The sequence below is a fragment of the Paracoccus methylovorus genome, assembly GCF_016919705.1.
Lineage (GTDB): Bacteria > Pseudomonadota > Alphaproteobacteria > Rhodobacterales > Rhodobacteraceae > Paracoccus > Paracoccus methylovorus.
On record NZ_CP070371.1, the window covers coordinates 277501 to 726111 of the forward strand.

Consider the following 448611-nt stretch of genomic DNA (forward strand, 5'->3'; position numbering starts at 1 on the left):
GGCGCGAGCTTTACTGTGAAGCCGGGCCGTAAGGCATCCGGTGGAGTGATCGGAAGCGAGAATGTTGACATGAGTAGCGACAAACAGGGTGAGAGACCCTGTCGCCGAAAGTCCAAGGGTTCCTGCTTAAAGCTAATCTGAGCAGGGTAAGCCGGCCCCTAAGGCGAGGCCGAAAGGCGTAGTCGATGGGAACCAGGTTAATATTCCTGGGCCAGGAGATGGTGACGGATCGCAGAGGTAGTTCTTCCTTATCGGATTGGAAGGGCTGCTGAGTGGTTCCTGGAAATAGCCCTCCATGAGACCGTACCCTAAACCGACACAGGTGGACTGGTAGAGAATACCAAGGCGCTTGAGAGAACCACATTTAAGGAACTCGGCAAAATACCTCCGTAAGTTCGCGAGAAGGAGGCCCCGTTGGCAGGCAACTGTTGGCGGGGGGCACAAACCAGGGGGTGGCGACTGTTTACTAAAAACACAGGGCTCTGCGAAGCCGTAAGGCGACGTATAGGGTCTGACGCCTGCCCGGTGCCGGAAGGTTAAAAGGAGAGGTGCAAGCCTTGAATTGAAGCCCCGGTAAACGGCGGCCGTAACTATAACGGTCCTAAGGTAGCGAAATTCCTTGTCGGGTAAGTTCCGACCTGCACGAATGGCGTAACGACTTCCCCGCTGTCTCAAATGTGGACTCAGCGAAATTGAATTGTCTGTGAAGATGCAGACTTCCCGCGGTTAGACGGAAAGACCCCATGCACCTTTACTATAGCTTCGCACTGGCATCAGGATTGCGATGTGCAGGATAGGTGGTAGGCATTGAAGCGGAGACGCCAGTTTCCGTGGAGCCATCCTTGAGATACCACCCTTCGCACTCTTGATGTCTAACCGCGGCCCGTTATCCGGGTCCGGGACCCTGCGTGGTGGGTAGTTTGACTGGGGCGGTCGCCTCCCAAAGAGTAACGGAGGCGCGCGAAGGTTGGCTCAGAGCGGTCGGAAATCGCTCGTCGAGTGCAATGGCAGAAGCCAGCCTGACTGCAAGACTGACAAGTCGAGCAGAGACGAAAGTCGGCCATAGTGATCCGGTGGTCCCGAGTGGAAGGGCCATCGCTCAACGGATAAAAGGTACGCTGGGGATAACAGGCTGATGATGCCCAAGAGTCCATATCGACGGCATCGTTTGGCACCTCGATGTCGGCTCATCTCATCCTGGGGCTGGAGCAGGTCCCAAGGGTATGGCTGTTCGCCATTTAAAGAGGTACGTGAGCTGGGTTTAGAACGTCGTGAGACAGTTCGGTCCCTATCTGCCGTGGGTGTAGGATACTTGAGAGGAGTTGCCCCTAGTACGAGAGGACCGGGGTGAACGTTCCACTGGTGGACCTGTTGTGGCGCCAGCCGCAGTGCAGGGTAGCTATGAACGGACAGGATAAACGCTGAAGGCATCTAAGCGTGAAGCCCCCCTCAAAACAAGGTATCCCTTGAGAGCCGTGGAAGACCACCACGTCGATAGGCCAGAGGTGTAAGCGCAGCAATGCGTTCAGCTGACTGGTACTAATGGCTCGATAGGCTTGATTTGATCCGGAAGAAGACAGACCAGACGCTTGCAGATGCAAGCAAATGTCTCGCTTCCAAAAGCATCCTTGGACAACCATTCCCTCGGGAAACGCCGATTATCGCTTCTTTTCTGGTCTGGTGGCTTTAGCACGAGCAAAACACCCGATCCCATCCCGAACTCGGCAGTTAAGTGCCGTCGCGCCAATGGTACTGCGTCAAAAGACGTGGGAGAGTAGGTCACCGCCAGACCTGAAAAGACGCGATGATATCTCTCAAAACGATGAAAAACGGCGCGGGGTAGAGCAGCCCGGTAGCTCGTCAGGCTCATAACCTGAAGGTCGTAGGTTCAAATCCTACCCCCGCAACCAAATTCCTCAATAAAATCAGCACGTTACGCCTCGCACAATCGCGGGGCTTTTTGCCGTTCCCCGACGACTCAACACCAACTCAACAAAAACAGAGCCGGCCAGACGTTGGGCCGGACTCTAATCGCATCTGGAGGAAATATCCCGTGGCAGGTCACAATCTATCTCAGCCCGCCGGTGACGATGATCTGGGCCTGGGCACTGCTTGGCGAACCGATTACCGTGGTGATGTTCGTCGGCCTGGGCGTGACTCTGGTCGGGGTCTGGATGACGTCGAGGAGCGATACAGCCCTTGACGACGGTCGAACCCAAGATTGAAGCAACGCCCGTTGCGAGCCAAGTTGTTCTGACAGATCGTTAACTTCCAGTTAACCAATTCAGCCGATAGTGGTTGAGAAGAAACGGAAGGCGCGAAATGGAACGATGGGCATTCAAGACGGGTTGCATTCTGATGGGTTGGAGCCCGGTTGAAGCCGCAATCGAGCTGCGAACGAGCATTGAGACCATCACGAAGCTTGAAAATGGCCCGCTGGACGAGGTCTTGGCAGGCGATGTGGTTGGTCGGGCGAAGAGCATATTTCGAGGCCAGAAACTGGCAATCTATCCTCGTGAAACAGGTCGCAACAGTCCGTCGACGACCAAGATCCAGCACATCGAGACCCGGCCTAGACGTCCGTAAAGTCGCAGACCACCCTCGTGCTGGGACCGTCAGAAGACGGCGTGGCTTGCTGAAGATGTACCCCCAACCGGTAGCATGCCTCGTCGACGATCCTCAGCAGCCGGGAAATCTGCTCCTTCCCGTCAGCGCTGCCATCGAGCCTCGTCAAGACTGATCGGAAAACGATTCGTGCCTGACCGGGTTCCCGCGAGATCAGTCCGCCCGTCTGCTCCACAAAAGAAGCAAGAAGCATCGCAGCTTCTGCGTCGGTCACGGAGCCCCACAGGGTGTCAGTAAATTCATCAGGCCTGTCTTTGCTCCGCCGCAGGAAGAAGTGCGCGTCACCTTGGACTGCCCCCTGCCACGAGAATTCGTCCTGCCGCATGAGCAAGCCACCCGGCATTTCTATCCAACCAGAACTCATGCACGTGCACCCGGGTCGACAAGTTCCAGGACCTTTGCCACGAGTTCCCTTTGAGGCACAATATGCACACGGTCCCAAGGGGCGTCGGATCCTTGCCGTGCAAGTCCAAGGTTCCACTCGAGAGCTGCACGGAAATCGGAGATGAGCCGCCTGGTCGTCCTTTCCCTGACCTGGCTGTCGGTAAAACCCCCGCCATTCTTGAAGGCCGTAAGAATGCGCGGACTTCGCAACAGCGGAAATAAGGTCCGCGGTATGTCGAGAACGATCTCGGCATGGTTCTTGACGATCAGAACTCCCATCCCGAGTCGCTGGTTGCGGCCCGGCTCCTCCAGGACCGAGACGCTGTCCAGCTCCAGACCGGCGGCCAGCATGTCCTCCTCGCAGGTGCTGCGCGCATCATTATAGTCCGAATGACGGTTCAGGTCGGGGATTACCACGATCAGATGTCGTGGTCGGATTCGCGTAACCACCTCGATTTCGTTGTCCCCGTCGCGACCTTTTGCCCATGTCACCTGACGGGACAACAAGCCGTGATCTTGCGCGCCAAACCGATTGAGAAAGTTCGCCTGATAGCCTGTGGCGATACTGACGGGTCCGGAAATGTTTACGATGGGCAGGCCACCGAAATACTCTGAGAACCGACTTTCCATGGCTTCCAAACTATCCGCGCTGCGGTAGTTCCGCAGGAGTCGATTGCGCAGTTCGCGATGGCTCGGCTCGGAAGACTTGTATTCACTGGCGAAGGCGAAGTTCAGAATGCCGCGTGTTTGGGTGAGATAGAATGGCAGTGACACACGCGACGTCACGAGAATGTACGGCAAGCCTAGCGCGTTCACCGCGCCGAGCTCATAGATGACACTGGGACTTTCGTTGCTGACGTCCACTATGAGCAGATCGCTGTTCTCGATCGCGGACAGTACTGCTCCGACAATGTCGGCTCTGTTGCTGTCCTCCGGCGCACTCACCTCGATGCAGTCCGCGCCTTCAATCTCGCCGATCCGAGCTAGGTCCCTGGCCGCACCTTCTATGATGCGCGCGAGTTGTGATGTGTGCGTTTGTCGGACGTAGCGAGTGTCATCGCGGTCCGCGTCACCGGCTGGCTTCATGTCGCCGAGAGTAAACACTCGCAGATTCTGCATGGCTTTGGACATCTCGCGTGGATCAATAACTTGGCTACTGCAAGGTCATACCAAAAGTGTTGTGGTATTGCTACAGGTGCGGCATTGTCCGGGGAGGGTTCAAGTCGGGGCATTTAGTATGCACGAAACGAAGGCAAATTCCGATCTTGCCAGCAACGAAGGCGACCAAGCTTACTTGCGATTGCAGTACCCCAAGATCGCGGACGTCCTGGTGTGGCCCGAACTGGTTGAAGCGTTTCGTCAGCATGAGGACACGGCAAAGAGACTGAAGTTAGGCTCCCGCCGAAACTGTCTATTCTCCATCGGCTCCATCGTGCTTTCGCTTGCGACCACACTGGTCGGCACCTCACCGATGTTTGCGCCCCTGGTCTCTGGTCACCCGGCTGGCGCATACGTCGTAGCAGTTGCGTCCTTTCTTCTGCTTGTCTTGGCGCTTCTGTTCGGAAACGGCATTCTCTATGGCCGCAAGCGTGACGACTGGCTGAAGCACCGCCTTATCGCCGAGCGCCTGCGGCATTTCTATTTTCAGACAATTCTTGCGAACCTTTCCTCAATCTGCTGCGGCAGTTCACTTGAGCGGAGGCGCTTCATCGAGGATCGCGGCAGAACGCTTGAGCGCGTCCTGCGGCGCTTGAGAAGCCCTGGCTATCGGCAAGCTGTTCTCGGCGATGAAGCCCTGCAAGAGGCTCGTCTTGTCGACTTTGGTGAAGTGAACGCCGAAGCTATAGACGCAGAATACTTCCAGGAACTGGAGCAGTACTGGATCGAACTCAGATTTAACTGGCAGGGCGAGTATGCCACCCAACAGTTGGCGCGCAAGGCGTCAGCCCTACCCTTTTCCGGCTCCCTTGCAGACCAAGAGCACTCAGTAAGCAGAATCGAGTTTATTACCACTGCAGGAATTGTTGCCCTCCAAGCTCTAGCTGTGGCAGGCATGTTCATTTATGCTCCCGGTTCCCCTGTTATTGAAGGTTCCATGCTTGGAGCAAGTATTCTTGCCATCCTTGTTGTTGGATTGCAGGCGTTCAAGGACGGCTTGGGGCTGACGAATGATCTATCGCGCAACCGCGTCTATGCTTCCTATACGGCAAAACTGCTTCGCGACTTTGTATCGGCGCAAAGAATACCGGATCGTGCTGCTCAAGTCCGCATCATGCAAGAGATGGAAGACCTAGCTTACTTCGAAACGCGCGAGTTCCTCTATACCCACAGCACTGCGCGCTTTTCTCTCTGAATCTTCTGCGCCCGACGACGTTCCACTCGTCGCCGCACCTGCCATCATCCATTTGCAGCGAATCCTTCCTGCCGCTCCTTGACACCGTGAATCTGTGAAACGGGCCGGGCGTGACGCGGCGGTCGAGGCGTCTGGCGCTTCCCGCCTGGCACTTGCCCGGCCCGCCTTTCACCGGCAGGCGCGCGCCTGATCGCGCAGGACGGCGTAGTCGCCCAGCATCCCGACCACGACCGCACTTTCCGGCAGGGCCATGATCTCGTGTGCCGCCCGCGCCTGATCGGAGGCGGTGTAGTCGACAACGGGCGGGCAGGGCGGCGTGAAGTCAGAACCGGCCATCGCGCAGGCGGTCAGCCAGAGCATCGCGATCAGCGGGGCGGCGGCTGGCAGCGTCCAGCATCTGGCGTTGGATGTCATGGTTTCTCTCTCTGGCTTCAAAGCGTTCGGCGGCGCGCCCGGCCTGTTCCCCGGCGCGGCGCAGGTTCAGCAGGAACAGCAGGATCGTCGCCGCTGCGAGGATCAGACCCAGCGCCTTGCGCGCCGGGCCGCGGGTGAGGCGCCAGCCGATCATCTTTGGCTCCGGTTCCAGTCATCGAGACGGGCATGGATCGTCACCGCGATTCCGGTCAAAGCGAGGGCCACGAAGATCCAGCGCAGGCCGTCGAGATAGGGCAGCAGCGGCAGGATTGCGTTCTGCGTCTCGGCCAGCGCCTGCTGCACCACCTCGACGCCGGCCGCGCCGATGGTGCCGATACCGGCCGCGCCGCTGCCTTTCAGGGTGCGGCTGTCGGCCAGATGCTCGCGGGCCGAAGGCTGGTCAGGCGCGAAGGGTGTCGCCCGCGCCGGGAAGGGCTCGCCCCAAGCGCGCGCAGGGCCGGTGTCGATATGGATGAAGTTTGACCGGGGATAGGTGCCGATGCCCTTGAACCCGGCCTTGCGGGCGGCGGCGATGAAACTGGCCGGATCGTGGTTCGCCATCGAGATGTCGAAGGCGGAGCCTTCAAGATGCTTCGAGGCATTCGCGCCGCCGACCTTCCTGTTGTGCTCGGGGCTGCGATAGGCCGAATTCACGATCAGCGGCTTGCCCAGCGTCACGCGCAGCTCCTGCAGCCGGTTCAGCGCATCCTCGTTGACCAGCAATTTTCCGGTGCCACGACAGGCGATCTCGGCAGGCGAGAAGTTCGGCCAGTGCCAGGCGGTCGCCGGCAGGTTCCGCCAATGTTGATAAAACGTCATGCGGTCTCTCCAAATGAAAAACCCCGCGCGCTGGCGGGGTGGGTGGACGGTCGGATTGGGCGTCGGTCAGTCGCGGGCGGGCCCGCTGCGTTCCAGCAGACGTTTGATGTCGGCGCGCATCTCGCGCAGCATCTCGTTCTGTTCCTTGCGGGTCTCGGAAATCGCCTGGCGATCGGCGTCGAGCTGCTTTTCCAGCCGCTCGACCTCCCGCAGCGCGGTTTTGCTCGCCCCCTCAAGACGGACCAGCCACACGCCCAGCCCGGTTGCCGCCATGATCGCGCCCCACCATTCGCGGATCGTGTCCGTGAAATTTTCTCCCATGGGTTCAGCCCGGCGCGACGCAGGTCAGGTAATGGATGGCAATGCGCACCGCGCCGCCGGCAAAGCTGCCGCCATTGGCGGTGAGGCGCACGGGCGTGTCGGCATAGAACGCCGTCGGGCCGATGACGCCGATATTGCTGCTGCCAACGGCCACGCCGAGCGCGCCGCCGAACTTCGAGGGCTCGCCGTTGACGCCGCAGTCGAAGGAGCTGGCGCCCAGCACCGCGGTCACGGTCCGCACGGATACGCCGAGCACGATGGCGCGGTTGGGGATCACGATGGTCGAGTCCCGGCTGGCCCCGGAAAGGCCGGAGAGGGTTTCTTCCCGCACCGCGATGCCGGTGGTCGCGCCATTTGCCTCCCGCGCCACGGCGACCGAGGCTGCCTGCGCGATGAAGCCCATGGCATCCACAACCGGGATCCACGCCGATCCGGTCCAGACGATGGCCTGCGCCTCGTCCTCGATCCAGGCCATCCAGCCGGCGCTCGGCAGGATCCGCATCCAGGCGCCGTCGATCCAGTAGGCGATGCTGCGGTCCCAGCCAGCCCACGCGCCCGTCGCGCCACTGGCTGCGATATAGCGGTCGCCTTCGGCCGGACTTGCCGGCGGCGCGGTCAGATCGCGGTCGAGAACGGATAGCTGCACGATGCCGTCGAGCAGTCGTAGCGCCTCGTTCATGGTCACGTGCTTCTGGGCCTGCGCGGCCATGATGAAGGGCAGCGCGAGATGCGCTGTGGTGTCAGGCATGGGTTGTCTCCTGTTTAGAACCAGAGGGTGGTGACAGGGGCCGCCCCGGCACCGAACGCCTGCCCGATCTGGGCAATGCGGATATCGAGGGACGCACCGGGGGCGAGCGGCGCGCCCCAATCGGCGGTTTGCTGCGCCGCAGTGTAGACCACGCTGGCGGTCACAGTCGTCAAGGATCTCTTGACAACTGCGCCGTTGAGGATCTCGACCCGCCAGGACTCGCCCACCTCGGACATCGGGATCTCGACCGCGTTCCAGCTGTCGGCGGCGAGCGAGCGATCGCGACGGATCCAGCGGATGGTCAGGTCGCCGGGGCTGCGCGCGCGCCGCCAAGGCTGCTGGACATGCACGGGCGCGAACGGGCGCAGACCCGTGCCGCGTAGTGTGAAGGCCCGCGCGGTGAAGCTGTCGTCGCTGACCGCCCGCGAAGATGGCCCGACGCGCCAGTTCCACGGCATGCCCAGATCGGCCTGGCTCACCGGCAGCGGGGCCAGCGCTGCGTCCAGCACCACCACCCGCGCCCCGGCCGGCACCGCCGCTGCCATGTCGGCCTCCGTGCCGCGCTGACCGCGCAGCAGCCGCGAGAGCCGATAGCGGCCGGGGGCGATCAGTTCGGCGGCGCCGAATTGCAGGATCTCCCAGCCGCCGCCCGGCTGCGCGACGGCGAGCGCGTTCTCGCCAGCGAACAGGCGCAGGTCGGTGACGCTCTCGAGGGTGCCTGACAGCAGGTCGAGATAGACCGAGTTACCGTAGTCGAACCGAGAGGTTGGGCCGGCATGGAGATCGGCCACCAGTTCGCCCATGCGCGCCCGGGTGCTGACTGTGGTCAGCAGTTCGAAGCCGGAAGCCTCGGGGCTGCGGAACACCGCCATCTGGCCCGGCCAGGGGCGGGCATGGGTGGCGATCAGCGGGTGGTGTGGCGCGACATCCTCGCGCAGTTGCGGCAGGTTCAGAAGCTCGACCAGCGGCGCACCGAACACAACCGGCCGGGAAAGCGATGCCGGGCGAGGGCTTCCGGGCGGCAGGTCATAGGCATCCCGGTCCTGGCGGATGGTCTCGATGCTACGGGCCTCGGCATCGGAAACCGTGAGGATGCGCATCTCGGCAAGCCGTCCGTCGTGATCCAGCGCGATGACATCGCCGGGATCCAGCGCCAGCATCGAGGGCGGCAGGCTGAAGGCTCCGGTCTCGCGGCCGATCCATGCCTCCATCAGCGCCCGGCGGCAGCGCCGGTCGGCTTCCTCGGGCGGCACCGCGACGGCGAAGCTGTCCGAGCTGATGCGCGTGGCGTCCACGGTGACGCGCCGCGCCTCGACGGTGATCGCGTCATAATCCTCGTCTGCGCGCGCGACTTGCCATTTCAGCGCCTGCGGCAGTTCGGTCTCCTGGCCGCGCGTCAGTTCCATCACGTCGCCCTGGTGGGCTGAGATCATCGAATCGGGCGCGATCACCGCGACCGGCGCACGGCCGCGCATGACGAACCTGATCCGGCCCTCGCTCTCGACGGCATCGAAGCCGAAGTGACGCGCCAGCATGGTGATCGAGGTCCGCGGCGATTCCAGCGCCGAGATCACATAGCCGTCCGCCGCGCCGGTGAGGCCCGAGATATCGATCCACGCCGAGGGCATGCCGGCGCGCAGGCAGAGGTGGCGCACCAGCGCCGCCAGCGACACCGCGCCCAGCCGCCCGGTCAGCCAGTGCCCGAGGCGCCAGTTGCCGCCGTCCGACCACACATCGGAAAGCTCGGGGAAGAACGGATAGGGTCGGGCATCCCAGGTCCATGCGGCGCTGCCCGCGATATCGACCATGCGCCCGCCATATTCGGTGGAGACCGGGTTGTTTGCGGCGTCACCCCAGAACAGGTAGGTCGCTTCCAGATAGGCTCGCTGGACGGCATCGTCGCGCCAGCCGCGCGAGAACCAGGGCACGAAGGATTCCGAGGATTTCGGGTCATGAAACACGTTCGGCTGGTTGGGGCCGCGGTCCACGGCCGGGCAACCGAGTTCGGTAAACCGGATCGGCTTCGACTGCGGCAGCCATGCGGTCGGGGATGCCGCGGGGATCCCGCCCGGCCGGTTGCGATGCGGGTTCGACCACCAGCCGCGGATGTCCTTGTAGCGGAAGATCCACGGCTCGGGTGCCACCGCGGGCAAGGTCGCGAAACTCGGGATCGCGCCCGACCATATGCTGAGATTGCTGACCAGCGCTCCCGGCCAGGGGAGTGCTGTCGTGACGGTGCTGGACCCCGGCACCGGGCCGTTGGCAAGGCCATATCCTGCGCCGTTGTTGGCGGCCCATGTGCCGGATACGGACCCGCCGAAGCTTGCCGTGGCAGCGACATTCCCGTCGACTGCAAAGCCGATCTCGCCGCTTGCCATGTCGAACCATGCGACCAGATCGACGGTCCTGCCGGCAAGTGAGGCGGCAGGGATCGCGGCTGTCCTGGTCTGTCCGATGGCCGAGAAGATCTCGTGCAAGATCAACTGCCCGCCGGCCAGGCCAAAGAACATGCCGCTGCTCTGGTTGCCGATCTCGAAAACAATGCCGTCCGCGATCAGGGCCGGGAACTGAACCCGGCAGGATAGGGTGATGCTGGCACTCCGATATGGCACCGTGGTGGTGAAACTGGTGCCGGGACTTTGGCTGATGCCGGGTGCTGCAACAGGCATCGCGGCGATGACCTTGCCGCCGGCGCCCGGTGTGATGCTGTCCTCGATCGGTGTGCGGTTCTGCGCGATCCGGTCGCCCTCGCTGGCATAGTACCAGTCGAAGCCCTCGCCGCCGGCAATGTTCGATTGCAGATAGGCGCGGTCGTAGATCGACGGCCGTGCCAGCGCATCGAGATGCTCCCAGCCATCGCGCCAGTCGGAAAGCGGCATGTAATTGTCGATACCGATGAAATCGACATTGGCATCCGCCCAGAGCGGGTCGAGGTGGAAGAACACGTCGCCCGAGCCATCGCCCGGGTGGTGCCCGAAATACTCCGACCAATCGGCAGCATAGCTGATCTTAGTGCCCGGCCCGAGGATCGAGCGGACGGCAGCGGCCAGCGATTGCAACGCGGCAACCGCCGGATAGGTCGATGCCCCGGATCTGATCGAGGCCAGCCCGCGCATCTCGGATCCGATCAGGAAGGCATCGACCCCGCCCGCCGCCGCGCAGAGGTGGGCGTAATGCAGGATCATGCGCCGGAAGCCCCAATCCGTGCCGCCGGTCCAGGTGACGGTTTCCCCGCTGACGGTGAAGTCCGAGGGCTGGGCGTTGCCGAAGAAACCCGAGACCTGTGCGGCGGCGAGCGCGGTCTTGTCCACGCTCCCGGTGAAGTCGGCGGCAGGTGAGCAGGTGATCCGCCCGCGCCATGGCAGCACCGGCTGGCCGATGCTGGCGGCATTGTCGCTGTAGGGATCGGGCAGGGTGTTGCCGGCCGGGACATCCATCATCAGGAACGGATAAAAGGTCACCTTGAGCCCGCGCGTTTTCATCTCGCGGATGGCCTGCAGCACCGAGAAATCCGCTGGCGTGCCACCATAGATCGGCCGCCCCTGATCGTCCTGACTGACCACCAGCGCATCGCCGCGGCTCACGCCGTTGACGCTCCAGGCAGGCGTGGTGTTCTTCTGCGCCATTTCGACCTTTGGGCGGATTGTGCAGCTTCCGGCGCGCAGATCGTCGCCGAACCAGGACACCACCAGCGAGGCGCTCTTGACCGCAGGCACCATGGCTTCCAGCCGGTCGAGCGAAACCACCATGTCGGCGGTTCCGGCCATGGCGTTGACATTCTCGGCCGCGCTGTCGCCGTCCCCGGCCTTGCGCACGATCTGGGTTGCGTAGGACCATTCTCCCGACGCCGGGATAACGGTGACCGCGGGCACCAGGCCCTCGGCGGTGTCGGCATCGTCCAGAGGCCGGAAGACCTCGAAGGACAGTTGCGGCAGGCGGTTGCCGAAGCGCGCCAGCGGCAGTTCCTCGAACACCACATAGGCGGTGCCGCGATAGGCAGGCGTGTTCCCCACCCCCATCTTCGCCGCGATGAAGGGATCGGGGGCCTGAACCTCGCTGCCCGGATACCAGCGCCACGTCGCCTCGCTGAGATCGACCACCTCGCCATCCGCCCAGATGCGGCCAATGCCGGTGATCGGGCCTTCGCAGAGCGCGACCGCGAAACTGGCGTAGTAGAGGTATTCGGTCGTGGTGACCTTCTGCCCGCCGCCCTTGCCGCCCCCCTGGCGGTGAACATTGGTTTCCTCGCGGAAATCGGTCGCCCAGACGATATTGCCGCCGATCCGCATGCGCCCATAGAGGCGCGGGATCACAACGCCCTCGGTGGCGGAAGTCACCCGCAGGCTGTCCATGCGCTGCCCCTCGATGCGCTGGCCCGGCATCATGGACGAGACGATCCAGCTGTCGACCATGGAGCCGATGCCGGATCCGATCATGCCGCCGATGGCGGCACCGGAGAGGCCGAGGATCGCGCCGCCAAAGCCGCCGCCGATGGCGGTGCCGACCGCGCCGAGAAGGATGGTTGCCATGGGTCAGGTCTTCTTCTTGTGCAGAGCGCGAACCGGGCGCGGGAACAGGAAGGCGAAGGCGATGCGCCGCCGCCATGCGGTGGTGAGCGGTTCCTCGATCACGCCGAGCCGCTCATAGGAATGGACGAATGTGCCCTCGCCGGTCAGGATCCCGACATGCTTGACGATGGCGCCCGCGCGCATGCGGAACAGCACCACCGCGCCGGGGCCGGCCTCGGCCGGGTCGATGCGGATCATCACCCGGCCGGCATTCTCGGCCAGCACCTCGCGGCTGCCGATCTCGCCCCAGTCGCGGCTGTAGGGCGGCACCGGCAGCGTCTCGCTTCCGACCACTTCGCGCCAGATGCCGCGCGCCAGCCCGAGGCAGTCGCAGCCGACGCCCTTGACGCTGGCCTGATCGTGATAGGGCGTACCGAGCCAGCCGCGCGCGGCGGCGATCACGGATCGGGGATCGGCGGGCCGGGCATCGGATGCTGCATGCGGTGCAACAACTGCCGCGCCGCTCACAGCACCGCCCCCTCGTGCCCGCCATCCGCCGTGGCGTAGCGAACAACCGCGTCCTGGCCGGGGATATGCGGGAAGCCGCGGAAGTTGGCGATGTTGCTGAACTTGGCCGCGCAGGTCGCGCTGCGCTTGTCGCAGCCGGCGCGGATGGTGAACGCATTGCCGCCCGCGACCGCGCGCACAGGCGCTTCCAGCAGCGTGATGGTGACCACGCCGGAGGCGATCTCGTGCAGCATCACTTCGGCCAGCCGACCGCTGTTCGGGCCGCTCGTCCATTCCAGATGACCGAAGCTGAACCAGCCGCTGGCGAAGCCACCGAGGCCGGAGGCGGTGAAGGCGCGGTCGCGGATCGGATCGACCACCGCGCCGGTGCCGCGATAAGCGGCGGCGGCAATGTTCACCCCGCATCGGCTGTCGCCCAGTGCCGCATCGCAGGTGCCCTGATAGACCCGGCCGACCGTCTGACCCAGCACATGCGCCATGCTGCGCACCTCGGCGACGAAGGACATGCGCCCGCGCCGCAACTCGCCGATGGCGCCGCGCCGGATCAGCACCCGCTGGGCGAGGGCGTTCCAGTTCACCCGCCAGACCTCGACCAGTGCGTTGTCCCAGCGCCCGTCCAGAATATCGGTCTCGGTGATCCGGCCCGAGGTCAGCGCTCCCTGCGCATCTTGGGAATCCACCGACAGATCCGAGCCGGCCCGGATCTCGGATGCCGACAGGCCGCTTTCCGGCTCATAGTCCGTGCCGCCGAAGGCAAGCGGGCAATCATGATCGGTAAAACCGAAGCTCTGGCCATCGGCGCGGGTGATCTTCCAGCACCAGGCCAGCGTGGTGGTGCCATCGTCCAGATGCGCCTGCAGGGCAGGGGACAGCGATTTCATCGGCGGATTTCCACGAGCGGGATGGAGGTGATCGAGCCGAGCCGCTCGATATCGAGGGTGACGTCGAGCGTGTCGCTGTCGAAGCGGACGGGCACGTCGAATTCGAACCCCGCGCGGACGGTGACGCCAGCGGCGGGTGCGGTTCCGAATGTAACGACACCGGTCGTCGTATCGACCGACCAGCCAGAAAGCTGCTCGACGCCGCCCAGCGCCAGCCTGACGCTGCCTGCGACCGGCCTGGTGATCGAGCGGGTCCAGGACTGCGCCCCGGAGGCATACCGCTTCACAAGCTGGAACGCGGTTGCGGTTCCGTTGCCGGTCCCGAGCAACTGGTCCTGGTGCGTCACCATCGCCGATGGCTTGCAGGATTTATGATCGCCCCAATCCTTGAAGCGGAAGCCGTGCAGACGCCCGTTGCGGGCCTCGAAGAATTGCACCACGGCGTCGAGATCGTCGGCGCGGCGGATGCCATAGGAGACGTCATAGCGGCGGCGCGAGTTGGCCCAGCTGGCGTTGCGTTCCTCGTCGCCGGAGGCCAGTTCCACGATCTGCGTGCGCCGTTCCGGGCCGCCGCGCGCGCCGCGGCTGATATTGTCCGGGAACCGGACATCGTGAAAAGTCATTACATCCCTCTCCTTCCCATGGCGACGGCCCGCGCGATATCTGCCGAAATCTGTGCTCGCGACTGCCGGAAGCTCTCGGCATCGCGGGCGTTGATGTTGATGGTGACGCCGCCCCCGTAACCCGCCGCTTCGCGGCGCGAGAGTACCCGCTCGCCGCGCTGGAGGATCGCGGGCACCTCGTCCGAGCGCAGACCCGCCCAGCCGCCGCTGTGCATCCGCGGTGCGCTGGCGAAGGCCATGGCGGGCACCATGCGGCCGGCCCCGCTCGCCCCGACCATGCCGCCGGAATGCAGGACGCTGGCCTGCACAGCGCCGCCCATGCTGCCCAGCGCCCCGGAAAGGACGCTAGCCAGCGGCCCGAGCAGGAACCGCCGCGCGCCGAGCTTCGCCATGTCAGCCAGCATCGAGGTCACGAGGTCGCGGAAGTTCAGCTTGCCGCTCTTCACGAAATCGCCGACCGCATTCTCGGCGCTCTGGAACGCTCCGACCAGCGCGTTGCCGATATCACCGCTGATGTCGCGGGCCTTCTGGGCATAGTCGGAGAGCGGGGCGATAACCGTATCCCAGCCCTGTTTCGCCTGTTCAGCGCCGTTTGTAGTGTCTTCGCCGGCTTTCTTGCCAGCCGCACCGGCCCGGTCCGCAGCACCGCCTGCGCGGTCCAATGCGTCACTGACCGCGCCTGCGGACGCCGTGGCATCGTTCAGCGCGTTCGCGCCATCCTCGCCCGAGGCGGTGACGGCGTCCGTCAGCGCCTGCCAGCTTTCCAGCGGCGCGACCGCCGCCGCGCACAGCGCCTGCGCGGCGTCGAGATGCGCGGACGCCGCCGCAGCCGCCTGGTCTGCAAGATCGCCGAACAGGTCGGGCGCTTCGATATAGGTTCTGTCCCGGGCCTCGGCGAAGGCACCCGCTGCGGCGGCAGCGGCATCGCCAGCGGCCCCGGCATAGGGGTTGTCGATGCGCCCGATGCTGAACGGATCCAGCGTCCCGATTTGCGCGCCTCCTTCGCCGACCGCCCATTCCGGCAGCATTGCGAGGGCGGCGTTGATGCCGCCGATGAAGCTGTTGATCCGGGTGACGACGCCGTTCAGCATCGCCTCGACCCCGGCGATCAACCCGTTGGCGGCCTTGAACGCCAGATCGCCGATGGCATCCGGCAGCCTGCCCCAGATCGCCTTGATCGCCTCAAACCCGCCGTGCCAGACCGCGATAGTGCGGTCGACGACGGTAACCGCCCCGGTCACGATCAAGTCGAGCACCGTGAACACATAGGCCCGATAGCCATCCCAGGCCGCATTCAGCAGGGCAAAGGCTGCCTGGAAGGAGAGGACGATGCGCTGGCCGACCTCTCGGGCCACATCGCCCAGCAGCTTGAACGCCGTGCCGATACCCCCGACCGATTTCACCAGCGAGGAAAACTGATAGATCAGTTCCCCCGCCGCGACGATCAGCGCGCCGATGCCGGTGCGGATCAGCGCTCCGCGCAGCACTGTCAGCGCTGTCGAGAGTGAGAAGGTCGCCACCCGCGCCGCAACGAACGCCGCGACCCAGCGCCCGGCCATGAAGCCGGCGAAAGCGATGCCGATCGAGGCCAGCCGCTCGATGTTGTCGGCGAGGAAGATCAGCGCGGAGGCCACCGAAGACGATGCCCCCAGAAGCTGGTCCCAGCTTCCGACCAGCTGCAGCGCGGCGTTCCCCATCAGCGTGAAGGCATCGCCGATGGTCGCCGGCATGCTGTCGGCTTCCTCGCGGAGCAGCTCCAGATTGCCGACCAGCGCGGTGCGGATCACCTCGCCGGTGATCGCGCCCTGCGTTCCCATCTGCCGCAGCCCCGAAACCGTGGTGCCGAGCTCATTGGCCAGCAGTTCCGCCACGCGCCCGCCGGTCTGGATCACCGTGTTGAGGTTGTCGCCCGACAGGCTGCCCAGCGCCATCGCCTTCGAGAGCGCATTCTGGACCGAGGCCGCGCGTTCGGCCTTGGCGCCCGAGACCACCATGGCGTTGTTCAGCGCCTCGGTGAAATCCAGGCTCTCGGCGGTGGACAGGCCCAACTCGCGCAGCGCGGTCGCGTTCGCGAGCCAGGATTCCGTTGTCTGCTCGATACCGGAATAGGTGCGCCGCGCCATATCGGCGAGACGTTCCATGACCGCGGCGCCCTTCTCCTGTGATCCGGTCGCCAGATCGACGCGTGAGCGCAGATCGGTCCATGTGTCGGCGTATTGCGCAACCTGCCGAATGCTGAGCGCACCTGCGGCGATGCCGGCGAGGCGGCGCAGCATGATGCCTGCCGTGTCCACCTCGGCCGAGAGGCGCTTGAAGCTGGCGGCACCGGCATTGCCGACGCCCTCCAGTTCCGCCCGGACCTGCCGTCCGTTCTCAGCGACGAGACGAACGGAAACTTTCTTCTCGGCCATCGCCTCTGCCTTCCTCGATCTTCTGGTTGGTCTTGCGGATCATTTCCGCCTCGATCACCGGCAGCAGTTCCACGACTGCCAGCGCCGGAATGCCAAGGGCGCGGCCCATTTCCAGCGCCGCGCCCATGTCCCAGCCCAGCACCGCGCCGGGGATGGCCCGCAGCTGACCGCTCAGCCTCCCGGCCAGATCCCAGACCTGCCAGCCCTCATGCGTTTCGGGACGGTTCAGCCGCGCGGGGCAGTCGGGGCAGCGTCCGGGGCAGGCGTCGCAATATCGGTCGCCCCCGCCGAAATGCCATTCGGCGAGGGCGCGGAGGCGTTTTTTTCCGCATCCAGCACCAGGTGCGGCCCGAGCGCCTTCTCCTGGAACGCCTCAAACACCGGCCAGATGTTCAGCAGGGCATCGATGCCCTCGGGCGTGACCGGCAGGTCAATGCCCTCGGCATCGCCGACGCCCGACCATTCGGTAATCACCATTCTGGCGACGGCCTGCGCCATGGCCACGGCCAGCACTTCCTTCGGCGCGTCGAGGTCGAGGCTGTCGAGGGAGACATCGGAGCGCGCGGCGGCCATGATGGATGTGGTGATCGGGGCGACCCGGACCATCAGGCCGGGGAGGAGGTCGATCCAGCGCGGCTCGGTGGTGAGGTTCAGACGGATCATGATTCAATATTCCTCGGTGTTGTTGACAAGGGTGATGGTCGCCATGCGCGCCGGGCTGGACCCGCGCGCCGCCTGCCAGTCGAAGCTGGCCTGAATGCCCTGCGGCCCGCTGATCTCGACGCGCGGGCGGGGCAGATAGACGGCGTGGGCGGTGACGGTCAGGCTTTCGCCGGATGCCAGCGTGTAGGCGAATTCCAACTCGCACGGCCCGCCCGCGATGGTCTGGTTCATCAGCACCATATCGGCAAAGCGGACCTCGATCTGGCCGGTCAGCGCGGCGATGGAGGGGTCCGCGCCGTCGATCATGCCGTCGGCTCGAATGGTCTCGATCCGGTCGAGGTTGTTGGCATAGGTGATCTGGGCCGAGATCACATTGCCCAGCGCTGCGCCATTACGCGCGATGGCGCCATTGAAATGCCCGAAGCGGATCAGGTCGAGATCGGTGGGCGTGCCGGCCTGCGTCGTGCCGTTGACCGTCTCGCCCTGCGCCACAAGCTGGGCGCTGGCGGTCAGCAGCCCCGAACGCTGCATGGTCCAGCTGAGCTGATTGACCATGACGCCGGAATACATGGCAAAGCGCGGCACCTCCGGCATGCCGGTCTCGATCGCCATCGACGGCAGGGTCCAGTTGCCTGAGCGGAACTCATGCGTATAGGGTCCCGGCGCGGTTCCGGTCGTGACTGGCGCCCCGAACGCGGCCTTCAGCCAGAAGCCGAAACCCTCGGCATCGATGGGGATGGTCAGATCGCCATCCGCGGTGATCGCGTCCTTGACCGGCGCCAGCGGGTCGCGGCCATAGCCCAGCAGCTCGGACGAGAGCAGCGGCTGTTCGGCGCTCAGCGTCGAGGATGCGAAGGGCAGGCGGGTGAAGCCGCTGACGGGGGCGGTGCCATAAACAGTCTCGAACGCAGCCGCGAGTTGCGACCGCGCACCTTGGGCGCGTGCCATGGAAGGTTCCTTTCTATGGAAGCGATCCCGTGCCGGGACCGGGTCAGTGCAATGGCGGCTTGACCAGCGCGGCCAGCCTGGTGAGGCCCTTGGCGGTCACCCGCACCTGCTCGGTGACCTTTTCCGAAACATCGGCGCGCAAGACAGTGGTGATCCCGTGCTCGAGCAGGCTGGTCGCGGTCTTGCTGTGGTAGCCGAGAAAGCTCGCGCCGCCGGGGCGTTTGTAGATCCAGCCATTTTCCTGCAGCCAGAGAAACAGGTCTTTCGGGCGCATCTGCAAAAGCTTGGCGGCGTTGGTGATGCAGAATGACCCATCCGCCTGCGCGATCCGGTCCAGCTTCTCCTGTGCGGGCAGCAGCGCCTGCACTTTCTCTTGCAGGGCCACATGCTGTTCGCTGTAGCTGAGTAGCAGCGCCCGCAGCTGCGCCGGGTCGTTGAGGTCGGTGGCCGGGGCGCGGGCCACTTGCTCTTCCAGTTCCTGCCAGCGGTCGACCAGCCTTGCGGTGAACTCGGGCGAGAGCTGCGCCACGACAATGATGCTGTCGCGTTTCTCGAGCCGATAGACGGAAGTCGTGCGCAGACGGCCCAATGCATCCATATCCTGTTCATCCCCCATTGGGGGTTGGACGATGACACCGCGTGCGGCCAGCCGCTCAATGGATTGCTTTACCTTGTCATGGCGGCTTTCGAGAAGCTCGGTGATTTCGCGCGAAGACATGGTGAGCGGGCTGGCTTCCTGCGGGCCGGCTGGCAGATGCGAGATCATGGTGCTCATTTCTTTCTCCTGATATTCGATGCGGACAGGGGATTCGGGCCGAATCAGACAGGCACATCCGCCCGACCGGCGGCGCGGCGCGGACCGGCGCGGCAAGGCCGGATGCCGCGCCGGTCCTGCTTTGTTCGCATCTCAACCCAGCGGATCGTTGCTGGTGTAATGCAGGGTGAGGATCAGCACCGCCGCCTTGATGGACGGGGCGCCCTCGACCGCCAGATCGGCAGGTTCGGGCGCGTCGGTCTCGATCCAGTCGCAAAGCCCGCCCAGTGTCCGGTCGGCGGCGATCACTTGCCCGACCCGTTCAGCCAGCGCGTCAAACGCCAGCTCCAGACCGGAGGATCCGCGAATGAAGACATCGACCTCGGCCCGGTGCTGCCAGTGATAGCGCAGCGGCGACAGCGTCACCTCCGCCTCGCCCGGCGTGCCGTCGCGCAAGATCAGCAGCCCGGCAGCAGGGATGCGCTCGGGCAGGACCTCATTGCGCAGGACGATGGTGCCGCCGCCGATGCCCTGCAGGAGGGTGAACAGGGACGACAGAACCTGTTCGCGCCTGGTGGTCATGTGCGTTCCCAGCGAGAGACGATTGCGCCCGGCAGGGATGCCAGAGCGGCATTGGCCGGCTTCTCAAGATCCAGCCGCTTCTTCAGCCTGACCTGCGGCACCAGCAGAAAGATCGGCACCGAGGCGAGGCCGCGCCCGGTTCTGGACCGGGACACGGCCGCCCGACCGTGCTTGGTCAGCCGCGCCTCGGCGACCAGCAGGCTGGGGCCGGTTCGGCGATAGACGAAGATCAGCCGCAGCCCGGTGCGCGCCTCCCATTCGCCCGGCGTCGGGCGCTTGCCGCTGCGGCTTTTCCCGGCCGCCTCAAGCGGGATGGCCTGCCAGAACCCGTCGTTTGAGCGGATCAGCGGCCCGGTATCATGGGCGTTCACGATCACCGGGGCGCGGGTCCAGACCATGCTGGCCGCATTCATGCTGTGGCGCCCCTTTGGCCAGATCTCCGAGCGGATGGTGCGGGCCAGCCGCTGGCCGAGGCCGGCGCCGGTGATCTGCCCCCGCCATGCGGCCTTGACCACGCTGCCGAGGATCGCCGGGAAGTCTCCGGTGCTGTGGTAGCCCGCCGAACGCATGCCCATGGCGAAACCCGCGATCTCCATATCGGGCATGGCGGAGGTGTTGACGCCGGCGCGCTCGACGGCATGGCGGGCCAGGTCCATCAGGCTGCGGAACGCGAACTCCCGCGATTGCGGCGATACCGCATGCAGCGAAGGTGCCGCCCGGTGCATGATCGCATCGGCAACGGCATCGCGATAGGCGGCATCGCCGGTGCCGCGGGCCTGCGCCGGGGCCAGCTCAATCGTGCGGCCCAGCGGGTTTGCATCGCCCAGGGCGTCGAGGACCGCCTCGCGGGCCGCATTGATCGAGACGCCGCGCGCGATCAGGTCGTTGGCAAGGTCAGAGCCCAGATCATGCCGGGCGCAGAGCGTCATGATGGTGCTGACCCGGCTGCGTTCTTCCGCGCGGATGCTTTCCGCGTCGGGCGCGGGCACGGCCGGGGCCGCTTGCGGGATGGCAGGGGTTTGCGCGGGGGCAGGGGCGTTGCGGGTTTCATCAGCACCCGCCGCAATGGTGTCTTCAGGCATGTTTCGTCCTTTCGTGGTGATCGCGCAGGGGAATTGCCGGGCGTCACTCGGCCCGGTCCCGGCGCGCATGCCGGCGCCGGGATCGGCGCCGATGGCGACGGCAGAGATTTCAAGCGGCTCCCAATCGACCGCGCGATAGAGCGCGCGCTGGCCGCCATCGGTGCGGTCGGCTTTTGCCACCCGCTCGAAGCGATGGACCCGGTATCCGACCGAGACATTGCGGATGATCCCGGATTTGATGTCGCGCCAGATCGGCTCGACCTCATCGCGCTCTGACAGGCGGATGCGGGCGAAACCGCTGCCGCCCTCGATGCGGATCGAGCCATTCTCGACCACGCCGAGAATGTCGGTCAGGCGGTGGGACGCATGCGAGTTCAGGAACGGCGCACCGGCGTTCAGGCGATCCAGCCGCATCGCGTTGGGAGACACGACCAGTTCCTCGTCGAACTCCTCGTCGCGCGCCCAGGAATAGCGCCGCACCTGCGCGCCGGTGGTCCAGAGAACCTCGAATGTGCGCGAGGCGTCATCGACGGATTGCATTGTGCCGGCCCGCCCGATCACGGGCAGGTCGAGAATTTCCTCATTCTCCATGGTGGTCTCCGTCAGTTATCGCCGCTGGGGGGCGCGGTCGGGTCGGTGGTCTGGACAAGGCCAGCCTTGCTGACCTTGCGCGGGTCGCTGTCGAAGACGAGGCCAGCGGCATCGGCCTTCCTGGCGAAATCGGCCCATTCGCTGAGGATTTCCTCAGGGTCATATCCCCGCCGCGCGATCTGTTGCGGCAGGGTCGAGAAGCCTGCGCGGACCTCCAGCAGATCGGCCTGCACATCCTGCAGCGGGTTGACGCTTTCGAACTTCGGCGGCCCCCATTCGGCGAGGATCTCGATGCCATCCGGCAGCAGGCCCTGCGACTGTGCCTCCTTGATGAACCAGCGCCAGATCGGCTCGCAGAACATCGGGATCACGGTCTGCCACTGGATCTGCTCGACCATGCGGCGGAATTCGTTCAGGCCGGCGCGGGTGGAGGAAAAGTTGGCCTGCGACAGATCGCCGGTCATCATCGCATAGGGCACCCGGAACCCCGCAGCGATGATGTGAAGCTGGGTCCGGTGCCATTCATAGACGCCCGCCGTCGAGGCAGGCTGGTTGAACTTGATGTCCTTGCCGCCGCGGGCATAGGCGATCAGGCCCGGCTCGAACTGTTCGACCCGGTTGCCCATCCCGTCCTCGATCACCGGGGCGATGGATTGCTGATCCTCATCCGCGCCGAAGACGATGCCGACCAGACAGGCTTCGGTCTTCTTGCGCACCAGCTCGGCGGTCTGCCAGTCATCCACGTCGCGGATCGCCCGCATGGCCGGGGTGCCCCATGGCACGCCCCGGCTTTGGACCCGCTGGCGTTCGAACAGATGCGCCACGTCCTGCGCCCTGAGGCGCACCGATTCCAGGCGATGGTTGACAATGGGGTCGTTGTGGCCGGGATGGTCCGGAAACATCCAGTAGGCGATGCGCCGGCCGTCCCGGTCGGTCTCGATCCCCTGGCTGATCCGGGTTCCATCCGCGCGGTTGTCGAAGCGTGCGCCGTCGAGGTGATCGGCCTCGCGCAGTTCGATGCGTAGACGCAGATCACGCGCGTGCGCGCCACGACGATAGCGGGCCACGGCGAAGACCTCGCCGCCCTCGATCATCTCGCGCACGGCAAGGCAGAGAACCCCATGGAAATCCGTGTGCCCATGATCGTCGCAACGGGCGGCCCAGCGCCGCCACAGATCATCGACCTGTCTGTTCAGCGCCGGATCGGGGGTCGCGGCGCGGGGCCGGATGCCGGTGCCGACGATATTGTTGACCAGCACCTGCACCGCCTGCGCGGCGATGGGGTTGTTGCGCACCAGATCGCGCATGCGGTCGCGCAGCGTGGCCCCGGCCGCGGCGATTTCCGCATCCGCCGCCGTGCCACCGGCTTTCCAGCCCGCCGTTCCGCGCCCCCTTGAGGCGGCCTCATATCCGCGGCGCAGGTTTGAAATCGCCACCCGCGCGGCATAGCGCCGGGCGGCAGAGCGTGGCGAAACCACCGACAAGGCAGCATCCATCAGCCCCCAGCGCACGTCCGGGGTGATCTCCTTCGGTCCTGCCATGGTCAGCCCCTATGGAAACCGGCAAAGCCCGCCGCGGGCAAGGGACGGCCCGATCCGGCTGCCATTTCGCCCTCGATGGTGCGGATGCGGCTCAGCAGATCGGCGGCCGAGCCGTATTCAAGGGTCTTTCCATCATAGCTGACCCGCAGGGTGCCCGAGGCATAGGCCCGGCGCAGCGCGTCAAGTTCACTCTCGGTCCAGGCCATCAGAACCAGCTTCCTCTTTGTCTCTTGCCCAGCCAGCCCGACGGGCGGGGCGGCGGCGGTTTCAACGGTTGACGATGCGGTTGCCCGGCCGGGCGCGCATCACTCGTGCCGGGCATGAGCTGCGCGCGCAGATCGTCCCATTTGGCGCCGTCCCAGCGGTCCATGCCCATCAGCCAGGCGCAGGCGCGGGCATAGACCCGGCAGTCCAGCGCCTCGTTGCGGTCGCGGGTCTGCTGCCATTCCAGCTTCTGGAACCCCTGCCGGGTCGTGATGGTCATCAGCTGCTCGGCGGTCAGTTGCTTGGTCCATTCCGCGGTAGTGCCCTTCGGGATATGCACGAAACCGGCCGGCCAGCCGCTGCCGTTGGCCATGTCCTCGTCTGTCGGCGCGACAAGCCGCAGAAGACGATAGGTCTCGGATTTGAACACTGCGCCTGCGACCTTCCACAGCCGCACCCCGCGCCGGAACTTGCGCCCGCCCTCGGTCACATCGACATAGCTCGGGCCGTCCACCGGGGTGGAGCGGTCAAAGCCGCCGACGCCCTTGATCGCGATCACCTGGCCGTGGCCCATCTTCCGGCACCAGCCATAGACCGCATCCGTGGTCGCGCCGTCGCCGGTGTCGATGGCCATCCGGGCCAGCGCCATGCGCGCGCCGCCAGCATGGGGCCAGGTCTCGGCCAGAAACCCGGTCAGATCGTCCCAGACCTCCTCGCGGGCCGTGTCGCCTTCCAGCACCACATGATCGACCAGCCAGGATTCAAGGTTCTCGCCCCAGCCCCAGACGTCGATCTCGATCCGGTCGCGCTGCACATCCGCGCCGGCCGTCAGGATCAGCGCGCGCTGCGGCACCTCCCCCAGATGCCAATCCTCGCGCCGCTCATAAAGGCGCTGCCAGTCCGGGGCCTCGCCGCGTTCCTGCCAGGTCTCGCCCAGCACCGTGTTCTTCAGCGTCTTCAGCGCGGCCTCGTTGCCGACCGCCTGCTCCCAATCCTGCGCGATCTTGGACCAGCTGAGCCAGCCCAGCGGCGAATAGAGGCCGCTGATGTGATATCCAGCGATCCCCGCCGCCTGCGCCCGCTCCAGCATCTCCGGCTCGGCGGTCGGCATCCATGTCGCGCCATTCGCCTCGTCCATCATCTCGGTCTTGTGGCGCTCGGCGATGGGTTCATCACAGTGTTCGCAGACATAACGCGCCGTTTCCGGCCGGCCCGGCTGCCAGCGCAGGCGTTCGAACTTCAGCCATTGCAGGCTGCCGCAATGCGGGCAGGGGACATGGTATCGCTGCTGATCGGACAGCTCGTATTCCCGCTCGATCCGCGAGAGGCCTTTCACGGTGGGCGTGGAGGCCAGAAACAACTTGCTCCGATGCCCGAAGCTGATCGTGCGCGCCTCGGCCAGCGCGATGGGATCGCCCTCGCCATCGAGGTCGCCCGGATAGGCATCCACCTCATCGAGAAACACCCAGCGCGCCGGCATCGAGCGCAGGCCGACGGCGCTGTTCGCGCCGGTCAGGATCAACTGCCCACCCGGAAACCGCTTGCCGAGGATAGTGTTGCCGCTGTCCTTCGACCGCGACGGCATCACCAGCGCCCGCAGTTCCGGGCTTTCCTCGATCAGCGGGTCGATCCGCTGCTGCGACAGGCGTTTTGCCAGATCGACGGTCGGCTGGACCGCCAGAAACGGCCCCGGCGCGCGGTGGATGCAGAAGCCGACCCAGTTGTTACCGCCTTCGGTCGCGCCCACCTGCGCAGCTTTCTGGAACACCACCCGTCGCGCCGGACTGGCCGGAGACAGCGCATCCATGATCGCGCGCATGAAGGGCGTGCGGGCGGTGCGATAGGGACCGGCCTCGCTTGCCGCGCGCGACGACAGGATCCGGTGCCGATCCGCCCATTGGCTGACCGTCAGCGCCGGGTCCGGCGCCAGACCGGCCAGCCAGGCGTTGCGGATATCCTCGGCGCCCTCGAAGTCAGCCAGCGCCACGGATCATCTCCCATCGGGCCTGTCGGATCGCGCAGAGAACCGCCCCGGCGCCTTCCGCATCCGCATCCCGTTGCTCGCGGGCTTTCCTCGCTCTGATCCGCGCCATTGTCCTGTCGATCAGCAGGCCGAACGCCTGCCGACGCCGCGCCTCGGCGCGCCATTCATCGTAAGTCAATCTTCACCTCCGCAAGATCGGCCAGGTACTGGCGCAGGTAATTGTCCAGAACCTGCTCCATCCGATGGGCATCGACGCCCAGATCGGCGGCCATGTTGGCGGCCACACGGGCCGGCCAGTTCTGCCAGGCGTCGCGTTCGCGCCGGGCCAGGTCGAAGACCATGGAGGTGGTGCGCGCCCGGTCGACCAGCTCGCCCTTCATCCTGGCGAGCTTGACCTTGGCGGTCTGCGCCTTCAGCACCTCATTGGCCATCCGCGCGCGCAGGAACGACACCTCGCCGCCCGCGCTGGGATCGGGATCGGCGCCGGCCTCGCGCAGGGTCTCGCCCACCGACTCGATGGCGGCGCGCGGCACCGGCCTGGTCGCGGCGCTGGCGCGCGCGGTGCCGGCCGCCGTGGCGGTCCCCAGCGCCCGCGCATGAGCGCCGCGCTGCTTGGCCGGGTCGGTCTGCGCGTCCCATTGCCGGTCGGCCGTCACCGGATCGATGCTGCCATCCGGCTCGAGACTGATGCGCCCCGAGGAGATTGCCTTGCCCACCGCCGTGTGGCTGACGCCGCGATGCGCAGCATATTGACGGCGCGACATGCCCATTCCGCGTGACCCTTCCGGCTTGCGCCCAAGCATCTGGGCGGATTACATAAAACAATGATATTGCTGCGATTATGCTACACTTCCGGCCTGTGGTGAGCGATTCTGATGGCACGAAAACGATGCAGTTCAGACGCCGGAGAGCCCCCCATGACCATGGCCATCACCACCATCAGGATCGACTATGCCAGCCTGCCCGCCGGCTTCGACCACAGCCGCAAGGATGCGGTTGCCGAAGTGATCGAGGCCCGGCTGCGCGACAGCGGCATCAACGCCGATGCCTCGGATGTCATCTCGCATCTGAAGATCGAACTCCCGACCTGCGGACTCGCCGCAGCCGCCACCGTGCTGGCCGATCTAGGCCTGATCTGAGCGAGAAAAGGAGGCCCGCGCCATGACCATCACCCCCCGCAGCAACCGTGATGCCGCGCTCACCGCCTTTCTCGGCAAGAGGGCCGAGATCGACACCATGCTTGCCCGCCTCGCCGCTCTGAGCGACGATCATTTCAACGCCAGCCCCGACGCGGTGAACTGGGGCCATGTCGGCACGCTGGAGCATTATGCCAGCCTGCTGCGCCAGATCACCGACAGCGCCTTCGGCGAAGGGGAGCATGCAGAGTGACCCCGCTTTCCGAAACCCAGAGCCTGATCCTCAGCCGTGCCGCCGCGCGCCCCGGCAATCTGGCGCTGCCCTTGCCCGACAGCCTGCGCGGCGGTGCCGCCGCCAAGGTGGTGGAGGCGCTGCTTGCCAAGGGCCTCGTCGAGGAGGTCGAGGCCAATATTCGCCGCAGCGAGCCGCTCTGGCGCGAGACCGGCGATGGTCATGGCACCACGCTGCTTGCCACCGAGGCCGGGCTTGCCGCCGTCGGCATCGAGCCGCTGGTGGCAGGCGCCATCGCCGGGGCAAGGCGCGGGCGGATGGAGCGGGAAGCGGCCGCTGCGGCTGCGCCCGAGGCCCAAACGCCCGCGACCACCCGCGCCGGCACCAAACAGGCGGCGTTGATCGCGCGGCTGCAGCGACCCGAGGGCGCGAGTGTTGCAGAGGCGGCGGCCGCCCTTTCGTGGCAACCCCACACTGTGCGCGGCGCCATTTCCGGGGCCCTGAAAAAGCGGCTCGGGCTGACCATTCTTGCAGAGAAAATCGACGGGCGCGGGACCGTTTACCGCATTGCCACGGAGGGCTGAGCGATGATTTCCTTCAACTGTCTGCCGGAGCGCGAGACCTTGAGCGAATTCGCCCGACGCGAATGCGTTGAGAGCATCGACATCCGGTTCTGCCGCAACGATGCGGAAGCAGGCGCCGGTGAGACATTCATCGCCACCTGCGCAGTGCCAGAGGCCGAGTTCGCAACCATCTATGGCATCACCGATCTGGGCGAGGCCCGCGCCATCCATGATGTCGATCTCGACGCAGCAGGGGCCGATGAACTGGCAGCCGCCTGCCGGGCGCTGTTCGTGGCGATTCTTGCCGCGCGGCGCGATCCGCCTGACGCCGCCCAGCGCCATCAGGCGGAACAGGACGCCATCAGTGCCCTGAGCTCGCCCATGGACTGACACAGGCCATCGTCTGTCATATGGTCGCAAACCTGATGCGGGTCGGGGGAATGCGCCGATCCTCATCGCACTGCCTGTTGGCGGATCGCCTCGAACAGCCGCCGCAGGGCGAAGGAGCGGATCAGCGATACACCGGTGAAGATGGCGCCGATGGCGAGATGCTGTGCCGGTGCGGCGTGAAACCCGAACAGCGGAAACACCAGCGCCTGCACTGTGACCGCGACCCAGAAGCCGACGGCAACGTTGGCGATAGCCTCGACCATCGACATCGCGCGCGACTGTTTCATGCCGCCAGCGCCTTGCGCGTCGCAGTCTCTGCCTCGAAGCTCGCGCCGGTCTCTGCATGGGTGGCGGTCTCGCCCGTCATCAGCTGCCAGCGCCGCACCGCGACGTCGCAATAGGCCGGGTCCAGTTCCATCCCGAAACAGATGCGCCCGAGGTTCGTCGCCGCGATCAGTTGCGACCCGGAGCCGGTGAACGGCTCAAAGAGCAGATCGCCCGGATCGCTCCAGGCGGCGATCATCTCCTCGGCAAGCCTGACCGAGAACACCGCCGGATGCGCGCCGCCGGCAATAGCGCCCTTGTGGCGCATCACCCGGATCACGCTGTCGGGGATGCGGTGGCTTTGGATCGCGTTGCCGGCGCCGTGCTTGGCGCTCACCGTGCCATCGGCCGCGCGCAACCCGCCGCCGCCAAGCACCTCGCCGGCATGCTTGCTCTCCACCGTCTTGTTCGGCCGCCGTGGCACCCGATTGAAATGGAAGACGAACTCATGCGCCGGGGCATAGCGCCCGTTCCAGTCGCCGGGCAGGCCGGGCCCCTGATCCCAGACATACCAGCCGAAGCGGCGCCAGCCCTGCGTCCGCATCCACTGGATCCATGCGTCCCAATATGGAATCCATTCGCTGTCGCGATGCACCAGCCCGAGATTGACCAGCAGCTGCGCATCCTCGCTCACCGGCGCCGCCGCGAACACGCCCTGCATCAGCCGGTCCCAATCGCTGACCTTCTCCTTCGCCGCGCCGTAAACGCGCTGCTGGCCATAAGGCGGCGAGGTGAAGAGGAGCGTGGCGCGCTGCCCGTCCATCAGCCGCGCGACCGCCGCCGCATCCGTGCTGTCGCCGCAAAACAGCCGGTGATCGCCAAGGATCCAGATATCGCCGGGGCGAGTGACAGGATCCTCTGGCAGGTCAGGGATGCCGTCTTCTTCTTCTTCCGGAACGGCGCCGAAACCCGATGCCTCGGCGTCTCCGAGCAGATCGGCCAGCTCGTCATCCGAGAATCCGACCAGATCGAGGTCGAAATCCAGCCCCTGCAGCGCTGTCAGCTCGGATCGCAACAGTTCCTCATCCCAACCCGCGTTCTCGGCGATGCGGTTGTCGGCAATGACCAGCGCCCGGCGCTGAACCTCGCTCAGATGCGCCAGCCGGATCACCGGCACCTCGGCCAGCCCGAGGCGCTGCGCGGCCATCAGCCGCCCGTGACCGGCGATGATCACTCTGTCCTCGCCGATCAGGATCGGGTTGGTGAAGCCGAACTCTGCAATCGAGGCGGCGATCTGGGCGATCTGATCCGGCGAATGGGTGCGGGCATTGCGGGCGTAAGGGGTCAGGTTTTCGACCGCGATCAGCTCGATCTGCATCACAGCTCGAAATCCGGGTCGAGGGCGCCCATCGCCTTCAAACGGTCGATGATCGGCTTCATGTCCGCGTTAACCTTCTTCCAGTCCGTCGCAGCGAATTCTTGCGCCCATTGTGACGCATCCCATTCGGGAAAGGTCACACCGCCGATCTGCTCTGCCGGCATCATCATCTTGTTTTGCATCACGCGGGTTCATCCATCGGCCAGCAGCTGAGCTGCCAGAGTTCTGAGCGCATACGCTGCAACCAGGGGGACCACGCCGTTGCCACAGAGCCGAAGCCGGTCCACCCGGTGGGCCAGCCCATCAGCGCCTCGACGAATAGCGGGTTCAGCGTCCGGGGCGATGGCGAGGTATCGCCGCCAGCCATCGGTGTCACCAGGACCTGGCGGCCAAGCAGCCCGTTCACCGGCGTGTTCGCCAATGTGCTCGCCCCGTCCTTGTGGTCGCGTGCCGTCGGCGTCATCCACAGGGCGCCCGCGTGGGTCAGATCGGCCGCCCGGCGGTTGCCGGCACTCGGTTTGCACCCATCCGTTGCCATCGGCGTCGGCCAGAGGCGCAGCATTTCTGTCCGGTTGCCGCCGCTCGAGCGGATCCCCGAGCAGGCGCGCGGGGTCGGCCAGCTCGTCGCCTTCGCGGATGGCGAGGATGAACAGCCGCTCGCGCCGATGGGGCGCACCGACTTCCGCCGCAGTGAAGAGGCCTGCCGCAAGCCTGTAGCCCAGACCGACCAGTCCGCTGGCGACTTCGGGAAAGCCGAGGCGGAGATGATGGGCGACATTTTCGAGAAAGACGAAGGGCGGGTTGATTTCGCCGATGATGCGGGCGACATGGGGCCAGAGGTGGCGGGGATCGTCCGCGCCCCGGCGCTTGCCCGCCACGCTGAACGGCTGGCACGGATATCCGGCAGTGACGATATCCACCGCGCCGCGCCATGGGCGGCCGTCGAAGCTGGCAATATCGTCCCAGAGAGGCGCTGGATCCAGGGCCGCATCTTCCATCCGCGCCACGAGCACGGCCGCCGCGAAGGCGTCCCGCTCGACGTAACCCACAGTTCGATAGCCGGGGACGGCGAGGGTGATTCCCAGCTCGAGCCCGCCCGCGCCGGAGCACAGCGACACGCCGAAGAGACATGCGTCTGCGGCTCCGGCAGGCAGGCCGGGGGAAGATACAACCAGGTCATGCATGGCCTCACGCGGCGGTCTTGCGCTTGCGCGCGGGTTTTGGCTGGGGGTCGGGGTCGCTGGCCTGCGCGGCGGGGGTGCCGGGACTGGCGCTTGACCGATCACCGGAAATTTCGGTGAAGGAACGACCGTCGCTCTCCAGCATGGCCACACCGCCGGTGAGGTTCTGCCAGCGCTCGATGGCGACATCGACGTAAGCAGGGTTCAACTCGATGCCGAGGCAGCTGCGGCCGGTGGTCTCGGCCGCGATCAGCGTGGTGCCGGATCCCATGAAGGGCTCATAGATCGCCTGGCCGGGGCTAGAATTGTTCAGGATGGGGCGGCGCATGCATTCGACCGGCTTTTGCGTGCCGTGGACGGTCTCGGCATCCTGATCGCGGCTGGTGATGTGCCAGAGCGTGGTCTGCTTGCGGTCACCGGCCCAATGGCCCTTGCCCTTGGCGCGAACGGCATACCAGCAAGGTTCATGCTGCCAATGGTAGTCGCCGCGGCTGAGGATCAGCCGATCCTTGGCCCAGATGATCTGCGAGCGGATGTTGAAGCCGCAAGCGATCAGGCTGTCGGCGACCGTGGTCGCGTGCAGGGCTCCATGCCAGACATAGGCCACATCGCCCGGAAACAGCGCCCATGCCTCGCGCCAGTCGGCCTTGTCGTCGTTCAGAACTTTGCCGGTGCGGGTGGTGGCCTGTCCCAGCGCCTTGTTCCGCCAGGACGGATCATATTCCACCCCATAGGGCGGATCGGTGACCATCAGCAGCGGCGTGACCCCGGCCAGCACCCGCTCGACATCCGTCGCCACGGTGCTGTCGCCGCAAAGCAGGCGATGGTTGCCGAGGATCCACAGATCGCCGGGGCGCGTGACCGGCTCGGCCGGTGGCTCGGGGATGTCATCCTCGCCCTCGAGAGCGCGGGCCGTCTCCGGTGCCTCGATTTCGGCGAGCAATTCGCCGAGTTCGTCATCCGAGAAGCCGACCAGATCGATGTCGAACCCTTCCGCGCGGATCAGTTCGATCTGTTCGAGCAGGATCTCGGTGTCCCAGCCAGCGTTCAACGCGATCTTGTTGTCCGCGACAACCAGCGCCCGGCGCTGCGCTGCGTTCAGGTGCGCCAGCACGATCACCGGCACCTCGGAAAGCCCCAGCCGCTGTGCCGCCATCAGCCGCCCGTGGCCGGCGATGATCACGCCGTCCTCGCCGATCAGGATCGGGTTGGTGAAGCCGAACTCGGCCATCGAGGCGGCGATCTGGGCGACCTGGTCGTCCGAATGCGTGCGGGCATTGCGCGCATAGGGCACCAACTGCCCGACCGGCATCATCTCGATCTGCAAGGGGCGAACTCCAAAAGAAAAGACCCGCTGCGACAGGGCAGGCGGGTCCAAAGTGACGGACAGGCGAATGTCCGAGGGACGGCGGAGGGGGCAGCAACCGTGGCAACCCAAAGTGGCAACCCACGGGTGGAAACCCAGAAAAATCCTTTGACGCTAGAGGACTAGCGCGCTGCTGCCCCCCGCATGGGATCGATGCGGCGGAGGAACCATGGCCGGGGGGGAGGTGCCCGGCCGGGCGGCACTGGCCCGATGTTATGGATAATATGGGCCGATCTGGCGGTATTTGTCGCGCCCTATGTTCGCCCCTTTCGCGCCGTCACGGCGGCCCGTTCGCGCCCCCGCCGTCCGGTTTGCCGCGCTCGCCGTCACCCGTCGATTTTGCGGCTCGCGGGCGGGCGCCGGGTTTCCGGCGCTTGTTCAATCTGTTGGCAATCGTCACCAGCGCCGCCGTCCAGCGCCGCCAGGCGGTGGAGCGCGCGCAGCCCACGGCGCGGCAAATCTGCTTCCAGCGATGGCCTTCGGCCCGCATCCAGACGATGCGGCGGTTGTCGATGATCGTCTGCTCGCTGTCGCCGCCGACCAGCGCCAGCCATTCCAGCGCTTCCTCCATGCGCTGGATCTCGCGGGCGTTGGGGATCACCCGCATCTTGGCTTCCTCGTAGCCATAGGCATGCCGGGCCTCGTGAACATATTCCGGCCAGGAGCGGCCATAGCCGCGCGCGCCCGAACCGGGCGGGTTCGGCAGCCGCCGCAGGGTCAGCGCGGCCTCCTCGAAGCGGTCCTCGATCTCGCTTGGGGTGATCATGGCTGCTCCTTCATGGCCGGGACGGGGACGCCGTGTTGGGCGAGGCGTTCGGTTGTGGTCAGACCTGCTACCAACAGGGCCTGCACAATGGCGTTGGAGATGGCGTTCGCGGGCAGGTAGCGATCCGAGTTCACCCAGTCGGCGAAGAATCGCAGCTGCGGGTTGGCCGGGGCGCCGGCTTTCTCTGCGCCTCGCGGCCTTATCGGCTGACGCAGGCGTTGCCGATGGGCCGCCCGCACCGCGTCGCTGAAATAGGCCCATGTCCGGATCGGGCTGATGCGGATCGTCGGCGTGCGGGCGCGGATCACCGGCAGGATGTCGGCATCAAGGTCGATCCCCTCGCGCAGCCAGCCCTCGATCACCTCGGCGGTCGCGGTGATCGCCGTTCGCGATGCCGGGCAGAGGCCGGGGCCGGCAACCGCAAGGCAGCGGGCCTGCGGGTCGGAGTTACCCACAGGCGGGCCATCGGTCGTTGGCGTAGTAGTATCTATATAAGGATGGTTCGGGTGAATCTGGTTCACGGGGTGGGGTGAACCACGTTCACGGGTTACCCGTGCACCAGATTCACGGGGTGAACCCTGTTCACGGGTTGCGGCGAGGTTATCCACAGGCTGTCCCCGCGTTGAGGTCAGGTTATCCACAGCCTCGATCACGATGGAATATTCCACCGTGAAGCCGTGCTTGCAGTCGCGTTGGCCGGTCTCGGTGACCAGCCCGTCGCGGATCAGATCCTGGATCGCCAACTGCACGGCACGTCGCGACAGCTCCAGATCGCGGGCGATATTGGACTTCGAGGTCCAGATACCGCTGCCATCGTCGGCGGCCTTGTCGGCCATGTAGAGCAGCACCGATTTGCGCGTGGCCGAACCGACCACGCGGCGCTGGACCGAAGCCGAGATCAGGTTGCTCATCGCGGCCTCCGTGGCCCGGCCAGCCTGGTGCGGAAGCCGTGCGTCCCGAGCGCGCTCAACGCATCCTCGGGCGAGCGCACCAGCGCCCAGGCAAAACCCTGCGCCTGCACCCCATCACGAAAGCCGGTCTGTGCCGGACTGAGGCGGCCCCGGGCGCTCTTGACCTCCAGAAACAGCGCCCGGCCTTCCGAGAGCACCACCAGATCGCTGAAACCCGCATGCACGCCCATGCCGGCCAGGATCGCCTGCCGCGCCCGGGCATGACGGCCGCCGCCGACCTCATTGGCGGCGTGATGGACGATGGCGCCCTTTGGCAGCACCGCGCGCAGCAGCGCCACGATCTGGCGCTGGATATCGGCTTCGGGCCGGCCTCGGCGCAGCCGGGCAGGAGAGGGCGCGGTCATCGCCGGCCCCCCTCGAGGATGTCCTCGATCGGCCGGGTCTCGAAGGCGGTCGGTGCGATGAAGCGCAGCACCGCGTCCCAGTCGATCATCGATGCGGCGAGCCAGAGAGACGCCACAATGACCAGAACGAGCATCGCGAACATGAGCGCGAAGACGATGCCCCAGATCGGGGCCACGCCCGGCCGGTCGTCATCGCCGCTCATCGGCTCGCCCTCCCGCGGCCGGCGGTCTTGCGGCTCTCCTGGTCGAGCAGCCAGGCGCGCACCGCACCGCGCCGGTAGAGCACCTTGCGCCCGATCCGGATGCAGGGCGGGCCGATGCGCCGCGTCTCCCAGCGCTTCAGCGTGTCGGCGCTGACGCCGATGATGCCGGCCAGTTCCCGGCGCGGCATCCAGTCGTCGAGAAGCCCTTGTTGGGCGGTTTCGGGCGCGATCATCGCCTGATCGGTCATGGTGCGGTCCTTTCCCCGTGGTTGTGGGGAAAGCGAGAGCACGAGCCGGGGACCGGCGGCGCGGAATGGACCGGCGCGGAAATCGCCATGACCGCGCCGGTCCCATGTTTTGTGGGGTTTGAGGGCATTTTGGGGGGCGGCGCCGGAGGCGCGCGCGGCCGCTTCCGGGTCGGATCGGGGCGGGGTGCGCGCTTCGGTCGAATCAATCATGGCGTGTGCAAACGTCAGAGTTGCGCCGCTGAAGGGTCAGGCCTTTCAGAAACGCAACAAATCAGGAAATACCCGATGTCTTTACCGAAACGGGCGCTCTACAGCCTGCCCGAAGCTGCTGCGCGCTGGAGCTGTCAGACGGCCGATATTGCCGACTGGGCCTTTGCCGGCCATCTCGAGCTGATGATCGCCATCCCGCCCACGCTCATCGGCGGCGAAATCCTCTCCGATCTCGCGGTGATTGCGCCAGGCGATATTCTCGCGATGTTTCGCCGCAGCGGCACCGGCCCGTGCGAAGTGGCGATCCGCCGCGTCCGCCTGCCCGGCAGCGGTGAATGGAAGCACATCCATCCGCCAGATGCGGCGCTGGTAGTGACGCGCGACGACCTGATGATCACGGGGGATGCCGTGGCGCGATTTGAAGACCAGCACGGCATCTTCCGGCGGCCGAGAGCGGACTCGTCCAAGAGCTATGATTGGGAGGGCTTTTATGGTGCGATGGTGCTGCGCATCTTCCGTAGCGGCCTGCCCGAAAAGCAGGGCGATCTGATCGGTGAGATGCAGGACTGGTTCATCGCCACCAGCACGGATGGCGATGCGCCCGATGAAAGCACGATCCGCAAGCGGGTCAGCCCGATCTGGCGCCTGCTGCAAGCGGAGGCGTAACCTCCTCGGCCGGGGGGGCCGTATGGACCAGCCTCGGCCGTATGCGCATCATATCGGCCACCGCATCGACCCCGGCGCGCAGGGGCGAATCCATCAGATGGGCATAGCGCATCGTCGTGCTGGATTGCGAATGGCCCAGCAGTTTGCCGATCATCTCCAGCGAGGCGCCGCCGCTGACCAGAAGCGAGGCGAAGGTGTGGCGCAGATCGTGGATGCGCACGCCCGGCAACCCGGCCCGATCCTGAATGCCGATCCAGAAGCGGCGAATCTCCTGAACCGGCTGGTCCTTGCCCTCGACATCGCCCGGAAACAGCCAGTCGCAACCGACCGGCACGGCGGAAAGCCGGGTCCGCACCAACGCCGCCGTGTCTGCCGAGATCGGCACGCGGTGGATGCGACGCTGCTTGGTATTGGCAGCGGGCTTGACCCATGCCCCGCGTTCCAGATCGAAATGCTCGAAGCGCGCGGTCCTGACCTCGCCCAGCCGGGCCCCGGTCAGCATGCACATGCGGATGATGCTGGCGGCACGCTGGTCCTCGGCCCCGCCCAGCGCTTCGCTGAGCCGCGCGATCTCCTCCATGTCAAGGAAACGTTCGCGCTCGGTTTCGACCCGGCGGCGAAAGCCCACGGCCGGATTGTCGGGCCGCATCTTCCACGCGATGGCGAGGTTGAAGACCCGGCGCAGCATCTCGCCCGCGCGGTTGGCGCGCACCGGCGTGGGCTTGGGCGGCTTCAGCGGGGTGCGCCGCTTGGCTTTGGGCTTCTTCTTGGCTGGGCGCGATCGGCCCTCGGCGATCAGGTTCAGCACCCGTTCGACATCGGCGGCGTCGATATCGGCCACCAGCCGGTGCTTCCAATGCGGCACGATCAGCTTGTGCAGCATCGACGCCTGATCGGCGGCGTTGCGCGGCGCCAGATGGGCGGCGTGCTCGCGCAGATAGCGCGCCACCAGGTCGGGAAAGCGCGGCGCCTCGCGGACCTCCTCGCGCTCGGCCAGCGGATCCAGCCCGCCATCGACATCGCGGCGCAGCGCCTTGGCCCGCTCGCGCGCGGCGGTGACGTTCCATTCCGGCCAGCGCCCGATGGTCAGCCGCCGCTGCCGCCCGGCGGCGCGGTAGTCGAACATGAAGCTGCGCCCGCCCGAGGGGTAGATGCAGATCGACAGCCCCAGCACCTCGGTGTCGAAAATCTGCCACGCCTTCGGGCGCGTCTCACCCGCCCGGACCAGCTTCTCGGTCAATCTCTCTCTGTTTCGCAAGACCTGTCCCTCGTTTGACGATCCGACACATGCGTAGATGTGCCGCCTTATCAACGAGATGATTGCAGGACCGGAAAACAGGCGCGGACCGGCGCGGAAACGGCGCAAACCGCGCCGGTGGGGCGTTTGGTGGGGGCCGAGCATCACAAACGGTGTGTATTCCTGCCGGTTCTAGTTGATTGCAATGCAATCGGCCCATATTCTAAAGCCTATCCAGCAGGGAGACGCGTATGGCGAGCATCACGATCAGGAACCTCGACGACGGCATCAAGCGCCGCCTGCGGGTGCGCGCGGCCGAGCGTGGGCGTTCCATGGAGGAAGAGGCCCGCGAAATCCTGCGCGACGCGGTCGGCGACCAGCGCCCGCCGATGAACCTGGCGCAGCGCCTGCGCGCGCGCGTCGCCAGAACCGGCGGCGTCGATCTGGACATCCCTGCCCGCGACGCGATGCGCAGCCCGCCGACCTTCGATCAATGATCATCCTCGATACCAATGTCCTGTCGGAAATCCTGCGCCCGGCACCCGAGCCGCATGTCCTGGACTGGCTGGCGGCGCGGGACGGCACCACCATCTGGCTGACCGCCATCACCGAGGCCGAGTTGCGCCACGGCGTCGCCATCCTGCCCGAAGGCAAGCGTCGCGAGGGCCTGGCCGCCATGATCGACCAGATCATCCGCGAGGACTTCGCCGGCCGCATCCTGCCCTTCGATAGCCCGGCGGCCGAGGCTTTCGCCGCCATCGCCGCCGCGCGCCGTGCGATGGGGCGCCCGATCCTGCATGCCGATTGCCAGATCGCCGCCATCGCCCGCGCTCATGGCGCAATCGTCGCCACCCGCAACACCGCCGATTTCGCGGATTGCGGCATTGACCTGATCAACCCCTGGAACGCCTGAATGAACGCCGTCGAGATCGAAGAGGCCATTACCGCCCTTGCCGACCAGCCCTATGATGCGGCCGAATTCCCCTTTGCCTTCCTGCTGGCCTTCGGGAACAAGGACACCACCATCAAGCGCCTGCGCGCCGGCAGTTCCAACAAATCCGACCTTGGCGGCGTGCTGCAGGCCAACAACATCCACATCAAGACCTGCGCCGAGGGTCAGGCCAACGCCACCCTGGCCGCCTTGCGCGACAGCCCCGCCACCGCGCGGGCCAAGGCGAAGTTCATCCTCGCCACCGATGGCACTGAATTCCAGGCCGAAGACCTGACTTCGGGCGAGGCCATCATCTGCGCTTACGCCGATTTCCCGAACCATTTCGGTTTCTTCCTGCCGCTGGCGGGCATCACCACGGTGCGCGCGATCCGGGAAAGCGCCTTTGACATCCGCGCCACCAGCCGCCTCAACCGGCTTTATGTCGAGCTGCTGAAGGACAACCCCGACTGGGGCACCGCCGCGCGCCGCCACGACATGAACCAGTTCATGGCCCGGCTGATCTTCTGCTTCTTTGCCGAGGATACCGGGATTTTCAGCGGCGACGCGACTTTCACCCGCACCATTGACACCATGAGCGCGCGTGACAGCTCGAACACCCATGAGGTGATCGGCGCCCTGTTTCACGCCATGAACACCAGACCCGAGGATCGCACCGCCGAAGGCATCCCCCGCTGGGCCGATCCCTTCCCCTATGTGAATGGCGAACTGTTTTCCGGCACCACCGAAGCGCCCCGGTTCAGCAAGATCGCGCGCTCCTATCTGCTGACCATCGGGGGCTTGGACTGGACGCAGGTGAACCCGGATATTTTCGGCTCGATGATCCAGGCCGTCGCCGATGAGGATGAGCGTGGCGCCTTGGGCATGCACTACACCTCGGTGCCGAATATCCTCAAGGTGCTGAACCCGCTGTTTCTGGATGACCTGCGCGCGGCACTGGAAGAGGCACGTGACAACGGGCGCAAGCTGCTGAACCTGCGAAATCGCATGGCGCGGATCCGGGTGTTCGATCCGGCCTGCGGATCGGGCAACTTCCTTGTCATCGCCTACAAGGAATTGCGTGCGATCGAGGCGCAGATCAACGCGCGGCGGGGCGAGGCCGATCGGCGGTCCGAGATCACCCTGACCAATTTCCGCGGCATCGAGTTGAAGGATTTCCCCGCCACCATCGCGCGGCTGGCGCTGATCATCGCGGAATATCAATGCGATGTGCTGCACCGGGGCCAGCGCGAGGCGACGCGGGATTTCCTGCCGCTGGACAGCAAGAACTGGATCACCTGCGGCAATGCGCTGCGGCTGGACTGGCTGTCGATCTGCCCGCCGACCGGGACCGGGGTGAAACTGCGCGGCGATGACCTGTTTTCCACGCCGCTGGATCAGGCCGAGGTTGATTTCGAGAATGAGGGCGGCGAGACGTATATCTGCGGGAACCCGCCCTATCTGGGGTCAAAATGGCAATCGCTCGAACAAAAAGGCGATCTGAAGAATATATTTGACGGTCGCTGCAAGAATTGGAAGTCGCTGGACTATGTGGCAGGATGGTTCATGAAAGCAGCGGATTTCGGTAGCCATACCCCCGCCGCCGCAGCTTTCGTTTCAACAAATTCCATCTGCCAAGGGCAACAGGTGCCGATCCTCTGGCCGACAATATTCGGGACCGGGCATCATATCCTTTTTGCTCATACCAGCTTCAAATGGGCCAATCTTGCCAGTCACAATGCGGGCGTTACGGTTGTGATCGTCGGAATCACAAGTGGACCCAGCCCAATCCGCAGCTTGTTCTTGCTGAGTGACGATGGTGAGACGATCCGCCGAGAGACCGCGAACATCAACGCATATCTGGTTGCGGCCCCCAATGTCGAAGTGCAGGGAAAGTCTCGGCCCATGAGTGGACAGGCCGTCATGCAGTTCGGCAATCATCCCTACTACGGCGCGCCCCTCATCTTTTCTGTGGAGGAAGGCCGCAGGATCGTGGCGGGGTTTCCGCAAGCTGCGGACTTCATCCGGCCTCTTTATGGCTCACAGGAGTTCATCAATGCCGCGCCCCGTGCTTGCTTGTGGATCGCTGATGAGAACGCCGAGGCAGCAGCGGCCATTCCGCCGATTGCCGAGAGGCTGAAAGCAACCGCTGCAAGTCGGCGCGCGGCTATTCGGGACAAGGCAGCACAAAAGCTGGCGGAGACGCCCTATCGTTTCCGCGATCAGACGACCGCCGAGGGCCATGTTCTGGTTGTCCCGCGTGTAAGCTCTGAAAACAGGCCGTTCTTGCCGATCGGGTTACTGAACGCGGCCGCAATCATTCAAGATCAAGCCTTCGCCCTCTACGACGCCCCGCTCTGGAACATGGCCCTGATCGCCTCGCGCCTGCATCTGGTCTGGATCGCCACCGTCTGCGGCAAACTGGAAACCCGATACCGCTATTCAAACACCCTCGGCTGGAACACCTTCCCCGTCCCGCCGCTGACCGAAAAGCAGAAATCCGACCTCGTCGCCTGCGCCGTATCCATCCTTCTGGCGCGCGAGGCGCATTTCCCCGCCACCATCGCCGACCTCTACGACCCCGAAACCATGCCCGACAACCTCCGCGCCGCCCACGACCGCAACGACGAAACCCTTGAGCGCATCTACATCGGCCGCCGCTTCCGCAACGACACCGAACGGCTGGAAAAGCTGTTCGAGATGTACACGAAGATGACCAGCAAGAAGGTCGGAGATGCGCGTGCCTGAGTTCCACACATTCACCCTTGCAGCCGCAATAGAAGTTCTCGAGCGCGAATACGACACGCATGACCGCTTGGATACTTTGATTTTTGGTTGGGGGTGCTTGGACTACATCGGCGGGTCTACGATAAAGCGCAAGCTGCTGGAGCTAGCTCGTGTGGCTGAGAAACTTCATGTAACTGCGCGAACTGCTTCAGGTGACGTGCCCCTGCAGAGAGCGATTGTCGAAGAAGCAGTAAAAGTGCCAGAATATCATCGCTATGATCCGGCTTGGTTGAAATTGACGGCAGGATTGCGGTTCGACGGTTTTGAAATTGTCTCTGATCGAGTTCCAGACCCTAGCGGAAGGCAGTCGATCTTCGATAACGGCCCGCGAGAGATAAAAGTCGCGGTACTAAGGCGGATGCTGCCCGACGACCTGCCTGGCCTCGACTTTCGCGAAGCAGAAAGCGAGGTCGACAACCTGCTGCTGAAACACAAGCTGACGGTCGCCGCAGGGCATCTTAATCAGGCGACGTCGGCATTCCAACGCGGTGACTGGGCCGCCTCCAACGCGCAACTGCGGACATTCTACCAAGATCTGCTGGACCGCATTGCAGTCAAGCTGGGGTGTGATGAGTCAGAGCCTGACTTCAAGAAGCGTGACTATCTGGCGAGTGAAGGCTCTGGGCCGTTCCTTCTGGCGCATTACAACGAATGGGAAAATGATCGCGGCAAGCCAGCGTTTGTCCTGGGGCTTTGGGCGCGACTGCATCCCGAAGGAAGCCATCCGGGGCTGTCGGAAGAAGATGACTGCACGTTCCGCCTTCAAGTGACGCTGATCACGGCGCGTCTTTTCCTGCGGCGTCTTGACCAAAGGATTTCAGCGCAATGACGACGAGCGAAACAGATTTCTGGACGGACGAAACTTCGGTTCTGTTCACCTCGTTCTGGGGATGGACCCCGGAGACCTGGGGCACAGTCGGATGGTCTGGTGATCGGGGAAAGACGCGGCGCGCCAATCTGCTGAAAGGCCTGACTGATCCCTTCATCACAGTTTGCTACGTAACGAGCAACAAGACCTACATCGACCCGAAGCTGAAGGGGATGATCGCAGGTTTCATGCTGGTGACCCACGAGACGGGTGATCGGGATGAGTTCACGCACCCGATCCACCATGCACGAGATCCCGACCAGTGGCGACACTCGCTACGGGCCGTGCGCGCCTTCAGTTATCTGCCGGAATATCGGCTGCGGGCACAGGACGTGTTTCCTGAACTATCGCGGACTGCGCGGCACGTGTCGGCGATGGGCGAAGTCATTGCTGACAGCGCAGTGATCAACTTGCTGCGGCAGACCCCTTGGATAGAAGTTGCCGCATACTCCCCCGCAATCATGGATGTCTCGAACGCCAACGAAGAGGTCACGGCTGGTGGAGCGGTCCGCCCCGGACCCGACAACGAAGGTGGATATTCAGTTCCGCCAAGGTTTGGAAAGCTGGCTCGCGACCTCTATGTGCTGAAGCTGGAGGGCAATACGAATGCCTATCTCGGACGCTCTGCGGAAGGGCGCGCGATCTATAAAATTGGATTGTCAGCAAGCCCAGACATGCGCCGTCAGTTATTCCAGAAGTCGATGCCTCGAGGCGCGTTTCAATGGGTTACAGTGCGGACAAGCAGCGGATCCGGTTTTTCCGCCTTCAATTGCTTTGCCGATGCAGTTGCAGCTGAAAGCATAATCAAAAAGCAACTGGTCGAATGCGCTGAATGGCTGGGTGGAGAATTTTATCTGGCCAATGAAGATGATATTGAAACCGCGTGGCATGCTGCGCATGCGTCGGTGCATATTGGTGGCGGCAAGGTATAGATAATGCAGAAAAATAGCGTCCCGTCCGTCTCGGTCACCTATGCGCGGAACGGCAGTTCCAGCCGGCCCAATGAGTTGGGGATGCGCCCGATGCAGGAAAAGGCCTATGAGCGGCGCGGCGAGCAATATCTGCTGATCAAGTCGCCCCCGGCCTCGGGCAAAAGCCGGGCGCTGATGTTCATCGCGCTGGACAAGCTGCACAATCAGGGCCTGCGCAAGGCGATCATCGTCGTGCCGGAAAAGTCCATCGGTTCCAGCTTTGCCGATGAGCCGTTGACGCAGTTCGGCTTCTGGGCCGACTGGGTGGTGACGCCGAAGTGGAACCTGTGCAACGCACCGGGCGAGGACGGCGGCAAGGTCAGTTCGGTGCAGTCCTTCCTGGACAGCGATGACCGGGTGCTGGTCTGCACCCATGCGACCTTTCGCTTTGCCGTTGATCGCTTCGGGATCGAGGCGTTCGATGACTGCCTGATCGCGGTGGATGAATTCCACCACGTCTCGGCCAACCCCGACAACAAGCTGGGCGCGCATCTGGCCGCGTTCATCGCCCGCGACAAGGTGCATGTCGTCGCCATGACCGGTTCCTATTTCCGGGGCGATGCCGAGGCGGTTCTGATGCCCGAGGATGAGGCGAAGTTTGAGCCCGTCACCTATACTTACTACGAGCAGCTGAACGGCTATCGCTATCTGAAAAAGCTGGATATCGGCTATTATTTCTACAGCGGCTCTTATGCCGACGACATCGTGAAGGTGCTGGACCCGACTGAAAAGACGATTGTCCACATCCCCTCGGTCAATTCGCGCGAAAGCACCAAGGACAAGATCAAGGAGGTCGAGCACATCATCGAGGCGCTTGGCGAATGGCAGGGCACCGATCCCGCGACCGGGTTCCAGCTGGTGAAAACCCCCGAGGGACGCGTGCTGCGCATCGCCGATCTGGTTGATGATGAGGCTGTGAAGCGCGACAGGGTTTCGGCCGCGCTGAAAGACCCAGGCCAGAAGATGAACCGCGATCACGTCGATATCATCATTGCGCTGGGCATGGCGAAGGAAGGGTTCGACTGGATCTGGTGCGAGCACGCGCTGACAGTCGGCTATCGCTCCAGCCTGACCGAGATCGTGCAGATCATAGGCCGCGCCACCCGCGATGCCGAGGGCAAGACCCGCGCACGCTTCACCAACCTGATCGCGGAACCTGACGCATCAGAAGAGGCCGTGCGCGAGGCCGTCAACGACACGCTGAAGGCCATCGCGGCCAGCCTGCTGATGGAACAGGTGTTGACGCCCCGCTTCAACTTCACCCCGAAGGCCAGGGCGGGGGGGCCGGTCGAGGGCTTCGATTATGGCGCGGGTGGCTATGACCCGGACAAGTGCAATATCGGCTTCAACGAGGTGCAGGGGCAGTTCCAGATCGAGATCAAGGGGCTTGCGCCGCCGAAAAGCAAGGAGGCCGAGCGGATCGTCAGTCAGGACCTGAATGAAGTCATCACAGCCTTTGTCCAGGACAAGACCGCCATCGAGCGTGGCATGTTCGATGTGGAGCTGGTGCCAGAGGAGCTGACACAGGTTCGGCTGGGCAAGATCATCCGGGACAAATACCCCGAACTTGACACCGAGGATCAGGAGGCTGTGCGACAACACGCCATCGCGGCGCTGAACCTGACCCAGCAGGCCAAGGCGGCGATTACCGAAGCGGGGGTTGAGGGTGGCGGCAGCACGGCCTTTGTCGATGGGGTGCGTCGGTTCGCGATGAGTGTGACCGAACTGGACATCGACCTTATTGACCGGATCAATCCCTTTGCCGAGGCCTATGCGATCCTGTCGAAGACAATGGACGAGGCCAGCCTGAAACAGGTCGCTGCCGTCATCAATGCCCGCAAGGTGCAACTGACACCCGAGGACGCGCGCGATCTGGCGAAGCGGGCGCTTAAGTTCAAGCAGGATCGCGGGCGGTTGCCTGACCTCATATCTGCCGATCCATGGGAAAGGCTTATGGCGGAAGGGGTCGCTTTTCTGACCCGGATGAAGCAAGAGCAGAAGAATGGCTAAGACATTCACCGACGAAGACGATGCGCTGCTGGCCGAGCTGGGTGTCGAGGTCGAGACCAAGCCCGCCGCCGCTCGCACAGCGCGCGAAGAGCGCATCATTGCGGGGTTCGAGGAAATCCAGCGTTTCGTCGATAACCATGGTCGAGCACCGCGCCACGGTGAGGAAGGGGATATTTTTGAACGGCTGTATGCCGTTCGGCTCGATCGGCTTCGGGAACAGGCCGATTGTCGTCAGCTATGCCTTCCGCTTGATCATCAGGGCCTGTTCGACGCCGGTTCCGCGAACCTGGCAGGCATCGAAGAAGACCTGGACGATGACGCGCTTCTTGCCGAACTGGGCGTCGAGGCGAACATGCCGGCGATTACCGACCTCCGCCATGTCCGATCCAGCGCCGAACGCAAGGCAGCCGAAGACATTGCCAATCGCGAAGCCTGTGCCGATTTCGCGACGTTCGAACCGCTGTTTGAACAGGTGCAGCGCGACCTCGACAATGGCATGCGCGAAACCCGACCCTTTGAGTTGAAGGCCGAGATCGAACCGGGTCGCTTTTTCATCGTGGGCGGCCAAAAAGCCTATGTTGCCGAGAAGGGCGAACTGACGCTGACAGATCAGGGTCGCACCGACGCCCGCCTGCGCGTGATTTTCGACAATGGCACGGAAAGCAACATGCTGATGCGCTCGCTCCAGCGCGCACTGAACAAGGACGACGCCGGGCGCCGGATCACCGATCCGGTGGCAGGCCCGCTATTTTCGGGTGAGGCCGCGACAGACGATCAGGCCAGCGGCACGATCTATGTCCTGCGCAGCAAGTCGGACCATCCCATGGTCGCGGCAAACCGTGACCTGGTGCACAAGATCGGTGTGACCAGCAACGACGTTCAGCAGCGCATCAAGGGCGCCCGCCTGCAAACCACGTTTCTTATGGCGGATGTCGAGCTGGTCGCGACCTACAAGCTCTACAACATTTCCCGCTCGAAGCTTGAAACGCTGATCCACCGCATATTCGGTGCTGTGCGCCTGGACGTTCAGATTCAGGACCGCTTCGGGCGACCGGTTGTTCCCGAGGAATGGTTCATGGTCCCATTCTTCGTCATCGACGAGGCGGTCGAGAAGATCAAGGACGGGACGATAACGCGCTATGTCTACGACCCGCAAAAAGCGTCACTGGTCGAGCGCGGGGCTGGTTGAGGCCCTTGTTTTGACTCAACACTGACTCAACAGCCGAACGCCCTTTGAGCACCCTTTTCGCGCGGGGAATGCGTGTGAAAGTCGGCAAAAGCAGGAAAGAAATTTCGCGATAACAAAGGGATATACTGTAACCAGTTGTTTTTCAAGAAATGCCGCTTTTCCCGAGGTATAGCCTCATAACCTGAAGGCCGCAGGTTCAAATCCTGCCCCCGCAACCAAAAAATCTAACCTTTCCAAATGGTTAGAATCCGACAAAAACACTTGTGTATAGACACCGGCGTTTTACCTCAACGCCACCTCAACGTTTGACGAGTCCCCACTGAAAAGCGGGGGCTTTTCGCGTTTTCGGGGCGCGCGAACGCGCTTTGACGGAAAATCCCCACGCAAGTGATCCACATCAAGGTGCCGAGCACTGGCTTATGCGCAAATGCGCAAAAGCTGAGGTGTAACGATGATCCTACCCGTCTTGGCGGCGCTCGCTGAACCAACCAGACTTTCCGCTATGCGGATCCTTCACGACGGTTCGGAGCATTGCGTCTGCGAGCTGATGGGCAAGCTGGGCGCGACACAAAGCCGGATGTCACGGCACATGCAGGTGCTGAAGCAAGCCGGGCTGGTGGTAGACAGGCGCGATGCGCAATGGGTGCGCTACCGGATCAGGACAGACCTGCCGACGCATCTGAAGGCCCTGCTCACTGCTGCCTTGGTCGAAGAAAAGGTGATGGCGTGAACGTCTTCGCTTGGATGAACGATCAGCTTTTGCGGATGCAGTGGCTGTCCGACCTTGTGACGGCCGGGGTGCAGGCGGTGGGGCTGGACCCGGCCTCTCGCATTGGCGGCTCGGTGCAGTTCTTTGTCTACGATGTGATCAAGATCTTCATTCTGCTGTCAGTCCTGATCTTTGTCATCTCCTACGTGCAAAGCTATTTCCCGCCCGAACGCACGCGACGCATCCTCGGTGGGCGGTCGGGGATCGGCGCAAACATCCTTGGCGCACTTCTGGGCACCATCACGCCGTTCTGCTCGTGCTCGTCTATCCCGCTGTTCATCGGCTTTACCGCTGCCGGTTTGCCGCTGGGGGTGACGTTCTCATTCCTGATATCCTCGCCGCTGGTGGACATGGCCTCGGTCATCCTGCTGGCGTCAATCTTCAGCTGGCCCATCGCGCTGGCCTATGTCGGGGTCGGCCTCTTGGTGGCGATCATCGGCGGCACGATCATCGGCAAGCTGGGGATGGAGGATCAGGTCGCCGCCTTCGTGCGCAACGTGCCAGTCACGGATGCGGATGAGACGTTGAGCCGGGCCGAGCGCGTGGTATTCGCCCGCGACCAGGTTCTCGATATCATCCACAAGGTCTGGCCCTATGTGCTGATCGGGGTCGGCATTGGTGCGGCCATCCACAACTGGGTTCCAGCGGAAACCATCAGTGCGCTGCTGGGACAAGACAAATGGTGGGCGGTGCCGGTCGCCACGCTGATAGGCATCCCGATGTACGCCGACATCTTCGGCACCCTGCCGATAGCCGAAGCGCTGGTGGGCAAGGGCGTTGGCCTTGGCACCGTGCTGGCCTTCATGATGGCCGTGACGGCGCTTTCACTGCCCTCGCTGATCATGCTCAAACGCGTGGTCAAGCTGCCGTTGCTGGCCACGTTCACCGGCGTGGTGACCGTTGGCATCCTGACCATCGGCTTCACCTTCAACGCAATCACCCACTGGTTCATCTGAAAGGACAGATCATGATCATCAAGATCCTCGGCTCGGGCTGCAGGAAATGCGTGACGCTTGGCGAGAACGCCAAGGCGGCGGCCGAAGCAGCGGGCAAGGACGCCCAGATCGTCAAAGTCACCGACTTTGCCGAAATCGCGGCCTATGGCATCATGTCCACCCCCGGCCTGGTCGTGGATGAAAAGGTGCTGTCGGTGGGCAAGGTGCTTACCGCCGAAGAAATCGGGCGCCTGCTGTGACGGAGTATCGCGTCTCCGCCCGCCGCATCGACAGCCACGGCAGCCTTGCGGTGGCCAAGGAGGCCGAGGTGGTGCTGGATACCGACATGGCCGGGCGGCGTGATGCGATGAACCCGGTCGAACTGTTGCTGGCGGCCCTTGCCGCCTGCATGCTGAAAGGGATCGAGCGGGTGACACCGATGCTTGCCTTCCAGATCGAGGGCGCAGAGGTTGCGTTGGAGGCGATCCGCCAGGACGCGCCACCCAAGCTGACGCTGATCCGCTATCACATTACCGTGGACAGTGCCGAGACGGACCAAAGGCTGGACCTTTTGCACCGCAACATCTTGAAATACGGCACCATCTCGAACACGCTGTCATCAGCCGTGCCGCTCGAGGGAAGCCTGCGCCGCAAGGTGTAACAGGTTCATTTGGGGGCAAGCATGGTCGGATGGCCGCGGATCGTATTGGCTGGAGCGGCCGTCGGCCTTGTAGGCGGGCTGATCGGCCTTGGCGGGGCAGAGTTCCGCCTGCCACTCTTGATCGGTATTTTCGGTTTTGCCGCCCTTGATGCGGTGATCCTGAACAAGGCGACCAGTCTGATTGTGGTGGCCACTGCGCTGCCGTTCCGGGCGGGGACCGTGCCGCTTGACCAGGTTCTGGCCGAATGGCCGATCATCCTGAACCTTCTCGCGGGAAGCCTTCTTGGTGCATGGATCGGCGCCGGGCTTGCCGTTCGGATGAAATCCCGCACCCTCTATCGCGTTCTGGCCGGTCTTCTGGTGCTGATCGCGGCAGTCCTGGCGCTCAGCCACAGCATGACCCTTGCGCCCGCTGCCCTTGTCACCGGACCTGCGCAGATCGTCGCGGGCCTTGTCGCAGGGTTCGGCATCGGCATCGTGGCCTCGTTGATGGGCGTCGCGGGTGGGGAGTTGCTGATCCCGACGCTGGTCCTTCTGTTCGGGGTCGACCTGAAACTCGCAGGTAGCCTGTCGCTGGCCATCAGCTTGCCCACCATGCTGGTCGGGTTCGCCCGATACAGTCGGGACGACAGTTTCACGGTCCTCGCACGCAACCGGAGCTTCGTGCTGTTCATGGCCTTGGGGTCAGTGATTGGCGTCGCCATCGGCGGCCAACTTCTGGGGATCGTGCCCGAGGCTGTGCTGCTGCCGGTGCTGGTCGCCATCCTGCTGGTTTCCTCGGTCAAGGTCTGGCGTCACGGCTGAGTCAGGTCGCGGCCGACAGGTTCACCCGCTTCATCAGCGCCTCGGCGCTCTCCTTGCGTTCGGAATAGCGATCCACAAGGTAGTCGGCCCTGTCGCGCGTCAGCAGGGTGAACTTCATCAGTTCTTCCATCACATCCACGATCCGGTCGTAAAGCGGCGATGGGCGCATCCTACCTTCAGCGTCAAACTCCTGAAACGCCTTCGGGATCGAGGACTGGTTGGGAATGGTTATCAGCCGCATCCAACGCCCCAGAAGGCGCATCTGGTTGACCGCGTTGAAGCTTTGCGACCCGCCCGAGACCTGCATCACCGCCAGCGTCTTTCCTTGGGTTGGCCGAACCGCCCCTTCGGACAACGGAAGCCAGTCGATCTGCGTTTTCATCAGGCCCGTCATCGCGCCGTGGCGTTCGGGCGAGGACCAGACCATCCCCTCGCACCACGCCACCAGATCGCGCAATTCGCGCACCTTGGGGTGCGTCGCGTCCACCCCGTCATCGACCAGCGGCAGGCCCGAGGGGTTGAAGAACCGCACCTCCGCCCCAAGCCGTGTCAGAATGCGACCGGCCTCTTCGCCCGACAGGCGGCTGAAGCTGCGAGGGCGAAGCGAGCCGTAGAGGATCAGGATGCGCGGGGCGTGCGTCTTGTGCGGCGGGGTCAGCAGCGCCGCAGTGTCAATGCCCGGGAACAGGGTGTCGTCGATGTTGGGCGTGTCAGACAAGACGGTTTCCTTCCGCGTCGATGATCAATTGGCCATCTTCTTTCGCGAAGGGGCCGGGGGGTACTTGGTCCAGCAGGTCCAGAACCACCTCGGATGGGCGGCACAGGCGCACGCCTTTTGGGGTGCAGACGATGGGGCGGTTAACAAGGATCGGATGCGCGATCATCGCATCCAGCAGTTGGTCATCGCTGATGCCCGGTGCCGTCAGACCCATCGCCTCGGCCGGGGACCGCGCGATGCGCAATGCCTGTTGCGGGGTGATATTGGCAGCGGCAAACAGCGCCAGAAGCTGCGGCCGCGTCCAGCCGGTGGTCAGGTAGTCGATCACCGTCGGCTGATAGCCCGCCGCCCGGATGATCCCCAGCACATTGCGCGACGTGCCGCAGTCGGGGTTGTGATGGATGGCAACCGGAAAGCTCATTGCGGAAAACTTCCCCGCGTGCGGTTGGCAAAGGCCACCAGCGACAGCATCACCGGCACCTCAACCAGCACGCCAACCACCGTCACCAGTGCCGCGCCCGAGTTCAGCCCGAACAGGCCGATGGCCACGGCAACTGCCAGTTCAAAGAAGTTCGACGTGCCGATCAGCGCGCACGGGGCGGCAATCTTGTGCGGAAGCCGCCAAAGATAGGCCCAACCGTAGCCCAGCGCGAATATGCCATAGGACTGGATAATGATCGGCACCGCCAACAGAGCAATCAGCCCCGGTTGCGCCAGAATTACCGGCCCCTGAAAGCCGAACAACAGGACCACGGTCAACAAGAGGCCCATCATAGAGCCGGGCTTGATGCGGGCGGTAAAGGCTGCAACCGCCGCCTCGCCGCCCTGCCTGATCAGGGCAGATCGCGTCACCGCCCCGGCCACCAACGGGATGAAAACATAAAGGACGGTCGACAGGATCAGCGTCTCCCACGGCACAGCGATATCGGTGACGCCCAGCAGGAAAGCTACGATCGGCGCAAAGGCCACAACCATAATCAGGTCGTTCAGTGAAACCTGCACCAGCGTGTAATTTGCGTCGCCCTTGGTCATCTGCGACCAGACGAACACCATCGCTGTGCAGGGTGCAGCGCCCAGCAGGATCAGCCCCGCAATGTATTCGGATGCTTTGTCACCATCGATCAGCCCGGCAAAAAGGTACTGGAAGAACAGTACCCCAAGCGCTGCCATCGTGAACGGCTTGATCAGCCAGTTGATCACCACCGTGATGATCAGGCCCTTGGGCCGTTGCCCGACCGATTTCAGCGACGACAGGTCAACCGCCACCATCATCGGATAGACCATCGCCCAGATCAGAACCGCGACGATCAGATTGACGGACGCGTATTCCAGATTTGCGAGAGCGGTGAAAACACCGGGCAACAGGGCGCCAAGCGCCAGCCCGGCTACAATGCATAGCGCGACCCAAAGGGTCAGATAGCGTTCAAACAGGCTCATGGGGCGGCTTTCGGTAGGGGGACGCAGCAGGCGTCATTGGCGGGTAGATTGAGCGATGCGACAAAACCCGCCAGTAGAGACAGTGCCTCCGGGTTCAGCGCATAGCACACGCGGGGGCCAGAGATTTCGCCGGTGATCACCCGGGCAGATTTCAGGATGCGCAGATGCTCGGACACGGTCGATTGCGCGAGGCCGACGGCATCGACAATGTCGCCACCGATACAGCCGGGGGTGGCGAGCAGAAGGCGCAGAATGCGGATGCGTGCCGGATGCGCGAGCGACTTGGCCAGATCCGCCAGTCTCTGATCGTCCATATCTGCAAGGGGCGAAGAGTCGGCAAGCATCACCTGGCGTCCTTTCGTTTATCGTCGATTGCCGATAGATATGCCGTCACAGATGCATGGTCAATCGCGAAATCGACGCGTTTTCGCAGCAAGGTTCTGAGAGACAAATAGTACTTCAGCGAGCGTTGCAGACCCGCGCTTGATCACGCAGGACCGCGTAGTCACCAAGCATCCGGATGATAACAGCACTTTCTGGCAGCGCCTCGACCTCAACCGCCGCGCGTGTCTGATCGGCGACGCTGTAGTCCACGACCGGCGGACAGACCTGCCTCGGTCGATCAGAACTGGCCATTGCGCATGCGCTGAGCCAAAGCATCGCGATCAGCGGGACGGCGGCTGGCGGCGTCCAGCATCTGGCGTTGGATCTCATGAGTTCTCTCCGATGTTGAAAGGCGTTCTTCCAGCCGCCCCGCCCGTTCACCGGCGCGGCGGAGGTTCAGCAGGAACAGGGCGATGGAGAGAGCGGCCAGCAGCAGGCCCAGCGCTTTGCGCGCCGGGCCGGTGGTGAGGAGGGCGGTGATCCAAGCCATCAGCGCTGGCCCCGCTTCCAGTCATCGATCCGGGCATGGATGGCGACGGCGATGCCGATCAGCGCCACGGCGATGAAGACCCAGCGCAAGGTGTCGAGATAGGGCACCAGGGGAAGGATGGCGGATTGGGTTTCCGCCAGGACTTCCTGCGCCACTTCGACACCAGCAGCGCCGACAGTTGCGATGCCTGCCGCCCCGCCACCTTTCAGAGTGCGGCTATCGGCCAGAACTTCGTGGGCAGGCGGGGTTTCTCGCACAAAGGGTGTGGCGCGAACTGGAAAGGGTTCGCCCCAAGACCGGGCGGGCCCGAGGTCGATATGCATGAAGCCTGAGCGGGGATAGGTTCCGAAGCCGAGGAAGCCCACGGCGCGGGCGGCTTCAGCAAAGGCCACGGGATCGTGGTTCGACATGGCGATGTCAAAGGCGGTGCCCAGCATGTGCTTGGAGGCCGGAGCCCCACCGACAGCGCGGTTGTGTCTGGGGCTGCGATAGCCGGAGCGGACGATCAGCGGCTTTCCGAGGCGGTTGCGCAGGGACTGCAGCTTGTCCATCGCCTCGGTGTTGATCTTGATCGCGCCGGTGCCGCGGCAGGCAATCTCGGCCGGGGAAAAGCTGGGCCAGCGCCAGGCGCTTTCAGGCACGTCGCGGAAATGGGCATAGGTCGTAGTCTGCATGGCGGATCTCCAGAAATGCAAAACCCGCCTCGGGGGCGGGTGGGGTGGGTCGAAGTGGTGGTGTGGTGATCGTCAGTCGGTGCGGCCGCGCTGGAATGCTTCGAACATCACATCCCGCATTGCGCGGATATCGGTCTCGATGCGTTCCAGCCGGTCGGCATCGGCCTTGCGGTCATCTGCGCGCTGCTTGTCCGTTCGCTCGCGCTCGAGGTGCAATTCCCGGTCCAGCCGCTCCAGCATTGCTTCGTTGGTGAATGCCTTGCGGGTGACGGTGGCGGCGATGGCAAGGCTGCCACCGACCAGCGCGGTGATGGCAGCTGTCAGGCCGTTTTCGCGGAAGGCCTGGCCGACCTCCTGCAAGATGGTGGTGCGTTCGGTCATGATGGTCCTTTCAATAGTCCGTTTCGAGATAGAGGCCCGCGCAGTCGTAGGCGACAGCGGCGGCAGTCGCGCCGTTGTTGAGGTAGAGGCGCGGCGAGAGGAACTGCGTGTTGACGGGCAGGTCGGCGGTGATCTCCTGTTCAAAGACAGCACCCGTGACCTCGTTCACCGCCCTCACCCACACGGAACTGCCATTCGGCGGGGCCGCGATGAACAGGGTCAGCACGCCGCCGGTGGCGATGACAAATGCCGCGCCCATGTCCGTCAGGGTCGGCGCGCCGGTGCCGTCATTGGTGACCAGCTGCCAGTTGGCATGGGTGCCGCGCTGGAAACCGATGCCGACTGCGTTGATCACCGAAGCCAGCGTCAGCGTGGTGGCCAGCGCGGCGATGGAGCCGTAGAGGCCGAAGAACCCCATGCCGGTAGCTTGCAAGGTGGTCAGCGAAAGGCGTGTGACGAAGGTCCAGCCACCGAGGCCCGCCGCGTTGCCACGCCAGCATGCCCAACCTGCTGATCGCTGTTCCGCAACTGAATCCACCACGGCAGCCGAGGTCAGACGCCAGCGCCGCATGGAGGCCGCAAGGTTCGTCGCCGCCAGTGTCGGATGCGAGACAGTGCCGACGTTGGTGATCGGCAGACCCTCTGTGGTGATTGTGGTCGTGATCGAAGGCGACCAGTTGGCAATGCGGTTCACCCCGAAATGCGGCTGCAGCGGAAAATCCCGCCCCGAGGGCCGCATCACATCGATCCACGGCGCCCCAGCGCGGTTTCGTGCGTAGACCGAGGTCTTACCTGACGGCGGTGGGGTTGGGGCGGCGTTGAGCCCCGGCAGCACGGTGGGCTGGGGCAGCTCCACCTGACCATTGGTGCGATCCACCACGATGGCATCAAAGAACGTCGACCCGTTCGGGCTGACCTTGAAGCTAAAGTTGTCGTTGCCCAAGAGGCCGATCAGGGCGCGCACCGAGAACCCGGTCTTGAAGGCGAACGCCGCATCGTTCCCGGCCGCCGCCTTGTTGACGGTGGCTTCGATCCCTGCGCCTGCGTTGTTTAGCAGAACTGCGGGTGTATTCATCGACAGGCGGTTAAAGCTGTCGGCAGTCGCCCCACCCAGCCCGAGGAGTTGTGCCATCAGGTTCGCCTGCGGCATGCCGACCTGTGTCACGGCATTTGCAAAGGTCACTGTCGGCGTGTTCACCACCGTGGTGCCGCCAGCGCCTGCGGTCGCCGAGCCGATGTTGACGACCGTGGTCGATCCGGCAGCGCCGCCGGTGCCGAGGTTCACAGTCTTGGTGACGCCGGTGCTCGTGGCTCCGGTGCCCATGCCGTAGGTGGCGGTCGTCGTCGCTGTGCCGATGGTGGCCGCCGCCGCCGAAACTGTGACCGTACCCGAGGCGGTCAATGTGCCGGAGAAGGTCTTGTTCCCGCTGAAGGTCTGCGTGCCTGCGAGGATTGCCAATTCCGACGAGGTGTTCGGCAGCGTGAAGGTCCGTGTCGTGCCGGTGCTGATCCCTGACAGCGAAAACAGTGCCTTCTTTGTCGGATCGGCGTCGTTCACCAAGCTGAAAACGGCATCCGACACGTCGACCGGTTCGCCGACCGGATCCCAAGTGGCACCATTCCATACGGCGAAGACCGCCTCATCTGCGATCCATGCCAGCCAGCCGGGGCGTGGGACCAGGCGCATCCAGACGCCATCGACCCAGAAGGCCACGTTCAGATCCCAGCCAGCCCACAGGCCTGCCGCGCCCGATGCCACAATATGCCGGTCGCCATCGGTCGGGCTGACGGGTGGGGTGGAGCGGGTTCGGTCCAGGACTGATAGCTGGACCATGGCATCCAGCAGCCGCAGCGCCTCGTTGTGGGTGATATGCTTTTGCGCCTGCGATGCCAGGATGTAGGGCAGCAGGAGATGGGTGGTGATGTCGGACATGGGTGCGCTTTCAGAAGCTGAGCGTGACGGATCGCGCAGCGCCTCGGCCGATCAGGGCCGAGAGCTGGTAGATGCGGATGGCGAGGGATTGGCCGGGGCTGAGGGTCGCGCCCCAATCGGCAATCTGCTGGGCTGCGGTGTAGAGGACGCTGGTCGTCGTGGTGGTCAGTGTGCGTTTGACTGCCCCGCCATCACGGATTTCCACCTCAAAGGCTTCATTGTCCTCGGCCAAGGGCACATCGCCCGCGCCCCAATTGTCAGCGGCCAGCGACCGGGACCGCCGCATCCAGCGGATCGTCAGATCGCCGAGGCTGCGCGCGATGCGCCACGGCTGTTCGACATGGCCGACAGAGAATGGCCGCAACCCAGCGCCCTCGGGTGTGAAGGTGGTGGCAACAAAGGTCTCGTCGCTGACTGGTTTGGAAGCTGGGCCAATGCGCCAGTTCCATGGCAGGCCAAGGTCGGCCTCTGCGATGGGCAGACTGGCAACCGCCGGATCCAGCACCACGACCCGCGCGCCGGTCGGCACCATCGCAACCATGGCCCCTTCGGTTCCGCGCTGGCCGCGTAGCAATCGGGTGAGCCGATAGCGGCCGGGCGCGATCAGTTCGGCCGCGCCCGCCTGGACGATTTCCCACTGCCCAGCGACGGATTCGACCGCAAGCGCATTGGCCCCACCCAGCAAGGTGATGTCCGTGACGCTTTCCAGCGTTCCGGAATAGAGATCGACCACCAGCGCATTCCCCAGATCGAAGCGTGACACCGGCCCTGCATAGAAATCCGCCGCGAGGACGCCCATGCGGGTCCGGGTTCCAAAGGTGGACAGCAGGGCAAAACCATCCGTTGCGGCGCTGCGGTAGACCGCCATTTCGCCGGGCCATGGTTTGGCATGCGCCGCGATAAACGGGCGGTGCGCAGGCTGGTCCTCGCGCAACTGCGGCAGGTCCATCAGCACAATGTCGGGTGCGCCAAAGACGGTCGGCGTCGATAGGGACGCAGGTCGAGGCTCGCCGGGCGGCAGATCATAGACTGCCCGGTCTTGGCGGACAGCATCGATGCTGCGCATGTCGGAGTCCGCGATGGACACGAGGCGCATTTCTGTCAGGCGACCGTCATGGTCGAGCAGGATGACGTCACAGGGATCCAGCGCCAGACGTGAGGGCGGCAAGCGGAATACGGCACTTTCACGGCCCACCCACGCTTCCATCAGCGCGCGGCGGCAGCGGCGTTCTGCTTCCTCGGGCGGAATGGCCATCTGGAAGGACTCGGACGCAATGCGGGTGGTATCGACCGTGATGCGGCGTGCTTCCACTTGGGCTGCGTCATAGTCCTCGTCGGCGCGCGCGACCTGCCATTTCAGGGCCTGCGGCAGCTCGGTTTCCTGCGCGCGGGTCAGTTCTATTACGTCGCCCTGGGCCGAGGCGGGGGCCACCATGCTGTCGGGAATGATGGTGGCGCTGGCAATCCTACCGCGCATCAGGAACCTAATCCGGCCCTCGCTCTCCACAGCATCGAAGCCGAAATGCCGCGCCAGCGTGGAAATAGATGCACGCGGGGCTTCCAGCGCAGATATCACATACCCCTCGACCGCGCCCCAAAGGACGGAGACATCGATCAGGGCTTCCGGCATTCCGGCACGCAGGCAAAGGTGCCGCACCAGCGCCGCCAGCGACACCGCGCCCAGCCGCCCGGTCAGCCAGTGCCCGAGCCGCCAGTTCGGCCCGTCTGTCCAGACATTGGTCAGTTCGGGGAAGAACGGATAGGGCCGGGCATCCCATGTCCAGGCGGCGCATTCGGGGACATGGACCATCCGGTTGCCATAGACCGAGGAAGTTGGGTTGTTCGCACCCTCACCCCACCAGAGATATGTCGCCTCGAGATAAGCGCGCTGGATCGCATCGTCCCGCCAGCCCCGAGAGGAATAGGGCGTGAAGCTCTCCGAGGATTTCGGGTCGAAGAACACATTCGGCTGGTTGGTGCCGCGGTCAATCGCCGGGCAGCCCAGTTCGGTGAACCAGATCGGTTTCGACTGCGGCACCCATGCCGTCGGCGTGCCGCTTTCCACTCCGCCGGGCCGGTTGAAATGCGGGTTTTGCCACCACGCGCGCAGATCCTTGAAGCGGAAGACCCATGGTCTGGCCGCCGCACCATCGGTGATCGGGGTGCGGTTTTGCGCGGTTCGATCAAGGGCGCTGCCATAGAACCAGTCGAAGCCTTCGCCGCCGATGATGTTCGATTGCAGATAGCCCCGGTCATAGATCGCTGGGGCCAGCGCGGCATCGGCATGATCGAACCCGTCACGCCAGTCCGACAGCGGCATGTAGTTATCGATGCCGATGAAGTTGATGTTGGCGTCCGACCAGAGCGGGTCGAGGTGGAAGAACACGTCGCCCGACCCATCGGCCGGATGGTGGCCGAAGTACTCCGACCAGTCGGCCGCATAGCCGATCTTGGGTCCAACGCCCAGGATGGCGCGCACATCAGCCGCGAGAGCCTTGAAGGCGGTGACGGCAGGATAGGTGCTGGCACCGGAGCGGATTGTGGTCAGGCCGGGCATTTCCGAGCCGATCAGGAAGGCATCGACACCGCCTGCGGCTTTGCAGAGATGGGCATAGTGCAGGATCATCCGGCGCAGTGACCATTCGCCGACCGGGCCGGTCCAGCCGACAGTTGTGCCTGACACGCTGAAGCTGGCGGGCGTCGCGGTGCCGAACAGTGATGACACTTGAGTTGCGGCCGTTGGGGTTTTGTCCACCGATCCTGCAAAACCCGCAGCCGGGGAACAGGTGATACGGCCGCGCCATGGAAATGTCGGCTGGCCCGAGGTGGCGGCATTGGCGCTGTAGGGGTTCGGCTTGGTGTTGCCGGGCGGCACGTCCAACAGCAGGAAGGGATAGAAGGTCACGCGCAAACCGCGTGCCTTCATCTCCTGGATGGCCTGAACGACCGCGAAATCCGCAGGAGTGCCGCCGTAAACGGGACGGTCCTCCGCATCCCGGCTGACGAGGAAGGCATTGGCGCGTGAAACGCCATTCACAAGCCAAGCCGAGGGCGTGGTGGTCTTGGTGTCCACCTCGACGCCGGGCCGCACCTTGCAACTGCCAGCGCGCAAGTCATCGCCAAACCACGCGACAACCAAGCTGACGCTTTCCACCGCCGGAGCGAGGGACTGCAGCCGGTCCAGCGCCACGACGATGTCTGCCGTGTCGGTGATTGCGTTCAGGTTCTCGGCCACGGTTGCTCCACCGGAGCCGGTGGTCTTCTTGACCGGGGCGGTCGCATAGGTGAATTCGCCCGAGGCCGGGATCATCGTCACCGCTTTCACCAGTCCTTCGGCGGTGTCGGGATCCGCGAGCGGCCGGAAAACCTCGAAGCTGATTTGCGGCAGGCGATTGCCGAAGGCACTGAGGTTCAGTTCTTCGAACACGACATAGGCGGTGCCGCGATAGGCGGGGGTGCTGGCCGCGCCCATCTTGGCGGCGATGAACGGATCGGGGGATTGGACCTCGTCGCCGGGATACCAGCGCCAGGTAACGCCAGTCATATCCATGGCTTTGCCGTCGGCCCAGACGCGGCCAATCCCGGTGATCTCGCCCTCGCACAACGCGACTGCGAAGGACGCAAAGTAGAGATACTCGGTGGTGGTAACCTTGGGCCCGCTGCCCTTGCCGCCACCCTGGCTGGTCGTGTTGACCTCTTCGCGGAAATCCGTGGCCCAGATAATGTTGCCGCCAATGCGCATGCGACCGAACAGGCGCGGGATCACCGCCCCTTCAGTCGAGGAGGTGATGCGCAAGCTGTCGAGACGCGCGCCCTCGATCCGTTGCGCCGGGGCGAGGGACGACACGATCCAGTTGTCGACCACCGATCCGATGGTCGAGCCGATGAAGCCACCGATGGCCGCGCCGGAAAAGCCGAGGATGGCACCGCCAAATGCGCCGCCAATCGCGGAGCCGACGGCGCCGAGAACCAAAGTTGCCATGTGCGGGGGCTCAATCTCTGGGGAACAGGAATGCGAAGGCGATCTTGCGCGCCCACGTCGGGGTCAGGACTTCCTCGACAACGCCCAGCCGTTCATAGGCGTGGATGAAATGGTCGGGCGCAGTCAGGATCCCGACATGCTTGGCGATGGCGCGAGGGGCCATGCGAAACAGGATCAGTGTGCCGGGTCTGGCCTCGGCTGGCATGATTTCCGGCATCATCTGGCGCGCGCCTTCGGCCAGCACCTCGTGGAGTTCGGTCTCGCCCCAATCCCGGCTGTAGGGAGGGATCGGAAATGGTTCATCCCCGACCACCTCACGCCAGACGCCGCGCGCCAGGCCAAGGCAATCGCAGCCGACGCCGCGCAGACTGGCCTGATCATGGTAAGGCGTGCCGAGCCAAGACCGCGCGACGGCGATGACCAAGTCGGGATCGGCGGTGATCAAAGCACGTTTCCTTCATGGCCGCCGTCCTGACTGGCATAGCGCAGTACGGCGTCTTGGCCTGGGATGTTGGGGAAGCCCCGAAAGTTGTCGACATTCGCGAACTTGGCGTTGCAGGTTGCGATGCGCTTGTCGCAGCCCGCGCGGGCGATGAAGCTGTCGCCCTCGGCGATGGGCAGAACTGGCGCTTCTAGCAAGGTCATTGTGGCGATGGCATCGGCCAAGCCATGCGCCAGCACCTCGGTGACGCGCCCCGCATTTGCACCACTGGTCCAGGTCAAGGTGCCGGAGGTGAACCAGCCCGCATCAAAACCAGCCAGCCCTGACGCCATGAACGCCCGGTCGCGCAAGAGGTCGGTGACGGCGCCCGTACCCTTGTAGATGGCGTTTTCCAGATCGATCCCGCAGCGGGCATCGCCCAAGCGAGCGTCGCACCCCGCCTGAAACGTCCGCCCCACGGTCTGGCCTAACACATGCGCCAGCGAGCGAACCTCGGCGACGAACGCCATGCGGCCGCGCCGGATTTGCCCGACAGCACCCCGGCGCAACAGAACGCGCTGGCTGGTGTCGGCCCAATTGACGCGCCACAGCTCGACCGCCGCATTGTCCCAGTGGCCGTCGAGAATGTCGGTTTCGGTGATACGATCCGAGGTCAGCACGCCGGTGGCATCCTGCGCATCGACTGCCAAGTCTGAGCCAGCACGGATCTCCGAGGCGGCGAACCCGCTTTCCGGCTCAAAGTCGGTCCCATCAAAGGTCAGAGCGCGGTCGTGATCGGTGAAGCCCAGCGCCATTCCATCGCTGCGCGATATCCGCCAGCACCAGGACAGGGTTGTGGTGCCATCATCGAGATGAGCCTGCAGCGCGGGCGAGAGGTTTTTCATCTGCGGATCTCCAGCAGGGGGATGGACGTAATCGACCCCAGCCGTTCAAAGTCGAGGGTCACGTCGAGGGTGTCGCTGTCGAAGCGGACCGGCACATCGAATTCGAAGCCAGCGCGGACGATGACGCCACCCGCAGGGGCGGTGGTGAAGGTGATGACGCCGGTGGTGGCATCGAGCGTCCAGCCCGATATCTGTTCCACCATGCCGAGCGCCACGCGAACGGTTCCGGTCACGGGTTTTGCGATGGTCCTGACCCATGTTTGCGGGCCGGAGGTGTAGCGTTTTGCAAGCTGGAAGGCTTGCAGACTGCCGGTCCCGGTGCCGATCTGCTGGTCGGTTGCGGTGATTACCTGCGACGGCAGGCTGGATTTGTAATCGGCCCAGTCCTTGTAGCGGAAGCCGTGCAAGCGGCCGTTTCGGGCCTCGAAGAAGGCCACGACTGCCGCCAGATCATCGGCGCGGCGGATGCCATAGGCCACATCATAGCGGCGACGGCTGTTGGCCCAGCTGGCGTTGCGCTCTTCATCGCCGCTGGCCAGCTCTACGATCTGGGTGCGCCGTTCTGGTCCACCACGCGCCCCGCGGCTGATGTTGTCGGGGAAGCGCACCTCATGAAACGCCATCACATGCCCCTCCGGCCAAGGGACACGGCGCGGGCGATATCGGCTGCAACCTGCGTGCGCGATTGCCGGAAGCTTTCGGCGTCACGCGCCATGATGGTCACACTGAGAGCAGGCGCAGAGGACTGGCCCTGGCCATAGCCAGCGGCCTCGCGGCGCGACAGAACCCGTTCTCCCCGCTGCAGGATCGCCGGAACCTCGTCGGGTTTTATCCCGGCCCAACCACCGGAATGCATCCGTGGTGCGCCCGCAAAGGCCACGGCTGGAACCATGCGACCCGGGCCCGGCGATCCAACCATGCCACCGGCGTGCAGGATGTTGGCGAAGATGCCACCGGCACCGCCCAGCGCGCCCGACAGTGCATTGGCGACCCGACCGTTGCATCTGCCACGTCAGCTGATCCAGCACGCAGCCGGAATACATCGCGAACCGCGGCACCTCGGGCATCGCCGTTTCGATGGCCATGCTGGGCAGGGTCCAGTTGCCTGACTGGAAGGTGTGGGTCTTCGGCGTGGTGCCGCTGGTGACCGGCTGGCCGAAGGCGGCCTTCAGCCAGAACCCGAAGGCTTCCACATCGATGGGGATCACCACCTCGCCGTCGGCTGTGACCGCATCCTTGATCGGGGCCAGAGGATCGCGTCCATAGCCGAGCAGTTCGGATTCCAGCAGCGGCTGTTCCGATCCGAGCGTTGTCCGGGCAAAGGGCATCAAGCGGAACCCACTCACCGGCGGGGTGCCGTAAACCGTCTCATACGCAAGCGCCATCTGCGCCCGCGCGCCTTGCGCACGTGCCATGGGGGTCTCCTTTGTGTGGGGGTGTCAGGCCAGGGGGCCGGTTGTGGTGTAGTGCAACACGACGGTGATGACCGCCGCCTTCAGCGCCGCCGCGCCCTCGATGGGCAGGTCGACAGACGCCGGGGCTTCGGCTTCGACCCAATCGCAGAGGCCGCCTAGCGTGCGGTCGGTTTCCAGCGCGGTGCCGATGGCGGCAATCAGGGTGTCGAAGACGCTGGCCCGGCCAGTGCCCGCTTGGACGACAACCTCCAATTCGGCCCGGTGCTGATAGTGGTAACGCAGGGGCGACAGCGTCACATCCGGCTCTCCCGGCTGGCCGTCGCGCAGTATGATTAGCCCCTCCGCGGGGATCCGCTCAGGCAGAACTTCGTCTCGCAAGGTGAGGGCGGCAAGCGGCTGCAGCCGCGCGTGCAGCGCGGCGAGGATTGTTTCGCGGGTGGTTGGCATGCTTCGCTCTCAAGTTTGAGGCTTTGCCGAAGGCAGATTGGAGCCTATCGCGTACGGATATGCCAGAATAGAACCCTTGCCTATCGGATCAGCCCAGTAATGCGCAAGGGTCAGGAGGTGGCAGATGCCCAATCGTAATCGAGAATACACATAACGCTGTACCACGGCGTTCATGGTGGAACAGCCGAACGAAACTGCGAGCCACCCGAAGCAGGCCGCAATTGAAGATCTGGGGGCCGCGCAGCGACTGGACAAAGAATCGCGTCAGTGTGCTTTTAGCAGCCCCCCAAAAGCGCTGCAGCTGGTGGCCATGATAGTTCTGCTAAATCTGGATTAGCCTTCGTTTTGGCTGATCGGTTCTGGCGTATCAGGGATCGGCGCGTCATGGCAAATGTCCCTAGATGGCGGCACCTCAGTATCAACCTCAAGATCAGGCTCCAAGTCGGGATCAACCTCGTCTGGCTGAAAATCCAACTCTTTTGCCGTCTTCTTGCCGCCCAAAACATTTTCCATTAGGGAGAAAAGGTCTTCAGTGGTCCCGGACGCAAGGGCGAATTCGATCACCTGAAGGGCACGTGCGGCATCAAGTGTAGTATTGACTCGCATCAATCTAACATATGCGAGAGAGTCTATCCAAGCGCCGTATCGTCCACGTTTCGTCCTGATATTCCATCGAAAGTGAATGCTTGAATTTGTATGAGCTCGGAAACGGTAAAGTGCGCTGAACTCCTTGAGAAAATTTGAATAATTCGCCGATGCATCGCCTTCAAAAAGTTTGGCACCTTTCCAGGTTAACTTGCCTCCTAACATTCCTTCTTTGATCTTCTCGGACAGCTTGGCTGCAACGCCGTGCTCGAAAGAAATTGCTCCGGCCTGCACCGTCTTTACCCACCACGTTGCCGAATTATTTCCGGTATGGACGATGTCATGGTCATAGATGACGATGCCTGGTGGAGCCTCGTAGAACACAGGTTCATTAAGATCCTTATCCGCTGATCTGTATCGTCCCTTATGCATATCAATTTTTATGGTTATGATCTCGCCAGGATTGAGATTTTCGACTGTTTGCGGGTTTACTCTGTCTGGTGAGTTATGTGGTCTGAAGGTCATGTCGTCTCCTCTGTCTAGAGGACCTGTGGCTAAATGCACAAATCCGTATGCTTCTGTTTGGATGACAGGCAGATATCGGGATAGATCACGCTAATAGAATCTCACTTCTCCTAAGGCACCGGTGTCGCAAAGAATAGTGAAGCTCAAAGTTATAGTGCCTGCACCGATGAATCCGTAAGGTATTTCAAGCCACTTACCCCATACCAAGGGAGGGGCATGAAACTCGAACGGAGAAGCCTCCCCGGCCTCGAAACGGACGGCACAAAAGCCAGGCCCTAACGACTTGGCCCTAACCTCGATATTTTGAGCGAAGTCGCCTAGCGGGACAGCCATACCATCTATGACCGGTAGTACCCTTCTTTGCGGCGAAGCAGCCAAGAATCATCCCTCCACGGCCAAGAAGAAAACACGACTGAACTTAACACATGACGGGCGCCTTGTCGTCACCCCCATCGTGACGCAGGCTATCAGAACTGGCCTTCATCAGAAGCCAAGCATAGTCTTAGGACGTCATTGATTTCGATCGGCTGTGACTGCTTGGTCCGCATTTCAGATGTCAGTCCAACTTGCCCTGTCCCCATCTCGCCACAATCAACTCCGGCACGCCGTCCACCACCCGTTCAGCCTCCTGCTTCAGATCCAGTCGCTTGCGCAGTTTGACCTGTTGCACCAGCAGGAAGATCGGGACGGTCGCCACGCCGCGCCCGGTCTTCGATCTGGACGCCACTGCCCGTCCTTTGGAATTCAACCGCCCTTCGGCTACCAGCAGGCTTGGCCCCCGGCGGCGGTAGATGAACCGCAGGCGCAGGCCGGTGCGGCGTTCCCATTCGCCGGGGGTGATCCGGCCGCCTCTCGTGCTTTTACCTGCGGCTGGGGTGGGGATGGCCAGCCAGAACCCGTCCTTGGAGCGGATCAGTGGCCCGGTGTCATGCGCGCTGATGATCACCGGCGCGTTGGACCAGACCAGCGCGGCCGCGTTCAGGCTGTCGCCGGATTTGGGGAAGCTGGCGAGGCGGATGCTGTTGCCCAGCCGCGTGCCGAGGCCAGCACCAGTGATCTGGCCGCGCCAGGCGGATTTCAGGGAGGTGCTAGCTTCGCGCATGACGGCGGACACTGCCTTCTCCCCGGCGGCGATTTCGGCCTGCATCAGCGCGACGAGGTCGGGATCGAACGCAATCTTCAGCTTCATGATGGGCGCAGGTCCAGCGCCCAGATCAGGCGTTCACGGTCGCGCACCGGTTCGCCCTGAATGGTGAAGCTGTCGGCCCCGATCACGATCAGATCGCCGGGGCGGGGATCGGGCAGGTCGGAGACGCGGACGTCCACCATCATGGTGTCACTGACAAACCGCCCAGCGCCGAATTCGGTGATGCGATCCGGGGCACGGCGGATGACGCGGATGGGGCGTTCCTCTGATTTGGTGGCGGAAATCCAGACAGCGGCCGCCGCCATGGAGGGGTTGGCATAGATGCGGTCCATGGCAGCGACGAAGACGTTCATGGCCGGTCAGTTCGAGGTGTGAATGCGGATCGCGATGCGCGGCCGCTTGTTCACTGGCAGGATCGAGGCTTCCGTCATCAGGTCGATCCAGCGGCCCTTTTCGTCGAGATGCTGGCGGGCATAGAGCGGCAGGCCGAGGGTGTTCGCCGCCTCCAGCAGGTTGGCCGGGCCGCCGTAGGTGGTGAAGGTGTCCATCGTGCCCAAAGGGAACGCGATGCCTTCGCTCGCGGGAACCAGCCGTTCGGTGGCCTTGGTCGAGAGAGTGACGGTGCCCGCGTATTCCTCGAACACGATGCCTGCGAAGGGGAAGTTGCGGCGGACATCCTGGCGCAGGGGCTGCGCGCCGGTGGCGGCGTAGAACTTGTACGCCTCCTCGGTCTTGGGATGCGCGATCAGCTTGTCGAAGAATTCCCGGCTGACGAGGGCATGCACGTCGGACATGCTTTCGCCGAGGAGGTTGTCTTCGATTGCCCGCAAAACCTCGCGAACCTTGCTTTGGACGAGGGTTCCTGCCGTGCCCAGCAGGAAATCGACCGAGATTTGCGCCAGCCCGAATTCGGTGAAGTAGTTGTAGAGGGTCGTCCCGGCCCCGTCCTTCACGATGCCGCGCAGCGCGTTCATCTCCATGTATTCGCGGGTCTGGGCGTGCTTGCGGCGCATCAGTTGCAGCTTGCGGTTCATCACCTCGACCAAGGGATCGGCCGCATCGAAGGCGCCCAGCGCGGGTTGGCCCTGAATGTCGCTAGGCAGGATGACATCGTCATGCGGGATCCACGGCAGCGCGAAGCTGCGCATCGAGCGCCCCTCGCGCGTTCCGACGGTAGCGGGACCGCCCAGCGGAACCGAGGGTAGCAGGTTCAGCACGCCCTCGTATTGCTCGATGATCACCGACCGTTGGGTGACGCCCTCGAAGCGGAAGAGGCCGATCTGGCCGAGGCGGGTGTAGAGGTTGGGCAGGATGTTGATGGCCTGCGTCATCTCGGCCAGCGAGTAGCCGCCAGCGTCAAAAGGATTGCGAACGATGGTCATGGGGTGCTCCGGGGGATGAAGGGGGATCAGACGCCGTCGCGGGCGATGATGCCGACGGCGGCAAGCTGGCCGATCTTGGCGGTGATCTTGGCCGCGTCGTTGACGGTGCCCTCATAGGCCAGGCCAGCGCGCGACACGATCGAGGGGCCCCGGGCGACGACGATACCGGTGGCGTCGGCCAACGTGGCATTGACCGGATAAAGCAGGACCGCGACGGCGACCTGCGCGCCATCGGCCCCGGTTGCGGCGGACAGGGTGTATTTGCCACTGGCGGTGATGCGGCCGAGGACGGCACCGGAGGGGTAGGAGGTACCGATCAGCAACGTGACCACCTCGCGGGTGTAGTTCGGGTTGACCTCATATTTGAGGACATCGCCCATGCTGGGCGGTTCCGTCAGGACGGGCATTGGTCAGTCTCCATGGTTTGGGGATGGGGCAGGTGAGGGATGCAGGCGCTGGTTCAGCGCTTGGCGTCGGTCGCGGCCTTCTTGGCGGCAGCGATGATCGGGCTGTCTTTGGTGGCAGCTGCGGCCGGGGCGGAGGCGATGATGCCAGCGGCATCGCTGCGGGCGGCAAGGTCGGCCAGCACGCGGGCACGCAAGGCTTCAGGCTTCAGCCCCTTGGTAACCGCATCGGCGGCGTCGATGATCACGCCGAGCCGGGCAGCCTGCGCGCAAACCTGCGCCACCTCGGCGGCTTCGGCGCGAATGGAGTCTGCGGTCATCGTGGCCGGATTCTTCGCAGTGGTGGCAGCATCCACAGGCGGGACTGCAGGGGCTGATGCGACAGGTGCAGGCGTTTCGATGGGAGTTTCAGGCGTGGTGGTCATCTGTGGACCCTTTCTGCTGGGGGAAGTGGTGCCGCGGGTTGCGGCGGCGAAGGCGTGGAAGGCAGTGACGGGATCTGCCAGATCGTCGGCCAGACCGGCGGCGATGGCGTCGGCGCCGCGGAACACGGCCGCTTCGGTGGCCAGTGCTGCTGTCTGTGTCAGGCGATCCTCACGACCGGCAGCGACAGTTTCCGCGAAGAGGAAGCGCACGACCTCCAGTTCGCGCTGCATCTGGTCGTGCACCGCTTCGGGCAGCGGCTGATAGGGGTTCGCGTCGATCTTGCGGGCACCGGCGTGGATCAGCGTGACCGCGATCCCCTTTTGGTCGAGGGCACCGCTCATATCGGTGTGCAGCGCCACGACGCCGATGCTGCCGACAGCACCGGTGCGCGGAAGGATGATGCGCTCGGCTTGGGAGGCGAGGACATAGCCAGCCGACAGAGCATGTTCTGCCACGAACGCTTGCACCGGTTTTTGCAATCGTGCCGCCCGAATGCGATCTGCCAGGTCGAACGCCCCGGCTACCTCGCCACCGAAGCTGTCGATGTCCAGTGCGATGCCACGCACACCGGGATCGGCCAAGGCCACCTGCAGCTGTGCGGCGATGCCCTCATAGGAGGTCAGGCCCGAGGACTGCCCGATCCAGGCTCCGCGATGCACCAGCGTCCCGGCAATCTCGATCACTGCGATGCCATCCACCAAGGTATAAGGTTGGCTGCCGTTCCGCTGGTGGCGCTGGGCCAGATCGTTCCCGAACAGCGATGCCCGGGCGGGCAAACTGGCGGCAGTCTGGTCATCGGCTTCCACCGCCAGCCCTTGGAAGCTGATCTCCTGCCCGGCAATGCGCGGACCTAATCCAGACAAGAATGCCAGCGCCTTGGCGGGGTCCACCATCAACGGCGTGTTGAAAGCGCGCTGGGCGATCTGAGCGTGGTGCATCATGCGCCTTCCTTTGTGTCGGGTTTCGCGGATTCGTCGCCCGCATCCTGTTCGTCGTTGTTGGCGCGCTGATCTTCGCCGTCACTGTCATCATCATTGCCGGTAACCGCGCCGGGCCCCTGCGCCGGGGATCCCGGCCGCCGGAAGTCAAGGCCCAGCGCCGCTTCCCGTTTGCGTTCGGCGGCGATTTCGCGGTCGACCTGCTCGGCGTCGTATCCCCGCTCGGCCAAGGCTTGCGTCCGAGACTTCAGGCCCGCCTCGATCTGCAGGATCTCTGCCGAGGCGTCCTTCATCGGGTCGATCCAGTCCCACTTGGTCGGGAGCCAGGCGCAGGCCTGATATTGCCGTCGCTGGCTGTCATAGCCGGGCAGGTCCAGCACGCCCGACAGCACGGCGGTGTCCATCCAGCGCACCCAGACGGCGCGGCAGAGCTGATAGACCAGCACGCCATGTTGCCAGGCCGAGATGCGGCGCCGGAATTCGATCAAACTGATCCGCGTGTTGGAGAAGTTCCCCTTCGCCGTGTCGCCGGTCAGATAGCCATAGGGCACGCCCAGCGCGGCCGCGATTTGCAGCAGGGTGCGATACTGGAACGGCTCGTAAGTGCCGCCCGAGTCTGGCGTCGCCGGAGTCGATACGTCCTCGCCGGGATCCAGCCGCACCACCTGTCCCGGTTCGACCTCAAGATCCTCCTCGGTTGGTTCCAGCGGGGTTTCCGGGGCGGGCGAGGTGATGAACATCGCGAACATCGCCGCGATCTTCTTCCGCTCCAGTTCGGCGTCGTCGTATAGGTCCAGCGTGAACAGCTTGACGATGGCGGCCGCGAACCGCGACACGCCGCGCAGCTGGCCAGCCTCTACGGGGTCGAGGACATGGATCACATCGCCAGCCGGAACGCGGACGGTTTCGCCCGCGAGGCCAGGATCGGTCAGATCGCCCGGATGGCGGCGCAGGAAATGATAGGCAACACGTCGGCCGATACCGTCAAACTCGATGCCCTGACGGATCCGACCGGCACCGGGCAAGGTGCGGTTAGTATCCAAGGGCAGCATTTCTGCGGGCAGCATCTGCAGTTGCAGAGGCACGGTCAGACCATCTTCTGCCCGGCGCGGCCGGATGCGGATGAACACCTCGCCAGACAGAAATACCTCACGCGCCGCCCGCCGCTGCAAGCCGTAGAAATCCGTCAGGCCCTCGGCATCGGCATCGTCGGTCCAGGCCAGCCAAAGCGCCTGCAGCTCTTCCTTCTTGGCGGCATCCGCGATGGTCGACGAAGGCTTGATGCCATCGCCGACGACATTGCTCGCGAAGCTCTCCACCGCGTTTGCGGCATAGCCGTTGTTGCGGACCAGCCAGCGCGCCCGGGCGGTGATCGTGTCGCCCGAGGCGGCGATCAGGGTGTTCACATGCGCGCGGCTGGCGCGGAAACCCCGAAGCCGCCGGTGGGCCTGAGCCGCGTCAAACCCGCCGATGATGCTGCCGATGCGCTGGCGGAAAGCCTCGAACGCCATGGATCACAAGCCCTTCGAGGCCACAGTGCCCCAGCGGCGGCGCCGGGGCGTTCCGGTCGTGGCGGTGGCGATCCGGGTTTCCAGATCGCTGATGGCGTTCGCGAGTTCCGCGTCCGAGCCATAGTTGATCGATTTGCCGTCATAGCTGACTGACCGGACGCCCGCGTAACGCGCCTCCTGAAGTGCTGCCAACAGGGCGCGCAGGGCACGAAATACCGGCGCTGATCGCTGGCATCAAACTCCCGTTCAATGCGGGACAATCCCCGGATCGTCGGAGTCGAGACCATGAACACCTTGCGCCGGTGCGAGAAGGTGGTGGTCCGCGCTTCCGCCAGCGTGACCGGATCACCTTCCTCGTCAGCAGAAGCTGGATAGGCGTCGACTTCGTCGAGAAAGATGTAGCGCGCAGGCATGGACCGCAGGCCGGTGGCGCTGTTGGCACCGGTCAGCACCAGGATGCCGCCGGGGAATTCCTTCGACAGCATCGAGTTGCCCGCGTCGCGGGACCGGGCCGGGTTCACCCGTTCGCGCAGGGCCGCGCTGTCCGCGATCAGCGGATCAAGACGACCGCGCGACGTGCGCTTCGCCAGTTCCAGGGATGGCAATACTGCCAGCATCGGCCCCGGCGCATGGTGGATCACGAAGCCGATCCAGTTGTTGCCCGCCTCTGTGGCCCCGACCTGTGCCGCCTTCATGAAGGTCACACGCTGCGCCGGGTGACGCGGCGACAGCGTATCCATGATCTCGCGCAGATAGGGCGCACGGGCCGTGCGGTAGCGCCCCGGTTCGGCCGCACCGCGGGAGGACAGCCAGCGATGTTCATCCGCCCATTCCGACACTGTCAGGTCCGGATCGGGACGCATCCCCTTGCGCCAGGAGCGCAGGATGTCCTCGGCCCCGTCAAAGCCGAGGTCGAGCCCGTCTGTCAGCTGGTCTGCGGTCAGATCATCGCTATCCGAGGGAAACTCGGAGATCGGCGAGGTCGTCGAGGTGCTGTCTGACATGGGCTTCCAACACCCTCTGCAGGATCGCGGCCTCGATGATCACCGGCGTTCCGGTTTGTTTCTCCACTCCCAAGGCCACTTCGGCCGCCATCAACGCCGCGACTCTGTTGGGCCAAGTGACCCAAGTATCGCGTTCCTGTCGGGCCAACCGGAACACCAGTGCTTCCGCCCGGGCCCGGTCGACCAGCGTGCCCTTCTTCTTCTGGATGCCAAGCTGCTTGTCCTGCGCCTGGTAGACTGTCAGCGCGGTGCGGGCCTTCAGATAGGACGAGCTGTCTGCGGGACCGCTGAACCCACTATCGCCGCCAGTGCTGCGTCGTTGCTGGTCCGGGTCGGTCATGTCGGCGCGGCGTACATCAGAAGCAGCCGCGTTGATCGACCCGTCGCTGTAAACCACCAGCCGACTGGCTTTTCGGGCCTTCTGGATCGCCCCGCGAGAGAGGCCGGAATGGGCGGAATACTCCCGCTCGGACATACCTTCCATGCTGTTGCCCGCCACGCCTAAAGCAATGAAATTGCTTGTTATTCAGTTGATTACACTTCGGACAAGAGCGATTCTGATAGCACCAGAACGATGCAACTCACCGAAGGACGACCACGCCATGACCACCCGCCGCGCGACCGACAATAGTGAGACCGGTTCCGCCACCGGTTCGAGGAACCGTTCGAACGCCCTCGATGCCTTCATGACCGCCAAGTTCCAGATCGACGCCATGCTGGAGCGCCTGAAGGCCCTGAGCGACGATCACTTCGAGACCCACCCCGACGGGATCAACTGGGGCCACGTCGGCACCCTGAACCACTATGCCAGCCTGTTGCGCCAGATCACCGACGCCGCGTTCAAGGAGGGCGATCATGCCGCTTGATCCCGCCCAGCGCCACCAGATCGAACAGGATGCCATCACCGCCGAATGGGAGGCAAAGCGACTGGCCGCCTGCGACGAGGCCATCGCGCTGCTGCGTGAGATCGCCGATGTGGACCGCGACGACGACGGGGACGTGATCATCGGCACGGATGCTGATGGCCACAACGACCTGATGGCGCGCATCACCGCCTTCCTTGCCACTAACGACCAATAGGGGAACGCCATGACCAAACTGACAGAAACCCAGACCATCATCCTCAGCGCTGGGGCCCAGCGCCCCGAAAACATCGCCCTACCGCTGCCCAAGGGGCTGGCCGGGGCGGCGGCGAAGATGGCCGTGACCAAGATGATCGAACACGGCTGGCTGCAGGAGGTCGACGCCAACCTGCGGCGCAACGAACCGCTCTGGCGCGAGACTGGCGATGGCCATGGCACGACGCTGGTGGTCACTGACGCCGGTCTGCTGGCCATCGGGATCGAGCCGGTGGCGGTCAAGGCGGTGGTTACAATCGGCAAGCATGCCACTGAGGCGCCCGCGCCCAAGGTGCCGGTGATCCGGGAGGGCACCAAGCAAGCCACGCTGATCGCCATGCTCCGGCGATCCGATGGGGCGACCATCGAGGAGATCATGGCCGCCACCGGTTGGCTCGGTCACACCGTGCGCGGCGCGATGGCCGGGGCGCTGAAGAAGAAACTTGGCCTCGAGGTTAGCTCGGAGAAGGATGAGGTGCGGGGAAGGGTATACCGGATCCCTGAAGTTCTGCCTTGAGGACGGTTGGCATCATGCGGTCCTCTGGATTTGAGACAATGAATGGATATCGAGCATTTTAATCGGTTGACGACACAGGGCCTGCCCGCAGCAGTATCGATCCAAATCATTGAAGGGAAGCTGGATGAAAAGCGTGAATTGGAACGCCTAAAGGAGGGGAAACTCGCGGCCGAGTGGTGCAGGTCGAAGGCCAACCGCCTGCTCCGTCCCTGTCCAGTTTGGGACTTCGACCCAGGAAACTTCCACCTCGCCGGTGACGGCTTGAAGGTCAGCGAATTCAATCACGCCGAGCACACGGTCCTCTTTACCACCACTAGCGAAATATGTGAAAATCTGCTTGGACGTGAATGGATCGAAGCCGATCCTTGGTTGCAGACCTACAGATCCAAGACGGCGGTGATCGCGTTTCGTTGGTGCCACGGCCTTCCTGTTACGCCTCCATTGATTGCCGTTCATGACGGGAAGTTGGTCGTGGCTGGTGGAAATCATCGTCTTAGGTATGCAAATTTCTGCAGAGCTGATCGAATTCCATTCTTGGTGGCTCGCGATCAAACGTCTCGGGTCAAGGCGATGTTGCGTTCCGCCTCATCAACTGAATAAGAGCAAAGACGCTTCTTTACCGGTCACCATCTCCCATCGCCGCACAGCAACGTCGCAATAGGCCGGGTCCAGTTCCATCGCATAGCAGCTCCGCCCAGCGCGTTCGGCGGCGACGATCTGGGTGCCGGAGCCGCAGAACGGTTCGTAGATCAGGTCGCCCGGATCGCTGAACGCGGTCAGCACCGCCTCGACCAGCGCCACGGGGAATACGGCTGGGTGCGATCCGGCCGCGCCGAGCCCGCCCTTGTGCCGCATGATGCGGAACACGGAGTCCGTAATGCGGTGGCTCTGGATCGCGTTGCCGGTGCCGGTCTTGGCGTGGACGGTGCCGTCGGCCCCGCGCAGCCCACCGCCGCCCAAAGTTTCGCCCGCGTGCTTGGACGGGACGGTCTTGTGGGGCTTGCGAGGGCTGCGGTTGAAGTGGAAAATGAACTCGTGCGACGGGGCCAGGCGGCCGTTCCAATCGCCCGGCAAGCCCGGCCCCTGGTCCCAGACATACCAGCCAAACCGTCGCCACCCAGAGGCGCGCATCCATTCCACCCATCCTTCCCAATAGGGTTGCCATTCGCTGTCGCGATGCACGAGGCCGAGGTTGATCAAGAGCTGCGCGTCCGCTGTGACCGGCGCTGCGGTGAACACGCCTTTCATCAGCGCATCCCAATCGCCGACCTTTTCTTTGGCCGCGCCATAGTCGCGCTGCTGGGCGTAGGGCGGCGAGGTGAACATCAGCGTCGCCTGATCGCCCTGCATCAGCCTGGCGACAGCGGCCGGATCGGTGGCGTCGCCGCAGCAAAGCCGGTGCTTGCCCAGCGCCCAGATGTCGCCCGGCTTGGTGATGGGTTCGGCAGGTGGGGCGGGGATGACATCGGCCGCATCGTCGTCGATCAACGCCCTGTCGTCGTCGCCCGCGTGCAGCAGGGCGTCCAGTTCATCCTCCGGAATCCCAATCAGCCCGAGGTCGAAATCCTCGGCCAGCAGCGCCTGCAGTTCCTGCAGCAGAAGGGCCTCGTCCCAGCCGCCCAGCTCGGTCAGTTTATTGTCCGCGATGCGATAGGCCCGACGCTGCGCCTCGGTCAAATGGCCCAGCACGATCACCGGGGCTTCGGACAGCCCGAGGTGCGCGGCGGCGAGGATGCGACCATGGCCAGCGATCAATTCCCCGTCGGCCGCCACCAACACCGGCACCGTCCAGCCGAACTCGGCCATGCTGGCGGCGATCTTGGACACCTGATCGGCGTCGTGGGTCTTGGCGTTGCGGGCGTAAGGTTTCAGCCGCGCGAGCGGCCAATGCTCGATGCGGCCCGGCAGCAGGGGCGCGTTCATGCCGTCAGCCTCTTGGCCTTCAGCTCGGCGAAGGTTTCTCCGGTGTCGGCCAGAACGGCATTTGCACCGGTGAAGGACTGCCAGCGCTCGATGGCTACATCGACATAGGCCGGGTTCAACTCGATCCCGAAGCAGACACGGCCCGTGGCTTCTGCTGCGATCAGCGTGGTACCGGATCCCATGAAGGGTTCAAACACCGCCTGCCCGGGGTTGGAATTGTTCAGGATCGGGCGGCGCATGCATTCGACAGGTTTTTGCGTGCCGTGGACGGTGGCGGCGTCTTGGTCTTTGCCGGAAATTTGCCAGAGCGTGGTCTGCTTCCGGTCGCCAGCCCAATGACCCTTGCCGGTCTTCTTGACCGCATACCAACAGGGTTCATGCTGCCAGTGGTAATCGCCGCGGCTCAGCACCAACCGATCCTTGGCCCAGATGATCTGCGACCGCACAGCGAAACCCGCCGCAACCAGACTTTCGGCAACGGTCGAGGAGTGCAGCGCGCCGTGCCAGACATAAGCCACGTCGCCAGGGAATAGCGCCCAGACCTCGCGCCAGTCGGCCCGGTCATCATTCAGCACCTTGCCGGTGCGTTTGGTGTTGGCCGCGCCCGCCTGGTTGCGCCAGGAGGGATCGTATTCCACGCCATAGGGTGGATCAGTGATCATCAGCAGTGGGCGAACATCGCCTAGCAGGCGCGCGACCACATCAGCGGAGGTGCTGTCACCGCAGATCAGCCGGTGCGACCCCAGCTGCCAAAGGTCACCCGCCACCGACGTCGGCGTGACCGGCGGTTCGGGGATGTCGTCCTCACCCTCGATTGCACCGCCTTCTGCCTGATCCGGTTCGCGCAGCAGGGCGTCCAGATCTTCGTCGGTGATCCCGAGAAGCGACAGGTCAAAATCCTCGGCCAATAGCCCCGCGATCTCGTCGCGCAGCATCGCCTCGTCCCATTCGCCCAGCTCGGTCAGCTTGTTGTCCGCGATCCGGTAAGCCCGGCGCTCGGCTTCGTCGAGGTGGCCGAGCCGGATCACCGGTACGTCGGTCAGCCCCAACATGATCGCGGCCAACACCCGGCCATGCCCGGCGATCAGTTCACCATCGTCGGCCACAAGGCACGGCACGGTCCAGCCGAACTTGGCCATGCTGGCGGCGATCTTGGCGACCTGGTCCGTGCCGTGGATCTTGGCATTGCGCGCATAGGGGCGCAGCCTGTCGATCGGCCAGGTTTCAATCTGGCTCGGCGCAAAGACCAGGTCCATCGGGTGGCTTTCATGTGGGGTAGAGCGGACATGCCGATGCGCGCTGGGCGATGCCAGCGTCAGGATCAGGATCCGCGATGTGGGAAAATCAAAAACGCCCGCGAGGGGGTTCCTCCGGGCGCAATTCTTCGATGATCAATGGGTAGGTCAAGGGGGGCAGCTTTGTCAAATGAAAAATGCACGCAGATTCAATAGCTTCCCTGCAAGTAGCTTCCGCTGGCTGGCGTCCGGCAAGGTGGCTTCCGCAAACTGGCTTCCCTGGATTCCGCAAAGAATCCAGCGCGCCAAGATCGTGATTCCGCAAGCCCTTGATAATGAGTCGCTTTTCCCGAGGTCACCGGGCAGGTGGCTTCCGCCTGGATTCCCCGGTGAAACTGCCTGTCGCTAGCGAAATGCCGCGCTGCGCCCCCCCGTATATGATCAGCGCGGGGGAGGAACCATGGCAGGGGGTACTCTCGGCCCAGAGCGGGCCTCCAAGCACAGGATGACGAACGACTGGTCTCGACCGAAGCGTTCACTACGACTAATGTCGACCGGCGATAGACACACTGGAGCGTCATTCCGCCATTATATATTGTCAGGCGAAATCTCGATGAACCTTAGCGCCACATTGTACTGCATTGCACGCAAGTCACTGGCTTCGTCTCGCAATGAAATCTTGCTAAAGAAGGGAATGTTAAAGTCGCCATTCCTTCTAGGAGCGTCTGCGATCCAGAACTCGACTGTCCAACCCTCACCTGGATTACCCATCTGCTTCTCCAGTAGATTGGCCTCAAAGTCGTGTCCAGCTTCGCGCACTAGCTCAATGAGCCGATGCCAGGTCGCTGGAACCTTGCGAAATTGTTGCCCGGAGTTTGATCCTTGCTTGAAGAAGTGGCTGAGAATATTTGAGCGGCGGGAGTTTTTCTTAACGTGGATGAAGCGCCTATTCGCGACATCCAGTAGATCACAAGGCTCAAAGCCCGACCTAACCACATTGGGAATTACTATCTCGGACTTATCTAGAAGCACCAATCCTAGGTCTTGGGCAATGCGCGCATTGTAGTCAGCCTCTGTTTCAATGCGACCATTCCTATCTGCATCGTATATCTTTCTGATTGGATTCGGCTTTGGAATGTCCCATCTCCTGACGAGATCCGCAAAGCCATTCTCAATTGATATCCGAAATGTATCGTCTACTCTATACCATCGACCATCGTTGATCGCGTATCTTTCACCGTTTCTGGAAACGGATCCCAGCAAAGCTTTCTTCAGCGGCCAAATCATAGGGGGGCGGTCATCATCAAATTCTGTGATAATCTTATGGTCTACAAGAGTTCGAGCCGTGATATCATTAATACTATCACCCATCGCCTCTACATAATGCCTGAGAAGTAGGTCGGGGTAGGACCGTCGCAGGCCTGGCCCCGAAAACCTGAAACTTACTCCCTCGGCCTCAGAGTTCGCTGGGAGACCAAGCTCAAACCGGTCTTCGTCTGCCATTATGCTTGCAACTGCTATATCGAAAAGCTCATTCTTCAGAGGTCCGTCTGTTACAGGTCTAACAGAGTCAATAATACGAAATGCCGTGTTTTGATATGCTGTGGAGAAAAATAAGCTTACAATATCTCCGGACATCGCAACCACGTCATCAATAGTGAAGTCACCGGTAATCTTGAGAGAGCGGGCCCCTGTAACGGTATCCAGCCCACTATCATCTTGAGCTGCGCCGCTCAGTTTCTTTACCAGGTCCAGCGCATCATCCATTCCAAACGAATTGAAATCTCTTTGAAATGGAGATTGTGAAACTCCCTGAAGAGCATCGCCGAGATTGGAGCGCTCCAAGCGCTTCAATTTCTCTGGATCAAGAGAATTGATCGCGACTAGTAGCCCAAAATCCGACTCGAACATGCTTTCATTCAGCAGCATCCATCCGTGCGAGTAAGAAATGACGAGCACACATTGCCCTACGTGGACAAACAATAATGCTGCAACGGATCGTCGGGTTACGAGTTGGAGTTCGGGTATTCTTTGCGCCAAGCGCCTCATCCAAGGAGGCGGCACAGAACTACCACGGAAGACATGCAGAACCGCGAGCTCTCCGAGATCGTCGACAACAACCACTTGGTGGCCATCAGTTCCAATATGAAGCCTGGCATTCTCGGTCAGGTACGCCTCGAAATCTGTGCGTGCCTCCTTTGCCAGAAAGATCGTATATGAGTACCGTGGCATGTTTCGCCCAGTGGAAAACTATCAGTTATACCCTGCCCTCTTTCACGCAACCTGTCTACTGAACTAGCCCATGTAGCTATTTGGAAAGATAGCTTCCTCGCTCCCGGCAAAGCCATGCAAGCGCCGCATCCTATACAAAACGGACGTTTGCTTCGGCTGTAGCGGACAACTTCCCTGACTCAGGGGGGCCGCCCGGTGCCACCAATTTCTTCATGGTCATGATCAACCTGCGATCTCTGACAACATGGCCTCCGCTTGCGCCAACACCCCCCTGACTGCGGCTTCCTCTAGATCCGGCGGATACCCGTACTTCCGCAAGATTCGCTTCACGAGAACTCGCAGTCGCGCGCGGGCGCTGTCACGATGTGCCCAGTCGACGCTGACATTGGCCTTGAGCCCCTTGAGCAGCTCGTGTGCGATGATCTTCAGCCGGTCGTTGCCGAGAACATCGACGGCGCTCTGGTTATCGGCCAGTGCGTCGTAGAAGGCGATTTCCTCGGGCGTCAGCCCGGTCTCTTCGCCCCGGTTCCTGGCCTCGCGGACCTCCTTGGCCAGCGCGATCAGTTCCTGCAGCACCTCGACCGTGCTGATGGCGTTGGTGTGATAGCGCGAAATCGCCTCTTCCAGCCGTTCCGAGAATTTCCGGGTTTCAATGACGTTCGAGCGGCTGCGCGATCTGATCTCGTCATTTAGCAGCTTTTTCAGCGCCTCAAGGGCGAGGTTTTTCTTCTCCATCTGCCCGACCTCGGCCAGGAACTCGTCCGACAGGATCGAAATATCCGGCGACGATAGCCCGGCCGCCGACACGATATCGACGATTTCGGTTGAAGCAACAGCGCCATTCACGATCTGGCGGATTGCGAGGTCGCGGTCGGCAGCCGACCGGCCCGATGTGTCAGCCGCCTTGACCATCGCGGCGCGCACGGTCTGGAAGAACCCGACCTCATCCCGAACCTCGCGGGCAGCGTCGCTGGCCGAACAGAGCGCAAAGGCCTTGGACAAACCGAGCACGGCATCCTGATACCGCCGGTGTGCGGCCTTCTTGGCTTCCTTGTCTGTTTCCCGCTGCGCCGCCTCGTCTTGCTTTGCCAGTATCCAGTCGAGCGCCTCGGCCAGCGTGACAAGGCGCTGCTGCGGGGTGCCGGTCAGCCCTTTGGAATAATCGAACCCGTGATACATGGCACGCACGACATCGAGGCGTTCCAGAAGGGCCGCGACGGCCTCGGGCTCGTCGATCCCTGCTTGTTCCTGGTCCGACTTGGAATACTGACCCAGCGCGGATTTCAGGTTCTGGGCGATGCCGATGTAATCGACGATCAGACCGGCCGGCTTGTCGCGGAACACCCGGTTCACCCGCGCGATGGCCTGCATCAAGCCGTGGCCGCGCATCGGCTTGTCGATATACATCGTGTGCATCGAGGGCGCATCGAATCCGGTCAGCCACATGTCGCGCACGATCACCAGTTTCAGCGGATCGCCTGGATCCTTGGCCCGTTTGGCCAGCAGATCACGCCGGGCCTTGCCGCCGATATGGGGCTGCCACTCTGCCGGGTCCGCGGCCGAACCGGTCATCACGATCTTGACCGCCCCAGCGGCATCATCATCTGAATGCCAGTCCGGGCGCAGCGCCACGATCTGGTTATAGAGGTCGACGCAGATGCGCCGGCTCATGCAGACCACCATGGCCTTGCCATCCATCGCCTCAACGCGTGCCTCGAAATGCGCGACGAGATCCGCGGCCACCATCGCCAGTCGCTTTTCCGATCCGACCAAGGCCTCGACCGTGGACCATTTGCGCTTCAGCCGCTCCTGTTCGCTGACGACCTCATTTTCGGTCAGTTCCTCGATTTCGGCGTCGACCTTCGGCTTTTCGGTATCGGGCAGTTCAATCCGCGCCAGACGGGATTCGTAATAGATCGGCACCGTCGCCCCGTCTTCGACCGCGCGGCTGATGTCATAGACGTCGATGTAATGGCCAAAGACGGCGGGTGTGTTCACATCGTCCTGCTCGATCGGGGTGCCGGTGAAACCGATGAAGGAGGCATTGCGCAGCGCATCGCGCAGATGCTTGGCGAAGCCATAGGCGATTTCGCCGGTCTTCTCGATCCGCGCCTTGAATCCGTATTGGCTGCGATGCGCCTCATCAGCGATCACCACCACATTGCGGCGGTCCGTCAGCAGGGGATATGCCGCGCCCTTCTCGGGGGCAAATTTCTGGATGGTAGTGAACACTACGCCGCCCGAGGCGCGGGACAACGCCTTCTGCAGGTCTTCGCGGCTCTCCGCCTGCACCGGGGTCTGGCGGATCAGGTCGCGGCACATCGCGAACGTGCCGAAGAGCTGGTCGTCCAGGTCGTTGCGGTCGGTGATCACGACGATGGTCGGGTTTTCCATCGCCGGGTCGCGCACCAATTGCCCGGCATAAAACGCCATCAGCAGGCTCTTGCCCGATCCCTGGGTATGCCAGATCACCCCGGCCTTGCGGTCGCCACCCGAGCGGCTGGCGTCAATGGTGCTGGCCACCGCGCGGCGGACGGCGTGGAACTGGTGATAGCCGGCGATGATCTTGACGATGCCGCTGCCGGTATCGCCAAAGACAGTAAACTCGCGCATCAGCGACAGCAGCCGGGACCGCTCGAACACGCCTTCGATCAGCACCGACATCTCGGGCGCGCCCTTGGGGGCGACATCGGCGCCATCGGTGGTGCGCCAGGGCATGAAACGTTCCAGATCGGCGGTCAGCGAGCCGACGCGGGCCTGCAATCCGTCCGTGGTGATCAGCACTGCATTGGTGCGAAAGAGCGAGGGGATCTGCGCCTTGTAGGTCTGCAACTGGTTGAAGGCCGCGCCAAGGGTGGCGGCCTCGGCGCCGGGTTTCTTCACCTCGATCACCGCGACAGGCAACCCGTTCAGAAATGCCACCACATCGGGGCGGCGGTTATTCCCGTTCTCGATCACGGTGAACTGTGCAATGGCTAGCCAGTCGTTCAACGCGTCCGCGGCATCCACCAGCCGCACGGTATCGCCGCGGATCGAGCCATCCTCGGCCCGGTATTCCACCGGCACGCCCTCGACCATGAAGCGATGCAGCCGGCGGTTTTCCTCGATCAGCGAGGGGCGTTCGCTGGCCACGACCCGGCGCAGGGCATCCTCGCGGGCGTCCTCGGGGATCTGCGGGTTCAGGCGCTCAATGGCCGTGCGCAACCGGCCGGACAGGATCGTGTCGGAATAGGCGTCACGCTCTGGGTTGCTGCCGTCCGGGCCAGATATGGCGTCGTTGATGCAAGCATAGCCCAGCGCCCCAAGCTGATCGAGGAGGACGGCTTCAACTTCGGCTTCGGTCAGCATCGACTGGCAACCTCCGGCTTGGGCGGTCTGGTGGGCTTGTCGATCACTTTTGTACCGCAAGACAGTTTGTGGGTCAGTTTGTCCGTTATTTCGACCCGCAAACCAGTTTGACGCGAACAAGTGATCCTCAAAACGCGTCCCGCCCTTCGCAGATGTTCAGCAACTCCGGGAAGGCCAGCACGGCGGGCCGCCTGCCGCCGGACGCGCGGATTTCGCGCAACAGCCCATTGTCGCGCACCAGCCGCAGGATGCGCTTGGCGGTCGGACCGGGAATATCCGCCTGCGCCACGAAATCCGAGGCGACAAAAATCGGGCGACTGAAGAACCAGTCCAGCGCCCGCACCCCGTATTGCGAGCGGGTGGCCGCGACCATCCAGTCCTTGCGTGCGCTGTAGAGCGCGTGGATCGCCTGCGCCTTCCTCTGGTTGGTGCCTGCCTGTTCAATGATCGCGCGCAGGAAGAACCCGCACCAGCCGGTCCAGTCGCCATCGCGCGAGACCGCCAGCAGCCGGTCGTAATATTCGTCCCGGTGGCTTTCCAGATATTCCGACAGATAGAAATTCGGTGCCGACAGCAGGCCCTTGGACTTAAGGAACAGCGGGATGATCAGCCGCCCCAGCCGTCCGTTGCCGTCCAGAAACGGGTGGATCGCCTCGAACTCGGCATGGAGCACGGCAAGCTGGATCAGCGCATCGGGGGCCGGGTCGTGGATATAGCGTTCCCACGCATCCATCGCGGCGGGCAGGGCCTCGGCCGAACAGGGGACAAAACGCGCCTGTTCAATGGTGCAGCCTTCGGGGCCGATCCAGTTCGGAATGCGGCGATATTCGCCCGGATCTTTGTTGCGGCCGCGCACGCCCTGCATCAGGCGTTCATGGGTCAGCCGGATCAGGCGCTGCGACAGCGGCAGGGTTTCCAGCAGGCGCGATGCCTCGGCCAGCGCCGCGCGATAGTTCAGCACCTCGTGGATATCGGCCTTTTTCGGCGTGCTTTCATCCCCCGGCTCGCCCTCAGCCTCGAACTCCAGCACCTCGCCGATGGTGGCCTGCGTGCCCTCGATGCGGCTGGACAGCACGGCTTCCTGCGTGGTCAGCGGCGAGAGCAGCACATTGGGGTTGGGGATACCGTGCAGCACGCCCTCGTATCGGGCGACGGCGGCATTGGCGGGGCCGATCAGCGGCAGAAGCTGCGGCCAGTCGAGCGCACCGGGCGGGAACCGCCCCTGATGATAGAGAACCGCCATCACGCCACCTTGCTGGCGAGGGATTCTGCCTCGGCCACCCGCAACTCCCCCGACATCAGGCGCGGCAGCAGCAGGTCGCGGGTCTGGGCGAGGGTGCGGGATTCCATTTCGTTATGGATAATACGATCAATCAGCGGTGCCATCGTTTCGCCCATTCGTGCAACTATATCGTCAGGGGGGCAGATCGTCTTTGCCGCCTTCAAGTGGCCGCGCTGAATATGCCCCATCGTCGTGGCCTTCGATGCGGCGATGATCTGGAATTCTTCCAGATGGTGCTGAACCCATTCGCTGAAGAACCATGCTGGGTAGCGGTCAGAAGTGACCTTGAACAGATGCTGGTTCAGCGCACCTTCTCCTCCGGTCCAGAACTTGGCGAGCAGGCTGCCGGACCACGAAAATAGAAAGTCGCTATCCTGCACCACGTATTGGGGCGGGACCTTCCGGGAAGCGCGATTGGATTTGGCTGTGATGCCGTTTCGCAGTTCGGCAATCTTGATCACCGGCAGGCTGTCCGCCTCATTTTCGCCGGGAAATTTCTGCAAGGCGAGACCATTGAGAAAGTTGGCGATTTCATCCAGCGGTTTTTCCTCCCACCCCTCCGGCTTGCCGTCACTGTCGAGGCGGTCGGGGAAGAGGGCCCAGAGGTCGGGGGAGAGGTAGGGTTTGCTGCCCTCCATCTTGGCGCGGGTGGGGCCGAAATCCACGAACCAGTCGCGAAACAGCGCCCGCGCCATGGATTCCAGCGTGGCGTTCATCCTGCGGTTCAACTCGATCTTGTCATCCAGCACCCCGAGCGTGGCGGCTATGGCTTCGCGCTGTGACGGATTGATGGTTGGCAACTCGTATTCTGCTATCGACCGCCAAGCGACGCGTTGTCGGCCAGACGTCCCAGACATTTGCTTCTCGGCAAAGCGCCGAAACTCTGGGTCCCTCGTGATGTAATAAACAAATAAGCCGTCAGCCTGCGATCTTGCACGCATGACAATAAACTCAGTCGAGCCATGGGCTGCTTGACCAGCTTCTAAGGTTGAAACATAGCCGCCTTTGCCGTTCTCTAAGCAAGGCGTAATGCGCGCGAAAAGTGTGTCGCCGTTCTCGAATTTCGAGCCTGAGCCCGAAAACTCGCGCGCTCCTATTTCTGGAATATCACGTGCATTGGTTGGTAGCGCTGCCATCTCGATGAATGGCGCACTTTCGCCTTTCCTCAGCCGAACCGAAGGGTTGAACTCGATCAAGTCGTTCAGCTTAATCACGCCACATCCCCCGCCTAGCCTTCCGCGACAGCTTTTCTTGGGTCGTCGTTATTAGCATGAGCCCCTGATAAAAGCTTTTTCTCACACCCCGACCCCCGCCAACCTTGCCCGGATCGTCGTTGTCAGTTCCTCGGCCTCGGCGAACTGCGCCTCCAGCTGCTCCTGCAAGGCGGCGAAACGGTCGGTAAAGGGTGTCTCGTCCTCCTCTGCCGCCTCGGCCCCGACATAGCGGCCCGGGGTCAGAACGTGGCCGTGGGACCGGATTTCCTCGATGCCGGCGGATTTGCAGAAGCCCGGCACATCCTCGTAGCCCTCGCCCAGCCGCCAGGCGTGGTAGGTATCGGCAATGCGGGCGATATCCGCGTCGGAAAACTCGCGCCTTGTGCGGTCCACCATGAAACCAAGCTTGCGGGCGTCGATGAACAGCACCTCGCCGCGCCGGTCGCGCAGGGTCTTGTCGCGGGCGATGCCGTTGGATTTGTCGCGGGCCAGAAACCACAGGCAGGCCGGGATCTGGGTGGAATAGAACAGCTGCCCCGGCAGCGCGATCATGCAGTCGACCACCTCGCCCTCGATCATCGCCTTTCTGATCTCGCCCTCGCCCGACTGGGTCGAGGACATCGAGCCATTGGCCAGCACCACCCCCGCCGTGCCGGTGGGCGACAGGTGATGCAGGATATGTTGCAGCCAGGCGAAATTGGCGTTGCCGGCGGGCGGGATGCCATATTTCCACCGGGCATCGTCGCGCAACCGCTCGCCGCCCCAGTCCGAGATGTTGAAGGGCGGGTTGGCCAGGATCACATCGGCGCGCAGGTCGGGCAGTTCGTCCTTGTGAAAGCTGCCCTCGCTGTTCCACTTGATGTCGGCGTCGATGCCGCGCACGGCAAGGTTCATCTTGCACAGCCGCCAGGTGGTGTAGTTCGATTCCTGCCCATAGATGGCGATATCGCCCAGGCGGCCGCCATGCGCCTCGACGAACTTTTCCGACTGCACGAACATCCCGCCCGAGCCGCAGCAGGGGTCATAGACGCGGCCCTTGTAGGGCTCCAGCATCTCGACCATGGTGCGCACCACGGAGCGCGGGGTGTAGAATTCGCCGCCGCGCTTGCCCTCGGACCCGGCGAACTGGCCGAGGAAATATTCATAGACCCGGCCCAGCAGATCGCGGGCGCGGTCCTTGCTCTCGCCCAAGGCGATGCCGGAAATCAGGTCGATCAGTTCCCCAAGCATGACGGCGTTCAGCGCCGGGCGACCGTAATCCTTGGGCAGCACGCCCTTGAGGCTGGGGTTGACCTTTTCAATGGCGATCATCGCCTCGTCAATCAGCTTGCCGATATTAGGCTGCTTGGCATTGGCCTGAAGGTGCGACCAGCGGGCATCAAGCGGCACCCAGAAGATATTGTCGGCGAGGTATTCGTCAGGGTCCTCGGCCCCTTCGGGGTATTCGGACATGAGTTCGGCATGTTTGGCCTCGAACCCGTCCGAGATGTGCTTGAGGAAGATCAGGCCAAGGGCGACATGCTTGTAATCCGACGGCTCCATATTACCGCGCAGCTTGTCGGCGGCTTTGAACAGGCTGGTTTCAATGCCGAGATCCGAGCCGTTGTCGTTCGATGCCATTGGTCGATTTGCCCCTCGGAAAGTCTTTTCGGAACCGTATGGCAGCTGATCGGCGAAATCCAGCCGCTAACCGGGGCCTCGGTGCCCACGGCGCTGGGCATCGCCACCGTCCCCATTCGTTCCCTGGCATGCCCTGCTGTGATGGCCAGGCACCGGTCATTGGTCGTTCCATGGGTTGATCAGACGAATGCCGCAGCCGTCGAAATCCTTGACGTTGCGGGTGGCGACGGGGGCGCCCATGGCGCGGGCGATGGCAGCAATCTGACAGTCGGCCTCGGCGATGGGGCGGCCGGCGGCGCGGCGCTGGGCGGTGATGTCGGCATAGGCTTTGGCGGCAGGGCTGTCGAACGGCAGGACGCGCGCCTGGAAATCCTGGTCGATCATGGCGTCGAGGGCCAGTTGCAGCCGGTCGCGGCGCTGGCCTTCGGGCAGGATCGCGACGCCGGTGCGCAGTTCCGCTTCGGTGACGGCCGAGATGAAAAGATCAGCCGAGTTATGTTGGCCGAACCAGTCCAGCACGATCCGGGCCGGCTCAGTGCGCATCAGCTCCGAGATCACGTTGGTATCGAGGAGGATCATCGCTCAATCGAAGCTGGGTGTGGGGCGCATCGGGCCGCGCTGCACCGGGGCCAGGTCGATGCCGCCTACCGCCGCGAACCGGGCGTGAATGGCCTCGCCGAGGTTGCGCGGGGCGTTGGGCTGGCCGACAACCTGTCGCAGAATGTCGCGAGCCTCTTCCTCCATCGAGCGGCCGTGCTCAGCCGCGCGTACACGCAGGCGGCGCTTTACATCATCGTCAAGATTGCGAATCGTGATGCTGGCCATGGTGCCCTCCGGTTGCAAGTCAAGGATAAGCAATGATAGCATTGCAATCAAGATGCGGCTATGCCGATTGGACCGGGTGCGACCAATCGGCTGAATGATGATGCTGGAGGGACAGCTACTTGCACGGCGAGGCCAACCAAGGCCGCGCCTTCGGCATCGCCGCCGTCACCTCGAACTCGCGCAGCATCCCGCCCGCGATCAGCCCGTCGCGGATCCAGCCCAGCGCCTGCCACCAGTCGTCATAGGCGCGGCGGGCGGATTCGATCTGGCGCGGGTGGGGCGAGAAGGTGACCGGGCAGGCCAGTACCTCGATCGTCCGCCACCTGCCGCGGGTGAGCAAGCGCGCCGTGCCGACGACGATGGTGGTGGCCCGTTCGCCATGCTGGTTGCGTTTCACCTCGACCGGCACACAACGCGGCACGGCACCGGGCATCCAGTCGGGGGTGAGGCCGGCGCGGGCCAGTTCGGCGACCCGGATCGCCATGCGCTTGCCGCCCATCGCGTCGGGGATCCCGGCGACGCAGGCCGCGATCACCTCGGCATCCTCATGGGTGTAGCTGCCGATCTTGTGCTGGCCGCCGTCGATCTTGCAGCCGAGGATGGCGCGCTGGATCAGGACATATTCGAGGCCGAAACCGAAACCTTCCTCGGTCACGTCCTGTGGCAGCGGCAGTTCCAACTGCGCTTTCTCGACTCGGAACGCCCATTCCAGCGCCGTCTGCACGCCCAGCGCGCGTTTGATCCGCGTGCCACCGGCACGGCTGATCCGTCCCTGCATGCTCATGGCTGCAATCCTTCAAGGAAATCCATCTGCGCCGGGCGCTGGGCCGCATCCGCCGGCCGCCAGATCCACGGGCCCGAGGCCATGGGCAGCTGCGAGAGCGCGCCACGCATGTGCTGCAACCAGAGGATGAACTCCGTTGCCGAGCAGGCGCAGAGCGCGTGTCCGATGGGCCAGCCCATCAGCCATCCGACGAAGAGCGGGTTCAGCCGCCGCCGCGCCCGGCCCTTCAGGATCCGCCGCGAGACGGCGCGCCCATGCGAGGCAATCATGAAAGCCCAGGCCGCCGCCGAGATCATGCCAGTCGCCGCCCATGGCGAGGGCCGAGGCACGGATCGAGCCGCCGAAATCGAAGGCGAAGATCTGCGAGCGTGCATAGCGGCGGAACTGCAGCGCCGTCAGCGCGAGCAGCACGGATTTACCCGCGCCGGTCGGGCCGACCACCAGCGTATGGCCGACATCGCCGACATGGAGACTTAGCCGGAACGGGGTTGAGCCTTCGGTCTTTCCAAAGAGCAAAGGGGGTGCACCGAAATGCTCGTCCCGTTCCGGCCCCGCCCACACCGCTGAAAGCGGGATCATGTGGGCGAGATTCAAAGTGCTGATGGGTGGCTGCCGCACATTCGCATAGGCATGTCCGGGCAGGCTCCCGAGCCATGCATCGACCGCATTTACGGTCTCGATCATCGCGGTGAAGTCGCGGCCCTGGATCACCTTCTCGATCAGGCGCAGCTTCTCATCGGCGAGACGAGGGTCATGGTCCCAGACCGTGATTGTCGCGGTGACCCATGCCATGCCCGCGACATCGGCCCCGAGTTCCTGCAGCGCCATATCGGCGTCCAGCGCCTTGTTGGCGGCATCGGTATCGACCAGCGCGGATTGCTCATTGCTCATCACCTCCTTCAGGATGGCGGCGATGGACTTCCGCTTGGCGAACCACTGGCGGCGGATCTTGGTCACCATCCTGGTCGCATCGAGTTTGTCCATCAGGATGGCCCGTGTCGACCAGCGATAGGGAAAGGCGAGGCGATTCAGATCGTCGAGGATGCCGGGCGTGGTGGCGGTCGGGAAGCCGGTCACCGTCAGCACCCGCAGATGAGCGGGGCCAAGGCGCGGCTCCAGCCCGACCGCCAGAGGCTGATCGGCCAGCAGGGCATCGAGATGCATCGGCACTTCGGGCAGGCGCAACCGATGCCGGTTCGTGGAAATGGTGGAATGCAGATATGTGAGCGTGCCCGCATCGTCGAGCCAGCGGCATTCCGGCATGAAGCCGTCCATCAGCGCCAGCACCCGGTCGGTGCGGTCGATGAAGCCGCGCAGCATCTCATGCGGGTTCACGCCCGAGGTCTCGCGGCCCTCATAGAGCCAGCTCTCGGCGCGCGCGGCCTCTTCCGCCGGAGGCAGCCAGAGGAAGGTCAGGAAATAGCCTGATACGAAATGGCTCCCCTCTTCCTCGAAGTCTGCCCGCCGCTCGGCCTCGACCAGCGCGGAAGCCGGATCCGGGAAGCTACTCGCGGGATAGGTCGAGGCCTCGGACCTCTGCGCCTCGACGAATATGGCCCAGCCGGAGCCGAGGCGGCGGAAGGCATTGTTCAGCCGCCCGGCCACCGCGACGAGTTCAGCGGCAACGGCGGAGTCCAGATCTGGTCCCCGTAACTTCGCCGTGCGCTGGAAGCTGCCATCCTTGTTCAGCACCACGCCGGGCGCGATCAGCGCCGCCCAGGGCAGATAATCGGCAAGCTGCGCGGCATGGCGGCGATACTCGGCGAGGTTCATCATCGGCGAAAGCCTCCGGTCAGACCATGAAATTTCCGGGCAGGCGCAGATGCCTGCGCCCGACCTCGGCAAAGAGCGGATCGTGCTTTGCGGCCCAGACCGCGGCCATATGACCGATGGCCCAGATCATCAGGCCGCCCAGCCAGAGTTGCAGGCCGAGGCCGACGGCCCCGGCCAGCGTGCCGTTCAGGATGGCGATGGAGCGCGGTGCGCCGCCGAGCAGGATCTGCTCGGTCAACGCTCGGTGGACCGGAACGGAGAACCCCGGCACCGCGTCGAGGGCCTCGAAGCTCGTTGCCATCAGATCAGTGCCCCTCCGCCGAAGCTGAAGAAGCTCAGGAAGAAGCTCGATGCAGCGAAGGCGATGGAAATACCGAAGACGATCTGGATCAGCCGCCGGAAGCCGCCGCCGGTATCGCCGAAGGCCAGCGTCAACCCGGTGACGATGATGATGATCACCGCGACGATCTTGGCGACCGGGCCTTCGACCGATTGCAGGATCGACTGCAACGGCGCTTCCCAGGGCATGGAGGAGCCGGCCGCATGGGCGGCGGGTGCCAGCATAAGGCTGACATAGCCGAAGGTCGCAGCGCTGGCGATGTGGCGGCTGATGGTGAAGGCATGACGGATCATGCGGAGTCTCCCTGTTCTGAACTGGAGGTTGCGGGTGGAAAATCTGCGGAGGTGACCCGATAGTCGCCGTCCGGCCCCAGGCCCTCGACGAGGGCAAGCTCGACAAGGCGGCGGTTGCTGCCGCGCCCGGCGAGGACGGCAACCAGGTCGATGGTTTCGGCGATCAGGGCGCGCGGCACGGTGACCACGGCTTCCTGGATCAGTTGTTCGAGGCGCCGCAGCGCCCCGATGCCCGATCCGGCATGGATGGTGCCGATGCCGCCGGGATGGCCGGTGCCCCAGGCCTTCAGCAAATCCAGCGCCTCGGCACCGCGCACCTCGCCGATGGGGATACGGTCGGGGCGCAGGCGCAGCGAGGAACGGACAAGGTCCGAAAGCGTGGCGACACCGTCCTTCGTTCGCATCGCCACCAGATTCGGCGCCGCGCATTGCAGTTCTCTGGTGTCTTCGATGATGATCACCCGGTCGCCGGTCATCGCGACCTCGGCCAGCAGTGCATTGGTCAGCGTGGTCTTGCCGGTCGAGGTGCCGCCCGCGACGAGGATATTGGCGCGGGTGGCGACGCCCAGCCGCAGCGCCTCGGCCTGCATCCGGGTCATGATCCCGGCGCTGACGTAATCGTCGAGGGTGAAGACCGCGACGGCGGGCTTGCGGATGGCGAAGGAGGCCGCAGCCACCACCGGCGGCAGCAGGCCCTCGAACCGCTCGCCGCTCTCGGGCAGTTCGGCGGAGACGCGGGGACTCCGCGCATGGACCTCGGCGCCGACATGATGCGCGACCAGCCGGACGATGCGCTCGCCATCCTCGGGTGACAGGTGCTCGCCGGTATCGGCGAGCCCCTCCGCGAGCCGGTCCACCCAGATCCGCCCGTCCGGGTTCAGCATCACTTCGATGACGCCCGGATCCTGCAAATACGCGGAAATGGCAGGCCCGAGCGCGCTCCGGAGCATCCGCGCGCCCCGCTGCCTGCTTGCCTCAATGCTGCCTGAGCCTGCCATTCCGTCCCCGTTCCACCGGGGAGGAGCATGAAGGTCCCCGGATGGGGATGACTAAGGAAGCGTCATGTCAGCGGTCCGCAACAGGCTTCAGGGCGTAGTAGGGCCATGGCGTGCAGATACAGGAAAACGGCGGGATGACATTTCGTCATGCGATTACGCGGCCCTGACGAGGTCAAGGAATCCCCGAACTGACATCAGCCAGTTTTGCTGGTCTGTGTGATATGTGGCGTGAATGCTTTGTGGCAAGACGAGCTGCAGCGCCTGCGCCTGCATTTCGCCGGTCTGTGCCCGGGAGATGGACGGTTCGAGCGTTAACAGATGCTTGGCCGTGATGCGTTCTGCCTCTGCCAGCACCTGTCGCCACCGATCCTTGCAGGTGGTCTTGACTGCCAGCATACGAAGTTTGTCGGTCGGGAAGGTGGGATCTGCATACTCAGCTTCACCTGGAAACAGGAAATCGGCCGCATTTCTCTTTTCGGTGGTGGCCTCTCGCTTGTATCGGACATTCCATTTGGTCAGCAGCGCCTCGACATGATGCGCAAAAGCATAACCGGCGCGGGATTTGCGCCTGTTCTGCACGCTCAGTGAGAAGGACAGAAATCCGTCGACATCTGCCTGTTCCCCGTCCAGAAAGCCTTCCTTGAGCCGTTCCGCCACGATGATACGCTCCAGATGCCGGAACAGGGCTTCCTCATGCTCCATCCAGGCGACAAGGGCTGCGTCGGGATCGGCCAGCGGGTCGACGCCTTTAACAGACTTACGCGCAAAAGCCGAGAAGGCAGCAGTGCCGGGAAAAGCCGCACCAAATCGCCCGACGAGCTGGTCAAGCGCATCAGGTTCCGGTTCTTCAGCCTCAATGCCAAGCTCATCAAGGATAAACTTTGCGGCAAGGTCGATACCGCGACCGCCGTCCTCACCGATATCACGCTGGCTGAGGGCGTAGTCATCCGTCAGTTGCAACCCGAAGAGCCACAGCAGTTTCTGCTCGGCAGAGCTGCCGGAAGGACACAGGATTGCAAGCACTTTCCGCTCTGAGGTCATACAGAGAAACAGCGTATCGCCCGCTTGCGCCCGGTGGACGACACTTTCAGCAGCTGCCGGATAGTAAAGACGGTATTCCGGCGCGCGATGTAGTTGCGCCTTGCGGCTGTTGTACCATGTCCCGGTCAGTTCCAGCCGGAGGGGTGCCTCCTGCTCGTCATCCATCCAGATATAGGTGACCGGGATTCTCTCCCGTTCCGCCGGTGTTCCGACAAATGCCCGGAACACATCGACGCCCTGGAACTCATGTCCCCGGGATACGGCAGGATCCACCTCTGTGCCGCGCAAGACCTTTGCGCCGGCTCCAACGAAATATCCTGAAAGATAACCTTTGCCCGCCACGTCAACCCTGCCCTTCATTTCCGGCGGAATCCCGTCCGCGCAGCTCGAGAACCGGATCGTCAGAGGAGAGCCACAGGCTGACTCTGTCAATCACCTCTTCATCCGGCCACCGCAGCTTTCCCTTCAGCGCGCATTCCCAGATAAGGGACACCCGCCAGCCCGCTGCCCGCAAGGCGGTAATATTTGCTGTGTCACGGGCAACATTTCCGGCGATCTTCCGGCGCCAGAACTCTTCCCGGGTTGCTGGCCAGCGAAACAGATAGCAGTCATGTCCATGCCAGAAGCAGCCGTTGACCAGCAGGACGGCCCGGTATTTCGGCAATACCAGATCCGGACGACCGGGCAGCGTCTTCTCGTGCAGCCGAAACCGGAAGCCACGCGCATGCAGGCCCTTCCGCAGCAGCATTTCGGGCTTCGTGTTGGTCCCGCGGATCGCCGCCATATTACGGCTGCGGGTGGCACTGTTGTGGACGTCAGCCAACTTTTCGCGCGCGCAATCCGGCATCGGACATGACGGTCAGGACATGTGGCAGCATGATCTTTGCGACTTCCGCGAAAACCGGAACAGCGACCGAATTGCCAAACTGTTTGTATGCCTGCGTGTCGGAGACCGGGATGCGGAAGCTGTCATCGTAACCCATCAGGCGGGCGCATTCCCGTGGCGTCAGCCGACGTGGGTTTTCTCCCGTGCCCCTGCTGACGAGGATCTCCGAGCCGTCCTTATAATAGCGCGCCGAAAGCGTGCGGGCGATGTCATCCGGGCCGACCAGACCGAATCCAAAGCCATTTCCCCTGGCGCGGTGCTTGGCCGCGTAGTCCTGCAGGTATTGCCAGAGCTTGTCGGTGAGCGTGTATTTCGCGCTGACTTCTGCGTCGGGTCCGATGGTAAAATGCCCCTCCGGCGCCTCCGTTCCATCTTCCGGGTGGAGAATCGAGCGCAGGCGTCTGGCACCGTAGGCCGGCAGATGCAGATCATCGAAGCTGAAGGGGACCGGATCACGAAAGCCGACGATGACGATCCGTTCGCGATGCTGCGGAACAAAGTGGCCCGCATCGATGATCCGCGTGTGGATCGAGTAGCCCAGCTCTTCCTCCAGCTTCCTCCGGATCACGCTGAACGTCCGCCCCTTGTCGTGGCTCCGCAGGTTCTTCACGTTCTCCAGCAGGAAGGCTGCCGGGCGGTGATGCTTCAGGATACGCAGGACGTCGAAGAACAGCGTGCCCTGGGTTTCATCCTGAAACCCATGCAACCGTCCGAGCGCGTTCTTCTTTGAGACACCAGCGATCGAGAAGGGCTGGCAGGGAAAGCCCGCGACCAGAACATCGTGATCGGGCACATCTGCGGCCCCGACCTCGCGGATGTCGCCGGCGATGGGCCGGTTGTCCGGATAGTTCGCCAGATAGGTTTTCTGAGCATAACCGTCCCATTCGGAGGTGAACACGCAACGCCCTCCCGCACTTTCCATTGCGTGCCGCAGCCCGCCGATACCGGCAAAGAGGTCGATGAAGGTAAAAGCGGCGTCCTTTGCCGGACGGGCATGGCTTTCCGCCTCCGTCTGCAGAACCCGGATCACCGCCTCGCGCGGGGTTTCCTCGCCTCGTTTCCAGCGATAGATATGGCCTTCGGAGTAGCCCAGCTTTTTCGATGCTTCGGCAACCGACCACCCTGCCCGCTGCAGGAGGCTGTCGAAATCTGTCTGCATTCTGCTCTCCACTGTCCGCACGCCATCGGGGAATTTTTTTGACACTATGTCTGCATGTCGCCCCTCCTGCAAGAACATAGTGGAAACCTGATGAAGTATTCCGCTTGTGCCCTTGCGCCCCCCTCGCCGTTGCCGATGATATGGCACGAATTTCTGGGCAAGCGCAGGCTGCCGTCGGTGAGTCAGGGCTATGCAGACACCTCTTGGAGAACTTGCCGGGCTGGACCTCTCGGATCACGATCTCTGTCAGCGCATTCTTGCCCTCGACAAACACCGGCTCGCCGAAGGCCTCGTTGTCGAAAGCCTCTTCGATCAGTATCTGGCCGCGTTCCCCCGGAAGGACGAAGACGTACCGGTACTGATTGATGCCGATACGGCAATCGCCAGGAATCCGGGTCGTGATGCCTCTTATGCCTTCGTATGGGATCGCGGCAGCGCGAAGGGGCTGGGTCGATATCTTCGGGCGCTTGGATCCAGGTATTCTGCCTGGCTGGTCCGGTTCGACGAAATCATGCACGACTTCGTTGCCGCCAGAACAGAGGAAGGGCGGCGTGCATCGGACTGGTCGCCTCTGCACGAAGTTGCGCGATCCCTCTCAGGGCTGAAGACGGCGCGTGATGTCGGTGTCGACCGGTCGGTCCGGGACACAAGGCGTATCAACCAGAGCTTCTGGGGGTATCTCTCGGCGCACTATGGAAATGACCTGGGGCTCCGGGTCGTTCTGCCGCGGCTGTTCATGAATTTCGGTATTCAGCCATGGTTCAGGTATGTCTGGAATATTGACAGGATATACCTTCAGGGCGATCAGCTCTGGCATCTGGAGATCAAGCACAAATATCCGATGCAGGGGAACCCGCTTACCTTTGGCCTGAATGACGGAGAGCTTCGGCTGATCGGGGATCTTGCCCGTTGTGGCCTGCGCTCGCTGCACACGATCATCGTCAAACCGCGCTGGAATAAGGAAACCAGTTCAATGCTTCTGACGAATGATATGTCGGCGCGGGCAGCGGCGGCAGTTATCGGTCGGGAGATCAGCGCCGAAGATGCGCGCCAGGCGCTGTCACAACGTGCCGGACTGTCAGGTGCGGACACCTCGTTTAGCGGCCGCAGTTCACTGGTATACCGATCTTTGCCTGCCTCGGGCTTTTCGTCTTTCGGGACGCTGGGCATGCCTTATACCGAGGTCGCCGGGCGAATCGACGATTTCATGCGTGGCAGGCAGACAGAGCGGGTGACGGACGGGTGGTTGCGAGCCCTCCGACAGGACGTCTGACCTTCAGGCGCTCCGGGGCTTATGCCTGCATTGCAGCAACCGGGAAAATGTGGTTGCCGCTTAATCATCGGTCTCGTTGGTGGAAGTCGGCCCCACGTCCTCCGGGATCTCCCGCAGGAAGCTGCGTCCGGACTGCAACTGCCTTCCAAGGGTGGTGACGAACCCATCGAAGCGCTCCCGCCCCTTGGCTTGGGCCGCCGCGTATCCTTCCGTCGGGACCGGCGGTGTGACGGTCAGCCAGAAGCGGACAAAGAGGCCGAGGGTCTCCGCCGATATGCTGAGGTCGCGCTCGATCCGGGCGACCTGCCGCGACAGCCGGTCGAGCCGCCGGGTCAGGGCGGCTTCCTGCATCTGGGCCGTGTCGGGCGAAAGGAAGGATTCCAGCGCCGCCTCGACCACCGAGGATCGCGAGACGCGCTTGCGGTCGGCCAGTTCGGTGACGCGGGAGATCAGCCCTACCGGCAGCGAGGCATTGAGACGATCACGCATATCCGGTCCTTTCAGATATCCATGCCGTTGTCCGGGGTGAGGGACGCCCGCCGGGCGACACCTGCCACCTGCCGGCGCATCGCCTGGCGCTGGCGCGCGACATCCTCCTGATCGTCGCCGAGCAGGTTGCGGAATTCGTCCTCGGGCGCGGGTTCCTTTCTCTCATGGACGATCTCGACATGCTCGGGCAGCTCCGGTTCCCGGCGCAGGCTGGCATTGGCCTTGTCTTCCTCCTTTTTCGCTGAGGGCTCTGCAGACGCGGCATCCGGCTCCAGCGGGGCCAGCGACGACCAGTCGTCGGGCCGCGTCGAGGCGGCGATCTTCGCGGGATCCGGCGGCGGCAGGATGCGCTCGTTCAGCCGCGCATCCTCGAAATACCGCGCCTTCTTCGCCCGGATCGGCGCGGTGCCAGCCACCATCACGATCTCCTCGTCGGGCGGCAGCTGCATGATCTCGCCGGGGGTGAGAAGCTGGCGCGCGGTCTCGGAACGCGAGACCATGATATGGCCGAGCCAGGGCGCGAGGCGGCTGCCAGCATAGTTCTGCATCGCTTTCATTTCGGTGGCGGTGCCGAGGGCATCGGAGACGCGCTTGGCGGTGCGCTCGTCATTGGTGGCGAAGCTGACCCGGACATGGCAGTTGTCGAGAATGGCGTTGTTCTGGCCATAGGCCTTCTCGATCTGGTTCAGCGATTGCGCGATCAGGAAGCTCTTGATGCCGTAGCCCGCCATGAAGGCCAGCGCCGATTCGAAGAAGTCGAGGCGCCCGAGCGCCGGGAATTCGTCGAGCAGCATCAGCACGCGGTGCCGCCGCTTCTCGCTGTGCAGATCCTCGGTCAGGCGCCGGCCGATCTGGTTCAGCACCAGCCTGATCAGCGGCTTGGTGCGCGAGATATCCGAGGGCGGCACCACGAGATAGAGCGTCGAGGGCCGCGTATCCGTGATCAGATCCTCGATGCGCCAGTCGCAGCGCGAGGTGACGGTGGCGACAACGGGATCGCGGTAGAGTCCGAGAAAAGACATTGCGGTCGATAACACGCCCGAGCGTTCGTTGTCGGATTTGTTCAGCAGTTCCCGCGCCGTCGACGCGACCACCGGATGCGGTCCCGCTTCGCCGAGATGGCTGGTGCCCATCATCGCGTCCAGCGTCGCCTCGATGGTACGGCGCGGATCGGAGAGGAAGGCGGCGACGCCAGCCAGGGTTTTGTCCTTCTCGGCATAGAGCACATGCAGGATCGCGCCGACCAGCAGGGAATGGGAGGTCTTTTCCCAGTGGTTGCGCTTTTCCAGCGAGCCTTCCGGATCGACCAGCACGTCAGCGACGTTCTGGACGTCGCGTACTTCCCATTCGCCGCGTCGCACCTCCAGCAATGGGTTGTAGGCGGCGGAACCCGCATTCGTCGGATCGAAGAGCAACACGCGGCCGTGCTGCGCGCGGAAACCCGCGGTCAGCTGCCAGTTCTCGCCCTTGATGTCATGGACGATGGCCGAGCCCGGCCAGGTCAGGAGCGAGGGCACGACCAGACCGACGCCCTTGCCGGATCGGGTCGGCGCGAAGCAAAGCACATGTTCCGGCCCGTCATGCCGCAGATAGTCCCGATCGTATTTTCCGAGCACCACGCCGTCGGGGCCGAGGAGGCCTGCCTGTTCGATCTCATCCCGCCCTGCCCATCGGGCCGAGCCATAGGTGTCGATATCGGCGGCCTCTCTGGCGCGCATCACGGACATGGTGATGGCGATGCCGATGGCGAGGAAGCCGCCCGATGCGGCGATGATTCCGCCCTCGGCGAAGATCCGGGGCGCATAGGCGTCGTAGAAATACCACCACCAGAAGATCGCCGGCGGATAGTAGACCGGCCAGCCCATCAGGTCGAACCAGGGCGGGCCGAGCTGGGGCTGAAAGCCAAAGCGCCAGGCGACCCATTGGGTGCCGGACCAGACCGAGATCAGCACGATCAGGAAGACGATGCCGATCTGGCCCCAGAGGATTTTCGTGCCGGACATGGGAGGCTCCTTTCGTCAGAGGCCGAGGTCGCGCTTGCGCCCCAGCGACCAGTCGATACCGCCGCCGGGCTGTGCGACGCCGGTGATGTGCTGGCCGAGCTTGTGCTCGATCTCGCGCGACCAGGGCACGAGCTGGAAACAGCGCCCGCCATCGGGGCCGATGCCCTCGATCATCGCGAAGCGGCCGGAGGTGAGGGTCAGCTGGCGGCGCAGCGTGCCCGACACATACTCCCCGGCCTGCGCTTTCATCTGCGGCAGGCCGGTCTCAGTCGCGAGTTCCGCGCTTACGGCATCCAGTTCCCGGCGGCGCAGGGTGTTCAGGAGATTGCGCTGCAGGATGATGCGCTGCCCCTCGCGCCGGGCGAGGCTTTCCTTGGCCAGATGTTCAGCGCGGGCGTCCATCGCCTCGCGAACCTCTTTGCCGAAACCGGCAGATGCCAGCGGCATGGGCTCGCGCTCGACCAGCCGGTGATCGAGCCAGGTCGCGCCCGGTGCGGTGATCTGGGCCTGCAGATCGAGATCGGAGCGGTTGGCCAGCACAAGGGTCGGGCGCGCATCGTCCGGCCCGCCAAACCGCCGGAGCTCAACGATGCCGCCGGAAGGTGGCGCGTCCCGAAACGCCTCTATCCCCCGCAAACGGACATGATGGGCGCGGCCATCGGTGCCATCGATCACGACATAGGCTTCGCCTGTCAACTCGTCATGGAGGCCCTTGTCGACCAGCCGCCCGATGATCGGACGTGCCCCATTCTCTCCGCCGATCACGAAATCCGCGAATCCGCGATCCTCGCCCCGGCTGGCGAAAGCCCGATGCATGGTTTTGATGATATCGCCGCGCTGCCCGAGATCGCGCAGCACCTGTTCAGCGCCCTCGGACATCACCCATTCGCCCGGCGCCAGTTCCGTGGCGAGTTCCAGCTTCCGCAGATGCTGGAGGCGGCCGATCATGAGGCGGCGCAACTCGGGATCGGAGGGGCCTTTCACCTCGGGGCGCAGATCGGCCAGACCGGAATCATCGGCATGGAAACGGATCTCGCGGTCGAGGCGGGTCCAGCGCTCTGCTGTCACCTCGCGGGCGAGGGAGGAGCGGATCTCGTGCTCCTGTTTCGGGCCGAGTTCGATGCCGACCAGGTCCTCGGCACGTGAGCGCAGCCCGTGGCTGATATAGTCGCGGGCGATGACGAGATCGGCGCCGGTCTGATCGATGCCACGCACCAGCAGGTGGGCATGAGGATTGTCGGTGTTCCAGTGATCGACGGCGACCCAGTCGAGTTTCGTGCCGAGATCCGCTTCCATCTGCCGGACCAGATCGCGGGTGAAGCCCTTCAGATCCTCCATCTCGGCCGCGTCCTCGGGCGAGATGATGAAGCGGAAATGATGCCGGTCATCCTCGCAGCGCCGGGCGAAACCAATGTCATCAGCATGATCGGTATCGGCGCCGAACATGATGCCCTTCTCGCCGTCGCGGCTGACACCTTCGCGCCGGAGATAGGCAAGATGCGCAGCCATCGGCGCCGAGCGGAAGGACCGGCCTTTGTGGCGCACGACCCGCGCCTTTGCCACGACGCGGCGCGTGGGGGTGAAGAGGCGGGAGCGCGCGAACTTGCCGTTGCCCCTGCCGAAGGTCGAGCGGCCGATACCGCTGGATCTGTCGCCGGATCCGGAAGCTCGCTGCCCGGCGGGTTTGGCCCCCGGCGCTGCCGTGTGCCCGGCCTTCTGAGCGGCGCGCAGCACCTGGTTGACGAAGCTCTTTGCCCGTGGCGCGCGGGACTGGCGCGGCTTGCCCGGGCGGATGTGGAAATCGGGATCGCGGTCGCTCATAGCCACCACCCGCACCGGGCGAAGACAGTGCCTGCCACACCGGAGGCCTGATATCCCTCAGAAAAACCGTGCATCCTGCACACGACCGACCCGCCTGCCACGCAAAAGCCGAGCCGCATCAGCGGCTTGCGATGCATGTGGCAGGTGCTTTTACCTTGCCCTCCTTCTGTCGCGTGCCTCCCTCCAGCACGCTCTTCCGCTTTTCCTTTCCGGTACTCCGCCATTCTGCGCAATCCTGCGATTCCGGTCATGGTGCATCTCCCGGCGAGGATCGGGACGCGAACAACTCGTCTGCGGGAGCAAGCGCGTGCGGATGGGCTGGGATCGTGGGCGCGGACCGAGCATCACTCGGGATGCGCCCGATTTGCGGATCGGCTGCGAAATCCGTGGCCTCGGCGATGCGCTTGATTTGCGGATCCCGCTCGGAATTCCAGCCATCCGCCTGCGCGACAAAGAGCGATGCCTCGCGCCAGTCCGAGGCGCGCGGAGCGACAGTCGCAAGGCGCGTCAGGGAGCCATCGCCGTACAGCATCGGTGCTAATGCGGCGACATAGGCACGGGTCTCGTCGGGCAATTCCCGAGCGCCGGAGAGGTAGTGGTCGTAGCGCCCCGGCCCGGCGTTATAGGCCGCGAGCATCGCACCGATATTGCCGTAGCGGTCCAGCATTTCGCGCAGATAGGCGGTGCCCGCGAGGAGGTTGTCGCGCGGTGCGAAAGGATCATCGCCGAGACCATGGCGGCGGCGCAGCGCGGCCCATGTCTCCGGCATGATCTGCATCAGCCCCATCGCACCGGCGGAGGAAACCGCCGTGCTGTTGCCCGCGCTCTCGACCTGCATGACGGCGCGAATCCAGTGCTCCGGAATGTCGAAGCGCTGCGCGGCTTCGGTCACATGAACGGCAATCAGATCATCTGTTTGACGAAGTTCTACCGCTCCGCTCTGTGCATTGATCGGCAGTGCCAATGGCAGGGCCAGCAGCAGGCCGGAAAGAGAGAGAAGTGCATTGCGTCGGGCAGCGCGAAGCCACCCGGAGAGCACGATGGCTGCATGGAATGGGTGCCGGGACCGCATGGTATCAGTCCCGGGTGTCGCGCTTTGGTGGACGGTTCCAGTGCAGCGACCAGGAGGTCGCGTCGCTGCCGTTCTGGAACAGATTGGCGCGGATCGGATGCGGGAAGGCAGGATCGTCGATCAGCACCGACAGGTATTCACCGGCCCTTTCGCCGGTGCGCGTCCAGGCCGCGCCGATTTCCGGACCGTCGGCATCGGGGCCGAGATGGACGCGGTGGTCCGGGGCATTCTCGGCCTCGCTGTGTTCCGCGGGCACGATGACGAGCTCATGGTCGAGGAGGACCGTCCGGATGCGCCCGGCAAAGCCGGTATCCTCGCGGGTGAATTCGCCGATCTGGGGCATGGGTCTGATCCTTTCCATTGCGGTTCGAGGGGTGGTTCAGTGCGATGGTGGCGCGACCTCCGCACCGGCAGGTGCGCGGTCGGACAGCGCATCATCGGTCCAGAGCGGGATCGCGCGGCCGATGACGGAATGCGCGGGCAGGGGGCCGAAATAGCGCCCGTCGAGGCTGTCCGGGATCCCGGCGTTCAGGAGGAAAACCTCGCCCGGCATGAGGATCCGGCAACCCTGCCAGACCGGCAGATCGCGCCCCAGCCTGTCCTGTGGCAGCGCCTCGGAAACGGACGTTTCGTCGATGGTGATCGTGCTGCCGGAGCGGCAGACCCGCTGACCCGCCAGGGCGGCGACATGCTTCAGCAGCGGCACGCCGACTGCGGTATAGCCGCGTTCCGTGATGAAACCGGCCAGAGATTCCGGCGGATCGACGGCAACCAGGTCGCCGACGGTCAGGTCGCCAGCGGGCCGCAGGACGTAGAGGCCGAGCGGCACACTGGCCGAGGCGTTCCAGATCAGCCGGGGCGTGATATTGGTGGCGGAGATGCTGCCGATCTGCAGCACCGCAAGACCGGTGACGGCGAGATATCGGCGGCGGCACATCCGCGTCATGACGCATCTCCGCGATCATCGGCTGCGGCATTGTCCGCAGAGAAGCTGTTTGCATCCGGGGTGCCGGACCACTCTTCCGCAGTTGTGGTATTACCCGGTGATGCACAGCCCATCACCACATTCAGCGCGGCCTCGCTACGCAGGATGGCGCGGCCGATGGCCTCGGAAATCTGCGGCACCACCGCGTCGCCGAAGGCCTCGACGATCAGACTTGCCGCAGACGTCCCCTTGCGGCTGCCGAGCGCAATGCGCGTGCCAGCCAGCCAGGCGGAAATCCCTGCATCCAGCCGTAGGTGATGGGCAAGGCCGCCGTTCCAGTCAGGCCATGGCTCCGCAACATCGCCGCCAGCATCCGCGCCCCGGCCCATTTGTCGGGCGCCCGGCCCGTCATCGCCCCGTCCATCACCGCATCCATGGTCGGGGATTTCCGGCGGTCGTAGGCCGGACTCCAGCCGTCCATCCGGCTGTCCCGTTTCGTCGGGGTCGGCAGGATTTCCGGCGCCTGTGACATCCCCGCATGGCGGCTGTTGTGCCCCTGCAACTGGCTCAGCAGATCGCCCCGACCACCCCGATCCGCATCCGTCTTCCTCGGTGTGGCGAGGATCATCCGCAGCGGATATGTCGATCCCGCCCCGCCGCCGGCGCCGTCCTTCATCCCGTCCGAGGCCATCGGCGTCGGCAGCAGGCGGTTGCGGAACAGATCGTAGATACCCGATTCCTTCATCGCCCGGCGCGCACCCGATCCTCCTTCCAGCCGGATACCACCCTGCTGGGATTGCGAGACGGGTGTCGGCAAGTTGCCGCGGATCGCAGCCAATGAGCCATGATCGCTTGCGGACATGGTTGGCGCCGATATCCGCAGCACCCACCACGCATGGCCAGCAGGCGTAGCCGTGCGCTTCCAGCTCGCCGAGCAGCCGGTCCGCGCCGCGAGTTCTGAGATTAGCGCTGTTTTCAAAAGCGAACCAGCGAGGGCGGCACTCGCTGACCAGCCGGATGGCCTCCAGGTAGAGGCCGGAGCGTTCGCCCTCGATCCCTTTGCCTTTGGTATTGGCGCTTGAGATGTCCTGGCAGGGCGGCGATCCGACGATGATGTTGGGCAGGGTTCCAAGGTCGGAAACAAGTCGAGCTGCCGTGAGGTCGCGGATATCTTCGTAAAGTCTGACATGGGGATTGTTCTCCGCGTAGAGGATGCGGCGCCATTCGATGATCTCGCAGGCGGCGATGGTAATGAACCCGGCGCGGTGCAGGCCGAGCGACCAGCCTCCTGCAGCGGCACTGAAGAGGTCGAGCGCGCGCATCATGGCAGGATGTCCCGGCGCTTGAGCCAGGCCGCGTGCTGCGCCTTCGTATAGCTGCAGAAGGGCTGGTCGGCCGCGAGGCGGTTATGGATATGCCGCCAATGCTCGGGCGAGACAGTGCAGGGATCGATCTTCAGCGCCTCGATGGCGTCGATTGCCTGCAACACGCGCTCGACCTTCGGCCAGCCGACGGCGCTTAGCAGGATCTCAGCGCCGGGGCGGATGAAGGGCAGGGTCTGGAACGGCTCTGCGCGGGTGACGGCGCGCAGGATGTCGAGGTTTGAGGCCACGGTGCCGTAATCGTTCCCGGCCCAGCGGACCAGCGCGAAGATGCTGCCGGGCGCAAAGCCGACAATCCGGCGGCTGCGGTCGATCCGCGCATCATGGCAGAAGCGACCGAAGCGCAGCCAGCGCTCGTTCTTCTTTTGCTGCCAGATCAGCTCCACCAGCGTGAGGGCAGGAGGCTCCGCGCCTGTGGTATCGTGATGCGCGGTGCTCATTCCTCGCCTCCTTCCGCAGCCGGAAAGGGCGAAAAATGATGCGAGATCCCGGCGGCCGGGCGGTGGTTGTCGTTTTTCCAGGTTTCGTGAATCGAACCGTCAGAAGAATCTCGCTTTTCCAATGGATTGGCAGAGGGCGACTGGTTCCATGTTTGTGAATCGGGCTCGTGGTAATCCGGGTTTGCGTACTGGTTTCTGTGCAGATCTTGCGCCACCTGATCGTCGCTGATCGAGTGGTCCGGCTTGGAAACCAAGGGGTTCTGGGCAGTATTCGGTTCCGGGATCGCGAACCCAGTTCGCGTATCATGGAGCGAGTTCATGAAACCTCGCCCCGGTTCGCGAAACCTGGCACCCCGACAGCGGTTATCCACCGGTCCGCGCGCCCCTGCTATGTTAGATTTCTTTGGGTTATATAAGTTAAGGGGCGGATTCGCGCTGTCAGGCCAAAGGTTTAGCTGCGATCCGTGCGTGTGATGTACAGATGGTCCTGCGTGTGATGTACAAATAGTGGGTGCGTGCGAAGTACAGATGCCTTTCACAGCTTTTCCACAGGACGCGCCGGTCATCGCGACGGGCGTGATGTGAAGACATTCCCGGCCCTCGCATATCAACCGTGACAGCCGGTAGCCCGGCAGAGGCTGGCGCAGGATCAGGCGGCGCATTTGCAGCGCGAAGTCGGATGGCCGTGCGAGGCTGCCGGACTTTTGGTGCAGATGCGCGAAGTCGAAGCGCCACCCGTCCGGCTGGTGGCCGGCATGTTTGCGGGCGACGCGGTAGAGCCAGCGTTCCAGCCCGCCCTTCAGCCGGAAATAGGCCGGATCGATGGCCAGCACGAGCGTGCGGTCGATGACGCCGCGATAGAACCAGTCGGGCAGCACGAACTCCATGCCCTCGACACGGCCGTCCTGCCGGGTCAGCAACTCCCATTCGTTGATCCAGGAGAACCGGTGCTGCCGCCAGTGCTGGCCGTGGCGGATCGTGGTGCGGATCGAGGTCGATTGCAGCCGGTCGAGCGCGCCCTTCAGCAGGTCGTAGGCACGGATGCCCGTCCCGCGCCCGGTTGCGGTCAGCAGTTGGTAGGGCATGAAGCGCAGGAAGCGTGATGTGTTGAGGCCATAGTTCTCGGCCTCGACGATCTGGCTCGCTGCCCAGATCAGGACATCGGCGTCCCAGATCGTCGCCATGCCGTGCTCGGGCACGGCGAGAACCTCGACCTGAACATCCCCGGCGGCATAGCGGATCGGGATCGTGCGGCGGCTCTTGGCGAGCGAGAAGAACGGGCGTTCCATCAGGTCGCGCTGATCGCGCGGGCTGGCATCGCCGGTCGCGATCACGAAAGGATCGAGACGGGCGCGCTCGGAGCCGGGCAGGGGGCGGCGTGACATCGCGGCCTCAGCGCAGGGCGCGGCCGAGGGTCGGCGCGGGCTGGCGATTGTGGGGCCGTGCGGGCAGGATGCTGCCGCGCGGATCCGAGGTCGAGGCGACGGTGCCCCGCTCGGCCCAGGCCTCCAGCTCTTCGATGGCATAGACGACGCGGCCGCCGAGCTTGCGAAACAGCGGGCCGGTGCCATAGGTGCGATGCTTTTCCAGCGTGCGCGGCGACAGGCCGAGGAAATCGGCGGCGTCGCGGGTGCGCAGGAAGCGCGGCGGCAACAGGGCGGAATTGGCGTTCATGGAAACCTCCGTGGCGCAGGATGAGGCCGCTCCGGCGGGGCGGCGGATATGGGCCACGGTGGCGAAACAAACGGGCCGGGACGGAGGGGGAATGAAGGGGGGTGTAAAATCCCCCACCCCGGGCGGATCGCTGGTCGCTATCGGCGGCGAAAGCGCAGCAGCCTGCGATAGCCGCCGGCGATCATGGCGGCGCTGTCCTTCAGCAGGTCGCGGACGGTGTCGCGCAGCGGCGAGGTCCGCCAGTGCTCTTCGGCAACCCGCTCGATACCGAAGACGACCGCCGCGATCTCGCGCTGGCTGGCGCCATGCTCCCGGCCGTCGGCGGCGCGCAGCATGGCCTTCAGGCGGCGGCGCTGCTGCCCGGTGATGCGCCGGTCGGGCGGCACCTTGTAGCCGTTGAGATGGCGGAGCAGCCGGTCCAGCGCCGCGAGCCGATCGAGCCCGTCGCGGTCGAGCGGGATCATCACCGCAAGGGGATCGTCCGCCTTGCAGGCCACATCAGTGATCAGATGCAGGTCGGGTCCGATGCCGCGCAGCAGGATGTGCAACTCATTGGCTGCGATCCTGAGATCGCCGGACAGGAAGGCGCGCAGATTGGCGACGCCGGCCCGGGATGGCGGAGCGACGGCGACAAGACGCAGGACGGCCGTATCCGCGGCCTCGCTCCAGAGGACCGGCTGTTCAGTGGCGGCAAGGCGCGGCCGGGCCGGGAAATCGCAACCCCCACCGGCGTTCGAGCGGTTCGGGAAGCGGCTGGCCGAGATCGCCCGCCCGCCGCAGGGCGGCGTAATCCTTCTGATAATCGCCGTTGCGCCGCAGGCATTCCCAGGCAAGATGATCGACGCCCGCATGGTCGATGGCGTCATAGGTGGAGTCCGCGCGCCAGCGCGAGGTGTCGGGTCTCATGGCATTCCTCCCGCTGCACGGAGTGACACACGTCAGGAGCGAGAATGGTCCGGGCAATACAGCCGCGCGCGAAGCCCTTGTGCCGGAAACCGCCTTGCACCGCCGGCAATGCGCGGGATTGTCCGGAGATCAGTTCGGACGGCCCAGCCTCAGGATCCTGTAGCCGTGTTCCGTCATCCAGTGCGCCCGGGCAAGATGGCTGTCATAGACCCGGCGTGCGCGTTCAGGCTCAGTCGCGGGGTCGATGCCGAACAGTACCTCGACGGCTTCTTCCCAATCCGCGCCATCGGCCTCGGCATCGAGCAGTCGGAGGTAGAGCTTGACATGATCGCGGTCGTAATCGGTGAGCAGATCGCCGGTCGGCGCGTCGTCGCGGAAGGAGAGGGCGGTCATGCGGTCCTTTCCTGATGCTGAGGGTTCCCGCACCATAGCGTAAGGGCGGGACCGGTAAACCGGGATTTGCCTCCCGTTGCCTGCTTGCGCCAGCTATCGTCACCGGGAGGTATCCTATCCGGCTGAATTCGCCAGATAACATATTATAGTTGATAAACTTATAGTATGTAAATCGCGATCTTGCCGCGCATGGATATGCGCAAACTGGTCGGCCGGAACTTTGCCCGCCTGCGTCGGGAGAAGGGCCTGACGCAGGAGGAGGTGGAGGTACGTTCGGGCCTGAGCCAGCAATATCTCAGCGGCCTGGAAAATGGTCGCCGCAATCCGACGGTGATCACGCTCTATGAACTGGCGCAGGCCCTGGGCGTCAGCCATGTCGAGCTGGTCGCGCCCGACGACCAGAACTGACGGCGGGTTCGGAGAGATATGCAACGCAACGACTGCCGATCCGCGAGGACCGGCGGCACGTCGATGTCCGGGCCTCACGGCCTGAGCCAGCGCCAGGGCTGATTGGCTCCTGCGCGGCGGTAGGACAGGCGGCGGCAGCGGAAGGCATTCCAGAGGTAATGCAGCGGCTCGTAGCCATGCCACCAGTCGGCGTCGATATCGCCGCAGCGGCCCTCGAAGAGCAGCGCGCCGCTTGCGTCATAGAGGCGGAACTCCATCGGCAGGGCGTCGCCCTGATCCGGGGTGCCGCGGGCGGGAGCGCCGTCAGCGGCTTCGCCGAGGCCGAGGCAATTGCCCCAATGATCGGTGGTGATGATCCAGCGCATGGTCGTATTCCTTTCCGGTGAAGCTGGAGGGGGAGGCGCCCGCCCTGTCGGCGGGGCGCCGGTGTGAGGAAGGGGGGGCGGCTTATGCCGCCACCCCGCGGTGCCGACGGGAAGCGAGGCGCTTGCTGGCCGTGGCGTGATGCTCGGCGCTCAGCTCGATGCCCAGCCAGTCGCGTCCGAGGGACTGCGCCGCCGCCAGCGTCGAGCCCGAACCGCAGAACGGGTCGAGGACCAGATCGCCCGGCTGCGAGAAGGCCCGGATCAGCGGCATCAGCGCCTCGACCGGCTTCTGCGTCGGATGCAGGCGGTTGCCGGTATAGGGGAAGTCGATCACATCCGGGATCGGATCCTCGGGGCGGGCGACATTGCCCTTGGCCAGCAGGTAGGCCTGTTCGTGCTCGTAGCGCAGGAAGGTAGCCGAGGAGGCATAGCGCTTGCGGAAGACCAGATGGCCGACGATGCGGAACCCCGCCGCCTTCCAGGCCTCGAAGAACAGGTCCACCTTGTTCCAGCCGTAGAAGGAGACCGCGAAGCCGCCGGGCTTGAGGACGCGGTGCGCCTCGGCGAAGGCGGGCTTCAGCCAGCGGGCATTGTCGTCATTGGCGACGGTGCGGCCGTCGCGGCCGCGATAGCGGGTGATGTAGGGCGGATCGGTCAGGATGAAATCGACCGAGTTCGCCTCCATGCCGGTCATCAGGCGGGTGCAGTCGCCGTTCAGGACGGTGTTGCGGGGTGTGGTGAGCGGGGTGGCCGGGGCGTCGCCGCGTGGCTGGCGGGAGAAGGCAGAACCGGAGGAAGCGGTGCTGGTGGTATTGGTGAAGGTTGCCATCGTCGTGATCCTTTTTGCTCGACCGGGCCGCGCCCGTCGCGGCCCCGATGGCGGTCGCAGGACCGGAGGCGATCGGCCTCGCACCCGGAACGGGCGCAGCGCAGCGCCCGACGGCCCGGGGCCGGTTCTTTTTGCAGCGCAGAGGCCGCGAGGAGCCCGGCTGGCCCGGGCGGGGAAAAAGGACCGGCGGGACGTTGCGTTCGGCGGATCGAGCCGCAGGCGGTCTTCGGTCAGACCAGCCAGTTGTTCGGGGTTGCGACGGGTATGGTCCCGTGTCAGGCAATGAAGGAAGGATCGCGGCGGTGGTGACCGGCACCGGCCAGCCCGACATATGAAGGGTTCCAGCCCCCGTCGGTTGCACCAGAGGTATAACCGGTCCCTGCGATGAGCCCCAGTCAATCCCGACTGGCGATGCCCCGCCGGATATATGACCTGCATGGAAAGAACCTAGCGATCATCCTGACCAGCTTGGCATCACCCGCAGCGCGGCGCCAGGCAGAACCAGAGGCAGGACGCCATTCTGCGCCCGGCAGGCCGTCCCGCCTTTGCCGAGGTGCATTCCGTCCAGCCCGGCGCCGAGGTCACCTTCTGCCGGACTGGAATCTGGACCTGTTGAAGATGGCGGAAGGCGTGGGGTTCGCGTCCGGCCAGATGTCGGGATCCGCAATCGCTGCGCCGTTCCCGCGACTTTCCTCTGCTACGAGCACGAGCAGTTCACCAGAACCTGCCGCAATAGCCCTCCCGGATCATGATCGCGGCGAGATCCTCCCCGTCCGGCAACCGGCAGCTTCCGATCTTGCGGTCGTGGCTGCTCCTGCCGTTCAGGGCGCAGCTCAGGGTGAGATTCTGGTCAACAACCAGTTCGCGCATTCGGGCCGTGGCGGTCTGCCCCTCCTTCGTATCGCGCTCGGCGCAATCGAGCGAGCCGAAGCGGATCGGCCTGCCCGCGACCTCGATCGTGTCGCCGTCGCGGATATGCGTCACCGGCCCCTCGACGGATTCCAGCGCGGTGAGGTCGGGCAAGCGCCCGAGATATTCGGGGAAGCGTTCGATGGCGAAGAACCCTAGGGTCAACGCGGCCGCCATCGCGCCGAGAATCCTGCCCGGTGAAACCCGCATGGTCCGGTGGGAGCCACCTGTTCTGGCCCGGTTCCGCGATGCCCGGTATCGGCGAGGAGGTGATTTTCTGCTCATGGGGCGGTGTCTATCCGGCCCTGCCGGTCCGCACCACGTCTGATGCCTACAATTGCCCCGATAGCCGGTCTGCATTAAACCTGCGGCATAACAAACGGGGATACCGATGACCGATATCGATCTGACCGCCTTGTCGCTTGCCGAGCTGAAGCAGCTGGAAAAGAGCGTCGCCAAAGCAATCTCCAGCTTTGAGGATCGCCAGAAGGCCGAGGCTTTTGCAAAAGTGAACGCGCTCGCCAATGAACTCGGCTTCCCTCTGGCCGATCTGGTGGGCTTCGCTCCGGCGCGGAAGCGGTCCGAGTCTATCGCGAAATATCGCCATCCGGAGAACCCGGAGATTACCTGGTCGGGTCGTGGGCGCAAACCGGCATGGATCGCCGAAGCCCTCGCCGCCGGAAAATCTCTCGAGGATTTCGCGATCTGATAGGAGGGTGCGGCTTGTCTCAGCTTTACAACGCAGTTCGTCTGCATGTGTCCCTCGCGGAAATCGAGCCGCCGATCTGGCGGCGGTTCGTGGTCCCGGCTGAGTGGACGTTGGATAAACTGCACCTGGTTCTGCAGGCCGGATTCAGTTGGACCGACAGCCATCTGCATGAGTTCCGCATCGGCGGGTTGCGCTATGGTGATCTCGACTTGCTTGATGACGGATATGGCGGGCCGAGGATCTTCGACTATACCGAGGTCCGGCTGGCAGATTTTGTCGGGGGAGATTCCACCTTCACCTATCTCTACGACTTCGGCGACGACTGGCAGCATGTCATCAGAATCGAGGAGTGGCTGTCGCTCGATCCAGTTCCCCGCCATGCCGAATGCCTCGAAGGCGCTCGTGCCCGGCCACCCGAAGACGTCGGCGGTCCGTGGTCATATGGCGACTTCCTGGAAGCGATCCGCGATCAGGACCATGACGATCATGAAGCGAACCTCCGCTGGGCGGGTGGGCATTTCGACCCGGAATGGTTCGATCTCGACCTGATCAACAAGGACCTACGGAATACGTTCCGTGCGAATGTGCGCCGGCGGCTGCACCAGCCGAAGCCCAAGACATAGCACGATGTGATTAACGGCGCGGCGGTTGCATTGGGCGGAGAGCGGCCGTTCGCTGCGGGTGCGAAGAATTGATTAGTGGTTCGCAACAGCAGACCTTCAAAAGTTGATCGCTTAGGGACCACCAGCAGCAGTGACCCACCACTGAACAGCGCTTGCCGTTAAGCTGCCGACGATACCAAGTGCCAGCGCAACCAAGACATAAACGCCAATGATTATCAAACTGGTCTTTCTCGTCTGTAGTTTCACAAATGCTGAAAAGCCTTGTAGCGAATTCTGCGCTTTGCCTTCGAACTGTTTTCGCCAGTGATAGACTACCATTCCGTCTTCTAAGCCGTGGGGGACATAGTCCTTCCAGATCTGGGTCTCGAGCAAACGGCTTTTATGCCACTCGGCATGGGATGATGTGATAGACGATGTCACTGGGACCACGGCCAAGAATACGATACGTGAAACATCGGCGAGACCATATGGAGCAGCATCTGCTGCTGCTTCAATTGCTGTCGGAAGTGTGCGTGCCTCATTTAGGCGACAATCGATATACTCAATTTCCTCAAAGCCGCTGGCCCAAGCTCTGTCTTTTGGTCTGATCGCGGTCACAAATGGTCGCGTATCGTGCTTGGGCGGCAGTAGACGCAGGCGGAAATAGCCACATTCTGGACTGCCGTTGCATTGTCTCGCAAGTGATTCCAATGCCATCGACGTAATCGAGATTAAAGTTCCTCCCTCTTTCTCCTTGACGTCGAGTTCACTGGGGTCGATCGAGCCGTTTTCGGGCGAGAAGAGATGGACGTGGCAATAGGTGTTGGTGCCGATTCTCAGCTCTACCGATTTGCCGCTCGGCTTTTTTGTTGATGATAGGGTTTCGTTGAAAATACCTTGAGCGAGTTCAGTCGATGCAAACTCTGGTCCAAGGTCTACAATATTTTCACGTCGCAATGGGAAAGGAACAAAAATTCGGATCGCCGACAACGCCGACGGATCGCTCGGCATCACTCCGATCTCTACGAAGTCTCGGCGCTTCGTGCCTGAAAAGTGCCAGAGGTTGACATGAAACTCCGTCCGGACGTCAACGTCGGCGGCTGAACGTTCGCACCAGAATGCGATGGATTTGTTGTCAGACATCGGGTTCGGCCTCTTGCACAGTGCTTAGCACTCGGGCTAGCGCTTCTTCATCGCCGCCGTCTACAAAATGAATGGGTATGCTCAAGTTATCTGCAATTTCGCGCGCGACTGTAATTGCAATCTTTTGTTGCTTGGCTAGAGAATCGACACTCCGCTCGGGCCGTACGCGACTCGCATCGCGTTCACGGTTGCGATGGATGTTTTGCGGTTTATCCTCGATAAAGATCACGAAGTCAGGATTGATCTCGCGAAAAACATCTGAGCCGATATGAACCAACCCATCAGGGGTATCAATGACAACATGTGCATCCAGAATAATGAGGGTCTTACCAGGATCAATGTATCGGTTGAACGCTTCGAGCAGAGCCGCCTGGTTGTTGTCAATGTCAAGAGCGCGAAGGTGGTCCTGAGACGTTACTTGTCCGTCCGTTCGTGCGAGTGAGTCTCGGATCAGTGTGCTTGCAGAGAGAATTTGCATTGGGACGGCCGCGCCTACTCTCTCGAGCAACCACGTCTTCCCAACACCGGAAATGCCAGCAACAATGCCCACTCTACGCGTCAAAGCGGGAACCCAAAGTTGCAGCGATCCAAGGCTTTGCGAAGTCGTCCGCCCTTTAGCTCGATGATGGATTGTGGCGGGTGCCCGGCAAAAATCCCTGTATCCTGCAACTCGTCCAGCAAGATCGGCGGATCGATGTAATCGACGAGTAGGTAATTGATGACTTTGACTGGATCATCGACTGTAGCTTGATAGTCCTCCAGTTCTTTTTCGCTGTAAACAGAGCGTCCGCCAGTCAGCTTCATAAGGTCTTTGGTAGACGTTGCGAGTGAGACATCGTCAAGAATACCAACCGCCGTCAATGCTTGGGACGGGTTCTCGATCGATTTGCCTTTGTAAAAGAACAGGACTGACCCCGGCGGGCCAAGGTTTGATGGCGCGCGGCAGAGGTAGACCTTTCGAATGGTGTTGCCTGGCCGTTTTGGACCGGAGCCGTGACCGGTGTCTCGAAACATGTCCGGCTGACGCGCGTCGCGGAGATCTGGATAAAGAACGTCATGGTAGTCTTCTTTGATTGGGATGACAAAACCACGTACGCCCGCATCGGCAACGAAACGCGGATAGCTTCTTCGGTCTGTTTCGTAGACCGAGGTCCCATCAATGCGGGTCAGTTGTGTATTCGAGAACGAGCGCTCGAGAACAAGTTCACCATCCGAACCCTTGGTTCCAGTCTTCTCGAACCCATAGAACTCTAGCAGCGCGATCAGAGCATCTTGATCTGGGTAGGCCGTCAAATATGCCAAATCATAATCGTTCTTTTGCGCGAACCATAGTACCTTCTTGAGCAGCAGCTCGCCCAGTTTAATACCCCGTTTTTCTGGACTTACCTTGAAGGTGCAAATTTTCAAGATCTTTTGAGCTTTGTGCGTTGCGTCGGTATTAGCTCCAGTTTCGTCCTTACGAACAATCAGACCGGCAATCTCATCGTTGTCGTATACGACCCAGCAGGGGCGCCGTTCCGCTACACATTTGGTTTTCCACCACTCATTGAACTCAGGATATCCCTCACGAAGACTATCGAAAAAACTGTCGGTAATCGGTATCGTGTGGGCAGAAACATCCGCCACATGCCGAATAGGTACGGCGCGCGGTTCGTAAGTTGTTGTGAGGAGTTGAGCCGCGTCGGCGATGAACAACACGCGGTTTGCGAGGTCCGGTGCGTGTTTCTGCGCCCGTTCGTGTAGCCCCTGATCCTCTGTGACAAGAAAGTCTGAGGCGTTAATCGAGAGCGCGTGCAGCAGGGTGGCATCGACCTCATCATTGTGTTTTCGTATCCTGCCGAATGCCTGCTGAAGGTCGTCTTTGGTGACGCCCTTAACCTTTTCGAGGATCTGAAACTTGTCGACCTTGCTCAGCGAAATGGTGCGGCGCGCAACATCCTTATCGCGATTGATATCATCGCGCGCGGCTTCGTGAACTAGAACATCAACCTTGTGCTTTGCCGCCAGTTGAGAAAACTTAGCGTATGCAGGTTTGACGGTGTGATTGTCTTCGAGGCCGATGATGATGTTCGTATCAATGAGATACGACTGAGTGCTCATCTTTCAGGGCCTTTCTAAGATCGCGTTTCGCATACAAAAATGACTGGGGCGGCTCAAAGCCAAATCGTTCTCTTAGGTCGGTAAGCTCTACAGGTGTTTCGAACGGTCGGGCATTTGAGAATTCCAGAGCAAAGCCCTCGTCAAGACCTTCAAAGTAGCGGTCGAATTCCGGTCGCTCGATAAATGCGACATCCGCGTAACGTCGCCAAATTTCTTCAATGGCCAACTTCTTGACAGACGAAATCTCTGCTACGCCGACCATCGCGCGTTCCGGGGATGTCGAGTAAATGTAGGCGATCGTGCCCTTAGGTGCCGACGCTGGGAACCTGCGCCGAAGCTCAACAGTCTTCTCACCCGACATGATCCGGCTGCTAAATTGCGGCCGAATACTAAGCACAATATCCCTGTGAGGTCGAAATGGCTCTTCCGTAAAAATCGGGAGTACAAGTTGGTCTTCATGGTCGAGTTCAACGTCAAACGCTTCGCGCACTTGGAGACACAACGAGCTACTAGCATCAAAGGCCGCGCTAACTTGAAGTGTTCCGCCAAGCGCTTCCACGTACTTTTGGACTGTGGAGAGCTGCATGTCAGCGCGCCCCTTTTCGAACTTTGATACGGATGCCTGTCCAACATTGAGCAGTTCGGCCATTTCTGCTTGCGTCAGCCCAGAGAGTCTTCGAATCTCTTTGAGTGCTTCACCTATCTTCGGGGATTGCTCATCCAAGCTTGATGCCCGAACCTCTACGACCTTGCCATGTAACTTGCCCATACTGCTCACCCCTCTTTTCCTTCAGCTTGTAGTAGCAATGAGTATGCCTTACAAGGAATATCTGAGAAGCGGTGTCAAGATGTTGTGGAAACCTGCACTGGTGTCAGCACTCCTAGTCGGGGAGTGCACATCTTGGATCCATCATGCAACGGTCGGTCGCATTAAGCTAACCATTCATTTGACAGCCATCTGCATTGCCCTGGCTGCTCAATGTCTGCGATGACAGACCGCGCTGCGGCACTCGAGAGCCTCATTGGAAGGCAGCAAAGGGCCGTCTTTTCATCCCTCCGCCAACACGGCTTTTGCATACCGCCCCGGCGGTTGGCCAGTGTGGCGGCTGAAAGCTGTGCTGAAGGTGCTCGCCGAGCCATAGCCGAGGCCACCGGCTGCGAGATGATCGAGACGCTGACGGGCCGCCAGATCGTGACGGATGAGACGAAGGAAACCAGCCTTCCCGGCATCTTCGCCTGCGGCGATGTCGCGCGGGCGCCGCATTCGGTGTCACTGGCGGTGGGGGACGGGGCATGGGCCGGGGCGCAACTGCACCGCTCGCTGGTCTGGCCGGAATGAGCGGCGCGGCCCATCCGGGCGATGCCGCCAGCTATGCCGGCCGCGTCGCGCGCCATGTGCCGGGATTGCAGGACCTGCACCGCATGGCGGCGCTGCTGCTGGCCGAGCATGTGTTGGAAAATGGCCGGGTTCTGGTCCTTGGTGCGGGCGGCGGGCTGGAGTTGCGAGCCTTTGCACAGGCGTATCCGGGCTGGCGCTTCGACGGGGTCGATCCTTCGCCCGACATGATCGCCCAGGCGCGGGATATTCTGGGTGCAGCGGCCACGCGCGTTACCTTCCATCAGGGCTATATCGATGCAGCGCCCGAGGGCCCCTTCGACGGCGCGACCTGCCTTCTGACCCTGCATTTCCTGCCTCGCGAGGAACGCCTGCGCACCCTGCGCCAGCTGCATCGCCGCCTGCGCCCCGGCGCGCCCTTCGCCATGGCCCATCACAGCTTTCCGCAGGCGGACGGCCAGCAGGATCTGTGGCTGCGGCGCAATGCGGCCTGGCTGGTCTCGGGCGGCGTTCCCGAGGCGCAGGCCATGGCCGGCATGGCCACGATGAAGGAACGCCTGCCGGTGCTGACGCCCGAGGAGGATGCCGCGCTTCTGGCAGCGGCGGGCTTCCGCGAGGTCCAGCTGTTCTATGCCGCTCTCACCTTCAAGGGCTGGATCGCCCGGGCGTGACAGTGCCAGATCATGCTGCGGCAATTTCATCACCGTCCTCGGTGACCGGTTGCGCCAGTGCCTGCGCCACAGCGTCGGAGACGGCGTCCGCCGCCGAGCGGACCGGATCGGTCTTGAGATGCGCATAACGCGCCGTGGTCTGAACCTGCGTATGGCCGAGGAGCCGCCCGATCATCGTCAGGTCCTGCCCGAGCTGCAGCGCATCCGAGGCGAAGGAATGGCGTAGATCATGGATACGAAGATCGTCCAGCCCGGCGCGCTTGCGCAACCGCCGCCACGGCTTCTGCATGTCGGTCAGATGCTGACCCTCCATCCGGCCGGTGATGACATAGGGGTTTCCGTCGATCTTCGGGATGGTTTTCAGGACCTTGATGGCCGCCTTGCCGATCGGGACCAGCTTGGCGCCGGTCTTGGAATCCGGCAGGCGGAGAAGGCCGTTGCGGTAATCGACATAGCGCCATTTCAGGGTCTGAATCTCGCTGAGGCGGCATCCGGTCAGCAGCAGGAGGCGGATGCAGAAGGCGGCCTCGGGTTCGTCTTTCGCCTCATTCAGCACCTTGCCGAGGCGTGCCAACTCGTCCGGGGTGAGATAGCGCTCGCGCTTTTCCTCCCGGTATCGCTTCACCTTCCAGCAGGGGTTCACTCCGTCGGTGCGCACGCCCCAGGTATGGGCCACGGTGAACATCACCGAGAGGACGCCGAGGGTCCGGTTCGCCTGATAGGGGATATGCTTCATGGACTGGTGCAGTCCGACGACGTCGGCCCGGGTGATGTCGATGATGCGATGACTGCCGAACCTCGGATTGATGAACAGATCGATGGATCGCTCGTACTCGCCATAAGTCGAGGCTTTGCAATGCAGCGCGACGTGATCCGAAAGGAAGCGTTTGCTGAACTCTTTGATGGTCGGGGAGGCCTTTCGGCGGTCGCGCTCACCGGCGGGATCGGCGCCGAGCCGCACATCCGACAGATATTTCATTGCCTCGGTGCGGGCCATTTCCGGCGTCATCGCACCATGCAGCCCGATGTTGACACGGCGCGAACGGCCGCCGGCGCGGTACTGGGCCAGATACATCTTTCGCCCCGATGGATAGACGCGCAATCCGAAGCCTTTCAGCTCTTCGTCCCAGAGGAAGAACTCCTGCCCGGTTGGCACCGCCGCGTCGACGGAACGTTTCGTGATTTTTGTCATCTTCACCCCTCCAGTTCCGGAATCTCCGGAAGCAAATCGGAAGCAACAGGAAGCAAATCATTGCGCTGCTGTGGCGAAGAGAAGGGTAGGGGGGAATTCGATATAAATCAATATTAACAGTCAGTTGTGCGAGTATTGGCGCTTTCTTCGTGCCATGGCGAAAGGTGGCGAAAATGCCCAGACCAAAACTCATAACCTGAAGGTCGTAGGTTCAAATCCTACCCCCGCAACCATTGAAACCGACACTCCCGCGCGAACCCCGCCGGGAGTGTTTGTTTTTGTAGCCTTTCCAATGCTTTGACGCTCCGTCCATTCGAGGATCGTCCGCAGTTCGCCATGCAACGTGGCGAAAATCTCGCCCCGTTCCGGGCCGGGCGTCAGCACGATCTTCTCGATCAGCATCCGCAACGCTGCCGCTGCCTGGGGCCGTTCGTCGGGGTGAGCGAGGGCACCAGTCAACGCGGCGACCTTCTTCGCATAGATCGCTGAGGCGCTTGGCAGAATGTCTGGTGTGTCGTCCGGCGCGTCGGCGAGCAGTTCGGCCAGTTCGGTCTTGCGCGCCTCCAGCGTGTCCATCTCGTTCTTCATGCTCGGATGGAACATGCCTTCCTTGATCGCCTCGATGATGCCCCTGATCTGCTTCTCGACCTTCACCAGCTCCGCCTTCCAGGCGTCGCCGTTGGAGCGGCGCTCGCGGTTCAGCCGGTTCGTTTCCTCGGCATAGGCCCGCATCGCTGCCGCGGCGACTTCGGGCGCCATCATCCGCTCCTTCAGTCCGGCGAGTACACGCCGCTCCAGGTCTTCGCGCAGGATGGTGCGAGTGTTGGAGCAGGCGCCCTTGGTCACATGCGTCGAGCACGCGAAGCGGTCGGAACCCCGGATGGAGAAGGGGCCTCCGCAGCAGCCGCAGAACACCAGTCCCGAAAGCAGGGTCTTCGGCCGGTGGGTGCCATTCAGGCGGTTCTTCTTGTGGTGCTTGCGGACGCCTTCGGCGACATTGGCGTATTTGGCCGAGGTGGCGGCCTGCCGCGCCTTCACCGCCTGCCAGAGTTCGTCGTCGACGATGCGCAGGTCGGGAACGTCCTTGACGATCCATTCCGATTCCGGGTTGAGGCGTGAGACGCGCTTTCCCGTCGACGGGTCTTTCAGATAGCGCAGCCGGTTCCAGATCAGCTTGCCGATATAAAGCTCGTTGTTGAGGATGCCCGTGCCGCGCTTCGCGTGACCATGGATGGTGGTGTCGTTCCAGAGCCGTCCTTCGGGGCCGGACACGCCTTCCTCGTTCAGCGTCCTGGCGATAACGCGCGGGCTGATACCTTCGGCATAGTCGCGGAGGATGCGCCGCACGACATTGGCCTCGGCTGCGTCGATCTCGCGGTCGCCCCGGATCGGATCGCCGCGCGCATCGAGCTGCTTCACGACCTTGTAGCCATAGCAAAGCCCGCCGCCCGACTTGCCATCCTCGACGCGGCCACGGATGCCGCGATGCGTCTTGGCGGCGAGGTCTTTGAGGAACAGCGCGTTCATCGTCCCCTTGAGGCCGACATGAAGCTCGCTGATCTCGCCCTCCGCCAGCGTGACGATGGGAACGCCGGCGAACTTGAGATGCTTGAACAGCGTCGCCACATCGGCCTGGTCGCGGCTGATGCGGTCGAGCGCCTCGGCCAGCACGATATCGAACTGTCCCGCCTGCGCGTCCTGCAACAGCGACTGGATGCCGGGACGCAGGATCATGCTCGCGCCGGAGATGCCCGCGTCCTTGTAGGTGCCGACGATCTTCCACTGTTCGCGCTTGGCCTGCTCGCGGCAGATGCGGAACTGATCCTCGATCGAGGCGTCCCGCTGATTGTCGGAGGAATAGCGGGCATAAAGGGCAACGCGGGTCATCGGCAGTCTCTCCTATGCAACCTTGTCCATCCGGCTCGGCCGGATCAGCACTTCGGCCGAGATGCCGAGCCGGGCGTGCAACTGCCGGATCATGTCGATCGAGAGGCTGCGCTTGCGGTTCAACACATCCGCCACGCGGTTGCGCGGGCCGATCATCGGTTCCAGATCCTTGCGGGTCAGCCCTTGCTGTTCCATGCGGAAGCGAATCGCCTCCACCGGATCGGGCGGGTCCATCGGATAGTGCTTCGCCTCATAGACGTCGATCAGCGTGGCCAGCACGTCGAGCCGGTCGCCTTCCGGCGTCCCGCTCTTTGCGCCCCACAGCCGTTCGACCTCGGCCAGCGCGTCTTCGTAATCCGCTTCCGTGCGGATCGGCTTCAGGTCAGTCGCCATGCTCGATCTCCTTCACGTCGATCCTGTCATAAGCCTTGTGCGTGCCGAGCCACTTGATCCAGACGATGCCCTTCTCGAAGTCCGCCGACACGACGAGGCGGTAGTCATTGCCCTTGATGTTGAAGACGATCCGCTCGGCGCTGACGATGCTCGCCGTCGCATAGAGTCGCTTCACATCGGCGGTGCTCGCCCATTCCGCCTTGCTCACTTCGTCAAACCAGGCATCGAGCGCGGCTTTCACAGCCGGCTGCTCTTTCTGCCCGGCGAGGCTTTCGACAAATTCTCGCAAGGTGCGGCGAGCAATAATCCTCATGGATCACCTATATCACGGGACCAAAATGGTCACAAGAAGAATATGCGAATGCCCCGGCGCGGGTATAGCGTCGGGGCGATGACCGACCTGCCGGGTGCTCCGGTCGCTACCCGAGCAGGGCGTCCAGCGGCGTGAACCGGGCGTCCATTTCCGCACGCTCAACCGCGTCAATGACGATATCGACGGCTTCCGCCGTGCGGCGAATGGGATAAGGGCGACCGTTCCCGCATCAGGGCGGTCAACCTCCACCTGCTTGCCCACTGTCGTGGATCCAGGTATGACGCCGCGAACCGCAAGGACTCGGGTGCGATTCCCGGGTGGCTCTTCCGGCCGCCGATCCGCCGGACCATTCTGAACAAACCCGATCCCACAGGCCCGCCCTTTCCCAGGCGGTCTTCGTCCCGGGTATGGATCACGCATGAATTCTCTTACCTCATACCGGCACGAATGGCTGGGCAACATCCGCGCCGACCTGCTGTCGGGCTTGGTCGTCGCCCTGGCCCTCATCCCCGAGGCCATCGCCTTCTCGATCATCGCCGGTGTCGATCCGAAGGTGGGGCTTTACGCCTCCTTCTCCATCGCGGTCATCACCGCCATCGCCGGCGGGCGGCCCGGCATGATTTCGGCCGCGACCGCGGCAACGGCGGTGCTGATGGTGACATTGGTGCGCGACCACGGGTTGCAATACCTGCTGGCCGCCACGGTGCTGGCCGGGCTGGTCCAGATCGGCATGGGGCTGCTGCGGCTGGGCTTCGTCATGCGCTTCGTGTCGAAATCGGTGATGACCGGCTTCGTCAATGCGCTGGCGATCCTGATCTTCATGGCGCAGCTGCCGGAACTGGATCCCGCCCGCGTGCCGCCGCTGACCTACCTGCTGGTGGCGGCGGGGCTGGCGATCATCTACCTGTTCCCGCTGCTGACCCGCGCCATCCCTTCGCCCCTGGTCACCATCGTCGTGCTGACGGCGCTGAGCCTGGCCTTCGGCTGGGACGTGCGCACGGTGGGCGACATGGGCGCGCTGCCCGACACGCTGCCCGTCTTTCTGCTTCCCGACGTGCCGCTGAATCTGGAAACGCTGACGATCATTCTGCCCTATTCGCTGGCGGTCGCCGTGGTCGGGCTGCTGGAAAGCCTAATGACCCAGAACCTGGTGGATGAGTTGACCGACACCAGGACCGACCGTAACCAAGAATGCATCGGCCAGGGACTGGCCAATACGGCCACCGGCTTCATCGGCGGCATGGCCGGCTGCGCGATGATCGGGCAGTCGATGATCAACGTCAAATCCGGCGGGCGCGGGCGGCTGTCCTGCTTCGTCGCGGGGGTATTTCTGTTGATCCTCGTCGTGGGTCTGGGCGATCTGGTGGCGCGCATCCCGATGCCAGCGCTGGTGGCGGTGATGATCATGGTCTCGGTCGGCACGTTTTCCTGGTCCTCGATCGGGAACCTGCGGACGCATCCGCGATCATCCTCGGTGGTGATGCTGGCAACGGTGGCGACAGTGGTCTGGACCCACAACCTGGCCATCGGCGTGCTGATCGGTGTGCTGCTCTCGGGCATCTTCTTCGCCGCCAAGATCGCGCAGCTTTTCCGCGTCACCTCGGCCCTGTCGCTGGACGGGCGCAGCCGGACCTATCGCGTCGAGGGGCAGCTTTTCTACGGCTCGGTCGAGGACTTCATGGCCGCCTTCGACTTCCGCGAGGCGCTGGAGCGGGTGGTGATCGACGTTTCCGCCGCCCATATCTGGGATATTTCCAGCGTGCAGGCACTGGACATGGCGGTGCTGAAGTTCCGCCGCATCGGGGCCGAGGTCGAGGTCGTCGGCCTGAACGAGGCTTCCGAGACCATCCTCGACCGCCTGGGCAGCCATGACAAACCGGGCGCGCTGGACAGGCTAAACGCACATTGACGAGGATGGAGATGAGCGATCGTATCGTCGCCTTGGTGGACGGGTCCGACTATTCCAAAGCACCTGCCGTCATTCCGGCGAGCTGTCCAAGCCGCTGTGGCCCCTATTGAGATCCCGCAGGTGCTGGGCCGGCCTAGAAACAGGGGATCGATGCGTCGATGACCAGCCCGGCCAAGATCCGTTGCTTTTACGTTCTGTCGTGCCGACAAGGAAGTCGTTGTTGCCACGCCATTTTTCGTGGCGCACTGGCTCCGTTCCGGGTTGATCCCAAACGCCACATTCGTCCACTCTCGTCCTGAAGAATTCGTTGTTAAAGAAGAAGAACCAGACTCAACCCCAGGACCAACTTAAACAAAGGAAAACATTTACCGTAGGGGTTGGGCGGCAGGGCCGGCATTTTGCTTTTCTCGGTCGACCCCGGAAGCTGGTAAACGGCCTCAGTTCTGCCCAGCCGCAAGAGGACCAGGGACGTGAAATTTCCCATTCACGCAGCACCCTCGCGCCGTCGCAGCTTGAGGGCGTCCGCCAGCCACAGCCGGGCCAGCCCGTGATACAGCGGTTCGGGCGACAGCAGGCGCGACACGCCAAAGCCAAGCATCGCGGCGGCCATGATGGGCAGGGCATGTTCCTGCGTTGCGGTCATCTCCATGACGATAACGAAAGCGGTCATCGGCGATTGCACGACACCGGCGAAATAGGCCGCCATCCCGAGCACCGCCGCAAAGCTGAGCGAGGCCGAGAACAGGCCGCCGATCAGATTGCCCAGCCCCGCACCGACCGAAAGCGACGGCGCGAACAAGCCGCCCGGAATACCCGATACGGTCGAGGCCAGCGTCGCCAGCAGCTTGGCCAGGAAAAAGCTGGCGGGCAATTGCTCACCCTGCACCGCCAGCCGCGCCTCGCCGTAGCTGGTGCCAAAGGCCATGCCGCCGCTGAGCAGCCCCGTCACCGCGACCGCCAGACCCGCCGCGCCGGCGACGACGACCAGCTTGCGTCCGGGCGCCAGCTTCCAGCGCCGGATGCGCCGGGTCAGGGACAGCACCGACCGGCTGAACCCGGCACCAAGCGCACCGCCGGCAATTCCCACCACCCCGACCAGCAGCCAGTCGCGCGGGAAATTGCCATAGGCCACGGCCTCGCCGAAATAGGTGTAGCTGCCCGAGATCGCCAGCGCCGCGATCCCGGCGATCACCACTGTCGAAAGCACCAGCCCATTGGTGCGGCTTTGATAGGTGCGCGCCATTTCTTCGATTGCAAAGACTATACCAGCCAGCGGGGTGTTGAAGGCGGCTGCGATTCCGGCGGCCGAGCCCGCAAGGATCAACCCTTTGGCCTGGGCCAGATGCCCGACGCGCGCGCTGGCCAGCATGATGGCGGCGCCGATCTGGACGGTCGGGCCCTCGCGCCCGATCGAAGCGCCGCAGAGCAGGCCCCACAGCGTCAGCAGGAACTTTCCGGCGGCGATCCTCAGCGTCAGATACAGCCTCCGCTCCTCGCCCTCCAAGGCGCGGGCGGCGATGGCCTGCGGGATGCCGCTGCCCTGCGCGCCGGGAAAATATCGTTGCGCGACCCATCCCGAAGAGATGAAGCCCGCAGGAAGCGCCAGAAGCAGCCAGGGCGAGGTTCCCCCGGCCGAGAGATGGCGGAACGTCTCGGTTGCCAGGTCAGCGAGCTTGGCGAAGGCGGTGCTGACCAGCCCGACCAGCAATGCGCCGCACCAGAAGACCATCCGCCCACGCCATTGTTCCCGGCTCGTGATCAGCGCGCGCGAGCGTCGGAGGATGCGAAACCGGGGGCGAGGCATGGGCATGTCGGATCCTGTGTCGCCAAGCAGGCAGAGAGCAGAAGGCCGGAATGAGATCTTCCCTGCATTCCATAGACCTGGTGGAGAAGACAAATGCAAACCGGGCCGGACATGACCGCCCGGCCCGCCCAGCCTCAGGTCAGTTCCCGCTTTTCGGCCAGCAGGCCCTTGAGAATGGCCCAGCAGGCGCCCAGCAGCACCAGCGTGAAGGGCAGGCCGGTCGAAACCGCCATCGCCTGCAAGGCCGTCAGCCCGCCACCCAGAAGCAGGGCGATGGCGACCAGCCCTTCGAAACTGCACCAGAAGATGCGCTGCGGCACCGGCGCGTGGATCTTGCCGCCCGCCGCGATGGTGTCGATCACCAGCGAGCCGGAATCCGAGGAGGTGACGAAGAACACGATCACCAGAACAATGCCGATGAAGCTGGAAATCGCGGTCAGCGGCAGCTGCGACAGCATCTGGAACAGCTGCAGTTCCAGCGCCGCATCGGTCACACCCGAAAAGCCGGCCAATGTCTCGGAAATCGCGGTGCCGCCAAAGGCCGTCATCCACAGGACCGAGATCAGCGAGGGCACGATCAGCACCGCGGTCAGGAACTGCCGCACGGTCCGCCCGCGCGAGACCCTGGCGATGAACATGCCGACAAAGGGCGACCAGCTGATCCACCAAGCCCAATAGAAGGCGGTCCAGCCATGGCGGAAGTTGTCGTCGGTGCGCCCGAACGGGTTGGACAGCGGCAGGATCTTGGCGCCATAGGCGGCCAGATTGCCGAAAAAGCCGGTCAGGATCTGCCAGGTCGGCCCGGTCAGGATCACGAAAAGCAGCAGCAGGACCGCAAGGATCATGTTGATCTCGGACAGGCGCTTGACGCCCTTTTCGACGCCCAGCACGACCGAGGCCGTGGCCACCCCGGTGATGATGACGATCAGCACGATCTTGGCGGTCAGCGCGGTGCTCCAGCCGAACAGGAAATGGAAACCCGCCGATGCCTGCTCGGCGCCGATCCCCAGCGAGGTGGCCAGCCCGAACAGCGTCGCCATCACCGCCAGCACATCCACGACATGGCCCGGCCAGCCCCAGACCCGTTCGCCCAGAATCGGATAGAACACCGAGCGCAGCGTCAGCGGCAGCCCCTTGTTATAGGCAAACAGCGCCAGAGCCAGCGCCACGACCGCATAGATCGCCCAAGGATGCAGGCCCCAGTGAAAGATCGTCGCGGCCATCGCCAGCCGCCGCGCGCCCAGTTCGTCCCCCGGCGCGCCGTCCAGCGGCGCCCAATCGGTGCGCACGCCGTTTTCGACCACCGGCCCGCCCAATGCGGCGGTGAAATGGCCCAGCGGCTCACTGACGCCATAGAACATCAGGCCGATGCCCATGCCGGCGGCAAACAGCATCGAAAACCAGCCGGTCAGCGAGAAATCGGGCGTGGCCTCGGGGCCGCCCAGCCGGACCGAGCCCAGCGGCGACAGGATCAGGCCAACGCACAGCAGCACGAAGACATTGCCGGCGATCAGGAAGAACCAGTCGAAATTGCTGGTAACGACGTCGCGCAATCCGCCGAAGAACGGCCCCAGCACCGAGGGGAACAGCAGCGTGGCCGCGGTAAAGACCACCACCGCGACGCCGGAGATCATGAAGACGGGGTTGTGGATGTCGAAGGCGACCGGCTTGACGCCTTCGATATTGTCCTGTCCGATCTCGTAATCGGTCGCGATGATCTGGGTCGGGCCCTCGGGCGGCGGCAGGGCCTCGATGCCGGCGTCGGCGATCAACGGTTCGGATGGGCTTATCTGTGACATGCGTCCCTTTCTCATTTGGGTTCGATCGGGCGCCGAAAGCTTCGACTCGACGCGAAATGCGCCTGGGGACCCAGAGTTTCACAGTTTCTTTATGATTGCCATCCGCAGCCGCCTGACAGTTGAACTGGGACATGGCGATGCTTGCATCATTCGAAATTCTTCCGCTGGCAGATCAAGATCGTCGTTTCTTCGAGATCCGCGAGGTGGTTCGTCCCAGGAATCGGTATTTAGCCTTGGGGATATGGGACCGGCTGACAAAATAAGGCGTTCGATCGCCGAAAGCTCCGGAGGACCGCAGCGTAGCCCAGGCGATAGTGGATTGCGATTGGCGGTGGGCTTTGCTGTAGTCAGGCGAAGGCACTTCTGAGGGAAGCAATGACGTCTTACTGGAATGGCCGACAGGCACGGCCCGACAACCTCCGGCTGTTGACCCATGAGGGTGCCTGGAAGGCGTGGGCAGATGCTGAAGAACCGATGCCGGCGGATCCAGAGCATCGGCTTCGCGGGTGCCGCTCCATCGTGACGCAGGCACTTCAGGACGTCTTGCACTCGACTAATGTGATCATCCTGCTCGGCTCAGGCGCATCGTTTTGTGCGCGAAATACGACAGGTCCTAATGCTCCGGGCATGCGGGATTTATGGGTTGGGGTGCGGGCAGCTTGCGAAGCGCACCGCGCCGGTGAATTCGATGCGGTAGTGAGGGCGCTGGTTGGAACGGCACCCGGAGTAGATCCGGACGGCAACCCGAAGACTGGCAACATCGAACGACTGCTCAGCCTGTGCAAAATGCGCCTCGAGCTTCTGTCGGTGAAAGAGGAAACCTTGAAGAATGCGCGATCGCTGGTGGACGATCCCGGGCCAGAGGAAGCCGCCGCCGTTGCGGAAATGGAAAGTCTCTCAGCGTTCGTGTCGCTGGCAGAGGAAGCGGTCCTAACCAAGGTCGGCTTCGTGAATGCGACGACGGAGCTTTCGGCGCATACGGAACTTCTTACGAAATTCGGTCGCAGGAGTGCTGACAAGCCCCGGGTCAAGATTTTTACGACGAACTACGACTTGTGTATCGAGGAGGCGGCACTCCGGCTCAATGCGGTTCTCGTGGATGGATTTTCGCACAGCGCGCGGCAGCGATACAATCGAGACAACTTCGATCATGATATCGTCCGCCGGCGCAACGGCACCGCACGCGCAGACTTCGTCGACGGTGTCTTCCAACTCTACAAACTGCATGGCTCTGTCGACTGGAGACGTGTCGGCGACCACGTCTTCCGCAGTTTGGATATGGATTTTGAGCACGGCGCACCCGTCCTGATCTACCCCCGGTCTACGAAATATCAGGAGGCGTTCGATAGCCCCTATCTCGATATGTTCGCGGCATTGCAGGCCGGGTTAAGGGAGCCCGATACGACACTGATCATCGCGAAGACCCCGCCCCACCGGACGGCGCTGTTGCGCAAATCAGCCGATGACCGGACTTCCCCTTTCCCCGGGCACACCTATCCTGCAGCCACGGTCATCGGGATACCGAGTGCTGTGAAGCGGTTGAGGACCGCCGCGCGGATCTGGACCTCTGCCACCTGGCGGTCGAAGTCTCGCGACATCAGCCGCTGGCCGAGCAGCTTCACGCAGTTCATTTTTGTTTCGACCCTGCTGCGGCGGTGATACCCGCTCCAGTTCCGCCAGAGCGCCCGGCCCAAGCGCTTCGATGCTCGCAGGATCTCGTTGCGCGCCCGGGCTCCGGCTGTGTCCGGCTTCCATGGCCTCGCATTCTGTCTCGGCGGTATGATAGCTGCAGCATCGCGGGCGGCGATGGCGTCATGGCAGGCACGGGTGTCATAGGCACCGTCGGCGGTGACGGTGGCGATCTCCTCCTCCGCCGGGATCTGGGCAAGCAGGTCCGGCAGCATCGGCGCATCGCCAACACTGCTGGAGGTGACCTCGACGTAAGCGTTTGCAGGGGATCACGGGCGGCTTAGCTTGCCGGCCTGAAGTTCCAGGGCAGCAGGTCGTCGATGCGGCTTTGCGGATGACCGCTGGCGATGGCGGTGAGCGTGGCCTTGAGGTAGGCGAAGGGCTCGATGCCGTTGATCTTGCAGGTTTCGATCAGCGAGGCGATGCGGCCCCAGGCGATGCCGCCTTCGTCGTGACCGGCGAAGAGTGCATTCTTGCGATTGAGGGCCATCACCCGTTCATTCTGCCCATGTCGGGCAATTTGTTGAGGTGCATTACCGGTGGCACGCGCTTTTTGGCCGACAGTTTCGGGTTGAGCGTGTCGACCGACGCAAGTCCGGTCAGTTTGTCCATATCGAGGTTCTGCCTGGCATCTTCATGGTCGTGGCCGCGTGGATGCTCGACCCGGCGGCTTGCACCGGAATGGACCTCGGCACGCCGCGCGTATCGCTCGCGGCCCTGTCGGATCTCGATGACCTTCTGACTCGGCGCGGTCTTCGGCGAAGCTCTTCCGGTGATATCATCGCCGGAAAGGAACAGACCGATGCAAGACCTGCCCACCGGGCCGTCGCGCCCCAGGCAATTGCAGATGCAGTTCGACTCGGAGCGGTTGCGCGGAATGAGCCCACGGGAGCGCCAGCAGGTATTGACGCGCCTGGCCATTCTGCTGGCCGAAGCAGCGGGAGCGAGCGAGCTGGAGGGAGGCGATGATGGACGGTGATGTTCTTCCACCGGCCATCCTGCAGCGCAAGGCGGTGGTCTATGTGCGCCAATCGACCCCGGCCCAGGTGGAGCTCAACACCGAGAGCCGGCGACGGCAGTATGAACTGGTCGAGATCGCGCGTCGTCGTGGTTTCAGGACCGTGGATGTGATTGACGACGATCTTGGCCGCTCCGCCAGCGGCATGGTGGCCCGGCCCGGCTTCGAGAAGCTTGTCGCCGCCTTGTGCGCCGGGGAAGTCGGCGCCGTGCTCTGCTTTGACGCTTCGCGGCTGGCACGCAACGGCAGGGACTGGCACCACCTGCTCGAACTGTGCGGGCTTGTCGAGGCGCGTGTCATCGACCTCGATGGCATCTACGATCCCTGCCTGCCGAACGACCGCCTGCTGCTCGGCATGAAGGGCAGCATCAGCGAGTTCGAGCTTGGGGTGATCCGGGCGCGCATGCTTGACGCCGCCCGGGCGAAGGCGCGCCGTGGCGAACTTCGGATCAGCGTGCCGATCGGCTATATCTGGCATCGCGAGGCCGGCCTCGGCCTCGATCCCGACTTCCGGCTCCAGCAGTGTCATCCGGCTGGTCTTCGAGCGATTCCGCCAACTCGGCAGCGCACGGCAGACGCATCTGTCGCTGGCGGCGGAGGGGGTGTTCTTTCCGCGCCCCTCGGACGGCAAACGCCTGACCTCCTTCGATTGGACAGCGATCCGCTATCGCAACGTCATCGGGCTGCTGAAGAACCCCTTCTACGCAGGGGCCTATGTCTATGGAAAGAGTGAGAAGCGCATTGAACTGGTCGACGGTCGCGCGCGTAAGACCTACGGCCATGGCAAGCCGCCTGAGGCGTGGGACGTGTTGATCCGTGATCATCATGCCGCCTATATCGATTGGGCGGAATACGAGCGGAACCAGATGCTGCTCGCAGCCAACGCCTATGGACGTGCGGGAGGACAGAAGTCCGGGCGGGGCGGCCGTGCTCTTCTTGCCGGCATGCTGACCTGCGGGCGCTGTGGCCGCGGTCTGGCCGTCGCCTATGTCGGCGCCCCGCCCGGCCGTCCGACCTATCGCTGCGATCGGCCCAATCTCATGCTCGGCCTGCCGCGCTGTCTCAGCTTCGGTGGATCCCGTGTGGACGCCGCGATCGCATCGGAGATACTGCGCGTGGTCGAGCCGATGGCGATCGAGGCCGCACTGGAGGCGGAGCGGATGCACAGGGAAGGAGAGGCCGAGCGCCGGCGCGTAGCCGAACTCGACCTGCAGCAGTCAGAATACGATGCTTCGCTGGCGGAACGGCGCTATGCTGTCAATCGGCGTTGAATGGTGCCCCCTTATCGGCGTCCAAAAGTGACCCCTTTGGCGCGCGGGTGAGCAGGCCCGTGGCGGCGTAGCTTTCCAGCTGGCGCAGCCGACGCGGGCCTGCGTTTTGGAGGGCGGTCAAGCTCGTGTTTTGATGCGCCAGCTGTCGTTGCCGGTTTCGACGATGTCGCAATGGTGGGTGAGACGATCGAGCAGCGCGGTGGTCATCTTCGCGTCTCCGAAGACGGTCGGCCACTCCCCGAATGCCAGGTTGGTGGTGACGATGACGGAGGTCTGCTCGTAGAGCTTGCTGACCAGATGGAACAGCAACTGACCGCCGGACTGTGCGAATGGCAAGTATCCGAGCTCATCGAGGATGACGAAGTCGAGCCGCATGAGATGCTCGGCCAGGCGGCCCGCCCGCCCTGCACGGGCCTCGGCCTCGAGCCTGTTCACGAGGTCCACAACATTGAAGAAGCGGCCGCGAGCGCCGTTGCGGATGGCAGCGCGCGCGATCGCCACGGAGATATGGGTCTTGCCGGTCCCGGTGCCGCCGACCAGCACGACATTGCGCTGCTGGCTGAGGAATTCCCCGCTGGCCAGCCCGATTTCAGATGCCGCAGGAAGGGGCGGTAGTTCACGGCGATGTGGGCGCCCGCACCCAGCACGAACAACCACGAAAGCCATTCGTGGACGAAGGTGACGTAGCCGGGCACGATGTCGAAGAACATCATGACGCCGGTTCCGAACATCAGAACCGAGGCGCCGATGGTCAGCGGAGTCGCCCAGCGGCGCATGGTTATGGCTTCGGCCATGTCGGAACCTTTCGAGTTGGGCGGGTGCAGGCCGGGGAGCAGGCGTCAGGCCAGCCTTTCCCGTCCTGCGGATGGGCCATCCGCAGCGATCCTCGCTATTTATCACCGCCTATTGTGTATTATGCACATAATTGAGCATGCGGCCCACGTCAAGCTGAAACGTGCAAAATACGCATATGTGGCATCACGGGTCAGCTCTCTTTGATGAATCCGATCCCGCCGGAGATAGTGCCACGACGGCAATACCGGCCAAGGCCAGCCCGACAAGGGCCATGGCCCACCCGGTGAAATGCTGGCCCTCGATCAGCAGCCCCCCGGCAATCGGTGCGACGATGTTGATCAGCGCGGCCATGGACTGGGCCATCCCCATCGCAGCACCCTGCGAGGTGGCGGGCACGATGAGTGAAAGTGCGGCGACAAGCGTGGGCCGGGCCAAGGCGATGCCTGTTGCGGCCATCACTATTCCGGCCGCCAACGCCGGGACCGTGCCGACAAGGCCGATGATCATGAACCCGATGGCGAGGAGGCTGAAGGAGGCCATGGCCAGCGTCCTCTCGCGCAGGGCCTTGCCAAGGAGCGGCATCACGACGACCTGCACCAGAATATTGATCGCTCCGGCCGCAACGAACACGAACCCGATCTCTGTCGGACCGAAGGGCCGGCCTTGCCATTGGAAGCGGGCGTGCAGCACCAGGGCGAATTGCGATCCGAACAGGCTGAACGCCATGAACAGCAGGGCGAGCGCCGCAAGAAGGTGCTTCACCTGCGGCAAGGCGAGAAGACCGCCGATCTGCGCCAGGAAAGGTGCTGGCGCTGGCTTGTGGATCGGCTGCTGTCCTTCGGCGGGAAGCAGGAGGCAGGTTGCCAGGATGCTGGCCAGGGAAACGACTGCGGCGACTCCGAACGGCACGGCCAGTCCCATCGGTGCCAGAACACCTGCCAGCGCCGGTCCGACCATCGTGCCGACACCCATCGCGGCACTGACGAAGCCGATGGCCTGTCGCCGCTTGTGGGGCGCAGTCCGGTCCGACACATAGGCGGTCGCGATCGAGATGTTGCCTGCCGACAGGCCGCCGAGGATTCGAGCGGCGAACACGACGGCAAGATTGGGGGCCAGGGCGAGCAGGAGGAAGCTCGCACAGGTTCCGATCTGGCTGGCCACCAGCAGCCGCTTGCGGCCGAACAGGTCGGAGGCTTTCCCGAGGATCGGCGCGGCCAGCAACTCGCACAGCGAAAAGCTGGCCAGCAGCAGGCCGATGGTCAGGGGCGTGGCTCCGAACTCGCTTGCGTAGAACGGCAGCAGGGGCAGGATCATGCCCAGACCAGCACTTTCCACCGCGACAACCGCCAAGATCGGGGGCAGGGGACTCCGATCCGGCGCGGCGGGCTCCTCGGGCATCATCGGACTGTTTCCTTGCATGGGAGATCAGTCGGCCCGCGCCGCCGTTTCCGGGTCCACCGCCGGCAGATGTCGCCAGGCGATGGCTGCGGTCAGTGCGACGAGGGCGATGATCACGCCGGTCCAAAGGCCGTAGAGCGCCTGTCCTATCAACAGCCCGGCGAAGACCGGGGAGGCGACATCGGTGAGCGCGATCAGGGATTGGGTGGTGCCGATGACGATCCCTTGCCGTTCCTGCGGAGCATGGACCGACAGAGCCGAGAAGAACGTCGGGCGCGCCATCGCATCGCCGAAGCTGACGCAGAGGATAGCGAGAACGAGGACCGGAAGCGTTGTCGCAAGACCCACCGTCATGTAGCCGGTGGCGACGATGGCACAGATGAATATGATCAGGCGACGTACGGTGAAGAACCGTCCCAGCCAGCGCAGCAGGAACAGTTGCACGAGGATGTTGATCGCTCCGTCCGCCGCCAGCACATAGCCAAGCTCGCGCGGGCCGAAGGGATTTTCCGGTGTGACGAAACTCGCCTGGAGGTAGTTGGCAAGCTGCGAGCTATACATCCCGTAGGCGAAGAAATAGCAGAGCAGCACGACGACCAGCACGCGGATCAGCGGCGAGCCGACGATTGACCTGAACGAGACCTCGCGCGATGCGTCGGGGGTTTGCGATGCGGCCGGGCTGCGCTTCAGCCAGAGTGCCGTGACGGTGAAGCTGACAGCAGACAGCACCATCGCGGCGTAGATCGGTGCGGTCAGCGAGATGTCGGACAGATAGCCGGAAATGCCTGCCCCGACGATGCCGCCCAGCCCTACCCCAGCGTGGAGGGTGCCGATCGCCTGTCTTCGATTGGCGGGCGAACTGTGGTCGGCGGCATAGGCGGCTGCGGCGGCAAAGGTTCCGCCGGTGAAGCCGAACAGCATCCTTGCCAGCAGGACAGGGATAACGGCCTGAGCCAGGCCCAGCAGCAGCAGGCTGACGAAGGCTGTGGCTTGCGTGGCGAGCAAGATCCGCTTGCGCCCCAGCCGGTCGGAGAGTTGGCCGATCAGCGGTGCCGCGACCAGGTGGGTCAATGCCTCGGTGCCCATGACGATGCCGAGGATCAGCGGTGTGCCGCCCATCTCCTGGATATAGAATGGCAGGATCGGCAGGGTGGAGGCGGCGCTGGCAGCATAAAGGCTGACGACCAGGAAGACCGGCAGCATCAGCCGCCAATCGAGTCTTTCCGGGGCGGCATCGTCCGCAGTTGCTGCGTCGTTCATCTCGCGATTCCTTCTGTTGGCGCGCATCTGCGTCGCGAATGAGCGTCGGGAAGTCGGTTGCTGCCGCCCGCTCAATGTGTATCATGCACATAAATGTGGCATGCCTCCGGCGTCAACAGAAAACGTGTATCATGCACATTATATTGACGCAGCGCTTCCCGCCATGATATGTGCTTTATACACACATCAAGAAAGGAAGCCGCCATGAAGGCTCTGGTTGTGCAGGACTACGGCCGGTCGCCGGCCTATACCGATTTCCCCGATCCGGCCGTAGGGCCGGGCGAGGTTCGGGTTGCCGTCAACGCCGCCGCGATGAGCCAGGTGGTCAAGGGACGGGCCGCAGGCAGCCACTACAGCGCATCGGGCGGGCTGCCCTTCGTCGCTGGCATCGACGGTGTTGGTCGCCTTGATGACGGGCGCCGGGTCTGGTTCGTCCTGCCGCGCGATCCCTTTGGCAGCATGGCAGAGCAGACGGTGGTGCCAGTGGCGCAGTGCCTTGTCTTGCCGGACGATCTCGATGACCTGACGGCGGCGGCCATCGCCAACCCGGGCATGTCATCCTGGGTCACCTATACCGAGCGGGCGCGGCTTCAGCCTGGCGAGACCGTTCTCGTCAACGGCGCTACCGGAACCTCGGGCAGGCTTGCCGTCCAGATCGCCAGGCACCTGGGGGCGGGGAAGATCATCGCCACCGGCCGCGACGCCGAGGCTTTGCGCGAGGTCGCCGCTTTGGGCGCGGACGTGACGATCCCGCTTACGGAGGATGCGGCTGCCCTCGAGGAGAGGTTCAAAGAGCAGTTCGCGCAAGGCGTCGATGTGGTCGTCGACTACCTTTGGGGGATGAGCGCGGAATGCCTGCTGATCGCTGGGGCCAAGACCGGACGGCCCGGCACTCCGATCCGCGTGATCCAGATCGGCTCGGTCAGCGGCGCGACCATCACCCTTCCGAGCGCGGTTCTGCGGGCTTCCGCGATCGAACTCATGGGCGCCGGTCATGGCGCCGTCCCGCTCGACCGTCATCTTGCGGCGGTGGAGGCGCTGCTGAAGGCGGTGGCGCCCGCGAACCTGAAAATCGCGTTCCACGCAGTCCCGCTATCAGACGGCACTCGAGCCTGGGATCGGGACGACAGCCGCAACCGCACGGTGTTCGTGGTCTGACATCCGGCTCGCTCCGGGCCTATCCTACTCGCTTCGGGTAGGCTCGGCGCTCATGCTGTCGGCGAGCATCTTCATCAGCCGGATCAACTCGTCGAAATCGTCACGTTTCCAGTCCTTGAACAGCGAAAGCACCATCTTCTCCCGCGCGGCATCAACCGCGTCCGTCGCGGCCTTGCCTTTGGTCGTGATGACTGCCTCGCGCACCCGCTTGTCAGAGGGGGAGGCGCGGCGTTCGACCAGCCCGATCTCCTCCAGCCGGGCGATCTGGCGGCTTACGGTCGTGTAGTCGCGCCCGACACCATCGGCCAGTTCGACCACCCCGATCGGCCCCCGCCGCTCGACCGTGACGAGCAGCGGAAACAGCGCCCTCTCCAGCGTAAGCCCCGCGATTTCCAGCAGTTGCGCATCCCGCTCGGGGCGGTTCATCAGGCTGGCGATGTCCATCAGCGCCCGATGCAGCTCGGGCAACATCTTCCTGATATGTGTATGATGCACTTTTATCGTTGACACGCGCAGACCCTCCATAATATGTGCATCATACACATTGGAGAGAACGATGAAAGCGCAAAACCCTGTTGCGGTGCTGATCTGTGGCGCCGGTGCGTCGGGTCTTACCCTGGCGGTCGATCTGGCCCGTCGTGGCGTGGCCTTCCGCATCATCGAGAAGATGGACCAGCCCTTCGCCGGCTCGCGGGGCAAGGGCATCCAGCCGCGGACGCAGGAAGTGTTCGCGGATCTGGGCGTCCTCGACCGTGTGGTGGCGGCAGGCGGTATCTACCCGTCGATGCGGGAATATCGCGCGGATGGCACCTGGATCGAGAAAGACATGGCTGAGCGGCATGACCCGACGCCCGCCGAGCCCTATCAGATCGCGCTGATGGTTCCCCAGTTCCTGACGGAGCGGGTGCTACGCGAGCGTCTGGCCGAGCTTGGCCACCGCGTGGAGTTCGGCACCGAACTCGTCGGGTTCGAGCAGGACGAGAAGGGCGTCACCGCGCGGCTGGTGGGTCCGGATGGCGAGGAGACCTTAACCGCCCGCTATCTCGTCGGCGCCGATGGTGGCCGCAGCTTCGTGCGGCGCACGCTTGGGGTGGAGTTCCCCGGCAAGACGCTGGGCGTGCGCGCCATCGTCGCCGATGTCGCGTTGACCGGCCTTGGACGCGATGCCTGGCATCAGTTCAACGATGGCGACATGCAGCGGATGGTGGCGATCTGCCCGCTTGCCGGGACCGACCTGTTCCAACTTCAGGCGCCCATCCCGCCGGAGGGCGAAGCCGATCTCTCTGCCAAGGCGCTGGAGGGAATGATACTGGATCGGACAGGCCGCAGCGATATCCGGGTGCATTCCGTGGCCTGGGCTTCCGCCTATGCCATGAACGCGCGGCTCGCCGAATGCTACCGGGTCGGCCGGGCGTTCCTGGTGGGGGACGCCGCCCATATCCATCCGCCGACCGGCGGTCAGGGCCTGAACACCAGCGTGCAGGATGCCTGGAACCTCGGGTGGAAGCTGGCAGCCGTGCTGCATGGCGCGCCGGATGGGCTGCTCGACACCTACGAGGCGGAGCGGCGCCCGGTGGCCGAAGCGATGCTGGGGCTTGCGACCGGCCTTCTTGACGCGATGAAACGCGGAATGACGCGGCGCGGCCGCGAGACCCGCCAGCTCGACATCGGATACCCCGAGTCGCCGCTGGCCCTCGATCCCTCCGGACGGCCCGGTATCCTGCTCGCCGGGGATCGCGCGCCCGACGCTCCGCTACGCGGCGCTGCTGGACTGTCCCGCCGCCTGTTCGACCTGTTCAGCGGCCCTCACTGGACGCTGATCGGCTTCGAGGCTGAGCGCGACATCATTGCGCCGAGAGGCGGGCTGCACATCCACCGGGTCGGCCCCGGCCAGGAGTTTGAGGACGAGGACGGCCACCTGCACGCCGCCTATGGCCTGGCACCCGGCGAATGGGTGCTGGTGCGTCCCGACGGCTATGTCGCCGCGATCGTGTCCATGCAAGATGTGGCTCTTTTGGAGAGTTTCCTTGCCGAGGTAGGAGTGGCGGGAGCACGCTCTGGAGACCTGAAATCGTAGCCCCGTGATCTGTTGACATTGATCGCTTGAAATTCAGTTCATGCTGGTGGTTTCGAGCGCAAATATGGGCGTTTGCCTACGCGGCTGTTCGAAATATCTCTCGAAGTATTTCTGGCTCAACCTGGCGGAGCATGGGAAAGATGAGAGTGCTTGGTGGCAAGTGAAGATGGTTGTCCGCCCCCGCAACCAGAAAACACAAAGATATCAGCGTGTTAAGCCTCCCTCGGGAGGCTTTTTGCATTTGGGCTTCCTGAAGCCCGGAAGCATATCGGAAGCAATCGATCGGAAACCACAGCGGGAAATCGGCGGTGTCACATTGCCGTGATTAATGGCTTGCCGTCGCTTGATCCATATCCGCCACTAGGCTCTTGAGCTACTCCTTCTCGTCCACGAGCCGCGTTAGCGGCTTGCCGTCGGGCAAAACAATGCCGACAAACTTCGCCTTCGGCTTGTAGAGTGCGGCGAGGCTCAACTCGTGCTTTCGGCAGACCGGCCCCCCCATTCTTTGATCATCCCGATAATCTGCGTCTCGGTGAAACTGCTTTCATGTCATCCGCTCCCTCTCGGATGTCCCGCAAGCTCTACGTCGCAGCGAAGGAGCTTCTGGGGGTAGGTCAGCATGCAGAGAGAGCAAAGACATAGAATTATAAAATAGTGATAACAATATAAATATATTGACCATTTTGGGGTGGGCATCTAGCATCAAGTTAACTGAAAGCTCGGCGCAGGGAGAATAGAGTTGCCCGCACCTCTCACCGATACTGACATCGAATTTCTTGTGAGTTCTTACGAGCGGATGTACCGCATCCGTCAGTTCGAGCAGTCTGCGCTTGATCTTAGCACCAGCAAGGAAGCTCTTATCGCGGGGTCGGTGCATCTGTGCGCCGGTCAGGAAGCGGTGCCTGTCGGTGCAATGGCCGCACTCGGCCCGTGTGATCGCGTTATCGCAACTTATAGAGGTCATGGCTGGGCGTTAGAAACGGGCGTTCCCGCCCAAGAATTTTTTGCTGAGCTTTGCCACCGTAAGGCAGGTGTGAATGGTGGACGAAGTGGCTCTGCCCTGGTCACCGCGCCGAATCAGCGTTTTATCGGTGAAAACTCTATAGTCGGTGCGGGCGGGCCGATTGCCTGTGGCATCGCCCTGGCGGCAAAGATGGAGGGCGCGGACCGCGTCTGCCTTGTGACATTCGGTGACGGGGCCACCAGCCAGGGCGCTCTGCATGAGGCTTTCGTCTTCGCCGCCGCCTATAAGCTTCCCGTGATCTTCGTCTGTGAAAACAATGGTTGGTCAGAGATGACCCCGACGCTTTCAATCACGGGGCTCGACCGTCTGGCCCGGCGCGCGAATGGCTATGGCATGGCATCCGCCACGATTGACGGCACCGACCCGATGGCGGTCAAGGACAGCATTGCCCTTGCGCGGGCGGCTGTGCTTGGCGGCAAGGGGCCTGCGCTGATCGAATGCCGGGTGCCGCGGCTCTGGGGGCATTACAACCGCGATATCGAGCATTACCGGCCGAAATCCGACCGTGAAGACAGCCGCGCCCGCGATCCGCTGGCGCTGCTGGAGGCCCGGCTCTGCGCTCTCGGTGCCAGCAGCGCGGAAGAGCTGGCGATTCTGCGGGGGCGGCTCGACCGTGACTGGAGCGCGGTTCTGGACACTGTGAAAGCCATGCCGCTGCCCGATGCCGCCTCTGCCGCAGATCATGTTGTGGCACCGATCCCCGCCGCCCCGTCCGCGCCGGATCAGCAGGGGGAGAGCCGCGAGATCACCTATATCCAGGCTGTGAATGAGGCCCTGAAGCGCGAGCTGACCGAGCACTCCGAAGTGATGGTTTTTGGCGAAGATGTCGGCCATGCAGGGGGGATCTTCGGTGCAACCCGCTATCTGCAAAGGGATTTTGGCGCGGAGAGGGTCTTTGACACCCCGATTGCCGAAGCCGCGATTCTGGGGTCGGCGGTCGGGCTGGCGCTCGAAGGCAAGCGGCCTGTGGTGGAAATCATGTGGGCCGATTTCCTGCTGGTGGCGCTGGATCAGATCATAAATCAGGCCGCGAATATCCGCTATCTGACGCGCGGCACCCGGACTGCGCCGATTGTCGTGCGCGTTCAGCAGGGCGCGACGCCCGGCTCCACCGCGCAGCATTCACAATCGCTGGAGGCGATGCTGGCCCATGTGCCGGGCCTGCGGGTGGGGCTGCCGTCGACAGCCGATGACGCCTATCACATGCTGCGCGCCGCAATACATGGCGCGGATCCGACCGTCATCATCGAATCCCGTGCCCTTTATCAGCGTACAGGGACGGTCTGGCCGGATGCTGCGCGTCAGGCCACCGCAGGGGCGACCCTGCGCCGCGCGGGGACGAGCGTGACCCTGCTCGGCTGGGGCGCAGTCATGCCCGCGGTCGAGGCTGCCGCCGATGCCCTGGCCGAGAATTGCATCGACGTTTCTGTTCTGGATCTGCGCTGGCTGTCACCGGTGGACTGGGGTCAGCTCTGCGCCACCGTTTCCGCAACGGGCGGTCGCGTCGTGGTGGTGCATGAGGCCAATTTGACCGGCGGTTTCGGCGCGGAAATCGTCGCCGGGCTGGCGGAACGGCTGGGACCAGGGGCGCTCTCTTTCCGCCGGGTCGCGACGCCGGATGTGCGGATGCCGGCTTCGCCGGTCCTTCAGGCCGCGCTGCTGCCCGATGCGGCAAAGATCATGGCCGCCGCGAAGGATCTTCTGCAGTCGAATCTCCTGCCCCAGAACGAGGAATATGTCTGATGACCGGCAGCAAAGAGAAAAGCGGACGTCTCCAGATCAACTCCGTGGTGCGCGGGGTCAATATCCTGACCGCCATCGCGCGCAGCGATCAGGGGCTGAGCGTGCGCGAAATTGCCGAGGCCATTGGGGTTGAGCGGCAGACGGCCTATCATCTGGTACATACGCTTGAAGATACAGGATTTATTGCTCGCGATGATCAGCGTAATTACCGCCTTGGCCTGCGGGTCGGGGCGCTCGCCGAGGCTTTTGGCCGACAGTTTTCTGCCCCTGATTATATGCTACCGCTGGTGCGCGGTTTGGCCACGGAAACCGGCGAGACCTGCTATGTCGTCGGCTGGTGGCAGGGCGAGATCGTGATCATCGAGGTGGCCGCTGGTGCCAATGCGATCCGCGCAGCCGAGATGCCGCATGGCCAGTATCTGCATGCCCATGCGCGGGCAGCGGGCAAGGTGCTACTCGCTTATGCGGCCACGGCCCGCATGGCGGAATATCTGCTTAATCATCAGCCGCTGGCAAAGCTGACCGAGAATACCATGACCGATTTCAAATCCCTCCAGGCCGAATTCACCCGTATCCGGGCCGAGGGCATCGGTTATGACAATGAGGAATTCGCCCGCGGTACTTCCTGCATGGCGATGCCGCTGGAAGCTGGCACCGCCCCCTATGCTCTGGCCTTGTCCGCACCAACCGAGCGCTTTCATGCCTTCCGTGAAACCTACCAGCAGAAACTGGCCGCGCTGGTTCAGCGCAACTGAGAGACAGATCCCATGACCATCACGCTTTTTGATTGTAAGGATGTCGCCGCCGCTTTCGGGAATTACGCGCATGGCGTGGTCATTCCGCCAAGTGCCGTCACCATCCATCTGGCCGGTCAGGTCGGGGTGCGCCCGGATGGCACGATCCCCGGTGATGCGGGAGAACAGACCCGCATCATCTTCGAGAATTTCAGGATTATCCTAGAAAGCCGGGGCTTTGCTTTCAGCGACATCGTCAAAATGAACTACTTTGTTGTCGAGGCTGAAGATCTCCCTGCAATCCGTGCGGTGCGAGACAGTCTGATCCCCGCGCCCTTTCCAGCGGCCTCTCTGGTGTTGGTCAAGGCGCTCGGGCGGCCAGAATGGAAACTCGAGATCGAATGTATTGCGGCCCGGACCGGGGCGGAATGATGCGCAATTCTCTGGCCCATACCGATCTGAACTGCCTGCTGCATCCCCAGACCGACCCCGCCGCGCTGGTGGCGCAGGGGCCGCTGATCCTCGAAAGTGGCGATGGCGTTTTTGTCACTGACAGCAGCGGGCGCAGCTATCTGGAGGGGATGTCCAGCCTCTGGTGTGCTTCCCTTGGCTTCAATGAGCCGCGTCTGGCCCGCGCGGCGGCTGATCAGATCAGCCGCCTTGGTACTTACCACACTTTTAACCGGCGCTCGAATCCGGCGGTGATCGAACTGGCGGAGCGGCTTCTGGCGTTGTCTCCGATGCCGGATGGCAAGGCGTTGTTCGCCAATTCCGGCTCGGAAGCGGTCGATACGATGATCAAGCTGGCCTGGCTCTACCATAGCGGGCGCGGTGCGCCAGAAAGGCGCAAGATCATCAGCCGCCGCCGCGCCTATCATGGCAGCACCGTTCTCGGGGCGACGCTCAGCGGGCTGCCCTCGATGCGTGGTGCCTTTGCCTGGCCGGATCCGGGCGTGATTTTTGCCGAGGCGCCCCATTTCTACACCTGCGCAGAAGCGGGCGAGAGCGAGGAGGCCTTCGTCGACCGACTGGTGGCCGAAGTCGCGGCTCTCATCGCCGCCGAGGGGGCTGGCAGCATTGCGGCCATGATCGCAGAACCGGTCATGGGGGCGGGCGGCGTCATAATCCCCCCTTCCGGCTATTTCCCGAAACTGGCGGAGCTGCTGCGCGAGAAAGGTATCTTGCTGCTCAGCGATGAGGTGATCTGTGGCTTCGGACGCACCGGTGAATGGTTCGGCTGCCAGACCTTCGGCTTTCGGCCCGATATGATGAGCGTCGCCAAGGCGCTGTCTTCGGGATATCAGCCGATCGGGGCAACCTTGCTGACCGCGGAGATCCACGATGTGGTCAGCGCCGAAGCCAGCCGTCTGGGCGTGCTTGGCCACGGCTTCACCTATGCCGGGCATCCCGTCACCAGCGCGGTCGCGCTTGAGACGCTGAAGATCTACGAGGAAATGGATCTGCTGGCACAGGTTCGGGCGCGGGCACCGGCCTTTCTTGACCATATCAACGCGCTGGCTGGGCATCCGCTTGTGGGCGAGGCCCGCGCTGTCGGCCTGATCGGTGCAGTGGAACTGGTTGCGGATCGCGCCACGCGCCGACCCTTCGCGTCAGAAGCCGGTATCGGCGCGCGTCTGGTCACGCTGGCACTGGATCAAGGTCTGATTGTTCGCAATCTGGGCGACGCCATAGCCATTTGCCCGCCGCTGATCGTCACGACAGCCGAACTGGAGCTACTTTTCAACCGCCTGCGACAGGCGCTGGATGCTCTGGCCCTTGAAACCGCCGCGAGCCAGGTGGAGGACCGGCATGATCAGTGACATTCTTGATCTCGATGCGACAGCGCAGGCTGCGGCCGTCGCGAAGGGCGATGTCAGCGCGGCAGAGCTGGCCCGCGCCGCGATTGCGAGGATCGAGGCCGGGGAGCCCGTGCTCAATGCGGTGACGCAGCGCTTTTTCGATCAGGCGCTCGATATGGCATCAGCCGATCTGCCGCCGGGGCCGTTTCGCGGCGTGCCCTTTCTGGTGAAGGACTTTTACTGCCATATGGCGGGAACCCCGACCACCGGCAGCGCAAAGCTGCTGGAGCACAACTTGATCGACCATGACAGCGCACTGATGGCTCGCTATCGCCAGGCGGGGTTTGTGACGCTCGGCAAGACCAATGTGCCGGAAATGGTCACCATGGGCACGACCGAGCCGGTCTGGCGCGGCCCCACGCGTAACCCCTGGAATACCGGTCATACGCCGGGCGGGTCTTCGGGTGGCTCGGCGGCGGCGGTCGCGGCGGGATATGTCGCGGTGGCCCATGCCAATGATGGCGCCGGATCCATCCGCATCCCGGCCTCATGCTGCGGTCTCTTCGGGCTGAAGCCTTCGCGGGCCCGGGTCACGCTCGGGCCGGATGTTGGCGAGGCCATCGGTGGCATCACGGCGGAACATGTGGTTTCGCGATCCGTGCGGGACAGTGCGGCGGTGCTCGACGCCACCGCCGGAGCCCTGCCGGGAGACCCCTATATCGCCCCCGAGCCGCCGGAAGGCTTCCTTGCCGCCATCGCCAGACCGCGCAAGGGGCTGCGGATCGGCCTGACGCTCGATGCGCCGGACGGCACCAGCGCCGCGCCGGAATGTCAAGCTGCGGCTCTGCGGGCGGCGGTGCTCTTGCGTGATCTTGGTCATCAGGTCGAGGAGGTCACGTTGCCCTTCGACGGCGCCGCCTTCCGCGCGGCGCTCTCCACCTTCTGGCCGATGACCGTGACCCGGGGCCTCAGCGCGATTGCGGAGGCCCGGGACGCGGACCCCGAAGTTCTGTTGCGCGAGCTTGAGCCCTTTAACCAGCATCTCTTCGCTCTTGGGATCTCGCGCCGGGCGGTAGATTACATCCGGGATCTTGTGATCTTTCAGGGAATGGCGCGGGCCATGGGGCAGTTCTTTGCCACACAGGATATCTGGCTTTCGCCGGTCCTGCCCTTCACGCCGCCCCGGCTTGGCTATTTTGATGCGGGTGTCCTGGGCGGGGAAACGGCCTGGAACCGGGTGCTCGACTCCTTCATGTTCACTGCGCCCGCCAATGTCACCGGCCTGCCTTCTGCCAGCTTGCCGATGACCGTGTCGAATGAGGGGCTTCCCATAGGCATCCAGTTGACGGCGAAGCTGAATGACGAAGCGCTCATCTTCAACCTCGCAGCGCAGCTTGAAGCCGCAAACCCCTGGGCGATGCCTAGGCACAAGATCTAAACAAAAACCAAACACAACAGGGAGTTACAACATGGGTCATCGCATCCATCGGAGAGGCATGCTTAAAGGGTCGGCCTGGCTGGCCGGGGCTGCCGCAGTCTTGTCGGGCGCGAATGCCGCCCGGGCAGAGGCCTCGGGCGAGCCGGTCCCCATTGGTCAGGCTGCGCCGCTGACCGATTTCGCCGCCGCTGACGGCGTGGAATTCCGCAACGGGCTGATCATGGCCTGCGACGAGATCAACGCGCTTGGCGGCATTCTTGGCCGCCCGCTGGAGCCGCATTTCGAAGACACGAAACAGATGGGCGACGCAACCAATGTGCAGGCCGTGCAGCGCCTGATCGACCGCTACGGCGTTCATGCCGTGATCAACGGCTATAATACCGGATCGGGGTCTGCAGTGCAGGACGCTATTGCGGATGCCGGCATCATCTATATGCACAATGACACCTCCAGTGGGCATGGGGTGCTGATCGGCTCTGACCCGGAGCGCTATTTCGGTTCCTTCCAGACCGATCCGTCGGAAACATGGTATGGCTCGGGCCTGCTGAAGTTTCTATCCTCCCTGACCGATGGCGGAACATTCGCGCCCGCCAACCGCAAACTGGCGATCATTCTTTCAGCGGGGACCTATTCCTCGAACATTGCCAATGTGGTGCGAGAGGGCGCGGCGGAGCTTGGCTGGGAGGTCAGCCTCTATGAGACTGTAAATGTGCCGATTTCGGAATGGGGGCCAACGCTGTCCAAGCTGCGCCAGGACCCGCCCGGCGTGATCGTGGTCACGCACTATTTCCCGGCTGATTTGGCGCAGTTCATGGTTCAGTTCATGACCAATCCGACGCCGAGCCTGATCTATATGCAATATGGCCCCTCGGTGAAATCCTTCCGCGACATCGCCGGACCGGCCGCCGCAGGGGTAGTCTTCTCGACCGTGATCGGCGCGCTGCAGGACGAGATCGGCCTTGATTTCGAAGCCCGCTACAAGGCGCGTTTTGGCGATGACGCGGGGCATAATTCCGGGGTCCAGTCCTATAATGCGGCTTGGATCTGGGCGGCTGCGGCGGCACTCGCCGGTGGCTCCGGTGCCCCGGGGGAGGAGGAGCAGAACCGCAAAGTGGCCGAACGCATCCGGGCGATGATTCACCGTGGCCCGAACGGCACGACACGTTTCATGCCCGGCGAGCAGGCTGCGGCCTCTTATCCGGGCGGCACGGATGATCCTTCGCTTGGGATGCCACATCAGTTCCTGCAGATCCAGGACCATACTGCAGAGCCGGTCCTGATCGCCCCTTGGCCCTATGCAAAGGCCGGTTTCATCACGCCGCCCTGGATCAGGGGGTGAGAATGTTTCAGGTCAGGGAAACACCTCTCCTGTCCTGCCGGAATGTCACGAAGAAGTTTGGCTCGCTGGCTGCTGTCAGCGAGTTGAGCTTCGACCTTGCCGCCGGTGAGGTCCTTGGCATCGGGGGGCCGAATGGGGCAGGAAAAACCACGCTTTTCGAGATGATCTCCGGGCAGACCGCTGTCACATCCGGCACGATTGCGCTTGAGGGCCGCGATATCACCGGGCTGTCGCCTGTCGGGCGCTGCCATGCCGGACTGGCCCGGGTGTTTCAGCTAAATACCGGTTTCGACAGTCTGAGCGTGCGCGAGAACGTGCTGGTCGCGGCCTATTACGGCAGGGCCCCGCGCCGGATCCCCGGCTTTCGGGTGCCCTCAGAGGTCAGCGACCAGGTGCAGGATGCGCTGTGCCGCGTGGGCCTCGAGGCAAGCGCGGATCGCGCGGCGGCCAAGCTTCCGGTGATCGACCGCAAGCTGCTGATGATCGCCGGAGCGCTGGCGATGTCACCGAAACTCCTCTTGTTGGATGAACCCGTCGGCGGGCTGACACAGCGCGAGATCGACCAGGTGGCCGATGTCGTGGGCCAGGTGGCGGCGGATGGGGTGACGGTCGTTCTGATCGAACATGTCATGCGCTTTCTGGTGCAGCTGTCCACCCGTGTGATGATCCTGCACCATGGCAGGAAGCTTTACGAGGGCGATGCGGCGGGTATTTCCCGCGACCCGGATGTGGTCGAGGTCTATCTTGGCCAGAGCGCCGGCAAGGATGTCGCGCGCCTCGCCGCAGACCGGACGGAGGCGCGCCATGCCGGATGAACTTGTGATCTCGCATCTGACCGCCGGCTATGGCCATCAGTCTGTCCTCCAGGATCTGAGCTTGCGGGCAGAGGCGGGCCGGCTGACCGCCCTTATCGGGCCCAATGGCCATGGCAAGACCACGCTCTTAAGAGCGATTTCCGGGCTGATCCGGCCGAAGTCCGGTGAAATCCGCCTCGGGGCGGAACGGATTTCCGGGTTGGGCGCCGAAACCATCGTCGCGCGCGGGATTGTCCATGTGCCACAGGGCGATTTGCTCTTTCCCGATATGACGGTTCTGGAAAACCTGCGCATGGGCGCCTTTCTACCTGCGGCCGCCAGGCAGGAAAAATCCGTGCTGGAGGAGGTCTTCACCCTCCTTCCGAAATTGCGCGACCGTCAGAGCCAGATTGCGCGCACTTTGTCGGGCGGCGAGCGGCGGATGGTTGGCATCGGGCGCGGGCTGATGGCCTCGGGGCGGGTGCTGATGCTGGATGAGCCCTCGCTGGGGCTGGCCCCCATCGTCATTGAGCAGATTTACGAAGTCATCGCGGGTCTGCGCCGCGCCGGGCGCAGCATTCTCCTCGTCGAGGAAAACGCCATGCGGGCCGCTGTCATCGCCGATCAGGTGCATCTGCTGGACCATGGCACTCTCGCCTGGAGCGGCACCGGCGCTGAGCTTTCGGGCCGATCCGAGCTTCTTGAAACCTATCTGGGGGTATGAGCGATGGATGTTCTTTTACAGATTCTCGCCTCGGGCCTGACGCTGGGCGCGGTCTATGCGATTTCCACGGTTGGGCTGGCGCTGGTCTTCGGCGCGATGAATATGCTGAATATGAGCCATGGCGCGCTTATGGCTCTGGGCGGCTATATGGCCTGGTTCATGGTGACCGGTTTCGGCCTGCCGCCGGTTGCCGGAATGCTCGCGGCGGTGCTGGTCTGTGCGGCGGTGGGGGTGCTGATCTATCTGCTGATCGCAAAGCCCATGCTGCAGTCCGAGGGGTTCGAGACCCGCATCTTCATCGCGACCATCGGGTTTGGCGCCATGCTGGAGAGCGTAATCCTGATGGCCTTCGGGCCGCAGCCAAAGCCGCAACCGTTAGCGGTGCAGGGCGGGTTCTCCCTCGCAGGGGTGCATCTGCCGATCCAAAATCTGCTGATCCTTGTGCTGTCGATGCTGCTGATGGCCGCGCTGGCGCTGCTTTTGCAAAAGAGCCGGATCGGCAGGGCGATCCGCGCCACAGCGCAGAACCGTGATGCCGCGCGGCTGATGGGGGTGCGGATTGGTGTGGTCTATGCGCTGGTGCTGGGAATTTCCGGCGGGCTTGCCGCGATTTCCGGAATCACCGTGTCATCGCTGTCCAGCCTCCTGCCGAATATGGGGGGTGATCCGATGCTGAAAGCCTTCATCATCTGCGTGGTCGCCGGGCTTGGCAGGGTGCCTGGCAGTGTGATCGCTGCCCTGTTCATCGGTCTCTTCGAGGCAGTGGTGCAATATACAATCGGGGTTCGCTTCAGCTTTGCGCTTTTGCTTCTTCTCGTCATCGTGGTGCTGATCTGGAAGCCTCAGGGCGTGTTCGGGCGCCAACAGGGGGTTCGTCTATGACTGCCATGCGTCGTGATCTTCTTCTTTGCGGCCTCTTCGCCTGTGTTGCGCTTTTCTGGCCTATGATTTCTGGGATGCGTTACTCGATAACCCAGACCACCTTTTTCTTTATTTGGGCCACGGTGGTGGTGCAGTGGAATCTGGTCTTCGGGATCGGCGGGATCTTCTCGCTGGCCCAGGTCGCGATCTTTGCCATCGGCGCCTATGTGACCGCGATGCTTGGCTATTACCTCGGTACATCTATGCTGCTGGCAATGCCTGCAGGCGCGGTTGTGGCAGTGGTCGCGAGTATCATCCTCGGCATCGCCTGCCTGAGGCTCTACGGCCCCTATGTCGCGCTGCTGACGATCTGCGTTTCGCAGGTCCTCTATGTGCTGATCGTGAATGATACCGATTGTTTTACCAATCCGCCGGCGGGCTGTATGCCGCTGATGGGCGGGGTGCGCGGCTTTTCCCGCTTTGGCGATCTGGGGTTTCGCGACTGGCTGGGCGCGGGCTTCTATGTCGGCAACTACTATGTTGGGCTTTTGTTGCTGAGCGCCGCGATCCTCTTCTCGATCATGATCATCCACAGTCCTATGGGGCTCGCCTTCCGGGCCTTGCGCGACAACCCGGTCTATGCCGCTGCCCGGGGCGTTGACCGCTTGCGCTATCAACTCTGGATCTTCGGTCTCTCGGCCTTCTTTACCGGCCTTGCCGGTGCCTTCTATGCGGTCAATACGGGCGTGGTCGGCCCGGTGGTGTTTTCCTTCCAGCACCTGCTCTTTTTGCTATCGATGATCATCGTGGGCGGAATAGGCACGGTCTGGGGGCCGGTGATTGGCGCGGCCGTGCTGATGCTGGCGGATGAGGCTATGCGCGAACTTGGGGACTTCCGCGATATCGGCATGGGGCTGATCCTCGTTGCCTGTGTCGTGTTGATGCCCAGGGGCCTGACCGGCCTGTTCCACGACATCTCGACACGTCTTGCAAAGTCATCTGGGACCGAAGGAGAGAAATCATGTCAGCGCTGAAGCCCGTGACCATGACAGAGCAGCTCCGCCAGCTGCGCAGCGGTGAGACGACTGCAGAGGCCATGATGACCCGCGCGATCCGGCGGGCCGGAGATTTAGGTCATCTCAATGCCTTTTTGACCGTTGAGCCTGACCTGGCGCTGCAACAAGCCCGAGCCGTCGATAGGGCGAGAACAGAGGGGGCGCAGATGCCAATACTGGCGGGACTTCCGATCGGTGTGAAGGATAACATCGATGTCGAAGGATGGGTCACTAGCGGTGCCACACCCGCATTGGCCCAGCTGCGTGCAAAGGCGACGGCGCCGGTTTTGCAGAAGCTGCTTCAGTCTCAGGCAGTTCTGCTAGGTAAAACCAATCTGCACGAACTGGCTTTCGGAGTCACGAATACCAACTTTACCCCTATACCGGCGGTCCGAAATCCGCATGATCCGGCCCGGATTAGCGGGGGTTCCTCGGGTGGTACAGCTGCCGCTATTGCGGCGGGTATTGTCTCTGCCGGGCTTGGAACAGATACCTCTGGTTCTGTTCGCATACCTGCCGCGCTTTGCGGTATCGCGGGCCTTCGGCCATCGGTCGGCGCGGGAGGCACTGAACGCAGATATTCCTCGCAGGGGGTTCTGCCAATCAGTCACACCAACGATACGCCCGGCCCGATGGCGGTGTCTGTCGAAGATTTGGCGCTTCTGGACGCTGTAATAACTGGAACTGATCCGGTCACTGCCAAATCGCTCAAAGGCGTGCGCTTGGGCGTCCCCGATTGTTTCTGGATCGACCTTGATCCTGATGTTGAACGTGTCTGCCGTGAGCTATGTGGCAAGCTCGCGAAGGCGGGGGCTGAGCTGGTTTCTGTTAGCCTGCCTAGGCTCCGTGATGTATGGCGGCAGGTATCCGCGCCGGTTGTGCTGCATGAGCCGCGCGAAGATATTCCCGTTTGGCTCGCTGCAAATGGCCGATCAGACATCTCTATCATGGATATTTTTCGTCAGATTGTGAACCCTGATGTGCGAGCCGCTTTTGAGGTTGTAACCTCGGAAAGCTCTGACAAAAATTATCGTGATGCAATTCAAAATTATCGTCCTGAGCTGTGCCGGATTTATGATGGAGCGTTTCAAAAAAATGGCCTCGCGGCTTTGATTTTTCCAACGGTTCCAATTCCAGCAACATATATCGACATCGAAAGCGCGTTCGGAAAAGTAAAGATAAACGGTGAAGATCGGGAGATTTTTGATACGCTTGTTCGAAATACTGATCCGGGTGCTAACGCTGGATTGCCGGGATTGAGTATTCCTGTTGGATGGACGCAGAGTGGTTTGCCGGTTGGAATTGAAATTGACGGGCCGGTTGGTTCGGATCGGGATGTTCTCGGAATTGGAGTTTCAATCGAGCGTGAAATTTCAAATCAAGTGTAAGTCTGTCGGTTATTTTAATGTGAATTTTTGGTAAAAAACTCAAGGGTGTGGCGCTGAGTGTGCGGCATGACGCATGAATTGTTTGTCATGAATTTAATTTCAAGAGATGCGGCCAAAATAATTATATTACTATCAAGGGATACGTGATGATAGTGTGGGCCGAGTATGGTTTCGGAAATCGATGATGAGATATCCTCCGGGGCTGGTTCGCAGAAGTGGCCCGGTCCCGGACTACCTTTCGATCTTCGCGCCTTGCGTTATGCAATTGCTGCTGCGGAACATCTGAGTTTTAGGTCATGTTGACAAATGGCGGACCCAAAGGCGTATCGGCGTGATATCGATGAAGCCCAGGAAGCTCTCCGCAGTCTTGTCGTAACGGGTGGCAACGCGGCGGGCGTTCTTAAGCTTGTTGAAGCACCGTTCGACAAGGTTTCGAAGACGATACAAGGACCGGTCGACGGCAATGCGTTTTTTTCGTGATTTGCGCATGGGGATGACGGGCAAGACATCGCGTTTTCCCATGGATTTCCGAATGCTGTCAGCATCATAGCCTCGGTCGGCCAGCAGAACACTTGGTGTCGGCAGATTGTCGGCCATGACCAGATCGAAGCCGAGATAGTCGGAGGTTTGCCCCGCGGTGATCTCCGTCCTCATAGGCAGCCCTGCTGCGTTGACGAGGAGGTGGATCTTGGTCGTGAAGCCACCACGCGAACGGCCAAAACCCTGTCGCGGAGTCCCCCTTTAGCGCCCGCTGCCTGATGATGGGCGCGGACCACGGTGCTATCGATCATTTGCAGTGCATGCGGGACCGCGGCACGATTGAACTGGTCGGCATGGGCAGTATCGAAAACTCGTCGCGGGTGATCGTGGATGGCGCGCTTGATCTTGAAAACAAGGGCAACGAAATCGCGTTCTGGGGGGTGTCGGATGCCTATAATGATGCGAAGATCCGCAATCTGGCCGGGTCGGGTTCGGTCTTTATCTATGATAGCGATCTAGTGCTGACTGCGGCACAGGACACGTTCAGCGGGACTATCAGTTCTGTCGACAGCGAGGGGAGGCACCTTAAAGGCGGCCTGACGGTTCAGGGCGGTGTGCAGACGCTGTCGGGTGCGAATGTCTATTTCGGCGCGACCAAGGTCGACGCCGGTGCTGGGCTGGTCCTGACCTCGACAGGAAGCCTTGCAAGCGACGTGCTGGTTTCCGGTGGCTTCGTCAACGATGGCGATGTCGCGGGTGATACCATCGTGCAGGATGGCGGTATGACCGGCGGTTCCGGCAGCTATAGCGCGCTGACGGTCCTGGGCGGCGGCACGGTGGCCACCAATGGCAAGACGCCCCTGACGGTCGGAAGCGAATTTACCCAGAAGGCCGGCTCTACGCTTGTCTTCGCGCCGGTCGAGAACGGCATCCAGCCCGCTATCGCTGTCGGGGGGCGGGCCGTGATCGAAGACGGGGCAAGCATCACGCTGGACCGCGTTACGACCGGTCGGCTGGCGGTGGGGCGCGAATATGCGCTGGTTACCGCTGCGGGTGGCCTTGTCGGCAACTATGGCAGCCTGACCGGCGATCTGGTCACCGATGCGCCTTTCCTGTCCTTCGCGCTGGACAAGACTTCTTCCGGCGTCGCGCTGGGGGTTGAACGGTCCGATATCGTCTTTGCCGAGGTTGCGCACAGCGCCAACCAGATTGCCGTCGCCAACGAGCTGGAGGCGCTTGGCAGCGGCAATGAGTTGCATGACGAGGTTGCCTATATGACCGCTGCCGAGGCTTCGGATCTGCCTGCGGCCTTTGATTCGCTCTCGGGTGAAATCCATACCGCGATGCTGGGGGCAGTGGCCGAGGAAAGCCACTTCCTGCGCGATGCGGTGAACGGGCGCTTGCGGGCCGCCTTTGGCACGGTTGGCGCATACAAAGGGGGCGTGCAGGCCCTGACCGCATATGGGCCTGTCTCTGCCGAGGCGACCACCGACGGCCCGGTCTATTGGGGCCACGCCTTCGGCGGCCGGGGTGAGGCCGATGGCGACGGCAATGCGGCACGTCGTGACAGCCGGACCAACGGTGTGGTTTTGGGCTATGACGCGCCGGTTCAAAACTGGCGTCTGGGTGGCGTTCTGGCGATGAGCGACAGCTCCTATGGGTTGGACGGCCGTGCCTCGTCGGGTTCGGGCCGGGGTATCCACCTCGGGGTCTATGCCGGCACGCAATGGGGGCAGACCGCGCTGCGCAGCGGGCTTGTCTATTCGACGCTTCGGCTGAAGGCGAACCGCAGCACCAGCCTTGGCACGATCAACGAAAGGCTGTCGTCCAAATATAACGGGCATGTCTGGCAGGCCTTTGCCGAGGTCGGCCACCGGCTCGACCATGGCACGATGGCGCTGGAACCCTATGCCGGGCTTGCCCATGTCTGGATGCGCACCGACAGTTTCGCCGAAAACGGCGGTGAAACGGCGCTTGCCGGTGCGGAAGGCAAGATGGACACGACCTTCGCCACAATCGGGGTGCGCGCGGCCACGACCATCGAGGCGGCGACCCACAAACTGACCGTCAGTAGCGGCATCGGCTGGCGTCACGCCTTTGGCGACGCGCGCCCGGAGCTGGCGATGGCCTTTGCAGGGGGCACGGGCTTCAACGTGGCGGCGGCGCCGATTGCCCGCAATGCGGCGGTGCTGGATATGGGGGTCGATATGGAACTTGGCCGCAATACCAATCTGAGGCTGGACTATCAGGGCCAGCTTGCCACGGATGCGCGCGAGCATCGGCTGGGCGCCACTCTCGGCATGCAGTTCTGACGCCGTGTCTGAATACCAAGGAGAAAGCAATGGCATCTGGTTACATAACTATCAGAGGGGGGCTGTACCCCCTCCCTCTGGCCGCTTTGCTGGCCGGTCTGTCCGCCCTGCCGGTTTTTGCGACGGAAAAACACGCGCTGGGATTTGATGTCGCCATCAGCCTGTCGTCCAAAGCCGAAGCCGCGCTCAAGTCCACCCATGAGGGGATCTCGTTGTCGGCCACTTATTATGGCGAACCCCATCCCGGTGATGAGAAACACACCAACGCAATGGGGATGGTAGATCTGGGAGCCGAGGATATCAATCTTCCAGACGGTGCGCGGACGGTTCATGTGACCGGTAAAACGGTCAGCGCCGATCGACTGCGGCTGATCAGTGGCGGGCCGATGGTGAACGTCAATCTCTTTTCCTCGCGCAAAAGCCATGATGACAATATTTTGGCCTGCGATTTCATCGACGGTGCCGTTTCCAGCTTGAGGTCCGGGCCGGTGTATCTGCGTTGCGGCCTGATCACGGAAAACCCGGAAACCGAGGTCAAGCCATGACTCCGGCAGGCAGAGATGAAACGGGGCGGAACATGCACCGAGGCAACCGACAGTTCCTTCAATAGTAATAACAGGAGACAATAATATTATGCGCAACTGGCTTCTTGTTCTGCTGCTTGCAATTGGCCCTTTGGCGGCCTGCGACGATTCCGGGTCTGATGGATATACCGGCGGTCATGGTGTCGGCCTTCTGGTGGACGATCCCGATGATCCCAATAACTGGCCGCTCTGTTCGGATGGTGCGCGGCATCCGGATTGCAGCTACGCGCCGCTCGGCTATTGACGAAACCTGCGTATACGCCGTCGCCATGAGTGGCGGCGTATCGCGGCAGTCGTCGCGGTGCGGGGTGAATACATCAAGCGATTAAAGGAGACGGCATGCCCGGGGCATATTTCACGCAACAATGGAACGGTGTGGGAATGGCACTAGGGGCGCTTATACGGAGCACCCGGACTGAAGGCTGCGTAATTCTTCGGGGCCGGTCGGTTCTGGTCTGCGCCGTATCCGGTCTGGCTCTGATGACCTTTTCCTTTTCAGCCGGCGCTGATCCGGTTCAGCCCATCGGGATTCCGCTGAAGCATGTGCCGTCGGATGACGACGCAACGGATTTCAATTCACTTGGCATAATGGTCGGAGTTAATGACGCGCATCCGCGGCTTTATCAGTTTGATACCGGCTCTGATTTGTTTGTCGGGCAGTTTGACGAGGCCATGTCCGATGTGCAGCCGCTGGCGGGGCACAAGCCCGATCTGTATGCCTATGGTGACGGCTCTTATGGCTATTGGATGCAGGAAATCCAGTTCGGAAGCATTGCCTACTATGATCCGGACGCGCCGGATAAACCCGTGGCGGTCATACCCGGCAAACATGTTGCCGGGCGTATCATCGACTGGGTCTACAGTCAGGGTAGCGACGGTTACAAAAATCACAAGGTATCGGCCACGCCGATCGGGCACAGTGACGGGGTCGCGTATTACGCCGATATGGAGGTGCGTGACCGCATAATACATGATCAGCCAAGCGATCACCCACCATTTTACGGCACATTCGGCGCGGGAAATTTTACAGACGACAAAACCTATATTTCGGCCCCCGCCAGTCAGACAAAAACTGGCTATGTCATAGCCGCCAATGCGAATATGGGGGATAGTAAGACGCCGGGTTGTGCGCCCTGTCTTTCCCTGCATCTCACCCCGCAGATACGTGCGCAATTCACGGCGCTGATGCCGTGGGGAAAGCTGGACTATGAATTTTCCATGCGGCAGTTCCCCGGTTCCGGCGCAAACGCTTCGAATGTGCATGACGGGAACTACCGCTATACAATATCTGTTCCGGTTGGGAAAAAGAAGCGGGCCATTGACTTCCGTGGGCCCATTCTCTTTGATACAGGAACACCTGAATTCATTTATGTTGATTCCGATGGGATGCTGGCGAAATTCCGGTCTAAAGGTTATCGACTTGAAAAATATGGCGATGATACCGTTGATATCAAGTTCTATGGCTTTGACGATAAGCTGAACGATCTGGAATATGACGATGTTGATATCAGCCGGTTGTCCGATGAGGGCAGCGGGAATTCTCTGACCATCGGGTTGCCTTTTTTTCAGTCGAACTCGATGATGTTCGATCTGGAAAACCGCATAACCGCCTTTACGCCTTATTTCGTCACTGCCAGCGATTTTTCAACTGACGCCGGTGTGAATATTCCACATCTCGGTGTTGTCAACGGGGATGTCGGCAGCGTTGGATGGGTTGGCCTGGCCGGCAATCTGTCCGGGCAGGGTGATTTCACGATCGAAAAAGATTCGAATGTGCGCATGACCGCCATCAACACCTATACCGGAGCAACACGCATTGCCAAAGATGGTTATCTGCATCTGGCCGGGCTTGGCAGTATCGAGAAATCTGCGCATGTTTTCAACGAAGGAAATTTATTTATCGACCAGAAGGGCGCTTACATGACGCAATGGGGTGTGGATAAATCCTTCGGTGACGCCGTTATTCGCGATATTTCGGGTGGTGGTGACATTGTTCTTGGCTCCAGGCGCCTGGTCGTGACGGCAGCAACAGGGACGATAGGCGGTTCGATTACCGACTATGATGACAATGGCAAAAATCTCGGCGGCGGGCTGGTGCTTGCCGGAGGTAAACTGACCATTGCGGGCGACAATGATTATTCCGGCCTGACGGAAGTGGCCAGCGGCGCCGAAATGCACGTCACCGGCCAGCTTGCCGGCGATGTCTCGGTCCACGGGAAGTTGAGCGTGGACGGGCAGGTGTCCGGCACGGTGACGGTCCACGAAGGGGGCGAGCTTTCCGGGAATGGCGCGATCAGCGCTGTCCACCGGGTAAGCCGCTGAACTCGTCGTCGAGCGCCTCGGCCATGGCCGCCAGCCATTTCGGGCTGCATTCTGCATGCCGGTGATGGCGGCCGCCGACACGGTTCGGATTCGATCCTGTTAGCTGTTTGATCCAGTGGTTTGCAGGTGAACCTGAAGCGGCGCCGATGCCAAGCGAGAATACAGAAGAGTTCGAGCGGGTTCTCACCCAGCACTGAGCCGGCTCAGTGCTGGGTGAGAAACAACAGCCGGATTCACTACGACTAAATCACACAGCGCATCGAAGCTCAGGTAGGTTGCGGCGGTTGCGCGCCCCCGCAACAAAAAATACACGTAAGATCAAAGACTTCAAAGCCGAGCATAACGCTCGGCTTTAGTCGTTTGGATTTCTTGTCAACACCTGGTCAACGTTTTGCGAGCCCCCTTCGACGGGGCGGATAATCGTCGCCGGAGCCATCCGTCACTTCGGAACATCATCCCGAAACCTGTCCATCTGGTGCATTCGCTCGTGCAGGATCGTCACGATGCCGACGTCCCCGTTCGACAGACGCCGCCAGTACACGAAATGATGCGCGTGCCGGAAGTAGAAGCCTTCGACCCCAAACTCGGCCGGGATGGGGCGTGAAACAACGCCATGGCGTTCGATCTGGTCGAACGCCGCGAAGAGGTCGGTGATGTACCGATCCGCCTGCTCGGCGCCCCACCGGTCGCGCGTGTATCTGTAAATCTCGTCAAGCCGCAGCGATGCGGCCTCCTGGACGCGAATGGCCACGTGGTCAGCCCCGGTTCCGGGCGATGACCTCGGCCGCCGTCAACGGGCGATAGCTCTCCTCCGGAGCAGCGAAGGCGCGTGTCAGCTCAGCCTTCAGGCGATCAAACGCCTCCCGCTCTGCCCGCTCCTTGTCGCGTCGGATCAGGTCGCGGACGTATTCGCTGATGTTCTCGTAGGCCCCGTTCTCTCCGACGTTCGACGCCACGAACTCGCTCAGTGCGCCGCTGATGCGGACTGTCATGGTCGTGGTCTGGGACATGGTGGCCTCCATCTGCTTGTCTTCAAGATAAACAAGGATGAACACGTAGGCAAGGCACGCCATGTAGCCAATCTCCGCATCACCTGCGGAGATTGACATTTCTAATCTCCGCAAGTGAGCTCGGCTACGCTATCAAAATCGCCGCGCTGCGGCTATCAACCGATTGAAGCAGCCTGCTCCGGAAGGCCCCAGACAGCGCGAGCGAGCGTAACAAGTGAACGCTGACGCTGATGAACGGCCCCTTCATTCCAAGTGGAGTACGGCTCGACCGAGGCGACCGCCCGGTCAATGCGAGTGTTCGCACCGACCTTTGAGCGGGGCGAGCTATCGCGAGATCGCCGGCGCGATCTACGGCGCAGACCGGGTCCGCGCAGAGGCCTGGAAGACTTCCGCGCTGCGTGACGCGGTCATGGGCTTCGTCAGGGATGCCCGCGCCATGATCGGGGGCGGTTATCGCCGCCTGCTGCGGCGGCGACGGCGGAAGTAGCTGTCGGGACTGTCGGGACGGTGGCCTTCCAATCCTTCGCGCAACGTCGCAAGGTCTGCCCCGAACCAGATGCCCGCCTCAATTCCGCTTCCCGAGAACGATCATGACCAATACGCCGGATTTGCTACGACTGATCGCGACAGTCTTCATCGCGGTGACCTGCGTGGTCATCGGAGATACGGCGGGCAAACTGCTGACCGGCGGCGGGGTGGATCCCTTTATCGTGGCATGGTCGCGGTTCCTCCTGGCCGCGCTGATGCTGCTTCCGTTCAGCGGATTGACCCGGCAGGAACTGCCGGCCTTGCTGGACTGGCGCGTTCTGCTGAGGGCGGGATTCATCGTTTGCGGGATCTGCTGCATCCTGACGGCCCTGAAGACGGAACCGATCGCCAATGTCTTCGGAGCCTTCTTCGTCGGCCCGGTCGTGTCCTATGTCCTGGCGATCCTGTTTCTGGGCGAGCGGCCATCGGCGCAGAGAAGTCTCCTGCTGGGACTTGGCTTCGCCGGCGTGATGCTTGTGGTGAAACCCGGTTTCGGCAGCTCCGCCGGCATGGCTTTCGCCCTGGCGGCGGGAACATTCTACGGCGCCTATCTGGTCATGACCCGCACCCTGGCGGGAGCCTTCCGGCCGCGCTTCCTGCTGATCTCGCAACTGCTGATCGGAGCCGTGGTCCTGACGCCCTTCGGCCTGCAATCCGATTTTCCCGTGCCGGACATGCTCCTGCTTGCGCTTCTTCTGGTCAGCGCCGTCGGCTCGGCCCTGGGCAACTTCCTGCTGGTGATGGCCAGCAGGAAGGCCGAGGCCAGTCTGATCGCGCCCCTGGTCTACAGCCAGCTGATTTCGGCCACGGCACTCGGGATTGTCGTCTTCGGCGATTGGCCCGATCTCGTATCACTGGCGGGGCTGGTGCTGATCGCGATCTCGGGGCTGGGCTCGCTGCTGGTTCACCAGCGTGCGGGCAGGGGGCGCCTATCGACCCCGCCTTACCCGCGTACGCCGTGATGTCGCTGGACGTCTGGAACCGTCGGCATGGAACCTCGGTAATCCTGCGACGGCGAAAGTAGACGCGGTCCCGCTGTCTTCCGCAGGCGCCTTTGCGCGATCAATCCGAAGCAGTCCTTGCCTGAATGAACCCTCCGGCGGCGATGCCCTGCTCGTAGGGGCGGCTGGCCGTGATCCGTTTCGGGCTCTATGCTTCGGAGGACTATGTCCGGCGAAACGGCTACCCGGATGTGCCGGAGGATCTGCATCGGCACCAGGTCATAGGCTGGACCGAGGACCTGACCTATCTGGCCATGGCCAATTGGCTCGCGAGCCATTGTCCTGGGGTTCGCCCATCACTGCGCCTTACATCCTTTGCCGCCCAGGCCGAGGCAGTCCGACAAGGCGCCGGCTGGGCGGTGCTGCCCGACTTCATCGCCGTCCCTGCCGGCTTTGCGCCGGGAATGCCCGATTTGTTCCGCTCGGAGTCCGAACTCTGGCTGCTGACCCATGCACAGTCTCGGGCGCTCCAGCGCGTAAATCTGGTGCGAGATCGTGTCATCGTCGCGATAAGGGAGGAATTGAACCAGCTACAACCGCAACACTCGGCGTGAGCCCGATCCGTGGCGCGGATACGCTGTCCCTGCTTTCACGATACCGTATTTCGCGACATTGCGGATCTGGTCGATCGGGGGATGGTTGAGAAAGAGGATGTAAGTAGCCGCAGCACCAGCTGCAGAGTGGTTGAGCGGACAGCGACCCCATGACCGAGCATGGCCTCAGCGCATTTTTGAGAGGCTCCGCCACTGGGGGACGGTGCTGCATCGTGCTGATCAGGTCCGCAAACTGGCTGAGAAGCTGGCGGCCCGCGGGGAGCGGCTGCATTTCTGCTATGAGGCGGGTCCCTGCGGCTATGGCCTCTATCGTCAGCTCGTCGAGCTGGGGCACGATTGCATCGTGGTGGCGCCGTCCCTGATCTCGATGAAGGCGGGTGAACGGGTGAAGACCGATCGCCGCGATGCCGTGATGCTGGCCAAGCTCCACCGGGCCGATGAGTTGGCGGCGGTCTGGGTGCCGGATGCCGCGCATGAGGCGATGCGCGATCTGGTGCGGGCACGTTCGACGGCGATGCAGGTAGCGGGCAAGGCGCGCCAGCACCTTCAGGGCTTCCTGTTGCGACACGGCCGGATCTATCCCGGCAAGAAGGGCTGGACGGGTGCGTATCGGCGGTGGCTGGCGATGGTGCGCTTCTCCGCACCACCGGATCCCTTCGTTGGATCAGTTAGCCGCCTCGGCCCGAGCCGCGCGGTCGAGGATCAGCGGCATCAAACCGTCCTTGGCCAGCGTCTCGACCTCAATGCTGGTCTCGATGGCGGCGGTGGCGTCGAATTCCTCGACCGTGCCCGAGGCACGATGGATCGCCACCGCGACAGGCGCGCGCGGTTGCAGCCGCGACGGATCGAGCGTGATCCCGATCCGGTCCGAGACCGTCAGCGCCAGGGACTGCGGCGATATTCCCGCGGGTAGGCGCAGCGGCAGGATGCCCATGCCGATCAGGTTCGAGCGGTGGATGCGCTCGAAGCTTGTCGCCAGCACCGCCCGCGTGCCCAGAAGCGCCGCCCCCTTGGCCGCCCAGTCGCGCGACGAGCCCATGCCGTAACGCTTGCCCGCGACGATGACGACCGGGGTGGAGCTCTCGCGGTAATGCTCGGCCGCGCGCCAGAGCGGCAGGATCCGCCCGTCGGGCAGGATGGTGCTGCCGGGCGGGATGTCCTCGGCCAGCAGGTTGCGCACCGATTTGTTGGTGAAGAGCCCGCGCAGCATCGCCTGCCAATTGCCGCGCCGCGAGGAGAAGACGTTGAGGTCGTCGGGCCTTTCGCTGCGCTCGATCAGGTAGCGGCCGGCCTCGCTGTCGGCCGGGATGGCGCCGGCGGGCGAGATGTGGTCGGTGGTGATGTCGTCGCCCAGCACCAGGATCGGCGCTGCCACGATCTGTCGCGGCCGCGTGCCGGCGAAACCCGCGAAGGGCGGCCGGCGGATATAGGTCGAGGCCGGATCCCAGGGAAACAGCGGCGCGTCCGGGGCGTCGAGGTCGCGCCAGAGCCCGCTCGCCTCGGCCTGGTCATAGGCGGCGGCATAGTCGTCGGCATCCTGCGCACGGGCCAGAGCCGCGTCGATCTCGGCCCCCGAGGGCCAGAGATCGGCCAGCCCCACGCCCGGCGCGATCTCGTCGTGCAGGATGTCGCGTTCGATGTCTCCGGCCAGGGCGAAGGCGACGACCAGCGGCGGCGAGGCTAGAAAGCCTGCCTCCAGCTGCGGATGCACCCGGCCGGGAAAGTTGCGATTGCCCGACAGGACCGCGACCTGCAGCCGTCCCGCGGCCTGCGCCTCGACGGCCGTATCGGGTAGCGGACCGGAATTGCCGATGCAGGTGGTGCAGCCATAGCCGACGATGCCGAAACCGACGGCCTCCAGATCCTCCAGCAGGCCCGCGCGCTCCAGATAGCGTTGCGCGGTGGGCGATCCCGGCGCCAGCGAGGTCTTGACATGGGCGGGCGGGCGCAGCCCCAGGCCGCGGGCCTTGCGCGCGACCAGGCCCGCGGCGACCAGCAGGCGCGGGTCGCTGGTATTGGTGCAACTGGTGATGGCGGCGATGGCGACGGCGCCGTCCGGGGCCTGGCCCGGCGGGGCGGGGAGGGGCGCATGGCCGCGCATCGCCGCCGTGGCCTGGGCGGTGGCCGAGGCCGGGATGCGGTCCTGCGGCCGGCGCGGACCGGCGACGCTGACCTCGACCGCGCCCAGGTCCAACGCGACCACTTCGGTAAAGACCGGGCTCTGGCTTGGATCGAACCACAGGCTCTGGCGGCGGCAGTATTCCTCGACCAGCGCGCAATGTGCGGGCGTGCGGCCGGTCTGGTGCAGATAGGCGATGGTCGCCTGATCGACCGGGAAGAAGCCGGAATTGCCGCCGAATTCCGGCGTCATGTTGGCGACGACCGCGCGATCCCCGGCCGAGAGCGCCGAGACGCCGGGTCCGAAGAACTCGACGAAACGGTCGGCCAGGTCGATGCGGCGCAGGGTTTCGGTCACGGTCAGGGCCAGGTCGGTCGCGGTCACGCCCTCGCGCAGCCGCCCGGTCAGGCGCACGCCCACCACTTCGGGCACGCGCAGCATCACCGGCATGCCGAACATCACGCTTTCCGCCTCGATTCCGCCGACGCCCCAGGCCAGCACGCCGATGCCGTTGATCATCGGCGTATGGCTGTCGGTGCCGATCAGCGTGTCGGGCATGATCCAGCCGTCGCGTTCCGTCACCACCGTCGCCAGCCGTTCCAGGTTCAGCGTGTGCATGATGCCGGTTCCCGGCGGGTGGACGCGGAAATTCGACAGACTGTTCGTGGCCCATTTCATGAAGCGGTAACGCTCGGCATTGCGGCGGTATTCGTTCTGGATGTTGCGGGCCATGGCGCCGGGCGCGGCATAGGCGTCCACCGCCAGCGAATGATCGGTCGAGACATCGACCGGCAGCACCGGGTTCAGAAGCTGCGGGTCATGCCCGGCCTCGGCCAGGGCCGAGCGCATGGCGGCGATATCGACCAGCGCCGGGCCGCATGTGGTGTCGTGCATCAGCACGCGGCCGGGCAGGAAGGGGATCTCGGCCTCCGAGCGGCCGGTTTCCAGCCAGGCGAGGATCGCGGCACGGGCGGCCTGCGGGTCGGGCGCATTGCGCAGCACGTTTTCCAGCAGCAGGCGATGGATATGCGGCAGGCGGATCAGGTCGGCACCCGCGGCGGCGGGCAGGTCGATGATCTTCTGGCCCCGAATCGTGCTGGCGAACGGCATGCGCTTCCTCCCTGCTGATGAGAGAGGGATAGCATTATCTAATTATGAAATGCAATTACTCAAACAACGCCGCCTTGATGTTCCCGGCCTCGCGGATATGGCTGTAAAGGAAGGTCGCGGCGGCCTGCATGTCGCGCTGTTCGATCAGGTCGAGGATCTGCAGATGCTCGCGGCATTGCTGCGGCAGGCGCGAGCGGTCGTGGGTGATCGAATATTCCATCAGCCGGCGCACCCGGTTCACCCGCCGCACCGCGTCCAGGAAGAATTCGTTGCTGGCGCAGGTCATCAGCATCTCGTGGAACTCGATATTGGTGCCGAACACCTTTTGCCGGCTTTCGCTTTCATAGCTCGCCAGCAGTTCCTGCTGGTGGCGGCGGGCATCGGCAAAGGCCGCTTGGTCGATGCGGAAGCTCGGCAGCAGCAGCGCCTGCATCTCGATGGCGGCGCGGAACTGGTAGGCATCGGAATAGGCCTTGCGCGAGGTCAGGATCTCGCGGAATTCCCAGCCGTTGCCGGGCAGTCGCTCGATCCAGCCCTCGTCGGCGATCTGGTGCAACACGCGCAGCAGCCGCCCGCGCGCCACGCCGTAAAGCCGCATCAGCTCGTTCTCGCTGAGCCGGTCGGGCAGCCGGCGGGCCAGGCAATCGGCGGCGATGCGGTCGTAAAGCGCGTCATCGGCGGCCGCATCCGTGTCCATCTCGGGGATTTCATCGGCATTGCAGGCCAGGAAATAGCCGCGGTTCGGCTCGGACTGGACGATGCCCATCTGCTCCAGCTTCTTCAGCGCGCTGACGATGGGCTGGCGCGAGACCTTGAAGCTGTCGGCCAGAAGCTGGGCCGGCAGGTGCTGGCCGGCCTGCATGTTCTGCGCCCGCGCGTGATCGACGATCCGGGCGATGATCTGGGGGGACAGGCTGACGCGCGCCATGGGCTCTCCTTCGGATTGCCCGCAATATCAGGGGCGGGATACCGTCATGCAAGAGGCGCGGCCCTGCGGCCGCGCCTTGTCTGCGATCAATCCTCGTCCTGCCGGAACCGGGCCAGGCCCTTGAAGAGGAAGGGGGCGACCAGCGCCAGCGTGGCAATGGCGATCATCGTGGCCGAGCCGGGATGCTGCAGCAGGATCATTGGGTCGCCCAGGCTCATCTGCAGCGCGCGGCGTAGCTGGCTGTCGGCGAGCGGGCCCAGGATCAGGCCCACCACCACCGGCGCGACCGGATAGTCGTATCGCCGCATGACGAAGCCCAGCAGGCCGAAACCGACCAGCAGCATCAGCTCGACCACCGAAGGATTGGCGGCGATGGTGCCCATGCAGGCAAAGACCAGGATGCCGGCGTAAAGCCAGGGCAGCGGGATCTTCAGCAGCCGCACCCAAAGCCCGACCAGCGGCAGGTTCAGCACCAGCAGCATGATATTGGCTATGAAGAGTGAGGCGACGAGGCCCCAGACCAGCGCCGGATGCTGCACGAAAAGCAGCGGGCCGGGTTGCAGGTTGTATTGCTGGAACCCGGCCAGCATGACTGCCGCCGTGGCCGAGGTCGGAAGGCCCAGCGTCAAGAGCGGCACCAGCGTTCCCGCGGCCGAGGCGTTGTTGGCCGCCTCGGGGCCGGCCACGCCCTCGATGGCGCCCTGGCCGAATTCCTCGGGCTTTTCCGCCAGCTTCCGCTCCATCGTGTAGCTGAGGAAGGTCGGGATCTCGGCGCCGCCGGCTGGCAGGGCGCCGATGGGGAAGCCGACCGCCGTGCCGCGCAGCCAGGGCTTCCACGACCGCCGCCAATCCTCGCGCGACATCCAGATCGAGCCCTTGATCGCCATGGGCTTTTCGTCGTTGAACAGGTGGCGCGAGGCGACGAACAGGCATTCCCCCAGGGCGAACAGGCCCACGGCCAGCGTCGTGACCTCGATCCCGTCCAGCAGGTTCGGCACGCCGAAGGCCAGCCGCGTCTGCCCGGTCAACTGGTCGATACCGATCAGCCCCAGCCACAAGCCGATGCCCAGGCTGGTCAATCCGCGCAGGGGCGACGAGCCGAAGGTGGCCGAGACGGTGACGAAGGCGATCAGCATCAGCCCGAAATAGTCCCAAGGCCCGAACTTCACCGCCACCTTAACCAGGATCGGCGCAAAGAACGCGAGCCCCGCCGTGGCGATCAGCGCCGCGACGAAAGAGCCGATTGCGGCGGTCGCCAGCGCCGGGCCGCCGCGACCGCGCCGGGCCATCTGGTTGCCCTCGAGCGCCGTGACGACCGAGGCGCTTTCGCCGGGCGTGTTCAGCAGGATCGCGGTGGTCGAGCCGCCATACATGCCGCCGTAATAGATGCCCGCGAACATGATGAGCGAGCCGCCCGGGTCCAGCTTGAAGGTGATCGGCAGCAGCAGGGCGACCGTCAGGGCCGGGCCGATCCCCGGCAGCACGCCGACGGCAGTGCCCAGCAGGACGCCGATGGCCGCGAACATCAGGTTCATCGGGTCCAGCGCGGTGCCGAAACCATGCATCAGGTGGATGAGCGAATCCATGGCGCCCCTCTCAGAACAGCCGCTCGAACGGGCCCATGGGCAGGGCCAGCGTCAGCAGCTTGTTGAACAGCAGGAAGATGACCGTCGCCAGCACGAAACCCAGCGCCAGATCGGCCGGAAACGCCTTGCGGCCAAAGGCCCGGGCCGTGAAGGCGAAGAGCAGGGTGGAGCCCAGGATGAAGCCGGCCCCGAACCATAGCGCTGCGACCAGGCTGCCAAGGCCGAGCGCGACCCAGCCCACCGCTTTCCAGTCGCTGGGGCTGGCGTCGCCCTGCCAGCGAAAGGCGGCAAGGATGTGGCCGGCGCCCATGAGTGCAAGGAAGGCCGCGACGAAATAGGAGGCGGCATCGGCCCCCATGCCATAGCCAGCACGGATCTGCATGGTACTGGCGTCGCGCCAGGTGACGAAGGCCAGCGCAAGAAGCGCTGCGCCGATGACGAGCGTGGGCCTGTGCAGGCTGCTGGCGGTCGGTGTGGACAAGACGTTGCCTCCCATCGTCAGGGGCACGGGGGCGCAGGGCCCCCGCTGCGGTCAGTCGGCGAGGCCGATGGAATTGAGGATCGAATGGACGCGCCCGGTCTCGGACGTCAGGAAACCGGCGAATTCGGCCGAGGGGGCGTAATAGTCCGACCATCCGCGCGCCTTGATGAGTTCCTGCCACTCGGGCGACTGCACGGTCTTGCCGACAGCCTTTTCCAGCACGGCCTTGTCCTCGGCGCTGATGTCGGGGCCGGCGAAGATGCCGCGCCAGTTCACCAGCTCGATGTCGATGCCCTGCGCTTTCAGCGGCTGGGCGGCGATGCCCTCGATGGGCTCGGGATAAGAGATTGCCAGCGCCCGCAGGTCGCCGGATTCGATCTGCCCCTGCCATTCGCCATATCCCGAGACCCCGGCCGTCACCTGTCCGCCCAGCATGGCGGCCAGCGATTCGCCGCCGCCGGAATAGGCGATGTAGTTCACCTTGGCAGGGTCGATGCCGGCCGCCTGGGTCACAAGTGCTGCCAGGATGTGATCCGCGCCCCCGGCCGAGCCGCCGGCCCAGATCGTGCGCTCGACATCTTGCCTGATGCCCTCCATCAGGTCCGCCATGGTCTGATAGGGGGACGACGCCGGCACGACGATGACCAGCGGATCGCCGGTCAGCCGGGCGATGGGCGTGACCTTGGTAAGGTCATGGGGCGCCTTGTTGGTGATGATTGCGCCGACCATGGTGATGCCGCCGACCAGCATCTGATCCGGGCTGCCCTTGGCGCCCTGGACGAATTGCGCCAGCCCCACCGTGCCGCCCGCACCGGGGACGTTGACGACCTGCACGCTGCGCGCTTTGCCGGTTGCCATCATCACTTCTTGCAGCGACCGCGCGGCCGCGTCCCAGCCGCCGCCGGCACCGGCCGGGGCGGTGATCGTCAGTTCAAGATCCTGCGCTTGCACCGACGTTGCGGGCAGAACGGCAGCAGCGGCCATCATCCAGGCTGCCGCCAGCCCGGAGTGAAGATATGTCATGGTTTCCTCCCTTGAGTCGCCGTAACCGGCTCGACTCCATTAATGCATGATGAGATTATAAAATGCAATAATGCAAATCGGGAGCGGTAAGAAGGGCTCTACCGGTCCGGCATCACCAGCCGGGCAGCCACTGGGGTATCCCGCGCGAAGAGCGTTCCTCGCGCTGGACCATGGCCGATATCTGCTGTCTCGCCATGACCGGCAAGAAGCCTGACCCGACCGAGGCGCTTTATGTTCAGATCCTGATCGGCCTGCTGATCTCAAACGGGCCAGGGTCGATCACGGCGCAGGGTGCCAAGGGCGCGGTTTCGGCGGATGGGCCGCAGACGCCGGACCGGGTCCAGATCAACAAGGCCATGGTCGGTTTTCTGACCCATTCCGGCTACAGCCACGGCGGCAACGGATTCGAGGGCATGGCCTTCCTGCTGGATCAGTTCCGCGACAAGGGGCTGAAGGATCCGACCGATCCGAACCACGGGCTGGACCTGACCGCGATGGCACGCGACTTCGCCTTGGCCTACAAGCGCGACAAGGCGACGGCCAAGGAGCTGGGGACCGAGGTTCGCGCCTTGCCGGGGGTGTGAACCGCGACGATCAGGACCGCCCGGTCTATGGCGGTACACCCTCCGACTTCGCCGTGGTGCAGGCGATCCAGGAGATGAAGGCGCGCAGGCTGCGGGTAACCTTCTATCCCTTCATCCTGATGGACGTTCCGCCCGGCAACACCCTGCCGAACCCCTATTCCGACAACGCCGCCGAGACCGGCCAACCTGCCTTCCCGTGGCGGGGCCGGATCACCTGTTCTCCGGCTGCGGGGTTCGCGGGGAGCGTCGACAAGACCCCGACGGCGGCGACGCAGGTCGCGGCGCTATTCGGCGGGGCTACACCCGCGAACTTCTCCGTATCTGGCGAAACCGTCAACTGGACCGGCCCTGCCGGTGACTGGGGCCTGCGCCGGATGATCCTGCACTATGCCCATCTCTGTGCGGCCGCCGGGGGCGTCGATGCCTTCCTGATCGGCTCGGAGATGCGCGGGCTGACCACCATCCGCTCGGGCGCCAGCAGCTACCCCGCCGTGCAGGCCTTCCGTGATCTGGCGGCAGCCGTGCGCGCCATCCTCGGGCCGGGCACGAAGATCAGCTACGCGGCCGACTGGTCGGAGTATTTCGGGCACCAGCCAGGCGATGGCAGCGGCGACATGTTCTTCCATCTCGATCCGCTCTGGGCCGATCCCGAGATCGATTTCGTCGGCATCGACAACTACATGCCACTGTCCGACAGGCGCGACGGGTTCGAGCATGCCGACGCCGCCGATGGCTGGCCTGCCATCTACGACCGGGCCTACCTTCAGGCGCACATCGCCGGCGGCGAAGGGTTCGACTGGTTCTACTCCTCGGCCGCCGACCGCACCGCGCAGGTCCGCACCCCGATTACCGACGGCGCCCACGACAAGCCATGGGTCTTCCGATACAAGGATCTGCTCGCCTGGTGGTCTAACCCGCATTACAACCGCCCGGGTGGGGTCGAGAGCGGCACGCCGACGGCATGGGTGCCGCAGTCGAAGCCGATCTGGTTCACCGAGCTCGGCTGCCCGGCCATCGACCGCGGCACCAACCAGCCGAATGTCTTTTTTGATCCGAAGTCGTCAGAGAGCTTCACGCCGTACTTCTCGCGCGGCTGGCGCGACGACGCCATCCAGCGCGCCTATCTGGAGGCGACGTATCTCTGGTGGGGTCAGGGCGCGAACAACCCGCTGTCTACCGTCTACGGAGGCCGGATGGTGCATGTCCCCGAATGCGCCGCCTGGACCTGGGACGCGCGGCCCTATCCCTTCTTCCCGGCACTGACCGGCGTCTGGACCGATGGTCCGAACTGGCGGCTCGGCCATTGGCTCACCGGGCGGCTGGGCGCGGTCTCGCTCGCGGCCCTCGTCCGGCACCTGTGCCTGCGCGTCGGGTTGCCCGAAAGCCGCATCGACGTCACCGGCCTGTGGGGCGCGGTCGAGGGCTTTGTCATCGGGGCGCTGGAAAGCCCGCGTGCCTCGATCACCACGCTTGCACGGCATTTCGGCTTCGATGCCGTCGAGACCGAGGACGTGATCCGCTTTGTCATGCGCGGCCGGGCCTCCATCGCGACCGTCGCGCCCGACGATCTTGTCGCCACACGCGAGGGCGACGTGCTGGAACTGACGCGCGGCCAGGAGACCGAGCTGCCGCAGGCGCTGAAATGGCAGCTGGCCCGTGCCGACGAGGATTACGACGCCGCCCTCGTCGAGGCGCGGCGCATCACGGTGGACACGACCCGGATCGCCTCGGAATCCTTCCCGATGGCGGTGCCGCCCGAGGAGGCCGAGCGCCGCTGCCGCCGCGCACTGATGGAGGCGTGGGTGGGGCGCGAGACGGCGGCGTTCCGCCTGCCGCCCTCGCGGCTTGCGCTCGATCCCGCCGACGTCATCCGGCTCGCCCATGACGGGCGGGAGATCGAGTTCCGTCTCGTCTCCGTCGCGGATGCCGAAGCCCGCGGTATCGAGGCGGTCCGCCAGGACCGGGCGACCTACGACCTGCCGCCCGGCGATCCCCGCGCGGCGTCGCTGACGCGCGCTGTCGTGTTCGGGGCGCCGGATGCGGTGCTGATGGACCTGCCGCAGCTGACCGAGGACCAGCCCGCGCATCGGCCGCTGGTCGGCGCGCACGCCGTGCCCTGGCCGGGCGAGATGGCGGTGTTCCGCAGTCCTTCGACGGACGGGTTCGAACTGCTGACCAGCTTCGGCGCGCGAGCCCGCCTCGGCGCGCTGGTCTCGGACTTCTACGCGGGGCCGACGTCGCGCTTCGACCTTGGCAACGCTCTGGTCATCGATCTGCTGACCGGCACGCTGGAGAGCGTCACCGACCTGACCTTGTTCGGCGGTGCGAACGCGCTCGCCGTCGAGAGCGCACCCGGCGCTTGGGAGATCGTGCAGGCGGGCGTGGCCGAACTGCTGGCGCCCGGTCGCTACCGCCTGACCCGGCTCCTGCGCGGCCAGCGCGGCACCGAGGGTGCGATGGGCAACCCGACCCCGGCCGGTGCCCGCATGGCGGTGCTGGACGCCTCGTTGAAACCGCTGCCCATCGCCGAGGCCGATCTCGGCATCCCCTGGAACTGGCGCATCGGCCCGGCGAGCCGCCCGGTCAGCGACGAGACCTATGTGGCGCAGAGCTTCACGCCGGTGGGCATGGGGCTGCGGCCGTTCTCGGTCGCCCATGTCGAGCAGCCATGGCGCACGCCGCGCACACCGGCCGACCTCACAATCCGCTGGACGCGGCGGTCCCGCGTGCTCTCGGCCGACAACTGGGGCGCGGTCGAAGTGCCGCTCGCCGAGGAAGTTGGAGCTTACCAGGTCGAGATCCTCGACGGCGCCGCCGTGAAGCGGGTGCTCGGCACGGGCACCACCAACGCGCTCTACACCGCCGCCCAGCAGACCGCCGATTGGGGCGCACCGCTCGGCCCCGGCAACACCCTCACCATTCGCATCTTCCAGCTCTCCGCCCTCGTCGGGCGGGGCGCGGCGCAGATCGTCACCCTCACCTTCTGAAGGCCATCCCATGTCCGACGCCACCACCCATCTCCTGCTGCCCTACATTCTGGCGGCGCAGGCCCAGAAGCATGTCACCCACAACGAGGCGCTGCGGCTGCTCGACGGGCTCGTGCAGCTCTCGGTTCTAGACCGGGATCTGACCGCGCCTCCCGGCAGCCCCGCCGACGGTGACCGCTACATTGTGGCGTCGGGCGCCATCGGGGCGTGGACAGGCTGGGACCTGAACGTCGCGCTCTGGACCGACGGGGCCTGGCTTCGCCTTCCGCCACGGACCGGCTGGCGGGCGTGGGTCGAGGACGAGGGGCTGCTGCTGGTCTACGACGGCGCAGGCTGGGTCGGGACCACTCCCGCTGCGCTGCAGAACCTTGCGTTGCTGGGGCTGGGCACCACGGCCGACCCGGCCAATCCGTTCTCGGCCAAGCTCAACGCCGCGCTCTGGACCGCGAAGACTGTCGCGGAAGGCGGCACGGGCGATCTCTTCTACACCATGAACAAGGAAGCCGCCGGTCGCGACCTCGGGCTTACCTTCCAGACCGGCTATGTCACCAAGGCGCTGATGGGCCTGTTCGGTTCGGACAGGTTCCGGCTCGCGGTCTCCGCCGACGGCAGCACCTTCTTCGATGGGCTGATCGTCGACAACGCGACCGGCATCGTCGACCAGCCCCGGCTGCCGCGCTTCAAGGGCCATACCAACTACGACAACTATGTCGCCGTCGACACCTGGACGAAGATCGGCATCAACAACACCGACTATAACGACCAGAGCGCGTTCGACGCCGGCAACAACCATTTCGTTGCGCCCGCCGCAGGCACCTACCTCTTCGGCGCCACGCTGCTCTACAAGGTCAACGCCAGCACCAATGCGCGCATGCGCGGGCGGCTGGTGCTGAACGGCTCGACGGAGATCTGGGGATCGCGGGGCGAGGTTTCCGGGGCGCACGCCTCCGAGGCGACGGCGCTCTGGCTGCAGACCATGGTCCCGCTCGCGCAAGGCGACACGGTCGAACTGCAGGGCACCTTCCGCGCGGCGGACGGGTATTTCGCTGCCGATCACACGAGCTTTTGGGGCGCGAAGATCGGCTGAGCGGCGGGAGGGGGATAGGTGAAAGACGGGCCGAGGATCTTTCCGCAGGAGACATGAGGCGCCTCGACCGCAGCGTCACGCCCGGCCCGGTTCACGGATTCACGGTTTCAAAAAGCGGCAGGGATTCGCTGCAGGCGGATGATCGCACGGGATGCCGCGTCTGTCCCGCGTCGAAACGGGCACAATTGTGCCCGGCTGCCTATGCCGGGGATCTCGGACTCTGTGGCCAAGCAAAGTGAATTCACGAGGAGAGCAAGAAAGCCGATATCATTGATCGGCCCCTGTGCTCTCTGAGTTTATGGAACTGTTGAGTATCCACGTCTGGGTACAACCCTCCGACTTCCAGTCGGACCTGCTTCAGCGCGAAGAATCGGCTTATGATCCTATCCTCCCGAAATGAGCCGCAGCCGGGGCAAGGGCTCATTTCGGGAGGATAGGATCATGCACTATGACACCGGCAAGCACTGCGTTTTCTATCATCGCTATCACATCGTCTGGTCGACGAAGTATCGCTACAAGGTGCGGATCGGGCCGCTGCGGCTCAGGGTGCGCGACATCTGCCGCCAGGTGTGCCGCGAGAACGGGGTCGACATCTTGCGCGGGGTGCTGTCGAGCGACCACGTCCACATGTTCGTGTCGGTGCCGCCCAGGCTCGCCATCTCGGATCTGGTGCGCAAGATGAAGGGCCGTTCGTCTTATCGGGTGCAGCGGGAATTTCCGCAGATCCGCAAGCGCTACTGGGGCTGCCGGTTCTGGGGTAGGGGCTATTTTTCAACCACCAACGGCGCCATCACCGAAGACATCGTACTTCAGTACCTCGAAAATCACATCGCTGATCCTACCGGCGCCAGCCGGTAGTCGTTCAGTGCTTCTGGTACCTCGCCTTGGTCCGCCTCCCAATCAGCAAGGTCCTGCCATCTGGAAGCTTCCAAGAGTTTCGCCCGTTCACGCTGCTTCCACATATGGCAGCTGCCGCCGCTGACGCGGAAGAAAAGCTGTAATCGCTGGTAAAGTCGAGGAAATCCTCTTCCTGCTTCAACACGCCCGAGTCGAGCAGCGTCTTGCGCAGGGCACTGGTTCCGCGCGGAATCGTGGCGGCTGTATCGACCCGCGCTCGGGAACCCGCAAGAACAACGAAATCACCGGAGGCCCCGAGCTCCATCTCGGCGGCGAAGCCCGCACCGCGGAAAAAGAACAGCAGGCCGGGGGAAGGGCTGAGCGCAGGAACGGAGGGAGCGATAGTCGCCAGGTCGGCGATGCGCCCCCTCATCTCTCGAAACAGATCCCAGCCCAATGCGCCGACCAGCGTTTTGGTCTGATCCACGAATTCGTCCATTGCCGCCCGGTCGGGAAGTGGCAGTTTGCCAGCATCCCCGGCGGGAAGCTTGCTGTTCGGATGCGACCAGCGTGGATTGCTGCCTGTGCTGCGGATCAGGCAGGCCTCGACATAGCGCGCATGGCTTTTCGTCAGGTTCTCGTCCTTGCTGATCTACCATCGCCCTGAACGGCACACCGCTGCTATCGGGCTGAGTCCGATTGTGGCGTCGGTTCTGTGCAAGGATCCGCTTACCGACACGGAGCTTGCCGTCCGCTTCGTCGGGGAGGCAGGATGGCGCATTTGTCGTATTATTCGTCCGGATCGTCGACCAGGCAACCCATGCCATGACAGCCTTGATAGTTGCCGTCCTCATCAAAGTTTGGCTCTCCCTGCGCATCAAATTGCGGCCTGGGGTCGATTTCATCGTCCGCGTCCGGATTGTCGACATAACAACCGATCCCGTGACAGCCGCTGTAATCATTGACCTGGTAATAGTTGTTGGTGGTCGTGTGGGCGTGACCTCGGTGGTTGTGCTCATCGCTGGTCATGCTGCCGACAAGAGCGCCGATAACGGCGGCGCCGACGACAGCACCGACGTCATGGCCGTGATCGTCATAAGCACGAGCATTTGCATCGTGACCACCACCACGGCCATGATGATAGCCGGCGACATCGGCAAAGACGCCGGCGCAGCCTTGGGCAACCCAGATGTATTGGCTTTTTGGATTGTAACCCCAAGTCTTGTTCAGAATGCACGAAGCGTTCGATATTTGATGGATGAGTTGCGGCTTCTTCAGCGGTCCAGCCCAGCATTCATCATATTTATGATTCCTCGAATGACACTCTACCGTGGCCTCGGCCATCACTGGAGCGGCTGCGGCGATGTTTATCCCCGCCCCCAACAGCGCAAAAATGGCGTAGCGGGCAATCAGATCGCGCCGCACAAGAGAAGCTGATTTTTTCCGTAGCATTTCCATGTCCTTATCGTCAGGATCGAAGCTCTGGCACCATCATGCACCTGATCGTTTCCTGCTTTGCTGACCGCGCCCCCGCGTGGCACCTTCAGTGGAAACCTGAAATCACCCGCATGTCGTGCCTCCCCCAACCATCGGCGGAGGAGGCATTGGAAGCGACTGTTCAGTAACCGAGGGGCGCGTTTCGGCAGTCTTGGCGCTGCGCCCCGTCCGAGCAGATCGGCCAATTGTCTGGATCATCGGGGTTATCGACCAAGCAGCCGACGCCGTGACAGCCATCATAATCGTCATAGCCACTGGATTCGTCACAGGCCGCCAGAGGGGCGATTGCCAAAAGCACAATAAGAAGTCCGGTCCGCATTGATGTTCTCCTGAGGTGGTATTCGTGTGAAAGCAGGATGACGCTGGCTGGTCTTATCGCGTCATCTGGGTTAGCGTCTCATTCCGGTCCTTCGGATGTTCCCGTCTCTAGAAACGCATACTGAAGGTGGCGCCAAGGCGGTGCTCGCGCGCGTCCGAGGCAAGCTGGCCCTGATAGTCCAGTCGCATGATTGCCTTCTTTCCAAGGTTCATGTCGACGCCCAGGTCCAGCACAGCCGCGTTGCGGGCAATTGCCGCGCCGGCGATGTCGAAGTTTGCGCCCCCGGCAAAGGCCATTGCCAGTTCCGGGTCAACGTCACCGAAGGCATGGCGCCAGCCGATTCCGCCGCTGACCGCGAGGTCATGCTCAGCAGATCTGATCGTCGTAGCCGCGCGCAACCCGATCATGGTGAAGGTCGTGTTCATCACCCCTTCTGCACCCCCAAGCGCCATGCTGCCGCCACGTTCGGCGAAGCTGTCTGTGCGCAACCGGACATGGGCCAGCCCGGCATAGGGCTCCAGTGCCATGTTGCCGTGATCGACACGGTGGCCGACCTCCGCAAACGCTTGCCAGACATGCCCATTATATTTCGACGAGAGCGGCGCGGCCATTTCACCGATGGCGGCGTGGCGATCTGTCTTCAAGCGGTAATCCGAATAGGTCAACCCGGCACGCAGGGCAGTCTGCCCCCATTCCGTGCCGGCATAGGCCCCGAGATGGATCCCGTTTCCTGATCCTGAGGAAACTCGATCATCCACGTCATACGAGCTGTCGCTCATCGCCAGCACGCCGCCCAGCCGCCAATCCTCGACTGGCGCATCATAGCCAAGGACAAGGCCGTGGGTTCTGCGGTCAAGCTGCGCAGCATTGCCATCGCCATCTGTCCGACCCCGGGCGCCAAAGGCATGGCCCCAATAGACCGGCCCATCAATCGTGGCGACGGCATCGACCGCCCCGTCGGCGGTCAAGGCCATTACGCCACTCTTCGAGGCGCCGACCGTCCCGAATGCTGCGCGCAGACGTCCGTTTACCGCATCGCGCAGAAAGTGGCTTTCGTCGATCAACGCCCCCTGCATTGATGCATGGATCTCGCCCGAGACCGAGTCGAAGGCGCTCGCCGCCTCAGAGGCACCTAGATAAAGTGCCTCATCATAAAGCGGGTTGCCGCTGCCCAGTGACTCCAGCCCGAAAGCCGAAGAAGCCTGGTTCGCGCTTTGTGCCACATCGGCGAAGGCGATATCCGAACGCCTCACCTCCAGCACAACATTGGCAGGAGAATTGTTCAGCGCAAAGCTGAGGAACGGTGCATCCGTCACCAGATCCCCCGCCAGCATGTTATAACCACCAGAGACGCCGCCAGTTGCGTCCAGCAACAGATACTCGCGTCCCAGCGACAGTCGCCCAGCCGTGGCGCGGTCAAGTGTTACGCTTGCGCCATTTTCGATCAACGCCTGATCCGAGACAGCGATACCGGGTTGGGCACCCCCAGCCACCGGACCGAATACGAGGGTCGAGCCTGCCTGCTGGGTAAAGCTTCCTTCAACCTTCAACGGTACCGCGCCGCCTGTGGCTACCGCGCCGCCATCGGCTACCGTCAAGCCGTGGAAGGTGCCCGTGCCGCCTGCCGTGCCGCCATTCTGCACGGTCGTATGATCATTCACGGTGCCGTCATTGGCAAAACCGCCGGAAACAAGAACCTTACTGGCAAGCGACCCTTTCGAGGTCAGGACCAATCCTGCACCGGTATTGATCCTGGTCGCACCGGTATACTGATTGTTGCCGGCCAGCGTCTGCACGCCACCCTGAACGATCAGGCCGCCGCCGTGATGCGTGTTTTCCGCGTCAAGGTCGGTGATCGTCCCTCTGAAACTGTCCTGCGCCGCCGTCAGCACCAGATTGCGGTCGTAAAGCAGCACCGTGCCAGAGCCGGACAGGCTGCGAATCCGCGCATCATTATACGCATCTGACACCCCCCAGAATGCGATGCGATTACCCTTGTCGCCGATGTCCAGCGTGCCATCCGCCACCACCCGCGACGAGGTTTCGATGCTGCCGATGCCGGCCAGTTCGAGCTTGCCATCCGTCTCAATCACGGTCTGACCGGTATAGGTGTTGGCATTGGAAAGCCGCAATTGGGCGTGTTTTGCCACCGTCAGATCGCCAGCGCCCGAGATCACCCCGGCCGCGCCGAAATAGCCAACGGTGTATTCGGTCCCGTCATCATCCTTCATGGGAAACGGGCTGCCCATCTCTGCCGTTACCCGCGACAGCCCGATTTCGTCCACAGCAGGGGTATCCGTGGTGAAATTGTTGGCGCTGACAAAATATGGCGTATAGGCGGTGGACTGGTTTTCCAGGTCATACATGACCGACTGGCTCACAAAGAAGTCCATACCAGCTATGAACTGCACCGGCGTGTCTGCGTTCCCCTCGATCTCGACGACATCAATGTTGGAAAGACCGACCGGCATACCCTCCCCCGCCACAAGATTCAGCGAAGGGATCGTCTTGTTGCCATCCTTGTCGATGTCGACCCTGACCCCGGACGCGACAAGGGCATTCAGACGCGCCGTGCTGATGGTGATCTGCCCACCGCCTGGTGTTCCGGTGTCCAGCAACGTGGCAACCTTGGTGAGGCTGGGGGCGGCATCATCGTCACCGAATGCCAGGGTGTAATTCCCCTCGAACTCGGCAGAGGCAGGTGCGCCAGATCCGGGGAAGTTAGGCAAGGTACCCTTGGCGTCGTCGCCATTCTTGTCGCCCCAGGGCATGACCGAGGTGAACTGTGCACGAACCGCAGAATTCACATCCACGATCAGGCAGGGGGAACAACCCGGTGTAAGACCCTGCTTGCCCGACTCGGTATTGCCGTTGGCGGCAATGACATAGCCCGTCTTCGTCGCCCGCCCGATCAGCCCCGATGTGCTTGCCCATTCGCGGCCCAGGTAGTCGCCGGCACCGAAGGTTCCCCAAAGGGTTCCGCCATCGTCAATGGGCTTGTCCTGTGCCATCTGCTTGCGGGCATTGAGGTCGGCATAATAGGCTGTCTTCGACCCATCCTCGTTGGTAACGACATAGACAGGATCCGCGCTCAGCATCGGCTTTTCCGGCCCCGTGTAATCGGCCGTGTAAATGACATCGACGATCCGCGCCACCTGATAGGTGGATTGCCCCGCAACCGGCAGGGTAAAGCTCTCGGAGCCGTCTGCTGCATGATAGGCGATGTCATCTACATCGACCTGCTGCAACAGGTAGCCATAGGTGCCGTCACCATAGAAATAGCCTCGGGGCTCAGTGCCCGGTGTCGGTTTCACCCCGCTGACATCGGAACCGAGCTGCATATTGGCGCTATCCGAACCGGTGTCGAACAGCATCTGCCGTCGCTGACCATCATTTGTGGAAACCCAGATGGTGATGCGACTGAGCTCGTCATTCCCCTTGTCGTCCTTAACATACAGGTAATCAAGTGGGACTGACCTTGGATCGGATAAGGCCGGAGATGATGCCAGGCCCAGCCCGACAAGCAGAGCCAGCCCAGCCGTCGACCCGCCAAGCCGTCTGAGCAGGAACTTGCGATTCCCAATCGTATTGCACGTCACCATGTCGCGTCTTTCCTTATGCGAAATCACCCGGCGCGGATGCCGCGACGCGCCCCGAAGTCGCACCCCGGTTTTCCACCGGTGTTCAACATCGTCTTCGCCAGCAGCCGCACAGCCAGGATCCGGTCATACCAGCAAGACAATACATATTCCTGGCGGTCGTCATCCCGCTATGACTATCATGATTCGCACATTTTATAACGGAACGCACATATTCGGCGGCTGTGCAGGTGCTCGAGGTTGCGGCTCGATGCTGTGGGATAATATGCCCGGACAAAGGCAGAGTGGGGGGCTATCGGCCTGTTTCTGTATACTAACTATTTGGAGAATAAATGATGAAACGACTTGGTGTCATGTCGATTGCAGCGCTGGCCATTGGCGGCGCGGCAAATGCTGGTTCGTATACGGCTCCGGTCATTGAAGCGCCCGTGATCGCGCCCGCGGCGCCTGCGCTGAGCCACAGCAACACCTGGACCGGTTTCTATGCCGGTATGCAGATGAGCTATTCGGATTTCTCGGTAAATCGCGACGGCGTCGATGACGCGACCGGCGGCGTCTACGGGATCCATGCCGGCTATAACCACCAGCTTCACAACAACATGGTCATCGGTGGAGAGATTACCTTCGATCACTCCAGCGCCGACAATGATGTCTGGCAGGTCGAACGTCTGATGACGGTTCGCGCCAAGGTGGGGTATGCCCATAATAATTGGCTGGTCTATGGCTTGGCAGGCTATGCGCATGTCCGGACCGAGGGCGCCGACCGTGCCCATGGAAAAAGCGGCGGTGCAGTTTTCGGCATCGGCGCCGATTATGCCGTATCCGACAAGTGGCTGGTCGGCGGGTCCTGGGAAGGCTATCGTTTCAGTGACTTCAAGAACGATCCCGACAACATGGAAGTTGATGGCGGGTCCGTTCGGTTCCGCGTGTCCTACCGATTCTGAAACTTTGCTCCTTGCGGAGCATCTTGGAAAGGAAACACGATGAAGCTCAAAATGCTATCCGCTATTGGCGTCGCTTGCACCCTTGCGGCATGTGCCGAGAACCCTGACAATATTCGTGCGGGCTATACTTCGGCTGCAACCTATCAGAACATGTCCTGCCAGCAACTGGCATCCGAGGCTATCACTGTCTCGAATCGCGCGCATGATGCGGCGAATGTCCAGCGCCGCCATCAAACCCGCGACGAAGTTGCTATGGCGGCGGGGCTGGTGGTGTTCTGGCCGGCACTTCTGTTCGTTCACGGGAATGACCAGACCACATCGGAGGTTGCACAACTGCGTGGTCAGATGCAGGCGATCGAGCAGGTTTCGGCCGCCAAGAATTGCGGAATGGTCTTCCAGCGGACATAACGCCTGGCCGGTCAAGGCAGGCACGACAAGCCGCTTGGAGAAGGCCCCCAAAGAACCCGCAGGCTCGCTTGCGCAGAGGCGAGCCTCTAACGTTATCGCGATTAATCTGGTTTTATAGGTTATCACTTGGGTTAATATTTCTCTTGCCGGAGATGCGAGGAATGCTGTCACTAAGAATATGGAGACGTCTATGAAACATATCGTCCTGGCAGCGATATTCTGCACGTTATCCCTGTCTGCCGCGCAGGCGGATCAGTGCATGGATAAGGCGGTGGACCAGGCTTCAATGAACCGCTGCGCGGCGCAAGCCTATGAGAAATCCGACGCGGATTTGAACAAGTATTTCCATGAAATCAGACAGCGACTGGCTGATGACGTGGACGCGCGGCATCTTCTGCGCGATTCACAGCGCGCCTGGATCACGTTTCGCGATGCGGAATGCGCCTTCGCCGCTTCGGCAACAGCCGGTGGCAGCGCCTATCCCATGGCGCACGATCTGTGCCTGGCCGACCTGACGCAGAAGCGCGCATATGAACTGCGACAGTATCTGGAATGCGAAGAGGGCGATATGACCTGTCCCGTTCCGTTCGCCGATTAACAGCTTGGGAGTGTATACAGTGAGAATGACGGCCTGTTTCACAAGCATCGTGATAGTCCTTGCCGCAACCGCCGCACCTGCCCTGGCTGAGGGGGTTGATCCCTGCGCGGGTATCGACACCAATCTGACCGATAAGCGCGCCAGAGAATATGCCCACCTGATCGTCGACGCCTTTTCCAAGGATCTGAAGCCATCCGAGCGTTTCAAACCCTCAGATGTCGAGGTTGAATCGTTCCTGGGAAGCGGTCACTGGAGCGCTGTGAACGCATCCATTCCCACTGCTGATATGGGAATGTTCTTTTTCCAAGAGGTTGGTGGCAAGAAGCAGTTCAAGGATGTGTGGGGCGGCATTGCCGAAGCTTCCGAAGTCCCACAAGTCATAAAATGGGCCGAAGATCTGGGGGCGCCACATAATCTTGCGACCTGCTTCGCCGACCAGGTCAGCTTCGACGATAGTGCAGATTCTCCATTCGGTTTCACGGTCGATCTGATCTTCTCGACCAAGGCAGAGGAACGTCTGACCGCGCTGCATGAGGAGGTTGTCGTATCAGCCTCCTACTATGGCGATCCTTCTGAAAAAGGTAAGGAATTCTCTGATGATGTCGGGCGATTTGACCTTGGCACGGAGACCGTGCAGGTGCCGGCTTCGCCGGGAATCGCTAAGATCAGCGGCAATCAGGTTGGCGAAAGTGACCTCGAATGGATAGAGGGCCGACCTAATGTCAATGTCAATGTTTTCACTGCTCGCATCAGCGGCGACGACAATCTCATAAGTTGCGATTTCATTGACGGCCCACTTGACGATGTCATTCAGTCCATGCCCGTCGCGCTGCACTGCACGCTGATCGAAGAGGAGGTCGATGCCGAGCTGAAGCCATGACATGCGCGCTTTGGGAAATCCCCCGGTTTCTCTGGCCACGACTTCTCATCGCAACCAATCGCACGCGTATCAGAATGGAACTGCCACCAACAGATCACCACCAAATCTGAGTTATGGTTGTCGGCGGCTGCTTGCAGGTCCTTCGATACCCGGAACTGCTCACAGCGACCCCGGCGACCACGATGGATCTCATGACCTCGAGGAGGATAGCCGGTTGACGCGTATATCGATGCCTGTCGTGATGTCACTGCTTCTGGCATTACTTGCGGCGCGCAGCGACGCGCAGGATGCGCCGCCGGAAGAATTGGTGGTCGGAGTCTATGTCAGCCCACCTTTCGTCGAGGAACACGACGATGGCAACTATTCCGGCATGGCAATCGATCTCTGGGAAACTGTTGCCGACCGGATGGATCTGGCTTTTCGCTATGCCACTTATCCAACCTTCGGCTCACTGGTCCGTGCCACGGCCAGTGGCGAGGTGGATGCGGCCGTTACCAATCTGACCATTACCCGTGAACGTGCCGAGCTCATCGCATTCACCCAGCCGTGGTATGATGCCGGGTTAAGGATCATGGTGCCCAGTCAGGGGGGGGGCGGGTTTCGAGGCATGCTGAACGGGCTTCAGAATGCCGGCCACCTCCGCGCCTACATATTTCTACTGTCAATGATCCTGATCGCTACTGTTGGCCTGTCACTTTTTGATCGGCGATTTGATCCGGATCATCCCAGACGATGGCGTGAATCCATCGCGGAAAGTTTCTATCAGGTGATGTTGATTATCACCTCGGGACGAACTGCGCGCAAGAACCTGTTCGGCTGGGTCGGGCGCATCTGGCAGGCTCTCTGGCTTATCGTCGGCGTCGCGGTCATCGCCTATATTACTTCTTCGGTGACGAGCGTCATGACCACCGTGTCACTGACCCAAGGCATCTCCGCGCTGTCGGACCTGCCCGGCAACACGGTTGGTGTCCTTTCCGGCAGCGTTGCTGAGCAATATATGCGTGATATGGGTATCGCCACGCGTTCATACGTCAATATCGATGCTTCGGTTGTCGCACTGCGCGAGGGGCGACTGGACGCGGTGGTGGGAGACGCGCCCATCCTTGAACATTATGTCCTTACACATCAGAAGGATAACCTGGCGGTGGTCGGCAACTTGTTTCATCCGGACAAATACGGCTTTGCCTTCCCGCATGAAAGCAACCTGACGACACCGACTACACTGGAGCTTCTGGACCTTCAGGAAGACGGTACGTTAGGGAACCTGAGGTTGGAGTACTTCGGCAGCAGAAATTGACCTTCACCTGACGATCAGCCAATCGTCTCGAACAGGCTAACAATCCAAATTGCCTCGAATATGATGGCAAATACGGCGAAAATGGCATGATAGCGGTCTGATCTCCATGCCAGTGCAGCTAAGGTGCCGGCGATCAGGATTGCTTGCCTGATTGGATAATACCAACCGTATCGGTGGTAATAATAATCGCCGCCTTTGATCAAGGTGTCGACAACGTCAACTGTCAGTAACATCAGCAACAGGATATAAAAACTACGCCGACGCTTCTTGAAATAGTCCTCAAAGCCAAGATACTCATCCATCTTATCTGGAAGGATGACGGCCGACATCGCGACGAACAAGAAGGCATAAAATATCAGGAAGATATATATGTTGAATGACCAGTCCTGGCGATGAGCGAGCGCGAATTCGAACCACCAGAAGTGGATGATGAACAAGACAAGAAACAAGGCCCATGTGAAGTGTGGAAGGTATATCCTCTCTCGGCCAGGGTGTTGTATGAAACGTGTCATCCCCGTGATTAAACGACTAACACTGAGCCCTAACACCATACCAAGAATAATGCGGACATGAGTGAAGACCTCAGGACCATTGATCGTGCCATGAATGTCGTTCATGCTATTTCACAATTATGAAGTTATGATCTCATATGCAGGGCGTCGTTATCGCTTCCGCCTCAACTCTCCCGGTGTTGTGCCGAAAAATTTCTTCATGACAACCATCATGTGAGACTGGCTAGAGAAGCCATGCGCGTTCGCTATCTGCGAGATGTGCGAATCTGTATTGGCAATAGATGACATTGCACGCTCGGCCCTCAGTTTCATAACGTATTGATGCGGGGACACACCCATCTCCACGCCGAAACTACGCGAAAAATGCCCGCAAGACATACCGGATATGTCGGAAAGTTCACTGATCGTTATCCTGCGATGGATGTTTTCGTGTATATGCTCGACAACCCTGCGCCGAATATGTGATGCCAGTCCGCCTCGCTTCGGGTTGTGATCCACTCGGTTGTCGGCATTGGTCATTCGTCTGATGAGGTGGGAAAGCAATGCCATGCTGAGGGACTCCAGGTAAAGATGATTATCCCCGTCATTGATGATTCCATTCCTTAGCAACATGGCTATTTTGTGTGCAATTGGATCCACATCTCCAACCTTGAACAATGGGGGATCTGATAATTCAAGATCGTATTCCCTGATGCTCAGGTTGTTCAATTTCTCAGGCGTGACAGAAAGAAGTATGTTCTCTTTCGGCTCCGACCATTCTGCTGTGTAGTTTTCTCCGGCTGGCACCAATTCCACCGTGCCCGGAGATGCGGAATATTCCTGACGGCGAGATGAGCTCAGCATGGTTTTCCTCCGTGCCTGCGGCGTCAGGAGGACGAGGATGAAATTCGAGCTGGCGGCAAACTCTATCTTGCCTTCCCTTGTTTGTGTTAGCATTAGGTCAACGTATGGGCTATAATATTTCCGACCCCATTGCGGGGGAAAAATATCAATCGCTCGGGGAGGCAAGCAATCTGATGAGTTTTGCCGGCTCTCAATCTTCATTTTCCATCCAGACAGTTCGGATGCGTCCCGGGCATCCCGGTGGTGGTTCCATTTGGGTAGCTACATTCGCACTTGGCGATCCGTTCGTATGATGCGTGGCCGTCCGTGCAGTGCACGACGTTGCGAGCCATGATGGGCCGCAGGGCAGCGAAAATCGCCGCGTGGCCTTCGCCCGCTCTCGCGCCTCGCCCTTCCCGGCCTGTCGAAGCTCTTGCGGTGTCAGTCGGGCGAGCAGACGGCCCAGCTTGGTTGGATCGAACCCAGGTCATGCCAAATCTCCGAAAGCTTGAAATTCTCGCATCCTACCCCACGGCGCCGAGAATGGCAAAAAGCAAGCCAATTGCTGACACCTTTTCCTGGCAGGTGGCATGCTGCTTCCAGGATAGGTCCAGCATGAGCGTGGTGCGCCAGGCGAAGAGCGTCAGATCGCAGCCGTCCTCGATAGTGACCCGGTCGAACTGGGTTTCGCCTTTGGCGAAACGGTCCTCGTGCAGGCGGATCGCGAACTTGATAATGCCATTATTCAGGAACTTTACGCACTCGGTCCCGACGAACTCGCGATCCGTGACCAGAAGCTGGAGCGTCGAGACCGGGAAATGCGCGAGACAGCGCGATCCGGGTCGCGGTCGTGCTGTTGCCCGGACCGTCGAGCTCGGTCCTGAACAAGGGAGCCCGGAAACGCCGGGAGACGACCACGAGCACGAGACAGTGCACGTCGCGCGCGGATCTTTCAGTTCGTCCAGACGAGCGCGAGCGTCCATGCTCCCGCCGGCCCGGTCAGTCGCGCGACGATGGGAATCACCCCTCCGGATCAATCCCGCCGCCCTCGGTCAGGACTGTGTCGCATAGCGTGATCCTTCGAGCCCGAGCTCAACTATCCCAAGGATTGTCGCAAGTTCTGCGCCACCGCATCGGCGGCCATCTTCACCGGCTCGGCGGCGAGATGGGCGTAGCGGGCGGTGGTCTGGGCCTGCGTGTGGCCGAGCAGCTTGCCGATCATCGGCAGGCCCTGACCGGCGGCGACGGCCGTCGAGGCGAAGGTGTGGCGCAGGTCGTGGATGCGGACGTCCTTGACCCCGGCGCGGGCGCGGACGCGCTGCCAGAAGGGCTGCAGGTCGCTCAGCCGCTTGCCGGGCAGGGTGCCGGGGATCACCCATGGGTTGCCCTTGATGCGCGGGGCGTCCCGCAGCAGCTCCACCACCGGCTGGCCGAGATGAACGATCTTGGCGCCGGTCTTGCTGTCGGGCAGGCGCAGGGCGCGGCCCTCCAGATCGACATGGTCCCATTGCAGGGTCATGATCTCGTTCAACCGGCAGCCGGTCAGGATCAGCAGCCGCGCGGCGAGGATGGCCGAGGTCAGCTCGATGCCCTCCGTTTCCATCTCGCGCAGCACCTCGCCGATGCGACGCAGCTCCGCCGCGCTGAGGAAGCGCTCGCGTTTTTCCTCCGGATACTTGCGGATGTGCTTGCGCGGGTTGGTGCCGTCCGGACGCAGGCCCCACATCTCGGCGTAACCGAACATCTTCGAGACCACCTCGAGGCAGCGGTTCGCCTGATAGGGGATGTGGCGCAGGTCGTGGTGGAACTTCGCCACATCCGCCCGGGTGATCCCCGTGACCGTCAGCTGTCCAAGTGCAGGCAGGATGAAGCGGCGCAGGTTGCGGCGATATTCACCGGCGGTGCTGGCCTTCACGCGGATGGCGATGTGTTCGCGGTCGAACCGCTCGGCCAGTTCGCGCACGGTGATCGTTTTGCGCCCTGCATCGCGCTCGGCGGCGGGGTCCTCGCCATTGCGCGCTGCGGCGACTATGGAGATGGCGCGGTTACGCGCCTGCTCGCAGGTCAGCACCGTCGCCGGCCCGAGGCTGATCCGCCGCGACCGGCGGCCCGCGCGGTATTGCACGACGTAGCCTTTTCTCCCGCTTGGCAGCACCCGAAGTCCGAAGCCGGGGATGTCGTTGTCCCAGACGAAGTATTCGGCGGCTTGGGCTTCTGCGGCGTCGACGATGCGCTTTGTCAGTTTGGGCATGGGAGATCGGCTTCCGGGTTCTTTGGCTTCCACAGTGCGCAATGCGGAAGGCTAGTCAACGAACACATTGATATTGCGTGTAAAAAGGAAAATCCACGTAATGCCACGCAGGGGCTGAATTGCAGTCGTGGGCGGAAAGGATGGTCCGCACGAATCAGAACGCAGGTTCCGGTCTTTCGACAGCGCTGCTAAGGTCCGCGAAAAGAAACGGAATCCCGATGGCATCGAAATCCACCCTCAATGCAAAGAACCTGGAGACGCTCGGCGCTGAGCGTCTGGCGCAGCTGCTGATCGAGATCAGCACCGGCGATGCCGCAGCCAAGCGCCAGCTGCGGCTGGCTCTCGCCGGGGCGGAAGGGCCGAGGGAAGCGGCGCGGGAGATCACCAAGCGGCTGACCAGCATCGCGAAGGCCCGGACCTTCGTGAACTGGCAGAACCGCAAGCCGCTGGTGAAGGATCTTCAGACCCAGCGTAGCGCCATCATGGAACAGATCGCCCCGCATGATCCGGGTGAGGCGCTGGCGCTTCTGTGGCGGTTCATGGGACTGGCCACGCCGGTGTTCGAACGCTGCGACGACAGCAGCGGCACCGTCATCGACATCTTCCATCAGGCCTGCGCCGATCTGGGCGAGGTGGCGAAGGCGGCGGGTGCGGCGCCGGAGGCGCTGGCGCGGCAGGTTCTCGACGCGCTGCAGGACAACGGCTTTGGTCAGTATGATGGTTTGATTGCCATGATTGCCCCGGCGCTGGGCCCCGAGGGCGTCGCGCATCTGAAGACACTGGTCGAGGAACTCGGCCGCACGCCGGTGCCGGTGCCGCCAAAGAGCGAATGGCAGGCTGTCGGCTGGGGCAGCGGCGGCACGCGCTACGCCCACGAGATGGAGGAACGCGCGCGGCAGAGTACGGTCGAGATGGCGCTGAAGGACATCGCCGACGTGCAGGGCGACGTCGATGGCTTCATCGCCCAGTACGACCCGAAGACCCGCAAGGTGCCAAAGATCGCGGCCGAGATCGCGCAGCGCTTGCTGGCGGCGGGCAGGGCAGGGGACGCGCTTGGTTTCATCGAGCGGGCTGAGGTGGACAAGGCGCGCTGGATCCCGCCCGAGTGGCAGGACGCCCGACTTGCCGTGCTGGAGGCGCTCGACCGGAAAGACGAGGCGCAGGCATTCCGCTGGGCGTGTTTCGAGCGCGACCTGTCGGGCGAGCATCTGCGGGCCTATCTGAAGCGTCTGCCGGATTTCGACGACATCGAGGCCGAGGAACGCGCGATGGCGCATGCTGCTGGCCATCCCGACCTGCTGGCTGCACTGGCCTTCTTTCTGAATTGGCCATCGCTTGGCCACGCCGCGCGAATGCTGATCGACCGGCAGGACGAGGTCGACGGCGATCACTACGAATTCCTCGCCCCGGCGGCAGAGACATTGGCCGAGAAGCATCCGCTCGCCGCGACGGTGGCGCTTCGGGCGATGATCGATTTCACGCTGATCCAAGGGAGGCAGAAGCGTTATGGCTATGCCGCCCAGCATTTGGCAACCTGTGCCGACCTGGCCGGACGGATCGAGGACTTCGGACTGGTCGAGCCGCACCCTGCCTATGCCGCGCGCCTGAAGACCGAGCATGGCAAGAAGACCGGCTTCTGGTCGCGGATGGACGGATGATGGACGTGCTACCGGAAAATCATTCCGCCACCCAATGGAAGCATGGTGGAAGCACGAGGGGAAAAACCGCTGCGCAATCCTGACAATCCGCGCGCAGTTTGGGCTTGTGGCCCTATCTCGCAACTGGCAGGATATGCGAAAGAAAACGCGATTCGTCGCGCCTGATCGTGTTTGGTTTGACACGACTCATAACCTGAAGGTCACAGGTTCAAATCCTGTCCCCGCAACCAGAAATCCTGATAGATATCAGTGCATTAGGCCTCCTTCGGGAGGCCTTTCGCATTTGAGCCCAAAACGCTCCGGAAGCATATCGGAAGCAGTCGCGCGGAAACCACGTCGCAAGATCGGCGGGGTCACATTGACGTGATGGAAGTCGTCGACGGGTAATTGATGACCCCACTTCATTGAATTGATGGGTTCCTGACGCTTGATGCGTCCGCGAGAAGGCCAGCGAGCGCAGATAAGTCGTAGTCCGTCGCCCGGGTGCAGCATAGGCTTGGGATACTACCAGGCTTGACATGCAGGATGGAAAGATGCGCAAGGAGGGGAAGAGGATTGCAGATGCCACGGGCAATGGACGCAAAGGACGACAGGGCGGGTGCTGCGCTGACGGATGCGGCCTGGTCCGATGTGCTGATTGCGGTGGATCGCACCTATGCCGAGCTGATCGAACATCAGGAGCGGCTTGAGGCCCAGAACCGCGAGCTTGAGGCGCTGCGTCAGTTCCTGTCCTCGGTCATCACCTCGGTTTCCGATGTGCTGATCGTGCTGGATCGCGACGGGCGGGTGGATGAGGTCAATGCCTCGACCTGTGTCTGCACCGGGCTGCCTGTCGCGGCCCTGGTCGGCCGGAGCGTGGCGGATCTGGTGCGCGAAGAGGATCGCGCGGGTCTTTCGGCCCTGATTGCGGAGATTGCGCGCACGCGGGCGCCGGGGCGGATGGAGCTTTCGCTTGTGAGTTCGCGTGAGCCGGCCCCGGTCGAGGCGGTCCTGTCGCCGCGCCTCGATGATCGCGGCCGGATCGAGGGGCTGGTGCTGACGGGGCGTCCGGTGGGGGAATTGCGCCGCGCCTATGCCCAGCTTGAACGCAGCCATGCCGAGATGAAGGCCGCTCAGGCGCAGCTGGTCCATGGCGAGAAGCTGGCCTCATTGGGGCGTTTGCTGGCCGGGGTGGCGCATGAGCTGAACAATCCGATCAGCTTTGTCTATGCCAATGCCCATGCGCTGGAACGCTATGCCGCCAAGTTTGAGACCTATTTCGAGCGGGTTCAGGCCGGGGCAGACAGGGATGAACTGGTCCGCCTGCGGGAGGAATTGCGGCTGGACCGCGAGTTGCGCAACCTGCGCGAGGCGGTGCAGGGCGCCCGCGAGGGGGCCGAAAGAGTGCGCGATATCGTCGAGGATCTGCGCCGCCTGTCCTCGGACGGGGGCGGAGAGATGGCGGCCTTCGACCTGGTCGAGATCGCCCGCACCGCCGCCTTCTGGATCATGCGCGGGGCCGGCCACAGCACCGTGCCCGAGATCCATGCCGAAGGGCCGGTGATGGTTCTGGGGCATACGGGCCATATTCAGCAGGTGGTGATGAATCTGGTGCAGAACGCGCTGGATGCGGTTTCGGAAACCGCAGCCCCGCAGATCGCCTTGCGGATCATGCGCGAGGAAGGCCGTGGCGTGCTGGACATCCACGACAACGGTCCGGGCATCGACGAGGCGACGGCCGCGATGATCTTTGACCCGTTCTTCACCACGAAACCCGTGGGGAAAGGCACCGGGCTTGGCCTGTCGATCAGCCTCAAGATCGCCGAGGATCATGGCGGCAGGCTGAGTTACAGCCCCGCCTCCGGTGGTGGCGCGCTGTTTCGGCTGGAACTGCCGCTGGCAGGAGATGGCGCATGAACATTCTGTGGCTGCAAAGCGCCGGTTGCGGTGGCTGTACCATGTCGCTGCTATGTGCCGAGGGGCCGAATGTCTTTGACCTGCTTGCCGGGGCGGGGCTGACCTTCCTGTGGCATCCGGCGCTGAGCCTTGAAAGCGGCACCGAGGTGCGCGGGATTCTGGCCGGCCTTGTTTCGGGCGAGGTGCCGCTGGATATTCTCTGCGTCGAGGGCGCGATCGCGCGCGGGCCGCGTGGCACCGGACGCTATCAGATCCTGTCGGGCACCGGGCGTCCGTTGCTGGACTGGTTGCGGGATCTGGCGCCGCTGGCGGCCCATGTGGTGGCGGTGGGCACCTGTGCGACCTATGGCGGCGTGACCACGGCAGGGGGCAACCCCTCGGATGCGGTGGGGGTGCAATATGACGGCGCCCATCCGGGCGGCGCCCTGCCGGCGACGTTCCGCGCCCGTGCCGGCCTGCCGGTCATCAATATCGCCGGCTGCCCGACCCATCCCGATTGGGTGACCGAGACGCTTTTGATGCTGGTGGCGGGCAGGCTGGGGGCCTCGGATCTGGATGCGCTTGGCCGGCCCCGGTTCTATGCCGATCATCTGGTCCATCATGCCTGCCCGAAGAACGAGTTCTACGAATACAAGGCCAGTGCGCGCGCATTGTCGGAAATGGGCTGCATGATGGAGCATCTGGGCTGTATCGGCACACAGGCGGTGGGCGATTGCAATATCCGGCCCTGGAATGGTCAGGGCAGTTGCACGCGCGGCGGATATCCCTGCATCAACTGCACCGCGCCGGAATTCGAAGAGCCGCGCCACCTGTTCACCGCCACGCCCAAGATCGCCGGCATTCCGGTTGGCCTGCCGACCGATATGCCCAAGGCCTGGTTCATGGCGCTGGCCTCGCTGTCCAAGGCCGCCACGCCCGAGCGGATCGCGAAGAATGCCGTGGCCGATCGTATCGTCACCCCGCCGACGCTGAGAAAACCCCGATGAGCGGGGCAGGGGGCGAGATGGGGCAGGGGCAGTTGATCGTCGGTCCGTTCAACCGGGTCGAGGGCGATCTGGAGATCCGGCTGGACATCGCAGAGGGGCGGGTCAGCGCGGCGCGGATCAACTCGCCGCTTTATCGCGGGTTCGAGCGTATGCTGCCCGGCAAGGATCCGCGCGACGCGCTGACCATCGTGCCGCGGATTTGCGGTATCTGCTCGATCAGCCAGTCGGCGGCGGCGGCGCGGGCTCTGGCCATGGCAGTGGGCGAGGTCCCCGAACCGCAAGGAGAGCGGATGGCTGCGCTGATCCACGCGGTCGAGAATGTCTCGGACCATCTGACGCATTTCAACCTGTTCTTCATGCCTGATTTCACCAGACCCCAATATCAGGCGCGGGGCTGGTATGATCGGGCGGTGGCCCGGTTCACGGCGATGGAGGGATCGGCCCTGAAACGCGCGGTCGAGGCGCGGGCGGGGTTGATGCATGTCCTTGGGCTGATGGCCGGGAAATGGCCGCATACCCTGGCGATCCAGCCCGGTGGTGTCACGCGCGCCCCGTCCGAACGCGACCGGCTGCGTATTCTGGCCAGCCTGACGGCCTTTCGCCGCTATCTGGAAGATACGGTCTTCGGGGCAGCGGTCGAGGATTTCGCGGCCCTTTCCTCGGTCCCGGCGCTGATGGGATGGCAAGGGGGCGATGCCGGCCTGTTCCTGCGCATCGCCGCCGATCTGAATCTGGCGGATCTGGGGTGCGGCTCGGGGCGCTATCTGTCCTTTGGCGCCTATCCGCTGGAGGGTGGCCACGGCTTTGCCCCCGGCATCTGGGATGGCGGGGCGCAGCCTCTCGACATCGCGGCGATCAGCGAGGATTTGTCGCATAGCTGGATGCTGGGGCCTGCGGCTCATCCGGCCCAGGGCGTGACCGATCCCGACGAGGATATGCGCGACACCGCCTATAGCTGGTGCAAGGCCCCCAGACTGGCCGGGCGCACCATGGAAACCGGCGCGCTGGCCCGGCAGGTGATCGACGGCCATCCGCTGGCGCTGGATCTGGTCCGCGATGGCGGCGGCGGGGTGCTGGCGCGGGTGGCGGGGCGTTTGCTGGAACTGGCGCGCAGTCAGGTTCTGATGGAGGATCTGGCGCGCGGGATCGTGCCCGAGGCCCGCTTCATGGCCGGCCCCCTGAAAATCAGCGACGGGATCGGCGAAGGGCTGGTCGAGGCCGCGCGCGGCGCGCTTGGCCATTGGCTGAGGATCGAAGGCGGGCGGATCGCCTCGTATCAGATCGTCGCTCCGACCACCTGGAACTTCAGCCCGCGCGACGCCGGCGGCGTGCCCGGCCCGGTCGAGGCGGCGCTTGAGGGGCTTGTGGTGCAGCCGGGCGAGACGACCCCGCTCAGCGTGCAGCATGTGGTGCGCAGCTTTGATCCGTGCATGGTGTGCACCGTGCATTGAGGAAGGAGTGCCCGCCGGACATGACTTTGCCGACCATGGAACAGGGCTTCGCCATCCGGGTGCGCGGGCAGGTGCAGGGGGTCGGCTTCCGGCCCTTTGTCTGGCGGCTGGCGCGGGCGGCAGGGTTGCGCGGCGAAGTTCTGAACGATGCCGAAGGGGTCCTGATCCGTCTGGTCGCGCAGGATTGCGGCGACTTCATCGCGGCCTTGCGCGCGGATAGGCCGCCTCTGGCCAGAATCGACGCGATCGAGGCCGTGCCACAGGTTTTTGCCGCGATGCCCGAGGGGTTTTCCATCGTGGCCAGCACGGGCACAGGCGCCGAAACGCGGGTCACGCCCGATGCCGCGACCTGCCCGGAATGCCGGGCTGAGGTCTTTGCGCCCGGTAGGCGGCAGGGCTATGCCTTTACCAACTGCACCCATTGCGGGCCGCGCTATACGATCCTGCGCGAACTGCCCTATGACCGGGCGCGAACCACGATGGCGGGCTTTGATCTTTGCCCCGATTGTGCCGCCGAATATGCCGATCCCGCCGACCGTCGCTTTCACGCGCAACCCATCGCCTGCCCGGCCTGCGGCCCAAACCTGTGGTATGAGGCCGGGGGAAAAGAGGTCGCGGGCGATCCGGTCGCATTGGCGGTGGCGGCGCTGAAGGCGGGGCAGGTCGTCGCGGTCAAGGGGCTGGGCGGCTTTCACCTTGCCTGCGATGCGGCCGATGCCAGGGCCGTGGCGCTGTTGCGGGCGCGCAAAAGGCGGCCGTCGAAGCCCTTTGCCCTGATGGGGACCGAGGCGATGATCTGCGCCCATGCGACGCCGTCCGAGGCTTGCTGGCGATTGTTGCGCGACCCGGCGGCGCCGGTGGTGCTGGTGCCCGCCCGGGGCACATTGCCCGAGGATGTGGCGCCGGGGATGCGCGCGCTTGGCGTCATGCTGCCCTATACGCCTCTGCATCACCTGCTGATTGCCGCTTTCGGGGGGATGCTGGTGATGACCTCGGGCAATCTTTCGGGCGCCCCGCAGGTCACCGGCAATGACGAGGCGCGCAAGGCGCTGGCGCGCTTTGCCGATGGTTTCCTGATGCACAACCGCGAGATTGCGCGGCGGCTGGATGACGGGGTCGAGCGCGCCGATCCGCCAATGGTGATCCGCCGCGCCCGTGGGCGGGTGCCGGGCACGCTGCCCCTGCCGCCGGGGTTTGACGGAGCGCCTCGGGTGCTGGCCTTTGGTGGTCAGATGAAGGCGGCGATCTGCCTGACCAAGAACGGTCAGGCGATGGTGTCGCAGCATCTGGGCGATCTGGACGATGCCGAGACCGCGCTGGAATACGACCGCACCCTGCGCGATCTGGCGGCCCTGTTCGACCATGCCCCCGAACTGGCCGCCTGTGACCCGCATCCGGGCTATCGCGCCACGATAGCGGCCGAAGGCGCGGGCCTGCCGCTGATCCGGGTCTGGCACCATCATGCGCATCTGGCCTCGTGTCTTGGCGATAATCTCTGGCCACTGGACGGCGGCAGGGTGGCGGGGATCGTGATGGACGGGCTTGGCCTTGGACCGGAAGGCGCGATCTGGGGCGGCGAGGTGTTGCTGGGCGATTATACCGGGTTCGAGCGCGTCGCGCATCTGGCCCCCGCCCCCTTGCCGGGCGGCGACAGCGCCAGTCGAGAGCCCTGGCGCAATGCGCTGGCGCGTCTGGATCAGGCGGGGCTTTCAGCCGTGGCGGATCGGCTTTTCCCGGCCGCGCCCCGCGCTCTTCTGCGGCAGGCGGCCCGTGCGGGGGTGAATGCGCCACAATCATCCTCGGCCGGGCGGCTGTTCGATGCCTTTGCGGCGCTTGCGGGCTTTGCCGGGGCGCAGAGTTACGAGGGCGAGGCCGCGATGCGGCTGGAGGCCATGGCGTGCCCTGCTTCGCCCTATCCGTTTGACTGCCGGGATGGGGGGGTGATTGACCCCGCGCCGATGTTTCGCGCCGCCGCCACCGATCTGGCGGCAGGGCGCGATCCGGGCGAAATGGCGGGGGCCTTTCATGCCGGGCTGGCGCGTGCCTTCTGCGCGCCGGCCCGCGCGCTGGTCCAGAGCGGCAGAGCGCAGGCGGTGGCCCTGTCGGGCGGTGTGCTTCAGAATGCTTTCTTTTTGCGCGAATGTCTGGCGGCGCTGGATGGTCTGCCGGTCTTGCTGCATCGCCAGATACCGGCCAATGACGGAGGGCTTGCTTTCGGTCAGGCTCTGGTTGCTGCGGCGCAGCATATGGCTGCGGCGAAAAGCTTGTAACCGTCAGGCGCGTCCTCTGGCTGGATGCTGGCCATCCGGCCAATGTTGAAAATATCTCATGGCATTGAAAATGTTTAAGAAAATGTAATTCTCCATCTGCGACATTCTGTCATTGCCCTGGGCCCTCCTGCCTTGGCATGCCTTGAAAGACCACGCGAAGGTCCGCGCAGCCGGGCCGCCAGGCTGAGAGGAGGAGGACGTCTTGTCGCAAATCGAGACTTTCTACGATGTTATGCGCCGGCAGGGGATCACCCGCCGCAGTTTCATGAAATACTGCTCGCTGACAGCAGCGGCGCTTGGCCTTGGCCCGGCTTTCGTGCCCAAAATCGCCCATGCGATGGAAACCAAGCCCCGCACGCCGGTGATCTGGGTGCATGGTCTGGAATGCACCTGCTGCTCGGAAAGCTTCATCCGCTCGGCCCATCCGCTGGCCAAGGATGTCGTGCTGTCGATGATCAGCCTTGACTATGACGATACGCTGATGGCCGCTGCCGGCCATGCCGCCGAGGCGGCCTTCAAGGACACCATCCAGAAATACAAGGGCCAGTATATCCTTGCCGTCGAGGGAAACCCGCCGTTGAACGAAGACGGGATGTATTGCATCACCGGCGGCAAGCCATTTGTCGAAAAGCTGCGCCATGCGGCCAGGGACGCCAAGGCGATCATTTCATGGGGGGCTTGCGCGTCCTATGGCTGCGTCCAGGCGGCCGCGCCGAACCCGACGCGGGCGACGCCGGTCCACAAGGTCATCCTCGACAAGCCGATCATCAAGGTGCCGGGCTGCCCGCCCATCGCCGAGGTGATGACCGGCGTCATCACCTATATGCTGACCTTCGACCGCATGCCCGAGCTTGATCGTCAGGGCCGGCCGAAGATGTTCTACAGCCAGCGCATCCACGACAAATGCTATCGCCGCCCGCATTTCGACGCCGGCCAGTTTGTCGAGCATTGGGACGACGAAAACGCCAAGAAGGGCTATTGCCTTTACAAGATGGGCTGCAAGGGCCCGACCACCTATAACGCCTGCTCGACCGTGCGCTGGAACGAGGGCGTTTCGTTTCCGATCCAGTCGGGCCATGGCTGCATCGGCTGTTCCGAAGACGGGTTCTGGGATCAGGGTTCGTTCTATGACCGGCTGACCAATATCAAGGCCTTCGGGGTCGAGGCCAATGCCGACAAGCTGGGCGGCATCGCGGCGGGTGCAGTCGGTGGGGCCGTCGCGGTCCATGCCGCGATTTCGGCGCTGAAACGGGCGCAGAAGAAGACCCAGGACAAGGTGGAGGCCTAGGCCATGACGATCAACACGCCGAATGGCTATACCCTCGACAATTCCGGGCGCCGCATCGTGGTGGACCCGGTCACCCGGATCGAAGGGCATATGCGCTGCGAGGTCAACGTGGATGATCAGGGTGTCATCCGCAACGCGGTCTCGACCGGGACGATGTGGCGCGGGCTGGAGGTCATCCTGAAAGGGCGCGACCCGCGCGACGCCTGGGCCTTTGTCGAGCGGATCTGCGGCGTCTGCACTGGCACGCATGCGCTGACCTCGGTGCGCGCGGTCGAGGATGCGCTTGGGATCATGATCCCCGACAATGCCAACTCGATCCGCAACATGATGCAGCTGGCGCTGGAGATCCACGATCATATCGTGCATTTCTATCACCTGCATGCGCTGGACTGGGTGAATCCGGTCAATGCCCTGCGCGCCGACCCCAAGGCGACCAGCGAATTGCAGCAGATGGTCTCGCCCTCGCATCCGATGTCATCGCCGGGCTATTTCCGCGATGTGCAGAACCGGCTGAAGAAATTCGTCGAATCCGGGCAACTGGGGCTGTTCAAGAACGGCTATTGGGACAATCCGGCCTATCTTCTGCCGCCCGAAGCCGATCTGATGGCGACGACTCACTATCTGGAGGCGCTTGATCTGCAAAAGGAAATCGTCAAGGTCCATACGATCTTTGGCGGCAAGAACCCGCATCCGAACTGGCTGGTGGGCGGGGTGCCATGCCCGATCAATATCGACGGCACCGGATCTGTCGGCGCGATCAATATGGAGCGGCTGAACCTCGTCTCCTCGATCATTGATCTGTGCGACGAGTTCAACAAGAACGTCTATATTCCCGATGTGATCGCCATCGGCGGCTTTTACAAAAGCTGGCTTTACGGGGGCGGGCTGTCGTCGCAGGCGGTCATGGCCTATGGCGACATTCCCGAGAACCCGAATGACTTTTCGCCCGAGCAACTGCATTTGCCGCGCGGCGCGATCATCAACGGCAATCTCAACGAGGTGCATGACGTCGATCCGCGCGACCCCGAGCAGGTGCAGGAATTCGTCGACCACTCCTGGTATTCCTATGGCGAGCCGGGCCGCGGCCTGCATCCTTGGGATGGGGAAACCAATCCGAAATTCGAGCTGGGGCCGAATCACAAGGGCACAAAAACCCGCATCGAACAACTGGATGAATCCGCAAAATATTCCTGGATCAAGGCGCCGCGCTGGCGGGGGCACGCGATGGAGGTCGGCCCGCTTGCGCGCTATATCATCGGCTATGCCAAGGGACATGAGGATATCAAAAATCAGGTCGATGGCCTACTGAGAACCATGGATCTGCCCTTCGAGGCGCTGTTCTCGACTTTGGGGCGCACGGCGGCGCGGGCGCTGGAATCGGAATATTGCGGGCGCCTGCAGCGGCATTTCTTCGACAAGATGGTGCGGAACATCAAGAATGGCGATCAAAGCACCGCCAATGTCGAGAAATGGGACCCCTCGACATGGCCGAAAGAGGCCAAGGGTGTCGGCATGACCGAGGCGCCGCGGGGCGCGCTTGGCCACTGGATCCGCATCAAGGATGGCCGGATCGAGAATTATCAATGCGTGGTGCCGACCACCTGGAACGGCTCGCCCCGCGACAGTCAGGGCAATATCGGGGCCTTCGAGGCCAGCCTGATGAACACGCCGATGGAACGCCCGGACGAGCCGGTCGAAATCCTGCGCACGCTGCACAGTTTCGACCCCTGCCTTGCCTGCTCGACCCATGTCATGTCACCGGATGGCGACGAGCTTGCCACCGTCAAAATTCGCTGAGAAAGGGACGATCCAATGAAAAAACTGACGCTGGCCACGCTGGTCGCACTCATGGGCTCACCCGTTCTGGCCCATACCGGGGTCGGAGAGACCTCGGGCTTCATGGCCGGGCTCTCGCATCCGATCTTTGGGCCGGATCACCTGCTGGCGATGCTGGCGGTGGGGCTGTGGTCGGGCTTTGTCCTGCCGCATCGCTTCTGGCTGGGGGCGGCGACCTTCATGGGCGCGATGGCCGTGGGGGCGTTGATTTCATGGGCCGGGCTCCCGATTCCGATGGTGGAAACCTGGATCGTGCTGTCGGTCGTGGCGTTCGGTCTGTTGACCGCGCTTTCGCGCCGCGGGCAATCCGACCAGATCACCTTTGCCTCGCTGGCCGCGATCGCCCTGTTCGCCATGTGCCACGGCCATGCTCATGCGACCGAGGCGCATGGCAATGCGGCAGGCTATATGCTTGGCTTCCTGATCTCGACGGCGGCGCTGCATATCGTCGGCATTTTCATCGCCCGCACGATCTCGAACGCCACGGCGGCCAGAATGGTGCAGGCGGCAACCGGCACCGGGATCGCCATGGCGGGCCTTGCCCTGATGGCCGCCGGGTGATGCCATGAGCGACATCCATTCCGGCGATGATCCTGTCTTCGAGGGTCGCCCCCTGGGCGCCCCTGATCGGGCCAGCCGGCAAACCTCGGTCTATGTCTACGAGGCGCCGGTCCGCATCTGGCACTGGATCAACGCGGCCTGCATCATGGTCCTGTGCGTGACCGGCTGGCTGATCGGCAGCCCGCCGCCCTCGATGCAGATCGCCGAAGCCTATGACCAGTTTGTCTTCGGCTATATCCGCTTTGCCCATTTCGCGGCCGCGATGATCCTGACGGTCGGCTTTTTCGGCCGTCTCTACTGGGCGCTGATCGGCAATCACCATGCAAAGCAGCTTTTCTATGTGCCGATCTTCTCGCGCCGGTTCTGGGCAGAGCTGCTGTTCGAGCTGCGCTGGTATTTCTTTCTGGAAAAAGAGCCAAAGAAATATGTCGGCCACAACCCGTTGGCGCAGCTTGCGATGTTTCTGTTCATGACGGTCGGTCTGACTTTCATGATCGTCACCGGATTTGCGCTTTATGCCGAAGGGGCGGGCAAGGACAGCATGTTCCATGCCGTCTTCGGCTGGGTTCAGGACCTTGTTCAGAACACCCAGCGCCTGCACACGCTGCACCATATCGGCATGTGGTGGATCGTGATCTTCATGATCATCCATATCTATGTGGCGATCCGCGAAGACATCATGTCGCGCCAGTCGATGGTCTCGACGATGATCTCGGGGCACCGCACCTTCAAGGATGATCGCCCCGACTGAACGCGGCTGGCGGCAACTGGAAGGATCGTTTCCGGTTTCAGGACAAGTCGGCAGGTCACTTGCCGCACCATATCCAGAAATCCCGCCCGCATTGGCGGGATTTCATTTTTACATCATCATCTTGCAAGGAATTTCGAGGGTTGCGACTTTTTGTCTCTGCTTTCGGAACTGGTGGCTATACTTTCGGCTCATAGGGGTGGGGCACATGACCGCACCGCCTGCCAGCAATGCTTCGGGGAGGGGGCAGATGCCAGCGGAAGCGCCTGCAAATATCCTTGTTCTGGGGATCGGCAATGTGCTTTGGGCCGATGAGGGCTTCGGGGTGCGCTGCGTCGAAGAGATGGCCGCGCGCCATGCCTTGCCCGAACGGGTGAGGCTGCTTGATGGCGGCACGCAGGGGCTGTATCTGCTGCCCTTTCTGGAAGAAGCCGATGCGCTGATCGTCTTTGACGCGGTGGATTACGGACTGCCCCCCGGCACGCTGAAGCTGGTCGAAGGGGCAGAGGTTCCGGCCTTTCTGGGCGCCAAAAAAATGAGCCTGCACCAGACCGGCTTTCAAGAGGTGATCGCCACCGCCCAGCTGCTGGGGCGTTGCCCGGCGCAGCTGATGCTGATCGGCTGCCAGCCGGTCGAACTGGAGGATTACGGAGGAGGGCTCCGCCCCGAAGTGGCCGCGCAGATCGACCCTGCCATCGGGATTGCGCTGGCGAAGCTGGCCGAATGGGGCGTTCAGGCCGGCGAGGGTGCGACCTCGGGCCAGCTTGCGGATCCGGCGATCCGGCGCGAGGCCTATGAGACGGGCCGCCCCGCCGCCTCTGATGCCTGCCGCGAGGGCGATGCGCGCTTTTTCCCGGGGGCCGGCTGATGTGCATGGGCATCCCGATGCGGCTGGCGCAGGTCGACGGCATCGCCGGGCAAAGCGAGGGCGGCGATCTGATCGACCTCAGCCTGACCGCCGATGCGCAAGCCGGCGACTGGGTGCTGACCTTCCTCGGCACGGCGCATGAGGTGATCGACGCTGACCGCGCCGCACGGATCGCGGCGGCATTGCAGGGGTTGCGGGCGGTCATGGCGGGGGGCGACGCTTCGGGCGCCTTTGCCGATCTCGAGGGTCGCACCCCGGCGCTTCCGTCCCATCTTCAGGCGGCGCTGGCCGCAGGCCGCAAAACGGGTTGACCCATGCATGACCATTCCCACGACATTCTGCACAGCCCCGGCGGGGGCGCCCTGCACCCGCTGCTGGCGCGGCTGGAGGCCGAATTCGGCTGGCCACGCCTGCATTCGCTGCATGACGTCGCAGAGTTTACCGCCCGCCCCGGTCTGCATTGCCTGTTCGTTCCGGGCGACCCCGCCCGCAATCTGGAGACGGTGGACGCGGCGGTGATCCTGCCGGAACTGCGCATGGCCTTTCAGAACGCCTTTGATTGCGCCGTGGTGGATGACGCCATCGAAGCAACGGTCCGCGAAACCCACAGGGCGCTGAAAACGCCGGGTTTTCTGTTCTTCCGCGATGCCTCTTATCTTGGCTCGATCGAGAAGATCCGCGACTGGAACGATTACATCGCCCGCACCAGCCACATCCTCTCGCTGCCGGGTTGAAAGGCAAAGACAATGGCCCAGAATTTTCACCTGCCCCCTGTTGGTTTCGGCCCCGGATCGCAGCCCGACGATGGCGAGGGGCTGGAGTGGCTGCCGCTGCCCTCCGGGATGCGCACCTATGACATGCATCTGCCCGAGGTCGGGAATGTCGCGCCTCTGGCGCCCGCGCTGGCGATGCTGGCCGAAATCGCCGCGGCCTGCGATCGTGTGGCCCAGGGGGCGGCGCCGGTGTCGTTCGATCTGTCCGCGCTGGATGCGGCCAACCGGGCGCTGATGGCGGAAACGCTGGGTCAGGGCGAGGTGTCGCTGCGCGTGCGCGGCGTGCCGGCGGTGGCCGTGCAGGAAAGCGTCTTTGCCGGGGTCTGGGTGCTGAAGGCCGAGGGGATCGACCGGGTCGAGGTCGCGCCCGTGCCGCAGCTTGCCCTGACGCGGGCGTTCCATGCGCAGCGCCCGGCGATCAGGGCCCTGGCCCCGCGCGCGCCGGGGGTGGTGAACGCCCCTGCCTTGCTGGCTGAACTGATGGACAAATCCCTGTCCTGGCGTGGCCCCGGTGATCTGCATGTGGTGAACCTGACCCTGATTCCGCATACCGAAGAGGATCTGCTCTGGCTCGATCAGGCTCTGGGCGAGGGGTCGGTGACCATCCTGTCGCGCGGCTATGGCAATTGCCGCATCACCGCGACCGCGCAGGATCGTCTGTGGCGGGTGCAGTTCTTCAACTCGATGGATGTGCTGATCCTCGATACCTTCGAGGTGACCGCCATGCCCGAGGTGGTGCTGGCCGCGCCCGAGGATCTGGCGGACAGCGCGGGCCGCATTCGTGAAGTGCTGGGGGCGATCCGATGAGCGTCGAGACCGCACGGGGCGGGTTCGAGGGGTCTTATCTGGGCGCCAATGACCGGATCAGCCCGCAGGCGATCATGGAATGCAAGATCTGCTGGACCAGCTATGACCCGGCCGAGGGGGATGAATACCGGCAGGTTCTGCCCGGCACGCCGTTCGCGGCCTTGCCCGCCGACTGGAAATGTCCCGGCTGCGACGCGCCGAAGCAACAGTTCATCGTGCGCGAGGATCCCGGCTCTGACGAGATGCGGATCGCGGCCGAGATCGAGCGGCGCTGCGCCCGGCTGGTCGCCGACTTCCGCGAGGTCTTCAACGCAAAGATGCGCGACGTGCCGATCATCAATCAGGCGCTGCATGTCGAGGCGATGGCCTTTCGTCCCTGGCAGGGCGGCTTTCTGGGGGTGCTGATCGCGCCCTGGTTCATGAACCTGATCTGGCTGCCGGGCGAGGATCAGGACTGGTCGGCCCTGAAGGCGGGCGAGAAAGAGGTGGTCGCCTTTCCCTCGGGCGAATATGAATTCATCCATAACAGCCGCGAGATGACCGGCCCTTACAAGGCCTGTTCGCTGTTCTCGCCGATGGCGGATTTCACCAGCCAGTTGCAGGCCGTCGAGGTCGCGCGCGCGGTGATGGTCGAGCTGTTCAAACCCGAAAACCGCGACGGGACCGACCGCGCCGCCGAGATTCGCGCCGCCCGCGAGGCCGAGCTTGCACCGCCGTCCGAGGCCGGACCGGCATCGGATGCACCGATCCCCAATCCGCGCCCCACGCGCCGGGCGCTGCTGACCGGCGGGCTGGCCGCTGCTCCGGCAGAGGGCGACGATCCGGAGATATCCGGGGGCGTGGAATGATCTCTGCCTCCGTCAGCTTTCGCCTTTTGCCCCGCGACGGAGGGCTTGCCCTTGCGCCGGGGGCGCAGGCGGGGCTGGCGGTGGATGCGCTGATGACGGGGCGCAGGGTGGATGAGGTCAGGCAGATGCTGCCCGCCCTGTTCGGCCTGTGCCGGTCCGTGCAGGAATGGGCTATGGCGCTGGCGCTTGGGCTGCCGCTGCCGCCCCTGGACGATCTGCGCCGCGACATGATCCGCGACCATCTGGCCAGGCTGTGCCTGCATCTGCCGCCGCAGCTTGGGCTAGCGCCCCTGGCGTTGCCGCAGGGCTGGCAGGCGGGGGGGCGCGCGCTGCGGGTGGCGCTTTTCGGGCAGGATGGCCTGCCCGGACCCGGTGATCTGGCCGCATGGAGCGCGGGCCCCGCGCCGCTTGCGCGCCTTGTCGCGGCGGTTCAGGGGCATTTCGCGCCGGGCGAGGCGGTCAGCGATCTGCCGGCGATGACGGATCCGTTCGGCGACGGCCTTGTCGAGAACAGCCTTGCCACACGCCATGCCGGACATCCGCTGCTGATGGCGGTGCGGGGCGCATATGGTCACGGGCCTCTGGTGCATCTGCTGGCCCGGCTGGTCGATCTCGACGCCCTGTCGCGCGGGGCTTTCCCGCCGCCCCGCCGGATGGCACAAGGGGCGGCGCTGGTGCCCTGTTCGCGTGGCTTCTGCGCGCTTGAACTGCGCGCGGCCGGCGGCATCGTGACCCGCTTTTCGCGCCGTACGCCCACCGATCACCTGCTGATGTCGGGCGGGCTGCTGGCGGCCAGCCTTGCGACACTTCCGCCAGACAAGGCTGATCGGGCGCCTTTGCTTGCCATGATCCTTGATCCCTGTATCCCTCTGCATCTGGAGGCCGGACCCCATGCATGAGATGTCGCTTTGCGAAGGGATCCGCGGCATTGTAGAGGATCAGGCCCGCCGCCACGGTTTTTCCCGCGTGACCCGGATGCGGCTGGAAATCGGGCGCTTTGCCGGGGTGGAAAAGGCCGCGCTGAGCTTTGCCTTTGACGTGGTCATGCGCGGCAGCCCGGCCGAGGGCGCGGTCCTGGAAATGATCGACCTGCCGGGCCGGGCAATGTGTTTCGACTGTGCCGAACAGGTGGAATTGGACGACCGCCTGTCGCCCTGTCCCCTTTGTGGCGGTGGCAGGCTGATGCCCGAGACGGGGGACGAAATGCGGATCAGGGATATGGAGGTGATCTGATGTGTGGGATTTGCGGTTGCGGCAGCACGGTGACGGTGGACGGGCGCGAGATCAGCCATGACGAGGCGCACCGGCTGGGCCTGGCCCATGAGCACGCGCAGGATCACAGCCATGGCCATGGGCACAGCCATGCCGCGAATGGTCACGCGCATGACCATGGTTCCGGCGATCACCACCACCATCATCACGACCATGCGCCGGGCCATGGTCACCATCACGACTACGGCGCGGGCGCGGCGGGTCTGTCGGTGCCGGGCCTGACGCAGCAGCGGCTGATCGAGGTCGAGACCTCGCTTCTGGCCCGCAATGACGGGTTGGCTGCGGGCAACCGGCGGGTACTTTCGGCGCTGCGAGCCTTTGCGGTCAACCTTGTCTCATCGCCCGGTTCTGGCAAGACCACGTTGCTGTGCCGGACCATCTCGATGCTGGAAGGCCAACCGCTGGCGGTGATCGAGGGCGACCAGCAGACCGAGAACGATGCCGACCGGATCCGCGCCACCGGCGCGCGGGCGGTGCAGGTCAATACCGGCAAGGGCTGCCATCTGGATGCGCAGATGGTGGGCGGTGCGATGGATGCGCTGCGGCTGGAACCGGCCTCGCTGCTGTTCATCGAAAATGTCGGCAATCTGGTCTGCCCCGCGGCTTTTGATCTGGGCGAGGATGCCAAGGTCGCGATCCTGTCGGTGACCGAGGGTGAAGACAAGCCCTTGAAATACCCTGATATGTTTACGGCCGCAAGGCTTGCCATCCTGAACAAGATCGACCTTGCCCCCCATTGCGATGCCGATCCCGAGGTCTATGAGGCCAACCTGCGGCGGGTGAACCCCGGCATAGACATCCTGCGCCTTTCGGCCCGCACCGGCGAGGGGATGCAGGCCTGGATCGACTGGCTGCGTGCCGGTCTGGCGACAAAGTCCTGAGCCATGCCCACGCCGCGCCCCTTTGTCCTGCTGGTGGATGACGAGCCGCATTCGCTTTCGGCGATGCGCATGGCGCTTGAGGATGAGTTTGAAATCCTGACCGCCCCGGATGCCGCCGCCGCCGCCCGGCTGATGGAAGAGGAATGGGTGCAGGTAGTGGTCTGCGACCAGCGGATGCCCGGCCAGACCGGGGTGGAGTTCCTGACCGGGCTGCGCGAGCGCTGGCCGGAAACGGTGCGGCTTCTGATAACCGGCTATACCGATCCCTCGGCCATCGTCGATGCGATCAATCTTGCCGGCATCCATCAGTTCATCGCCAAGCCCTGGCATCCCGACCAGTTGCTGATGGCGGTGCGCAATGCGGCGCAGCTTTTCCATCTTGCGCGCGAGAATGAACGTCTGGCGCTGGAGATGCGCCGGCTTGCCTCGACCTCCGAAACCCGGCTGGAAAAGCGCCGGCGGGCGTTGCGTCAGGGGCAGGGCTTCGACAGCGTGCTGCGTGCGCCCAACTCGCCCATGAACGCCACGGTTGATGCGGCGCGGCATTATGCGGCCTTCGATGTGCCGGTGCTGCTGACGGGCGAGCAGGGCACCGGCAAGGAGCAGCTTGCGCAGGCGATGCATCTGGCCTCGCTGAGGGCGGACCGGCCCTTTTACGCGCTGGATCTGACCGGAATGCCCGATGAGCTGGTCATGGTCGAGCTGCTGGGCGCGCGGCGCGGGGCGGTGGCCGGGGGAACCAGCCGGATCGGCCTGATTCAAAAGGCGGATCGCGGGACGCTGTATCTGTCGGGGATCGAGACCATCACGCCCGAATTGCAGCTTGTGCTTTTGCGCATCCTGTCCGGGCGCGGCTTCACGCCGGTCGGCGGGCAAGAGACGCTGACCAGCAATCTGCGCCTGATCGCCGGCGCCGGCACGGATTTGGCGGCTCTGGTCACCGAAGGGCGTTTTCGCGCCGACCTCTATTACGCTCTGGCGGTGGCCGAAATTGCGGTGCCGCCCCTGCGCGCTCGGCGCGGCGATATCGCCATGCTGGCCCAGCACATGCTGGCCGAGCTGGCGGCCCGTCATGGCAAGCTGGTGCATGGTTTTGACGGGCCCGCGCTGGAATTTCTGGAAAGTTACGACTGGCCCGGCAATCTGCGCGAATTGTCGAACGAGATCACCCGGATGCTGATCCTTGCGCAAGACAGCGTTCTGGGCGCCGATCTGATCTCTCGCCCGATCCTGCAGGGTCCGCCGGGTGAGGATGGCGCCGGCCGTCTGACCCAGGCGGTGCTTGCCGGCGTCGGCAGCCTGAAAGAGCGGGTCGAACTGATCGAAATGCGTATCCTGCGCGAGACGCTGACCCGCCATCGCTGGAACAAAAGCCGCGCGGCGGCCGAGCTGGGTGTGTCGCGGGTGGGCCTGCGCGCCAAGCTGGACCGCTATGGCGTCAAGGACCCGGCCGAGCGTCAGGCCACCCCGGAAGAGGAGGAATAGCCATGTGTCTGGGAATTCCCGGTCGCATCATCGCCATGACCGATCCCGCGCGGATGATGGCCATGGCCGAGGTCTCGGGCGTGCGCCGCGAGGTCAATATCGCCTGCGTGGCCGAGGGGCCGCCCGAGGGGCTGATCGGCCGCTGGGTGCTGATCCATGTCGGTTTCGCCATGAGCCTGATCGACGAGGACGAGGCGGCGCGCACGCTGGCCGCGCTGCATGAACTGGGCGAGGCGCAAGAGGCGCTTGAACAGATGGCCGAAGCCGACCGGGAGATGGCACGATGAAATTCGCTTCGGAATTCCGCGATCCCAAGGCGGCGCGCGCGCTGCTGGCCGCGATTGCCCGCCGCGCCGAGCAGATCGGCGCCAGCCGCGAAAAGCCGGTGCATATCATGGAGATCTGCGGCGGCCACACCCATTCGATCTTTCGCTATGGTCTGGACAAACTGGTGCATGAGGGCGTGGAATTCATCCACGGCCCCGGCTGTCCGGTTTGCGTTCTGCCGCGTGCGCGGATCGATGAATCCATCCAGATTGCCAGGCGTCCGGGCGTCATCTTCACCACCTTTGGCGATGCGATGAGGGTGCCGGGCCGGTCGCAATCGCTGTTGCAGGCGCGGGCGGCGGGGGCGGATATCCGCATGGTCTATTCGCCGCTGGATGCCCTGGCTCTGGCCCGGAAATACCCCGAACGCGACGTGGTGTTCTTTGGTCTGGGCTTCGAGACGACGACCCCTTCGACCGCGCTGGCCATCCAGCAGGCCGCGCGGGAAGGGTTGGGCAATTTCAGCGTCTTCTGCAACCATATCACCGTGCCCGAACCCATCCACGCCCTGCTGAAGGATCCGCATATGGTGCTGGACGGGTTCATCGGGCCGGGTCATGTCTCGATGGTCATCGGCGTGCATCCCTATGATTTCATTGCCCGGGACTTCCAGAAACCGCTTGTCGTCGCAGGTTTCGAGCCGACCGATCTTCTGCAATCGGTGCTGATTGTGCTGGACCAGATCGCCGAGGGGCGCGCCGAGGTCGAAAACCAATATGCCCGCGTGGTCCCCGAGGAGGGCAATCCGGTTAGTCTGGCCGCCATTGCCGATGTCTATGAACGGCGCCCCAGCTTTGAATGGCGCGGTCTGGGCGAGATCGACGCCAGCGGATTGCGCATCCGCCCGAAATACGCAGCCTTCGACGCCGAGGAAAAATTCGGCATCGGCTATGCGGTGGCGCGCAATCCCGCACCCGAACCCGAGGGCTGTGCCTGTGGCGCCGTCATGACGGGGCGGGTCAAACCTACGGCCTGCCCGCATTTCGGCAAGGGCTGCACGCCAGAGATGCCGCTGGGGGCGCTGATGGTCAGTTCGGAAGGGGCCTGTGCGGCCTATTGGCAATATGGCGGTGCGCGGGTTGCAGCGGAATAGGGCGGGCAGAACATGAACGCAATGGCTTTTGGAACCCTGCGCGACAGCCATGTGACCCTGTCGCATGGCGGTGGCGGCAAGGCGATGGCCGATCTGATCGAGACCGTCTTTTTTCCCGCCTTCGGCCCCGGATCGGGCGAGGATCAGGCGCGGCTGACGGCGGATGCGCTGTGTGAACCCGGCGCGCGGCTGGCCTTGACCACCGACAGTTTCGTGGTCACGCCGCTGGAATTTCCCGGCGGCGATATCGGCAAGCTGGCGGTCTGCGGCACGGTGAACGATCTGGCCGTCGGCGGGGCACGACCGCTGTGGCTGTCGGCGGCGTTCATTATCGAGGAAGGCTGCGAGATTGCGCTGTTGCAGCGCGTGGTCGCCTCGATGGCGCGTGAGGCGGCGCTGGCCGGGGTGCGGATCGTGACCGGCGACACCAAGGTCGTCGGGCGCGGATCGGCGGACGGGGTGTTCGTCACCACCTCGGGCGTCGGCGTGATCCCGGCGGGGCGCGATCTGGTTGCGGCGCGGATCAGGCCGGGCGATGTCGTGCTGGTCAATGGCGTGCTGGGCGATCATGGCGCGGCCATTCTGGCGGCGCGCGGCGATCTGGCGCTGTCGACGGATCTGGTCTCGGACTGTCAGGGGCTTGGGCATCTGATGGAGGCGGTGCTGGCCGCCGCCCCCGGCACCCGAGCCGCCCGCGATGCGACCCGCGGAGGGCTTGCCGCGGCGCTGAATGAAATGGCGCTGGCGGCAGGATGCGGCATCGAAATCAGGGAAGATGCGCTGCCCCTGCGCCCCGAGGTGCGCGGGGTCTGCGAAATTCTTGGCCTTGATCCGCTCTATCTTGCCAATGAGGGAACCTTGGTCCTGTTCGTGCCCGAGGCCGAGGCTGAGGCTGCGCTGTGCGCGATGCGTTCCCGCCCCGAAGGGCAGGGCGCCGCAATCATCGGCCGCGCCGTCGCCGCATCCGAGGGGGGCGCCCATACGGCCCGTGTGCAGATGGTGACCTCCTTTGGCGGGCGCCGCATCGTCGACCGCCTCGTGGGCGAACAACTGCCGCGGATCTGCTGAAACGGACCCTTGCCGGCTTTGCGCGACCTCGGCAGCCCGGACGGGGTGCAGCGAGCCTGTTTCGTCATATTTGGCCGCTTTTGCACCGAGGAGAAAACCCTGCACCAACATAGGCGTAAAACCGTATGTCCTTTTTCGGCTGAACTGTGGCGGGTGGTCGCCCTGCATTGGCTGCTTTCAAAGAGAGCTACTCGATAGGCTCCGCCTCAAGCCAGGAGGATTAACCATGCAGGGGAATAGCGAACATTCCATCGGATTGAATGTTTCGAAGAATAACCACGTCATTGCAGTGGCCGAGGGTGGTCGGGGCGTGTATGGATGTATATGGACCTCGCCTGATTGCAACGGTCTGGTTGGCTCTGGTTCAGAACTCGCCATTGCGGACGTATATCCGGCTTCTGTGAACGGCCCGATCCTTCGTCGCCGCGAGCCCCGATGGATTTCCGCGCGCTTCCTCCTCAATGCCCCCGTGACATCGGCCTCCGCCGTGCCGGTTTGGGGAAGCTGCATTGCAGCGATCGATAACGTGACCAATGACCGTTTTGGGCCGGGTCGGTGCGTCGGATACAACGTTGCGGCACGATGCTGCCGAGAGCGCACTGGTTTGCCGCCCTCGGTCCATGGCGAGGCGCATCCGCCAACCGCAGATCATGCGGGGCTGCGCGTGGTCGCGGAGGGTGCCGGTGACGCGGGCAGGACGCGCCGGAGGATGTCGGCAAGGGTGACGACACCGGTGATCTGATCCCCGTTCATCACCACTGCCAGCTGCACGCTTGCGGAACGCATGCTCGCCAGTGCCTCGTAGATCGGTGTGCCGGCCTTCAGGGTAAAGGCGGGCCGTGCCACGCTTGCAGCCGGGGCCGTATCGGGTTTGAGCAGCAAATCGCGCACATGGATCACCCGCGGCGCGCCACCGCCATTGGTCAGAAGGCGCATGTGGGCCGTCCGGGAGGCGATGTCACGCACCTTCGCCACCGTCGCCTCCGGTTTGACCCTGGTGACGGTCTGCCCCGCCGAGATGATGCTTTCGACCGGCATCGTGCCCAGATCGATCAAGCCGGAAAGCTGGCGTCGCAAGCCCGGCTCCAGCGTGCCGACATCGGCTGAATGCTCGACAAGCTGCCGGATCGTGGCAGCGTCCTGACCGCCCACCGCTGCGCTCTCGACCGGCTCTACGCCGCTCGCCCGCACCAACCTGTTGGCGATGACATTGATCCAGTGCAGCACAGGACGCAGTGGCCAGATATAGGCGCGAGCAAGAACGCCGACCGCCATCGCCGACCTTTCGGGATTGGCGATAGCCCAGGACTTGGGTGCCATCTCGCCCACGACCAGATGGAGGAAGGTGACCAGCAAGAGCGACAGAAAGAACGAGGCGCTCTCGGCGATCCAGCCCGGCGCCCCCCATTCGAGGAGCAGCGGCCCGAGAGCGTAGTGGACTGCAGGCTTGGTGATCGCGCCAAGGACAAAGGTGGTGATCGTGATGCCAAGTTGAGCGCCCGCCAGCATCAGGGTCAGATCATTCATGCCGCGTAGCGCAGCACGGGCCGAAGGGCTGGTGGGGGCGCGTTCTTCCAGCCGGTGGCGGCGCGCACCAAGCAGGGCAAATTCAATGATCACGAAAAAGGCGCTGAGTATGATCAGGGCAATCGTGGCCAAGGTGACGAAAAGCGGATTGGTCATCATTGGTCTTGCTCCTGCTCATCCACGAGTTTGACGCGCACAAGGGTTGGCACATGGCGCGCGATGCGCAGAACATTCACCTCAAGGCGGCGACGCAGGGGGGCATCCGATACCACATCGGCACCGTCGGCCGGCAGATCAACGAGGATCGTGTCGGCCTTGGTGGGCAGGCGCCCCAACTGCGCGATGAGCAGGCCCGAGATCGTCTCGAAATCGCCGCGGGGCAGATCGTGGTTCACCGCGCGCTCCACCTCGTCGAGGTGAACATCGCCTTCCATCACCCAGACGCCCTCGTCCTCTTCGCGTAGCGGCTGGATGGCGTTTTTGTCGAATTCGTCGGTGATCTCGCCCACGACCTCCATGGCGATGTCCTCGATGGTGAGGACGCCGGAAAATCCACCGTATTCGTCGATGACGCAAACCATCTTGTTGCCGGATTTGACCAGTGTCTCAAGCGCCGCCGGCAGCGGCATCAGCGTCGGCACAATAGCGACCGGCCGCATCACCGTGGCCGCCGTGGCTTCCAGTTGCTCGGCATTCACCTTTGGAAGAATATCGGCCAGATGCACGACGCCAACCGGCACGTCATCATCGTCAATGACCGGATAGCGCGTGTGGCCATGCGCCATCATCTCGCGCAGTTCCGCGATGGTGGTATCGGGGTCGACCCAGTCCGCCTGCGCTCGCGGGACCATCGCATGTTCGGCATCCCGGTGGGGGAAGTCTAGGATCCGGTCCATCATGAGCGACAGCTCGACCGGAAGATCGCCGCTTTCGCGGGAGTCCGCGATGATATGGGGCAGGTCCTTGGCCGAGGCGCTGACGTCGAGGTCATGCACTGGCTCGATCCGTAAAAGCCGCAGGAACAGGTTTGCCGCCTTGTCGAAGAAGGTGATCAGCCAGCCGAAGAGCGACAGATAGGTCGTCGTCGAGGCCGCCAGTGCCTTGGCCATAGGTTCTGAATTCGCAATGGCCAGGTTCTTGGGGTAAAGTTCGCCAAAGATCATCTGGACGATGGTGGCGAAGAGCAACGCAAGGATCGTCCCAACGCTGATCCCTATCGATTCGGGAATGCCAACACCGCCCAGCAGCATGCCCAGGGATTTGCCGACCAAGGGCTCGGCGACATAGCCGACCATCAGCCCCGTCACCGTGATGCCGAGCTGAGCGCCCGAGAGCATGAAGCTGGTGCGCTTCGTGACGGCAAGGGCGCGCTTTGCAGCCAAATCGCCACTTGCGGCCTGCGCGGCGAGACGGGTGCGGTCAACCGCCATATAGGCAAATTCCTGGGCAACGAAGTAGGCGCCGGCTGCGATGATAACGAGGATTACGAGCAGGCCAGCAAGCAGAAGTAAGAGCGGTTCAAGCATGGGCGGAATGGGGTCTCATGGTCGGGGGCACTACGCAGGGACCTGTGGTTCCCGTGCAGTGCAAGTGAACGAGATGTCGGGGGAGCATGGTTGCGTGCGAGCGGGCATCCCGCCAAGAGCCCGGAAAGCCTCGGGGTGATCGGAGGATAGGCGGGAAACACCGTGGCAGCGAACCATGAGGAACGCAGGGCAGCGGTCGCCTGCACTGCCGACAATCCGGCAGAACGGGCCATCCGCGCAGGGGCGTAGATATCGATGGTATCTGTTCTGATGCGGAGGATCGAGGCGCTGGACTAGGAGGCTCTTCGTCCCCCGCGGGACTTCGGCTTGGCTCAGGCATTAGGCGCAGTGGTCTGATGCGTGGATCACCAGAACTCCCTCCGACAGGTTTCCATTATCCGCGTTCGGCAATGACGCGGCCTCGCCACGCACCTACACCTTATCGTCTGGATCCTGATTTTTCCAGTGGCGCATGCGATCACCCCATGGGTAGCGAAATTCGATCCACCAATTGCCGGGGCTGGCCACATCAGCGCTCCAAATGACCATAACACCTCGACCCAAGCTACACCGAGCGCCGGTGACGACTTTGCCTCGCGTCAAATCTTGCCCCGAGCTATGCAGATCATCATTGGTCAGGGGATGGTGTTACAGAGTTAGTCCGCCCCGCCTTCCACCAAGATTCGCGGCATCGTGACAGCCCGTGTCGAACGGCTGATTTGGCGTAGGCGACGGTGCACCACCATGGAGGTCGATCGGCCGCAAAAGGCCGTCTTTTCATCCCTCCGCCAGCACGGCTTTTGCATACCGCCCCGGCGGTTGGCCGGTGTGGCGGCTGAAAGCGGTGCTGAAGGTGCTGGCGGAACCATAGCCCACCCTCGCCGCGACCTCCTCCAGCGCAAGGCTGCCGCGCCGCAAGAGATCGCGCGCCACCGCCATGCGCCAGATGGTCAGGTATTCCATCGGCCGGCGGCCGACCAGGCGGGTGAACCGCTCGAAGAAGGCCGAGCGCGACATGCCGGCCGTTTCGGCCAGGTCGGGAACCGTCCACGTGCGGGTGATGTCGCCATGCAGGCTGCGCAGGGCGCTGGCGATGCGCGGATCGGAAAGGCCGCGCAGCAGGCCGGGTGCCGCGGCTCCTTCCGGCGCGGCGCGCAGCGCCTCGATCAGCAGGATCTCGACCAGACGCGCCAGAATCAGGTCGCGGCCCGCATCGTCGCGCGCAGCCTCCTCGCCCAGCATATGAACCAACTGCGTCAGGCGGGGCACGCCGCGCAGATGGATCATCCGGGGTAGCAGGGTCACCAGCAGCGCCGCGTCCGGCGCCGCAAAGGTGAACCAGCCGCCGAACTGCCGCATTTCGGGCGGGCCGTCCTGCCGGCCGTGGCGAACCTCGTGCTTCGCCGGGTCGGTCCGGGCGTCGATCCGGCGCAGCGGGCCGGGGTTCAGGCTGGACATGCCGAAACGCGGCGTGGCGGGCAGCAGCACAAAATCGCCGGCCTCGACGGTGACCGGCTCTTCGCCCTCGACGGACAACCGGCAACGGCCCATCGTCATCGCCGCAAAGGCCGGGCGGCCGAATTCGGTATATTCAACCGCCCAGTGGCCTGCGGCGGTGATCCCCTTCGAGAACACCGCCTGCGGGCGCAAAAGTTCGATGACCTGAGCAAGTGGATCCGACATTCAGGACTTCCGCAAATTCAATCAGGACTTCTGATTGGTGATACTCCTGACCATGCACGCTACATTCCTGCTGTCAACTCAGGAGATCATCATGAACACCGTCCTCATCACCGGCACCTCGTCGGGCTATGGGCTGGAAACCGCCCGCTATTTCCACGCGCAGGGCTGGCAGGCCATCGCCACCATGCGCACCCCACGCGACGGGCTGTTGCCCGAAGGCCTGCGCATCCTGCCGCTGGACGTCACCGACCCGGCCAGCATCGCCGCCACCATCGAAGCCGCCGGCCCCATCGACGTGCTGGTGAACAACGCCGGCATCGGCCTTGTCGGCGCCTTCGAGGCCGCGCCGATGGATTACGTCCGCAAGCTGTTCGACACCAACACCTTCGGCACCATGGCCATGGTGCAGGCGGTGATCCCGCAGATGCGGGCGCGGCGGTCGGGCGTGATCGTCAACGTGACCTCCAGCGTGACGCTGGCGCCGATGCCGCTGGCCGCCGCCTATACCGCCAGCAAGCAGGCGATAGAGGGCTTTACCGGATCGCTGGCGCATGAGCTTGCGGCCTTCGGTGTGCGGGCAAAGCTGGTCGAACCGGGCTATGCCCCGACCACGCGGTTTTCACAGAACATCGACTTTGCCATTGAGGACATGATCCCCGAAGCCTATGCCGATTTCGCTGCGCCGATCTTTGCCGCCTTCGCCAGCCCGGCCCTGACCACCAGGGAAACCGACGTGGCCGAGGCGGTGTTCCTGGCGGCGAATGACACTTCCGACCGGCTGCGCTATCCGGCCGGACCCGATGCGGTGGCGCTGGCGGCCTGACCCATTGTCGGCGGGGGGAAGGACCGCCAGGTTCAGCCCGGCAGCGTGACCACCATGGCACCGCGATCCGTCGCGACGACCGTATGCTCGTATTGCACCACCGGGGCGCGCGGTTCGTTGTAAAGCGTCCAGCCGTCGTCCGCCTCCGTCGCCCAGAGGCCGCCTCTGGACAAGAACGGTTCGACCGTCAGTACAAGCCCCCTGTGGATACGGCGTTTTTCGCCGCGCGCGGGCCAGGTCGGGATTTCCGCGGGCTCCTCGTGCAGCGCCCGGCCGATGCCATGGCTGGCAAGGTTGCGGATCAGCGTATAGCCGCGCCGCTCTGCAAACTTGCCGATGGCGCGACCGATGCCCGCAAGCGGGCGGCCGCTGCCGACCTGGGCAATACCGATCTGCATCGCCTGCCTGCCATCGCGGCACAGCCGATCCAGCGAGGGGCGCACGGGCGCGACGCGATATGTGGCGCCGGTATCGGCGAAATAGCCGTTCTTCGAGGCCGACACGTCGATATTCACCAGATCGTCCGCCGCGATCACCCTGTCGCCGGGGATGCCATGGGCGATTTCCTCGTTGACGCTGATGCAGGTCGCGCCGGGGAAATCATAGGTGGATTGCGGCGCCGAAAGGGCGCCCTCGCGCTCCAGCAGCGCGCGGCCGATTTCGTCCAGTTCGCGCGTGGTCATGCCGGGTTCCATCGCCTTCGCCATGGCCTGCATGGTGTTGGCGACGATCCGGCCGATCTCCTTCAACCCGTCGAGTTCGTCCTGATTGGTGATCGTCATCGCCTGTGCCCGCTTTGATCTGATGCTGTAACCGACATCATAGCGGTGATGCGTGGCGATGTCCCGCATCACTGTCTTGACCGCCGCTCCGAATCGTAACATATATAGTTACATGAAACGTGACAGTCGCCTTTCCTCGGTCCTTCATGCCCTGCTGCACATGGCGGAACAGGACGGACCTGTGACCTCCGAGGCGCTTGGCCGGTGCCTCGGCACCAATCCGGTCGTGGTGCGCCGCACCATGGGCCTCTTGCGCGAGGCCGGGCTTGTCACGGCCGAGCGAGGGCACGCCGGGGGCTGGCGCATCTCGGCCGACCTGGCGGCGGTCAGCCTGCGCCGGCTGCACGAGGCCTTGGGGGAACCGGCGATCTTCGCGATCGGCAACCGCAACGAGACGCCGGAATGCCTGGTCGAGCAATCGGTCAATGCCGCGCTGGAGGGTGCCTTTGCCGAGGCCGAGGCGCTGCTGCTGGAACGTTTCGCCGAGGTGACGCTGGCCGATCTGGCCGAGGATTTTGCCCGCCGCCATGCGCAGAGGCGGGCGGCGAAGGAGTAGGACATGCAGGACGTGATCGTGATCGGGGGCAGCTATGCCGGGATGGCCGCCGCCCTGCAGCTGGCGCGTGCGCGCCGCAAGGTGCTGGTGATTGATGCCGGGCAGCGGCGCAACCGTTTCGCCAGCTATTCACACGGCTTCCTTGGCCAGGACGGGGTGGACCCGGCCCGCATCTGGGCCGAGGCGTGCCGGCAGCTGCTGGCCTATCCGACGGTGACCTGGGTTGAGGGCTCGGCCAGCACCATCGCCGGCGGCAAGGACGAATTCCGTGTTTCCACGGCAGCCGGCGACACATTCGCGGGCCGCCGCATCCTGCTGGCCACAGGCGTCGCCGACCGGCTTCCCGACATTCCGGGTCTCGCCGACCGCTGGGGCCGGACGGTGTTCCACTGCCCCTATTGCCACGGTTACGAGCTGGACCAGGGCCGGATCGGGGTCATCGCCACCGGCGCGATGTCGCTTCATCAGGCGCAGCTGCTGCCGGAATGGGGCGAGGTCACCTTCCTGACCAACGGCGCCCTGACACTGGAGCCGGAGCAGCGCGACGACTTGCGCAGCCGCGGCGTTGCCATTGAGGAAACCCCCGTCGCCCGGATCGCGGGCGAGGCCGAGGTGGAACTGCGCGACGGCCGGGTGCTGCCCTTCGCCGGTCTGTTCACCGCGACCCGGACCGGGCCGGCCAGCCCGCTGGCCGAGGCCGCCGGCTGCGAGTTGATCGAGACGCCGATGGGCCGCCAGATCGTGACGGATGAGACGAAGGAAACCAGCCTTCCCGGCATCTTTGCCTGCGGCGACGTCGCGCGGGCACCGCATTCGGTGTCACTGGCGGTGGGGGACGGGGCATGGGCCGGGGCGCAACTGCACCGCTCGCTGGTCTGGCCGGAATGAGCGGCGCGGCCCATCCGGGCGACGGTGCCAGCTATGCCGGCCGCGTCGCGCGCCATGTGCCGGGCCTCAAGGACCTGCACCGCATGGCCGGGCTGCTGCTGGCCGAGCGCGTGCCCGAGACGGGCCGCGTCCTGGTCCTCGGCGCCGGCGGCGGGCTGGAGCTGCGCGGCTTCGCCGCGGCCCATCCCGGCTGGCGCTTCGACGGCGTCGATCCTTCGCCTCAGATGACCGCCCAGGCGCTGGACATCCTGGGCCCGGAGGGCGGCCGCGTCACCTTCCATCAGGGCTATATCGATGATGCCCCCGAAGGCCCCTTCGACGGCGCGACCTGCCTGCTGACCCTGCATTTCCTGCCGCGCGAGGAACGCCTGCGCACCCTGCGCCAGCTGCATCGCCGCCTGCGCCCCGGCGCGCCCTTCGCCATGGCCCATCACAGCTTTCCGCAGGCGGACGGCCAGCAGGATCTGTGGCTGCGGCGCAATGCGGCCTGGCTGGTCTCGGGCGGCGTTCCCGAGGCGCAGGCCATGGCCGGCATGGCCACGATGAAGGAACGCCTGCCGGTGCTGACGCCCGAGGAGGATGCCGCGCTTCTGGCAGCGGCGGGCTTCCGCGAGGTCCAGCTGTTCTATGCCGCTCTCACCTTCAAGGGCTGGATCGCCCGGGCGTGACAGTGCCAGATCATGCTGCGGCAATTTCATCACCGTCCTCGGTGACCGGTTGCGCCAGTGCCTGCGCCACAGCGTCGGAGACGGCGTCCGCCGCCGAGCGGACCGGATCGGTCTTGAGATGCGCATAACGCGCCGTGGTCTGAACCTGCGTATGGCCGAGGAGCCGTCCGATCATCGTCAGGTCCTGCCCGAGCTGCAGCGCATCCGAGGCGAAGGAATGGCGTAGATCATGGATACGAAGATCGTCCAGCCCGGCGCGCTTGCGCAACCGCCGCCACGGCTTCTGCATGTCGGTCAGATGCTGACCCTCCATCCGGCCGGTGATGACATAGGGGTTTCCGTCGATCTTCGGGATGGTTTTCAGGACCTTGATGGCCGCCTTGCCGATCGGGACCAGCTTGGCGCCGGTCTTGGAATCCGGCAGGCGGAGAAGACCGTTGCGGTAATCGACATAGCGCCATTTCAGGGTCTGAATCTCGCTGAGGCGGCATCCGGTCAGAAGAAGCAAGCGGATACAATTGGCCGCTTCGGGCTCCTCCGTTGCACAGTCCAGCACCTTGCCAAGCCGTGCCAACTCGTCCGGGGTGAGATAGCGCTCGCGCTTTTCCTCCCGGTATCGCTTCACCTTCCAGCAGGGGTTCACTCCGTCGGTGCGCACGCCCCAGGTATGGGCCACGGTGAACATCACCGAGAGGACGCCGAGGGTCCGGTTCGCCTGATAGGGGATATGTCGCATCGACTGGTGCAGTCCGACGACGTCGGCCCGGGTGATGTCGATGATGCGATGACTGCCGAACCTCGGATTGATGAACAGATCTATGGATCGCTCGTACTCGCCATAGGTCGAGGCTTTACAATGCAGCGCGACGTGATCCGAAAGGAAGCGTTTGCTGAACTCTTTGATGGTCGGGGATGCCTTCCGGCGGTCGCGCTCACCGGCGGGATCGGCCCCGAGCCGCACATCCGACAGATACTTCATCGCCTCGGTGCGGGCCATTTCCGGTGTCATCGCACCATGCAGCCCGATGTTGACACGGCGCGACCGGCCGCCGGCACGGTACTGGGCCAGATACATCTTTCGCCCCGATGGATAGACGCGCAATCCGAAGCCCTTCAACTCTTCGTCCCAGAGGAAGAACTCCTGCTCGGCCGGCGCCGCCGCGTCGACGGAACGTTTCGTGATCTTTGTCATCTTCACCCCTCCAGTTCCGGAATTTCCGGAAGCAAATCGGAAGCAACAGGAAGCAAATCACTGTGCTGCTGTGGCGAAGAGAAGGGTAGGGGTGTCTGCGCTGTAAATCAATATTAACAGATGGTTGTGCGAGTATTGGCGCTTTCTTCGCACCATGGCGAAAGGTGGCGAAGACGCCCAGATCAAAACTCATAACCTGAAGGTCGTAGGTTCAAATCCTACCCCCGCAACCAACGATAATTGCGAAACCTCCAAGGCAACAGCCGCGGAGGTTTTTTGCTGTCCGCGCCCCGGCTTCCGCGAACCGCCCGATTGCGCCAGCAGGCTGTCCAGCGCCTCGGCCTCCGACAGGAAATCGGGATCCTTCTTGCCCGCCGCGAAGCGCAGGATGGCGCCGAGATCGCCGCGCAGCACGATGGTCAGTTCGCCCTCCTCCGGCACCAGCGTCACCTGATCGACCAGCGAGCGCAGGATCTCCGCCGCCTGGGCGCGGCTGTCCTCGTGCCGCAGGCTCTCGGAAAGCTCGGCGATCCGTTGGGCATAGAGCGCCGCCATGTTCGGGTGCAGCAGGGGCGGCGGCTCGTCCGCATTGGCCAGCTCCTCCGTCAACTCGGCCTGGCGGGCCTCGAGCTTGGTCATCTTCTCCTTCATTGAGGGGTGATACATGCCGTCGGTGATCGCATCGATGATCTGGGAGATCTGCCTGCCGATCTTGTCCAGTTCCCGGCGCGCGACCTCCAGATCGGCGCCGCGCTCCATCCGCAGCCGGTTCACTTCCTTCGTGAACTCGGCGCAGAACTCCCGGAACAGGTCCGGCTCCATCAGGTGTTTTTTGAGTCCGTTCAGGACCGAGGCCTCGAGCGCGTCGCGGCGGATGTTGACGCGGTTGTCGCAGGTGCCCTTGTTGCGCGCCGTCGAGCAGCCCAGAAGGTCCTTCGAGATCATCGAATAGCCACCGCCGCAGCAGCCGCATTTGACCAGGCCGGCGAAAAGGTGCTTTGGGCGGCGGCGGTCGTTCAGCGGATTGCCCTCCGGCCGGCTGCGGGTCGAGAAGGCCAGTTCGCCCTGCCGGGCCTTCACCGCATCCCAGAGTGTCTGACCGACGATGCGCAGGTCCGGCACCGCCTGGATCACCCATTCGCTTTCCGGGTTCAGCCGCGACACCCGTCGTCCGGTATCGGGGTCCTTGACGTAGCGCAGCCGGTTCCAGACGAGGCGGCCGATATAGAGCTCGTTGTTCAGGATCCCGGTGCCGCGCTCGCGGTTGCCATGGATGGTCGACGGACCCCATTCCCGGCCCATGGGTCCGGGCACGCCCTCGCGGTTCAGCGTCATGGCGATAGTGCGCGACGAGAGCCCGCTGTCGTAATCGGCGAAGATGCGGCGGATCACGGCAGCCTGCGCCTTGTTGATGGTGCGGTCGCCGCGGATCGGCTCGCCCTTGGCATCGAACTTCTTCACCACGTCGTAGCCGTAGGAATTGCCGCCGCCCGACTTGCCGTCTTCGACCCGGCCGCGCAGGCCCCGGCGGGTCTTGTCGGCCAGGTCCTTGATGAACAGCGCGTTCATCGTGCCCTTCAGCCCGACATGCAGCTCGCTGATCTCGCCCTCGGACAGGGTGAACATCTTCACATCGGCGTAGCGCATGCGCTTGTAGATGCCGGCGATATCCTCCTGGTCGCGGCTGATCCGGTCCAACGCCTCGGCCAGAACCATGTCGAAGCGGCCGCGCGTCGAATCCATGATCAGCGCCTGCAGCCCGGATCGCTGGATCATGCTGGAGCCGGAGATGGCGTGGTCTGAATATTCCTCGACCACCGTCCAGCCTTCCTTCTCGGCGCGCAGCCGGCACATGTGGAACTGGTCGGCGATCGAGGCCTCGCGCTGCTGGTCCGAGGAATAGCGGGCGTAGATGGCGACTCTCATGTGCGGGTCTCCGTGTCAGTCGGGGTGGTGCCCGCCGTTCTCGCGCTCCTCGGCTTCGACGAGATCCCGCGCCGCGCGCCGGGCCAGTAGACGCACCAGTTCGACAAGGCGCCGGTCGGGCGCGGGTAGGGGAGCGGCGGACTCCCGGGCCGGTTCTGCGACCACCCGGAGCCGTTCCGCAACTGTCTGTCTCCGCCGTGCCATCGCCCCGTTCCGCTCGCCGCGCGGCTGGATCCGCGCCAGAAGAATCGTGGCGCAGGACCGGGCGGAATCACAGGCGGGTTCGGGCGCATCGCATCGGACCTCGGCGCAGCACAGCGTAAACCGGCGCTGCCGCGCCTGCTGCAGGGGCGCTGTGCGGCGACGCCATCGCAGCTTGGCGTAAAAATACTGGAAAGTCGCGGGGGATCTTGGGCAAGGAGAGCAGATCGGCGGGGTTCCGCAGCTCAAAGACGGAACCTTACGGGAGGGTGGGACCGTCGCAGAGGGCGGGAAGCGGTCTGAGCATAGCGGAAGTCGCCCAAGAGGAACCTCTGCCAAGTCGCTTTGCCGCCCGCCTGTGCTCAGTAAAGCCAAGGTCATCGCCCGACCCAATGGGCGCGGGCGGGGCGACGCCGGAATGTCAGCTCTTCTGCGAGGCGAACGGCGCGCGATATTGCGACTGGCGTTCCAGCATCCAGCCGGGGTATTCGGCGGGCAGCTTCGTCACCCTGTCGAGCGCCGCCAGGTCCTCGGCAGACAGCACCACCTCGGTCGAACGGATGTTGTCCTGCAGCTGGTCGATCCGCCTGGCCCCGACGATCACGCTGGTCACCACCGGCTGATGCAGCAGCCAGGCCAGCGCCACTTGCGCCACGGTGCATCCCTTGGCCGATGCGATCTCGCGCATCACGGCGATGGCGGCATCGCCGCGCTGCAGATCGACCGGCGGGAAGTCGAAGCTGGCCCGGCGGCCGTCATTCGCGGTGCTGCCATCGCTGTACTTGCCCGAGAGGAAACCGCCGGCCAGCGGGCTCCAGACCATCAGGCCAAGGCCCTCGGCCTGCAGCATCGGCACGATCTCGCGTTCCAGATCGCGGCCGACCAGCGTGTAATAGGCTTGAAGCGACAGGATCGGCGCCAGCTTGCGCGCCTCAGCGATGCCGACCGCCTTGACGATCTGCCAGGCCGCCCAGTTCGACAACCCGATATAGCGCAGATGGCCCTGCCGCACGAGCGTGTCGAGTGCCTCCAGCGTCTCGGCGATCGGGGTCAGCGGGTCGAAGCCGTGGATCTGGTAGAGGTCGATGTGATCCATCTGCAGCCGTTCCAGGCTGGCCTTGGCCTGCGCAAGAATGTGGGCACGCGAGGCGCCGCGGGCGTTCGGGCCCTCGCCCATCACCCCCATCACCTTGGTCGCGACCACCACCTCGTCGCGCGGAATGCCGAGGTTGCGGATCGCCTGGCCGAGGATCCGCTCGCTCTCGCCGCCCGCATAGACATTGGCGGTGTCGATGAAATTGATGCCGGCATCGAAGGCCGCCTTGACCAGCGTATCGGCCTCGTCCTGGCGCAGCTTGCCGATCTGGCCCCACAGGCCCTCCGAGCCGCCGAAGGTCATGGTGCCGAGGCAGAGTTCCGAGATCAGCAGGCCGCTGGGGCCGAGAGTGCGGTAGCGCATGGGATGTTCCTTCATGTCGGGTGGAACGCCGGGGCGGAATGCCGCCGGGTCAGGGCGAAGATAGGGCTGCCGCACTCGGGATCGCGACGCCGATCCTCGCAAATCCTTGCACGATCCTCTCATGCGCGCCGATTCCGGGCTGCGCACCGCGCGCAGGGATCCTAGATTGCGCGACATGGAAAACGATCATCTTGCCCCGCTCAAGGAGCTGGTGGCCCACCAGTGGCAGGCGCAGGGCCGGGAAACCCCGATCGAGGGGCTGCTGCTGACCTCGGTCACGGCGCCGACCGGGCCGATCCATGCCGTCTACCGCCCGTCGCTCTGCGTGGTGGTGCAGGGCGCCAAGACCAGCATGCTGGGCGAGCGCGCCTATCGCTATGACGCCGGCAAATGCCTGATCGCATCGATGGAGGTGCCGATCCGGGCCGAAATCACGCGCGCGACGCCGGACCGGCCTTACCTGGCCTTCAGCCTGGCCCTGGACCCCGCGACGATATCCGATCTGTTGCTGGAACTGGATGGAATCGACGACACCCCCGCCGGTGCGGCGCTGGCGGTGCATGGCTTCGGGCCGGAGCTTGCCGATCCGCTCTGCCGGTTGCTGGCCCTGTGCGACCGGCCACGCGATATCGCGATCCTGGCGCCGCTGATCCGGCGGGAGATCACCTGGCTGCTGCTGAACGGACCGATGGGGCCGGCGCTGCGCCAGATCGGCCTGGCGGGCAGCCATATGGCGCGGATCGGCCGGGCCATCGCCTGCATCCGCGAGAGCTTCGCGGATCAGCTGAACATACGCCAGCTTGCCGAGGTCGCCGGGATGAGCCCCGCGACCTTCCACCGCCACTTCAAGGGGGTCACGGCGATGACGCCGGTGCAGTACCAGAAGCAGCTTCGGCTGCAGGAAGCACGCCGCCTGCTGCTCTCCGACGACGCCGATGTCGCCCGGATCGGCTACGCCATCGGCTATGAGAGCCCGTCGCAGTTCAACAGGGAATATCGCCGCCTGTTCGGATCTCCCCCGGGCCGGGATGGGCAGGAGATCCGAAGGAGCCTCACTCCGCAGGTCGGGGGCTGAGGGGCGGCGGCGACATGTCGGGCGGAGAGCGGTCGTTCGCTGCGTCTTAGCTGAGCGGCAGCTGTGCGCGACACGTGAGCTTCGCCAAGTCAATATCTCAGGTACTTTTGCAATTCTTGACACTTCTCTGCGGAAGTCCGGGTGTTCGTTCAAATAGCTGACTACGATGGGATGAGCCGCCGACTATCAGAGAAAAATACGTTGGTAACATTATTTCCAGCCTAGCCATATGTGAAGCACGTGTGTAACTCTTCACGCACCCTCAATTGAGAGCGTCGCATGAAGTCTCTAGTCAAAAGAATCCTACCCAAGCCTTTGAGTGCCTATCGGTCAGTAATCGAACTTCGGGACCACTCGAAGGGCAAGAAGGCTTCAATGTCCCCAAAAGATATCAGGTCATCGGTCAAAATCGCTATTATTGATGACGAGAAGTTTAAGGCCCACGCCAATCTGACAACATATGGGTACAAAATTCAAGAATTGCCGGACATTAAATCATTGGATGACATCAGTGATTTTGATGTCATCATTTGTGACTTGATGGGTGTCGGGCAAAACTTTGACAAGTCCATAGGCGGCGCCAGTGTAATTAAAGAGATAAAAGATAACTATCCAACCAAATATGTAATCGCCTATACCGGCGCTAGGTCAAATACGCCAGAAGCTAATGTGGCCAAGCAATTTTCCGACGATTTTATCAAGAAGGATGACGATATTACTAAGCTGGTTAGTAAACTTGATGAGGCTATAGATATCGCTTCGGATCCCTATGAGAGATGGCTGATCACTCGCCAAGGCTTGATTGACCTTGAGATAGACTTGCGGAAAATCCTAGAACTGGAAAGCGCTTATGTTGAGGCAATCGACTCCAATGACAGGGAGTTCTCTGAGGTTAAGGCAATATTGAGGGGGGCTGACTTGGGAGGGCACGCAAAGGGTATAATTCAGAGTCTGATAGCTTCTGGAATTTGGGCAATTGTGTTTGCGTCATAATGCTGGCATTTACCTCTATCGTTGTTAGCCCACAGGGCGAGCCAAAGTTCCACGATGGAACGATTTTCAAGTTGCCGCCAGAGCTCTATGATAAATACAGGATTGAGCAGTATCTAAAGATTGAAAAAATAGGCTGGTCTAAGTCTGAGTTCGGCTACATGACGCTGGTTCAAGTTGACAGCCAAGGAGCTAAGTATATAATCCCAGGCCTTTACCTTGAAGATGGCGACCGGCCATCCAAGAAGTTCTATGGGTATAAGCCTGTAGTTTCGAAGCTCCAAGTGGAACAGTATTTAAAGCATCATCTCGACAGGCTTTCAAGTATTAGAGAGGCGTCAGAAGGCGAACTCACAGCATTGGTTCACGACTTGAGGCATCTATCCAGCTCAATTTATCATAGCGCGATAGAAGCAGAACGTGCTGTGAAGGAGAACTCACTGCATGAAACAAGAGAATTAATAAAGACGATAATTGCTTCTCAGACGATGCTCAAAGTGCGAATTGATTATCTGGATTTTTCGAATTCTGTAGACCGGTTTGATGAAGTTGAGAAAATACCAGTATACAGTCGAGTTGATAAAGTAATCAGGTGCTTCAGAGCGGATGCCCGTCATAAAAATGTTGAAATAAAGCTTTCCGGCAGCTCCTATAGATTGGCCGAAGGTCCAAATATTCTCGATATTGTTCCCTACACTTTGGTTGAAAACGCCATAAAATATTCACCAAAAAACTCAGTGATAGCCGTTAAAGTTCAGGATACGAATTCCGAGACTGAGGTTTCAGTGACATCGTTAGGACCGATTATTGCAGATGGTGAAGAAGCGAGGATATTCGAGCGAGGGTTTAGGGGTGCGAACGCAAAGAATATCCGGCAAAACGGGACTGGATTGGGATTGTCTGTGGCTGGTGAGGTTATTGCAACCTTCACCGGAAGCCTGAGTGTGGAGCAATCCAATGAGAAACTTGTGATTGATGATGTCCATTACGCTTCAACGACCTTCCATTTTAGCTTGCCAACTGCTGGGGAAGATATGGCGCGAAAGCAAAAGTATGAGATGCTGAATCGACGTCGCGCTCGTAAGCGTAGCGCCAATATTAGGTAGGCTATTTGATCAAGAGCTTGTGCTTGCAACAAGACTGCTTAGGGTCAGGACCCATTGATTTCAGCCGCGCGGCATGATTCAGGCTCCGCAAGGAGACTGGATCATGAGCAACCTTTTCTGGCTGACGGATGCGCAGATGGCCCGCCTTCAGCCGTTTTTCCCGAAGAGCCACGGCAAGCCGCGCGTCGATGACCGGCGTGTTCTCAGCGGCATTATCTTCATCAATCGCAATGGCTTGCGGTGGTGCGATGCGCCCAAGGAGTATGGTCCACCGAAGACCCTCTATAATCGTTGGAAGCGCTGGGGCGAGAAAGGCGTCTTCGCCCGGATGATGGAAGGCCTGGCCTCCGAGGCGGCCGTTCCGAAGACGGTGATGATAGACGCGACCTATCTGAAGGCGCATCGCACGGCCTCCAGCCTGCGGGCGAAAAAAGGGGGCCCGGCGACCAGAGGGGCCGCCTGATCGGCCGCACCAAAGGCGGCATGAACACCAAACTGCACGCCGTCACCGACGCTGATGGGCGGCCGATCCGGTTCTTCATGACTGCAGGTCAGGTGAGCGACTACAGCGGTGCTGCGGCCCTGTTGGGCAGCTTGCCGGCGGCAGAATGGCTGCTGGGCGACCGTGGCTATGATGCCGATTGGTTCAGAGATGCGTTGAAAGACAAGGGGATTAAGCCCTGCATACCGGGACGGAAGTCCCGTGGAAAACCCGTCAAGTATGACAAGCGCCGCTACAAACGCCGCAACCGGATCGAGATCATGTTCGGGCGGCTGAAGGACTGGCGACGGGTCGCAACCCGTTACGACAGATGCCCGAAGGTCTTCCTCTCAGCCATCGCCCTCGCCGCAACCGTCATGTTCTGGCTATGAATCGAGAACGAGTCCTGACCCTAGAGATGGGATCGGTCATTCGCAGCGCCGGGCCCGAAGGTCCGCTCAGGGCCGAGAAACGCTGCCGTCAGCGATGCGCCAGGTAGTCCGCTGAAACGTAACCCGAGATGGCAGGCCGGTCGGTGAGGAAGACTCTGCACCAGACCTTGCCGTTATTCGTGACGCAGTTCTGGCGGGTAAGGCGCGTTCCGTCGGGCAAGCCGATGATGATGTTATGCTCGAGACCTGGACCCTCGCGAAGCTTCAGCAGATCGCCTGGCCCGACGCCCTTGACCACTGCACCGGAACCGACCGCGCATCCGGCGGCGACCATGAGAGCGAGAAGAGCAGCAAGATGAGTTCGCATGATCCGACCTGAATCGTTTCACCATCACTACGACACCATCACGCCAAATGACAGCAGGCAGGTGCCGGACGGGGATAAAGGGTTGCCAGACCGGCCATCGAAGGCCCGTTTCGCCCGTAGACCCGTCAACTCTTGCCGCAGCATTGCTTGTATTTGCGTCCCGAGCCGCAGGGGCAGGGATCGTTCCGGCCCGGACGTTTGATGCGGGTTGGGGCGTGAGGGAGGTTGCCCGGTTCGAGGACGACCCCCGGACGCGAGACGAGCAGGATCGCCGCGACGCAATTGGGGATCAGATCGGCGGCATCCAGATCGATCTCGTCGATTTCCTCGTTGGTGAAGGTGCTGGTCCCTTCGTTGATGTCCTGCAGGGCCATGAGGAAGATCAGGGCCGAGCGCGTTTCCTCATCGGCCTGCTCGAGTACCGCCTGCCAGGCCTCTGGACGCAGGCGCAAACCGCGGGTGAAGCCATCCACCCAGGGTTCCCAGAGCGTTTCGTCGCTGTTCGGGTCCACCTCGTAGATCGGTTCGAGCCATGGGCTTCGCGCGATCTCCGAGGCAATGGCATTGTAATGCGCCATCACCGCCGAGATCGTCGCTTCTGCCGTTGCCAGGTCGGGGAACCGGGCATCGCCGGTTTCTCCCCAGACATGGAGGAGCCATTCGGAGGGCGGGATGAGATCGGGACATGACAGGATGCCGGTCACATAGCCGTCGAGCTCGCTTAGGCTCATCGGATGGTTTTCCTGGGGCAGGGCCCACAGGAGTTCGTGAAGGTGATCGAGGTCCCGATCCGATCTGCCCATGGTGGGCCTCCTTTGTCCTGACGCTTTGCCTATCCGTCCCAAGGTCGAATCGCAATGCGGCCAGGGGCCACGCATCGCCCGGTTCCGGCATGGATGCGCCCGCCCCAGGGGAGCGGGCGCGCTTCGTCATGCGGCCCGGATCTTTTTCAGCCAATACCTGTGCAGCCCTTCCACCTCGCCGCTGGTCAACAGCGGCATGGCCGCCTTCAACTGGTCGTCCGGCCAGTCCCACCAGCGCATGTCCAGCAGTAGGCCGATCAGCCGGTCATCGAAACGCTTGCGGATCACCTTCGCGGGGTTGCCGCCGACAATGGCGTAGGGTTCCACGTCGCGCGTCACCAGCGCGCGGGTGCCGATCACCGCGCCGTCGCCGATCCGGATGCCGGGCATGATGACCGCTTCGGAGCCGATCCAGACATCACTGCAGATCACCGTATCGCCTGCAGGCTGGTAGCCATTCGCGGCGCCCTCGAAGGCGGGCACCTCGGGCATCCAGTAGAAGGGAAAGCTGCTGATCCAGTCGTTCCGGTGGCCCTGATTGCCTGCCATGATGAAGGCTGCGCCCGAGCCGATCGAGCAGAAACTGCCGATGATCAGCCGGTCTGCGCCCTCGTCGGGCAGCAGGTATCGGGCGCAATCGTCGAAGCCGTGGCCGTGGTAATAGCCGGAATAATAGCTGTAGCGGCCGACCTCGATGTTGGGATTGGTGACCTGCTGGTCGAGGGTGATGCCCCGGAACGGACTTTCGAAATAATTGTCCATGTGACGCTCTCTGAATGGATCCTGTCATGCCCGCTTGCTCAGGCAGAAACCGCGCGAGGGCCTGCTGGCCTCGCGCCCATGCCCCGGCATCCTGCGCGGGGCGTCATTCAGATCATTCGTCGCGCAGCCTTCATCGTGTTCTCGTCCTCTGGCACGGACCTTGATGATGGATCGGAGGAGGGCGGTCAAGCGGCCGTGGCGATTGCGACCCTTCCCCGGCCTGTGCGAAGCTGACCCATCCTCCAGCCCTGCCCATGACCGAGATCGAACCGCACCCCGGATCAAGCTGTCGAAGCTGCGCGATATCGGCTGGTCGCTCTGGGACCCCATCGGGTTGCTGGATCCGGAAAGCCCGGTGGGCAGATGGGACGACGAGGCCAACCTCTCCTTTGCTGACGAATACGACGGCTATCTGATTGCGGCGGCGTCCCAGCTGCGCCGGGGAACACCCCGCGACGAGGTGGTCGCATTCCTAGTCGAGAACGAAACCCAACACATGGGAATGGACGACAACCCGAGCGCCCAACCGAGGGCGGAAGTGGTCGTGGATGCGATCCTCGCCGACGAGACCATCTGGACATGGCCCGATGCGAAGGGACGGTTCGGTTAGGGTATGATGCGCATCGCCAGAACCCGGGAGGCAGGATGACTAGGCACAGGATCTTCACCACCAGCTTCGCCAGTGTCCATCCGCATTACGTGGCCAAGGCGAAGAAGAAGGGCCGGACCAGAGCCGAGGTCGACGAGATCATCTGCTGGCTGACCGGCTACGGCTCCGAAGAACTGGCGGCCCGGCTGGCTGACCGGACGGATTTCGAGACCTTCTTCGCCGAGGCCCCGCACATGAACCCGGCGCGTTCCCTGATCAAAGGCAGGGTCTGCGGCGTCCGGGTCGAGGAGATCGAGGATCCGCTCATGCGGGAGATCCGCTATCTGGACAAGCTGATCGACGAACTGGCCAAGGGCAAGCCGATGGAGAAGATCCTGCGGAAAGGGTGAGCCAGCAGCCGGTGGGACGCGCTGCTGCGATGGTCCGGCAAGTTGGCGCCGGCCACTGCCCACTTTCGGCGCCTATCCGCATTATCTATCTGCTCTTTGCCTGTCGGCTTGACCCTTCGCCGGGTCTTGGGAATGCTGTTTTTCGCAGCAACGGCGTAATGAACCCTGGTCGCAGGCGGAGCGTACATCCTCTGGCAGCCTGTCGCGATCGATCCCTGAACCCTTCGGTCTGGAGGCTTCCATGACGCTGATCTTGCTTGCCATCATGCTCACCGCGATCGCCTGCGTGATTGGTTGGTATCTTGCCGTTTATGCCCTGCCGGTGATGGTCTTTGTCGAGACGTTCAGCTTCGTCCACGCGACCGAAGCCGGATTCCTGCTCTCGGCCTTGGTCGCAGCCACCGTAGCGTTGCTGTCGGTGGGGCTGGTGCTCGCGGTGCTGCTCAAGGCGAGGAACCCGATCCTCTGCCTGCTGGCACGGGCCGTCTTCGTGATCCCGGCGATGATCGCTGGATATGCCCTCATCCATGGCGTCACCCATGAGGCCATCGAATCCGCCATCGCCCTGAAGCTGCTCTGCGGCACCGCCGGATTGATCACCGGCATCGCCGCGCTGATCAATCTGAACGGCTTCGGAGAACTGGCGCCGCAGGTTTGATACTGACGTCCATTGCCGCCTGCCGCGTCCTGTCCCGTCGCTTTGACCCAATGTGATCCGCGCGCGGGGCGCGGATCGCGGCTGCGCGGAAGCCGTGCCGGGGGTTCGACCGGGCCTTGCCCGGCTCACCCCCGGCCCGATTGCTTTCCTGTCTCAAAGATTTGTCTGCCACGCATCCGCCTGTCTGGCCGTCAAAGGGCAGGCGCCGCCTTTAGGCGTCGTCGGGGCGCAGGGCCGTGTCCTCGCCTGCGGCTGCGGGCCGCCCCACCCCTGCGCCCCGACCCATGACCGCCAGCCATGCGGCCGCGGGTCGGGCTGCGCCCTCTCCGCTCTGCCTCCGGGGAAACATGCGTTTCCCGAAGTCAGATCGGCGAGGCGCTTCCCATCGGCGGAACAGGGCAAAGACCCTCCGCCCCGAACCCGAAAGGACAGAGACATGACCGGCAAGACCAGCACTCCCCGCAACCTCGTCATCAATGCCGATTGCATCGAGGCGATGCAGGCTTTCGGCACCGGCTCGGTGGATTTCATCCTGACCGATCCGCCCTATGTGACCCGGTTCCGCGACCGGCAGGGACGCACCGTCGCCAATGACGACAACGCCCGCTGGCTGCGTCCGGCCTTCGCCCAGATGCACCGGGTTCTGAAGGAGGGCGGCTTCTGCGTCAGCTTCTACGGCTGGAACAAGGTCGATCTGTTCGTGGAGGCTTGGAAGGCGGCGGGCTTCCGCATCGTCGGGCATCTGGTGTTCCGCAAGCGTTACGCCTCCTCGGCGCGGTTCCTGCGCTACGAGCACGAACAGGCCTATCTGCTGGCGAAGGGCGATCCGGTGCTGCCCGCGCGGCCCGTGCCCGATGTGCTGGATTTCCCCTATACCGGCAACAGGCTGCATCCGACGCAAAAGCCGGTGGCGGCGCTGCGCAAACTGATCGGGGCGTTCACCCAGCCCGGCGATCTAGTTCTGGACCCGTTCAGCGGCAGCGGCTCGACGCTGGCGGCGGCGCATCTGCTGGGCCGCGACTGGCTCGGGGTGGAACTGGACGTGGCGCATTACCAGACTGCCGGAAAGCGGATGGCGGCCCTGCAAGAACGGGACCGGAAGGCGGCCGCATAGGCCCCGCCAAGCGCGCCCGTCTCCAAGGCGGGCGCCAAACCCCACAGCTTCACGGAAAGGATTTCGATATGCGTTGGATTGTCACGAAGGACCATCACGGCGGTTGCATCGGACTGGGCGAGGACGAGGACGGCGTTCCCGCACGCGGTAAGCCGGAAGATGGCGACGCCCTGCCGGTGGAGTTCCGGCTTTATACTGCGCGCGGCAGGCTGCTGTTCGAGGGCCGTTGCGGCGACATTGCGGCCGACTGGTGGCACGGCATGGAGCCGCTGCTCTATACTTGGACCACGTTCCGCTGCCGCCGGCTGACCTGGCGCCAGGCCGGGACGGATGAACCGTGGTGCCCGCTGCGCCCATAGGCCCGACGCCAGCCCAAAGCATCACCGCCGCCGGTCCATCGGATCGGCGGCCTTCACGCTTCCGAGGCCGCAGGAAAGGCGCCGAAAAAATCGCGCTCGCCGGGCATGGCCCGGCTCGCGAAGGCTAGAGATATCAGGGAAAGCCAGCAGGTGAATGCGATCCTAGTGCAGTAAGCGTAGGTAGTAGCGTGGCATGAGTGGATCAACATAGTGTAGATTGGTAATCAATTTGATTCGTCGTGAGCTCCTATGTCCTACGTTTTCCTCAGCCACTCCCATCCCGACAAACCGTTCGCCAGAAAGCTGGCTGCGGATTTACGGGCAAATGGACACTCTGTTTGGATTGATGAAGCTGAGACAAATATAGGCGATTCCCTTATTGAAAAAATAAGAAATGGACTCGATCAAGTGGATTATGTTTGTGCCCTCTTGTCACAAGCATCTATCCAGAGTCCTTGGGTGCAGCGAGAGCTCGACATTGCGTCCAACAGAGAAATCGATGAGCGGAGGGTGGTTGTATTGCCACTGCTTCTCGAAGACGTAGATCTTCCTGGTTTTCTCCGGGGGAAATTATATGGGAATTTTCGTGATTCGGATAGTTATGATATTTCAGTGACTGCGCTGCTTCGGGCTCTTGGTCCAGTAGTTGTTCCACCCCAACCTTCTTCGGAAGAATTGCGAGCGCTGAAGGAAGAACTAGCGTCTGCCCAGGCTGCATCGCCGCTCATCAGGTTGCAGCGGCTCGAGCTGAGGTTGCGGCCCTACGTACAAAGTCTGATCAATTGCGAGAATCCATTCACACTGCAAATGCAAAATTTCCTGCTCATGCGCCAATCAACAATACTTATGCGTTTGAGGCCGCAGGTAGTCCTATAACTCTTGACTATCTGCTATGGGCTATAGGAAAGGCAACGCGGGAAGGCGTGCATGTATTGGAAGTTCTATTGACGATAGACAACAAGTGGCCGGAGGCGCAGTTAATGATCGACGCCTACGGAGATATGCTTGGTAGGCAGTGATTTCTTTGAGCTGAGATCTCAAATTTCTTTCAGCGCCCGCGATCTACCACGCCCATGGAGAACCCGGCGGCTGGAACCGCCGGGCCTCGGGATTCCCGAATAGGCGGAAATATCATCGTCCACGAACCATCCCTAGTCCTCGTCGTCGGTCCCAGCCCGCCGCACCCGGCTGCGGAAATCTCCCTCATCGCCGCCAACCGCGCAGCCATATCGGTCCTGGCCTTCCGCATCCTGCCATGTCGTTTAGTCGATGCCCGCCGCAATGCCACCAGCGTCCTGCTGGTCTGGCAGTATTGCTGAACGATCCGGCCCAGAGCCGAGGCAACGGCAGCCATGCCATCCCGCGCCCCTGGCCCGACAGCCCGATCCTTCCCGCCCCGAACGCCCCGGCCTTCCGGCGGCGGACGCAAGGCTGACCAGCAAGGGGACGCGAACCGGCTCCGCCGCGGGTGGTGCCGGTTCCGGGAGCTTTCCCGACAGGACGGCACCGGCGAGAACGCCGCCGTTCTGCGATCTGTCCCCGTCATGCCGTCTGCACGAACCAATCCCTCCGCCTGTTCGATCCCCTAACTCCGTGCGGTTTCCACCAACAACCCCCAAGGCTCTGGACCGTGTTGCCGCGCAAGGCGCGGCTGCCCGCCCCACTCCGAAGCCTAGCGGGCGAGCTGCCGCCCGAAGGGGGCGCCAGTTGCAGGTGCCTCCCGACGGACTTTGCCGGGTCTCGTCGGAGGGAATGGTCCCTCCTTCGAGCAACGGAGACCTACAATGCAGAACATCGTCATCCTCGCCGGCACCATCCGCCAGGCCCCCGAAACCCGCACCACCCGCAGCGGCACCGACATCACCCGCTTCAAGCTGGTCACCGCGCGCCCGCGCTATTCGGAAGGCCGGGTCGTCCGCGACGAGAAGGGCTATCGGGTCGAGGACGCGGAATGGCACCGCGTCGTCGCCTACAACGGCCTGGGCCGGACCATCCAGCAATATTGCGAATCCGGCACGAAGGTCCTGGTGCGCGGCCGCATCCACTACACGAAATGGCAGGATGCGGAAGGCCAGGACCGCTACGGCTGCGAGATCGTCGCCGAGACGGTGGATTTCCTGAGCCGGGCGCCGCAATCCGAGACCGACGACGAGGACGAGGGCCGGTTCATCGACGAAGACGACATCCCCTCCTGAGCGGGAGGTCCGAGGCCCGGCGGTTCCAGCCGCCGGGTTTTCCAATGTTCGCGGCGGATCGCGCCTTTGCCACGCCGGCAAGTGAAGGCTCCCCGTCCGGATCGACCGGCCGGGAAGCTTCTGGCGGCGCATGCTGCCTTACCCCGACCCCATCCTTCTCCGGTGAAGAAGAAACAGGGGCTTGGGAAAAAAGGGGCTGGGGAGCGAGGCTGCTCCACATCGCCACCGATAGGCCTTGCGTGACCGTCGGCGCGCGGTCGGGAACGGCGCATTTTGTTTCAGAGAACGAGGGTGAAACCGGTGCCCATCGGCGAACGGCGTGGACATCCTTGGGCGTTTCGACAGTTGCGACTAACATGCGGCGGGAAACTCCGATCCCGGCGCAAGCTGACAGGAAATGGCAAGATCTGCGGCTGCGAAAAAGAGCCCATAGCTCGCTAACAGGCTGAAAGTAATGGATAAAATTCCACAATCGACTTGCCTTAGGCCGTTGTTTTTGCTAGACTATTCTTAAGGTGCCAGGGTGGTCGCCACCCGCCGGCGCGATGCTCCCCGCAATGCGGGGCCGGGGTGGTGGAAGGGGCCGGACGGATCGGTCCCCGAGGCCGGAAAGACGCCGATGCATACCGCGACATTCGAGATCAACATCCCCGGCAACCCGCTGGCTGGTTGCATCAACCTCGAGGACATCGAGATGGGCATGGACGCCGATACCGGGGTCAAGGCCCGCGCCAGCCGCGACAGCATGACCCTGACGGTCATCGTCCGCGCAACCGATGCCGCCGACGCCACCAACTGGCTGCAGAAGGCGGGCCTGATCTGACCTCACTGGCGGAAGCGCACAGCCCTTCAGGCGGAAACGCCCGGAGGGTCGCGGCAGCAGAAGCGCCCGGATCAGACCGGGGCGCAGATCGGAGAGCAACCATGAACAACCCGACCACCGTGACCGAACTGATGGCCGAAGCCGCCAACGCCCTGATCCGCCGCGATCCGCACCGGCTCGAGGAATTGGAGCGGATCAGCAGAGGATGGATGCAGACCCACGACGAGGAACTGGCCCAGATCCTCCTCCTGCAGGCGATGGCCGAAGCCGCCGATCTCCTTCTCGACACCCCGAGCGAGATCGAAAGCGTCTGACGCTGCCAGCGAATATTGGTTCAGCGCCGCCGGTGCGAGTGTTCCCGCAGCAAGGTCAGGTATTCCCCACCGACCATGGCCCGCGCCTCGGCGAGGATGCGGGCCAGCTGCCGTCGCTCGGAGGCCGATTTCCACTCGGCGGCACTTAGTCCGCTGAAATCCGACCGGAACAGGACGCCGGCGATGTCGCGCCGCGAGGCGCCGGATGCCGCCCCGTCCCAGGCGCGCAGCATCAGGATGGCCCGGTGCCGTTCGGAGGACGACAGTGCCTGCAGGGAGGGGATCGGCCGGACCGGCCCGCCGGTCAGCAGCCGATGGAACCGCCGGATGCTGTTCAGGCGGATCATCAGATCCTCGTCGAGCGGGACGACGATCGCCAGCCGGATCCGGGTCCTGCCTTGCGGAAACCAGAGCCGATGATCGCCGCCCGCATCGGTGACAATGCCGTGCAGCCCGTCGCTTGTCCGCAGGACCGGCGCCAACGGCAGATCGGCTGGATCCAGCAGCGGCGGACGATCATAGCCTTCCGGTGCCGCAGTCAGGATCAGGGTGGCGGGAAGCGCATCAGGACGCCAGAGCGGCCGGGCGTCCGATGCCGGAAGGGCCGGATTGACCGGGAAACATCAGCCCCCAGCGGCGGGCCATCCGGGCGATCTCCTCTCTTGCACTGTCGCCGGCGGTTCCGTTCGGCCCGATATGCTGGCGTATCCTGGAATATTCCGCCCGATAGCGGCGGTTGCGGCGCAGGAACTGGAAGGTCATCCGGGCACGGTCGAGCGTCCGGAACCGGTCGTCATAGCCCGGAGACCTCCAATCGGTGGTAGACGGCATGGCTCTGCTCCCCATCGGAATGAAAGGCGGGTCGGAAGCCGGGAGTATGCGGACAGCCAGCGGTTGCGCGAAGATCGCGCCCGGGAATGTAAAGCAGGCCGCAACCGACCTAAAAGAACAGACAAATACCGCTGCCGTTCCCCGCGCTAACGCATGTGCGGTTTCAGAAGCTGACGGTAGCCGGCCTCGGTCATCCAGCGCGCGCGGGCCAGATGGCTGTCATGGATGCGTTTCGCCCTGCCGGGATCGGCGTCCACATCGAGGCCGAAGACGATCCGGGCCACCTCGCGCCAGTCCGCTCCCTCCTCCTCTGCGTCAAGCAGTCGCAGATAGGTGGTCAGATGGGCCTCGTCGTAGCCGGTCAGCCGTTCCGACTGCGGCGGGATCTCCTCGAAGGCGTCAGCCGCCATGGCGTTCTCCTCTAACCGATCCGTGTCCAGGATGGTGTATGCGACTTTCCCTTTCTATGGGAAAGAACGATACCGAGTATCAGGCATTTCCGAATATACACTTTCCGGAATGGGTATGACGGCGCGTTAGCGATCGGCGTAATCCTGCGAACTCTCTGGAAAACGGGCGAACAGCCGCCGATAGCTCACGTCCTGTCGCGGCGCAGCAGTTCCACCGGATCGACCTCCAGCACCGCGGCGAGCTTTTCCAGCATGTCGACGGTCGCGGCGTTCTCCTCGCGCTCCAGCATGCCGACATAGTTCCGGTTGATGTCCGCACGATCGGCAAGCTCCTCCTGCGACAGGGATTTCTCCTGTCTCAGCCGGCGCAGATTCCTGGCAACTCGCTCCCGTAAGCTCATGCCGGAGGAGTCGCCGGGCACCTAATCCGGCGCCACCCAGTATAATGGGTATTCGTGAACCGGCAAAGCTTTTCGTCGACCCGGCTCCGGCCTCCAACGAAAGGGGGTGACAAAAATCGGACCGTCATTCTGTCACTCCGGCCCGGTGCTGCTTTTGCGCCATCGTCGTCGCAATCCCGCCTCTCCGGCGGATCCTGCGACGGAGACCGACGATGCAGAACGAACCCGATTCCGACTGGCCGCGCTTCGTGCGCACCGAAGAAGCCGCCCGGCTTCTCGACCTGTCGCCGCGTACGCTGGAAAAGCACCGTTGCGGCGGCACCGGCCCGGTCTACCGCAAGCTCGGCGGTCGTGTCGTCTACACGATTGCCGACCTGCGCGCCTGGATCGAGGGCGCTGCGCGCCAGTCCACCTCGGAAATGGCGAAGATCGCCCGCAAGCCCGACCGGCCGCTGACCGAGGCGAGGAGGGCGGGGCGGTGAGTTCTCCCATTTCCGCACGCCGCATCTGCGAGGGCCGGCAGATGGAACTGTTCCGGCCGGTCGCCCGCGATATCGCCGCGCGCGATTCCCGCGACCTGATGTCCTGGCCGTTCTTCTCGCTGGCCAAGTCCCGCCGCGTGGTGCCGATCGATTTCCACATGGGTTCGATCTCCATCTGCGTCGAGGCGACGCCGGAGCACGGCATGGCGACGATCTGGGATGCGGACATCCTGATCTGGGCCGCCAGCCAGATCATCGAGGCCCGCAACCACGGTTTGCGGACCTCCCGCCTGATGGCCGCGACGCCCTACGAGATCCTGACCTTCATCCGGCGCGATGATTCCGCCCGCAGCTATCTGCGGCTGAAGGCGGCACTCGATCGGTTGCAGTCGACGACGGTCGCCACCTCGATCCGCCAACCGGCGGAACGGCGGCGGCATCGGTTTTCCTGGATCAACGAATGGAAGGAACTGCTCGACGAGCGGCGCCGGCCACTCGGGATCGAACTGATCCTGCCCGACTGGTTCTACGCCGGGGTGATGGACGATGCGCTGGTCCTGACCATCGACCGGGCCTATTTCGACCTGAAGGGCGGGCTTGAGCGCTGGCTCTACCGGCTGGTGCGCCGCCACGGTGGCCGGCAGCCCGGCGGCTGGAGTTTCGATCTCCGGCACCTGCACCTGAAATCCGGCAGCCTCTCGCCCTTCAAGCGCTTCGCCTTCGAGATCCGGGCCATCGTCCAAAGACAGCCGCTGCCCGGTTATCGCCTGTCTCTCGGTATCGGTTACGACGGGCTGCCGCGGCTGTGTTTCCAACCCGCCCCCGCCAATCCCTTCGCCGCCGCGCCTCGCGCTGCGCGTCGGTGAACGGCCAACCTGTGAACAAGCTGTGGACAGAGCCGTGCTATCAGGAACCATCCGACCCGTGCTATCCGGAACCCGACACCCGTGCTATCGGGAACCGTGGCGTGATGTAACCGCACTGAATCCAAACAGGAATTCAGCCCCTCCTAACTTACCTAACTTAAGGAATTCTAACCTTGTAGGCGCGCGGCAGGCGGTGGAAAACACCGATTTGTCTCTTAATTCGTGGACTGGCAGTGCCATGAATGGGGGTGACGAATGAGTGTTCGTCACCCTGAGCAGCCGAGGCCAGATCCTGGCTCGACCACCTTTGTCGACCTGATCTGGCAGGAGAAGCAGGTCGAGTACTGGCTGCGTTTCGGACGGTTCTGCCACGACCACCGGCTCAACCGCCAGCGCCGGACCGTGGGCTTTGCCCCCGGAAATGTCTTCGCCGTCGTGCGCTGGGCGGGCAACGATTACGGCACCGTGGTGTCGCGCCTCGACATCCTGCGCGCCGTCGCGCCGGGCGAGGCCTTCCAGACCCTGCCCTTCGTCAAGCCAGGGGCGGAGATCCTGCTGCGGGTCAGCGGCTGGCCGAAGGTCGAGCGCATGCTGCAGGCGGTGGATGCCGTCGAGGTGCTGGGCATCGACGCTCACGCGGTCTCGCCGGAGCATTGGCGGCACGTCCACAACCGCATCACGGCGGGAGAGCCGTTCCGGACCTACACCAGGGCCCAGCATGCCGCTTGGCTGAAGCGCCGGAGGGTGGGCGGATGACCGCGCATCGCACCCACCTTTCCCCGCCGTTGCGCGTCCTCGACCTGTTCAGCGGTGCCGCGGGCGGCTGGACCCTGGGCCTGCACCGGGCGGGCTTCGTCACCATCGCCGCCTGCGAGATCGTGGAATGGCGGCGCATCCTCTATTCGGAGAACTTCCCGCATGTTAGACTCTACGCCGATATCCGCACCCTCACGGCAGCTCGACTTGTTTCCGACCTCGGCTGCCTGCCGGACATCCTCGTCGGATCGCCGCCCTGCCAGGACATCAGCAGCGCCAACACGAAGGGCAAGGGGATCGAGGGCGAGAGATCGGGCCTCTATCTCGAGGCCGTCCGCCTGGTCGGAGACTGCCGCCCTCGCTGGTTCGCTTTTGAGAACAGCAGCAATCTCCGAACTCGCGGCGCCGACCGGCTGCTCGATGAACTGGAAGCGCTCGGCTACGCCTGCTGGCCGTGCGTGGTGGGTGCTGCGGATATCGGCGCCAACCATGTCCGCAAGCGGTCGTGGCTCATCGGCTGCGATCCGCAGCAGCTTGCCCACACCCGTGTCGCAATCCCAGCAAGGTGGCATGCGGATGAAGGGTGGATCGGGCGCACGCCGGGCGATGAAAGCGTCGGGGCTTTACGACCTGTTCCGCAACCGTCCCTTGCCGACGCCGATGGCCTCGGACGGGATGAGGGACGGGGCCGGCGGCGGCGCGGGATCGACATATCCGTTGCGGATGATCCTCGCCACGCCGCGCAAGACGGACGCCGACCGGGGCGGCCGGGGCGATCTGCTGAGCCAGTTGCAGGGCCACAACAGCCGCCATGCCGGGATGGTGCCGACGCCGGTAAGGCTGAGCAGCGGCCGCAGGTTGACTGCTCAGGAGATCGAGACGGGAAGGCTGGCGACCGGTGTGAAGGCGCAGATCGACACGCCGAATCTGTTGCGCCATGCGGCGGAGACCCTGCCCACCCCGACGAAACGCGACAGCCGCATGGACGGCTGGAGCCCGGCTTACGACCGGCGGAAATCCCCGACGATGGACGCGGTGATGGACGGGGCGATGACGGACCGGGCACCGGGCAAATGGGCCGGGGCGCGGGTGTTGGCGGCGATGCTCAGGAGCCATGGCCTGACTGGAACGGCGGCATTGCCCATCACTTACGCGTGGATGATGGGATTTCCGCCTGGCTGGCTCGCATGCGCATTGCGCTCGGCAGTCGTAAAGGGACGTCTGCAGCGAGTCTGATCGTCGAGGCCTTCGGCGATGCGGTGGTGCCGCAGATCCCCGAGGCCATCGGCCGCGCCATCCTGCGCAGCGAGGCCGCGCTGAACGCGGTCCTCGGGGACGCTTCGGTGGGCGCCGCTGTTGCAGACGACAATGCTACTGGTGGTGCACCCACCGAAGATCCTGCGGATCGCGGAGGCGCGTCATGACCCGCAGAACCCGCATCACCTATCTCGCCGCAACTGCCGCCGCCGTGCTGGTGATCGGTCCTGTTTCCGTCACCGAGATCGCGCCTCGGCTGATCTGGAACGCCAGCGCCAGCCTGCCCATCGGGTTCTACCGCCTTGAGCCGCCGACCACGCTCGCCGTAGGCGACTTGGTCGCGGTCACGCCGCCCGATCCGCTCGCCCAATTCGTCACCGCCCGCGGCTATGTCGGCTCCGGCGTGCCGCTGCTGAAGCGCGTCGCAGCACTTCCCGGCACGCGGGTCTGCCGCAGCGGCACCACGATCACCGTGGCCGGCCAGGCCATCGGCGAGGCGCGCGAGCGCGACAGCCTCGGCCGGCCGTTGCCGGTCTGGCAGGGCTGTCGGCTGATCGCCGAGGACGAGATCTTTCTCATGAACCGGGAGATCGAAGACAGTCTCGACGGCCGCTATTTCGGCCCGCTCCCGCTCGCCAGTGTCACTGCCCGCATCATTCCGCTCTGGACCGATGTGGTGGGCGACGGCCGCTTCCGCCGGCCCGCCGCCGGTACGGAATCGACCCCTGATTCCACCCCCAACCATCAACCGAAGGGACCAAACTGATGCCACAGATCGGCGAATTCACCCGCACGCAATCGGGCTACGAGGGCCGCATCCGCACCGTCACGCTCGATCTCAACCTGGTCTTCGTGCCGACCCACAATGCCGATGTCGAGAACGCCCCGGACTACCGGATCCATCTCGACAGCGAGGACGGTCCGGAGATCGGTGCCGGTTGGACCCATAGCGGCGAGAAGGCCGGAACCTATATCTCGGTCGCCCTCGACGATCCCGTCCTCGCACAACCGATCCGCGCCCGGCTGTTCCAGTCCGACGAGCAAGGCCGGAACTGGAGCCTGCACTGGTCGCGCCCCAGAAAGCGCGACGAGCGGGACTGAGCCATGCCAGCTTTCAACAATAAACGTGCCGATGGGCGGGCTGGCGCAGCCCGCCGCTTCGCCCCCCTTCTTCTTTCCGGCCTGATCCTCGCCGCCGTCCCGGCTGCCGGCCTGCTGGCGCAGCCCGTACCGTCGGTCGCGCACGAGAGCTCCGACCCCTTCGCGGCCTATGTCGCGGAAGCCTCGCTGCGCTTCGGCATTCCGGCGAACTGGATTCGCGCCGTGCGCCATGTCGAAAGCCGCAGCAATCCGCAGGCCGTCTCGCCGAAAGGTGCGATGGGGCTGATGCAGGTGATGCCGGAGACATGGGCGGCGCTGCGCGCCCGCCATGCTCTCGGCGACGATCCGTTCGATCCCCGAGACAACATTCTTGCGGGCGCCGCCTATCTGCGCGAGATGCACGACCGCTACGGCACCGTTGCCGGCATGCTGGCCGCCTACAACGCCGGGCCGGGGCGCTACGACGAGCATCTGGTCTCAGGCCGGGCCCTGCCGGCCGAGACCCGTGCCTATGTTGCCGCGCTGGCGCCGATGCTCGGCGCCGACCCGCTCCCCGGCGCCGGTTTCGCCGCCGCACTGCCGAGAGACTGGCGCGAGGCACCGCTGTTCATCGGCAGCATGACCAGTGGTTCGGATGCAGAACCAATGCAGCCCGGCGGTCTGTTCGTGCGCCGGTCCGATGCAGAACCTGCGCTGTCAGATGGCACATTGGCTGCCGATCCGGAACCGCCTGCCGAGCCGTCTGACACCGATTCAGACGACCGCGCTCCGCAATCCGGAGGCCTGTTCATTAGCCGGTCGGACGCAGGATCAGCGCAATGAAAAAATTTTCCATTTGCCCCGCAGCGCGCGCAGTCGGAGGCCACGCCATGAAGATCGCCTACGCGGATCCACCCTATATCGGCTGCGCGCATCTCTACCGCGACCGTCCCGATTACGCCGGCGAGGTCGATCACGCGGCGCTGATCGCGCGGCTCGAACACGACTACGACGGCTGGATCCTGCACGCCGCCGCGACGCCGCGCTCCTTCGCCGTGCTCGCCCCGCTGGTCGAGCCGACCCGCGCACGCTGGATGGCCTGGGTGAAGGGTTTCGCCGCCTTCAAGCGCAACGTGCCGGTCGCCTGGGCCTGGGAGCCGGTCATCGTCAAAGCCGCCCGCAAACCCGTGGTCAGCAAGCGGCTGGTGCTGCGCGACTGGATCCAGGAGAGCATTACTCTGCGCCGCGGCCTGACCGGGGCCAAGCCGGAAGCCGTCTGCCATTGGTGCTTCGAAATGGTCGCCGCGCGGCCCGAAGATACGCTCGACGACCTGTTTCCCGGCACCGGCGCCGTCACCGCGGCGTGGCGCACATGGCAGCGGAAATTCACCCTGCCGGACGATCCGCTGCCTGCTCTGCCGCCATCGGACAGCGCTCGTCGGGGACGATCCCGTCTGAGGAATCCGTCATGACCGCATCCGTCCTTTTCCTGCACGCCGACAGCCGCGATGTCGTCCTGTGTGGCGATGAATGGCGAGGCGCCGCAGAGTCGACGGCGATGGTGGGAAGCGAAGCCGAGCGATCCTGTTCAGTTTCCGCACATCGGTCCGCCGCGGGCACGGATGTCCCGCAGCATTGCCCGCAGCAGGGCGAAGTCGATCTGATCGGCATTGCGATAGCGCACGCAGCCTTTGCCGCAGTCGATGCCCGCAAGCCGTTCGCGGAACCGCTCGACTGTCGTGGGGCCGGCGTAAAAGGCGATGTGGCGCTTCTGGGCGTTGAAGCTGACGGTATTGTCCCGGCCGGACGGGCCATAGCCGGGCATGCCCCATTGCATTCGCTCCTCCCAATCGGCAGTTCCTGGCGACAGGTCGTCCGCAATTGCTCGAAGATCGGCCGTTCGGCAGCCGCGAGACCGTCGAGCCAATCGTCCACGCTCGTTGCCTGCGATTGCACCATGAACGGTCCTTTCCCGCCATCGTTTGCCGCCATTGCCGCCAGACGGTGCCCGGCAGCCGCACCGCCAAGGCTATCATCCACGACCGGCCGGGCGAAGGGCCGAGATGCGGACGCCGGCCGGCGTCCGCCTCACCGACCTCCCGGATCGGGAGTGAGGCGATGATCCTCGTGAGAAATCGCAGGATTTCGAGGGCTGGCGCAGGGCGTGCGGCTGTGGCGGGGAGGGCGAGAATGGAGGTAGGTTGCAGGCAAGATAAAAGCCCGCGATGTGCGGGCCGGGCGGTCGGGGGTGTTTGCCGGGTTTTCGGGGCATTTCCGCACATCGCGGTGCCAAACCGCACCTCGCGCCCCTCCGGATTTTTCAGTTTGTTCATCAAATCCCGCACCTCGCAGGAGATCGGCCCATGAGCAACGAGGAAGATTTCCGCATCCGTCCGGGCCGCATCCGCTCCAGCCGCAGCCAGCGTGCCCGGCCTTTCGTGGCCCAGGCGCTTGCCGCCGCCCAGAAGGCCGGCGGGCGCGTTTCGCGCAGCGGCAGGATCGTGTCGCCGGGCGCCTCGCGTTTTGGTCGGGGCCGAACCGCCGCCGTCCGCGCCAACCGGCTGATCACCCGCCGCACCCGGCTCTGCACCGTCAAGGCCCGGGTGGTCCGCAGGACCGCGCAGGCCGCCGCGCTGCCGCGGCATCTGGGCTATCTCGGCCGCGACGGTGTTACGCGGGGCGGGGAAAAGCCCCGGATGTTCGGCCCGGACACCGACGATGCCGACATCAAGAAATTCGCCGAGCGCAGCGAGGACGACCGCCATCATTTCCGCTTCATCGTATCGCCCGAGGATGCCGCCGACATGGCCGACCTGAAGCGGTTCACCCGGGAGCTGATGGCCCAGGCGGAAAAGGATCTCGACACGGAACTGGACTGGATCGCTGTCGATCACTGGAACACCGACAATCCCCATGTCCATGTCATCCTGCGGGGGCGGGCCGATGACGGCAAGGATCTGGTCATCTCCCGCGACTATATCAGGGAAGGGCTGCGCGACCGGGCGCAGGACCTGATCACCCAAGAGCTGGGGCCGCGCCATGACCACGAGATCCGCCGCAGCCTGATGCGGCAGGTCGAGGCGGAGCGCTGGACCGCGCTCGACCGCCAGCTGGTCCGCGACGCCGGCAAGTCCGGCATCATCGACATGGCGCCGGGCATCGACGCTCCGCGCGACGATTACCTGCCGCAGAAGGTCGGTCGGCTGCGGCATCTGGAACGCCTCGGCCTGGCCAATCAGGTCGGGCAGGCGCAATGGGTGATCCGGCCCGAGGCCGAGACGGTGCTGCGCGACCTCGGCGAGCGCGGCGACATTATCAAGCGCATCCACCGGGCGCTGTCGGGGCAGGGGATCGATCGCGGGGTTTCAGACTATGTCTTTGCCAGCGAAAAGGCCGATGGCCCGATCCTCGGCAGGCTGGTCGAGCGCGGCCATGACCACGAGTTGAAGGGCAGCGCCTATGCCGTGGTCGACGACGTGGACGGCCGTACCCATCATATCCGGCTGCCGCATTTCGATGCCGCCGGCGACAGTGCGCCCGGGTCCGTCGTTGAGTTGCGGTCCTACGAGGATGCGAAGGGCGTCCGCCGCACCGCGCTGGCGGTGCGCTCCGATCTGGATATCCGCGCCCAAGTGACCGCGAGCGGTGCGACATGGCTGGACCGGCAGGCGCTCGCCCGCAATCCTACGGCGCTTTCGGATGCCGGCTTCGGGATCGAGGTGCGCCAGGCGATGCAGCGGCGCGCAGAACACCTGATCGAGGAGGGCCTCGCCGAACGGCAGGGCAGCCGCGTGGTCTTCGCGCGCCGGCTGCTTGACCGGCTGCGTGATCATGAGGTCGGCGCTCTGGCCGAAAAGCTCGCCGCCGAGACCGGCAAGTCCTACGACCGCGCGGCCGGTGGCGACACTGTCGCCGGCACCTATCGCCGGCGCTTCACCCTGGCCTCGGGGCGTTTCGCCATGATCGATGATGGGTTGGGCTTCAAGCTGGTGCCCTGGACGCCCTCGCTCGAACGGCATCTCGACCGGCATGTTTCCGGCGTCGCCCGTGGCGACGGCGGTGTCGACTGGTCCTTCGGTCGGAAGCGTGGGCTGGGGTTGTGATGGCCGTCAGGGACGGCCAGTTTTCAGGATGCAGAGTAGCGGCCGGGATCTTGACGACCGGAGTGCGCGCACTATATGACTATATGTAGTCACAACCCGGAGGCGGCCATGAAGGAACTCCAGCTCAGGGATGCGAAGGCGACGCTGTCAGCCGTGGTCGATCAGGCCGTGGCCGGCGAGCCGACGGTCATCACCCGGCACGGCCGCAAGGAGGCGGTGCTGCTCTCCTTCGAGGAATGGCAGCGCATCTCCCGGGTGCCGGATTTCGCCGATCTGCTGCTCGCCTTCCCCGGCGAGCCCGAGGACATTCCCGAACGCGCCCGCAAGCCGGCGCGGGCGCTGCGGGATTCGGGTCTCTGAGACTTGTATCTGCTCGACACCAATATTCTCTCGGCTTCAGCGCCGACGCGGCGCGATGCCGGTGCAGAGACACTTGCCGCCTGGATGCGCGCCCATAGCGACCGGCTCTATCTCTCGGCCATCACCATTGCCGAGATCGAGGCCGGCATCGCCCGGGCGGTCAGGCTCGGCGCCAGCAGCAAGGCTCCGGCGCTGCGCCGCTGGCTCGCCGCCATCGAGCATTTCTATGCCAGCCGTATCTTGTCCTTCGGCATCGGGGAGGCTCGCCAAGCCGGGGCGATCCTCGACCGGGCGCGCGCCCATGATCCGGGCTTTGAGGACATCGCCATCGCGGCGACAGCCGCCGCGCATGGCCTGACGGTGCTGACCGCCAACGAGCGGCATTTCGCGCCGCTCGGCGTGCCTTACGCCAATCCGCTGAAGGAATTGCCCGCACCGTAGCTGGGTCTGCGCGGAAATCGGAACCCGTGCCGGCAATTAGGCCGCCGCATCCCGCAAGTATTTTTACGCTGTCCTGCGCCGTCCTACGATCAGCTCTAGGATGGCTGTTGCAACCTGTGTTGGCCGGGTTTTCTCTCCTTGCATCGGATACCAGCAGGGAGATCGAAACCGCCTTGTCCGGCACGAAGATCCTCTGGGGCCAGATCACCGTGGTCTTCCTGATCGTGCTGATCTCGGTCTGGTCCGGCACGCAATGGACGGCCTGGCGGCTCGGATTCCAGCCGCAACTCGGTCCGGCCTGGTTCGAGCTCTGGGGCATCCCGATCTACTACCCGCCGGCGCTGCTCTGGTGGTGGTACTTTTATGACGCCTACGCCCCGCGCATTTTTGTCGAGGGCGGCATCATCGCCGCCTCGGGCGGCTTCCTCGCTATCGGCACCGCCATCCTGATGTCGGTCTGGCGTGCCCGCGAGGCCGAGGACGTCGAGACCTATGGTTCGGCCCGTTGGGCGAGGCGGGCCGAGATCGAGCAGGCAGGGCTGCTCGGTCCCGACGGCGTGGTGCTCGGCAAGCTCGGGGAGGCCTATCTGCGCCACGACGGGCCGGAGCATGTGCTCTGCTTCGCCCCGACCCGCTCCGGCAAGGGCGTCGGGCTGGTGGTGCCGACGCTGCTGACCTGGCCCGGCTCGGCCATCGTCCATGATATCAAGGGCGAAAACTGGCAGCTCACCGCCGGCTTCAGGGCGAAACATGGCCGGGTGCTGCTCTTCGACCCGACCAATGCCCGGTCCGCCGCCTACAACCCGCTGCTGGAGGTGCGGCGCGGCGAATGGGAGGTGCGCGATGTCCAAAACATCGCCGACATCCTGGTCGATCCGGAAGGCTCGCTGGAAAAGCGCAACCATTGGGAAAAGACCAGCCATGCCCTGCTGGTCGGCGTCATCCTGCATGTGCTCTATGCTGAGAAGGACAAAACCCTCGCGCGCGTCGCGGCCTTCCTCTCCGATCCGCGCCGATCGATCGAGGCCACCCTGGCGGCGATGATGAAGACCCCGCATCTGGGCGAGGCCGGGCCGCATCCGGTCATCGCCAGCGCCGCGCGGGAACTGCTGAACAAGTCCGAGAACGAACGCTCCGGCGTGTTGAGCACGGCGATGTCGTTTCTGAGTCTCTATCGCGATCCCGTCGTCGCCCAGGTCACCAGCCGCTGCGACTGGCGCATCGCCGATCTGATCGCGGCGGAAAAACCCTCGACGCTCTATCTGGTGGTACCGCCCTCGGATATCTCGCGCACCAAGCCGCTGATCCGGCTGGTGCTGAACCAGATCGGCCGGCGGCTGACCGAGGATCTGCACGCGCCGGACCGCAGGCACCGGGTGCTGATGCTGCTCGACGAATTCCCGGCCCTGGGTCGGCTGGACTTCTTCGAGAGCGCCCTGGCCTTCATGGCCGGCTACGGCATCAAGTCCTTCCTGATCGCCCAGTCGCTCAACCAGATCGAGAAGGCCTATGGGCCGAACAACTCGATCCTCGACAACTGCCATGTCCGGGTCAGCTTCGCCACCAATGACGAACGCACAGCCAAGCGGGTCTCGGATGCGCTCGGCACCGCCACCGAGATGAAGGCGATGAAGAACTATGCCGGGCACAGGCTGGCGCCCTGGCTCGGCCATATCATGGTCTCGCGCTCCGAGACCGCCCGGCCGCTGCTCACGCCCGGCGAGGTGATGCAGCTGCCGCCGGAGGACGAGATCGTCATGGTGGCGGGCACCCCGCCGATCCGGGCGAGGAAGGCACGCTACTATGTCGATCCGCGATTTCGCGAGCGGGTGCTGGCGCCGCCGGATCAGCGCGAGGTCGTGCCGTCGAAGCGGCCGGAGGATTGCACCGGGTTGAAGCAGCCAAGGCCGGGTGATGTGGGGCAGGCGGCCGATACCGCCTCCGCGCCGAATGCCGCGCTTGCCCAAGTCGACACTAATTCATCTGAGGATTCGGACAATGCCGGGCTGCGCCGCGAGCCGGGGCTGGAACCCTATCAGGATATCGTGCCGCAGCCGGTAACGCTTCCAGAGAACGAGTTCGATCCCGATTTCGAGGCCCCCGAGCAGCAGGCGGTCCGTAACCGGGGGCTGGCCCGCGACATGCGCCGGGTCGCGCGCCAGATATCCATGAACCAGGACGACGGGTTGGAGCTTTGAGTCATGCCTGAACATGCCGACAAGAAGAGACGCCTCTCGGTCTATCTGGACCCCGAACTGATGCTGCTGCTGGCCGATTATGCCGACCGGCGCGGAAAATCCCGCTCGCTCGTCGCCGAGGCGGCCATCGCCTCCTTCCTTACCCCGGATGCCGACGAACGGCAGGAGGCTGCCGTGACCCGCCGGCTCGATCGCATCGACCGCAGCATCCAGCGGCTGGAACGCGACATCGGCATCGCCAACGAGGCTTTTGCGATCTTCATGCGGTCCTGGCTGACCTCGACCCCGTCATTGCCCGAGGTGGCGCAACCTGCCGCGCAGGCGCAGGGCGGGCAGCGTTACGACCGTTTCCTCGAAGCCCTCGGCCGCCGCCTCGCCAGCGGGCCGAAGCTGCGTCAGGAGGTGGCAGAGGATCGCGAGTAGGACGCCAAGGTAGTCGATATATGAACGTCCAGCCGTTGTGACGTCAATTTATCGGCGTGTACGGTGAGAAATCCCAGCCGAGTGCCGCAGGCTCTCGAGGGGAGGGGACAACGGCGATCGGGTTGTAAGTGCCCGGTCATACGGCTTTGTTTCTGGTGCCTTCTGAAAGTGGATCAAAAAAGGACGATGCCCACGCGGCGCGACGATTAGTCCGATTGTAACAGCTGGTGGCCCGCGGTTACCAAAGGCGGAACGATAACCAAGTTTGACCGACAACAGAGGGCAGCATCCTTATGGATCTTCGCCATCTTCGCTATGTCGTAGCAACAGCGCGGAATAGTAGTTTCAGCGCTGCAGCTCTGGAACTGGAAGTTCAGCAGCCGATCGTGAGCCGGCGGATCCGCGAACTCGAGGAAGAACTCGGCGTCGCACTCTTCGACCGCTCCACCGCCGGGGCCAAGCTGACCCCCGTCGGTGAGAACTTCGTGGTCATGGCCGGGCGCATCCTGGACGATCTCCAGCGCTTGACCGATCGCACCCGGGCTGCAGTGGAGGGTCGGCGGGGGAGTGTTGCACTCGGCTTTTATAAGTCTCTCTCCTCCGGAAGCCTGCGCTTCATCATGCGCTCTTTCCGTGAAAATCACCCCGATATCGGCCTTGACCTGCTAGAGGCACCCTTCGTCGAACTGATGGCCGCTATTCATTCTGGCAAGCTGGATGTGGCAATCATCCTTGGCGATCCAAATCGGTGCCCGGTACTGCACAGCATGTCGGTGAGTACCGAACAGCTGATGCTCGCCCTGCCGTTAGATCATCCGCTGGCCGAGAAACCCTTCGTCTACTGGTCCGACCTCAAAGAGGAACGCTTCCTGATCTCGCATCGAGATCCCGGCCCCGACATCCGCAATATCCTGATTGCCAAACTCGCAGCGCCATCGGACGACCCCGAGATAGTCAGTCTGCATGTCAGCCTCGAGAACATTTTAAGTCTCGTTGGTGCTGGCCAGGGGGTCAGCCTGCAATGCGAATGCGCGAGCGGTTTGACGGGTCTGGGTGCCGTGTTCCGGCCGGTACATGACGCCAATGGCGCAGCCCGGATCGGCTATATCGCCTGTTGGCATCCCCAGAACGACAATCCAGCGCTGAAAACCTTTCTGGAAGCATTGAAATCGGGAACGTGAGTCGTTTGGGGAGACGGCTTTCCATCATATGTCAGGCAGCCGTGCCGCAGGTTTCCTGTATTTTTTTGCCCCCCTACGCTCCTCTTCGATTTTGAGAAGACAACTGTTGCGCCGCTCTGTCTTGAGGCTCTTTTAGTCGACCCCATCTGGGGCCTCTTTCTCGCCGCCCCGGTGGAACGGGGGACGGGATGGCAGGTTCAGACCACATCGAGGCAAGGATGAAGCGCGGCGCCCGCATGCTCCGCACCGCGCTTGGGCCTGCCATCGCCCGGTTTCTGGAAGATTGCGCCGTTGTCGAGGTGATGCTGAACCCGGACGGCCGGATCTGGGTGGACCGGCTGCGCGACGGGCTGGCGGACACCGGCCAAGTTCTGTCCGCATCCGACGGCGAGCGGATCATCCGGCTGGTCGCGCATCATGTTGGCGTTGAGGTCCATGGCCGCAGCCCGCGCGTTTCGGCCGAACTGCCGGAGACCGGGGAACGTTTCGAGGGCCTTCTGCCGCCGGTAGTCGCAGCCCCGGCCTTCGCCATCCGCAAGCGCCCCGACCGCATCCCGATCGGCGAGGTGCGCGGCGCCGAGGCGCTCGATCTTCTGAAGGCCTGGGGCACCGGCCATCCCGGCGGGATCGGCACCATCCATGCCGGATCCAGCATCGGCGCCCTGCGCCGGCTCGAACAGCTGATCCAGGAGGCCGTGATCACCGTGCCGCGGGCGCTGATCGCGGAGACCGTGGATCTGGTCGCGGTGCTGTCCGGACGCGGCAGCAATCGCTGCCTCACCGAACTGGTCCGGGTCGACGGGCTCGGCCCGGACGGTGACTACCGCATCGCCTCCGTCATTCCCGACATCGACCCACACACCGCAGAAAATACTGGAGAAACGCCATGATTGGTTCTGCCCCAAAGATTCGCCGCCGTATCGCGGCAATCGCCAACTTCGCCTATATCAGCCTCGTGCTGGCGCCCGCCGCCCATGCCGCCGGCTCATCGATGCCCTGGGAGGCGCCGCTGCAATCAATCCTCGACTCGGTTGAGGGGCCGGTGGCGAAGATCGTGGCGGTGATCATCATCATCGTCACCGGCCTGACGCTGGCTTTCGGCGATACCGGCGGAGGCTTCCGGCGGCTGATCCAGATCGTCTTCGGCATCTCCATCGCCTTCGCGGCATCCAGCTTCTTCCTGAGCTTCTTCAGCTTCGGCGGCGGGGCCTTGGTCTGATGACGCAAGGCTTCGAGCAGCTTTCCGAGGTACCCGGCTTCAGCGTCCGGGTGCATCGCGCCCTGACCGAGCCGATCCTGCTCGGCGGCGCGCCGAGGAGCATCGCCATCCTGAACGGCACGCTGGCCGGCGCGGTCGGGCTCGGGCTGCAGCTCTGGCTCGCCGGCCTGCTGATCTGGGCCGTCGGCCATCTCGCGGCCGTCTGGGCCGCGAAGCGCGATTCGCTCTTCGTCGAGGTTGGTCGCCGCCATCTGCGCATCCCCGGCCATCTCGCCGTCTGACGGAGCCTCGCCATGATGAACCTCGCCGAGTACCGTCGCAGCGCCGCCCGCCTGGCCGACTATCTGCCCTGGGCGGCGCTGGTCGCGTCCGGCGTGGTGCTGAACAAGGACGGCTCGTTCCAGCGCACCGCCCGGTTCCGCGGCCCCGATCTGGATTCCGCGGTCGCCGCCGAACTGGTCGCGGTGGCCGGGCGGCTGAACAACGCCTTTCGCCGCCTCGGCTCCGGTTGGGCCATCTTCGTCGAGGCGCAACGCTCGGAAGCCGCGACCTATCCCGACAGCACCTTCCCCGATCCGGCCTCGGCGCTGGTCGATGCCGAGCGAAGGGCCGATTTCGAGCAGGCGGGCAGCCATTTCGTCTCCGACTATTTCCTGACTCTGCTCTGGCTGCCGCCGGCCGAGGAAGCCGCGCGGGCGGAAAGCTGGCTCTACGAGGGCCGCGAGACATCCGGGGTGAATCCCTGGGAACTGCTGCGCGGCTTCATCGACCGCAGCGACCGGGTGCTTACACTGCTCGACGGCTTCATGCCGGAATGCGCCTGGCTCGACGATGGCGAGACGCTGACCTACCTGCATTCCACCATCTCTATCAACCGGCAGCGCGTGCGCGTGCCCGAGGTGCCGATGCATCTCGACGCGCTGCTGGCCGATCAGCCGCTCACCGGCGGGCTGGAGCTGCGGCTGGGCGAGGCGCATCTGCGGGTGCTGACCATCACCGGCTTTCCCACCGCCACCACGCCCGGCATTCTCGACGAGTTGAACCGCATCGCCTTTCCCTATCGCTGGTCGACCCGCGCCATCCTCATCGACAAGACCGATGCGACGCGGCTGCTGACCAGGATCCGGCGACAATGGTTCGCCAAGCGCAAGTCCATCGCCGCGATCCTCAAGGAGGTGATGAGCAGAGAGCCCTCCGCGCTCGTGGACACCGATGCCGCCAACAAGGCGCTTGATGCCGACATGGCGCTGCAGGAACTCGGCGGCGATGTCGCCGGCATGGCCTATGTCACGGCGACGATTACGGTCTGGGACGAAGATGCCCGCATCGCCGACGAGAAGCTGCGGCTGGTGGAAAAGCTGGTACAGGGCCGGGACTTCACCGCGATGATCGAGACGGTCAATGCCGTGGACGCATGGTTGGGGAGCCTTCCCGGCCACGTCTATGCCAATGTCCGCCAGCCGCCGATCAGCACCCTGAACCTCGCCCATATGATCCCACTCTCGGCCGTCTGGGCCGGCGAGGAGCGGGATGCGCATTTCGACGCCCCGCCGCTGCTCTACGGCAAAACCGAGGGCGCGACGCCGTTCCGCTTCTCGCTGCATGTCGGTGACGTAGGCCACACCCTCGTCGTCGGCCCCACCGGCGCGGGCAAATCCGTGCTGCTGGCGCTGATGGCGCTGCAGTTCCGCCGCTATGCCGGATCGCAGGTCTTCGCCTTCGATTTCGGCGGCTCGATCCGCGCGGCAGCGCTGGCCATGGGCGGCGACTGGCACGATCTCGGCGGCGGGCTGAGCGAGGGCGACGATGCTTCGGTCTCGCTGCAGCCGCTGGCCCGCATCCACGAGTCCGCCGAGCGCGCCTGGGCGGCGGATTGGATCTCCGCCATTCTTTCGCGCGAGGGCATCGCCATCACGCCGGAGGTGAAGGAACATCTCTGGACGGCATTGACCTCGCTGGCCTCGGCCCCGGTCGGAGAACGCACCATCACCGGCCTCGCGGTGCTGCTGCAATCGAACGATCTGAAGCAGGCGCTGCGGCCCTATTGCGTCGGCGGTGCCTGGGGCCGGCTGCTCGATGCCGAGAGCGAGCATCTCGGCTCGGCCTCGGTGCAGGCCTTCGAGATCGAGGGGCTGGTCGGCACCGGCGCGGCACCGGCGGTGCTGTCCTATCTGTTCCACCGGATCGGCGACCGGCTCGACGGCAGCCCCACCCTGCTGATCATCGACGAGGGCTGGCTGGCCTTGGACGACGAGGGATTCTCGGGCCAGCTTCGCGAATGGCTGAAGACGCTCCGGAAGAAGAACGCCTCGGTGATTTTCGCCACCCAGTCTCTCAGCGATATCGACAATTCCGCCATCGCGCCCGCGATTATTGAGTCCTGCCCGACCCGGCTCTTGCTGCCGAACGAACGCGCCATCGAGCCGCAGATCACCGCCATCTATCGCCGCTTCGGCCTCAACGACCGCCAGATCGAGATCCTCGCGCGCGCCACGCCAAAGCGGGACTATTGCTGCCAGTCGCGGCGCGGCAACCGGCTGTTCGAACTGGGCCTGTCGGAAGTCGGCCTCGCCCTCTGCGCAGCCTCGTCCAAATCCCACCAAGCGCTGATCTCAAGCATCCTCGCCGAACAGGGCCGCGACGGTTTCCTCGCCGCATGGCTCAAGGCGCGCGGCGTCGAATGGGCGGCCGAGTTGATCCCCAACCTCACCAATCTCGCGACGGACACACCGGGCCTTCCGCCTGCCCACGCCAATGTCGGCGAACTCGAACCCACCCTGGAAGAAAAGGTGACCACGCCATGACGCGTAAGATGATCACCATGCAACGCCCCGTTTCCCACATTGCCAGCAGCACCGCTCTAGTTCTTGCGCTGGCGGCACCGCTGGCGCTCACTCCCATGCTGACCAACCCGGCCCATGCCTTCTTTGGTGGCTTCGGCCGTATCGTCTACGACCCCACCAACCATGCCGAGAACCTGCTGACCGCCGCGCGGACGTTGGAGCAGATCAACAACCAGATCGCCTCGCTGCAGAACGAGGCTCAGATGCTGATCAACCAGGCCCGCAATCTTGCCAGCCTGCCGCACAGCTCGCTGCAGCAGTTGCAGCAGAACGTCAGCCGCACCCAGCAGCTTCTGGACGAGGCCCAGAACATCGCCTTCGAAGTGCAACAGGTCGATCAGGCGTTCGAGCGGGAATACGGCACACCCGATCTCTCGATGTCCGAGCAGCAACTGCTGACCGACGCCCGCACCCGCTGGACCAACACCATGGGCGGCTTGCAGGACGCGATGCGCGTTCAAGCCGGCGTCACCGGCAATATCGAGGCGCAGCGTGCCGAGATGGCTACGCTGGTCGAGCAGAGCCAGGGCGCCACAGGGGCGCTTCAGGCCAGCCAGGCCGGCAACCAGCTGCTGGCCCTGCAATCCCAACAGCTCTCCGACCTCACCGCGCTTCTCGCCGCTACCGGCCGGGCCGATGCGCTGGTCGAGGCCGAGCGGGCAGCGGCGGCCGAGCAGGGCCGCATCCAGCGCGAGCGCTTCCTGACTCCGGGCACCGGCTACCAGCCCGGCAATGCCCGGATGTTCAACAACTGACGGCCCGGAGGGCGTAACCATGGAGGGCACGACGATGGCCCGGCTGATTGCCATCCTGTTGCTAGCGATCGTCATGACCGTCACGCTGTTCCGCATGGACCGGAGCGGCGACCTGCCGACCCCGCCCGGCCGGCAGGTTCAGCCACAGGCCGAGGATCCGCTGCGCGAGGGCCAGCGCCGTTGCCAGCGCATGGGCGAGGCGGCGGCCGAAGATATCGAATGCCTGCGCGTCTGGGCCGAGACCCGTGATCGTTTCCTCGGGCAGGCGCCTGAACCGGTGGCCCCGGACACGCCCACGACCGCTAAAGGGCGGTAGGACAGATGGGCGGCACCGAGGTCATCGACAATTTCCTGGCGGTCTTCACCAGCTATATCGACTCTGGCTTCGGGTTGCTGGGCGCTGAGGTCGCCTTCATCGCCACCACCCTGATCGTCATCGACGTGACCCTGGCCGCGCTGTTCTGGGCCTGGGGCGCCGAGGACGACATTCTGGCGCGCCTGGTGAAGAAGACCATCTTCGTCGGCGTCTTCGCCTGGCTGATCACCAACTGGAACAGTCTCGCCCGCATCGTCTTCGACAGTTTCGCCGGTCTCGGGCTGATGGCCTCCGGCACCGGGTTCTCGGCCGCCGATCTCATGCGCCCCGGCCGCGTCGCCCAGACCGGGCTCGACGCCGGCCGGCCGCTGCTGGAATCCATCTCCGATCTGATGGGCTGGGTCGCGGTGTTCGAGAACCTCATCCAGATCCTGTGTCTGTTCTTCGCCTGGGCGCTGGTGATCCTGGCCTTCTTCATCCTCGCCGTGCAGCTCTTCGTCACCCTGATCGAGTTCAAGCTGACGACACTCGCGGGTTTCGTGCTGATCCCCTTCGGCCTCTTCGGCAAGACCGCCTTCATGGCCGAGCGTGTGCTCGGCAATGTCGTGTCCAGCGGTATCAAGGTGCTGGTCCTGGCGGTGATCATCGGCATCGGTTCGACGCTCTTCTCGCAATTCACCGATGGTTTTGGCGGGGTCGCCCCCACGGTTGACGACGCCATGGCCATCGTGCTGGCGGCGCTGTCGCTGCTCGGTCTCGGCATCTTCGGGCCAGGCATCGCCAATGGGCTCGTCTCCGGTGGTCCGCAGCTTGGTGCCGGCGCCGCCGTCGGCACCGGCCTCGCCATCGGGGGTGCGGCAATGGCCGCGGGCGGCGGCACGATGCTCGCGGCCCGTGCCGGCGGCATGGCACTGTCTGGCGGTGCCGCCACCGTCCGGACCGGCGCGACGGCGGCGGGCGCAGCCTCGACCGCCTACCGGCTCGGTTCCATGGGCCATTCCGGCGCCGGTGGCATCGCCTCCGGCATGGGCGGCATCGCCAGTGCCACCGGATCGGCGGCAATCTCGCCCCTGCGCCGCATGGTCGGAAAGGCCGCTGGCGGCATCAAGTCCAGCTATGCCTCCGGCGCAAAGGGCAGTTTTGCGACCACCGGCGGCTCCTCCACCATGGGCACGGACGGTGGCAATCTCTCCATCGCAGGCACCGACGCTTCCATGCCTGATGGTGCGCCCCAATGGGCCCAGAAGATGCGTCGGGGACAGGCGCTTAGCCGTGGGCTCTCGATTGCCGGCCACGCCATCCGCTCCGGCGACAACCATGCCGGCGGCGCCTCGATCAATCTTTCCGAAAGAAACCGCTGATGAACATTTTTCGACGCCCTGCGACCCATTACGGCAAGACGCCCGAGCCGGAAACGCCCTATCAGAAGGCCGCACAGGCATGGGACGAGCGCATCGGCTCGGCCCGCGTGCAGGCCGGGAACTGGCGCCTCATGGCCTTTGCCTGCCTGTTCCTCGCCGCCGGTTTCGCCGCGGCGCTGGTCTGGCAATCGGCGCGCGGCACCGTGGTGCCATGGGTGGTGCAGGTCGACGATCTCGGTCAGGCCCAGGCCGTCGCACCGGCCGCGGCCGATTATCGCCCGACCGATCCGCAGATCGCCTGGCATCTCGGCCGCTTCATCGAGCAGGTCAGAAGCATCCCGGCCGATCCCATCGTCGTGCGCCAGAACTGGCTCAGGGCCTACGAGTTCACCACCGATCGCGGTGCGGCGGCGCTGAACGAATATGCCCGCACCAACGACCCCTTCACGAAGGTCGGGCGCCAGCAGATCGCCGTCGAGGTTTCCAGCGTCATCCGTGCCTCGCCCGACAGTTTCCGGGTCGCCTGGACCGAGCGGCATTACGAGAACGGCCAACTGTCTACAACGGAGCGCTGGACCGCGATCCTGACCGTGGTGATCCAGCCCCCGCGCAGCGCCGAGCGGCTGCGCGCCAATCCACTCGGCATCTATGTCAATGCCGTCAACTGGTCACGAGAGATGTCGCAATGATCCGCATGGTTTACCGTCCCGCCCTGCCCGCCCTGCTTCTCGCGGCCGCCGCTCTCGCCGGATGCGCCAGCAACCAGACGCCGCAGTTCAGCTATGACAACGATGTCCCGCCCCTGCCGTCGCCTCCCGCCACCGCTCCCGCTGACCCGGCCCCGAAACCGCTGCATTTGCCGCCGGGCTGGATACCGGCGCGGGGCGGAGGAACCGCGGAGACGCCCGAAGGCCGCGTCACCAATGCCAATGCCGCCGCGCGCGTGGAGCCGCGCCGCGAAGGCTATTACAATGCCATCCAGGTCTATCCATGGTCGGAAGGCGCGCTCTATCAGATCTATGCCGCGCCCGGACAGATCACCGATATCGTGCTGGAGCCGGGCGAGCGCCTGACCGGCGCCAGCCCCATCGCCGCCGGTGACACCGCCCGCTGGATCATCGGCGATACCGAGAGCGGCAGCGGCAACAGCCGCCGCGTGCATGTGCTGGTCAAGCCGACCCGGCCCGAGATCAGCACCAATCTGGTCATCGCCACCGACCGGCGCCGCTATCTGCTGGAACTGCGCGCCGACGAGGAGACCTGGATGCCGGCGGTGTCCTGGCACTATCCCGGATCGTCGGCAGCGGTCGCGCAGCGTCGCGCCGTGCCTGCCGCGCCTATGATCCCGGCCGCTGCCGCGCGCAACCATCGCTACGGCCTGCAGGTCCAGGGTACGAGCCCGCCCTGGCGGCCCATTTCTGTCTTCGACGACGGCCGCCGCGTCCATGTGGTCTTCCCGCCCGGCATTGCCCAGGGCGAGATGCCGCCGCTCTTCGTCCTCGGCCCGGATGGAGCGCCCGAGATCGCCAACAACCGCGTCCACGGCAATGTGCTGATCGTCGATAGGCTCTTCGGCGTGGCGGAACTGCGCCTCGGCGCCGGCAAGCGCCAGCAGGTGGTGCGGATCCATCGCCTGCAACCGGCTCAGGGGAGAGTGCCGTCATGAGCGACAGGGACACCGCCACCGCGTCGATGCGCCTGCGCGCCGAGCCGCCGCGCGTCACCCGACTGTCGCGCAAGGTGCTGGCGGGTATGGCCGCGATCTCCGCTCTCGGCATCAGCGCGGCGCTGATCTATGCCTTGCAAGGCAAGGACGTGGAACGAACCGGCGAGGAACTGTTCTCCACTGAAAACCGCGCCACCGCCGACGGGCTGGCGAAACTGCCGCGCGACTATAGCGGTCCCGCCCTGGGCCCGGCGCTGCCCGGCGATCTCGGCCGCCCGATCCTCAATGCACGCAATCGCGGCGAGCCGGTGCCGGCGCCTTCCAGGCCCGCCGTCACCGCACCCGGCATGGACACGGCGGAGCAGCAGCGGTTGGCGGAGGAAGAGGCGGCAAGGCTCAGTGGCGTCTTCTTTCAGGGGGGATCGCGTGCAACGACAACATCGGATATGGGTGCGGGAGGCGCAGGACTGTCGTCCGCCGGGACCGGTTCCGTCGGACAGCCGCAAACCGGAGGGCCACAGGACCGGCATGTGGCCTTCCTCGGCGCGGCCGCCGACCGGGTGACGGTGGCCCCGGATCGCGTCGAGCCGTCGGCCTCGCCCTATGTCCTGCAGGCCGGCTCGGTGATCCCGGCGGCGCTGATCACCGGCATTCGCTCCGACCTGCCCGGCCAGATCATCGCCCAGGTCACCCAGCCCGTCCATGACAGCCCCACCGGCTCGATCCTGCTGATCCCGCAGGGTACGCGGGTGATCGGCGAATACGATGCCGGCGTCACATTCGGCCAGCGCCGCGTGCTGCTGGTCTGGAACCGGCTGATCTTTCCCGACGGCCGCTCGCTGGTGCTGGAGGGCCTGCCGGGCGCCGATGCGCAGGGCTTTGCCGGGCTGGAGGACGGTGTCGACCACCACTGGTGGGATTTGATGAAGGCCGCCGGACTGTCGACGCTGCTGGCGGTCGGCACCGAGCTCGCCGCCGGCGACGAGGACGACCGGCTGGTACGCGCCATCCGCGACGGCGCCCAGGATACCGTCGACCAGGCCGGGCAGCAGATCGTCCAGCGCCAGCTGCAGGTCGCGCCCACGCTGACCATCCGGCCGGGGTTCCCAGTCAGGGTTCTCGTGGGTCGGGATCTTGTGTTCGAGCAGGCAGGAGGATGACGTCATGACCAAGCTGAAGCTGGGGCCGATTGCCGACGATACGCCCGTGAAGCTGACCGTCGAACTACCGGCCGGCCTGCACAGGGATCTGGTGCTGTACGGTGAGTTGCTCGGCCGCAGCGGCGGGCAGGGGCCGGTCGCGCCGCAAAAGCTCATTGTGCCGATGCTGGAACGATACCTCGCCTCGGATCGCGGCTTTGCCAAGGCGCGGAGGAGTGTCAATGCCGGGCGTCAACCGGGCGGCTGATCCGTTAAGCCTTGCTGTCTTGCGCCGACAGGATCCGCGCAAGGCTGAGCAAGCGGCACAGGGCAGGATTGTCTTTGCGCGGTGGGCAGACCGCGCAGAAGGGCAGGGGCTCTGTCGCGAGCGGTCGGAAGGCGGCGCCTGGGAAGCTCGCACCAGTTGTCGCTTCGCTGGTGAGCGTCAGCCCTTTGCCCAGGGCAACGAGTTGCATCCCTTCCTGGCCAGCCGGGACCTGGTGCGCAAGGTGAGTTCGGACTGTTCGGTGGAAGTCGACGGTAACGCCTATTCCGTCCCGTGGCGCCTGATCGGCGAGCGCGTTGCGGTGACAGTCACCGGCCCGGAGCTTCGCGTCGAGCATGCCGGCCGGGAGGTGGCCCGTCACATGCTGCGCACGGGTCAGTACGGGCGCGTCGCGGCCGGCGTGCTGTATCCGTTCTTCGGCATCCTGCTGTCACAGATCATCGCGGCAGCCGCCATGGCGCTGTCGTCGGTCAGCGTGATCGCGAATGCGTCCGGTTGCGGGGGGTGAAGCTATGATGAGGGGAAGGCGGCCTGAGTCGATCATCAGCGCCTTCGACGGGTGGCATCATGTCGCAACCTTCCCTGGCCGCTTTCAGGTGTCGTCGTCCCGCACTACATGGTGTGATGATGGCACTGCCGGAAAATGGCCCCTTCCCTGCTTCATGTGCGGGCAGGACGCCTGAGCCGGTCCAGAGAAAGAGAACGAACGGTCTGATGAACAGGGGTGCGACAACGGGCACGAGGCTCCGCGGCTGCTGGAGGCAGTGGCTCGCTACCGCATTGCTGTTCGTGGTTTTCGCCGCCCTGAGTCTGCAGGCTGGAACCCACTCACTCCCGGTAGAGCACATGATCCTTGCCAAGCCGGCCGTCGCCGTTACCCTGGAGCAGGGCTGTGATCACTCCCATGCGGCCGCAGGATGTGCCCAGCCGATCTCGGGAGATCTGGACGCTACCGGCGGCAACGCGCCAGGTTCCCATGACGATTGCTGCAATCAGTTCTGCACGATCACCGCCCTTCTGCCCGAAGGTGCGCGAGCGGAACCGCCGTCCAGTGGGGAAGCCTATCTCGGCCTCAGGGCGGACCGTTTAGGGCGGACACCCGAGGGTATTCTGCGGCCGCCCCGTTCATCCATCGCCGCGTGAAGGCGTTCCGGGCCTGATAGGTCCACCCCGTCCGGCCGCTTCGTCCGACGGACCGACAACGCCATCCAGCCATCGACGATTACCGGGGACCGCGCGTCCGCCGTGACGCTGCCTTCCCCTCAGCATGGATGAACCGCAATGAAACGAACCGCAATCGCCCTTTCCGTTGGCCTCGCAGCCGGGCTGCCCGCCGCTGCCTTGGCCCAGGCCGGGCATGACGCCCACCACCCTGCACGGCAGCTTCAGGAACAGGCCGCACCGCCCGCCTCTCCGACGATGCCGATGTCAGGCATGCCGGAACAATATCGGACCATGATGCAGGCCATGCCTGCCGAGTGCATGAACGCCATGCAGCAGATGATGCAGGGCGGCATGATGCATGGTGCGGCCGATGCTTCGAAGGCTGCTGAAACGGCGCCAGCCGACGGGAACGTTCCCGACTTCACCCGCGCCTATGTGGATGCCATGGACGCGATGCACGGGCCGATGATGGAGGGCGTCATGGCCGATGACTCAGACACGGCCTTCGTGCGGAGCATGATCCCGCATCATCGGGGCGCAATCGACATGGCCCGGATCGTGCAGCAACATGGCGATGATCCGCAGACCAGGGCATGGGCCGAGCAGATCATCGCCGCACAGGAGCGCGAGATTGCCGAGATGCAAGCCTGGCTGAAGGAGAAGGCCCACCCTGGGGCCATCGACTTCGGCCAGACCGGTGGGACCGTGTGGTCCGCCGATGAAGGCGGCAGTTCCGTCAGCGCCATCGATCTGGGCACCGGGACGGTGACCACGATGCCGATCCCGGTGGCGCCCCACAACGTCGATCTGACGCCGGACGCGCGCTTCCTGCTGGCGGTCGGAACCCCGGCCGGTGGCAACCATGGTGACGGGCACGACCATGCGGGCAGCGATACCGCGGGCCTTCTGGTAATGCTTGATCCGCAGGACCTGTCGACGCCCCCGGCCACGGTCGAGGTGGGCGCGCATCCCGCCCATGTGGTGGCCGACCGGCAGGGCCGCGCCTTCGTCTCGCTGTCGGGCAGCAATGAGGTCGTGGTGGTTGATCTGGCGCAGGGTGCTGCCGCCCGCGTCAAGACTGGCGCCTATCCGCATGGGCTGCGCCTCAGCCCTGATGGGGCTGAACTTTATGTTGCCAATGTCGAGGACGAGTCGGTCTCGGTCCTCGACACGGCCAGTCTCACCGAAGCGGCACGCATCCCGGTGGGCACGGCGCCGGTTCAGGTCGGCTTCACCCCTGACGGCAGCCAGGTCTATGTCTCGCTACGCGACGAGAACCGCGTGGCAGTGATCGGCACCGCGACGCGCGAGGTCACGGGCAGGATCGAAGTCGGTCCAAATCCGATCCAGATGATCGCAACCCCAGATGGCAAGCAGATCTACGTCGCCAACCAAGGGACCGAAGCCGCGCCGAACGATACCGTGTCGGTGATCGACACGGCGACCAGCGAGGTTGCCGGGACGCTGAAAACCGGTCCCGGCGCGCATGGTGTGTCGGCTTCGGCAGACGGCGCCTTCGTGTTCGTGACCAATATCGCGGACGATAGCGTCTCGGTCATCAATGTTGCGCGCCAGGAGGTGCTCGGATCGGTGCCGGTGGGCGACCGCCCGAACGGAATCGTCTATGGGTCGTCGAGCTGAGTGTATCGCCAACGATGGCGCCGGGTTCCCCGGCGCCATGGCGATCAAGGCACTTTATCAAGCCAGACCTCTCCAGCGATACTATGAGGATATCGGTCTTCTGACCCCGCAGCGCGGGTCGAACGGCTATCCATGACCAGTGACGCATCCCGATCCCCCTTCATGGACCAGCCCACGGCGCGCCGGGAAAACAGGTCCAGCACGACCGCGACGTAGAGCCAGCCTTCCGCGGTCCAGATGTAGGTGAAATCGGCCAGCCACTTCTGGTTCGGCCGGTCCGCCTGAAAGTTCCGGTCGAGGAGATTGTCGGCGATCACCGAGCGTTCCCCATCGTCCCTGGCTTTCCCCGACGCCTGGGCCGCGCTCGTAAGGCATTGATCCGCATCAACCGTTCGATCCGATGAAGCCCGCAGGCCAGTCCTTCTTCCAGGACATCCCGCCAGACGCGGCGTGCGCCATAGGTCCGGTCGCTGGCCTTGAAACTCGTCTCGATTGCCGTGACGAGCTTGGCGTCATGGATCTCGCGGATGCTGGTCGAACGGCTGAGCCAGGCGTGAAATCCAGAACGGGACACAGCCAGGACCTCGCACAGCCAGCTGACGGGCCAGACGTGGCGGTGCTTGGCGATGAAGGCGAACCTCATATCACCTCGCGCGCGAAAAAAGCCGCCGCTCTCTTCAGGATGTCACGCTCCGCGCGGAGCCGGGCGACCTCTTTCTTCAGAGCCGAAATCTCGGCCAGATCGGCCCGCATCTGCCCGTTCCCGGGAAACGCTACGGCCGGCGTGGCTGTCAGCTCTCGCATCCACCGCCGCAGCACGCTCTCCGCCACATCGAGGTCGCGCGCGGCCTGCGCCACAGCGACACCCCGATCCGTCACCAGCGTGACGGCCTCGATCTTGAACTCACGACTGAACTTCCGTCTCGTCATATCCACTCTCAAGTTCCTTGGTCACGATCTTATCTTCGTGTCCACGAAACCGGCAGCAGCTCAAGTGGCCTAAACGAGCACCTGGAACGGCACGAATCCGTGACAGGTCCAGTGCTATATGAATATGGCCATGTCTTTCCGAAAGGCATCGCTCACCTCAGGCGAATCGAAGCTGTCCTCACCGATCCTGCCAGCGACTTGCCTGCCCTGGTGCGCGATGAGTGCCATGATCTGCTTGCGCAGATATCCGAGCAGACAGCCCGGATCGAAGCCAAGACAGCAAAGGCCCGCAGTCTTGCCGGGACGAATGATACGGCGCGGCGGCTGCAGACGATGCCCGGCGTGGGGCCGCAGACCGCGTTGGCCATCAGCGGCTTCGCTCCGCCCATGGACAGCTTCAAGCGGGGGCGCGATTTTGCGGCCTAGCTCGGCCTGGTGCCTCGCCAATACAGCTCTGGTGGGAAAGAACGCCTGGGGCGCATCTCGAAAGCCGGCCAGACCGACATCCGATATCTGCTGATCATCGGGGCCATGTCGCGCCTGACAGTGCTGGCCCGAAAGTCGATCCAGGAGAGGTCATGGCTGGCGCGCATGTTGCACCGCAAACCCCTCATGCTGGTCGCCATCGCATTGGCCAACAAAATGGCACGGGCCATTTGGGCAATGATGACAAAGAAGGAAGACTATCGAGATCCGGCGCTGGCTGTTTCTATATGAGGGCTGAAAACCCCGTGTGAACTGGCGTCGGTGAAGGAGGTGTGAGAAGTCGATGACCTGAATGGACGCAATGATCGAAAAGATCTGGATCGGGAAAACCAGACGTCGTTCTCGAGCAGAAAAGCTCTTGCAGAAGATATGGACCCGATCCGCAGATCACCATCCCGGCCAGCGGCTTCTTGAACGGTCGCACTCAAAAAGGCCTGAGAGAAGAACGCATTCGATCACCAGCCAAATCAGGTTTAGAAGCTTCTTGCATCAAGGGCGGTAACCAGAGAAGGCCGTCCTCTGTGCGCCCGCGCACAGAACTGCCGTGCCCGTTGCGGCATATTCCGGAAAAATTTTGCAATCAGAGGGCGTGTTTCATGTCGATCAGACATTCCGCACCATCTTTTGCCAAGGAGCCGCTGCCGCGATCCGCGGCGTGCTGCACCAGTTGACCATGGCTGCGCTGCATGTGCAGCTTCGTGCCCGGTTCCAGGCCGATCGGCCGCAGGTACTGGCCCGCCGGGCCGGGATCATGGCTCATGCGGCTGTCGACGGGCAGGCCAGCCTGCGTGCTATGTCGCATTACTGCCTTGAACAACTCATGCCCCGCGTGCGGTTGTTGATGATGCAGGTCGATGCCGCGGCCAGGCTTGCCACCTCGCCGACAGAGGCTGCGCCGAGCGCAGGACTCGCGGCACAGTTGAGCGACATTGCCGCCAATCTGGAGCGCGCGCGAGAGACGTCGCGCGGCCGGGCCCGCACTCCGCATAAAAGCGCCGGCATGATCCGGCTGAGCGAGCAGCGGCTTTGGGCTGCGCCGGCAACCGAACTGCAACGGCTGGAAGAGACCGACGGCCCGATGAGCCGCGCCAGCGCCCGGATCGAAGCGGCCGCCTTCGAGCTTGCCGCGGCGATCGAAGCGTTCCTGGAGCATGACGAGGGCATGCCGCTGGCGCAACGCCACGATCTGGCCCAGATCCTGGTCCGGCTGGAAAACCAGGCGGCCACGACCCCGCTGTCCCCCGACGAGATCGCCGGGCGGCTTGGTCCCGCCGCCGCCCGCCTGCCGGAACTGGTGGACCTGTGCGTCGATCTGTCCCAAGCATACCAGCCGCTGCGCGAGGCCCGGCCGCAGATCGCCATGGTCCTGTCCATCGCGACCCAGACCGCCACCCAGTCCGGCGCGACCCGGCGGCTTGAACAGGCCATGCAGGACCTGGACCATCTGCTGGGCGGGCTGGTTTCCGACTATCGCGCCCTGGCGCGATCTGCCAAGCGCCCGCAAGGCAGGGCAGCCATGCGGCGGTTGATCGCCGCCGAGGCGTCGTTGTGGCATGAGGCGGCAAGGCTGCTGGCCGTTCCGCTGGCACTGGTCCCGGACGCCCCGGCGGCCTGTCCCGCGATACAGGCCGAAGCCCCTGCCGGCGACGAGCATCCGGCGATAGTGGCCTGCGCCTGAGGGGGCCATCGCCTCGGCCGCCGAGAATTTCAGAGCATTTGATCATTACCTTGTTTTAAGTCTCTCTCTGAAAGAAAGGGTCAGGATCGCGACGATCCTGACCCTTGTTTCCTTGGCTTGTCCAGCCTTGGGACAGGGGCGGCGGGCGGAATGCGCCTAGTCCTTGTTGTCGCTGTTTACGCTCATGCCCCGCACGCTCATTCCGTGGACGCTCATGCCGCGGGCCTCCGGCGCGCCGGAAGGGTCCAGCAGCAATTGTTCGAACATGCCCGAGCGCATGTCCAGTCGGATCGAGTAATCGGCCTTGTCGTAGGACCAGACCATCAAGTCGTCGGGCTGGGGCAGGACGTGCCCCGCACCCGCCGCCTGGGGCGGTGATCCGGCCGGCGCACCCTGCGGCAGGTCCAGCCGCGATATGACCTGCCCGGCCTCCAGCCCCGGTCCGTGCACCAGAAACAGCGCCGGGCGCGGCAGGACGCGATACAGCCCCTCGAAGGCAAAGCCGTAGATGCGGGCGAAATTCGCATCCTCGGCCTGCAATTGCCGTTCAAGCTGGCCGGGCGTGCCGCCGCGGGGCTGGGGGAAGGGGCCGTGCCGGGGATCGCCGCGCTTGTCCTGTGCCGAGGGTGCGCGGATCTGCAAATCCTCGACCACACGGCCGAAGAGCAGCAGGTTCGAGGGGCTCAGCAAGGTCTCCGACATCGCAATCTCCGCCATGGGTGATTTTTCGGGTCCGGGAATCCGCAACCTCAGGTTAAGCCGCTGGGGGGCGGCTGTCGATGGCTTTGTCCGCCTGCGGCCCCTTTCGGCGCCGGTTGCCCGTCTTGCAGCCAAAGCGCATGGTCGCGGGCCAGCGCGGCGTGGAAATGCGCCAGATCGCGAAACCCCAAGCCGCCGGCGTATTGCTCCAGATCCTCGGGCAGGTCTCGGCCAAGGCGGGTGTGGAAATGCCAGGCCAGCAGCAGGGGCAGCGGCAGCGGCGGATCGGCAGTCCCGGCCTTGGCGGTGCGGTCGCGGAGCGCCTTGTAGCCGCCCTCCAGCCGAAGCTGGTCCAGGATCGCAGGCGCCAGCGCCGCATCGCGGTCCCGTGCCAGCGCCTCGAGCCCCGCCAGCCCTGCCATCAGCCGGTCGAAACCGGGGCGGTCCAAGCCGTTTTCCGCCGCCCAGCGGTCGATGTCCTGCCCGCGCAGCAGGCCGCGCGGCAGGCGAAACGCCAATGCGGCCTCGGCGACATGGTCTGGCTGCACTCCGCGCCGCTCGCGCGTGGCGGTCTCGGCGGCCAGTTGCCGCAGCAGGGCGTCGCGCCGCAGGCGCAGATAGGGCTCGCCCTGCAGGCGCAGCGCGTCGAGCATCAGCGCATCCCCTGCCTCGATCCCGTCGCCATGCGCGGCAAGCCAGGGGGCCGAGGCCCAGGCTTCGGTCCATTCGAAGGTGAATTCCGCCCGCGGGGGCGGCTCGTCCCTCGCGACATACGCCTGAAGAGCATGCAGCATCTCCAGCGCATCCGCGCGCTTCTGGTCGATGCGGCCGTCGGGCAGCCAGGCGGCAAGACGGTCGCGCATCGCTGCGGGCACCTGTTCCGTTGCCGCCAGGATGGCGGGCCAGTCGCGCTGCTGGTAGAACAGCGCCTTGGCCGTTGCCAGCAGATGCGCGGCCGCCGGCGCGTCAAGGATGCCCGCGGCCAGCGCGGCGGCGGCGGTGGCGCGGATATTGACCATCGGCTCGCTCAGGGCGGCATGGCCGGTCTCGGCCGGGCCGTGAAGCAGCGCCACCTCGTCGTCGTCGGTCAGCCGGCCCTCGTGGAAATCCCGGAAGATGCGGCCGACGCCCCGCATCCCGAAGGGTGCAAGCTCGGCGGCGCGCAGCGCGCCCATGCTGGAGGCGCCAAAGACGGCGATGCCTTGCGAGATCGCCCAGAGCACTTCCTTGTGCCACACCGCCGGCACGCCGTCGAAGCACCCGTCGATGAGGCCGATGGCCCGCGGCCGCTGGCGCGCGGCGCGATAGAGGTCGCCCTGCTGCACCGGCGGCAGGAACCGGAACTGCGCGAAGGCGGCGCGGTCCGCCTGCCGCAGCGAGGGGCCGGCGAAGACGATCACGCTCATGGCGCCGCGGCCCGCGCGGCGGCAAACGCCCTTGGCCCCGGCCGCCAGGCGGGGTGATCGCAAGGGGCCTCCAGCCCCGGGATCACCACCCGCACCACCGGCAGGTCCAGCCCCGGCTTGCGCAGGTCCACCGCGACCGCCTCGTCGATGCCGACCGCGCGCAGCCGGGCCAGCAACCAGTCCAGGTCCTCGGCGAAATCGTCCGAGACGAATTCGTCCAGCGCTGCGAAATTCACCATCGGCCGGTGGCTGGCGCGCAGGCCGGCGGCGGCGCGGGCTTTCTGGTCCAGCGCGTGCCGGCCGTATTCCTCGGGTTGCAGGTCGTCGCGTGCGCCCGAGATATAGGTGCAGCGCACCTGTGCGGCTTCGGTCAGCGCCCGCAGCAGCGCGATGGCGCGGGTGGGATGGGCGCCGGCGCCGATGCCGTGATGCGCCCCCCGGTCGCGCCGGTCCGAGATCAGGCAGAAGAAGGCGGGCACGCCGAGGTCGCTGGCGACCTGCCAGGCATGCACGTCGAAACCGGCGCCTTGCAGCCGGTCCAGCACCGCACAGCAGGCCGGGTCGGCGACGCTTTCCAGGTCCAGCCCCGTCTCGGCCCGGCGCTCGTGCGGGGATTGGTGCCACAGGGTGGTGGCGTCGCGCTCGATCAGTTCGCAGATCGCGTGGCAGGTCGCCTCGGCCATGGTGTTGCCCGAGGCCAGCCCGTTGCTGCTGCAGAGAAAGCAGCCGCTGCCGGGTGGCGGCGGCAGGGTATAGTTCGCGCGCACGCATTCGAAGGGCACCCAGCGTTCTTCGCCCGAGACGAGGTCGCGGCCCTGGATCCACAGCATTGGCAAGTCCCGATGGAAGCGGTCCGAGACCCTGGCCAGCCGGCCCAGGTCGATCATCCGGTGGGAATGGGCCAGCTCGTTCAGGCTGCCCAGTTTCAGCGGCGCCTCGATATGCTCGGCGTGATAAAGCTCGGCCGCTTCCATCAGGCCCGAGGCGGTGGCGGCGTCCATGTCCAGCCCCTTGCCCTGCGATACCGCCAACGAGCGGGCGTTCGGCCGGCAGACCATGACCACCGGCAGGCCGATTCGGTCCAGCCCGGTGACATTGGCGACGCGGGTGATGCCCATCCGCGCCATCAGCGGCCGGACCCGCGCCACGGTTTCGGCCGGCGCCACGCTGCGGTGGCAGCCGGTGCGGTGGCCCTTATGGCCGGCCTCGCGGCTCAGCGGTCCAGCCCTTCCGGCACCCAGACCATGTCCAGGATCGGCGTGGCCTTGGGGTCGATCATGCGAAAGCCTAGGCGCAGGTAAAGGGCGATGGCCCGGTTGGTGCGCACCACCGACAGCGAGACGGTCCTGCCTTCCCGCACCGCCCTGTCCTGCAAGTCGCGGATGATGCGCGAGCCGATGCCCCGGCCGCAATAATCCCCGAGGATCTGGAGCTGGGCGAGGTTGTAGTCGGCGTCCCGTTCCGTCACCTGCATCCAGCCGATGTCCCGGCCCTCCAGGGTGATGATGCGCGAATCCGCCGCCTTGAACGACCGCCGGATCATCGCCCGGCGCATCGGCTCGTCCCAGGCGTCCAGTTGCAGCATCAGGGGCCGCATCGCGTCGATATGGATCGCCTCGGCAAAGGGAAATTCCTCGGGACGCGCCGGGCGCAGGCCGAATTGCGATATGGGGTGCCTGTCGGGTTTCATGCGGATAGTATAGTGCCGATCCGGGCGCTGTCACGGATCCCCTTGCGGCAGGCCGGGCCGCCCCGATCCGGGCTTGACAGGCCGGTTGCCGGTGGATTTCTGATGCCCGAAAGGAGCCTTGGACAAGCCATGATCGCACAGCCCGGTCTGACCGGCCCCCGCCTTCAGGCGGTGCTTTATGCCGACATTCACGGCTATACCCGCCTGATCGAGCAGGACGAGGCCGGCACGATCCTGCGGTTGACGCGCTCGATCGCGCTGATCCGCAACCTAGTCGGGGATTATGGCGGCACCGTGGTCAACACGGCCGGGGACGGGCTGGTCGCGGTATTCCAGGATGCGCCCCAGGCGCTGCATTTCGCGATCGAGATGCAGCGCGAACTGTCCCGCGAATCCGCCTGGGCCGAGGCGCGGGAGCCGATTGCCTGGCGCGTCGGCATCTCGCTGGGCGAGACGTTCGAGGGGCAGGAGGGGGTTTACGGCCACAGCGTCAACCTGGCCGCGCGGATCCAAGGCTTTGCCGATCCCGGCGGCATCTGCGTCACCGAGACCGTCTATCGCATCGTGCGCGACAACCCGGAACTGGTGCTGCGCTCGCTGGGGCGGCGGCGGCTGAAGAACATCTCGGCCCCGGTCGAGATCTATACCGCGGCGCCCGCCTCGCCCGCTGTGGCCGCTGCCGTCCCGCTGCGAGATGTGCCGCGCAGGGTCGATCCCGGCCTGCCCGACACGTCGCTGGCGATCCTGCCGATGGAGAATCTTTCGGCCGATCCCGGCGACCAGCACCTGTGCCATGGCATCGTCGCCGACCTGATCACCAACCTGTGCCGGTTCCGGCACCTGCTGGTGATCGCGCGGCATTCGTCGTTCCTGGCCGCCGCCCAGACCTCGTCGCTGCGCGAGATCGGGCGCCGGCTGGGCGTGCGCTACCTGATGACCAGCAGCTTTCGCCGGGCCGGAAACCGGCTGCGCATCACCGTCGATCTGGTCGAGGCGGAATCGGAAAATACCACCTGGTCCGAGCGCTACGACGGCGTGATGCTGGATATCTTCGACTTTCAGGACGACGTGACCGCGATGACCGCCGCCCGGGTGGCGATCCAGCTTGACGCGAACGAACGGCGCCGGCTGGCCGAGCAGAGCCATCCCGCGCTTTACGCCTATGGGCTGGTGCTGCGCGGCCAGGACATGGGCCTGCGCTTCCTGCCCGATGCCAACCTGCATGCCCGCCGCCTGTTCGAAGAGGCCCGCGATCTCGATCCCGACTATGGCCGCAGCTATGCGGCGATGTCGCGGACCTTCAACGTCGAATGGCGCTACAACTGGACCAGCGATCCCGATGCGGCGCTGAACCAAGCGCTGGTCCTGGCCAAGCGGGCGGTGCAATGCGACGCCCTGGACACGCGCGGCTTTTCCGAGATGGGCCTGGCGCATCTCTACAAGAAGCAGCACGACGAGGCGCTGACCGCCTATGAGCATGCGCTGGCGCTGAATCCCAACGACGCGGATCTGCTGGCCTATACCGGCGACTGCCTCGCCTATGTCCGGCAGGGCGAGCGGGCGGTGCAGCTGCTGGAACGGGCGATGCGGCTCAATCCCTATTTCCCGGACGCCTATCTGTGGTTCCTGGGCGATGCCTATTTCCACCACGGCGATTACGGCAAGACCATCGAAACCCTTTCGCGGATGCGCGACCAGTCCGAGGCGCATAGGCTGCTGGCCGCCAGCCATGCGCTGCTGGGCCAGATGGACGAGGCCCGCCGCCATGCCGGCGCGGTGATGCGGGTGCATCCGAACTTCACCATCGCGCATTGGCGCAAGGTGCCCCCGCTGAAACATGCCGAGGACCTGGAGCTTTACGTCGAGGGCTTGCGAAAGGCCGGCCTGACCTGACGGCGGGTGGCGGTAAGGTCACCCGCAGCGGCTATCGGGCCCGCCGCCTTGGTGGGCCGGGTCCGCGCCATCGTTTCCGGCCCGTCACTCTTTGGTCAAACTGGGTCGCTATGGAGGGGTCGGTCCCGTCTCTGGCCGGGGCCGCCCCATCAGCCAGGAGCGTCTCATGACCGAGCAACATCCTATCCGCCATGTCTTCCGCACCAGCCAGCTGGAGGAGGCGGACGGTCCGGGCCACAACCCGACCGACAACTGCGCCATGGGCGAGATCATCGCCGCCCGTTTTTCGCGTCGTGGCTTCCTGAAGGGCTCGCTGGCGGCGACCGCCATCTCGGCCACCATCAGCCCCTTCGCCCTTTTGGCCGCCGACGAGGCCCGCGCCCAAGATGCCGTCGAGGGCTCCGCCTTTAGCTTTCCCGAGGTCGAGGCGGGCGTCGATGCCGACCATCACGTCGCCCAGGGCTATGATGCCGACATCCTGCTGCGCTGGGGCGACAAGGTCTTTGCCGACGCGTCGGAATTCGATCCGCTGAACCAGTCCGAAGCCGCGCAGGAACGCCAGTTCGGCTATAACAACGATTTCGTCGGCTTCATCCCGCTGGAGGGCGTGGACGACCACGGCCTGCTGGTGGTGAACCACGAATATACCAACGAACACCTGATGTTCCCCGGAATCGTCACCGTCGAAGACGGCAAGATCGCCGTCGCCGATGCGACCGAGGACCGCGTGGACATCGAAATGGCCGCGCATGGCGGCACGATTATCGAGATCCGCAAGCAGGACGGCAAATGGCAGCCGGTGCCGGACAGCGCGCTGAACCGCCGCATCACCGCCAAGACGCCGATGCAGATCCGCGGCCCGGCCGCCGGGCACGCGCGGATGCAGACTGCGGCGGACCCGAGCGGCACCCGCGTCCTGGGCACAATCAACAATTGCGCTGCCGGCGTGACCCCTTGGGGTATCTACATCATGGCCGAAGAGAACATCCATGGCTATTTCATGGCGTCCTGCCCGAAGACCACCGCGAGGCCTGGAACTACAAGCGCATGGGCATCCGCGAGGACAGCTATGCCTGGGGCCGGTTCCACAACCGCTTCGACATCGGCAAGGAACCGAACGAGCCCAACCGCTTCGGCTGGATCGTCGAGGTCGATGTCATGGACTCTACCTCGACCCCCAGGAAGCGCACCGCGCTCGGCCGCTTCAAGCACGAGGGGGCGGCGAGCGCCTTGGCCAAGGACGGCCGCGTCGTCTTCTATCTGGGCGACGACGAGCGTTTCGATTATGTCTACAAGTTCGTGACCGCCGGCCGCTATGATCCCCAGGACCGCGCCGCGAACCTGGACCTGCTGGACGAAGGCACGCTTTACGTCGCGCGCTTCGACGAGGATGGCAGTTTCGTCTGGCTGCCGCTGGTGCACGGGCAGGGACCGCTGACTGCCGAGAACGGCTTCGAGAGCCAGGTCGACGTGCTGGTCGAGACCCGCCGCGCCGCCGACCTGCTGGGCGCGACGCCGATGGACCGGCCCGAGGATATCGAGCCCAATGCCGAGACCGGCCGGGCCTATGTCATGCTGACCAACAACACCAAGCGCGAAGAGGCGAACCCCGCCAACCCGCGCGTGGACAATGCTATCGGCCATATCATCGAGATCCTCGAGGAAGGCGGCGACCTGGCGGCGACCAAGGGCCGCTGGGAGATCCTGCTGCAATGCGGCGATCCTTCGGTGGCCGAGGTCGGCGCGACCTTCTCGACCGCGACGACCGCGAACGGCTGGTTCGGCATGCCGGACAATTGCGCCATCGACAGCGACGGGCGGCTCTGGGTCTCGACCGACGGCAACTCGCCTTCGGAAACCGGGCGAACCGACGGGCTGTGGGCGGTGGATGTCGAGGGCGCGGCGCGCGGCACCTCGCGGCTGTTCTATCGCGTGCCGGTGGGGGCCGAGATGTGCGGTCCCTGTCCGACGCCGGACCTGACCACACTTCTTCGTGGCGGTGCAGCATCCAGGCGACGGCGGCGAGGATTGGGAGGGCCACGGCCGGCCGTCCTATTACGAGGACCTGTCGACCCGCTGGCCGGATTTCCGCGACGACATGCCGGTGCGCCCGGCAGTGGTGGCGATCACGAAGCAGGGCGGCGGCCGGATCGGCTGATACGTCCTGCCCGAATTAAAGAAGGGGGCGGAAAACCGTCCCCTTTTGGCATCTGCCTTGCGTCCTGTTCAATGTGTCACGCCGCACGATCTTCGAGGGCGAAGGCGCGTTCTACGGGCCGAAGCTGGAATATGTCCTGCGCGACGCCATCGGGCGCGACTGGCAATGCGGCACCTTGCAGGTGGATTTCAACCTGCCGGAACGCTTCGGCGCCACCTATGTCGCCGCCAGCGGCGAGCGCGAGGTGCCGGTCCTCTTGCACCGCGCCATGTTCGGCTCGTTGGAACGCTTCACCGGCATCCTGATCGAGCATTTCGCGGGCCATCTGCCGCTCTGGCTGGCGCCGGTGCAGGTGGTGGTCGCCACGATCACCTCGGACGCCGACGCCTGGGCGCGGGAAGTGCTGTCCACCCTGCGGGCACCCGGTCTGCGGGTGGAGGCCGACCTGCGCAACGAGACCATCGCTTACAAGGTGCGCGAGCATTCGCTGGCGAAGGTGCCTATCATCCTTACAGTCGGTGCGCAGGAGGCCGCGAATGGCACTGTCTCCCTGCGCCGCTTTGGCGAAAAGGGTAGCCGCAGCCTGTCCCTAGGCGAGGCATTCCTGCTGCTCTCGGCCGAGGCGGAGACTCCGCTGGAAGACAATGGCGAGCCCGTGCCCACACCTGTCCCCGAAACCGAGCCTGCGTGAGGTGACGCCATGTTCAGCCATATCATCCTCGGCGCCCGCGATCTGGACCGCCAGACGGCCTTCTACGAATCCGTTCTGCCCCATCTCGGTCTGATCCGGCGCGAGGCGGAGGATGACGGCGGACCGGCGGGTTCACTCTGGACCCAGCCCGGCAAGGACTGGCCGCAATTCTGGGTGCAGCTTCCGCTCGACGGGCGGCCCGCGACCTGGGGGAACGGCGTGCAGGTGAGCTTCCGCGCGCCGACACAGGCGGTGGTCGATGCCGCATGGAAGGCGGCCATCGCCTCAGACGGCAGTGACGAGGGCGCGCCCGGCCTGCGCCCCGCCTATGACCCCGACTATTACGGCGCCTATGCCCGCGATCCCGAGGGCAACAAGCTCTGCTTCCTGCATATGGATGCCTTCACTGAAATCCCGGCCCAACCGCAGCTATCCTCTGCCCCGCTCCGGCCAGATCCCGAGACGGAGAGGAATGATGACCACAGTTGAAACGAACTCCGGCGGCGGCCCGGCAGAGGGATTTGCGATCGTCGCCTTGCTGGTCGGCGCGATCTCGCTTGGCGCGCTTGTGGGTTGGCTCAGCCCGGAGATGGGCGAACGCCTCTCGGGCGGGGTCGATCCCACCTTGCTGCTGCTCGTCGCGCTGTTGTTCTTCGAGGTCCGCTTGCGCGCCGTGGCGGCTGGCTTCGCCAATCTGCGCTTCATGGAGATCGCCTGGGGCGCGAACTTCCTGATCGTGCCGGTGATCGGCTTTGCCAGCGCCTCGCTGTTCCTCTCGGGCCAGCCGCTCCTGTTCACCGGGCTGCTGATCTACTTCATCTCGCCCTGCACCGACTGGTTCCTTGGCTTCACCCGCATGGCGAGGGGCGATACCGCGCTCGGGGCGGCGCTGATCCCGGTAAATATGGTGTCGCAACTGCTGCTCTATCCGGTCTGGCTCTGGCTCTTCACCCGCCACACCGGGGTTTCGGATTTCGGGACCATTCCCGAGGTGCTGCTGCACTGGTTCCTGGTCCCCTTCGCCGCGACGCAGGCCCTGCGTTTCGTCCTTGAAAAGCTGCTGCCCGAGGCCTCGTTCGTACGCCTTTCGGATGGGGTGGGCTTCGCAGTCCCGCTGGTGACGGCGGCTCTGATCGTCCAGATCTTCGCCGCCAACATCGGCACCATCGCCGGCCACCTCGCCGCCTTCGGCATCATCCTCGTGGCGATCTTCCTGTTCTTCGTCGCCACCTTCTTGATGGGCGAGGGCCTTGGCCCGAATCTTCCGGCTGCCCTATCCGCAGCAGGTCCTGCTGGCGATGACTACGGCCGCGCGCAACGCGCCGCTGATGCTGGCGGTGACGGCGGTGGCGATCCCGGACCAGCCGCTGATCCTTGCCGCCATCGTCATCGGGATGCTGGTCGAATTCCCCCATCTGACCGCGCTGAAGCAGGTCCTGCTCGCGCGGCGCCACCGGAAAGGAGTTTCCCCATGAAACCCGGAAAACCCGCGGACCAGATCCCCGTCTTCCTGCTGACCGGCTTTCTCGGCGCGGGGAAGACGACGATCCTCAACCGTATTCTGGAGAATCCAGCGTTCCACGACACGGCCCTTGTCATTAACGAGTTTGGATTGGTTCCGGTGGATCACGATCTGGTCCGTGAAGGGAAGGAGCAGCCGATGGTTACGACCACCGGCTGCATCTGCTGCACGGTGGGCAGCGATCTGCGCTCGTCCCTGGATGAGCTGCTCGTAGGCCGCCGCGATGGCAGCCTGCCGCCATTTTCGCGCGTCATCGTCGAGACGACGGGGCTGGCCGATCCCGCGCCGATCATCAACAGCCTGATCCCCGGCGGGGTGGTGGCCATGTCGCTACGCGATCACGCGGTGGCGCGGGCGTTTCGATTGTCGGGCGTGATCGCGGTCGTCGATGTCCAGGGCATCGGCGCGGTGCTGGACAGTCATCCCGAAAGCCTTCGCCAGATCGCCTTCGCCGATCATGTCGTTCTGACCAGGACCGATGCGGCATCGGCGGGTGATTGGCCGGAAAAGCTGAAGCGGCTCAACCCGGGCTTGCGGATTCATGATGGAGCCGATCCGTCGTTCCAACCGGCCGTGCTGCTCGAACCCGCCAGCTATTCCGCTTTCGGCAAGGGCGAGGGGGTCGAGGCCTGGCTGGCGGCGCCTGTGGCGAAGACTTCTGCGCGAGACCGCGGGCAATGCCGAAGCCGCCCGCCAGCGCCTCGACCTAATCGAGGCCCGGATGCTGATGCGGGATACGGCGCGGATCTGGGGCTTTGCGCCGCCTGCCGCGCGGACTTGCCCGCCCGTGGCCGAAAGCGCCCTCCCGCGCAGGTGAATTGCCTTGCGGCCCTTAGGACGGCCCTGAGGCAATGGTCCGGCATGCCCCTTTGTCCTGATCGCCTGTGCCCAAGGTGCTCCGGTCGCCGGCGAGAGCATCAGGCGCAGTGCCGCCGCCCGACCGCTCAGACCATCCTCGATATATCGCTGAATCCTAACCCGAAGCGCCGATGGCAATGGTGCAGACATGATCCGTCCTCCCAAATGGAAGGGAAACACGATCAGCACCGCGACGGAACCCCAAGTGATTAAGGGTTCAACAGAAAAGCTTTAGTATCTCCAAGGCCTTCCAAGCAAACTACAGGGAGCGGTAATATCAGGACAATGATCGACAAGGCGGAGTCCTCGATCAGGCTGGAGGATCGGCGTGGCCCATAGGCCGCATCCCAGCTAAGGCAGGATGAAGTCAGGGATCAACTAGTAATTCCGGACGCGGCGGATCATGGCTTTGCTCGAGAATCCTTCCGCGCCAGCCGGACCAACAGATAGCCGACCTCATCTATAGCCGCAGGGCTCAGTCGGGAACCAGGGCGACGAAGTGCATCGCTCTTGATCAATCCGCGCCGCATCAGGACGTTCTTGCGCACGGCCAGCCCGATGTCGGGCTGCTGTTCGTAGCGGATCAGCGGCAAGTGCGCATCGAACAGATCGTGAGCTGCGTCCCGCTCTCCGCAACCTGAAGGCGATGGAGATCTACAAGCATGTCGGGAAAGGCATATCCGGTCATCGAGCCATTCGCACCACGCCAATACTCGAAATCCAGAAAAGTGCCTCCATTCGCAGTCAAGATCGAGAAGGGCCGAAGCCTTGCCTCGGCCTGAAGCCGACGCAGCGCCGAAATCTTGTCAAGGCCCGGCCAATCCTCGGCCTTGAGCATCACGCAGGAGGGGTGAGCCTCCATGATCGCGGAGATGACCGGAACCGAAAGCTGGCAGGTGAGGGCGAGTGGATAGTCCTGCAGCACCCAGGGTGTGGTCGCGCCGATCGCCTTGACGGCCTGGGCGAACCATGCCAAGATCTGCTCGCCGGTGCGCAGATGATGGGCCGGCCCCACCATGACGCCCGCCGCCCCCGCATCCATCGCCTCGCGTGCCAGAAGGCGCATTCTTGCGAAGCCCGGCGCGGAGACGCCCACCACGACGGGAATATCCGTCCGCGCGACAACGCGGCGCATGACTGCGCGGCTTTCTTTGGGATCGAGCTTTGCCGCTTCGCCCAAGATGCCCAGGATAGTGACGCCCGATAGAAGTCGATCAGACGATCCAGGGAATCAAAATCGACCGAGCCGTCCTCCATGAAGGGGGTCGGCGCAATCGGATAGACCCCCATCGCCTCTGGTCCAAAAGCCATGGTCATTTGCCTTTCGAGGGGCTTTGTTGCGCAAATCGGGCGTTGGGCATAGTTTCCCTTTTGTTGGTCAGACTTATCCTGCTGGTATTGTCATGGGGGTTCCGAGAGCCGTGTAACGGTTCATGACGGCGCAGCGGATTTGGATCTCCGCGACCTGCCGATCGAAGTCCCGCGCCATGAGGCTCTGGCCCAGGCGTTTCACACAATGCATCTTTGCCTCGACGCGGCTTCGGCGGTGATACCCGCTCCATCTTCGCCAGATCGCAGGGCCGAGATATTTGACGGCCCGGAGGATTTTGTTACGGGCGCATGCGCCGGCAGTTGTCGGCTTCCACGGTCTGGCATTCTTGCGCGGCGGGATGATCGCCTCGGCCCCTCGATCCGCAATCGCATCATGGCATTTGCGGGTATCGAAAGCCCCATCACCGGTCACGGAGCCAATGTCCTCATCGGGCGGGATCTGGTTGAGCAAATCCGGTAACATCGGCGCATCACCGATATGGCTTCCGGTCGCTTCGACGGCCCGTATCTCCAGCGTTTCCTCATCGACCGCGATGTGAACCTTGCGCCAGACGCGCCGCTTGAGGCCGCCGTGCCTGCGCGCATTCCACTCCCCTTCACCCTCCGCCTTGATACCGGTGCTGTTGATCAGCAGGTGTAACGGGCCGTTGCTCCCCGATAAGGAATATCCACCGTCAGGGTCTTTTGACGGCGGCACAGTGTGCTGTAATCCGGAACCGCCCAGTCCAGCCCCGCCAGACCGAGCAGGCTTTCAACAAAGCCCGTCACCTGCCGCAACGGCATCCCAAACTGCACCTTCAGCGTCAGGCAAGCCTGAATGGCCGCATCGCTGTAAGCTTGCCGGCGACCTCGCTTACCGTTCGGAGGCGGCGACCAGATCATCTCGGGATCAAACCAGATTGTCAGCGAGCCACGGCGCTTCAGGGCACAATTATAGGACGACCAGTTCGTGGTCTTGTATTTCGTCGGGGTCCAACTGCTTATGCCCAAAGCTATCACGCTGGATCCGCAAGATAAATCCTGTCAGCCATTTGCGCAACAAAGCCGCGGAGGCGCGCAACGACAGCGTCGCGATGGAGGCCTGTCTGCAATATGCCGAGCATTACCGGCGGATCATGAACCGGATCAGGGAGAAGAGTGAGGAATGCTACCGGCAGGCCGATCAGGCGATCTGACCGCCCGTCGACCCGGTTCTTTCCGGACAAGCGAGTGCGGGTCGCGTCGACTATCACTGGGGTGATGTCTTCAAGGCCGCCGGACTCGCGACCCTGCTGGCGATCGGCACCGAGCTTGCCAGTGACGATGAGGGCCGGCTGGTCCGCGACGGCGCGCAGGACGCGATCAGCGAGGTCGGCCAGCAGATCGTCCAGCGTCAGATGCAGGTCGCGCCGACGCTGACCATCCGGCCGGGCTTCCCCGTCAGGGTGATCGTTACAAGGGATTTGGTCTTCCGGAGAGAAGGAGGCTGACCATGGTGAAGCTGAAGCTCGGGCCCGTCATAGACGACAAGCCGGTGAAGGTGACGGTGGAACTGCCCGCAGGACTGCACCGGAACATGACCCCGTATGGCGAGATTCTTGGCTGCACAGCAGGGCAAGGGGCTGTCGAACCCGTCCACCTGATCATGCCGATCTTGGAGCCATTCCTCGCCATGGATCGGGGCTTTGGAGGGCACGGCTGAGAAGGGCGTAAAGAGAGTCAATAACACGGCATTGCACACCAACATCACTAATGTTAGTGTGCGTGACAATGTTAAGAAAAGATATCAGCATCAGCGATACGCAGTTTCCGGAAGCGCTAGAGCGCTATCTTGGAAAACTGCTTCATGAGCGCATCGATGTTCGTCCGTTTGAGGGCACGCGCAGCTTGCCATCCTTCATCGGACGAATCTACACTCTCTATGAGGCTTATATTCTAGGTCGCTATTGCGTCATCGTCGCCAAGCGCGAAGACGCTGGCACCCCGGCCGATATCGCCAAGCATATCGACATCGTCCGGAATGCCACAGATGCTACGGTAGCTTTCGCCACCATGACCATCAGTGTGCACAACCGGTCGCGGCTCATCGGTCAAGGTGTTCCCTTTATCGTTCCTGGCAACCAGCTTTATATACCTGATCTGGCGATCGATCTGCGCGAACATTTCCGTGCTCCACGCTACCGACAGGCGGACAGCCTGTCCCCTGCCGCCCAAACCGTCCTTTTTCATCACATCCTGTACCCCTCCAGGAACGTAACAACGCCATCTCTCTTAGCTAAACGTCTGCGTTACTCGGCTATGTCGGTCGGCCGAGCGTTCGACGATCTGATTGCCGCCGGCCTCGCCGAAACCGTCAGGCATGGGAAAGAGAGACACATTCACTTCAATGCAGAGGGGCGACACCTCCTAGAGAAAGCCACGCCCCTTCTGCGCAGTCCGGTTCGATCCCTGAAATTCGTGCGAGGGGACGCCTTCGGTGCGCATCTAAAGCTAGCAGGTGAAACTGCACTATCCCACCTCACCGAACTGGCGAGCCCACGCATTGACACTTTCGCCGTCGCTGCCAGCGACTGGAAAGCGATCTCGCAAACTGCGGACTTGGCCGAAACCGACCGTGATGCAGCTAACTGCATCATCGAGACATGGTCTTACGATCCGGCCGCCTTGTCCGACACCAATACGGCGGACGTCCTATCCTTGTACGCACAATTCAGAGATCATCGCGATGAGCGTGTCGCCATGGCCGCTGATCACCTTTTGGAGAACCTGCCTTGGTAGCTGGCATCGATAAATTTCAGCAATACTTCGTTGGCCATGAGGACCACTATGCTATCATCGGCGGTGCGGCCTGTGACCTCCTGTTCGATGAAGCTGGTCTCGATTTCAGGGCTACAAAGGATATAGACATGGTGCTCTGCGTTGAGGTGGTCGACGCCGCTTTCGGCACCGCCTTCAAGGCGTTTCTGGATGCGGGTGGCTACCAGGCACGCGAACGCAGCAGCGGCGACAAGGAATTTTACCGCTTCCACAAGCCTTCAGACCAAGGCTTTCCTTTCATGATCGAGCTGTTTTCCCGCAAACCCGGCGCGCTCGACCTTCCCGAAAATGCAGAACTCACCCCAATCCCTGTGGAGGAAGACATCGTCAGCCTTTCAGCCATTCTGCTTGATGGTGGATATTATGAAGCGTTGCAGTCTGCGAAGCGAAAGATCGAGGGTGTAACCGTCATCGACGAAACACTTCTGATCCCTTTCAAGGCGCGGGCATTTCTCGATCTGTCCGCACGAGCCGAGGCCGGGGAAAGGATCGACAGCAAAAATATCAAGAAACATCGCAATGATGTGCTTCGCCTGACTCAACTTCTGCCCGGTGATGCGTCTATCATCCTGCCCGATCAGATTCGCGACGATATGCGCCGCTTTCTTGATCTGGCTGAGGCCGACCCAACTCTCGACCCGAAAGCGCACAACGTACCGTTCACCCGTGACGAGGCGATCGCCCTTCTCAGGTTGGCCTACAAGCTGGCAGAGGTATGAACCGGACTTTTAACTACATTTTTAATCCCCCATCGCTGGACCCGGCCCCCGGCGCGACCATAGAATTGGATGTCTCCGACATCGAATACGCCGGCATTTGCGAGGTACTTCAAACGCCAAGCACCCCCTATGGTGCATGGTCGATCCTCGATTCGCTGTTGTCAGCGACCGGCATAGGTACACCTTTCATCTTCAAACAGCCGCTTGGGCAAGCTCGTGAAGTAAAGGTTGCGTTGTCGGGTCTGTTCGGCAGGTTCGTCGCTCGCGCGTATCTCGAACGCCACTTCGACCTGTCAATCTTCGCGCATCTCGGCAATCGTGTAGTCGATCTTAATCGTAGTAAACGCGCCGAAATCGTACGCCTCGCACGAGGCGACCTCCCCGACTGGATAGCGTGCAAATCGGATCTGACTTCGCTCACGATCGCGGAGGCCAAGGGCTGCCACGACCCAAGCGGAACAGCGAAATCTCTTGCCCGCGCTTGGGTACAGGCCGGGCGCATCGATGTCAGGGTCAAAGGCCGGAAGATGACGGTGAAGCGGATCGCCGTAGCCACGCGCTGGGGCGTGGCTAGTCCCAGTCCTACAGACGCATATCTTTCCGTTCACGATCCGGTTGACATAGGCGAGGCCATCGATGCGCAAGACGGGACATGTTAACTTAGCCCCCGTGTTGCCGATGCCAGAACTTGCAAGATAGGAGCAGATGGTGTGATCGTTCGATCCGAGACGTGAGAGATTCCGGGAGACCTCATGGCCTTCTACAAGGTCGTATATTTGTTTGGAACTCACGTTGCGGAAACCATCTTGGCCAGCGTTCATGCGCGAGCGCAACAACAGGCCGGACGTATGAACGCAAGCGATACGGTCAAAATCATCTCGAATTATATTGCGAGCAGGGGGCCGTCCACGTATGAGGTCTTGATTTGTCGTGGAGCCCCAATATTCCTGCCGGCGTATTATTTATTGGCCGATGGGAAGGTTCTTATTGGTTCGGTCGTCCATGACTATCTTGTCTGCGTTTTGGTATCCCCAGCTCAAGACGATATTTTGCGACTGTACGGCGTGAAAGGTGAATCCCTCTCACCGCAAGCTCCTTGACAAGAAGTGCGTCCGTCATTCTGCGTGCTATAGACCAGTTGTCCATGATATTGCAAAGCGTCATCGCCACAGTTTCACGATCAAGGTCGGGATTGTGAGGACTCACAGGGGTTTTCAGAAGATTTCTCAAATGCACGATCCCGTCGGGCGTCCGCATCGTAACACCCGCGACCGCGCGGCTGATGGTGCTTTTGTTCAGCCCGAGTTGTGCGCTGAGCGCGGTCATAGTCAGAGGACGGCATGCGCCGTTGCCAAGCAGCCAGGGCAATTGGAACTCAACCAGTGCTGCGCCGATCCGTAGCAGCGTCGCCGTCCGGCCTTCCACCGCCGCGACCAGATTTCGCGCCGAGATGCGGGCGTCGGCATCCCCTTCTCCGTCGCGCAGCACAAGCCTCAGCGTCGTTCCGAGGCGTAGCACGCCCTCGGCCGTCAGTTCCAGTTCGGGCGGCGGCCCGTCCGGTTCCGCGCTGCCCAAGAAGGGCGCCAGGGAAAGGGCGCGTATATCCGCGATCATCTCCCGCGCGTCTTCGCGATCCGCTCCCAGAAAGGCGGCGATGGTCGAGAGATCATTCGCGGCGACCAGATCCAGCCGGTCCAGCAGCCGGTCCATCCACGGGTCCAGACGGTTCCTCGCCCGCAGTTGCAGGCGGAAGCATTCGGCGATATCGCGGGCGAACACCCCCGGTGGCTCCAATTGGTGGAGATGCGGCAGCAGATCCTGCAGCATGGCGGGTGTCGTGTCCAGCCAGGCGGCGATCTCGGCCAGCGGATCGGCCAGCAGCCCACGATCGTCGAGGCAATGGACCAGATCCTTGGCGATCCGTATCTGATCTGCCGAAAGGCGCAGCATCCCGATCTGGGCGATCAGAGCGGCGCGCGGATCTTCGGGCTGAGGCAGAATATCCGGATCCTTGCAGGCCAGAGCGGGATTGCGCGCCAGTTCCAGCCTGATCCGGCGTCTGAGACGTCCCGTATCCATATGCAGCACATCCAGAGCCAGCCGCATTTGCAGACTGAGGGATAAGCTTCTGATCTGGCGCTGCTCCTGCCTTTGCATCGACTGCCCTCTTCTTGTTGCGCAACAGTGTCGCATCCTGTGCTGCACGGGGCTTCAAAAACCCTGAAAAACCCGTCCGTTTAACTTGGCATGCTTGTTGCTTGTAAATATTTGCAGGGAGGACAGGAATGGTCAAGGTCGGCATCATCGCCAATCCGATTTCGGCCCGCGACATCCGGCGGGTGATTTCGCATGCGGGCAATCTGCCCATCAACGACCGCGCCAATATCGTGCTGCGCATGATGGCGGGGTTGGCGGCCAGCGGCGTCGAGGAGGTCGTGGTCATGCCGGAAAACGGCGGCATCCGCTTCCAGCTTGAACGCAGCCTGAAACGCGAGCAGCGGCTGGGGCACATGGGCTTTCCACGTCTGCGCTATCTGGACATGCCGGTGACCGCGACGCCGGCGGACAGCGCCCGCGCTGCGCGCTTGATGGTGGATGAGGGCGTCGCGGCCATCGTCGTGCTGGGCGGGGACGGCACCAATCGCGTCGTGGTGGGTGGCTGCGGCACCGTCCCGGTGGCTGGTGTCTCGACCGGGACCAACAACGCCTTCCCCGAATTGCGTGAGCCGACCATCACCGGGCTGGCCGTGGGCCTGGCCGCCACCGGCAAGGTGCCCGAGGCCATCGCGTTGCGCGCGAACAAATGGCTGGAGGTGATGCTCAACGACCGGCGCGAGATCGCACTGGTCGATGTCGCCGTGGTCGAGGACCGCTTTGTCGGCGCCCGCGCCATCTGGAAGGTGACCGGGTTTCGCGATCTCTTCGTGACCTTCGGCCTGCCACAGGCCATCGGCATGTCCTCGATTGCCGGGCTCTGCGACCCGGTGGACCGCGACACGCCCGAGGGGCGGCATATCCGCCTGTCGCCCGAGGCGCCGCGCCAGTTGCTGGCCCCCATCGCGCCGGGGCTGATCGACCGCGTCGGCATCGCGGGGACCGCGCGCATGCTGCCGGGCGAGGCGCATCACCCCTCGATCCCCGCCGGCTCGCTCGCCTTCGACGGCGAGCGCGAATTGACCTTCACCGAAAGGGACTGTGTTTCGGTGCGGCTGGTGCCTGACGCCTTCCGCACCATCGACGTGCCCGCCTGCATGGCCCATGCCGCGCAGACCGGGCTTTTCTTCCGCAACCCAAACTGAAGCTCAGGGAGGAGCAAGAATGTCAAACCCGTTTCCGCTGCCCAAGGAGCGGCTGCTCGACGCCTATCGCCAGATGCGCACCATCCGCGATTTCGAAGAGCGGCTGCATGTCGATTTCGCGAGGGGCGAGATCCCCGGATTCGTCCACCTTTACGCCGGCGAGGAGGCGACGGCGGTGGGTATCATGGCACATCTGCACGAGCGCGACCGTATCGCCTCGACCCACCGGGGCCACGGCCATTGCATCGCCAAGGGCGTCGATCCCAAGGCGATGATGGCCGAGATCTATGGCAAGGCCACCGGCTGCTGCGCGGGCAAGGGCGGGTCGATGCATATTGCTGACCTGTCGCTGGGCATGATGGGCGCGAACGGCATCCTCGGCGCCGGGGCGCCCCTGGTCTGCGGCGCGGCGCTGGCGGCGCAGAAGCTGGGCCATGACGGTGTCGGCATCACCTTCTTCGGCGACGGTGCCTCGAACCAGGGCACGATCCTCGAAAGCATGAACCTTGCCGCAATCTGGAGCCTGCCGGTGATCTTCGTCGTGGAAAACAACGGTTACGCAGAATCCACCTCGGTCGATTACGCCACCGGCGTGGACAGTTACGTGGACCGTGCCGCCGGTTTCGGGATGCCGGGCATCACCGTGGACGGGCTGGACTTCTTCGCAGTCTACGAGGCGGCGGGCGAGGTCATCAAGCGCGCGCGCGAAGGTGCCGGCCCCACCCTGCTGGAATGCAAGAATGTCCGTTTCTTTGGCCATTTCGAGGGCGACGCGCAGCTTTACAAGGCGCCCGGCGAGAACGACTACAACCGTGAACACAACGATTGCCTGAAGCTCTTCCGCCGCAAGGTGACGGAGACGGGGGTGATCACGGATGCGGAACTGGATACCATCGACGCCGAGGTTGCCGCGCTGATCGACGAGGCCGTGGCCGAGGCCATCGCCGCGCCGCAGCCCGCGCCGGAGCAACTGACCACCGACGTTTACGTGTCTTATTGAGGGAGGGAACAACATGGCACGCATCATCAGCATGAAAGACGCGGTGAATGAGGCACTGGATCAGGAGATGACCCGCGACCCCACCGTGATCATGATAGGCGAGGACATCGTCGGCGGCACCGGCGCGGGCGGTGAAGAGGACGCTTGGGGCGGGGTGCTGGGCGTCTCGAAGGGGCTCTACCACAAGCACCCGAAACAGATGATCGACACGCCGCTGTCTGAAAGCGCGTATGTCGGCGCGGCGGTGGGTGCGGCGACGGCAGGACTGCGGCCCGTGGCGGAGCTGATGTTCATCGACTTTATCGGGGTCTGCCTTGACCAATTGCTGAACCAGGCGGCGAAGTTTCGCTACATGTTCGGCGGCAAGGCGGAAACGCCCGTCGTGATCCGCGCCATGTGCGGCGCGGGCTTTCAGGCGGCGGCGCAGCACAGCCAGATGCTGACCCCCATGATGACGCAAATCCCCGGCCTTAAGGTCGTCTGCCCCTCGAACGCCTACGACTGCAAGGGGCTGTTGATCCAGTCGATCCGCGACAACGACCCGGTGATCTTCCTCGAGCACAAGAACCTTTACGCCAGCACCTGCAGCGTGCCCGAGGAGCCCTACCCTATTCCCTTCGGGGAGGCGAATATCGTCCGCGAGGGCGGTGACGCCACCATCGTCACCTACGGCCAGATGGTCGGGCGTTCGCTGGAAGCCGCCGAGATGCTGAAGAAGGACGGCATCGAGGTCGAGGTGATCGACCTGCGCACGCTTTCGCCCATCGACATGGACACGGTACTGGAAAGCGTCGAGGCCACGGGTCGCCTGGTCTGCGTCGACGAGGCCAGTCCTCGCTGCTCGATAGCCGCCGATATCGCTGCCAATGTCGCTCAGGACGCCTTCGATTCGCTGAAATCGGCCATCCAGATGGTGACGCCGCCGCATTGCCCAGTGCCATTCTCCTCGGCGCTGGAACAGCTCTACATCCCATCGGCCGAACGCATCGCCCAGGCTGTGCGCAAGACGATGGAGAATTGAGATGGCGGATATCACCCCGATCCTGATGCCGAAATGGGGCCTCTCGATGCGCGAGGGCAAGCTGGCAGTATGGCATGTCTCCGAGGGTGCGACCATCGCGCCGGGCGACGAGATCATGGATGTCGAGACAGACAAGATCGCCAACGCGGTCGAGGCCGCCGATGGCGGTCTGCTGCGCCGCCGCGTCGGCGTCGAGGGCGAGACCTATCCGGTACGCGCGCTTCTGGGCGTGATGGCCCCCGAAAGCGTGACGGAGGACGAGCTCGACGCCTATGTCGCCGCCTATGAAACCCCGGCCGGGGCCGAGGAGGACGAGGATACCGGCCCCAGCTACCAATACGCCGATCTGCCCGCCGGGCGCATCCGTTATGCGGAACGCCCCGGCGAGGGCGTCCCGCTGGTGCTGGTCCACGGTTTTGGCGGCGACCTGGACAACTGGCTTTTCAACATCGATGCGCTGGCCGAAAGCGGGCCGGCCTATGCGCTGGACCTACCCGGCCATGGCCAGTCGGTGAAATCCGCGCGTCCGGCGGGGCTGGACCTGCTGGTCGATACAGTCGCGGCTTTCCTCGACCATATCGGCGCCGAGAAGGCGCATCTGGCCGGCCACTCGATGGGCGGGCTGGTCGCGGGGGCGCTGGCGGTGAAGCATCCCGAGCGCGTGGCCTCGGTCACTCTGATCTGCACGGCGGGTCTCGGCGAGGAAATCAACTCGGCCTATATCGACGGCTTCGTCAAGGCGACGGGTCGCAAGGACCTGAAGCCGGTGCTGACGCATCTGTTCAAGGACCAGTCGCTGGTCAGCCGCGCCATGATCGAGGATCTGCTGAAATACAAGCGCCTCGACGGGGTGCAGGATTTCCTGGCTGAACTGGCCGGGAACCTGTTCGCCGAGGGCCGGCAGGCGCAGCAGGTCGCCAATGCACTGGCCGCCAGCGGCGTGCCCGCCCAGGTGATCTGGGGCGAGGCCGATGCGATCATACCCTCGGCCCATGCGGCCAACCTCGAAGGTGCAGTGACGCATCTGATCGCCGATGCCGGGCATATGGCGCAGATGGAGAAGTCGGCCGAGGTGAACCGTCTGATCCGCGACTTCATCGCCTGACATCCGGGCCGCCCCACGTCCGGGGCGGCCTTTCAAAAACGGGAGGGAAATCCATGGGCAATTCCGTCGAGAACCGCAGCATCATCGTCACCGGCTCGGGCCGCGGCATCGGACGCTCCATCGCCGAGGGGCTGGCCGGTGCCGGCGCCCGTGTAGTGATCGCCGACATCGACCCCGCCACCGCCGAAGCCACCGCCGCCGCGATCCGCGGCGCGGGCGGCAATGCCATCGGCATCGGCGCCGACGTGACCGACCGCGCCAGCGTCAAGGCGCTGATCGCAGCCACCGTCGCCGAATACGGCCGGCTGGACGCGATGTTCAACAATGCCGGCATCGCGCAGGTCAAGCAGTTCAACGATATCACCGAAGACGACTGGCATCGGGTCATGGACATCAACGCCATGGGTGTGCTGATCGGCATTCAGGAAGCGTCGAAGCAGTTCATCGCCCAAGGCGGCGGTGGTAAGATCGTCAATACCGCCTCGATCGCCGGCAAGCAGGGCTACGAGCCCTTGGCGCATTATTCGGCCAGCAAATTCGCCGTGGTCGCGCTGACCCAGGCCGCCGCCCGCGCCTTCGGCAAACATGGCATCTGCGTCAACGCCATCTGTCCCGGCGTCGTCGCCACCGATATGTGGAAGTTGATTGACAAGGGCTTCAAGGACGAGGGGCTGACCAGCCACGACAACGAGGCTTTCGAAGGCTTCTCGGCCGACATCCTGCTGGGCCGCCCGTCGCGCCCCGACGACTTGGCCGGCGTCTCGATCTTCCTCGCCTCCGAGGGTTCGGACTACATGACCGGGCAAAGCCTCGTCGTCGATGGCGGCATGGTGCTGATATGAGCGCCAAGGAAAAGCTGGCGGAGATGAACGCCCGCGCCGTCGCGCTCTACAAGGCGGACGGCAAGACCATGACCGCTTTTCGCGGACTGATGCAGGCCGTCAATCGCGAAGGCAAGATCAGCCATGCGATGAAGGAGATGGTCGCCGTGGCCGTCGCCATCGGGCGCGGTTGCGAGGATTGCATCACCTTCCACACTAGCGAGGCCAAGGCCCATGGCGCGACGCGCGAGGAACTGCTGGAGGTCCTCGCCGTCGCCATCGAGATGTCGGGCGGTCCCGGCACGGTTTACGCGGCCAAGGCACTGGCCGCCTTTGACGAATTGTAGGAGAAACCCTCATGAAGGCACTACGTTTCCATGCCGCAAAGGATCTGCGGGTCGAAGACATCCCTCCGCCAACGGCACCCGGCCCCGGTCAGGTCCTGATGAGAAACCGTTTCGTCGGCATTTGCGGTACCGATTTGCACGAATACGCCGGCGGTCCGATCTTCGTTCCCACCGAGCCGCATCCCTATTCCGGAGCGGTTCTTCCGCAGGTGCTGGGCCATGAATTCGGCGGCGAGGTCGTGGCGGTGGGCGAGGGCGTCACCAAGGTCGCCGTGGGCGACCGCGTCGCCGTCCAGCCGCTGATCATGCCGCGCGGCGGCGAGTATTTCGCCGATCGCGGTTGGCACAACCTTTCGGGCAGCCTCGCGCTGGTCGGGCTTAGCTGGCATTCTGGCGGCATGTCGGAAATGGCGCTGCTGAACGACTACAATGTCGAAAAGATCCCCGCCGAGATGTCGGATGAAGAGGCCGCGCTGGTCGAGCCGACCGCCGTCGTGGTCTATGCCTGTGACAGGGGCCGGGTGACGGCGGGCGATTCGGTTCTGGTTACCGGTGCCGGTCCCATCGGCATCCTTGCATTGCTGACGGCACGGGCCTTCGGCGCGACACGGCTTTTCGTCTCGGACATGAACGAGACGCGGCTGGCCCTGGCGCGCGAGGTGGTGCCCGGCCTCGTCACCATCAACCCCGCCAAGGAAGACGTGGGTGACGTGGTGCGCGCAGCCACGCAAGGCGGTATTGGCTGCGACGTGGCGCTGGAATGCGTGGGCAACGAGCGCGCGCTGCAATCCTGCCTCGACGCCGTTAGAAAGCAGGGCGTGATCGTGCAGACCGGCTTGATGGCGGGCAAGGGCAGCGTGGATTTCTTCCAGTTGACCTTCAAGGATGTCGAAATCCGGGGATCGTGGTGCTATCCCACGCATAGCTGGCCGCGCACCATCGAGTTGATCGCCTCGGGCGCGATCCCAGCCAGCCGGGTCGTGACGAAGCGGATCGCCCTGGATCAGGCCGTGGCCGAGGGGTTCGAAGCGTTGTTGGACCCGGCCGGGACGCAACTCAAGATTCTGATCGATCTTTCGCGCTGAAAGAGGCCGATCGTGTAATAGTAGCTCCACACCGGGGCGAAGGACGTGCTATCGTCGCCCCGGAGGCTTTGGGAGGTGCCGATGGGAGGAACGTCGAACGTCGGGGCGCATGTCCTCGAAGTTATCGGCGCAGCCGAAGGGCGGAATTCGCGTCGGGATGCGGATGTGCTTGCCTCTTGGCGACGCTGCGTCAATGAACACCAGTTGGATCCGGGCCGATATGCGGGGCCACGGATCGTCACCGAGCAGGAATTGAACAACCATCGGCAGGATTCTGAGGAATTGCTGGGCATGGCCCGGCACGGTATGGAAGATCTTTATCGCCGGGTGAACGCGATGGGCTATGTGCTGCTGCTGGCAAATGCGCGCGGCGTCACCGTCGATACCATTGGCGATACCGAATTGGACCGGGAGGTGCGCCATGCCGGGTTGATTTCGGGCTCGGAATGGGACGAGAGCAATGTCGGCACTAATGGCGTGGGTGCGTGTCTTGCCACCGGACGGCCCATTATCGTGCATCGCAGTGACCATTTCGACATGGCGCTGACTCCCCTTTCGTGCACCGCCGTACCGATCCACTGTACGCAGGGAAAGCTGGTCGGCGTGCTGGATCTGTCGCATCTGGAGCCGCCTCAGGACAAGATGAGCCAAGCCCTGACGCTGGAGGTGATGAAATCCTGCGCCCGGCGGATCGAGATGGCGAACCTGGTGCGCCGCCATCGCAGCGACTGGATCCTGCGGCTGAACCTTTCGTCCGAATTTCTTGATGTGGATCCGATGGCGGCACTGGCCATCGGCGCGGATGGATGCGTTACGGGCATGACCAATAATGCACTTGAACTTCTGAGCCAGAAGCCAGGCAAGACATTGATCGGTCAGCGGTTCGGCGAGATTTTTTCCTATGATCTGGACGACCTGCCCAAGCTGTCCCGCGCGATGGCTCCGGTCGATGGCGCGTTGGAGGTGCAGGCCGGAGGTCTCATCTTCGCGCGCTCGGTCCCGCCCACCGCGTCGCCTCGCCGGGCCATTGAGCCCACCGTGCCTAAGCCTCTGCGAACCATACATAACGGCGATCCCGCCATGCGTCATCTGGCGGAGCGTGCTGCCAAGGTCGTGGATCGGCAGATCAGTGTCATTCTACGGGGCGAGACCGGCACCGGTAAGGAGTTCATCGCGCGCGCCATACACGACTCCTCCCGCCGGCGCGGGCCTTTCGTCGCCATCAACTGCGCGGCGCTGCCCGAGTCACTGATCGAAAGCGAACTTTTCGGCTACGTCCCCAATGCCTTCACCGGCGCCCATGCGCGCGGCAAGAAAGGTCTCGTCCGCGAGGCGAATGGAGGCACGCTGTTTCTGGACGAGATCGGCGACATGCCGATGGGCTTGCAGGCGCGGCTGCTGCGAGTGTTGTCTGAGCGAGAGGTGTTGCCTGTTGGTGCCACAAAGGCTGAATCGGTGGACGTCCGTGTGATCTCCGCCTCGCATCGCGACCTGGCCGAACTGGTGGCGCAGGGGCAGTTCCGGCAGGATCTGTATTACCGGCTGAACGGGCTGGTGCTTGACATTCCGCCAGTCAGGGCGCGCGCCGACTTAGAATGGTTGATCAACCATATCTCCGCCGCGACTGAAGGCAAGCCATGCTTCTCGCCCCAGGCGATGGACCTGCTGCTGTCCCACGACTGGCCCGGAAATGTGCGCGAGATAGTCAATCTTTGCGAACTCGCCGCCGCAATGTGCGATGGTGCTTCTGTCTTGCCCATCCATCTTCCGGCAGTGATGACGGATCGAGCCTCCTCGGCCCGTTCGCCGGCAAATGGCACGTCCGAGGATGAATTGCTGCAACTTCTGAATGAACATGGCGGGAATGTTTCCGCTGCGGCCCGAGCGGCGAAAATCGACAGATCGACATTCTACAGGCGCCTGCACAAGTCGAAATAAAAAGCAGTGGTGTTTGACGGTGCATATCCCATCGGCGAAGGCGTCTGGCTGGGGTAGAACGGTCAATATTAGGCTCCAGACTTCGGTAACGGGGTCGTCCCAGTCAAGCGGTTTTGCGCATACGGGATGTGCCGCCGGAGCGCGCGTCCTTGTTCTTTGAGAAAGTGATCTGCTTCCCTGTTCGGCAGCCTTCGCCTGAGATCGACCCGGGTGCATGCTTCGGTCCGTGGTCAGCGCTATGGCTGCCAACATGGACCTGTCCCGGTTTTGTTCCGGCCTTCTGAGAGATGCCGTAATGGGCGAGTCGCTCTCGGGCCCGGCGTTGCGCTGTGTGTTCCGTTAAGATGCTGGCTATCGTCCTTTTACGGCCGACCGTCTCGGTCGGCGGCAACGATCCGAGCGGGAGAACGATATCATGGATCATTTTGTGGGCATCGACGTGTCTCTTGAAAGCTGCTCCGTCTGCGTTCTGAGCCAGTCAGGTAGTGTGGTGCTGGAAGCAAAGGTCGCCAGCGAACCTGATGCACTGATCGTTTTTCTGCGCGGGATGGATGTGACCATCACCTGCATCGGGCTTGAGGCTGGCCCCTTGTCGCAATGGTTGCACCGCCATCTTTGCGCGGCAGGCCTGGATACGGTGCTGATGGAAACCCGCCAGGTGAAGGGCGCGCTGAAGGCCATGCCGATCAAGACCGACCGCCGTGATGCGCTTGGTATTGCCCAGCTGATCCGTATGGGCTGGTTCCGCCCAGTGCATTGCAAGTCGGTCTCCGCGCAGGAACTCCGGGCGCTGCTCGGGGCACGCCGGACGCTGCAGAAATCGATGATCAGTATCGAACTCTCGATGCGGGGCATGCTGCGTGGGTTCGGCCTGAAGCTTGGCCAGATCACACGGCGGCGGTTGCCGGAGCGCACCCGCGAACTTGCAGACGGCAACGAGATGCTGACCGCCATGGTGACGGCGATGCTGCGCAGCCATGCCGCTCTGCGCAGCGAACTCGCGAAGCTTGAGAACCGGTTGCGCCGGATTGCGCGGACGGATCGGGTCTGTCGGCTGATGATGACCGTTCCCGGCGTCGGCGCCGTGGTGGCGTTGCAGGTCAAGGCCGGGATCGATGATCCTGCGCGGTTCCGGTCATCGAAGAATGTCGGACCACACTTCGGCCTGACACCTCGGCGCGAGCAGTCCGGCGAGCGCGACGTGGTGGGTGCGATCAGCGCCGCCGGTGACCGGAACGTCCGCACCGCCCTGTTCCAGGCAGCCACGGTGATGCGCTACCATTCGCAGGCGAAGAACTGGCTCAAGGCCTGGGGCATGCAGGTCGCCAAGCGGCGTGGGATGAAACGCGCTGTCGTTGCCGTTGCACGCTGACTCGCCGTGGTGCTGCACCGGATGTGGAGCGACGGCACGCAGTTCCAGATAGCACATCCGGCACGGCTCACCGCAGCAGCATGACACCCTGCGGCCGATCCGATCTACCGGTTCGACCGTTCCAAAGTTACCTGCCCCCGAATTGGATCGGGATGGTCCCGATCCTCCGATGTCCCTTCGCCGGGACGCGGTCTCGACGAAGCCGTAGCATCGCTGGTGCCGCCCGCAAGGTCGAGCACGCTACCAGAGATCGGCACGCGAGATCCCACTAACCAGGCACAATGTGGCGGCCCCGCGCCGATCACGGACGGAAGCATAATACCGGCGAAGTGGCCCCGAAAGCGAAGGCTGGGGATAGCGCGAACCACCGAAAAGTCGCCGGGATGTTGATCCGCGGCGGTGCATCGCTTGGTGCCCGATCATGTGCGGGTGGAGGTCAAGTCATTGAATTTGATTTGAAACCTAATTGTTGACTTCACCACGCCCATTACGGAAGCGATGCTCTCTTCAAAGGAGACAGGATATGGCATTGACACACAGCGGCGAGTTCAAGCGTGATGCGGTGCGCATTGCGCTCAGCAGCGGTCTGACACGGCGTCAGGTTGCGTCTGATCTTGGGACCGGGCTTTCGACGCTCGGCAAATGGATCCGGGCGATTTCCGATGAGGCGAAGGTGCCGGAACGGGATGCTGATCTTCTTTGCGAGAATGAGCGGTTGCGCAAAGAGAACCGCATTCTCAGGGAGGAGAGGGAGGTGCCCAAAAAGGCGGCTCAGTTCTTCGCGGCTCATGGAGGGCGAGAACGCCATCGGTCCGAGTGACTGTCCGACACCATGAAGTTTCAGTTCATTGCCAGCTATCGGGGCAGCCTTTCGCGCAGCCATCCCTGTCGCATGATGGGCGTGACGGACCGCGGATTGCGCGCGTGGCGGCGCAGGCCCCCGTCCATCCGCCAGCGGCGCGACATGGTGATCCTGGCGCATATCCGCGAACAGCATCGGCTGAGCCTGGGCAGCTATGGCAGGACGATTTCGCCGGCGGTGATCTCGGCCGAGACGATCTGCAGGCCGGTGGCTTCCATCTCGACCTTGTTCGGGGACGAGGCCAGAACCACGGCCATTGAGACCGTGGCCGGATCGGTGAAGGAGCGCACCAGCTCGACCATCCCGGCGTCGAGGTTTTCCAGCACCAGCGTGGCCTGTGCCGGCGCGTCCTCGGCTTCACCCGGCAGCACCACCGAGGCCACGACCCAGAGCCACGGATCCTCTGCATAGCGCGCGCCCTTCCAGGTCGAGAGCGTGCCGTAGATCTCGGGGTCCACGGAGATCCTGACGGCGTTATCGGTGGAAAGCCGGATCGGTGCCTCCAGCTCGGGATGCTCGATCAGGATCAGCGCCACCTCGATCTCGCCGGAATATTCTTCCTCATGCGCAAGGCGGGCATTCATCGACAAACGGCGGCTCATGGCAGCACCCAGATTTGAAAGGATTTCAGAAATTTGACCTGATCGACGACGGTCTCGGTCGGCAGCTGATCGCCCCAGGCGCAGAGCCAGCGCTCGCTGAGCAGCAGCGGCTCTTTGGTCTGGGCATTGACCAGCAGACCGACGCCGGCGGCATTGGTCAGCGGCCAGCCATCGGTGCTGGGGTCGGGCATCCAGAACCGGATCGTGCCTTCCTGGCAGGTCTCGTGGAAGAAGCGGTCGAAGACCGCACGCTGGTTATGGGTCAGCTTGACCGCCATGGAGACGGATTTCGCGGCGCTGGAAAACCGCCGCCGGTAGCCGGGCGGGCCGGCGTCGTTCTGGCGCTTGCGGCGCGCATCCTGCGGCTGCAACTGCCAGCTGTCGCGCTGGGGCGGTGGAAGGGTGGCGGGCCAGGTGGCGATCATCCGCGCCTCCTTGTCGGCGTCCCGACCCCCATGCCGCGCAAGGTTCTGGCGGCAGCACCGCCGCGCGCCCCGATCCCTTGCGAGGTCATCTCGGACAGCACGTATTTGGTCTGGCGCTGACCGCGCGCGTCCGTGGTTTCCTCGGTCTCCACCTCGAAGGGGCGGCTGGTGTTATTCACCAGCACCGGCTGGATCTGCACCACGGGCTGTGCGGGTGTGTTCGCTGCCATGGCCGGGTTGCGCGAGGAGAGCAATTGCCGGGTCAGTTCCGCATTCATGATCCGGCTCGGGCCGGTGAACTCAAGTTCCGGGCCCTTCTCGCCGACGATGCGAACACCGCCGCCAAAATCGCCCCCAAAGGCGAAGCCGGGGATGCCGATGGCGCTGGCGACGATCTGACCGATCCCGCCCAGCAAGCCATTCAGCGCACCTTGCGGCCCGCCCTGGGCAAAGCCCTGAAGCGCATTCCCGAAAGCGCCCATGCCGCCCCCCAGGGTGCCGAGGTCGGCTGTCGTGGTCTGCGCGGTGGCGCTGAATTGGGTCAGCGCCTGTTCTGCAGCGCCCAGCCGGGTGCCCCAGCTGTCGATCATGGCCTCGTTGGACGGTCTCTCGAAGCCGCGCATCCAGGCATCGGTTGCGCCTCCGACGTCCTTTGAGGCCAGCAGGCGTTGCATGGCTCCGCTCTCGGAGGTCATCAGCTCGCGCCAGACGAACTCGAGCTGCTTTTGTACATCGCCCAGGCCGGCTGATCCACCAACGGCATTCAGCAGCCCCTGGCCGCGTCCGGCATGATGCTGAAACAGGCCAAAGGAGGTGCCATTGTCGCCCACGGCAAACGGATTGAAGCCGCTCTCACCCTGAATATTGCCCATGATGCCGGCAATCTGATGCGGCTGCAGCCCCTTGCCGGCGAAGAACTTCCAGACCTGCGACTGGACGTCCGAGGACCCGGACAGCCCGCCACCAATACCGGGGGCAAAATTGGCATTGGCCGCGCCACTGCCAGCCAGCAGCGACATCGCGCCGGGACCGCCGATCACCACGTTTGCAGCCTCGACGCTCATCGTCCCGACATCGGTGACCGGGCCGGGAAGCTGGACATCCGAACCATCGCCACGCCCGGTCAGCCGTGCCCAGATGCCTTCCAGCCCGCCGACATCGGCCATGGTGGCATGATCGGTCCCGAGGATGGCGTTCTTCATCGGGTTGGAGATCGCCAGTTGCGCGAACATGCCGGTGATGTCGGAGGCCAGCGCCTCGAACGCGCCCTCGATGTCGCCCTTCATCAGGCTGTCGATGATCCCGTCGATGGCGGTCTCGGCGGCGGACTGGACCGAGGACCAAGCTTCCTTCTGGCGCTCGACGCTGCGGGTCAGCGCATCCTCCTCGAAAGCTGCGGCGCGGCTTTCCTGCGCTCTTTCGCTGGCGGCATCGATCCCCTGGCGGCGGATCTCCAGCTCGGCCTTCCAGAGCGCGAGGATGCGTGACCTGACCGCCTCGGACTGCCCGAGCAGCGCCTGTTCCAGCTTCAGCTGCTGGAGGCGCTCCGCCTGCGCACGCTGCATCTCGCGCGTGGCGGCAATCTGTCCGAAGGGATCGGCCGAGGCCATGCCCCTGGCCAGATCCCATTCCGCCATCATCTCGCGCTTGCGTGCTTCCGAAACCTTCAGGCTTTCCAGAGATGCGGCATAGGGCCGCCGTTCGGCGGCGATCAGCAGTTCCTTGACCTGCAGGCTGTCGCGGCCATGGAGCGCAATGGCGCGGTTGATCTCGGCCTGCTCGCGCAGATCCGCGACCATCTCGTCGGCCTTGCGGCCCGCCTCGCCATCCCTGATCTGCCGGGTCCGCTTCTGCTCGGCCGCGAACAGCTGCTGGGCAAGGGCGAGAAGGCCGGGCGCAAGGCCCATTTCCTTCAGCCGTTCATCATTCACCTCACGGGCATGACGGGCGCGCAGGGCCTCGACCTCGGCGCTGTCCTCGCCGAACCGCAGGATGGCGGCGGAAAGTTCGCCCTGCCGGGTCAGGTCCGCGATCAGCGCGTCCGATTCCTTCTGGCGTGCCTGGGCGCGCAGATCGGCCGAGGCGGCAAGATCGGCCTCGAGCGCGGCCAGCGCATCCTGTTCCTGAACGCTGCCCGCGATCACCCCCATTTCCTGCAGGCGCAGTTTCAGCGCCTCGCGGGCCTGGCGGGCGCGGACGGTCTCGACCTCGGCGCTGTCTTCACCGAACTTGAGGATCGCGGCGGAAACCTCGGCCTGCTGGCTGTAGCCGCGCACCGTTTCATCAACCTCGCGCTGACGTCTGGCGTCGCGGGCAGTCTCACCAGCCTTGATCCCCAGAAGGATATCGGCCTGTTCCTTGATCAGTTGGATCAGCTTTTCTTCTTGACCGGAGATGCCGCCCTTCAGCATGGAAAGCTGCTCGACCTGTTCCAGCAGCACCTGCATGGCGGCGATCTGCGCATCGGTCCCTTCCGCCTGCTCGAAGCCTTTCACCGCATCAGAGAAAGACCGGATTTCCCCGGAGTATTTCGAGGTATGCGCGAGGCCGGTCCCGAGGCCGAAAAACCCGGTGAAATTCCGGCCCTCCTTGCCGATGACCTGATCGGTTGCCGTCATGCCGATCATTTCACGCACCGCAGTGCTGGTTTTTTTAGCTTTTCATCAAGCGCCAGACGGCTCAGCCCCGCCAGCACCGCATAGAGCCCCTGTGCCGCTTCGGCGCCCTCGCCGAAATCGCGGGCCAGATCGACAGAACTGGCCGCAGAGATTGCGGAAATCTCCTTCCATCGCTCAAACTCGGTGCTGAGCGCATCCATCCACTCTTCCAGGGATTTTGCGCGCGGTATGATGCGCATCATGCCCTGGGCTATGGCGGCACCGCCGCCGATCACGCCTATCGCTAGCAGGCCCCAGGGAGTGAGCATCATCCTGAATGCCGACGCCAGGGCGGTACCCATGCTCATCCCTGAAGCCTGTATCTGGCTGAAGATCTGTGCGACCTGCGGACCCTGCTGGATCATCACCATCATCGGGGACTGACCCATGACAGTCATCATGGCCACGTCGTTCATCTGGAAGCTGAGGTTGCCCGCCATCGCAGCCGCAGCCCCAGACCCGGAACCCACGGAACCCGAGTTCTTCTCGCGCAGGGCCAGCAAGCGGTCAGCTTCCTGCTGGGTGGTAACACCCATTTTCACCGCACGGTTCAGACGTTCCTGACCCGCGCCTATGTCGCCACGCTCGTGCCAGTGCTGAGCGGCGAGCCGCTTCCCGGCGCCGGTTTCGCCGCCGCGCCACCGCCGGACTGGCGCGAGGCCCCGCTCTTCGCTGGCAGTACAGCCGCAGCCTCAGACGCAGAACGGGTGCAGACCGATGGCGCATCGGATGCGGAACGACCGCAATCCGACAGTCTGTTCGTCCGCCGATCCGACGCAGGAACAGTGCAATGAAAAAACATTCCATTCGTCTCACGGCGCGCGCAGTCAGAGAGCTCGACCGATGAAAATCGCCTATGCGGGCCCACCTTATATCGGCTGCGCGCATCTCTACCGCGACCGCCCGGACTATGCCGGTGAGGTCGATCATGCGGCGCTGATCGCGCGGCTGCAGCGCGACTATGACGGCTGGATCCTGCACGCCGCCGCAACACCGCGCTCTTTCGCCGTTCTCGCGCCACTGGTCGAACCGACGGGGGCGCGCTGGATGGCCTGGGTGAAGGGTTTCGCCGCCTTCAAGCGCAGTGTTCCGGTCGCCTATGCCTGGGAGCCGGTGATCGTCAAAGCCGCCCGAAAACCTGTCGTCAGCAAGCGGCTGGTGCTGCGCGACTGGATTCAGGAGAGCATCACCCTGCGCCGCGGGCTGACCGGCGCCAAGCCGGAAGCCGTCTGCCACTGGACCTTCGAGATGGTCGCCGCGCGGCCCGAGGATACGCTCGACGATCTGTTTCCCGGCACCGGCGCGGTTACTGGAGCATGGCATTCCTGGCAGCGGAAGTTCACCCTGCCGAACGATCCGCTGCCCGCCTTCCTAAGCCCGACAGCGCCCGCCGTGGGCGATCCCGTCCAGGAGGTCCGTCGTGAGCATCCATCGGAAAAATCGCAGCATAGGATACTGCGGAGTAGTGCCGGGCGGCGCGGCCCTTTGGGCCACGCCGCCCTTGGAAAACATGCAAGATAAAAGCCCGCGATGTGCGGGCCGGTCGGTCGGGGGTGTTTTCCGGGTTTTCGAGGTCGTTTCGCACCTCGCGGCGCCAAACCGCACCTCGCGGCCATCCGGATTTCTCAGGTTGCTCCTCATATCCCGCACCTCGCAGGAGATCCGGCCATGAGCAGCGAGGACGATTTCCGCATCCGCCCGGGGCGGATCCGCTCCAGCCGCAGCCAGCGCGTCCGGCCTTTCGTGGCCCAGGCGCTGGCCGCCGCCCAGAAGGCGGGCGGGCGCGTCTCGCGCAGCGGCAGGATCGTGTCGCCGGGCGCCTCGCGCTTCGGCCGGGGCCGCAGCGCCGCCGTCCGCGCCAACCGGCTGATCAACCGCCGCACCCGACTCTGCACCGTCAAGGTTCGGGTGGTCCGCAGAACCGGGCAGGCCGCGGCGCTGCCCCGGCATCTGGGTTATCTCGGCCGTGACGGCGTCACCCGGGGCGGAGAAAAAGCCCGGATGTTCGGCCCGGACACCGACGATGCCGACATCAAGGATTTCGTAGAGCGCAGCGAGGACGACCGCCATCATTTCCGCTTCATCGTCTCGCCCGAGGATGCCGCCGACATGGCTGACCTGAAGCGGTTCACCCGGGAGTTGATGGCGCAGGCGGAAAAGGATCTCGGCACGGAACTGGACTGGATCGCCGTCGATCACTGGAACACCGGCCATCCCCATGTCCATGTCATCCTGCGGGGGCGGGCCGATGACGGCAAGGACCTGGTCATCTCGCGCGACTACATTCGGGAAGGGTTGCGCGACCGGGCGCAGGACCTGATCACCCAAGAGCTGGGGCCGCGCCATGACCACGAGATCCGCCGCGGCCTGATGCGGCAGGTCGAGGCGGAACGCTGGCCCGCGCTCGACCGCCAGCTTCTTCGCGACGCCGGCAAGTCCGGCATCATTGACATGGCCCCGGCCATCGACGCTCCGCGCGACGATTACCTGCCGCAGAAGGTCGGGCGGCTGCGGCATCTGGAGCGCCTCGGCCTGGCCGATCAAGTCGGGCAGGCGCAATGGGTGATCCGGCCCGAGGCAGAGACGGTGCTGCGCGACCTCGGCGAGCGCGGCGACATCATCAAGCGCATCCATCGCGCGCTGTTGGGGCAGGGGATAGATCGCGGGTTGCCGACTACATCTTCGCCAGCGAGAAGGCCGATGGCCCGATCCTCGGCCGGCTGGTGGAACGCGGCCATGACGACGAGTTGAAGGGGAGCGCCTATGCAGTGATCGACGGCGTCGACGGTCGCACCCATCATATCCGGCTGCCGCATTTCGACGCTGCCGGCGACAGCGCGCCCGGCTCCATCGTCGAGTTGCGGTCCTACGAGGATACGAAGGGCGCGCGCCGGGTCGCGCTGGCGGTGCGCTCCGATCTGGATATCCGCGCCCAAGTCACCGCGAGCGGTGCCACCTAGCTCGACCGCCAGGCGGTGGCCCGCGATCCCGTGGCGCTGTCGGATGCCGGTTTCGGCGCCGAGGTGCGCCAGGCGATGAACCGGCGCGCGGAACAACTGATCGGGGAAGGTCTGGCCGAGTGGCAGGGCAGCCGCGTGGTCTTCGCGCGCCAGCTGCTCGACCGGCTGCGCGAGCGCGAGGTCGGTACGCTGGCCGAGAAGCTCACGGCAGAGGCAGGTCTGCCGTTCGAGCGTGCAGCCGGTGGCGACAGCATTGCGGGCACCTATCGCCGCCGCTTTGTCCTGGCCTCGGGCCGTTTCGCCATGATCGACGATGGACTGGGCTCCAAGCTTGTGCCCTGGACGCCCTCGCTGGAACGGCATCTCGACCGGCATGTCTCCGGCGTGGCCCTTGCGGATGGTAGTGTGGACTGGAGCTTCGGCCGCAAGCGCGGGCTGGAATTGTAATGGTGATCAGTAGGGGCAGTCCGCACTTGGCCTGGCTACGCCGTCCATGGCGACGAGGCCTTCGCAGATTTCCTGCCCCTGCCGGGTGATTTCGGCGACGTTCAGGTCCTGGACCTGCGATATCGCGATCAGCCCGCGCGCTGCGAGGTGATCGAGACTATCCCTCAACGTCACGCGGCTGGACGGCATTCCAAGCTGGCCCAGCCAGGACGCCAGGATTTCCTCGTTGCTTCTTCCACTAGGTGACCGCGCAAGGGCGCGGAGGATGGCGAGGGCGCGATGCTCGGCTGTGATGACCTCCAGTGTTCTGGTCTGGTTCGATCCCTGATCCGCCATCTGGTTTCCTTGGGAATTATTGTGGCAGGACATGCAGAATACCAACTCGTGCCGCCGCTGCGCTCAGGCGACGGTCGCGGGTCCAGAGCGTGGTGCCGGGGGCGAGCAGGGTCGCGGCGATCAGATGCGCATCCACATAGCCGATGCCGAGGCTGAACAGCTGCCGCGCCTCGATCAGCGCCATGACCTCGGCATGGCTGGCAACGCTCGTCCGTGGCAGTCCCTGCATCGCGGCGATGACCGCCTCCCGGTCCTTCAGACTGCCGAGCGCCAGTTCGCCGATGACGAAGGGATGCGCCAGCACCAGCCCGGCTTTCAGCAGACCGGCCAGTTCCGCATCGCCCGCGCGCAGGTGGTCGATCCAGATCGAGGTATCGACGAGGATCACTACGCCGGCTGCCGGCGCGGGGCGACCGCTGCCCGCTTGTCGGTGCCGCCGAGCAGGGCGAGCCGCCGGGCGCTCTCGCGCTCGATCAGAGCCTTCAGCCCCTCGCGCACCAAGACGGCCTTCTCGCCGATGCCGGTGAGGTCATGGGCTTGCCGGAGCAACTCGTCGTCGAGATTGAGGGTCGTGCGCATGGTCAGCCTCCAAGGATGATGCACCCAATATAGCATCATTCGGTGCCGATTGCGATGTATCGGAGGAAACTTCGGCACCGTATCCTGCAAGTATTTTTACGCTGCCCTGCGCCGGACTGCGATCAGTTCTAGGATGGCTGTTGCAACCTGTGTTGGCCGGGTTTTCTTTCATTGTATCGGATATCAGCAGGAGGTCGGAACCGCCTTGTCCGGCACGAAGATCTTCTGGGGCCAGATCACCGTGGTCTTCCTGATCGTGCTGATCTTCATCTGGTCCGGAACGCAATGGACGGCCTGGCGGCTCGGCTTCCAGCCCCAGCTTGGCCCTGCCTGGTTCGATCTGTATGGTATCCCGGTCTATTACCCGCCGGCCCTGTTCTGGTGGTGGTATTTCTGCGACGCCTATGCCCCGCGTATCTTCATGGAAGGCGGCATCATCGCCGCCTCCGGTGGTTTCCTTGCCATTGCCATCGCCATCCTGATGTCGGTCTGGCGCGCCCGGGCTGCTCAGTTCCGACGGCGTCGTGCTTGGCAAGCTCGGCGAGGACTACCTGCGTCACAATGGCCCGGAACATGTGCTCTGCTTCGCGCCAACCCACTCCGGCAAGGGCGTCATCCTCGTCTGGACCTGTCCCGGTTCCTTTCCGGTCAGGTTCTCCTGTTAGGCGGCCCGTTGTTCGAAGACCACGGGTGATTTCCAGCCCAGGGCTGAGTGTTTGCGCCGCGGGTTGTAGAAGCCGTTGATGTATTCGAAGAGGGCGATCTCGACATCACGCCGGGTGCGCCAGTCGCGACGCCAGACCAGTTCGGCCTTCAGCGATTTGAAGAAGCTCTCGACGGCGGAGTTGTCGTAACAATTGCCCTTGCCGCTCATCGACACCCTGAACCCATGCCTTCGCAGGATCTTCTGGTAGTCATGCGCACAGTATTGGGCGCCACGATCGGTGTGGTGAAGACAGCCCGGTGGCGGGCGGCGCAGGGCAACCGCCATGTTCAGCGCGCGGATTGCCAGATCCTGCTTCATGCGGTTGCTGATGGCCCAGCCGATGACGCGTCTGGAAAACAGGTCGAGGATGACGGCCAGATAGACCCAGCCTTCGCGGGACCAGACGTAGGTGATGTCACCTGCCCATTTCTGGTTCGGCCCGCTCGTCACGAAATCCTGTTGCAGGGGGTTCGGCGCGATGTTGAAGGCATGGTCGCTGTTGGTCGTGCGCTTGAACTTGCGGCTGCGGATGACCCGGATGCCGTTCTGGCGCATCAGACGATCCACGCGGCGCTGGCCGACCCGCAGGCCCAATTCGTTCAGTTCCTCGGTCATGCGCGGCCTGCCATAGCTGCCCAGACTCAGCCGATGCTGGTCGCGAATATGGGCCAGGATTACCATATCGCGCCGCTGGCGTTTCGACGGGGGTCTGCGCCGCCACGCGCGCAATCCGCGGTCGGTCACGCCCATCATGCGACATAGATGGGTGCAAGAAAGGCTGCCGCGATAGCTGGCAATGAACTGAAACTCCATGGCTTTTGAGCCGCGAAGAACTGAGCCGCCTTTTTGGGCACCTCCCTCTCCTCCCTGAGAATGCGGCTCTCTTTGCGTAACCGCTCATTCTCGCAAAGAAGATCAGCATCCCGTTCCGGCACCTTCGCCTCATCGGAAATCGCCCGGATCCATTTGCCGAGCGTCGAAAGCCCGGTCCCAAGATCAGACGCAACCTGACGCCGTGTCAGACCGCTGCTGAGCGCAATGCGAACCGCATCACGCTTGAACTCGCCGCTGTGTGTCAATGCCATATCCTGTCTCCTTTGAAGAGAGCATCGCTCTCAGAAGACCGGAACAAACCCGGGACAGGTCCAGACCGGGCAGGTTACAATAAATTTCCGCCTCGGGGCTGGAAAAATGCGATCCCGGCTTTCAGGATGGATTGGGACGGTGGAAGGATGAAGGAGCCTGGCGATGGATGCTTACGGCCATCTTCGCATTCTCGTCAGCATGATCCTGGGGCTGGGGATCACCCGCGTTCTGTCGGGGCTGTCGCGGCGCATCCAGTCGCCCGCCCGGACCGAGGGCATGCTGGCCCAGACGGTCTGGGCAGTCATTGTTCTGCTTGGCGCGGTGCATTTCTGGTGGTGGGAATTCGGATTGCGCCGTATCAGCGACTGGCATTTCGGGGCCTATGTCTTCGTTCTTTGCTATGCCTCGCTGCATTTCGTGATGGCGACGCTGATCTTTCCCGATGCGCTGCCCGACCATGCCGAAAGCGAGAGCTTCTTCATGCGCCGCCGCCACTGGTTCTTCGGCGTCTTTGCCCTGACATTCGGCTTCGACCTGTTCGACACGCTGATGAAGGGCAGCGATTATTTTCACGCGTTGGGGCCCGAGTATTTCCTGAGGCTGGCCTTGGGCCTGTCCATCGCCTTCGCGGCGCTTCGTGCCCGGACCCTGCAAGGCGTCGCGTTGATCGGCGCGGTCTGGCTGGTCTATGACATCAGCTGGATCGTCCGCAGATATGACAGCCTGGGATGAGCCGATGGATGAAATGCGCTATTTCTTCATATGCTTGGGGCCGGATACAGCACATGCAGCACGATATATCGGCAGGAAAATCCTCAGGCAGCTGTTGTGAACAGTGCGCCATTTCGACTTCGAGAACGGGCCAATTGGACTTGATTCATCAGTTTTGCCATAGGTAGAAAAATAGATGTGGCGCGAGGATCAGGACCTGCAACCATCTTTACTTGCTCCGGGCGCAAGTAAAGATCATAGCTTGCCCCCGCAACCAACGATAATTGCGCATTGCGCTCCCAAAGGAGGGCTTTTTGCGTTCCAGCGAGATCGCAAGGATTCCAGCGAGATCACCGCGACCTCGATCTGAAGCTCCCCGCTGTCCGGGTCCCGGGCCATATGGTGATGTGAGGGCGTGGCCATGATGAGGCGCAGCGCAGCGAGGCGGCGACCTATCCCGACAGCACCTTTCCCGAACCACCCCGCGTCACCCGCCTGTCCCGCAAGATGCTGGCAGGCGTCGGCGCGGCCGCGCTTCGCGGCATCGGCGGCGCGCTGATCTACGCGCTCCAGACCCGCGCCGAGGGACCGGGCGGCGGTGAACTCTATTCGACCGAGAATCGGCCCACGGCGGACGGCCTCGCCGGCCTGCCGCGCGACTATACCGGCCCCCGTCCTGGGGCCGGCGTTGCCGGGCGACCTCGGAAGGCCCATCCTTGACGCGCAGAACCGGGGCCAGCCTGTCGTGCCGCCGGTCATGGCGACGCCCGCCGTCGATCCCGAGGAAGAACGCCGCCGCGCCGAGGAAGAAGCTGCGCGCTTGAATAACGTGCTTTTCCAGTCCGGCCCGAACACGGGAACGCCGGCAGGGATGGCCATGCCCGGCCTTGCCGGTCTCGGCCTCGGCGGACAGCCGGCGACGCAGGATCGGCACCCGGCTTTCCTCAACGGCCCCGTGGACCGGCAGACCGTCGCCCCGGATCGTCGTCACCTCGCCTGCCTCGCCCTACAGGCCGGGGCCGTCATCCCGGCCGCGCTTATCACCGGCATCCGCTCCGATCTTCCCGGCCAGATCACCGTGCAGGTGACGGAGAATATCTATGACAGTCCGACCGGCAGCCTGCTCCTGATCACGCAGGGCACGCGTATCATCGGCCAATACGATGACGGCGTGACCTTCGGCCAGCGCCGCGTGTTGCTGGTCTGGCACCGCCTGATCCTGCCGGGCGGCAGAGTATAGCCGAGAGGTCAGGTCGCGCAATTCGGCAGGGGTAAAGAAGGGCTGCGGACTTTGCGGCAGGTCAGGTTCGAAAGACTTCGACAAGGTGACGCCCAGCCCATCAAGGATCTTGCGCAGCGAAGCGACCGAGGGGCTGCGACGCCCTGTTTCAATCATCGAGACCTGACCATGCGGCACACCCGATGCCTCGGCCAGTTGTCGCTGCGACAAGCCTGCGGCGGTGCGCAGTTCTTTCAGCCGCGCACCTACGTCGAATGTGCTGTCGAAATCGCTCATTCCCGCTCCGCTGTCTTTAGCGCAGGTTAACTGGGCTCGACTTGACGCACCAGCCATCATGCGCAAATTGAAGGAATTGGTCGCTCAGAATATTGAGCACTACGCATGCCGATGTGAACAAGCCACGGTTCCAGCCCGAGAGGGGGCCTATCCCACCCCGTCTTGCGTCATGCAGGCGGCAATCCAGTCGCGAAACGCCGCCAGCGGTTTCAGTCCGGCCTTGCGTGCGGGCCAAGCCAGCCAATAGGCGCCGCTGCCGGGCACCCCTTGCCGCAGGATTGGCGTCAGCCGCCCCTCGGCGATCTCTACCCGGGCCAGATAGTCCGGCAAAAGCGCGATCCCAAGACCCGAGATCGCCGCCTGGATCATCATCGAAAACTGGTCCATCATCATGCCGTTCAGCGGTTTTGGCGGCTCGACGCCTTGGCCGCGAAACCACGCCGCCCACGCATCGGGTCGGGTGGGCAGTTGCAGCAGCAACATCCCTGCCAGATCGGCCGGGCGGTCCACCGGCGCCCGGGCCAACAGGCTGGGCGCTGCGCAGGCGGTCAACCTTTCGTCAAACAATTTCAGATGCTCGGCTCCGGGCCAGTCGTCCTGACCGTAGAAGATCATCGCGTCAAAGGGTTCTTCGTCAAAGCTGAAGCGGCGAAAGCGGGTGGTCAGGTTGATCGAGACGCCGGGATGCGCCGACAGGAAATCCGGCAGACGCGGCGCCAGCCACCGCGTGGCAAAGGTGGGCAGGACGGCAAGGTCCAGACTGCCGCCGTCGGGGTTCGCGATCAGCGACATGCTGGCGCGCTGGATCAGCTCGATTGCAGCGGCGATGTCGCGGAAATACCGCTCGGCCGCCTCGGTCGGGGTCAGGCGCTTCTTGTGGCGCACGAACAGTTCCTGCCCCAGTTGCGCCTCGAGGCTTTGCAACAGCCGGCTGACCGTGCTTTGTGTCAGGCCCAGATCCTGCGCCGCGCCGGTGACCGACCCGGTGCGCATCACCGCGTCAAAAGCCAAAAGCAGGCTGAGGTTCGGAAGGAAGCGTCTTTGGCGCAAGAACATTCACTCTATGCATGAAGTGATGAGGATTATCCATTTTCCGGCTAGGTTTGGAAGCTGTAATGAATGAACCAAGCACCATTATCGCAAGAGGCATGACGTGACGACGAAATCGCACAAGGGCAACCCTTTCTCATGGGCCGACCCGTTTCTGCTGGAAGATCAACTGACCGAGGAAGAGCGGATGATCCGCGACACCGCCGCGTCCTTCGCCGCCGACCGGCTGGCCCCCCGCGTCGAGGCCGCCTATCTGAACGAGGAAACCGACCCCGAGATTTTCCGTGAAATGGGCGCCTCGGGCCTGTTGGGCGTGACCGTGGACGAGGCTTATGGCGGCGTCGGCGCATCCTATGTCGCATATGGGCTGGTGGCGCGCGAGATCGAGCGTATCGATTCGGGCTATCGCTCGATGGCCTCGGTGCAAAGCTCGCTGGTGATGTTCCCCATCGAAGCCTATGGCAGCGAGGAGCAGAAGCAGAAATATCTGCCGAAACTGGCAAGCGGCGAGTTCATCGGCTGCTTCGGCCTGACCGAGCCTGATGCGGGCTCCGACCCCGCCGGCATGCGGACCGTGGCGAAAAAGACCGACGGCGGCTATGTGCTGAACGGCGCGAAGATGTGGATTTCGAACGCACCGATCGCGGACGTCTTCGTGGTCTGGGCGAAATCCGAGGCGCATGGCGGCAAGGTGCGCGGCTTTGTGCTGGAAAAGGGCATGAAGGGCCTGTCGGCGCCCAAGATCGAGGGCAAGCTCAGCCTGCGCGCCTCGATCACCGGCGAGATCGTGATGGAGAATGTCGAGGTCGGCGAGGACGCGCTGCTGCCGAATATCGAGGGTATGGGCGGCCCCTTCGGCTGTCTGAACCGCGCGCGCTATGGCATTTCCTGGGGCGCAATGGGTGCGGCCGAGGATTGCTGGTTCCGCGCCCGCCAGTACGGGCTTGACCGTCATCAGTTCAACCGTCCGCTGGCCGCCACGCAGCTTTATCAGAAAAAGCTGGCCGACATGCAGACCGAGATCGCTCTGGGCCTTCAGGCCAGCCTGCGGGTCGGGCGGCTGTTCGACGAAGGCAAGTTCGCGCCCGAGATGATCTCGATCGTCAAGCGCAACAACTGTGGCAAGGCGCTGGAGATCGCCCGCGTGGCCCGCGACATGCATGGCGGCAACGGCATCCAGATCGGCTATCACGTCATGCGTCATGCGCAGAACCTTGAGACGGTGAATACCTATGAGGGCACACATGACGTTCATGCGCTGATCCTTGGCCGGGCCCAGACGGGCATTCAGGCGTTCTCGTAATGGCCGAACCGGCGCTGAAGGGGCTGCGCGTCGTCGAATTGGCGCGCATCCTTGCCGGACCGTGGATCGGCCAGACACTGGCCGATCTGGGCGCCGAGGTCATCAAGGTCGAGGCTCCCGAGGGTGACGATACCCGCCGCTGGGGTCCGCCCTTTATCGAGCGGCCGCGCGCCGATGGCTCGACCGAAAAGGTCGCGGCCTATTTCCACGCCGCCAACCGTGGCAAACGGTCGGTGACCTGCGATTTCAACGATCACAACGATCTGGAGCGGCTCAGTGCGCTGATCGGCCAAGCCGATGTGGTGATCGAGAACTTCAAGCTGGGTGGCTTGCGCAAGTTCGGGCTGGACTACGACACCCTGTCGGCGCGCAATCCGGGGCTGGTCTATGCCTCGATCACCGGCTTCGGGCAGGACGGGCCGCGCGCGGCGCAGCCGGGCTATGACTTTCTGATCCAGGGCATGTCGGGCATCATGGACCTGACCGGCGATCCGCAGGGCGAGCCGCAAAAGGTCGGCGTGGCATGGATCGACATCTTCACCGGGCTTTACGGGGTGATTGCGGTGCAGGCGGCACTGACCGAGCGGGCGCGCTCGGGCCGGGGCCAGCATCTGGACCTGTCGCTTCTGGATTGCGGTGTGGCGGTGCTGGCCAATCAGGCGACGAATTACCTGCTGGGGGGCACGGTACCGCATCGTCTGGGCAATGCGCATCCCAATATCGTCCCCTATCAGCTTTTCCCTGCCTTGGACGGGCATCTTATCATTGCTTGTGGCAATGACCGGCAATTCGCGGCGCTGTGCCGGGTGCTGGGCCTGCCGGATCTGGCTGGGGATGCGGATTACGCCACCAATCCCGCCCGCGTGGCGAACCGGGCGCAATTGGTGCCAAAACTGATCGAGGCCACGCATTGCTTTTCCCGTGCCACGCTGATCGCCGCGCTTGAGGGGGCCGGGGTTCCCGCCGGCCCGGTCAATGACGTCGCCGAGGCGCTGGCCGAGCCGCAGGTGCAGGCACGCGGCTTGCGCATCGCGCCCGACGGCATCGCCGGGCTGCGCAGTCCGCTGCGTTTCTCGCGCAGTCCTCTGGTCACCGACCGCGCGGCCCCGGCCTTGGGCGAAGGTGACTGGCGATTTGACGGCTGATCCCTGCTTGAACAGGATATAATCCCGATGCGGCGGGGCAGGCGCATGGACGTAAGGTCGTCTGTGCAAGGCCGGTTGCGCGCGGCCGGGCTTGCTGTCAGATTCCGCTCGGGGAAGAGGGGGACGGAACCATGCACCGGATACGCCCGGAACGGCCCGAGAGGGCCAGATGCGGATAGACCTGCTGCCGCGCAAGCCGTGGGCGGCGCGCTGGCCGCTGGCCTTGGGTCTTGCCGGTGTGGCGGCGATCCTGTGGCTGGGGGCGCAACTGGCCTATCAGCATTACTTCCGCGAGGGCCACGGCCGTGCGGCCACTGCGCTGCGGTTGACGGTGAATGCGCTTTACGCCGATCTGGCGCGCTATGAGGTGGTGCCGCATCTTGTCGCCGATCTGGACCTGATCCACCAGCTTGCGGCCGACCCAGACAACCCAGCACTGCGGCAGGAAACCAACGAATGGCTGGCCGAGCAGAACGAGGCTGTTGAGGCCGCGGATATCTACCTGATCCTGCCCAACGGCGAGACCGTTGCCCATTCCGGCTATCTGGGTCCCGCCAGTTTCATCGGCCAGAACTTCAGCTACCGACCCTATTTCATCGACGCCATGGCCGGGGGGCAGGGGCGGTTTTACGGCATCGGCACCACCTCGGGCGTCCGGGGCTATTTCTTTTCAGCGCCGGTTGAGGACGATGCCGGTCGGATCACGGCCGTTGTTGCCGTCAAGATCGGCGTGGACCGAATCGAGGCATCGTGGCGCGGCAACCAATATCGCGTGCTGGTAACCGACCCCGAAGGCACGGGCTTTCTGTCATCCGAGCCGAGCTGGCTTTATCACAGCATCCAGCCCCTGACGCGGGAACGGCTGGCGCGCACCGAATCCTCGCGTCGCTACGCCGGCACGCCGCTGGCCGAATTGCCGATCGAGCGGCTGGACCTGCATGGTGCGCCGGTGTTCCGCCTGCCGCCCTCGATGGGCGAGGGGGCGAGGGGCAGCCATGACTTTATCGCGGCGTCCGAGGCGATGCCGGGGGCTGGCTGGACGGTGCATGTGTTGCTGGACAGCGCCGAACTCAGGGCCGAGGCGCGGCTGGCGGTGATCAGCCTGTTGCTGCTTTTGTCGGTTGCGGGCTTTGGTCTGCTGATGTGGCGCCAGCGCCGGGCGCAGGCGGCCGAACGGTTGGCGATGCAGCAATTCGCCACTGCGGAACTGGAACGCCGCGTGACCCGCCGCACCGCCGATCTGGCCCGGGTGAACGCCCAGCTTGAGCAAGAGATCGCCGAACGTCGCGCGACCGAGGCCGAGTTGCGCGCCGCCCAGGCCAGTCTGGTGCAGGTTGGCAAGCTGGCGGCGCTGGGGCAGATGTCGGCCTCGCTCTCGCACGAGATCAACCAGCCATTGGCGGCGGCGCGCAACTATGCCGATAGCGCCACCATTCTGATCGAGCGCGGCGACTATGCCCGCGCGCGCGATAACATCGGCCAGATTCTGGCGCTGGTGGATCGCATGGCGGCCATCGGCAAACATCTGCGGCAGGCCGCAAGGAAACCCGACGACCGGCTGGGCGCAGTGGCGCTGTCTGCGCTGCTGGACGAAACCCGCACCATCGTTGCCGCGCGGTTGGCCAGCAGCGGGGCGGAACTGGAACTGGACGTGCCGCCCGATCTGCCGCCGCTGCGGGCCGGGCCGACGCGGTTGCAGCAGGTGCTGGTCAACCTGATCACCAATGCAGCCGATGCAGCTGAGGGTCGCCCGGATCGCCGCATTTCGCTGTCGGCCCGGGCCGAGGGCGGGCGTGTCGCCATCCGGGTCCGTGACCGTGGTGCGGGCGTGCCGGCCGGGATTGCCGCGCGCATCTTCGACCCGTTCTTTACCACCAAGGGCATGGGGGCGGGGCTTGGCCTGGGCCTGTCGATTACCGCCAATATCGTGCGGGATTTCGGTGGCGAGATCACCTGCCGCGACGCGAGGCCCGGGGCCGAGTTCTGCGTGACCCTACCCGCCGCAACAACTGCCGAGGCTGCGGCATGACCCCTCGGGTGCTTCTGGTCGAGGATGACGAGCAGATGCGCAGTTCCACCGCACAGGCGCTGGAGCTGGCGGGCTTTACCGTCGAGGCGTTGGCCTCGGGAGAAGAGGCGCTGGCCTTGGCTGGGCCGGGATTTGCCGGTGCGGTGGTCAGCGACATCCGCATGCCCGGCATGGACGGCATGACGTTGCTGGGCCGCCTGCACGAGGTTGACCCCGAGATCCCGGTGATCCTTGTCACCGGCCATGCCGAGGTCCCACTGGCAGTCGAGGCGATCCGGGGCGGCGCCTACGACTTTATCGAAAAGCCCTTCGTGGTGCAGGAACTGGCCACCGTCATCCGCCGCGCCATCGAGCATCGCGGGCTGGTGCTGGAAAACCGCCGCTTGCGCGCCGTCGCCGGAAAACGCGACGATGTCGAGGCCAGGCTGCCGGGCCGCACGCAAGTCATGGTCGATCTGCGCTATCGGCTGCGCGCCATCGGTGCCTCGGATGCCGATGCGCTGGTCATCGGCCCCACCGGCGCGGGCAAAGAGGTGGTGGCCCGGGCGCTGCACGATATTTCTGCGCGTGCAGGCCGGCCCTTTATCGCCATCAACTGCGCCGCGCTGCCCGAGGCGCTGATCGAAAGCGAGCTTTTCGGTCACGAGGCCGGCGCCTTTCCCGGCGCGTTGCGGCCCCGATATGGCAAGTTCGAACATGCGCGCGGCGGCACCGTGCTTTTGGACGAAATCGCCTCGATGCCGCTGGAGTTGCAGGCGAAGCTGCTGCGGGTGCTGCAAGAAAGGACCATCACCCGGCTGGGCTCGAACGACCCGGTGCCGCTTGATGTGCGCTTTATCGCGATCAGCAAGGTCGATCTGGAGGACTTGGTCGCGGGCGGCAGTTTCCGCGAGGATCTGTTCTGGCGGCTGAATGTCGGGGTGCTGCATGTCCCGCCGCTTTCGGCCCGGCGCGAGGATGTGCCGCTGTTGTTTCTGCAACTGGTGCGCGAGGCGGCTGCCCGCCACAATATCGCCGAGCGTGAAACCCCCGCGGCCTTTCTGTCGGGGCTGGCGGCAAGGGAATGGCCGGGCAATGTGCGAGAGTTGCGAAATCTGGCAGAGCGTTTCGTGCTGGGGCTGGAAAACGCCGAGCCCGATCCCGCGCAGGGCGCGCGTCTGGCGGACCGCGTGGCCGAATTCGAACGCAGCCTGATTGCCGGCGCCATTGCCGCCCATGGAGGCAAGCTGCGGCCCGTCTATGAAACGCTGGGGATCTCGCGCAAGACCCTTTACGAAAAGATGCAGAAATACGGGCTGGACCGGCGGCTGATCCTTGATGCTGCCGAAGAGGACCCGGCCTGAGATGCGAAGATGGGTGAAAATCCGCCCATCTTTTGCCTGTCATGTCACCATTTCCACCCATTTTTTGCCTATTGCGGCAATTTGCCCAGATCAGACCCCTTTTTTGATTTGTGCGAGGGGGCAACCCGCCGCACCCTTCGCCCGGTGGCCGCGCCGAGGAGGGTGCCGGCCAAACTAATCCTTGGGGGAGGGGAATATGGCTTACCCGAAGCTTCTGGGCGCGCTTTGCGCCACGACCTTGCTGGTCGCGCCGGCTTTTGCGCAGGACTGGCCGCAGCGCCAGATTACGATGGTGGTGCCTTTCGCGGCTGGCGGGCCGACCGACACCGTCGCGCGTATGGTAGCCGAGCGCATGTCGGCCGATCTGGGCCAGCAGATCATCGTCGAGAATATCGGCGGCGCAGGCGGCACGCTGGGTGCGGGCAATGTCGCCAAGGCTGATCCGGACGGATATACGGTGCTGCTGCACCATATCGGCATGGCGACCTCGGCCACGCTTTACCGCAATCTGGCCTTTGATACGCTGAATGCCTTTGAATACGTCGGCCTTGTCACCGAGGTGCCGATGGTTGTCGTCGCGCGCAAGGATTTCGAGCCGGGCGATTTCAATGAGTTCATCAGCTACGTCAAGGACAATGCCGACAACCTGACGCTGGCCAATGCCGGGATCGGTTCGGCGTCGCATCTGTGCGGCATGATGCTGATGTCTGCGCTTGAGGCTCCGCTGGTCACGGTTCCCTACAAGGGCACGGGTCCGGCGATGACCGACCTGTTGGGCGGGCAGACCGATATCATGTGCGACCAAACCACCAATACCACGCAGCAGATCAAGGGCGGCACGATCAAGGCTTATGCCGTGACCACGCCTGAGCGGCTGGAGTTGTTCCCGGATCTGCCCACGGCGATGGAAAGCGGGCTTGACGATTTCGACGTCTCGATCTGGCACGGCATCTACACGCCCAAGGGCACGCCTGCCGAGATAAATGAGCGGTTGTCGCAATCGTTGCAGGTCGCGCTGGCCAACGAAGGCGTCGTCAAGGCCATGGCCGATCTGGGCACCGCACCCTCGCCGGCCGAGGATGCCACGCCCGCCGCGCTGCAAGCCAAGCTTGAGGCGGAAATTGCCCGCTGGCAGCCGGTGATCGAGGCCGCAGGCGTTTACGCCGACTGATCTTGCGGCCCCGCCGCCCGCGATTGCGGCGGGGCTTGCCTTTTTCGGGGGGAAACACATGTCCACGAAACCCAAGGACAACACTGACATCGCGGCAGGGTTGCTGCTGATGGCGGCGGCGGGATTTTTCGGTTGGCAGACCGTCGGGTTGGAAATCGGCACCTCGCTGCGCATGGGACCCGGCTATTTCCCAATGGTGCTGTCGGGGATCCTGTTCCTGCTGGGGCTGATCATCTTTGTGCGTGCCTTTGGGCGCGAGGATGACGAGCCCTTTGGCAAGGTGGCCTGGCGTGGCATCATGTTCATCCTGCCCGCTCCGATTTTCTTTGGCCTGACGGTTCGGGGCCTGGGCTTTGTGCCGGCGCTGTTTCTGACCACGCTGATCGCGTCGCAGGCGTCTGTGCGGATGCGGCCTCTGGCTGCGCTGATCCTGGCCGTGGCGGTCACGGTTCTGTCCACGCTGATCTTCAGCTATGGGTTGGGCCTGCCGTTCCGCCGCTTTGGCCCTTGGGTCCAATTCTAATAAAAGGGGGGCGGCATGGAACTGCTCAGCAATCTCGCGCTTGGCTTCTCGGTCGCCTCGTCGCTGGCGAACCTGTTTTTTTGCCTGATAGGTGTGCTGCTTGGCACGCTGATCGGCGTCCTGCCGGGGATCGGCGCCACGGCGACCATCGCCATGCTTTTGCCGATCACCTTCCAGCTTGAGCCTGTCAGCTCGCTCATCATGCTGGCGGGGATTTATTACGGCGCGCAATACGGCGGCTCGACCACGGCGATCCTGATCAACATGCCGGGCGAAAGCTCGTCCGCGGTGACGGCTATCGACGGCTATCAGATGGCGCGCAAGGGTCGGGCGGGCACCGCGCTGGCTACGGCGGCGCTGGGATCGTTCTTTGCCGGCACGGTCGCGACATTTCTGGTGGCGATCTTTGCTCCGCCCTTGACCACGGTGGCGCTGAAATTCGGGGCGGCGGAATATTTCAGCCTGATGGTGATGGGTCTGGTCATGTCAGTGGCGCTTGCGCATGGCTCGGTGCTCAAGGCGCTGGCCATGGTTGTGCTGGGCCTGCTGCTGGGCATCGTCGGCACCGATATCTATACCGGCGCGCCACGCTTTACCCTGGGCATCACGCAATACGCCGACGGCCTGAACTTCGTGGCTGTCGCCGTGGGCGTCTTCGGCATTGCCGAGATCTTGCGCAACCTTGAAGATGAGCATGATCGCGAGGTGATGACGAAAAACATCAACCGTCTGTTCCCCACCCGCCAGGAGTTTCGCGAAATGATCGGGCCGGTGCTGCGCGGCACCGGGATCGGCTCGGTCCTGGGCATTCTGCCGGGCGGTGGTGCGATCCTAGCCTCGTTCGCGTCATATACCATCGAGAAGAAGGTCTCGAAACACCCCGAGGAGTTCGGCAAGGGTGCGTTGGCCGGTGTCGCCGGGCCGGAAAGCGCCAATAACGCAGGGGCGCAAACCAGCTTTATCCCGCTGTTGACGCTGGGGATTCCGGCAAACCCGGTCATGGCGCTGATGATCGGTGCCATGATCATTCAGGGCATCGTGCCGGGGCCCAACGTGGTCAACGAACAGCCGGCACTGTTCTGGGGCATCGTGGCCAGCATGTGGATCGGCAACCTGATGCTGGTGGTGCTGAACCTGCCCCTGATCGGGCTGTGGGTAAAGCTGCTGACCGTGCCCTATTACGTGCTGTTCCCGATCATCATGGCGATGTGCTCGATCGGGGTCTATTCGGTGGCGTCCAACACCTTCGACCTCTACGCCGTCGCCTTTTTCGGGTTGCTTGGCTATATCATGTCCAAGCTGCGGTGCGAGCCGGCCCCGCTTTTGCTGGGGTTCGTTCTTGGACCGTTGCTGGAAGAAAACCTGCGCCGGGCGATGATCTTGTCGCGGGGTGATCCCATGACCTTCCTGAACCGTCCGATCAGCGCGGCCCTGCTGGGGATGTCGCTGATTATCCTGGTCCTCGTCTTCATGCCGCAGATCCGCAAGCGTCGGGACGAGGTGTTCACCGAAAGCGATGCATAAGACATCCAACAGAGAGGAAATCATGACCGTATCCATCACCCGCCGCCTGTTGCTGGGCGCAGCCGTGGCGTTTGGCCTGGCCGGTGCCGCAGCAGCCGACTTTCCTGACCGGCCGATCACCCTGGTGATCCCCTTTGCCGCCGGCGGCTCGACCGACGTGGTCGGCCGCATTGTCGCCGACCGCATGAGCCAGGAACTGGGCCAGCAGGTCATCGTGCAGAACGTCGGTGGCGCCGGCGGCAGCCTTGGCGCGGCGCAGGTGGCCAAGGCCGATCCAGATGGCTACACCATCCTGATGGCGACGGTGGCCACCCATGCGCTGAACCCGCTGATCCTCAAGCAGAAACCCTATGACCCAGTCGAGGATTTCGCGCCCATCTCGCTTTTGGTGTTGGTGCCGAACGTGCTGGCCGTGAACCCGGAACTGCCGGTGAATACCGTGCAGGAACTGATTGATCTGGCCAAGACCGAGCCGCTGGCCTATGCCTCATCCGGCAACGGCACCCCCCTGCATCTGTCTGGCGAGTTGTTCAAGGCCATGGCAGGGATTGAGTTGACCCATATCCCCTACAAGGGTTCGGGCCCGGCGCTGACCGATGTGCTGGGCAATCAGGTGCCGATCATCTTTGACAACCTGCCCTCCGCTTCGGGCCATATCGCCAGCGGCAAGCTGCGCGCGCTTGGCGTGACCACGGCGGAACGCGCCGCCAGCTTCCCCGACATTCCCGCCATCGCCGAGACGCTGCCGGGCTATGAGACCTACACCTGGAACGCGCTATTTGCCCCGACCGGCACGCCCCCCGAGGTGATCGAGGCGCTGAACAAGGCCGCGCTGGTCGCCATGGCCGATCCGGGCGTTGCCGAGCGGATGAAGGAATTTTCGGCCACCATCGTCGCCTCTTCGCCCGAGGAATTGGCCGAGCACGTCAAGGCCGAGATGGCGAAATGGGAACCGGTGGTCCGCGACGCCAACGTAAGTCTGGACTGACCCCGGACCAGAACATCATCGAAAGGCCGGGCGCAGTCCCGGCCTTTTGGTTTGGGATGGTTCGGTGTGAATGCGGCTTGCTTATGCCTGCCGGCCGGTGACGCGCAGGCCGGCACCGCCACCGTTCAGCCGGCGCAGCGACAGGTCCAGCCGCGCCTCGGCATCGCGGATCTCGCGGCTGGCCTGACGCAGATAACGGATGTGTTCGTCTGCTGCCCGCCGCGCCGCTTCGGCGTCGCGCAGCAGGATCGCCTCGGCGATGGCGCGGTGTTGCCGGCGCAGCAGGTCGCGGATGGCGGGCACGACGAACAGCCGGCTGCGGTTCTGGATCACGTCCGAACGCAGCACCCCCGCCAGCGCCTGCATGATTTGTAGCAACGTCAGGTTGTGGCTGGATTCATAGATCAGCAGGTGAAGTTCGGCGTCCGCCTCGGCCTCTTCGTCCGTGTTCGCTTCGGCATGGGCGCGGTCCATGCGGTCAAGGCAATCCCGGATACGGGCCAGTTCGACCTCGGTGGCGCGTTGCGAGGCCAGCGCCGCGGCCGAACTTTCGACGATGCCGCGGAATTCCAGATAATCGTCGTCCGCCTCGGCATGGCGGGCCAGCATGGCGATCAGCGGATCGGTGATCGCGGCCTTGCCCAACTGTGCAACCCGGTTGCCGCGTCCACCGGCACTGGTCAGCAAGCCGCGCTCTTCCAGGATTTTCAGCCCATCGCGCAGGGTCGAACGGGATACGTTGAGGCGCTCGGCCAGTTCACGCTCGGGCAAGAGCCGCTCATCGGGACGCAGGGAGCCCTCCAGGATCAGCGATTCCAGATGCTGGGCCACGGCCTCGGCGGCGCGTTCGGATTTTACGGACGGGTTCGTCATGGCGCTCATGCGGTTGTCGGGCATATCTGGACCGATGTAAGCACAAAGCCGGTACGTTGGTCCAGAAAAATACCGATTGACGTTTATGGTCTAAAAATTATACCAAAATTGCACAGGGTGGATTCATGCTATCCTGCCAAAGATTCGAAGCTTGACTGAGGGAGGAGAGCTTGTCCGGTATCGCCATGCCAACGCCCGATGCGGGTATCCTGTCGCGTGCGCCGGCGATCATCGCCGCATTGCGCGCGGCTCTGCCCCAGGATGCCGTCATCTGGGACCCCGAGGAAACGCGCGCCTATGAATGCGACGCGCTGACCACCTATCGCTGCCCGCCGCTTGCCGTGGTGTTGCCACGAACCACCGAAGAGGTCGCGACCGCCATGCGCATCTGCCACGAGATGCGGGTGCCGGTGGTGCCGCGCGGGGCGGGAACCTCGCTTGCCGGCGGCGCGCTGCCTACGGCCGATTGCGTCATCATCGGCACCATGCGCCTGCGCGAGATGCTGGAGATCGACACCGCGAACCGCTTTGTCCGCGTGCAGACCGGCGTGACCAATCTGTCGGTCAGCGGCGAGCTGGAATCGCATGGCTTCTTCTATGCGCCCGACCCGTCGTCGCAACTGGCCTGCACCATTGCGGGCAATATCGCCATGAACTCGGGCGGCGCGCATTGCCTGAAATATGGCGTCACCACCAACAACCTGCTGGGCGCCACCGTGGTGCTGACCACGGGCGAGGTGGTCGAACTGGGCGGCGCAGAGATGGGCCCGATGGGTCTGGATCTGATGGGGTTGCTTTGCGGCTCTGAAGGGCAGCTTGGCATCGTGACCGAGGCTGTGCTGCGGATCCTGCCGCGTCCCGAGGGCGCGCGCCCGGTGCTGATCGGCTTTGACGGTGCCGAGGTGGCGGGGGAATGCGTGGCGCGCATCATCCGCTCAGGCGTGCTGCCGGTCGCCATCGAATATATGGACGATGTGTGCCTGCGCGCGGTCGAGGCATTCGCCCATGCCGGTTATCCCGATTGCGCCGCGGTGCTGATCGTCGAGGTCGAGGGTTCGCCCGAGGAAATCGACCTTCAGATCGCCCGCATCCGCGAGATCGCCGACGCGCTGAACCCGGTCGAATTCCGTGAAAGCCGCAATGCCGACGAGGCCATGGCGATCTGGAAGGGCCGCAAATCTGCCTTTGGCGCCATGGGCCGGCTGGGCGACTACATCTGTCTGGACGGAACGGTTCCTGTGGGCCAGCTTCCTTATACGCTGAAAATGATCGGAGAGCTTTCGCGCCAGCACGGGCTGGAGGTGGCGAACGTCTTTCATGCCGGCGACGGCAACATGCATCCGCTGATTCTGTTCAATGCCAACAAGCCCGGCGATCTGGAAAAGGCCGAGGCTTTCGGCAACGACATCCTGCGGCTTTGCGTCGATGTCGGCGGCTGCCTGACCGGCGAGCATGGTGTGGGTATCGAAAAGCGCGACCTGATGACCAAGCAATATGACGGCCCCGATCTGGATATCCAGATGGCGGTCAAGGACGTTTTCGACCCGCGCTGGCTGCTGAATCCGGCCAAGGTCTTTCCGCTGGAGGTCAGCCAGCCCTGGCGCGAGGAGGCCGCAACCCGATGATCGCCGATATTCCCAGCCGTGCGGGCCTTGCCCCCGCCAGCGAGGCCGAGCTTGGCGCCCTGATCGCCGACCGTCGCTCCTCTGGCCAGCCTCTGCGAATTGCCGGCGGCGGCACCCGGACCCAGACCGACCATGTGCCGGGCGAGGCGCTTTCCACCGCCGCGCTGTCGGGCGTCGTCACCTACGAGCCGGGCGAGATGACGCTGATCGCCCGCCCCGGCACCCCCCTTGACGAGATCGAGACGATGCTGGCGGCCGAGGGTCAGGCATTTGCTTTCGAGCCGGCGGACATGCGCGGCGTGTTGGGACGCAACGGTGCGCCGACCATCGGCGGCATGGTCGCGGCTAATGCCAGCGGCCCACGCCGGCTTCTGGCCGGGGCCTGCCGCGACCATCTGCTGGGCGTGCGCTTCGTGGACGGGCAGGGTCGGGTGCTGAAGAACGGCGGCCGGGTGATGAAGAACGTGACCGGTCTTGATCTTGGCAAGCTGATCTGCGGCGCACATGGCACGCTGGGCGTGCTGACCGAGGTGGCGCTGAAGACCCTGCCGTATCTGCCCGACCGCTGTACGCTGGGCTTTCACGGCGTGACGGCCCATGAGGCGGTCGCCATATTCTCTGCCGCCTTGGCCACACCTTTTGAGGTCTCGGGCGCGGTCTTCCGCGACGGCACGGCTTGGCTGCGGGTGGAAGGGCTGGGACCGCAGCTTGGCTATCGCCGCGACCGTCTGCTTGGGTTGATCCAGACCCGGGAAGCCGAAGTTCTGGATGCCACCGCGACCGTGACGCTGTGGCGGGAGTTGCGGGATCTGGCGCATTTCGCCGGTTCTGATGCACCGCTGTGGCGGATACTGGTCAAGCCCAGCGAAGCGCCGGCCGTGGCGGGCGCGCTTGCCGCGCTTGGTGGGGTATTCTCGCTTGATTGGGGCGGCGGGCTGATCTGGTATTGCGGCCCCGGCACCGCACAGGAAGTTCGCGGGATTACGCGCCATGCCACGCTGGTCCGGCGCGGTGGCCTGACCGGGCCGGCTTTCCCCCCCGAGGCGTCCGCCGTCGCCCGGCTCTCAGCCGGATTGCGGCAGGTCTTCGACCCTGCGGGTATCCTTAACTCCGGCCTGATGGATCAGTGACATGCAGACCAATTTCACTGCCGAACAACTGGCCAACCCCGGCACAGCCCGCGCCAACGAGATTCTGCGCAGCTGCGTGCATTGCGGTTTCTGCACCGCGACCTGCCCAACCTACAAGGTGCTGGGCGATGAGCTGGATAGCCCGCGCGGCCGCATCTATCTGATCAAGGACATGCTGGAAAACGGCAAGGTTCCCGATGCCAAGACCGTCGGGCATATCGACCGTTGCCTGTCCTGCCTCAGTTGCATGACGACCTGTCCTTCGGGGGTGCATTACATGCATCTGGTCGATCATGCGCGCGAATATATCGAAAAGAACTATCGCCGTCCGCTGGGTGAACGTGCGCTGCGCTGGCTGCTGGCGCGGATTTTGCCTTATCCGGGGCGTTTCCGGCTGGCGCTTCTTGGGGCAAAGATGGCGCGGCCATTCCGCCGGTTCGTGCCGGATGCCCGGTTGCGCGCCATGTTGGACATGGCCCCGCGCGACATCCCGCCGCCCAGCCTTAACGACAAGCCCCAGGTCTTTGCCGCGCAGGGTCCGCGCCGCAAACGAGTTGCGCTGCTGATCGGCTGCGCGCAAAGGGCGCTGAATACCGATATCAACGACGCAACAATTCGGCTGCTGCGCCGGCATGGCTGCGAAGTGGTGATCCCCAAGGGCCTTGGCTGCTGCGGGGCGCTGACCCATCACATGGGCAAGACCGGCGAAAGCCATGCACAGGCCGCCGCCAATATCCGCGCGCTTGCGGCCGAGATCGCGGGTGAGGGGCTGGACGGTGTGGTCATCAACACCTCGGGCTGCGGCACGACGGTCAAGGATTACGGCCATATGTTCGCCGGCGACCCGCTGGAGGCGGATGCGGCGCGGGTGGCGGCCCTGGCAAAGGACATTACCGAGGTCATGGTCGATCTGGGTCTGGACGACGCTGCCCATGCTCCGCCGCTGCGGGTCGGCTATCACGCCGCCTGTTCGCTGCAACATGGCCAGCAGATCCGCAGTGCGCCCAAGGACCTTCTGGCTCGTGCCGGCTTTACCGTGCTGGAGCCGAAGGACAGCCATATCTGCTGCGGTTCGGCCGGAACCTATAACCTGATGCAGCCCGAGATTTCGGGTGAACTCAAGCGTCGCAAGGTCGAGACGCTGGAGGCGCTGACGCCCCAGGTGATCAGCGCCGGCAATATCGGTTGCATGATGCAGATCGGATCGGGCACCGGGGTGCCGGTGGTCCACACCGCCGAACTGCTGGACTGGGCCACGGGTGGACCAAAGCCCAGGGCACTGGCGGATGTGGCCTAGGCTACGTCTGCAGGCCGGGCGGCCCTTGCCGTTTCTGTTCCGTCCAGGCCGATGATCGTGGGTTGACCGCGCCTGCGGTCTGCCGGCTCGACATGCTTGGCCAAGACCTGAAATAATAGGGCGGCGACCGCATCCTGGTCGCCGCCCTATTTGCATTCCTTGCCCGGTGGGCGATGGCCATCCCCGCGTTGCGGGAACGGCCGGTCCGTCAGCTCATCTCGCGCAGCACATATTGTACGATGCGTTCGGCGGCATCCTCGGGCGTCAGCTCTACCGTGTTCACCGTCAGTTCGGCATTCTGCGGCTGCTCATAGGGGCTGTCGATGCCGGTGAAGTTCTTGAGCTGGCCCGCGCGCGCCTTTTTATAAAGGCCCTTGACGTCGCGCTCTTCGGCCACTTGCAGCGGCGTATCGACAAAGACCTCGACGAACTCGCCCGGCGCCATCAGGTCGCGCACCATCTGTCGTTCCGAACGAAAGGGCGAGATGAACGCGGTCAGGACGATCATCCCCGCATCGGTCATCAGCCGGGCGACCTCGCCCACGCGGCGGATGTTTTCCACCCGGTCGGCATCGGTAAAGCCCAGATCGCGGTTCAGCCCGTGGCGGATGTTATCGCCGTCCAGCAAGAAGGTGTGCTTGCCAAGGGCATGCAGCTTTTTCTCGACGATATTGGCGATGGTCGACTTGCCCGAGCCGGACAGGCCGGTGAACCACACCACCGCCGGCTTCTGGTTCTTCAGTGCGGCATGGGCCTCGCGGTTCACGTCCAGCGCCTGCCAGTGGATGTTCTGCGACCGGCGCAGGGCGAAATGGATCATGCCTGCCGCCACCGTGGCGTTGGTCATGCGGTCGATCAGGATAAATCCGCCAAGGTCGGGGTTCTGGTCGTAAGCCTCGAACGGAATCGGCCGGTCGGTCGAGATGTTGACCACCCCGATGGCATTCAGCCCCAGCGTCTTGCTGGCCAGATGCTCCAGCGTGTTGACGTTGACCTCGTATTTCGGCTCGGTGACGGTCGCGGTGACTGTCTGGGTGCCGATTTTCAGCAGATAGGGGCGGCCCGGCAGCATCTCTTGCTCGGCCATCCAGACCAGCGTCGCCTCGAACTGGTCGGCGACCTCGCAGGGCTCGTCGGCCTTGACGATCATGTCGCCGCGCGAGCAGTCGATCTCGTCGGCAAAGGTCAGGGTGACGGACTGGCCGGCCATGGCCAGATCCAGATCGCCGTTATAGGTGACGATGGACTTGACCGTCGTGGTCTTGCCCGAGGGCAGCACCCGGATCGCATCGCCCGGCCGGACCGTGCCGGCGCCGATCTGGCCGGCAAAGCCGCGGAAATCCAGATTCGGCCGGTTCACCCACTGCACCGCCATGCGGAACGGTTGCTCCAGCATCTGCGTGTCGCTGACCGGCGCTTCCTCCAGATGGCCCAGCAGCGTCGGACCCTGATACCAGGGCATATTTGGGCTTTGCTCGACGATATTGTCGCCCTTGAGCCCCGAGATCGGGATCGGCAGGAAGCTGTCCATGCCGATTTGTTTGGCGAAATGCGAATAATCCGCGACGATGTCATAGAATCGCTCGGCCGAGTAATCGACCAGGTCCATCTTGTTTACCGCCAGCACCACGTTGCGGATGCCCAGCAGGTTCACCAGATAGCTGTGCCGGCGGGTCTGGGTCAGCACGCCCTGCCGCGCATCGATCAGGATCACCGCCAGGTCGGCGGTCGAGGCGCCGGTGACCATGTTGCGGGTGTATTGTTCATGGCCGGGCGTATCGGCGACGATGAACTTGCGCTTGTCGGTGGCGAAAAAGCGATAGGCGACGTCGATGGTGATGCCCTGTTCGCGCTCGGCGGCAAGGCCATCGACCAGCAGGGCAAAGTCGATCTCACCGCCTTGGGTGCCCACGATCTTCGAGTCGCTTTCAAGACTTGCAAGCTGATCCTCGAAGATCATCTTGCTGTCATACAGCAGCCGGCCGATCAGCGTCGATTTGCCGTCATCGACCGAGCCGCAGGTGATAAAGCGCAGCATGGTCTTGTGTTGATGCTTCAGCAGATAGGCGTCAATATCCTCGGCAATCAGCGCCTCGGTGACATAAACGGGGTCTTTGACCGCGGTCGTCATCTTAGAAATACCCCTCTTGTTTCTTCTTTTCCATCGAGGCGGACTGGTCGTGGTCGATGGCGCGCCCCTGCCGTTCCGAGGTGGTGGTCAGCAGCATTTCCTGAATGACTTCCGGCAGGGTCCGGGCATTCGATTCCACCGCGCCGGTCAGCGGATAACAGCCAAGCGTGCGGAAACGCACCGATTTCATCATTGGCTGCTCTCCGTCGCGCAGGCGGAAACGCTCGTCATCGACCATGATCAGCAGCCCGTCGCGATCGACCACCGGGCGCATGTCCGAAAAGTACAGCGGCACGATGTCGATGTTTTCCAGATGGATGTATTGCCAGATGTCGAGTTCGGTCCAGTTCGACAGCGGAAAGACGCGGATCGATTCGCCCTTGCCCTTGCGCGTGTTGTAAAGCTTCCATAGCTCGGGGCGCTGGTTCTTGGGGTCCCAGCGGTGGTTGGCCGAGCGGAACGAGAACACGCGTTCCTTGGCGCGCGACTTTTCCTCGTCTCGGCGCGCGCCGCCGAAGGCCACGTCGAAACCGAATTTGGTCAGCGCCTGTTTCAGGCCGTCGGTCTTCCACATATCCGTATGCAGGCTGCCGTGATCGAACGGGTTGATGCCCTTTTCCACGGCCTCGGGGTTATGATGAACGATCAGTTCCATCCCTGCGTCGCGGGCCGCCCGGTCGCGCAACTCATACATGGCGCGGAACTTCCATGTGGTATCCACATGCAGCAGGGGAAAGGGCGGCGGTGCGGGGTAGAACGCCTTTTTCGCCAGATGCAGCATGCAGGCCGAATCCTTGCCCACGGAATACAGCATCACCGGATTGTCGGCAGCCGCCACGACCTCGCGCATGATCTGGATGCTTTCGGCCTCGAGCCGCTGAAGGTGGGTCAGCGTGGCCACCTGACCCCCGGGTTCTATGACGGATTGGCTGTTCATCTGGATGGCCCTTGTTCTAGGATGCGCCGTCCTTTGCCAGATTTTCTTGGCAAGACCAAGTCCACGACGGGGAAAACGGCGATCTGGCGCTGGTGCTTTCACGTTTTGCTGCATTGCGGCAACGCTGGGCCGGTCGAAAAGACATATCCTTCCTGTCGAAGCGCCTTTCTACCTGCGGTTGCTGCATCCAAGGCTTTCTGAAATGTTCGTTTCAGTTCGCTTTTTGTGTTTTGCATGGATATTCCGCCTGATGCGCAACCGGGAACCGCACATATTATCCCGCGAAACACGCTGCACTTGCAGCATTTTGATGCGTATCTTGCTGCATTGCCGCGCATTCCTATTCGTTTTTTCATAAAACGATCATAAACGAAACTTTCGCTTGACCGGGATTGCGAAGCCGTTACACATTTTGGCTATCAAGAGTGGCGAACGATGGGGGAGGGATCGGCGGTGTCATCGTCAACGCAACCCCCGGCCGACCTTTTCATCATCGGCGGGGGAATCAACGGCTGCGGAATCGCGCGGGATGCCGCGGGACGCGGGCTGTCGGTCACTCTGGCCGAGATGGGCGATCTGGCTCAGGCGACCTCTTCGGCCTCGACCAAGCTGTTTCATGGCGGGCTGCGCTATCTGGAGTTCTTTGAGTTCCGGCTGGTGCGCGAGGCGTTGGAAGAGCGCGAGACGCTGCTTGCCGCCATGCCGCATATCTCTTGGCCGATGCGTTTCGTGCTGCCCTATTCCCCGCAGATGCGGTTTGAAAGCGACACTCCGACCTCGCGGCTTTTGTCCATTGCCATGCCCTGGCTGCGTGGCCGCCGCCCGGCGTGGCTGATCCGGCTGGGTCTGTTTCTATATGACAATCTGGGGGGACGCCGGATTCTGCCGGGGACGACGCGGCTGGATCTGTCGCGTGACCCGCTGGGCCAGCCGCTGAAGCCGGGCTTCCGGCTGGGCTGGGAATATTCCGATTGCTGGGTGCAGGATTCGCGCTTGGTGGTGCTGAACGCTCGCGATGCGCAGGCGCGCGGTGCAACCATCCTGACCCGTACCCGCGTCACCCATGCCGAGCGTGTGGGCGATTTGTGGCGCATCAGCACCGAGGGACTGGGGGGAACGCGGACCCATAGCGCCCGTGCGCTGGTCAATGCCGGCGGGCCATGGGTCGAGGATGTCATTCGCAACGTCGCGCATATCCCCTCGACCGAGGGGGTGCGACTGGTGCGCGGCAGCCATATCGTCGTGCCCCGGCTTTACGATCACGACCGTTGCTATTTCTTTCAGGGCACGGATGGCCGCATCATCTTTTCCATCCCGTTCGAGCAGGATTTCACCCTGATCGGCACCACCGACATGGACCATCACGGCGCGCCGGGCGAGGCGCGCTGCACGGACGAAGAGCGGGATTATCTTTGCGCCTTTGCCAGCCGCTATTTCGCCAAGCCGGTCACGCCCGATCAGGTGGTATGGACCTATTCCGGAGTCCGGCCGCTTTATGATGATGGCGCGAAATCCGCTACGGCGGCGACGCGGGACTATGTGCTTAGCCTGCACGAAGGCACGCAGGACAAGGCCGCGCCGCTGTTGAACGTCTTTGGCGGCAAGATCACCACCTATCGTCGGCTGGCCGAAGGGGCGCTGGCCAAGCTTGCGCCGTTCTTTCCGCAGGCGGGGGGGGACTGGACGGCCCGGGTGCCTTTGCCCGGCGGTGATTTTCCGGTGGACGGGGTCGAAGACCTGACCGCCCGGTTGCAGGCCAGCTATCCGTTCCTGTCCGCCCGCCTTGCCCGTCGTCTCGTGCGCACTTACGGGACCGAGGCATTGCTGCTGATGAATGGTGCGCGCAACATGGCCGCGCTTGGCCGCAACTTCGGCGCCGGGCTGACCGAGGCCGAGGTGAACTGGCTGGTCCGCAACGAATTTGCGCAGAGCGCGCAGGACATTCTGTGGCGCCGCACCAAGCTGGGGCTGCACATGGATAAGGCGCAATGCCGCGAGTTGGAGACATTCGTGCAGGCGCTTCAGGCCGCCCACTCGGCGGCGGAATAGGGGAGGAAGGCTGTGCTGGAATTGCAGGGTGTATCCAGATCGGTTGGGGGCAGGGTGCATATCCACCCCACCAACCTGACCTTGCAGAAAGGCACGATGAACGTGCTGCTGGGGCCGACGCTTTCCGGCAAGACCAGCCTGATGCGGCTGATGGCGGGGCTGGACCAGCCGACGGAGGGTCGCGTGTGCTGGAATGGACAGGACGTGACGGGCAAGCGGGTGCAAAGCCGCGATATCGCCATGGTTTATCAGCAGTTCATCAACTATCCCGGCCTTTCGGTTTATGAAAACATCGCCTCGCCGCTGCGCATCCTTGGCCGGTCCAAGCCCGAGATCGACCGCAAGGTGCGCGAGACCGCCGAGATGCTGCACTTGACACCCATGCTGGCCAGAAAGCCGCTGGAACTGTCCGGCGGTCAGCAGCAACGCTGTGCGCTGGCGCGGGCGCTGGTCAAGGGCGCGGGGCTGGTGCTGCTGGACGAGCCGCTGGCGAACCTCGATTACAAGCTGCGCGAGGAGTTGCGGGTTGAAATCCCGCGCATCTTCGAAGCCTCGGGCGCGATCTTTGTCTATGCGACCACCGAACCCGAGGAGGCGCTGCTTCTGGGCGGCAATACCGCCACGCTCTGGCAGGGCCGGATCACGCAGTTCGGCCTGACGCCGACGGTCTATCGCCAGCCGGTCGATGCAACCACAGCCCGGGTGTTCAGCGACCCGCCGATGAATTTCGTCGATGCCCGAAAACGGGCTGAGGCAGTCAGCTTTGGCGAAACCGCACTGGCCTTGGGCAGTTTTGCCGATCTGCCGGACGGCGCCTATCTGGCCGGCTTTCGCGCCAATCACCTGTCGCTGGACAGGCCAAGCCCGGCGGCTGTCGAATTCGCCTGCACCCTGATCGGGACCGAGATCACCGGCTCGGAAACCTTCGTCCATGTCGAGCACGGCGCCGACCGCTGGGTCGGGCTGGTCGAGGGCGTGCATCTGCTGACCCCCGGCCAGCCGCTTTCGGTTTGGCTGGACCCGGCGCATGTCTATCTGTTCGATCCGGCCGAGCGGCTTGCCGCGCCGGCCGCCTATGCGAGGGCGGCCTGATATGGCGCGCATCACGCTGCAAAACCTGGCCCACAGCTATCTGCGCCATCCGCGGTCCGAGGCGGATTTCGCGCTGAAACAGATGGATCACGTCTGGCAGGACGGCGGCGCTTATGCGCTGCTGGGTGCCTCGGGCTGCGGCAAGACCACGCTGCTCAACATCATCTCGGGGCTGCTGATCCCCAGCCAAGGCAAGGTGCTGTTCGGCGACCGCGACGTGACCGGTGCGCCGACGGCTGAACGCAATATCGCGCAGGTGTTCCAGTTCCCGGTCGTCTACGACACTATGACCGTGCGCGACAACCTGGCGTTTCCGCTGCGCAATCGCGGCAAGGATGCCAGCTATATCAAGTCCCGCGTCGAGCAGATCGCCCGGATGATCGGCATGGAATCCATACTGAACCGAAAGGCGCAGGGCCTGACGGCGGATGCCAAGCAAAAGATCAGCCTTGGTCGCGGCATGGTGCGCGAGGACGTGAACGCCATCCTGTTCGATGAGCCGCTGACCGTAATCGACCCGCATATGAAATGGGAATTGCGCACCCAACTCAGGCAATTGCACAGCCAGTTTGGCCATACGATGATCTACGTCACCCATGACCAGACCGAGGCGTTGACCTTTGCCCAGCAGGTCGTGGTCATGCACGAAGGTCGCGTCGTGCAGATGGGCACGCCCGAGGAACTGTTCGAAAAGCCCGCCCACAGCTTTGTGGGCTATTTCATTGGCTCGCCCGGCATGAACTTTCTTGATGCCGAGGTGCGGGGGGACCGCGCCCTGCTGGCAGGCGGCGAGACGGTGGAACTGGGCGGGCATTACGCCCCGGTGGCGGGCCGGGTCCAGATCGGCATCCGCCCCGAACATGCCACACTGGTCGCCAGCGGCGGGCTGCCCTTTGCCATTCGCCGCATCGAGGACGTGGGCCGTCACCGTCTGGTGCGTGGTGAGTTGATGGGCCGGGCGTTGAATGTCGTCATGCCCGAGGGGGTCCCGGTTGAGGGCCTGCCGCGCGTCGCCTTCGCGCCGCACAAGATCAACGTCTATGCCGACGACTGGCGCATCGCGCCCGAACAGGAAGGGGCGTCCTGATGGAAAAGACCCAGAACAACAAGGCGTGGTTCCTGGTCCTGCCGGTGCTGATCCTTGTCGGATTTTCGGCCGTAATCCCGCTGATGACGGTGGTGAATTATTCGGTGAACGACACTTTCGGCAACAACCAGTTCTTCTGGGTCGGGCTGGAATGGTTCGACGAAATGGTGCATTCCCCGCGCCTGCACGGGGCCTTGGGCCGGCAGGTGCTGTTTTCCGCCATCATCCTGCTGATCCAGGTGCCGTTGGGTATCTTTGTCGCGCTGAACATGCCCCAGAAGGGCTTCTGGTCCAGCCTCGTTCTGGTGCTGATGGCGCTGCCCTTGCTGATCCCGTTCAACGTCGTGGGCACGATCTGGCAGATATTCGCGCGCACCGATATCGGCCTCATGGGCTATACGCTCAAGTCGCTGGGGTTTGATTACAACTTTACCAACGATCCCATTGATGCATGGATCACGGTGATCCTCATGGATGTCTGGCACTGGACCAGTCTCGTGGCGCTGCTGTGCTATGCCGGGCTGCAATCGATCCCGCAGGCTTATTATCAGGCCGCCCGGATAGATCAGGCCAGCCGCTGGGCCGTGTTCCGCTATATCGAGCTGCCCAAGATGAAGGGCGTGCTGCTGATCGCCGTGCTGCTGCGCTTCATGGACAGCTTCATGATCTATACCGAGCCATTCGTGCTGACCGGCGGCGGCCCCGGCAACTCGACCACCTTCCTGTCCGTCGACCTTGTCAAGATGGCGGTCGGGCAGTTCGATCTTGGCCCTGCCGCCGCTTTTTCCATGATGTATTTCGTGGTGATCCTGCTGGTAAGCTGGGTGTTCTATACCGTCATGACCAACGTCGACCGCAGCCCCGGCAAAATCCCGGAGGGCATGTGATGCGTCTTGGCTCGTCGGCCCCGGTGATGGTGCTTTACCTGATATTCCTCATGCTGCCGATATATTGGCTGGTGAACATGAGCCTGAAGACCAATGCCGAGATCATCGGCACCTTCAGCCTTTATCCTCATAACCTGACGTTTCGGAACTATCAGGTCATCCTGACCGACCCGAGCTGGTATATGGGCTACGTGAACTCCATCATCTATGTAGTCATGAACACGGTGATTTCCATTACCGTGGCGTTGCCGGCCGCCTATGCTTTCAGCCGCTATACCTTCATGGGCGATAAGCATCTGTTCTTCTGGCTGCTGACCAATCGCATGGCGCCGCCGGCGGTCTTTGCACTGCCGTTTTTCCAGCTTTATTCCTCGGTCGGGCTGTTCGACACCCATATCGCGGTGGCGCTGGCGCATTGCCTTTTCAACGTGCCGCTGGCCGTCTGGATCCTTGAGGGCTTCATGCGCGGCGTCCCCAAGGAAATCGACGAGACCGCCTATATCGACGGCTATTCCTTTCCACGCTTCTTTATCCGGATCTTCATGCCGCTGATCGCGTCAGGCATCGGTGTCGCCGCCTTTTTCTGCTTCATGTTCAGCTGGGTCGAGTTGCTTTTATCGCGCACCTTGACCAGCGTGAACGCCAAGCCGATCGCGGCGACCATGACGCGCACGGTGTCGGCCTCGGGTATGGACTGGGGCGTGCTGGCGGCGGCGGGGGTGCTGACCATCATCCCCGGCGCGCTGGTGATCTGGTTTGTCCGCAACTACATCGCCAAGGGCTTTGCCCTGGGGAGGGTCTGATGTCCGACATTGCCGCCCCAAGCCGAAAACGCGCCCCTTGGCCCGCGATCTATGTATCGGCCGCCGTCCTGCTGGCGGCGATGCTGGGCTTTCTGCTCTGGGCCACGCCGGTCAAGGATGGCGCGCGGGACTGGCTCGCCCCGATGATCGCCGGCGGCTGGATGGCCTGGACCTTTCCTGTCGCGCTGTTTTTCTGGGTGATCGCCAGTCTTCTGGTGCTGTTCACCATCCTTGCCATCCGGTTCCCCGAGACCCCGCGCATCGGCCTGCTGCGTATCGAGACGACGCGCGGGGACCGGCTGTTCATCTCGCTTCTCGGTTCGGCCTTTATCTGCATGGGCTGGCTGTTTTTCGCGGGTCCCCCGCTGTGGTGGGGGCTTGCGCTTTGCCTTGTCTATGCCGCGGCGGTGTTTCGCTGGGTCTGACCGGGTTCCAACAAGCCTGAAGGGCAGCGGCGATTGCCCAAGGCGCACGGATCAACGTCACATTCCAAGGGAGGAAATCATGAGACCGATGCAAAGGACCACGGCCATGGCGCTTGCGCTGATGGTCATGGGCGCGCCCGTCTGGGCCGATATGGAGGCGGCAAAGGCGTTTCTGGACGCCGAGATTGGCGATCTGTCCTCGCTCTCGCGCGAGGATCAGGAAAAAGAGATGCAGTGGTTCGTCGACGCCGCGCAGCCGCTGGCCGGGATGGAGATCAAGGTGGTCTCGGAAACCATCACCACGCATGAATACGAATCCAAGGTGCTGGCCCCGGCCTTTACCGCCATCACCGGCATCAAGGTCACCCACGACCTGATCGGCGAAGGCGATGTCGTCGAGAAGCTGCAGACCCAGATGCAGACCGGCGAAAACATCTATGACGCCTATGTCAACGACAGCGACCTGATCGGCACGCATTGGCGTTATCAACAGGCCCGCAGCCTGACCAAGTGGATGGAGGAGGAGGGCAAGGACTTTACCAGCCCGACGCTGGATCTGGACGACTTCATCGGGCTGAAGTTCACCACCGCCCCGGATGGAGAGCTGTATCAGCTGCCCGACCAGCAGTTCGCCAACCTTTACTGGTTCCGCTATGACTGGTTCAACGATCAGAAAACCCAGGACGATTTCAAGGCCAAATACGGCTATGACCTTGGCGTGCCGGTCAACTGGTCGGCCTATGAGGACATCGCCGAATTCTTTACCGGCCGCGACATGTCCTATATCGAAGGCGGCCCGGCGAAGGCTTGGGGCAATATGGACTACGGCAAAAAGGACCCTAGCCTCGGCTGGCGCTATACCGATGCCTGGATGTCCATGGCCGGCATGGGCGACAAGGGCGAGCCGAACGGCCTGCCGGTCGATGAATGGGGTGTGCGCGTCGATGAAAACAGCCGGCCCGTCGGCTCTTGCGTGGCGCGGGGCGGGGCGACCAATGACGCGGCGGCGGTCTATGCCGTGACCAAGGCCATCGACTGGCTCAAGCAATACACCCCGCCCGAGGCGATGGGCATGACCTTTGGCGAGGCCGGCCCGGTTCCCGCACGTGGCGATATTGCCCAGCAGATGTTCTGGTATACCGCCTTTACCGCCGACATGGTCAAGCCCGGCACCCCGGTCATGAACGAGGACGGCACGCCGAAATGGCGCATGGCCCCCAGCCCGCACGGCGCCTATTGGTCAGAGGGCACCAAGATCGGCTATCAGGACGTGGGGTCGTGGACGCTGATGAAATCGACGCCGGTGGACCGGGCGCAGGCGGCCTGGCTTTACGCGCAATTCGTGACCTCAAAGACCGTGGACGCGAAGAAATCCCATGTCGGGCTGACCTTCACCCGCGAATCCACCATTCAGGACGAGTCCTTTACCGAACGCGCGCCCCAATTGGGCGGGCTGGTCGAGTTCTATCGCTCGCCCGCCCGCGTGCAGTGGTCGCCGACCGGCACCAATATCCCCGACTATCCGAAACTCGCCCAGCTTTGGTGGCAGAACATCGGCGATGCGCTTTCGGGTGCCAAAACCCCGCAAGAGGCGCTGGATGCGCTATGCGCCGAACAGGAGCGGGTGCTGGAACGGTTGGAGCGGTCCGGGGTGCAGGGTGATCTGGGACCCAAGCTGAACGAGGCAAAGGACCCGCAGGAATGGCTTGCCGCCGAGGGCGCGCCCGTCGGCCTGCTGGAGAACGAAAAGCCGCAGGGCGAGACGGTCTCTTATGACGAGTTGATCAAGTCCTGGCAGTAAGGCTGCGCGGGGGCGGGTTGTGTCTCGCCCCCGATTACCGATCCATGACATCACTCGAACGGATCCCCCGACCGCAGGATGCCTGCCGTCAAAGGCTTTCGTCGTGCCCAATCGTGCCCAGCGGTTGGAACAGCAGACCGTCGGGTCCCTGTGCCAGATGGGCGGTGATGCCGAACACGCGGGCAAGGTTTTCGGCTGTCAGCACCTGCTCGGGCGGGCCATCCGCAGCGATACGGCCCCGATGCAGCATCACCAGCCGCGTGCAATGCCGTGCCGCAAGTCCCAGATCGTGCAATGAGGCCAGCACCGTGCGGCCTTGCCCGGCGATCTGGCCAAAGAGCCGCATCACCTCGATCTGAGCGGCGGGGTCCAGCCCGGCGATGGGTTCGTCCGCAATCAGCAGCGGCGTTTCCTGCGCCAAGGCTCGGGCGATCAGCGTGCGGGCCTGTTCGCCGCCCGAAAGCTCGGTCGCGCGGCGATGGCGCAGCGGGGCAAGATGCAGCGCGGTCATGGCCCGCTCGATAGCCGCGCGGTCGGCGGCGCCGGCCGAATGCGGATGGGCGATGCGGCCAAGCGCCACCAGCGCTTCGACCGGCATAGGCCAGGCGATTTCGCGGCCCTGCGGCATATAGGCGGCGGCGCGGGCGCGTTCGCGTGCCGAAAGCGCCGCCAGCGAGGAATGACCCTGTGCGGGCAGCAGCCCCAGTGCAGCGCGCAAAAGCGTCGTTTTACCTGCGCCGTTCGGACCCAGCAGGCCGACGAATTCACCCGCGCCAAGGCGCAGGTCGATGCCCCCAAGAACAGGGACGCCGGCGCGGCTCAGCGAAAGGTTGCGAAGCTCAAGCATCGTCACAGCCCTTCGCGCCGGGTTTGCAGGATCAGGTGCAGAAAGAAGGGTGCCCCCACCAGCGCCGTCAGCACCCCAAGCTTGAGATCGCGGTCCGGCGCGATTACCCGTACGGCCACATCGGCGGCCAGCACGACCGCCGCCCCGCCAAGCGCCGCTGCAGGCACCAGCCGCGCCGGGCTGGCGCCCACCGCGCGGCGCAGCACATGCGGCACCACCAGCCCGACAAAACCCACCGTGCCCGCGACTGCCGTGGCACCGCCGATCAGCGCGGCGATGCCCGCCACCAGCATCAGCCGCAACCGACCCAGATGCACGCCGCTTGCGGCCGCCGCATCCTCGCCCAGCGTCAGCGCCTCAAGCGCGCGGCGCGTCGGCCAGAGCAGGGCAAAGCCCAGCATCATGAAGGGCGTTGCGATCCAGACATGCAGCATCGACCGATCCGCCAGCGAGCCCATCATCCAGAACACGATTTCATTGATGGCAAAGGGGTTGGGCGAAAGGTTCAGCACCAGCGAGGTGCCAGCGCCAGCCAGCGCGGAAATCGCGATCCCGGCCAGGATCAGCGCCATCGTGCCGCCGCGTGGTCCAGCCAGCGCCAGCACCAGCAGCACCGAAAGCGCCGCACCCCCCAGGGACGCCAGCGGCAGGGCCAGCGGGAAGGCGGCGGACAGCCCGGTCTGGATCGCCAGCACCGCCCCCAGCGCGGCCGAGGCGCTGGTGCCGATCAGCCCCGGCTCGGCCAGCGGGTTGCGCAGGAAACCTTGCAGCACCGCCCCCGACATTCCCAGCGCCGCCCCGACCAGCAGGCCAAGGATGGCACGCGGCAGGCGCAGCTCTCGCATGACCAGCGGCAGCAGATCGTCGCCGCCCTGAAACAGTGCTGCCAGACTTTCGCCCATGCCAAGCCCGGCCGGGCCGGTCAGCAGCGAGGTCAGGAAAAGCGTCACGACCAGCAACGACAGCGCGGCGATCAGCAGCGGATAGCGCCCGCCCGTCATTGCGGTGCCTGCAAGGCAAGGCGGGCGTCGCGCAACTGGGTCACGGCGCGAAGGATATAGGGGGTGCCGCAAACCCAATCGGGATCACCCATCACCTCGGCCGGCTTGCCCTTGGTCAGCGCCCTCAGCGCGGGGTGGTCCAGCATTTCCTGCGCGCGCGAGTTGCCCGGGTAACGGCGGCCCTCGACCAGCAGGTCGGGTGCGGAAAGCAGCAGGCTCTCCAGCGGAAGCACCCCGCCAGAGGGCAGGCCCAATTCATCGGCGACATTGTCAAAGCCGGCCAGTTCGACGATCTGCCCGGCCAGACTGTTGCGCCCCGTGCTATAGCCATTCACCATGTAAAGTGCCGCGCGTGGGCGTTGATTTGCGGGCGCATCGGACAGCCGTGCCAGATCGGCGTCGAAACGCGCCAGCAGGGCCTCGGCCTCGGGTTGGCGGCCCAGCACCTCGCCCATGCGCAGGATATTGGCGCGGATGCCGGGAATATCGGTTTCGACCGGAAAGACCTCGACCGGGATGTTCAGTCGCTGCAACAGCCGGATCGTCGCAGGGTTGCTCCATGCTCCGGCCAGCACCAGATCGGGCTGCATCAGGAATATCTCCTCGGCCAGACCATGGTTGACGGGCAGGCGCGCGGCCTCGTCCGCCATGGCCGAGGCCGTGGGATCCTGCGCAAGATAAGAGACCGAGACAAGCTGTCCCGGCGCGGCCAGCAACATGGCCAACTGGTCGGTGCACAGGTTGACCGACAGCACCCGGCGCGGCGGATCGGCCGCAACGGGTAAGGTCAGGCCCACCAGCAGGCAGGCGGCAAGGCAAAAGCGCCTTACCATTTCGCCGTCAGGCCGGCGTAAAGCGTGCGACCCTGACCATAATAGCCCCATGCTTCGGAATAATCCTTGTCGAACAGGTTTACGACCCGGCCGGTCACGACGAGATTGTCGGTCAGGTCATATTGCGCGGCAAGGTTCACGGTCGCGAAATCGGGCAGTTCAGTGGTGTCCGGGGTCCAGCTTCTGAACCATTCGGCATCGTAATTGCCCGCGACATAGCGAACATCGGCGGTGACCGAACCGCGCCCTTGCGCGAATTCCCCTGTTGCGCGCAGCCCAAGCATGTGACGCGGCTGACGCGGTATCGGCTGGCCTTCGGTGGTGCGGGCGTCCGTATAGGTATAGTTCGCTCCAAGTCGCAGCCAGCCGGTCACCTGATAGTCCAGATCGACCTCGACACCCTTGCGGGTGCTGGTGCCATCGAGGTTCTGCGATGTATCGCCCGCCCCGATGATCATGTCTTCGACCTTGCTGGTGAATAGCGTCGTCCCCAGCGTGCCCTGTCCCGCGGCAAAGTTCCAGTCTGCCCCGATTTCATAGCCGCGGCTGGTTTCGGGCGTCAGGTCGGGGTTGCCGCTGTAGCTGCCCGGCACATAGCCATAAAGCTCGAACATGGTGGGATTGACGATGGCCTTGCCCGCCGCCGCGCGCAGGCGCAGGCCGTGTTCGGGCAATTGCCAGGCTCCCGCGATGTTCCAGGTGGTGGCGTTGCGGAAATCTTCGTTGAAATCGCGCCGCACCCCGGCCTGAATGCCGATCCCGTCGAACTGGCCCTGATACTCCAGCGCAACGGATTTCGTATCCCGCTCATACCGGCCGCCGGCTGCGAAGGATGCCTCATAGGTTTCGCGTTTCTTCTGCACCGCGAAATTCAGCTTTTGCGCCGCGTGGCGGGCGTGGCCACCATCCAGTGCCCATGTGCCGGTATATTTGAAGTCCCGCAACCGCGAGCCATCGTCATAATCCGGCACGCCATCGTTGAAATGGTCCGTGGTCTGATTTGCGGCCGCAATAGTGAATCGGTTCAAAAGCCGGCCCCCCAACGCCTCGGCTTCCAGCCACAGCGAGCCGTAAGTCTCGTTCCGGTCAGCAGTTTGGGGCGCATCGACCACATAGTCCTGGGGCGTGAAGTCTGCTGACGGGGGGTACACCGTGTTATCATAACCATATTCCTGCCAGGTCCGGCGCAGGGTAAAGCCGGCGGTCACGCCTTCGGTCAATTCGTAGGACCCGTTCAGTCCCAGCGTCTTGTGCTTGTTGAACTCGGTATCCCCACCCGGAGTGCGCGATGCGTCCTCGCCATCGGTGCGGCGCGCCACGGCCGAAAGGCTGATTGCGCCACGTGCGCCCTTGGCCTGCACAAAGGCGCTTGCCGTGCGGGTGTTCAGCCCGCCGACCTCGACCGTGCCGCCATAGCTCAGCCCCGGGGCAGAGGCTTGACGGCTGGTGATCGAGATCACGCCGGAGGCGGCGTTGGCGCCGTAGATCGTCGATTGTGGCCCGCGCAGCACCTCGATGCGCTCGATATCCTCGGCCAGCATGCCGCTGAAGATGTAATCACCGTTGCCGGGCGAATTGGCCTCGACTCCGTCGATCAGCACCAGAACATGATTGGACTCGCCGCCGCGGATACGGACCTTGGTCAAGGTTTCGCCTGTCGCAGTCACGGCAAGACCCGGCACGGCGCGCAATGCATCCTGAACGGTGGTGACGCGGCGGTTTTGCAGGTCCTCGGCGGTCAGGACGCTATAGGCGCGGCCATAGGCGCTTTCCGCCACCGGCGACAGGCCGGCGGACAGGATCACCGTATCCAGCAGGACCTGATCCTGGCTGTCCTGACCAAGGGCGGCGGCGGGCAAAAGGGCGGCGGTCGCGGCCAGCACGGAAACCGGAGTTCTGAACATTCCAAAGCCTTTCCAACGCGGGTTGCGGCCCGCGATTTGCAGAACTGTCCTGCGGTAAGGCCGAGAAAGCGCAGCCCGGCCGCAGGACGGCGACTGTCACCTCTGCGGAAGGCCGCTTTCCTGACGCGCCCCGCGCCGGAAATGGGTGATCGCCACGGCAGGTCTCCTGGCTCGCGGATCATCGCTCGGGCCGGCCTTCCCGGGTGGGTCCCAGTGGCGTAGTCGGCCTTTGCTCACCGCGTACAGTTGCGGGGGCAGCCCCGGTCGCGCCCTGACCGCATTGCGGCCGGTGGGCGCACCGATGTTCCCTTTTCATCCGACGCTATCACGCCGGAACCGTAGCGGCCCCGCATTGCCGTAGCGTGGCGCCGGCTGTCAAGCGCCAATCGGCCCGCGTCGCCTCGTCGCGACATCCTGTCCAGTGCAAGCAACCGCCCGCTTTAGCCGGCCTCGGCCAGCGCGGCACGGATGGCGCGGGACAGACGGCGGCAACCTTCCTCAAGCTGCTCGGGCGCATTCAGGGTAAAGTTGATCCGCAAGGAACGCCGATCCAGCCCTTCGGGGTCGAACACGCTGGAGGGCGAGATGCAGACCCCCTGCGCCATTGCATGCTCCAGCAGCCGGTCGGTATCCAGTCGCGGATCCCGGGCTGTCGCCCAGACGAACATGCCGCCGACCGGCACCTGCCAGTCCAGATCCTCGGCCAGATGCGCCTGCATCGCCGCGCAAAGCGCATCACGACGGGCGCGATAGATCGACAGAACCTCAGGGCGGATGCGGTCGATCATCCCTGCTTCCAGCGCGCGTAGCGCCAGCATCTGCGACAGGCCGCTGCTGCACATGTCCGAGCCCTGCTTGGCAGTTGCCAGTGCCGCGATCATATCCGGCGCGGCGATGACCCAGCCGATCCGCAGCCCCGGCGCCAGCTCCTTGGAAAGCGATCCCATATAGACCACCGGCCCGTCATAGGGGCCGGGCCGCTCGGCCGCCGAAAGGTCCAGCAGGCGGGGCAGGGGCTCGCCTTCATAATAAAGCGCGCCATAGGGATCGTCCTCGATCAGCCAGGTGCCGGTCGCATGGGCGGCGGCGATCAGCGCCTGCCGCTCGGGCAACGCCACCAGCCTGCCGCTGGGGTTCGAGAAATTCGGCACGGTATAAGCGAATTGCGCACCCTCCAGCGCGGCATGAGGGTCAAAGTCGTTCGCTTCGATCCGCATGGGGCGGTACTGCGGCGAATGCGGCATCCAGGCATCAAGGGCCCCCAGATAGGCCGGGCTTTGCGCCGCAATCAGCCCGCCCGGTTGCAGCAGCACCTTGCCCATCAGCTCCAGCGCCTGCATGCCGCCGGTGGTGATCAGCACGTTCTCGCGCGACAGCCGCAGCGTATCGGTCGAAAAGCGCGCGGCGATCAGGTCGCGCAACGCCGGCAGGCCCGGGATCGGGCCATAGCCCAGCGTTTCGTCGGGGTGGCTGCGTATCGCTTGGGCGGCCAGATCGGCAAGCTCATCGACAGGCCAGACCGACGGCTCGGGCAGGCCGCCGGCAAGGTTGATCAGGCCAGGCACCCGCCCCGCCGCCAGAAAGACCGAGGTCACGTCATTGGTGCGGGACAGCCATGGGGCAAAAGCGGGGCGCATCATCGGAACTCTCGCATCGGACATATCCTGCTGTGACGGTTTTTCGCCAAAGGGGCAAGAGTTGCGGCCATTTCCCCGGCGCAAGGTGGCGGTGCCCGTCGTCCATCTATATGAGACAGAGGGGCATTCGCGGGACGAGGAAAACCATGCGCGCATTGAAACGGATCGGCATCGACACCTACATGCTGCTGCTGATCGGCATGGTGCTGCTGGGGCTGTTCCTGCCGACGCGGGGGCTGGCGGCCGAGATCTTGCGCGGGGCCACCTTCTGGGCGGTGACGCTGCTCTTTTTTCTTTATGGGGCCAAGCTGGACCCGGGTTCGGTCCGGGCGGGGCTGCTGAACATCAGACTTCAGGGACTGACCTTTGCCGCAACCTACGCGCTGTTTCCGGTTCTGGGAATCATTCTGGCCACGCTGTTCGGTGGCGTGCTTGGTCCCCAACTGACATTGGGCCTGCTGTTTCTGGCCGTTCTGCCCTCGACAGTGCAAAGCTCGATCGCCTTCACCTCGATCGCGGGCGGCAATATTCCCGCGGCGATTTGCGCGGCCTCGCTGTCGAACCTCGTCGGCGTGGTGCTGACGCCACTCTTGGTCGCACGCATCCTGCATCACGACGGCGGCGGCGTAAGCCTGGACGCCATCGAGAAAATCGCCATGCAGATACTGTTGCCGTTCATCCTTGGCCAGTTGCTGCGGCGCTGGATCGGCGGCTTTGTTCAGCGCCACCGGCTGCTGACCATGGTGGTGGACCGCGGGTCGATCCTGTTGATCGTCTATTCCGCCTTCGGCGCAGGCACCGTTGCCGGCATCTGGTCGGCGATTCCCGTGCCGGGGCTTGTGCTGTGCTTCCTGATCACCGCGCTGTTCCTGGCGCTGGCGATGGGGGCCATGGCGGGGGCAGGACGCCTGTTCCGCCTGCCCCCAGAGGATCAGGCAGTGCTGTTTTTCTGCGGTTCGACGAAAAGCCTTGCCAGCGGGCTGCCCATCGCCACGGCGATCTTCCCGGCGGCGACGGTCGGGGCGACCGTGCTGCCGGTGATGATCTATCACATGACGCAACTTCTGGTCTGCTCGGCCATCGCGCAAAGGCTGGCGCGCGCCCGGGCCCTTGGGCCGCGCGCCTAGAAATCCCAGTCCTCATCCTCGGTCGCGACGGCCTTGCCGATGACATAGGACGATCCCGAGCCGCTGAAAAAGTCGTGGTTCTCGCTATCGGGCGACAGGGCGGCCATGATCGCCGGATTGACCTCGCAAGCCTGCGGGGGAAACAGCGCCTCGTAACCCAGGTTCTGCAAGGCCTTGTTGGCGTTGTAATGCAGGAAGGCCTTGACGTCCTCGGTCAGGCCGATGCCGTCGTACAACTCGGCAGTGTACTTCGCCTCGATGTCGTAAAGATCGAACATCAGCGCAAAGGCGAAATCCTTCAGCTCCTGCTGCCGCGCCGCATCCAGCTTCTCCAGCCCGCGCTGATACTTGTAGCCGATGTAATAGCCATGCACCGCCTCGTCGCGGATGATCAGACGGATCAGGTCGGCGGTATTGGTCAGCTTGGCGCGGCTCGACCAATACATCGGCAGGTAGAAGCCGGAATAGAACATGAAGCTTTCCAGAAAGACGCTGGCAATCTTGCGCTTCAGCGGGTCCGAGCCCGGCTTGTACTTATCCAGCACCAGCCACGCCTTCTGCTGCAGATGCGGGTTCTCCTCGGCCCAGCGAAAGGCCGCGTCCACCTCGGGCGTCAGGCACAGGGTCGAGAAGATCGAGGAATAGCTGCGCGCATGCACCGCCTCCATGAAGGCGATGTTGGACAGCACCGCTTCCTCATGCGGGGTCAGCGCGTCCGGCATCATCGAAGGCGCGCCCAGAGTGTTCTGGATCGTGTCCAGCAGCGTCAGCCCGGTAAACACCCGGATGGTCAGTTCGCGCTCCTCGGGGCGCAGCGTCGCCCAGCTTTGCTCATCGTTGGACAGCGGCACCTTTTCGGGCAGCCAGAAGTTGACGGTCAGCCGGTTCCAGACCTCCAGGTCTTTCTCATCCTCCAGCCGGTTCCAGTTGATGGCGCGCACTGGCGCCCGCGTCGCGTGATCCTTCATCCGAAGAACCTTTCTTTCGTGTTCAAATATCCTCGGGGGTGTGGGGGCAGACAGCCCCCACCGGCGACGGCGCTCACAAGCTGCAAGAGACGCAGCCCTGCACCTCGGTTCCTTCCAGCGCAGTCTGGCGCAGCCGGATATAATAGATCGTCTTGATGCCCTTCTTCCAAGCATAGATCTGGGCCCGGTTGATGTCCCGCGTCGTCGCCTCGGCCGGGAAGAACAGCGTCAGCGACAGGCCCTGATCGACGTGCTCGGTGGCGGCTGCGTAGGTGTCGATGATCGCCTCGGGGCCGATCTCATAGGCGTCGCGGTAATAGTCGAGGTTCTCGTTGGTCATGAAGGCGGCGGGGTAATAGACCCGGCCGATCTTGCCTTCCTTGCGGATCTCGATCTTGGCGACGATCGGGTGGATCGAGCTGGTGGAGTTGTTGATATAGCTGATCGACCCGGTTGGAGGCACCGCTTGCAAGTTGCGGTTGTAAAGCCCATGGCTCATCACCGCTTCCTTCAATGCCGCCCAATCGTCGCGCGTGGGCAGCGTGATGCCCTCGAATACCCGCCCGACATCGGGCAGCGTGGGCAGCCAGTCATGCGAGGTGTATTTGTCAAAGAACGAACCATCGGCATATTTCGACTTGTCGAAATCCTTGAAGGTTTTGCCCTTTTCCTGCGCAAGCAGGTTCGAGGCCCGGATCGCGTGATAGGCGACGGCGGCGAAATAGACCGATGTGAATTCGACCCCTTCGGGGCTGCCGTAATGGATGCGCTCGCGCGCCAGAAAACCGTGCAGGTTCATCTGGCCCAGACCGATGGCATGCGCCTCGTCGTTGCCGCGCCGGATCGAGGGCACGGCCTCGATGGCCGACATTTCCGATACCGCGGTCAACGCACGGACCGCCGCCTCGATGGTGGTGCCGAAATCCGGCCCGTCCATGGTTGCCGCGATATTGAGCGAGCCGAGGTTGCAGGAAATATCCGTGCCCAGATGTTTGTAGCCCAGATCCTCGTGGAACTCGCTGGCCTCGTTCACCTGCAGGATTTCCGAGCACAGGTTCGACATGCTGATGCGGCCGGCCACGGGGTTGGCGCGGTTCACCGTGTCCTCGAACATGATATAGGGGTAGCCGCTTTCGAACTGGATCTCGGCCAGTGTCTGGAAAAAGGCGCGGGCGCTGATCTTTTTCTTGCGGATACGCTTGTCGTCCACCATCTCGGCATATTTCTCGGTCACCGAGATCTCTGAGAAGGGCAGGCCATAGACCTTTTCCACGTCATGGGGCGAGAACAGGTACATGTCCTCGCTGCGCTTGGCCAGTTCAAAGGTCACGTCCGGGATGACCACGCCAAGGCTCAGGGTCTTGATGCGGATCTTTTCGTCGGCATTCTCGCGCTTGGTGTCCAGAAAGCGCAGGATGTCGGGGTGATGCGCGTTCAGATAGACCGCGCCCGCGCCCTGCCGCGCGCCCAGTTGGTTGGCATAGGAAAAGCTGTCCTCCAGCAGTTTCATCACCGGAATGACGCCCGAGGACTGGTTCTCGATCCCTTTGATCGGTGCGCCCGCCTCGCGCAGGTTGGTCAGCATCAACGCCACGCCGCCGCCGCGCTTGGACAGTTGCAGCGCCGAATTGATGCCGCGACCGATCGATTCCATGTTGTCTTCCAGCCGCAGCAGGAAACACGAGATCAACTCGCCGCGTGACTTCTTGCCGGCGTTCAGAAAGGTCGGGGTTGCGGGCTGGAAACGGCCCGACAGGATTTCTTCCATGAAGCGCATGGCAAGATCCTGATCGCCGCGCGCCAGCGTCAGCGCGACCATGACCACCCGGTCCTCATAGCGTTCCAGATAACGCCGGCCGTCGCGGGTCTTCAGCGTGTAGCTGGTGTAATATTTGAAGGCGCCCAGAAATGTCGGAAAGCGGAATTTCTTGCGAAAGGCCGCATCCCAGATCCGCTCCAGAAACTCGCGGGGATATTGGCCCAGCACCTCGGCTTCATAATAGCCTTCATCGACCAGATAGCCCAGCTTCTCGTCCAGCGAGTGAAAGAAGACGGTGTTTTGGTTGACGTGCTGCAGGAAATACTGCCGCGCGGCCTTGCGATCCGCCTCAAAGCGGATGCGCCCTTCACCATCGTAAAGGTTCAGCATCGCGTTCAGCGCATGATAGTCCAGCTCGGCCTTTACGCCATCGTCAAGCATTCCGTCCCCCAGAATTTTTCAAGTCCCGCCCGGACGCGGGAAAGGTCGTTGTCGTCGCCCGCCAGCTCGAATCGATAAAGCGCGGGGACGTTGCATTTGGCAGAGATCACCCCGGCAGACAGGGCGAAGGTGGCACCGAAATTGCGGTTGCCTGTGCCGATCACGCCGCGCAGCAGGGCGCGGCGGGCAGGATCGTTCAGAAAGCGGATGACCTGTTTGGGCACCGCGCCGCGCCCCTGTCCGTCGGCATAGGTCGGGCAGATCAGCACATAGGGTGCTTCGGGCTGCGGCATCCGTTCGCAAGGCGCGACCGGGATTCGCCCGGCGGGCAGGCCCAGGCGCGTGACGAAACGCGCCGTGTTCCCCGAGGCCGAGGAATAATAGATCAGCCCGCCCATCACGCGCTCAGGACAGGCGGCCGATCATATCGGGGCGGAAGCCTGCCCAATGCGCCTCGCCGGCGACGACCACGGGGGCCTGCCGATAGCCAAGCGAGCTGACCATTTCCATGGCCGCGTCATCCTCGGTCAGGTCGACCAGATGATAGGCCAGTCCGCGCGCGTCGAGCGCCCGGGTGGTGGCGGTGCATTGCACGCAGGCGGGCTTGGAATAAACGGTGATGGTCATGCCTCGGCTCCTTTTGTGTTTTTGCAGGCAAGAGGGGGCCGGGCCGATGGGTCGCCCCATCCAGACCACGTTCAGCCCCGCGCCCGCCGCACGGTTTCGTTCCTTCGCGTCCTGGCAGGTCTTCTGACTTGCGGGTCTCGGCTTGACTGGCCTTCCCGGGGTTGACCCAGTGGTTTTCCAGCGTCGCTCGCCGCTTACAGCTGCGGGGGCAGTGCCGGCTTTTCACCGGCTTCCCTTTTCATCCCCGAGTCGACCCCGAGGCAACCATGACCACTGCAGTTAGCCATGGGCCGACGCGCGGGTCAATCCATATTTAGTGGGTGACCTGCCTGCCTTTGGGAACATCTGGTAGGTGGGGCGATCCTGCCGGGCGCATAAATCCCCGCTTTCCTTTGGTAAGCCAAAGCAATGGGCCCAAGTCCCAGACCGCGGCTCAATCCGTTTGGCCTGTTGAATTATGGCAACACCGGGAGGTTTCGCTGCCATATATAACGTCACGTCGTTTGACAAATTGCGACAATTAGTCCTCTTGCGTGAATTACGCGCGATCAGGAAGGGCATTGTCCCTGTCCCGGTTCGCAACATGCAAGCCATTGATGAGCCAGCACTTTCATTGCGCTTCCGCCTATGGCGGCGGCGATCAACCCTTTGTGCCGGGATCAACCCATGAACAAAACCCACTCTACGACTCCGGCCCCAGCGTCCGCAGCGCAGTTGCTGCCGACGCTGGGCCTGCTTCCCATCCTTGCCATTTCGGCCGGCGTGGCCGGTCCTGCTCAGGCGCAGGACACCGTCACTCTGGACACGGTCGTCATTCGCCGCGAACAGGGCAACGAGGCCCAGACCGGCTATGCCATCACCGACAGCACCTCGGACAAGGCCACCGCGCCGCTGCTCGACACGCCCAGAACGGTCACCGTCGTGACCCAGCGCCAGATGCAGGAACGCGGCCAGACATCGGTGACCGATGTGCTGCGCACCACGCCGGGGGTCACCCTTGGCGCGGGCGAAGGCGGCACCCCGCAGGGCGTTCGTCCTTTCATCCGCGGTTTCGAGGCCAGCCAGGATGTGCTGGTCGACGGCATGCGCAACGCTTCGCGCACGCAATACGAGGCGTTCAACCTGGAATCGATCGAGATCAACAAGGGTCCGGGCGGTGTCTATTCCGGTGCGGGTTCGACTGGCGGCACCATCAGCCTGAACAGCAAAACTCCGCAGCCGGGCGCCTTTGACGATGTGGCGCTGTCCTTTGGCACCGGAAGCTTTGTCCGCGGCACGCTGGATTCGAACCGGGAATTCGGCGCTGTCGGGGTTCGCCTGAACCTTATGACGCAGCATGCCGACGATCTGGGTGGGCGCGACGGCGTCAAGTCCAAGCGGTTCGGCGTGGCGCCCACTCTCAGCTATCGCCTGACCGAAAGCAGCAAGGTCACTGCCGGGCTTTACTATTACAAGGACGAGGATATGCCCGATTACGGCGTGCCGATGTCCAATATCACGACACCGGGCGAATGGCGTCGCGGTTCCGGCACACGCACCGACCCCTTCCTGCCGGTCGATGTCTCGCCCGATACCTTCTATGGGCTGCACGAGCGGGATTTCCGCGAGGTCGAAACCGCCTCGGGCTATATCAAGTTCGAGCACGCCTTTTCGGATAGCCTGCGGCTGACGGCTGCGTTACGCAAGGCGCGCGATACCAACACCTATGTGGTGACCTCGCCGACATCGGGCAGCGATGGGCTGGTGTCGCGCGGCTCCAAGGCCTCGGACCGGGTGAACGAAACCGTCTCATTCAACGCCCAGCTTTCGGGCGAGGCGCGGGCCTGGGGCGTCGAGCACAGCTTTGCGGTCGGCGTGGATATCGCCAATTCGCGGGCCACACGTCGGACCCTGACGGTGATCAATCCCGACCCGATGCCGGGCGCGCCCTATGAAAACCCCGATCCCGGCGCGCCTTGGGGCGGCAGCATCGAGCGCGGCGGCGATGCCGGCTACAGCACGACGAAAACGCGCGGCGTCTATGCGCTGGACACCATCACCTTCAATCCGCAATGGGAGGCGACGGTCGGCCTGCGCTGGGACGATTACAGCGTGAACAGCGTCACCTTTGCAACCGATGACGCCCCCCGCGCAAGCGAGACCAACGATTCTGACTTCCTGAACGGAATGCTCGGCGTGGTCTACAAGCCGGCGGCGAACGGCTCGGTCTATGCCTCGGTCAGCACCTCATCGAACCCGGCTGGCGAAGGCGCGGGGACGGGGGGCAGCGACGCCTCGGACGATCTGGACAGTCTCGACCCGGAACGCAGTGTCAACTTTGAGATCGGGACGAAATGGCTGGTGCTGGACAACCAGCTTCAGCTTAGCGCAGCGCTGTTCAAGACCGAAAAGGACAATGCGCGCGTCACCAACGCACTGGGCGAGACCGAGAATATCGGCAATACCACCGCCAAGGGAATCGAACTGGGCTTTGCCGGTCAGATCAATGATCGCTGGGGCATCTGGGGCGGCTATGTCTATCAGGACGTCAAGCTGAAGGACGGCGGCTGGAGCACTCCGCGCGGCGGCGGCGAACCCTATCCCAACCCCGCAACCGGAAATCAGGTCGTAAAGATCCCGCGCAACAGCTTTTCGCTGTGGACGACCTATGATTACAGCCCGCAACTGACGCTGGGCGGTGGCGTGACCTATGTTGACAGGCGTATGGCCAGCTATTCGCAGAATGGCGACGGCGATGCCGCCCTGCCGTCAAGCTGGCGCACCGATCTGATGGCCGCCTACAGGATCACCGATGACACGGCGGTGCAGTTCAACGTCAACAACGTCTTCGACCGCCAGATCTATACCGACTCGCACGTTTCGCAATTCGCCAATATCGAGCCGGGCCGGAACTTTGTGCTGACGCTGAAGCACTCGTTCTGAAAATCGCATCTGCCACGGTTACAGGGCGGCCTTGGGTCGCCCTGTAACGACATCAGCAACCATAATGGTCGACAAAAACACTTAACTTTCTTGGGCAGGGATCCTAATCTGCCCGCACGCACCGCAGGAGAATCCCATGCTCGTCACAATCCCGGACCTGCTGACGCCCGAGGAGGTCGCCTATATCCGGCAGGTTCTTGAGGGCACCGATTGGGTCGATGGCCGCAGCACTGCGGGCGATCAGGCCGCGAAGGTCAAGAACAACCTGCAAGTGCCCCAAGATAGTCCCGTGGCGCGCGAACTCAGCGGCATCGTCATGCGGGCCCTGGGACGCAGCCCGACCTATTCCTCGGCCGCGTTGCCGCTGCATGTGCTGCCGCCGATGTTCAACCGCTATGACGAAGGCATGACCTTCGGCGCGCATGTCGATGGCTCGATCCGTGTGATCCCCGGCACCGGCCAGCGCATCCGCACCGATATCTCGACCACCGTTTTTCTGACCCCGCCCGAGGATTACGACGGTGGCGAACTGGTCGTGCATGACACCTATGGCGAGCATCGCGTCAAGCTGCCGGCGGGCCATGCCGTTGTCTATCCCGCGACCTCGCTGCATTCGGTGTCGCCGGTGACGCGGGGTTCGCGTTGGGCGTCGTTTTTCTGGGCGCAGTCGATGGTTCGGGATGATTGGCGGCGACATATGCTTTACGATCTTGACCAGTCGATCATGCGCATCCGCTCGATGTTGCCGGACGACGATCCGGCCGTGACGGGTATCACCGCGCATTATCACAACATGATCCGCCACTGGTCCGAGATTTGACGCAACCCATCCCGCCCGATGTGGTGGCGTTGAGCGACTATCAGCGCTATGCCGCCGCCATCCTGCCGGCGCCGGTTTGCGCCTATGTCGAGGGGGCCGGTGCGGATGGGCTGACGGCACAGGCCAACCAGAGCGCCTGGCAAGGGCTGCGGCTGCACTCGTGCCTGCTTTGCGACATGCGGGGCGCGAATACCGATCTGCGCCTGTTCGGCCTTGAATTGCCGCATCCCTTTCTGTTGGCGCCCGTGGCATTTCACGGCCTTGCTCACCCCGAGGGGGAACATGCCACCGCCCTGGGTGCGGCGGCGACGGGCAGTCTGATGGTCGTTTCAACTCAGGCCGGGCTGACGCTGGCAGAGATTGCCCAGCAGGCGCAGGGGCCGTTGTGGTTCCAGCTTTATATGCAGGCCGAGCGCGCTGACACGCTGTCCCTTGTCCGTCGCGCTGAGGCGGCGGGGTATCGCGCGCTGGTCGTGACCGTGGACGCGCCGGTGAACGGCATCCGCAATACCGAGGTGCGGGCAGGTTTCGCGCTGCCCGAGGGGTTGCGGGCGGTCAATCTGGACGGGATGCGACCGCCGCAGATCCGCGCGTTGCCGGGGCGGGCGGCGACCTTTCTTGGCCTGCTCGATCACGCGCCGCGATGGGAGGATATTCTTTGGTTAAAGGCCCAGACCCGGCTGCCTGTGCTGCTGAAGGGGATCATGTCCCCCGATGATGCCGAACGCGCCGTCGAGGTGGGTGCGGATGGGGTGATCGTGTCGAACCACGGCGGCCGCGCGCTTGATACGCTCCCCGCGACCGCAGAGGCGCTGCCGGTGGTGGTCCGGCGGATTGCCGGGCGCGTTCCGGTGCTTTGCGATGGCGGCATCCGGCGCGGCACCGATGCCTTGAAGGCTCTGGCGCTGGGGGCCTCGGCGGTGCTGGTCGGCCGCCCGCAGATCCATGCGCTGGCCGTGGGGGGTGCGGCTGGCGTTGCGCATATGCTGACCATCCTGCGTGCCGAACTGGAGGTCGCCATGGCCCTGACCGGGCGGCGCAATCTGGCCGAGATCGACGAAACCGTGCTGTGGCCTAGCTCTTGAAGCTGCGCCACAGGCTCAGCGCCGCATCGGACAGATCGCCCAGCCGGGCCAGCACATGTTCGCGCCCCAGTTCCGGCACGTCGCTGGTGTGGTCCAGCCGTCGCAGCAGCCGCAGCACCCGCCGCTGGTGAATGCCGGTCCAAAGCTGGATCGGATCCGCAACCAGCCCGGCAAAGGTCGTCACGACCGAGGCCAGCACGGCAAGAACGATCCCGGTCATCACCACCTCGGCGCTGGAAAGCTCTTGCGGGAAGGTGCCATACCACATGCGGCCGGCCCAGTTTCCCAGCGCGAAATTCTCGATCGCCTGTGTTTGGGCGCGCAGATGCGCGACCGGCCCGGCCAGCGAGATCACGCCCGGAGTGGCCCGGTGAAACAGCCATATCCCCGCCGCCAGCACCAGAAGCGAGGTGGTGATTTCGGCCACCGCGTTGCGCGTCTCGGCATAGTTCGAAACGGCGCGGGTGACGGCGGCCGGCGGGGCCTTGGGTGCCAGCCCCTTTGCGGCCAGATCGTCGATCAGGCCGTCAAGATCTGCCTTGATCCGTTGGGCGACGTCGGATTTCAGAAAGATTTTGCGCCGGACCAGCCAGTTGCCGGCCCGCACCAGCCCGATCCGGCGCAAGAGCGGCCCACCCAGCCGCGTCAGCAGAAACAGCGGCGACAGCATGACGTTGACGGGTGCGCGCAAAAGGTCCAGCCCCACGGCGTGCCGATGCAGTGCCAGCGTGCCGCGCAACCCGTAGCGGGCACGGACAAAGCGGCGGACCTCGGTCTCGCGCCGGGTCATCGGGCGGGTGTCGGCGGGTTGCAATGCCACGGGTACGGTCCTTTGCCGGATCGTGCCCAATCTAGGGATCGCGGTGCGGCGGCTCAATGCCGGCCGGTCAGATCAGTGCCACCAATCCCAGCCCAAGGGTCGAGATGAACAGCCAAGCCAGCGCACCAAGCGCCAGCGGTCGCATGCCCTTGGCCTGCAGCTTGCGGATGTCGGTCTCCAGCCCCATCGCCGCCAGCGCCATGGTCAGCAGAAAGGCGGTCAGGTCCACGACCTCGACTTGCAGCGCCTCGGGCAAGGGCAGGGCGCTGTTGAGCAGAACAACGGCGATAAAGCCCAGTACGAACCACGGCGCAGGTGCCGAACCCTGTGCCTTGCCGCCCCGCCGACGCGCCAGCGCGCCCAGCGTCAGGATCAGCGGCGCCAGCAGCATGACCCGGCTTAGCTTGGCCACGGTGGCCGCTTGCCCGGATTCGGCGCCATGCTGGAACCCTGCGCCGACGACCTGCGCCACCTCATGTATGGTTGCGCCGATCCAGATGCCGTAATGGGCAGGGGCCATCGCCATCATCCCGCCCAGGATCGGCATGGCCAGCATCGAGAGAGAGCCGAAGACGGTGACGCAGGCGATGGCATAGGCTACGTCCTCGTCCGAACCGCGCGTGACGGTATTCGTCGCGATGACCGCCGAAGCGCCGCAAACCGAGGTGCCCGCCGCGATCAGTTCCGCAAGCCGGGCCTCGACCCCCAACGCCTTGCCGGCCCATTTGGTGAAGACGAAGGTGGCGGCCAGCGTTACCGAAATTACCGCCAGTCCGGGCAGGCCGACGGCGCGCAACTGCTCCAGCGTCAGTTGAAAACCCAACAGCACGATGGCGAAACGCAGCACACGGCGCAGGGTAAAGCCGATGCCCGGTCGCGCGGCCTCGGGCGTGCCGAAAAGGTTGCGCAGCGCCATGCCCAAAACCATGGCCACCACCAGCGGGCTAAGCGCCGGGATGCCGGAAAGCCTTTGCGCCGCCGTGGCAACGACCGCGATGCCAAAAGTCAGGCCCAGCCCCGGCAGGATCGCCCCAGACCACACCCCCAATGAGGAAGAAGTTTGCGGGCTATGGTCGGTCGAGGACATCGTCGCGTTCCTTTGTGCTGGACTGGAACATGGTCCTGAAACTATGTTCAATCCATCGCATAGTATTTGCCATATCATTCGATTTTACTTATTGATCATGCATGACACTGGAACAGCTCCGTATCTTTCTTGCCGTGGCCGAAAGGCAGCATGTCACCCGCGCGGCCGAGGCGCTGAACTTGACGCAATCGGCGGTCAGCGCCGCCGTTTCGGCGTTGGAGGCACGCCATGGTGTGCGGTTCTTTGACCGGGTAGGGCGGCGTATCGTGCTGACAGAAACCGGCGAAGCCTTCATGGCCGAAGCACGCGCGGTGCTGGACCGGGCCGAGACGGCCGAGATGGTGCTGGAGGATCTGGCCCGCGAGCCGCGCGGGCGGTTGCGGGTCCATGCCAGCCAGACCGTCGCCAGTTATTGGCTGCCCCCGCGACTGGTGGCCCTACGCGAGATGCATCCGGGTATCGAACTGCGCCTGACCGTCAGCAACACCACCCATGTCGCGGATGCGGTGCAAGAGGGGGGCGCCGATCTGGGTCTGGTCGAGGGCGCGGTGACGCATGGCGATCTGCACCGGCAGGTGGTGGCGCGGGACCGGCTGGTGCTTGTCATGGCTACCGATCATCCTTGGGCGGGACTGGAAGAGGTGCCTCTGGCCGGGCTGCAAACGCAGAACTGGATCCTGCGTGAGCCGGGCTCGGGCACGCGGTCGGAGTTCGAGACCTGGCTGTCGGCGCAGGGGCTTGACGTGGCTGCGCTGTCTTTGGCGTTGGAACTGCCCTCGAACGAGGCGGTGCTGAATGCGGTGGCGGCCAGCCAATGTCTGGCGGCGCTGTCGCAACGCGCTGTGGCGCGCCCGGCTGCAGCCGGCTGGATCCGCGCCCTGCCGCTGGTGGGGGCCGAACGGCCGTTTTCCCTGCTGACCAATCCGCAGCGCTATCGCACCCGCGCCGTGCAGGCGCTGATCGGGATTCTGGCGGATGAGAGCTTTGCAGGCGGTGTGATCTGACGGGAAAGGTCGGCGTGGTGCCCCGGCCTGATGGTGACGTCGTGCTAATTGGCGGTATGCCGAGTTTCGCTTTGACTCGCGGGTCGTGACAGGATAGGCGGGCGGCTTGGCTCCGCGTTCCGGGCCGGCGGGCCCGTGGGGAGAGCCCGGCCGCAAAGGGGAATGGTGCCTTCACCCGGATGCCACGCATCCCCTTTTTGGCGAAGAACATGAACGAATATGATATTGCCGCGCCTTTGGCCGCGGCGCTGGCGGCCAAGGGCTATGCCAGCCTGACTACTGTGCAACAAGCGGCGCTGGCGCCCGAGGCGCGGGGCCGCGATGTATTGGTCTCGGCCCAGACCGGTTCGGGCAAGACGGTGGCCTTCGGACTGGCCATGGCCGGCGACATCCTTGACGGCGCGGCATTGCCCGTGGCGGGACAGCCGCTGGCGCTGGCCATCGCGCCGACGCGCGAGCTGGCATTGCAGGTCGCACGCGAACTGGGCTGGCTTTACGAACAGGCGGGCGCGCGCATCGCCACCTGCGTCGGCGGCATGGATTACCGCACCGAGCGTCGGGCGCTTGAACGCGGCGCGCATATCGTCGTCGGCACCCCCGGCCGGTTGCGCGACCATATCGAGCGCGGTTCGCTGGACCTGACCGCGCTGCGCGCCAGCGTGCTGGACGAGGCGGATGAAATGCTCGACCTCGGCTTCCGCGAGGATCTGGAGTTCATTCTTGGCTCTGCGCCTGCGGAACGGCGCACGCTGATGTTCTCGGCCACCGTGCCGCCAGCCATCGAGGCGCTGGCCCGCGACTTCCAGCGCGATGCCCTGCGCATTCAGGCCATCGGAGAGGCCCGTCAGCACGTCGATATCGAATATCGCGCCCTGTCGGTGACGACCCGCGACCGCGAGCACGCCATCTTCAACACCCTGCGCTATTACGAGGCGAGCCGCGCCATCATCTTCTGCAAGACCCGCGCCAACGTGAACCACCTGTTGGCGCGCATGGGCAATCGCGGCTTCAAGGTCGTGGCCCTGTCGGGAGAGTTGAGCCAGCAAGAGCGCAGCCACGCCCTGCAAGCCCTGCGCGACGGCCGGGCCCGGGTCTGCATCGCCACCGACGTGGCCGCACGGGGCATCGACCTGCCGGGACTGGAACTTGTGATCCACGCCGACCTGCCGACGAACCCCGATACCTTGCTGCACCGCTCGGGCCGCACCGGCCGGGCAGGGGCCAAGGGCACGTCGGTCCTGATCGTCCCTGCGGCGGAATACAAGCGGGCGCAGCGGCTGCTGCAGCGCGCCAAGCTGGTCGCGGAATGGGGCAAGGCGCCCTCGGCCGACGATGTGCAGGCCCGCGACGACGTGCGCCTGCTGGAACATCCCGCGCTGGCCGAAGCGCCGGGTGACGAGGCCGCGCTTGCCGCGTCGCTGCTGGAACGCTTTGGTGCCGAACAGGTCGCCTCGGCTTTCGTGCGGATGTGGCGTGAAGGTCGTCCGGCGCCCGAGGAACTGTCCGAAAACACCCTTCCCACACCCGCCGCGCCGCGTGACCGGGGTGAATTCGGTCCTGCGGTCTGGTTTCTGCTGTCGGTCGGCCATTCCGGCCGGGCCGAGGCCCGCTGGCTTTTGCCCAAGATCTGCGAGGCCGGCGGCATCACCCGCGACGCCATCGGCGCGATCCGGGTCAAGACCGAGCAGACCTTTGTGCAGATCTCCGCGCCTCTGGCTCCGAAATTTGGCGACCTGATCGAGTTGGAACCCGGCCTGACCATGCGCCGGATCGACGGTGAGCCGGTATTCGACGCTCCGCCGCCCGAGCGCGAGAAAAAACCCTATCGCGCCGCGACCCCGCGTGCCCCGCGCCCCGAGCCGGTCGAGCCTCTGACCAAACCCAAGTCCAAACCGGCCCGCCGCCCGGCGTTGCTGGACCCCGACGACGTGAAACCCCGCGCCGCCCGACCCGCGCCCGAGACGGTGGTGACGGAGATCGCGCCGGTGACGGAGCCGGCCGCGGCGCCCCGCAAGGCGCGCTGGAGCATGGAAAAGAAGCAGGCGCATAAAACCGCGCCGAAAGCTGCCCCGCGGGCGGCAGGATCCAAGTCCCATGGCGCCGCGCCGCGCGACGACCGGCCGGCCCGCACCGAGGGTGCCGAGGCACGCCCCAAACGTGCCGCCGGTTTCAAGTCCCATAAGGCTGCGGGCGGCTGGCAGGGTAAGGCAGCGGGGGACAAACCGTTCCGCGCCGGCCCGAAACCGGGCAAACCGGCCAAGCGTTAACGCGCCGTCGCCAGCGCCAGCCCGTCCACCACCGCGGTAAAAGCTTCCGAGCGCAGCAATTGCGCCTCGGGGCAAAGCCGCAGGGCTTCGGCGGCGACGAGACCCATCAGGCTGGAGCCGCCGACCAGGATCACGCTGCCGACCTGTGCTGGTGCGATCCCGGCCATGCGCAGCGTCTCGGCCGCAGCGTCGTGAAGTTCGGTGCGATAGCCTGACAAAGCTTCGTTCAGCGAGGCGGGCGAGATCGCCGGCGCCAGCCTCGGCTCGATAAAGCCCATGGCGATCTGCGCGCCCTCGCCACCGTTCGCAGCGATCTTGCCGCGTTCGACGGCAAAGGCCAGTTCATGGCCCAACTCCTCGTCCAGCACGGTGATCAGGCGGGTCATGGCGGCACGATCCACCGCCATGCGCGCCATATCCGCGGCCATGCGCCGTGTTTCGGGCACATACAGAAACGGGATCTTTGCCCAGGTTGCCAGATCGACATAGATCGCATTTGGCACCGGCAAAAGACCCGGCCCCATCACGCGCCGCAACTTTCCACCATGCCCCAAGGCCGGCATGGCATGGTTCAGCGAGATTTGCTGGTCGAAATCGGTTCCCCCCAGCCGGATGCCGTGATTGGCCAGAATCTCCAGTCCTTCATTCCCGCTGCGAAAGACCGAGAAATCCGAGGTGCCGCCGCCGATATCCACGATCAGCCCGATTTCTCCTGCCCGGCCCAGCCCGTGGCTGGCAAGTGCGGCGGCCTCGGGCTCGGCCAGAAAGGCGACCTCGTCAAAGCCGGCCGCCAGATAGCAGCCGCGTAGATCTGCCTCGGCCTGCGCGTCGCGGGTGGGGTCATTCGAGTGGAAATGCACCGGCCGGCCCGAAAGCACGCGGTGAAAGCCCCGGCCCGTTACAGTCTCTGCCCGTTCGCGCAACGTGACCAGAAAGGCGGTGACGATTTCGGCAAGTGTGCGGCGTTTGCCCGAGATAAGCCGCGATTCATGGAAAAGCGTCGTGCCCAACACGCTTTTCAGCGCCCGCATATAGCGGCCTTCGGCGCCCTGCGTCAGCGCCTCTGCCGCGGCCGTGCCGATCCGCATGCCGCCGCGAGCAGGAAAGAAGACGGCGGTGGGCAAGGTCTCGCCGTCCGCTTCGATGGCGATACGCCGCGGCCGGCCTTGGTGCAGGATTGCGACGGCCGAGTTCGAGGTCCCGAAATCGATTGCGAGTATGTCGTTCTGCATCCCTGAGCCCCTGTCCGCAAAACGCGCGCTGTTATCCCTTTGCGCGGCAGGGCGCAAGCGGGGCCGGGCATTGCCCGTGCCCCGACCTGCTTTACGGGGTCATCCCCGTTGCGCCAGCCAATGATCGAGACCGGCCTGCGCTACGGCCTGATCCTGCGCCGGGGTGCCCGAAGACACGCCGATGCCACCCACGGTCTGCCCGTCATGGTCCACCGGCAGGCCGCCGCCCACCACCATCAGCCGGCCGCCGATAGCCGAGGAAATCCCCCAGGCCGGTGCGCCCGGCTGGCTGGCGGCGCCATATTCGTGCGTGGCCTTGCGCGCCGCCGCTGCGGTAAAGGCCTTGTCTATGGCGATGGTCGCCGAGGTCACCTTACCGCCGTCCATGCGCGAAAAGGCCACAAGCTGTCCGCTTTCATCGGTGATGGCGATGCACATGGGGACGCCGATCTCGCGGGCATGAGCCTCGGCGCCTGCAATCAGCAGACGCGCGTCCGCCTGGTCGAGTCGGGTGATGGTGAGCATGGTTTTCTCCTTGTGAAAATCGCTCTCAGGTGGTTCGTCCGGCGCGATGCGCGGGGTGGCGGCCTTATGCACGCCAGCGCCGCGCATTGCACGCCCATAGCTGGCAGCAACGGGTTCTCGGGGTGGAAAGCCAAAGGGGCAAGGGGCGCAGTGATCGGACCGGTGCAGGCTACTCTGGCAAGGCTGCGGGTATAATCCTTGAGATCAACATGCAGCTTCAACGCGGCGTATAATATTTGGCTGCCCGGGCCCACCAAGGCACCTGCAGCCTGTGCCCGGGCTTCCTTTATCAGCGGATGACCGCAAAACCGTGCGACGTCGGCGCGGGCCATGGCTATACGCCGGGCGTGCATTATGGCTTGATGGGTCAATCTGTAATTGCCGGAGATGCGCGATGGCATCCGTCCTTATCAACCTTCTGATCTTTGCCGCGCTGATTGTCGCGCTGGTTCGCCTGCAAGGCGGGCAACTGTCGCTGTCGGTGCGGGTCTTCATCGCCCTTGTCCTGGGCACACTGTTCGGGATCGGGCTGCAACTTGTCTATGGCAACGACTCGCCGATGCTGCAAACCACGATCGACTGGATCAACGTGGTCGGCAACGGCTATGTGCAATTGCTGCAAATGGTGGTGATGCCGCTGGTCTTTGCGGCGATCCTCAGCGCAGTGTCGCGGCTGCATGACGCCTCGGCGCTTGGGCGGATCTCGGTGCTGACCCTTGGCACGCTGCTTATCACCACGACGATCGCGGCCTTTGTCGGCGTGGTCATGTCGCTGGCCTTCGGCCTGACTGCCGAAGGGCTCGCTCAGGGCGCGGCTGAAACCGCTAGGCTGACTGCGCTGGAAACCAACTATGCGCCCCGGGTCGCCGATCTGACGGTGCCGCAACTGCTTTTGTCCTTCATCCCGAAGAACCCCTTTGCCGATCTGACCGGGGCCAACCCGACCTCGATCATCGCGGTGGTGGTGTTCGCCGCTTTCCTGGGCGTCGCCGCCATTCGCCTGCTGCGCCGCGACCCGGAAAAAGGCCGCAGCCTGCTGAACCTGATCGATATCCTGCAGGCCTGGATCGGCCAGTTGGTGCGGCTGATCATGATTCTAACCCCCTATGGCGTCATGGCGCTGATGACCAAGATGGCGGCGACCTCTAACGCGGCCGATATCCTGAGTCTTGGCAAGTTCGTCATCGCCTCCTATGTGGGTCTCGCGATCATGTTCGTGGTGCATGGCGTGCTGTTGACCCTGACCGGGGTGAACCCGCTGACCTTCTTTCGCAAGATCGTCCCGGCGCTCAGCTTTGCCTTCTCAAGCCGCTCCAGCGCCGCGACCATCCCCCTGAACGTCGAGATCCAGACCCGCCGGCTGGGCGTGCCGCCGACCATCGCTTCGTTCTCGGCCTCGTTCGGGGCGACCATCGGTCAGAACGGCTGCGCCGGGCTGTATCCGGCGATGCTGGCGGTGATGGTCGCACCGACCGTGGGCATCAATCCGCTCGATCCGGCCTGGATCATGACGCTCCTGGCCATCGTCACGCTGTCCTCGGCCGGGGTCGCGGGCGTGGGCGGCGGGGCCACGATGGCGGCGCTGATCGTGCTTCCGGCCATGGGCTTGCCGGTGACGTTGGTGGCACTGCTGATCTCGGTCGAACCGCTCATCGACATGGGCCGTACGGCCCTGAATGTCTCGGGCTCGATGACCGCGGGCACGGTCACGTCCCAGATCCTCGGCCAGACCGACAAGGCCGTCTTGCAAAGCCGGGACGAAAGCGGCCTGCAAAACGCCTGAAAAACACCACCCGGCGCTGCCAAACCGCGCGGCGCCGGGCTTCTTCGTTGCCCAAATACCCATGCAACGGTCCCGTTCATGCCGGTTCAGCCAAATGCCTCGCGAACCGCGCTCTTTGACAGTGCCACCAGCTTTTCCCGCAGCCGCATCGCCAGCGGCGACAGGGGCCGGCGTTTCAGGTCCAGCAGGTAATAAGGCGAAACACGGATCTCATGCGGCACCTGCAACATGGTGAACCCCGCCCCGACCGGGGGCCGGATCAGCAGTTCCGCCACTTCCTCGGACATCGGCGCAACCGCGTCGCTTTGCGCCAGATAGGCGATGGTCAGCAGCAGCGAAGGGCTGTTGACGATATTCGTCGGCTCGGACAGGCCGACACCGGCAAAGGCGGCCAGTGCCGCCTCGCGGATCGGTGCGCCGCGTTGCTGCATGATCCACTCTTGCCCGGCCAGTTCGGTCAGCGTGACCGAGGCCGAACGGCCCAACGGATGGCTGGCCCGCACCAGAAAGGCCACCTTCTCGTCGCGCATCGGCAGGATGTTGAAATCCTGACTGTCGAATTCCGGCAAGATACGGGCCAGCACGAAATCCATTTCCCCCGCCGCCAGATGCCGCAGCAATTCGCGTGACGGCATGACATCGACGGTGATGTCGGCCTCCCGAGCGTCCTGCTTGATCTCGCGGATGGCCGAAACGAGATAGCTAACCGCTGGCCCCGTCACCGCGCCGACCCGCAGTGCGCCGCCGACCCCTTCGCGCAGCGCCTGCACATCCGCCGCCATGCTGAACATCTCGCGCAGGACCACGCGGGCACGGCGCAGAACCGCCCGGCCGATCTCGGTGGGCTCCATGCCCTTGGGCTGGCGCAAAAACAGCTGCGCGCCGATCTGGTTCTCGATCTCGGCCAGCATGCGCGAGGCGGCGGGCTGGGTCATGCCCACCCGCTCGGCCGCAAGTTGTAGCTGACCGCTCTCGGCGATCTGCTGGATCAGACGCAACTGGGCGGGCTTCAGCATCAGGCGGGCAGGAGGCAAGGCTATGACAATTCCGATATGCAAATTGCAGATGATGTAATTTTACCATCATGTTGTTTCATGGCTAGATCAAGCGCAACCGTCAGGAAGGGGCATCTATGCTGCCGTGTCATGGGCACGCCCCGGCAGTCTGACCGATCGTAACGGGGGTCCAGCCATGTTTCTGTCGCAACTGCTTTTGCCGGACGGAGGGCGCGCCGTCGCCCTGCGGCGCGACGATGTGCAGGCGCATCTGGTTCCGTCCGCGGAAACCACGCGTGAACTGGCGCTCGCAGCCATTGTCGCGGGGCGTGGACTGGCTGATGAGGTCGCGCAGCGCGGACAGGGTGCGACAGTAGACCTGCAGGCGGCGCTGGCCGAGGGACGTGTCCTGCCGCCGCTTGATCACCCCGATCCCGCCCATATGCTGCTGACCGGCACCGGGCTTACCCATCTGGGCTCGGCGGCGACGCGGGACGCCATGCATGGCGCACCCGACATGGGTGAGTTGACCGACAGCATGAAGATGTTCCGCATGGGGTTGGAGGGCGGCAAGCCCCGCCGGGATGAGGTGGGTGTGCAGCCCGAATGGTTCTATAAGGGCAACGGACATGCGGTCGCCGCACCGGGCCGCGCGCTGACCTCGCCTGCTTTCGCGCTCGATGCCGGAGAAGAGCCGGAGATCGCCGGGCTTTACCTGATCGGGCCGGACGGCACACCCTTTCGGCTGGGCTTTGCGCTTGGCAACGAATTCTCGGATCATGTGACCGAGCGGGGCAACTACCTGTGGCTTGCCCATTCCAAATTGCGCCCCGCAAGCTTTGGCCCCGAGCTGCGTCTGGGCGATCTGCCGCCCGATGTCCAAGGCACCAGCCGCATCCTGCGCCAAGGCAAGGTGCTGTGGGAAAAACCGTTTCTTTCAGGCGAGGCGAACATGTCGCACAGCCTCGCCAATCTTGAGCATCACCATTTCAAGTATCCGATCTTTCGCCAACCGGGCGACGTGCATGTACATTTCTTCGGCACCGCGACCCTGTCCTTTGCCGATGGCATCCGGGTTGAGCCGGACGATATCTTCGAGATCGAAGCCCCCGCGCTCGGTTTGCCGTTGCGCAACCCGGTGGTGCTGGACGCACCCGGCGAACCCCTGACCCGCGTCGAGGTGCTGTAATGACCAAGCCGTTCACCCCCGCGCCATGGCCGCGCAAACTGCGCTCGCAGCATTGGTACGGCGGTCAATCGCGTGACACGATCTATCATCGAGGTTGGTTGAAGAATCAGGGATATCCGCATGATTTATTTGATGGAAGGCCGGTTATCGGTATCCTGAATACTTGGTCCGACCTGACGCCTTGCAACGGCCATCTGCGCGAGCTTGCGGAAAAGGTGAAGGCCGGCGTCTGGGAGGCCGGTGGATTTCCTCTGGAAGTGCCGGTGTTCTCGGCCAGTGAAAACAGTTATCGCCCAACCGCGATGATGTATCGCAACCTTGCCGCCATGGCGGTCGAAGAGGCGATGCGCGGCCAGCCCATCGACGGCGCGGTGCTGCTGGTGGGCTGCGACAAGACCACCCCCAGCCTGCTTATGGGCGCGGCCTCGACCGATATCCCCTCGATCGTCGTCACGGGCGGGCCGATGCTGAACGGCTGGTTTCAGGGCGAACGCATCGGCTCGGGCACGCATTTGTGGAAGTTCTCCGAGGCCGTAAAGGCCGGCGAGATGACGCAGGCCGAGTTTCTTGAGGCCGAGGCGTCGATGAGCCGCTCGACCGGCACCTGCAACACCATGGGCACGGCCTCGACCATGGCGAGCATGGCCGAGGCGCTGGGGATGGCGCTTTCGGGCAATGCCGCGATCCCGGCAGTCGACAGCCGCCGCCGCGTCATGGCGCAACTGACCGGGCGGCGCATCGTGCAGATGGTCAAGGACGACCTGAAGCCCAGCGACGTGCTGACCCGTGCTGCGTTCGAGAACGCAGTTCGCACCAACGGTGCCATCGGCGGCTCGACCAACGCGGTCATCCATCTGCTGGCCTTGGCTGGCAGGGTCGGCGTCGATCTGACCTTGGAGGATTGGGACCGGCTGGGCCGAGACGTGCCGACCATCGTGAACCTGATGCCCTCGGGGCAGTATCTTATGGAAGAATTCTTTTATGCCGGTGGTTTGCCGGTCGTTCTTAAGCGGTTGGGCGAAGCTGGGCTGTTGAACCGCGATGCGCTGACCGTCTCGGGAAGCACGATCTGGGACGAGGTGCGTGAGGCGCGCAACTGGAACGAAGAGGTGATCCTGCCCGCCGACAAGCCGCTGACCGCGCATGGCGGCATCGCGGTGCTGCGCGGCAATCTGGCGCCGGATGGCGCGGTACTGAAACCCTCGGCCGCCAGCCCGCATCTGATGCGCCACCGTGGTCGCGCTGTGGTCTTCGAGGATATCGACGACTACAAGGCACGTATCGACGACGAGGATCTGGACATAGATGAGACCTGCGTCATGGTGCTGAAGATGTGCGGCCCGCGCGGCTATCCCGGCATGGCCGAAGTCGGCAATATGGGCCTGCCCTCCAAGGTGCTGCGCAAGGGTATCACCGATATGGTGCGGATCTCGGATGCGCGAATGTCCGGCACGGCCTATGGCACTGTGGTCCTGCATGTGTCGCCCGAGGCGGCGCGCGGCGGGCCCCTGGCAATCGTTCGCACTGGTGACATGATCGAGCTTGACGTGACGGCCCGCCGGCTGCATCTGGACCTGCCCGAGGCAGAGATCACCCGCCGCCTGGCCGAATGGCAGAACCCGGCGCCGCGACCGCAGGGCGGCTATGCGCAATTGTTCCACGATCACGTCGAGGGGGCCGAGACCGGTGCCGATTTCGACTTCCTGCGCGGTTGCCGGGGTCGCGAGGTCGGAAAGGACAGCCACTGATGCGGATCGCGCTTGTCGGTATCGGAAAGATCGCTTTGGACCAGCATGTTCCGGCGATTTCCTCGTCTCCCGACTGGGAGCTGGCCGCCACGGTTTCGCGCCATGGCCGGGTCGAAGGGGTGGAGGGCTTTACCTCGGTGGACGAGATGGTCGCGGCCCGGCCGGATATCGCGGTGGTTTCGCTTTGCTTGCCGCCGGTGCCGCGTTTCGCCGCCGCCCAAGCGGCTTTGCGGGCCGGCCGGCATGTCATGCTGGAAAAGCCGCCCGGAGCCACGCTTGCCGAAGTGCAGGCGCTTGAGGCGCTGGCGCGGGCGCAGGGCGTAACCCTGTTTACAACCTGGCATTCGCGCGAGGCAAAGGCGGTGGCAGCGGCGAAACGCTGGCTGCAGGGGCGGCGCATCGAAAGCGGGCGGATCATCTGGCGCGAGGATGTGCGGGCATGGCATCCCGGACAGGATTGGATCTTTGCGGCGGGCGGCATGGGGGTTTTCGATCCCGGCATAAATGCACTGTCGATCCTGACCCATATCCTGCCCGAGCCGGTGCATGTGACTGGCTGCGAAATGGACGTTCCTGCCAACCGTCAGGCCCCGATTGCGGCGCGGCTGCAACTAAGCCAAGGCATCACGGCAGATTTTGATTTTCGCCAACAGGGCAAGCAGACTTGGGACATGGAGTTTCAAACCGACGGCGGACATCTGGCGCTGTGGCTGGGGGGCAACCTGCTGGAGATCGACGGCCAACCTGCGGGCGGCGAAGACACCATTATGGGCGAATATCCGGCGCTTTATGCCCGCATGGCGGCTTTGCTGCGCGAGGGCGCTTCGGATGTGGATCTGTCGCCCATGGTGCTGGTCGCGGATGCCTTTACGCTTGCCTGCCGCAATGTCGTGGAGCCCTTTGTATTCTGATAGCTTTTGGGTGAAGGCCGGGTCGTCCGGCATTTTGCCGGCTCTCCACAGCGCGAAGCCTGCAGGTTATAAGACGGCTGTTTCGGGTGCGGCCTCGAAGGCCTCGGCGATTTCTGCCTCGGAGCAGCCGTTAGCCAGCATCGCCGCCAACAGGATACGCGCCTGACCGGGGCGAAGAAGCCGGGCGTGGATAGCGCCGGCACGCCGCATGTCGTGCCCGCCGCCGCCGCCGCCATAGATCGGCGACAGCAATCCTTCGGGCACGCGGCTGGACACGACCACCACGGCGCCTTGCGCACGCGCGCGCGCGATTGCACCCACCAGTTCGGGCGTCGCATTGCCCGAACCAAGCGCCGAGATAACGATACCGCGCGCGCCGGCGGCAAGGCTGGCCTCCAGATGCAGCCCGTCGCTGCCGGGATGGGTGGCGACGATGTCGACGCGCAGGTCTGCGACCGACGCGGGCAAGGGACGGGTTATGGTTGCGCATTCCTCGGCAACGCGACGAAAGGCGTCGGGCGCGTCCGAGGTGAACTTGTAAAGCCCCCAGACCGGCAACAACCGACCGCCAAAGGCCAATGTCACACCGCCCTGCTGTGGTGGTTGCAGCGCTGCATTGACGGCATCGGCCAGATTGCGCGCCCCGTCCGAGCGCGGATGGTCCGAGGCGAACTGCGCCCCGGTAAATACGACCGGCTTACGAGGTGCGTGCTGCAACTGCACCAACAGGGCCGTTTCTTCCATCGCATCGGTGCCATGCAGCGCGATGACGCCGGCGATGTCGGGATCGGCCAACTCCGCCGCCACCGCATCGCTGATGCGCTGCATATCCGCAAGCGTCAGACTGGCCGAATCCTTGGCCAATACCTCCTGCGGGCGCAGGTCGACCGCCAGGGGCGGCAGCAGCGCCAGCAGATCCCCGGCCCCCAGACGCGGGCTGGCGGCGCCGTCCGCGCCTTGGCTGCTGGCGATGGTGCCGCCGGTGGCAAGGACAGCCAGCAACGGAATCCGTCTGGTTCCGACACGCATGGGTCGCGCAATCCTCCCTAGCAGATCTGTGGCCGATCAGACTTGTCCGCTTTGCCACAATCTGTCTGACAGCTTGCGATTATCACAGCAGACGGCAGGGTCAAGCCACCCATCGGCGGCGCCGGCATGATCTTGCGGGTTAAGGCCGAAAGTCGACCGATCATTACCCTGATTGCCGGAAAGCCGGAAGATCACGAATTGGCGGGGTGCTGGCTGATGATCCGGGACATGGTCTGTTCGACCTCGTTCAGGTGATCGCGCATGGCGGTGCAGGCCTCGGTCTCAGAGCCTGCGGCGATCGCCTCGGCGATGCGGCGGTGTTCGTGATTCGAGGTAATGCGGCGATCCGCCATCAGGTTCACCAGTTCGGACTGGCGCATCAGCGCGTCGCGGGCGTCGGTGACGATGCGGACGAACAGCCGGTTGCGGGCGGCCTCGGCGATCAGGCAATGGAAATCCGAATCCAACCGCACCCACTTCAACGCATCCTCCTGCCGCTCCATGCTGTCGCATAGCTGCAAAAGCCGGGCCATATCCTCGTCGCTGCGGCGCAGGGCGGCCCAGCCGGCGGCGGGGATTTCGATAAAGGGACGGGCCTCGACCAGTTCGCGCGCCGAGTAATTGCCATAGGCAAGCTCGATGGATTGCCGGTCCGCGATCACGAAACTGCCGCTGCCGCTGCGGCTGCGGGTCAGGCCCAGCGTCTGCAACGAACGCATGGCTTCGCGGATGATGGGTCGGCTGACGCCGTAATGCTCGGCCAGCTTGGCCTCGGAAGGCAGCCGGATGCCGACCGGCAAATGGCCGGCCAATATTGCGCCTCTCAGGTCTTCGAACACCGTTTCGGCGGCGTTTTTCCGACTGACCGGGCTCTTTTGGGACAACCAATCAGCCACTTTGTTCATGGCGCCAATGTTGCATGTCAGGCGCACCTGTCAACCCATGCCGTCGGGTGGCGGGTTACTACCAATAAAGAACGGCGGCGGCGATCAGCCCGACAAGCCCGGCAATTTGCGCCATGAAAATCAAATGATAGGCTTTCATCCGCGTGCTCCGCGTCAGAATCCGAAAATACTGTCTTTCATCCTGATAGCACCCGCCGGGCATGAAAAGACCCAATCCAAATGCGACAAACATTTATCAATCCCTGCCGGGTGCGCTGAGTGAAGGTTGCACTTGCCCGGCAGGCATGGCAAGTAACGCGCCGTGGCGGCGAGTGAGTCTGGTGCGATTCTGCGCCCGCGTTCCCTATATCTGACATATTCACAGGTTCTCCGATGCGTGATCCCCTGTTCCGCATGGCCTTGCTTCTTGGCCTGCTTTCCGCCGTCGGTCCCTTTGCGATCGACATGTATTTACCCGCGCTGCCGCAAGTGGCCAGCGATCTTGGCACGACCGAGGCCGGGGCAGCGTTGACGCTGACCTCGTATTTCATCGTCTTCGGCTTTGCGCAGATGATCTATGGCCCGATGTCCGATGCGATCGGGCGCAAGAAACCGCTGGTGATTGGTGTCGCGATCTTTCTGGTGGCCACCGTGGCGGCAAGCCTTGCTCCGACGATTGGCTGGTTGATCGCCGCCCGGGCCGTGCAAGGGCTGGGCGCGGCAACGCTGATGGCCGTGCCGCGCGCGGTGATCCGCGACATGGCGACCGGCCCCGCGGCGGCCAGGATGATGGCGGCGATCATGATCGTGATCTCGGTATCGCCGATGCTGGCACCGCTCACCGGCTCGGCGGTGATGGCTGTCGGCGGCTGGCGAGAGATTTTTGCCGTGCTTGCGGCCGCCGCGCTGCTGAGTCTGGCGCTGATCATCTTCGCGCTGCCCGAGACCTTGCCCGCCGAGCGGCGCCGGCCCGTGCGGCTGTCCGCCATGGCGACCGGGGCGCGGCGGCTGTTGTCGGATCGCCGCTTTCTGGGCCTGACCATGATCGGTGGTTTCGGCATGGCCAGTTTCTTTGTGTTTCTGGCCTCGGCCAGTTTTGTCTATACGCGGCAATACGGGCTGAGCCCGACCGGGTTTTCGCTGGCCTTCGCCGTGAACGCCATCGGCTTTTTCAGCGCCTCGCAGTTCGCAGGCCGGCTGGCAGAGCGTTTTGGGATGGAGCGGGTGATCTCGCTGGCCATCACCGGTTTTGCCGCGATGGCGCTGGTTCTGACGCTGGTGGTATTGTCGGGCTTTGACGGGCTTGCGGTTGTGATTGTCGGTCTGTTCCTGGCCAATGCCTGTCTGGGGCTGGTCATGCCGACGGCGATGGTCATGTCGCTGGACCCGCATCCCGATATTGCCGGCCTGGCCTCTTCGCTGGGCGGCACGATCCAGATGCTGACCGGGGGCGTGATGATCGCCGTAACCGGGCCTTTCCTTGACAATACTGTGGCGACAATGGTGCCGGCGATTGCGCTGTGCGCGCTGCTTGCCTGGGGGGCGGCGGCTGCGTCGCTGCCACGGTTGCGGATTCTGGCCTGAGGTCGACGGCTAGGCGGCTTGTCGCATCGGGAGAGGCCCGTGTGACAGGCCGCCATACCTTATATATATTGCGCTACGCCGTGGCTGGTGTCGCGCCCTCGCGGTCAAGCAGCGCGCGTTTACGCTCCACCCCCCAGCGATAGCCGGACAACCCCCCGTCGCTGCGCACGACGCGGTGGCAGGGAATGGCCACAGCGATTCCGTTTGTGGCGCAGGCCTGAGCCACGGCCCGACTGGCCCGAGGCTCGCCGATGCTGCGCGCGATGTCTGCGTAGCTGGCGGTCGTGCCGGGCGGGATCTGCCGCAGCGCTTGCCAGACGCGTTGCTGGAATGCGGTGCCGCGAATATCCAGCGGCAAGTCTAGTCCGAGGCCGGGCGCCTCGACAAAGCCGATGACACGGGCGACCAGAGCCTCGAATTCGGGATCGGCGCCGATCAGGGTGGCGGCGGGGAAACGATCCTGAAAGTCGTGCAGCAGGACCTCGGGGTCGTCGCCAAGCGCGATGGCGCAGATGCCGCGCTGGCTTTGTGCGACCAGAATGGCGCCAAGCGTGCATTGCCCCAGCGCAAATCGGATACTCGTCCCGACGCCGCCCTTGCGCCATGCCGAGGGGGTCATGCCCAGCATCCCGTCGGCGCTTTCATAAAACCGGCTGTTCGAGTTGAAGCCGGCCTCATAGATCGCGCCGGTGATGCTTGTTCCTTTGGCCAGTTGGGCGCGCAGCCGGCTGGCCCGATGCGCGGCGGCATAGGCGCGGGGTGTCAGGCCGGTAATCGCCTTGAACTGACGATGGAAGTGGAACGGACTCATACCCGCCGCCTCGGCCAGTTCATGAAGCGAGAGCGGCGTTTCGGCCTGCTCGATCAGGCGGCAGGCGGCGGCGACCAGCGCGGCGTTGGCCTCGGCCACCGATGCGCCCTTTGGATTGCAGCGTCGGCAGGGGCGAAAGCCCGCCGCCTCGGCCTGCGCGGGCGAGGGATACAGGGTCACGTTCTGCGGTTTGGCCCGCCGCGCCGGGCAAGAGGGGCGGCAATAGACGCCGGTTGTGCGCACGGCATAAACAAAGCTGCCATCGGCGGCCGCATCACGCGTCAGAACATGCTGCCAGCGCGGATCGCTTTCGGTCGGGATCGGGGCGTGGTCCATGGCAGGAACCTTTCTGCTGCGTCATTCCTGCTATCATATCTAGGGACGACGGGCGACCGCCGCACTCCGCCGCTTGCGATCGAATTCCCCGGTGCTCAGGGAATGTTCAGGGCGGTGTCCAGCAGGTTGTTGGGCTGGACCAGCGCCTTGAGAGCTGCCGGGTCGGTAATGGTGATGCGCATGCCGTCGATATGCACGCCATGATCGCGCAGCGCCTTGAAAGCGCGCGACAGGCTTTCCGGCGTCATGCCCAGATAAGATGCCAGCAACCGCTTTTCCTGCGGCAGAACGAAGCCCTGGGTGCCCCCCTCTTCCAAAGATCGCTGCCAGAGATAGGCCCCCAGCCTTTCGCGGGCATTGCGCAGCTTCAGGTTCTTGGCGTGGCGCACGAGGTTGCGGTATCCTTCGGAAAGCTCTTGTACCGCGGCAAGGGCAAAGCCGTGGTCGCGCCCAAAGGCCGCACGCACGTCCACTGCCGGAATCAGCACGATCCGCGACCGTTGCAGGGTGCGTGCGGACATCAGATAGGGCGCGTCGCGCATGCAGGCGGCCAGAATAAAGGTCGTGACCGGATGGACCACGGCCATGGTCGTATCCCGGTCTTGCCAATTGGCGTAAAGTTCGACTGCGCCCTCCAGCAGGACATGCAGGAAGTTCGCGTCCTCGCCCTGCTGGACAAGCTCCAGTTGCGCCGGAAAGATCTGGTCATAAGCCGCATGCATCAACGCGTCGAACGCGGGGGTGGCCATGTTGCGAAACAGCGCCAGGTTGCGGATGTCGTTGCGGTCTTCGTCACGCATGTTGGCTGTCCTGCTGGAGTGGCTGAGGAATCGACCTCTGCTTTGCAGAATTATTGATTTTTGTCAATCAATATGTCTGCATTTGCCTATTAACGGCGCGGCATATGTCAGGGGAGAGATTGCGGATTTCCCAAGTTGGTGCGTGCAATACTCAAAATCAGTCGGTTTTTCAGGCGCCCTTTTGGAAAGTTGATTCAGATCAAACTTGTCCAAAGGGGGCTGTGGTGGGTGAGAGGCAGAAACCGCGCGCGAAATTCCCAATCGGAGCATCCGCCATGCCGGACCCACGTTCCTATCCCCAGACGCAGCAGCAAAAGGCGCTGTGGCTGAGCACCATTGCCTTCACGCTGTGCTTTGCCGTCTGGACGATCTTTTCCATCATCGGAATCACCATCAAGAAAGACCTCGGCCTGTCCGAGTTCGAATATGGTGTGCTGATCGCCACGCCAATCCTCACCGGGTCGGTGACCCGCCTGATCCTGGGCGTCTGGACCGAACGCTACGGTGGTCGGCTGATTTTTTCCCTGCAGATGCTGTTTGCCGGCGCTGCCACCTGGGCGCTGACCTGGGCCGAAACCTATTCAGGTTTCCTGCTGGCGGCGCTTGGCGTCGGGCTTGCGGGCGGTTCCTTCATCATCGGCGTCGCCTATGTCTCGAAATGGTTCCCGGCCGAGCGTCAGGGCACCGCGCTTGGCATTTTCGGCATGGGCAACGTCGGGGCCGCCGTGACCAAGTTCCTCGCCCCCTTCATCATGGTGGCTTGGGGGTGGGAGGCCGTGGCACAGGTCTGGGCCGTAGCCATCGCGCTGATGGGCGTCGTCTTCTTTCTGGTTGCGCGCAATGATCCCGATTTCGAGGCCCGCCGCGCACAAGGTGTTGCCGCGCCCAGCCTGGCCGAGCAATTCGCACCTCTGAAGAACGTGCAGGTCTGGCGTTTCTCGCTTTACTATTTCTTTGTTTTCGGCGGCTTCGTGGCTCTGGCGCTGTGGTTGCCGCATTACCTGACGCAAGTCTATGGCGTCGATCTGCGTATTGCGGGGATGGCTGCGGCTGCCTTCAGCCTGTCGGCCAGTATTTTCCGCGCCTATGGCGGCGTGCTGTCGGACCGTTTCGGCGCGCGCACTGTCATGTACTGGACCTTTGGTTTCAGTGCGCTCTTCTTGTTCATGCTGTCCTATCCGCCGACCGATTACACCATCCGCGGCAAGGACGGGCTGATTTCCTTCTCGACCGAGATGGGGCTGTGGCCCTTTGTCGTCACCCTCTTTGCGCTTGGCTTCTTCATGAGCCTCGGCAAAGCGGCGATCTTCAAGCATATCCCGGTCTATTATCCGAACCACGTCGGCTCGGTCGGCGGTCTTGTCGGCATGATCGGTGGCTTGGGTGGGTTCATCCTGCCGATCATCTTTGGCGCGCTGCTGGACCTGACCGGCATCTGGACCTCGTCCTTTGCGCTGCTTTTCCTGATCGTCATCGTGTCGCTGGTATGGATGCATTCGTCGATCCGCGCGATGGAGCACCGGGCGCAGGGCAGGGCCTTGGACCGGTTGCCGAACTTTCCCGAACTGGCCGAGGTGCATGACCCAGAACGCACGGTAATGCCCCGTGTGCTGGATGATTGGCGCCCCGAGAACGCGACTTTCTGGGCGGAAAAAGGCCGCAAGATCGCACGCCGCAACCTGTGGATTTCGATCCCGGCGCTGACGCTGGCCTTCTCGGTCTGGATGGTCTGGTCGATGGTCGTGGCCAAACTGCCGCTGATCGGCTTTGAATTCTCGCAAGATCAGCTTTTCTGGCTGGCGGCGCTTCCGGCACTGTCGGGCGCGACGCTGCGCATCTTCTACAGCTTCATGGTGCCGATCTTTGGCGGACGGCTGTGGACCACGCTTTCGACCGCCTCGCTGCTGATCCCGGCCATGGGCATCGGCTATGCGGTGCAAGATCCTTCAACCCCTTATGTGATCTTCGTGGCATTGGCGCTGCTGTGCGGGCTGGGTGGTGCGAACTTCGCCTCGTCCATGGCCAACATCAGCTTCTTCTTCCCGAAAGCGGAAAAGGGCAACGCGCTGGGGCTGAACGCTGGCCTGGGTAACCTCGGTGTTTCGATCATGCAGTTTCTGGTGCCGATCGTCATCGCCGCCGGCGTCTTCGGCGCCATGGGTGGCGCACCGAAAGAGCTTTCGGACGGCAGCCAGCTGTGGTTGCAAAACGCAGGCTTTATCTGGGTGCCCTTCATTCTTGCCTCGACCATCGCGGCATGGCTGGGCATGAACGACATTGCCGATGCGCGCGCCAGCTTCCGCGAACAGGCGGTGATCTTTGGTCGGCTGCACAACTGGGTGATGTGCGTGCTTTATATCGGCACCTTCGGCAGCTTCATCGGCTACTCGGCGGGATTCCCGCTGTTGATCAAACTGGCCTTCCCCGAAGTGAACGCGCTGCAATTCGTCTTCCTTGGTCCGCTGGTCGGTGCGCTCAGCCGCGCGGGCACGGGCTGGTTGTCCGACCGTGTCGGCGGCGGGCGGGTGACCTTCTGGGTCTTCGCCGGCATGATCGCCTCGGTTGCGGTGGTGATCTTCTCGCTGCAGGCGCTGTCCTTTGTCGGCTTCTTCGCGGGCTTCATGGCGCTGTTCTTCTTTACCGGGGTCGGCAACTCTTCGACCTTCCAGATGATCCCCGTGATCATGCGCAAAGAGGTCGACCGGCTCGAGCCCCAGCTTTCGCCCGAAGAGCGCCGCCGCCAGTCCGACCGCGAATCCGCTGCGATCATCGCCTTTACCAGCGCGATCGGTGCCTATGGCGGGTTCTTCATTCCCAAGGCCTATGGCAGTTCGATCGCGTTGACCGGATCGGCGATTGGCGCCCTCTGGGCCTTCCTGGGCTTCTATGTGCTCTGCCTTGCCGTGACCTGGGTGTTCTACACCCGGCCGGGCGGCCTCTTGCACGATATCGAACGCGGCCGCGCCCCAGCCGGCGCCGCCAATCCAGCCTGAAATTAGGAGACAGCCATGAGCAATCTGCTGGACCGTCTGAACTTTCTGAAATCCACACGCAAAGATGTGTTTTCAGAAGGACATGGCCAGACGACGACCGAAAACCGCGACTGGGAGGACACCTATCGTTCTCGCTGGCGTCACGACAAGATCGTGCGCTCGACCCATGGGGTGAACTGCACCGGGTCCTGTTCGTGGAAGATCTATGTCAAATCGGGCATCGTCACCTGGGAGACCCAGCAGACCGACTATCCCCGCACCCGGCCCGACCTGCCCAACCACGAGCCACGGGGCTGCGCGCGGGGCGCTTCCTACAGTTGGTATCTTTACTCGGCCAACCGGGTAAAGACGCCGCTGATCCGTGGCCGTCTGATGAAGCTCTGGCGCGAAAAGCGCCGGAGCATGACGCCCATCGAGGCTTGGACCGCGATCCAGAACGACCCGCAGGCGCGCGAAAGCTATACCCGCATCCGCGGCAAGGGCGGGTTCGTAAGGGCGAACTGGGACGAGGCGACCGAGATCGTCGCGGCTGCCAACGCCTATACGGCCAAGAAATACGGGCCTGACCGGGTCTTTGGCTTTTCGCCGATCCCGGCGATGTCGATGATTTCCTATGCTGCCGGCACGCGCTATCTGTCGCTTCTGGGCGGCACCTGCATGTCGTTTTATGACTGGTACTGCGACCTGCCCCCTGCCAGCCCGCAAACCTGGGGCGAACAGACCGACGTGCCGGAATCGGCCGACTGGTATAACGCAGGCTACCTGCTGCTCTGGGGCTCGAACGTGCCACAGACCCGCACGCCGGACGCGCATTTCTATACCGAGGCGCGTTATCGCGGCACCAAGTCGGCGGTGATCTGCCCGGACTATTCCGAGGCGGCGAAGTTCGGCGACATCTGGCTGAACGCGAAACAAGGCACCGACGCGGCGCTTGGCATGGCCTTTGGTCACGTCATCCTGCGCGAATTCCACCTGGATCGGCAGGCCGAGTATTTCGAAGACTACTGTCGTCGCTATTCCGACATGCCCATGCTGGTGCAGTTGGAAGAACGCGACGGCCGTTTCATCCCCGGTCGCCAGCTGCGCGCCGCCGATTTCGACGGTGGGCTGGGGCAGGCCAATAACCCGGAATGGAAGACAGTCGCCTTCAACGAGACGAACGGCGAGATCGTGGTTCCGAACGGCTCGATCGGCTTCCGCTGGGGCGAACAAGGGCGCTGGAACCTTGAGCAGAAATCCGGTGACGACGAGGTCCGGCTGAAGATGAGCCTGATCCTCGAAGAGGATCGCGACGATGTGGTCGGGGTCGATTTCCCCTTCTTCGGCGCCGCCGCCACCAACGGTTTCGAGGTGGACAATCGCGGCGACATCCTGACCCGCAACGTGCCGGTCAAGCGCCTGAAGCTGGCCGATGGCAAAGAGGCGCTGGTCGCCACGGTATTCGACCTGTTCTGCGCCAACTACAGCCTTGATCGCGGGCTTGGCGGTGAAAATGTCGCCAGCGACTATGACGCCGATGTGCCGTTTACCCCGGCATGGGCCGAACGCATCACCGGCGTGCGCCGCGACAAGATCATTCAGGTTGCGCGGGAATTCGCTGCCAACGCCGAAAAGACCAATGGGCGCTCCATGGTCATCATCGGCGCGGCGATGAACCACTGGTTCCACATGGACATGAACTATCGCGCCGTCATCAACATGCTGGTGATGTGCGGTTGCGTCGGTCAGTCGGGCGGCGGCTGGGCGCATTACGTCGGCCAGGAAAAGCTGCGTCCGCAGACCGGCTGGACGGCGCTGGCCTTTGCGCTGGACTGGGCGCGCCCGCCGCGGCACATGAACTCGACCAGCGCCTTTTATGCCCATACCGACCAATGGCGCTATGAGACGGTCAGCAGCGCGGAAATTCTGTCTCCCACCGCACCGGCGGGCGACTGGAGCCGGCTCAGCCTGATCGACTATAACATCCGCGCCGAACGGATGGGCTGGCTGCCCTCGGCCCCGCAACTGAGGACCAACCCGCTGGAGATCGGCCGCGCCGCGAAAGCCGAAGGCATCGCCGTCAAGGATTACGTCGCGCGCGAGCTGAAATCCGGCGCGCTGCAAATGTCCTGCGAAGACCCGGATGCACCGGAAAACTGGCCGCGAAACATGTTCGTCTGGCGCTCGAACCTGCTTGGTTCGTCGGGCAAGGGGCATGAATACTTCCTGAAACACCTGCTTGGCACCGATCACGGCGTGCAGGGCAAGGATCTGGGTCAGGAAGGCCGCCAGAAACCGGTCGATGCGGTCTGGCACGACAAGGCCCCCGAGGGGAAACTGGACCTGCTGGTCACCATCGACTTCCGCATGTCCACCACCGCCGTTTATGCCGATATCGTCCTGCCGACCGCCAGCTGGTATGAAAAGGACGACATGAACACGTCGGACATGCATCCGTTCATCCACCCGCTTCAGGCGGCAGTGGATCCGGCTTACGAGTCCAAGACCGACTGGGAGATCTTCAAGTCCATCGCCCGCAAGTTCTCGGAACTGGCCCCCGAGATTTTGGGAGTCGAAACCGACGTGGTGCAGCTGCCGTTGCAGCACGACAGCGCCTCTGAGGTTGCCCAGCCCTTTGTGAAGGACTGGAAGCTTGGCGAATGCGATCTGATCCCCGGCACGACCGCGCCCGCCTATATCGAGGTGACGCGGGATTATCCCAACCTTCACAAGCGCTTCACCGCGCTTGGCCCATTGATGGAAAAGCTGGGTAACGGCGGCAAGGGCATCTCTTGGGACACCAAGAGCGAGGTGCACCACCTGCAGGCCCTCAATGGCTGCGTGACCGAAGAAGGCGCGACCAAGGGCATGGCGCGGATCGAGACCGCGATCGATGCCGCCGAGGTCGTGCTGATGCTGGCGCCGGAAACCAACGGCGAAGTGGCCGTGAAGGCGTGGGAAGCCTTGGGCCGCTTCACGGGCCTTGATCACAAGCATCTGGCCGAGGTCAAGGAGGACGAGAAGATCCGTTTCCGCGACATCGCGGCCCAGCCGCGCAAGATCATTTCCAGTCCCACCTGGTCGGGCATCGAAAGCGAGGAAGTCTGCTATAACGCCGGCTGGACAAACGTCCACGAACTGATCCCATGGCGGACGGTCACGGGTCGCCAGCAGCTTTATCAGGATCACGAATGGATGCGCGCCTTTGGCGAAGCCTTCGTGACCTGGCGGCCGCCGGTCGATCTGAAAACCGTCGGTGCGGATGCGCGCAAATCACTGGGTGCCGGTGAAAAGCATGTGGTGCTGAACTTCATCACGCCGCACCAGAAATGGGGCATCCACTCGACCTATACCGACAACCTGCTGATGCTGACGCTGAACCGCGGCGGCCCGGTGGTCTGGATATCCGAGATCGACGCAAAGAAAGCCGGGCTGGTCGACAACGATTGGGTCGAGGTCTTCAACAGCAACGGCGTTATCGCCGCGCGTGCGGTGGTCAGCCAGCGCATGAAGGAAGGCACGATGTTCATGTATCACGCGCAGGAAAAGATCGTGAATACCCCCGGCAGCCAGATCACCGGCTTGCGCGGTGGCATCCACAACTCGGTGACGCGCATCGTGCCCAAGCCCACCCATATGATCGGCGGCTATGCCCAGCTTAGCTATGGTTTCAACTATTACGGCACGGTGGGTTCCAACCGGGACGAATTCGTCATCGTCCGCAAAATGAACAAGGTCGACTGGCTCGACCAGCCCGCAACCCAAGCTACGGAGGCAGCGGAATGAAAGTACGTGCGCAAATCGGCATGGTGCTGAACCTGGACAAGTGTATCGGCTGCCATACCTGCTCGGTGACCTGCAAGAACGTCTGGACCTCGCGCGAAGGCGTTGAATACGCGTGGTTCAACAACGTCGAGACCAAGCCCGGCATCGGCTATCCCAAGGATTGGGAGAACCAGAAACGCTGGAACGGCGGCTGGGTACGGACGAAATCGGGTCATCTGCGGCCCAAGCAGGGCGGTAAATGGCGGATTTTGGCGAATATCTTTGCCAACCCCGATCTGCCCGAGATCGACGATTTCTACGAGCCATTCGATTTCGACTACGACCACCTGAAATCGGCGCCGGAAATGCCGGCGTTTCCCACGGCCCGGCCGCGCTCGAAGATCTCGGGCCAGCGGATGGAAAAGATCGAATGGGGCCCGAACTGGGAGGAAATCCTGGGCGGCGAATTCGAAAAACGCAGCAAGGATTACAACTTCGAGGGCATCCAGAAGGATATCTACGGCGAATACGAAAATACCTTCATGATGTATCTGCCGAGGCTGTGTGAACACTGCCTCAACCCGGCCTGCGTCGCCTCTTGCCCCTCGGGCGCGATCTACAAGCGCGAAGAGGACGGGGTGGTGCTGATCGATCAGGACAAGTGCCGGGGCTGGCGGATGTGCGTCTCGGGCTGCCCTTACAAGAAGATCTATTACAACTGGTCCACCGGGAAATCGGAAAAGTGCATCCTGTGCTATCCGCGCCTTGAATCCGGCCAGCCCACGGTCTGTTCGGAAACCTGCGTTGGCCGCATCCGCTATCTGGGCGTGATGCTATATGATGCCGACAAGATCGCCGAGGCTGCCGCCGCGGAATCCGAAATGGATCTCTACGACGCGCAACTGGGCGTGTTCCTGGACCCCAATGACCCCGAAGTGATTGCCGCCGCCCGCGCCGAAGGCGTCCCCGAGGACTGGATCAAGGGCGCTCAGAAATCGCCGATCTGGAAAATGGCGATGGAATGGAAGATCGCCTTCCCGCTGCATCCGGAATACCGCACCCTGCCGATGGTGTGGTATGTGCCGCCGCTGTCGCCGATCCAGAACGCCGCCGAGGCCGGCAAGATCTCGGCCCAGGACGACATGCCCGACGTTCGCAGCCTGCGTATTCCGCTGCGCTATCTGGCGAACATGCTGACTGCCGGCGACGAGGCCCCGGTCGCCGCCGCGCTGGAACGGATGCTTGCCATGCGCAGCTATATGCGGTCCAAGACGCTGGACGGTGTGGTCAACCTTGGTGTCGCAAACCGCGTCGGGCTGACCCCGCTGCAGATCGACGAGATGTATCAGCTTCTCGCCATCGCCAATTACGAAGATCGTTTCGTCATTCCCACCACGCACCGCGAGATTGTCGAGGATGCCTATGACCTTCGGGGCGGCTGCGGCTTTACCGACGGACACGGCTGCTCGTCCGGTGATACCCCCTCGCTCTTCGGCGGCAAGAAATTCCGCAGTCCGCAGGAGTTCATCGCATGAAAACCTTCAAGGCTCTCTCTGCGCTGCTGAGCTATCCCACCGAAGAGCTGATCGCAGCGCTGCCCGAAATCGACGCCGCGCTGCATGCAGAGGGGCTGTTCGGCCCCAAACGCATGGAGGAGATCACCCGGCTGCTGCAGGAACTGCGTCGGGGCGATCTCTATGATCTTCAGGAACGCTACGTGCTGCTGTTCGACCGTTCGCGCACCCTGTCCCTGAACCTGTTCGAGCATGTCCATGGCGAAAGCCGGGACCGTGGCGGCGCCATGGTCGATCTGCTGGAGACCTATCGCGCCGGTGGCTTCGATCTGGTGGGCTCGGAATTGCCTGACCACCTGCCGGTGCTGCTGGAATACCTGTCCACCCGGCCGCTGACCGAGGCGCTGGCGATCCTGAGCGATGCGTCGCATATCCTCGTGGCGCTGGCCGACAGGCTGACCCGCCGCGAAACTGCATATGCCGGCGTGCTGGGCGCGCTGGTGACGCTGGTGGTGACCGAACCGGCGGCCCTGCCCGAAGAGCTTGCCAATGTCCCCGTGGACGATCCCGAGGATCTGGCCGCGCTCGATGCTGTCTGGGAAGAAGCGCAGGTGACTTTCGGCCCCGATCCCAATGCCGGCTGCCCGATCAGCCGCGACATCCTTGCCCGTATGGACGCCCCGCGCGTCGCCAACCCGACGCAGTGAACAGGAGGTTCAGATGAACAACTTCTTTTTCGGCATCTACCCCTATATCGCCATTACGGTGATGATTTTGGGCTCGGTCATCCGCTACGATCAGGACCCGTTCAGCTGGAAGTCGAAGTCCAGCCAGATCCTGCGACGGCGGCAATTCGTGATCGGCTCTGTCCTGTTTCATGTCGGCGTGTTGGTTATTCTGGGCGGCCATCTGGTCGGGTTGCTGACGCCCATCGCGGTGTTTGACGCATTCGGCATCAGCCACGGCGCCAAACAGGTGCTGGCGATGACTGCAGGCGGCATTGCCGGCGTCATGGCGCTGGTGGGCGGCGGGCTGCTGCTGCATCGCCGGCTTTACGATCCGCGCGTGCGCGCCCATACGACGCTGGCCGACACCGGCATTCTGGTGCTGTTGATCGCTCAACTGGTGCTGGGGCTTGCGACCATTCTGGTCTCGATGCAGCATCTGGACGGGCACGAGATGACGCTGCTGATGTCCTGGGCGCAGGGTATCGTCTATTTCCGCTCGGGCGCGGCAGACTATCTGGCCAATGTGCATTGGCTGTTCAAGCTGCACATCCTTCTGGGTCTGACCATCTTCCTGCTCTTCCCGTTCACGCGGCTTGTGCATATGATCTCGGCACCCGTGCGTTATCTCTGGCGGCCCGGCTATCAGATCGTGCGCTCCAAACGTTATCCTGCTGAGTAGGGGCGATTGAGATGAAACCGCTGCTGCCGCCGATTATCGTGAACGGCATAACCATCGACCCCGGCCGCGTTGCGGCCGAGGCGCAGAACCATCCCGCCCCCAAGGGCAAACCGGGGCACGCCTGGAAATCGGCTGCGCAGGCCTTGGCGGTGCGCGAGCTTCTGTTGCAGGAAGCCTGCGCCAAGGGCATCGTGGCCGAACCGGCCGAGCTCGCCCCCGGCCAATGGGAAACCGAGGACGAAGCCTTGATCCGTGCCCTGTTGGACGAGGTGATCCGGCCCGCGCCTGCCGATGAGGCTGCGTTGGCCGCCCATTACGCCGCCCACCCCGAACAGTTTCACGCGCCGTCGCTGTTCGAGGCCGCGCATATCCTGTTTGCCGCCGCGCCCGACGACGTCGGGGCGCGTGCCGAGGCTCGCAAACGCGCTGAAGTGGTTCTGGCTGAACTCCGGGCCGAGCCGCAGCGGTTCGCCGCGCTTGCCGCCGAGCTAAGCGCATGCTCGTCGAAAACTGCGGGCGGAATGCTGGGGCAATTGACCTCGGGCGATACCGTTCCTGAATTCGAGGCGGTGTTGGCCAAGATGACGGAAGGCACATTTGCCTTGGCCGAGACGCGTTATGGCATCCATGTCATCCGCCTCGACGCCCGGGCGCGAGGCGAGGTCCTGCCGTTCGAAGCGGTCCTGCCTCAACTGCGGCAGGCCCATGACAAGGCGGCTTGGCTGCGCGCCAGCCGCGACTACCTTGACGGATTGATTGCCGGGGCCGAGATTGCCGGTGTCTCGTTCAATCAGGAAAGGCATGCTTGATGCATCTGGCCTATATCAGCCTGCCCGGTCGCGGTGCGAACGACCGCTTTCTTGCCGTCGTTGCAGAGCAGGCTCTGGCTGTCGGGCTGCGACTGGCCGGGACGGTGCAGGTCAATATCCAGCGCGAAGGGCGTATCAAATGCGATATGGACCTGCGCGTCCTGCCTGATGGCCCTGTGTTGCGCATCAGCGAGGATCGGGGAAATGGTGCGCGCGGCTGTCGGCTGGACGCCGGTGTTCTGGAAGCTGCGGTGGTTGGTGTTACGGCGGCGTTGCCCACGACCGATCTGTTGTTGGTTAATAAGTTTGGCAAGCAAGAGGCCGAGGGGCGCGGTTTCGCACCGCTGATCGCCGAGGCTTTGTCGCGCGGCATTCCGGTTTTGGTCGGGGTAAACGGGTTGAACCTGCCGGCTTTTCAGGAGTTCTCCGACGGGCTTGCCACGCCCCTTCCTGCTGACGAGGCGTTGGTACTTGACTGGTGTCAGGAGGTGGGCGGTCTGCACCCCGCTTAAGGCGCGAAAATGCAGGCGAAAGGCCCGGTTAAGCGACCGGGCCTTTTCCTATTGTGGTGCAGGTTTTGTTGTGGCTCAGGCCCGCCTTGGTCCTGAAACCGGCTTGGCTGCCAGACGCGGCCGAGCCAGCACCGGCAGATAGAGCAGGGCGAAGCCGCCAAAAGCCAGGAACCAAAGCGTGCCCGACAGATGCAGCAGCCAGACCTGATCCGGCACGATTCCCGCCAACACCCGCATCACGACCGAGCCAAGCAGCGCCAGATAGGTGGCCGTGGTGCCGCCATTGGCGTGCAGGGGCCGTCCGGTATGACCAAGGCTTGCCCGGCTCATGACCGCCAGCGTCATCAACCCGATCGCGCCGGCCAGCCAGACATGGCGGGCAGGTGCCGCTGCGATCAGGCCGAAACCGGCCGCCGCCTCGGCCCAGAAGCCCAGTGCCAGCGCCGCATAGGCCAGATGCAGGACCCAAAGCAGCGGTTCAGCGGTGGTGCGAAGACCCTGCCAGCGCGCCAGCCGCCACAGATGCGCAGTTCCGCAAGCCAGCATCAACCAGCGCATGAAGGTGGCTTCGGGCACAACGACAAAGCCGGTAAGCGTGACGACTGTCAGCCCCAGCACCAACCCATCGCCGCGGTTGAAGGGTACAGGCAGGCGCTTGGCACCCCGCGCAACCAACCAGTTGCGGGTAAAGCTGGGGATGATGCGCCCGCCGATAAACGCGATCAGCAACAGGGCGGCCGCCAGTCCCAACCGCATGCCTGTGCCTTCGAAGGCTGCGCCTGCATTGGCGGCCTCGATGTGGAACAGCGCGTTGCCGCCGATGAACACGGCCAGCAGCGTCAGCACCGGCAGGTTGCGCCAGTTTCTGCCGCTCAAGACTTCGCGCGCCAGAAAACCCAGAAGGGTTAGCCCCCAAGCCAGATCGATCAGCATGACCAGCCGCCAGTCGATCAGTGCCGAGGTTGCGACCGCGACGCGGCCCAGAAGCCACAATCCGACTATCCCGGCCAAGGGTATTCCCATCACGGGTAGCCTGCCGGTCCAGTTCGGCACCGCGGTCAGCAGGAACCCGGCGATGACCCCGCCCAGATAGCCGTAAAGAAATTCATGTGCATGCCAACTGAACGGGTCGAAGGCCATCGGCAGGATGTCGGCCCCGGACAGCATGGCCACCCAGATGACCATGGCCAGTGCCGCCCAAAGTGCCGAAAGCAGGAAGAATGCCCGGAACCCGTGGCTCAGCAGCACCGGCCCGTGATAGTTGCGCCTGCGTTCCGAGGTGGACATCGCGCGTCTCCGTTAAAATCGTTAGGGGCAGGGGGCCGCACCAGCGCGCGCCTCCAGAAAGCCCTGGGCGAAAACTGCACCCGGTTGGATACGCCGAAGATCGGCTAGAGCCTGGTCCGGTGCAAGCCCACTGTCCAGCAGCCTTGCGTAAAGCCCGATCACCGCGGCAAAATCACCCGGCTGCGGCGACAGGCGCAGCGCCGCGACACCGGCTTCGCGCAATTCGTCGATCTGGCCGGCCACGGTCATGTGGCTGTGGCTAAGCGTCTGCACGCCATTCACGGTCAGGAAGGCTTGACCCTCCAGCGTCTCGACCGTGCGGCCATCGGGGTCCTCTTCGCAAACGAACTGGCAGCTGTCCTTGGCGCGATCATGCAGCCGTGCGTGATAGCACCTGCCCGAGATGGCGAGAGGAGCGCGGCCATGGCCCCAGACCTCGACGGCAACCCCGGCCTGCTGACCGGCGCGGGCCAGCCGCGCGACCGACGCCAAAGGCAGCTCCGGCGGCAGGCAGATCCGCTGCGCCCCCCGGGTCGCCAGCCATTCCAGCGTGCCTTCGTTATAGACGTTCACTGTCGGGGCGACCCAGAAGGGGGCGCCCTCGGGCAGGTGCCTCAGCGCAGTCAGATCAGCGATCTCGACCGGCAGGCCCGAGGCGAAAAGCTCGGCCGTCTGCCGGCGTTCACGTTTCAGCGTCACCAGCGTCAGGGTCGAAAGCGCGACCTGTTTTCCGGCGGCTTGCAGCACCTCTACTGCGGCGGGAATTTCATGCTGCCAGAACGGTAACCGTTTGGAGCAGACCCATTCGCCGATCACCACCCGTTTGACGGGGGTTTCGGCCAGCGTCCGGTAAAAGTCGCGAACCTGATCCGCGCTCCAGAAAAAGGCGATGGGGCCAACCGTCAGGTCCATGGTCATCTCCAGGTCTTGGCATAGGCGCCGGTGGTTGCGGCTTGTCCTTCGGTCAGGCGCGCCAGCAGCCCCTCGGGCATCGGCGCACCCTGTTCGGCCGCTTCGACTGCGGCGCGAAAGGCGCGCACCACCTGCGCGACATAGGCGCGCGAACGCTGGCGGCCCTCGATCTTCAGGGCACTGACCCCGGCCTTTTGCAGCGCCGGAATCAGCCGGGTGGCGTCAAGGCTGACCGGGTCCTCGAAGATATGGCCGGTCTGGCTGTTGCCCTTGTCGTCGGGCGACGTGAAGCAGCCCTTGCACAGCGTCGGATAGGGCACGGGCATGCCCTTGGGCGTGCGGTGGATCAGGAAATCGCCCAATCGCGCCTCGTGATTGCCGCCGATATCGGAATAGGTGACGTGGCTTGCCGGGGAGCAGACGCCATTCATGTTCGGCGAAAGCCCGGTGGCGTAAGAGGACAGCGAACACCGACCTTCGGCCATGACGCAAAGTCCGCCAAATACGAAAACCTCGGTCTCGACGTCGATTTCGCGGTTGATGGCGGTGATCTCCTCGACCGAAAGCACGCGCGGCAGTACGACGCGGCGGATGCCGAAGGTCTGGGCATAGAAATTGATCGCATCGGGATTGGCGGCGGCGGCTTGCACCGACAGGTGCAGGCGCAGACCGGGATGGGCCTCGGCGGCATGGGCGATCAGGCCCAGATCGGCCAGGATGACGGCATGTGCACCCAGATCGGCGGCATCGCGAACCGCATCGTGCCACAGCATCTGTTCGCCTGCGCGGGGGAAGGTGTTGATCGCCACCAGCACCTTGGCGCCCCGCGTTTGGGCGTAGGCCACGCCATCCGCCAGCTCTTCGCGGCTGAAGTTCAGGCCAGGAAAGTTGCGCGCATTGGTTTCGTCGGCAAAGCCGCAATAGACCGTATGCGCCCCGGCATCGACCGCCGCGCGCAGTGCCGCGGGGGTTCCGGCCGGACAGACCAGCTCCATCATGGCATCACCTCTTGTCGAGACAGAATAAAGCCGCTTTTGCGCGCGACCAGTGCCGAACCCCGGCGCAGCCAGCGGCCCAGCGGCTGGCCTGAAATCCCCGCCAGTTCCTCGGTCAGGTCCAGTTCGGCGTCGTCCAGTGCGTTGCGCAGCGCCAGCACAGCCGAGGTGTCGCCCGAGATCTGCAACTCGCCCGAAAAGAACAACGCATCGCCATCCTCGGCACCGTGCAGCATGGCCAGAAACGCGGCCAACCCGCCCCGGATCGCGGCATCGTGATCGGGGGCGGCCGCGCGACGCGAATGGGCGGTCAGCCGCCGGGCCTCGGGCTGCATCAACAGCAGAAAGGGCGCGTCGCTGACATCAAGCAGGAAGCGCGACTGACGATAAGGGCCAAGGCGTGACAGGATTGCCGGCTTTTCCGTCGCAATCCTGCGCAAAAACGCGGTTAACGCCAGACCGAGGGCCGGGCGTGTAAGCGGAGGGGGCGGGAGCCGCATCATGAGCGGCGGCAGAGAGGGGCGCTGGGTCATGCCATGGGTCTAGGCCCGTCAATCGGGACTGTGATTGATCTTTGTCAAATCGGTCGGGGAAATTCCTGCCTAGCTTGCCCCCTCATGATCCGCCCGCCTTTACGCGGGCCTGCCGGAGCCATCAATGCGCAGCCTTCCCTCGTTTCCCGACCTGCGGGCTTTTCTTTCCTGGCTGGAGGCGCGGGGTGAATATGCGCGTATCGCCGAGCCGGTTTCCCTGCGTCACGAGATGACGGCGGTGCAACTGGCCTGCCTGCGGCGCGGCGGCCCGGCATTGCGCTTTGACCAGCCCGCGGGCGCGCAGATCCCGGTGGTCGCCAATCTGTTCGGGACGCGTGCGCGGGTCGCGGCGGGGTTGGGGCTTCAACCCGACGAAATCTCGGGCTTTGGCGAGTTCCTCGCGGCATTGCGCAGTCCCGCCCCGGTCGAGGGGATGCGCGATGCGATGTCGCGTTGGCCGATGCTGCGCGCGGCGCTTTCGACGCGGCCCAAACTGCTGCGCCACGGTCCGGTTCAGGATGTCGAGCTGCCCGACCTCGATTCACTGCCGGTGCAGACGCCCTGGCCCGAGGATGGCGGACCCTTGATTACCTGGCCGGTGGTGCTGACGAGGCCGCACAGCAGTCGGGCCGAGGATCTGATCCGCTATAATCTGGGCGTTTATCGGGCGCAGGTGCTTGGCCCCGACCGGCTGATCCTGCGCTGGCTGGCGCATCGCGGCGGGGCGGCGCATCACCGCAGTTGGGCCAAGGCGGATGAGCCGATGCCCGTGGCCATCGCGCTGGGGGCCGATCCGGCGCTGTTGCTTGCCGCCGCGCTGCCGCTGCCCGAGACCGTTTCCGAATTGGGCTTTTCCGGCGTATTGCGTGGTGCTCGCACCGAGCTGGTCGCGGCGCAGACGGTGCCGCTGATGGTGCCCGCCCGCGCCGAGATCGTTATCGAGGGCTGGGTCCATCCCGGTGAGACCGCGCCAGAGGGGCCTTTCGGCGACCATACCGGCTATTACAATGCCGTCGAGCCTTTCCCGGTCATGCGCGTAAGCCGTATTACCTGCCGCAACGACCCGCTTTACCTCTCGACCGTCACCGGGCGACCGCCTGACGAGCCGTCGGTCATCGGCGAAGTGTTCAACGAACTGGCGCTGCCGGTCATACGCGCCCAGATCCCCGAGATCGCCGATCTGTGGCTGCCGCCCGCCGCCTGTTCCTATCGCATGGCGGTGGTGGCGATCGACAAACGCTATCCCGGTCAGGCGCGGCGGGTGATGATGGCGTTGTGGGGGATGCTGCCCCAATTCAGCTATACCAAGCTGGTGGTCGTGGTGGACAGCGACATTGATGTGCGCAGTTGGGACGATATCGCCTGGGCGATCTCGACCCGGATGGATCCCGGTCGCGACGTGATGCTTCTCGACCGCACGCCGATGGATTACCTCGACTTCGCCTCACCGCTGGAAGGACTGGCGGGCAAGCTGGGTCTGGATGCGACCACCAAGATCGGTGCCGAAACCAATCGCGAATGGGGCCGCGTCATGCGGCTTGACCCGCAGCACGAGGCGCGGGCCGAAGCCCTGCTTGCTACGGTGATGCCATGAGGGTGGTGCTGGGTGTCTCGGGTGCTTCGGGCGCGGCGTTGGCCTTGGATTGCGCCCGCGCGCTGGTTCGCCTTGGGGCCGAGATTGATCTCGTCGCCTCGGCCATGGCCGAGCGGACGCTGGTCGAAGAGGTCGGCCCGGGGGCGCTAAACGAACTGCAGTCTATCGCCACGCGCGTTCACGCGCAGCGCGATCTGGGGGCCGAGATCGCCTCGGGTTCCTGCCCGGTCGCCGGCATGATCGTCGCGCCCTGTTCGATGCGCAGCCTGGCCGCTATCGCGCATGGTTTCGATGACGGCCTGCTGACCCGCGCCGCTGGTGTGCAGTTGAAAGAGCGTCGCCCGCTGGTTCTGCTGGCGCGCGAAGCGCCGCTGACCTTGGCGCATTTGGAAAACATGCAGGCCGCGACCCGGATGGGTGCAGTGATCCTGCCTCCTGTTCCGGCCTTTTATCTGCGTCCGCAATCTCTGGCCGAGGTCACCGGCCAGATTGCCGCCCGTGCGGTCGATCTGCTTCGTCTTGGTCCGCCACTGGCGCGGGCATGGACTCCACGTCAACCCGCCCCCAATGGAGAACCATCATGACCGACATCACCCTGGCGCCCGACAGTATCGTCGGCGACATTGCAGCCCGGCTGCCCGGCGCTGCCGAAGTGTTCCGCCGTGCCGGCATCAGCTTTTGCTGCGGCGGCAAAGCCGGGTTGGCCGAGGCCGCAGCCAAGGCCGGGATTGAACTGCCGACTCTGACCGCCGAACTTCAGGCGCTGATCGACCGGGCCGGGCGCGATGCTCCCGACGAAACGCCGGCGATGATCGAGTATATCCTGTCACGCTATCACGCCACCCACCGCGAGGAACTGGGCTGGCTGATCGGCTTGGCGGACCGGGTGGAGATGGTGCATGGCGATCATGACGAGGCCCCGCTGGGCTTGACCGAAGCGCTGGTTTCGCTGCGCGACGATCTTGAATCGCATATGGCCAAGGAGGAAGCCGTCCTGTTCCCCGCCATCTTGCAGGGCGCCGGCGCGCACATGCTGGCAGGACCGATTCGCGTCATGCAATCCGAGCATGAGGATACCGGCGGGCTGCTGCGCCGGATCGAGCATGTCACCAACGGCCTCGCCCTTCCGGTCGGGGCCTGTGGCTCCTGGACCGCGCTTTATACCGGCGTGCGCAAGCTTTGCGACGATGTGGTCGCCCATATCCATCTTGAGGAAGAGGTGCTGTTTCCGCGCGTTCTTGCCATCTGAGGCGGCATGGGGCTTTCGGCGATCCCGAAGGCCCCGTCAGCCCGCAGTGGCACCGCGCATCGGAACGTCGAAGCGCGCGCGCTTGAGGATCGTTCCGGTATCGTCGATGGTCAGCCGCAGGGCCTGTGCCTGGAAAAAGAAGGTCAGGCGATGGCGGCCGGCGTCTTCGCCTTCGCCGGTCTCGCAGCGGGTGGTTATGCGGTTTTCGCGCATCAAGCCGGGCACTTGCTCGGGTTCAAGCCCGAAGGCCGAGGCCAGTTCCTGCGCCTCGACAACGAAACCTTGGTCGGTCAGGTTGATCTTGGTCATGCTGTTTCCCCTTGCCGCCATCCTGGCTGACATATGGATATCCGCCGGGGGTTTTGCCATGGCCGAAAAGGCTTCGGGCTGATTTTCGTCAAGAATAAGGCGCGGACGGTATTGCCGCGCCGCGCCTGTTCCTGTCGATGACGGCTGCCAGGGCCGGCTCAGTTGACTTGCGCCAGTTCCGCGTCCATGCGCTCGCGCGCTTTCTTGGGCATCTTGGCCGTTTTGGCCACTTCGGCGTTCGCCGGCGCGTCGCCGACCTGCACGAGTCCGACCATGCCCATGCCGAAATGCGGTGTGCATTTCACGCCGTAAAGCCCGGGCTCGGTCACGGTCAGCGTATAGGATTCGTTGATCTTGCTTTTGAAGTGCTCGACGCCTTCGGGCAGGATTTCCTTGATCGCCTCGACGTTGTGGCTTTTGTCGGTCGGGATGAAGTTGATCACGTCGCCCGGCTCGGCCCGGACATAGGCCGGCTCGAACACCATGGCGCCGGATTCGCCTTTGTTGAGCATATGCACCTCATGAGTCGCGGCATATGCGGGGACAACAAGACCAAGCGCCAGCACGGTGCTGACGGCTGCGGCGAAGGATTTCTGGAACATCATGTTCTCCTTGGTGGTCCGGGCGGAAAGGCCGCCCGTCCCGCCTGTCCTAGCCTGCTGCAGCTCAGCGCAGCTTGAGATATGTCAAATGCCGAGGGAAAAAGTCGGATACTTAACCGGACAGATTGTCGCAGGGTGACTGCGACCGGCTGTCGCGTCCTGCCTTCAAGCTGGATCGTTTGATTTAAATCAACGTCTGGGCAGAGGTAACGGCCTAGACGGGCCTCATGTGCCGCCGCGCGATTCATAATCGGGTCCAAAGCCTTTTCGCCTTTGCCGCGATTTTCCTTCTGCTTCTCGCGGGGTGGATCGGGACGGGTGTTGCGATGCCTGCCCAGCTTGCCGGGGTTCTGACCGGCCCCTTGCATGAGGTTGCCATCTGCGCCGAAGGCCATGCCCGCACCATCTGGCTGGACGCCGAGGGAAATGAGCATTCCGCGCCGCAAGAGTGCCGCGACTGCCCGCTGTGCCACATGCCCGAACTGGCCGCCAACCCCGAACTGCGCCTGCCTGCCGGTTCGGATCAATGGTGGCGCCACGATGGGCAGCTTTTGGCGGCGCAGGTTCCTATTGTGGGTCGTGCCATATCTGTGTGGGCGCGCGGTCCTCCGTTTTCATTCTCTGCCTGGACCGTAGCGGTCCCGTCGCCTGCGAGCGACTGCCTGGGGCTTGGCGCGGCCAATCCGCGCCAGCCGATGCACGGGGTCTGGGCAACTGCCAGGGATACCCGAGCATGAAGATCTTCCGTTTCGTCCTGACGATTGCGCTGCTGCTGCTACCGGCGCTGCCGGCGACCGCCGAAAGCGTGCTGGAGCAACTGCTGCCCGACCAGAACGCGGCGGAACTGGTGCCGGGCGCCGACGGGTTCGGACCCATCAGCACTGAGTTGGCCGTTGCCCCGGTGCTGAAGGGTGGCGAGACCGTTGCCCATGCCTTCATCACCTCTGACTTCGTCGGCACCACGGGTTATTCCGGCAAGCCGATCCATACGCTTGTCGCGGTGGACAATGATGCGAAGATCGCCGGTGTCCAACTGGTCAAGCATTCCGAGCCGATCGTGCTGATCGGCATCCCCGAGGCCAAGATCAAAACGCTGGTCGAGGGATATACGGGGCTGGATCTGGTGGCCGAGGCGCAGTCCGGCGGCACCGCGCATGACGTCGAGATCATCTCGGGGGCCACGGTCACGGTGATGGTGATCGATGATTCCATCGTGCGGTCTGGTCTGAAGGTTGCGCGCTCGCTTGGCCTTGGCGGTCTGGTCACCGAGGCTGCTGCCAGCGGGCCGAAGTTCGAGATCAATCCTGAAGCGGTCCTTCCGGCCGATTGGCACGAGATGGAGGGTGACGGCACTCTGCGCCGGTTGGCGCTGGATGTCGGTCAGGTAAATGCGGCCTTTGCCGACAACGCCGATCCCCGCGCCGCCGAACGCGCGCTGACCGAGCCGCCCGAGACCACTTTCATCGAGATGTACGCCGGGCTGGTGTCGGCCCCCGCAATCGGTGAGGTGTTGCTAGGGCAGGCGCAGGATACGAACCTGAAAAACTGGCTCGTCGAGGGCGATCACGCGATAGCGGTAATGGGGCGTGGCCTCTACAGCTTCAAGGGGTCGGGCTATGTGCGGGGCGGTATCTTCGACCGCATCGTATTGATCCAGGACGATATCTCGGTTCGTTTTCTCGACCGCGACCATCGCCGGTTGAATGCCATCGCAGCCGATGGCACGCCGGAATTCACCGAGATGGATCTGTTCAAGATTCCCGCCGCTTCGGGTTTTGACCCGACGAAGCCCTTTCGCATTCAGTTGCTGGTCCAACGCGAAGTCGGGCCGATCGAAAAGGTCTTCCACACTTTCGACCTTGGCTATCAACTGCCGCAAAAATACCTGCGTGCCATTGCCGTTGCGCCAGAGGCCGCGCAACCTGCAGCCGAGCCGGACGAGGCGCAGGCTCAGGCCCAGTTGTGGAAACGCATCTGGCTGGATTCCAAGCTCAAGATCGCAGGCGTTGGTGTCATGCTTCTGGTGCTGACCGGGGTGTTCTTCTTCCAGAGTTTTGCCACCCGGAACGAGCGCGCATTTTATATCTTCCGCATGGGTTATCTGGTGATCACGCTGGTTTTCCTGGGCTGGTATGCCAATGCGCAACTGTCGGTCGTCAACCTGATGGCCCTGTTCGGCAGCCTCGTGAACGGCTTTAGCTGGCAGGCTTTCCTGCTTGATCCGCTGACCTTCATCCTCTGGTTTGCTGTGGCTGCCGCACTGCTGTTCTGGGGGCGCGGCGCCTATTGCGGCTGGCTTTGCCCCTTTGGCGCGCTGCAAGAGCTGACCAACCAGATCGCCCGCAAGCTGCGTATCCCGCAATGGACCTTGCCTTGGGGCCTTCATGAACGGCTGTGGCCGGTCAAATACATGATCTTCCTTGGGCTTTTCGGCGTCTCGTTGATGAGCATCGAGCGGGCCGAGCATTTAGCCGAGGTCGAACCCTTCAAGACCGCGATCATCCTGAACTTCGTCCGCGCCTGGCCCTTCGTGGCCTATGCGGCGGCACTTTTGATCGCGGGCCTTTTCGTCGAGCGGTTCTATTGCCGCTATCTTTGCCCCTTGGGCGCGGCGCTGGCGATTCCGGCCCGGATGCGCATGTTCGACTGGCTCAAACGCTATCACGAATGCGGCAATCCCTGCCAGACCTGCGCCCACCAATGCCCGGTGCAGTCGATCCATCCGACGGGCGAGATCAATCCCAACGAATGCATCAACTGCATGCATTGCCAGGTTCTTTACCAGTCCAAGACCACCTGCCCGGTGGTGATCAAGAAGTTGAAGCGGCGCGAAAGCATGGCTGCCGGCAGCGTGCCCAATTTGGGCAAGCCCCCGGCAGGTCATCCCAACGCCGCACGCAAGGTTGAAGTTTGAACCAGAAGGAGTTCGATCATGGAATCGAAACAGCATAAAGGTCTCAGCCGCCGCGCGCTGCTGGGCGCAACCGCCGGAGGCGCGGCTGCGGCCGGGGCTCTGGGGGGGCGGTTGGCACTTGGGCCGGCCGCGCTTGGGCTTGGCACCGCGGGTATCGCGACGGCCGCCAGCACTGGTGCGGCATTGGCTGCGGGCGGCGACGGGGCAATCGCTCCGGGCCAGCTTGACAGCTATTACGGCTTCTGGTCCTCGGGCCAGACCGGCGAGGTGCGGATCATGGGCATCCCGTCGATGCGTGAATTGATGCGCGTGCCGGTTTTCAACCGTTGTTCGGCCACCGGCTGGGGCCAGACCAACGAATCGTTGCACATTCATGATCGCACAATGACCGAGCGGACCAAGAAGCATCTGGCCGCGAACGGCAAGCGCATCCACGACAACGGCGACCTGCATCACCTGCACATGTCCTATACCGAGGGCAAATACGACGGTCGCTATCTGTTCATGAACGACAAGGCCAATACCCGCGTGGCACGGGTGCGCTGCGACGTGATGAAATGCGATTCGATCCTGGAGATCCCGAACGCCAAGGCCATCCACGGCATGCGTCCGCAGAAATGGCCGCGCTCGAACTATATCTTCTGCAACGGAGAGGACGAGGCGCCGCTGATCAACGACGGCACCACGATGGAGGACGTGTCCACCTATGTGAACGTGTTCACCGCCGTGAACGCCGACGAGATGGAAGTTGCCTGGCAAGTTCTGGTGTCGGGCAACCTCGACAACTGCGACGCCGATTATGAAGGCAAATGGGCGTTCTCGACCTCGTACAACTCGGAAATGGGTATGAACCTGGCCGAGATGAGCGAATCCGAGATGGACCACGTCGTCGTCTTCAACCTCGCCGAGATCGAAAAGGCGATTGCGGCCGGAGATTATCAAGAAGTCAACGGTTGCAAGGTTCTGGACGGCCGGAAAGAAGCCAACAGCCAGTTCACCCGCTACATCCCCATCGCCAACAACCCGCATGGTTGCAACATGGCGCCGGACAAGAAGCACCTTGTCATTGCGGGCAAGCTTTCGCCCACGGTGACGGTGCTTGATGTGACCAAGTTCGACGCGATCTTCAATGAAGGCGCCGACCTGCGCAGCCCGGTGGTGGCAGAACCGGAACTGGGTCTCGGCCCGTTGCACACCGCCTTTGACGGGCGCGGCTACGCCTATACCTCACTCTTCATCGACAGCCAGGTGGTCAAGTGGAGCCTTGACGAGGCGATTCGAGCCTATGCCGGCGAAAAGATCGACCCGATCAAGCAAAAGCTGGACGTGCATTACCAGCCCGGTCACCTCAAGATCGTAATGGGCGAGACGCTGGATGCCCGCAACGACTGGCTGGTTTGTCTGTGCAAGTTCTCGAAGGACCGTTTCCTGAACGTCGGCCCGCTGAAGCCGGAAAACGACCAGTTGATCGACATTTCGGGTGACAAGATGGTGCTGGTGCATGACGGCCCCACCTTTGCTGAACCGCATGATGCCATCGGCGTGGACCCTGCGGTTTTGTCGAATATCAAGTCGGTCTGGGACCGCAACGACCCGATGTGGGCTGAAACCCGCAAACAGGCCGAGGCGGATGGCGTCAACATCGACGAATGGACCGACACGATCATCCGCGACGGCAACAAGGTGCGGGTCTACATGTCCAGCGTGGCGCCCAGCTTCTCGATCGAGAGTTTCACGGTGAACGAGGGCGATGAAGTCACGGTCATTATCACGAACCTTGACGAGATCGACGACCTGACCCACGGTTTCACCATGGGTAACCACGGTGTCGCCATGGAGATCGGGCCGCAGGCGACTTCTTCGATCACCTTTACCGCCGCCAATCCGGGGGTCTATTGGTATTACTGCCAATGGTTCTGCCATGCGCTGCACATGGAAATGCGTGGCCGCATGCTGGTCGAACCGAAGAAGGCCTGACCTGATGCGCAGCCTGTCCTTAGTCCTTGCTCTGCTGCTTGCCTGGCCTGCGCTTGCGGTCGAGCATGCCGTGGCGCCGGGCGAGGGCGGCTTGGCAAATGCCATCGCCGGGGCTGCCCCCGGCGATGTGTTGCGACTTGGCGACGGGGTCCATATCGGCCCCGTCATCATCGACCGATCGCTGACACTCACCGGCACCCGCGCCGCTGTCATTGATGGCCAAGGCCAAGGGACGGTGGTTACCATTGCTGCCCCCGATGTCACGCTGCGCGGCTTTGCCGTTACCGGCTCGGGCATGGTGAACAAGGATCTCAATGCCGGGGTGAAGATCCTCAAGGGCGCTGACAGGGCGCAGGTCCTTGGGTTGAGGCTGACCGAAAACATGCATGGCATAGACGTGCATGGCGGCCGCGATGCCCGCGTCATCGGCAATGAAATTACCGGCACGCGCGACACGCGCATGAACGAACGCGGCAATGGCGTCTACGTCTGGAACAGCCCGGGCACTGTGGTTCAGGGCAATGTCATCCGCTATGGCCGCGACGGCATCTTCTCGAATACCAGTGCCGACAGCTTCTATCGCGACAATCTGTTTCGCGATCTGCGGTTTGCGGTGCATTTCATGTATACCCGCAACACCGAGGTGTCCGGAAATATCAGCATCGGCAACCATCTGGGCTTTGCCATCATGTATTCGGACCGGACGGTGATCCGCGACAATCTCAGCCTTGGCGATCGTGAACACGGCTTGATGCTGAACTATGCCAACAATGCCGATGTGTCGGGCAATCTGATCCGGGGCGGGGCTGCAAAGTGCCTGTTCATCTATAACGCGCACAAGAACCTGATCTGGGAAAATCGCTTTCAGGACTGCGGCATCGGTATCCATTTCACTGCCGGTTCCGAACGTAACGTGCTGACCGACAATGCTTTCATCGGCAATCGCGAGCAGGTGAAATATGTCGGCACCCGCCATGTCGAATGGAGCCATGAGGGGCGCGGCAATTTCTGGTCCGATCATCCGGGTTTCGATCTGAACGGAGACGGGATCGCCGATGGTGTTTATCGCCCGAACGATCTGATGGATCATATTCTTTGGTCGCAGCCGGCCGCCGCTCTTTTGACCGGATCGCCCGCTGTGCAGCTGATCCGCTGGAGCCAGCAAAGCTTTCCCGCAACCTTGCCGGGCGGTGTGCAGGACAGCGCGCCGCTGATGCGCCCCCTGACAATCCCTGTCCCCCCCGAGATCGAAGCTTACGAAGCCGAGGTCGCCGGGCGTTGGACAGAAGGAAATTACGATGACATCGACCTTAACGATCTCGCGACTCACTAAGCGTTTCCAAAACGTCGAGGCGCTGTCCCAGGTTTCGCTGGAACTGGGGCAGGGTATGCGTGTCGCGCTTCTGGGCCATAACGGCGCCGGCAAGTCCACAATGATGAAGATCATTCTGGGCCTGATACCCTTTGATGAGGGAGAGGTGCGCGTTTGCGACAGCGCCCCCGGTTCTGCGCAAGCCCGCACGCGCGTGGCCTACCTGCCCGAGAACGCCGCCTTTCATCCGGCGCTGACCGGGGAAGAGCAGATCCGCTATTATTTGTCGCTGCGCGGTGAAAACCCGCGTCAGGCCATGGAGCTTTTGGAGCGTGTGGGCCTTGCCCAAGCCGCGCACCGGCGTATCGGCACCTATTCCAAGGGGATGCGCCAGCGTGTGGGTCTGGCCCAGACCCTGATCGGGCGACCACGGCTTCTGGTGCTGGATGAGCCCACCTCGGGCCTTGATCCGGTGTCGCGGCGCGATTTTTATGCGCTCCTGGACGGGTTGGCGGCAGAGGGGGCGGCGATCCTGCTTTCCTCGCACGCGCTGACCGAGGTCGAGGCCCGCACCGACCGCATCCTGATTTTGTCTCAAGGCCGCATGGTGGCCGAAGGGACGCTTGCCGAGTTGCGCCGCCGCGCCGCCTTGCCGGTCGGATTGACCGTCACACCGGCGGCGGGTGCCGTCGAGGCGCTGGTCGCTGCCTTGCCGCAGGCACGTCGGACGGATGACGGCACGTTGCATCTGGCATGTGCGCAAGATGAAAAACTGGGTCTTTTGGCACAGATTTCCGGGCTGGGGGCACAGGTCGCAGACCTTGATGTGGTCCCTCCAAGCCTTGAGGATATCTATAGCCATTTCAGCCGGAGGGACGGGCAATGATCCGCCGCATCCTTTCCACCGCGATGCTGGAGTTCCGCATTGCGATGCGGAACCGCTGGGTTGCCATTGCGATCGGCCTGATGGTGATCTTTGCGCTGGTGCTGGCGGCCGCCGGGGCGGCGCCTACCGGGGATATCGGCGCTGATCGGTTGTCGGTCATCGTTGCCTCGCTGACCTCGCTTGCGGTTTATCTCGTCCCGCTTCTGGCGCTGCTGATGAGTTTCGACGCCATTGCAGGCGAGGTCGAGCGTGGCACCCTGCCGCTTTTACTGACCTATCCGGTTGCCCGGTCGGAGGTGCTGATCGGCAAGCTGGTGGCGCATATGGCGATTCTGGCGCTGGCGGTGGGGGCGGGCTATGGCGCCGCCGCGCTGGCCGCGATCTGGACCGATCCGGCTTCGCTTGCCGGAGTGCCCGCGCTTTGGCGTCTGATGTGGAGCTCGATACTGCTGGGGGCCACCTTCCTTGGTGCGGGCTATGCGCTTTCCAGCATCGCGCGCCGTCCCTCGGGCGCGGCGGGGCTGGCAATCGGCCTGTGGCTGGGGCTGGTCGTGCTTTACGATCTGGGTCTTCTGGCGTTGATCGTTGCCGATGGTGGCGGCAGTTTCACCACTGAAGTGCTGCCCATCGCGCTTTTGGCCAACCCTGCCGACGCATTCCGCCTGTTCAACCTGTCTGCGGCCGAGGCGACTGCCGCCGCCGCCGGCGTCGGGGGGGCCGCTGCAACGATACCGCTCTGGCAATCGGCGGCCTCTATCCTTCTTTGGCCGCTGGCCGCGCTGGGTCTGGCCATTGCCGCATTCCGAAAGGTTACGCCATGAGAGTTGCGCTGATACTGGCGCTGGTCCTTGGGCTGGCCGCCTGTCGCGACGAGGTCGCGCAGGATATCTCTCCGGTCGAGTTCACTGCCGAGACGGCGGGGCATTTCTGCCAGATGAACTTGCTGGAACACCCCGGCCCCAAGGCGCAGGTGCATCTGGAGGGGATGCCGGGCACGCCGCTGTTTTTCAGCCAGGTGCGCGACGCCATCGCCTATGCCCGGATGCCGGAACAGAGCCACCCGATCCTGGCGATTTATGTGAACGACATGGGTAAGCCCGGCGCGACTTGGGAAGAGCCGGGGCAGGGCAACTGGATCCCCGCCGAGGACGCCTTTTACGTGATGGGCTCTGCCATGAAGGGCGGGATGGAGGCACCCGAGGCGGTGCCCTTCTCAAGCCGCGAAGCTGCCGACACCTTTATCGCCGCCCAAGGTGGACAGGTGCTGCGGCTGGACGAAATCCCCGATGAGATGGTGCTGACCCCTGAAGAAGTCGTGCCCGACAGCGGTTCGGACGACGATTATCTGGACCGTCTGCGCGCACTGAGCAAACCCAAGGAGCCCGCGACATGACCCTTTCTCGCCGTCGCTTTCTGAGCATTACCGCCGCCGTGGCGCTGTTGCCGGGAGGGCTGCGCGCCCAGCCCGGCCGCCATTGGGTCGGACAGGCGCTTGGTGCCCGCGCCTCGATCCGCATCGACCACCCTGAGGCTGAGGCGATCACCTCGCGTTGTCTTGCAGAGATCGACCGGCTGGAAAATATCCTCAGCCTTTATCGCCTGGACAGTGCGCTTGTGCGTCTGAACAGGGAAGGCGCGGTGGATGCGCCACCGTTTGAACTGCTCGATTGCCTGTCATTGGCCGGTGCTGTGCATAGGACCAGCGACGGGTTGTTCGACCCCACGGTGCAACCGCTCTGGTCGCTTTGGGCCGAGGCTGCGGTGGCCGGTCACCGTCCTACGCCAACTCAGCGCCGCGCTGCGCTGGAGCGCGGTGGTTGGGACAGGGTGCGGCTGGATTCCGGCCGCATCGCGTTGGAGCCGGGGATGGCGTTGACGCTGAATGGCATCGGTCAGGGCTATGTCGCCGATCGCGTTGCCGCGCTGCTGGAGGAAGAGGGGCTGAGCAACATCCTGATCGACACCGGCGAGTTGCGGGCCGTCGGGTCCCGGCCGGATGGCGCGGATTGGCCGGTCCGGCTGGCCGATGGCGGCGCGGTAGGTCTTAACGCGCGTGCGCTGGCGACATCCGCCGCTCTGGGCACCAGCTTTGATGAGGCTGGCCGAGATGGCCACATCCTCGATCCGCGTAGCGGTGCGCCTGCGCGTTCCGTCTGGCGATCGGTCAGCATCTCGGCCCCCAGCGCGGCGTTGGCAGATGCGCTGTCCACGGCCGCATGCCTGACCGGAGACCGGCGGGAAATCCAGATATTGCTGGACCGGTTCGCCGGCGCCAAGCTGGAGGCAGCCCACCCGCGGGCATGACCTTGGTCGATCCGCTTTTCACGCCGTCATGCGACAACCGCATGGCGGCGTTTGTGCGTGCCGGAATGACACGCGCAGGTGTATTCTGACGCATCTGTGAACATTTTACAAAAATGCTGATTTTATGGTCAATTTATTAACTAAATTCTCCATATAAAAAAAGGGTTTACTGAAAAACAAAAGTCATATTAACATCTCACGCAATCGGTGTGTGATGCCTGTTTTTGCGCCTTGAGGAGGGCGCGGGCATCCCGAACCGAGCGGATCGCGAGTAGAGGAGGCGCGTCGTGTCTGTTGAAAATGTTGCGAAACATCCGGTTCCATCGGGCTTCGAGGATGCTTTGGTCAAGCCGGCTGACTATGCCCGCATGTATGCCGAATCGATCTCGGACCCAGAGGGATTCTGGGGGCGCGAGGGCAAACGTCTCGATTGGATCGAGCCTTATACCAAGGTGAAGAACACTGATTTCACCTTGGGCCAGGTTTCGATCAAATGGTTTGAGGACGGCGTCCTGAACGCCTCGGTCAACTGTATCGACCGCCACCTGCCCGCGCGCGCCAATCAGACCGCAATCATCTTCGAGCCTGATGACCCGAACCAGCCCGCGCGACACATCACCTATGCCGAGCTGTCCGAAAAGGTGAACCGTTTCGCCAACGTGCTGCTGAGTCAGGGTGTGATGCGCGGCGACCGGGTGGTGATCTATCTGCCGATGATCCCCGAGGCCGCCTATGCGATGCTGGCCTGCGCGCGGATCGGGGCCATCCACTCTATCGTGTTCGCCGGCTTCTCGCCCGATGCGCTGGCGAACCGCATCAATGACAGCGGCGCCAAGCTGGTCATCACCGCCGACACCGCGCCCCGCGGCGGCCGTCGCACCGCGCTGAAGTCGAACACCGACGCGGCCTTGCTGCATTGTTCGGACCGGGTGCGCTGCCTCGTCATCAAGCATACCGGCGACCAGACCACCTGGATTGATGGCCGCGATGTCGATGTGCTGGCGATGATGGAGCAGGTGAGCCCGGATTGCCCGCCGCGCCCGATGAATGCCGAAGACCCGCTGTTTGTCCTTTATACCTCGGGTTCCACCGGCAAGCCCAAGGGCGTGGTCCATTCGACCGGCGGCTATCTGCTTTATGCCGCGATCACCCATCAATACGTCTTTGACTATAAGGACGGCGATATTTTCTGGTGCACCGCCGATGTGGGTTGGGTCACCGGCCACAGTTATATCGTCTATGGCCCGCTGGCCAACGGCGCCACGACGCTCATGTTCGAAGGCGTGCCCACCTGGCCCGATGCCGGCCGCTTCTGGGCCGTGTGTGAAAAGCACAAGGTCAACCAGTTCTATACCGCGCCGACCGCCATTCGCGCGCTCATGGCACAGGGACCGGAGTGGGTCGAGAAACACGACCTTTCCAGCCTGCGCGTGCTGGGCACGGTGGGCGAGCCGATCAACCCGGAAGCCTGGATCTGGTACGACAAGCATGTGGGCAAGGGCCGTTGCCCGATCGTGGATACCTGGTGGCAGACCGAGACGGGCGGCCACATGATCACTTCTCTGCCCGGCGCCATTGAGGCCAAGCCGGGCTCGGCCACGCTGCCCTTCTTTGGCGTCAAGCCGCTGTTGTTGGACGCGCAAACCGGCGTGTCGCAAGACGGCAATGGCGTCGAGGGCGTGCTGTGCATCTCGGATAGCTGGCCGGGGCAGATGCGTACCGTCTGGGGCGACCATCAGCGCTTCATGGAGACGTATTTCCAGCAGTATCCGGGCTATTATTTCACTGGCGACGGCTGCCGCCGGGACGAGGATGGCTATTACTGGATCACGGGCCGGGTGGATGACGTCATCAACGTCTCGGGCCATCGCATGGGCACTGCCGAGGTCGAATCCGCCCTCGTGGCGCATGAGAAAGTGGCCGAGGCGGCGGTGGTCGGTTATCCGCACCCGATGAAAGGGCAGGGTATCTATGCCTATGTCACGCTGATGAACGGCGTCGAACCCACCGATGATCTGCGCGCCGATCTGGAAAAATGGGTGCGCACCGAGATCGGGCCCATCGCCAAGCCCGACCTTATCCAATGGGCGCCGGGCCTGCCCAAGACGCGCTCGGGCAAGATCATGCGCCGCATCCTGCGCAAGATCGCCGAGGACGATTTCGGCGCCTTGGGCGATATTTCCACGCTCGCCGATCCCGGCGTTGTGGATGATCTGATCGCGAACCGGATGAACCGCGACTGACGACCGGGGGCCGGCAGCAAAAACGCGTCGGCCTCGGATAAGACAGTGATGGCCATGGGCGCAACGCCGCGCCCATGGGTTGGCTGCGGCTTGGCTGGAGGGCCCGCCGCCTGCTGACAAATTTTCAAGGAAAGCTCCGTCTCGCCGGGTATCGCCGGCGCGGCCGAGAAGACCGCAAATCGTGGCAGTGGAGGAGCTCGACCCCGATGCAAGACAATCTGGCCGAACGGATCGCCGCAGATCCGAATTATCAACTACTGAAAGCGAAACGATCCCGCTTTGGCTGGATCCTGACCATTGCGATGCTTGTCGTTTATTACGGCTATATCCTGATGATCGCTTTCGACAAGGAACTGCTCGCCACCCGGATCGGTGACGGTGTCATGACCTGGGGCATCCCGCTGGGCTTTGGCGTGATCGTCTTTACCATCATCATCACCGGCATCTATGTGCGCCGCGCGAACGGCGAGTTCGACGAACTCAGCGAGAAAATCCGGCGGGAGGCGCTGAAATGAACCACAATATCCTGCGCAAGGGCCTGTTGGCCGCACTTCTGGCGATGCCGGGTGCAGCCATGGCGGCCGATGTCATCCAGGGGGCCGAGAAACAACCGACGAACTGGACCGCCATTGTCATGTTCGGTGTTTTCGTCCTTGGCACGCTTTACATCACCAAATGGGCCGCCTCCAAGACGAAGTCGGCTGCGGATTTCTATACCGCAGGCGGCGGCATCACCGGTTTTCAGAACGGTCTTGCCATCGCCGGAGATTATATGTCGGCTGCCTCTTTCCTGGGGATTTCGGCGGCGGTCATGATCTCGGGCTATGACGGGCTGATCTATTCGATCGGCTTTCTTGTCGGCTGGCCGATCCTGACCTTCCTGATGGCCGAGCGGCTGCGCAACCTCGGCCGGTTTACCTTTGCCGATGTGGCGGCTTTCCGTTTCGCCCAGACTCCGGTCCGCATCTTTGCGGCTTCGGGAACGCTGGTCGTTGTGGCCTTCTACCTGATCGCGCAGATGGTGGGCGCCGGCTCGCTGATCCAGCTTCTGTTCGGGCTGGATTACTGGATCGCCGTGGTGATCGTCGGCGCGCTGATGATGGTCTATGTCCTGTTCGGCGGCATGACCGCCACCACCTGGGTGCAGATCATCAAGGCCTGCCTGCTGCTGGGCGGCGCCACCTTCATGTCCTTCATGGTGATGTGGCACTATGGCTTCAGCCCCGAGAGGATGTTTGCCGATGCCACGCGCGTGAAGGCCGAGATTGCCACTGCCGGTGGCGCCACCGCCGAAGAAGCGGCCGTGGCTGGTCAGTTGATCATGGGACCGGGCACTTTCATCAAGGACCCGATCTCGGCAATCAGCTTCGGTATGGCGCTGATGTTCGGCACCGCCGGCCTGCCGCATATCCTCATGCGCTTTTTCACCGTGCCTAGCGCCAAGGAAGCGCGCAAATCGGTGATGTGGGCGACTGGCTGGATCGGCTACTTCTACCTTCTGACCTTCATCATCGGCTTTGGTGCCATCACCTTCGTGCTGACCAATCCCGAGTTTCTCGACGGGTCGGGTGGTCTGATCGGCGGCAGCAACATGGCGGCTGTGCATCTGGCCCATGCGGTCGGCGGCAATATCTTCCTGGGCTTCATCTCGGCCGTGGCCTTTGCCACCATCCTTGCGGTGGTTGCCGGGCTGACACTCTCGGGTGCCTCGGCGGTCAGCCATGACCTGTATGCGACCGTCATCAAGGACGGCAACCCGCCTCCCGGCAGTGAACTGCGCGTCTCGCGGATCACCACCATCGGGCTGGGCATTGTCGCGGTCGTGCTGGGCATTGCGTTCAAAAACCAGAACATCGCCTTCATGGTGTCGCTGGCTTTCGCGGTGGCTGCCTCGGCGAACTTCCCGGTGCTGTTCATGTCGGTGCTGTGGAAGGACTGCACAACGCGCGGCGCAGTGGTCGGTGGCTTCCTGGGACTGATTTCCTCGGTCGTGCTGACGGTGCTGTCGCCCTCGGTCTGGGAAGCGACGCTGGGCAATCCTGCCGGATCGGCGCCCTTCCCCTATACCTCGCCGGCGCTGTTCTCGATGACGTTGGCCTTCCTGGGCATCTGGCTCGTGTCCAAGATGGACAATGGCCAGCGGGCGCGTATCGACCGGGCTGGTTTCCCGGCTCAACAGGTCCGGTCGGAAACCGGGATCGGCGCTTCGCAAGCTTCGTCGCACTGAAAATGCCGGCCCGTCCCCCTTGGGGCGGGCCATCTTCGTTCCGGATCGGGCCTTGTCCAGTTCCGGTGTCCGGTTTTCGGAGGGGGGAATGGCCCATATCCTGATCGTCGAGGACGAGGACAATATCGCCGCCGCGTTGGAGTTCCTGCTGGCAAGGGCCGGCCACAGCTACAAGCGGCTCACTGGTGGCGATGGCGCACTGGACGAGGTTCGCGCCAACCGGCCGGATCTGGTGCTTCTGGACATCATGCTGCCCGATATTTCGGGCTATGAGATTGTCCAGGCGATGCGTGCCGACCCAACTATGCGCGATGTGCGCGTGTTGCTGATGACCGCCCGCGGTTCGGTGGTCGAACGCCGCAAGGGATTGGCGCTCGGCGCCGACGGCTTCATCGCCAAACCGTTCGAACTGTCGGAATTGCGTGCCGAGATGGCGCGGCTGTTGGGTGGGGTCAACTGACCCCCGACCCTCTGGCGGAACTGTCGCCGCAGACCCACATTCCCGCGACGTTCCCCGGCAAGAGCCGGGATTTTGCTTGTCTCTTGCCGGTATATCGGGATTTTCAAAGTCGGATACGCGCCAGAATGGAAGGTGACCGATGACTGACGCCTATCAAGCCATGATCGACCGCTGTGCCGGGCTGCCGCCTTTGCGCACCGCCGTGGTCCATCCGGTGCGCCACACCGTTTTCGAGGCCGTGAACGATGCGCGCATGTCGGGTTTGATCGAGCCGGTGCTGATCGGACCGGCCGGCCGCATCGCGGCGGCGCTGGCCGAGGCGGGGCTGGCCGCCGAGGATTTCGAGATCGTCGATGCCGAACACAGCCATGCCGCTGCCGCCCGCGCCGCCGCCATGGCGGGTATCGGGCAGGTCGGTGCGATCATGAAGGGCTCGCTGCATTCCGACGAATTGCTGGGTGCGGTGATCGACCCTGCCGCCGGGCTGCGCACCGAGCGGCGCATCAGCCATGCCTTCCTGATGCTGACCAATGATTATCCCCGGCCTTTCATCATCACAGATGCGGCGGTGAACATCGCCCCCGACCTTTCGGTCAAGGCGGATATCCTGTGCAACGCCATCGCGCTTTGGCGTGCGCTCTGGGGTCCGGCGCGGCCTAATGTCGCCATCCTGGCCGCGGTTGAGACAGTCAACCCCAGGATGCAAGCGACGCTGGATGCCGCCGCCCTGTGCAAGATGGCAGATCGCGGCCAGATCGCCGATGCGGTGCTGGACGGTCCGCTGGCCTTCGACAACGCGGTCAGCCTTGCCGCCGCCCAGGAAAAAGGCATCGTCTCGGCGGTGGGCGGTCAGGCCGAGATCCTGCTGGTCCCGGATATCGAATCGGGCAATATGCTGGCCAAGCAGCTTATTTTCATGGGCGGCGCGGATGCGGCGGGGATCGTGTTGGGCGCACGAGTGCCGATCATGCTGACCAGCCGGGCCGATTCCGTGCGCGCCCGGATGCTTTCCACCGCGCTGGCCGTGCTGATGGCCGAGGCGCGGCGACTGGGGCAGATCAAATGATCCCGGCGATCCTGACCCTGAATGCAGGTTCCTCCAGTCTCAAGTTCCGCGTCTTTGCGCGCAAGGGGTTGGCACTGCTGGCGCGCGGCGCGGTCAGCCGCATCGGCGCGGATGCCGAACTGGCGGCGAGGCTGAGCGGCGCGCCCGAATCCCGCAGCCCCCTTGCCGCAGGCGGCGATCACAGCGCGGCGATGCAGGCGGTGCTGGATTTCATCGATGCAAATGACGACGGCTGGCGGATCGAGGCGGTGGCGCATCGCATCGTGCATGGCGGCACACGCTATACCCGCTCGACCCCGGTGACGCCGCAGGTGCTGGCGGATTTGCGGGAATTGATCCCGCTTGCGCCCCTGCATCAGCCGCATGGGCTGGCAGCGATTACTGCCGCGCGCCGGCTGGTGGGGGACGACGTGCCGAACCTCGCTTGTTTCGACACCGCCTTTCATGCCGGGCGCGATGCGCTGTTTACCCATTTTGCCCTGCCCGAGCCGATGTTCGAACAGGGCATCCGCCGCTATGGCTTTCACGGTTTGTCCTATCAGTGGTTGGCGCAGGTGTTGGCGCGCGACCATCCCGATCTGCATCAGGGCCGGGTTGTTGCCGCGCATCTGGGCAATGGTGCCAGCCTGTGTGCCATGCGCGGGGGGCGCAGTATCGATACCACCATGGGCATGACCGCGGTGGACGGCATTCCCATGGGCACGCGCTCGGGTGCTGTTGATCCCGGCGCCATTCTGCTGATGCAGCGCAGTTTCGGTATGACCCCCGAGGAGATCGAGGATCTGATCTATAACCGCTCGGGCCTTATGGGCATGTCGGGCAAGTCGAACGATGTCGCGGCGCTTTTGGCCGATGACTCCCGCCAATCGCGTTTCGCGCTGGATTTCTTTGCGTTGAAATGCGCGCAGGCGGCGGCGACCATGGCGGTCTCATTGGGGGGGATCGACGCGATGATCTTTACCGGCGGCATCGGCGAAAATGCGGCCCCGGTGCGCAATGCGATCTTGCGCCACATGGCTATGCTGGGTGATTTCGCCACTTTGGTCATCCCGGCGAATGAAGAGCGGATGATGGCGATGGAGGCGGCGGCGCTGCTTGCGCCCCAGGATTGACCCCGCGCCGGCATCTATCTTTGCCGGACATAGCTGCCCGGCGCATCCCCCAGCGGCGGATAGCCTGCTGCCGCCGCACCCATATCGGGTGGTGCCTGCCGCTTCTTTGTGGAGTGGTGCGCCAGCCAATCGGTCCAGGCCGTCCACCATGAGCCCGAATGCATGGCGGCAGCCTGTGCCCAATCCTCGGGGTAAAGATAAGCGCCGTTCCGTCGCCTTGTGGCGATGCGGTAATGGCTGCCGGGTTGCGCCGGGTCATGGATGATGCCCGCCAGATGGTCCCTGTCCGCCAGCACAAAGGTCAGTTCGGCATCGCAAAGACAGTGCAGCCGATAGACCGACGACCATGGGGTGACATAATCGTCCTCGGTCCCGACAGCAAAGATCGGCGCGCGGATATTGCGCAGCGCCACGGGTCTGCCCTCGGCCAGCAACCGGTCGCTGGCCAGCGCATTTTCCAGATAGAGGCGGCGCAGGTATTCGCCTTGCATGCGATAGGGCATGCGGGTCGAATCGGCGCTCCAGGCGGCGATGTCGGTCATAGGCTCGCGTTCGCCCAGCAGATAGGCGCGCACCATGCGGGACCACACCAGATCGTTTGAGCGCACAAAGCGGAACGCGCCCAGCATCTGGTCGGCCGTCAGGTAACCGCGCTGCCACATCACGCTTTCCAGCCTGTGCAACTGGTCGTGGTCGATGAACAGCGCCAGATCCCCCGGCTCGGTGAAATCCGTCTGCGCCGCCAAAAGCGAGACAGTGGCCAGCCGGTTGTCCCGTGCCCCGGCCATGGCTGCCGCCGCGATGGCCAGCAGCGTGCCGCCCAGACAATAACCCGCCGCATGGATGCGCTGCCCCGGCAGAACGGCCGAGATCGCATCCACCGCCGCCATGATCCCAAGGTTACGGTAATCGTCCAGCGTCAGGTCGCGGTCCTCGGCGGTCGGATTGCGCCAGGACAGGCAAAACACCGTATGTCCGGCCTGAACCAGATGGCGGACCAGCGAGTTTTCCGGCGACAGGTCCAGCACATAATATTTCATGATCCATGCCGGGACCAACAGCACCGGTTCGGCCAGCACCGTTTCGGTTGCGGGGGCATATTGGATCAGCTCGATCAGGTGATTGCGAAATACCACCTTGCCCGGGGTCGTGGCGACCTCATGGCCGGGACGGAACCGCTCGGCCCCGACGGGGGGCCTGTTGGCGGCAAGATGCGCCATGTCCTCGAACCAGTTGCGTAGCCCGACGAGGTGGCTTAGCCCGCCGGTTTCGATGCTGCGGACGATAACCTCGGGATTGGTCAGGGGCAGGGTTGCCGGCGATACCATGTCCAGCCATTGCTGGGCCGTCGCCGACAACAGGCTTTCATGATGCGGATCGACACCGGGCACGTCGCTGGTGGCCGCCTGCCACCATTGCTGCGCCAAAAGAAAGCCGTGCGCCCAGATGCTGAAGGGCGGATTTCGCCATGCCGGGTCCGCGAAACGCGGGTCCTGCGGAGTCGGCTGGGTCTTCGGCCCGACGGTAAGGGCCACGATCCGAGCCATGAGGTCCGCTGCGTCCTGCGTGGCCTTGCCGGCCAGCTCCATCCGCTTGCCCGGCGCGGCGGCCAGATGCGCGGACCAGTCGATCAGCGCCATGCCAAGCGCCAGGGGCGAGATGCCGGTACCCAATCCCGCAACAGTCGCTTCGCGCAACCGGTCGATGGCGCGATAGGGCGTGATATTGGTCCCTGTGGAACCGCTTTCGGGCAGGTTCGCTGTTTCCTTCATGGCGGCAGGTCCAGACAAGGAAAGGGGCTGGGCGGGCGTCACCACGCCCGGCAATTCATAGCATGGGCGCGGCAACAGCGTCGAGACGGCAGGACCACAGGTCGTTGAATGCGGGATTTGCCTCGCGCAGCGCAGGCATGCGCCGGCCAAGGGGCACTGACCGGGATGGGATGGGCCGGGATGGGATGGGGTTGCGGTCGGCGGGCTCGGGCCAGACCAGTGTGCCGGGTCTTTCCAGCGTCATGGTATGCATCGGGGTTCCCCTTCCATCGCCGGCCTCAGGCTGAATATGTTGATGACAGGCCGGGGTTGCAAATGGGCGCGGCTAAAGGTCGCGGTGCTTTGGTCGGTCAAACCCGACTGGCGGGATCGGCCGCCCTTTTATGCCGCCGCGTGCGGCAGCACCCAGATGCCGCTGTCGGGCACGGTATTGACCCGCAGGCGGCAGCCATAGGCGCCCGAAAGCGCCGCATCGGTCAAAACCTCGTCAGGGCGGCCTTGGCAAAGCACGCGTCCCGCAGTCATCAGCACCAGCTTTTGCGCGAAAAGTGCGGTCAGGTTCAGGTCGTGCATGACCGCAACCACGCCGCCGCCGCGCCGCGCATAATCGGCGGCCAGCCGCATGACCGTCAATTGATGGGCGATGTCGAGGCTACTGACCGGCTCGTCCAGCAACAGCCAATGCGGGCCGGCCTGATCCACGGGATGCCAGACCTGTGCCAGTACCCGCGCAAGCTGCACCCGTTGCTGTTCGCCGCCGGACAGCTCTTGATAAAGCCGGCCGGAAAAGCCGGGCAGATCGACCGCCGCCAGTGCTGCAGGCACCAGAGCATCGGCACGCTCGCCCCGTGCCTCGACGCCGATGCGCACCACCTCGGCCACGGTAAAGGGAAATGACAACGCCCCCGCCTGCGGCAGCACCCCCCGGCACTGCGCCAGTTCCTCGGGCGACATATCGGCGATGTCGCGGCCGTTCAGGGTGATGCGGCCACGGCAGGCAAGTTCGCCGGTCAGGCCGCGCATCAAGGTGGTCTTGCCCGAACCGTTCGGCCCGACGATGGCGGTGATCTCGCCCGCCCGCGCCTCGACCGAGACCTCATGCAGGATCTGCTTGCGGCCAAGACTGACCGAGATATCGGTGGCGATCAGGCTCACAGGTCCAGCACCCCTCGGTTGCGCAACAGGATCCACAGAAAGAACGGGCCGCCCATGATGGCGGTGACGATGCCGATCGGCAGTTCGGCCGGCGCGATGATCGTGCGGCTGACCATGTCGGCCAGCAGCAGCGTGACCCCGCCCAAGAGCGCTGAGTTCACCAGCAGCCAGCGGTGATCGGGCCCGCTGGCCAGCCGCAACAGATGCGGCACCACGATGCCGACAAAACCGATGCCGCCCGAAACCGCGACTGCAGCGCCGGTGGCGGCGGCAACGGTCAGGATGGCAAGGTTCTTGACCTTTTGCACCCGGATGCCGATATGGCCGGCCGCCGCCTCTCCCAAGGCAAGCGCGTTCAGGCCGCGCGCAAGCCAGGGGGCAAAGACCAGCGCCATCGCCATGATCGGCGCTCCGGCCAGCAGCTTGGGCCAGTTCGCCCCGGCGAGCGAGCCGAGCCCCCAAAAGGTCAGATCGCGCAGTTCCCGGTCATTGGCGCGTAAGATCACCACGCCGGAAAGCGCGCCCATGATCGCACCAAGGGCGATGCCCGCCAGCAGCATGGTTGCGACCGAGGTACGCCCACGTCGCGTGGCGATGCGGTAAAGCACCATGGTGGTCAGCCAGCCGCCGGCAAAGGCCGCAAATGGAACAAGATACCCACCGAATATCGCCGCAATTCCCGCCGGCAACGAGCCGCCCAGCACGATGGCCAGGATCGCCCCAAGCGATGCGCCCGAACTGACGCCGACGATGCCCGGATCGGCCAGCGGATTGCGGAACAGGCCCTGCATCACTGCGCCCGAGACCGCCAGCGACGCCCCGACAAAGATGCCCATCAGCACACGCGGCAGGCGGATATCCATCAGGACCACCCGGTCCTGCGCCGCAAGCTCTTGTCCCGTCAGCAGGTCCGCGATTGCCCGCGTCAGCGAAGTCCCCGAGGCCCCCCAACCCAGCGACACCACAGCCATCCCGACCAGCAGCAGCGCCAGAAACAGGCAGAGGCGACGCGCAAGATGGCTGCGATCACCCTCGATCCGTGCCGGCTGGCGGAGTTCGGGTGAAAGGGCCACCATTACCACCCTCCATAGATCAGGTCGTGCAGCTCGACCGCCGCCTCGCCGGTGCGAGGGCCAAAGCCCAAGAGCTTGAGCCCGTCCATGATTACCAGTGCGCCGCTGCGTCCTGCCGGGGTCTGCCCCAGCGCCGGCAGGGCCAGTATCGCCTGTTTCGTCTCGGTTTCGCTGTTGCCGCCGTTGGCCTCGGTGTCCGCCTGCTCGTCGCCGCGGCGCATCATCAGGATGACGTCGGGTGCCGCCTCGATCAGTGCCTCGTCGGTGATGGGCTTGTAGCCCCTGAGGCCCTGCATGGCGTTTTGCGCGCCGGCCAACGTGATGATGCCATCCGCCGCCGTGTCGGTTCCGGCTGCCAGGACGCGCCCGCCTTGCAGCGACAGGATGAACAGCACCGTCTTGGGCGTGCCCACCGCTGCCGCCCGGCTGGCCGCAGCATCCAGCTCGGCCGCCAGCTTTTCGTGCAGCGCGTGACCTTTGTCGGGTATGCCAAGCGCCGCGGCGACGGCATCGATCTTTTGCAGCACGCCTTGGGCGTCATAGCGTTCGTCGACGCTAACAAAGGGCAGGCCGGCCGATTTCAGTACGGCGACCGCCTCGGGCGGGCCGGCGCCCTCTTCGGCGATGATCAGATCGGGCGAAACCGACAACACGCCTTCGGGCGAAAGCGCGCGGACATAGCCAACATCGGGCAGGGCATTGGCTTCGGGCGGCCAGTTCGAGGATGTGTCCCGTCCAATCAGCCGCGATTCTTCGCCCAAGGCATAGATGATCTCGGTCACCGAGCCGCCCAGCGACAGCACGCGCCGGGCCTCGGGGTAGGTTTCCGCACTGGCGGCGCCAGCCAGAAGGATCAAGGCAAGCGCCAGCCGTTTCATTCCGCCGCCCTTGCCAGCGCCGGTAGTTCGGCGACCACCGCTGCCCATGCTTCGGCATCGCCGCCCTTTTCGGGACGCAGGCCGAAGCACTGAAAAATCAGCGCGCCCTCGGCATCGAACGCCTCGACCGAGATTGCGGGGCCGCGCTTGGTCGGCTTGTCCACCGCCCAGACCTCGGCGACGTGATCGACGCGCAGATGCAGGTTGAAGCGCGGGTCCATGACGTTGAGCCAAGGCCCCATGGGTTTGAGCGAATGGATGGTCCCCGAATGGATCTCGATACAACCCATGTTGCCGACAAAGAACATCACCCCGACGCCATCGGCATGGATACGCTCCAGCAGGGTCGGCACCGCCTCGGGCGTTAGCGGCCTTACCAGCGGCCCTCCGGCGATGCGATAGGCACCCAGCCGGTTCATCTTGAGCCGGCGGATCAGGATGTTGAACTGGTGCGTGTCGGTCATTTGCGCCCATTCCTGACGCAGCGCGTCGGCGCGTTCGGGGTTGGGCTTGGGCGGTTCGACCGGTGCGCGGGGGTGGAAGTCGGCGCTGTCGGACTGATCGGCCAGCGCCAGGTCGCGCCGCAGCGTGTCCCATGCCGTCAGGTCCGATGTCTCGCGCAGATGGATCTTGTGCACCGCATCGCCGGCCGTATCGAATATCTGGATCGAGCGTCGGGTGCCGGTTCCGGTCTCTTGCTCGACAGCAAAGGCATGGGTCCAGTGACGGGGAAAGATGCGCAGGTCGATTTCGGGATCCAGCGTCATGGCGGCATGTTCGCCGTCGTGAAAGTCGTTGTAGGTACCGATTTTTTCAATCACGCAAGAGCGGTTGCGGGTCAGCGCCATCACCTCGCCCAAGGCTTGCACGCACGGGATCAGCCGGCCGGGAAGAGGGTCGATGCGCAGGGTGCCATGACCGACCCGCGCCGCGACCAGCGCCGCTTCGGGGACGCCCAGCCGCTCGGCCAGATCATAGGGGCGGCCGCTGTCCTGGGTCAGAAGGCGGCGCAGATCTTCGGGGGAGTGCCTGCTCATCACGGTGCCTTTCGCTGCTGTGCATGCCCGGTCCAGCCCCGGAACCATACGTAAGGAATCATTGACGGTTTTACTAAGATTATCCGGCTTGGCGCAAGCCGGTCGTGTATGCGCTTACTGGCTGCGCATTGGGTCATGATGCCACAGGGTTTCCGCCGTTAGGATGCGGGATGGGATGCCGGAAAATGGCTCAGATCCCGCTTGGATGGGCTTTCGGTTTACTGAACCCCATCGAAAGTGGCAGCAAAATTCGGTAAGAATTCACATTATGTATATCTATTTATCTATTGATTTTAATATTTAATATTGAAATTCATTCCAATATCCTCCTGCCTGCCATACCAGACCGGTCAGTTGCGAATTGACACCCCGGCCCTCGGCAGGTGACAAATCCGAACAGGGAGGCGGACGGAGCGTGACGGGTCAAGGCTTGCGCATGCCGTCCGGAAACGATGACGCCGCAAGGCACGACTCGGAGGAAAAACAATGCAAAGAACCCTATTCTGGCTGGCCGGGCTGATGGCCTTGCCTGTCGCGGCCGAGGCCAAGACCGAAATTTCGTGGTGGCATGCGATGTCGGGCGCAAACGCCGAAGTGGTGACCAAGATCGCCAACGACTTCAACGCCAGCCAATCCGATTACGAGTTGAAACCCGTTTTCAAGGGCACCTATCCCGAAGCGCTCAATGCCGGCATCGCCGCCTTCCGCGCCGGGCAAGCGCCCGACATCATCCAGGTTTTCGACGTGGGCACCGGCGTCATGATGGGCGCACAAGGCGCGATCAAGCCGGTCGCCGAGGTGCTGAACGAGGGCGGTTTTACCTTTGACAAAAGCCAGTATCTGCCCGGCATCGTCGGTTACTATTCGACGCCCGAGGGCGAGATGCTGTCATTCCCCTATAACTCATCCTCGCCGATCCTGTATTACAACAAGGATATCTTCGAAAAGGCGGGGCTGGACGTGGATAGCCCGCCCAAGACCTGGGCAGAGGTTTGGGATGCCGCCCGCAAGATCAAGGAATCGGGTGCGGCAACCTGCGGCTATACCTCGACCTGGCTGACGTGGATCCACACCGAGAACTTCGCCGCATGGAACGACGTGAACTGGGGCACCAACGAAAACGGTCTGGCCGGCACGCCGGAACTGAGAATCGACGGCCCGCTGTTCGTCAAGCATTTCCAGGAGATCGCCGACCTGGCGAAAGAGGGTGTTTTCGTCTATGGCGGTCGCACCAGCGAGGCCAAGCAGAACTTCACCTCGGGCGAATGCGGTATCCTGACCGAAAGCTCGGGCGGGCTGGGCGATATCGTCAAATCCGGCATGAACTACGGCATCGGCCAACTGCCCTATGACGAGACCGCCGAGGGCGCGCCGCAAAACACCACCCCGGGCGGTGCCTCGCTTTGGGTCATGGGCGGTAAGTCGGACGAGATCTACAAGGGCGTCGCCGCCTTCTTCAACTACCTGTCGCAGACCGAGGTGCAGCAATTCCTGCACGAGCAATCGGGCTATCTGCCGGTGACCATGGCGGCCTATGAGGCGACCAAGGCTTCGGGTTTTTACGACGAGAATCCGGGTCGCGAAACTCCGATCCTGCAGATGATGGGCAAGGAGCCGACCGAGAACTCCAAGGGCGTGCGGGCGCCGAACCTGCCGCAACTGCGCGACATCCAAAACGAAGAGTTCGAAAAGATGCTCGCCGGCCAACAAGACGCGGCCACCGCGCTTAAGAATGCCGTCGAACGTGGCAATGCCGCGCTGAAAGAAGCCGTCGGCGGCTAAAGGCATGGGCGGGCGCATCGTCGCCCGCCCGTTCCGAAAGGGGGACGGATGAGACGAACGGTCTTTCCGCACAAGCTGCTGCCATGGCTGCTGCTTGTGCCGCAACTAACAATCACGGTGATCTTCTTCTATTGGCCTGCGGCACAGGCCTTTCGGCAATCTGTGCTGCGCGAGGATCCCTTTGGCCTGACCTCGACCTTTGTCGGGTTGGCCAATTTCCGCAGGGTGCTGAGCGATCCGAACTATCTGAACTCGGTGCGGGTGACAGCGGTATTTTCCGTGCTCGTGGCGTTTTTCGCCATGGCGATCGCGCTGTTTCTGGCCGTGCAGGTGGAAAAGATCGTTCGCGGCAAGGGGTTTTACCGAACGCTGATGATCTGGCCCTATGCGGTGGCGACCGCCATCGCCGGCATGCTGTGGCTGTTCATGTTCAATCCCAGTTTCGGCACCCTGGCCTGGCCGCTGCGGCAGATGGGCATCTATTGGAACCCGCTTCTGGATGGCGGGCAGGCCATGGCGCTGGTGGTGGCTGCGGCGACATGGAAACAGATAAGCTATAATTTCCTGTTCTTTGTCGCCGGTTTGCAGGCCATTCCGCGCTCCCTGCTGGAGGCGGCGGCCATCGACGGCGCTTCCCGCCGGCATGTGTTCTGGACCATCACCTTTCCGCTGCTGGCGCCGACGACCTTTTTCCTGCTGGTGGTGAATACGGTCTATGCGCTGTTCGATACCTTCGGCATCATCCACGCGGTCACTGGCGGCGGTCCCGGCAAGGCAACTGAAACGCTGGTTTATAAGGTCTATAACGACGGTTTCGTGAACCTGATCATGGGCGACAGCGCCGCGCAATCGGTCATCCTGATGCTGATCGTGATCGTGCTGACCGCTTTCCAGTTCCGCTTTATCGAGAGAAGGGTGCATTATGGCTGAGTCCACTCCGCTGGCCGTGCGCGGGGCGGGGCGAGTGCTGGCGCATTTCTGGATGGTGTTGGGCGTGATCGTCGTGGCCTTTCCGATCTATTATGTCTTTATCGCCTCGACCCATACCGTGCAGACCATCCTGCGCCCGCCGCTGCCGCTGCTGCCCGGACCCGAGCTGGTGACCAACTACACCGAGGCTTTCGAAGGCGGCGTGCGGCGCATCGGCGGGGTCAGCCTGTGGCGGCTATTGGCCAATACCACCATCGTCGCGCTTGGCATCGCGCTGGGTAAGATCGTGATTTCCATGGCTTCGGCCTATGCCATCGTCTTTTTCCGCTTTCCGCTGCGCATGGTGTGTTTCTGGCTGATCTTCATCACCCTGATGCTGCCGGTGGAGGTTCGCATCCAGCCCACCTACAAGGTCATGGTCGATCTGGGGCTGATCGACACCTATCCCGGGCTGATCCTGCCGCTGATCGCCTCGGCTACGGCAACGCTGCTGTTCCGGCAGTTCTTCATGACGATCCCCGATGAACTGCTGGAGGCTGCACGCGTCGATGGCGCGGGGCCCTGGCGGTTCTTCAAGGATATCCTTTGGCCGCTGTCGCTGACCAATGTGGCGGCGATCTTCGTGATCCAGTTCATCTATGGCTGGACGCAATATCTGTGGCCGCTTTTGGTCACCAATTCCAACGAAATGAACACCATCGTCATCGCGCTGAAAAAGATGATCTCTTTTGCCGATGCCGATACGCCCTGGAACCTCGTGATGGTCACCTCGGTGCTGGCCATCGTGCCGCCGATCCTGGTGGTGATGCTGATGCAGCGATGGTTCGTCAAGGGTTTGGTCGAGACGGAGAAATAAATGGCCCGTATCCTGCTGAACGACGTCCGCAAGAGCTATTCGGGCAATCAGGTCATCCACGGCATCACCATGGATATCGCCGACGGCGAGTTCGTGGTGATCGTGGGCCCGTCCGGCTGCGGCAAGTCCACGCTTTTGCGGATGGTCGCTGGGCTGGAGGCGATCACCTCTGGCACGGTGGAAATCGGTGGCAAGGTGGTAAATCAGCTTGAGCCGCGCCAGCGCGATATCGCCATGGTGTTTCAGAACTATGCGCTTTATCCGCATATGTCGGTGCGCCAGAACATGGCTTACGGCCTGAAGATCGCGAAACTGCCGAAGCCCGAGATCGAGGCGCGGGTGGCCAAGGCCGCGCAGATGCTGGAGCTGGAGCCCTATCTGGACCGCAAACCGCGTGCACTGTCGGGCGGCCAGCGCCAGCGCGTCGCCATGGGCCGCGCCTTGGTGCGCGAACCGGCGGCGCTGTTGCTGGATGAGCCGCTGTCCAATCTGGATGCCAAGCTGCGGGTGCAGATGCGGTTGCAAATCAAAGAGATGCACCTGCGCACCGGCCAGACCACGCTTTACGTCACCCATGACCAGGTCGAGGCGATGACGCTGGCCGACCGGCTGATCGTGATGAACAAGGGCGTTGCGGATCAGATTGCCACGCCGCTGGAGGTGTATCAACAGCCTGCCAGCGAATTCGTTGCCGGCTTTATCGGATCGCCGGCGATGAATATTTTCACGGTTGCGGCGGGCGAGGGGCAGGTGACCCTGCCCGGCGGTGCGGTGCTGCCGCTTCCGGGGGTGCCGCGCGGCGGCGACCTGCGGCTTGGCCTGCGCCCCGAGCATCTGCGGCCGGCCCAGCCGGGCGAGGCGGCAATCCCGGTCATGCTGCGCTCGGTCGAGCGGTTGGGCGCGGATGCCTTTGGCTATGGCATGATCGAAGGGTCAGAAGTGCCCTTGGTATTGCGGCTGCACGGATCCAGCGGGCTTTCTCGGGGAGACCGGATCGAGGTGGTGCCCGAACCGGCGCATCTGCATTTCTTCGATGCAGAGAATGGCCGACGCATCGAAGGCTGAAGCGGTCCTTGGGGGCATCCAAGCGAGCAAGGGGGGCGACGACATATCGGCGTTTATTCGCCGGTTTCAGGACGGCGCTTCCCGGCAGCATGTCTCGCGGTTGAAATTACACGCCATGCGCGTCACAAAAGCGGCGTGGGACAGTAAAAAAAGCAAACCAATGGCCATCCAATCGCCGAAGTTGCGGCAAACTGCGACCGTCGTATCCGTACTCTTCGTGTTGGCGGGGTGCGCGAACCAACCCTCAAGCACGGGCTCCTATACCAAGGAGGACCTGAACTGCATGGAACGGGCGATCTTTTTCGAGGCCAACAGGTCGAGCCGGGCCGGCATGGTGGCGGTCGGCACCGTTGTCATGAACCGGGTCGAGTCGGATCAGTTTCCCGATACGGTGTGCGGGGTTGTGGGACAGAAAGGCCAGTTTGCGCCCGGTGTGCTGACGCGCCCCATGGCTTCGAAAGCTTTGCCGGATGTGAGAGAGGCCGCGATTGCGGTTCTTCGTGGCGAACGGCAAAACCAGATTGAAAATGCCATGTTTTTCCATACCAGCGGTTATACGTTCCCCTATAATAACATGCATTATGTCCTCGTCGCGGGTGGAAATGCTTTCTACGAAAAGCGCAAAAGCGCTTTGGTGACGCAACGGGTTCCACCATTGCCGATTGAACGCAGCGGCAGTCGTTAAGCCCTGAATCCCAAAGCGATTTAGCCTGATTTTCCACTTCCTGCGATCATCACGCGTTTCTGCGTGGACTGCCGTGCAAATCTGCTGTGGAGGTGACAGTATGACCGGGCTACCCAGAATGTGCGGCGGCGAAAGTTTGTGAAGCAGCGCGCTAGTCTAGAACATCCAGACGGTGGACATCTATATAGCGACCTCTGATTCCGCGATCGACCTCGCCCGTCAGGCGAACATTGGTATCGGGACCTATTGTCTTGCCACGGAATACTCGGCGTTCGATTTCGGCGGTCATCGTGCCGGTGTGATCCTTGAAGATATAATAATCCTCGCGCTGATGGCCGATAATATTCCCAGTCAATACGGCCGGGGTATCCCAGCGCGCCTGTGCGGCTTCGGCAACCGTGGTCACTGTCGTGGAACTGGGGCCAACGAACTGGGCAACCGCTGGCGTTCCCGCCAATGCCGCCGATATTGCGAAGGCAATTGCAACCTTCTTCATCTGGTATCCCTTTATCGGGTGACCCGTCCCCATGACTGAGTCGCATCTACAGGATGAGGCCAACGACCTTTCCTTTCAAGAAAAAGCCGGCCATGATTAACCTCCGTCACAGAAATCTGGATTCCTCTCTGAATAGGTAAAGGAATCGCATGCCGGGAGGCGCAATTCTTGTCTGTATCCGTAGGGGAAGTTCAACCGACCTAGGCGCGCTTCGTATGCGCTGGCCTAAGTCGTTGAAAATAATGGTGGGCGATAACGGATTTGAACCGCTGACATCTTCGATGTGAACGAAGCGCTCTACCGCTGAGCTAATCGCCCGATGCGCGCTAGATAGCCGCAGCCGCGGGAGGCTGCAAGAGGTTTCAGGCGAAAAATCATGCCTCGCCGGCGATACGGCGGCGCAGGCGCAGGGTAATGATCTCGCCGCCCGTCCTGTCGTTGCGGCGACTGATCCGTGCGCGTCCAAGTGGCGGTAATGCCAGCGTCATGCCTGCGGCAATCGCTTCGCCCAATTCGGCCAGCGTGGCCTCGACGACCGTCTTGACCTCGGTGTTGCGCAAGCCAGTTCGTCGGGCGACCTGCGCCAGAAGCTGGCGTTTTTGCAAAACTTTTGCCGGCTCCGGCTCGACAAAGCTGTCTCTTTGCGCTTTTCCTCCTGATCGTGTCATGAGCGAACTCCTTTCTGTTGGAGCCTCGGCCAAGAAAAAACCGCGCGAGAGACCCGCGCGGTTTCAAGTTTAGTGGGCGACTGCCGCACCGCCACTTCCCTGATCGCGGGTCGCGGCAAGCCGGCTGGCCTCGGCCGCCTCTTCTGCGGCTTCGTCCCATTCGATGGGCTCGGGCATCCGCACCAGCGCGTGCTGCAATACTTCGCGCACGTTGCTGACGGGGATGATCTTCAGCCCTTCCTTAACATTGGCCGGGATCTCGGCCAGGTCCTTTTCGTTATCGGCCGGGATCATCACCGTCTTGATCCCGCCACGCAGGGCCGCCAGCAGCTTTTCCTTGAGCCCGCCGATAGCCAGCACGTTACCGCGCAAGGTGACCTCGCCGGTCATGGCGACGTCCTTGCGGACCGGAATCTGAGTCAGCACCGAGACGATCGAGGTCACCATGGCGATGCCCGCCGAAGGTCCGTCCTTGGGCGTCGCGCCTTCGGGAACGTGGACGTGGATATCCACCGTCTCGAATTTCGGCGGTTTCACCCCGATATCCGGGCTGATCGAGCGGACAAAGGAGGATGCGGCGTCGATCGATTCCTTCATCACGTCGCCCAGTTTGCCGGTCGTCTTCATCCGGCCTTTGCCGGGCAGCTTCAGTGCTTCGATCTGCAACAGATCGCCGCCGACCTGCGTCCAGGCAAGACCAGTGACCACGCCGACCTGATCGTCCTTTTCGGCCAGACCATAACGATGACGACGCACGCCCAGATACTCCTCGGCCTTTTCCGAGGTAACCTCGACGCTTTTGACCTTGCCCTTGAGAATCTCGGTCACCGCCTTGCGGGCCAGTTTCGCGATCTCACGTTCCAGCGACCGCACGCCCGCCTCGCGGGTGTAATAGCGGATCACATGGGTCAGCGCCTCGTCCGTCACCGAGAATTCGCCTTTGCGCAGCCCATTCGCCTTGATCTGCTTGGGCAGCAGGTGCTGGCGCGCGATCTCGTGCTTCTCGTCCTCGGTATAGCCAGCCAGAGGGATGATCTCCATCCGGTCAAGCAGCGGGCCCGGCATGTTGTAGCTGTTGGCCGTGGTCACGAACATCACGTTCGACAGGTCGTATTCCACCTCCAGATAGTGGTCCACGAAAGTCGCGTTCTGTTCGGGGTCCAGCACCTCGAGCATGGCCGAGGCCGGATCGCCGCGGAAATCCTGGCCCATCTTGTCGATCTCGTCGAGCAGGATAAGCGGATTCGTGGTCTTGGCCTTTTTCAGCGCCTGAATGATCTTGCCGGGCATCGAGCCGATATAGGTCCGGCGGTGGCCGCGGATTTCGGATTCGTCGCGCACGCCGCCAAGGCTGATGCGGATGAATTCGCGCCCGGTGGCCTTGGCCACGCTGCGTCCCAGCGAGGTTTTGCCGACACCCGGAGGGCCGACGAGGCACAGGATCGGACCTTTCAGCTTGGCGGAGCGGTTCTGCACTGCCAGATATTCGACGATCCGTTCCTTGACCTTTTCCAGACCGTAGTGATCGGCGTCCAGCACCTCTTCGGCCTTGCCGAGATCCTTGCGGATACGCGACTTGACACCCCAGGGCAGGGACAACAGCCAGTCGAGGTAGTTGCGGCTGACCGTGGCTTCGGCCGACATCGGCGACATCGACTTCAGCTTCTTGAGTTCGGCATCGGCCTTTTCACGGGCTTCCTTGCTGAACTTGGTCTGCTCGATCTTTTCTTCCAGCTCGGTGATTTCGTTCGAGCCGTCCTCGCCGTCGCCCAGCTCGCGCTGAATGGCCTTCATCTGCTCATTCAGATAGTATTCGCGCTGGGTTTTCTCCATCTGCGTCTTGACGCGGGACTTGATCTTTTTCTCGACCTGCAGAACCGACATCTCGCCCTGCATCAGGCCATAGACCTTTTCCAGGCGCTCGGCGGTCACCAGCGTTTCAAGCAGTTCCTGCTTCTTGTCCAGCGCAATGCCCAGATGGCCGCTGACCAGATCGGCCAGACGCGCGGGCTCTCCGGCCTCGGCAACGGCCGAGACGACTTCTTCGGGAATGTTCTTGCGAACCTTGACGTAACGTTCGAATTCCTCGGCGACGGCGCGGGTCAGTGCGGTCACCGTATCCTCGTCCCCCGCCTCTTCGGTCAGAGCCTCGCAACGGGCTTCGAAATAGGCTTCGTTCGGCACAAAATCGGTGATCTGCACACGTTCGCGCCCTTCGACGAGCACCTTGACGGTCCCATCGGGAAGCTTCAGCAGTTGCAACACATTTGCCAGAACGCCGGTCCGGAAAATCCCCTCGGCGGCAGGCTCGTCGACCGCGGCATCCTTCTGGGCAGCCAGAAGAATCGGACGGTCCTGTTCCATCACGGCCTCGAGCGCCCGCACCGATTTTTCACGCCCGACGAACAGCGGCACGATCATATGCGGGAACACCACGATATCCCGCAAAGGCAGGACCGGATGAGTGGTTTGGGCGAATTCGTTCATTGAATCAGTCCTTTCTCGCCAAGAGGCGCAACCCCTAAGGCAGGCAGTCTGCGCCCCCTGCTGGCTGACAAGATAGGTAGCCCGCGCAGGAGGTTCAATGGGGGATTGGTTCGTCCTTTGTTCCCAAGTCCGTCAACCAAAAAAGCCCCCGGCATAAACCGGGGGCCTTGGCAACCTATCCAACTTTGAAGGCTGGGCGGGTCAGCCCTTGTCTTCGAAGAAGGAATTGATCTGCTCGTCGGCATGTTCCTTGGTCCAGCCGTATTTTTCCTGCAGCTTGCCGGCAAGCTTGTCCTTTTTGCCCGCAACCTCGGTCAGTTCGTCATCCGTAAGGTCGCCCCACTTCTCTCTGACGCTACCCTTGAGCTGATTCCACTTGCCTTCAATAATATCCCAGTTCATCGGCACTCCTTCCGATCGGATTGCATTTGCACATGGGAACTCAACACCGGTTGGGGACCGAGGTTCCGCTCTCGATGCGGAAAACGCGGCATAAGTCATTCATCGGCAGCTTTGATCTTTGCCGCACCGGGCAGATCGGATTGATGTGCAAAGGAAAATCCGGAGCAGGGACGCGCCAGAATTTTGCTCGCTAGACAAGGCAGATTGCGGCCGGAAAATCCGCCCCGTGCAAGGGAGTTCTTGCAATCCGATACCCGTAATACGAGAAATATGGATAATCGCTTTAGAATGGTTTGCCAAATCAAGGGTTTTGGAAAACATGGGCTCAAAGTAATCGGCGGAAAAGCGCCATAGCCTTATCGAAACAATCGACAAGTTTTTGGCGAGATGTCAAATTTAGAAAATAAGCGACCGGGTAAGCACGGTGCCCACGTCTCACCCGGTCTCGCCGTACCCGTAAAAGTGGAAATCGTTCAACGGCTAACGCTACCCTGCAATGAAAGCCGTGGACCGGGAACCTGCCTTTTTGGTGAGGTTCCTCATGATTTTTTTCCATCCATACAATTCAAGCGTGTCTTTGACCCTTATTAAACATCGCGATATCTAACTCTGGTTGAATATCAGAATTTGATTTCATCTATGGAATGAGCCGCCCTCTTGTTGCTAAGACCTGTTGCGGTAAAGATTCGCAGACGGGGTGCGCGAATGGCGAAACAAGGCAAGGGCAAAGGGCGGGACGGAACGATTCCATCTCCTGCTTCCCCTGCGGCCGAACGTGCCGCGCGTCAGGCGGCCAATCGCGCTGAACGCGAGGCGCGTCGTCAGGCTCGTCAGGCCGAACGTGCCGCGCGCCAGTCGGGTAAAGCCCTTCCCACGCGGGTCGATCAACCTGCTTTGCCGCGGTCGATCCCCTTCAACATCCTGCTGATAGGGCAGGGTCAGCGTCTGGGTGTCGAGGCGGTGTTGTTCGCCGCCAGCCTGCGCCGCCATGCGCCCGACTGGGGTGGGCGACTGATTGTCGCGGAACCTCGGCCCGAAGGCGCCTGGGCTGGCACACGGACCCTGATGCCTGACGCGATCCGTCAGACCCTTGCTGGTTTCGGAGCCGAAATCCTGCCCTTTACCGCCACCCACTTCGGCGCCAGCTATCCCTATGGCAACAAGATCGAGGCGCTGGCCATCCTGCCGCCCGCTGAACCTTTTATCTTTTTTGACAGCGATACATTGGTGACCGGACCTCTGGACAGGTTGGCTTTCGATTTTTCGCGGCCATCGGCTTCGATGCGCCGGACCGGCACTTGGCCCCAGCCGCCACTTTATGGCCCGGGCTATGGCGAGATCTGGAAATCGCTCTACGACCGATTCGGGCTGGATTATGAAAGCTCGCTCGACACCAGCCAGCCCGATGAGCATTGGGAGCGTTACCTGTATTTCAATGCCGGCTGGTTCTTTGGTCCCGATCCGCAGGACTTCGGCCGGCGTTTCCTTGAATGGGCACTGGCGATCCGCGACGACCCGGGTGAGGCACTGGCCTGCCAAACGCTGGACGTCCTGCTGGATCAGGTGGTGCTGCCGCTGGTGATCCATGCGCTTGGCGGTGGCCGTCCTGGCCCTGAACTGGCCGGTCTCGACGGCGATACAACCTGCCATTATCGTGATCTGTCGCTGCTCTATGCCCGGGAAAGCGACCTGGCCGTCGATACGATCGAGACTCTGCTACATGATCCGCGTCTGCAACCGCTGGCCGAGGCATGGGAGCCGGCAAGGAAAATCGTATTGGAGGGGATTGGCCGAAACCGCATCCGGCCCATGTTCAACCGCTGTGGACCGCTGAACGAAGGACGGACACGGCAGACCCTGAAAAAGGCTGGTCTCTGGCTGCGTTGACTAGGCAGCTAACACGCCGCAGAGGGGAACCCAGTCCCCTCTGCGTGCTTGTTGGTTACCGTTCGCTCAGCGCCGCGTCGCAACGTGCGCAAGTGCCGGCGTGCTTATGGCTGCCGACATCGGGCAGGATCTTCCAGCAACGCAGGCATTTCTCGCCCTCCGCCTCTTCGAACACCACGCCGATGCCCGGCACATCCGAAAGCCGGAACGCTTCGCCTGGCGCGGGATCGGCCGTCAGGCTCAGGTCCGAGGTGATGCAGATATCGGCGAAATCCACCGACTTCAGCGCCTTGAGTTCGTCACAATCCTCGACATGCACCACCGGAGCGGCTTCAAGACTGGCGCCGATCACCTTATCCGTGCGTTTGATCTCCAGCGCTGCGGTGACGACGCGGCGGATACGGCGGATCGTGTCCCATTTCTGCGCCAGCGGCTCGTTGAGCCACTCGGCCGGGGTGACCGGGAAATCATGCAGATGCACCGAATCGTCTTCCGAGGGGAAGCGGCTCAGCCAGACATCCTCCATGGTGAAGGGCAGGATCGGCGCCAGCCAAGTCACCAGCCGATGGAACAGCAGGTCCAGAACTGTCCGCGCCGCGCGCCGCCGCATCGCATCCGGTTGGTCGCAATAAAGCGCATCCTTGCGAATGTCGAAATAAAAGGCCGATAGGTCCACGGTGGCGAACTGGAATACGGTCTGGAACACACCTTGGAAGTCGAAACTGTCATAGCCGTTACGCAACTGCTGGTCGATCTGCGCCACACGGTGCAGCACCCATTGTTCCAGTTCCGGCATCTGGTCCGCGTCGACGCGTTCGGCCTCGGTAAAGCCGGCAAGGTTGCCCAAGATAAAGCGCAGCGTGTTGCGCAGCCGGCGATAGCTGTCGGCGGTGCCTTTCAGGATTTCCGGTCCGATACGCTGGTCGGCGGTATAATCGGTCTGCGCCACCCAAAGCCGCAGAATATCGGCGCCGTATTGCTTGATGACCTCTGCCGGAACAATGGTATTGCCAAGCGATTTAGACATTTTCATGCCCTTCTCGTCCAGCGTGAAGCCATGTGTCACCACGTTGCGATAGGGCGCCCGGCCCTTGGTCGCGCAGGCTTGCAGCAGCGAGGACTGGAACCAGCCCCGATGCTGGTCGGTGCCCTCCAGATAGACGTCGGCGATCCCGTCCGGCGCCCCGTCGGCGCGGTCGCGCAGCACGAAGGCATGGGTCGAACCGGAATCGAACCAGACGTCCAGCACGTCCATGACCTGCTCGTAATCACCGGGCTCGACAATGCCCGCCAGAACCTCGGCCTTGAACCCCGCGCGATACCAGCTGTCGGCACCGTCACCCTCGAAAGCTGCAATGATACGGTCATTGACGCGCTGGTCGCGCAGCAGAAAGTCCGGGTTGTTAGGCCTGGCCCCCTTCTTCACAAAGCAGGTCAGCGGCACCCCCCAGGCGCGTTGGCGCGACAGCACCCAATCGGGCCGGTTCTCGACCATGGAATGGATGCGGTTGCGGCCCGATTGCGGCCACCATTTCACCAGTTTGTCGATGCTGGTCAGGGCGCGCGCGCGGATGGTGTCGCCATATTCGCCCATGCCGTCGGTCAGCCCGTGGTCGATGGCGGCGAACCACTGCGGGGTGTTACGATAGATCAACGGCGCCTTGGAACGCCAGCTATGCGGATAGGAGTGCTTGACCTTGCCCTTGGCCAGCAATGCGCCCTTCCAGGCAAGCTGCTTGATGACGCTGACATTGGCCGGGCCTTCCTTGCCATCCGGACCGATGATCGCCTGACCGCCAAACAGCGGCAGGTCGGTGCGATACGATCCATCCGGCTCGACGTTATAGGTCATCGGCAGTTTGTACTTCAGCCCCAGCTGATAGTCGTCGTCGCCATGGCTGGGGGCGGTATGCACGAAGCCGGTGCCCGCATCTTCGGTCACATGCTCGCCCGGCAGCATGGGCACATCGTAATCCCACTCGCCCGCGGCACCCTCGACCCCGCGCAGCGGATGCGATAACACCAGCCCCTCCAGATCGGTCGCCGTCACATCGTGGACCCGCTCCCAATCCTCGATTTTCGCGGCCTGCCGCACGGTTTCAGCCAGCGGATCGGCCAGCACCAGCAACTCGCCGCTTTTGGCGGTCGCGTTCTCGGTCACGGCGCCCACGCGATAAAGACCGTAGGCAATCGCCGGATTATAGGCCACCGCGCGGTTTTGCGGGATGGTCCATGGGGTGGTGGTCCAGATCACCACGCTTGCGGGTTTCTCCGTTGCCCAAATACCCTGCGACGCGGCCACCGGGAACCGCACCCAGATGGTGTGGCTGGTATGGTCGTGATATTCCACCTCGGCCTCGGCCAGCGCGGTCTTCTCGACCGGAGACCACATCACCGGCTTGGACCCCTGATAAAGCGCGCCGTTCATGAGCAGCTTCATGAATTCGGCGGCGATCACCGCCTCGGCGTGATAATCCATGGTCAGATAGGGATCGTCCCATTTGCCGGTGATACCCAGCCGCTTGAACTCTTCGCGCTGGATATCGACCCAGGCCTCGGCAAAGCGGCGGCATTCCTGGCGGAACTCGACCACCTCGACCGCATCCTTGTCCTTGCCTTCCTTGCGGTATTTTTCCTCGATCTTCCATTCGATCGGCAGGCCGTGGCAATCCCATCCCGGCACATAGCGCGCATCGCGGCCCATCATCTGGTGGCTGCGCACGATGATGTCCTTGATGGTCTTGTTCAGGGCATGACCGATATGCAGGTTGCCGTTCGCATAGGGGGGGCCGTCATGCAGGATGAAAGGTGTCCGGCCCGCGGCACGCTCGCGCAGGCGGTCGTAGATGCCGATGCGCTCCCAACGGGCCAGCCATTCCGGCTCGCGCTGCGGCAGTCCGGCGCGCATCGGGAAATCGGTCTGGGGCAGGAATACGGTATCGCGGTAATCGGGCGCGGCTTGGGCTTCGGTGGTCGTTTCGCTCATCTGGCGGGAATCCTTCGGTGGCAGGGCAAGCGTGCGTGACCCGGCGGCGAGGACACCCTACGCCGCCGGGCGAATAATTCGGAAAATCCGCACCCTGCTGAACATGCGCGGGTTATAGGAAACAGCCCCGATGCCTGCAAGCGTCGCTTGCACCTGCTGCCTGCCTCGGGCAGCAAGCGGCCATGAGCTACAGGATCGCCATAGCCGGCGCCGGGATCGGCGGTCTGGCCGCCGCTGCGCTGCTTGCCCGCGAGGGCCATGACATCACCCTGTTCGAGCGTTTCTCCGCCCCGCGCCCATTAGGTTCCGGCCTGGTGATCCAGCCGGTCGGACTGGCCGTTCTGGACCTGATCGGGGCCGGAGAGGACGCGCGTCGTCTCTCCAGTCCCATTGCCCGGATGCTGGGGCACGAGGTGCGGGGTCGCAAGGCGCTTGATGTGTCCTATCCCGCGAGTGCTCCGGGCCGGGGGATCCATCGCGCGACACTGTTCGGTTTGCTTTGGGACCGCGTCGCGGCGCTAGGTGTGCCGGCGGTGACCTCGGCGGAAATCGCCGCAGCGCCGCCTGACGGGACGGGGCGTCGGCTAAGCCTCGTCGATGGGCGCGATTTCGGGCCTTTCGATCTGATCGTCGATGCCAGCGGCGCGGGCTCGCGACTGTCGCCCCTGCGGGCCCGGCCGTTGGGTTATGGCGCGATCTGGGGGACGGTGCCTTGGCCGGGGACAGAGTTCCCGCGCAATGAATTGCGCCAGCGGTACCGTGCCGCCAGCCGCATGGCGGGCGTTCTGCCCATCGGCTGCCTGCCCGGCGATTCGTCCCCGCTTGCCGCGGTTTTCTGGTCCATGCCGCTGGCCGAACTGAACCGCTGGCCGCAGACACCGGTGACGGATTGGCATACGGCAGTCGCCGGTTTTTGGCCGCAGATCGCGCCGTTTCTGGAAACCATCCGCGACAATGCGCAAATGACTCAGGCCCGCTACAGCCACGGGACACTGCGCCGGCCGTGGACGCCGGGTCTTGTCCATATCGGCGATGCCGCCCATCGCGCCAGTCCGCAACTCGGGCAAGGGGCGAACATGGCACTGCTGGACGCGCTGGCTCTGGCCCGCGCATTGCGCCAGCCGCTTGAGGATGCCTTGCCCGATTACGCCGCCATGCGCCGCTGGCATGTCCGTATCTATCAAACGATGAGCGCGGTTTTCACACCGATGTATCAATCGGGCAATTACGGCCTGCCCTGGCTGCGGGACATGATTTTGGCCCCGCTCTCCACCCTGCCGCTGCTGCGTCCGGGGCTGACGCATCTGGTGGCCGGCACGATGATTGCGCCGCTTTCCGGAACGCGCGATCCCTGACGGGCTTGCGGGGCAGGGCGCGGGGGTCCATATCCGCAATATGATTCTGCCTCGCTTTGATGTCACCTCCGAACAGATCGACCGCGTGGTCGCGGTCTTTTATGCCGCGATCCGCCGACACGAGGTGTTGGGACCGATCTTTGCCGGTCATGTCGCTGACTGGCCAGAGCACGAGGCCAAGATCGCCCGCTTCTGGCGCAATGCCATCCTTTACGAGCGCGCCTATGACGGCAACCCCATGCAGGTCCACATGCGCGCGGGCGATGTAAAGGCCGATCATTTCGCCCCTTGGCTCATGCTTTTTGACGAAACATTGCGCCGTAGCCTGCCGGCAGAGACGGCCAAGGCTTGGTCGGAACTGGCCCATCGTATCGGTGCAGGGTTGCGCATGGGGGTCGAGGATCTGCGCGAGCGCCGCCCCGGCCCGCCGGTCTTGCGCTAAGCCGGTCATGGGTGTAAACAAATCGGGAACATCTGAAAGGGGCTTCCCGATGAAGATCGACTATCTCGAATTCACCTCGCCCGATCTGCCGGCCACAAAAGCTTTCTTTGCCGACGCCTTTGGCTGGAACTTCAACGATTACGGCCCTGAGTATCAAGAGATCGCGGATGGCGGCCTTTCGGGGGGGATCGCTGCCGGTCCGCTGTCCCCGCCGCTGGTGATCCTGAAGGCCGAGGATCTGGCGGCTGCACTGACCCGCGTGACCGACGCTGGCGGGCAGATCACCAAACCCATCTTCAGCTTTCCCGGTGGTCGCCGCTTTCACTTCCGCGAACCGGGCGGCTCTGAAATGGCGGTCTGGTCCGAGCGCTGACGCGCCCTAGTTTCGCGGCGGCCGCGCCTTATAGACCGGCAGCCGCCAACCCAGTCCGATGCCACCCGCCCGCAGCAGCAGCACTGCCGCCGCGCAACCGATCAACGCCCAGCCGCGCCCCGAACCAAGGGCCATCAGCAACAGCGCCGCAACCGCCCCGCCAAAGGCGGCGGTGACGTAAAGCTCGCCCTGTTTCAGCACAAGCGGCACCTCATTGCCCACCACGTCGCGCATGAGCCCGCCGAAAGTTCCGGTCATCACCCCCATCAGCACCGTGACCACCGGGCTGACCCCAGCTTCCAGCGCGATGCCAACCCCGGCAGGCACCGCGACCGCCAATGCAAAGGCATCCAGCCACAGGATCGCGCGATAGCGGCTCTCCAGCAGATGTGCGGTGAAAAAGACCACGATCGCAGCCACGGTAGTCAGCAGCAGCAGTTCAGGCCGTCCGATCCAGAACACCGGGGCCCGGCCAAGGGCCAGGTCGCGGAGGGTGCCGCCGCCGATCCCGGTCAGCGTGGCGAAGAATATGAATCCGACCAGATCAAGCTGAGCGCGGCTGGCAACCAAAGCCCCGGTCAGCGCAAAGATCAGCACGCTTGTATAGTCCAGAAAGGGGACCAGCGTTTCGAAGCTCATCCCGAAACCTTTGCCGGCTTGAAAGGTGCCATGCCCGCGCGCGCCAACTCATCCGCGCGCTCATTCTCGGGATGGCCGGCGTGGCCCTTGATCCACTCCCAGTTCACATTGTGTCGGGACTGGGCCGTGTCCAGCCGCTGCCACAGATCCGAATTTTTCACCGGCTTGCGGTCGGCGGTGCGCCAGCCGTTGCGCTTCCAGCCGTGGATCCATTGCGTGACGCCGTTCTTCACATAGGCACTGTCGGTGGTCACGGTGATCTCGCTCGGCCGGGTCAGCGCCTCCAAGGCCGAGATTGCGGCCATCAATTCCATGCGGTTGTTAGTGGTGTCGGCCTCGCCCCCAGACAATTCGCGTTCCTTCAGCACCTTGCCGCCTTCCATGGCGCGCATCAGCACCCCCCAGCCCCCTGGGCCCGGGTTGCCGCTGCAGGCTCCGTCGGTCCAGGCAAACAGGACCGTCATGCGTCCAGCCCCCTATAGCCGGGCAGCGCAGCGATCCGGTCGAGCCAGCGACCGATAGCGGGAAAGCGCCCCATCTCGAACCCGCCCTTGCTGCCAGCGCTATGGGTGTAGCCATAAAGACATATATCGCAAAGGCTTGCCGCATCGCCCGCCAGCCACTCATGGACGGCCAACCGGTCCTCCATCACCTGCAATAGCGCATGACCGCGCTCCAGCAACTCGGCCATCCGCTCGGGCGTCGCCAGATGCCGGCGTGCGGGATAGGATTGCAGCGCCGCGCGCACGGCGATCACCCCCTCATGCTGGTTCTGCTCCCAGAACATCCAGCTCAGCATCGAGGCGCGGGCGAATTCATCCTCCGGAACAAAGTGCGTGCCTTCGCCCAGCCAACACAGAATGGCGTTCGATTCGGGCAAAAGCCGCCCGTCATCCAACTCCAGCACCGGCGCCTTGCCAAAGGGCAGACGCCCCGCAGCCTTGGCGGAAACCAGCGCCGCAGAGGAATCCTCGACATCGACAATCTCGCAATCGCGGCCCAAAAGCGCCAGCAGCAGCCGCACCTTGTAACTGTTGCCCGAGGACGGCATCGACCAGAGCTTCATGAACTATCCTTCTTTCGTGTGCAAATATCCCGGGGGACGCCGCATGCGCCCCGTCGAGGGGCACATGCGGCGGGGGGCAGAGCCCCCGGCTCCCGCGCAATCCGAACCTATCCTCAGGCTTCGCGCAAGACCCGCGGCACCTTGAATTCGACGTTCTCCCGCGCCGTCTCGACCATCTCGACGGTCAGTTCGTAACGCTCGCGAAAAGCCTCGACCACCTCGTCGACCAGAACCTCGGGGGCCGAGGCGCCTGCTGTCACACCAACTGCCCGCGCGCCCTCGATGGCGCGCCAGTCGATCTGGTCGGCGCGCATCACCAGTTGCGAATAGGCGCAGCCTTCGGCGCTGCCCACCTCGACCAACCGCCGCGAATTGGAACTGTTGGGTGCCCCGATCACCAAAAGCGCGTCGATCCGCCCGGCGATGGCCTTGACCGAGGCCTGACGATTGGTCGTCGCGTAGCAGATATCCTCTTTGGCGGGTCCCTTGATGCCGGGAAATCGCGCGTGAAGGGCTGCAACGATGGCGGCGGTGTCATCGACCGACAGCGTGGTCTGGGTGATGAAGGCCAGTCGTTCCGGGTCGCGTGGCGTGATCCGGGCGACATCCTCGACGGTCTCGACCAGCAGAACCTCGCCCTCGGGCAGTTGCCCCATGGTGCCCAGAACCTCGGGATGGCCGGCATGGCCGATCATCACCATCTGCAAACCTTCTGCATGATGCCGCTCGGCCTCAACATGAACCTTGCTGACCAAGGGGCAGGTGGCATCGACAAAGACCATTTCGCGCCGCCGCGCCTCGGCGGGAACGGCCTTGGGCACGCCATGGGCCGAAAAGATCACCGGACGGTCGTCGGGGCATTCGTCCAACTCCTCGACAAAAACCGCGCCCTTGTCGCGCAGGCTGTCCACAACGTATTTGTTATGCACGATCTCGTGGCGCACATAGACCGGGGCGCCCCATTTCTGCAGCGCCATTTCAACGATCTTGATGGCGCGATCCACGCCGGCGCAGAAACCGCGCGGTGCAGCAAGATACAGGGTCAGGGGTGGTTTCTTGTCCATGGGCCTCAACTAACGCCCGGCAAGCCCTCTCGCAAGGGATCAGGCCCCCTCGAAGGCAGTCAGGGCGTTGACCTCGTGGCCCAGGCTCTCCAAAGCCTTGCGCCCGCCCAGTTCGGGCAATTCGATGACGAAGGTGCAGCCCACGATCCTGGCCCCCAGCCGCTCGCAAAGCGAGATGCCGGCGACTGCCGTGCCGCCGGTGGCCAGAAGGTCGTCGACGATCAGCACCCGGTCGCCGGGGCGAAGCGCATCGTCATGCATCTCCATCACCGCCTCGCCATATTCCAGCGCATAGGCCTGGCTGATGACGCTGCCCGGCAGCTTGCCTTTCTTGCGGATCGGCACAAAGCCCACGGAAAGCTGATGCGCCACTGCGCCGCCCAGAATGAATCCGCGTGCCTCCAGCCCGATGACTTTGTCGATGGGCTCGCCCGCATAGGGGGTCAAAAGCTGGTCCACGGCCATGCGAAAACCGCGCGCATCGGCAAACAGCGTGGTCACGTCGCGAAACAGAATGCCTTCATGCGGGAAATCGACGATGGTGCGAATATAGTCGCGCACCGTCCGGGTATCGAGGCGACGCTTTCCGGTCGGGGTTTCCATCAGGGGCGCTCCATCTCGAATGTTTCGGTGGTGATGGTGTAGTCCTTGTATCCCATGCGTGCCAGCCAGCCGGTGGCGTGCAGATCGAAGCGGCCGTCGATCACGCAATCCTCGCGCAGATGGATGCCGGTGACGACGCCCAGCACCATGAAGTTCGCGTCACCCGCCAGCCGCAGGATGCGCGTCGCGCGGCATTCCAGCGCGGCGGCGGCACCGGCCACGCGCGGGCAGTCGATGGTTTCGCATTCGGCGGCCTCGATGCCCGCGGCCTCGAACTCGTTCACCCCGGCGGGCAGGGCGGCCGAACTGGCGTTCACCTGATCCCTCAGCGGCCCGTCGGCGATATTGACGCAAAAAAGCCGCGATTCGGCGATCTGGGCCACGCTGTCCTTGGTCCCCGGCCGATCCGGCTTGGCCGAGGTCGAGGCGAACATCACCTGCGGCGGCGTATAGGCGGTCAGGTTGAAAAAGGAATAAGGCGCAAGGTTGTCGCCTTGCCGGCTGCGGGTCGAAATCCAGCCGATGGGTCGGGGCGCGACGATGGCGTTCAGCGGATTATGCGGCAGCCCATGGCCGTCCTGGGGTCGGTAGAACATGGCTTGCCTCGCTGATGCGTCCGTTATGCGGGGCTCAGAAGTGACGTCATGCGCGCGGCGCGTCAAGCATTCTTGCGCCTTTCCGGCCGGCTGCCGGGCCTTGCGGACGCAGATTGACGAAATTTGCGGCCCGTGGCCCCGCAGGCGGTTTTCGTGGCCGCTACCGCATGTTACGCGGGGCTGCCCCCCGCCCAGACCCACCCGAATCCCGGAGGCAGGATGTACGAACTTTGCCCCGAAACCCCCGCCGACACGCCCGAGGTCGAGGCGCTGATGGACCTGTGCTTTGCGCCCGGACGAACGGCGCTGTCGTCGTATCGTTTGCGTGACGGTGTGGCGCCGGTCGGACCGCTTTGCCTGATGCTGCGTGACGAATTCGGCGTGCTGGTCGGGGCGATCCGCTTTTGGCCGGTGCGCGTGGGCGGTCAGCCGGCCCTGCTGCTGGGGCCGATCGCGGTTCACCCCACCGCGCAGGGCGAGGGGCTGGGCGGGTTGCTGATGCGCGAAAGCCTGACACGCGCAACCGAGATGGGCTGGAGCCGGGTCATGCTGGTCGGCGATCTGCCCTATTACCGGCGTTTCGGGTTCTGGAAACTGGAAGGGGTCGAGATGCCCCCCCCCACCAACCCCGACCGGGTGCTGGGGCTCGAACTGGTGCCCGATGCCTGGGCGCAGGTTACCGGGCCGGTTGAGCGCGAAAGCGGCGATATCGCCGCCAACCTGCGCGAAATGCCCGGGAACACGCAAGACACCCGGGGCTGCACCGAGATCGAACCACCCGATCACTCGGCATAGATGAAATCGGCGGGGTGATTGGCCAGACTGCCGCTGAGCGCAGCATAAAGAATGGTGCGGCCGTCAATGGTTTCAGGCCCGCCAGCCATGCCCAGCCAAGTCAGCAGCTCCGCCCCCTCGCCGTCACGGACCGACAACACGCCATAGGCCGTGCCGCTGTCCGGCGCATAAAGCACCGCCATCTGGTTCTCTGCGCAGTTATGCTGCTCGCAGGCCGTCATGGCGAGATACTCGGTGCCGCCGAACGCCACCTTCTGGCTGGGCGAGACGACTGCGCCTTCGCGCAGCCAGGCGGGAAGTTGATGGCCGTCGGCCATTTTTTCAAAGGCTGTGGCCAGCTTTTGATCCTTGCCCAGATCCGCCAGCGTCAGACCCGTTTCTGGGGCGGCTTCGCCAGAATTGCTCTGGTTCGGGGTCTCCGCCGTGTCCTGAGCGAGTTCCTGCGCCGGTTGCGTTGCCGGTGCTGTCTCCTGCGCCAGTGCCGTCTGACCCAGTGCCAGCGCTGCGGCAAATGTCAGGGCCGGGATCATGCGGCGAATAGTCATTGCGGTCTTCCTTGTCATCTGTCCGCCGGGGCGGCGGGTTGGCTATTTGTCGGCCGGAACCCCCGGGGCGCCTTGCGGGTTCCCTTGCGAATGCCCAGTTCAAGGGCGATCCATGATTACGCAGGGTATCCCAAGGATGACCGAGCAGACCCCGATCCCCCTCAGGCAGGCCGTCCTGCCCCCGATCGATGACCCGACCGTCCATGTCGCTATCGACGGGCTTGCGCGACGCTATCTTCGCGCGGGCGGCGTCGCGATGGAACTGCTGGTGGTCGTCGGCGGCAAGGCAGAGGGCCTGATCGAGCGGCTGCCAACGGCCGTGCGGGGGCGCATGGACCGGATTACGCTGGCGGCCCTGAACCATGCGTTTGACGCTGCCTCGCGTTCGCGTGGGTTGGTGCGAGAGCGGGGTGACATGTTCAACCGCCTGCTCTCGACGACCTCCGGTGCAGTGGGCGGCCTCGCGGGGATCAGCGGCGCGGTGCTGGAGCTTCCGGTGACGGTTACGCTGCTTTTGCGGGCGATCATGGACATCGCCGCCGAGCACGGTTTCGACCCCGTGTCGGATGAGGCCCGGCGCGAGGCGCTGCATGTCTTTGCCTCGGCGGGGCCGCTTTCCGACGACGACGGCACCGACATGGGCCTGCTTGCCGCCCGCATGACCCTCACCGGCCAGACGGTGCAGGCGCTGATTACCCGCGTGGCGCCCCGTCTATCGGCATCCCTGGCGCAGAAGCTGGCGGCGCAGGCGGTGCCTATCTTGGGCGCACTTGCCGGGGCATCGATCAATTACAGCTTCACGCGTTATTATCAGGAACTCGCCCGCGTGCATTTCGGCCTGCTTCGGTTGTCGCAAGAAACCGGCATTCCCCGCGAGGCGCTGACAGAGGCACTGGAGTTGCGCATGAACCAACTGCGCCCCGGAACGTCCACGCCCAAGCCGCCCCGGCGGAACTAGTCCTCGGATTCGGTGGCCAGTTGCAACACGTTGGCCGGAGCCTCCAGGTGGTCGATGCCCAAAGGGGCCGATGGCCGGGCCAGACGCGACTTAACCACCCAATGCAGTCGCTCCTGCGTCCGGGTGATGGCGACGTAAGCCAGCCGCTTCCATAGCGCGATCCCGGCCTCACTGCGGCCCGACCAGGCGGCGGCGGCGATGTCGGGCGCAAAGACCTGCACGTCGGGCCATTGCGACCCTTGCGCCTTGTGGATCGTCACCGCCGCGCCATGCAGAAAGGCCGCGCCCATGCGAGCCGCATAGGGGATAAAGGGCTCGTCGACATCGGGCATCTCGATCTTGACGATACTGGCGGCGGACAGCCGTGGCTCTTCGGCGCCCACAACATGCAGGCGGGAAAACCCCGGCTTGCGGCCCGGTCCCAGATAAACCACCTGCGCGCCCTTGATCAGCCCGCGAGCCTCAAGGTCGATGCGCTTCTTGCGGTGCTTGAGCGGTAGCTCCAACCCGTCGCAGATCAGCGGCTCTCCGGGCAACAATGCGTCGCCGGGGGCGCCATAGGCAGAACGAAAGGCCTGGATCAGCTTGATCCGGGTAATGTTGCGCCAGCACAGAACCGGGCTTTGCGCCATCAGGTCGGATTCAACCCGCTCGGCCCAGATCACACGCGGATCGCGGCTGGCGGCGTCGCGGATCATGCGCTCGAAACTGTCGAACTCCAGCTTGGGATCGGCCAGCGCATGGGCGAGGTCAAGGATGGGGCTGTCGTCCTGCTGGCGGTGAACGCGCTCGAGCACCAACCGCTGCGCGGGGGCCAGCCTGTCAAAGATCATCTGCCCGGATTGCCCGACGGGCGCAAGCTGCGCGGGATCGCCGAACAGGATCAGAAGCGGAAAGATCTCGCGCAGATCCTCGAACTGACGCTCATCCAGCATCGAGGCTTCGTCGATCAGCCCGATGTCCAGCCCTTCCTCGCGCCGTTTCCAACCTCGGATGAAGTCCGAGCCGCGCAGCCCGGCCGCGGCAAGCGCGCCGGGGATCGAAGCATTCTGCTCATAAAACGCCTTGGCGCGGTCCAATGCGGCTTCGGTCAGCCCCTCCATCACCCCTTCGACCCCGGGCCGGTCGCCGATCCCGGTCAGCCAATCGGCAATGCGTTCGTATTCGGGATCGTAAACCGGGGTATAGAGAATGCGGTGAATTGTGGTCGCCGGCACCCCACGCATGCGCAAGACGAAGGCGGCCTTGTTGGTCGGGGCAAGGATGGCAACGGTGCGACGGTCCTTGCGCTTCTTGCCCTCGTAATCGCCCGAGATGATATCCACCCCCGTCGCCTTCAGGGCCTTGGTCAACTCGGCCAGCAGCAAGGTCTTGCCCGACCCGGCCTTGCCGACCACGGCCATTACGCGACCCTTGCCGGGTGTGGGTGGTGCTATCTCTTCAGAAAGCAGGTCGATGCCCGACTCTTCGAGCATGGCGGCAAGCATATCCCATGCTTCGGCTTGGTCGGGGGAAAGGGTGGGCAGGGTCATGCACCCTTGTTAGCGGGCCATGCGAAGGGCGGAAAGGTCCATTGGGTATTTGTACAACGAAGAAGGACAGGCCGATCCATGATCTTCTTCGTTGTAGAAATACCCATGCAAGGGTGCTGTCGAGCGCAGGTTGGTCATCTTTCGCGGGTTGCCGTGATTGAGCCGGGGTTACCGGGCACTGACAGCAATCAGCGCCCCGACGCCCAGCATGATCAACGCCATACCGCCAAGTTGCCGCGGGCTGGCGCCTTCACGAAACACCCGGCCCGAGACCAGTTGCGCCATCACCACCTCGACCAGCGCCAGAGTGCGGACATTGGCGGCTGCCGTCAGCGCAAACCCCAGGAACCAGAAGAGCGATGCCAGCGCACCCAATGCGCCTGCGCCCAGAGAGCCGCGCAAATGCTGCCCCATGCCCACTAGCGCCCGGCGGTTCAGCGCCCCCAGCCAGATCAGCATGATTGCGCTTTGCATGGCGAGGCTGAGGACCAGGATGGTCGCCGCCCGCACCGGCTCGGCTCCGAAGGGCAGGGCCAGGATCGCGCCGCGAAAGCCGATGGCAGAAAGCCCGAACAACACCCCCGCCACGATCCCCAGGCCTGCTGCGCGCCAACCACCGCGCCGCCAATCTGCCCCCGACATCAGCAAGACGCCCAATGTGGCTGTGGCGATGGCTGCCATGCGGGCAGGGCCCAGCGGTTCGGCCAGCAGCAGCGCGCCGATCAGCGCCAGCGTTACCGGCTCGGTCTTGATCAACGCCGTGGTCACCCCGAAACTGCGGCTTTCCATGGTCAACAGCATCAGGGCGGTTGCGGCGATCTGCGATATGGCCCCTGTCGCCGCCCAGCCGAGTGCTGCCGCATTAGGCATTGGTACAGACACCAACATCGCCATTCCTGCCAGAAACAATGCGGCGAAGGGCAGGCCAAAAAGAAAGCGCACGGCGGTCGCGCCCATGGTGCCCAGTTCGGCAGTCAGCCTGCGCTGTGCCGCGTTGCGTCCGGTTTGCGCCGCAGCGGCAATCAGCGTGGCGAATATCCAGCCCATCAGCCCCGGATGGCCTCCAGCATACGCGTGACGTTTTCGGGATCGGCCTCGGGGGTGATGCCATGGCCGAGGTTGAAGATATGCGGGCCGTTCGCGAAGGCGCGGGTAATGCGGCGGGCTTCGGCCTGCAATTTCTCGCCGCCGGTAACCAGCAGGCGGGGGTCGAGATTGCCCTGTACGCAGCCGTCCTTTTGCACCTCGGCCGCCGCCCATTCGGCGCTGACCGAATTGTCCAGCGCCACGCAATCTGCGCCGGTAGCGTGGGCAAAGCCGGCATAGCGGGGGCCGGCTTCGCGCGGGAAGGCAATGACCGGGATGCCGGGATGGCGCACCTTCAGGGCGGCGATGATCCGGCGGGCGGGTTCCAGCGCGAAATCGTCGAAATCCTGCCCTTTGAGCGATCCTGCCCAACTGTCGAACAGTTTGATCACCTCGGCACCGGCTTCGATCTGGGCCGAGAGATAGTCTATGGTCGACTCGGTAATGCGGTCGATCAGTGCCGAGAAGGCTGCGCGGTCGGCCGCCTTCATGGCATGGGCCGGGGCCTGATCGGGCGTGCCGCGTCCCGCGATCATATAGGTCGCGACGGTCCATGGCGCGCCGGCGAATCCTATCAGCGTCACTTGGGGCGGCAATTCCCGCGCAAGGATGCGCACGGTTTCATAGACCGGGGACAGGGTGTCGTGGATGGCGGAGGTTGGCTTCAGCGCCGCGACCTCGGCGGCGCTGGTCACGGTGGACAGCCGCGGCCCTTCGCCGGTCACGAACCACAGGTCCAGCCCCAGCGCCTGCGGCAAGAGCAGGATGTCGGCAAAGAGAATCGCTGCGTCGAATCCGTAACGGCGGATCGGTTGCAGCGTGACCTCGGCCGCCAGATCCGGCGTGTAGCACAGCGACAAAAAGTCGCCGGCCTGGGCGCGGGTGGCGCGGTATTCCGGCAGGTAGCGGCCGGCCTGGCGCATCATCCAGACAGGCGGAACGGGCAAACGCTCGCCCTTCAGCGCGCGCAGGATGGTTTTTTCGGACATAATTCACCTCTCGTGCCCTTCATGGCGTGCGCGTCCCCGTTGTCAAGGCCGAGGGGGGGCGCTAAGCCCGGTGTCATGACCCAGATGCCCGACCCCCAGAACCCCATCCGTATCGGCACCCGAGGCTCAGCGCTTGCGCTGGCCCAGGCACATGAGACGCGCGACCGGCTGATGGCCGCGCATGGTCTTGAGGCCGATGCTTTCGAAATCGTGGTGATCAAGACCACCGGCGACCGAGTGCTGGACCGCCCGCTGAAAGAGATCGGCGGCAAGGGCCTGTTCACCCGCGAGATCGAAGACGCGCTGCTGGCGCGGGAGATCGATATTGCCGTGCATTCCATGAAGGATATGCCGACGCTCCAGCCCGATGGGTTGGTGATCGATTGCTATCTGCCGCGCGAGGATGTGCGCGACGCATTTGTCAGTTCGCAGTTTGCGGCGATTGCCGAGCTTCCTCAGGGCGCTGTCGTCGGTTCTTCAAGTCTGCGCCGGCGCGCGCAGCTTGCCGCGCGGCGACCGGACCTGAAGCTTGTAGAATTTCGAGGAAACGTGCAGACGCGCTTGAAAAAGCTTGAGGATGGCGTGGCTGTTGCCACCTTCCTTGCTATGGCGGGTTTGTCGCGGTTGGGCATGGAGCATGTGGCGCGCAGCGCGGTCGGGCCGGAGGAGATGCTGCCGGCCGTGGCTCAGGGCTGTATTGGCGTCGAACGGCGCGCAGCCGACGAACGCATCGCGGCACTTCTGGCCGCGATCTCGGATCGCGACAGCGCGTTGCGGGTGACGGCCGAGCGGGCATTTCTGGCGCGGCTCGACGGCTCCTGCCAGACGCCCATCGCGGGGCTGGCCGAACTGGACGGCGACCGGCTGCGGCTGCGCGGAGAAATCCTGCGGCCCGACGGCAGCGAGGTGATTGCGGGCGAGCGTGTCGGACCGGCATCGGACGGCGCGGCCATGGGCACCGATCTGGCCGAGGAATTGCGCGGTCAGGCGCCTGCCGATTTCTTCGACTGGTCCTAAACCGCCAGAAGTAGCGCCAACCCCAGTCCCAGCAGGACCATTGCCCGGCGATAAAGCGCCAGCCCGCGCAGCAGATCCGGCGGGCTGGGATCGTGGGCGTCTTCGTTCAGCCACGGTTCGGGGCTTTCCACGCCATGATAGCTGCGCGGGCCGGACAAGCGCACCTCCAATGCGCCGGCCATGGCCCCCTCGGGCCAGCCAGCGTTGGGCGAGCGATGGCGGCGCGCATCCCGGCGCATTACCCGCCAGGCGCAGCGTGACCAGCCCGCTGTCACAAAAAGCAGTCCGGTCAGGCGCGAGGCGGGCAGGTTCACCAGATCGTCCAACCTTGCCGCGACCCGTCCGAACAGCACATGGCGCGGGCTCATGTGGCCGATCATCGAATCGAGCGTATTGATGGCCTTGTAGGCCGCGATCCCCGGCAACCCCGCCACAGCCGCCCAGAAGATCGGCGCAACCACCCCGTCCGAGGTATTCTCAGCCAGACTTTCCAGTGCGGCGCGGGCAATGGGCTCGGGGCGGTCGTCCAGATCGCGGCCGACGATCATCGCCACCGCGGCCTTCGCGGCCGGAATGTCGCCCGAGGCCAAGGGCCGCGCCACGGCGGCGACGTGATCGTGCAGCGAGCGCGTGGCGACCAGCGGCCAGGCCAGAACGCCAAGCAGCACCGGGCCCAAGGGCAGGGGCGCAATAGCGTGGGTCAGCAGCAGTGTCGGGACCACCGCTGCGCCGACCGTGACCATGACCGTCAACGCGCCGCGTGCGATACGGTGACTGCCCCGGTTCCATCGCCTGTCCAGACCCGAGATCAGCCGGCCGATCCAGACCACCGGATGCGAGATGCGACGATAAAGCGCATCGGGCCAGCCGATCAGGGCATCGATCAGCAGGGCTGTCAGCGCAACCGTCAGCGTTTCCTGCGACAGGATCATGGGGCGACCCGGTTGACGGCCTCGACAGCCCAGCCGGCAGCCGAACGACTAAGGATGGTCAGCGACAGCGGGGCCACGGAAAAGGACAGTGCCGCTGGGCCGACCGCCAAGGCGAGTGCGGCGCGCACCGTGCCGGCATGGGCAACGACGACCACCGTGCCGCGTGCCGCCATCAGCAGGGGTTGCACCCGCGCCGCCATGTCCAGAAAGCTCTCGCCCCCCGGTGGGCGCTTGCGCGCCAGTTCCTCAGGCGGCAGTGGGCCGAGGTCGGGGATGGGGGTGCCGGGTTCTTCCCAAGCTCCGAAGTCCTGCTCCCACAGCATGGGATGCCATTCGGGGCTCAAGCCCAGTGCCGTGCAGGTCTGACGGCAGCGGCGGGCGGGGCTGGACCAACAGGTCTGCGCCCCCAGCAATGCGGCCCGCGCCCAGTCGAAAGCAGCAAGGTTGCTGCAGTCCGCCGCCACATCCCGCCGTCCAGCCAGTCCCGGTTGGGCCAGCGGTGCATGGCGCAAAATCAGCAGCCGTGCGGTTGTTGTTTCGGGGGTGACAGACATCGGCCATCCTTGCGGTTCCGCGGCATGGATGGCGGCGGCCCGCGGCCTTGTCAACGAATCCCGGCGCTTGTCCTGACAACCCGTGCGGCGCAGGATCGACGATAGGGGATATACCGCCAGAATATGCTTGACGCAGGCCGGGTCCCAGCGACATAAAGCAGTTAAATGAACAATCGTTCAATAAGTGGAGGAGAGGGCCGATGTTCAGTGCGGGAATGCAGTTCGATCTGGGCGAAGACGTGAACGCGCTGCGCGAAACCGTCCATCGCTGGGCGCAGGAGCGGGTGAAGCCCATCGCGGGCGAGGTGGATCGCAAGAACGAATTCCCCAACGAGCTTTGGCGCGAGATGGGTGATCTGGGCCTTCTGGGCATCACCGTATCCGAGGAATACGGCGGCAGCGGCATGGGCTATCTGGCGCATGTCATTGCGACCGAGGAAATCGCCCGCGCCTCGGCCTCGGTCAGCCTGTCCTATGGCGCGCATTCGAATCTTTGCGTGAACCAGATCAAGCTGAACGGCACGGATGAACAGCGGCGGAAATACCTGCCGGACCTGTGCTCGGGCAAGGCTGTGGGTGCATTGGCCATGTCCGAAGAGGGGGCCGGCAGCGATGTCGTCGGCATGAAGCTGCGCGCCGAAAAGCGCAATGACCGCTATGTGCTGAACGGCAACAAATACTGGATCACCAACGCTCCCGATGCGCATACACTGGTCGTCTATGCCAAGACCGACCCCGAGGCGGGCAGCCGCGGCATCACCGCCTTCATCGTCGAGCGCGGCATGCAGGGCTTTTCGACCAGCCCGCATTTCGACAAGCTTGGCATGCGCGGCTCGAACACCGGTGAGCTGATCTTCGAGAATTGCGAGGTGCCTTTCGACAATGTGCTTGGCGAAGAGGGCAAGGGCGTGCGGGTGCTCATGTCGGGGCTCGACTATGAACGGCTGGTGCTGTCGGGCATCGGCACCGGCATCATGGCCGCCTGCCTCGACGAGGTGATGCCCTATGTCAAGGAACGCAGGCAGTTCGGTCAGCCCATCGGGTCCTTCCAGTTGATGCAAGGCAAGATCGCCGACATGTATGTCGCACTGAACACGGCGCGGGCCTATGTCTATGAGGTGGCGCGCACCTGCGACGCCGGCAAGGTTACCCGGCAGGACGCGGCGGGCGCTGTGCTTTATGCCAGCGAACAGGCCATGGTGCAGGCGCATCAGGCGGTGCAGGCCCTGGGCGGGGCCGGGTTCCTGAACGATTCCGTGGTCAGCCGGCTGTTCCGCGACGCCAAGCTGATGGAGATCGGTGCCGGCACCAGTGAAATCCGCCGCATGCTGATCGGCCGCCAGTTGATGGAACTGGCCTGATGCGCGCGCAGGGGTACGTCCTGCCGATCGATGCATCCACCTTGGCAGGTCGCGCCTGGGGCGTTGAACCCGTCGCGATCAGGCAGCGTGACGTCGCTGCTCAGACCCATCCACAAGCAAGTAGGGGGCGCATTTGTCAACCGCGCCCCCGTTTGGAAGAGAAATCAGAACTTCATCACATAGCTGATGCCAGCCACGACCGGATCGATATCAACCGAACCGATATTTGCACCGTTCAACTCGACATCGGAACCGATATCGATCCAACGCAGATCGGCACGCAGGGCTGCACGATCACTGATCCAGTAATCGGTGCCCAGATGGGCGGCCAGCCCCCAGCTGTTCTTGACGCGCAGATCATTGCCGGCCAGCGCACCCTTGGCCTCGCTGTCCCAAAAACCGGTAAAGTTCACGCCGACACCGACAAAGGGCTTCCACGCCGGATGGATGTCAAAGTGGTATTGCAGCGAAATGACGGGCGGCAGGTGCTTGACCGTCCCGATCTCGGCACCGTTCGATCGGATCGAGTGTTTGAAGGGCAGCGCACCAAGCACCTCGATTCCCAGATTGTCGCGCACAAAATACTCGACCGTTATCGAGGGCCGGGTGCTGTCGCCGATGCTGACCGGCACCGTGCCCCCGGCCAAAGATCCGTTGTCCGATTTGGGATTAACATGCGCCAACCCCAAGCCCAGCGTCCAGTCGCCCTGCGATTGCGCAACGGCGGGCGATGCAAGCGCGGCCAGTACCGCAACCAATGCAAGCTCGTGTTTCATGGCGATCCTTTCAAGTTTTTGCATCTCAACCCATCGCGTTATTTCGCGTTCTCTGACGTTGATCTGGGTCAACAACTCATGAACTTCGCCCGGTCGCGACATGCTGTCGCAGCAAGGCCGTGGTCAGAAAGGATGATAGGATGAAGCTTGGCACATCGGTTCTGCCGTCTTCGGAAATCTTCCGTGCCAATCGCACGGCGCATCTGGCCATGCTGGATACGGTCCGCAAGGCGGCGCTTGCTGCGGCGGCGGGTGGTGGCGCGAAGGCGGTTGAACGCCACGTCGCCCGCGGCAAGATGCCGCCGCGCGAAAGGGTGGCGAACCTGCTCGACCCCGGCTCGCCCTTTCTGGAAATCGGCGCGACGGCGGCGCATGGCATGTATGACGATGCCGCCCCCTGCGCGGGCGTGATCGCCGGCATTGGCCGCGTGCACGGACAGGACGTGATGGTCGTGGCCAATGACGCCACGGTCAAGGGCGGCACATATTATCCGATGACGGTCAAGAAGCACCTGCGCGCGCAAGAGATCGCGGCCGAATGCCATCTGCCCTGCGTCTATCTGGTCGATTCCGGCGGCGCGAACCTGCCCAATCAGGACGAGGTCTTTCCCGACCGCGACCATTTCGGCCGCATCTTCTATAATCAGGCGCAGATGTCCGCCCGGGGCATCGCGCAGATCGCCGTGGTCATGGGCTCTTGCACGGCCGGCGGCGCCTATGTTCCGGCCATGTCGGACGTGACCATCATTGTTCGCAATCAGGGCACGATTTTCCTGGCCGGCCCGCCGCTCGTCAAAGCCGCCACCGGCGAGGTAGTCACGGCCGAGGACCTGGGCGGCGGTGACGTGCATACCCGGCTTTCGGGCGTGGCCGACTACCTGGCCGAGGACGACGCCCATGCGCTGGCGCTGGCCCGCCGCGCCATCGCCAACCTCAATCGCCATCAGCCAACCACCGTGCAGTGGCAAGCGCCCGAGGCTCCGGCCTACGATCCCGAAGACATCCTCGGCCTCGTGCCGGCTGATCTCAAGATCCCCTATGACATCCGCGAGGTCATCGCCCGGGTGGTGGACGGCTCGCGTTTCGACGAGTTCAAGGTCCGTTTCGGCGAGACGCTGGTCACCGGGTTCGCCCATGTCGAAGGTTGCCCGGTCGGCATCGTCGCCAACAATGGCGTGATCTTTTCAGAAGCCGCGCAAAAGGGCGCGCATTTTATCGAGCTGTGTTCGATGCGGAATATCCCGCTGGTATTCCTGCAAAACGTCACCGGCTTCATGGTCGGGCGCAAATACGAAAACGAAGGCATCGCCCGCCATGGCGCCAAGATGGTAACAGCAGTGGCGACGACCAATGTGCCCAAAATTACCATGCTGGTCGGCGGCAGTTTCGGTGCCGGCAATTACGGCATGGCGGGCCGGGCCTATTCGCCGCGCTTCCTCTGGACCTGGCCCAATTCGCGCATCAGCGTGATGGGCGGCGAGCAGGCGGCGGGCGTGCTGGCCACCGTACGCCGCGACGGTATCGAACGGCAGGGCGGCTCCTGGTCCCCCGAGGAAGAGGCCGAATTCAAGCGCCCCACCATCGAGATGTTCGAGCGTCAATCGCATCCGCTCTATGCCTCGGCCCGGCTCTGGGACGATGGGGTCATCGACCCCCGAAAGACCCGCGACATTCTGGCCCTCAGCCTGCGCGCCAGCCTGAATGCTCCGGTCGAGCCGACACGCTTTGGCATCTTCCGGATGTGATGCCCATGCGCTTCAGCCTTTCCATCGCTATCGCGCTTGCCGCCGACTTTCATCCGGTCATTGTTGTCTTTGACAGACGGGGGCATGACGCGCCCCGAGCGTCCTTGTCCCGGACCTGCCCATGATGTCTTCCGTGTCCCAATATCCCACGGGGGTCCGGGGGAGTGAAACCCCCGGCCCGACCGCCGCCACAGGAGCCGTCGCATGTTTCAGAAGATCCTGATCGCCAATCGCGGCGAGATCGCCTGCCGGGTCATCGACACTGCCCGCAAACTCGGGGTGCGTACGGTCGCAGTCTATTCCGACGCAGACCGGGCCGCACGCCATGTCGCCTTGGCCGATGAGGCTGTCCATATCGGCGGTCCGGCGCCGCGCGACAGCTATTTGCGCGGCGATACCATCATCGCGGCTGCGCTGGAAACCGGCGCGCAGGCCATCCATCCGGGCTATGGCTTCCTGTCGGAAAACCCGGATTTCGTCGATGCCGTAACGGCGGCGGGCCTGATCTTCATCGGCCCTTCGGCGCAGGCGATTCGCAAGATGGGTCTCAAGGATGCGGCCAAGGCACTGATGGCCAAGGCCGGCGTGCCGGTCGTTCCCGGCTATCACGGCACCGATCAGGACGCGGCACATCTGGCGGCCGAAGCCCACAACATCGGCTATCCGGTGCTGATCAAGGCCGTGGCAGGCGGCGGCGGCAAGGGCATGCGACTGGTTGAGCGCGCCGAGGAATTCCCCGCCGCGCTGCAATCCGCGCAAGGCGAGGCCGCCACCGCCTTTGGCAATCCATCGGTGCTGATCGAGAAATATATCCAGCGACCCCGTCATATCGAGGTGCAGGTCTTCGGCGACGGCACCCATGCCGTCCACCTGTTCGAACGCGACTGCTCGCTGCAACGCCGCCATCAGAAGGTGATCGAGGAGGCCCCGGCCCCTGGCATGACCCCCGAAATGCGTGCCGCCATGGGCGCCGCAGCCACCCGCGCCGCCGAGGCCATCGGTTATGCCGGCGCGGGCACCGTCGAATTCATCGTCGACGGCAGCCATGGCCTGCGACCCGATGGTTTCTGGTTCATGGAGATGAACACCCGGCTTCAGGTCGAACACCCGGTAACCGAACTTATCACCGGCATCGATCTGGTCGAATGGCAGTTGCGCGTGGCCTCGGGCGAGCCGCTGCCGGCAAGGCAGGAGGATCTGGCCATTACCGGCCACGCATTCGAGGCCCGGCTTTATGCCGAAGACGTGCCGGCCGGCTTTCTGCCTGCGACCGGCACGCTGGCCCATCTGCGCTTTCCCGACCATGCGCGTATAGAAACAGGGGTGCGGCCCGGCGACACGATCTCGCCTTGGTATGATCCGATGATCGCCAAGATCGTCACCCATGGGGCCACCCGGGCCATCGCCTTGCGCGCTCTGGAAGCGGCGCTGGTCGATACCGAGGTCGCCGGGTCGGTCACCAATGTTGATTTCCTGATTGCCCTTGCCCGGCACGAAGGTTTTGGCAAGGGCGAGGTCGATACCGGCCTGATCGCCCGTGAACTGGATGCGCTGATCCGCGCGGCCGAACCCGATCCCGCTGCCTGCGCGCTGGCGGTGCTGGGGCTGGCGGGCCTTGACGATCCGCAGGTGCGCGGTGGCGTCACCCTTTGGCAGCCCCTGCGCCGCACCATAGCATGGGAGGGTGGAGAGGCGCTGCTGGAGGTGCTGGGTCCCGGCTCCGCCCGCGTGACCTTGGACGGCGGCACGCATGAAATCGGCTATGAGGGCGGGCGCTGGTGGGTCGACGGCAGCCCGCGCCGCTCGCGCATCGTCAACCATGCGGCGGGCAGCAGCGTTTTCGGCGGCCGGTCGCTGACGCTGGTGCCGCTCGATCCTTTGGCACGCGGCGGCGATGAGGCGGGCGGCGGCCTGACGCTGTCGCCCATGCCGGGGCTGGTCAAGGCGATTTTCGTGGCGGCGGGGCAGCAGGTTGCAGCGGGCGAGCGTTTGGCGATTCTGGAGGCAATGAAGATGGAACACACGCTCATGGCCGCCCGCGACGGGCGCGTGGCCGAGGTGCTGGCCCAGGCCGGCGATCAGGTCGAGGCCGGCGCGGCCCTTATCCGGCTGGAGGAGGACGAGGCATGATCCGCCTGCACCATGTTCCCGGCTCGCGCTCGATACGCGTTCTGTGGCTGATCGAGGAACTGGGCCTCAACTGTGAATTGCAGTTGTGGTCGCTGACTGACGGCAGCCTGCGCAGCGCCGGGTTCCGCGCGTTGTCGCCCGCAGGCCGCATTCCGGCTCTGGAAATAGACGGTCGCGCCATCTTTGAATCCGCAGCCATCGTGCAATACCTGACCGAACGCGAAGGACGGCTGGCACCGAAACCGGGCGACGAAGAACGCGCCGATTTCCTGTCCTGGGTCAACTTTGCCGAGACACAGGCGAATATCCTGCAGGCATTGAATATCCACCATATCTTCCTGCGGCCCGAAAGCGCCCGCTCGATCCCGCTGATGCGGCTGGACACAAAGCGGTTGGCGGTCACTGCCCGCGCGGTGGATACGCATCTGCAGGGGCGCGAGACGTTGCTCACCACCTTTTCGGCGGCCGACTGCATGCTCGGGTTCAATATCGAGGCGGTGTTCCGCTTTCTGCCTTTCGCCGACTATCCTGCGCTTGCCGCTTATCGCGACCGCATGCAGGCGCGACCGGCCTATCGCCGCGCCTTGGCCCGCGCGGGGGACGACGTCATCTATGACCGCGATTTCTACGAGGTGTCCGATGTCCCGGGTTGAGATATTCGAGGTCGGCCCGCGCGACGGATTGCAGAACGAAAAGCGCCTGATCCCGGCGGCGGAAAAGATCGCGCTGGTCGATCTGCTGTCGCAGGCCCGGTTCAGGCGTATCGAGGTGACCAGTTTCGTGTCGCCGAAATGGGTGCCGCAAATGGCGGATGCCGCCGAGGTCATGGCCGGCATTACCCGCCGACCCGGTATCCGCTACGCCGTCCTGACCCCGAACCTGAAAGGTTACGAAGCGGCCAAAGCCGCCGGTGCGGATGAGGTGGCGATCTTTGCCTCTGCTTCCGAAGGCTTCTCCCGCGCCAATCTGAACGCCAGTATCGCTGAAAGCCTTGAGCGTTTCGCCCCAATAGCGAAGGCGGCGCGAGAGGACGGCATCCTGCTGCGCGGCTATGTCTCGGTGGTGACGGATTGTCCCTTCGATGGGGCTGTCCCGCCCGGCAACGTCGCCCGCGTCGCTGCCCGCTTGCGCGACATGGGCTGCTATGAGGTCAGCTTGGGTGAAACCCTTGGCCAGGGACGACCCGAGACCGTGGATGCTATGCTGGCCGCCGTGCTGAACGAACTGCCAGCCGAAAACCTGTCCGGCCACTTCCATGACACCGCCGGCCGGGCGTTGCAGAATATCGACGCAAGTCTGGCGCGTGGATTGCGGGTCTTTGACGCTGCAGTTGGGGGTTTGGGCGGCTGTCCCTATGCGCCGGGCGCCGCCGGAAATGTGGCCACGGAAAAGGTTGCCGCGCATCTGGCAGGGCTTGGATATGAAACCGGGCTTGACATGGCCGTGATAGATCGGGCCGCCGCCATGGCCCAGACGATAAGGGGATCAGCGTGATGGAGACGATCCGCATCGAAACCGACGCCCGCGGTGTGGCGCATCTGTGGCTCGCCCGCCCCGACAAGCATAATGCTCTGTCGGCGCAGATGATCCGCGAGTTGACGCAGGCCGCGCATGATCTGGGCTCGGACCCGACGGTGCGGGTCGTCGTGCTGGCCGCCGAAGGGCGCAGCTTTTGCGCCGGTGGTGATCTGGGCTGGATGCAAGAGCAGATGCGCGCTGATGCCGAAACCCGCAAGGTGGCAGCAAAAGAACTTGCCATGATGTTGCAGGCGCTGAACGAAATGCCCAAACCGCTGATCGGTCGGGTGCAAGGTAATGCCTTCGGCGGAGGTGTCGGCATGATCGCAGTCTGCGACGTGGCCGTGGCCGTGGCCGAGGCGCGCTTTGGCCTGACCGAGACCCGGCTGGGCCTGATCCCCGCCACGATCGGTCCCTATGTGCTGGCTCGAATGGGCGAAGGCAAGGCACGCCGCGTCTTCATGTCCGCGCGGCTCTTTGGCGCTGACGAGGCGATGCGGCTGAATCTGCTGGCGAGCCTTTCCGATGCGACGACCATTGATGACGCCATCGAGGCTGAGGTCGTGCCCTATCTTGCCTGCGCCCCCGATGCGGTGGCGGCTGCCAAGCGTCTGGCCCGGCGTCTGGGCTCGCCCATAAGCGCGGCAGAGATCGAGGACAGTATCAACGCCCTCGTCGATGTGTGGGAAGGGGACGAGGCCGCCGAGGGCATCGCGGCTTTTTTTGATAAACGCAAGCCACGCTGGCAATCCGGTCGCTGACGCGTCTTCTTCGTTGTTTAAATACCCATGCTTTGGCCCGCTATCAGGGCCAGGTTCGCCGCTTTTTGCACAACTATCCGCGTAGCCTTGGATTGATATGTGGTATTTGGGTATTTAGGCAACAGAGAAGGCGGAGGGTGTTCAAGGCTGAGAACCATCGCGCTCGTCGATGTCAGGAGACGAGTAAGTTTCTCCGGGGACGAACTTCATGATTGCCCGGCGCGAGTGCGAGGCGAATTCGCGTCGCCATGATATGAAAAGTACATAGGTCGTGGCAAGGAACAGGCCGAGCGGGCCGGCCAGCCAGCCAAGTGCGCTCAATGCGAAATAGACGCAGCGCAGCCCCGAATTGAAGCTTTTCGCCGCGGTGATGTTGATATCGGCCGCTTGCATGGCCAGCGGCAGTGCGCGGGGGTCTTCGGGTTCATTCGGGACCGAGGCCATGATGATTGCGCAATAGCCGAACAGCCGATGCGACCAGACGAAGCGCAAAAGCGCATTGGCGACAAAGAACAGCACCACGACGATCTTGATTTCCCATTTCAGCGTGGGGACGTGGCCGAGGTCGAACTGGCGCGCGACGCCGGCAAGCTGGTCCGTATTGCCGATCAGCGCCAGTCCGCCGCCCACCGCGATCAGGCAGGCCGAGGCGAAGAAGGCCGTGCCCTCGCGCAGCGTGGTCAGTATGGCGCTGTCGAATATGCGCGGATTGCGTGTGATAAATTGTCGCATCCATTCGCGACGGTGAGCCTTCATCAGCACCGTAACCGAGGGGTGATCCTTTGGTGGATATTCGGTAACCCAGCCTATGCCAAACCAAGCCAGAAACAGCCACGTAAGGGCGGCGAGATCGGCCAGAGACAGCGGGCCGGGCAGGGGGGCGTTCAAGTCCATGGCGCGTTCTACCTTCGTGGAGTTGATGTTGCCAGTCTGCTTCCCGGCGTCTATCCAGAGCACGGTTATATTTGTTCCGGAGTAAAGAAAATGGCAGCACCCCATGCTATCCACGAGGAATTCCCCAATGATGCCGGGGTTATCCACGAACTGAAAGTCTCGGACACGCGTTTCGCCCGGCTGCTTGAGGAATATGACGAGGTGAACGACGAAGTGGCGGCCGCCGAAAGCCGTCACGTCCCGATGTCGGAAGAGGCCGAAACCGCACTGCGCAAAAAGCGTGCCGCCCTGAAGGACGAGATCGCCCGGATGCTGAGCGCTGCGCGCGCCTGACCGGGCCCATGCGCCAATGGCCGGATGGCCTGTGGTTTTGGGTCGAAGGCAATGAATGAAGAATTGGCGCGTGGGACATGCCCGCGCGCCTTGGTTTTTCCGCGTTATTGCGAGTGGCGGGGATGCGCTGCGCGGACCCGCGCCGGATCTTGAAACGCTGGCGACGTATTCCTACCTGAAATGTTGTCGGAGGGCCATCGTGGCGCCGACGGACCTGCCCGCCCGGATCGGGGGGCAAGCCTTTGTATCGCTTGAAGAAGGATGCGAAACATGCGTAATTTCGATCTGACCCCGCTTTATCGCGCTTCGGTTGGTTTTGATCGTATGGCCGATGTGATGGACCGTGCGTTGTCGGCCGACATTGCCAGCTATCCCCCCTATAATATCGAAAAAACCGGCGAGAATGCTTATCGCATTTCAATCGCCGTTGCTGGCTTTTCGGCCGACGACCTGACCGTCGAGGTCAAGGACGGCGCCGTCATCGTCTCGGGGCGTAAAGCTGCCGAGGATGAGGGCCGCACCTACCTGCATCGTGGTATTGCCACCCGTGCCTTTGAGCGCCGCTTTACTCTGGCCGATCATGTTCGGGTTCAGGGCGCCAGCCACGAGGACGGCATGCTGAACATCGACCTGCTGCGCGAAATCCCCGAGGCGCTGAAGCCGCGCCGCATCGAGATCGCCAAGCCGGCCAAGTCGGTCGAGAAACTGGACGCTTGAGCCAAAAGGGGCTCTGCCCCCACGTCTTCTGCACCCCTTGATGGGGCACAGAAGACGCTCCCCCGGGATATTTGGACAAGGAAGAAACAGGGGCGTGGCACCTTGGCCGCGCCCCTCGCGATTCAAAGCTTGCGACGGGCGCGCAGCGCTGCGGTGATGGTGCCGTCGTCCAGATAGTCGAGTTCGCCGCCGATGGGCACGCCCTGCGCAAGACCGGTGACAGTAACACCGGTGGGGGTCAGCGCCTCGGCGATGTAATGCGCAGTCGTCTGGCCCTCGACCGTGGCCGAAAGCGCGAGGATGACCTCGGCGATGTTTTCCTCGGCAAGGCGGGTGATGAGTTGCGGGATGCGCAAATCCTCGGGGCCGATCTCGTCAAGCGCAGAAAGGCTGCCCCCAAGGACGTGGTAACGGCCGTGAAAGGCGCGCCCACGTTCCAGCGCCCAGAGATCGGCGACTTCGGTCACCACGCAGATTTCGCCGCTGGCGCGGGCCGGATCCTCGCAGATCGGGCAAATGTCGGATTGGGTGATATTGCCACAGACCAGGCATTCGCGGGCGTTTTCAGCTACGCTGGCCATCAGGCTTGCCAGTTGTGCCATTTGCCCGGTGCGGCGGCGGATCAGGTGCAGCACGATGCGCCGCGCCGAACGGGGACCCAGCCCCGGCAGGCGCGCCATGGTGGCGATCAGCGTTTCGATCTCGTCGCCGGAAGCGGCCATTCAGAATGGCATCTTCATGTCGGCGGGCAGACCGAGTTCGCTGGTCAGGCGCTGCATTTCTGCCGCCGCTTTGTCCTGTGCCCGCCGTTGCGCGTCCTTGATTGCGGCGAGAATCAGGTCCTCGACCACTTCCTTGTCCTCGGCCTTGAAGATCGAGGGGTCGATGTCCAGCGCGGTCAACTCGCCCTTGGCCGTCGCGGTGGCCTTGACCAGCCCGCCGCCAGCCTCGCCGGTGACGGTCAGGCGGTTCAGTCCCTCTTGCATTTCCGCCATCTTGGTCTGCATTTGCTGGGCGGTTTCCATCATCTTCGACAGATCCATATCGCCAAGACCTTTGAACATTGCTTAATCCTCGTCCTCGAAGGGGTCCCATTCCTCGACCTCGGCCACCGGGCCTTCGGTCAGTTCATGGGGGGATGTATCCTCGCCCGTCGGGTTTTCAACCGCCACGGGGGCGGGGACCGGACGGATATTGGTGATCTTCGCTCCGGGGAATGTGGCAAAGATCGCTTGAACCACCGGATTTTCCATGGCACGGCTGCGGGCCTCGGCCTCATGCGCGGCGCGCTTTTCGCTGATGGTGGGCTGGCCGCCGTCCGAAACCACGGTCACTGCCCAGCGTTGGCCGCCGGTCCAGCCGCGCAGCCGTTCGGCCAGCCGTTGCGCCAGATCGCGGGGCGCGTCGTCCGTCGGCTGGAACTCGATCCGGCCGGGCGCATAGCGGGCCAGTCGCAGATGATCCTCGACATCCAGAAGCAGTTTCATGTCGCGCATGCGGCGGATCAACTCGATCACCGATTCGAAGTCGGGAAATCCGGCCAACGCGTCGGGTGAAACCGCAAGGGCCGTGGCACTGCCGTCCGGGCGCACGACCACGGGCATGCGGGGGGGGGCGCTTGCGCGCGGAGCTTCGGTACGGGCAGCGGGCGGGGCGGCGTTGCGGCTGAAGGCCCCCGCGGCCGCGCTGGCCTGCACCTTGCGGATCAACGCCTCGGGATCGGGCAGGTCGGCGACATGGGTCAGGCGGATGATCGCCATCTCGGCTGCCATCATGGCATTGGGGGCGTTGCCGACCTCTTCCAGCACCTTGAGCAGCATCTGCCACAGCCGGGTCAGCGCCCGCATCGGCACTTTTTCCGCGATGGTCTGTCCGCGCGCGCGTTCGTCCGGACCGATGGTCGGATCGTCCAGCGCCTCGGGCGTGATCTTCACGATCGAGATCCAATGCGTGATTTCGGCCAGATCGCGCAGCACGGCCATCGGATCGGCGCCATCGGCGTATTGCGCCTGCAGCTCGGCCAGCGCTTCGGCCGCAGCACCTCGCAGGATCATGTCGAAAAGGTCCAGCACCCGGCCCCGGTCCGCCAGCCCCAGCATGGCACGGACCTGCGCCGCGCTGGTTTCGCCCGCGCCGTGGCTGATCGCCTGGTCAAGCAGGCTGGTCGCATCGCGGGCCGAGCCTTCGGCTGCGCGCGTGATCAGCGCCAGTGCGTCGTCGCTGATCCCGGCGCTTTCCTGCGCGGCGATCTTGCGCAGCAGGGCGATCATCACCTCGGGCTCGATGCGGCGCAGGTCGAAACGCTGGCAGCGCGACAGCACCGTTACCGGCACCTTGCGGATTTCGGTCGTGGCAAAGATGAACTTCACATGCGGGGGCGGTTCTTCCAGCGTCTTCAGCAGCGCGTTGAAGGCACTGGTCGAAAGCATGTGCACTTCGTCGATGATATAGATCTTGTAGCGCGCCGAGGCGGCCCGGTAATGCACCGACTCGATGATCTCGCGGATGTCGTTTACGCCGGTGCGCGAGGCGGCGTCCATCTCCATCACATCGACATGGCGTCCTTCCGAGATCGCCACGCAATGTTCGCACACTCCACAGGGTTCGGTGGTCGGGCCGTCCTGGCCATCCGGGCCGATGCAGTTCAGCCCTTTGGCGATGATGCGCGCGGTGGTGGTCTTACCCGTGCCGCGAATGCCGGTCATGATGAAGGCCTGCGCGATGCGGTCGGCGGCAAAGGCGTTTTTCAGCGTCCGCACCATGGCGTCTTGGCCGACCAGATCGGCAAAGGTTTCGGGGCGGTATTTCCGCGCCAGCACCTGATAGTTCCGTTCGCTCTCGCTCATGCTCGGCCTTCCTTGACCGGCGCAGATTAGCGGCCGCGGCGGGGGGCGGCAACCGCCCTTGGGCGGGTTGCCGGTTGAAGGCGCAACGAGGCCGTAATCGCCGCCGCACAGCCAAGGACGTGCGGCGGTATCGGGTTTCAGACCGTGGTAACCCCGTGGCTGCGCTTCAGTCGTGCTCTCCGACCACTTTCCAGATCAGCCCGCCAAGAACTGCGCCCGCGATCGGAGCCACCCAGAACAGCCAAAGCTGCTGTATCGCCCATCCCCCCACGAACAGGGCTTGGCTGGTCGAACGTGCCGGGTTGACCGATGTGTTGGTCACCGGGATCGAGATCAGGTGAATCAGCGTCAGCGCCAGACCGATGGCAAGCGGCGCGAAACCCGCCGGCACACGGCCATGGGTGGTGCCCAGGATCACGATGAGAAAGCCCGCCGTCAGCACGATCTCGATCAAAAGCGCCGAGAACATGCCATAGCCGCCCGGAGAATGCGCGCCATAGCCGTTCGCAGCGAAGCCGCCCAGATCGACGCCCGCCTTGCCGGTTGCGATGACGTAAAGAACGGCGGCGGCAAGGATGGCCCCGACGAGTTGCGCAACGATATAGGGCAGGAGCCCACTGGCCGGAAAACGTCCCGCGACCGTCAGGCCTACGGACACCGCCGGATTGAAGTGACCGCCCGAGATACCGCCTACCGCATAGGCCATGGTCACCACGGTCAGGCCGAAAGCCAGCGCGACCCCTGTAAAGCCGATCCCAAGTTCGGGGAAACCCGCAGCAAGAACGGCGCTGCCACAGCCGCCGAACACCAGCCAGAATGTGCCGATGACCTCGGCCAGAAGTTTTTTCTGCATGGTAAACCTGTTTGTTTAGTGAACGGGTCAAGGGTTCACCAAGGGCTTGATTTGTCAATCTATGGCAGCGAACAGGTCGTGCGAATCCTGTCCGGCGCCTCTGGTCGTGGCGCCGGCCGTTGACCCGGCGCCCGGGGCGGCATATCTGCGGCGCATGGCACGTGCTCCGCTTTTGCAACTCACCGATATTTCGCTGACCTTCGGCGGCAATCCCGTTTTCGACGGGCTCAGCCTGACCGTCCAGCAGGGCGATCGGCTGGCGCTGGTCGGCCGCAACGGCTCGGGCAAGTCCACGCTGATGAAGGTCATGGCCGGATTGGTCGAGCCTGACAGCGGCGAGGTCATCACTTCGGCCGGCACCAAGGTCGGCTATATGGAGCAGGACCCGGATCTGTCGGGCTTTACGACCTTGGGCGATTTCGCTGGCGCCGGCTTGGGCGATTCCGAAGGTTACCGCGTCGAGATGGCGGCCGAAGGGCTGAAGTTCGATGCGGATCGTCCGGTCGCCACCGCCTCGGGCGGTGAACGCCGCCGCGCGGCCCTGGCCCGTCTGCTGGCCGAGGCGCCGGAACTGATGCTGCTGGATGAGCCGACAAACCACCTGGACATCGAGGCCATCGGCTGGCTCGAAGAACAGCTCTCTGCCACCCGCACCGGTTTTGTGCTGATCTCGCACGACCGGGCCTTTCTGCGGGCGCTGGCGCGGGCGACGCTGTGGATCGACCGGGGCGAGGTGCGCCGGCAGGACCGCGGGTTTGAGCATTTCGAGGAGTGGCGCGAAACCCTTTGGGCGGCCGAGGACGAAGCCCGCCACAAGCTTGACCGCAAGATCAAGGCCGAAGCCCGTTGGGCGGTCGAAGGCATCAGCGCCCGGCGCAAGCGAAATCAGGGCCGGGTCCGGGCGTTGGCGGCGTTGCGGGATGAGCGCGCAAGCCAGATCCGCCGGCAGGGCACGGCGGCGATGGAGCTGGATGCGGGTGTGCAATCCGGCAAGCGCGTGATCGACGCCAAGGGGATTTCCAAGGCCTTTGGCGACCGGGAAATCCTGAAACCCTTTGATCTGCGCGTGTTGCGCGGGGACCGCGTGGCCTTCGTGGGTCCCAACGGCGTGGGCAAGACCACTCTGATCAAGATGCTGACCGGAGAGGTCGCGCCGGTTACCGGCACGGTCAAGCACGGCACCAATCTGGAAATCGCGGTTTTCGACCAGGCCCGTTCGGCCATTGATGAGACCGTGACGCTGTGGGACGCGCTGGCGGGCGATCCGTCGATGCGCGTTTCCGGGCGCTCGGATCAGGTCATGGTGCGCGGCAATCCGCGCCATGTCGTGGCCTATCTCAAGGATTTCCTGTTCGACGAGGCGCAGGCGCGCGCCCCGGTCGGCAGTCTTTCGGGCGGGGAAAAGGCGCGGCTGCTGCTGGCCCGGATCATGGCAAAACCCTCGAATCTGCTGGTTCTGGACGAGCCGACGAACGATCTGGATGTCGAGACGCTGGACCTGCTTCAGGACATTCTGGGCGACTATGACGGCACGGTGCTGCTGGTGAGTCACGACCGTGATTTCATCGACCGCGTGGCCACGACCACCGTGGCGATGGAGGGCGACGGCCAGGCCACGATCTATCCGGGCGGCTGGTCCGACTATCGCGCGCAACGTCCCGAACAGGCTCTCGCGACAGAAATGCCAAAACGGGCGGCCACTGCCGCACAGCCAACGCCGCAACGCACGCCCGAAGAGCGCCAAGGGCTGAGCTTTACCGAGCGTAAGCGTCTGGAGACCCTGCCGGCGATCATCGAGCGGCTGGAGGCCGAGATCGGCAAATTGACCGAATTTCTGGCCCAACCCGACCTGTTCCAGACCGCGCCGGCCAAGTTCGCCAAGGCCAGCGAGGGCCTGTCCGAACGCCAGCGGGCGCTGGCGGCCGCCGAAGAAGAGTGGCTGGAACTGGCGGAAAAGGACCACAGTTAGGCGTCGCGCAAGCTGGTGCCGCAAATCACGCCCCTTGTATTCGCGGATATGGGGACCCATGTTCAGTGGGCTAGGTTATTTCTTCCGCATCCTGTCTCCTTATCCGGCTTCAGATTTGTGTTTCGATCTGACTGGGCCGGGCCGCCACCTATTGCGGGCGGCATTATTTTAAGGAGATATCACGATGGCCAATGGCACCGTGAAATGGTTCAATACCAACAAAGGCTTCGGCTTTATCGCGCCCGAGAACGGCGACAAGGATGTGTTCGTGCACATCTCGGCGCTGGAAAAGGCGAATATCCATCAGTTGGATGACGGCCAGGCTGTGACCTTCGAATTCGAGACCGACCGCGATGGCCGCCAGTCGGCGCGCGATCTGGCGCTGGCTTGATTTCGAACTGGTTCGGCCGATACCGGCCGGACCGCGCAGGCTATGCCTGCCTTGGCGACCTTGCCTGCGGGCAATCGCATCACGGCTTGTCCCATCAGGTTTTCGCCATCCGGGCGAAACCGGGTGGGGCGGCCCAATAACTCAATTGAAAGACAAATATTATGGCCAGAACGTCGAACAGACGCGTAAACCGCAAAAGAATCACGCAAAGACAGCAGGACCGTCGCAGGCTGGCGATCATGTTCATGACGAAACAGATCGAGGCTGCAGCGGTTGCCGAACAACAATCCAAAGAGGTGGTCGGCTCTTGAAAGGGCCGCCCGTGAACGTCAATCGTCGTTCCAGACAGACTTCATGGTAAGCCGGTTTCATTGCAGAAACCGGCTTGAATTATGCCATACGCCGGTCGGTTGAACTATAGCTGACCCGGCCGACGCCCACCCTGACGAAAAAGGCCGCTCCCTTCGGAGCGGCCTTTCTTTTGCCTGAACGGCAAGCGGATGATTACATCATTCCGCCCATGCCGCCCATGTCGGGCATACCGCCGCCCTGAGCTTTGGGTTCGGGCTTCTCGGCGATCATGGCTTCGGTGGTGATCAGCAGGCCGGCCACCGAGGCGGCGTCTTCCAGCGCGGTGCGGACCACTTTGGCCGGGTCGATGACGCCGAACTTGAACATGTCGCCATATTCTTCGGTCTGGGCGTTGAAGCCAAAGGTCTTGTCGTCCGATTCGCGAACCTTGCCGGCCACCACGGCGCCGTCGACGCCGGCGTTTTCGGCGATCTGACGCATCGGAGCTTCCAGCGCGCGGCGGATGATGGCGATACCGGCGTTCTGATCCGAGTTCTCGCCGACCAGACCTTCAAGCACCTTGGCGCCTTGAACCAGAGCCACGCCGCCACCGACGACGATGCCTTCTTGCACGGCCGCACGGGTTGCGTTCAGCGCGTCATCGACGCGGTCCTTGCGCTCTTTCACTTCGATCTCGGTCATGCCACCGACGCGGATGACGGCGACGCCACCGGCCAGTTTCGCGACGCGCTCTTGCAGTTTCT

The 448611-nt window shown here is 63.8% G+C and carries 424 protein-coding genes, 2 tRNA genes, 2 rRNA genes, 26 pseudogenes, 2 riboswitches and 1 other annotated feature (2 of these 457 cut by a window edge); of the genes and pseudogenes, 238 read left to right on the plus strand and 216 right to left on the minus strand.

The genetic code is table 11. The annotated features are described in order from the left end of the window. The 4 genes from JWJ88_RS14490 to JWJ88_RS14505 form a co-directional block, all read left to right on the plus strand. Positions 1-1564 (plus strand): 23S ribosomal RNA (locus JWJ88_RS14490); it begins 1266 nt to the left of the window's first position. Between the two features lie 112 nt (positions 1565-1676). Beyond that, positions 1677-1791: ribosomal RNA gene (gene rrf, locus JWJ88_RS14495) — 5S ribosomal RNA — on the plus strand. A 42-nt stretch (positions 1792-1833) separates the two neighbouring features. Next, positions 1834-1910 (plus strand) — tRNA-Met (locus tag JWJ88_RS14500). 412 nt (positions 1911-2322) lie between these two features. Continuing rightward, complete coding sequence (locus JWJ88_RS14505) at positions 2323-2586, plus strand: hypothetical protein (RefSeq protein ID WP_205296491.1); 264 nt, start codon at positions 2323-2325, stop codon at positions 2584-2586. Between the two features lie 399 nt (positions 2587-2985). Here the strand turns inward: JWJ88_RS14505 and JWJ88_RS14510 are convergent, their stop codons facing one another. Continuing rightward, entirely contained in the window at positions 2986-4140 is a 1155-nt protein-coding gene (locus tag JWJ88_RS14510) for an STING domain-containing protein (RefSeq protein WP_205296492.1), read from the minus strand. Positions 4141-4246: 106 nt separating this feature from the next. On the opposite strand from JWJ88_RS14510, the gene JWJ88_RS14515 reads away from it, so the two are divergent. After that, the gene (locus JWJ88_RS14515; RefSeq protein ID WP_205296493.1) at positions 4247-5362 is read left to right on the plus strand and encodes a hypothetical protein; all 1116 of its coding nucleotides are present in this window, start codon (positions 4247-4249) and stop codon (positions 5360-5362) included. Positions 5363-5530: 168 nt separating this feature from the next. Here the strand turns inward: JWJ88_RS14515 and JWJ88_RS14520 are convergent, their stop codons facing one another. From JWJ88_RS14520 to JWJ88_RS14625, 22 genes and pseudogenes are all read right to left on the minus strand, one after another. Beyond that, on the minus strand, positions 5531-5722 hold the full coding sequence (locus JWJ88_RS14520) for a hypothetical protein (RefSeq protein ID WP_240200333.1): 192 nt from the start codon (positions 5720-5722) through the stop codon (positions 5531-5533). Then, complete coding sequence (locus tag JWJ88_RS14525) at positions 5685-5930, minus strand: hypothetical protein (protein WP_205296494.1); 246 nt, start codon at positions 5928-5930, stop codon at positions 5685-5687. Before JWJ88_RS14525 ends, JWJ88_RS14520 begins: the two co-directional genes overlap by 38 nt. Next, entirely contained in the window at positions 5927-6595 is a 669-nt protein-coding gene (locus tag JWJ88_RS14530; protein WP_205296495.1) for a YcbK family protein, read from the minus strand. The genes JWJ88_RS14525 and JWJ88_RS14530 overlap by 4 nt, the downstream gene beginning before the upstream one ends. 66 nt (positions 6596-6661) lie before the next feature. Then, on the minus strand, positions 6662-6916 hold the full coding sequence (locus JWJ88_RS14535) for a hypothetical protein (protein WP_205296496.1): 255 nt from the start codon (positions 6914-6916) through the stop codon (positions 6662-6664). A 4-nt stretch (positions 6917-6920) separates the two neighbouring features. Next, positions 6921-7664 (minus strand): DUF2793 domain-containing protein, encoded by a 744-nt coding sequence (locus JWJ88_RS14540; protein WP_205296497.1) that lies wholly within the window; start codon positions 7662-7664, stop codon positions 6921-6923. Positions 7665-7678: 14 nt separating this feature from the next. Continuing rightward, positions 7679-9805: pseudogene (locus JWJ88_RS22275) on the minus strand (baseplate multidomain protein megatron); the annotation flags it as partial. Between the two features lie 567 nt (positions 9806-10372). Next, a pseudogene (locus JWJ88_RS22280) lies at positions 10373-12193 on the minus strand (baseplate multidomain protein megatron); the annotation flags it as partial. Between the two features lie 3 nt (positions 12194-12196). Further along, positions 12197-12700 (minus strand): NlpC/P60 family protein, encoded by a 504-nt coding sequence (locus JWJ88_RS14555; protein WP_205296498.1) that lies wholly within the window; start codon positions 12698-12700, stop codon positions 12197-12199. Continuing rightward, the gene (locus JWJ88_RS14560) at positions 12697-13581 is read right to left on the minus strand and encodes a DUF2163 domain-containing protein (protein ID WP_205296499.1); all 885 of its coding nucleotides are present in this window, start codon (positions 13579-13581) and stop codon (positions 12697-12699) included. The genes JWJ88_RS14555 and JWJ88_RS14560 overlap by 4 nt, the downstream gene beginning before the upstream one ends. Then, positions 13578-14204: a DUF2460 domain-containing protein gene (locus JWJ88_RS14565; protein ID WP_205296500.1), complete on the minus strand. Its 627-nt coding sequence runs from the start codon at positions 14202-14204 to the stop codon at positions 13578-13580. Before JWJ88_RS14565 ends, JWJ88_RS14560 begins: the two co-directional genes overlap by 4 nt. Continuing rightward, positions 14204-16615: a tape measure protein gene (locus JWJ88_RS14570; RefSeq protein WP_205296501.1), complete on the minus strand. Its 2412-nt coding sequence runs from the start codon at positions 16613-16615 to the stop codon at positions 14204-14206. The genes JWJ88_RS14565 and JWJ88_RS14570 overlap by 1 nt, the downstream gene beginning before the upstream one ends. After that, positions 16578-16742 carry a DUF7697 family protein gene (locus JWJ88_RS21810; protein WP_240200335.1) on the minus strand — a complete coding sequence of 55 codons (165 nt, stop codon included), beginning with the start codon at positions 16740-16742 and terminating at the stop codon, positions 16578-16580. Before JWJ88_RS21810 ends, JWJ88_RS14570 begins: the two co-directional genes overlap by 38 nt. Before the next feature lie 98 nt (positions 16743-16840). Beyond that, positions 16841-17278: a hypothetical protein gene (locus JWJ88_RS14580; RefSeq protein ID WP_205296502.1), complete on the minus strand. Its 438-nt coding sequence runs from the start codon at positions 17276-17278 to the stop codon at positions 16841-16843. A 3-nt stretch (positions 17279-17281) separates the two neighbouring features. Further along, on the minus strand, positions 17282-18226 hold the full coding sequence (locus JWJ88_RS14585) for a phage tail tube protein (protein WP_205296503.1): 945 nt from the start codon (positions 18224-18226) through the stop codon (positions 17282-17284). 43 nt (positions 18227-18269) lie between these two features. Next, entirely contained in the window at positions 18270-19001 is a 732-nt protein-coding gene (locus JWJ88_RS14590) for a phage antirepressor KilAC domain-containing protein (protein WP_205296504.1), read from the minus strand. 132 nt (positions 19002-19133) lie between these two features. Then, positions 19134-19562, minus strand: coding sequence for an acyl-CoA transferase (locus JWJ88_RS14595; protein ID WP_205296505.1), 429 nt, complete (start codon positions 19560-19562; stop codon positions 19134-19136). Beyond that, positions 19559-21235 carry a DUF6441 family protein gene (locus tag JWJ88_RS22075; RefSeq protein WP_322986083.1) on the minus strand — a complete coding sequence of 559 codons (1677 nt, stop codon included), beginning with the start codon at positions 21233-21235 and terminating at the stop codon, positions 19559-19561. Before JWJ88_RS22075 ends, JWJ88_RS14595 begins: the two co-directional genes overlap by 4 nt. 11 nt (positions 21236-21246) lie before the next feature. After that, on the minus strand, positions 21247-22776 hold the full coding sequence (locus tag JWJ88_RS14605; RefSeq protein WP_205296506.1) for a phage portal protein: 1530 nt from the start codon (positions 22774-22776) through the stop codon (positions 21247-21249). Between the two features lie 2 nt (positions 22777-22778). Further along, positions 22779-22982, minus strand: a complete 204-nt coding sequence (locus JWJ88_RS14610) for a phage head-tail joining protein (RefSeq protein ID WP_205296507.1) — start codon at positions 22980-22982, stop codon at positions 22779-22781. Further along, complete coding sequence (locus JWJ88_RS14615; RefSeq protein ID WP_205296508.1) at positions 22982-24967, minus strand: phage terminase large subunit family protein; 1986 nt, start codon at positions 24965-24967, stop codon at positions 22982-22984. The genes JWJ88_RS14610 and JWJ88_RS14615 overlap by 1 nt, the downstream gene beginning before the upstream one ends. After that, on the minus strand, positions 24954-25142 hold the full coding sequence (locus JWJ88_RS14620) for a hypothetical protein (RefSeq protein ID WP_205296509.1): 189 nt from the start codon (positions 25140-25142) through the stop codon (positions 24954-24956). Before JWJ88_RS14620 ends, JWJ88_RS14615 begins: the two co-directional genes overlap by 14 nt. Further along, positions 25129-25728 (minus strand): elements of external origin, encoded by a 600-nt coding sequence (locus JWJ88_RS14625; RefSeq protein ID WP_322986087.1) that lies wholly within the window; start codon positions 25726-25728, stop codon positions 25129-25131. Before JWJ88_RS14625 ends, JWJ88_RS14620 begins: the two co-directional genes overlap by 14 nt. A 153-nt stretch (positions 25729-25881) precedes the next feature. On the opposite strand from JWJ88_RS14625, the gene JWJ88_RS14630 reads away from it, so the two are divergent. The 4 genes from JWJ88_RS14630 to JWJ88_RS14645 are packed head-to-tail and all read left to right on the plus strand — an operon-like array spanning position 25882 to position 27285. Continuing rightward, entirely contained in the window at positions 25882-26103 is a 222-nt protein-coding gene (locus JWJ88_RS14630; protein WP_205296511.1) for a hypothetical protein, read from the plus strand. Positions 26104-26125: 22 nt separating this feature from the next. Further along, positions 26126-26353, plus strand: coding sequence for a hypothetical protein (locus JWJ88_RS14635; RefSeq protein WP_205296512.1), 228 nt, complete (start codon positions 26126-26128; stop codon positions 26351-26353). Further along, entirely contained in the window at positions 26350-26916 is a 567-nt protein-coding gene (locus JWJ88_RS14640) for a DUF3489 domain-containing protein (RefSeq protein WP_205296513.1), read from the plus strand. The genes JWJ88_RS14635 and JWJ88_RS14640 overlap by 4 nt, the downstream gene beginning before the upstream one ends. Positions 26917-26919: 3 nt before the next feature. Further along, positions 26920-27285, plus strand: a complete 366-nt coding sequence (locus JWJ88_RS14645) for a hypothetical protein (RefSeq protein WP_205296514.1) — start codon at positions 26920-26922, stop codon at positions 27283-27285. 62 nt (positions 27286-27347) lie between these two features. On the opposite strand, the gene JWJ88_RS14650 is transcribed toward JWJ88_RS14645, so the two are convergent. The 10 genes from JWJ88_RS14650 to JWJ88_RS14695 form a co-directional block, all read right to left on the minus strand. Next, entirely contained in the window at positions 27348-27572 is a 225-nt protein-coding gene (locus JWJ88_RS14650) for a DUF7220 family protein (protein WP_205296515.1), read from the minus strand. Next, entirely contained in the window at positions 27569-28927 is a 1359-nt protein-coding gene (locus JWJ88_RS14655; RefSeq protein ID WP_205296861.1) for a site-specific DNA-methyltransferase, read from the minus strand. Before JWJ88_RS14655 ends, JWJ88_RS14650 begins: the two co-directional genes overlap by 4 nt. After that, positions 28927-29109: a hypothetical protein gene (locus JWJ88_RS14660; protein ID WP_205296516.1), complete on the minus strand. Its 183-nt coding sequence runs from the start codon at positions 29107-29109 to the stop codon at positions 28927-28929. The genes JWJ88_RS14655 and JWJ88_RS14660 overlap by 1 nt, the downstream gene beginning before the upstream one ends. Before the next feature lie 9 nt (positions 29110-29118). Next, positions 29119-30111 (minus strand): DNA cytosine methyltransferase, encoded by a 993-nt coding sequence (locus tag JWJ88_RS14665; protein ID WP_205296517.1) that lies wholly within the window; start codon positions 30109-30111, stop codon positions 29119-29121. Positions 30112-30115: 4 nt separating this feature from the next. Continuing rightward, entirely contained in the window at positions 30116-31423 is a 1308-nt protein-coding gene (locus JWJ88_RS14670; RefSeq protein WP_205296862.1) for a site-specific DNA-methyltransferase, read from the minus strand. Positions 31424-31751: 328 nt separating this feature from the next. After that, on the minus strand, positions 31752-32240 hold the full coding sequence (locus JWJ88_RS14675) for a DUF6362 family protein (RefSeq protein WP_205296518.1): 489 nt from the start codon (positions 32238-32240) through the stop codon (positions 31752-31754). Continuing rightward, positions 32237-33151 (minus strand): helix-turn-helix domain-containing protein, encoded by a 915-nt coding sequence (locus JWJ88_RS14680; protein ID WP_205296519.1) that lies wholly within the window; start codon positions 33149-33151, stop codon positions 32237-32239. Before JWJ88_RS14680 ends, JWJ88_RS14675 begins: the two co-directional genes overlap by 4 nt. Further along, positions 33148-33555: a VRR-NUC domain-containing protein gene (locus JWJ88_RS14685; RefSeq protein WP_205296520.1), complete on the minus strand. Its 408-nt coding sequence runs from the start codon at positions 33553-33555 to the stop codon at positions 33148-33150. The genes JWJ88_RS14680 and JWJ88_RS14685 overlap by 4 nt, the downstream gene beginning before the upstream one ends. After that, positions 33552-33758 (minus strand): hypothetical protein, encoded by a 207-nt coding sequence (locus JWJ88_RS14690; RefSeq protein WP_205296521.1) that lies wholly within the window; start codon positions 33756-33758, stop codon positions 33552-33554. Before JWJ88_RS14690 ends, JWJ88_RS14685 begins: the two co-directional genes overlap by 4 nt. After that, positions 33755-34006 carry a helix-turn-helix transcriptional regulator gene (locus JWJ88_RS14695; protein WP_205296522.1) on the minus strand — a complete coding sequence of 84 codons (252 nt, stop codon included), beginning with the start codon at positions 34004-34006 and terminating at the stop codon, positions 33755-33757. The genes JWJ88_RS14690 and JWJ88_RS14695 overlap by 4 nt, the downstream gene beginning before the upstream one ends. Positions 34007-34093: 87 nt before the next feature. On the opposite strand from JWJ88_RS14695, the gene JWJ88_RS14700 reads away from it, so the two are divergent. Beyond that, a complete protein-coding gene (locus JWJ88_RS14700) occupies positions 34094-34882 on the plus strand; it encodes a hypothetical protein (RefSeq protein ID WP_205296523.1) in 789 nt (262 codons plus the stop codon). Here the strand turns inward: JWJ88_RS14700 and JWJ88_RS14705 are convergent. Beyond that, positions 34845-36140, minus strand: a complete 1296-nt coding sequence (locus JWJ88_RS14705; RefSeq protein WP_205296524.1) for a tyrosine-type recombinase/integrase — start codon at positions 36138-36140, stop codon at positions 34845-34847. The genes JWJ88_RS14700 and JWJ88_RS14705 overlap by 38 nt on opposite strands. A gap of 230 nt (positions 36141-36370) precedes the next feature. Between JWJ88_RS14705 and JWJ88_RS14710 the strand changes: the two genes are divergently transcribed. The 12 genes from JWJ88_RS14710 to JWJ88_RS14765 all read left to right on the plus strand — a co-directional run bounded on the left by JWJ88_RS14710 (position 36371) and on the right by JWJ88_RS14765 (position 48041). After that, positions 36371-36616 carry a FitA-like ribbon-helix-helix domain-containing protein gene (locus JWJ88_RS14710; RefSeq protein ID WP_205296525.1) on the plus strand — a complete coding sequence of 82 codons (246 nt, stop codon included), beginning with the start codon at positions 36371-36373 and terminating at the stop codon, positions 36614-36616. Then, positions 36613-37032: a type II toxin-antitoxin system VapC family toxin gene (locus JWJ88_RS14715; RefSeq protein WP_205296526.1), complete on the plus strand. Its 420-nt coding sequence runs from the start codon at positions 36613-36615 to the stop codon at positions 37030-37032. Before JWJ88_RS14710 ends, JWJ88_RS14715 begins: the two co-directional genes overlap by 4 nt. After that, positions 37033-39795 carry a class I SAM-dependent DNA methyltransferase gene (locus JWJ88_RS14720; RefSeq protein WP_205296527.1) on the plus strand — a complete coding sequence of 921 codons (2763 nt, stop codon included), beginning with the start codon at positions 37033-37035 and terminating at the stop codon, positions 39793-39795. After that, complete coding sequence (locus JWJ88_RS14725; RefSeq protein WP_205296528.1) at positions 39782-40663, plus strand: hypothetical protein; 882 nt, start codon at positions 39782-39784, stop codon at positions 40661-40663. The genes JWJ88_RS14720 and JWJ88_RS14725 overlap by 14 nt, the downstream gene beginning before the upstream one ends. Beyond that, complete coding sequence (locus tag JWJ88_RS14730; RefSeq protein WP_205296529.1) at positions 40660-41634, plus strand: hypothetical protein; 975 nt, start codon at positions 40660-40662, stop codon at positions 41632-41634. The genes JWJ88_RS14725 and JWJ88_RS14730 overlap by 4 nt, the downstream gene beginning before the upstream one ends. 3 nt (positions 41635-41637) lie before the next feature. Beyond that, positions 41638-43683, plus strand: coding sequence for a DEAD/DEAH box helicase family protein (locus JWJ88_RS14735; protein WP_205296530.1), 2046 nt, complete (start codon positions 41638-41640; stop codon positions 43681-43683). After that, positions 43676-44872 carry a GIY-YIG nuclease family protein gene (locus JWJ88_RS14740; RefSeq protein WP_205296531.1) on the plus strand — a complete coding sequence of 399 codons (1197 nt, stop codon included), beginning with the start codon at positions 43676-43678 and terminating at the stop codon, positions 44870-44872. The genes JWJ88_RS14735 and JWJ88_RS14740 overlap by 8 nt, the downstream gene beginning before the upstream one ends. Positions 44873-45323: 451 nt before the next feature. Further along, the gene (locus tag JWJ88_RS14745; RefSeq protein ID WP_205296532.1) at positions 45324-45602 is read left to right on the plus strand and encodes an ArsR/SmtB family transcription factor; all 279 of its coding nucleotides are present in this window, start codon (positions 45324-45326) and stop codon (positions 45600-45602) included. Beyond that, a complete protein-coding gene (locus JWJ88_RS14750; protein WP_240200336.1) occupies positions 45599-46597 on the plus strand; it encodes a permease in 999 nt (332 codons plus the stop codon). The genes JWJ88_RS14745 and JWJ88_RS14750 overlap by 4 nt, the downstream gene beginning before the upstream one ends. An 11-nt stretch (positions 46598-46608) precedes the next feature. Next, on the plus strand, positions 46609-46836 hold the full coding sequence (locus JWJ88_RS14755) for a thioredoxin family protein (RefSeq protein ID WP_205296533.1): 228 nt from the start codon (positions 46609-46611) through the stop codon (positions 46834-46836). Then, entirely contained in the window at positions 46833-47237 is a 405-nt protein-coding gene (locus JWJ88_RS14760; protein ID WP_240200337.1) for an OsmC family protein, read from the plus strand. The genes JWJ88_RS14755 and JWJ88_RS14760 overlap by 4 nt, the downstream gene beginning before the upstream one ends. Positions 47238-47258: 21 nt before the next feature. After that, positions 47259-48041, plus strand: coding sequence for a sulfite exporter TauE/SafE family protein (locus tag JWJ88_RS14765; RefSeq protein ID WP_205296534.1), 783 nt, complete (start codon positions 47259-47261; stop codon positions 48039-48041). A 1-nt stretch (position 48042) separates the two neighbouring features. Here the strand turns inward: JWJ88_RS14765 and arsH are convergent, their stop codons facing one another. The 25 genes and pseudogenes from arsH to JWJ88_RS14880 all read right to left on the minus strand — a co-directional run bounded on the left by arsH (position 48043) and on the right by JWJ88_RS14880 (position 69634). Beyond that, the gene (gene arsH, locus JWJ88_RS14770) at positions 48043-48759 is read right to left on the minus strand and encodes an arsenical resistance protein ArsH (protein WP_205296535.1); all 717 of its coding nucleotides are present in this window, start codon (positions 48757-48759) and stop codon (positions 48043-48045) included. Then, a complete protein-coding gene (arsC, locus tag JWJ88_RS14775) occupies positions 48752-49180 on the minus strand; it encodes an arsenate reductase (glutaredoxin) (protein WP_205296536.1) in 429 nt (142 codons plus the stop codon). Before arsC ends, arsH begins: the two co-directional genes overlap by 8 nt. Beyond that, positions 49177-50196, minus strand: a complete 1020-nt coding sequence (arsB, locus tag JWJ88_RS14780; RefSeq protein ID WP_205296537.1) for an ACR3 family arsenite efflux transporter — start codon at positions 50194-50196, stop codon at positions 49177-49179. Before arsB ends, arsC begins: the two co-directional genes overlap by 4 nt. Continuing rightward, positions 50193-50540 (minus strand): ArsR/SmtB family transcription factor, encoded by a 348-nt coding sequence (locus JWJ88_RS14785; RefSeq protein ID WP_205296538.1) that lies wholly within the window; start codon positions 50538-50540, stop codon positions 50193-50195. Before JWJ88_RS14785 ends, arsB begins: the two co-directional genes overlap by 4 nt. Positions 50541-50818: 278 nt before the next feature. Further along, positions 50819-51070, minus strand: coding sequence for a hypothetical protein (locus tag JWJ88_RS14790; RefSeq protein ID WP_205296539.1), 252 nt, complete (start codon positions 51068-51070; stop codon positions 50819-50821). Continuing rightward, entirely contained in the window at positions 51070-51744 is a 675-nt protein-coding gene (locus JWJ88_RS14795; RefSeq protein ID WP_205296540.1) for a YcbK family protein, read from the minus strand. Before JWJ88_RS14795 ends, JWJ88_RS14790 begins: the two co-directional genes overlap by 1 nt. Before the next feature lie 72 nt (positions 51745-51816). Further along, positions 51817-52125, minus strand: a complete 309-nt coding sequence (locus JWJ88_RS14800; RefSeq protein ID WP_008033049.1) for a hypothetical protein — start codon at positions 52123-52125, stop codon at positions 51817-51819. A 10-nt stretch (positions 52126-52135) separates the two neighbouring features. Continuing rightward, entirely contained in the window at positions 52136-54058 is a 1923-nt protein-coding gene (locus JWJ88_RS14805; protein ID WP_205296541.1) for a DUF2793 domain-containing protein, read from the minus strand. A gap of 10 nt (positions 54059-54068) precedes the next feature. Next, entirely contained in the window at positions 54069-58040 is a 3972-nt protein-coding gene (locus JWJ88_RS14810) for a baseplate multidomain protein megatron (protein WP_205296542.1), read from the minus strand. Between the two features lie 10 nt (positions 58041-58050). After that, complete coding sequence (locus JWJ88_RS14815) at positions 58051-58482, minus strand: NlpC/P60 family protein (RefSeq protein ID WP_407673944.1); 432 nt, start codon at positions 58480-58482, stop codon at positions 58051-58053. Continuing rightward, complete coding sequence (locus tag JWJ88_RS14820) at positions 58482-59366, minus strand: DUF2163 domain-containing protein (RefSeq protein WP_205296544.1); 885 nt, start codon at positions 59364-59366, stop codon at positions 58482-58484. Before JWJ88_RS14820 ends, JWJ88_RS14815 begins: the two co-directional genes overlap by 1 nt. Further along, complete coding sequence (locus JWJ88_RS14825; RefSeq protein WP_205296545.1) at positions 59363-59989, minus strand: DUF2460 domain-containing protein; 627 nt, start codon at positions 59987-59989, stop codon at positions 59363-59365. Before JWJ88_RS14825 ends, JWJ88_RS14820 begins: the two co-directional genes overlap by 4 nt. Then, a pseudogene (locus tag JWJ88_RS21815) lies at positions 59989-60363 on the minus strand (phage tail tape measure protein); the annotation flags it as partial. The pseudogene JWJ88_RS21815 and the gene JWJ88_RS14825, both read right to left, overlap by 1 nt. After that, positions 60356-60781: pseudogene (locus tag JWJ88_RS14830) on the minus strand (phage tail tube protein); the annotation flags it as partial. The pseudogenes JWJ88_RS21815 and JWJ88_RS14830, both read right to left, overlap by 8 nt. Positions 60782-60805: 24 nt before the next feature. Further along, positions 60806-61228, minus strand: a complete 423-nt coding sequence (locus JWJ88_RS14835; protein WP_205296546.1) for an acyl-CoA transferase — start codon at positions 61226-61228, stop codon at positions 60806-60808. A gap of 333 nt (positions 61229-61561) precedes the next feature. Continuing rightward, positions 61562-62338 carry a hypothetical protein gene (locus JWJ88_RS14840; protein WP_205296547.1) on the minus strand — a complete coding sequence of 259 codons (777 nt, stop codon included), beginning with the start codon at positions 62336-62338 and terminating at the stop codon, positions 61562-61564. Positions 62339-62894: 556 nt separating this feature from the next. After that, positions 62895-63527 carry a DUF6441 family protein gene (locus JWJ88_RS14845; RefSeq protein ID WP_205296548.1) on the minus strand — a complete coding sequence of 211 codons (633 nt, stop codon included), beginning with the start codon at positions 63525-63527 and terminating at the stop codon, positions 62895-62897. Further along, a complete protein-coding gene (locus tag JWJ88_RS14850) occupies positions 63524-63838 on the minus strand; it encodes a head-tail joining protein (protein WP_205296549.1) in 315 nt (104 codons plus the stop codon). The genes JWJ88_RS14845 and JWJ88_RS14850 overlap by 4 nt, the downstream gene beginning before the upstream one ends. Before the next feature lie 6 nt (positions 63839-63844). Then, positions 63845-64867 (minus strand): major capsid protein, encoded by a 1023-nt coding sequence (locus tag JWJ88_RS14855; RefSeq protein WP_205296550.1) that lies wholly within the window; start codon positions 64865-64867, stop codon positions 63845-63847. Positions 64868-64893: 26 nt separating this feature from the next. Continuing rightward, complete coding sequence (locus tag JWJ88_RS14860; protein WP_074555924.1) at positions 64894-65274, minus strand: head decoration protein; 381 nt, start codon at positions 65272-65274, stop codon at positions 64894-64896. Positions 65275-65327: 53 nt separating this feature from the next. Next, the gene (locus tag JWJ88_RS14865; RefSeq protein WP_205296865.1) at positions 65328-66635 is read right to left on the minus strand and encodes a S49 family peptidase; all 1308 of its coding nucleotides are present in this window, start codon (positions 66633-66635) and stop codon (positions 65328-65330) included. Continuing rightward, positions 66635-68146 carry a phage portal protein gene (locus tag JWJ88_RS14870; RefSeq protein ID WP_205296551.1) on the minus strand — a complete coding sequence of 504 codons (1512 nt, stop codon included), beginning with the start codon at positions 68144-68146 and terminating at the stop codon, positions 66635-66637. The genes JWJ88_RS14865 and JWJ88_RS14870 overlap by 1 nt, the downstream gene beginning before the upstream one ends. A 3-nt stretch (positions 68147-68149) precedes the next feature. Next, positions 68150-68350, minus strand: coding sequence for a phage head-tail joining protein (locus JWJ88_RS21820; RefSeq protein WP_240200369.1), 201 nt, complete (start codon positions 68348-68350; stop codon positions 68150-68152). Beyond that, positions 68320-69150 (minus strand): annotated as a pseudogene (locus tag JWJ88_RS14875) (phage terminase large subunit family protein); the annotation flags it as partial. The pseudogene JWJ88_RS14875 and the gene JWJ88_RS21820, both read right to left, overlap by 31 nt. Continuing rightward, positions 69098-69634 (minus strand): hypothetical protein, encoded by a 537-nt coding sequence (locus JWJ88_RS14880; protein WP_205296866.1) that lies wholly within the window; start codon positions 69632-69634, stop codon positions 69098-69100. The gene JWJ88_RS14880 and the pseudogene JWJ88_RS14875, both read right to left, overlap by 53 nt. A 118-nt stretch (positions 69635-69752) precedes the next feature. Between JWJ88_RS14880 and JWJ88_RS14885 the strand changes: the two genes are divergently transcribed. Genes JWJ88_RS14885 through JWJ88_RS14900 form a run of 4 tightly spaced genes read left to right on the plus strand, consistent with a single transcriptional unit; the run spans position 69753 to position 71385 of the window. Continuing rightward, positions 69753-70016 carry a hypothetical protein gene (locus JWJ88_RS14885; RefSeq protein WP_205296552.1) on the plus strand — a complete coding sequence of 88 codons (264 nt, stop codon included), beginning with the start codon at positions 69753-69755 and terminating at the stop codon, positions 70014-70016. After that, the gene (locus JWJ88_RS14890) at positions 70006-70230 is read left to right on the plus strand and encodes a hypothetical protein (RefSeq protein ID WP_205296553.1); all 225 of its coding nucleotides are present in this window, start codon (positions 70006-70008) and stop codon (positions 70228-70230) included. Before JWJ88_RS14885 ends, JWJ88_RS14890 begins: the two co-directional genes overlap by 11 nt. A gap of 9 nt (positions 70231-70239) precedes the next feature. Continuing rightward, positions 70240-70785, plus strand: coding sequence for a DUF3489 domain-containing protein (locus tag JWJ88_RS14895; protein WP_205296554.1), 546 nt, complete (start codon positions 70240-70242; stop codon positions 70783-70785). Between the two features lie 42 nt (positions 70786-70827). Further along, complete coding sequence (locus tag JWJ88_RS14900) at positions 70828-71385, plus strand: hypothetical protein (RefSeq protein WP_205296555.1); 558 nt, start codon at positions 70828-70830, stop codon at positions 71383-71385. On the opposite strand, the gene JWJ88_RS14905 is transcribed toward JWJ88_RS14900, so the two are convergent. The 17 genes and pseudogenes from JWJ88_RS14905 to dcm all read right to left on the minus strand — a co-directional run bounded on the left by JWJ88_RS14905 (position 71374) and on the right by dcm (position 91738). Continuing rightward, positions 71374-72708 (minus strand): site-specific DNA-methyltransferase, encoded by a 1335-nt coding sequence (locus tag JWJ88_RS14905; protein WP_205296556.1) that lies wholly within the window; start codon positions 72706-72708, stop codon positions 71374-71376. The two genes, JWJ88_RS14900 and JWJ88_RS14905, sit on opposite strands and share 12 nt — an antisense overlap. After that, complete coding sequence (locus JWJ88_RS14910; RefSeq protein ID WP_205296557.1) at positions 72705-73964, minus strand: site-specific DNA-methyltransferase; 1260 nt, start codon at positions 73962-73964, stop codon at positions 72705-72707. The genes JWJ88_RS14905 and JWJ88_RS14910 overlap by 4 nt, the downstream gene beginning before the upstream one ends. 567 nt (positions 73965-74531) lie before the next feature. Further along, complete coding sequence (locus JWJ88_RS14915; RefSeq protein WP_205296558.1) at positions 74532-76175, minus strand: TIGR04141 family sporadically distributed protein; 1644 nt, start codon at positions 76173-76175, stop codon at positions 74532-74534. Positions 76176-76397: 222 nt separating this feature from the next. Further along, positions 76398-79523 (minus strand): type I restriction endonuclease subunit R, encoded by a 3126-nt coding sequence (locus JWJ88_RS14920; RefSeq protein ID WP_205296559.1) that lies wholly within the window; start codon positions 79521-79523, stop codon positions 76398-76400. A gap of 127 nt (positions 79524-79650) precedes the next feature. Beyond that, positions 79651-80766 (minus strand): Fic family protein, encoded by a 1116-nt coding sequence (locus JWJ88_RS14925; RefSeq protein ID WP_205296560.1) that lies wholly within the window; start codon positions 80764-80766, stop codon positions 79651-79653. Further along, complete coding sequence (locus tag JWJ88_RS14930; RefSeq protein WP_205296561.1) at positions 80766-82019, minus strand: restriction endonuclease subunit S; 1254 nt, start codon at positions 82017-82019, stop codon at positions 80766-80768. Before JWJ88_RS14930 ends, JWJ88_RS14925 begins: the two co-directional genes overlap by 1 nt. 81 nt (positions 82020-82100) lie before the next feature. Further along, complete coding sequence (locus JWJ88_RS14935; RefSeq protein ID WP_205296562.1) at positions 82101-83639, minus strand: class I SAM-dependent DNA methyltransferase; 1539 nt, start codon at positions 83637-83639, stop codon at positions 82101-82103. A 156-nt stretch (positions 83640-83795) separates the two neighbouring features. After that, positions 83796-84218: a type II toxin-antitoxin system VapC family toxin gene (locus JWJ88_RS14940; protein ID WP_205296563.1), complete on the minus strand. Its 423-nt coding sequence runs from the start codon at positions 84216-84218 to the stop codon at positions 83796-83798. A 3-nt stretch (positions 84219-84221) separates the two neighbouring features. Next, the gene (locus JWJ88_RS14945) at positions 84222-84464 is read right to left on the minus strand and encodes a FitA-like ribbon-helix-helix domain-containing protein (RefSeq protein WP_205296564.1); all 243 of its coding nucleotides are present in this window, start codon (positions 84462-84464) and stop codon (positions 84222-84224) included. Positions 84465-84579: 115 nt separating this feature from the next. Beyond that, entirely contained in the window at positions 84580-85248 is a 669-nt protein-coding gene (locus JWJ88_RS14950) for a hypothetical protein (RefSeq protein ID WP_205296565.1), read from the minus strand. Between the two features lie 276 nt (positions 85249-85524). Further along, positions 85525-87024, minus strand: a pseudogene (locus JWJ88_RS14955) (VirB4 family type IV secretion/conjugal transfer ATPase); the annotation flags it as partial. Between the two features lie 16 nt (positions 87025-87040). Beyond that, positions 87041-87322: a VirB3 family type IV secretion system protein gene (locus tag JWJ88_RS14960; RefSeq protein ID WP_205296566.1), complete on the minus strand. Its 282-nt coding sequence runs from the start codon at positions 87320-87322 to the stop codon at positions 87041-87043. After that, positions 87322-87654 (minus strand): TrbC/VirB2 family protein, encoded by a 333-nt coding sequence (locus JWJ88_RS14965; RefSeq protein ID WP_205296567.1) that lies wholly within the window; start codon positions 87652-87654, stop codon positions 87322-87324. Before JWJ88_RS14965 ends, JWJ88_RS14960 begins: the two co-directional genes overlap by 1 nt. Then, positions 87651-88604, minus strand: a complete 954-nt coding sequence (gene trbB / locus JWJ88_RS14970; RefSeq protein WP_256439745.1) for a P-type conjugative transfer ATPase TrbB — start codon at positions 88602-88604, stop codon at positions 87651-87653. The genes JWJ88_RS14965 and trbB overlap by 4 nt, the downstream gene beginning before the upstream one ends. A 201-nt stretch (positions 88605-88805) precedes the next feature. Further along, positions 88806-90053: a type II restriction endonuclease gene (locus JWJ88_RS14975; RefSeq protein WP_240200338.1), complete on the minus strand. Its 1248-nt coding sequence runs from the start codon at positions 90051-90053 to the stop codon at positions 88806-88808. Next, positions 90037-90477 carry a very short patch repair endonuclease gene (locus JWJ88_RS14980; protein ID WP_322986129.1) on the minus strand — a complete coding sequence of 147 codons (441 nt, stop codon included), beginning with the start codon at positions 90475-90477 and terminating at the stop codon, positions 90037-90039. Before JWJ88_RS14980 ends, JWJ88_RS14975 begins: the two co-directional genes overlap by 17 nt. Before the next feature lie 31 nt (positions 90478-90508). Beyond that, positions 90509-91738 carry a DNA (cytosine-5-)-methyltransferase gene (dcm, locus tag JWJ88_RS14985; protein ID WP_205296570.1) on the minus strand — a complete coding sequence of 410 codons (1230 nt, stop codon included), beginning with the start codon at positions 91736-91738 and terminating at the stop codon, positions 90509-90511. Between the two features lie 190 nt (positions 91739-91928). Here dcm and JWJ88_RS14990 point away from each other — a divergent pair, with 190 nt between their 5' ends. Then, on the plus strand, positions 91929-93011 hold the full coding sequence (locus JWJ88_RS14990; protein ID WP_205296571.1) for a hypothetical protein: 1083 nt from the start codon (positions 91929-91931) through the stop codon (positions 93009-93011). 60 nt (positions 93012-93071) lie between these two features. Here JWJ88_RS14990 and JWJ88_RS14995 read toward each other — a convergent pair whose 3' ends face one another. The 13 genes from JWJ88_RS14995 to JWJ88_RS15050 all read right to left on the minus strand — a co-directional run bounded on the left by JWJ88_RS14995 (position 93072) and on the right by JWJ88_RS15050 (position 104116). Next, positions 93072-93500 carry a ribbon-helix-helix domain-containing protein gene (locus tag JWJ88_RS14995; protein ID WP_152367809.1) on the minus strand — a complete coding sequence of 143 codons (429 nt, stop codon included), beginning with the start codon at positions 93498-93500 and terminating at the stop codon, positions 93072-93074. A gap of 11 nt (positions 93501-93511) precedes the next feature. Continuing rightward, positions 93512-95503 (minus strand): conjugal transfer protein TraG, encoded by a 1992-nt coding sequence (locus JWJ88_RS15000; RefSeq protein WP_205296572.1) that lies wholly within the window; start codon positions 95501-95503, stop codon positions 93512-93514. 15 nt (positions 95504-95518) lie between these two features. Next, positions 95519-97324, minus strand: coding sequence for a relaxase/mobilization nuclease domain-containing protein (locus JWJ88_RS15005; protein WP_205296573.1), 1806 nt, complete (start codon positions 97322-97324; stop codon positions 95519-95521). Between the two features lie 247 nt (positions 97325-97571). Continuing rightward, complete coding sequence (locus JWJ88_RS15010; protein ID WP_205296574.1) at positions 97572-98396, minus strand: lytic transglycosylase domain-containing protein; 825 nt, start codon at positions 98394-98396, stop codon at positions 97572-97574. Between the two features lie 4 nt (positions 98397-98400). Further along, positions 98401-98739: a DUF736 domain-containing protein gene (locus JWJ88_RS15015; protein ID WP_205296575.1), complete on the minus strand. Its 339-nt coding sequence runs from the start codon at positions 98737-98739 to the stop codon at positions 98401-98403. 36 nt (positions 98740-98775) lie between these two features. Continuing rightward, the gene (locus JWJ88_RS15020; RefSeq protein WP_205296867.1) at positions 98776-99333 is read right to left on the minus strand and encodes a S26 family signal peptidase; all 558 of its coding nucleotides are present in this window, start codon (positions 99331-99333) and stop codon (positions 98776-98778) included. Positions 99334-99338: 5 nt separating this feature from the next. Beyond that, positions 99339-100646, minus strand: a complete 1308-nt coding sequence (locus JWJ88_RS15025; protein WP_205296576.1) for a DNA cytosine methyltransferase — start codon at positions 100644-100646, stop codon at positions 99339-99341. Then, the gene (locus tag JWJ88_RS15030) at positions 100643-101143 is read right to left on the minus strand and encodes a DUF2840 domain-containing protein (protein WP_152367802.1); all 501 of its coding nucleotides are present in this window, start codon (positions 101141-101143) and stop codon (positions 100643-100645) included. The genes JWJ88_RS15025 and JWJ88_RS15030 overlap by 4 nt, the downstream gene beginning before the upstream one ends. After that, complete coding sequence (locus JWJ88_RS15035; protein ID WP_205296577.1) at positions 101140-102528, minus strand: replication initiator protein A; 1389 nt, start codon at positions 102526-102528, stop codon at positions 101140-101142. Before JWJ88_RS15035 ends, JWJ88_RS15030 begins: the two co-directional genes overlap by 4 nt. A 7-nt stretch (positions 102529-102535) precedes the next feature. Beyond that, positions 102536-102817 carry a helix-turn-helix transcriptional regulator gene (locus JWJ88_RS15040; protein WP_205296578.1) on the minus strand — a complete coding sequence of 94 codons (282 nt, stop codon included), beginning with the start codon at positions 102815-102817 and terminating at the stop codon, positions 102536-102538. A gap of 137 nt (positions 102818-102954) precedes the next feature. Beyond that, complete coding sequence (locus JWJ88_RS22195; protein WP_407673945.1) at positions 102955-103281, minus strand: DUF2285 domain-containing protein; 327 nt, start codon at positions 103279-103281, stop codon at positions 102955-102957. A gap of 217 nt (positions 103282-103498) precedes the next feature. Beyond that, the gene (locus JWJ88_RS22200) at positions 103499-103723 is read right to left on the minus strand and encodes a transcriptional regulator domain-containing protein (RefSeq protein ID WP_407673930.1); all 225 of its coding nucleotides are present in this window, start codon (positions 103721-103723) and stop codon (positions 103499-103501) included. Positions 103724-103852: 129 nt separating this feature from the next. Next, a complete protein-coding gene (locus tag JWJ88_RS15050) occupies positions 103853-104116 on the minus strand; it encodes a DNA -binding domain-containing protein (protein ID WP_205296579.1) in 264 nt (87 codons plus the stop codon). A gap of 195 nt (positions 104117-104311) precedes the next feature. Between JWJ88_RS15050 and JWJ88_RS15055 the strand changes: the two genes are divergently transcribed. Beyond that, positions 104312-104524: a helix-turn-helix domain-containing protein gene (locus JWJ88_RS15055; RefSeq protein ID WP_240200340.1), complete on the plus strand. Its 213-nt coding sequence runs from the start codon at positions 104312-104314 to the stop codon at positions 104522-104524. Positions 104525-104598: 74 nt separating this feature from the next. Here JWJ88_RS15055 and JWJ88_RS15060 read toward each other — a convergent pair whose 3' ends face one another. The 3 genes from JWJ88_RS15060 to JWJ88_RS15070 form a co-directional block, all read right to left on the minus strand. Further along, positions 104599-104889, minus strand: coding sequence for a hypothetical protein (locus JWJ88_RS15060; protein ID WP_205296581.1), 291 nt, complete (start codon positions 104887-104889; stop codon positions 104599-104601). An 82-nt stretch (positions 104890-104971) separates the two neighbouring features. Further along, on the minus strand, positions 104972-105718 hold the full coding sequence (locus JWJ88_RS15065; RefSeq protein WP_205296582.1) for a DNA methyltransferase: 747 nt from the start codon (positions 105716-105718) through the stop codon (positions 104972-104974). 714 nt (positions 105719-106432) lie between these two features. Continuing rightward, entirely contained in the window at positions 106433-106804 is a 372-nt protein-coding gene (locus JWJ88_RS15070; RefSeq protein ID WP_205296585.1) for a thermonuclease family protein, read from the minus strand. Positions 106805-107018: 214 nt separating this feature from the next. On the opposite strand from JWJ88_RS15070, the gene JWJ88_RS15075 reads away from it, so the two are divergent. After that, the gene (locus JWJ88_RS15075) at positions 107019-107336 is read left to right on the plus strand and encodes an H-NS histone family protein (RefSeq protein WP_205296586.1); all 318 of its coding nucleotides are present in this window, start codon (positions 107019-107021) and stop codon (positions 107334-107336) included. A gap of 14 nt (positions 107337-107350) precedes the next feature. Beyond that, positions 107351-107959, plus strand: a complete 609-nt coding sequence (locus JWJ88_RS15080; RefSeq protein WP_205296587.1) for a plasmid pRiA4b ORF-3 family protein — start codon at positions 107351-107353, stop codon at positions 107957-107959. Between the two features lie 111 nt (positions 107960-108070). On the opposite strand, the gene JWJ88_RS15085 is transcribed toward JWJ88_RS15080, so the two are convergent. From JWJ88_RS15085 to JWJ88_RS15100, 4 genes are all read right to left on the minus strand, one after another. After that, positions 108071-109081, minus strand: a complete 1011-nt coding sequence (locus tag JWJ88_RS15085) for a hypothetical protein (RefSeq protein WP_205296589.1) — start codon at positions 109079-109081, stop codon at positions 108071-108073. Continuing rightward, entirely contained in the window at positions 109074-109559 is a 486-nt protein-coding gene (locus tag JWJ88_RS15090; protein WP_240200341.1) for an AAA family ATPase, read from the minus strand. The genes JWJ88_RS15085 and JWJ88_RS15090 overlap by 8 nt, the downstream gene beginning before the upstream one ends. A gap of 80 nt (positions 109560-109639) precedes the next feature. Beyond that, complete coding sequence (locus tag JWJ88_RS15095; protein ID WP_205296593.1) at positions 109640-111181, minus strand: GNAT family N-acetyltransferase; 1542 nt, start codon at positions 111179-111181, stop codon at positions 109640-109642. Further along, complete coding sequence (locus JWJ88_RS15100; RefSeq protein WP_240200370.1) at positions 111156-111950, minus strand: helix-turn-helix domain-containing protein; 795 nt, start codon at positions 111948-111950, stop codon at positions 111156-111158. Before JWJ88_RS15100 ends, JWJ88_RS15095 begins: the two co-directional genes overlap by 26 nt. 393 nt (positions 111951-112343) lie before the next feature. On the opposite strand from JWJ88_RS15100, the gene JWJ88_RS15105 reads away from it, so the two are divergent. Both JWJ88_RS15105 and JWJ88_RS15110 read left to right on the plus strand, forming a co-directional pair. Next, positions 112344-112520: an FAD-dependent oxidoreductase gene (locus tag JWJ88_RS15105; RefSeq protein ID WP_407673931.1), complete on the plus strand. Its 177-nt coding sequence runs from the start codon at positions 112344-112346 to the stop codon at positions 112518-112520. Further along, the gene (locus tag JWJ88_RS15110) at positions 112517-113188 is read left to right on the plus strand and encodes a class I SAM-dependent methyltransferase (protein WP_205296597.1); all 672 of its coding nucleotides are present in this window, start codon (positions 112517-112519) and stop codon (positions 113186-113188) included. Before JWJ88_RS15105 ends, JWJ88_RS15110 begins: the two co-directional genes overlap by 4 nt. 10 nt (positions 113189-113198) lie before the next feature. Here the strand turns inward: JWJ88_RS15110 and JWJ88_RS15115 are convergent, their stop codons facing one another. From JWJ88_RS15115 to JWJ88_RS15130, 4 genes are all read right to left on the minus strand, one after another. Beyond that, the gene (locus JWJ88_RS15115) at positions 113199-114380 is read right to left on the minus strand and encodes a tyrosine-type recombinase/integrase (RefSeq protein ID WP_205296869.1); all 1182 of its coding nucleotides are present in this window, start codon (positions 114378-114380) and stop codon (positions 113199-113201) included. A 189-nt stretch (positions 114381-114569) separates the two neighbouring features. Next, positions 114570-116267 carry a recombinase family protein gene (locus tag JWJ88_RS15120; protein WP_205296599.1) on the minus strand — a complete coding sequence of 566 codons (1698 nt, stop codon included), beginning with the start codon at positions 116265-116267 and terminating at the stop codon, positions 114570-114572. A 12-nt stretch (positions 116268-116279) separates the two neighbouring features. After that, entirely contained in the window at positions 116280-116660 is a 381-nt protein-coding gene (locus JWJ88_RS15125) for a helix-turn-helix domain-containing protein (protein ID WP_205296601.1), read from the minus strand. Continuing rightward, positions 116650-116973, minus strand: coding sequence for a type II toxin-antitoxin system HigB family toxin (locus tag JWJ88_RS15130; protein ID WP_205296603.1), 324 nt, complete (start codon positions 116971-116973; stop codon positions 116650-116652). Before JWJ88_RS15130 ends, JWJ88_RS15125 begins: the two co-directional genes overlap by 11 nt. Before the next feature lie 293 nt (positions 116974-117266). After that, positions 117267-117324: a sequence feature (sul1 is cis-regulatory element that is thought to sense ions involved in sulfur or methionine metabolism; They are found in Alphaproteobacteria), on the plus strand. Positions 117325-117391: 67 nt separating this feature from the next. Between JWJ88_RS15130 and JWJ88_RS15135 the strand changes: the two genes are divergently transcribed. Next, positions 117392-118882, plus strand: coding sequence for a SulP family inorganic anion transporter (locus JWJ88_RS15135; protein ID WP_011749306.1), 1491 nt, complete (start codon positions 117392-117394; stop codon positions 118880-118882). Between the two features lie 484 nt (positions 118883-119366). Here the strand turns inward: JWJ88_RS15135 and JWJ88_RS15140 are convergent, their stop codons facing one another. Both JWJ88_RS15140 and JWJ88_RS15145 read right to left on the minus strand, forming a co-directional pair. Beyond that, positions 119367-120692 carry a chloride channel protein gene (locus tag JWJ88_RS15140; protein WP_011749307.1) on the minus strand — a complete coding sequence of 442 codons (1326 nt, stop codon included), beginning with the start codon at positions 120690-120692 and terminating at the stop codon, positions 119367-119369. A gap of 128 nt (positions 120693-120820) precedes the next feature. Then, positions 120821-122485 carry a BCCT family transporter gene (locus tag JWJ88_RS15145; protein WP_011749308.1) on the minus strand — a complete coding sequence of 555 codons (1665 nt, stop codon included), beginning with the start codon at positions 122483-122485 and terminating at the stop codon, positions 120821-120823. An 885-nt stretch (positions 122486-123370) separates the two neighbouring features. Here JWJ88_RS15145 and JWJ88_RS21825 point away from each other — a divergent pair. Next, positions 123371-123670 (plus strand): annotated as a pseudogene (locus JWJ88_RS21825) (hypothetical protein); the annotation flags it as partial. A 308-nt stretch (positions 123671-123978) separates the two neighbouring features. Here the strand turns inward: JWJ88_RS21825 and JWJ88_RS15150 are convergent. From JWJ88_RS15150 to JWJ88_RS15160, 3 genes and pseudogenes are all read right to left on the minus strand, one after another. Continuing rightward, positions 123979-124425: pseudogene (locus tag JWJ88_RS15150) on the minus strand (IS5 family transposase); the annotation flags it as partial. Positions 124426-124454: 29 nt separating this feature from the next. Continuing rightward, positions 124455-124670, minus strand: a pseudogene (locus tag JWJ88_RS15155) (transposase domain-containing protein); the annotation flags it as partial. Further along, positions 124664-125095 carry a hypothetical protein gene (locus JWJ88_RS15160; RefSeq protein WP_028710128.1) on the minus strand — a complete coding sequence of 144 codons (432 nt, stop codon included), beginning with the start codon at positions 125093-125095 and terminating at the stop codon, positions 124664-124666. The gene JWJ88_RS15160 and the pseudogene JWJ88_RS15155, both read right to left, overlap by 7 nt. 47 nt (positions 125096-125142) lie before the next feature. On the opposite strand from JWJ88_RS15160, the pseudogene JWJ88_RS21830 reads away from it, so the two are divergent. Together JWJ88_RS21830 and JWJ88_RS21835 are read left to right on the plus strand one after the other, a co-directional pair. Beyond that, a pseudogene (locus tag JWJ88_RS21830) lies at positions 125143-125574 on the plus strand (recombinase family protein); the annotation flags it as partial. 52 nt (positions 125575-125626) lie between these two features. Beyond that, complete coding sequence (locus tag JWJ88_RS21835; protein ID WP_231486813.1) at positions 125627-126463, plus strand: recombinase family protein; 837 nt, start codon at positions 125627-125629, stop codon at positions 126461-126463. Positions 126464-126580: 117 nt separating this feature from the next. Here the strand turns inward: JWJ88_RS21835 and istB are convergent. The 4 genes and pseudogenes from istB to JWJ88_RS15185 all read right to left on the minus strand — a co-directional run. Beyond that, positions 126581-127045 (minus strand): annotated as a pseudogene (istB, locus tag JWJ88_RS15175) (IS21-like element helper ATPase IstB); the annotation flags it as partial. A gap of 89 nt (positions 127046-127134) precedes the next feature. Further along, positions 127135-127257 (minus strand): annotated as a pseudogene (locus JWJ88_RS22080) (hypothetical protein); the annotation flags it as partial. A 184-nt stretch (positions 127258-127441) separates the two neighbouring features. Then, a complete protein-coding gene (locus JWJ88_RS15180; RefSeq protein WP_205296604.1) occupies positions 127442-128572 on the minus strand; it encodes an MFS transporter in 1131 nt (376 codons plus the stop codon). Positions 128573-128683: 111 nt separating this feature from the next. Beyond that, on the minus strand, positions 128684-129991 hold the full coding sequence (locus tag JWJ88_RS15185) for an MFS transporter (protein WP_205296606.1): 1308 nt from the start codon (positions 129989-129991) through the stop codon (positions 128684-128686). A 129-nt stretch (positions 129992-130120) separates the two neighbouring features. On the opposite strand from JWJ88_RS15185, the gene JWJ88_RS15190 reads away from it, so the two are divergent. Beyond that, entirely contained in the window at positions 130121-131074 is a 954-nt protein-coding gene (locus JWJ88_RS15190) for a quinone oxidoreductase family protein (protein WP_205296608.1), read from the plus strand. A gap of 24 nt (positions 131075-131098) precedes the next feature. Here JWJ88_RS15190 and JWJ88_RS15195 read toward each other — a convergent pair whose 3' ends face one another. After that, the gene (locus JWJ88_RS15195; protein ID WP_197029418.1) at positions 131099-131545 is read right to left on the minus strand and encodes a MarR family winged helix-turn-helix transcriptional regulator; all 447 of its coding nucleotides are present in this window, start codon (positions 131543-131545) and stop codon (positions 131099-131101) included. A gap of 85 nt (positions 131546-131630) precedes the next feature. On the opposite strand from JWJ88_RS15195, the gene JWJ88_RS15200 reads away from it, so the two are divergent. The 12 genes from JWJ88_RS15200 (at position 131631) to iaaH (ending at position 146050) form a co-directional block, all read left to right on the plus strand. Continuing rightward, positions 131631-133151, plus strand: a complete 1521-nt coding sequence (locus tag JWJ88_RS15200) for an FAD-dependent oxidoreductase (protein WP_205296610.1) — start codon at positions 131631-131633, stop codon at positions 133149-133151. A 796-nt stretch (positions 133152-133947) separates the two neighbouring features. Then, a complete protein-coding gene (locus tag JWJ88_RS15205) occupies positions 133948-135918 on the plus strand; it encodes an alpha-ketoacid dehydrogenase subunit alpha/beta (RefSeq protein WP_049792381.1) in 1971 nt (656 codons plus the stop codon). After that, positions 135918-136673: an IclR family transcriptional regulator gene (locus tag JWJ88_RS15210; RefSeq protein ID WP_011749318.1), complete on the plus strand. Its 756-nt coding sequence runs from the start codon at positions 135918-135920 to the stop codon at positions 136671-136673. The genes JWJ88_RS15205 and JWJ88_RS15210 overlap by 1 nt, the downstream gene beginning before the upstream one ends. 12 nt (positions 136674-136685) lie before the next feature. Continuing rightward, positions 136686-137084, plus strand: a complete 399-nt coding sequence (locus JWJ88_RS15215; protein WP_011749319.1) for a RidA family protein — start codon at positions 136686-136688, stop codon at positions 137082-137084. Continuing rightward, positions 137081-138472, plus strand: coding sequence for an aminotransferase (locus JWJ88_RS15220; RefSeq protein WP_011749320.1), 1392 nt, complete (start codon positions 137081-137083; stop codon positions 138470-138472). The genes JWJ88_RS15215 and JWJ88_RS15220 overlap by 4 nt, the downstream gene beginning before the upstream one ends. Beyond that, positions 138462-139889 carry an amidase gene (locus JWJ88_RS15225; RefSeq protein ID WP_011749321.1) on the plus strand — a complete coding sequence of 476 codons (1428 nt, stop codon included), beginning with the start codon at positions 138462-138464 and terminating at the stop codon, positions 139887-139889. Before JWJ88_RS15220 ends, JWJ88_RS15225 begins: the two co-directional genes overlap by 11 nt. A 31-nt stretch (positions 139890-139920) precedes the next feature. Beyond that, positions 139921-141228: an ABC transporter substrate-binding protein gene (locus tag JWJ88_RS15230; protein WP_128493035.1), complete on the plus strand. Its 1308-nt coding sequence runs from the start codon at positions 139921-139923 to the stop codon at positions 141226-141228. A gap of 2 nt (positions 141229-141230) precedes the next feature. Further along, complete coding sequence (locus tag JWJ88_RS15235; RefSeq protein ID WP_011749323.1) at positions 141231-142043, plus strand: ABC transporter ATP-binding protein; 813 nt, start codon at positions 141231-141233, stop codon at positions 142041-142043. Further along, positions 142033-142746: an ABC transporter ATP-binding protein gene (locus JWJ88_RS15240; RefSeq protein ID WP_011749324.1), complete on the plus strand. Its 714-nt coding sequence runs from the start codon at positions 142033-142035 to the stop codon at positions 142744-142746. Before JWJ88_RS15235 ends, JWJ88_RS15240 begins: the two co-directional genes overlap by 11 nt. 3 nt (positions 142747-142749) lie before the next feature. Beyond that, entirely contained in the window at positions 142750-143628 is an 879-nt protein-coding gene (locus JWJ88_RS15245; protein WP_011749325.1) for a branched-chain amino acid ABC transporter permease, read from the plus strand. A gap of 74 nt (positions 143629-143702) precedes the next feature. Beyond that, on the plus strand, positions 143703-144641 hold the full coding sequence (locus JWJ88_RS15250; RefSeq protein ID WP_240200342.1) for a branched-chain amino acid ABC transporter permease: 939 nt from the start codon (positions 143703-143705) through the stop codon (positions 144639-144641). Beyond that, positions 144629-146050: an indoleacetamide hydrolase gene (gene iaaH, locus JWJ88_RS15255; protein WP_011749327.1), complete on the plus strand. Its 1422-nt coding sequence runs from the start codon at positions 144629-144631 to the stop codon at positions 146048-146050. Before JWJ88_RS15250 ends, iaaH begins: the two co-directional genes overlap by 13 nt. 294 nt (positions 146051-146344) lie before the next feature. Here the strand turns inward: iaaH and JWJ88_RS15260 are convergent. Further along, positions 146345-146859 (minus strand): annotated as a pseudogene (locus JWJ88_RS15260) (IS5 family transposase); the annotation flags it as partial. A 453-nt stretch (positions 146860-147312) separates the two neighbouring features. On the opposite strand from JWJ88_RS15260, the gene JWJ88_RS15265 reads away from it, so the two are divergent. From JWJ88_RS15265 to JWJ88_RS15280, 4 genes are all read left to right on the plus strand, one after another. Continuing rightward, entirely contained in the window at positions 147313-148842 is a 1530-nt protein-coding gene (locus JWJ88_RS15265; RefSeq protein ID WP_231486821.1) for an autotransporter family protein, read from the plus strand. A 29-nt stretch (positions 148843-148871) separates the two neighbouring features. Next, positions 148872-149387 carry a hypothetical protein gene (locus JWJ88_RS15270; RefSeq protein ID WP_155984362.1) on the plus strand — a complete coding sequence of 172 codons (516 nt, stop codon included), beginning with the start codon at positions 148872-148874 and terminating at the stop codon, positions 149385-149387. 88 nt (positions 149388-149475) lie between these two features. Beyond that, on the plus strand, positions 149476-149670 hold the full coding sequence (locus JWJ88_RS15275) for a hypothetical protein (RefSeq protein ID WP_036764897.1): 195 nt from the start codon (positions 149476-149478) through the stop codon (positions 149668-149670). Positions 149671-149765: 95 nt separating this feature from the next. Continuing rightward, on the plus strand, positions 149766-151748 hold the full coding sequence (locus JWJ88_RS15280; RefSeq protein WP_205296614.1) for a hypothetical protein: 1983 nt from the start codon (positions 149766-149768) through the stop codon (positions 151746-151748). A gap of 439 nt (positions 151749-152187) precedes the next feature. On the opposite strand, the gene JWJ88_RS15285 is transcribed toward JWJ88_RS15280, so the two are convergent. After that, positions 152188-152499 (minus strand): type II toxin-antitoxin system RelE/ParE family toxin, encoded by a 312-nt coding sequence (locus JWJ88_RS15285; protein WP_011749333.1) that lies wholly within the window; start codon positions 152497-152499, stop codon positions 152188-152190. A 4-nt stretch (positions 152500-152503) separates the two neighbouring features. Beyond that, on the minus strand, positions 152504-152758 hold the full coding sequence (locus JWJ88_RS15290; RefSeq protein ID WP_024844905.1) for a ribbon-helix-helix domain-containing protein: 255 nt from the start codon (positions 152756-152758) through the stop codon (positions 152504-152506). A 214-nt stretch (positions 152759-152972) separates the two neighbouring features. Here JWJ88_RS15290 and JWJ88_RS21845 point away from each other — a divergent pair, with 214 nt between their 5' ends. The 4 genes and pseudogenes from JWJ88_RS21845 to JWJ88_RS15310 form a co-directional block, all read left to right on the plus strand. Then, on the plus strand, positions 152973-153245 hold the full coding sequence (locus JWJ88_RS21845; protein WP_231000905.1) for a DUF2285 domain-containing protein: 273 nt from the start codon (positions 152973-152975) through the stop codon (positions 153243-153245). Positions 153246-153348: 103 nt separating this feature from the next. Beyond that, positions 153349-154248, plus strand: coding sequence for a DMT family transporter (locus tag JWJ88_RS15300; RefSeq protein WP_011749336.1), 900 nt, complete (start codon positions 153349-153351; stop codon positions 154246-154248). Positions 154249-154418: 170 nt separating this feature from the next. Further along, a complete protein-coding gene (locus tag JWJ88_RS15305; RefSeq protein WP_011749337.1) occupies positions 154419-154841 on the plus strand; it encodes a LysR substrate-binding domain-containing protein in 423 nt (140 codons plus the stop codon). Positions 154842-155043: 202 nt separating this feature from the next. After that, a pseudogene (locus JWJ88_RS15310) lies at positions 155044-155391 on the plus strand (IS110 family transposase); the annotation flags it as partial. Positions 155392-155505: 114 nt separating this feature from the next. Here the strand turns inward: JWJ88_RS15310 and JWJ88_RS15315 are convergent. The 5 genes from JWJ88_RS15315 to JWJ88_RS15335 all read right to left on the minus strand — a co-directional run bounded on the left by JWJ88_RS15315 (position 155506) and on the right by JWJ88_RS15335 (position 162088). After that, the gene (locus JWJ88_RS15315) at positions 155506-158070 is read right to left on the minus strand and encodes an aconitate hydratase AcnA (RefSeq protein WP_011749339.1); all 2565 of its coding nucleotides are present in this window, start codon (positions 158068-158070) and stop codon (positions 155506-155508) included. Between the two features lie 55 nt (positions 158071-158125). Continuing rightward, complete coding sequence (locus JWJ88_RS15320) at positions 158126-158998, minus strand: GntR family transcriptional regulator (RefSeq protein WP_024844907.1); 873 nt, start codon at positions 158996-158998, stop codon at positions 158126-158128. 86 nt (positions 158999-159084) lie between these two features. Beyond that, positions 159085-160584 (minus strand): tripartite tricarboxylate transporter permease, encoded by a 1500-nt coding sequence (locus JWJ88_RS15325; protein ID WP_011749341.1) that lies wholly within the window; start codon positions 160582-160584, stop codon positions 159085-159087. A 10-nt stretch (positions 160585-160594) separates the two neighbouring features. Beyond that, the gene (locus JWJ88_RS15330) at positions 160595-161065 is read right to left on the minus strand and encodes a tripartite tricarboxylate transporter TctB family protein (RefSeq protein ID WP_011749342.1); all 471 of its coding nucleotides are present in this window, start codon (positions 161063-161065) and stop codon (positions 160595-160597) included. A 51-nt stretch (positions 161066-161116) separates the two neighbouring features. Beyond that, positions 161117-162088 (minus strand): Bug family tripartite tricarboxylate transporter substrate binding protein, encoded by a 972-nt coding sequence (locus JWJ88_RS15335; protein WP_011749343.1) that lies wholly within the window; start codon positions 162086-162088, stop codon positions 161117-161119. Between the two features lie 170 nt (positions 162089-162258). Here JWJ88_RS15335 and JWJ88_RS15340 point away from each other — a divergent pair, with 170 nt between their 5' ends. The 4 genes and pseudogenes from JWJ88_RS15340 to tnpA all read left to right on the plus strand — a co-directional run bounded on the left by JWJ88_RS15340 (position 162259) and on the right by tnpA (position 167604). Then, positions 162259-162672: a hypothetical protein gene (locus tag JWJ88_RS15340; protein ID WP_011749344.1), complete on the plus strand. Its 414-nt coding sequence runs from the start codon at positions 162259-162261 to the stop codon at positions 162670-162672. Further along, positions 162669-165659, plus strand: a pseudogene (locus JWJ88_RS15345) (baseplate multidomain protein megatron); the annotation flags it as partial. The gene JWJ88_RS15340 and the pseudogene JWJ88_RS15345, both read left to right, overlap by 4 nt. Before the next feature lie 10 nt (positions 165660-165669). Then, on the plus strand, positions 165670-166746 hold the full coding sequence (locus JWJ88_RS15350; protein ID WP_011749346.1) for a DUF2793 domain-containing protein: 1077 nt from the start codon (positions 165670-165672) through the stop codon (positions 166744-166746). A 441-nt stretch (positions 166747-167187) separates the two neighbouring features. Next, on the plus strand, positions 167188-167604 hold the full coding sequence (tnpA, locus tag JWJ88_RS15355) for an IS200/IS605 family transposase (protein WP_011749347.1): 417 nt from the start codon (positions 167188-167190) through the stop codon (positions 167602-167604). 4 nt (positions 167605-167608) lie between these two features. Here tnpA and JWJ88_RS15360 read toward each other — a convergent pair whose 3' ends face one another. The 3 genes from JWJ88_RS15360 to JWJ88_RS15370 form a co-directional block, all read right to left on the minus strand. Further along, entirely contained in the window at positions 167609-168082 is a 474-nt protein-coding gene (locus JWJ88_RS15360; RefSeq protein WP_011749348.1) for a DUF4357 domain-containing protein, read from the minus strand. A 290-nt stretch (positions 168083-168372) separates the two neighbouring features. Further along, entirely contained in the window at positions 168373-169041 is a 669-nt protein-coding gene (locus tag JWJ88_RS15365) for a DUF3011 domain-containing protein (protein WP_197025573.1), read from the minus strand. A gap of 465 nt (positions 169042-169506) precedes the next feature. After that, on the minus strand, positions 169507-172773 hold the full coding sequence (locus JWJ88_RS15370) for an autotransporter outer membrane beta-barrel domain-containing protein (RefSeq protein ID WP_024844887.1): 3267 nt from the start codon (positions 172771-172773) through the stop codon (positions 169507-169509). A 557-nt stretch (positions 172774-173330) separates the two neighbouring features. On the opposite strand from JWJ88_RS15370, the gene JWJ88_RS15375 reads away from it, so the two are divergent. From JWJ88_RS15375 to JWJ88_RS15395, 5 genes are all read left to right on the plus strand, one after another. Beyond that, positions 173331-173942, plus strand: a complete 612-nt coding sequence (locus JWJ88_RS15375) for an outer membrane protein (protein ID WP_011749351.1) — start codon at positions 173331-173333, stop codon at positions 173940-173942. A 39-nt stretch (positions 173943-173981) separates the two neighbouring features. Continuing rightward, on the plus strand, positions 173982-174350 hold the full coding sequence (locus JWJ88_RS15380; RefSeq protein WP_011749352.1) for a hypothetical protein: 369 nt from the start codon (positions 173982-173984) through the stop codon (positions 174348-174350). Between the two features lie 190 nt (positions 174351-174540). Beyond that, complete coding sequence (locus JWJ88_RS15385) at positions 174541-174948, plus strand: lysozyme inhibitor LprI family protein (protein ID WP_011749353.1); 408 nt, start codon at positions 174541-174543, stop codon at positions 174946-174948. Positions 174949-174967: 19 nt separating this feature from the next. Continuing rightward, positions 174968-175828, plus strand: a complete 861-nt coding sequence (locus JWJ88_RS15390; protein WP_011749354.1) for a hypothetical protein — start codon at positions 174968-174970, stop codon at positions 175826-175828. 241 nt (positions 175829-176069) lie between these two features. Next, on the plus strand, positions 176070-177125 hold the full coding sequence (locus tag JWJ88_RS15395; RefSeq protein WP_197025569.1) for a transporter substrate-binding domain-containing protein: 1056 nt from the start codon (positions 176070-176072) through the stop codon (positions 177123-177125). 14 nt (positions 177126-177139) lie between these two features. Here the strand turns inward: JWJ88_RS15395 and JWJ88_RS15400 are convergent, their stop codons facing one another. The 4 genes from JWJ88_RS15400 to JWJ88_RS15415 all read right to left on the minus strand — a co-directional run bounded on the left by JWJ88_RS15400 (position 177140) and on the right by JWJ88_RS15415 (position 180710). After that, the gene (locus tag JWJ88_RS15400) at positions 177140-177742 is read right to left on the minus strand and encodes a hypothetical protein (protein WP_205296617.1); all 603 of its coding nucleotides are present in this window, start codon (positions 177740-177742) and stop codon (positions 177140-177142) included. Between the two features lie 45 nt (positions 177743-177787). Next, entirely contained in the window at positions 177788-178681 is an 894-nt protein-coding gene (locus tag JWJ88_RS15405) for a helix-turn-helix domain-containing protein (RefSeq protein WP_011749357.1), read from the minus strand. Between the two features lie 302 nt (positions 178682-178983). Continuing rightward, positions 178984-179442 carry a hypothetical protein gene (locus JWJ88_RS15410; protein WP_024844882.1) on the minus strand — a complete coding sequence of 153 codons (459 nt, stop codon included), beginning with the start codon at positions 179440-179442 and terminating at the stop codon, positions 178984-178986. A 113-nt stretch (positions 179443-179555) separates the two neighbouring features. Further along, positions 179556-180710 carry a tyrosine-type recombinase/integrase gene (locus JWJ88_RS15415; RefSeq protein WP_011749359.1) on the minus strand — a complete coding sequence of 385 codons (1155 nt, stop codon included), beginning with the start codon at positions 180708-180710 and terminating at the stop codon, positions 179556-179558. 218 nt (positions 180711-180928) lie between these two features. Between JWJ88_RS15415 and JWJ88_RS15420 the strand changes: the two genes are divergently transcribed. The 21 genes from JWJ88_RS15420 (at position 180929) to hypE (ending at position 202826) form a co-directional block, all read left to right on the plus strand. Beyond that, positions 180929-182368 carry a DUF6880 family protein gene (locus JWJ88_RS15420; RefSeq protein WP_024844881.1) on the plus strand — a complete coding sequence of 480 codons (1440 nt, stop codon included), beginning with the start codon at positions 180929-180931 and terminating at the stop codon, positions 182366-182368. A gap of 561 nt (positions 182369-182929) precedes the next feature. Then, positions 182930-184264, plus strand: a complete 1335-nt coding sequence (locus JWJ88_RS15425; protein ID WP_011749361.1) for a PAS domain-containing sensor histidine kinase — start codon at positions 182930-182932, stop codon at positions 184262-184264. Beyond that, entirely contained in the window at positions 184261-185250 is a 990-nt protein-coding gene (locus tag JWJ88_RS15430) for an NADH-quinone oxidoreductase subunit B family protein (RefSeq protein WP_011749362.1), read from the plus strand. Before JWJ88_RS15425 ends, JWJ88_RS15430 begins: the two co-directional genes overlap by 4 nt. Positions 185251-185267: 17 nt before the next feature. Continuing rightward, positions 185268-186701, plus strand: a complete 1434-nt coding sequence (locus tag JWJ88_RS15435) for a nickel-dependent hydrogenase large subunit (protein WP_011749363.1) — start codon at positions 185268-185270, stop codon at positions 186699-186701. A gap of 20 nt (positions 186702-186721) precedes the next feature. Beyond that, positions 186722-188971, plus strand: coding sequence for a carbamoyltransferase HypF (hypF, locus tag JWJ88_RS15440; RefSeq protein WP_011749364.1), 2250 nt, complete (start codon positions 186722-186724; stop codon positions 188969-188971). Between the two features lie 202 nt (positions 188972-189173). Further along, complete coding sequence (locus JWJ88_RS15445; protein ID WP_011749365.1) at positions 189174-190259, plus strand: hydrogenase small subunit; 1086 nt, start codon at positions 189174-189176, stop codon at positions 190257-190259. Between the two features lie 3 nt (positions 190260-190262). Then, the gene (locus JWJ88_RS15450; protein WP_205296618.1) at positions 190263-192056 is read left to right on the plus strand and encodes a nickel-dependent hydrogenase large subunit; all 1794 of its coding nucleotides are present in this window, start codon (positions 190263-190265) and stop codon (positions 192054-192056) included. 15 nt (positions 192057-192071) lie between these two features. Continuing rightward, positions 192072-192656 (plus strand): HupE/UreJ family protein, encoded by a 585-nt coding sequence (locus JWJ88_RS15455; protein WP_205296619.1) that lies wholly within the window; start codon positions 192072-192074, stop codon positions 192654-192656. Positions 192657-192660: 4 nt separating this feature from the next. Continuing rightward, positions 192661-193407, plus strand: coding sequence for a Ni/Fe-hydrogenase, b-type cytochrome subunit (gene cybH, locus JWJ88_RS15460; protein ID WP_152367893.1), 747 nt, complete (start codon positions 192661-192663; stop codon positions 193405-193407). A gap of 247 nt (positions 193408-193654) precedes the next feature. Continuing rightward, positions 193655-194272: a HyaD/HybD family hydrogenase maturation endopeptidase gene (locus JWJ88_RS15465; RefSeq protein WP_028714008.1), complete on the plus strand. Its 618-nt coding sequence runs from the start codon at positions 193655-193657 to the stop codon at positions 194270-194272. After that, the gene (locus tag JWJ88_RS15470; RefSeq protein ID WP_011749370.1) at positions 194272-194583 is read left to right on the plus strand and encodes a HypC/HybG/HupF family hydrogenase formation chaperone; all 312 of its coding nucleotides are present in this window, start codon (positions 194272-194274) and stop codon (positions 194581-194583) included. Before JWJ88_RS15465 ends, JWJ88_RS15470 begins: the two co-directional genes overlap by 1 nt. Positions 194584-194586: 3 nt before the next feature. Beyond that, positions 194587-195006, plus strand: a complete 420-nt coding sequence (locus JWJ88_RS15475) for a thioredoxin domain-containing protein (RefSeq protein WP_104494085.1) — start codon at positions 194587-194589, stop codon at positions 195004-195006. 12 nt (positions 195007-195018) lie between these two features. After that, positions 195019-195852, plus strand: a complete 834-nt coding sequence (locus tag JWJ88_RS15480) for a hydrogenase expression/formation protein (RefSeq protein ID WP_205296620.1) — start codon at positions 195019-195021, stop codon at positions 195850-195852. Beyond that, complete coding sequence (gene hybE, locus JWJ88_RS15485; protein WP_011749373.1) at positions 195849-196700, plus strand: [NiFe]-hydrogenase assembly chaperone HybE; 852 nt, start codon at positions 195849-195851, stop codon at positions 196698-196700. The genes JWJ88_RS15480 and hybE overlap by 4 nt, the downstream gene beginning before the upstream one ends. Then, positions 196697-197599, plus strand: coding sequence for a hypothetical protein (locus tag JWJ88_RS15490; RefSeq protein ID WP_011749374.1), 903 nt, complete (start codon positions 196697-196699; stop codon positions 197597-197599). Before hybE ends, JWJ88_RS15490 begins: the two co-directional genes overlap by 4 nt. Beyond that, positions 197592-197933, plus strand: a complete 342-nt coding sequence (hypA, locus tag JWJ88_RS15495) for a hydrogenase maturation nickel metallochaperone HypA (RefSeq protein ID WP_011749375.1) — start codon at positions 197592-197594, stop codon at positions 197931-197933. The genes JWJ88_RS15490 and hypA overlap by 8 nt, the downstream gene beginning before the upstream one ends. After that, positions 197933-198853 (plus strand): hydrogenase nickel incorporation protein HypB, encoded by a 921-nt coding sequence (gene hypB / locus JWJ88_RS15500; RefSeq protein ID WP_011749376.1) that lies wholly within the window; start codon positions 197933-197935, stop codon positions 198851-198853. Before hypA ends, hypB begins: the two co-directional genes overlap by 1 nt. A 3-nt stretch (positions 198854-198856) precedes the next feature. After that, positions 198857-200338, plus strand: a complete 1482-nt coding sequence (locus tag JWJ88_RS15505; protein WP_011749377.1) for a sigma-54-dependent transcriptional regulator — start codon at positions 198857-198859, stop codon at positions 200336-200338. A 2-nt stretch (positions 200339-200340) separates the two neighbouring features. Continuing rightward, positions 200341-200625: a HypC/HybG/HupF family hydrogenase formation chaperone gene (hypC, locus tag JWJ88_RS15510; RefSeq protein ID WP_011749378.1), complete on the plus strand. Its 285-nt coding sequence runs from the start codon at positions 200341-200343 to the stop codon at positions 200623-200625. Then, positions 200622-201758, plus strand: a complete 1137-nt coding sequence (gene hypD / locus JWJ88_RS15515) for a hydrogenase formation protein HypD (protein ID WP_011749379.1) — start codon at positions 200622-200624, stop codon at positions 201756-201758. The genes hypC and hypD overlap by 4 nt, the downstream gene beginning before the upstream one ends. Before the next feature lie 12 nt (positions 201759-201770). Beyond that, positions 201771-202826, plus strand: a complete 1056-nt coding sequence (hypE, locus tag JWJ88_RS15520; RefSeq protein WP_011749380.1) for a hydrogenase expression/formation protein HypE — start codon at positions 201771-201773, stop codon at positions 202824-202826. Between the two features lie 648 nt (positions 202827-203474). Here hypE and JWJ88_RS15525 read toward each other — a convergent pair. From JWJ88_RS15525 to JWJ88_RS15535, 3 genes are all read right to left on the minus strand, one after another. Then, positions 203475-204512 (minus strand): CNNM domain-containing protein, encoded by a 1038-nt coding sequence (locus JWJ88_RS15525; protein ID WP_011749382.1) that lies wholly within the window; start codon positions 204510-204512, stop codon positions 203475-203477. Next, positions 204509-205783, minus strand: a complete 1275-nt coding sequence (locus JWJ88_RS15530; protein ID WP_240200343.1) for a hemolysin family protein — start codon at positions 205781-205783, stop codon at positions 204509-204511. Before JWJ88_RS15530 ends, JWJ88_RS15525 begins: the two co-directional genes overlap by 4 nt. Positions 205784-206656: 873 nt before the next feature. After that, entirely contained in the window at positions 206657-207562 is a 906-nt protein-coding gene (locus JWJ88_RS15535; RefSeq protein ID WP_011749384.1) for an AraC family transcriptional regulator, read from the minus strand. 91 nt (positions 207563-207653) lie between these two features. Here JWJ88_RS15535 and JWJ88_RS15540 point away from each other — a divergent pair, with 91 nt between their 5' ends. Then, positions 207654-208385: an SDR family oxidoreductase gene (locus JWJ88_RS15540; protein ID WP_028710140.1), complete on the plus strand. Its 732-nt coding sequence runs from the start codon at positions 207654-207656 to the stop codon at positions 208383-208385. 32 nt (positions 208386-208417) lie between these two features. Here JWJ88_RS15540 and map read toward each other — a convergent pair whose 3' ends face one another. Next, positions 208418-209167 carry a type I methionyl aminopeptidase gene (map, locus tag JWJ88_RS15545; RefSeq protein ID WP_205296870.1) on the minus strand — a complete coding sequence of 250 codons (750 nt, stop codon included), beginning with the start codon at positions 209165-209167 and terminating at the stop codon, positions 208418-208420. Between the two features lie 112 nt (positions 209168-209279). On the opposite strand from map, the gene JWJ88_RS15550 reads away from it, so the two are divergent. From JWJ88_RS15550 to JWJ88_RS15560, 3 genes are read left to right on the plus strand one after another with little or no spacing between them, the layout of a single operon-like run. Continuing rightward, positions 209280-209723 carry an Rrf2 family transcriptional regulator gene (locus tag JWJ88_RS15550; protein ID WP_028710141.1) on the plus strand — a complete coding sequence of 148 codons (444 nt, stop codon included), beginning with the start codon at positions 209280-209282 and terminating at the stop codon, positions 209721-209723. A gap of 3 nt (positions 209724-209726) precedes the next feature. Then, on the plus strand, positions 209727-210611 hold the full coding sequence (locus JWJ88_RS15555; RefSeq protein ID WP_205296621.1) for an NAD(P)/FAD-dependent oxidoreductase: 885 nt from the start codon (positions 209727-209729) through the stop codon (positions 210609-210611). Then, positions 210608-211279: a class I SAM-dependent methyltransferase gene (locus tag JWJ88_RS15560; protein WP_011749389.1), complete on the plus strand. Its 672-nt coding sequence runs from the start codon at positions 210608-210610 to the stop codon at positions 211277-211279. Before JWJ88_RS15555 ends, JWJ88_RS15560 begins: the two co-directional genes overlap by 4 nt. Positions 211280-211289: 10 nt before the next feature. Here the strand turns inward: JWJ88_RS15560 and JWJ88_RS15565 are convergent, their stop codons facing one another. The 3 genes from JWJ88_RS15565 to JWJ88_RS15575 all read right to left on the minus strand — a co-directional run bounded on the left by JWJ88_RS15565 (position 211290) and on the right by JWJ88_RS15575 (position 216057). Next, a complete protein-coding gene (locus tag JWJ88_RS15565; protein WP_028710142.1) occupies positions 211290-212471 on the minus strand; it encodes a tyrosine-type recombinase/integrase in 1182 nt (393 codons plus the stop codon). 189 nt (positions 212472-212660) lie between these two features. After that, positions 212661-214397, minus strand: a complete 1737-nt coding sequence (locus JWJ88_RS15570) for a recombinase family protein (RefSeq protein WP_205296622.1) — start codon at positions 214395-214397, stop codon at positions 212661-212663. Between the two features lie 622 nt (positions 214398-215019). Next, entirely contained in the window at positions 215020-216057 is a 1038-nt protein-coding gene (locus JWJ88_RS15575) for an aldo/keto reductase (protein WP_205296623.1), read from the minus strand. A gap of 175 nt (positions 216058-216232) precedes the next feature. Here JWJ88_RS15575 and JWJ88_RS15580 point away from each other — a divergent pair, with 175 nt between their 5' ends. The 4 genes from JWJ88_RS15580 (at position 216233) to JWJ88_RS15595 (ending at position 220101) form a co-directional block, all read left to right on the plus strand. Then, the gene (locus JWJ88_RS15580) at positions 216233-217132 is read left to right on the plus strand and encodes an AraC family transcriptional regulator (RefSeq protein ID WP_205296871.1); all 900 of its coding nucleotides are present in this window, start codon (positions 216233-216235) and stop codon (positions 217130-217132) included. A gap of 375 nt (positions 217133-217507) precedes the next feature. Beyond that, positions 217508-218125: a response regulator gene (locus JWJ88_RS15585; RefSeq protein ID WP_205296624.1), complete on the plus strand. Its 618-nt coding sequence runs from the start codon at positions 217508-217510 to the stop codon at positions 218123-218125. Beyond that, complete coding sequence (locus tag JWJ88_RS15590) at positions 218125-219228, plus strand: sensor histidine kinase (protein WP_205296625.1); 1104 nt, start codon at positions 218125-218127, stop codon at positions 219226-219228. The genes JWJ88_RS15585 and JWJ88_RS15590 overlap by 1 nt, the downstream gene beginning before the upstream one ends. Before the next feature lie 103 nt (positions 219229-219331). After that, positions 219332-220101, plus strand: a protein-coding gene (locus JWJ88_RS15595; protein WP_240200102.1) for an IS5-like element ISPak1 family transposase whose coding sequence is annotated in 2 segments (ribosomal slippage) — positions 219332-219668 and positions 219668-220101 — 771 coding nt in all. Because the reading frame shifts where the segments join, the coding sequence is not laid out codon by codon here. An 88-nt stretch (positions 220102-220189) separates the two neighbouring features. On the opposite strand, the gene JWJ88_RS15600 is transcribed toward JWJ88_RS15595, so the two are convergent. The 3 genes from JWJ88_RS15600 to catB all read right to left on the minus strand — a co-directional run bounded on the left by JWJ88_RS15600 (position 220190) and on the right by catB (position 222033). Further along, positions 220190-220468 carry an SH3 domain-containing protein gene (locus JWJ88_RS15600; RefSeq protein WP_011746464.1) on the minus strand — a complete coding sequence of 93 codons (279 nt, stop codon included), beginning with the start codon at positions 220466-220468 and terminating at the stop codon, positions 220190-220192. Positions 220469-220593: 125 nt separating this feature from the next. Further along, complete coding sequence (locus JWJ88_RS15605) at positions 220594-221271, minus strand: YecA/YgfB family protein (protein WP_205296626.1); 678 nt, start codon at positions 221269-221271, stop codon at positions 220594-220596. A 126-nt stretch (positions 221272-221397) separates the two neighbouring features. Beyond that, complete coding sequence (gene catB, locus JWJ88_RS15610; protein ID WP_205296627.1) at positions 221398-222033, minus strand: type B chloramphenicol O-acetyltransferase; 636 nt, start codon at positions 222031-222033, stop codon at positions 221398-221400. A 166-nt stretch (positions 222034-222199) separates the two neighbouring features. Between catB and JWJ88_RS15615 the strand changes: the two genes are divergently transcribed. The 9 genes from JWJ88_RS15615 to JWJ88_RS15655 all read left to right on the plus strand — a co-directional run bounded on the left by JWJ88_RS15615 (position 222200) and on the right by JWJ88_RS15655 (position 228495). After that, on the plus strand, positions 222200-222643 hold the full coding sequence (locus tag JWJ88_RS15615) for a hypothetical protein (protein ID WP_240200344.1): 444 nt from the start codon (positions 222200-222202) through the stop codon (positions 222641-222643). A 35-nt stretch (positions 222644-222678) separates the two neighbouring features. Next, positions 222679-223032, plus strand: coding sequence for a DUF2200 domain-containing protein (locus tag JWJ88_RS15620; RefSeq protein ID WP_205296628.1), 354 nt, complete (start codon positions 222679-222681; stop codon positions 223030-223032). A gap of 241 nt (positions 223033-223273) precedes the next feature. Continuing rightward, on the plus strand, positions 223274-223690 hold the full coding sequence (locus JWJ88_RS15625; protein ID WP_205296629.1) for a hypothetical protein: 417 nt from the start codon (positions 223274-223276) through the stop codon (positions 223688-223690). Positions 223691-224126: 436 nt separating this feature from the next. Beyond that, complete coding sequence (locus JWJ88_RS15630; RefSeq protein WP_205296630.1) at positions 224127-224804, plus strand: DNA methyltransferase; 678 nt, start codon at positions 224127-224129, stop codon at positions 224802-224804. A 68-nt stretch (positions 224805-224872) separates the two neighbouring features. Beyond that, positions 224873-225163 carry a hypothetical protein gene (locus JWJ88_RS15635; RefSeq protein ID WP_205296631.1) on the plus strand — a complete coding sequence of 97 codons (291 nt, stop codon included), beginning with the start codon at positions 224873-224875 and terminating at the stop codon, positions 225161-225163. A gap of 249 nt (positions 225164-225412) precedes the next feature. Then, a complete protein-coding gene (locus JWJ88_RS15640; protein ID WP_205296632.1) occupies positions 225413-226039 on the plus strand; it encodes a toll/interleukin-1 receptor domain-containing protein in 627 nt (208 codons plus the stop codon). A 908-nt stretch (positions 226040-226947) separates the two neighbouring features. After that, on the plus strand, positions 226948-227358 hold the full coding sequence (locus JWJ88_RS15645; RefSeq protein WP_205296633.1) for a single-stranded DNA-binding protein: 411 nt from the start codon (positions 226948-226950) through the stop codon (positions 227356-227358). Between the two features lie 523 nt (positions 227359-227881). Continuing rightward, complete coding sequence (locus tag JWJ88_RS15650) at positions 227882-228181, plus strand: hypothetical protein (protein WP_240200345.1); 300 nt, start codon at positions 227882-227884, stop codon at positions 228179-228181. A 101-nt stretch (positions 228182-228282) separates the two neighbouring features. Then, on the plus strand, positions 228283-228495 hold the full coding sequence (locus JWJ88_RS15655; protein ID WP_205296634.1) for a hypothetical protein: 213 nt from the start codon (positions 228283-228285) through the stop codon (positions 228493-228495). Positions 228496-228515: 20 nt separating this feature from the next. Here JWJ88_RS15655 and JWJ88_RS15660 read toward each other — a convergent pair whose 3' ends face one another. From JWJ88_RS15660 to JWJ88_RS15675, 4 genes are all read right to left on the minus strand, one after another. Continuing rightward, entirely contained in the window at positions 228516-229043 is a 528-nt protein-coding gene (locus tag JWJ88_RS15660) for a DUF2285 domain-containing protein (RefSeq protein ID WP_407673946.1), read from the minus strand. A gap of 16 nt (positions 229044-229059) precedes the next feature. Continuing rightward, entirely contained in the window at positions 229060-229326 is a 267-nt protein-coding gene (locus tag JWJ88_RS15665; RefSeq protein WP_205296635.1) for a transcriptional regulator domain-containing protein, read from the minus strand. A 146-nt stretch (positions 229327-229472) separates the two neighbouring features. Then, positions 229473-229736 carry a DNA -binding domain-containing protein gene (locus JWJ88_RS15670; RefSeq protein WP_205296636.1) on the minus strand — a complete coding sequence of 88 codons (264 nt, stop codon included), beginning with the start codon at positions 229734-229736 and terminating at the stop codon, positions 229473-229475. 185 nt (positions 229737-229921) lie between these two features. Next, entirely contained in the window at positions 229922-230137 is a 216-nt protein-coding gene (locus tag JWJ88_RS15675) for a helix-turn-helix domain-containing protein (RefSeq protein ID WP_205296637.1), read from the minus strand. A 212-nt stretch (positions 230138-230349) separates the two neighbouring features. On the opposite strand from JWJ88_RS15675, the gene JWJ88_RS15680 reads away from it, so the two are divergent. The 8 genes from JWJ88_RS15680 (at position 230350) to JWJ88_RS15715 (ending at position 236050) form a co-directional block, all read left to right on the plus strand. Then, positions 230350-230619, plus strand: a complete 270-nt coding sequence (locus JWJ88_RS15680) for a helix-turn-helix transcriptional regulator (protein ID WP_205296638.1) — start codon at positions 230350-230352, stop codon at positions 230617-230619. After that, positions 230616-231485, plus strand: a complete 870-nt coding sequence (locus tag JWJ88_RS15685) for a replication initiator protein A (RefSeq protein ID WP_240200347.1) — start codon at positions 230616-230618, stop codon at positions 231483-231485. The genes JWJ88_RS15680 and JWJ88_RS15685 overlap by 4 nt, the downstream gene beginning before the upstream one ends. A gap of 255 nt (positions 231486-231740) precedes the next feature. Beyond that, positions 231741-232241, plus strand: coding sequence for a DUF2840 domain-containing protein (locus JWJ88_RS15690; RefSeq protein WP_205296639.1), 501 nt, complete (start codon positions 231741-231743; stop codon positions 232239-232241). Then, the gene (locus JWJ88_RS15695) at positions 232238-233665 is read left to right on the plus strand and encodes a DNA cytosine methyltransferase (protein WP_205296640.1); all 1428 of its coding nucleotides are present in this window, start codon (positions 232238-232240) and stop codon (positions 233663-233665) included. Before JWJ88_RS15690 ends, JWJ88_RS15695 begins: the two co-directional genes overlap by 4 nt. Continuing rightward, positions 233662-234264 (plus strand): S26 family signal peptidase, encoded by a 603-nt coding sequence (locus tag JWJ88_RS15700; protein WP_205296641.1) that lies wholly within the window; start codon positions 233662-233664, stop codon positions 234262-234264. The genes JWJ88_RS15695 and JWJ88_RS15700 overlap by 4 nt, the downstream gene beginning before the upstream one ends. Next, positions 234264-234599 carry a DUF736 domain-containing protein gene (locus JWJ88_RS15705; protein ID WP_205296642.1) on the plus strand — a complete coding sequence of 112 codons (336 nt, stop codon included), beginning with the start codon at positions 234264-234266 and terminating at the stop codon, positions 234597-234599. Before JWJ88_RS15700 ends, JWJ88_RS15705 begins: the two co-directional genes overlap by 1 nt. A gap of 3 nt (positions 234600-234602) precedes the next feature. After that, the gene (locus JWJ88_RS15710; RefSeq protein WP_205296643.1) at positions 234603-235421 is read left to right on the plus strand and encodes a lytic transglycosylase domain-containing protein; all 819 of its coding nucleotides are present in this window, start codon (positions 234603-234605) and stop codon (positions 235419-235421) included. A gap of 47 nt (positions 235422-235468) precedes the next feature. Next, positions 235469-236050, plus strand: a complete 582-nt coding sequence (locus JWJ88_RS15715) for a hypothetical protein (RefSeq protein ID WP_205296644.1) — start codon at positions 235469-235471, stop codon at positions 236048-236050. Between the two features lie 116 nt (positions 236051-236166). On the opposite strand, the gene JWJ88_RS15720 is transcribed toward JWJ88_RS15715, so the two are convergent. After that, a complete protein-coding gene (locus JWJ88_RS15720) occupies positions 236167-236415 on the minus strand; it encodes an iron chaperone (protein ID WP_240200348.1) in 249 nt (82 codons plus the stop codon). 526 nt (positions 236416-236941) lie between these two features. Between JWJ88_RS15720 and JWJ88_RS15725 the strand changes: the two genes are divergently transcribed. From JWJ88_RS15725 to copM, 20 genes are all read left to right on the plus strand, one after another. Next, positions 236942-238681, plus strand: coding sequence for a relaxase/mobilization nuclease domain-containing protein (locus JWJ88_RS15725; protein WP_205296646.1), 1740 nt, complete (start codon positions 236942-236944; stop codon positions 238679-238681). A gap of 108 nt (positions 238682-238789) precedes the next feature. Continuing rightward, a complete protein-coding gene (locus JWJ88_RS15730) occupies positions 238790-239041 on the plus strand; it encodes a type II toxin-antitoxin system Phd/YefM family antitoxin (protein ID WP_205296647.1) in 252 nt (83 codons plus the stop codon). Between the two features lie 3 nt (positions 239042-239044). Further along, positions 239045-239482 (plus strand): PIN domain-containing protein, encoded by a 438-nt coding sequence (locus JWJ88_RS15735; protein ID WP_205296648.1) that lies wholly within the window; start codon positions 239045-239047, stop codon positions 239480-239482. Between the two features lie 173 nt (positions 239483-239655). Then, entirely contained in the window at positions 239656-241680 is a 2025-nt protein-coding gene (locus JWJ88_RS15740) for a conjugal transfer protein TraG (protein WP_205296875.1), read from the plus strand. A gap of 3 nt (positions 241681-241683) precedes the next feature. Continuing rightward, a complete protein-coding gene (locus JWJ88_RS15745; RefSeq protein WP_205296649.1) occupies positions 241684-242103 on the plus strand; it encodes a CopG family transcriptional regulator in 420 nt (139 codons plus the stop codon). Between the two features lie 293 nt (positions 242104-242396). Continuing rightward, entirely contained in the window at positions 242397-243284 is an 888-nt protein-coding gene (locus tag JWJ88_RS15750; protein ID WP_205296650.1) for a LysR family transcriptional regulator, read from the plus strand. A gap of 236 nt (positions 243285-243520) precedes the next feature. After that, positions 243521-244174, plus strand: coding sequence for an ATPase, T2SS/T4P/T4SS family (locus tag JWJ88_RS15755; protein WP_456095326.1), 654 nt, complete (start codon positions 243521-243523; stop codon positions 244172-244174). After that, entirely contained in the window at positions 244171-244503 is a 333-nt protein-coding gene (locus JWJ88_RS15760; RefSeq protein ID WP_205296652.1) for a TrbC/VirB2 family protein, read from the plus strand. Before JWJ88_RS15755 ends, JWJ88_RS15760 begins: the two co-directional genes overlap by 4 nt. Continuing rightward, the gene (locus tag JWJ88_RS15765; RefSeq protein WP_205296653.1) at positions 244503-244784 is read left to right on the plus strand and encodes a VirB3 family type IV secretion system protein; all 282 of its coding nucleotides are present in this window, start codon (positions 244503-244505) and stop codon (positions 244782-244784) included. Before JWJ88_RS15760 ends, JWJ88_RS15765 begins: the two co-directional genes overlap by 1 nt. Positions 244785-244796: 12 nt before the next feature. Next, positions 244797-247307: a conjugal transfer protein TrbE gene (gene trbE / locus JWJ88_RS15770; protein ID WP_205296654.1), complete on the plus strand. Its 2511-nt coding sequence runs from the start codon at positions 244797-244799 to the stop codon at positions 247305-247307. Positions 247308-247324: 17 nt separating this feature from the next. Then, a complete protein-coding gene (gene trbJ / locus JWJ88_RS15775; RefSeq protein ID WP_407673947.1) occupies positions 247325-248101 on the plus strand; it encodes a P-type conjugative transfer protein TrbJ in 777 nt (258 codons plus the stop codon). Between the two features lie 19 nt (positions 248102-248120). Further along, entirely contained in the window at positions 248121-248417 is a 297-nt protein-coding gene (gene trbK-alt / locus JWJ88_RS15780; RefSeq protein WP_205296656.1) for a putative entry exclusion protein TrbK-alt, read from the plus strand. 5 nt (positions 248418-248422) lie between these two features. Continuing rightward, positions 248423-249778: a P-type conjugative transfer protein TrbL gene (gene trbL / locus JWJ88_RS15785; RefSeq protein WP_205296657.1), complete on the plus strand. Its 1356-nt coding sequence runs from the start codon at positions 248423-248425 to the stop codon at positions 249776-249778. After that, complete coding sequence (trbF, locus tag JWJ88_RS15790) at positions 249778-250467, plus strand: conjugal transfer protein TrbF (RefSeq protein ID WP_205296658.1); 690 nt, start codon at positions 249778-249780, stop codon at positions 250465-250467. The genes trbL and trbF overlap by 1 nt, the downstream gene beginning before the upstream one ends. After that, entirely contained in the window at positions 250464-251444 is a 981-nt protein-coding gene (gene trbG / locus JWJ88_RS15795; RefSeq protein ID WP_205296659.1) for a P-type conjugative transfer protein TrbG, read from the plus strand. The genes trbF and trbG overlap by 4 nt, the downstream gene beginning before the upstream one ends. Next, a complete protein-coding gene (locus JWJ88_RS15800; protein WP_205296660.1) occupies positions 251441-252604 on the plus strand; it encodes a TrbI/VirB10 family protein in 1164 nt (387 codons plus the stop codon). Before trbG ends, JWJ88_RS15800 begins: the two co-directional genes overlap by 4 nt. Before the next feature lie 4 nt (positions 252605-252608). Next, positions 252609-252851 carry a DUF2274 domain-containing protein gene (locus JWJ88_RS15805; RefSeq protein ID WP_205296661.1) on the plus strand — a complete coding sequence of 81 codons (243 nt, stop codon included), beginning with the start codon at positions 252609-252611 and terminating at the stop codon, positions 252849-252851. Further along, entirely contained in the window at positions 252826-253377 is a 552-nt protein-coding gene (locus tag JWJ88_RS15810; RefSeq protein ID WP_205296930.1) for a Mu transposase domain-containing protein, read from the plus strand. Before JWJ88_RS15805 ends, JWJ88_RS15810 begins: the two co-directional genes overlap by 26 nt. 338 nt (positions 253378-253715) lie before the next feature. Beyond that, positions 253716-254012, plus strand: coding sequence for a hypothetical protein (locus tag JWJ88_RS15815; RefSeq protein WP_205296662.1), 297 nt, complete (start codon positions 253716-253718; stop codon positions 254010-254012). Positions 254013-254150: 138 nt separating this feature from the next. Then, entirely contained in the window at positions 254151-255674 is a 1524-nt protein-coding gene (copM, locus tag JWJ88_RS15820; RefSeq protein WP_205296663.1) for a CopM family metallochaperone, read from the plus strand. A gap of 125 nt (positions 255675-255799) precedes the next feature. Here the strand turns inward: copM and JWJ88_RS21850 are convergent. Further along, positions 255800-256604: pseudogene (locus JWJ88_RS21850) on the minus strand (IS3 family transposase); the annotation flags it as partial. Between the two features lie 210 nt (positions 256605-256814). Here JWJ88_RS21850 and JWJ88_RS15840 point away from each other — a divergent pair. Both JWJ88_RS15840 and JWJ88_RS15845 read left to right on the plus strand, forming a co-directional pair. Further along, positions 256815-257321, plus strand: a pseudogene (locus tag JWJ88_RS15840) (transposase). 343 nt (positions 257322-257664) lie between these two features. Then, positions 257665-258768: a hypothetical protein gene (locus tag JWJ88_RS15845; protein WP_240200349.1), complete on the plus strand. Its 1104-nt coding sequence runs from the start codon at positions 257665-257667 to the stop codon at positions 258766-258768. A 156-nt stretch (positions 258769-258924) separates the two neighbouring features. On the opposite strand, the gene JWJ88_RS15850 is transcribed toward JWJ88_RS15845, so the two are convergent. Genes JWJ88_RS15850 through JWJ88_RS15865 form a run of 4 tightly spaced genes read right to left on the minus strand, consistent with a single transcriptional unit; the run spans position 258925 to position 262563 of the window. After that, positions 258925-259470: a hypothetical protein gene (locus JWJ88_RS15850; RefSeq protein ID WP_205296667.1), complete on the minus strand. Its 546-nt coding sequence runs from the start codon at positions 259468-259470 to the stop codon at positions 258925-258927. A gap of 47 nt (positions 259471-259517) precedes the next feature. Next, positions 259518-260873 (minus strand): TfuA-like protein, encoded by a 1356-nt coding sequence (locus JWJ88_RS15855; protein WP_205296668.1) that lies wholly within the window; start codon positions 260871-260873, stop codon positions 259518-259520. Next, positions 260870-262039 carry a YcaO-like family protein gene (locus tag JWJ88_RS15860; protein ID WP_205296669.1) on the minus strand — a complete coding sequence of 390 codons (1170 nt, stop codon included), beginning with the start codon at positions 262037-262039 and terminating at the stop codon, positions 260870-260872. The genes JWJ88_RS15855 and JWJ88_RS15860 overlap by 4 nt, the downstream gene beginning before the upstream one ends. 47 nt (positions 262040-262086) lie before the next feature. Further along, the gene (locus tag JWJ88_RS15865; protein WP_205296670.1) at positions 262087-262563 is read right to left on the minus strand and encodes a GNAT family N-acetyltransferase; all 477 of its coding nucleotides are present in this window, start codon (positions 262561-262563) and stop codon (positions 262087-262089) included. A gap of 129 nt (positions 262564-262692) precedes the next feature. Here JWJ88_RS15865 and JWJ88_RS15870 point away from each other — a divergent pair, with 129 nt between their 5' ends. From JWJ88_RS15870 to JWJ88_RS21855, 5 genes and pseudogenes are all read left to right on the plus strand, one after another. Beyond that, the gene (locus JWJ88_RS15870) at positions 262693-264456 is read left to right on the plus strand and encodes a tetratricopeptide repeat protein (RefSeq protein WP_240200350.1); all 1764 of its coding nucleotides are present in this window, start codon (positions 262693-262695) and stop codon (positions 264454-264456) included. Between the two features lie 166 nt (positions 264457-264622). Further along, positions 264623-266614, plus strand: a pseudogene (locus JWJ88_RS22205) (PhoX family protein). Positions 266615-266702: 88 nt separating this feature from the next. Further along, positions 266703-267305, plus strand: a pseudogene (locus JWJ88_RS15880) (His/Gly/Thr/Pro-type tRNA ligase C-terminal domain-containing protein); the annotation flags it as partial. A 9-nt stretch (positions 267306-267314) separates the two neighbouring features. Then, positions 267315-267794 (plus strand): VOC family protein, encoded by a 480-nt coding sequence (locus JWJ88_RS15885; protein WP_205296672.1) that lies wholly within the window; start codon positions 267315-267317, stop codon positions 267792-267794. Continuing rightward, positions 267781-269898, plus strand: coding sequence for a GTP-binding protein (locus tag JWJ88_RS21855; RefSeq protein WP_205296673.1), 2118 nt, complete (start codon positions 267781-267783; stop codon positions 269896-269898). The genes JWJ88_RS15885 and JWJ88_RS21855 overlap by 14 nt, the downstream gene beginning before the upstream one ends. 370 nt (positions 269899-270268) lie before the next feature. Here JWJ88_RS21855 and JWJ88_RS15895 read toward each other — a convergent pair whose 3' ends face one another. Both JWJ88_RS15895 and JWJ88_RS15900 read right to left on the minus strand, forming a co-directional pair. Beyond that, positions 270269-270865, minus strand: coding sequence for a dihydrodipicolinate synthase family protein (locus JWJ88_RS15895; protein WP_322986274.1), 597 nt, complete (start codon positions 270863-270865; stop codon positions 270269-270271). A gap of 204 nt (positions 270866-271069) precedes the next feature. Continuing rightward, a pseudogene (locus JWJ88_RS15900) lies at positions 271070-272001 on the minus strand (IS5 family transposase). Between the two features lie 47 nt (positions 272002-272048). Here JWJ88_RS15900 and JWJ88_RS15905 point away from each other — a divergent pair. The 6 genes from JWJ88_RS15905 (at position 272049) to JWJ88_RS15930 (ending at position 275191) form a co-directional block, all read left to right on the plus strand. Beyond that, positions 272049-272192, plus strand: coding sequence for a DUF4167 domain-containing protein (locus tag JWJ88_RS15905; protein ID WP_205296674.1), 144 nt, complete (start codon positions 272049-272051; stop codon positions 272190-272192). 96 nt (positions 272193-272288) lie between these two features. Beyond that, the gene (locus JWJ88_RS15910; RefSeq protein ID WP_456095327.1) at positions 272289-272486 is read left to right on the plus strand and encodes a TrbI/VirB10 family protein; all 198 of its coding nucleotides are present in this window, start codon (positions 272289-272291) and stop codon (positions 272484-272486) included. A gap of 2 nt (positions 272487-272488) precedes the next feature. Then, entirely contained in the window at positions 272489-272698 is a 210-nt protein-coding gene (locus JWJ88_RS15915) for a DUF2274 domain-containing protein (protein WP_205296675.1), read from the plus strand. Between the two features lie 68 nt (positions 272699-272766). Then, positions 272767-273774, plus strand: a complete 1008-nt coding sequence (locus tag JWJ88_RS15920) for a hypothetical protein (protein ID WP_205296676.1) — start codon at positions 272767-272769, stop codon at positions 273772-273774. After that, complete coding sequence (locus tag JWJ88_RS15925; RefSeq protein ID WP_205296677.1) at positions 273768-274532, plus strand: hypothetical protein; 765 nt, start codon at positions 273768-273770, stop codon at positions 274530-274532. Before JWJ88_RS15920 ends, JWJ88_RS15925 begins: the two co-directional genes overlap by 7 nt. Then, positions 274529-275191 carry a hypothetical protein gene (locus JWJ88_RS15930; RefSeq protein WP_205296678.1) on the plus strand — a complete coding sequence of 221 codons (663 nt, stop codon included), beginning with the start codon at positions 274529-274531 and terminating at the stop codon, positions 275189-275191. Before JWJ88_RS15925 ends, JWJ88_RS15930 begins: the two co-directional genes overlap by 4 nt. A 325-nt stretch (positions 275192-275516) precedes the next feature. Here JWJ88_RS15930 and JWJ88_RS15935 read toward each other — a convergent pair whose 3' ends face one another. Then, entirely contained in the window at positions 275517-276737 is a 1221-nt protein-coding gene (locus tag JWJ88_RS15935; protein ID WP_240200351.1) for an RNA polymerase factor sigma-54, read from the minus strand. 80 nt (positions 276738-276817) lie between these two features. Between JWJ88_RS15935 and JWJ88_RS15940 the strand changes: the two genes are divergently transcribed. From JWJ88_RS15940 to JWJ88_RS22215, 11 genes and pseudogenes are all read left to right on the plus strand, one after another. Beyond that, a complete protein-coding gene (locus JWJ88_RS15940; RefSeq protein WP_205296679.1) occupies positions 276818-277831 on the plus strand; it encodes an ATP-NAD kinase family protein in 1014 nt (337 codons plus the stop codon). A gap of 19 nt (positions 277832-277850) precedes the next feature. Next, a complete protein-coding gene (locus JWJ88_RS15945) occupies positions 277851-278831 on the plus strand; it encodes a thiamine pyrophosphate-dependent dehydrogenase E1 component subunit alpha (protein WP_205296680.1) in 981 nt (326 codons plus the stop codon). Positions 278832-278844: 13 nt separating this feature from the next. Then, positions 278845-279852: an alpha-ketoacid dehydrogenase subunit beta gene (locus JWJ88_RS15950; RefSeq protein WP_205296681.1), complete on the plus strand. Its 1008-nt coding sequence runs from the start codon at positions 278845-278847 to the stop codon at positions 279850-279852. A gap of 1 nt (position 279853) precedes the next feature. Further along, on the plus strand, positions 279854-280957 hold the full coding sequence (locus JWJ88_RS15955; RefSeq protein ID WP_205296682.1) for an acetoin dehydrogenase dihydrolipoyllysine-residue acetyltransferase subunit: 1104 nt from the start codon (positions 279854-279856) through the stop codon (positions 280955-280957). A 53-nt stretch (positions 280958-281010) separates the two neighbouring features. Next, a complete protein-coding gene (locus JWJ88_RS15960; RefSeq protein WP_205296683.1) occupies positions 281011-281799 on the plus strand; it encodes an SDR family NAD(P)-dependent oxidoreductase in 789 nt (262 codons plus the stop codon). Next, positions 281796-282125, plus strand: a complete 330-nt coding sequence (locus JWJ88_RS15965) for a carboxymuconolactone decarboxylase family protein (RefSeq protein ID WP_205296684.1) — start codon at positions 281796-281798, stop codon at positions 282123-282125. The genes JWJ88_RS15960 and JWJ88_RS15965 overlap by 4 nt, the downstream gene beginning before the upstream one ends. Positions 282126-282136: 11 nt before the next feature. Continuing rightward, a complete protein-coding gene (locus JWJ88_RS15970; protein WP_205296685.1) occupies positions 282137-283210 on the plus strand; it encodes a 2,3-butanediol dehydrogenase in 1074 nt (357 codons plus the stop codon). Positions 283211-283291: 81 nt separating this feature from the next. Next, positions 283292-285148: a sigma-54-dependent Fis family transcriptional regulator gene (locus JWJ88_RS15975; RefSeq protein ID WP_205296686.1), complete on the plus strand. Its 1857-nt coding sequence runs from the start codon at positions 283292-283294 to the stop codon at positions 285146-285148. A 415-nt stretch (positions 285149-285563) separates the two neighbouring features. Next, positions 285564-286517: pseudogene (locus tag JWJ88_RS15980) on the plus strand (IS110 family RNA-guided transposase); the annotation flags it as partial. Positions 286518-287043: 526 nt separating this feature from the next. Beyond that, positions 287044-287287: pseudogene (locus tag JWJ88_RS22210) on the plus strand (transposase); the annotation flags it as partial. 68 nt (positions 287288-287355) lie between these two features. After that, positions 287356-287544 (plus strand): annotated as a pseudogene (locus JWJ88_RS22215) (IS3-like element IS1133 family transposase); the annotation flags it as partial. On the opposite strand, the gene JWJ88_RS15990 reads toward JWJ88_RS22215, so the two are convergent. From JWJ88_RS15990 to JWJ88_RS16005, 4 genes are read right to left on the minus strand one after another with little or no spacing between them, the layout of a single operon-like run. Next, a complete protein-coding gene (locus JWJ88_RS15990) occupies positions 287535-287984 on the minus strand; it encodes a hypothetical protein (protein ID WP_205296931.1) in 450 nt (149 codons plus the stop codon). The pseudogene JWJ88_RS22215 and the gene JWJ88_RS15990 sit on opposite strands and share 10 nt — an antisense overlap. After that, the gene (locus JWJ88_RS15995; RefSeq protein ID WP_205296688.1) at positions 287981-288409 is read right to left on the minus strand and encodes a hypothetical protein; all 429 of its coding nucleotides are present in this window, start codon (positions 288407-288409) and stop codon (positions 287981-287983) included. Before JWJ88_RS15995 ends, JWJ88_RS15990 begins: the two co-directional genes overlap by 4 nt. Continuing rightward, positions 288406-291036: a phage tail tip lysozyme gene (locus JWJ88_RS16000; RefSeq protein ID WP_205296689.1), complete on the minus strand. Its 2631-nt coding sequence runs from the start codon at positions 291034-291036 to the stop codon at positions 288406-288408. The genes JWJ88_RS15995 and JWJ88_RS16000 overlap by 4 nt, the downstream gene beginning before the upstream one ends. Continuing rightward, the gene (locus tag JWJ88_RS16005; protein WP_205296690.1) at positions 291033-291602 is read right to left on the minus strand and encodes a phage tail length tape measure family protein; all 570 of its coding nucleotides are present in this window, start codon (positions 291600-291602) and stop codon (positions 291033-291035) included. The genes JWJ88_RS16000 and JWJ88_RS16005 overlap by 4 nt, the downstream gene beginning before the upstream one ends. Positions 291603-291909: 307 nt before the next feature. Here JWJ88_RS16005 and JWJ88_RS16010 point away from each other — a divergent pair, with 307 nt between their 5' ends. The 4 genes from JWJ88_RS16010 (at position 291910) to JWJ88_RS22295 (ending at position 294473) form a co-directional block, all read left to right on the plus strand. Beyond that, the gene (locus JWJ88_RS16010) at positions 291910-292587 is read left to right on the plus strand and encodes a hypothetical protein (protein WP_240200352.1); all 678 of its coding nucleotides are present in this window, start codon (positions 291910-291912) and stop codon (positions 292585-292587) included. A 147-nt stretch (positions 292588-292734) separates the two neighbouring features. Next, positions 292735-293817: a DUF3363 domain-containing protein gene (locus JWJ88_RS22285; RefSeq protein ID WP_456095323.1), complete on the plus strand. Its 1083-nt coding sequence runs from the start codon at positions 292735-292737 to the stop codon at positions 293815-293817. Next, positions 293790-294026 (plus strand): DUF3363 domain-containing protein, encoded by a 237-nt coding sequence (locus JWJ88_RS22290; protein ID WP_456095324.1) that lies wholly within the window; start codon positions 293790-293792, stop codon positions 294024-294026. Before JWJ88_RS22285 ends, JWJ88_RS22290 begins: the two co-directional genes overlap by 28 nt. A gap of 15 nt (positions 294027-294041) precedes the next feature. Next, on the plus strand, positions 294042-294473 hold the full coding sequence (locus JWJ88_RS22295) for a DUF3363 domain-containing protein (RefSeq protein ID WP_456095325.1): 432 nt from the start codon (positions 294042-294044) through the stop codon (positions 294471-294473). 6 nt (positions 294474-294479) lie between these two features. Here the strand turns inward: JWJ88_RS22295 and JWJ88_RS16020 are convergent, their stop codons facing one another. Genes JWJ88_RS16020 through JWJ88_RS16030 form a run of 3 tightly spaced genes read right to left on the minus strand, consistent with a single transcriptional unit; the run spans position 294480 to position 295388 of the window. Further along, positions 294480-294809 (minus strand): VpaChn25_0724 family phage protein, encoded by a 330-nt coding sequence (locus tag JWJ88_RS16020; protein ID WP_205296691.1) that lies wholly within the window; start codon positions 294807-294809, stop codon positions 294480-294482. 16 nt (positions 294810-294825) lie between these two features. Next, positions 294826-295197, minus strand: coding sequence for a type II toxin-antitoxin system VapC family toxin (locus JWJ88_RS16025; protein ID WP_205296692.1), 372 nt, complete (start codon positions 295195-295197; stop codon positions 294826-294828). Continuing rightward, the gene (locus tag JWJ88_RS16030) at positions 295197-295388 is read right to left on the minus strand and encodes a type II toxin-antitoxin system VapB family antitoxin (RefSeq protein ID WP_205296693.1); all 192 of its coding nucleotides are present in this window, start codon (positions 295386-295388) and stop codon (positions 295197-295199) included. The genes JWJ88_RS16025 and JWJ88_RS16030 overlap by 1 nt, the downstream gene beginning before the upstream one ends. A gap of 205 nt (positions 295389-295593) precedes the next feature. On the opposite strand from JWJ88_RS16030, the pseudogene JWJ88_RS16035 reads away from it, so the two are divergent. Further along, positions 295594-296029 (plus strand): annotated as a pseudogene (locus JWJ88_RS16035) (conjugal transfer protein TraG); the annotation flags it as partial. Positions 296030-296049: 20 nt separating this feature from the next. Here the strand turns inward: JWJ88_RS16035 and JWJ88_RS16040 are convergent. Further along, positions 296050-297179 (minus strand): IS3 family transposase gene (locus JWJ88_RS16040; RefSeq protein ID WP_205296694.1). Its coding sequence is split into 2 segments (ribosomal slippage): positions 296050-296933 and positions 296933-297179, totalling 1131 coding nucleotides; the frame shifts between segments, so codons are not numbered across the junction. 163 nt (positions 297180-297342) lie between these two features. Between JWJ88_RS16040 and JWJ88_RS16045 the strand changes: the two genes are divergently transcribed. Next, positions 297343-297912 carry a hypothetical protein gene (locus tag JWJ88_RS16045; protein ID WP_205296695.1) on the plus strand — a complete coding sequence of 190 codons (570 nt, stop codon included), beginning with the start codon at positions 297343-297345 and terminating at the stop codon, positions 297910-297912. 453 nt (positions 297913-298365) lie between these two features. Next, positions 298366-299125, plus strand: a pseudogene (locus JWJ88_RS16050) (TrbI/VirB10 family protein); the annotation flags it as partial. Between the two features lie 144 nt (positions 299126-299269). Here JWJ88_RS16050 and JWJ88_RS21865 read toward each other — a convergent pair. Together JWJ88_RS21865 and JWJ88_RS16060 are read right to left on the minus strand one after the other, a co-directional pair. After that, a pseudogene (locus JWJ88_RS21865) lies at positions 299270-299467 on the minus strand (helix-turn-helix domain-containing protein); the annotation flags it as partial. 87 nt (positions 299468-299554) lie between these two features. After that, positions 299555-300463: a LysR family transcriptional regulator gene (locus JWJ88_RS16060; RefSeq protein WP_205296696.1), complete on the minus strand. Its 909-nt coding sequence runs from the start codon at positions 300461-300463 to the stop codon at positions 299555-299557. 97 nt (positions 300464-300560) lie between these two features. On the opposite strand from JWJ88_RS16060, the gene JWJ88_RS16065 reads away from it, so the two are divergent. The 8 genes from JWJ88_RS16065 (at position 300561) to JWJ88_RS16100 (ending at position 310483) form a co-directional block, all read left to right on the plus strand. Beyond that, positions 300561-301760 (plus strand): acyl-CoA dehydrogenase, encoded by a 1200-nt coding sequence (locus tag JWJ88_RS16065; protein WP_205296697.1) that lies wholly within the window; start codon positions 300561-300563, stop codon positions 301758-301760. Further along, complete coding sequence (locus JWJ88_RS16070) at positions 301760-302905, plus strand: CaiB/BaiF CoA transferase family protein (protein WP_205296698.1); 1146 nt, start codon at positions 301760-301762, stop codon at positions 302903-302905. Before JWJ88_RS16065 ends, JWJ88_RS16070 begins: the two co-directional genes overlap by 1 nt. A gap of 169 nt (positions 302906-303074) precedes the next feature. Then, on the plus strand, positions 303075-304934 hold the full coding sequence (locus JWJ88_RS16075; protein ID WP_205296699.1) for a sensor histidine kinase: 1860 nt from the start codon (positions 303075-303077) through the stop codon (positions 304932-304934). After that, positions 304931-306277: a sigma-54-dependent transcriptional regulator gene (locus JWJ88_RS16080; protein WP_205296700.1), complete on the plus strand. Its 1347-nt coding sequence runs from the start codon at positions 304931-304933 to the stop codon at positions 306275-306277. The genes JWJ88_RS16075 and JWJ88_RS16080 overlap by 4 nt, the downstream gene beginning before the upstream one ends. Before the next feature lie 196 nt (positions 306278-306473). After that, entirely contained in the window at positions 306474-307448 is a 975-nt protein-coding gene (locus tag JWJ88_RS16085; RefSeq protein WP_205296701.1) for a tripartite tricarboxylate transporter substrate-binding protein, read from the plus strand. Between the two features lie 58 nt (positions 307449-307506). After that, positions 307507-307971 (plus strand): tripartite tricarboxylate transporter TctB family protein, encoded by a 465-nt coding sequence (locus JWJ88_RS16090; RefSeq protein ID WP_205296702.1) that lies wholly within the window; start codon positions 307507-307509, stop codon positions 307969-307971. Positions 307972-307986: 15 nt separating this feature from the next. After that, complete coding sequence (locus JWJ88_RS16095; RefSeq protein WP_205296703.1) at positions 307987-309495, plus strand: tripartite tricarboxylate transporter permease; 1509 nt, start codon at positions 307987-307989, stop codon at positions 309493-309495. Positions 309496-309517: 22 nt separating this feature from the next. Further along, entirely contained in the window at positions 309518-310483 is a 966-nt protein-coding gene (locus JWJ88_RS16100) for a Bug family tripartite tricarboxylate transporter substrate binding protein (protein WP_205296704.1), read from the plus strand. 81 nt (positions 310484-310564) lie between these two features. Here JWJ88_RS16100 and JWJ88_RS16105 read toward each other — a convergent pair whose 3' ends face one another. Next, positions 310565-311356, minus strand: coding sequence for a FadR/GntR family transcriptional regulator (locus tag JWJ88_RS16105; protein ID WP_205296705.1), 792 nt, complete (start codon positions 311354-311356; stop codon positions 310565-310567). Positions 311357-311541: 185 nt separating this feature from the next. On the opposite strand from JWJ88_RS16105, the gene JWJ88_RS16110 reads away from it, so the two are divergent. The 3 genes from JWJ88_RS16110 to glcF are packed head-to-tail and all read left to right on the plus strand — an operon-like array spanning position 311542 to position 315408. Further along, positions 311542-312981, plus strand: coding sequence for an FAD-linked oxidase C-terminal domain-containing protein (locus tag JWJ88_RS16110; protein WP_407673948.1), 1440 nt, complete (start codon positions 311542-311544; stop codon positions 312979-312981). Further along, the gene (locus tag JWJ88_RS16115; RefSeq protein ID WP_205296706.1) at positions 312978-314111 is read left to right on the plus strand and encodes an FAD-binding protein; all 1134 of its coding nucleotides are present in this window, start codon (positions 312978-312980) and stop codon (positions 314109-314111) included. The genes JWJ88_RS16110 and JWJ88_RS16115 overlap by 4 nt, the downstream gene beginning before the upstream one ends. Before the next feature lies 1 nt (position 314112). After that, positions 314113-315408 carry a glycolate oxidase subunit GlcF gene (glcF, locus tag JWJ88_RS16120; RefSeq protein ID WP_205296707.1) on the plus strand — a complete coding sequence of 432 codons (1296 nt, stop codon included), beginning with the start codon at positions 314113-314115 and terminating at the stop codon, positions 315406-315408. Positions 315409-315616: 208 nt separating this feature from the next. Here glcF and cysN read toward each other — a convergent pair whose 3' ends face one another. Together cysN and cysD are read right to left on the minus strand one after the other, a co-directional pair. Then, positions 315617-317539 carry a sulfate adenylyltransferase subunit CysN gene (gene cysN / locus JWJ88_RS16125; protein WP_205296708.1) on the minus strand — a complete coding sequence of 641 codons (1923 nt, stop codon included), beginning with the start codon at positions 317537-317539 and terminating at the stop codon, positions 315617-315619. Position 317540: 1 nt separating this feature from the next. Then, entirely contained in the window at positions 317541-318476 is a 936-nt protein-coding gene (gene cysD / locus JWJ88_RS16130) for a sulfate adenylyltransferase subunit CysD (protein WP_205296709.1), read from the minus strand. 453 nt (positions 318477-318929) lie between these two features. Between cysD and glpD the strand changes: the two genes are divergently transcribed. The 7 genes from glpD (at position 318930) to JWJ88_RS16165 (ending at position 326620) form a co-directional block, all read left to right on the plus strand. Continuing rightward, positions 318930-320525 carry a glycerol-3-phosphate dehydrogenase gene (gene glpD / locus JWJ88_RS16135; protein WP_407673937.1) on the plus strand — a complete coding sequence of 532 codons (1596 nt, stop codon included), beginning with the start codon at positions 318930-318932 and terminating at the stop codon, positions 320523-320525. Positions 320526-320537: 12 nt separating this feature from the next. Continuing rightward, a complete protein-coding gene (locus JWJ88_RS16140) occupies positions 320538-321617 on the plus strand; it encodes an ABC transporter ATP-binding protein (protein ID WP_205296711.1) in 1080 nt (359 codons plus the stop codon). Between the two features lies 1 nt (position 321618). After that, positions 321619-322704, plus strand: a complete 1086-nt coding sequence (locus JWJ88_RS16145; RefSeq protein WP_205296712.1) for an ABC transporter ATP-binding protein — start codon at positions 321619-321621, stop codon at positions 322702-322704. Beyond that, on the plus strand, positions 322704-323591 hold the full coding sequence (locus tag JWJ88_RS16150) for a carbohydrate ABC transporter permease (RefSeq protein WP_205296713.1): 888 nt from the start codon (positions 322704-322706) through the stop codon (positions 323589-323591). The genes JWJ88_RS16145 and JWJ88_RS16150 overlap by 1 nt, the downstream gene beginning before the upstream one ends. Next, positions 323591-324394, plus strand: a complete 804-nt coding sequence (locus tag JWJ88_RS16155; RefSeq protein WP_205296714.1) for a carbohydrate ABC transporter permease — start codon at positions 323591-323593, stop codon at positions 324392-324394. Before JWJ88_RS16150 ends, JWJ88_RS16155 begins: the two co-directional genes overlap by 1 nt. Further along, a complete protein-coding gene (locus tag JWJ88_RS16160) occupies positions 324394-324819 on the plus strand; it encodes a DUF2160 domain-containing protein (RefSeq protein ID WP_240200353.1) in 426 nt (141 codons plus the stop codon). Before JWJ88_RS16155 ends, JWJ88_RS16160 begins: the two co-directional genes overlap by 1 nt. A gap of 79 nt (positions 324820-324898) precedes the next feature. Beyond that, positions 324899-326620 carry an ABC transporter substrate-binding protein gene (locus JWJ88_RS16165; RefSeq protein ID WP_205296715.1) on the plus strand — a complete coding sequence of 574 codons (1722 nt, stop codon included), beginning with the start codon at positions 324899-324901 and terminating at the stop codon, positions 326618-326620. Positions 326621-326708: 88 nt separating this feature from the next. Here JWJ88_RS16165 and JWJ88_RS16170 read toward each other — a convergent pair whose 3' ends face one another. From JWJ88_RS16170 to JWJ88_RS16190, 5 genes are all read right to left on the minus strand, one after another. Continuing rightward, positions 326709-327467, minus strand: coding sequence for an ABC transporter ATP-binding protein (locus tag JWJ88_RS16170; protein ID WP_240200354.1), 759 nt, complete (start codon positions 327465-327467; stop codon positions 326709-326711). A gap of 2 nt (positions 327468-327469) precedes the next feature. Beyond that, a complete protein-coding gene (locus JWJ88_RS16175) occupies positions 327470-328468 on the minus strand; it encodes a FecCD family ABC transporter permease (RefSeq protein ID WP_205296717.1) in 999 nt (332 codons plus the stop codon). Next, entirely contained in the window at positions 328465-329301 is an 837-nt protein-coding gene (locus tag JWJ88_RS16180) for an ABC transporter substrate-binding protein (protein ID WP_205296718.1), read from the minus strand. Before JWJ88_RS16180 ends, JWJ88_RS16175 begins: the two co-directional genes overlap by 4 nt. Beyond that, the gene (locus JWJ88_RS16185) at positions 329295-331205 is read right to left on the minus strand and encodes a TonB-dependent receptor plug domain-containing protein (RefSeq protein WP_205296719.1); all 1911 of its coding nucleotides are present in this window, start codon (positions 331203-331205) and stop codon (positions 329295-329297) included. Before JWJ88_RS16185 ends, JWJ88_RS16180 begins: the two co-directional genes overlap by 7 nt. Before the next feature lie 139 nt (positions 331206-331344). Beyond that, positions 331345-331561, minus strand: a riboswitch (cobalamin riboswitch). A gap of 84 nt (positions 331562-331645) precedes the next feature. Further along, positions 331646-332845 carry an aminotransferase-like domain-containing protein gene (locus tag JWJ88_RS16190; protein WP_205296720.1) on the minus strand — a complete coding sequence of 400 codons (1200 nt, stop codon included), beginning with the start codon at positions 332843-332845 and terminating at the stop codon, positions 331646-331648. 143 nt (positions 332846-332988) lie between these two features. Here JWJ88_RS16190 and JWJ88_RS16195 point away from each other — a divergent pair, with 143 nt between their 5' ends. Beyond that, entirely contained in the window at positions 332989-333969 is a 981-nt protein-coding gene (locus tag JWJ88_RS16195; protein ID WP_205296721.1) for a bile acid:sodium symporter family protein, read from the plus strand. Here the strand turns inward: JWJ88_RS16195 and nrdF are convergent. The 4 genes from nrdF to nrdH form a co-directional block, all read right to left on the minus strand. Further along, complete coding sequence (gene nrdF, locus JWJ88_RS16200; RefSeq protein ID WP_205296722.1) at positions 333966-334937, minus strand: class 1b ribonucleoside-diphosphate reductase subunit beta; 972 nt, start codon at positions 334935-334937, stop codon at positions 333966-333968. The two genes, JWJ88_RS16195 and nrdF, sit on opposite strands and share 4 nt — an antisense overlap. 73 nt (positions 334938-335010) lie before the next feature. Further along, the gene (gene nrdE, locus JWJ88_RS16205) at positions 335011-337137 is read right to left on the minus strand and encodes a class 1b ribonucleoside-diphosphate reductase subunit alpha (RefSeq protein WP_205296723.1); all 2127 of its coding nucleotides are present in this window, start codon (positions 337135-337137) and stop codon (positions 335011-335013) included. Then, complete coding sequence (gene nrdI, locus JWJ88_RS16210) at positions 337119-337535, minus strand: class Ib ribonucleoside-diphosphate reductase assembly flavoprotein NrdI (protein WP_205296724.1); 417 nt, start codon at positions 337533-337535, stop codon at positions 337119-337121. The genes nrdE and nrdI overlap by 19 nt, the downstream gene beginning before the upstream one ends. A gap of 7 nt (positions 337536-337542) precedes the next feature. After that, a complete protein-coding gene (gene nrdH, locus JWJ88_RS16215) occupies positions 337543-337764 on the minus strand; it encodes a glutaredoxin-like protein NrdH (RefSeq protein ID WP_205296725.1) in 222 nt (73 codons plus the stop codon). A 96-nt stretch (positions 337765-337860) separates the two neighbouring features. Further along, a riboswitch (cobalamin riboswitch) is annotated at positions 337861-338048 on the minus strand. A gap of 382 nt (positions 338049-338430) precedes the next feature. Between nrdH and JWJ88_RS16220 the strand changes: the two genes are divergently transcribed. The 3 genes from JWJ88_RS16220 to JWJ88_RS16230 all read left to right on the plus strand — a co-directional run bounded on the left by JWJ88_RS16220 (position 338431) and on the right by JWJ88_RS16230 (position 342591). Continuing rightward, positions 338431-340686, plus strand: coding sequence for a TonB-dependent receptor (locus JWJ88_RS16220; protein ID WP_205296726.1), 2256 nt, complete (start codon positions 338431-338433; stop codon positions 340684-340686). Between the two features lie 136 nt (positions 340687-340822). Next, positions 340823-341506 (plus strand): Fe2+-dependent dioxygenase, encoded by a 684-nt coding sequence (locus tag JWJ88_RS16225; protein ID WP_205296727.1) that lies wholly within the window; start codon positions 340823-340825, stop codon positions 341504-341506. After that, on the plus strand, positions 341503-342591 hold the full coding sequence (locus JWJ88_RS16230) for an alpha-hydroxy acid oxidase (RefSeq protein ID WP_205296728.1): 1089 nt from the start codon (positions 341503-341505) through the stop codon (positions 342589-342591). The genes JWJ88_RS16225 and JWJ88_RS16230 overlap by 4 nt, the downstream gene beginning before the upstream one ends. On the opposite strand, the gene JWJ88_RS16235 is transcribed toward JWJ88_RS16230, so the two are convergent. Together JWJ88_RS16235 and JWJ88_RS16240 are read right to left on the minus strand one after the other, a co-directional pair. Continuing rightward, entirely contained in the window at positions 342581-343411 is an 831-nt protein-coding gene (locus JWJ88_RS16235) for a DUF6635 family protein (protein ID WP_240200355.1), read from the minus strand. The genes JWJ88_RS16230 and JWJ88_RS16235 overlap by 11 nt on opposite strands. 67 nt (positions 343412-343478) lie before the next feature. Beyond that, positions 343479-344498, minus strand: coding sequence for a YeiH family protein (locus JWJ88_RS16240; protein WP_205296729.1), 1020 nt, complete (start codon positions 344496-344498; stop codon positions 343479-343481). Between the two features lie 101 nt (positions 344499-344599). On the opposite strand from JWJ88_RS16240, the gene JWJ88_RS16245 reads away from it, so the two are divergent. Both JWJ88_RS16245 and JWJ88_RS16250 read left to right on the plus strand, forming a co-directional pair. Then, positions 344600-345502, plus strand: a complete 903-nt coding sequence (locus JWJ88_RS16245; protein WP_205296730.1) for a LysR family transcriptional regulator — start codon at positions 344600-344602, stop codon at positions 345500-345502. A 209-nt stretch (positions 345503-345711) separates the two neighbouring features. Further along, complete coding sequence (locus JWJ88_RS16250) at positions 345712-347769, plus strand: DEAD/DEAH box helicase (RefSeq protein ID WP_240200356.1); 2058 nt, start codon at positions 345712-345714, stop codon at positions 347767-347769. On the opposite strand, the gene JWJ88_RS16255 is transcribed toward JWJ88_RS16250, so the two are convergent. Together JWJ88_RS16255 and JWJ88_RS16260 are read right to left on the minus strand one after the other, a co-directional pair. After that, positions 347766-349001, minus strand: coding sequence for an Hsp70 family protein (locus JWJ88_RS16255; RefSeq protein ID WP_205296732.1), 1236 nt, complete (start codon positions 348999-349001; stop codon positions 347766-347768). The two genes, JWJ88_RS16250 and JWJ88_RS16255, sit on opposite strands and share 4 nt — an antisense overlap. Positions 349002-349100: 99 nt before the next feature. Then, a complete protein-coding gene (locus JWJ88_RS16260; RefSeq protein ID WP_205296733.1) occupies positions 349101-349526 on the minus strand; it encodes a GlcG/HbpS family heme-binding protein in 426 nt (141 codons plus the stop codon). Between the two features lie 394 nt (positions 349527-349920). Here JWJ88_RS16260 and JWJ88_RS16265 point away from each other — a divergent pair, with 394 nt between their 5' ends. Next, positions 349921-351309 carry an L-cystine transporter gene (locus JWJ88_RS16265; RefSeq protein WP_205296734.1) on the plus strand — a complete coding sequence of 463 codons (1389 nt, stop codon included), beginning with the start codon at positions 349921-349923 and terminating at the stop codon, positions 351307-351309. An 86-nt stretch (positions 351310-351395) separates the two neighbouring features. Here JWJ88_RS16265 and JWJ88_RS16270 read toward each other — a convergent pair whose 3' ends face one another. Beyond that, positions 351396-352325, minus strand: coding sequence for a LysR family transcriptional regulator (locus tag JWJ88_RS16270; protein ID WP_240200357.1), 930 nt, complete (start codon positions 352323-352325; stop codon positions 351396-351398). Between the two features lie 175 nt (positions 352326-352500). Between JWJ88_RS16270 and araD1 the strand changes: the two genes are divergently transcribed. Genes araD1 through JWJ88_RS16285 form a run of 3 tightly spaced genes read left to right on the plus strand, consistent with a single transcriptional unit; the run spans position 352501 to position 356152 of the window. Continuing rightward, positions 352501-353493, plus strand: a complete 993-nt coding sequence (araD1, locus tag JWJ88_RS16275; protein ID WP_205296735.1) for an AraD1 family protein — start codon at positions 352501-352503, stop codon at positions 353491-353493. Next, positions 353493-355241 carry an L-arabinonate dehydratase gene (araD, locus tag JWJ88_RS16280; protein ID WP_205296736.1) on the plus strand — a complete coding sequence of 583 codons (1749 nt, stop codon included), beginning with the start codon at positions 353493-353495 and terminating at the stop codon, positions 355239-355241. The genes araD1 and araD overlap by 1 nt, the downstream gene beginning before the upstream one ends. Further along, positions 355241-356152, plus strand: coding sequence for a Gfo/Idh/MocA family protein (locus tag JWJ88_RS16285; protein WP_205296737.1), 912 nt, complete (start codon positions 355241-355243; stop codon positions 356150-356152). Before araD ends, JWJ88_RS16285 begins: the two co-directional genes overlap by 1 nt. Positions 356153-356218: 66 nt before the next feature. On the opposite strand, the gene JWJ88_RS16290 is transcribed toward JWJ88_RS16285, so the two are convergent. The 3 genes from JWJ88_RS16290 to JWJ88_RS16300 all read right to left on the minus strand — a co-directional run bounded on the left by JWJ88_RS16290 (position 356219) and on the right by JWJ88_RS16300 (position 358318). Then, positions 356219-357181, minus strand: a complete 963-nt coding sequence (locus tag JWJ88_RS16290; RefSeq protein ID WP_205296738.1) for an asparaginase — start codon at positions 357179-357181, stop codon at positions 356219-356221. Positions 357182-357372: 191 nt separating this feature from the next. Beyond that, entirely contained in the window at positions 357373-357993 is a 621-nt protein-coding gene (locus tag JWJ88_RS16295) for a FadR/GntR family transcriptional regulator (protein WP_240200358.1), read from the minus strand. A 151-nt stretch (positions 357994-358144) separates the two neighbouring features. Beyond that, entirely contained in the window at positions 358145-358318 is a 174-nt protein-coding gene (locus JWJ88_RS16300) for a hypothetical protein (RefSeq protein WP_205296740.1), read from the minus strand. Positions 358319-358458: 140 nt separating this feature from the next. Here JWJ88_RS16300 and JWJ88_RS16305 point away from each other — a divergent pair, with 140 nt between their 5' ends. After that, positions 358459-359649, plus strand: coding sequence for a multidrug effflux MFS transporter (locus JWJ88_RS16305; protein WP_205296741.1), 1191 nt, complete (start codon positions 358459-358461; stop codon positions 359647-359649). Positions 359650-359722: 73 nt separating this feature from the next. Here JWJ88_RS16305 and ada read toward each other — a convergent pair whose 3' ends face one another. Further along, the gene (gene ada / locus JWJ88_RS16310; protein WP_205296742.1) at positions 359723-360796 is read right to left on the minus strand and encodes a bifunctional DNA-binding transcriptional regulator/O6-methylguanine-DNA methyltransferase Ada; all 1074 of its coding nucleotides are present in this window, start codon (positions 360794-360796) and stop codon (positions 359723-359725) included. Between the two features lie 95 nt (positions 360797-360891). Next, positions 360892-361596, minus strand: coding sequence for a helix-turn-helix domain-containing protein (locus tag JWJ88_RS16315; protein ID WP_205296743.1), 705 nt, complete (start codon positions 361594-361596; stop codon positions 360892-360894). Between the two features lie 275 nt (positions 361597-361871). Here JWJ88_RS16315 and JWJ88_RS16320 point away from each other — a divergent pair, with 275 nt between their 5' ends. Genes JWJ88_RS16320 through JWJ88_RS16350 form a run of 7 tightly spaced genes read left to right on the plus strand, consistent with a single transcriptional unit; the run spans position 361872 to position 372575 of the window. Next, entirely contained in the window at positions 361872-364589 is a 2718-nt protein-coding gene (locus tag JWJ88_RS16320) for a nitrate/nitrite transporter (RefSeq protein ID WP_205296744.1), read from the plus strand. A gap of 15 nt (positions 364590-364604) precedes the next feature. After that, on the plus strand, positions 364605-368354 hold the full coding sequence (locus tag JWJ88_RS16325; RefSeq protein ID WP_205296745.1) for a nitrate reductase subunit alpha: 3750 nt from the start codon (positions 364605-364607) through the stop codon (positions 368352-368354). Further along, positions 368351-369868: a nitrate reductase subunit beta gene (narH, locus tag JWJ88_RS16330; RefSeq protein WP_205296746.1), complete on the plus strand. Its 1518-nt coding sequence runs from the start codon at positions 368351-368353 to the stop codon at positions 369866-369868. The genes JWJ88_RS16325 and narH overlap by 4 nt, the downstream gene beginning before the upstream one ends. Continuing rightward, a complete protein-coding gene (narJ, locus tag JWJ88_RS16335) occupies positions 369865-370554 on the plus strand; it encodes a nitrate reductase molybdenum cofactor assembly chaperone (protein ID WP_205296747.1) in 690 nt (229 codons plus the stop codon). The genes narH and narJ overlap by 4 nt, the downstream gene beginning before the upstream one ends. 13 nt (positions 370555-370567) lie before the next feature. Continuing rightward, positions 370568-371254 (plus strand): respiratory nitrate reductase subunit gamma, encoded by a 687-nt coding sequence (gene narI / locus JWJ88_RS16340; RefSeq protein ID WP_205296748.1) that lies wholly within the window; start codon positions 370568-370570, stop codon positions 371252-371254. Positions 371255-371265: 11 nt separating this feature from the next. Continuing rightward, positions 371266-372063, plus strand: coding sequence for a peptidylprolyl isomerase (locus JWJ88_RS16345; RefSeq protein ID WP_240200359.1), 798 nt, complete (start codon positions 371266-371268; stop codon positions 372061-372063). Further along, the gene (locus tag JWJ88_RS16350) at positions 372063-372575 is read left to right on the plus strand and encodes a DUF2478 domain-containing protein (RefSeq protein WP_205296749.1); all 513 of its coding nucleotides are present in this window, start codon (positions 372063-372065) and stop codon (positions 372573-372575) included. The genes JWJ88_RS16345 and JWJ88_RS16350 overlap by 1 nt, the downstream gene beginning before the upstream one ends. 75 nt (positions 372576-372650) lie before the next feature. Here JWJ88_RS16350 and JWJ88_RS16355 read toward each other — a convergent pair whose 3' ends face one another. The 4 genes from JWJ88_RS16355 to ubiT are packed head-to-tail and all read right to left on the minus strand — an operon-like array spanning position 372651 to position 376209. Beyond that, positions 372651-373862, minus strand: a complete 1212-nt coding sequence (locus JWJ88_RS16355; protein ID WP_205296750.1) for an NnrS family protein — start codon at positions 373860-373862, stop codon at positions 372651-372653. 21 nt (positions 373863-373883) lie between these two features. Next, positions 373884-374774 carry a ubiquinone anaerobic biosynthesis protein UbiV gene (gene ubiV / locus JWJ88_RS16360; RefSeq protein WP_205296751.1) on the minus strand — a complete coding sequence of 297 codons (891 nt, stop codon included), beginning with the start codon at positions 374772-374774 and terminating at the stop codon, positions 373884-373886. 2 nt (positions 374775-374776) lie between these two features. Beyond that, complete coding sequence (gene ubiU / locus JWJ88_RS16365) at positions 374777-375769, minus strand: ubiquinone anaerobic biosynthesis protein UbiU (RefSeq protein WP_205296884.1); 993 nt, start codon at positions 375767-375769, stop codon at positions 374777-374779. Then, positions 375769-376209, minus strand: coding sequence for a ubiquinone anaerobic biosynthesis accessory factor UbiT (ubiT, locus tag JWJ88_RS16370; protein ID WP_240200360.1), 441 nt, complete (start codon positions 376207-376209; stop codon positions 375769-375771). The genes ubiU and ubiT overlap by 1 nt, the downstream gene beginning before the upstream one ends. Before the next feature lie 217 nt (positions 376210-376426). Here ubiT and JWJ88_RS16375 point away from each other — a divergent pair, with 217 nt between their 5' ends. From JWJ88_RS16375 to ric, 3 genes are read left to right on the plus strand one after another with little or no spacing between them, the layout of a single operon-like run. Continuing rightward, a complete protein-coding gene (locus JWJ88_RS16375) occupies positions 376427-377896 on the plus strand; it encodes a UbiD family decarboxylase (protein WP_205296753.1) in 1470 nt (489 codons plus the stop codon). Further along, positions 377893-378480 (plus strand): UbiX family flavin prenyltransferase, encoded by a 588-nt coding sequence (locus JWJ88_RS16380; RefSeq protein WP_205296754.1) that lies wholly within the window; start codon positions 377893-377895, stop codon positions 378478-378480. Before JWJ88_RS16375 ends, JWJ88_RS16380 begins: the two co-directional genes overlap by 4 nt. Continuing rightward, complete coding sequence (ric, locus tag JWJ88_RS16385) at positions 378477-379145, plus strand: iron-sulfur cluster repair di-iron protein (protein ID WP_205296755.1); 669 nt, start codon at positions 378477-378479, stop codon at positions 379143-379145. Before JWJ88_RS16380 ends, ric begins: the two co-directional genes overlap by 4 nt. Before the next feature lie 36 nt (positions 379146-379181). On the opposite strand, the gene JWJ88_RS16390 is transcribed toward ric, so the two are convergent. Both JWJ88_RS16390 and JWJ88_RS16395 read right to left on the minus strand, forming a co-directional pair. Then, positions 379182-379454, minus strand: coding sequence for a DUF6522 family protein (locus tag JWJ88_RS16390; RefSeq protein WP_205296756.1), 273 nt, complete (start codon positions 379452-379454; stop codon positions 379182-379184). 158 nt (positions 379455-379612) lie between these two features. Beyond that, positions 379613-380056, minus strand: a complete 444-nt coding sequence (locus JWJ88_RS16395) for a pseudoazurin (protein WP_205296757.1) — start codon at positions 380054-380056, stop codon at positions 379613-379615. 326 nt (positions 380057-380382) lie between these two features. Here JWJ88_RS16395 and JWJ88_RS16400 point away from each other — a divergent pair, with 326 nt between their 5' ends. The 14 genes from JWJ88_RS16400 (at position 380383) to JWJ88_RS16465 (ending at position 396557) form a co-directional block, all read left to right on the plus strand. Next, positions 380383-380793 (plus strand): hypothetical protein, encoded by a 411-nt coding sequence (locus JWJ88_RS16400; protein ID WP_205296758.1) that lies wholly within the window; start codon positions 380383-380385, stop codon positions 380791-380793. Beyond that, positions 380790-382970, plus strand: a complete 2181-nt coding sequence (locus tag JWJ88_RS16405; protein ID WP_205296759.1) for a NosR/NirI family protein — start codon at positions 380790-380792, stop codon at positions 382968-382970. The genes JWJ88_RS16400 and JWJ88_RS16405 overlap by 4 nt, the downstream gene beginning before the upstream one ends. A gap of 18 nt (positions 382971-382988) precedes the next feature. After that, positions 382989-384947, plus strand: a complete 1959-nt coding sequence (gene nosZ, locus JWJ88_RS16410; RefSeq protein ID WP_205296760.1) for a TAT-dependent nitrous-oxide reductase — start codon at positions 382989-382991, stop codon at positions 384945-384947. 4 nt (positions 384948-384951) lie between these two features. Then, positions 384952-386280 (plus strand): nitrous oxide reductase family maturation protein NosD, encoded by a 1329-nt coding sequence (locus tag JWJ88_RS16415; protein ID WP_205296761.1) that lies wholly within the window; start codon positions 384952-384954, stop codon positions 386278-386280. Beyond that, complete coding sequence (locus tag JWJ88_RS16420; protein ID WP_205296762.1) at positions 386246-387145, plus strand: ABC transporter ATP-binding protein; 900 nt, start codon at positions 386246-386248, stop codon at positions 387143-387145. The genes JWJ88_RS16415 and JWJ88_RS16420 overlap by 35 nt, the downstream gene beginning before the upstream one ends. After that, positions 387142-387966 (plus strand): ABC transporter permease, encoded by an 825-nt coding sequence (locus JWJ88_RS16425; RefSeq protein ID WP_205296763.1) that lies wholly within the window; start codon positions 387142-387144, stop codon positions 387964-387966. Before JWJ88_RS16420 ends, JWJ88_RS16425 begins: the two co-directional genes overlap by 4 nt. Next, a complete protein-coding gene (locus tag JWJ88_RS16430) occupies positions 387963-388538 on the plus strand; it encodes a nitrous oxide reductase accessory protein NosL (RefSeq protein WP_205296764.1) in 576 nt (191 codons plus the stop codon). The genes JWJ88_RS16425 and JWJ88_RS16430 overlap by 4 nt, the downstream gene beginning before the upstream one ends. After that, positions 388535-389449 (plus strand): FAD:protein FMN transferase, encoded by a 915-nt coding sequence (locus JWJ88_RS16435; protein WP_205296765.1) that lies wholly within the window; start codon positions 388535-388537, stop codon positions 389447-389449. The genes JWJ88_RS16430 and JWJ88_RS16435 overlap by 4 nt, the downstream gene beginning before the upstream one ends. A 287-nt stretch (positions 389450-389736) precedes the next feature. Then, complete coding sequence (acs, locus tag JWJ88_RS16440; protein ID WP_205296766.1) at positions 389737-391692, plus strand: acetate--CoA ligase; 1956 nt, start codon at positions 389737-389739, stop codon at positions 391690-391692. 206 nt (positions 391693-391898) lie between these two features. Then, entirely contained in the window at positions 391899-392207 is a 309-nt protein-coding gene (locus tag JWJ88_RS16445) for a DUF485 domain-containing protein (protein ID WP_205296767.1), read from the plus strand. Between the two features lie 44 nt (positions 392208-392251). After that, entirely contained in the window at positions 392252-393919 is a 1668-nt protein-coding gene (locus tag JWJ88_RS16450; protein WP_240200375.1) for a cation acetate symporter, read from the plus strand. Positions 393920-394007: 88 nt separating this feature from the next. Continuing rightward, entirely contained in the window at positions 394008-394379 is a 372-nt protein-coding gene (locus JWJ88_RS16455) for a response regulator transcription factor (protein ID WP_205296769.1), read from the plus strand. 139 nt (positions 394380-394518) lie between these two features. Further along, positions 394519-395445 (plus strand): bifunctional enoyl-CoA hydratase/phosphate acetyltransferase, encoded by a 927-nt coding sequence (locus JWJ88_RS16460; RefSeq protein WP_205296770.1) that lies wholly within the window; start codon positions 394519-394521, stop codon positions 395443-395445. Beyond that, positions 395442-396557 carry an acetate/propionate family kinase gene (locus JWJ88_RS16465; RefSeq protein ID WP_205296771.1) on the plus strand — a complete coding sequence of 372 codons (1116 nt, stop codon included), beginning with the start codon at positions 395442-395444 and terminating at the stop codon, positions 396555-396557. The genes JWJ88_RS16460 and JWJ88_RS16465 overlap by 4 nt, the downstream gene beginning before the upstream one ends. A 14-nt stretch (positions 396558-396571) precedes the next feature. Here the strand turns inward: JWJ88_RS16465 and JWJ88_RS16470 are convergent, their stop codons facing one another. The 5 genes from JWJ88_RS16470 to JWJ88_RS16490 form a co-directional block, all read right to left on the minus strand. Beyond that, the gene (locus tag JWJ88_RS16470; protein ID WP_205296772.1) at positions 396572-398329 is read right to left on the minus strand and encodes a PHA/PHB synthase family protein; all 1758 of its coding nucleotides are present in this window, start codon (positions 398327-398329) and stop codon (positions 396572-396574) included. Between the two features lie 381 nt (positions 398330-398710). Next, positions 398711-399484 carry a heme ABC transporter ATP-binding protein gene (locus tag JWJ88_RS16475; RefSeq protein WP_205296773.1) on the minus strand — a complete coding sequence of 258 codons (774 nt, stop codon included), beginning with the start codon at positions 399482-399484 and terminating at the stop codon, positions 398711-398713. Beyond that, positions 399481-400560, minus strand: a complete 1080-nt coding sequence (locus tag JWJ88_RS16480) for a FecCD family ABC transporter permease (RefSeq protein ID WP_205296774.1) — start codon at positions 400558-400560, stop codon at positions 399481-399483. The genes JWJ88_RS16475 and JWJ88_RS16480 overlap by 4 nt, the downstream gene beginning before the upstream one ends. Continuing rightward, positions 400560-401435, minus strand: coding sequence for a heme/hemin ABC transporter substrate-binding protein (locus JWJ88_RS16485; protein ID WP_205296775.1), 876 nt, complete (start codon positions 401433-401435; stop codon positions 400560-400562). The genes JWJ88_RS16480 and JWJ88_RS16485 overlap by 1 nt, the downstream gene beginning before the upstream one ends. Next, a complete protein-coding gene (locus tag JWJ88_RS16490; RefSeq protein WP_205296776.1) occupies positions 401432-402472 on the minus strand; it encodes a hemin-degrading factor in 1041 nt (346 codons plus the stop codon). The genes JWJ88_RS16485 and JWJ88_RS16490 overlap by 4 nt, the downstream gene beginning before the upstream one ends. A 486-nt stretch (positions 402473-402958) precedes the next feature. Here JWJ88_RS16490 and ugpB point away from each other — a divergent pair, with 486 nt between their 5' ends. The 5 genes from ugpB (at position 402959) to JWJ88_RS16515 (ending at position 407790) form a co-directional block, all read left to right on the plus strand. Further along, positions 402959-404254, plus strand: a complete 1296-nt coding sequence (ugpB, locus tag JWJ88_RS16495) for a sn-glycerol-3-phosphate ABC transporter substrate-binding protein UgpB (protein ID WP_205296777.1) — start codon at positions 402959-402961, stop codon at positions 404252-404254. 48 nt (positions 404255-404302) lie between these two features. Then, positions 404303-405184: a sn-glycerol-3-phosphate ABC transporter permease UgpA gene (gene ugpA / locus JWJ88_RS16500; protein WP_205296778.1), complete on the plus strand. Its 882-nt coding sequence runs from the start codon at positions 404303-404305 to the stop codon at positions 405182-405184. After that, positions 405177-406040 carry a sn-glycerol-3-phosphate ABC transporter permease UgpE gene (ugpE, locus tag JWJ88_RS16505; protein WP_205296779.1) on the plus strand — a complete coding sequence of 288 codons (864 nt, stop codon included), beginning with the start codon at positions 405177-405179 and terminating at the stop codon, positions 406038-406040. The genes ugpA and ugpE overlap by 8 nt, the downstream gene beginning before the upstream one ends. Then, positions 406041-407105, plus strand: a complete 1065-nt coding sequence (locus JWJ88_RS16510; protein ID WP_205296780.1) for a sn-glycerol-3-phosphate import ATP-binding protein UgpC — start codon at positions 406041-406043, stop codon at positions 407103-407105. 283 nt (positions 407106-407388) lie between these two features. Then, on the plus strand, positions 407389-407790 hold the full coding sequence (locus JWJ88_RS16515) for a cell wall hydrolase (RefSeq protein ID WP_240200376.1): 402 nt from the start codon (positions 407389-407391) through the stop codon (positions 407788-407790). 151 nt (positions 407791-407941) lie between these two features. Here the strand turns inward: JWJ88_RS16515 and JWJ88_RS16520 are convergent, their stop codons facing one another. The 5 genes from JWJ88_RS16520 to JWJ88_RS16540 form a co-directional block, all read right to left on the minus strand. Then, the gene (locus JWJ88_RS16520) at positions 407942-408286 is read right to left on the minus strand and encodes a YgiW/YdeI family stress tolerance OB fold protein (protein ID WP_205296781.1); all 345 of its coding nucleotides are present in this window, start codon (positions 408284-408286) and stop codon (positions 407942-407944) included. A gap of 243 nt (positions 408287-408529) precedes the next feature. Then, positions 408530-408604, minus strand: a tRNA-Val gene (locus JWJ88_RS16525). Between the two features lie 56 nt (positions 408605-408660). Further along, entirely contained in the window at positions 408661-408954 is a 294-nt protein-coding gene (locus JWJ88_RS16530; RefSeq protein ID WP_205296782.1) for an HU family DNA-binding protein, read from the minus strand. Between the two features lie 69 nt (positions 408955-409023). Then, entirely contained in the window at positions 409024-411441 is a 2418-nt protein-coding gene (lon, locus tag JWJ88_RS16535; RefSeq protein ID WP_205296783.1) for an endopeptidase La, read from the minus strand. Positions 411442-411642: 201 nt separating this feature from the next. Beyond that, complete coding sequence (locus JWJ88_RS16540) at positions 411643-411843, minus strand: CsbD family protein (RefSeq protein ID WP_205296784.1); 201 nt, start codon at positions 411841-411843, stop codon at positions 411643-411645. A gap of 705 nt (positions 411844-412548) precedes the next feature. Here JWJ88_RS16540 and JWJ88_RS16545 point away from each other — a divergent pair. Further along, positions 412549-413730 (plus strand): hypothetical protein, encoded by a 1182-nt coding sequence (locus JWJ88_RS16545; RefSeq protein WP_205296785.1) that lies wholly within the window; start codon positions 412549-412551, stop codon positions 413728-413730. Positions 413731-413785: 55 nt separating this feature from the next. Here JWJ88_RS16545 and ileS read toward each other — a convergent pair whose 3' ends face one another. Then, complete coding sequence (ileS, locus tag JWJ88_RS16550) at positions 413786-416716, minus strand: isoleucine--tRNA ligase (protein WP_205296786.1); 2931 nt, start codon at positions 416714-416716, stop codon at positions 413786-413788. A gap of 182 nt (positions 416717-416898) precedes the next feature. Here ileS and JWJ88_RS16555 point away from each other — a divergent pair, with 182 nt between their 5' ends. Genes JWJ88_RS16555 through JWJ88_RS16565 form a run of 3 tightly spaced genes read left to right on the plus strand, consistent with a single transcriptional unit; the run spans position 416899 to position 418886 of the window. After that, positions 416899-418071, plus strand: a complete 1173-nt coding sequence (locus JWJ88_RS16555; RefSeq protein ID WP_205296787.1) for an FAD-dependent oxidoreductase — start codon at positions 416899-416901, stop codon at positions 418069-418071. Between the two features lie 40 nt (positions 418072-418111). Then, a complete protein-coding gene (locus JWJ88_RS16560) occupies positions 418112-418513 on the plus strand; it encodes a group III truncated hemoglobin (RefSeq protein ID WP_205296886.1) in 402 nt (133 codons plus the stop codon). Between the two features lie 49 nt (positions 418514-418562). Then, positions 418563-418886 carry a VOC family protein gene (locus tag JWJ88_RS16565; protein WP_205296788.1) on the plus strand — a complete coding sequence of 108 codons (324 nt, stop codon included), beginning with the start codon at positions 418563-418565 and terminating at the stop codon, positions 418884-418886. A 6-nt stretch (positions 418887-418892) separates the two neighbouring features. Here JWJ88_RS16565 and JWJ88_RS16570 read toward each other — a convergent pair whose 3' ends face one another. From JWJ88_RS16570 to JWJ88_RS16595, 6 genes are all read right to left on the minus strand, one after another. Further along, positions 418893-419525, minus strand: coding sequence for a trimeric intracellular cation channel family protein (locus tag JWJ88_RS16570; protein WP_205296789.1), 633 nt, complete (start codon positions 419523-419525; stop codon positions 418893-418895). After that, complete coding sequence (rnhA, locus tag JWJ88_RS16575) at positions 419522-419989, minus strand: ribonuclease HI (protein ID WP_205296790.1); 468 nt, start codon at positions 419987-419989, stop codon at positions 419522-419524. The genes JWJ88_RS16570 and rnhA overlap by 4 nt, the downstream gene beginning before the upstream one ends. After that, positions 419986-420591: a glutathione S-transferase family protein gene (locus tag JWJ88_RS16580; protein ID WP_205296791.1), complete on the minus strand. Its 606-nt coding sequence runs from the start codon at positions 420589-420591 to the stop codon at positions 419986-419988. The genes rnhA and JWJ88_RS16580 overlap by 4 nt, the downstream gene beginning before the upstream one ends. A gap of 113 nt (positions 420592-420704) precedes the next feature. Further along, the gene (ispH, locus tag JWJ88_RS16585) at positions 420705-421655 is read right to left on the minus strand and encodes a 4-hydroxy-3-methylbut-2-enyl diphosphate reductase (RefSeq protein ID WP_205296792.1); all 951 of its coding nucleotides are present in this window, start codon (positions 421653-421655) and stop codon (positions 420705-420707) included. 39 nt (positions 421656-421694) lie between these two features. After that, positions 421695-422258, minus strand: coding sequence for an adenine phosphoribosyltransferase (locus JWJ88_RS16590; RefSeq protein ID WP_205296793.1), 564 nt, complete (start codon positions 422256-422258; stop codon positions 421695-421697). Next, positions 422258-422854 carry a flavin reductase family protein gene (locus tag JWJ88_RS16595; RefSeq protein WP_205296794.1) on the minus strand — a complete coding sequence of 199 codons (597 nt, stop codon included), beginning with the start codon at positions 422852-422854 and terminating at the stop codon, positions 422258-422260. Before JWJ88_RS16595 ends, JWJ88_RS16590 begins: the two co-directional genes overlap by 1 nt. A gap of 219 nt (positions 422855-423073) precedes the next feature. Here JWJ88_RS16595 and JWJ88_RS16600 point away from each other — a divergent pair, with 219 nt between their 5' ends. Next, a complete protein-coding gene (locus JWJ88_RS16600; protein WP_205296795.1) occupies positions 423074-423649 on the plus strand; it encodes a GNAT family N-acetyltransferase in 576 nt (191 codons plus the stop codon). On the opposite strand, the gene JWJ88_RS16605 is transcribed toward JWJ88_RS16600, so the two are convergent. Then, positions 423637-424194, minus strand: coding sequence for an Ivy family c-type lysozyme inhibitor (locus JWJ88_RS16605; protein WP_205296796.1), 558 nt, complete (start codon positions 424192-424194; stop codon positions 423637-423639). The two genes, JWJ88_RS16600 and JWJ88_RS16605, sit on opposite strands and share 13 nt — an antisense overlap. A gap of 136 nt (positions 424195-424330) precedes the next feature. Here JWJ88_RS16605 and JWJ88_RS16610 point away from each other — a divergent pair, with 136 nt between their 5' ends. After that, complete coding sequence (locus JWJ88_RS16610) at positions 424331-425152, plus strand: EcsC family protein (protein WP_205296797.1); 822 nt, start codon at positions 424331-424333, stop codon at positions 425150-425152. On the opposite strand, the gene JWJ88_RS16615 is transcribed toward JWJ88_RS16610, so the two are convergent. From JWJ88_RS16615 to hemE, 3 genes are all read right to left on the minus strand, one after another. Further along, positions 425149-426684, minus strand: coding sequence for an ATP-dependent DNA helicase (locus JWJ88_RS16615; RefSeq protein ID WP_205296798.1), 1536 nt, complete (start codon positions 426682-426684; stop codon positions 425149-425151). The two genes, JWJ88_RS16610 and JWJ88_RS16615, sit on opposite strands and share 4 nt — an antisense overlap. Positions 426685-426852: 168 nt before the next feature. After that, the gene (locus tag JWJ88_RS16620; protein WP_205296799.1) at positions 426853-427731 is read right to left on the minus strand and encodes an EamA family transporter; all 879 of its coding nucleotides are present in this window, start codon (positions 427729-427731) and stop codon (positions 426853-426855) included. Next, a complete protein-coding gene (gene hemE, locus JWJ88_RS16625) occupies positions 427731-428759 on the minus strand; it encodes a uroporphyrinogen decarboxylase (RefSeq protein WP_205296800.1) in 1029 nt (342 codons plus the stop codon). Before hemE ends, JWJ88_RS16620 begins: the two co-directional genes overlap by 1 nt. A 75-nt stretch (positions 428760-428834) precedes the next feature. On the opposite strand from hemE, the gene hemC reads away from it, so the two are divergent. Next, positions 428835-429776, plus strand: coding sequence for a hydroxymethylbilane synthase (gene hemC / locus JWJ88_RS16630; RefSeq protein WP_205296801.1), 942 nt, complete (start codon positions 428835-428837; stop codon positions 429774-429776). On the opposite strand, the gene cbiB is transcribed toward hemC, so the two are convergent. Both cbiB and JWJ88_RS16640 read right to left on the minus strand, forming a co-directional pair. Beyond that, the gene (cbiB, locus tag JWJ88_RS16635; protein ID WP_205296802.1) at positions 429773-430708 is read right to left on the minus strand and encodes an adenosylcobinamide-phosphate synthase CbiB; all 936 of its coding nucleotides are present in this window, start codon (positions 430706-430708) and stop codon (positions 429773-429775) included. The genes hemC and cbiB overlap by 4 nt on opposite strands. After that, complete coding sequence (locus JWJ88_RS16640; protein WP_205296803.1) at positions 430705-431262, minus strand: histidine phosphatase family protein; 558 nt, start codon at positions 431260-431262, stop codon at positions 430705-430707. Before JWJ88_RS16640 ends, cbiB begins: the two co-directional genes overlap by 4 nt. 200 nt (positions 431263-431462) lie before the next feature. Here JWJ88_RS16640 and JWJ88_RS16645 point away from each other — a divergent pair, with 200 nt between their 5' ends. Next, positions 431463-432623 carry an isovaleryl-CoA dehydrogenase gene (locus tag JWJ88_RS16645; protein WP_205296804.1) on the plus strand — a complete coding sequence of 387 codons (1161 nt, stop codon included), beginning with the start codon at positions 431463-431465 and terminating at the stop codon, positions 432621-432623. Positions 432624-432787: 164 nt separating this feature from the next. On the opposite strand, the gene JWJ88_RS16650 is transcribed toward JWJ88_RS16645, so the two are convergent. Beyond that, a complete protein-coding gene (locus JWJ88_RS16650) occupies positions 432788-433399 on the minus strand; it encodes an OmpW/AlkL family protein (RefSeq protein ID WP_205296805.1) in 612 nt (203 codons plus the stop codon). Between the two features lie 140 nt (positions 433400-433539). Here JWJ88_RS16650 and JWJ88_RS16655 point away from each other — a divergent pair, with 140 nt between their 5' ends. The 5 genes from JWJ88_RS16655 (at position 433540) to JWJ88_RS16675 (ending at position 439553) form a co-directional block, all read left to right on the plus strand. Then, entirely contained in the window at positions 433540-435144 is a 1605-nt protein-coding gene (locus JWJ88_RS16655) for a carboxyl transferase domain-containing protein (RefSeq protein ID WP_205296806.1), read from the plus strand. A 204-nt stretch (positions 435145-435348) separates the two neighbouring features. Continuing rightward, the gene (locus JWJ88_RS16660; protein ID WP_205296807.1) at positions 435349-437274 is read left to right on the plus strand and encodes an acetyl-CoA carboxylase biotin carboxylase subunit; all 1926 of its coding nucleotides are present in this window, start codon (positions 435349-435351) and stop codon (positions 437272-437274) included. Continuing rightward, on the plus strand, positions 437271-437927 hold the full coding sequence (locus JWJ88_RS16665) for a glutathione S-transferase family protein (protein ID WP_240200361.1): 657 nt from the start codon (positions 437271-437273) through the stop codon (positions 437925-437927). Before JWJ88_RS16660 ends, JWJ88_RS16665 begins: the two co-directional genes overlap by 4 nt. Further along, positions 437914-438768, plus strand: coding sequence for a hydroxymethylglutaryl-CoA lyase (locus tag JWJ88_RS16670; protein WP_205296808.1), 855 nt, complete (start codon positions 437914-437916; stop codon positions 438766-438768). The genes JWJ88_RS16665 and JWJ88_RS16670 overlap by 14 nt, the downstream gene beginning before the upstream one ends. Then, complete coding sequence (locus tag JWJ88_RS16675; RefSeq protein ID WP_240200362.1) at positions 438765-439553, plus strand: crotonase/enoyl-CoA hydratase family protein; 789 nt, start codon at positions 438765-438767, stop codon at positions 439551-439553. Before JWJ88_RS16670 ends, JWJ88_RS16675 begins: the two co-directional genes overlap by 4 nt. A gap of 141 nt (positions 439554-439694) precedes the next feature. Here JWJ88_RS16675 and JWJ88_RS16680 read toward each other — a convergent pair whose 3' ends face one another. Next, positions 439695-440447: a DUF599 domain-containing protein gene (locus JWJ88_RS16680; RefSeq protein WP_205296809.1), complete on the minus strand. Its 753-nt coding sequence runs from the start codon at positions 440445-440447 to the stop codon at positions 439695-439697. Between the two features lie 90 nt (positions 440448-440537). Here JWJ88_RS16680 and JWJ88_RS16685 point away from each other — a divergent pair, with 90 nt between their 5' ends. Both JWJ88_RS16685 and JWJ88_RS16690 read left to right on the plus strand, forming a co-directional pair. Beyond that, positions 440538-440780: a YdcH family protein gene (locus tag JWJ88_RS16685; protein WP_205296810.1), complete on the plus strand. Its 243-nt coding sequence runs from the start codon at positions 440538-440540 to the stop codon at positions 440778-440780. A gap of 270 nt (positions 440781-441050) precedes the next feature. Next, positions 441051-441497, plus strand: a complete 447-nt coding sequence (locus JWJ88_RS16690; RefSeq protein WP_205296811.1) for an Hsp20 family protein — start codon at positions 441051-441053, stop codon at positions 441495-441497. Positions 441498-441619: 122 nt separating this feature from the next. Here JWJ88_RS16690 and recR read toward each other — a convergent pair whose 3' ends face one another. The 4 genes from recR to aqpZ all read right to left on the minus strand — a co-directional run bounded on the left by recR (position 441620) and on the right by aqpZ (position 445196). Next, on the minus strand, positions 441620-442219 hold the full coding sequence (gene recR / locus JWJ88_RS16695) for a recombination mediator RecR (protein WP_205296812.1): 600 nt from the start codon (positions 442217-442219) through the stop codon (positions 441620-441622). Next, on the minus strand, positions 442220-442561 hold the full coding sequence (locus JWJ88_RS16700) for a YbaB/EbfC family nucleoid-associated protein (protein WP_205296813.1): 342 nt from the start codon (positions 442559-442561) through the stop codon (positions 442220-442222). A 3-nt stretch (positions 442562-442564) separates the two neighbouring features. Continuing rightward, positions 442565-444343, minus strand: a complete 1779-nt coding sequence (locus JWJ88_RS16705) for a DNA polymerase III subunit gamma/tau (RefSeq protein WP_205296814.1) — start codon at positions 444341-444343, stop codon at positions 442565-442567. Between the two features lie 166 nt (positions 444344-444509). Continuing rightward, positions 444510-445196 carry an aquaporin Z gene (gene aqpZ / locus JWJ88_RS16710; protein ID WP_205296815.1) on the minus strand — a complete coding sequence of 229 codons (687 nt, stop codon included), beginning with the start codon at positions 445194-445196 and terminating at the stop codon, positions 444510-444512. A gap of 154 nt (positions 445197-445350) precedes the next feature. On the opposite strand from aqpZ, the gene JWJ88_RS16715 reads away from it, so the two are divergent. Both JWJ88_RS16715 and JWJ88_RS16720 read left to right on the plus strand, forming a co-directional pair. Continuing rightward, entirely contained in the window at positions 445351-447165 is a 1815-nt protein-coding gene (locus JWJ88_RS16715; RefSeq protein ID WP_205296816.1) for an ABC-F family ATP-binding cassette domain-containing protein, read from the plus strand. 184 nt (positions 447166-447349) lie between these two features. Then, on the plus strand, positions 447350-447556 hold the full coding sequence (locus tag JWJ88_RS16720; protein WP_205296817.1) for a cold-shock protein: 207 nt from the start codon (positions 447350-447352) through the stop codon (positions 447554-447556). A gap of 504 nt (positions 447557-448060) precedes the next feature. Here the strand turns inward: JWJ88_RS16720 and groL are convergent. Further along, a protein-coding gene (groL, locus tag JWJ88_RS16725; RefSeq protein WP_205296818.1) for a chaperonin GroEL crosses the window boundary here: on the minus strand, positions 448061-448611 show its end. 1087 nt of this gene lie beyond the right edge of the window; only the last 551 of its 1638 coding nucleotides appear in the window; its start codon lies beyond the right edge, outside the window; it ends in the stop codon at positions 448061-448063.

What these genes read in the sequence shown, in the direction of transcription:
- JWJ88_RS15870 (WP_240200350.1), top strand. Translation starts at nt 262,693, where the DNA reads ATGATCGCACAGCCCGGTCTGACCGGCCCCCGCCTTCAGGCGGTGCTT.
- JWJ88_RS15580 (WP_205296871.1), top strand. Translation starts at nt 216,233, where the DNA reads ATGGAAAACGATCATCTTGCCCCGCTCAAGGAGCTGGTGGCCCACCAG.
- JWJ88_RS16400 (WP_205296758.1), top strand. Translation starts at nt 380,383, where the DNA reads ATGCCTGCCCAGCTTGCCGGGGTTCTGACCGGCCCCTTGCATGAGGTT.
- JWJ88_RS14590 (WP_205296504.1), bottom strand. Translation starts at nt 19,001, where the DNA reads ATGAGCACCATGATCTCGCATCTGCCAGCCGGCCCGCAGGAAGCCAGC.
- JWJ88_RS15040 (WP_205296578.1), bottom strand. Translation starts at nt 102,817, where the DNA reads ATGAACGCCAATTCCGCCCTGTTGCCGCCGCGCTTCCTGCGCACCCGC.
- JWJ88_RS16240 (WP_205296729.1), bottom strand. Translation starts at nt 344,498, where the DNA reads ATGTCCTCGACCGACCATAGCCCGCAAACTTCTTCCTCATTGGGGGTG.
- ubiV (WP_205296751.1), bottom strand. Translation starts at nt 374,774, where the DNA reads ATGGACCTGACGGTTGGCCCCATCGCCTTTTTCTGGAGCGCGGATCAG.
- JWJ88_RS16425 (WP_205296763.1), top strand. Translation starts at nt 387,142, where the DNA reads ATGATCCGCCGCATCCTTTCCACCGCGATGCTGGAGTTCCGCATTGCG.
- JWJ88_RS15110 (WP_205296597.1), top strand. Translation starts at nt 112,517, where the DNA reads ATGAGCGGCGCGGCCCATCCGGGCGATGCCGCCAGCTATGCCGGCCGC.
- JWJ88_RS15095 (WP_205296593.1), bottom strand. Translation starts at nt 111,181, where the DNA reads ATGAGCACTCAGTCGTATCTCATTGATACGAACATCATCATCGGCCTC.
- JWJ88_RS15630 (WP_205296630.1), top strand. Translation starts at nt 224,127, where the DNA reads ATGACCGGCAAGACCAGCACTCCCCGCAACCTCGTCATCAATGCCGAT.
- JWJ88_RS16185 (WP_205296719.1), bottom strand. Translation starts at nt 331,205, where the DNA reads ATGTTCAGAACTCCGGTTTCCGTGCTGGCCGCGACCGCCGCCCTTTTG.
- JWJ88_RS15430 (WP_011749362.1), top strand. Translation starts at nt 184,261, where the DNA reads ATGAACATTCTGTGGCTGCAAAGCGCCGGTTGCGGTGGCTGTACCATG.
- JWJ88_RS14505 (WP_205296491.1), top strand. Translation starts at nt 2,323, where the DNA reads ATGGAACGATGGGCATTCAAGACGGGTTGCATTCTGATGGGTTGGAGC.
- JWJ88_RS15525 (WP_011749382.1), bottom strand. Translation starts at nt 204,512, where the DNA reads ATGATGACCAATCCGCTTTTCGTCACCTTGGCCACGATTGCCCTGATC.
- JWJ88_RS14980 (WP_322986129.1), bottom strand. Translation starts at nt 90,477, where the DNA reads ATGGCGGCGATCCGCGGGACCAACACGAAGCCCGAAATGCTGCTGCGG.
- JWJ88_RS14625 (WP_322986087.1), bottom strand. Translation starts at nt 25,728, where the DNA reads ATGTCGCGCCGTCAATATGCTGCGCATCGCGGCGTCAGCCACACGGCG.
- JWJ88_RS14725 (WP_205296528.1), top strand. Translation starts at nt 39,782, where the DNA reads ATGCGCGTGCCTGAGTTCCACACATTCACCCTTGCAGCCGCAATAGAA.
- JWJ88_RS14715 (WP_205296526.1), top strand. Translation starts at nt 36,613, where the DNA reads ATGATCATCCTCGATACCAATGTCCTGTCGGAAATCCTGCGCCCGGCA.
- JWJ88_RS14530 (WP_205296495.1), bottom strand. Translation starts at nt 6,595, where the DNA reads ATGACGTTTTATCAACATTGGCGGAACCTGCCGGCGACCGCCTGGCAC.
- JWJ88_RS16110 (WP_407673948.1), top strand. Translation starts at nt 311,542, where the DNA reads ATGCCAACGCCCGATGCGGGTATCCTGTCGCGTGCGCCGGCGATCATC.
- JWJ88_RS14675 (WP_205296518.1), bottom strand. Translation starts at nt 32,240, where the DNA reads ATGATCACCCCAAGCGAGATCGAGGACCGCTTCGAGGAGGCCGCGCTG.
- JWJ88_RS15570 (WP_205296622.1), bottom strand. Translation starts at nt 214,397, where the DNA reads ATGAGAGTCGCCATCTACGCCCGCTATTCCTCGGACCAGCAGCGCGAG.
- hypC (WP_011749378.1), top strand. Translation starts at nt 200,341, where the DNA reads ATGTGTCTGGGAATTCCCGGTCGCATCATCGCCATGACCGATCCCGCG.
- JWJ88_RS16380 (WP_205296754.1), top strand. Translation starts at nt 377,893, where the DNA reads ATGAGGGTGGTGCTGGGTGTCTCGGGTGCTTCGGGCGCGGCGTTGGCC.
- JWJ88_RS15450 (WP_205296618.1), top strand. Translation starts at nt 190,263, where the DNA reads ATGACGATCAACACGCCGAATGGCTATACCCTCGACAATTCCGGGCGC.
- JWJ88_RS15420 (WP_024844881.1), top strand. Translation starts at nt 180,929, where the DNA reads ATGGCATCGAAATCCACCCTCAATGCAAAGAACCTGGAGACGCTCGGC.
- JWJ88_RS15800 (WP_205296660.1), top strand. Translation starts at nt 251,441, where the DNA reads ATGAGCGACAGGGACACCGCCACCGCGTCGATGCGCCTGCGCGCCGAG.
- JWJ88_RS15560 (WP_011749389.1), top strand. Translation starts at nt 210,608, where the DNA reads ATGAGCGGCGCGGCCCATCCGGGCGACGGTGCCAGCTATGCCGGCCGC.
- ubiU (WP_205296884.1), bottom strand. Translation starts at nt 375,769, where the DNA reads ATGGAGCTGGTCTGTCCGGCCGGAACCCCCGCGGCACTGCGCGCGGCG.
- JWJ88_RS16180 (WP_205296718.1), bottom strand. Translation starts at nt 329,301, where the DNA reads ATGGTAAGGCGCTTTTGCCTTGCCGCCTGCCTGCTGGTGGGCCTGACC.
- JWJ88_RS16390 (WP_205296756.1), bottom strand. Translation starts at nt 379,454, where the DNA reads ATGACCAAGATCAACCTGACCGACCAAGGTTTCGTTGTCGAGGCGCAG.
- JWJ88_RS15760 (WP_205296652.1), top strand. Translation starts at nt 244,171, where the DNA reads ATGATTGGTTCTGCCCCAAAGATTCGCCGCCGTATCGCGGCAATCGCC.
- cbiB (WP_205296802.1), bottom strand. Translation starts at nt 430,708, where the DNA reads ATGATCCTGTCGCAGGAAACGCTGACGGTTGCGCTGACAGCCCTGCTG.
- JWJ88_RS16455 (WP_205296769.1), top strand. Translation starts at nt 394,008, where the DNA reads ATGGCCCATATCCTGATCGTCGAGGACGAGGACAATATCGCCGCCGCG.
- narH (WP_205296746.1), top strand. Translation starts at nt 368,351, where the DNA reads ATGAAAGTACGTGCGCAAATCGGCATGGTGCTGAACCTGGACAAGTGT.
- JWJ88_RS14670 (WP_205296862.1), bottom strand. Translation starts at nt 31,423, where the DNA reads ATGATGCCGGTCGGGCAGTTGGTGCCCTATGCGCGCAATGCCCGCACG.
- JWJ88_RS16435 (WP_205296765.1), top strand. Translation starts at nt 388,535, where the DNA reads ATGACCCTTTCTCGCCGTCGCTTTCTGAGCATTACCGCCGCCGTGGCG.
- hybE (WP_011749373.1), top strand. Translation starts at nt 195,849, where the DNA reads ATGAGCGTCGAGACCGCACGGGGCGGGTTCGAGGGGTCTTATCTGGGC.
- JWJ88_RS16190 (WP_205296720.1), bottom strand. Translation starts at nt 332,845, where the DNA reads ATGATGCGCCCCGCTTTTGCCCCATGGCTGTCCCGCACCAATGACGTG.
- JWJ88_RS16420 (WP_205296762.1), top strand. Translation starts at nt 386,246, where the DNA reads ATGACATCGACCTTAACGATCTCGCGACTCACTAAGCGTTTCCAAAAC.
- ileS (WP_205296786.1), bottom strand. Translation starts at nt 416,716, where the DNA reads ATGAGCGAAACGACCACCGAAGCCCAAGCCGCGCCCGATTACCGCGAT.
- JWJ88_RS15050 (WP_205296579.1), bottom strand. Translation starts at nt 104,116, where the DNA reads ATGACCGCCCTCTCCTTCCGCGACGACGCGCCGACCGGCGATCTGCTC.
- JWJ88_RS14840 (WP_205296547.1), bottom strand. Translation starts at nt 62,338, where the DNA reads ATGACCTTCAGACCACATAACTCACCAGACAGAGTAAACCCGCAAACA.
- JWJ88_RS16570 (WP_205296789.1), bottom strand. Translation starts at nt 419,525, where the DNA reads ATGAGCTTCGAAACGCTGGTCCCCTTTCTGGACTATACAAGCGTGCTG.
- JWJ88_RS16605 (WP_205296796.1), bottom strand. Translation starts at nt 424,194, where the DNA reads ATGACTATTCGCCGCATGATCCCGGCCCTGACATTTGCCGCAGCGCTG.
- JWJ88_RS14730 (WP_205296529.1), top strand. Translation starts at nt 40,660, where the DNA reads ATGACGACGAGCGAAACAGATTTCTGGACGGACGAAACTTCGGTTCTG.
- JWJ88_RS15020 (WP_205296867.1), bottom strand. Translation starts at nt 99,333, where the DNA reads ATGTGCCGCCGCCGATATCTCGCCGTCACCGGTCTTGCGGTGCTGCAG.
- JWJ88_RS14845 (WP_205296548.1), bottom strand. Translation starts at nt 63,527, where the DNA reads ATGAAGCTGAAGATTGCGTTCGATCCCGACCTCGTCGCGCTGATGCAG.
- JWJ88_RS15300 (WP_011749336.1), top strand. Translation starts at nt 153,349, where the DNA reads ATGACCAATACGCCGGATTTGCTACGACTGATCGCGACAGTCTTCATC.
- JWJ88_RS14650 (WP_205296515.1), bottom strand. Translation starts at nt 27,572, where the DNA reads ATGAAACAGTCGCGCGCGATGTCGATGGTCGAGGCTATCGCCAACGTT.
- JWJ88_RS14960 (WP_205296566.1), bottom strand. Translation starts at nt 87,322, where the DNA reads ATGGCAACGAGCTTCGAGGCCCTCGACGCGGTGCCGGGGTTCTCCGTT.
- JWJ88_RS16255 (WP_205296732.1), bottom strand. Translation starts at nt 349,001, where the DNA reads ATGCAGAACGACATACTCGCAATCGATTTCGGGACCTCGAACTCGGCC.
- JWJ88_RS14740 (WP_205296531.1), top strand. Translation starts at nt 43,676, where the DNA reads ATGGCTAAGACATTCACCGACGAAGACGATGCGCTGCTGGCCGAGCTG.
- JWJ88_RS15955 (WP_205296682.1), top strand. Translation starts at nt 279,854, where the DNA reads ATGGCGGATATCACCCCGATCCTGATGCCGAAATGGGGCCTCTCGATG.
- nrdF (WP_205296722.1), bottom strand. Translation starts at nt 334,937, where the DNA reads ATGAAGGATCACGCGACGCGGGCGCCAGTGCGCGCCATCAACTGGAAC.
- JWJ88_RS16245 (WP_205296730.1), top strand. Translation starts at nt 344,600, where the DNA reads ATGACACTGGAACAGCTCCGTATCTTTCTTGCCGTGGCCGAAAGGCAG.
- JWJ88_RS16690 (WP_205296811.1), top strand. Translation starts at nt 441,051, where the DNA reads ATGCGTAATTTCGATCTGACCCCGCTTTATCGCGCTTCGGTTGGTTTT.
- JWJ88_RS14520 (WP_240200333.1), bottom strand. Translation starts at nt 5,722, where the DNA reads ATGCTCTGGCTGACCGCCTGCGCGATGGCCGGTTCTGACTTCACGCCG.
- cybH (WP_152367893.1), top strand. Translation starts at nt 192,661, where the DNA reads ATGAGCGACATCCATTCCGGCGATGATCCTGTCTTCGAGGGTCGCCCC.
- JWJ88_RS15405 (WP_011749357.1), bottom strand. Translation starts at nt 178,681, where the DNA reads ATGAAGATTGAGAGCCGGCAAAACTCATCAGATTGCTTGCCTCCCCGA.
- JWJ88_RS15605 (WP_205296626.1), bottom strand. Translation starts at nt 221,271, where the DNA reads ATGGGCAGATCGGATCGGGACCTCGATCACCTTCACGAACTCCTGTGG.
- JWJ88_RS22285 (WP_456095323.1), top strand. Translation starts at nt 292,735, where the DNA reads ATGAGCAGCGAGGACGATTTCCGCATCCGCCCGGGGCGGATCCGCTCC.
- JWJ88_RS15885 (WP_205296672.1), top strand. Translation starts at nt 267,315, where the DNA reads ATGTTCAGCCATATCATCCTCGGCGCCCGCGATCTGGACCGCCAGACG.
- JWJ88_RS15480 (WP_205296620.1), top strand. Translation starts at nt 195,019, where the DNA reads ATGGCCCAGAATTTTCACCTGCCCCCTGTTGGTTTCGGCCCCGGATCG.
- JWJ88_RS14560 (WP_205296499.1), bottom strand. Translation starts at nt 13,581, where the DNA reads ATGAAATCGCTGTCCCCTGCCCTGCAGGCGCATCTGGACGATGGCACC.
- JWJ88_RS15640 (WP_205296632.1), top strand. Translation starts at nt 225,413, where the DNA reads ATGTCCTACGTTTTCCTCAGCCACTCCCATCCCGACAAACCGTTCGCC.
- nrdH (WP_205296725.1), bottom strand. Translation starts at nt 337,764, where the DNA reads ATGACCATCACCGTTTATTCCAAGCCCGCCTGCGTGCAATGCACCGCC.
- JWJ88_RS14690 (WP_205296521.1), bottom strand. Translation starts at nt 33,758, where the DNA reads ATGAGCGGCGATGACGACCGGCCGGGCGTGGCCCCGATCTGGGGCATC.
- JWJ88_RS16315 (WP_205296743.1), bottom strand. Translation starts at nt 361,596, where the DNA reads ATGCGTGACGAAGACCGCAACGACATCCGCAACCTGGCGCTGTTTCGC.
- JWJ88_RS16445 (WP_205296767.1), top strand. Translation starts at nt 391,899, where the DNA reads ATGCAAGACAATCTGGCCGAACGGATCGCCGCAGATCCGAATTATCAA.
- JWJ88_RS15930 (WP_205296678.1), top strand. Translation starts at nt 274,529, where the DNA reads ATGAACCGGACTTTTAACTACATTTTTAATCCCCCATCGCTGGACCCG.
- JWJ88_RS15555 (WP_205296621.1), top strand. Translation starts at nt 209,727, where the DNA reads ATGCAGGACGTGATCGTGATCGGGGGCAGCTATGCCGGGATGGCCGCC.
- JWJ88_RS14680 (WP_205296519.1), bottom strand. Translation starts at nt 33,151, where the DNA reads ATGAGCAACCTGATCTCGGCTTCGGTCCAGCGCCGCGTGGTCGGTTCG.
- map (WP_205296870.1), bottom strand. Translation starts at nt 209,167, where the DNA reads ATGACGATCACCAATCAGGACGAACTCGACGGGTTGAAGGAGATCGGC.
- JWJ88_RS15130 (WP_205296603.1), bottom strand. Translation starts at nt 116,973, where the DNA reads ATGAGGATTATTGCTCGCCGCACCTTGCGAGAATTTGTCGAAAGCCTC.
- JWJ88_RS16660 (WP_205296807.1), top strand. Translation starts at nt 435,349, where the DNA reads ATGTTTCAGAAGATCCTGATCGCCAATCGCGGCGAGATCGCCTGCCGG.
- JWJ88_RS15290 (WP_024844905.1), bottom strand. Translation starts at nt 152,758, where the DNA reads ATGTCCCAGACCACGACCATGACAGTCCGCATCAGCGGCGCACTGAGC.
- JWJ88_RS15695 (WP_205296640.1), top strand. Translation starts at nt 232,238, where the DNA reads ATGACCGCGCATCGCACCCACCTTTCCCCGCCGTTGCGCGTCCTCGAC.
- JWJ88_RS16590 (WP_205296793.1), bottom strand. Translation starts at nt 422,258, where the DNA reads ATGGAAACCCCGACCGGAAAGCGTCGCCTCGATACCCGGACGGTGCGC.
- ric (WP_205296755.1), top strand. Translation starts at nt 378,477, where the DNA reads ATGACCGACATCACCCTGGCGCCCGACAGTATCGTCGGCGACATTGCA.
- JWJ88_RS15710 (WP_205296643.1), top strand. Translation starts at nt 234,603, where the DNA reads ATGCCAGCTTTCAACAATAAACGTGCCGATGGGCGGGCTGGCGCAGCC.
- JWJ88_RS14540 (WP_205296497.1), bottom strand. Translation starts at nt 7,664, where the DNA reads ATGCCTGACACCACAGCGCATCTCGCGCTGCCCTTCATCATGGCCGCG.
- JWJ88_RS14900 (WP_205296555.1), top strand. Translation starts at nt 70,828, where the DNA reads ATGGATATCGAGCATTTTAATCGGTTGACGACACAGGGCCTGCCCGCA.
- JWJ88_RS14745 (WP_205296532.1), top strand. Translation starts at nt 45,324, where the DNA reads ATGATCCTACCCGTCTTGGCGGCGCTCGCTGAACCAACCAGACTTTCC.
- hemE (WP_205296800.1), bottom strand. Translation starts at nt 428,759, where the DNA reads ATGTCCGAAAAAACCATCCTGCGCGCGCTGAAGGGCGAGCGTTTGCCC.
- JWJ88_RS14695 (WP_205296522.1), bottom strand. Translation starts at nt 34,006, where the DNA reads ATGACCGATCAGGCGATGATCGCGCCCGAAACCGCCCAACAAGGGCTT.
- JWJ88_RS15240 (WP_011749324.1), top strand. Translation starts at nt 142,033, where the DNA reads ATGCCGGATGAACTTGTGATCTCGCATCTGACCGCCGGCTATGGCCAT.
- JWJ88_RS15950 (WP_205296681.1), top strand. Translation starts at nt 278,845, where the DNA reads ATGGCACGCATCATCAGCATGAAAGACGCGGTGAATGAGGCACTGGAT.
- JWJ88_RS15600 (WP_011746464.1), bottom strand. Translation starts at nt 220,468, where the DNA reads ATGCGAACTCATCTTGCTGCTCTTCTCGCTCTCATGGTCGCCGCCGGA.
- JWJ88_RS15315 (WP_011749339.1), bottom strand. Translation starts at nt 158,070, where the DNA reads ATGCCGTTCGCCAGCACGATTCGGGGCCAGAAGATCATCGACCTGCCC.
- JWJ88_RS16720 (WP_205296817.1), top strand. Translation starts at nt 447,350, where the DNA reads ATGGCCAATGGCACCGTGAAATGGTTCAATACCAACAAAGGCTTCGGC.
- JWJ88_RS15665 (WP_205296635.1), bottom strand. Translation starts at nt 229,326, where the DNA reads ATGCCGTCTACCACCGATTGGAGGTCTCCGGGCTATGACGACCGGTTC.
- JWJ88_RS15385 (WP_011749353.1), top strand. Translation starts at nt 174,541, where the DNA reads ATGAAACATATCGTCCTGGCAGCGATATTCTGCACGTTATCCCTGTCT.
- JWJ88_RS15010 (WP_205296574.1), bottom strand. Translation starts at nt 98,396, where the DNA reads ATGCGGTCCCGGCACCCATTCCATGCAGCCATCGTGCTCTCCGGGTGG.
- JWJ88_RS14645 (WP_205296514.1), top strand. Translation starts at nt 26,920, where the DNA reads ATGATTTCCTTCAACTGTCTGCCGGAGCGCGAGACCTTGAGCGAATTC.
- JWJ88_RS14610 (WP_205296507.1), bottom strand. Translation starts at nt 22,982, where the DNA reads ATGGCCTGGACCGAGAGTGAACTTGACGCGCTGCGCCGGGCCTATGCC.
- JWJ88_RS14755 (WP_205296533.1), top strand. Translation starts at nt 46,609, where the DNA reads ATGATCATCAAGATCCTCGGCTCGGGCTGCAGGAAATGCGTGACGCTT.
- JWJ88_RS14805 (WP_205296541.1), bottom strand. Translation starts at nt 54,058, where the DNA reads ATGTCCGACATCACCACCCATCTCCTGCTGCCCTACATCCTGGCATCG.
- JWJ88_RS15195 (WP_197029418.1), bottom strand. Translation starts at nt 131,545, where the DNA reads ATGTTGCCCGAGCTGCATCGGGCGCTGATGGACATCGCCAGCCTGATG.
- JWJ88_RS14995 (WP_152367809.1), bottom strand. Translation starts at nt 93,500, where the DNA reads ATGCGTGATCGTCTCAATGCCTCGCTGCCGGTAGGGCTGATCTCCCGC.
- tnpA (WP_011749347.1), top strand. Translation starts at nt 167,188, where the DNA reads ATGCACTATGACACCGGCAAGCACTGCGTTTTCTATCATCGCTATCAC.
- JWJ88_RS15865 (WP_205296670.1), bottom strand. Translation starts at nt 262,563, where the DNA reads ATGAAACCCGACAGGCACCCCATATCGCAATTCGGCCTGCGCCCGGCG.
- JWJ88_RS15375 (WP_011749351.1), top strand. Translation starts at nt 173,331, where the DNA reads ATGATGAAACGACTTGGTGTCATGTCGATTGCAGCGCTGGCCATTGGC.
- JWJ88_RS14910 (WP_205296557.1), bottom strand. Translation starts at nt 73,964, where the DNA reads ATGGACCTGGTCTTTGCGCCGAGCCAGATTGAAACCTGGCCGATCGAC.
- JWJ88_RS16490 (WP_205296776.1), bottom strand. Translation starts at nt 402,472, where the DNA reads ATGAGCAGGCACTCCCCCGAAGATCTGCGCCGCCTTCTGACCCAGGAC.
- JWJ88_RS15765 (WP_205296653.1), top strand. Translation starts at nt 244,503, where the DNA reads ATGACGCAAGGCTTCGAGCAGCTTTCCGAGGTACCCGGCTTCAGCGTC.
- JWJ88_RS16450 (WP_240200375.1), top strand. Translation starts at nt 392,252, where the DNA reads ATGCCGGGTGCAGCCATGGCGGCCGATGTCATCCAGGGGGCCGAGAAA.
- JWJ88_RS16355 (WP_205296750.1), bottom strand. Translation starts at nt 373,862, where the DNA reads ATGTCCACCTCGGAACGCAGGCGCAACTATCACGGGCCGGTGCTGCTG.
- JWJ88_RS15755 (WP_456095326.1), top strand. Translation starts at nt 243,521, where the DNA reads ATGCTCCGCACCGCGCTTGGGCCTGCCATCGCCCGGTTTCTGGAAGAT.
- JWJ88_RS16150 (WP_205296713.1), top strand. Translation starts at nt 322,704, where the DNA reads ATGGAAAAGACCCAGAACAACAAGGCGTGGTTCCTGGTCCTGCCGGTG.
- JWJ88_RS16595 (WP_205296794.1), bottom strand. Translation starts at nt 422,854, where the DNA reads ATGTTCTACCGACCCCAGGACGGCCATGGGCTGCCGCATAATCCGCTG.
- JWJ88_RS15415 (WP_011749359.1), bottom strand. Translation starts at nt 180,710, where the DNA reads ATGCCCAAACTGACAAAGCGCATCGTCGACGCCGCAGAAGCCCAAGCC.
- JWJ88_RS16320 (WP_205296744.1), top strand. Translation starts at nt 361,872, where the DNA reads ATGCCGGACCCACGTTCCTATCCCCAGACGCAGCAGCAAAAGGCGCTG.
- JWJ88_RS14595 (WP_205296505.1), bottom strand. Translation starts at nt 19,562, where the DNA reads ATGACCACCAGGCGCGAACAGGTTCTGTCGTCCCTGTTCACCCTCCTG.
- JWJ88_RS15670 (WP_205296636.1), bottom strand. Translation starts at nt 229,736, where the DNA reads ATGGCGGCTGACGCCTTCGAGGAGATCCCGCCGCAGTCGGAACGGCTG.
- JWJ88_RS16115 (WP_205296706.1), top strand. Translation starts at nt 312,978, where the DNA reads ATGATCGCCGATATTCCCAGCCGTGCGGGCCTTGCCCCCGCCAGCGAG.
- JWJ88_RS14790 (WP_205296539.1), bottom strand. Translation starts at nt 51,070, where the DNA reads ATGGCTTGGATCACCGCCCTCCTCACCACCGGCCCGGCGCGCAAAGCG.
- JWJ88_RS14635 (WP_205296512.1), top strand. Translation starts at nt 26,126, where the DNA reads ATGACCATCACCCCCCGCAGCAACCGTGATGCCGCGCTCACCGCCTTT.
- JWJ88_RS16105 (WP_205296705.1), bottom strand. Translation starts at nt 311,356, where the DNA reads ATGACGAACCCGTCCGTAAAATCCGAACGCGCCGCCGAGGCCGTGGCC.
- JWJ88_RS16220 (WP_205296726.1), top strand. Translation starts at nt 338,431, where the DNA reads ATGAACAAAACCCACTCTACGACTCCGGCCCCAGCGTCCGCAGCGCAG.
- JWJ88_RS21855 (WP_205296673.1), top strand. Translation starts at nt 267,781, where the DNA reads ATGACCACAGTTGAAACGAACTCCGGCGGCGGCCCGGCAGAGGGATTT.
- JWJ88_RS16155 (WP_205296714.1), top strand. Translation starts at nt 323,591, where the DNA reads ATGCGTCTTGGCTCGTCGGCCCCGGTGATGGTGCTTTACCTGATATTC.
- JWJ88_RS14655 (WP_205296861.1), bottom strand. Translation starts at nt 28,927, where the DNA reads ATGCAGATCGAGCTGATCGCGGTCGAAAACCTGACCCCTTACGCCCGC.
- JWJ88_RS15075 (WP_205296586.1), top strand. Translation starts at nt 107,019, where the DNA reads ATGACCGATATCGATCTGACCGCCTTGTCGCTTGCCGAGCTGAAGCAG.
- trbE (WP_205296654.1), top strand. Translation starts at nt 244,797, where the DNA reads ATGATGAACCTCGCCGAGTACCGTCGCAGCGCCGCCCGCCTGGCCGAC.
- JWJ88_RS15490 (WP_011749374.1), top strand. Translation starts at nt 196,697, where the DNA reads ATGATCTCTGCCTCCGTCAGCTTTCGCCTTTTGCCCCGCGACGGAGGG.
- JWJ88_RS14865 (WP_205296865.1), bottom strand. Translation starts at nt 66,635, where the DNA reads ATGCACCACGCTCAGATCGCCCAGCGCGCTTTCAACACGCCGTTGATG.
- JWJ88_RS15135 (WP_011749306.1), top strand. Translation starts at nt 117,392, where the DNA reads ATGAATTCTCTTACCTCATACCGGCACGAATGGCTGGGCAACATCCGC.
- JWJ88_RS15360 (WP_011749348.1), bottom strand. Translation starts at nt 168,082, where the DNA reads ATGGACGAATTCGTGGATCAGACCAAAACGCTGGTCGGCGCATTGGGC.
- JWJ88_RS15265 (WP_231486821.1), top strand. Translation starts at nt 147,313, where the DNA reads ATGACCGGCGGTTCCGGCAGCTATAGCGCGCTGACGGTCCTGGGCGGC.
- JWJ88_RS16270 (WP_240200357.1), bottom strand. Translation starts at nt 352,325, where the DNA reads ATGCTGAAGCCCGCCCAGTTGCGTCTGATCCAGCAGATCGCCGAGAGC.
- ispH (WP_205296792.1), bottom strand. Translation starts at nt 421,655, where the DNA reads ATGGACAAGAAACCACCCCTGACCCTGTATCTTGCTGCACCGCGCGGT.
- JWJ88_RS15805 (WP_205296661.1), top strand. Translation starts at nt 252,609, where the DNA reads ATGACCAAGCTGAAGCTGGGGCCGATTGCCGACGATACGCCCGTGAAG.
- JWJ88_RS16510 (WP_205296780.1), top strand. Translation starts at nt 406,041, where the DNA reads ATGGCCCGTATCCTGCTGAACGACGTCCGCAAGAGCTATTCGGGCAAT.
- JWJ88_RS15625 (WP_205296629.1), top strand. Translation starts at nt 223,274, where the DNA reads ATGACGCTGATCTTGCTTGCCATCATGCTCACCGCGATCGCCTGCGTG.
- JWJ88_RS15395 (WP_197025569.1), top strand. Translation starts at nt 176,070, where the DNA reads ATGTCACTGCTTCTGGCATTACTTGCGGCGCGCAGCGACGCGCAGGAT.
- JWJ88_RS14605 (WP_205296506.1), bottom strand. Translation starts at nt 22,776, where the DNA reads ATGGCAGGACCGAAGGAGATCACCCCGGACGTGCGCTGGGGGCTGATG.
- JWJ88_RS15140 (WP_011749307.1), bottom strand. Translation starts at nt 120,692, where the DNA reads ATGCCCATGCCTCGCCCCCGGTTTCGCATCCTCCGACGCTCGCGCGCG.
- trbK-alt (WP_205296656.1), top strand. Translation starts at nt 248,121, where the DNA reads ATGGAGGGCACGACGATGGCCCGGCTGATTGCCATCCTGTTGCTAGCG.
- JWJ88_RS15475 (WP_104494085.1), top strand. Translation starts at nt 194,587, where the DNA reads ATGCATGACCATTCCCACGACATTCTGCACAGCCCCGGCGGGGGCGCC.
- JWJ88_RS16265 (WP_205296734.1), top strand. Translation starts at nt 349,921, where the DNA reads ATGGCATCCGTCCTTATCAACCTTCTGATCTTTGCCGCGCTGATTGTC.
- arsC (WP_205296536.1), bottom strand. Translation starts at nt 49,180, where the DNA reads ATGAGCTTTCCGGTTGCCATCCATCACAACCCCGACTGCGGCACGTCG.
- nrdE (WP_205296723.1), bottom strand. Translation starts at nt 337,137, where the DNA reads ATGCTTGACGATGGCGTAAAGGCCGAGCTGGACTATCATGCGCTGAAC.
- JWJ88_RS15920 (WP_205296676.1), top strand. Translation starts at nt 272,767, where the DNA reads ATGTTAAGAAAAGATATCAGCATCAGCGATACGCAGTTTCCGGAAGCG.
- JWJ88_RS14820 (WP_205296544.1), bottom strand. Translation starts at nt 59,366, where the DNA reads ATGAAAAACCTCTCGCCCGCGCTGCAGGCTCATCTCGATGATGGCACC.
- JWJ88_RS14855 (WP_205296550.1), bottom strand. Translation starts at nt 64,867, where the DNA reads ATGACCATCGTTCGCAATCCTTTTGACGCTGGCGGCTACTCGCTGGCC.
- dcm (WP_205296570.1), bottom strand. Translation starts at nt 91,738, where the DNA reads ATGCAGACAGATTTCGACAGCCTCCTGCAGCGGGCAGGGTGGTCGGTT.
- JWJ88_RS16165 (WP_205296715.1), top strand. Translation starts at nt 324,899, where the DNA reads ATGAGACCGATGCAAAGGACCACGGCCATGGCGCTTGCGCTGATGGTC.
- JWJ88_RS16610 (WP_205296797.1), top strand. Translation starts at nt 424,331, where the DNA reads ATGACCGAGCAGACCCCGATCCCCCTCAGGCAGGCCGTCCTGCCCCCG.
- JWJ88_RS16405 (WP_205296759.1), top strand. Translation starts at nt 380,790, where the DNA reads ATGAAGATCTTCCGTTTCGTCCTGACGATTGCGCTGCTGCTGCTACCG.
- JWJ88_RS16260 (WP_205296733.1), bottom strand. Translation starts at nt 349,526, where the DNA reads ATGCTCACCATCACCCGACTCGACCAGGCGGACGCGCGTCTGCTGATT.
- JWJ88_RS16645 (WP_205296804.1), top strand. Translation starts at nt 431,463, where the DNA reads ATGTTCAGTGCGGGAATGCAGTTCGATCTGGGCGAAGACGTGAACGCG.
- JWJ88_RS14905 (WP_205296556.1), bottom strand. Translation starts at nt 72,708, where the DNA reads ATGAACGCGCCCCTGCTGCCGGGCCGCATCGAGCATTGGCCGCTCGCG.
- JWJ88_RS16325 (WP_205296745.1), top strand. Translation starts at nt 364,605, where the DNA reads ATGAGCAATCTGCTGGACCGTCTGAACTTTCTGAAATCCACACGCAAA.
- JWJ88_RS15730 (WP_205296647.1), top strand. Translation starts at nt 238,790, where the DNA reads ATGAAGGAACTCCAGCTCAGGGATGCGAAGGCGACGCTGTCAGCCGTG.
- JWJ88_RS14850 (WP_205296549.1), bottom strand. Translation starts at nt 63,838, where the DNA reads ATGAACGTCTTCGTCGCTGCCATGGACCGCATCTATGCCAACCCCTCC.
- cysD (WP_205296709.1), bottom strand. Translation starts at nt 318,476, where the DNA reads ATGAACAGCCAATCCGTCATAGAACCCGGGGGTCAGGTGGCCACGCTG.
- JWJ88_RS15180 (WP_205296604.1), bottom strand. Translation starts at nt 128,572, where the DNA reads ATGATCCTGCCCCTGCTGCCGTTCTACGCAAGCGAGTTCGGAGCCACG.
- JWJ88_RS14895 (WP_205296554.1), top strand. Translation starts at nt 70,240, where the DNA reads ATGACCAAACTGACAGAAACCCAGACCATCATCCTCAGCGCTGGGGCC.
- JWJ88_RS16300 (WP_205296740.1), bottom strand. Translation starts at nt 358,318, where the DNA reads ATGTTTGTCGCATTTGGATTGGGTCTTTTCATGCCCGGCGGGTGCTAT.
- JWJ88_RS15535 (WP_011749384.1), bottom strand. Translation starts at nt 207,562, where the DNA reads ATGTCGGATCCACTTGCTCAGGTCATCGAACTTTTGCGCCCGCAGGCG.
- JWJ88_RS14580 (WP_205296502.1), bottom strand. Translation starts at nt 17,278, where the DNA reads ATGATCCGTCTGAACCTCACCACCGAGCCGCGCTGGATCGACCTCCTC.
- JWJ88_RS14660 (WP_205296516.1), bottom strand. Translation starts at nt 29,109, where the DNA reads ATGCAAAACAAGATGATGATGCCGGCAGAGCAGATCGGCGGTGTGACC.
- JWJ88_RS15465 (WP_028714008.1), top strand. Translation starts at nt 193,655, where the DNA reads ATGCCAGCGGAAGCGCCTGCAAATATCCTTGTTCTGGGGATCGGCAAT.
- JWJ88_RS16680 (WP_205296809.1), bottom strand. Translation starts at nt 440,447, where the DNA reads ATGGACTTGAACGCCCCCCTGCCCGGCCCGCTGTCTCTGGCCGATCTC.
- JWJ88_RS15365 (WP_197025573.1), bottom strand. Translation starts at nt 169,041, where the DNA reads ATGGAAATGCTACGGAAAAAATCAGCTTCTCTTGTGCGGCGCGATCTG.
- JWJ88_RS15945 (WP_205296680.1), top strand. Translation starts at nt 277,851, where the DNA reads ATGTCAAACCCGTTTCCGCTGCCCAAGGAGCGGCTGCTCGACGCCTAT.
- arsB (WP_205296537.1), bottom strand. Translation starts at nt 50,196, where the DNA reads ATGAGCCTGTTTGAACGCTATCTGACCCTTTGGGTCGCGCTATGCATT.
- JWJ88_RS15325 (WP_011749341.1), bottom strand. Translation starts at nt 160,584, where the DNA reads ATGGATTCGCTCATCCACCTGATGCATGGTTTCGGCACCGCGCTGGAC.
- JWJ88_RS15425 (WP_011749361.1), top strand. Translation starts at nt 182,930, where the DNA reads ATGCCACGGGCAATGGACGCAAAGGACGACAGGGCGGGTGCTGCGCTG.
- JWJ88_RS16075 (WP_205296699.1), top strand. Translation starts at nt 303,075, where the DNA reads ATGCGGATAGACCTGCTGCCGCGCAAGCCGTGGGCGGCGCGCTGGCCG.
- JWJ88_RS15470 (WP_011749370.1), top strand. Translation starts at nt 194,272, where the DNA reads ATGTGCATGGGCATCCCGATGCGGCTGGCGCAGGTCGACGGCATCGCC.
- copM (WP_205296663.1), top strand. Translation starts at nt 254,151, where the DNA reads ATGAAACGAACCGCAATCGCCCTTTCCGTTGGCCTCGCAGCCGGGCTG.
- JWJ88_RS16655 (WP_205296806.1), top strand. Translation starts at nt 433,540, where the DNA reads ATGAAGCTTGGCACATCGGTTCTGCCGTCTTCGGAAATCTTCCGTGCC.
- JWJ88_RS14925 (WP_205296560.1), bottom strand. Translation starts at nt 80,766, where the DNA reads ATGGCGGTTCTCTATCATCAGGGGCGGTTCCCGCCCGGTGCGCTCGAC.
- JWJ88_RS16160 (WP_240200353.1), top strand. Translation starts at nt 324,394, where the DNA reads ATGTCCGACATTGCCGCCCCAAGCCGAAAACGCGCCCCTTGGCCCGCG.
- JWJ88_RS15690 (WP_205296639.1), top strand. Translation starts at nt 231,741, where the DNA reads ATGAGTGTTCGTCACCCTGAGCAGCCGAGGCCAGATCCTGGCTCGACC.
- ada (WP_205296742.1), bottom strand. Translation starts at nt 360,796, where the DNA reads ATGGACCACGCCCCGATCCCGACCGAAAGCGATCCGCGCTGGCAGCAT.
- JWJ88_RS15435 (WP_011749363.1), top strand. Translation starts at nt 185,268, where the DNA reads ATGGGGCAGGGGCAGTTGATCGTCGGTCCGTTCAACCGGGTCGAGGGC.
- JWJ88_RS16685 (WP_205296810.1), top strand. Translation starts at nt 440,538, where the DNA reads ATGGCAGCACCCCATGCTATCCACGAGGAATTCCCCAATGATGCCGGG.
- JWJ88_RS16095 (WP_205296703.1), top strand. Translation starts at nt 307,987, where the DNA reads ATGGAACTGCTCAGCAATCTCGCGCTTGGCTTCTCGGTCGCCTCGTCG.
- JWJ88_RS16485 (WP_205296775.1), bottom strand. Translation starts at nt 401,435, where the DNA reads ATGAAACGGCTGGCGCTTGCCTTGATCCTTCTGGCTGGCGCCGCCAGT.
- JWJ88_RS16100 (WP_205296704.1), top strand. Translation starts at nt 309,518, where the DNA reads ATGACCGTATCCATCACCCGCCGCCTGTTGCTGGGCGCAGCCGTGGCG.
- JWJ88_RS15575 (WP_205296623.1), bottom strand. Translation starts at nt 216,057, where the DNA reads ATGCGCTACCGCACTCTCGGCCCCAGCGGCCTGCTGATCTCGGAACTC.
- JWJ88_RS16705 (WP_205296814.1), bottom strand. Translation starts at nt 444,343, where the DNA reads ATGAGCGAGAGCGAACGGAACTATCAGGTGCTGGCGCGGAAATACCGC.
- JWJ88_RS16415 (WP_205296761.1), top strand. Translation starts at nt 384,952, where the DNA reads ATGCGCAGCCTGTCCTTAGTCCTTGCTCTGCTGCTTGCCTGGCCTGCG.
- JWJ88_RS16085 (WP_205296701.1), top strand. Translation starts at nt 306,474, where the DNA reads ATGGCTTACCCGAAGCTTCTGGGCGCGCTTTGCGCCACGACCTTGCTG.
- JWJ88_RS15400 (WP_205296617.1), bottom strand. Translation starts at nt 177,742, where the DNA reads ATGAACGACATTCATGGCACGATCAATGGTCCTGAGGTCTTCACTCAT.
- trbF (WP_205296658.1), top strand. Translation starts at nt 249,778, where the DNA reads ATGAACATTTTTCGACGCCCTGCGACCCATTACGGCAAGACGCCCGAG.
- JWJ88_RS15200 (WP_205296610.1), top strand. Translation starts at nt 131,631, where the DNA reads ATGAAAGCGCAAAACCCTGTTGCGGTGCTGATCTGTGGCGCCGGTGCG.
- JWJ88_RS16520 (WP_205296781.1), bottom strand. Translation starts at nt 408,286, where the DNA reads ATGAAGAAGGTTGCAATTGCCTTCGCAATATCGGCGGCATTGGCGGGA.
- ugpE (WP_205296779.1), top strand. Translation starts at nt 405,177, where the DNA reads ATGGCTGAGTCCACTCCGCTGGCCGTGCGCGGGGCGGGGCGAGTGCTG.
- JWJ88_RS15280 (WP_205296614.1), top strand. Translation starts at nt 149,766, where the DNA reads ATGCCCGGGGCATATTTCACGCAACAATGGAACGGTGTGGGAATGGCA.
- JWJ88_RS14535 (WP_205296496.1), bottom strand. Translation starts at nt 6,916, where the DNA reads ATGGGAGAAAATTTCACGGACACGATCCGCGAATGGTGGGGCGCGATC.
- JWJ88_RS14825 (WP_205296545.1), bottom strand. Translation starts at nt 59,989, where the DNA reads ATGGCGTTTCATGAGGTGCGCTTCCCCGACAACATCAGCCGCGGGGCG.
- JWJ88_RS16470 (WP_205296772.1), bottom strand. Translation starts at nt 398,329, where the DNA reads ATGAAGGAAACAGCGAACCTGCCCGAAAGCGGTTCCACAGGGACCAAT.
- lon (WP_205296783.1), bottom strand. Translation starts at nt 411,441, where the DNA reads ATGAACGAATTCGCCCAAACCACTCATCCGGTCCTGCCTTTGCGGGAT.
- JWJ88_RS15585 (WP_205296624.1), top strand. Translation starts at nt 217,508, where the DNA reads ATGTCCCCAAAAGATATCAGGTCATCGGTCAAAATCGCTATTATTGAT.
- JWJ88_RS14570 (WP_205296501.1), bottom strand. Translation starts at nt 16,615, where the DNA reads ATGGCCGAGAAGAAAGTTTCCGTTCGTCTCGTCGCTGAGAACGGACGG.
- JWJ88_RS15090 (WP_240200341.1), bottom strand. Translation starts at nt 109,559, where the DNA reads ATGCAAATTCTCTCTGCAAGCACACTGATCCGAGACTCACTCGCACGA.
- JWJ88_RS16555 (WP_205296787.1), top strand. Translation starts at nt 416,899, where the DNA reads ATGAGCTACAGGATCGCCATAGCCGGCGCCGGGATCGGCGGTCTGGCC.
- JWJ88_RS16670 (WP_205296808.1), top strand. Translation starts at nt 437,914, where the DNA reads ATGTCCCGGGTTGAGATATTCGAGGTCGGCCCGCGCGACGGATTGCAG.
- JWJ88_RS15530 (WP_240200343.1), bottom strand. Translation starts at nt 205,783, where the DNA reads ATGGCGGTTGACCGCACCCGTCTCGCCGCGCAGGCCGCAAGTGGCGAT.
- JWJ88_RS16305 (WP_205296741.1), top strand. Translation starts at nt 358,459, where the DNA reads ATGCGTGATCCCCTGTTCCGCATGGCCTTGCTTCTTGGCCTGCTTTCC.
- araD1 (WP_205296735.1), top strand. Translation starts at nt 352,501, where the DNA reads ATGTTTCTGTCGCAACTGCTTTTGCCGGACGGAGGGCGCGCCGTCGCC.
- JWJ88_RS16715 (WP_205296816.1), top strand. Translation starts at nt 445,351, where the DNA reads ATGGCACGTGCTCCGCTTTTGCAACTCACCGATATTTCGCTGACCTTC.
- JWJ88_RS15705 (WP_205296642.1), top strand. Translation starts at nt 234,264, where the DNA reads ATGCCACAGATCGGCGAATTCACCCGCACGCAATCGGGCTACGAGGGC.
- JWJ88_RS15940 (WP_205296679.1), top strand. Translation starts at nt 276,818, where the DNA reads ATGGTCAAGGTCGGCATCATCGCCAATCCGATTTCGGCCCGCGACATC.
- JWJ88_RS16070 (WP_205296698.1), top strand. Translation starts at nt 301,760, where the DNA reads ATGGCCGAACCGGCGCTGAAGGGGCTGCGCGTCGTCGAATTGGCGCGC.
- JWJ88_RS14685 (WP_205296520.1), bottom strand. Translation starts at nt 33,555, where the DNA reads ATGACCGCGCCCTCTCCTGCCCGGCTGCGCCGAGGCCGGCCCGAAGCC.
- JWJ88_RS14835 (WP_205296546.1), bottom strand. Translation starts at nt 61,228, where the DNA reads ATGCCAACCACCCGCGAAACAATCCTCGCCGCGCTGCACGCGCGGCTG.
- nrdI (WP_205296724.1), bottom strand. Translation starts at nt 337,535, where the DNA reads ATGGGCGGGCTGATCTATTATTCCTCGGCCTCGGGGAACACGGCGCGT.
- JWJ88_RS15855 (WP_205296668.1), bottom strand. Translation starts at nt 260,873, where the DNA reads ATGAGCGTGATCGTCTTCGCCGGCCCCTCGCTGCGGCAGGCGGACCGC.
- JWJ88_RS15005 (WP_205296573.1), bottom strand. Translation starts at nt 97,324, where the DNA reads ATGAGCGACCGCGATCCCGATTTCCACATCCGCCCGGGCAAGCCGCGC.
- trbG (WP_205296659.1), top strand. Translation starts at nt 250,464, where the DNA reads ATGATCCGCATGGTTTACCGTCCCGCCCTGCCCGCCCTGCTTCTCGCG.
- JWJ88_RS16045 (WP_205296695.1), top strand. Translation starts at nt 297,343, where the DNA reads ATGGATGCTTACGGCCATCTTCGCATTCTCGTCAGCATGATCCTGGGG.
- JWJ88_RS16060 (WP_205296696.1), bottom strand. Translation starts at nt 300,463, where the DNA reads ATGTTCTTGCGCCAAAGACGCTTCCTTCCGAACCTCAGCCTGCTTTTG.
- JWJ88_RS15100 (WP_240200370.1), bottom strand. Translation starts at nt 111,950, where the DNA reads ATGGGCAAGTTACATGGCAAGGTCGTAGAGGTTCGGGCATCAAGCTTG.
- JWJ88_RS16665 (WP_240200361.1), top strand. Translation starts at nt 437,271, where the DNA reads ATGATCCGCCTGCACCATGTTCCCGGCTCGCGCTCGATACGCGTTCTG.
- trbL (WP_205296657.1), top strand. Translation starts at nt 248,423, where the DNA reads ATGGGCGGCACCGAGGTCATCGACAATTTCCTGGCGGTCTTCACCAGC.
- JWJ88_RS14945 (WP_205296564.1), bottom strand. Translation starts at nt 84,464, where the DNA reads ATGGCCAGCATCACGATTCGCAATCTTGACGATGATGTAAAGCGCCGC.
- JWJ88_RS16480 (WP_205296774.1), bottom strand. Translation starts at nt 400,560, where the DNA reads ATGGTGGCCCTTTCACCCGAACTCCGCCAGCCGGCACGGATCGAGGGT.
- hypF (WP_011749364.1), top strand. Translation starts at nt 186,722, where the DNA reads ATGACTTTGCCGACCATGGAACAGGGCTTCGCCATCCGGGTGCGCGGG.
- JWJ88_RS15850 (WP_205296667.1), bottom strand. Translation starts at nt 259,470, where the DNA reads ATGTCGGAGACCTTGCTGAGCCCCTCGAACCTGCTGCTCTTCGGCCGT.
- JWJ88_RS16350 (WP_205296749.1), top strand. Translation starts at nt 372,063, where the DNA reads ATGCATCTGGCCTATATCAGCCTGCCCGGTCGCGGTGCGAACGACCGC.
- JWJ88_RS15230 (WP_128493035.1), top strand. Translation starts at nt 139,921, where the DNA reads ATGGGTCATCGCATCCATCGGAGAGGCATGCTTAAAGGGTCGGCCTGG.
- JWJ88_RS15620 (WP_205296628.1), top strand. Translation starts at nt 222,679, where the DNA reads ATGACTAGGCACAGGATCTTCACCACCAGCTTCGCCAGTGTCCATCCG.
- JWJ88_RS15700 (WP_205296641.1), top strand. Translation starts at nt 233,662, where the DNA reads ATGACCCGCAGAACCCGCATCACCTATCTCGCCGCAACTGCCGCCGCC.
- JWJ88_RS16345 (WP_240200359.1), top strand. Translation starts at nt 371,266, where the DNA reads ATGAAACCGCTGCTGCCGCCGATTATCGTGAACGGCATAACCATCGAC.
- JWJ88_RS16175 (WP_205296717.1), bottom strand. Translation starts at nt 328,468, where the DNA reads ATGACGGGCGGGCGCTATCCGCTGCTGATCGCCGCGCTGTCGTTGCTG.
- JWJ88_RS16005 (WP_205296690.1), bottom strand. Translation starts at nt 291,602, where the DNA reads ATGGGTGTTACCACCCAGCAGGAAGCTGACCGCTTGCTGGCCCTGCGC.
- JWJ88_RS14810 (WP_205296542.1), bottom strand. Translation starts at nt 58,040, where the DNA reads ATGGCAACTTTGGTTCTCGGCGCCGTCGGCTCCGCGATTGGCGGCGCA.
- JWJ88_RS15970 (WP_205296685.1), top strand. Translation starts at nt 282,137, where the DNA reads ATGAAGGCACTACGTTTCCATGCCGCAAAGGATCTGCGGGTCGAAGAC.
- JWJ88_RS15725 (WP_205296646.1), top strand. Translation starts at nt 236,942, where the DNA reads ATGAGCAACGAGGAAGATTTCCGCATCCGTCCGGGCCGCATCCGCTCC.
- JWJ88_RS15335 (WP_011749343.1), bottom strand. Translation starts at nt 162,088, where the DNA reads ATGACATATCTTCACTCCGGGCTGGCGGCAGCCTGGATGATGGCCGCT.
- JWJ88_RS15380 (WP_011749352.1), top strand. Translation starts at nt 173,982, where the DNA reads ATGAAGCTCAAAATGCTATCCGCTATTGGCGTCGCTTGCACCCTTGCG.
- JWJ88_RS16620 (WP_205296799.1), bottom strand. Translation starts at nt 427,731, where the DNA reads ATGGGCTGGATATTCGCCACGCTGATTGCCGCTGCGGCGCAAACCGGA.
- JWJ88_RS16640 (WP_205296803.1), bottom strand. Translation starts at nt 431,262, where the DNA reads ATGTCTGTCACCCCCGAAACAACAACCGCACGGCTGCTGATTTTGCGC.
- JWJ88_RS14950 (WP_205296565.1), bottom strand. Translation starts at nt 85,248, where the DNA reads ATGAGCATGCAGGGACGGATCAGCCGTGCCGGTGGCACGCGGATCAAA.
- JWJ88_RS16010 (WP_240200352.1), top strand. Translation starts at nt 291,910, where the DNA reads ATGAAAATCGCCTATGCGGGCCCACCTTATATCGGCTGCGCGCATCTC.
- JWJ88_RS15960 (WP_205296683.1), top strand. Translation starts at nt 281,011, where the DNA reads ATGGGCAATTCCGTCGAGAACCGCAGCATCATCGTCACCGGCTCGGGC.
- JWJ88_RS15965 (WP_205296684.1), top strand. Translation starts at nt 281,796, where the DNA reads ATGAGCGCCAAGGAAAAGCTGGCGGAGATGAACGCCCGCGCCGTCGCG.
- JWJ88_RS15370 (WP_024844887.1), bottom strand. Translation starts at nt 172,773, where the DNA reads ATGCTGTTCGACACCGGTTCGGATAGCGCCAATATGCAGCTCGGTTCC.
- trbJ (WP_407673947.1), top strand. Translation starts at nt 247,325, where the DNA reads ATGCAACGCCCCGTTTCCCACATTGCCAGCAGCACCGCTCTAGTTCTT.
- JWJ88_RS15720 (WP_240200348.1), bottom strand. Translation starts at nt 236,415, where the DNA reads ATGCAATGGGGCATGCCCGGCTATGGCCCGTCCGGCCGGGACAATACC.
- JWJ88_RS15210 (WP_011749318.1), top strand. Translation starts at nt 135,918, where the DNA reads ATGACCGGCAGCAAAGAGAAAAGCGGACGTCTCCAGATCAACTCCGTG.
- aqpZ (WP_205296815.1), bottom strand. Translation starts at nt 445,196, where the DNA reads ATGCAGAAAAAACTTCTGGCCGAGGTCATCGGCACATTCTGGCTGGTG.
- ugpB (WP_205296777.1), top strand. Translation starts at nt 402,959, where the DNA reads ATGCAAAGAACCCTATTCTGGCTGGCCGGGCTGATGGCCTTGCCTGTC.
- trbB (WP_256439745.1), bottom strand. Translation starts at nt 88,604, where the DNA reads ATGCTCCGGAGCGCGCTCGGGCCTGCCATTTCCGCGTATTTGCAGGAT.
- JWJ88_RS14510 (WP_205296492.1), bottom strand. Translation starts at nt 4,140, where the DNA reads ATGTCCAAAGCCATGCAGAATCTGCGAGTGTTTACTCTCGGCGACATG.
- JWJ88_RS15815 (WP_205296662.1), top strand. Translation starts at nt 253,716, where the DNA reads ATGATCCTTGCCAAGCCGGCCGTCGCCGTTACCCTGGAGCAGGGCTGT.
- JWJ88_RS15990 (WP_205296931.1), bottom strand. Translation starts at nt 287,984, where the DNA reads ATGAGCCGCCGTTTGTCGATGAATGCCCGCCTTGCGCATGAGGAAGAA.
- JWJ88_RS22195 (WP_407673945.1), bottom strand. Translation starts at nt 103,281, where the DNA reads ATGATCCCGCTCGACCGCGACGGGCTCGATCGGCTCGCGGCGCTGGAC.
- JWJ88_RS14515 (WP_205296493.1), top strand. Translation starts at nt 4,247, where the DNA reads ATGCACGAAACGAAGGCAAATTCCGATCTTGCCAGCAACGAAGGCGAC.
- JWJ88_RS14915 (WP_205296558.1), bottom strand. Translation starts at nt 76,175, where the DNA reads ATGCCACGGTACTCATATACGATCTTTCTGGCAAAGGAGGCACGCACA.
- JWJ88_RS14720 (WP_205296527.1), top strand. Translation starts at nt 37,033, where the DNA reads ATGAACGCCGTCGAGATCGAAGAGGCCATTACCGCCCTTGCCGACCAG.
- JWJ88_RS14525 (WP_205296494.1), bottom strand. Translation starts at nt 5,930, where the DNA reads ATGATCGGCTGGCGCCTCACCCGCGGCCCGGCGCGCAAGGCGCTGGGT.
- JWJ88_RS15055 (WP_240200340.1), top strand. Translation starts at nt 104,312, where the DNA reads ATGCGCAAACTGGTCGGCCGGAACTTTGCCCGCCTGCGTCGGGAGAAG.
- JWJ88_RS16225 (WP_205296727.1), top strand. Translation starts at nt 340,823, where the DNA reads ATGCTCGTCACAATCCCGGACCTGCTGACGCCCGAGGAGGTCGCCTAT.
- JWJ88_RS15550 (WP_028710141.1), top strand. Translation starts at nt 209,280, where the DNA reads ATGAAACGTGACAGTCGCCTTTCCTCGGTCCTTCATGCCCTGCTGCAC.
- JWJ88_RS16250 (WP_240200356.1), top strand. Translation starts at nt 345,712, where the DNA reads ATGAACGAATATGATATTGCCGCGCCTTTGGCCGCGGCGCTGGCGGCC.
- JWJ88_RS14885 (WP_205296552.1), top strand. Translation starts at nt 69,753, where the DNA reads ATGACCACCCGCCGCGCGACCGACAATAGTGAGACCGGTTCCGCCACC.
- JWJ88_RS14800 (WP_008033049.1), bottom strand. Translation starts at nt 52,125, where the DNA reads ATGACCGAACGCACCACCATCTTGCAGGAGGTCGGCCAGGCCTTCCGC.
- JWJ88_RS15680 (WP_205296638.1), top strand. Translation starts at nt 230,350, where the DNA reads ATGCAGAACGAACCCGATTCCGACTGGCCGCGCTTCGTGCGCACCGAA.
- JWJ88_RS15750 (WP_205296650.1), top strand. Translation starts at nt 242,397, where the DNA reads ATGGATCTTCGCCATCTTCGCTATGTCGTAGCAACAGCGCGGAATAGT.
- JWJ88_RS15655 (WP_205296634.1), top strand. Translation starts at nt 228,283, where the DNA reads ATGAACAACCCGACCACCGTGACCGAACTGATGGCCGAAGCCGCCAAC.
- JWJ88_RS16395 (WP_205296757.1), bottom strand. Translation starts at nt 380,056, where the DNA reads ATGTTCCAGAAATCCTTCGCCGCAGCCGTCAGCACCGTGCTGGCGCTT.
- JWJ88_RS14975 (WP_240200338.1), bottom strand. Translation starts at nt 90,053, where the DNA reads ATGAAGGGCAGGGTTGACGTGGCGGGCAAAGGTTATCTTTCAGGATAT.
- JWJ88_RS16170 (WP_240200354.1), bottom strand. Translation starts at nt 327,467, where the DNA reads ATGCTTGAGCTTCGCAACCTTTCGCTGAGCCGCGCCGGCGTCCCTGTT.
- JWJ88_RS16515 (WP_240200376.1), top strand. Translation starts at nt 407,389, where the DNA reads ATGGAACGGGCGATCTTTTTCGAGGCCAACAGGTCGAGCCGGGCCGGC.
- araD (WP_205296736.1), top strand. Translation starts at nt 353,493, where the DNA reads ATGACCAAGCCGTTCACCCCCGCGCCATGGCCGCGCAAACTGCGCTCG.
- ugpA (WP_205296778.1), top strand. Translation starts at nt 404,303, where the DNA reads ATGAGACGAACGGTCTTTCCGCACAAGCTGCTGCCATGGCTGCTGCTT.
- JWJ88_RS16000 (WP_205296689.1), bottom strand. Translation starts at nt 291,036, where the DNA reads ATGATCGGCATGACGGCAACCGATCAGGTCATCGGCAAGGAGGGCCGG.
- JWJ88_RS14765 (WP_205296534.1), top strand. Translation starts at nt 47,259, where the DNA reads ATGGTCGGATGGCCGCGGATCGTATTGGCTGGAGCGGCCGTCGGCCTT.
- JWJ88_RS15350 (WP_011749346.1), top strand. Translation starts at nt 165,670, where the DNA reads ATGTCCGACGCCACCACCCATCTCCTGCTGCCCTACATTCTGGCGGCG.
- JWJ88_RS16600 (WP_205296795.1), top strand. Translation starts at nt 423,074, where the DNA reads ATGTACGAACTTTGCCCCGAAACCCCCGCCGACACGCCCGAGGTCGAG.
- iaaH (WP_011749327.1), top strand. Translation starts at nt 144,629, where the DNA reads ATGTCAGCGCTGAAGCCCGTGACCATGACAGAGCAGCTCCGCCAGCTG.
- hypE (WP_011749380.1), top strand. Translation starts at nt 201,771, where the DNA reads ATGAACGCAATGGCTTTTGGAACCCTGCGCGACAGCCATGTGACCCTG.
- JWJ88_RS16560 (WP_205296886.1), top strand. Translation starts at nt 418,112, where the DNA reads ATGATTCTGCCTCGCTTTGATGTCACCTCCGAACAGATCGACCGCGTG.
- JWJ88_RS15245 (WP_011749325.1), top strand. Translation starts at nt 142,750, where the DNA reads ATGGATGTTCTTTTACAGATTCTCGCCTCGGGCCTGACGCTGGGCGCG.
- JWJ88_RS15205 (WP_049792381.1), top strand. Translation starts at nt 133,948, where the DNA reads ATGTACCGCATCCGTCAGTTCGAGCAGTCTGCGCTTGATCTTAGCACC.
- JWJ88_RS16460 (WP_205296770.1), top strand. Translation starts at nt 394,519, where the DNA reads ATGACTGACGCCTATCAAGCCATGATCGACCGCTGTGCCGGGCTGCCG.
- JWJ88_RS15635 (WP_205296631.1), top strand. Translation starts at nt 224,873, where the DNA reads ATGCGTTGGATTGTCACGAAGGACCATCACGGCGGTTGCATCGGACTG.
- JWJ88_RS15225 (WP_011749321.1), top strand. Translation starts at nt 138,462, where the DNA reads ATGATCAGTGACATTCTTGATCTCGATGCGACAGCGCAGGCTGCGGCC.
- nosZ (WP_205296760.1), top strand. Translation starts at nt 382,989, where the DNA reads ATGGAATCGAAACAGCATAAAGGTCTCAGCCGCCGCGCGCTGCTGGGC.
- JWJ88_RS14630 (WP_205296511.1), top strand. Translation starts at nt 25,882, where the DNA reads ATGACCATGGCCATCACCACCATCAGGATCGACTATGCCAGCCTGCCC.
- JWJ88_RS15995 (WP_205296688.1), bottom strand. Translation starts at nt 288,409, where the DNA reads ATGATCGCCACCTGGCCCGCCACCCTTCCACCGCCCCAGCGCGACAGC.
- JWJ88_RS14990 (WP_205296571.1), top strand. Translation starts at nt 91,929, where the DNA reads ATGCAGACACCTCTTGGAGAACTTGCCGGGCTGGACCTCTCGGATCAC.
- JWJ88_RS15915 (WP_205296675.1), top strand. Translation starts at nt 272,489, where the DNA reads ATGGTGAAGCTGAAGCTCGGGCCCGTCATAGACGACAAGCCGGTGAAG.
- hemC (WP_205296801.1), top strand. Translation starts at nt 428,835, where the DNA reads ATGACCCAGATGCCCGACCCCCAGAACCCCATCCGTATCGGCACCCGA.
- JWJ88_RS16195 (WP_205296721.1), top strand. Translation starts at nt 332,989, where the DNA reads ATGCGCGCATTGAAACGGATCGGCATCGACACCTACATGCTGCTGCTG.
- JWJ88_RS16375 (WP_205296753.1), top strand. Translation starts at nt 376,427, where the DNA reads ATGCGCAGCCTTCCCTCGTTTCCCGACCTGCGGGCTTTTCTTTCCTGG.
- JWJ88_RS15810 (WP_205296930.1), top strand. Translation starts at nt 252,826, where the DNA reads ATGCCGGGCGTCAACCGGGCGGCTGATCCGTTAAGCCTTGCTGTCTTG.
- JWJ88_RS15505 (WP_011749377.1), top strand. Translation starts at nt 198,857, where the DNA reads ATGCCCACGCCGCGCCCCTTTGTCCTGCTGGTGGATGACGAGCCGCAT.
- JWJ88_RS15975 (WP_205296686.1), top strand. Translation starts at nt 283,292, where the DNA reads ATGGGAGGAACGTCGAACGTCGGGGCGCATGTCCTCGAAGTTATCGGC.
- JWJ88_RS16090 (WP_205296702.1), top strand. Translation starts at nt 307,507, where the DNA reads ATGTCCACGAAACCCAAGGACAACACTGACATCGCGGCAGGGTTGCTG.
- JWJ88_RS16290 (WP_205296738.1), bottom strand. Translation starts at nt 357,181, where the DNA reads ATGCGTGTCGGAACCAGACGGATTCCGTTGCTGGCTGTCCTTGCCACC.
- JWJ88_RS14860 (WP_074555924.1), bottom strand. Translation starts at nt 65,274, where the DNA reads ATGCCCGTCCTGACGGAACCGCCCAGCATGGGCGATGTCCTCAAATAT.
- JWJ88_RS16145 (WP_205296712.1), top strand. Translation starts at nt 321,619, where the DNA reads ATGGCGCGCATCACGCTGCAAAACCTGGCCCACAGCTATCTGCGCCAT.
- JWJ88_RS14940 (WP_205296563.1), bottom strand. Translation starts at nt 84,218, where the DNA reads ATGATCCTCCTCGATACCAACGTGATCTCGGAGCTGATGCGCACTGAG.
- JWJ88_RS16080 (WP_205296700.1), top strand. Translation starts at nt 304,931, where the DNA reads ATGACCCCTCGGGTGCTTCTGGTCGAGGATGACGAGCAGATGCGCAGT.
- JWJ88_RS16540 (WP_205296784.1), bottom strand. Translation starts at nt 411,843, where the DNA reads ATGAACTGGGATATTATTGAAGGCAAGTGGAATCAGCTCAAGGGTAGC.
- JWJ88_RS15160 (WP_028710128.1), bottom strand. Translation starts at nt 125,095, where the DNA reads ATGGCCAGGCGCGTCAATACCTGCTGGCGCTCCCGTGGGCTCATTCCG.
- catB (WP_205296627.1), bottom strand. Translation starts at nt 222,033, where the DNA reads ATGGACAATTATTTCGAAAGTCCGTTCCGGGGCATCACCCTCGACCAG.
- JWJ88_RS15645 (WP_205296633.1), top strand. Translation starts at nt 226,948, where the DNA reads ATGCAGAACATCGTCATCCTCGCCGGCACCATCCGCCAGGCCCCCGAA.
- JWJ88_RS15270 (WP_155984362.1), top strand. Translation starts at nt 148,872, where the DNA reads ATGGCATCTGGTTACATAACTATCAGAGGGGGGCTGTACCCCCTCCCT.
- JWJ88_RS14920 (WP_205296559.1), bottom strand. Translation starts at nt 79,523, where the DNA reads ATGCTGACCGAAGCCGAAGTTGAAGCCGTCCTCCTCGATCAGCTTGGG.
- JWJ88_RS15015 (WP_205296575.1), bottom strand. Translation starts at nt 98,739, where the DNA reads ATGCCCCAGATCGGCGAATTCACCCGCGAGGATACCGGCTTTGCCGGG.
- JWJ88_RS16430 (WP_205296764.1), top strand. Translation starts at nt 387,963, where the DNA reads ATGAGAGTTGCGCTGATACTGGCGCTGGTCCTTGGGCTGGCCGCCTGT.
- hypD (WP_011749379.1), top strand. Translation starts at nt 200,622, where the DNA reads ATGAAATTCGCTTCGGAATTCCGCGATCCCAAGGCGGCGCGCGCGCTG.
- JWJ88_RS14880 (WP_205296866.1), bottom strand. Translation starts at nt 69,634, where the DNA reads ATGGAAGGTATGTCCGAGCGGGAGTATTCCGCCCATTCCGGCCTCTCT.
- JWJ88_RS15235 (WP_011749323.1), top strand. Translation starts at nt 141,231, where the DNA reads ATGTTTCAGGTCAGGGAAACACCTCTCCTGTCCTGCCGGAATGTCACG.
- JWJ88_RS15340 (WP_011749344.1), top strand. Translation starts at nt 162,259, where the DNA reads ATGGCCGATATCTGCTGTCTCGCCATGACCGGCAAGAAGCCTGACCCG.
- JWJ88_RS16285 (WP_205296737.1), top strand. Translation starts at nt 355,241, where the DNA reads ATGCGGATCGCGCTTGTCGGTATCGGAAAGATCGCTTTGGACCAGCAT.
- JWJ88_RS15000 (WP_205296572.1), bottom strand. Translation starts at nt 95,503, where the DNA reads ATGTCCGGCACGAAAATCCTCTGGGGCCAGATCGGCATCGTCTTCCTG.
- JWJ88_RS15035 (WP_205296577.1), bottom strand. Translation starts at nt 102,528, where the DNA reads ATGTCACGCCGCCCCCTGCCCGGCTCCGAGCGCGCCCGTCTCGATCCT.
- JWJ88_RS15250 (WP_240200342.1), top strand. Translation starts at nt 143,703, where the DNA reads ATGCGTTACTCGATAACCCAGACCACCTTTTTCTTTATTTGGGCCACG.
- JWJ88_RS15320 (WP_024844907.1), bottom strand. Translation starts at nt 158,998, where the DNA reads ATGGCGCGCGTCAGCCTGTCCCCCCAGATCATCGCCCGGATCGTCGAT.
- JWJ88_RS15615 (WP_240200344.1), top strand. Translation starts at nt 222,200, where the DNA reads ATGGATCGGAGGAGGGCGGTCAAGCGGCCGTGGCGATTGCGACCCTTC.
- JWJ88_RS15565 (WP_028710142.1), bottom strand. Translation starts at nt 212,471, where the DNA reads ATGACAAAGATCACGAAACGTTCCGTCGACGCGGCGGCGCCGGCCGAG.
- JWJ88_RS15105 (WP_407673931.1), top strand. Translation starts at nt 112,344, where the DNA reads ATGATCGAGACGCTGACGGGCCGCCAGATCGTGACGGATGAGACGAAG.
- JWJ88_RS15715 (WP_205296644.1), top strand. Translation starts at nt 235,469, where the DNA reads ATGAAGATCGCCTACGCGGATCCACCCTATATCGGCTGCGCGCATCTC.
- JWJ88_RS15065 (WP_205296582.1), bottom strand. Translation starts at nt 105,718, where the DNA reads ATGGCAACCTTCACCAATACCACCAGCACCGCTTCCTCCGGTTCTGCC.
- JWJ88_RS16030 (WP_205296693.1), bottom strand. Translation starts at nt 295,388, where the DNA reads ATGCGCACGACCCTCAATCTCGACGACGAGTTGCTCCGGCAAGCCCAT.
- JWJ88_RS14565 (WP_205296500.1), bottom strand. Translation starts at nt 14,204, where the DNA reads ATGACTTTTCACGATGTCCGGTTCCCGGACAATATCAGCCGCGGCGCG.
- JWJ88_RS16650 (WP_205296805.1), bottom strand. Translation starts at nt 433,399, where the DNA reads ATGAAACACGAGCTTGCATTGGTTGCGGTACTGGCCGCGCTTGCATCG.
- JWJ88_RS15220 (WP_011749320.1), top strand. Translation starts at nt 137,081, where the DNA reads ATGATGCGCAATTCTCTGGCCCATACCGATCTGAACTGCCTGCTGCAT.
- JWJ88_RS16615 (WP_205296798.1), bottom strand. Translation starts at nt 426,684, where the DNA reads ATGACCCTGCCCACCCTTTCCCCCGACCAAGCCGAAGCATGGGATATG.
- JWJ88_RS14585 (WP_205296503.1), bottom strand. Translation starts at nt 18,226, where the DNA reads ATGGCACGCGCCCAAGGTGCGCGGTCGCAACTCGCGGCTGCGTTCGAG.
- narJ (WP_205296747.1), top strand. Translation starts at nt 369,865, where the DNA reads ATGAAAACCTTCAAGGCTCTCTCTGCGCTGCTGAGCTATCCCACCGAA.
- JWJ88_RS21810 (WP_240200335.1), bottom strand. Translation starts at nt 16,742, where the DNA reads ATGGGCGCGGCGCTGGAAATGGGCCGCGCCCTTGGCATTCCGGCGCTG.
- JWJ88_RS15410 (WP_024844882.1), bottom strand. Translation starts at nt 179,442, where the DNA reads ATGGACGCTCGCGCTCGTCTGGACGAACTGAAAGATCCGCGCGCGACG.
- JWJ88_RS16700 (WP_205296813.1), bottom strand. Translation starts at nt 442,561, where the DNA reads ATGTTCAAAGGTCTTGGCGATATGGATCTGTCGAAGATGATGGAAACC.
- JWJ88_RS16465 (WP_205296771.1), top strand. Translation starts at nt 395,442, where the DNA reads ATGATCCCGGCGATCCTGACCCTGAATGCAGGTTCCTCCAGTCTCAAG.
- hypA (WP_011749375.1), top strand. Translation starts at nt 197,592, where the DNA reads ATGCATGAGATGTCGCTTTGCGAAGGGATCCGCGGCATTGTAGAGGAT.
- JWJ88_RS14665 (WP_205296517.1), bottom strand. Translation starts at nt 30,111, where the DNA reads ATGCATGACCTGGTTGTATCTTCCCCCGGCCTGCCTGCCGGAGCCGCA.
- JWJ88_RS15025 (WP_205296576.1), bottom strand. Translation starts at nt 100,646, where the DNA reads ATGATGCGCGCGCTCGACCTCTTCAGTGCCGCTGCAGGAGGCTGGTCG.
- JWJ88_RS16580 (WP_205296791.1), bottom strand. Translation starts at nt 420,591, where the DNA reads ATGAAGCTCTGGTCGATGCCGTCCTCGGGCAACAGTTACAAGGTGCGG.
- JWJ88_RS22200 (WP_407673930.1), bottom strand. Translation starts at nt 103,723, where the DNA reads ATGAGACCCGACACCTCGCGCTGGCGCGCGGACTCCACCTATGACGCC.
- JWJ88_RS15070 (WP_205296585.1), bottom strand. Translation starts at nt 106,804, where the DNA reads ATGGCGGCCGCGTTGACCCTAGGGTTCTTCGCCATCGAACGCTTCCCC.
- JWJ88_RS15675 (WP_205296637.1), bottom strand. Translation starts at nt 230,137, where the DNA reads ATGAGCTTACGGGAGCGAGTTGCCAGGAATCTGCGCCGGCTGAGACAG.
- JWJ88_RS16530 (WP_205296782.1), bottom strand. Translation starts at nt 408,954, where the DNA reads ATGACACGATCAGGAGGAAAAGCGCAAAGAGACAGCTTTGTCGAGCCG.
- JWJ88_RS15120 (WP_205296599.1), bottom strand. Translation starts at nt 116,267, where the DNA reads ATGACCCGCGTTGCCCTTTATGCCCGCTATTCCTCCGACAATCAGCGG.
- JWJ88_RS15275 (WP_036764897.1), top strand. Translation starts at nt 149,476, where the DNA reads ATGCGCAACTGGCTTCTTGTTCTGCTGCTTGCAATTGGCCCTTTGGCG.
- JWJ88_RS14890 (WP_205296553.1), top strand. Translation starts at nt 70,006, where the DNA reads ATGCCGCTTGATCCCGCCCAGCGCCACCAGATCGAACAGGATGCCATC.
- JWJ88_RS14870 (WP_205296551.1), bottom strand. Translation starts at nt 68,146, where the DNA reads ATGGCGTTCGAGGCTTTCCGCCAGCGCATCGGCAGCATCATCGGCGGG.
- JWJ88_RS14785 (WP_205296538.1), bottom strand. Translation starts at nt 50,540, where the DNA reads ATGCTTGCCGACTCTTCGCCCCTTGCAGATATGGACGATCAGAGACTG.
- glcF (WP_205296707.1), top strand. Translation starts at nt 314,113, where the DNA reads ATGCAGACCAATTTCACTGCCGAACAACTGGCCAACCCCGGCACAGCC.
- JWJ88_RS15540 (WP_028710140.1), top strand. Translation starts at nt 207,654, where the DNA reads ATGAACACCGTCCTCATCACCGGCACCTCGTCGGGCTATGGGCTGGAA.
- JWJ88_RS14935 (WP_205296562.1), bottom strand. Translation starts at nt 83,639, where the DNA reads ATGGCATCGAACGACAACGGCTCGGATCTCGGCATTGAAACCAGCCTG.
- JWJ88_RS15030 (WP_152367802.1), bottom strand. Translation starts at nt 101,143, where the DNA reads ATGAGCACCGCGCATCACGATACCACAGGCGCGGAGCCTCCTGCCCTC.
- recR (WP_205296812.1), bottom strand. Translation starts at nt 442,219, where the DNA reads ATGGCCGCTTCCGGCGACGAGATCGAAACGCTGATCGCCACCATGGCG.
- JWJ88_RS15190 (WP_205296608.1), top strand. Translation starts at nt 130,121, where the DNA reads ATGAAGGCTCTGGTTGTGCAGGACTACGGCCGGTCGCCGGCCTATACC.
- JWJ88_RS16545 (WP_205296785.1), top strand. Translation starts at nt 412,549, where the DNA reads ATGGCGAAACAAGGCAAGGGCAAAGGGCGGGACGGAACGATTCCATCT.
- JWJ88_RS14965 (WP_205296567.1), bottom strand. Translation starts at nt 87,654, where the DNA reads ATGATCCGTCATGCCTTCACCATCAGCCGCCACATCGCCAGCGCTGCG.
- cysN (WP_205296708.1), bottom strand. Translation starts at nt 317,539, where the DNA reads ATGACGACCGCGGTCAAAGACCCCGTTTATGTCACCGAGGCGCTGATT.
- JWJ88_RS15085 (WP_205296589.1), bottom strand. Translation starts at nt 109,081, where the DNA reads ATGTCTGACAACAAATCCATCGCATTCTGGTGCGAACGTTCAGCCGCC.
- JWJ88_RS15455 (WP_205296619.1), top strand. Translation starts at nt 192,072, where the DNA reads ATGAAAAAACTGACGCTGGCCACGCTGGTCGCACTCATGGGCTCACCC.
- narI (WP_205296748.1), top strand. Translation starts at nt 370,568, where the DNA reads ATGAACAACTTCTTTTTCGGCATCTACCCCTATATCGCCATTACGGTG.
- JWJ88_RS15115 (WP_205296869.1), bottom strand. Translation starts at nt 114,380, where the DNA reads ATGACAAAAATCACGAAACGTTCCGTCGACGCGGCGGTGCCAACCGGG.
- JWJ88_RS14735 (WP_205296530.1), top strand. Translation starts at nt 41,638, where the DNA reads ATGCAGAAAAATAGCGTCCCGTCCGTCTCGGTCACCTATGCGCGGAAC.
- JWJ88_RS15125 (WP_205296601.1), bottom strand. Translation starts at nt 116,660, where the DNA reads ATGGCGACTGACCTGAAGCCGATCCGCACGGAAGCGGATTACGAAGAC.
- rnhA (WP_205296790.1), bottom strand. Translation starts at nt 419,989, where the DNA reads ATGACGGTCCTGTTTGCCTGGACCGACGGAGCCTGCAGCGGCAACCCG.
- JWJ88_RS15745 (WP_205296649.1), top strand. Translation starts at nt 241,684, where the DNA reads ATGCCTGAACATGCCGACAAGAAGAGACGCCTCTCGGTCTATCTGGAC.
- JWJ88_RS22075 (WP_322986083.1), bottom strand. Translation starts at nt 21,235, where the DNA reads ATGGAGAATGAGGAAATTCTCGACCTGCCCGTGATCGGGCGGGCCGGC.
- hypB (WP_011749376.1), top strand. Translation starts at nt 197,933, where the DNA reads ATGTGTGGGATTTGCGGTTGCGGCAGCACGGTGACGGTGGACGGGCGC.
- JWJ88_RS15590 (WP_205296625.1), top strand. Translation starts at nt 218,125, where the DNA reads ATGCTGGCATTTACCTCTATCGTTGTTAGCCCACAGGGCGAGCCAAAG.
- JWJ88_RS14710 (WP_205296525.1), top strand. Translation starts at nt 36,371, where the DNA reads ATGGCGAGCATCACGATCAGGAACCTCGACGACGGCATCAAGCGCCGC.
- JWJ88_RS15215 (WP_011749319.1), top strand. Translation starts at nt 136,686, where the DNA reads ATGACCATCACGCTTTTTGATTGTAAGGATGTCGCCGCCGCTTTCGGG.
- JWJ88_RS16020 (WP_205296691.1), bottom strand. Translation starts at nt 294,809, where the DNA reads ATGGCGGATCAGGGATCGAACCAGACCAGAACACTGGAGGTCATCACA.
- JWJ88_RS16565 (WP_205296788.1), top strand. Translation starts at nt 418,563, where the DNA reads ATGAAGATCGACTATCTCGAATTCACCTCGCCCGATCTGCCGGCCACA.
- JWJ88_RS14700 (WP_205296523.1), top strand. Translation starts at nt 34,094, where the DNA reads ATGACCGCGCCGGTCCCATGTTTTGTGGGGTTTGAGGGCATTTTGGGG.
- JWJ88_RS14795 (WP_205296540.1), bottom strand. Translation starts at nt 51,744, where the DNA reads ATGCAGACTACGACCTATGCCCATTTCCGCGACGTGCCTGAAAGCGCC.
- JWJ88_RS15145 (WP_011749308.1), bottom strand. Translation starts at nt 122,485, where the DNA reads ATGTCACAGATAAGCCCATCCGAACCGTTGATCGCCGACGCCGGCATC.
- JWJ88_RS15060 (WP_205296581.1), bottom strand. Translation starts at nt 104,889, where the DNA reads ATGCGCTGGATCATCACCACCGATCATTGGGGCAATTGCCTCGGCCTC.